Raw genomic sequence first — 461,373 nt, 5'->3', positions numbered from 1 at the left:
ACCACGCGCATCAGCGAAGTCTTTGCCGGCGTGGGCTATGAGGTGCGCGAGGATACGCAGCCGGCCGGCGCGGATGTCTTTCGCCTGCTAGAACAGCCCAGCGTAGAGGAACTCGACCAGGTTGAAGGCGTCATTGCCATCTGCTCCCTGCTGGGCGGAAATGCCCCCATGTCGGTGCTATGGCCGGGCGTGGCGGAAAACGGGGAGAATAACGAGCTGGTCTCCCCTATTGACTTGGCTCCTACCCTCGCCGCCATTGCCGGGCTGGATGTGCGGCCCAATGCCCGCCTGTCCTTCGATGGGTTGAACCTGGTTCCGATACTGCGCCACGGCGCTTCGGGGCACGCCGCATTGTTCTTTGACAACGGCGTGCGCATGATTGATGCCTCGCTTATCGACGACACCGCTACCCCACCCCATGAGCGCGCCCGCCTGCAGGATGAGTGGGAGACGTGGAATAAATTCATCACGCTCGGCCCGCTGCAGTAGATAGGTAGTCTGGGACGCATGAGCGTACCTAACATCACCCTGAATGACGGCAATACCATCCCGCAGCTGGGCTTTGGCGTATTCCAGATGGATCCGGATAAGACCGAAGAGCTGGTAGCTGAGGCCCTGCGCGTGGGCTATCGCCATATCGATACCGCCGCAATCTATGGCAATGAAGAAGGCGTAGGTAAGGCTATTGCCAACTCCGGCATCCCGCGCGAGGAACTTTTTGTCACCACCAAGCTGTGGAATGACCGCCAGACCGATGCCGCCGCAGCACTTGATGAGTCCCTGGACAAGCTCGGCCTAGAGTATGTGGATCTCTACCTCATCCATTGGCCGACCCCGGCGAAGGGAACCTACGTCGAGGCCTGGCAGCAGCTCATCGAGCTGCAGAAGCAGGGCAAGGCAAAGTCCATCGGCGTCTCCAACTTCGAACTCGAGCACCTGGACCAGCTGGAGCTCAAGACCGACGTCAAGCCGGCGGTCAATCAGGTCGAGCTTCACCCCTACCTACAGCGCTGGCGCGAGCTGGACGCTTTCCGCGCCCACACCGTCGCTATTGAGGCATGGGGGCCTTTGGGGCAGGGTAAGAGCGATATTTTGGATGCCCCCGAGGTCACCGACGCCGCTGCGGCGCACGATGTCAGCCCAGCGCAGGTCGTCATCCGCTGGCACCTGCAGAATGGCGTCATCCTCTTCCCTAAGTCCGCCACGCCCTCGCGCATCGCGGAGAATTTCGACGTCTTCGGCTTTGAGCTCACCGAGGACGAGATGGCTGCCATCACCGCCCTGGATGAGGGCGAAGAGGGACGCGGCGGTCCGCACCCGAATGACATGAATGACGCTTAAGCCTTAGCGCCTCGGCCGAGCCGACCGGTGCGCACACAGAAACGCCGCGGAACCACCATTGGTCCGCGGCGTTTTGCGTGGCTTAGGCCTCTGGCAACTCCGGGGCGATGCCGGTGCGCTCGTATTCCGCCAAGATGTCGATGCGGCGCTGGTGGCGCTCCGCACGGGACCATTCTTGGTCTAGGAAGGCGTCGACGATTTCCAGTGCCTGCTCCTCGGTGTGCATGCGGCCACCGATGCCGATGAGCTGGGCATTGTTGTGCTCACGGGCAAGGCGGGCGGTCTCTGCGGACCAGGCCAGTGCGCAGCGAGCACCCTTGACCTTATTGGCGGCAATCTGCTCGCCGTTGCCGGAGCCGCCGAGCACGATGCCCAGGGAGCCTGGGTCGTTGACGGTGCGTTGTGCCGCTTCGATGCAGAAGGCTGGATAGTCATCCTCGGCATCGTAGGTATGGGCGCCGCAGTCAATGACTTCGTGGCCCTGCTTGGTGAGGTGTTCAGCGATCAGGTTCTTGGTTTCGAAACCTGCGTGGTCTGCTCCTAGATATACGCGCATGGCCCACATTCTACCGGCCCGGCGCGTCTGGAGGAGGCTTAGCGCCCACCCTGTTTCGTATTACATTTTCCTGATAGGCTCGCGGGCGACCACAATCGCTATAAAGGAGGAAAGCCATGCCTATAACCAAACCAGTCCTCGCGCTCTACGGCGGGAGCCTTCTCGCCTGCATCATTATGCTTGGCGTTCAAGTTTCCGGCAGCGGGGGCTTCCTCCTCCCGCTTATCGCAAGCATTCTTGCCACTTTGGCTCACCTGGGCCTGGGAGTGTGGTGGATTGCGCAAAAGGTGCGCGGGAAACCGAGGTCCAACGGGGGCGCAATTGCGGCCGGCATTATCGCGCTTCTTGCCGGTGCCTCGTGGGCATCCTGGGCGCTAGTCGCGTGGGACGACTTTCGGGCCGGCATGGAACTTCCCTCTATCAATATCGCAGGTCTGCCGGCGTTCATCTTGACCCCGCTAACCATCGCACTGTGCGTCGGCGCTGCGATTCAGCTGCGCCGACGCGAAAAGAGCGCCCAGTAGCTCCAAGAAACAGATTTTTTGGGTGGAAACTCTTTCTTTGCCTTTAGGCTGCCGGCAACGATCAGCTCCGGCACCACTTACCGTCGCTTCAATTCTAGAAATCAGACGATTCATATCCAGAACAGGACAGGAAATGGCTAAGAACCGAGTAGCCTCTTAGTAAGAGTCTGAAACTCTCCCCCAAAGGACTAGAGCATGAAAAAACTACTACCTATTCTCGTCACAACCACGCTTTTGATATCAGCATGTAGCGATTCAGGTGAAAGCTCCGAGACCACTTCGAGCACGACCAGCAGCAGTCCGTCGAGCACCACCACGTCCTCTACGACTAGCTCGACAAGTAGCGCCACTACCTCCTCAATTAGCGAGGTTACGCCTCCATCAGAGGTCGAAGAACCTGGCGAAGAGGATGAGCACGACGATGACGATCTCCACGTACACGATAACCCGAACGCTGCATTAGGCGACTCAGATGAGGAAGAACAAGCTGAGCAAGCTCCTGCAGAGAAGACCGTTTCCTCTTGTGGAGACCCCTCAATTCATGAACGCGGCACAACGTTTTTCTCGGACGGCACCTCCGGTTGGACTCAACAATGCTCAGATGAAATGGCGCCACAGGTTGCACAGCAATTCGTAGCACCGCCGGCCGAGCAACAAAACGACCCAGCACCAGCCGGTGGTGGATCTGGTCGAACCTGCGCCGAAATTGGGCACAAAGTCTATCCTGGCGACCCTGACTACTCGCCGGCACGGGACGCTAACGGCGACGGTGTGGGCTGCGAATCCTATCCGGGATAATGCATTCTCTGATTTATGCGGAGAATTAAAGACTAAATAGGGGCAGGCAAGGAAGGCACGCCCTGTCTTCCGGCTTCCCTTAGTTTCTCCGCAGCTTCTCCGCTTACCGCTGCTGAGTTCTCCTTGCAAAACCATTTTGGTCCCGCAAATCCAGCAGCAAGAGTGCGCAATTTAGCCCCATGCCCCTACGTCAGAAGGGTTTGACTCACCAGCGCCTTCTACTGGAGCGTGAGGTGAGTAATGATCCTCGTTTTGGCTTAGTTCTCCTCCACCTGGGGCATCTCGGTGCGGGAGCGCTTGAGCTCGAAGAAGTAGGGGTACTGGGCAAGGCGCAGGGAGGCGTCGAAAAGCTCGCCTGCTTCTTCGCCGGTAGGAATGCGGGTAATGACTGGGCCAAAGAAGGCGGTCTCGCCCAGCTTGATAACCGGGGTGCCTACCTCATCGCCCACAGCGGAAATGCCGTTGTGGTGGTACTCGCGCAGCTTCTCATCATAGTCCTCGGTATTGGCTACCTCGGCGAACTCGGCGGGGAGGTCCACCTCCGCTAGGGCCTGGGCGATGATGTCATCATAAGCGCCAAAACCGGTGCGCATACCGTTGCCCTTGGCGTGAATCAGGGTGCCCATTGCGGTGTAGAGCTCGTCTACCTTTTCTGGGCGCTCGGCCTTGACTTTGGCAAAGACGCGGGCTGGGCCCCAGTTAGCCTTCATCATGTCCATATAGGTGGAGTCAAGATCGCGGCCGTCATTGAGCACGGACAGGGACATAGGCTCGAACTCGACCTCAATGTCGCGCACCTTTTCTACTTCCTTAATCCAGCGCGAGGTGGCCCACGCGAAGGGGCAAGATACGTCGAACCAGAACTTTACTGCGTCAGCCATAAATACTCCTTTGATTGAAAAAGTTTGCCCCACCAGCCTAGGTGCACGACTACTGTGGATGCAGAACTATTTTCGGCTTAGAAGGAGAATATAGGCCATGACCTCTATAAACCTGACTCGCGAGGAAGCGGTTCAGCGCTCCCGAATGATCGAGGTGGACCACTACGATGTCACTTTAGACCTCAAGTATTCGGACACCCACTTCTTGTCCACCACGAAGGTGAGCTTTACCTCGCGGGAGATCGGCTCCGCGTTTATCGATCTGCGCGCCGAGGAAATCCAGGAGGTACGCCTCAACGGCAATCCCCTGCCCACTGAGTCCTATAACCCCACCTACGGCATTCCACTGTCTGGCCTTCAGGTAGCCGATTACACGCTGGAAGTCACCGCCAAAATCCCGTACTCCCGCACCGGTGAGGGCCTGCACCGCTTTGTCGACCCCGCCGATGACAAGGTCTACCTTTATACCCAGTTTGAAACTGCCGATGCCAAGCGCGTCTTCGCCTGCTTTGACCAGCCGGATATGAAGGCCACCTACGCGCTGCATTTTAAGGCGCCCGAAGAGTGGACCATCATTAGCAATGGCCCGGTGACCTGGGAGGGCGATGTGGCCAGCACGACTATTGACTACCCGTTGTCCACCTACCTGGTAGCCCTGTGCGCCGGCCCGTACCACGAGGTGACCGATACCTGGCGCGGCGAGCTGACTGCGCACCCAGAGGGTAAGCCAGCCCAAAAGCTCGAGGTGCCGCTCGGCATCTACTGCCGCGCTTCGCTCGCCCACGCACTGGATGCTGAGCGCCTGTTCACGGAGACCAAGCAGGGCTTTGATTTCTACCACCGCAACTTCGGTTTTCCCTACCCCTTTGGCAAGTATGACCAGATTTTCGTGCCGGAGTTCAACGCCGGCGCGATGGAAAATGCCGGCTGCGTCACCATCCGCGATGAGTACGTCTTTACTTCCCAAGCCACGCACTATAAATATGAGCGCCGCGCCGATACCGTCCTGCACGAATTGGCGCATATGTGGTTCGGTGACTTGGTCACGATGCAGTGGTGGGACGATTTGTGGCTCAATGAGTCCTTTGCCACCTGGTCCGCTGCCATCTCCCAGGCGGAGGAAACCGAATACGATACCGCATGGGTGACCTTTGCCAATGTGGAAAAATCCTGGGCGTATCAGCAGGATCAGCTGCCGACCACCCACCCGATTTCCACCGATGCCAGCGATATCGAAACGGTGGAGCAAAACTTCGATGGCATCACCTATGCCAAGGGCGCTTCGGTGCTCAAGCAGCTGCAGGCTTATGTCGGCCGCGACAACTTCCTGGCCGGCGTGCGCCGCCACTTCGCCGCCCATGCGTGGGGCAATGCCACCTTTGATGATCTGTTGCGCCACCTGGAAGAGGCCTCCGGCCGCGACCTTTCCTTCTGGGCGCAGCAGTGGCTCAAGACCTCCGGCATCAATACGCTCAGCGTGGCGCTCAATGCGGATGAGTCCGGCATGATTACCCATGCTTATCTCACCCAGGGCGGCGATACCCTGCGCACCCACCGCGTGGCGGTAGGCCTGTATAACCTGCAGGATGGCAAGGTGGTGCGCACCGATCGCATCGAGATGGATATTGATGGCGCTTCCACCGAGATTCCAGAGCTCATCGGCCGCCAGCTGGCAGACATTGACTTCCTGCTGCCCAACGACGATGACCTGACCTATTGCCTCATCGAGCTGGACGCGGGTTCCCTGCAATTCCTGCTGGATAATATTGATAAGTTCGCCGATCCCATGGCCCGCACCCTGTGCTGGTCTACCGCCTGGGAGATGACCCGCGCCGGTACTATGCGCGCCCGCGATTTCATCCAGCTGGTTGCCCGCGGCATGCAGGCGGAGACGGAGCTCGCCGTGCTCGAGCGCATTGTCCTGCAGGCGTCTAGCGCGCTGAAGAACTATGCCGATCCACAGTGGGCCGCTCAGAGCACCCTGCTTGCCGGCGCCCTCCTCGACGGCGCCCACAGCCCCGATGCCCAACGCTCCATCATCTGCACCCAGGCGCTGGCGAAGATTCGTCTGCACGATAGCGCGCGCGAGTACCTGCGCGGCGTACTGGAATCTTCTGAGGATGCGGGGCTGCGCTGGTCCGCACTGGCGGCACTCGCCGCCGATGGCGCGGTAGAGGACGTCGCTGCTGCCACGGATGCGCAACTCGAGCGCGATAATTCCGCCACCGGCTACTACTCTTCCCTGCGTGCCCGCGCAGCCGTGGCAACCGCCGAGAACAAGCGCGCGGTATGGGAAGAAATTGTGGCGGGAAATCTCACCAACCGCGAGCTCACTTCCAAGCTGGAAGGCCTGCTCTACCCGCATAGCGATGAATTCCTGCCCACCGCGGAGTTCTTCGATATCGCGGAAAAGGTGTGGTCTTCCCAGTCTTCAGAGGTCGCGCTTACCACCGTGACGGGCCTCTTCCCTTCCTGGGATATCACGCAGAAAGGCCTGGAGCGCGCCGATGCCTTCTTGAAGAAGGAGCTGCCGGGTGGTCTGCGCCGTACGGTCACCGAGCAGCGTGACCGCGTGGCCCGCGCGCTGCGCAACCGCCAGGTAGACGCTAGCTAAGCCGGCTTTCCCGCGCCGTTGCCCTGACCCGGTAAGGGTTGCGGCGCGGGATCCTCACCCAAGATCACCTCGACGTTGGCGATATCAGAGCGCAGCGACTCTTCAATATAGGCAAAGACCGCGCCCGATTTAGTCTTTAGCAGCCGCACGAACCGCAGCAGCGGGTGCGATCGGCTCACGTGCAAAAGTTTCTGTTCTTCGGTGCGAGCGGTAGCGGCACGCATGCTCTCGCGCTTAAAGACGGGCTTGAGGTTGTAGCCAGCCAGGATTTCCATAATGGGCTCGCGCAGATCGTGCTGATTGAGATCGGGAGCCATATCTACCGGGATGGTATAGCGCGAAAGGATGACGGGCTTGCCATCGACGGTATAGAGGCGCTTGATATCCCACGCAAAGGTGGAATCGCTAACGCCCAGTACCGCTGCTACATGCTTGGGCACGTGGGCCTTGTTAACGGAGACCACGCGCACGGCGGTGTCGTGCCCGCGCTCGCGCAGCTGGGTGACAATATTGTCCTCATTGGTAAGGCTCAGTGTAGGGGGAACCGTGCGCACATAGGTGCCACCACTGCGCCCGCGGCGGCGGTCAATGAGGCCTTCTACTTCCAAAATGTCTAAAGCATGGCGCACGGTCATGCGCGCAACATGGAATTCCCGGACCAATTCGCGTTCGGTAGGAAATTTCTGACCGGGTTCTAATTCATTGCGTTCGATCTTGTCGCGTAGCGCATCCGAGATACGGAGATAGGCTGGCCGTTTTCGGCTTTGGGAAGTCACAGCCCCCGAGTGTAATGGACACCCCTGGAGACCAACCCCATTAATGTGTGATGTCCATTACCACCACTTGCGTTCCTACTTGCGCAGATGTAGCTCGATTCGCGGCCTGACCTGGATTTCCGTCAGCTGGGTGGTGGGGCCTGCCTCTACCACGGTACGAATGGCACGAGCCACCTCAGCCGGGGCAATAACCTGGGAGGGATCATAATCCTGCAGACCCTTCAGCATCGGGGTATCGGTAGGCCCCGGAGCCACCGTGGATACGCGGATACCCGGCTCAGAGATGCGCAGTCCATCGGCGAGTGCATACAACGCGTGCTTGGTCGCCGCGTAGATGACGTTATCGCCGTAGCTGTGGCGTCCAGCGCCAGAGTTGATAAAGACCACGGTGCCTTCCGCTTTGCGCAGCTGCGGCAGCAAGGCGCGGGTGAGCTCAGCAGGGGCGTGCACGTTGAGGTCCATGTGCGCGCGCCAATTTTCCGGCGTGGCTTCCTCCACCGAGTACTTGGTAGCCCGTGCGGCCGCGTGGACGAGCACGTCCACACGGTCTAGCTCCGGCAGCTTCATACCTTCATCGAGGCCGGCGACGAGGTCGATGGCCACCGGCGTAATGGAGTCCGATTCGGGCAGTTCCGCCGCGCTACGGCCCAGTGCATACACGTGGTAATCACCGGCCAGGTCAGCGATGATTTCGCGGCCCATGCCGCCGGTAGCGCCGGTGACGACGGCGACCTTCTGCGGGGCTTCGCTCTCCGAGAGTGCTGGTGCGGTGGCGTTCTTTGTATCAGTCATGCCGCCCCATCATAGGGATCCTTTGCTCTAAGCGTCGCACCGAACCAGTCACCGGCGGTAGCCGATTAACGGAAGCGCTTAGGCACGTCCGGCTGGCCCAGGGTGAGCATCAAACGATTAGCCCAGTTGAAGAAGGAGGAAGCATAAATCAGGTCCAGGATGGACTGATCATCGAATCCGGCCGCACGCAGGTCTGCGCATAGGGCCGCATCGAAGGCAAACGGGGTTTCCGTCAGCGCCACTGCGGCGCGACGGATAAGGTCCCATTCCTTTGAGCCAAGGTCGGTGTCGATGCCCTCGTCCAAGAGGCGGTCTACGATTTCACGGTCGCCGCCTTCCTGGACGCACCGCGCCTGGTGCACGGAGGCACAGTACTCGCAGCCGTTGTAGCGCGAAGCCACAGTAGCGGCGAGCTCGCGGTCCGCACGGGAGAGGCCGCCCTCGGTGTTATAGAAGATGTCCAGGTCAGTCAGCGTGCGCGCCTTCAAGGCCGCAGGGTCGCGGGCAAGCAAGCGGAAGTACTCGGAATCGATGCGCTCTGGCTTAATGAGGGCATCGGTATGCACCGCGGTGAAATCCTCCTTCGCCAGCGCCTCTACCCAGGGCTTCCAGCCCAGGGAGTGGTTGGCAAAGCGATCAGGCAGCACGGTATCGGGCTGCAACGTAGTCGCAGTAACCTCCCAACCCGGATCGGCCACGCCGGCGGCGCGCTCGGCTGCGGGGTGGGATGCGGGATCCTCGCCAGAAAGTACACGCAGGCCGTGGACCACGCGCAGCTGGAAGGCCAAAAATGCCACCAGCTGGGACAGGCTGACGATATCCGTGGCGGACCATCCTGCGGCATCGAGGTGCCCGATGGCCTGCGGGGAGGCATCCTTGGGGTGGAAGGCCAGAAGGTGCGCCCAATCAAAGGCCGCAGCTAGGCGCGTGCCCAGCGCGGCTTCCGCTGAGGTATCGCCGAAGATAAGGAAATCACCCTGGTGATACGGGCCGGTGGACACGCCGCGCTGGCTCGCGGCGCGCACGGCGGCAACAAGGTCCTCGTCGGCCTCATCTTCCAGCAAGTCGAAGTAGAAATCCGCAGCCTCGCTCGCTTGGTAGATTGCAGCGGTAAAAGCCGCAACGGCATAGCGCTCCGTATAGGAGAACTCGCCTGGTTCTGCAGGCTCGAGCAAAGCGCTAAAGCTCAGTTGCGCATTGTCCTGCGCATCATGGCGCGCACGGCGCAGCTGTTGCACCTCGGCGCTGGCGTGGGAGAGCTCATTAATAATGTCAGTCATATTTTCAGTCCAACCTTTCTGGGGCGCGGTTATAGCCCCAAGTTTAGGTCTCCGGCACGATAGCGGGAGCCGGGGATGGCGTCAATTAGTTGGCGCGTGTACTCGGTTTCCGGATGCGCAAAGACCTGCGCGGTAGGTCCGGATTCCACTTGCGTGCCGTGGGAGAGCACGGAAACGGTATCGGAAATTTGATTAACTACCGCCAGATCGTGGGAGATGAAGATATAGGTAAGCTCCAGCTCGCGCTGCAGCTCGTCGAGCAGCCGCAGGATCTGCGCTTGCACGGTGACGTCGAGCGCGGACACGGCCTCATCGAGCACCACGAGATCGGGTTCGATGATCATGGCGCGGGCGATGGCCACGCGCTGGCGTTGACCACCGGAGAGCTCGCGGGGGCGCCGGGAAGCCATGGAAGAATCCAAGGCCACCAAATCAAGAAAGTCGCGTGCTTTGGCACGCGCATCACGTTTGGAAGCGCCGGTGAAATTGCGCACCGGTTCGGCGATGGTATCGCCGATGCTCAAGCGCGGATCCAGCGAGCCAAACGGATTTTGGTAAACCATCTGGATAGAACGGCGCAGCTCACGACGGCGCTTGCCACGGGCAGAGCTAATGTCTTCCCCGCCCAAGCGAATGCTGCCGGAGGTGGGCGTGCTCAACAAGGAAATGGCGCGGCCGGTGGTGGTCTTACCGGAGCCAGACTCCCCCACCAATGCATGGGTGGTTCCGCGGGCCACGGAAAAGTTGATGTCTTCCACCGCGGTGAAATCCCCGAAGCGTTGGCTCAGCCCCTCCACCTCGAGCAAGGTTTCGCGTTGTGCGGGCGCGGCGGCCCGCACAGGAGATGCGGCCTGGGAGGAAGTGGGGGCGGTGAGCGAGGGGGCGTCGGCAAGCAGGCGCTTGGAGTAGGCGTGCTGGGGGTCGGTGAGGACGCGGGCAGCAACGCCCGACTCGCGGACGGTACCCTTTTCCATCACCACGATGTTATTGGCACGGTCGCCCGCCACGGCCAGATCATGGGTAATGAAAAGGATGCCCATGGTGAGCTCTTCGCGCATCTCATCCAGGAGGTCCAGGATGATCTTCTGCACGGTGACATCGAGCGCGGAGGTGGGCTCATCGGCGATGATGAGCTCCGGCTCCAATGCCACGGCCGCGGCAATGAGCACGCGCTGCTTCATGCCGCCGGATAGCTCATGCGGGTACTGGTGATAGCGGCGCTGCGGATCATCAATGCCCACGCGCTCCAAAAGCTCCAGTGCACGCTTCTTCCGGGAGGCCTTATTGCCCTGCCCGTGGATGGCCATGCCTTCCTCCACCGAGGCACCGATGGTCTTGAGCGGGTTAAGCGAGTTATTGGGATCCTGCGGAATCAAACCAATGCGGCGACCGCGCAGCTCCCGCCATTGCTTTTGAGAATATTGGGTCACGTCCCGGCCGTCGAAAGTAATGGTGCCGGAAACGATCGAAGCATTGTCTGGCAGCAGGCCAATGGCGGCCATGGCGGAGGTGGACTTGCCGGAACCGGACTCGCCAACGATGGCGGTCATCTCGCCAGGGTTTACCTCGAGCTCAATGCCGCTTACCGCTTCTAGCTCACCGTGAGCGGTGCGGTAGGTAATGGATAGATCACTAATGCTAAGCAGGGACATTAGGCCGCCTTTCGCAGTGTCTGGCTGAGGTGGTTGGCCGCGAGGACCACGGCGACGATCACAATGCCCGGGGCGATGGTCAACCAGCCGGCCGTGGCGATGTAATCGCGCGATTCAGAGATGAGAAGACCCCATTCCGGAGTTGGGGGCGGTGCGCCATAGCCCAGGAAGCCTAGGGTGGCTAGCTGCAAAATGGCCAGGCCAAATTGCAGGGCTGCTACGGCGAAGACCGCGGTGAGTGAATTGGGAAGAATATGGCGCACGAGCACCTGGAAGGAAGAACCGCCGGAGCCATAGGCGGCCTCGACGAAATCGGAGCCGGCAACGCTAAGCACCTGGGAGCGTGCAAGGCGCGCAAAGGTGGCCACGGAGGTGATACCTACGGCGATGGCGGCATTGAAGATGCCGTGGCCCAGCACGATGATGACGGACAGGGAGAGCAGCAGGCCGGGGATGGACAGCAGCACGTCCACGATGCGCATGATGACGGCATCGACCCAGCCGCGGCGCACGCCGGCGATGATACCCAAGATGGTGCCGACGATGAGGCCGAAAAGGACGGCCAGCAGCGCGCCGAGTAGGGATTGGCGCGCGCCGTAGACCACGCGGGTGTAGAGATCGCGGCCGACGGCATCGGTGCCGAACCAGTGTTGGAAGCTAGGTTGCAGCAGCGCCGTGGTGTCCCCGCCCTGATTAGGGTCCTGGGAGGTAAATAGTTGGGGGAACAGCGCGCAGAGCACCGCCAGCCCCAGCATAATCAGCGAGATGATGGTGCCCGGGGTGAGCTTCAGCTGTGTGGATTTAAGCTTCATGCTTGGACCTTCTTCTCGTTCGTTGCGGTGGTATCGGCGGTGGCGGAGCTAGATGCAGTCTCGTGCTCGCGCTCGCGCAGGCGCACGTCAAGCACTGGGTAGAGCAGGTCCACAATCAGGTTGATAAGGACAAAGACGGCGGCGGCCAGCACCACAATGGCCAGCAGCACCGAGGTATCGCGGTTAGCCACCGCATCTACGGTCAGCGCACCGATGCCGTGGCGGGCGAAGACCGCCTCCGTCACCACGGAGCCGCCGACGAGCTCACCAAAGGTAAGGCCGGCCATGGTCAGCGCCGGCAGCAGCGCATTGCGCAGGACGTTGCGCCACAACAACCAGGCACCGCTAGCACCCTTGGCACGCACAACCTGCACGAAGGACATATCCATGACCTCATCGATGGAGCGCAGCAGCACCTGCGCCAGCGGTGCGGCCACGAAGATGGCCAGGGTAATTACCGGCAGGATGAGGCTTTGGGCATCGCTTGCGCCGATGACCGGCACCCAGCCCAAGCCAAAGGAGAAAATCTGGATCAAAATGATGCCGATCCAGAAGGTGGGCAGGGAAACCATCACGGAAGGCAGGCTGCGGAAAAAGCTGCGCAGCCAAGAAAATGGGCCAAAGGTGGAGACAATAGCCACCAGGAAGGCCAGGACCACGCCTACAAGGAAGGCGAAGACCGCCAGCGCCAGCGTGGAGGGAAGGGCATCTGCCAGCATCTCCGATACGGCGGTACCGGTGGCGACGGAAAAGCCAAAATCACCGGTGAGGAATCCGCCGAGCGCGCTGAAGTAGCGGCTTAAGATCGGCTCATCGGCACCATAAACCTCGCGGATGGCGGCCAGCTGCTCGGCGTTGAGCCCCAAGTTGGGGTTGTCATAGCGGGTCGCGACGGCGTCACCAGGCAGTGCCGCCAAGAGGATGAAAGAAAGGGTAAAAGTTGCCCAGATAACGAGCACGGCTTGGCCGATGCGCAGGGCAATAGTTTTCAGGCTCATGGTTTAGTCCTCCCCTTCTGCGGGGTTGATGTCTACCGCATAGAACGATGGGCGGCCGATGGCCTCGGTGCTAAAGCCCTCGATATAGGGCTGGAAGCCATAGACCTGCGGCTCTTCAAACATGGGCAGGATATAGGCCTGTTCGGACAGATAGTCCTGCATGCGGCCGGTCATGGCTAGGCGATCCTTTTCACTGCTGAGGTCGAAGTAATCCTCCACCAGTTTCTGCAGTTTCTCATCACCAAAGCTATCGGTCTTCTCGTCGTAGTTGAGGAAAGAATTGCGCCCGGTGCCATCCAGCCACGTGGCCAAGGTGTCCACATTGGCACGGCCGGTCATGGTGTGGCGTACCTGCACGGTGTCTTGGTCCTTCATGGCCTTTTGCTGCGCAGAGCGGTCACCCGGGTTGAGGTTGGCCTCGATACCGACGTTCTTGAGCATCTCTTGAGCCTTGGTGAACATCTCTTTAGAGCGCGGCTGTGGGACGGCTTCATTGAAGGTCACGGACAGGCGCTTGCCGTCCTTTTCGCGAATGCCATCTTCACCTGGGCGCCAGCCGGCCTCATCGAGCAGGCGCTTGGATTCTTCCGGATCGAAGGCATAGTTCGCGGACTGATCCTTATAGCCAATAGCCGTCTTGGCCAGGATCGATGTTCCCTTGGGGTAGGAATCAGAAAAGAGGGTGTCCAGGATGTTATCGCGGTCAATGGCATGGATGATGGCCTGGCGCACGCGCTTGTCTTCCAAGAGTGGATGGCGGAAGTGGAAGTGGAAGCTATTGTTCACGCCACGAGTGGGGGCGGCAAAAATCTGCAGGTTTTGATCCTTCAGGTGCTTCTCATCGGGGGCTTCGATCTGGCGCGCGACATCGGACTGGCCGGCTACAAGCGAGCCCACACGCACGGAGTCTTCGGCCGCAAGCACGATATTGATGCCCTCGATATCGGCCGGGCCTTGGTGATCCTTTCGGGCCGGGGGCGCCCAGTCATAGTCCTCGCGCTTCTTGAGCACCAGCTTGGTGCCCAGCTCTTCTTCCTCAATGACGAAGGGACCAGAACCGGAAATCGCGGTGGCATTGCCCGGCGCGAAGCCGGTGTCATCCAAATCCAGGGTGGCATTAGAAAGCAGGCCCTGGTTCATTACGGAGGTGGACTGCGGGAAGCCCGGGGAAGGCTCGCTGAAGTAGAACTTCACCGTGTAGTCGTCGATGACCTCGGATTTTTCATAATTGGGCAGCTGCTCCGATGGAGTGAGCATGCGATCTTCGTCGCCCAGGGCATAAAGGTCATAGTTCTTCTTCACGTTCGCGGCATCCAGGCGGGAACCATCGGAGTAGGTCACGCCCTTGCGAATCTTGAAGGTGAACTCAGTATTGTCCTTGTTTGCCTTGGGCATCTCCTCCGCAATCCACGGGTGCAGCTCGAGGGTATCCGGGTCCTGCCAGAGCAGGCGGTCCGTGATGTTATTGAGCACACCACCGTTGGGGTAATAGCCGCCGGAGGGCGGATAGAGGTTGTTGAACATATTGGGCTCGACATAGGTGACCATGCCATCTTCCGCGGCGTGGGAAGTAGAGGCGCACGAGGTAAGCGAGAGAGCTAGCGCGCCGCTGGCCAGGACCGCGGCCACGGGCCGCAGGAGCCGAGAAAGTTGCTTCATAAAAGCTCGAGTTCCTTTAAGTCTTAAGTAGTACTCGCCCATTAGACCACACTCATACCCCCAATTACAAGACTGGACAGTCTACCGCATTACCTGCCAAAACGGCGCCATGACAAGAATACCGTAGACCGACTAGTCTATCTTATTCTAACTGCCAGGTCCGATGATCCTGAAAGGGCCTGAATGTGGCACGATAGGAGGTATGTCTACTCCAGCAATCGCGATCGTCGGCATGGGCCCACGCGGCATTTCCATCTTGGAACGCCTCTCCGCCCGCATGGACGATTCCAGCGACCCCATTACCGTCCACCTCATCGATGATGCCCAACACGGCGCCGGCCGCATCTGGGAAACGGATCAAACCAAGACTCTGTGCATGAATACTCGCGCCGGCGCGGTCACCCTCTTTACCGAGCCCGGCTCCACCGTTGATGCCCCGGTGCTCGAGGGACCCATCCAGTACGAATGGATTCAGCTCCTGCGCGGCGATGGTGAGAATATCTCCGCCGCCAAGCGCGAGCTTTTCGAGCAGCACCCACCGGCCGCACATATTGCCCAGGACTACCGCGAAGAGCTCGCGGCAACCCGCCCCGAGTCCAACCCTTCGCGCGCACTGTATGGCGAGTACCTGCGCTGGGTCTATGACGTGGTCATTGCGCGCCTGCCCAAGAGCATTTCCACCGTGAATCACTTCAGCCGGTTGGAAACCATCGCCGAGGACGGTCACCAAGACGTCCTCCACCTGGCTGATGGCTCCGAGGTGCACGCCGATGCCACGGTACTGGCCTATGGCTGGATGATTCCGGAATACACCGAACAAGAAAAGCAGTTGGCCGCTTCCGGTTTGAACTGGATCGCCCCTAATAACCCGGTAGAGCAGGACTACGCCGCCATTCCGGGCGGCGAGGACGTGCTGGTGCGCGGTCTGGGCATGGGCTTTTATGACATCCTGGCGCTGACCACCATCGAGCGCGGCGGCACATTCGTAGAGGATCCTTCCGCGCGTTCCGGCCTGCGCTATGAGCCTTGCGGCCAGGAGCCCCACTTCATCATTTCCTCCGGCCGCGGCTACCCCTACCACCCCAAGTCCGAATACGGTGAGCTGCCGCCTACCATGCCGCGCCGCCGCCTGAAGAATGTCATTGCGGAGCTCAGTGGCACCCAGGACATCGACTTTGACGCCCAGGTTTGGCCCGCCATCGCGCGCGATAGCTACGAGGCCTATATCACCACCTTGGAACGCGTGCGCCCGGATTCCCTCCTGCGCCCGCGCGCGGAAATCCTCGAGGTCATCGATGCCACCGCCCCCGATGAGCTGGGCGCAGCCATTGCGCCCATGGTCACCGAACCATGGGACATGAACGATCTCATGTACCAGATTGCCGGGTTTACCGGGGACATCGCTGAGCTCACCGAGCACATTGCCCAATCCATGGAAGGCGATATTCGGGAGGCCGCCGCCGGCCACGACTCCCCCATCAAAGCCGCGCTGTGGTCGCTTTCGCAATCGCGCAAGCCGGCCTCCATCCTCGGCGCAGAGGGCCGCTACACCCGCGAGTCTCGCACCGGCCGCTACGGCCAGGTCATGTCCTTTGGCCAGATGATCGGCTCCGGCCCGCCGCTCTTCCGCGTGCGCCAGTTGCTCGCGCTTGTCGATGCCGGCCTGGCCCACTTCCTAGGCGATCACCCCACCGTGTCCATCGAGGCTGATCACTTCACCTTGACCTCCGGCCCGCGCTCGGCTTCGGCGCCCACGCTTGTCGACGCCTTTATGCACCGCCCCGACATCCGCACCGCCGGCGATGCCATGACGCGCTGCTTGGTGGATTCCGGCCGCGTGCGCCCCTTCCCCGATCACGGCCAGCCCACCGGTTCGCCGGAAACGGATGGGGCCACCCGCCGCACCGTCCACCCAGACGGCGAGTTGGATGCACGCCTGCATATCGTGGGCATCCCCACCTATTCCCAGTGGCCGGACACCACCATTTCCCCCATGCCGGGCACGGACCCGCTCATGCTGCAGGAAACCGACAAGGCCGCCGGTTCCCTCCTCGCCGTGGTGCGCTCCTAGCCACCGCACCTGCGCTATGGGCCCAGTGCCGCGGCCTATAGAGCGTCGAGGGCCTGCTCCAAGTCCGCGAGCAGGTCATCGATGTCTTCGATACCGATGGAGATACGCACCAGATCCTCCGGCGGCACCAGCTCGGACCCTTCCGCGGATACGTGCGTCATATTCTTTGGGTGCTCGATGAGCGATTCCACCCCGCCCAGCGATTCTGCCAGGCAGATAAGCCGCGTATTGAGGCAGATCTGCTTGGCATGCTCCGCGCTGTGGAAGCGCACGGACATCATGCCGCCGAAGCCACGCATCTGTTGTGCCGCCAATTCATGCCCCGGGTGCCCCTTGAGCCCCGGGTAGAGCACCTGCTTGACCTCGGGTCGCGCCTGCAAGAATTCCGCTACTCGCTGCGCATTCGCGCAGTGGCGGTCCATGCGCACGGACAGCGTCTTAATACCGCGGGCGGTTAAGTAGGCGTCGAAAGGCGAGCTCACCGCGCCCACATTGCCCTGGAAGTAGAGCAGGCGCTCGTCCACGTGGGCGTCATTAGTAACTACCGCGCCACCGAGCACATCGGAATGGCCGCCTAAGTACTTGGTGGTCGAGTGCAGCACGTGGTCGGCGCCGAGTTCCAGCGGGTTCTGCAGGTAGGGCGTAGCAAAAGTATTGTCCACCAGTACCTGCGCGTTGCCCTTAATCTTGGCCACCGCGGCAATATCGGTGATATTTAGCGCCGGATTAGTGGGCGTTTCTAGCCAGATGAGCTTGGTATTTTCTTGAACCGCGGCCGCAACCGCTGCGGTATCGCTGGTGTTCACGATGGACATCTCCACGCCCCACTCGGTGAAATCATTGAGCAGGCGGTAGGAACCACCGTAGGCGTCATTGCCTAAAATGACGTGGTCCCCTGGGCGCACCAGGATGCGGATCAAGGTATCGGCGGCGGCCATGCCGGAAGAAAACACGCGTGCATACTCCGCGCCTTCCAGTGCCGCTAGAGTGCGCTCCAGCGAGCGCACGGTCGGATTGGCCACTCGGCCGTATTCGAATCCGCCGCGCAGCTGCGCCAAACCGTCTTGCGCAAACGTGGTCGAGGCATAGATGGGCACGTTGATAGAGCCCATGTGCGGATCCGGGTGATAGCCGCCGTGGATGGAACGGGACGTAAAGCCTTGAGCGAGGTTCTGCGTGCTGCCTTCTGTCATAGCCACACAGTCTAGACCAAGCTGTTCATTTCCTACGGGCAGATGAGTATTTATTTTCACAAACCTTAGCCTGGGGCCCGTCGAACTTTCAGGAGCAACCCCTACAATGGGCGTGGTTCCCATTGTCCACGACTAAGAAAGAATGATGAATACGCAATTCTTAGCCTCCGCCGCTTCCACCACGGACTCGGCCGTCGAGTCCGTGTCCAATTTTTGGAATGACGAGAAGGTGCAAAGCTGGCTTATCGAGCGCCCCATTCGCATCGCCATCATCCTTATTCTGACCATTATCGCCCACTGGCTCCTCCGCCGAGTCATCAACAAAGTGGCCGAAAATAGCATTAAATCCTCCGGACTAGATAAGCAGCGCCTGCGCGGGAAATTCAAGGACCGCGCCAATCGCCCCGAGCTCAGCCAACAAGAAGAGGCCATGCGCCAAACCCGCGAGACCCGGCGCGCCTCCCGCATCAAGACACTTGCCGGCGTAGCCCGTTCTGCCGCCGCCATCTTCGTCTGGGTGTGGGCGATTATCGCCATCCTGGATGAGTTAGAGGTCAACGTAGCACCGCTTATCGCCTCCGCCGGTGTCATTGGCGTTGCCCTCGGCTTTGGCGCACAGGCGCTGGTGAAGGACTTCCTTTCCGGCATCTTCATGCTCATTGAGGACCAGTACGGCATTGGTGACGTGGTTGATTTGGGCAATGGCGTCTTTGGCGATGTCGAGTCCATCTCCCTGCGCATCACCACGGTCCGCGATATCGATGGCGCCCTGTGGTACGTGCGGAATGGTGAAATTCTCCAGGTGGCCAACCACTCTGATGAGTACTCCGTTGCCCGCATCCAGATTCCGGTAGGTCTTTCTAATGACCCAGAGGTTGCTGGCGAAGTCATTGAGAAGGCAGTGAAAGAAGCCGCACAGGACGATAAGGTGCGCAAGCTCATCCTCAGCACGCCACGTGTGGACGGCATGTCTGGCTTTGAGCCGGATTATGTATCCTTCCGCGTCTCGACCAAGACCTTGCCAGGCAAGCAGTGGGACGTTCAGCGTTTCCTGCAGTCCCGCGTGCTCAATGTCATGCACACTAAAGGTATTACTACCCCCTACCCTCACGGCATCGGCATTCCCGATCCCCGCAAGGAAGAAGAAGAGTAAATGGATTCTGTTTATGAGGCCATTGGCGGCATGAAAACCTTTGAGCGCCTCGTCCACGGCTTTTATTCCCAAGTCAAAGAGGACGATATCATCGGCCCAATGTACCCCGATAATGACTGGGAAGGCGCCGAGCAGCGCCTTACCTGGTTCTTGGCACAGTATTGGGGTGGCCCGCAGCTCTTCTCTGAAAACCGCGGCCACCCGCGCCTGCGCATGCGCCACGCCCCTTACCCCATCGATATAACCGCGCATGACCGGTGGTTAGAGCTTATGGGTAACTCCCTCGCCAAGATCGACGAGGAAACCATCCCACCGGCCTACCGCGAGATGATCTGGGATCATATGCAGCGCGTAGCAGCCATGATGATCAACAAAGCGCCCTAGCCGCCCGTTGTCGCCCGCGCACAACATGAGCCCGGCCCCCTTTGACGGAGAGCCGGGCTCATGGTTTATCTAGCGCGCGGGATGCAACGCGGTGCTTAGTCGTCCCAGTCAAAAGCCTTACGCACAGGCTCGGACACCAGACGACCGCCTCGGGTCATCACACCGCCTTCTAGGCCTGGGAAGCGCTTGATGGCGGCATCCAAGTTGTCCTTGGCTACCGCGCGGATATACGGCAACGTCGCAGACGATAGCGCGCGGGTCGAGGTATTAGCCACCGCGCCTGGCATATTAGCCACGCAGTAGAACAAGGTGTCGTGCACCTTAAAGGTGGGATCATCGTGGGAGGTCTTCTTCGAGTTTTCGAAGCAACCGCCCTGGTCGATGGCCACGTCCACGAGAACAGCGCCCTTCTTCATCTTCTTCACGGTCTCCTCGCGCACCAGTTTCGGCGCAGCGGAACCTGGAATGAGCACGGCACCGATGACAAGGTCAGCTTCCTGTAGCTCCTTTTCGATGGTGGCCGGATCCGAGATCAGAGTGCGCACGCCACCGGCGTACTGGTCATCGAAGCGCTGCAAGACGTGTGGATCAAGGTCCAGCACGGTGACTTCGGCGCGCAGGCCGTGGGCCATCGCAACGGCGGAGGCGCCAACTTGGCCGCCGCCGATCACGACGACACGTGCCGGCTGGGTGCCCGGAACGCCAGAGACCAGCAAACCGCGACCGCCCTGGGTGGACAGCAGGTGGTGGGTGCCTTCGATAACGGCAAGGCGACCAGCCACCTGGGACATTGGAGTCAGCAGAGGCAAAGTACCGTGGCGATCGGTGACCGTTTCATAGGCAATCGAGGTGGTATCGGCCTCCACCAGTGCCTCCGCCAGCGGGCGGTCCGCAGCGAGGTGAAGGTAGGTAAAGACGGTAAGGTCCGAGCGCAGGTACTTGTACTCGGACTCGAGTGGCTCCTTGACTTTGAGCAGCAGTTCCGCTTGCGACCACGTCTCTTCCGCTGAGTCCACAATTGTGGTACCGGCATCCTTGTAGGCAGAATCGGGGAAGGATGCGCCTTCACCGGCACCGGTTTCAACGTACACTTCATGGCCATCAGCAACGAGGGTTTGCGCTCCCATAGGAGTGAGAGCCACGCGGTTCTCGTTATTCATGATTTCTTTTGGTACCGCAATACGCATTACACCGTCTCCTTGTAGGTGCAGGAAATTACTTTTACAGTTCCAGAGTAACGCAGCACACGTTTAGCTGGATGTCTAATCTAAAACTCACATAGCCGAAAAAGCACGAACCTATATGACTACCGTTATTGTCCTGCTAGACGAGGGTTTTGCGAGATAAGCACCACTCCTCACCCTCCCAAAGGTGGACCGCTTTTGGGGGTCCATGTTCTCCGAGGAGGAGGCCCTCGCCGAGTCTTGCGGTAGATGGATGGGCTTAAAACAGCGAGAGTCGGGTGGACCGATAAATGCTGCCGAAGGGGGCGTCGAGACGCACCCAGCGGCCCAGCTGAGCCACGCGCAAGTGGCGCGGCACGTCCATCGGGGCGGAAAATCCAGGGATAAGGCCCAGATTGGTACACGCAAAGATCATGCGCATAGGGATTTCCACCGTGGCGCCATCGTCTTCTACAGTAACGACGGTTTGATTCAAGAGGCTGGACGGCGGGCCCATGGGCCCAGAAAATTGTCGCGTCAGTTGTTGGCCTTTATCGGAGAGCTCGCGCACCACAGTGACCGGCAATGTATCGACCACGCTATAACCAGTGGCCGGCGGCAGGGCTCCTGGCCATGACGGATCACGGGCGGGGCCCAAATCGAGAGTCCCGGTTGACTCATGTTCCTTGAGTTGCTCGGCCAGCGTGCCGGCAGAAACCACCGCCCCATCGCGGGAAGCAACGCCTTGGACGCGGCGGGAGGCAACCACCTCGAAGGGGGTGGTGACAAAGACATCGACGACGTCGCCAGTCAGCTGGCGCAGCCGTACCGAGGCACCCGCGTCCAAGCCGACTGCGCGCGTGACAAGGGCCCGAAGGCCAGGTCCACCGCTTCCAATTTCTAGAGTCTCGGTGACCATACCTTCGGGCCCTGCCTTTCTTTTCTTTGCTCTGCGCCGCAGTTAGTTGGCTGCGGTATTTTGCAGAATATCCTTTTCCTGTTCCGTCAGCGGGCGCGGGGTCTGCTGCTGGCGGTCGACGACTACCTGCACGCACTCCACAGTTGCCGCGACTTCCCCTTGGTCATCCTTGACCTGCTGGGTAGTGGTAAACGAGGTGGTGCCAATCTGCGAAATGGTAGTTTCTACCTCCACCGTAGTGGTGTCCTTAAACTCCATCGGGCGCAGGAAATCCACATCGAGGTGGCGCACGAACGCAATGAAATCGAGGCCTTTGGAATAGATATGCTCCTTGGCAAAGGCCAAGCGCGCTTCCTGGGCGAGCTCGATATAGTTTGCGTTCATCATGTGGCCGTACATATCAAAGTCCGACCAGCGGGTCTGAATACGATACGTGTGCACACTTGGGGTTGCCATCATTCTCCTCAATAAAGGCTTCAGCTACTTAGCGGGTCAGCTTGCGGTGGGTCACGCGAGAAGGACGAGCTGCCTCTTCACCGAGGCGGTCGACCTTGTTCTTCTCGTAATCGCCGAAGTTACCCTCAAACCAGAACCACTGGCCTTCTTCCACGTTGCCCTCCCAGGCCAAGATGTGGGTACAGGTGCGGTCCAGGAACCAGCGGTCGTGGGAAATGACCACGGCGCAGCCCGGGAACTTCTCCAGCGCGTTTTCCAGCGAGCCGAGGGTTTCCACGTCCAAGTCGTTGGTCGGCTCGTCAAGGAGGATCAGGTTGCCGCCCTCCTTCAGGGTCAGCGCCAAGTTCAGGCGGTTGCGCTCACCACCAGAAAGCACCTTGGATGGCTTCTGCTGATCCGGGCCCTTGAAGCCGAACGCGGACAGGTAAGCACGCGAAGGCATCTCGTTTTGGCCAACGTGAATGTAATCTAGGCCGCCGGAGACAACCTCCCAGACGGTTGCTTCAGGGTCGATGTTCTCACGGTTCTGGTCCACGTAGGACAGCTTGACGGTATCGCCCACCTCGACGGAACCGGCATCCGGCTGCTCCAGGCCAACGATGGTCTTAAACAGGGTGGTCTTACCCACACCGTTCGGGCCGATAACGCCCACGATGCCGTTGCGCGGCAGGGTAAAGGAGAGGTCCTTAATCAGGACGCGGTCATCGAAGCCCTTCTGCAGGTCCTTGACTTCCACGACCTTATTGCCCAAGCGCGGCGGGGTAGGAATCTGGATCTCTTCGAAGTCGAGCTTCTTGTACTTCTCGGCCTCGGCAGCCATCTCCTCGTAGCGCTCCAGACGAGCCTTGTTCTTGGCCTGGCGGGCTTTTGCACCGGAGCGAACCCACTCCAGCTCGTCCTTCAGGCGCTTGCGCAGCTTCGCATCCTTCTTGCCGGCAACCTCCAAGCGCTCCTGCTTCTTATCCAGGTAGGTGGAGTAGTTGCCCTCGTACGGGTAGAGCTTGCCGCGGTCAACCTCACAGATCCAGCCCGCGACGTGGTCAAGGAAGTAGCGGTCGTGGGTCACGGCCAAGACAGCACCCGGGTAATCGGCCAAGTGCTTCTCCAGCCACTGCACGGACTCGGCGTCCAGGTGGTTCGTAGGCTCGTCGAGCAGCAGCAGGTCCGGCTCAGTGAGCAGGAGTTTAGCCAGCGCTACACGACGGCGCTCGCCACCAGAAAGGTTGGTCACTGGGGCGTCGGAAGGCGGGCAGCGCAAAGCTTCCATGGCCTGCTCGATCTTGGAATCAACCTCCCAAGCATCGGCGGCGTCCAGCTCTTCTTGCAGCTTGCCCATCTCTTCCATGAGCTCGTCGCTGTAGTTGGTGGCCATTTCCTCGGCGATCTGCTCGAAGCGCTGCTTCTTTTCAAAGATATCGCCCAAGCCCTCTTCGACGTTGCCGCGTACGGTCTTCTCGTCATTGAGCGGCGGCTCCTGCTGCAGGATGCCCACGGTGGCACCCGGATCCAAGAAGGCCTCGCCGTTGGAAGGCTGATCCAGGCCGGCCATAATCTTCAGAATGGAGGACTTACCGGCACCGTTAGGGCCGACCACACCAATCTTGGCACCTGGGTAGAACGCCATTGTTACATCGTCAAGGATGACTTTATCGCCAATTGCCTTGCGCACGTTTTTCATCGTGTAGATGAATTCGCCCACTTTTACCCCTTTGCAAAAATTTGGGAGACGTATTTATCTACACAAACACTACATCAGAACCACCGCCCAAGTGCCTCGGGTCAGGTACACCCGAGGCGATCAAGCCGGTGGGGAAACGCTTAAGCGTTCACTGGGGCGGATTCTGCCTCGGCAGCCTCCTCTTCCACCTCGGCGTCGTCGAAGGAATCTTCTTCCCCACCACGTGCGGCTGCGGCGCGCTCGGCTAGATAGCGGTCCGCCGCGGTATCGGCCGCGGTATCTCCCTGCGCTGCCTGCTGCGGCGGCAGGCTGTGGTCCACGTCCGGTTCGATGGCGTTGTCCCCCAGTTCTGGGACCGCAATATTTTCCTGGTTGTACTGCGGAGCGAGACGCTTGGTACCGATAACGTGGCGGTTCAGGTCCAGGCCCACATACTGTGCCTTAATGAACGTGCGGAAGTGATCGGTGCCCTGGTCATCGCGCCATTGTTCGGTAACTAAGGAGCCCACGATGACCAAAGGCATGCCCTTGGCTAGGGATTTGCGCACATTGATGGCGAATTGATTCCACATTTCGACGTCGATGTAGAGGTGGTCCACATCGCGCCACTGCGGGGCCTTGGGGTTGTTTCCTTCCGGGTCATTAGCGCCGGCATCGACCTGACGGTCCGGAATTCGGCGGGAGGAGGCGACGCGCAGCTTAGCCTTATAGGCCCCAGTTGAGGTCTTGGTCAGGATGGGATCGCGAGTAAGGCGACCGGTCAAAGTAATTGGGTATTGGGACATGGTGCTAGAAAATCCTTTGCTGGATAGTTGGATAGGCGAGTTCGGTTTTCCTCGCTCGCTTCCATATCCTGATGCCGGCGCGCAACCTGCACCATGCCGGCAACCCCTACCCTGTGAATAACTTGTTGTACCCGTCAACAAAACTCGGGTTTGGGGGTGATTTTTAACCGGTTATCCACAGGCTAGCGCCCGCGGAAGCTCGATTCATCGCCGTGACCCATATCCTGGAGCATCGCGTTATAGCGTTCCAATTCGGCATCATCGTCCGCATCCGCCTGCATATCGTGGCGGCGAGCCGTAGCGCGATCATCACTGAGCCAATCCAGGAAGAGTTTGCCAAAGACGATAACCAGCGGGAACTGGCCAAAGCCCCACGCGATGCCGCCACCTACGCGTTGGTCTTGGAGCAGATCCTGATCCCAAGGCAGCTCCAAATACTGGTAGAAGTCTGCACCCAACACACTTTGCAGCTGCATCAGGTACACGCCGGCAAAGAGGTGAAATGGCATGGAAAGGAACAGCACGGCCAATCGGAACGGGGTGGAGTGGCGCTTGGGAAGTGGATCCGGCCCGATGATTTCCCAGAAATAGAAGCAGCCGGAGATGATGAACGTGAAGTTCATAATGAGGTGGCCCGCGTGCTCGGAGATGGCGAATTGATATAGGCCCGGGAACAAATACAGCACGTAGAGGAAGAATAAGTACTGCAGGAGGTTGACGAACGGATTCGTAATAAAAGCGACGATCTTGGACTGGGTGGCCGCCAGTGCATAGTCGTGCAGGCTGGGCTTCCCCTTCGGTCCTGCCTCAAAGGCCTCCATAAGCAGGGTCAGTGGCGCACCCAGAACGAGCAGGAGCGGGACCGCCATCGACAAAATCATGTGCACCAACATGTGCATGGAGTACATCGCCGGCATGTAGAGACCCATGCCGGTAGACATCACAAGGGTCAGGCCCAGCGCACCGCACATAAACCATGCGGTACGCCCCTTGCTCCAAGTCAGGCCGCGCTTGTGTACACGGTAGACGCAGTAGCCATAGGCCGCAGCCAAAAGCAGGCCAATGGTGCCAAACATGATGTCAAAGCGGAACATGGTCCACACGTTGAGCACCGTGGGCTTTTCAAACAGCTCATAGCCCATCAGAATCTGCATCGAGTTGAGGTTGGGATCCCGCGGTGCGGGCGGCACAGTGCGGCCCAGCGTGATGGCTACGCCAATGGTGGCGGCCATGACCGCTACTTCCACGATGGCAATGCGAATAAAAAGGGGCGGGTTCTTGCCCAGCTGCGGGATGGTGAGCTCGCGGTGAGCGAGGCCGAAAATGCCCAGCAAAATCGTCAGCACGAACTTGGTAATCAGAATGATTCCGTACGCAGAATCCACCAGATCGGAGATATTCATGCGGATGAGCGTGTTAATCAAGCCCGAGACAGCAAGCACCACAATGGCCATAAAGGCGATGCCGGAATAGCGCTTCACCGCAAAGACGAGATTGGGGCCGAGGCGCCGACCATGGGCGATAAGCGCCATAAGCCCGCCTACCCAAAGCATGACAAAGACCAAGTGCCACAGGAGCGAATTGGTGCCGTAATCATGGTCACCGCCCGCCGCGGAGTGGCCTTCCATGCCAATGGGCACGACCTGCATTATGGACAAGAAAAGCAGGACCGGCTGCATGGACCAGCCACGGCCCACGAGCCCGAGAATGCCCACTACCAGGGCAATGAGCACGGAGATTGCCCACACGATGGTGGTGGAAATTTCCGTCAGCGCCATTTTCATGATGGAAGGCTCGAATACCTGGGAAAAGGGCGCGCCGGTGAGGTCGGACATAATGAGCGGGATTTCCACGAGCCCCACGGCCGCCATACCGAAGGAAGCCCAGGTGCCGGTGCGGGCGGCGATGTGGCCGTCGACGGACAAGGGGGCATCGATAAGCGTGGCATTGTCACCGCGCGAAGCGATGAGGAAGGACGAGGCCAAGAATGAGCCCACGGACAAAGCCATGAGAATCCACGCCACACCTCGAAAGAGCGGCAGGCCAAAGGTGGTGATGCGGCCGGGGTCCGGAATGCCTAACGCCGCCAGGGAATCGGCCAGGAGGAACAGGGAAATAAAACCGGCGATCAGGCCAGCAATAAGCATCGCTGCGATATAAATTCCCCAGGAAGAGCGGGGCTTCTTACCCGCCGCGTTCAAACTGTTAACCTGCTCATTTGCCATAGTGCGCATTGTATAGCGCCACCTAGTTTCTCACCTAACACACATTTTGTCTTTACATGTGTCATTATGGAGCTTATGGACACCCGTCAACTTCTTTATTTTCGCGCCGTTGTAGACAATGGCTCCTTCACGCACGCTGCCGAATCCCTCGATATGACCCAGCCATCTCTGAGCCTTTCTATCCGGAAGCTAGAAAAAGAGCTGAACGCCCAGCTGCTTTCGCGCGGTCGCTCCGGTGTCTCCACCACTGACGCTGGCGATTATGTCTACGAAACGGCCGTCAAGGTTGATGCGCTGCTCAGCGAAACCCAGCGCCATATCAGCGAAATCACCGGCGACAAGGCCAGCACCGTATCCCTCGCCTCCGGCGCCATCTTGAACTGGGAATTTACCCCTGCCGCCCTGGCTGAGCTCAAGCGGATTTACCCCACCGCCAATATCTCGCTGGACGACGCCGAGCCGGCTTCCGCTATCAAACACCTACTGGATGGCCAGGTGGACCTAGCGCTCTTGCCGACGTCCGATCCGAAGGCCTTCATCCGCCGCTACTCCCCCGAGCTCACCGTCCACCAGGTGGCCACGTTCGATTACTCCGTCGCCCTTCCCCAGCGCCTCGCCGAGTTGGAATCCCCCGTCTCCCTCGCCGAGCTGAAGAAGGAAACTTGGCTTGTCCCACCGCGCAGCCGCGAACTTCCTGAACTGGCCGAGTTCTACCATGACCTGTGGAATAGCCGGCCGGGCCTCAAGCCGGAAAAGACCCAGGAGGTCGCCAGCCTCAATAGCGCAATTCCTATGGTCTCCAGTGGTCTCGGCGTCAGCATCGTGCCCAATTGCGCACCCGCTGTGCAGCCGCACGGCATTATCACCCGCCCCATTGCTGATGATCTGCCGCGCTACTACGCCATCGTGGCCTACCGCACGGATCGCGAGCTGACCGCAGCCGCCCAAGACTTGGTGGACATCCTGCGCACGCCGCAGCGCACCCTGGCTTAGGTTTCCCCGCCCTCGTGGGCTACTATGAGTGCGTTGTAAGCCCCCATAGCTCAGCGGATTAGAGCAGTGGGTTTCTACCCCATGTGTCGCGGGTTCGAATCCTGCTGGGGGCACCGCTGTCATGAGTCGCGACATGTTTGACAGATGAGTCGCGACATCGTTAACAAACCGGCATTCCAGTTGCTTTTTGTTCTGGGGTGCCGGTTTCTTCGATCAGGCGAGCAGTGCCAGGGCGCATCGTTCCAAGCAGCAGTACCAAGACGCCGTAAGAACACCTACGTCTGACGGGCGGAGCCCTTTCCCTCTTGGGCTCTAGAAGGTGCCTTAGGCCCTGAATGGCCGCACTCTATTTCGACGCCACCGGATTGGCGTACAGCTTTGACGATGGCCATATTGCGGTTAGGACTGTTCATAGTGTCAAACATGTCCCGACTCACCAGTCAAGCATCACCCGACACGGTAAGGTAGCCTTAAGCGTCAAATATGTCGCGGCTGATCTGTCAAGCATCACGACGATTCCCTCAGGCACAGACTGTCAAATATGTCATGAACTCAGACACTGCTGGGGGCACCGCGCGAAAGCCTTGAGGCGCCGAGTTTCTCGCCGCTTCAAGGCTTTTTGTTTACGCTAGGACTCACCATGCCCCACCCCGGAAAGGCTTAACCATGTCACTTCCCACCCCTTCCCGCACGTCTTATGCCCTCGTTACGGGCGCCAGCCAAGGCATTGGCAAGGCCATGGCACAGGATTTCGCCGCATTGGGCTATAACGTCATCCTTGTGGCCCGCCGCCGCGAGGTCCTGGAGTCCATCGCCGCCGAGCTCGAGCAGCGCCATAATATCGAGGCCATTGCCCTGCCGGCGGACCTAGCAGTAGCTGACGACGTCGCCCGCGTGGCCGAGACCATCGCCACCCGCGAGGTATCGATTTTGGTCAACTCCGCCGGCATCGCCAGCTTCGGCCCCTTCATGGACCAGGACTGGTCATACGAGACGACTCAGTTCGAGCTCAACGGAACTGCCGTCCACCACCTCACGCGAGCCGCCTTGGAACAGATGCTGCCTCGCCGCAGCGGCGCCATTTGCAATGTCGGCTCTGCCGCGGGCAATATCCCCATCCCCAATAACGCCACCTACGTTTTCACCAAGGCGGGCGTTAATGCGTTTACGGAGGCCCTGCACTATGAGCTGAAGGGCTCTGGCGTCTCGTGCACCCTGCTCGCCCCCGGCCCCGTGCGCGAGGCCACCATCGCAGAGGAAGACCAGTCGATCGTGGATAAGGTGGTACCTGACTTCTTGTGGACCACCTACGAGTCGTGCTCCCAAGAAACCATCGAGGCCATGCGCCGCAATCAGCGCCGCGTGGTGCCCGGCCCGCTGTCTAAGGCGATGAATACCCTCAGCCAGGTGCTGCCCACCCCGGTGATTGCACCGCTGGTAGGCAGCTTCTACGCCAAGATGGGCTAGGCCCCGGCGCCTTCTAAGTCCTTGTCTTTGTCTTTGAGCACGCTGCCCTCGCCGCGTGCTCGTTTGCGCTCTACCCAGAAATCCGCATTCTTAATGCCCAAAGCTTCTGGGTCGAACTGCGGATCCTTGCCGGCCTTCTTCTGCTTTTCGTAGTCCTTGAGTGCCTTAAGCGCAGGGACCTGCAGGAAGAGGATGGCGATGATATTGAGCCATGCCGTCGTGCCGACACCGATATCGCCCAGCGCCCACGCCGCACCCGGAGTGGTGGTGGCGCCAACCACGACGGAAACAATAATCAGCGCGCGCAGCACCCAAATCAGGCCACGGCGGGCCGTGCGGGAGCGGACCCAACGGTTGAAGTAGGTCAGGTTGACTTCGGACATGTAGTAGTACGCCAGGACCGTGGTAAAGGCGAAGAAGGCAATGGAGACGGCGATGAAGGTTGGGCCCCAACCGGCAAAGACGCTATCGAGGCCGGACTGCACGTAGCCAGGGCCAACCTCGACGCCATCAGGAAGCGAGCCGTTGTAGACCACCTCACCGTCCTCGGAGCTGCCGCGGAAAACGGTGTACATGTCCGTAGAAATAATCATGAACGCGGTGGCCGAGCAGACAAAGAGCGTATCGACGTACACCGCGAAGGACTGCACAAAGCCCTGCTTAGCGGGGTGGGAGACCTCGGCGGCTGCAGCGGACTGCGGGCCGGTACCCTGGCCGGCCTCATTGGAGTAGATGCCGCGCTTAACACCCCACATGATGGCCGCGCCCAGCATGCCGGAGAATCCGGCTTCCATATTGAATGCGGACCTGAAGATGAGCCCGAAGACCTCCGGAATCTGCGAGAAGTTCATACACATGACCACCACGGAAATCACGATATAAATGACCGCCATGAATGGCACGACAATGGTGGCGAAGGTCGCAATGCGCTTCACGCCGCCAATAATGATGATGGCCAGAATGCCCGCCAAGACGACGGCTGCCCAAGTGGAGTTAATCCCCCACGCGGTATCGGCCGCGGCGGCCACCGCATTGGCCTGGATGGCAGGCAAGAAGTAGCTGGTAGCCAAGATCATAGCGACGGCAAACACGATGCCATAGACCACCATGAAAGGCGCCGCCTTAGTGTGCTTGTAGGCCTTTTCGATGTAATAGGCGGGCCCGCCGCGGTACTCACCGGTGTCCTGGTCCTTCTCCTTGTAAATCTGCGCCAACGTACTTTCGATGAACGAGGTGGACGAGCCCAACAGCGCCACTGCCCACATCCAGAACACGGCGCCAGGCCCACCGAAGGCGATGGCTGTGGCCACGCCGGCGATATTGCCCACGCCCACGCGGCCGGAGAGCGAAACCATCAAGGATTGGAAGGAAGACACGCCATCGGCGGACCTTTCTCCGTTAACGATCTGCTTGAGCATGTCCGGTATGCAGCGCACCTGCAGGCCGCGTGTCACCACGGTGAAATAAATACCCGCGCCGAGGCATAAAAACACCAAGACGGGGGACCAAATTACGGTATTGAGGGCATCGAGGAAGTTTGCCATCTGGTCTCTCCTAAGTCTGTCGCACCTCCCGAATGAAGAGCGATTAACCAGAGTATGCCCTAACTCACATCTGCGAGTGAGGCAAATCACCGATTAATTTTATGCAGTACGGTGCCACACTTTCTAAAAGGTTGCGCTGCCCAGTAGTAATCGCCCCTCCAGGGCAGCCCGGCTCGTACCCCATACAGGGGTAAAAGCACGCGGGCGTAGAATGGGCCGCATGCCACATTCCGAGATAGCCGCAAAACACGACCGCCTCGTCTGGATCGATTTGGAGATGACGGGCCTCGACCCCGAGCGCCACGTCATTGTTGAGGTCGCCGCCGTCATCACCGATGGCAACCTCAACATCCTGGGCGAAGGCATCGACCTCGTCGTCCACGCCACCGAGGATGAGCTGGCACAGATGGATTCCTTTGTTACACAGATGCACGCTAAGTCCGGGCTGGATAAGGAAATCCGCGAGTCCACCACCTCCATCGGAGAAGCCGAGGATGCCGTACTCGCGCTCATCAATGAGCATTGCGATCCCGAGCACCCCGCTCCCCTGGCCGGCAATTCCATCGCCACGGATCGCACCTTCATCCGCACTTATATGCCGCGGCTCGATAGCGCCCTGCACTACCGCATGATCGACGTCTCCACCATCAAGGAGCTTGCCCGCCGGTGGCACCCGCGTGCTTACTTCAACCAGCCCGATAAGGGCATGGCCCACCGCGCACTGCAGGACATCATCGAATCCATCCGCGAGTTGGACTTCTACCGCCGCAGCGTCTTCCGCACCGACGAGGGCCCCACCTCCCCCGAGGCGGAGGAGATCAAGGCCGAAACCACCGCAGATTACCAGGCGTTTTTGTAATTTAGGCGGCGTGAGTTAACCTATATCTCGTTGCTTTCACGCAGCGATGGTGGCTGTAGTTCAGCTGGTAGAGCACCAGGTTGTGATCCTGGGTGTCGCGGGTTCGAGTCCCGTCAGCCACCCCAAGTGCCCGAGCCTTGCGCTCGGGCTTTTTCAGTTTTCCGCCTGCAGGCTCGCCAGCAGCTCCTCCGAGCGCGCCCGACCGGCCACATCTGGCATATCTCCGGTCACCACAAACTCACTCACGCCCAGCCGCTTGCCGACGCCCCTTAGTTCCTCCCCCACCTCCTCTACCGTTCCCCACACGTCATGGGCCAGGGCCTCCTCAATGCGCCGGCGCTGCTGCCCCGTCAGCGCATCCATATCCAGCTCTCCTGCAGGCCGCAGGGCCGCGAACTCGCCGTTGGATTGCGCGAGTACCTTGGCATAGGCCTCCGGTAACAACAGATCACGGGCGGCCGCGGACGTATCGGCAACGGCGATATTGAGCGAGGAGATGATAGGTGGGGCGTCGGCAAGCGCATGCTCCCGATACACCCGCGCGGCCGCCTCCTGCGTGGCCACCGGACCACCCAAGATGACGCCGAGCCCCATCTTGGCCGCAACCATGGCCGATCGAAAGCCCGCCAACACGTAAATAGGCGTGCCCGCATACTCCGGCCGCACCGTCACCGCTTCCTCGCCGCGCAGGTAGCGCAGCAGCGTCGCCAGCTCCGTTTCAAAGCGCTGCTTCACCTCGGCCGGGTCGCCCTGGCGCAGTGCGCGCCGCACCGGGCCGGTAAAGCCGACAGAGGAACCAATCCCAATATCGATGCGCCCGGGATACAACGTCTCAAGGAGGTTTATCTGCTCGGCCACCAGAAACGGCGGGTGATTTAACAGCATGATGCCGGCCGTGCCCACCCGAATGCGCTGCGTGCGCGCCGCCACGTGGGCTGCCAACATCCCCGGCTGCCCCGCCGGAATGCCCGGCACGCCATGATGCTCGGCCACCAGAAATCGCTGGAAACCAAGCCGCTCCACATGCCGGGCGTGCTCAGCCACCTGGTCCAACGGCCCTGCCGCCCCGCGGTCTAAAACAGAAAAGCGCATGGCCACCACTGTAGCCATGCGCTCATCGCCTGCGCCGCTCTTGGGCGCTACTGATTGGCATCCGCGTTGCCCTTGGACCACTCGTCCCAGGACATATTCCAGTCACCCAGGCCGTCCATCGCATTAAGCGTTTCACCGTAGGTATTGAACACGCGCACCACGTCGCCGCGCTTCATCGTCTCCTGGAACCACTGGGCGGCCTCCGGCGTCACGTTGATGCAGCCGTGCGAGGTATTGGTATTGCCCTGCGCCCACACGGACCACGGAGCGGAGTGGACATAGATGCCGGAATAGGACATCTGGGTAGCCCAGTCCACCATCGTGCGGTAGCCGCCCGCGGAGTGGGAAAGGCCGAAGGTCTCGGAGTCCATCAGCAGCTGCGGATGCTCATCGCCAATGATGTAGCGCCCGTTTGGCGTATCGTACTGATAATCGCGGCCGAGCGAGACCGGGATGGCGCGCAAGAACTTCTTATTCTTAAAGACCTTCATGGTCTTGGTGGCGTTATCGATAATCGCCACGGTGCGGTCACCGATGGTGAAATTGGTCTTGGCGTTCTCGCCGCCGTAAATTCCGCCGCCTAGGTCCTTGCCATACTGGTCCACCTTCACCTCAACCTTGGTGCCCGGCTCCCAGTATTCCTTTGGACGCCAGCGCACCTCTTGGTTGTTGACCCAGTAGAAAGCGCCCTTAACCTCAGGGTTGGTGGTCACAGTAATGGTCTTCTCGGCCGCCTTGCGGTCCGTAATCGGCACGCCGAAGTTCACGCCAATGACCTGGCCTACGCCGACCTCAGAGTCCGGGATCGGGGTAAGCGAGACCTCGGCAACGCCCGCTGCTTGCGGAGTGGAAAAACTGAGTTTCTTCTTGTTGCCATCCACATCGGAGGCCACGATGGAATAGGTGTGGTTATAGCCCAAGTCCTCCGCAGTAGACCACGTCTTGGCGTCCTTGGAGAGCTTTTCTTTGACTTCCACGCCCATTTCATTGGTCATGGTGACGCTCTTGAGCTTGCCGGTGGTCTTCACGGTGACGGGCTGGGACGGATCCACGTTCTTCGCCCCGTCTTTCACGGAAACCTTCAGGCCATCCTTTTTCTTTTCGGACTCTTTGCCCTCTTTGCCGCTGCCCTTCTCCCCGTCCGCGCTTGCGGCGGTGGATTCTTGGTCAGCGGCCTGATTCTCGGCAGAGGAATCGGAGGAGCAGGAGGCGGCGGCTAGGGAAATGCACGCAACGCCCGCGGCCGCGATGAGGCGGCGCGCAATAGGGAGGGAATGTTTCACTGAGTTGCCCTTAGACACGTATTTGCTGCTTTCAAAGACCAATTTAGATTAGCGTCTCGATCCAGCAATTACCAGAAGCCACTTCAGGCATTAACCAATTCGTTATACACTCCTAAAAATATGCGATGACCAGGCGATTTTACACTTTTCAAGAATGGCTGCTAGAGTATCTACTCGTTGCACAGAGAGCCACACGGCAGGAAGTCAACAATGCGCCATTAGCTCAATTGGCAGAGCAACTGACTCTTAATCAGTGGGTTCGGGGTTCGATTCCCTGATGGCGCACCACTTAAAAATTTAAACAAAAAATTAGGCCGGGCAATCGCCCGGCCTTTTTGTTATCTTACCCGCAGCGGGGCAATGAGCGGAGCGCCGCCATGCTGGACGACGTCCGCCTCTACCCCATACACGCCTTCCACGAGCTCCCCCGTGAGAACGTCCGACGGCGCGCCCTGAGCGCGAATATGGCCCTTCTTAAGCACCACCAGCTGGTCGCACATGCGCGCAGCCAGGTTGATGTCGTGGATGGCCACTAGGCCTAGGCTGCCGTCGCGCTTCGCCTTCGCACGCACCTCATCCAATACAAAGATCTGGTGGTGCAGGTCGAGGGCGGACGTAGGTTCGTCGAGAAGCATCAGGCCCGGGTTGCCCACCAACATCTGCGCCACCGCCACCAGCTGGCGCTGGCCGCCGGAAAGCTCATTGAGGTAGCGCGAGGCAATCGCGTCTAGGCCCAGCGAGTGCAGCACCTCACCGGTGCGCGTAATCGGGTCCTCGCAGGCCTCACGGCGCGCAGAAATCAGCACGGCCTCAAACGCCCGCAGCGCGGCCGTGCTCGTGAGATCCTGCGGCACGTAGCCGATGAGCTGCCGGCGACGCTTGCCGCGCGGGGCCGTGCCATCGACGCGGAAATCCACCTCGCCATCGCAGCCGCGGTGCACGCCGGCCAGGGACTTGATAAGCGTGGTCTTGCCGGAGGCATTCGGACCCAACAGGCCCACCAACTGCCCGCCGTGGAGTTTTTCCACATCCACGGACTCCAGCACGCGGTGCTTGCCATAGGCCGCACTCAGCCCGGAAATAGTCAGTTCTACGTCCACAATGCCCTCCTTCGGGTCATAACGATGGCAATGAAGAATGGCACGCCCAGAAGCGAGGTAACAATGCCAATGGGAATAGCCAGGCCCGGCTTAATCATCAGGCTCACCGCATGCGCGGCACACATCACGGCCGCGCCCGCCGCCATGGAGGCCGGCAGGAAGTAACGCTGATCCTCACCCACCAACATGCGGGCGATGTGCGGGCCCACCAAGCCAATGAAGCCGATGATGCCCGCGAAGGCCACGGTAGTCGCCGCAACGAGCGAGACCACGATGAGCACCACAACGCGCAGGCGGGAGGTATTGATGCCCATGGCGGTAGCGCGGGCGTCACCAAGCCGCAAGGCAGTAAGGCGCCAGCCCAGCGCCCACAAAATGGGCAGGGCGATAATCAGCACGGCCGCCAGCACGCCGTTGGCCGCCCAATTGGCGCGGGTAAGAGAACCCATGGACCAAAAGACGATCTGCTGCAGCGCCTCGGCCGAGGACTGGTATTGGATAAGCGCCAGCATGGCTTGGAAGAAGAACACCAAGCCAATGCCCAGCAGCACCATGGTCTCCGCCTTCGCGCCGCGGATAACGGCCGCGATAACAATAATGGCCGTAGCCACCGCGGCCGCAAGCCACGCCACCAGCGCCAAGTTAAACTGCGGCTGCGCAATCAGCTGCCACTTGAGCACGATGGAGCTGGCGCCGCCAAACGCGGCGGCCGCAGAAATGCCGAGGGTAAACGGCTCGGCTAGCGGGTTATTGAGGATGGTCTGCATCTCCGCGCCGGCCAAGGACAAGGCCATACCGATAAGCACGGCCATCACGGCCATAGGCAGGCGCAGCTGCCACAGCACCGTGCGCGTCTGGTCCTCCAGACCCGCGGGATTCACGATGCCCTTCATGACCTCGCCCGGGCTGATATCAATCGCGCCCACAAAGTTGCTGATGATAAAAGCCACGGCCGCAATCAGCGTCAGGCCCGCCACAATACCGATGCGTTGCCACGTTAACTTCTTATGCTGCCGCGCTAGCGCGGCTACCTCTGCGCCCTCCATTAGTTGGTGCTAAAGAAGGTTCCCTCGCCAGAGACCGGCGAGTACTTTTCTTGCGCGTCCATCCACTGCTTGGCGACGTCCATATCGGCATACGCCTCCGGATCAATCCACTCGGCGACCTGCAGCAGCGCCAGGTAATTAAACGGCGAATCATAGAACTGGTGCCACATGCTGTGGAAGTGGTGCTCCTTGACCGCACGCAGCTTATCGAAGCCGGCCTGCTTGCCCGGCAGCTTAGCCACACTGCCCTTGGCTTCCTTTTCATCGATGCCATAACCGACGGCCGCATAGCCGACTGGGTGACCCTCATCGTCCTTCATATCGGACCAATCGCCACCGGTAGCAATGATCATGTCCGGGTCGGCTTCTAGGACCTTTTCCGGGGTGATTGTGCCGGACTCGCCCGGGATGATTTCATCGGCAATATTCTCGCCGCCGGCCGCGTTGACCAGCTGGGAGATATTGGAATCGTTCCACGAACCGCAGCAATCGGAAACGCCGGCCGCACGCCAGACGAAGGTCCGCGGCTTATCCTTAACCTTCTCCGCGCGTTCCTCCACCAAGTCCACGGTCTTTTGCCAATCCGCGTTGAATTCCTCCGCGCGGTCCTCTTGGCCGAAGATTTCGCCGAAGATGTCCATGGTCTTAGGCGTATTCTCCAGCGGGTCGCGGCGGAAGTCGGTCACCGCGTACTTCAGGCCGGCCTGCTCCATCTTGTCGGTCAGGCCCGCTTCGCGGGAGGCATCGTATTGATCCAGCGACAGCACGATGAGATCCGGATCCAAGCTCACAAGCTTCTCCACGGTGACATCGCCTTTGGTGAAGCCGCCAATCTCCGGAACCTCGTTAACGGAGGGCAGCTCCTTTTCCAGCGCGTTGTAGTAATCCGGCACGTTTTGCTTCAAGTCCGTGCCAATGCCGACGACCTTATCCAGCGGATTATCGGTATTGAGCACGCCGGTGGCAAAAATCGATCGACCCTCCCCCAAAATCACGCGATCGGGAGCCTTATCCAGTTCCACATCACGGCCGGTGATATCGGTGAAGGAGAACTCAGCATCGCCGCTGGAGCCGCCAGCTACTTCCTCAGCCGCGCCGCAGCCGACGAGCGCGGTTGCCGACGCCGCCACAACCGCCATCACCTTGAAGGGGGTATGAGCCATTTTTAGTCCTTGGTTGTTGGATGCCCTCGCGGCAGCCGCGAGGAGCCTTACATAGGACATCCTAACCTGACTAAGTAAGGTAACCCAAACCTAAACGGGTTCACCGTTGATCGTGTAGTCTTCCGGCTCTCCCTTGGGCACCTCGGTGCCGTCCGACATGGTGCGATCTTCCAGCTCCCCATCCGGATCCACGATGGCAATATCGAAGCCAGACTCGCGAATTCGGCGCAGCCCCTCCTTCAGCATGCGTCGGCCCATGCGGTTCGTGCCCGTAATATGCGATAGCTCGAGCACCACCGTGCCCTCGCCAAAATCCGACTCCATCAACTCGTACAAGATAGTCTCGGCCGCGTTGAAGTTGATCAGGCCCTGCAGGTAGATCACGGTCAGCTCCGCGTCCTGCTCCACCTTGCGCACCGGGTTCACGCCATAGCGCTCGTCCGTAGACATCAGGTGCAGGCCCATGTCCTTCGACAACAGCTTGAACGCATCCACCCCGCGCACCGAGTTGCCTTCCTTGTTCAGTCGCGGCGAGAATGTCGCCACGCCCAGCTGGCCCGGCAGCGTGCCCAGCAGGCCGCCCGAAACACCCGACTTCGCCGGGATACCCACCTCGGCCATCCATCGGCCGGCGCCGTCGTACATGCCAGCCGAGCTCATTACCGATAGCGTCAACCGGCACACGTCCGCATCGAGAATCTTGTCCCCCGTCACCGGCTGCACGCCACCATTCGCCAACGTTGCCGACATCACGGCCAAATCCCGCACCGTCACCACAATCGAGCACTGCTCAATATAGGTCGACACCGCATCGTGCGCCTCGTCCTGGATGATGTCGTAGTTGCGCAACATGTGCGCCAGCGAGAGGTTGCGTTCGCTGACTTCCAGCTCGGAGGAACGCATGGCGTCGTCGATAAGCAAATCGCGCCCCGCCAGCCGCGAAAAATAGGTGCGCAGGCGCTCCACGCGCGCGGCAGGCTCCGAATCCACGCCATTAATCAGCTGCGTGACCGCAATCGCGCCCGCATTAATCATCGGGTTGACCGGCCGATGGTCATCTCGGTTGAGCGAAAGCTCGTTGAAGGCCTCGCCCGAAGGCTCCATACCCACAATCTCGCGCACCGCGGAAAGACCAAGCTCCTGGAGAGCCAGCGCATAAACAAAAGGCTTGGACAAGGACTGAAGGGTAAATTCCACCTCATCATCGCCCGCAGAATAAACGTGGCCGGTGGTGGTGCACATCGCGGCGCCGAGATATTCAGGCTCCGCCTTAGCCAGCTCCGGAATATAGTCCGCCACGGCGCCGTCGCGATTATCGCGCACCTTGGTGAGGATTTCCTGCAAATAAAAAGGGATTGGTGTCTTCATCCCAACCCAGCCTACGAAAAAGTCCCCGCGGTGTGCGGGGACTTCACAATTAGTGGCGCTCGGACAGCAGGCGCTGCAGCTCCTTCAGGTCGCTCTTGCGGCGGCGAGAGCGGAAGACCGAGAAAGCAATCAGGCCAACCACAGCGGCGCCGACGCCACCCAGGGCCATCTGCACGTTGCGGTCCTGCAGCTTATCGGTGGCCGCGGTCTTAGCCTCGTTGGCAAAGTTCTGCGGCTTGCTGCGCTGTGCCAGCTCGTCCAAGGTGCCGGCCAGCTGGCGGCGGGTGCGCTCGATATCGCGCTGAATGTCTTCAATATTGCGTGCCACGAAGTTCTCCTCTTAACTTAGGTTCGCTCTTAACGGGGTCATTCTACCCCGCCGCCCCAAAAGCGTGCAGCCCGGGCGGTAAGTAAGGTGGAAACCATGACTGAAAACCGTTTGAATGTTGGAGATACCGCCCCTGCTTTTGCGCTTGCCGACGACGCCGGAAACACCGTTTCCCTCGCCGATTACGCAGGCCAGCGCGTACTTGTCTACTTCTACCCCCGCGCCAATACCCCGGGCTGCACCAAGGAAGCCTGCGATTTCCGCGATTCCCTGGAACAGCTCAATGATCTCAATATTGCCGTCGTAGGCATCTCGCCAGATAAGCCGGAGGCGCTGGCGAAGTTCCGCGCGGACCACGAGCTGAACTTCCCGCTGCTGTCGGATCCGGATAAGTCTGTCATGACCGCCTATGGCGCGTTTGGGGAAAAGAAGAACTACGGCAAGGTCGTCCAGGGCGTTATCCGCTCCACCTTCCTGGTCGAGCCGGATGGCACCATCGGCCAGACGCACTACAACGTCAAGGCCACCGGCCACGTCGCCCGCGTGATGAAGGGGCTTAGCTAGCGCGTGGGAGAGATTCTGCTACCGCGGCGTCGGCCAGCGCAGGCGCGCAGTCGCGAGCGCTTCGAGCGCATTCTGCAGGCCGCCCGCGCCGTGCTTGTCGACGTCGGCTTTGAATCCTTCACCGTCGACGAAGTCGCCCACCGCGCCGGGGTGCCCATCGGCACGCTGTATCAGTTCTTTGCCAATAAATACGTGCTCGTCTGCGAGCTCGACCGCCAAGACACGGCCGCCAGCCGGGCCGAAATCGAGCGCTTCTCCCGCCGTGCCCCGGACGTGCAGTGGCCCGATGTGCTGGATGAAACCATCGATCACCTGGCGCGCATGTGGCGCGACGATCCCTCCCGGCGCGCCGTGTGGCATGCCGTGCAATCCACCCCCGCCACCCGCGCGACGGCCGCAGATACCGAGCGTCAGCTGCTTTGCCCCTTGTCAGAAATCCTCTCCCCGCTCGCGCCGTCCATGAGCGATGACCAACGCATTGACCTGGCCGGCTTCCTTATCCACAGCGTGGTCTCGCAGCTCAATTACGCAACTGCGGGCGACCCAGGCGACTTTGACGCCGTGGTCGTAGAGATTAAGCGCATGCTCGTTTCGTATCTATTTGCCATTGCGGCCCACTGGGGCAGTTGACGCTTAAACAAGTTATCCACAGCTGCGGACGTCTTCGCCTCGGCTCACCCGCCGGCTCTGCTTAAAGTTGCAGCCATGAGCGCACTTAAGGCCTATGCCACCCACATAGCCTCGGCGATGGACATCCTCGCCGAGGCCCACGGCATGTCTGAGCGCGCCCTTCTCGAGCTGGGCTTACCTGACGTCGAGGCCCGCGACCTCCGCGCGCTGGCCGCGGTCTACTTCGGACCGACCGGCTTTAGCCGCAAGCAACGCCACGCAGCCGCGGCCGCCCGCCACCACGACCTCATAACGCTCAAGCTGATTGAAAAGTACGTCTCCCGGGTGCGTACTAAGCGTGAGGCGTGGAACCTGCGCGTGGAGCTGTGCCGCCTGCGTGGGCCGGCTTCTGAAATTGCCCGCCGCGCCAAGCAGCGCCTGCGCGAACTTCGCCCGCGCCGCATGCCACCCCGCGAAGGCGTCCAACTCCTTCGCCGCCCTAACGGACCGTGGACCATGCGGATTACCGCACCCTCGGCCTTCCTTGCTGAATTCGACGCCGCGCTCGACCCCGACCGCCCCCTCGATTCCCTCCGCGACCTCCTTCGCGGCACCGGCGCGCCTTCCGCGCGCACCACCACCAACGTCATCATCCCGCTCAACGCTCTAGACCAAATCCTGGACGGCGACGGCGAGGAAGTCACGCTGCGCCTTAGCAATGGCGCCACCATTTCCGGCGCCGAGCTCGTCGAGCGCACCTTCACCGAGCACGGCCTCGCGACGCTTATCCACCCCGTCAAGGGCCCAGTCAACCTGTATCGCACATCGCGTTACGCCACCGAGAAACAGCGGCAGATGGCCGCGGCCGAAAATCCCACCTGCCCATGGCCGCCGTGCAACCATCCGGCGGACAAGGCCCAGATCCATCACCTCAAGGCGTGGAAACACGGCGGGTTGACCAATATGGAGAACCTGACGGTATGCTGCCCCTACCACAACGGGGTCAACCAAGATGATCCAAATGCCCCGCCGCTGCGCGGGCGCCTTGCCCGGGTCAATGGCAAGGTCCGCTGGGTTCGTTAGCGCTGCCTCTGCGAGGTAGCGCTACTCGGCGTGTCATCGGCCATAAGGACGTCATGGACAAGGTCGCGCGCGGCGCTTAACGCATCACGGCCAGAGTCAGGATGGCCGTCGGTGGCGAAGACCTGACACTCGTGATCGGGGATCACCTCCGCGCGGCGGGTTATGCCACGCTGCGCGGTATAGGCATCAAAGAGGTTATCGATGCTCAGGGCTACTCCTCGTTTTTTAGTTGCTCGCGCAGCTGCTGGAAGTACTCGCGGGCAGCCTGGGGCTGCGCAGTGGAGTGCGGGCCCTGCTGCGGCTGCGGCTCTGCCTGCTGGTGCTCGGAGCGTTGCTGCTCAGCGCGCTGGGAAGCGGCGATGGCTTCGCGCTTGGCGCGTTCGGCCTGTCGCTTAGATTCGCGCTCGATTTCTTCAGCGCGGGAAGGCTTCTTAGGCTGCAGGCGACGGCGCTGCGACGGCTCCTCGGCAGAGTCGAGGGCGCGATTGGCCATGAGCACATCGCGCATGCCACTGAAAAGATCGCCCATCCCCTGCGGGTTGGAGGGCATGTAAAGAACGGACGCCTGGCCGTTGTGGGAGACGTCGACCATTGCATCGAGGTACTGGGAGACCAGCATGAGGGCTTCGGGGGATTCTTCCACGCCGGCGTCGCGAAGCATTTCGTACTGCTGGGCAATGCCCTCGACGATTTCCTTACGCTGGTCGGCGACGCCGCGGCCCTGCAGTTTCTTCGCCTCGGCTGCACCCTCGGCTTCCTTCACCACGCGGATCTTTTCAGCCTCCGCCTGGGCGACGGCCGCCTCGCGCTCGCGCTGCGCCGCGTTAATGGAGTTCATGGACTCGCGCACCCGGGAATCGGGGCGAATATCGGTGACCAAGGTGTTGACAAAATTCCAGCCATACTCGGCCATGTTGTCGCGCAGGGAGGCCGCAACATTGCGGGCGATGGTGTCCTTGGAGGAGAAGGAATCATCTAGGTTCATATTCGCTACGGAGGAACGAACATTGTCCTGGACGTAGGCCACAATCTGCTGCTCGTGATTGGAGAGCATGTAGTACGCCTCGCGCTCGCGGCCCTGGACCACCTCGTACTGCACGGCAACAGGGATTTGGACGAAGACATTGTCCTTTGTCTTTGTCTCCACCATCACATCCAGCTGGCGCACCTGCAGCGAAATCTTATCGCGTACACGGTCCACCCACGGCATCTTAAAGTGCAGGCCAGCATGCGCCACCTTTTGGAATTTGCCCAAACGCTCCAAAATGGCAGCTTCGCGAGTGCGAACGATGAAATAGCCATCGAAAAGCGTTCCCAAGATAATCAGCAGGATAAAAACTATTACTATGGTGGCAATCATTGAATCTCCCTAAATGTCGTGATGATCACTAATATTTTCGCATAGGAAATAGCGAAATGCTAGTGATCGTCAATAAGCGAAAAGAGCTTCCCCAAGATGGTCGCACCATCCTCGCGGATGCCGTTGTGCTGGAATTCATTGTTAATCCACGGCCGCAGGTCTCCCAGGTGCGCGGCCGTAGCCAAGGACTCCTCGAGCGGGACGAAAATATCATCGACGTAGATGGCCGCGGCCGTGGTGGGCACCTCGCCCAACGCATAGGGCGGGGAGAATTCGTGGCGGGCAAGACCATGGGCGGCGTCGGCAAACGCTTGCAAGGCTGGGTCCTCGTCGAACTGCCAGGGGAAAATGTGCTCGCCGGTCAGCCAGGTGCCGCCCTCAGCAAACTCCGGAAATTCCTCGCGCACGCGGTGCGCCGCCCAGTTCGTAGCGGCCTGGCCACCGGCGCCGCCATAAATCGACTCATGGATTGCGGCGTACAACGGAGCGTCTGCAAAGCTCACGCGCTGGCCGACGTCCGCCAGGAAATCACCCCGCAACCGCTTCTCCCCCGCCTCGGTGCGGAAGGGCTCCTCCAGCAGATAGGCCAGCGAATCAAAGCCGGTGCCACGGCCGAGCTCAATGCCGATGGTACGAAAGCGCAGCGCGGACAGGCGCTCACCGGTAGGAAGCCGCTCATCTGAATTGTCCAGGTGGGAAATGATCTCCTCGATCCGGCCTTGTGCCCACGGGAATTCGCGGTAGAAACGCTGCTGGCGGGCCTTGAGTTTGCTGAAGGTAGCGCGGTAGAGCTCGTCCGCGCCCTTCAGCGTGGGGATGCCGCCGGTGAAGAAAGCATGCTCGACGCGCTCGGGTGCCTGGGATAGGTAGGCGGTGATGCAAAAACCGCCGAAAGACTGCCCGAACAGCGACCATTTCTCGAGTCCGAGGTGCTCGCGCAGGCGCTCGGCATCGCGGACGATATTGTCTTGGCGCAGCAACGCCAAGTGCTCTGCAGTGCGCTCTGCGGCCGGGCTAAGCGCATCAATGCGGTGCGAGCGGCCGGTGCCGCGCTGATCCATGAGGATAACGCGGTAGCGCTCCAGTGCCTTGCCAATCAGCCCCGTAGGCGCCAATGGCCGAGGCGCCGGGAAACCAGGACCGCCCTGCAGGTAGAGCAATGCGGGCAGGCCCTCGCCGCCGGGCGGGATTATTTCGCGGGCGTAAAGCCCAAAAGTCCCGTGGGGATTGGAATAATCCCACGGGACTTCTAGGTGGTGCTCTTTAATTGTTTGGCCGAAGCGGCGATAGGAGGTCATGTCCTCCCAGGCTAGTAGACTTCCAAGCCCTTCGAGCGGAAGACGTCACGGATTTTCTCCACATCCTCCGGCTTTGGTGGCTTCGTGTCAGCTAGCTGGTAGTTCATGCCCAAGCTATCCCACTTGTCCTTGCCCATATTGTGGAAAGGCAGGACCTCAACGCGCTCAACGTTGGATTTCCAACGCGCCACGATATTGGCCACATTTTCCACGTTCTCTGGCGAGTCCGTGAGGTCTGGCACCACCACGAAGCGGATCCACACCGACTTGCCCATCTTGTTTAGCCTGTCGCCGAAGTCCAGCGTGGGCTGGAGTTCGCGCTGAGTGACCTTGCGATAGGTTTCCTCGTCGCCCGACTTGACGTCGAGAAGCACGAGGTCGATATTGTCCAGGTCCTCGTCACGCAAACGCGCACCGAGGTAACCGGCAGTATCGATGGTGGTGTGAATGCCCGCATCGTGAACTTCCTTGAGCACGCGGCGCGTGAAAGAAAGTTGGAAGAGGGGTTCACCACCGGAGATGGTGAGACCGCCACCGGAAGCGTTGAAGATTGGCTTATAACGCTTAATGCGCTTGACCACATCCTCGACCCGCTCCAGCGTGCCGGTCTTCATCTCCCAGGTGTCTGGGTTATGGCAGTACTGGCAGCGCAGTGGGCAGCCGGACATGAACATCGTCATGCGGGTACCCGGGCCATCGACGGCGGTCACGAGCTCCCAAGAGTGCACGAGGGCAATATCGCCGGTACGGCGCGCCTCCATGAGTTCGGGGCGGGTAATGTCATCGAATTGAGCGTCATTTCCCAGGCCCGCGGCCGCGCCGCGGACTCGCTCTCCTTCTTCAGGAGAGAGGGTAACGACACCAGTAACGCCATCTGCCATGATTAGGAACCCTGGTGGAAGGTGCGGGAGATAACGTCGAGCTGCTGCTCCTTGGTCAGCTTGACAAAGTTGACAGCGTAGCCAGAGACGCGAACGGTGAGGTTCGGGTACTTCTCTGGGTGCTCAACGGCGTCCTCGAGGGTGGACTTGTCCAGCACGTTGATGTTTGCGTGGTACAGACCAGAGTTCATCTGGTGTGCATCGCGGTTTGCCTTCATTGCTGACATGCGGTCTTCGAAAGTTGGGGTTGCCATGATTTTCTCCTTTTCGAGTTGGTTGAGGGTTGGTGGTTTTTACTTCTCCATGATGAAGCCGGCATCCAGAACGCCCACCAAGTTATTGATGCGCTCTTCTGGGGTGCGGCCCAATCCGGAAGGAGTAATGGTGTTGGTCAGCGAGATGCCGTCCAAGGCGTCCTTGTAATCCAGCTTGCCGACGGACAGCATGGAAGCAACCATGCCGTGGCTGTCAGCACCGTTTTCAGGGTTAGCGCCTGGGGAGAACGGCGTGCCGGCCTTGTGGCCCGACGGGAAGGCGCCTGTTGCCTTGCCGTAGACCACGTTCGAGGTAATGGTCAGCACGGACTGGGTTGGGATGGCATTGCGGTACATCGGGATGGCCTTAATCTTTTCCATCACGGTGTGGACAATGGTAGCGGCGATATCATCGGCGCGGTCGTCATCGTTGCCGTAGAACGGGAACTCACCTTCGGTGATGTAGTCCGTAATCAGGCCGGTCTCGTCGCGTACCGGGGTGACCTTAGCGTACTTGATAGCAGCCAGGGAGTCGGCGACGATGGACAGGCCGGCGATGCCGCAGCCCATGGAGCGGACGATATTGGAATCGTGCAGCGCCATCTCGACTGCCTCGTAGGCGTACTTGTCGTGGGAGTAGTGGATGATGTTTAGGGCCTCAACGTAGGTGCCAACAACCCAGTCCAGCATCTCCTCGTACTTCTGCCAGACCTCGTCGAAGTCCAGCGGGCCGTCGCCCTTGATGGGCTCGTAGCCTTCGACAACCTGCTTGCCGGATACCTCATCGCGGCCACCGTTGATGGCGTAGAGCAGAGCCTTTGCGGCGTTCACACGAGCGCCGAAGAACTGCATCTGCTTGCCAACTTCCATCGGGGAGACACAGCAAGCAATTGCGGCGTCATCGCCCCACTGCTCACGAATCTGGCGGTCAGACTCGTACTGGATGGAGGAGGTCTCAATGGAGATGTGGGCGCAGAATTCCTTGTAGCCCTCTGGCAGCTTCGGATCCCAGAAGATGGTGATGTTCGGCTCAGGTGATGGGCCAAGGTTCACCAGGGTCTGCAGCAGACGGAAGGAGGTCTTGGTGACCATGTGGCGGCCGTCGTTGCCAAAGCCAGCGTCGGACCAGGTTGCCCAGTATGGGTCGCCAGAGAAGATCTGGTCGTAGTCGATGGTGCGCAGGAAGCGAACGATACGCAGCTTGAGAACCAGGGAGTCAATGATCTCCTGGGCGTCTTCCTCGGTGATGATGCCAGCGGCGAGGTCGCGCTCGAAGTAGCAATCGAAGAAGGCGGACAGGCGGCCGATGGACATTGCGGCGCCATCCTGGGACTTAATGGAAGCCAGGTAGCCGAAGTAGGTCCACTGCACTGCCTCGTGAGCGGTCTTGGCCGGCTGGGAGATGTCGAAGCCGTAGGACTCGGCCATCTTCTTGAGCTTCTTCAGGGCCTTGATCTGCTCGGAGTGCTCCTCGCGGAAGCGTGCCCAGTGCTCAGAGAAGCCAGCATCTGCGACGGAATCGCGGGAAGCCTGCTTTTCCTCGATCAGGTAATCCACACCATAAAGTGCAACACGGCGGTAGTCGCCGATGATGCGGCCACGGCCGTAAGCATCCGGCAGGCCGGTGATGATGTGTGATGAACGAGCAGCGCGGATGCGCGGGGTGTAGATATCGAAGACCGCATCGTTGTGGGTCTTGCGGTAACGGGTGAAGATCTTCTCCACCTCAGGGTCTACTTCCTTGCCCGCTTCGCCGATAGCCTGCTTGACCATGCGCCAGCCACCGAACGGCATCATGGCGCGCTTCAGCGGGGTATCAGTCTGCAGACCGACGATAACGTCGTCGTCCTCTGAGATGTAGCCGGCCGGGAAGGCGTCGATGTCGGTCGGGGTGTGGGTGTCAACGTCGTAGACGCGCTGCTTGCGCTCGACGGACAGGTACTTCTTTTCCAGGGTGTCCCAGACGCGCTTGGTCTTCTCGGTCGGGCCTGCCAGGAAGCTGGAGTCGCCGTCGTACGGCGTGTAGTTGCGCTGGATGAAGTCGCGGACGTTGATGCCCTCGGTCCATGGACCGGACTCAAATCCCTTCCAAGCTTCAAACTGTTGAGGCTGCGTTGCGGTAGTCATAATTCCCTTCTTTCGGGCGAATTTCTAGCAGGGGATAAATGCCGCTTTCTTCGAGCCACAGCACCAAGCCCCTCTGGCCTCAATTGTTGACCAATTGCCTGGTAATAACAAGTCTCGCAAACGTTTGAAAGCCAAGTAATAAACCGGTCGTGTTGTTTAGCTGGTTAGTGGTTTCATGCAGAACGCACGTACGTCTTTTATCGGGGGTGAACTAGCCCCGAACGTGTTCCTCATCACCGCTAGATTTTGGTCGCTACCTGCACGAACCTCTACTGTTAATCCCGTTCAGCTTCGCTTCCGCACAAAGGAGGACTTCGTGGCTTCCCAGCCCAAGCATCCAGTAGATATCGTCCCACCCGCCCCCAAACTAGCCGCCTTGGGTTTACAACATGTGCTGGCGTTTTATGCCGGCGCAGTCATCGTCCCGCTGCTCATTGCCGGCTCGCTCAATCTGGATGCGGAAACCACCATCCACCTCATTAATGCGGATCTGTTGACCTGTGGCATTGCGACGATCATTCAGTCCCTGGGCGTCGGCAAGCGCATTGGCGTGCGCCTGCCCATCGTGCAGGGCGTGACTACAACGGCCGTCTCCCCGATTATTGCCATTGGCCTGGGCGCGACCGACGGCGCGGGTGGGGTGGCCTCGCTGCCTACCATCTATGGCGCCATTATTGTCGCCGGCCTTTTTACCTTCTTTGCGGCGCCGGTCTTTGGCAAGGTGCTGCGCTTCTTCCCGCCGGTGGTCACCGGTTCGGTCCTGCTGGTTATGGGTACGTCACTGTTGGGGGTATCGGCCAATGACTTTGTCAATTACGCCGAGGGCGTGCCGGCCACCCGCGACTTGCTCTATGGCTTTGGCACGCTCGCGGTCATCATCTTGGTGCAGCGTTTTTCCTCGGGATTCCTGGGCACCCTGGCCGTGCTCATCGGCCTAGTCTTAGGCACTGGCGTGGCGCTCGTGCTTGGCGACGCCTCCTTTGACGAGGTCTCCTCCGCCCCCGCCCTCGGCATTACTACCCCGTTCTACTTCGGTATGCCGAAGTTTGACCTAGTAGCTATTTTCTCGCTCATCATCGTCATGATCATCACCATGGTGGAGACCACCGGTGACGTCTTTGCCACCGGCGAGATTGTAAAAAAGCGCATCCGCCGCGATGACGTCGTGCGTGCCATTCGCGCCGATGGTCTGTCCACCCTGGTGGGCGGCGTGATGAACTCCTTCCCCTATACCTGCTTTGCCCAAAACGTTGGCCTGGTGCGCCTGACCAGCGTGAAGTCGCGCTGGGTGGCCGTTGCCGCCGCCGGGTTCATGATGGTGCTGGGCATTCTGCCCAAGGCCGGCGCGGTCGTGGCCTCCATCCCCTCCCCGGTTCTCGGCGGCGCGTCTCTGGCACTTTTCGCCAACGTGGCGTGGGTGGGTCTGCAGACCATCGCCAAATCCGATCTTTCTGATGGCCGCAACTCCGTCATCGTCACCTCCGCGCTGGGCTTGGCCATGCTGGTGACCTTCAAGCCGGATATCGCCACCGCCTTCCCGGAGTGGGCACAAACCTTCGTCTCTTCTGGCATGTCCATCGGCGCCATTACCGCCATCGTGCTCAACCTTTTGTTCTTCCATACAGGGGGCAAGCAGGGAACGCAGGTGTCTCGGGCCGTCGGCAAGAGCGTGAGCTTGCAGCAGCTCAATGGCGCCTCCCGCGAGGAATTCGTCTCGGCGCTGCGCCCGCTGTTTAATAACGAGACCTGGCCGCTGGAGCTGGCGTGGGAGTCGCGGCCCTTCGGCGATGTTAATGAGCTGCGCGCGGCCATTCAGGTGGCCGTGCTGACCGCGGATGATTCCCGCCGCGCCGCCCTCATCCACGATTACCCGGCCATGGATGAGCTGCTGCTTGCCGACGCCGACGAGGCCGCCACCATCTCCGCCGACCGCGGCTCCCTGGGCCTGACCGACCTGGATGATGTGCAGACCGAGCGTATCACCGAGCTTTCCGCCGCCTACCGCGAGCGCTTTGATATGCCGTTTGTGGCCTATTTGGATACCAATGACACCGTCGACCGCGTCATTGATGTCGGCGTGCGCCGCCTAGCCAACTCCCCGGAGCAGGAGTACCGCACCGCACTGGGCGAAATCGTAGAAATTGCCAACGACCGCTTCGATATCCTGCTGGCCGATGCCAACCCGGTCCGCTCCTCGTGGGACCGCAAGTTCACCGAGGTGGACTAGTTAGCGAAAAGAAAAGTCCACCTCGGCTTCTGGGTCCACTCCGGAAATAATGCCGGTGTAGAACTGCTTGGCCTGGGATTGGAGGACATCGCGATTATCCGCGATGTCCTCTTTCTTTTTATCCTCATTGAGGATTTTGGTGATGGTTTCCGCCTTATCGATATCCGGGGTAATCCAGCTCAACGCGCCGTTGTCCTCCACCGCGGTTTCGAAATTCTCATCCGAGTGCCCGATGAAAATGAACTCTGGGATCTGCACGCGGAAGTGGTGCGGGGATTCTTCTTCCACCTGAACCTGCGAACCTTCGATGCCGAGCTTCGCGCGGTAGGAGTACTTGATGTACTGGGTGCGCTCGCTGCCCGGGACCTGCCAATTCCACAGCTTGCTGTTGGCGGATTCCTCCGATAGGCCCTCGATACCCAGCGAGACGAGCACCACCTGCTCTTCACGCTCCACGGCCTTGATGACCTTGGTATTACTCGATTCGGTCTCCACCTCCACCGGTTCCCGCACCTGCCAAATGAACACCGCGGCGGCAGCCACGGCGGCAATGAGAATGACGGCGACTAGGGTGGAAAGCAGCTTTTTCATGATGACCATCTTAGGGCGACTATGCGGGCGGTGATATGCGAAAGCGCCGCCAGCTTCGAGAGCCAGCGGCGCCGATAGTGCGCCCGGTGAGACTTGAACTCACACGTCATAAGACACTAGAACCTAAATCTAGCGCGTCTGCCAATTCCGCCACGGGCGCGGGGGACTTGCCATAGTGTACACGGCACGCCGTCAATCCAGAAACCAGGGGTGTTCTGTTTTCCGGCCGCTGGTGGGTAGGGTGGAACGCGTGAGCACTCAAGAGGAAAAGAAGAACAAGCGCATGCAGGTGCGGTGGTGGCACATCCTCCTCATCGCGTTTTTCGTCGTGCTCTTCCTATTCCTGGCCTATTGGCAATGGACGCGCTTCCGCTCCGGCTCGGGCACCTTCCAAAACTTGGGCTATGCCTTCCAGTGGCCACTGTTCGCCGTGTTCGTGGTCTATGCCTATCGCACCACGCTGCGCTATGAAAACGAGCGCCTCGCGGCCGAGGAAGAAGCCCGCGACATGGATAGCACCGTCACTGAGGCCCCGGCTGAGTCTCCCGCACAGCCGCAGGCAGATACCAAAATCGATGAGGATTTCCTGCCCCAGCGGCCGCAGATAGATGTGGAAACGTTCAACGCCATGAATACCCCGCGCCGCCGGCGCGGCGAGAATGAAGAAAGCTGATTATGACCAATAAAGTTCACCCCGCCCGCCAGGCCCGCATCCGCGGACCTTTGAAGTTTTTCTCCATCGCGGCCACCGTGACCGGTGTCTTCCTGATTATCCTGGTCATCCGCATGGTCTGCCAGTACCTCATCGGCATGGAGATCCCAGAGTGGGCCACCTATATCGCGATCGTGCACGGCATCGCGTACATGACCTACCTGCTGTCCATCCTCATCCTCGGCCCGCGCGCGCTGTGGCCGGTGGGCAAGCTCTTTACCACCGCCCTTGCCGGCGTGGTGCCCTTCCTGTCCTTCTGGATGGAGCACAAGCGCCGCAAGGAGATTAAGGAGGAGTTCCAGCTTTAGGAACTACGAACCAGCTCCGCGATGGCGGGGACTAGTTGACTTAGAGCGCGGCCGCGATGCGAGACCGCGTTCTTTTCTTCTGAGACCATCTCCGCGGCCGACCGGGACTCGCCTTCTGGCTGAAAGAGCGGGTCATAGCCAAAGCCGTTGTCCCCGCGCGGCTCGCGCAGGAAGCGGCCTTCCCAGCGGCCCTCGGCCACGTGCTCGGTGCCATCGGGAGTCACGAGCGCGCAGACGGAGACAAAGGCGGCGGCGCGGCGCTCATCGGGGACATCGGCCATCTGTGCCAAGACCAGGTCATTATTGGCCTGGTCATTGCCGTGCTGGCCGGACCAGCGGGCGGAAAGCACGCCGGGCATGCCGTTGAGCTCTTCGATGGCCAGGCCGGAATCATCCGCGATGGTGGCAAAGCCGGTCGCGGCCGCGCCGGCGCGGGCCTTGATGAGCGCGTTATCGGCAAAGGTGCGGCCGTCTTCCACCGGCTCTGGGTAGGGCTCCACGGCGGATAGCGGGCGCAGCTCGACGCCCTCGATGCCGGCGTCGGCCAGGATGCGCTCCAGCTCCGCGAGCTTCTTCGGGTTATTGGACGCGACGAGAATTACCACCCCAGCGCCGCCTTCTGTGCGGCAATGAGCTCGCGGCAGCCCTTCTGGGCTACGTCTAGCATCTCGTTGAGCTCCTCGCGGCCAAAGAGGCCATGCTCGCCGGTGCCCTGGATTTCCACGAAGTCACCGGATTCCTGCATCACCACGTTGAGGTCGACCTCGGCGCGGGAGTCTTCCTCATAGGGCAGGTCGAGGCAGATTTCGCCATCAATGATGCCGACCGAGACCGCGGCGATGGGATCGAGCAGCGGCTCGCCGGGGACGACGCCCTCGGCCTTGAGGTGTGCGATGGCGTCGGCAAGCGCAACATAGGCGCCGGTGATAGAGGCGGTGCGGGTGCCGCCATCGGCCTGAAGGACGTCGCAGTCAAGCTGGATGGTGTTCTCACCCAGCTCCTCCAAGTCCACCGCGGCGCGCAGGGAGCGGCCGACGAGGCGGGAAATCTCATGGGTGCGGCCCTTGACCTTGCCCTTCATGGATTCGCGCGGCATGCGGTCATGGGTGGCAGAAGGCAGCATGGCGTACTCGGCGGTAAGCCAGCCTTCGCCCGAATCACGCTTGAAGCGCGGCACGCCATATTCCACAGATGCAGTGCACATGACGCGGGTATTGCCAAACTCCACCAGCACCGAGCCGGCCGGGTTGGTGGTGAAATTGCGGGTAATGCGGACGCTGCGCATCTGGTCGAGCGCGCGCCCATCGGCACGAGTAAATTCAGTCATGCCGCCCAGCGTATCTTAGAACTCCATCCCCGCGGCGCCGAGGACAATCTCGCCGTCGAATTCGGAGCGGGCGGCCTCCAAAGTAGCTTGCGCATCGCCCCACGGCTGAATGTGGATGAGCACGAGCTTGCTCACACCCGCCTCGCGCGCCGCCCTACCGGCTTCCGCGCCCGACATATGCATGTCCGGCGCCTTGCCCTCAGAGGTCTCGCCCCAGGCCGCCTCGCAGAGGAAGATGTCGGCACCACGGGCGGCTTCGACAAGCGCGGGCGTATACGAAGAGTCACCGGAATAGGTAATAATCTGGCCCGTCTTCGTATGCTCCACACGCAAGGCATAGGCCTCTACCGGGTGGTTTACCGCGAAGGGGGTGATATAGACATCATCTACCAGCTGGCGCTCGCCCGGCTCCCAGGCACTAAAGGCGAAGGTATCGGACATGTCATCGATGCCATCGACCTCATCGGAGGACAGGCGGCCCAGGTGCGTGGGCGTAGCCTTCGGCCCGAAGCACATATTGCGCGAAGCCGCCGGCGCCGTGGGATGGAAGCGGCGCCACACCATCAGGGAAGGAAAATCCAGGCAGTGATCGGCATGCAAATGGCTAAAGGCCACGTGCGCATCACAAGGATCCTGCTGCTGTTCCAGCTGCGCCAAGGTGCCAGGGCCCATATCGAGGACGATGGACGGCGCATTATCGAAGGACAGCAAGTAGCCTGAGGCGGGATTCTGGGCGGTGGGGACGCTACCGGAGCAGCCTAGGATGGTCAGCTTCATGGGCTCAATAGTTCCATGAAATCACCCCGCATGCGTACTCAACGTGCAAACGGGGGAGAAATTGCACTTCCTTATGCAATCTGGGGGCCGAGAAAGCGCGTGGCAAGGCGGGCAAAGGCCTCTGGGTCGCCGGTAGATTCAAAAGTGTGGACCGGCTGATTATCTGCGGGGGCCAACATATCCGTTTCCGTGAGAATCCGCATCACATCCTTGGTGGTCTCCTCTGAGGAGGTCACCAGCGAAACATTATCGCCCATCGCCAGCTGGATAATGCCGGTCAACAGCGGATAATGCGTGCAGCCCAACACCAGCGTGTCTACCCCTTGCGCTTGCAGCGGGGCCAGGTAGCCCTCTGCGACGCCGAGAATCTGGCGGCCGGCGGTAATGCCGCGCTCGACAAAGGGAACAAAGTCCGGGCAGGCGGTGGCAAAGGCCTGCACCTTGGGGTTGAGCGCAAAGAGATCCTGATAGGCGCCAGATTTGATGGTGCCTTCGGTGCCGATGACACCGATTTTTCCGTTGCGCGTGGTGGACATGGCACGGCGCACCGCGGGCCGGATGACCTCCACGATGGGGATATCGTAGCGCTCGCGCGCATCGTGCAAGAAGGCGGCGGTGGCGGTATTGCACGCGATGACCAGCATCTTGCAGCCGCGTTCCACCAGCCGATCGGCCACGTCTTGAGAAAAGGCGCGGACTTCAGAGATGGGCCGCGGGCCATAAGGGCTGTGGGCGGTATCGCCGGTATAGATGACGGATTCGTGCGGCAGCTGTTCCATCACCGCGCGGGCCACGGTGAGCCCGCCCACGCCGGAATCAAAGATGCCGATGGGAGAGGTCGCAGTTGGCATTAGCGCTTCACTGCCTTAACCGGGTCGTCCGAGGTAATGGTCATACCGGCGAGGATTCCGCCGATGGCACCGAAGAGGTGGCCCTGCCAGCTCACGCCCTCGTAGACGGGCAACACGCCCCATACCAAGCCGGAGTAGGCGAAGCCGAGCACGATGCCCAAGATGGTCTGGATGAGCGAGCGGTTAAAAATTCCGCGCACAATCAGATATGCCAGCCAGCCATAGACCAAGCTGGAAGCACCGATATGGGAGGTACCGGGGCCGCCGATAAACCAGGTTCCAAGACCCGCGACCAGCGTGGTGATCAGCGTGACCTCCCACCAGGCCTTGCGGCCGGACAGACCGATGAGGAAGCAGAAGATGGCGCCGGGCACCGAGTTAGACATCAAGTGCTCAAAGTTGGCGTGGAGCAGCGGGGCGGTGACAATGCCCCAGATGCCATTGAAATCCAGCGGGCGAATGCCGTAGTTAGAAAGCTGGCCACCAAACAGGAAAGCGTTGATGATGTGGACCGCCCACTCCACCACGAGAAAGCCAATGGCTATAGAAAAGCCGGTGGTGATGCGGCCACTGCGGGTGTAGTTCTTGGAATCGCCGCGATTGACCTGGCCCGTGGGCGCCGGCTGGTAGTTAGATGTTCCACCTAAAGTCATAATGCGCCTTATCTTAGTCCAGCAGATCGCGGTACGCGCTCAAGCCTAGGCCGGGGTCGGCGGCGGTGACCGCGTTGACGATGGCTTCTTCCACGGCGTCGGCGGCCGCGGCGCACAGCTGGGTTATCACCTGCGTGCTCAGTTCGGCCGGGCGCTCGGCAGTGGACAAGGCGAAAATCGTGTCCCCATCCAGCGGCGAATGCGCAGGGCGTACAGCGCGGGCGATGCCGTCGTGGGCAGTCATGGCCAGGCGCTGGGCTTGGGCGGTGGTAACGGGGGCGTCGGTAAGCACGGCGCCAATGGTGGTATTGAGCTTGGACTCCGCTGGGTGCGGCAAGGCGCGGTAGGCGGCAGCATTGACCGGGGTGCGCCCCGGCGCGCCGTACAGCCGGCCGGACTGCGGCTCGATGACCTCGCCCACGGGGTTGGCAACCATCGCGGCGCTGACCTCGTAGTCACCCACCCGGCGCGTGGCCAGCCCGAAGCCGCCGCGCAGTTTGCCAGCAGTAGCACCCACGCCGGCTCCCACCGACCCCATGGATTCGTCGCTGCCCGTGAATGCGGCTCGCAGCGCGGCTGCGCCTTCCTCCGGACCGGGACGGGAAGGCCCGACCAGCAGATCAAAAATCACGGCGCCGGGAACGATAGGCACGCGCGGCCCAGGCTTGTCCTCCCCGAAGACGGGAAAGCCGATCCCTTGCTCTGCCAGCTCATTCATCACGCCGTCGGCAGCGGCCAAGCCAAAGGCGGAGCCGCCTGCTAACACCACGGCGTGGACGCGCTCGACCGTATTGTGCGGCTGTAAAAGGTCCGTTTCGCGGGTGCCTGGGCCGCCGCCGCGCACATCGACGCTGCCGAGCGCTCCGCCCGGCCCGCAGTAGAGCACTGTGACTCCGGTATCGGTGCCGCTATAGTGCCCGATGCTCATGCCGTCCGGCATTAGTCCATCAACACCTGCAGCAGCGAATCCTGGCAAAAAGCCAGCCACTCCACGAGGCTATCGCGGTCAGACATCAGGTTGTCATCGGCCACATCGCCCGCCGCGACAAAGAGGCGGAGGTCGTTGAGGCCAGCGACGAAGGCCTGGGCCTCTTGTTCGTTGATGGTGACCTCTACCCCACCGGTAGGTCCGAGGGCAGAGCCAATCACCTGCAGGTTTTCCAGCTTGGCGCGCGCAATGTCGTTTTCATGCAGGGAACGCAGCAACGACGCATCGCCTTCATATTCCTCATCGGCGGGCATTTCAAAGTCCGGGAAGAGGCGCGCCAGCGAGGGATCGTCCGGGGCCTCGGTGTGGCCGGTGGGCATGTCCAGCATTTCCGCCAGCTCGTCCTTGGGCGCGGACTGGGCGCGCTTAATGATCGCCTCAGAGACGGTGGCGGTGAGATCGCCCAGGACCTCGCGCTCCATCGGCTCAAATACGGCCGTGATCTTCGGCGCGCGCATGAGGGACTTCTTTTTCTTCCACGGTTGCATCTATTTAACCTGCCTGCTGCATCGTTGCCCACAGACCGGCGATCTGGAGCTTTTTCACGTCCGCTTCAATCTTGTCGCGCTCGCCGCTGGACACGGCGGCTTTACCCTCGGTGTGGACCTGCATCATGAGTTCATTGGCCCGCTTCTTGTCATAGCCCAACACTGTTTGGAATACATAGGACACGTAGCTCATCAAGTTGACGGGGTCATCCCACACGATGCACATCCACGGCAGGTTCTCGCTCGTGGCTACGTCTACGTCGAGTTCTTCATCCAATTCGGGCGTAGCCATCGGAGAGCTCATCCGGACTACAGGAAATTGCGCCTTCATGCCCTCTAGCCTAACCATATTTGAGAATCTATTGTGGGCCCGCGCAATCTGGCTTCGCACATTCCGGCGCCAAAGAATCTAAACCCCTGAAAACCACCTAGTCAGTGGGTATTATCACTCCCGTGAATGACAAAGCTATCCCTAATGATCGCTCTACTGCACTGCTCACGGATAAATATGAGCTAACGATGCTCCAGGCCGCGCTGCGCGATGGCTCGGCAAACCGCCAGGTCACCTGCGAGGTATTCAGCCGCCGCCTGCCCAATGAGCGCCGCTATGGCGTAGTTGCCGGCACCGAACGCGTCCTGCGCGCAGTGGAGGATTTCCGCTTCTCGGCCAATCAGTTAGCGGAGATGGACTTCCTGGATGAGCAGACTAAGGAGTACCTGCGCCACTACCGCTTTTCCGGGCAGATTGACGGTTACCGCGAGGGCGAGCTTTATTTCCCCAACTCCCCCATCCTGACGGTGCGCGGCACCTTTGGGGAATGCTTGGTTCTTGAGACCGTCATCTTGTCCATCATGAACGCCGATTCCGCGGTGGCTTCGGCCGCCTCCCGCATGGTCACGGCGGCCGACGGCCGCCCCATTATCGAGATGGGCTCGCGCCGCACCCACGAGTATGCGGCGGTAACCTCCGCCCGCGCGGCCTACCTGGCCGGCTTCAATGCCACCTCCAACTTGGAGGCGGGCTACCGCTACGGCATTCCGGTCTCCGGCACTGCCGCCCACTCCTGGACCTTGGCGCATACCAACCCGGATGGTACCCCGAATGAAGAGGCCGCCTTCCGCTCCCAGATCGACACCCTTGGCGTAGACACCACGCTTTTGGTCGATACCTATGACATCACCAAGGGCGTCGAGACCGCAGTGAAGGTAGGTGGACCGAAGCTCGGCGGCGTTCGCATCGATTCCGGTGACCTGGGTGCGGTTACCCGCCGCGTGCGCAAGCAGCTGGATGATTTGGGCAATCACAACACCAATATCGTGGTATCTTCCGACCTTGACGAGTTCGCCATCGCCGGCCTGCGCGGCGATCCGGTAGACGTCTACGGCGTCGGCACGTCCGTAGTAACCGGCTCCGGTGCGCCCACCGCGGGCATGGTCTACAAGGTCGTAGAGGTAGACGGCATCCCAGTGGCGAAGCGCTCTTCCTCCAAGCAATCCGTCGGCGGTGCCAAGCGGGCGCTGCGCACCTACCGCTCCTCCGGCGTCGCCGTAGAGGAAATCGTCTATCCCTTTGAGGCACCAGCGCCGGATACCGGCCAGCTCGATACCCGCGAGATGACCATTCCCCTCATGCGCGATGGCCACATCGTCGACGGGCTGCCTGATCTGCATGCCTCGCGCGAGTATTTGGATCAGGCCCGCAAGACCCTGCCATGGGAAGGCCTGGCGCTCTCCCGCGATGAAGCGGCCGTGCCCACGCGGATGGTGGGCTTTAAAAAGTAGGTCGCTAGACTGTGTGGGGTGAGTGAGCACGCAGATGAGCCCCTAAACCTCGACACGGAAACGCTGCTGGGAAAGGCCGTTGATGCGCTGGGCGGCAGCCGGCGCGAAGGCCAGGTGCGCATGGCCACGGCCGTCTCGGCCGCGCTCGAAAAGGAGCGCCACCTAGCTGTGCAGGCCGGTACCGGTACCGGTAAATCCCTGGCCTACTTGGTCCCGGCTATCCGGCATGCGATGAACTCGGGGTCCACCGTCATCGTCTCCACCGCGACCCTAGCCTTGCAGCGCCAGCTGGTGGAGCGCGATCTGCCGCGGCTTACTAAGGCCCTCGCCCCTGTGATGGAGCGTACGCCCACCTTCGCCATCATGAAGGGCCGCAATAACTACCTGTGCATGAATAAGATTGCGGCTACCCCGGATGACCCGGAAGCTCTTATCGACGAATCCGAGATCTCCCACCGCGGCAAAGCCGTGCGCCGCATCCACGAGTGGGCGCAGGAAACCGACACCGGTGACCGCGATGACCTAGAGCCTGGCGTACCGGACTTGGTATGGCGGGCGGTATCGGTCACCTCCAACGAGTGCTTGGGCGCGTCGCGCTGCCCGCACGGGCCGGATTGCTTTGCGGAAGAGGCTCGCAGGGCGGCTGCCGACGTCGACATCGTGGTCACCAACCACGCCATGCTCGCCATCGACGCGGTTTCTGAGGCAAATATCTTGCCGGAGCACAACGTCGCCATTATCGATGAGGCTCATGAGCTCGACGGCCGCATCACCTCTGTATCCACCGCGGAGATTACTACCCGCGCCATCAAGATGGCCGCCAACCGCGCGAAGTCGCTGGGCAATGCCGGTAGCCTCTCGGACTTGGCCGAGGAATTTGATGACCTGATGAAAATCCAAGAGCCCGGCCGTTGGACCGACTTGGATGAAACTTCCCAGGGCCACCTGCGCGCGCTTGCCGACGAATTCCTGCGCGTTAAGTCCCTCATTTCTCGCGCACCAGAAGGCGAAGCGACCGACGACCCAGAGAAAAACGCCGAGCGCCAAAACTTGAGCAACCACCTCTCCGACCTCGCGCAGGCCGTGGCGCGCATGCTGGAGGTTTTCGCCACCGATGACCCGGCCAAGCAAGACGACGTCGTCTGGCTCGAGCGCGATCCGCGCAGCGACGCCGAGACCCTCGCCGTGGCGCCCCTCTCCATCGCCCACATGCTACGCGAGAACCTCTTTGGGGAGCAGACGGTGGTGCTGACCTCGGCCACCCTCGCCCTCGGCGGCCGCTTCGATGCCATGGCCGCGCAGTGGGGCATGCCGAGCGGCACCTACGACACCTTGGATGCGGGCACGCCCTTCGACCCAGCCAAATCCGGCATCCTGTATACCGCCAAGCACCTGCCCGCGCCGGGCCGCGATGGCCTGCCCAAAGAAACCATCGATGAGATCTACGAGCTCATTATGGCCGCCGGCGGGCGCACGCTTGGTCTGTTCTCCTCCCGCCGCGCCGCGGATGAGGCGGCCACCGCCCTCAAGCCGCGCATCCCCTTTGACCTCTTCGTACAAGGCGAGGATTCCATCGGCGCACTGGTAGAGAAATTCTCCCAAAAGGAAAACTCCTGCCTCTTCGGCACGCTTACCCTGTGGCAAGGCGTGGACGTGCCGGGGCCGGCCTGTTCGCTGGTCATCATCGACCGCATTCCGTTTCCTCGGCCGGATGATCCCCTGATGCAGGCGCGCGCCCAGGCGGCCGATGCTGCGGGCCGCTCCGGGTTTATGGAGGTCTCCGCCAACCACGCCGCCTTGCTCATGGCACAGGGCGCAGGCCGCCTGCTGCGCCACGTAACCGACCGCGGCGTGGTGGCCGTGCTCGATAACCGCTTAGAATATAAGCGCTACGGCAGCTTCCTCAAGGCCTCCATGCCAAGCTTTTGGCAGACCACCGACGCGGATACGGTGCGCGGCGCGCTTAAGCGATTGGTCGCCGCAGGGCGCACACGGTAGCCGAGTCCGGAGCAATCTCCGTAAACCCGGCGTCCACGATCACCACGGCGCCGTCCTGCGCGCAGGCCGTGCGAAAATCTTCGCCGGGCACCTCGCGCACCGAAAGCTCAAAACCCGTGTCGGCCCAGGCACAAGCCTCCTCCACCGACATCGCCGCGGCGAGCATCATCGAACCGTGGCCCACCTGCGCTGCGGCCTTGCCGGCAGACATATCGAGACTGCGGTCGACGTAGATGACGGGGGCGTCGCCAAGCGGGGCTCCCGGCTCATCATAGGCAAGGTCAGTGTGACCGATCTGCAGCTTGCCGATGAGCGGATCCACCTCCCCCACGGCCGAAGGCGCGAAGGCCCGGGCACGGTCCGCCACAGTCACGCCCGGCAGGCTCTGCACATCGCGCCAGGCCTTATTGCGCGCCCGGCGGGCGATTTTGCGGATGCGGTGGCCATACCACTGGCCCAGGGCGTGGGCGAAGGCCCCGTCCTCCCCCGCGCGCTCGTCCAAGCACACGGCCACAACGGCGCTGGCGGCCGCCTCCAGCACCTCCGTGCGCGCCGGCGGCTCCTGCTTTGGCAGGTTAAGCACAATCTGCATCGCTTGGATGGTGGCGGGCTCGTCGGGGTTTTCTGGGTCATCGCGCCACGAACGCGAATCACATGCCTCCACCAAACGCTGGTGGGCTACTTCAAACTTATCCACGAACAACCTCCTCGGCCGGAATTCCCAAAATCTGTAGTACCTCATCCAACCGCCGGTGATTTACCGAGGTATCCGCCACCTCTTGCAGCGCCGGCTTAGCGTTAAAGGCGATGCCCAGCCCCGCGGCGGTAATCATATCGATGTCATTGGCACCATCGCCCACGGCGACCGTCTGGCGCATGCCTACCCCGGAATCTGCGGCGAACTCCCGCAGGAATCCCTCCTTGGCCTTGCGATCAACCACCTTGCCGGTTACGCGGCCGGTGAGCTTGCCATCGGCGATTTCCAAGGTATTGGCGCGGACGTAGTCTAAGTGCATTTCTGCGGCTAGGCCCTCCAGGACTTGGATGAACCCGCCCGAGACCACAGCGGTGCGATAACCGATGTGGTTGAGCGTGGCAATAGTCTCGCGGGCACCGGGGGTCAGCTGAATCTCGCGGGCTACCTCATCCATGATGGAAGCATCCAGGCCGGCCAAAACGGCCACGCGCTCACGCAGGGACTCCTCAAAGTCCAATTCGCCGCGCATAGCCCGGGCCGTGATTGCGGCAACCTCTTCCTCCTTGCCGGCGTGCGCGGCCAGCATCTCGATGACCTCGCCTTGAATGAGGGTGCTATCGCAGTCGAAGCAGACGAGGCGCTTGGAACGCCGGCCCAGACCCGCCGGTTCGATGGCAATGTCGATGCCAATCTGCTGTGCCAACTCTGCTAGCGCCTGGCGAACCAGTGCCGCGGAACCATCGAGGGACAAGAAAAGCTCTAGGCCGGTCAGTGGAGAGGTGGAAAGCCCGCGGATGCGATCGATATTGGCATCGAAGTTGGCCAATACGCGGGCGACCTCCTCTACGTGGTGGGCGGTTACTTCCGTTCCCATGAGGACCACCGCATGCGTAGAGCGAGCTCGCGCGCTAGATTCCTCCTCCCGCACGTCCACGGATACCTGCTGCCCGTAGATGCTCAAGGTATTGCGCAACCCCTGTGCAATCTGCTCGGCGCGCGCACTGGGAATGCGGGTATGGGCAGCGAGGGTGATACGGCCGGAAAAGATGGCCTGTTCGACGTCGACAAGCGCGGCGCTATAAGACGCCAACACGCGGAAGAAGGCAGCCGAGACCCCAGGTTTGTCCGGCCCAGTGGTGGTAATGACGGCATAGGTATCAGCTTGGGTACTCACGCCGCCCATTATCGCACGTGGGGCAAATAAGATACGCCAAAGCCGCCTCCCACGGCCCTTGGCGGGCTGGGAGGCGGCTTAAGTCAGGAGTGCTTTAGCGAGTTATATCGCTTTAGTGGCTACCCACGTGTGCTTCTTCGCGCATGCGCTGAACCATGTGCGGGTAGTGCAGCTCGAAGGCCGGACGCTCGGAGCGGATACGCGGCAGCGACACGAAGTTGTGGCGCGGCGGCGGGCAGGAGGTTGCCCACTCGAGGGAGTTGCCGTAGCCCCATGGGTCGTCCACGGTGACGATCTCGCCGTAGCGCCAGGACTTGAATACGTTCCACACCAGCGGGATAACGGAAGCGCCGAGGACGAAGGAGAAGATGGTGGAAATCTGGTTGAAGACCGTGAAGCCATCGGACTCCAGGTAGTCAGCGTAACGACGCGGCATACCCATGTTGCCGACCCAGTGCTGAACCAGGAAGGTGCCGTGGAAGCCGATGAAGGTCAGCCAGAAGTGAATCTTGCCCAGACGTTCGTCCAGCATGCGGCCGGTCATCTTCGGGAACCAGAAGTACAGGCCGGCGAAGGCGGAGAACACAACCGTACCGAACAGGGTGTAGTGGAAGTGTGCAATCAAGAAGTAGGACTCAGCCAGGTGGAAGTCCAGTGCCGGGGATGCCAGCATAACGCCGGTCATGCCGCCGAAGAGGAAGGTTGCCATGAAGCCCATGGCGAAGATCATCGGGGTATCCCAAGTGATGTGGCCCTTCCACATGGTGCCGACCCAGTTGAAGAACTTAACGCCGGTTGGAACCGCAATCAGGAACGTCATGAAGGAGAAGAATGGCAGCAGGATAGCGCCGGTGACGAACATGTGGTGTGCCCACACAGCCATGGACAGGGAGCCGATGGCCAGCAGTGCGAAGACCAGGCCGATGTAGCCGAAGACCGGCTTGCGGGAGAAGACCGGAACGACCTCAGACACAACGCCGAAGAACGGCAGCGCGAGGACGTAAACCTCAGGGTGGCCAAAGAACCAGAACAGGTGCTGCCACAGGATGCCGCCACCATTAGCGGAATCGTAGATGTGGCCGCCCAGCTTGCGGTCATACAGAACGCCCAGTGCCGCAGCGGTCAGCAGCGGGAAGATCATCAGCACGATGGCGGACGCGGTAAACACAGCCCAGCTGAAGACCGGTAGACGGAACATCGTCATGCCCGGTGCGCGCAGGGTCAGGATGGTCGTAATCATGTTGACAGCGGAGGCAATGGTACCGACACCGGTAGCGCCCACGCCGACGATCCACATATCAGCGCCGATGCCCGGGGTGTGGACACCATCAGCCAGCGGCATGTACATGGTCCAGCCGAAGTCAGCCGCACCACCTGGGGTAACGAAGCCCAGCAGCATCACGGTGCCGCCCAGCAGGGTAACCCAGAAGCCGAAGGCGTTCAGACGCGGGAAGGCCACGTCCGGCGCACCAATCTGCAGCGGCAGGATGTAGTTACCAAAGCCCCACACGACTGGGGTCGCAAACAGCAGCAGCATCACGGTGCCGTGCATGGTGAACAGCTGATTGAACTGCTCATTGGACAAGAACTGGAGACCCGGGGTGAACAGCTCCGCGCGGATCAACAGTGCCATAAAGCCACCGAGGAAGAAGAAGCTGAAGGACATGATCAAGTACATGATGCCCAGCTGCTTGTGGTCGGTGGTGGTTAGAAATACCCAAGCCTTTGAACCGGTCTTCGCGTTACCGGTTGGCTCTGGACGTGTGGGGGCGACGTAATCGTCGACCCGTGGCGCCACAGCGGTCATAAAATCCTCCTGAATAACAAAGTGTCTGTGGACAGACTCCACCTACACCTAGGTTTACTCGCCTTATATTAGGCCATTTTCCCCTGTTCTTTCCAGCTTCCCCCAATACTTCGCCACAAGGCCAAGCCTCACCACTGACCACATCTGCCACATTGCCCCTGCACGTGGCGCGGCCACTATTTCCACCGACGGTTTTCGCCAAAGATCCAGCGTGCTATATGTCACAGCCGCGCCGAATTGTGCGGGCCCAAAACGCAAAAACACACCCCCGCTCGTTATCAACCTTTCGGTTGAGTTCGAGCAAAAGGTGTGCCGCTAGACCACGCTGATCAACGGGAATGCTTAGAAGTCCCAGTCATCATCCGTGGTGTCCTCAGCCTTGCCGATGACATAGGACGAACCCGAACCAGAGAAGAAGTCATGGTTCTCGTCGGCGTTCGGCGACAACGAGGACAAGATAGCCGGGGAAACGCGGGTCTCATCGGCTGGGAAGAGCCCCTCAAAGCCCAAGTTATTCAGTGCCTTATTGGCGTTGTACCGCAGGAAGCGCTTAACGTCCTCGGTCCAGCCCAGGTCATCGTAGAGATCCTCGGTGTAGTCGATCTCATTGTCGTAGAGGTCATAGAGCAAGTCGAAGGTGTATTCCTTCAGCTCCGCCTGGCGCTCTTCATCCAGCTGCTTATACGCCTGCTGGAACTTATAACCAATGTAGTAGCCATGCACAGCCTCATCGCGGATAATCAGGCGGATGATATCGGCGGTGTTGGTGAGCTTCGCGCGGGAGGAGAAGTACATCGGCAGGTAGAAGCCGGAGTAGAACAGGAAGGACTCCAGCAGCGTGGAGGCCACCTTCTTCTTCAGCGGATCATCGCCCTTGTAGTAGGACAAGATGATCTTGGCCTTCTTCTGCAGGTTCTCGTTTTCTTCGGACCAGCGGAAGGCATCGTTGATCATCGGCGTGGACGCCAGGGTCATAAAGATATTGGAATAGGACTTGGCGTGCACGGACTCCATGAAGGCGATATTGGTGTAGACCGCTTCCTCATGCAGAGTCTGGGAATCCGGAAGGAGGGAAATCGCACCCACCGTGCCCTGGATGGTATCCAGCAGCGTCAGGCCGGTAAAGACCCGCATGGTGGTTTCCTTTTCCTTCTCCGTCAGCGTCTTCCAGCTGGGCAGGTCATTGGAGACGGGGACCTTTTCTGGCAGCCAGAAATTACCGGTGAGGCGATCCCAAACCTCGAGGTCCTTTTCATCCGGGATGCTATTCCAGTTAATGGCCTTAACTGGCTTTTCATGACTAGAAACGTAGTCATCGTACTCGTGCGACACGCGGCGTCACTCCAATACATAATGCGGACACTTTTAGCTCCCCAGCATACCCAATTCGCCCGGCCTCTTAGCCATTGTGGTGGATGCCTCATGCCTATACTGATCCCAGCTATACCGAGTGCCTGCACAGAGAGGATTCACCCACCATGAGCTCCACCCCTCCCCTACTCGGCTCCGTGGTGGATCAACTCGGCGCGGAAATAGTAAGCGGAGACCTCGCAGAGGGTGAGCGGTTCCGGCTGGGGGACGTCGAAAAGCGCTTTGGCATCTCCCGCACCGTAGCCCGCGAGGCCATGCGCGCCCTGGAGCACCTCGGAATGGTCAGCTCTGGGCGCCGCGTGGGCATCACGGTGCTGCCGATGGAAAAGTGGGCGGTCTATGACCCGGCGGTCATTGGCTGGCGCTTAGACAACGATAAAACGCGCGGGCAGCAAGTGGCCCGACTCAACGAGCTGCGGCTTGGCATCGAACCGGTGGCCGCGCGTCTGGCTGCAGGCAATGCCACCGCCCAGCAGCGAGCTGAATTGCTGGGCCTCGCCGCGCGCTTGGCCGAGCTGGAATCCACCCCGTCTCCGCGCGTAGGCGAAGAATTAGAAACCGATCTGCGCTTCCACACCCTCATCCTGCGGGCCTCCGGCAATGAGATGCTGGCCGCACTCGCCCCTTCCCTGGTGGCGATGCTCAAGGGCAAGTCGGTTTTTGGCTCCCGCAAGCGCGACCCCATCGGCGGCACCACACAGCTGCACATGGAACTGGCCCGCGCCATTGATGCCGGGCTTGCCGACGCCGCCGAAGAAACCTCCCGCACCATCCTCGACCGCACCCGGGCAGAAAACGGCTAAGCGCCTCGATGCACGTCCTTCCCCACGACGTGCAGCGAGGCGCCCTAGCAACGGTTTAGAGCATGCAGGATACGCAGCCCTCGACCTCGGTGCCTTCCAGCGCCATCTGGCGCAGGCGGATGTAGTACAAGGTCTTAATGCCCTTGCGCCACGCATAAATCTGCGCGCGGTTGACATCGCGGGTGGTCGCGGTGTCCTTGAAGAAGAGCGTGAGCGATAGGCCCTGGTCCACATACTTGGTGGCTACGGCATAAGTATCGACGATCTTCTCGTAGCCAATCTCATAGGAGTCCTTGAAATACTCCAGGTTGTCATTATCCATGTGCGGCGCCGGGTAGTAGACGCGGCCGATCTTGCCCTCCTTGCGGATCTCAATCTTGGAGGCAATCGGGTGGATGGACGAGGTGGAGTTATTGATATAGGAAATCGAGCCCGTCGGCGGCACCGCCTGCAGGTTGCGGTTGTACAGGCCATGCTTGGCCACGTCCTGCTTCAAGTCCTCCCAGTCCTGGGCGGACGGGGTGTGGATCGAAGAGGCGTCGAAAAGCTCCTGCACCTTCTTGGTCTTCGGCTTGAACTCTTCCGGATCGTAGCGGTCAAAGAATTCGCCGGAGGCATACTCGGACTGCGGGAACTCCGTGAAGTACTCGCCGCGCTCGCGGGCAATCTTATTGGAGGCGCGCAGCGCCGCATACAGCACGGCCGCAAAGTAGGCATTGGTGAAGTCCAACCCCTCTTCCGAGCCATACTCGATGTGCTCGCGACCCAAGTAACCGTGCAGGTTCATCTGGCCCAAGCCGATGGCGTGGGACTCGTCATTACCACGGCGCACGGACGGCACGGAATCAATGGAGGTCTTATCCGCCACTGCGGTCAGGCCGCGGATGGCGGTTTCCACCGTATTGGCGAAGTCCGGCGAATCCATGGTCATCGCGATATTCAGGGAACCCAAGTTGCAGGAAATATCGCTGCCCAGCTCCTCATAAGTCAGGTCCGCGTTGAATTCGGAGGCGGAGTTGACCTGCAGGATTTCCGAGCACAGGTTGGACATGTTGATCCACGAGGTCTTCACCGGATTCGCGCGGTTTACGGTGTCCTCGAACATGATGTACGGGTAACCGGACTCGAACTGCAGCTCGGCCACGGTCTGGAAGAAGTGGCGGGCGTTAATCTTCTTCTTGCGGATGCGTGGGTCTTCCACCATCTCCTCATAGTGCTCGGTGACGGAGATGTCACCGAAGGCCTTGCCATAGACGCGCTCGACGTCATACGGCGAGAAGAGGTACATATCATCATTGCGCTTAGCCAACTCAAAGGTGATATCCGGCACGACAATGCCCAGCGAGAGGGTCTTAATGCGGATCTTCTCATCCGCATTCTCGCGCTTGGTATCCAGGAAGTTCATGATGTCCGGGTGGTGCGCGTTGAGGTAGACCGCACCGGCACCCTGGCGGGCACCGAGCTGATTGGCGTAGGAGAAGGAATCCTCCAGCAACTTCATCACGGGGATGACGCCGGAAGACTGGTTCTCAATGTGCTTAATCGGGGCACCGGACTCGCGGATATTAGACAGCAGCAGGGCCACGCCGCCGCCGCGCTTGGAAAGCTGCAATGCGGAATTGATGGAGCGGCCGATGGACTCCATATTGTCCTCGATGCGCAGCAGGAAGCAGGAGACGAGCTCGCCGCGCTGGGCCTTGCCGGCGTTGAGGAAGGTCGGGGTTGCCGGCTGGAAGCGGCCGGTCATGATCTCGTCTACGAGGTGCTCGGCCAGGCCTGCGTCGCCGTCCGCCAAGAACAGGGCAGTCATGGACACGCGGTCCTCAAAGCGCTCGAGGTAGCGGCGGCCATCGAAGGTCTTCAGCGTGTAGCTGGTGTAGTACTTATACGCACCCAGGAAGGACTTGAAGCGGAACTTATAGGAATAAGCGCGCTTGAATAGCTCCTTAATAAAGGAGAACTCATACTGCTCGATGACCTGCGGGTCGTAGTACTTGTTATTAATCAGGTAATCGATCTTTTCTTCCAGATCATGGAAGTAGACCGTGTTTTGATTAACGTGCTGCAGGAAGAATTGGTTAGCGGCCTCGCGGTCTTTATCAAACTGAATCTTGCCGTTTGCATCGTAGAGATTCAGCATCGCGTTCAGAGCGTGGTAGTCCAACTGCTCTTCTGGCTTTACTGGCTCGGCGACGGTCTTCCCCAATTGCGTACTCACAGCTGACAAGGCCTTTCTTAAAAATCAGGATCTTTAATTAAGTCGTAGTGGGCGCTAGGCCGCGGCCTCGAGCCCAAGCTCGGCGGCGTTAGCCAATAAGCCTTCACGACAAATTTTTATATCGTCTTCGTTTCCCAGCAACTCGAAACGATATACATAGGGCACTTTACATTTGGCGCTGATGACGTCACCAGCCTTGCCAAAGTCGGCACCAAAATTGCTATTGCCGCCCGCGATTACCGCGCGAATGAAACTACGGTTGTGCTCATCGTTCAGGAACTTAATTACCTGTGTGGGCACGGGCCGGGAGTTCTGGTGGCTAATGGACGCACCCCCGCCATAGGTGGGGCACACCAAAACATAGGGTTCGTTGACCTTAAGCGGCTCGTCCGTGCGGCGCAACGGGATGCGCGCGCTAGGAAAGCCCAGTTTCTGCACGAACCGGTGCGTATTTTCCGTCGCGGAGGAAAAATACACGACCAACATCGCTACTGGCCTCCCCTATTCTCTTAAGCAGAGGCCGCTACGGAAGCCAAGCCCTTGATACGGTCAGGGCGGAAACCAGACCAGTGCTCGCCATTAGCCTCAACCACTGGGGCCTGAACGTAGCCCAGTGCCATAACGTAATCGCGGGCCTCTTCATCGGCCGAGATATCGACGAGGTCATACTCAAGGCCGGCACGGTCGAGGGCCTTCTTGGTGGCATTGCACTGGACGCATGCTGGCTTGGTGTAAACGGTGATAGACATATAGATCCTTAAAGCTCCTGCATTGAAAAATTCGTCAGAGCGGGGCGCGTTTTCCCGCCTATGCGGGCGCTTCCTGCGCCGCTCTGAGCAACATCAACGACACTATACTTTGGGGGAAATGCCCGCAACTAACACAATATGTAGTAGTTACAGCCGTGGTATTCCCAGGATGGCACACCCCCAGGCCCCACATGTTGTCCACACCTACGAACAGCCATGAAACTACACCAATGGTATTCCTGCAGGTTTACCTGGAGTTCACCATTTTGTGTGCCAAAGTTCACATTTTAGGGCTGGTACGTCACCTTAAGAGCCGACTACCGAAGGCTCGCCAGAGGCACAGGTCGCCGGGTCCGGACCCTCCCCAGGGGCGCGCTTTAGCCCAAAAATGACCTGACTCAACACCGTCGGGTCGGTCGGCAGCTTGTCGTGCCGAGGAGCCACGCCACAGACTTCGCTTAAGTCAAGGTTGACCACATCGGCGCCGTCGCCAAGCGCCAGCTGCGAAGAGCTATTCGGAGTCACCGTCGTATCCCCCGGCGAGTAAATGGAGGTATAAAGCACGCCTGGCGCGGTATCTGGCAGCGCATTGAGCCGTTTAATAAACTCCGACCCCACCACTTGCTGAATGCCGGCCGTACTTGCCATAAAAGCGGCGAGGTGCGGCGCAAAGGCAATGATCTTAGAGAGCGCCTCCCCCTGCCCGTTGAGCGTGGTGCCGTGGAAGTTGCCACCCAGCGCCACCGCATGGGACACATGGTCCGCCCCATCGTGCATCTGGGTATAGGTCTTGATGTGCATACCGCCCTGGGAATGGCCCACCAAGTTCACCTTGTCCGAGCCAGTAACCTCGCGGACATAGTCCACCTGATCCGCAATTTCCGCGGCCGAATCATCCAGGTCCGCGATGGCTTTGACGCTTGGAATCATATTCTGCAAGGTGACATCATCGGCGCCGTAGTCAAAGGCCCACACGCATGCCCCCTGATCTTGCAGGAGGTGAACCAAGTTTCCCCACACGGAAGCATTATTCGAGGTTCCATGCAGCAACACAACGGGCTCAGTGATGTCCCCTGAAGGCACGCAGGACGGGTCATTGATACCAAGGGACTCCGGCGCAGAGGATTCCCACTGTGGCTCTGCAGCATGCGCCACTGGGGCGGACAATCCGAGGGCGGCGGCAGTGAGCGCGGCAACGATTCGCTGGGACATAATTCTTCTTTCTCACGGCATGGATAGACAAATTAATTATATTCATACATTTGTCTTTATGTTCACTTGGTTTTAAAAGAATTTATCCTTTGTGCCGGAGCTCACGCATAAAAAAATCCGCCCCACTCCGGAAGCCGGAGGGAGCGGATGGAATCGCGTCTCAATTAGCCCTGACGAGCCTTGAAACGGGGATCCTTCTTGTTGATCACGAAGACCTTACCGTGGCGGCGAATAACCTGGGCGCCCGGCTTCTTCTTCAGCGACCGAAGGGACTTACGGACCTTCATCGGGCGCTCCTTTCGTTATGCGCAATCTACATGCGGTTGAATAAGTAAAGCACGGACTGGGAATCCCCAGCCATGACACGAGGAAAAATGTTACCTCACACGGCCGTCAATACCAAAACACTAAGGCTTTACGGGTGCGGACTCGCGCTCGTAGCGCGACTTCATTTCCTCGCCTACCTCATCCAGGCTACGTCCCATAGTCTCTGGAACCAAAACCTTGGTGTAGCCGATGGCGATGAGGCCGAAGACTCCGAAGACGATAAACGCCACCGGGCCGGTCAGCCACTCCACTAGCGGCAGGAAGTACTGCGCCACGGCCCAGTTGGTGGCCCATAGCGAGAGCCCCGCAATGCCCATGCCTAGGCCGCGCACCTGCAGTGGCACCAGCTCGGAGATGAGTAGCCAGGTAGTGGGCGACACTGCCGCCTGCTGAAAGGCGATAAACAGCGCCATGAATACCAACGAGACCATCGCCATGGCGGTGGAGTCCTGCGCGTGGGAATAGGCAAAGGAGAGGATAAACAGCGAGACCACATTGCCAGTCAGGCCGATCAGCAACAATCGCTTTCGCCCAATGCGGTCCACGACCTTGAGCCCCACCCAGCAGGCCAGCACGGATACCGTGCCGATAACGATGGAGGTATAAACCGAGTTGGCCGTGGAAATCCCCACCTGGTTCATCATGGTCGGCGCGAAGTACACGATGGCGTTGACTCCGGTAATCTGCTGCGTCAGCCCCATCAACATGGCAAGCAACACCGTAATTTGCATCCAGCGATTGGCCTTCAGCGCCTTCCATTCGGATCCGCTGGACTTGCGCGCGGTCTCCTGCGAGGTCAGCTCGGAAATATCCATCCCGGCGCGCCCGGCAATCTCTTGGGCGCGGGGCATGCGCCCGTTGGTTGCCAGCCATACCGGCGTCTCTGGCAGGAAAGCCATTCCGAGCGCCAGCGCCAGGCCCGGCACCGCGGCCAAGCCCAACATCCACTCCCAGCTACCGGTAGAAGCCAGCGCGGAGTTGACCAGGTAGGCCATCAACTGGCCCACCACAATCGCGAGGGTATTGAGCGAGACCATGCGCCCGCGCACCTTGGCGGGCACGATCTCCGCGATATACATAGGAGACACGATGGACACTGCACCCACGGCAAAGCCCAAAAAGGTGCGCGCGGTAGCCAGCATTCCCACCGAGCCGGAAAGCGCACACCAGATGGAACCCAACACGAAAATGATGCCGCCTGCAATCAGCGTGAAGCGACGCCCATACCTATCGGCGATGCGCCCGGCCGTCAGCGCCCCTACTGCAGCACCCACGAGCAGCATCGAGGTCACCCAACCCTCTTGGTGGGCACTCATGTCGAATGCGGGGCTAATAAAAAGCAAGGCACCGGACATCACGCCGGTGTCGTATCCAAATAGCAGCCCACCCAGGGCCGCTATGCCAGCTACTACCTTGACATAAACTTCCTTATTCACAGCACAATATTGTGTCAGGCGGCTACCATGAACGTCATGTCGAATGATGCCGAAAAACTGCAGCAAACCATCATAAAAGCCCTGGGTGTGCGCCCCTTTATCGATCCAGAAGCGGAAGTGCAGCGCCGCGTGGATTTCCTGGTTGATTACCTGCGCACCACCGGCGCTAAAGGCTACGTGCTGGGTATTTCCGGCGGCCAGGATTCCACCTTGGCGGGAAAGCTTGCGCAGCTGGCGGTGGAGCGCGTCGACGGCGCGGAGTTTTGGGCCGTGCGCCTGCCCCACGGCGTGCAGGCCGATGAGGACGATGCCCAGATTGCCCTGGATTTCATCCAGCCCGATCACCGCCCCACCGTCGATATCAAGCCGGCCACCTTGGCCCTCGACGAGCAGGTGGCGGATGCGCTGCAGCTTGCCGACGTCACCGATTTCAACCGCGGCAATACCAAAGCCCGCCTGCGCATGACCGCCCAATACGCCATCGCAGGCGAGGTCGGCGCGCTAGTGATTGGCACCGACCATGCGGCGGAAAACGTCACCGCCTTCTTTACCAAGTGGGGCGATGGCGCGGCAGATCTCCTCCCCCTGACCGGCCTCAATAAGCGCCAAGGCGCCACCCTCCTAGAGCACCTCGGCGCCCCGCGCTCCACTTGGGAGAAGGTCCCCACCGCGGACTTGGAAGACGATAAGCCCCAGCTTCCCGACGAAGAAGCCCTCGGCGTCACCTACGCCCACATCGATGACTACCTGGAGGGCAAGGCGGTTCCCGACGCCGCCCGCGAACGCATTGAAACCTTATGGCACCGCGGTGCCCATAAGCGCATCATGCCGCAGGGGCCGAACCTTTAGCCCAGCGCCTCCAAGGTTGCGGCCGCCGCGCGCTCCAGCGGCCGGTTATAGCTAGCGCCGTGCGTAAGCGCATGCACCGCCAGCGGGTGCAGCTGGTGCATGGGAATCCACTTCTCGATGTCCTTCGGCGCACCATAACCCCGGAAAATCTCCTCTAGGTATGGAGCCCCGAAAAGCGCCAACATCCCCAAATCCGTATGCGGGTGCCCACCATGGGCTGCAGGGTCAATCATGATGCCGCCGTCGGAACCAAAAAGCAGGTTGCCCGCCCATAGATCGCCGTGGATGCGCGCCGGCGCCACATCCCAACTGCGCGCGGCGATGGCGTCGCAGGCACGCCTTACCAAGTCCAATTGCGCCACACTTATCCCCGCCAGTTCCGCGAAGGGCAATACGCGCTGGTTAACGTAGAACTCGCCCCAATTATCCGTCGGGATGCAGTCTTGCTCGATGCTGCCAATGAAGTTCTTGCCTTCCCACCCGGCAGGGGGTGCACCAAAGGCTTCGGCGCCAGCGCGGTGCATGCGCGCCAGCTCCGCACCAAATGTCCGCGCCGCCTCCGGCGTGGGCATGACCTCGTCCACGCGCTCGGTAACGATTTCTAGCCCGTCGGCGCTCACGACGTTGACCACCGCCTCGGTGGCTTCCCCGAGCCACCGCAATCCGGCCGCCTCGGCACCTGCTTGATCCGTGTCGCGTACTCGCTTTGAAAAAGTCTGCATGTCACCCAGCCTAATCAGGCAAGGCAATTTTTAAAGCGCCGCGCGCTCGCGCGTGGGCAGCGCCATCATAAAGAGCAACGCAATCCCACCGAGCACGGGAATGAACCCAATCAGGCATAACAGGCCCGTCCGCCCAGAATCATGCAAGCGCCGGCACATCAAGGAAACGACTGGAATCACAAGTACCGCCTCTGCAATAGTCTCAATATCCACGCCAAAGTGCCGGTCGATAATGCCGATTGACACAAAAATCAGCACGAGGAAACCAAAGACCCACCAAAACTCACTCATGGACGCCCGGCCACGAAAGTTGAAGTACTTTACAAAGAACCTGCCTACCGCCTGTACAGGCGACGCCCCATAGAGCGCTTCGCATGTAAAGAACCCTGTGGAATCACGATTCATTCTGCGCGCGAGCCCCTTTGATGTTGACTGCATATACTCGGCTGCGCACCATGCTACCCACTTCCTATAAAGGAGGAGCAATGTACTCGGATGTCATCATCATCGGCGGTGGCTTTGCCGGCACCGCAGCCGCCATCACCTTGGCCCGCGCTAACCGAAATATTCAGTTAATCGATTCCGGGGCTCCCCGCAATCGCTTCAGCGACCATGCCCACGGCATCCTTGGCCTCGACGGCGCGGCTCCCGCCGAATTGCTTCAGCGCGGTCATGCGGAGGTGGGGAAATTCGGCGGAACCATTACCCAGGGCTCGGTGGAGAAACTCACCCGGGATTCTGAGTGCAAGCCTTGGCAGGTAAAGCTTGACAGCGGCGAGGTTCTCGCGTCCCGCCACGTTCTCGTCGCTACGGGACTCACGAACAAGCTCCCTGCAGTCCCCGGCCTCAGCGATTTGTGGGGCACCAGAGTCTTTCACTGCCCGTACTGCCATGGCTACGAAGTCACTGGGAAGAAGGTTGCACTCATCGGCGGCGCGAATCCGCCTTTTACCATCCGGATCAGCAAGCTGCTGTCCACGTGGACGGACACGCTGACCTTTTACCCCAATGGCCTTGAGCTCACCGATCTTGACCGTACCCAGCTCGCCGGATTAGGCGTAAAAGTAGTCGATGCAAAGGTGACACAGGTCCAAGCAGATGAAGCGACTCCAACCGGCGTAAAGGTGCACAGTTCTGCTGGAGAAGACACCTACGAAGCGTGCTTTACTGGGCCCGATTTTCTGCCCAATGACGCACTGTTACGAGATGCTGGCTGCGAATCAGCCAACGGGTGGGTCAGCGTAGAGCGTGGCCAGACCTCGATACCGCGCCTGTGGGCGGCCGGCAATGTGGTCAGCTCGCCGGACCAGGTCTCGCAAGCGATGGGCAGCGGTGCGGCCGTCGGCATCGCCATCGATCAGCGCCTGCTCGATGAGGATCTAGCGGAGCTCTAGCCCACCGCAACAAGGAAAAGGAGAGGAACTAATGTTCCCCTCCTTTATATTGTGGAGCTAACGGGATTCGAACCCGTGACCCCCACACTGCCAGTGTGGTGCGCTACCAGCTGCGCCATAGCCCCTCAAACGAGGTGCAACCCTGTGGGCTGCAACTCGCTTAAATATACATGGAGGGTATTTAACTCTCCAAATCGCCTGCTACTTAGTGACGATCTCTACCCAGTCACCCAGGTTCTTGCCGGCCTTTTGATCCTTTTCTGATGGAACATCCTTGCCATCCTTGACAATACGCGGCGAGGAGACAGAGCCGGTTTCCTTATCCAGCTTGTCGTAGTTGGTCTTTGCCACCTTATTGCCCTGCTTGATGTCCACGTTCTTCATGGACTTGACGACATCATCTTCGGCACCAAGTTCCTTGGCTTGGTCAGCGATATCTCCGGTCTCCCACTTATTTGCGACACTTTGTTGATTTTGCATGAGGAAGTCACGCAAATTCCAGTAGGTCTTGACGTCGCCGGACTTTGCCAACTCCGACATAGCGGCTGCCGCCTTAGTGGAGTAGCCCTCCTGGTTTTCAATGTCCCTGCCATCCAGGAAGTTTAAGGTACGAACATGTACAACAAGCTTTCCGTCCTCGATAGCCTGCTTCATTTTGCCATCAGTGGCCTGCGCCAATTCAGCGCAATGTGGACAGGAGTAATCTTCGTACAGATCTACCTCAGGGGTATCGTCCGTAGCATTCTCGCCCTTCAGCGTGATTGCACCATCGGTGTACTCCATGGTCATATTGACGTCTTCGATGCCGTCATCGGACTGTTTACCGTTCCACACGATGTAGCCAATGACAACGGCAATAATGACGAGGAGCACGCCGACTCCCCAAATAAATCCGTTGCCACCCTTGGCGTTCGGGTCAGATACTTTGCTCATTTGAACCTTGCCTTTGCAATTCTTCGGACTCGATCAGCCTACCTTGCCCAACTACTAGGGGTGAAGGGCAAACTTGGTGAAGGGGCGCTTGATGGTCCATAGGGTCAGGAATAGATATGCGGCGTCGCGCAGCAGCGTCTTCGCATAATCCATTCCTCGGTCAGGATTTTGGGCGTCAAAGCCAAAGCAGCCGCAGTCAATATCCAGTCCACGGGCCCAAGCTTGTGCGATGCCCACCATAAAGAGCAGCAACACGACGGTGGCCACGATGGAGGACTTTCGCAAAAACAGCCCGAGCAGCAAGAGCACGCCACCAATAACCTCCAGTGGGCCAATGACCGTTGCGAGGTAAAGAGCCCAATCAGGCGTAAAAATGTCATAGCCCTTAATGGCCTGGGTCATGTCTAGGGTTTTGCCAAGCTTATGCACGCCGGCGTCAATCCACACCCAAGCCATAAAAAAGCGGGCGATGAAGCTGATGACGTCGAGCACCAGCTTCCCATTAGTCTTGCTACTCACGAGGATGAGTGTAGCGTTAAACCCCTAATACATGGTAAACAACTGCCTGTGCTTCTGCTTGCACCTGCTTGAGATGTTCCTCACCCAAGAAAGATTCGGCATAGATTTTGTACTTATCTTCAGTGCCGGAGGGACGGGCGGCGAACCAGGCATTTTCCGTCGCTACTTTCAGGCCGCCAATCGCGGCACCGTTGCCGGGTGCCTCCGTCAGCTTGGCCATAATGTCCTCGCCCGCCAGCTCTGTAGCGGTGACCTTGTCCGGAGACAACTTCTTGAGGATGGCCTTCTGCTCACGGTTCGCGGGGGCGTCGGTGCGGGCATAGGCTGGGGCGCCAAATTTCTCCGCGAGTTCTGCGTAGCGCTGGGACGGAGTCTTGCCGGTGACGGCGGTGATCTCCGCGGCGAGCAAGTCCATAATGATGCCGTCCTTGTCGGTGGACCACACGGAGCCATCGAAGCGCAGGAAAGACGCCCCGGCAGACTCCTCGCCACCGAAACCAATGGTGCCTTCGAGCAACCCCGGTACAAACCACTTAAAGCCGACGGGAACCTCCACCAATTCGCGGTCTAGGCTTTCCACCACGCGATCGATCATGGAGGAGGACACCAAAGTCTTGCCCACACCGGCACTCCCCCATTGCGGGCGGTGACTAAAGAGGTACTCGATAGCCACGGCAAGGTAGTGATTGGGGTTCATGAGTCCGGCATCGGGAGCGACAATGCCATGGCGGTCCGCGTCGGCGTCGTTGCCGGTGGCAAGGTCGAACTTAGAGCGGGCGTCGATAAGCGAGGCCATAGCATCCGGCGAGGAACAATCCATGCGGATCTTTCCGTCCGTATCCAAGGTCATAAAGCGGAAAGTGGAATCCACCTCCGGATTCACCACGGTCAAGTTGAGCTCGTAATGGTCCGCGATGGCCTGCCAATAATCCACGGAGGCGCCACCCATGGGATCGGCACCGATGCGCAGGCCGGAATCTTTAATGGCCTGCATATCCACCACATTCTTCAGGTCAGCCACGTAGTTGTGCACGTAGTCGTGCTTCACGCAGCGCTCGTCCAGCACGCCCGCGACAGACGTCCGCTTCACGCCTTCCAGCCCGGCGCGCAGGTACTCGTTCGCGCGGCCCGCAATCCAATCGGTGGCCTGAGCATCGGCCGGTCCACCGGTAGGCGGGTTGTACTTGAAACCGCCATCGCGGGGAGGATTATGGGACGGGGTAATCACGATGCCATCGGTGCCTGGGTGGGTCAGGATGGCATGGGAGACCGCTGGGGTCGGCGTGTAGCGGCCGCGATCATCGACGCGAACCTCCACCCCATTGGCCAGCAGCACCTCAAGGGCGGAAACCATGGCAGGCTCGGACAGCGCGTGGGTATCGCGGCCGATGAAAATCGCCCCAGCAACGCCTTGTTCCGCGCGGTAATCCACAATGGCTTGGGTAATCGCTAGGATATGAGCCTCATTAAAGGCGCAATCGAGCGCTGAGCCGCGGTGGCCTGAGGTACCGAAGGACACCTGCTGATCCGGGTTCTCCGCATCTGGGGTGCGGGTGTAGTAGGCGGTGACCAATTCTGCGATATCAATAAGATCCGTGGGCTGTGCCAGCGTGCCGGCGCGCTCGTGGGCCATGGCGTGCTCCTTGAAGGGTTGGGATGGGATGCCATTCCAGCTTGCCTGCTCTCCCGTGGTTGCGCAGGACGAATATTCCCCCGGCTGGGGGTATGGGTAAATTTACTCTATTTCTATAGTTCGCTAGATTTACAGAATGGACTCGCTTAATTCCATCCTCTCCGCCATCAGCACCGTGGTGTGGGGACCATTCATCCTCATTCCCCTCCTGCTGGGCACCGGCTTGTGGCTAACCATTCGTTTGGGCGGACTGCAATTCCGCGCGCTGGGCCGCGCGACGCGTCACGTCTTTGCCACAGATTCTGACGATGAGTCCACCGAGGGTGATATTTCCAATTATCAGGCGCTGACCACCGCCCTTGCCGCTACCGTAGGCGTGGGAAATATCGTAGGCGTGGCCACCGCGCTGTCCATCGGCGGCCCTGGCGCACTGGTATGGATCTGGATTACCGGCCTCGTGGGCATGGCGTCCAAGTACACCGAGACCTACCTGGGCGTGCGTTTTCGCACCACGGATTCCAAGGGCGAGATGTCCGGCGGGCCGCAGCAATACCTGAAGCGTGGCATCCCCGGGCCACTCGGATCGGTACTCGCAGTATTCTTCGCCATCTTTGCAATTTGCGCCTCTTTTGGCATCGGCAACCTCGCCCAAGCCAATGCTGTGGCTACCAATATGGAATCGACCTTCGGCATCGCCCCAGCAGCCACCGGTGCGATCCTCTTCGTTTTGGTGGGCTCCGTACTCCTTGGCGGAATCCAGGCCATCGGGCGCATTACCGCCGCCTTCGTACCGTTGATGATCATCGTCTACGTCCTGGGCGGGCTCTATGTAATCTTCTCGCATGCCGCGGAGATTCCCGCCGCCTTTGCGATGATTTTCAGCGATGCCTTCACCGGCACCGCCGCCGGCGGTGGATTCGTAGGCTCCACCATCATGATGGCTATTCAATACGGTGTTGCCCGCGGCATCTTCTCCAATGAGTCCGGCATGGGCTCCGCCGCCATTGCCGCCGCGGCTGCCAAGACCCCGCACCCAGCGCGCCAGGGGTTGGTATCGATGACGCAGACCTTCATTGACACCATCATCGTGGTAACCATCACTGGCTTGGTCATTGTTGTGGGCGGTACCTGGGATATGGGCCGCGACGAGGCTGGAATCATGACAGCCGAGGCCTTTTCTCGCGTACTCCCAGGTGACTGGGGCGGCACCATCGTTTCGCTCTCCATTATTTTCTTCGCCTTTTCCACCATCATGGCCTGGGCATATTACGGCGAGCGTTCCCTGGAGTCCCTCTGCGGCCGCAAGGCCTCTATCCCCTACCGCATGTTTTTCGCCTGCCTCCTCTTCGTCGGCTCCGTCTCGGAGCTCGAGCTCGCTTGGACCTTCTCGGACCTGGCCAATGGCCTCATCGCCATCCCGAACCTCATTGGCCTGCTCCTGCTCTCCGGCCTCGTGGCCCGCGAGACCAAGGCCTACCTAGCCTTTGACCCCAAGCTCAATAAGCCAGTCGATGAGGTGCGCGCGTTCGTAGAGTCCCAGGGGATGGACTGGAAGTAACATAGGCCGCATGCCTCAGTTCCTCGTCGTGGGTGCTGGCGCTGCGCTCGGCGCGGTAGCCAGGTACCTCCTCTCCGCCGCGCTCGGCGGCGGCATGCTCCCGCTGCTCCTTATCAATATCCTCGGCAGTGTCCTCATGGGCTACTTCCGCCCCGGCCCCTTTTGGGGCACCGGCGTGCTCGGCGGTTTCACCAGCTTCGCTACCTTCGCTTTCCTAACCTCCGAGGCCCATTGGGCCGTCGCCCTGGCCTATGTCCTAGCCACCATCGTTGGCTGCGTGGGCGGCTACTTGGCAGGTGACAAGCTGCGATGAATCTTCTCTGCGTCCTTATCGGCGGCTTCATCGGCGGCAGCCTGCGCTATGGCTTTACCCGGCTTGTCCCCGCCCGCTACTGCACTTTCGTGGCGAATATTTTGGGCTCTCTAGCCCTTGGCCTGGCCTATGGTTTCGCCCAGCTTGCCGACGCCCCCCTTCTCCACCCCTTCCTCGCCCTCGGCCTCGCCGGCGGCCTATCCACTTGGTCCACATTGGCGAAGGAACTGGGTGAGATGATCAAACGCAAACAGTGGTGGCGACTGTGCAAATACCTCTTCTGGACCATCGGACTCGGCATCGTTCTAGCCTGGCGCGGCACCATCTGGGCGGCCCGCATTTATCACGGCATATAAGCAAAATGGTCTCATTCTCCGCGCGAAGAATGAGACCATTAGCTGTATACCTAGTCTGCGATTGCCTCCAATGGCGGCGTCTTTGCCGCACGGTTCGACGGCCAGACGGCCGCGATAATGCCGACGATAGCCGAGCCTACGAGCATAATGAGCACCATCGCCCACGGAATCTGCGCGGAGTCCAATCCCTCATCACCGAGGATCTCGATGAAGGACCAGCCCAAGCCGAGGCCGATAAGGATGCCCATCACCGCGCCGAAGAGCGCAATCTGCACCGATTCAAGAGTGATCATCGTACGGATCTGGCGGCGCTGCGTACCCACGGCACGCAACATACCAATCTCCTGGCGTCGCTCAATAACACCCAGGGTCAAAGTATTGACAATACCCAGCACGGCAATAATCACCGCTAGGGCAAGTAGGCCATACAGAATGGAGAGCATCTGGTCGATAAAGCCAGCCGCCTGGCCCGCATACTCCTCGCCAGAATTAACCTGAACCACGACCAAATCCTTGACCGAGTCCTCTAGGTTATGGCGCAGCTCTTCCTTGTCATAGCCTTCCTGGCCCAAGACGCCCACCATTTGGACGGTAAAGGACTTCTTTGGTGCGACCTTTTCCGCCACATCCTGCGAAAGCACCATATTCTGGACCACATCGGTGGGCTTAAAGGTACCGACCAGCTTGGCCTCGGCCTTCTTGTCCTTTTCCGCAGAAGTAACCTTGTAGGTCTCTCCTACCTTCCAGCCGTGTTCCTTGGCAAAATCTTCGGTAGCAATGAAGCCCTTCTCCAAGTTGGCATCGCCCTCGACCATGTCGAGCGCAATCATCGACGACGGATCTCCATCCGCAGTCGTCGTTTGCTGGAATTCTGGACCATAATCCATCGATGCCTGACCATCGACGGTCACCGGAGCCATACCGACGGTAATCACCTTATCGACGCCCTCGGCCTCCGCCGCGCGCTTACCCGTATCCTTCGGCGTCGGGAATTCACCGGAGCTAGGACCGGAAAGCAGGTAATCAGAAGTGATGTTCTGCTCCACGGTATCGGCCACAGAAGACTTCATCGTTGCACCAAGCATGCCGATGGCCGTCACCAGAGCCACGCCCAAAGTTAGCGCGAAGGCAGTGGCGGCGGTGCGGCGCGGATTGCGTCGCGAGTTAGTCGCCGCCAGTGAACCAATAGCGCCAAACGGTGCACCGATTGCCTTGCCCACCGTCGGCACCAGAGGCAGCGACAAAGCAGGGCCGGCCAGGAAGAATCCGACGATGACGCCGAACGCGCCAACGCCGACGAGGATGGCGCGGACGCTGGTTTCGCCGTCGGAAAGCACGCCTGCCAACGCCGCAACAATACCCACCAGCAAGATAGTGGCACCGAAAATCGTGCGTACCTTCAGGGAAGTTCCGGAAGCAGATTCGGTAGTGCGCATTGCCTCCACCGGCTGTACGCGGCCCGCGCGCCGTGCCGGCGCCCACGCGGATACAACCGTCACGATGGTGCCCAAAATAATTGGAACTACGATGGCCGAAACGCTCAGGCCCAAGCCGCCATCGAGTGACATTCCCTGCGCGCTCATGACTGCCTTAATGATTGCGACCAAACCCATACCCGCAATCACGCCAACAATGGAGCCCAGAACGCCAACAATGGCGGACTCCACCACCACCGAGTTTGTAATCTGGCGACGGGAAGCACCCAGCGCACGCAAGAGAGCGAACTCCTTCGTTCGCTGCGCGACAATCATCGAGAAAGTATTCGCAATGATGAAGGTGCCTACCAGCAGCGCAATCAGGCCGAAGGCGATGAGGAAGTAATTGATGAACTTCAAGGCAGAAGACATCATCTCCGAGGTCTCCTCAGCCAGGCGCTCACCCGACTCCGCCTTGACTTCATACTTCTCGTTCAGGTGGTCCACCAAGGCATTCGCATCCACTCCATCGGCTGCAGAAACCTTGAGCTGGCTCGGCTCGCCGTAGCGCTCCAGGTAATCCTTTTCAGCCATGCTCAGCACGATGCTCTCGCCCTGGTCTACCGCGGGCTCCGAGATGCCAGAGACGGTGACTTCATCCTGCTCATCGGGGTGAACCACAGTCAGCTTCTGGCCCACGGAAATGTCGTACTTGTCGGCCGCGGAAGAGTTGATGAGGACCTCGTCCTTACCGCTAGGCTCCTCGCCCTCCTTCAACTTATCGGCGCCACCAACGACCTGGTCTTCCGGGTAGAACGGAACAACACTGGCCGTGCCGCCCTGGGTTTGAAAGGCCTCCGAGTTCTCATCGGCCGCGACAACGGTCTCCGAATCCGCGATATTGATGTTCTTGACATCCTTATCGTCGGCCAACTTCTGGCGCAGCTTGTCATCCAGTTTCGCGCCATTGTCGTCTTTTTGGCTCACCACTGCATCCACACCGCGGAACTGATTATCCACGGCGGAGTCAAACGTAGACTTCAGCGAATTGGTAAACATAAACGAGCCGGCAATAAACGCGGTGCCCAAAACCACCGCGAGAATCGTCAGCCCAAGGCGCAGTTTATGCGCCACGATATTGCGCAGAGACACTCTACGCATTGCGTTTCCGCGTGCCATTTAGCCCTCAATCTCCGCCATTACCTGGTGAATGGCCTCCATCGTCGGATTGTGCAACTCATTCACAAGCTTGCCGTCAGCAAGGAAAACCACCCGGTCCGCATACGAGGCGGCCTTGGCATCGTGTGTCACGATGACCACTGTTTGGTCGTCCTTATCCACCGCGGTTCGCAAAATGTCGAGCACCTCGGCCGAGGAATTCGAATCCAGGTTGCCCGTTGGCTCATCGCCGAAGATGATTTCCGGCCGAGAAACCAATGCACGAGCACAGGCCACGCGCTGCTGCTGTCCGCCAGACAATTCAGCTGGGCGGTGTTCCAGGCGCTCTGCTAGGCCGAGGCGGCTAGTGACCTCCTCAAACCACTGCTTATCGACGCCCTTACCCGCAATATCCGTAGGCAGCGTAATGTTTTCCGCCGCAGTCAGCGTGGGCACAAGGTTAAAGGACTGGAAAATAAAGCCCAGCCGGTCACGACGCAAGGCCGTAATGTTTTTGTCATTGAGCGCCGACATATCGGTATCACCGATAAATGCTGATCCGGAGGTCGCTGAATCGAGACCAGCCATGGTGTGCATCAGCGTCGACTTACCGGAACCCGATGGGCCCATGATCGCCGTGAATTCGTTCTTGCCGAATTCAATGGATACATGATCAAGAGCGACGACAGCTGTGTCATCGCTTCCGTATTGCTTAAACAAGTCAACGGCGCGAGCCGCAGCATTAGTCATGAGACAAATTCTCCTTGTAAATGGGAAATTACCTATTTAAGTCTAGCGACCGTGGCCCCCGGCCGACATCATCCCTGAGGAGGAAAACGGCATACGAGAGCCCGGCACCACCGTTCTCGTGGGTCACACACTGCGGGCTCCGGCCTACTCCCTAGCCCTCCTTTCGCTGTGTTCGTTGTTGTTGGTGTGTGAGGTATTGGGCCCAGGTGTGGTTCCAGTGGGTGTGGTGTGTGGCTAATGGTCCCGTGGGGTGGTCTAGTTGGTAGGTGCCATCGCGGTGGAGCCAGGCGATGGTTCCGGTAATGGGGTCGAGGATGTAATGGACTCTGCGGTCGGTTTTGATGTTGTGGTGGTGTTGGCAGAGGTTTACTAAATTATCTGGGCTGGTAGGCCCGCCAAAGTGGTATTCGATGCGGTGGTCGAGTTGGCAGCGGGTGGCGGGGACGGTGCAGCCGGGCCAGCGGCAGGTGGCGTCTCTGCCTTGGGTGTAGGCGCGGATGTCGGTGCTGGGGGTATAGGAGTCCGCCTCGTCGGCGTTGAGTCGGCGGATGAAGGTGTTGTCTGTGGGGGCGTGGTTGAGGTTTATCCATCCGGCACCGGGGTGAAAGACGAGGTTGGCTTTTTCGTTGGTGGTAAACGTGTTGATGGCAACGCTGGTGTGGGTGTCTTCGAGTATGAGGTCGATGAGTGCTTGTGCGGCGGTGGTGGTGGCCTGGTTGGTGTAGGCGTCGATGTGGCGGACGATGATGGTGGCGGTGGTGGGGTTGACCGCAATTCGTGGACACGTAGTGGGGCTACCTAGTGTTTAGGCAGCTATTTCTTTTCTACTGGTGGTTAGACCAATGTGGTTTTCGAAGGAGCGTGTCAAGTTGTTTGTGTGTGGGGCTGGGTTTATAGGTATTTGTCGAAGCGGTCGGGGTAGGCCACGGCCATTTGGTTGATGGCTTGTTTCCAGCCGGATACTCGGGCTCCTTCCATGAGTCTGCCGGCTGTTCTTGAGACTCGTTTACCTTGCTTTGCTCTCTTGGCGGCTCGCTTGTCTTCAATATTGCAGATCATCAACCACAGCGTCTTTAGGGCTGATTCATCGTTGGTGAACTGCACCCTGTTGCGAGTAGCTTTACGCAGCTCATTGTTAAAAGATTCAATGGAGTTCGTCGTATAGATCACCTTCCTAGCTGCTGGTGGGAACTGCAGAAACGGGACAAACCGCGCCCACGCGTCCTGCCAGACCTTGACTGAGCGGGGATACTTCTCACCCAGCTCGGAAGCCTCGAATTCGGCTAAAGCAGCCCTAGCTGTGGACTCGTCTGTGGCGGTGTAGACCTTCTTCAACGCGGCTGATACAGCCCGGCGATCCCCGTAGGCTACCCACCGGTTCGCGGCACGTATCAGGTGCACGATACAGGTTTGCACCATAGAGTTCGGCCAGGTTGCCTCGACTGCTTCTGGTAGGCCTTTCAGCCCGTCACAGCAGACGATAAAGACGTCTTTGACACCACGGTTAGAAAGATTGGCGCATACCTGCGCCCAAAATGAAGCGCCTTCTTCTTTGGCAATCCACAATCCTAAAATGTGTTTGATGCCGTCAAGGTCCACACCGATTGCCATGTACGCACTCTTGTTGACTACCCGGCCGCCATCGCGGACTTTAATGCGCAGCGCGTCCAGGAAAATGACCGGGTAGAACTCATCTAGCTGGCGGTTTTGCCAGACCATAACCTCATCCAAGACGGCGTCAGTAACCGCTGAAATCGTCTCATGGGAGATATCAACCCGCATCGCCGTTGCCATGTGGTGCTGGATATCCCTGATTGTCATCCCACCGGCGTACAAGCTGACAATCATGTCATCGACATCAGTTAAACGTCTCGAGCCTTTAGGGACCATAGTTGGGATAAACGTCCCAGTCCTGTCTCTGGGGATATCCACGGTGACCGGCCCGTAGTTAGAATCCACGGTCTTTGTGTACGACCCGTTGCGGTGATTGTCTGTCCCAGCTGCAGCTTTGCCGCTCCTATCACCAGACTCGTAGCCGAGGTGGGCATCCATCTCGGCATTCAAACCCCTAGTAATCGAGGCTTGCAGCATGCCGCGAACCAGGTCATTGGCATCCGTTGTGGACGTGCCTAGGTCGTCAATCAGTTTCGCGATTTCAGGGTTAGCAAGCAGCTTCTTTTCAATCGCATCAATCTTGGCCTTATCGGCCGGATCTCGTCGTGCCACAGTAGTCATTCTGGTCCATCTCCTCATGCAGGTTGGGAACCCACACACAAACCATCAGACACTCTCTTTCGAAGTCGACGGGACTGACCATTCCTAGTGCAGAGTGCCGGCGCCGACGGTTGTAAACGACTTCCATCCAGTAGGCAACGGCCTTGCGCGCAGCATCGCGGGTAGGCCAACGCTTACGGTCGTAGAACTCGGTTTTAAGCGTCGACCAGAACGACTCAGCCATCGCGTTATCAAAGCACACACCAGTACGCCCCACAGACTGAGCAATGCCCAGGTTATGGCAGACTTCCCAGAGCTTCTCGCTGGTAAATTGCGTTCCGCGGTCAGCGTGGAACACCAGCCCATCAGGAACGTCACCGCGCAGTGTATATGCCATCCGCAGGGCCCGTTCGACCAGGCATGTATCTTGAACGCTATCCATCGCCCAGCCCAGCACCCTGCGGGAATGGCCGTCGCGGACCGCACACAAGTACAACCATCCCTCGCTGGTGCGTAGGTAGGTAATATCCGACATCCACACTCGGTTGAGATCACCAGTATCAAACACGCGCTTGACCAGGTCAGGAAGACTCGACTGACGCTTAGCTTGAATCGTTGTCACCGGGACAAAGGCACGCGGTGAAATCCCTTCAATTCCCATCAGGCGCATCCGCTTAGCCACAGTCTTGCGATTCAGGGTGATCCGGTAACGCTCGGTAAGTTCTGCGGTGATCCGGGGAGCACCATAAACCTCATCGGAGTCTTTCCAGATCTGATGAATCTTGCGGTCAACGTCATCGTAAAATGTTGCACGATTATCTTTTCCGGATAGTCGTTTCTGCTGCGTATCAGCCCATTTGTAGTATCCAGACCGAGACACTTTTAATAGCCGTGCCATGCGTTTGATGCTGTAGTTTGCCTTCTCCTGCTGCATCAATTCGAACTTTTCTGCTCGCGTTGCTTCGCGGCGAAGAAGGCTGTCGCTTTTGACAAAAACTCATTATCCATCTTGGCTTCCGCCAACTCACGGCGCAGACGAGCATTCTCAGCACGAAGATCCGCCTCACTCATCCCATCCGAGGCCCCTCGGCGTTCACGCTCGAGTTTGACCCACCGGCCTAAAAGCCCGGCGGAGACGCCAATCTCCTTAGCCACATGAGCGATCGGGCGCTCTGACTCGATTACCAAGTTCGCGGCTTCACGCCGGTACTCCGGCGTGTACTTCTTGCGCTGTTGACTCACAATGAACATCCTCTCCTACGGACACAAGATCCGCACAAATAGGGTGTCCACTAAACGAGGGTAACCTCAGTGGCGCTATCGCAGGTTAGCGTTAGTGTGGTGGTGTTATCGGGGTTGTAGTTGATGCGCAGTCGTGGTTCGGGTTGTTGTTCTTTGTCTTCGGGGCGCAGGTGGGTGTCGATGAAGGTGCGGATGAAGCGGCGAAGGTCGGCGTCGGTGGGGACGGTTTGGTTGGGTGTGGTGGGGGTGAGGAAGTCTGCGAGTGCGGCGTCGATGGCTTCGAGGTGGTCTGGGTTGTTGTCTAGGCGGGTGAGTTCGCGGTCGATGATGCGCAGTTTGGTCAGGTCGAGTATCCAATGCTGGCCTTGGACTTCGGTGACTAGGGGTAGTTGGCGCATGCGGAAGTGGGCGCGCAGGAAGCCTAGGAGTTTGTTGTAGGAGATGCCGAGGTCTTTGGCGAGGCTGGTGAGGCTGAGGTCAACATCCTCGTCTAGTTGGGGGAGGATGGCGCGGTAGAGGAACCAGGAGGTTTTGCGTGTGTAGGTGCCGGCTTTGCCGATGTGGTTGCCGGGAGCGTTGGTGGTGTAGAACGCTTCCGGCATATCACCATCGTCTAGGGGATCGGTGTCGGGGTGGTCACCTATGAGGAGGGTGTTTGGGTAGTCGAGGCTGGTATCTGGTTCGGGCGGGGCAAGTGTGGCAGTCATGAACAGGACACTCCAGGAAAGAAGACAGTGTTCGTATGTGTTTTCTAACGAGTGCCTTCATAGTATCCCGACTGGTGGACATGTGACCCCTGTGGGGGTGTTTGTGTTCGAAAAGGGTGCCCTAAAACCGCAGGGATCCCCAGAGTCGCGCCACGACCAGCAACGGGGGTAAAAGAAAAGGTTTAGAGTGAACAGAGAGTGTCTGATGGTTTGTGTGTGGGTTCCCAACCTGCATGAGGAGATGGACCAGAATGACTACTGTGGCACGACGAGATCCGGCCGATAAGGCCAAGATTGATGCGATTGAAAAGAAGCTGCTTGCTAACCCTGAAATCGCGAAACTGATTGACGACCTAGGCACGTCCACAACGGATGCCAATGACCTGGTTCGCGGCATGCTGCAAGCCTCGATTACTAGGGGTTTGAATGCCGAGATGGATGCCCACCTCGGCTACGAGTCTGGTGATAGGAGCGGCAAAGCTGCAGCTGGGACAGACAATCACCGCAACGGGTCGTATCCAAAGACCGTGGATTCTAACTACGGGCCAGTTACCGTTGATGTCCCGAGGGATCGGGCTGGCACATTCTTGCCGACTATGGTCCCTAAAGGTTCTAGGCGCTTGACTGATGTCGATGACATGATCGTCAGCTTGTATGCCGGTGGGATGACAATTAGGGATATCCAGCATCATATGGCAACTGCGATGCGTGTTGACGTTTCCCATGAGACGATTTCTGCGGTTACTGACGCCGTCTTGGATGAAGTCATGGTCTGGCAAAACCGCCAGCTAGACGAGTTCTACCCGGTCATTTTCCTGGACGCGCTGCGCATTAAAGTCCGCGACGGTGGCCGAGTAGTCAACAAGTCCGCGTACATGGCAATCGGCGTGGATCTCGACGGTATCAAGCACATTTTAGGATTGTGGATCGCCAAAGAAGAAGGCGCTTCATTTTGGGCGCAAGTATGCGCCAATCTTTCTAACCGTGGTGTCAAGGACGTCTTTATCGTCTGCTGTGACGGGCTGAAAGGCCTACCAGAAGCAGTTGAGGCAACCTGGCCGAACTCTATGGTGCAAACCTGTATCGTGCACCTGATTCGCGCAGCGAACCGGTGGGTAGCCTATGGGGATCGCCGGGGTGTATCGGCCGCGTTGAAAAAGATTTACACCGCCACGGACGAGTCCACAGCTAAGGCGGCCTTAGACGAATTTGAAGCCTCTGAATTGGGAGAAAAGTATCCACGCTCAGTCAAGGTCTGGCGAGGTGCATGGCAGCGTTTCGTACCGTTTTTGCAGTTCCCACCAGCAGCCAGAAAGGTTATCTATACGACGAACTCCATTGAATCATTCAACAATGAACTGCGTAAAGCTACCCGTAACAGGGTGCAGTTCACCAACGATGAATCAGCCCTGAAGACGCTGTGGCTGATGATCTGCAACATTGAAGACAAACGCGCTGCCAAGAGGGCGAAGCAGGGCAAACGAGTCTCAGCGACAGCCGGCAGACTCATGGAAGGAGCCCGAGTTTCCGGCTGGAAACAAGCCATTAACCAAATGGCCGTGGCCTACCCCGACCGCTTCGACAAATACCTATAAACCTAGCCCCACACACAAACAACTTGACACGCTCAGTGAACAGCCCCAACCAATGCCCCCGGTTAAGTAGATGGGAAAATCTAGGACACTTCCCTCAACCGCGTGAGCCGAATAATCGGTTCGGTAGTCATAGACAAACTACAAGCGGAACGCCACTGGTTGCGTCCCCTAACGTGGTGTATCTGTAGCCCGCGGTAAGTCTTGTGCCGGTGTGCATGAAGGCGACCATCGCGGGTACCTTTCGAATCAACTCTTACCTATCCTCGAAAGGAAGTACCCTGCGATGGCCGCTGACCCTCATCATATCGATCCGACCGCGTATCTCGAAGAGCTACTGACTCAAGCGTCCCCAGATTTGATGCGCCAAATGCTCACTGACTTCATCAACCAGATTCTTTCCGCCCAAGCAGACACCGTCTGCGGGGCTGATTACGCCACCGTGTCAGCCGAGCGCACCAACACACGTAATGGCTACCGTCATCGCCAACTTGATACCCGAGTCGGCAGCATTGATGTGGCAATCCCGAAGCTACGCACCGGCGCATTTTTCCCTGACTGGCTGCTAGAGCGCCGCAGCCGCACCGAGCGTGCCCTGACCACAGTCATCGCCACCTGCTACCTGAAAGGAGTCTCCACTCGCAGGATGAACGACCTGGTGGCCACCCTTGGGATCAACAACTTGTCGAAGTCTCAGGTCAGCCAGATGGCCAAAGAACTCGATGACATGGTCGATGACTTCCGCACCCGCCGGCTTGACCAAGGCCCCTACCACTTTGTCTCCTGCGACGCGCTGACAATGAAGGTGCGGGAAGGCGGACGTGTCGTAAAGACCAGCGTGTTGCTGGCCACAGGTGTCAACGCTGACGGCTACCGAGAGCTTTTGGGCATGCAGGTTGCCACCGCGGAATCTACCGCGTCGTGGACCGGGTTCTTTCGGGACCTCATCGCCCGTGGCCTGACCGGGGTATTCCTCGTTACTAGTGATGCCCATCTTGGTATTCAAGCAGCCGTGGGTGACTGCCTGCCGCAGGCTAGTTGGCAGCGGTGTCGAACACACTTCGCGAAGAACCTCTCGGCCCAGGTTCCCAAAACCCAATGGCCGACTCTGTCAGCGATGTTTCACACAATCTTTCAGCAACCCGATGCCGCTAGTGTGTGGGCCCAAGCTCGTGAGGTTATTGAATTCTGCCAGCAGAAATTCCCTCACGTTGCCACCTACCTCGAGGAGTGTCTCGACGAGCTGTTGGCGTTTACCGCTGCGCCGAGAGCGGTGTGGACCAAAATCTGGTCGAATAACCCCACTGAACGGCTCAATAGGGAGATCCGCCGGCGTACCGATGTCGTAGGAATCTTCCCAAACCGAGACGCTGTTGTGCGCCTTGTTGGGGCGGTTTTGGCCGAACAGCACGATGACTGGATCCAACAGAAGCGTTATATGTCACTGACCAGCCTGGCACAGACCAAAGAGATCATCGCCGCTGGGGTCATCGACGAGGACCGCGACAACAACCAGGAGATCGCCGCGTGAATACCCTCACCCCTTATCCCCGAGATGGCCCCTAAACCACCGCCATGAAACTAACCCCAGATTCGAAAACAGATACACCACTACCCAGGACTTGACCACGCCACTGAGCCCCTTCGAGCAATCTACTTCGCGGCCACGCGCAGAATATTGAATTCTACGCGCAGCTTAGGAACTACTCTATCTATCAAGGGGGATACACCGACAATCATTCGCCGCTTTTGGCTTAATCATGGACGCCTTTGTGCGGGCAGGTTTTCGGGTGCCGTGCTTCTTGCCTCAAGAATGTAAAGAGGGACAGTTGATGCCGAGCTTTGCGGCTGGTGCGTCCGGCGAGGAGTCTTCATTGTTCTCGTAGAAACCACGGCATCGCGTTTGAAAGATTCGGGACACCTGGACATGGCAGCAGACCATCCTTCTTCCCAACCCAGCTGGACTCGCTACCAGGCATCGACCAAACAGGGCACAAGCCCCACTACATAACGCATAGCCCAATCCAGGAACCACCCAACGCCAGAAGGGTTCTTAAACGAACACACTACGAGAGCAGCAAAAGTAGCCACCTATTTGAGGTCGAACATTCCCAGAGAGCCATTTGCATTAGAGTCGCCAACTCTAGAGCTTCTGCCGTTGTTTCTTAAGTATTGAAAATTCTCCGGACATGAGATCTATTATCCCCGAGAATATTGCGATGATACCTATCCAAGACCCTGTTATATAGATGAAAAGTGTGCCGAGGAGTATGAAGAAGCAGCTAACTGCCTTTAGCTGTTTCGTTCTTCTGTCATTGGATTCGTCAGGCTGATAGATCCGGGCAACCATGAGATCAACGGCGGCAACGGCTAGAAAAATATACGAGATTTTTGTGTAACCGAGTAAAGAAAAGACTCCTGAAATCACCAGCACGGCAATCCCAGCAAAGCCAACCAAACGGCTCATAAAAACACTCCAAAGACGGTTTGAGAGCAAACGTAAATCTAAGTCTACTGGAAAGGTGAAGCACCCAGGTGCACTGTTAGCCGCGCGACGGCTCACATAGGCGCGAAGCGCACGTTCATGCAGCCTCCCTACGACTTCTACACCAACGCCTGCGAGTACTGCACGGAATCAGTAAAGTTCACACTGGAGAGGTTTACAAGGGTGTTGGTTGCTTCGTCAAGCGTCTGCACTACTTCTGGCATTCCTTGAGATCCGCGAGAAACTCCTTAAGCGTTTCCGTGAGCTCCCATATTTGGTTACGCTCCTCCTCAAACATGCGGTCAACCAGGAAATCCACGCCGGCCAAATCATCCGGATGCAGGCTGTCCAAGTAAGCCAGCAGCTTATCGACGCCTTCGAGGCCAAGAATTCCTTGCTCGACCCGGTCCGCCACATAAGAAATTTGCTTTTGGTCCATGGTGAGGAGAATAGCAAAACATAAAAAGAAGGAGACGGTGGTTTGCCGTCTCCTTCTTATTGTTTCTGTATTTTGTTGTGTTTTTGTTGTTTGGTGTCGGCGGTGACTTACTCTCCCACAACCTCCCGGTTGCAGTACCATCAGCGTGTGCAGGCTTAGCTTCCGGGTTCGGAATGGGACCGGGCGTTTCCCTGCAGCTATTGACCACCGACAAACATACGAAGCATTAGTACAAACCCTTTTTGGGTGCCCTTTTGCTTGGGTGTTGTGTCAGATACTGCATAGTGGACGCGGTCACGACAGTGACTGTTTCTTCTTCTTACTCTTTTTGTTGTGTTACACCAATGTGTGTTGGTGTTTGTTGTGGTCAATTAGTACCAGTAGCCTTCACACCTTACAGTGCTTCCAGGTCTGGCCTATCTACCCTATCGTCTTTAGGGGACCTTAACGAAACCTCATCTTAAAACAGGCTTCCCGCTTAGATGCTTTCAGCGGTTATCCCTTCCGTACGTAGCCAACCAGCGATACCCCTGGCGGGATAACTGGCACACTAGAGGTACGTCCGTCCCGGTCCTCTCGTACTAGGGACAGCTTTCTTCAAGTTTCAACGCGCGCGGCGGATAGAGACCGAACTGTCTCACGACGTTCTGAACCCAGCTCGCGTGCCGCTTTAATGGGCGAACAGCCCAACCCTTGGGACCTACTCCAGCCCCAGGATGCGACGAGCCGACATCGAGGTGCCAAACCATCCCGTCGATATGGACTCTTGGGGAAGATCAGCCTGTTATCCCCGGGGTACCTTTTATCCGTTGAGCGACACCACATCCACAAGTAGGTGCCGGATCACTAGTCCCGACTTTCGTCCCTGCTCGACATGTCTGTCTCACAGTCAAGCTCCCTTGTGCACTTACACTCACCACCTGATTGCCAACCAGGCTGAGGGAACCTTTGGGCGCCTCCGTTACATTTTGGGAGGCAACCGCCCCAGTTAAACTACCCACCAGGCACTGTCCCCAACCCAGATCATGGGCCAAGGTTAGATGCTCAATCCGATCAGAGTGGTATTTCAACAACGACTCCACCACCACTAGCGTGATAGCTTCATAGTCTCCCACCTATCCTACACAAACCGAACCAAACACCAATACCAAGCTATAGTGAAGGTCCCGGGGTCTTTTCGTCCTGCCGCGCGTAACGAGCATCTTTACTCGTAGTGCAATTTCACCGGGCCTGTGGTTGAGACAGCAGAGAAGTCGTTACGCCATTCGTGCAGGTCGGAACTTACCCGACAAGGAATTTCGCTACCTTAGGATGGTTATAGTTACCACCGCCGTTTACTGGGGCTTAAATTCTCAGCTTCGCAGTCAAAGACTACTAACCGGTCCTCTTAACCTTCCAGCACCGGGCAGGCGTCAGTCCATATACATCAACTTAACGTCTTCGCATGGACCTGTGTTTTTGATAAACAGTCGCTTCCCTCTATTCTCTGCGACCCCACAACGCTTAACACCGCAAGGATGCTCACACCGTGGGGCCCCCCTTCTCCCGAAGTTACGGGGGCATTTTGCCGAATTCCTTAACCACAGTTCACCCGAACGCCTTAGTATTTTCAACCTGACTACCTGTGTCGGTTTAGGGTACGGGCCATACACACACATCGCTAGAGGCTTTTCTCGACAGTACAGGATCACCACCATCAACCCCATTGGGTCTACGCATCACGTCTCAACCAAATGTGTGGCGGATTTGCCTACCACACGATCTGCACGCTTACACCACCAATCCAATAAGTGGCGTGGCTACCTCACTGCGTCACCCCATCACTTGAACCACACATCAGGCCCCACGACATCAACACCACCAATCTTCAAAGAAGACTAGCAGTGCATCCGCGGTGGTTAGTATCAGTGCTTTATCATGGGCGCGCATGTACGGGTACCAGAATATCAACTGGTTATCCATCGACTACGCCTGTCGGCCTCGCCTTAGGTCCCGACTCACCCTGGGAAGACGAACTTGACCCAGGAACCCTTAGTCATCCGGCGGATAGGATTCTCACCTATCAATTCGTTACTCATGCCTGCATTCTCACTCGCACACAGTCCACGCCTCCTTACGGTAACGCTTCAACCCATGCACGACGCTCCCCTACCCAAACAAAAAATGTTTGCCGCGGCTTCGGCGGTGTACTTGAGCCCCACTGAATTGTCGGCGCAGAACCACTCGACCAGTGAGCTATTACGCACTCTTTCAAGGATGGCTGCTTCTAAGCCAACCTCCTGGCTGTCTTCGCGATCCCACATCCTTTTCCACTTAGTACACCCTTAGGGGCCTTAACCGGCGATCTGGGCTGTTTCCCTCTCGACTATGAAGCTTATCCCCCACAGTCTCACTGCCGTACAACACAATTAGTGGCATTCGGAGTTTGGCTGACATTGCTAAGATTGTAGTCCCGCTCAACCAACCAGTCGCTCTACCTCCACCAAGCTATAATACGACGCTGCACCTAAATGCATTTCGGGGAGAACCAGCTATCACGGAGTTTGATTGGCCTTTCACCCCTACCCACAGCTCATCCCCGCAGTTTTCAACCTACGTGGGTTCGCGCCTCCACAACCTCTTACAGCTGCTTCACACTGGCCATGGGTAGATCACCCCGCTTCGGGTCCAGGACATGCCACTATACACCCCATTAGGATTCGGTTTCCCTACGGCTACCCCACACGGGTTAACCTCGCGACATGCCGCTGACTCGCAGGCTCATTCTTCAAAAGGCACGCCATCACACACAAACGGTGCTCTGACGGATTGTAAGCACATGGTTTCAGGAACTATTTCACTCCCCTCCCGGGGTACTTTTCACCATTCCCTCACGGTACTCATACACTATCGGTCACACTGAGTATTTAGGCTTACCGGGTGGTCCCGGCAGATTCACAGCAGATTCCACGAGCCCGCTGCTACTCGGGCAACCCAACAACCCACATGCCATTGTCTTCAACTACAGGACTCTCACCTTCTCCGGCAGGTAATTCCAAACCACTTCACCTAACAACAACACACGAGCACGATGATGGTAGTCACCGCACGTTGGGGCCCACAACACCGCACACACAACCCCTACCAGGTATCACATGCACACGGTTTAGCCTCATCCACGTTCGTTCGCCACTACTAGCAGAATCATTATTATTTTCTCCTCCTACGGGTACTGAGATGTTTCACTTCCCCGCGTAAACCCCCACAACAGCTATGAATTCACTGAAGGGTAACCCCACATAACCAGGGCCAGGTTTCCCCATTCGGACATCCTCGGATCAACGCTTAATTGACAACTCCCCGAGGCTTAACGCAGCCTTTCACGTCCTTCATCGGCTCAGCATGCCAAGGCATCCACCATGCGCCCTTAATAACGAACACACAAACCACCCACACCAAAAAGCGCAGATGGCCACACAAGTGAACTTGACAAAAAATTGATTAAAGAAAAAAGAAATCACACAAACACACACAAACAAACCACAAAAGCAATCTATCCGTGCGTGTTTAATGCTCGCGTCCACTATACAGTTCTCACACAACACCCCAACCACAACCTGCCAACACACACAGTGTCAGCAAGCTTTATGGTCAGGCACAAAAAAGGGGGATAATGCCCCAGACACCCAACAATGCACCAACATACAAACAACATTATTTTTCGTTTAACTGTGCATGGACAACAGTGTGTCACAAAGCGCCATTCAAACACTTGGTCTTGCCTCATCAGGTGTGTGTTTCACCCGGACAATTTTTCAATAATAAAAGTTGGCAGCATGACACTCGCATACTCAACCAACCAAGGGTGCAACTGCACCCGAATAATAAAAGCTCCTTAGAAAGGAGGTGATCCACCCGCACCTTCCGGTACGGGTACCTTGTTACGACTTCGTCCCAATCGCCGATCCCACCTTCGACGGCTCCCTAACAAGTTTGGGCCACCGGCTTCGGGTGTTACCAACTTTCATGACGTGACGGGCGGTGTGTACAAGGCCCGGGAACGTATTCACCGCAGCATTGCTGATCTGCGATTACTAGCGACTCCGACTTCATGGGGTCGAGTTGCAGACCCCAATCCGAACTAAGGCCGGCTTTCAGCGATTCGCTCCACCTCACAGTGTCGCTGCGCGTTGTACCGACCATTGTAGCATGTGTGAAGCCCTGGACATAAGGGGCATGATGATTTGACGTCATCCCCACCTTCCTCCGAGTTGACCCCGGCAGTCTCTCATGAGTCCCCAACCAAATGCTGGCAACATAAGACAAGGGTTGCGCTCGTTGCGGGACTTAACCCAACATCTCACGACACGAGCTGACGACAACCATGCACCACCTGTACACCAGCCACAAAGGGAAAGACTATCTCTAGCCCAATCCGGTGTATGTCAAGCCCAGGTAAGGTTCTTCGCGTTGCATCGAATTAATCCACATGCTCCGCCGCTTGTGCGGGCCCCCGTCAATTCCTTTGAGTTTTAGCCTTGCGGCCGTACTCCCCAGGCGGGGCGCTTAATGCGTTAGCTACGGCACGAAAGTCGTGAAAAGACCCTCACACCTAGCGCCCACCGTTTACGGCATGGACTACCAGGGTATCTAATCCTGTTCGCTACCCATGCTTTCGCTCCTCAGCGTCAGTAACTGCCCAGTAACCTGCCTTCGCCATCGGTGTTCCTCCTGATATCTGCGCATTTCACCGCTACACCAGGAATTCCAGTTACCCCTACAGTACTCAAGTTATGCCCGTATCGCCTGCACGCCCGGAGTTAAGCCCCGGAATTTCACAGACGACGCGACAAACCACCTACGAGCCCTTTACGCCCAGTAATTCCGGACAACGCTCGCACCCTACGTATTACCGCGGCTGCTGGCACGTAGTTAGCCGGTGCTTCTTATCTAGGTACCGTCACAAAAAGCTTCGTCCCTAGCGAAAGGAGTTTACAACCCGAAGGCCGTCATCCCCCACGCGGCGTCGCTGCATCAGGCTTGCGCCCATTGTGCAATATTCCCCACTGCTGCCTCCCGTAGGAGTCTGGGCCGTATCTCAGTCCCAATGTGGCCGTCCACCCTCTCAGGCCGGCTACCCGTCGCCGCCTTGGTAGGCCATTACCCCACCAACAAGCTGATAGGCCGCGAGCTCATCCTACACCGAAAAAACTTTCCAACCATCACACTAAAAATGGCTCCTATCCGGTATTAGACCCAGTTTCCCAGGCTTATCCCGAAGTGCAGGGCAGATCACCCACGTGTTACTCACCCGTTCGCCACTCGAGTACCCTGCAAGCAGGGCCTTTCCGTTCGACTTGCATGTGTTAAGCACGCCGCCAGCGTTCGTCCTGAGCCAGGATCAAACTCTCCACAAAAAAATTTCAGAACAACATCCGAAACAGGCCGTGAAAAGCCCGAAACCCAACAAACAAACAAACCACCACAAACCACACAAAAAGTGCAGCCCATGCTGGCGTCCAAAAAATTACTACAAAGAAAAAATAAAGTTCCCTCAACCCGACGGGGTCAAAAATAAGGAAACCAAAAAAGTTGAACACAATCACATGCCAACCAATCCATCTCAATGCAGCCGAAACACCAAACAGCATTCAAATAAGTACGTGTTCCACATACCCAACCGGCACACACCAACCAACAAACCACTAAGCCTGCTGGCAGACAAACCAATCAACACACAACCATGCACACAAAAAATAAAAAGTACATTGGCACACTATTGAGTTCTCAAACATCATCCGCACACCACAAAAAATTAACCTACCGTTAACCTCTCGTTGGCGGCTCGTACAAACTTACTCAACTCAATGAACCCTGTCAAATCCTTGAACCAAGTCCGCACGAAATTCGCTCAAAAGTAACCTCCCGGCTACCTCGCGGCGACTTCGATTAATGTAGTCCAACCCCTCCAACAATGACAAATCCCCAGCACACGACGAAAAACGGTGTGCTGGGGGCGTCGTTAAAAGAGTTCTTCTTCTTGAGTTCTTTCAATTGTGGCGCCGAGGCGCTGCAGGTTTTCTACAAAGTTGGGGTATCCGCGGTCGATGTGGAAGACATCGTGGACCGTAGTGGTTTCATCCGCGCACAGTGCAGAAAGTACAAGACCCGCACCCGCACGAATATCGGAACTCCACACGTGAGTAGAAGAGAGCCGTTCTTTACCGCGGACTACTACATGGTGACCGTCAACCTGGGCGTCGGCACCCAAGCGCAGCATTTCATCCACAAAGCGGAAGCGGGATTCAAAGACATTCTCCGTAATGACGGTCGTTCCGTCCGCAATGGCAGAGATACCAATAGCCATCGGCTGCAGGTCGGTGGGGAATCCCGGAAATGGCAGGGTCTGGTAGTCCACGGCCTGCGGGCGCTGATCCATGCGCACGCGGAAGCCATTCTCATAAGTCTCTAGTTCCGCGCCGGCAGACTTCAGCTTTTCTAGCGGCAAGTGCAGGTGGCGCGGGGAAATTCCACCCACGGTGATATCGCCTTGGGTCATAGCCGCGGCATACGCCCAGGTGCCTGCCACAATTCGGTCACCAATAACCTCATGCTGGGTGGGCTGCAGCTTATCGACGCCGCGGATGGTCACCACCGAGCTTCCCTCGCCCTCGATATCGGCGCCCATGGACTTAAGCATGGTGCACAGATCGACGATTTCAGGCTCGCGAGCTGCGTTATGGAGAACGGTTTCCCCTTCAGCGAGGACCGCAGCGGTAAGGATATTTTCGGTTGCGCCTACGGACGGGAAGTCCAAGCGGATATTCGCACCCCGCAGGTGTGTAGCCTCTGCCACGACGGCACCATGCTCAATACGGGTGGTGGCACCGAGCTTTTCTAGGCCGGTTTGGTGCATATCGAGCGGGCGCGAACCAATCGCGTCACCACCGGGCAACGCTACCTTCGCGTGGCCACAGCGGGAGGTCAAAGGCCCGAGCACGCAGACGGATGCGCGGAATTGGCGGACCGCGTCAAAATCCGCGTTGGATTGCGGCTGTGCAGGGGTAGTAATCCGGACCTCAGAGCCCTCGATGACTACCTCGCAGCCGAGCCCCTCGAGAACCTTCTTCATGAGGGGGACGTCCAGAATTTCTGGGCAGTTGGTCAGCGTCGTAGTGCCCTCCGCCAGCAAGGATGCGGCCATGAGCTTCAAGACGCTATTTTTCGCGCCATCTACTTTAACGGTGCCCTCAAGGCGGGCACCGCCGGAAACAATAAACTGATCTTTCACAACTGCCTACGCTACCGGTTCTTAAGGCAACGCGCCGATACGGCGTGCGGCATTGACCGCTTCGTAGCGGGTGTGCGCACCGAGTTTGCGCATTACCGAGCGCAGATAAGACTTCACGGTTTCTGCGCCGATACCCATTTCCTCGGCCGCTTCTACGTTGGTGTGGCCTAGGGCCACACAAGAGAGAACGTCGAGCTCGCGGGCAGAGAGCTTGGTGGATTGCTTCACGCGCACCGGCGAGACCATCTGGTCACACAGCGTCTCTAGCTCTTTGCGCAGTTCTTCGTCCTCTACGCGGTTGGCCAGCATGCGCAGCTTGGAGTGAGTGGAGCGCACTTGTTCCCACTCGGCACCGTTCATGACGTGGCCGCGGGCCGCTCCGCCCTTGGACCCATCGGCGCGTCGCATTGCGGAATTAACAGCCAGGTCTTGCTCGAGGGTGCGCGCGGTCATCGTCACTTCTTCGATGACCTTGTCGCCCAAACGAACTGGGGAGTGCACGCCTACGTAGAGGACGCCGCGAATTTCGCGCTGCACCGTAACGGGCACGGCCACGATGGAGTGCAGGCCCTCATCTTGGATTACGCGGTCGTTCTCGTGCGAAATGGTGGTGGCACGAGTGTAATCGGATACACCTACCGCGCGGCGAGTGCTGACCACTCGCCCACCTACACCGACGCCAGAGTCAATGATCAGATTCTGCAGCGCTGGGGTGCGTAGCCCCACCCACTGCGTGATCTGCAGGCGATTATCGGGCAGCAGCGTGGCGTACATCGTCACTGGAATACCTGTAGCGGTCTTCAGGGACGACAGGGCCGCGCGTACGGATTCTTCATCATCTTTGAGGCGATGCGACTCCATGAGACTCTTTCCTCGTCGGGGGTAACCAAGCAGGTGTACCCGTCCTCCCCCGGGAATTTGGGGACCAGCGGGCAACTGAGTGGAAGTATAGACAGCATGTGGGGGTAATTCGAAATCGCCCTCGGCTTATCTGGCGCTGCAATCCCACATGAAATGCCCGAATGCCCGGTCTAGAATTTATATACTAACTGGTCTACTTGTGTAGTGTACGCTTGCGTTGTACGCGATTTGAACCCAAATCTGATTCCCAAAGGAGTCCACAGAATGGCTGTCTACAACAACATTATGGAAACCATCGGCGGCACCCCGCTGGTCCGCCTGAACCGTATCACCGAGGGCAAGGGCGCTACCGTGCTTGCCAAGGTTGAATCCTTTAACCCGGCTAACTCCGTGAAGGACCGCATCGGCAAGGCCATCGTTGCAGCGGCCGAGAAGTCCGGTCAGCTCAAGCCGGGCGGCACCATCGTGGAGGCCACCTCCGGCAACACCGGCATCGCCCTGGCCCTGGCTGGCGCCACCTTGGGCTACAAGGTCATCCTGACCATGCCAGAGACCATGTCCAATGAGCGCAAGGTGCTGCTGCGTGCCTACGGCGCAGAAATCGTGCTAACCCCGGGCGCTGCGGGCATGCAGGGCGCCGTCGACAAGGCGAATGAAATTGTCACCGAGAACGATAACGCCATCCTTGCCGCACAGTTCGCTAACGAGGCGAACCCGAAGATTCACGAGGAAGCCACCGGCCCAGAGATTTGGGAAGACGCCGAGGGCAAGGTTGACGCCTTCGTTGCTGGCGTAGGCACCGGCGGCACCGTTACGGGTGTGGGCCGCTTCCTGAAGTCCAAGAACCCAGACCTGCACTTGGCTGCGGTTGAGCCGTCCGACTCCCCTGTCCTATCTGAAGGCCACGCTGGCCCGCACAAGATTCAGGGCATCGGCGCTAACTTCGTTCCTGAGGTACTTGACCGCGAGCTTCTTGACGAAGTCTTTACCGCCACCACCGAGGAGTCCATCAAGGCATCCCGCGACCTGGCTACCCAGGAAGGCCTGCTGGTTGGCATCTCCGCCGGCGCTAACGTTTCCGCAGCTCTGAAGCTGGCGGAGCGCCCAGAGTTCGAGGGCAAGACCATCGTGGTTGTCCTGCCGGACTTCGGTGAGCGCTACGTCTCCACCATCCTCTTCGAGGACATCCGCGAAGCTTAAATTACGTCGCTTGAATAAAAGCACCCGCCAACCTTGGCGGGTGCCTTTTTTATGCCAGTACTATGTGGGCATGAACATTATGAGCTACATCCGTGAAGACTTAGCAAATGCAAGAGATCACGATCCGGCCGCGCGTGGCGACGTCGAAAATGCAGTAGTGTACTCCGGCCTCCACGCGGTGTGGTCTCACCGCATTTCGCACTGGATGTGGAAGCGCGGGCTGCGCGGGCCTGCGCGCATCTTGGCGCAGATTAACCGCTTCTTTACCGGCGTGGAGATCCACCCTGGCGCCACTATCGGCCGCCGGTTCTTTATTGACCATGGCATGGGCATCGTCATTGGTGAAACCGCAGAGATTGGCGATGGCGTCATGCTCTACCATGGCGTCACCCTCGGCGGCCAGGTGCTCACCCAGACCAAGCGCCACCCCACTATCGAAGACAATGTCACCATCGGTGCGGGCGCCAAGGTGCTCGGCCCCATTACGATCGGTGAAGGATCGGCCATCGGCGCCAATGCCGTGGTGACGAAGGATGTTCCCGCCGAAAATATCGCGGTGGGCATTCCGGCCAAGAACCGTCCGCGCAACCCGAATGAGCGCATCAAACTGGTCGACCCCGACTACTACATCTAAATTCTCTCCCAGCGGCTCACAGGCAACTGTGGGCCGCTTTTATATGCCTTCTGAGCGCAGCAGGTCGCGGTATTCGGGATTCTTTTCTATAAAGTGCGCCACTGCCGAGCAGGAAGCAATGACTTGCTTGCCGACGCCCCGGGCGTCGTCAAGCGCTGCCTTAATCAGCGGCGCGGACAATCCTTGGCCACGGAAAGCATCCTTGATGACCGTGTGGTTGAACTCGCGGGTCGTGCCGGCGTCTACGTAGTGGCACGCGCCCGCCTCGACGCCGTCCACGGTAAGGACGTAACGGGACTTATCGGTCTGGTGTGCAATAGCGTGTTCCATGTGCCCATACTAAGCAAAAATGGCCCCTCTTACGAGGAGCCATTATTGTGGCCAGAGCCAGGATCGAACTGGCGACCCCACACTTTTCAGGCGTGTGCTCTACCGACTGAGCTATCTGGCCAGAAACCCGAAGGTTTCCGCGACCCTGACGGGACTTGAACCCGCGACCTCCGCCGTGACAGGGCGGCGCGCTAACCAACTGCGCCACAGGGCCATTTTTAATTATGTGTGTGCTCTTGGGCACGGATAGATACTTTACAGAAGACTCCCAAGACTCACCAAATCAGCACGTCAGAACGCTATTTAGGCGGTGAAAGCGGATCGTTTCCGCTCAAGTTCATCTCGAATCGTTTGTAGTCTTCCAGCGAGGAAAAGTGCCGCGAATAGAGGTCACAATCTCGATCCACATGACCGTAGAGGGTGGGTGCGACATCGACAATGTGGCGCAGCTTCAGGCCCTCATATTCCTGCTCGCGAGTCCATTCAACGGCCTTGCGGTGCGCCTCCTCATCCGAATTTGCATAGATGAGAAAGAAGTCCTCACGGAAGAAGTTAGAGTGCTCCGAGCCTTCGGAGGCGAGTTCAAAGACAGCGATTCCGACATATGGCTCCATGGCGCCAGCCTAGCAAAACCAAAAGCAGCAACCGCCGAAGCGATTGCTGCTCATTCTGCGACCTTGACGGGACTTGAACCCGCGACCTCCGCCGTGACAGGGCGGCGCGCTAACCAACTGCGCCACAAGGCCAATCGAATATTTAATTCGGCCCAACACTTTCGTGTTGGTACCCCCAACGGGATTCGAACCCGTGCCGCTGCCGTGAAAGGGCAGTGTCCTAGGCCGCTAGACGATGGGGGCCCGTCGCGCTAAGGCGACTTCTAGAAATATACTGGAGACCTCACCTAGTTACAAAATCGCTCCCCCAGAAAGATTAGGAACCATGTCTGACCAGCATCAAACGTGCTCCTGCCACGAGCCGCACGTGCACGGATATAACGCGGATTCTAAGAGCAAGGATCGCTACCTCGCCAGACTCAAGCGCATTGAGGGGCAGGCGCGCGGCATCCACCGGATGGTCGAGGAAGACCAATACTGCATCGACATCATTACCCAGATTTCGGCGGTGAAGTCGGCGTTGGAAAATGTCTCGCTAGCGCTCCTGGAAGACCATATTGAGCACTGTGTGGCCGGTGCCGCCGCCGAGGACGGTGAAGTAGCCACCGAGAAGCTAGAAGAGGCCATGCGCGCCATTAAGAAGATGGTGAAAAACTAAAAGGAGCCACCCGAAAGGTGGCTCCAGTTGTGGGCCCTGTGGGGATCGAACCCACGACCTGCGGATTAAAAGTCCGTAGCTCTACCAACTGAGCTAAAGGCCCAACGTCGCTACATTTTAGCTTGCGGTATTTGCAAAGTCCTAATTAGGGGGCGTCGGCAAGCGAAAGGCGCCCAGCTCGCCGCTGAGCGCCTGCCGGGGAGTGGCTACATTAGCCGCGCATATCGCCCTTCTCCATGAAGCGGACCTGGAAGTCAAAGGCGGTCTTCAGGTCGTGCGGGGTGTGCTGGAACTTGTTTTCCTTGGCACGGTTGAAGTACTCCTCGAGCAACGGACGGTAATCCGGGTGCGCCACGGAGATGACCTTCTCCACGCGTTCCTTCGGCGCCAGGCCACGCAGGTCAGCCACGCCGTACTCGGTAATGATGACCATGGTGTCGTGCTCGGTGTGGTCCGTGTGGGACACGAACGGAACCAGCGCGGAAATTGCGCCGTCCTTGGCCACGGACGGGGAAACGAAGGTGGAGATATAAGCATTGCGGGTGAAGTCACCCGAGCCACCGGTGCCGTTCATGATGCGGGAGCCGGATACGTTGGTGGAGTTGATATTGCCGTAGATATCGGCCTCAATCATGCCATTGGAGGAAATCAGGCCGACGCGGCGAATGACCTCCGGGTGGTTGGAGACCTGCTGTGGGCGGAGGATGATGTGCTTGCGGTAGCGCTCTGCCTCCTCATTCATCTTCTCCGCGTAGTCCGGGGACAGCGCGAAGGAGGTGGCGGAAGCCATGGTCATCTTGCCCGCATCGATGAGATCGAGCATGCCGTCCTGAATGACCTCGGTATAGGCCTGAATATTCTCAAACTTGGAATCCAGCAGGCCGGCCATCACGGCGTTGGGGACGTTGCCCACGCCGGACTGCATGATGAACTTGTCATACTCAAGACGACCAGCGGCGACCTCCCCCTCGAGGAACTCGATGAAGTTGGCGGCGATCTTCTCGGAAACTTCGTCCGGTTCCTTGAATGGTGCGTTGCGGTCCGGGGCATCGGTCTTTACCACTGCAACAACCTTGTCCTCCGGCACCTCCATGTAGGTGGTACCGATGCGGTCACCCGGCTTAGTGATAGGGATTGGCTGGCGGTTAGGCAGCTTTTCAATGCGATAGATATCGTGCATGCCCTCGAGGTTGATGGACTGCCACTCATTGATCTCGATGATGATCTTATCCGCAGCCTCGATGAACTCGAGGTTATTGCCCACTGCGGAGGACGGCACCACGTGGCCTTCTTCGGTAATGCGCACGGCCTCAATAATGGCTACCTGGAAGTCACCGTAGAAGCCCTCTTCTACCTGCTGGCCCGAGTGAGACAGGTGGATATCCTGGTAGAGAGCGGTGCCATCATTAAACTGCTTACGCAGGGTGGGATCTGAGTTATAAGGAGAGCGAAAGCGAATCGCCTCAGCTTCCGCCAGAACACCATCGCAGTCCGGGGCAGTGGAAGCGCCGGAGAAGACGTCGATCTTAAATTCCTCGCCCTTTTCATGGAGAGCCTTGGCCTTTTCTGCAATGGCGGTGGGCAGACCCTTGGGGTAGCCAGCACCGGTGAAGCCAGAAATGCCTACACGGTCACCGTGGTTGACGTGCTGAGCAGCCTCTTCAGCGGAAACTACGAGCTTCTCGAATGGGGCATACGCGATTCTCTCTGACAAGGGTAATCCTCCTTCATTAAGGGGCCAGCCAAAATAACGGCCGTTCTAATTAGTTACACAGCCCACATTAGCGAATCTTTGCAAGATTTCCACCACTTTTGTGTGACCTCTACCCCATAAAGCAAAAATAGGGAACGGCGCCACTGTGGACCCGGTTGCTATTTTCCCCCGTTAACTAGCACAATTGGGGCGTGAATTTGCGCATTGGACACTACGATCTCTCCTCCCCCGTCATCCTCGCCCCGATGGCGGGGGTAACCAACGTTGCCTTCCGCACGTTGTGCCGCGAGCAGGAGCTGCAGCGCACCGGCACGGTGTCGGGCCTTTACGTCTGTGAGATGGTCACCGCCCGTGCACTGGTAGAGCGCAATGAAAAGACGCTGCACATGACCACCTTTGCGCCACAGGAAGATCCTCGTTCCCTCCAGATCTATACGGTGGATCCGGAATATACCTACAAAGCCGCAAAGATGATCGTCGACGAAAACCTGGCGGACCACATCGATATGAACTTTGGTTGCCCGGTTCCCAAGGTGACCCGCCGCGGTGGCGGTTCCGCGCTGCCTTATAAACGACGCCTCTTTGGCAATATCGTCTCCGCCGCAGTCAAGGCCACAGAGGGCACCAATATCCCGGTCACGGTAAAGATGCGCGTGGGCATCGACGACGAGCACCATACGCATCTCGACGCCGGGCGCATCGCCGTCGAGTCCGGTGCCGCCGCCGTTACCTTGCACGGCCGCACCGCCGCTCAGCGCTACTCTGGCGAAGCCCGATGGGACGAAATCGCGCGCCTCAAGGAACATCTGGCGGATACTGGCGTGCCAGTGCTGGGCAATGGCGATATCTTCCGTGCCGAGGATGCCCGCCGTATGATGGAACAGACCGGCTGCGACGGCGTGCAGGTAGGCCGCGGCTGCCTCGGCCGCCCGTGGCTTTTTGCCGAGCTCGGCGCCGCACTGCGCGGCGAGTCCATTCCGGCAGAGCCCACCCTGGGCGAGGTCACCCAGGTGATCCTCCGCCACGCGGAGCTACTGGCGGAGCACGATGGCGAGGACAATGCTTCCCGCGATATCCGCAAGCACATCGGTTGGTACCTGCGTGGATTCCCAGTTGGCGGCCAGGTCCGCGCGGGCTTAGCCAAGGTCAATTCCCTCGATGCCTTGCGTGAGCTACTTGCACCTTGGGCAGAGTCCGATGCCTTGGCTGCCGACGCCGACGGGGCCCGCGGCCGCCAGGGCTCGCCATCCAAGGTGGCTTTGCCGGATGGTTGGCTCGACGATCCCGAGGATGATTGCGTTCCGGTTGCCGCTGACATTATGAACTCCGGCGGATAACCTAACAAAGGTATAAGAGCAGCTAGGGGCACACAGGAAGCTTGCATTTATGCTCTGCTTAAGTTGCGCAAGCCCCGAAATTTTTCGCTATTATCTTTGGCATGCGTGCCGCTTACAGGGAACACCTAGACAATTTCTCCCACGACCTCATCGTGATGTGCGATACCGTTCGCGACATCATGGATAAGGCCTCCGTGGCGCTGCTGCAGGGCGCCTTGGACTCCGCGGAAGATGCTCTCACCATGACTGAGGAGCTAGATGAGTTCCGCGCTAGGTGCTCTGAGCGTGCCGTAAAACTCTTGGCCCTGGAAAACCCCATGGCACAGGACCTCCGTCAGGTGGTCTCCTCGATTTATATCGTGGAGGATCTCTACCGCATGGGCCGTTTAGCCCAGCACATAGCGGACTCCGCGCGCCGCCGCCACCCTGACGCCGTGGTACCGGCGAGTTACATCGGCTACTTCGAGGAGATGTACCGCCTCACTGAAGAAATGGGGTCAGTGCTGCACGATATCCTCGTCACCCCTGATGCGGATTTATCCATCAATCTCCGTGCCGACGATGACGCGGTGGATGATATCAACTCCCACATCTTGCGCATCCTGACCCAGCGCGAATGGGAGGGCACCGTGCGCGAGGCAGTAGAGACCTCGCAAATTACGCGCTACTACGAGCGCTATGCAGACCACTGCGTCTCCGTGGCCGGCCACATCATCTATCTGGCCACGGGTCTTTTGCCCAATGACTATGCCAAGAAGCTAGAAGAGGACAAAAAGGACGCCGACTTCGAAGCACGGATGGCTGACCTCGAGCGTCAATTCCGCCGTTAGACGGATTTAAGCACCAAAGAAGGGGGCCGGTTCTTTCGAACCGGCCCCCTTCTCTCGGACAATCTCTCTTACTCTTTAGCCAAAGCGGCCAGAGATGTAATCCTCGGTCTCCTTCTGAGAAGGATTCTCAAAGATCTTGGTGGTGTCATCGAACTCCACCAGGTGGCCCGGCTTACCGGTTGCTTCCAGGGAGAAGAAGCCGGTCTTATCGGATACGCGGGCAGCCTGCTGCATGTTGTGGGTCACGATCACGATGGTGAAGTTTTCCTTCAGCTCGTGGATGAGGTCCTCCACGGCGAGGGTGGAAATCGGGTCCAGTGCGGAACAAGGCTCGTCCATGAGCAATACCTCTGGCTCCACGGCGATAGCGCGGGCGATGCACAGACGCTGCTGCTGACCACCGGAGAGGCCGCCGCCTGGCTTATCCAGGCGGTCCTTAACCTCATCCCACAGGTTGGCGCCGCGCAGGGACTTCTCCGCGACCTCCTTGAGCTTCTTCTTGTTCTTTTCACCGGACAGCTTCAGGCCTGCCACCACGTTGTCCTCGATGGACATCGTGGGGAACGGGTTAGCCTTCTGGAAGACCATGCCGATGGTGTTGCGCACGGATACCGGGTCAACCTTCGGACCGTAGATATTGGTGCCATCGAGCAGGATTTCGCCCTTAACGTAGGCGCCGGGGATGACCTCGTGCATGCGGTTAATGGTGCGCAGCACGGTGGACTTACCACAGCCGGAAGGGCCGATGAATGCGGTCACGGCCTGGGCCGGGATCTGCATATTCACGTTCTGCACGGCGTGGAAGTCGCCGTAAAAAATGTTCACGTCATTGAGCGCGAGCTTAGACATTTGGGAGTTTCTCCTCTAGCAAGTGTATGGCGGAATCGAGTGGTACGGCGTTTACTTCTTAACCGAGAACTTCGCGGAAACGATGCGGGCCGCAATATTGAGGACGGCGATGAGGATAACCAGCGTCAACGCTGCGCCCCAGAGCTTGTCCAGTACGGCGGGCTGTGCGCCGGCCTTGTACATATCCAGCATCATCAGCGGGAGCGAGGACTGCGAGCCCTTGAAAGCATCCCAGTTGATGACGGAGGAGGAACCAACCAAGACCAGCACCGGCGAGGACTCACCCATCACGCGGGCAATCGCCAGCATGATGCCGGTGACGATGCCGGACAGTGCGGTAGGTAGAACGATGCGGGCGATGGTCTTCCACTTCGGAACGCCGAGAGCGAAGGACGCCTCACGCAGGTCCATTGGGACCACGCGCAGCATCTCTTCGGTATTGCGCACCACAATCGGAATCATCAGCAGCACCAGGGATAGCGCCACGGCGAAGCCGGAGCGGCCGAAGCCGAACAGGGTAATCCACATGGCGAAGATGAACAGGGCCGCAACGATGGAAGGCACGCCGGACAGGATGTCTACCATGAAGGTGGTGATGCGGCCGAGCCAGCCGCCCTTGGAGTACTCCACCAAGTAGATGGCGGTAAAGATACCGATCGGGATAGAGATAATGGAGGCCAGAATGGTCTGGACGAAGGTACCCACAATGGCGTGAGCGGCACCGCCGCCGGCAGAGCTATTCATGATGCCGCGCTGGGAGGCGGTCCACCACTCAGGGTTGAGGATGACGCCACTGCCGCGGGCGATGAGTTCCCACAGAACCCACACCAGCGGAACCATGGCCAGAATCATTGCGCCCCAGACCACCGCGGTGGCGATGTTATTGGTCATCTTGCGGGAGCCGGAGATGTCCAGGAAGGTCGCGCCGCCTTGGGAGGCAGGCTTGGCATTAGTAGTCGTAGTCATTGATCCTCCCCTCCTTACTTATTCTTCACGATGGCGCGGGCAATGGCGTTGACCACGAAGGTCAGCAAGAACAGCATGAGGCCGGCGGCGATGTAGGCACCAGCGCGCATCTCGTTACCGAACTCAGCAGATGCCAGGGCGATGGCCGTGGCGAAGGTCGTGCCGCCGTCGAAAAGCGAGAAGCGGAAGTCAATCAGCGGGGAGACAACCATGTACAGCGCCATGGTCTCACCCAGTGCACGGCCCAGGCCGAGCATGGAGCCGGCGATGTAGCCGGACATACCGAACGGCAGAACGGTCATGCGGATAACTTCCCAGCGGGTAGCGCCCAGAGCCAGGGCGGATTCCACCTGGCCCGGAGGGGTCTGCACGAAGACCTCGCGCGCGGTAGCAGCGATGATCGGCAGAATCATCACGGCAAGCACGATGCCACCGGTAAACAGGTTGCGGCCGGTTGCAAACGACGGCGAGTTATCGAAGACGTGGAACAGGAAGAATCCACCCGCCCAGGATTCCATCCAGGAGTAGAAACCGGACAGTGCCGGGCCAAGAACCTGCCAACCCCACAGGCCGTAGACGATGGACGGAACTGCAGCGAGCATGTCCACGAGGAAGCCGAGCGGCTTAACCAAGCGGGCAGGCGCGTAGTTGGACAGGAAGATGGCGATGGCTAGGGCCACCGGCATAGCCAGCAGAAGGGCGAAGACGGAGATGAGAACGGTGGTACCGAACATGGTCGGGATCCCGAACTTCATCGCAGAGGTATCGGTGGTCTCCCAGCGGCCGCCGTAGGTGAAGAAGCCCATGATGCCGCCGTCGTTAACGCCTAGGGCGGGAACCGCACGCCACAGCAGGAAGGCGGCAATGGCGGCAATCATAACGGTGATGAGGGTTGCCGAAGCAGTGGACAGGAATTCAAAGACACGGTCGCCTGGGCGCTTAACGCCGCTATTGGAGCTGGTGGTAGCTACCTCGTCGTGTCCGCTGTTGGAGACTCGCTCGGCAGAGGTGGCGTTTGCATCCGTCTGCTCTGGAGCCGTGGTGAGATTATTGTCTGCCATGAGACTGTTAATCCTTTTCAGCGTTAAAAATGGAAAATATCGTTACATACCTGCGCCCCCAAAGCGCGAATCGTGTGCGGCAGTGGGGGCGGGAGGTATTAAGCTTTTACAGCTTTAGCGCTTACTGCAGAGCGTCAACAGCAGCCTTCAGCTTGTCCAGGTGAGCACCCTCAACTGGGATGAAGCCCTGCTCAGCCAGCTGGTCATCCTGGTGATCCAGGACGGTGGTGAAGAAGGACTTGACCAGCTTGGAGGTCTCCTCATCGTAGCCCTTGGAGCAGACGATGTTGTAGGTGGTCAGGATGAGCGGGTATGCACCCTCGTTGTCGGAGGAGAACAGTGCCTCGGAGTCAACAACCATGTTGTGCTCGGAGTCGGTCTCCTTGAACTCCAGGTTCTCCAGAGCCTTGTTGACGGACTCGGTGGACAGCTCAACCGGGCCGTGGCCGAAGTCGATCTTGGCCTTCTTGACGCCCTCGCCTTCCTTCTGGTCTGCGAAGCCGGCCTCGACGTAGGTGATAGCACCATCGATGCTTGCAACCTGGTCAGCAACGCCGGAGGAGCCGTTAGCACCCTCACCAACAGCGTCTGGGAACTGCTTGCCCTCGGAGTCCCAGTCACCGGTAGCGGCCTTCAGGAACTTCTGGAAGTTTGCGGAGGTACCGGACTCGTCAGAACGGAAGATGACGGTGATGTCCTTGTCCGGCAGGTCAGTGCCCTCGTTGTCAGCAGCGATGGCCTTGTCGTTCCACTTCTTGATTTCGCCCTTGAAGATCTTGCCCAGGGTTTCGGTGGAGAGGTTGATCTCGGTGTCACCCAGGTTGTAGGCGATTGCAACCGGACCGATGGTGGTTGGCAGGTGCCATGCCTCGTTGCCATCGCAACGCTTAGCGGCAGCCTCGACCTCACCCTCGTCTTCCTTCAGAGCGGAGTCAGAACCAGCGAAGTCAGCCTGGCCATTGGTGAAGGCCTCAACGCCGGCGCCGGAACCGGAAGCGTTGTAGGACAGGGAAGCGTCTGGGTGATCCTCGGAGAACGCGGTCTGGAAGTAGGACATTGCGTTCTGCTGGGAGGATGCGCCGTCGCCGACGAGCTCGCCGGAGACGTCCTCGCCGCCAGCGGAATCGGAGGAGGAGCCAGACTCCTCAGAGCAAGCTACGAGAGCGGTAGAGGTTGCGGCTACGATGCCGAAGATTGCGGCAGTGCGCTTGAAGTTGCGAATCACGGGAAAACCCTTTCCGGTGCAGATCAGAGATTGATTGTCCGAGGAAACCGCATCTCCTAGAGAGATACTTCCTGCATCCCGCTCTGCCTTCTGGGGCGAGATGCAGGCGCACAGGTGCGGTTAACTCACAGGGTGTAAAGCTATCCGCAAGATCTGACCAAAAGGGTGCCAAGAGGTAAACACTGGGTGAACAAACGTCGTGCACCCCATGACGTTAGTCACACACGCCCCAAACGACGTGTTCTTCATCAACCTCAAAGCCTAGGCGCTCGTACGCCTTCAGCGCCGGATCATTATCCGCTTCTACATAAAGAATTACCCGCTGAGCTCCCTTTTCCACCATGCGGCGCAGGCCAATTTGCAGCAGCGGACCGCCCAACTTCTTGCCGCGGTAATCTTCCGCCAAGCCCACCACGTAGACCTCACCGAAGCCCGGAGTTTCCTCCGCATGCCACTTGGTCCAGTGGAAGCCGGCCAGGACCGGCCCATCTGCCGTATCCCACAGGAAGAGCAGGTCTGCGGGGTCGAACCAGTCTGCCTCCATGCCGCGATGTAGGCGATCGAGATCCCAGCCACCTTGCTCGGGATGCCAGGAAAAGGCCTCGTTATTGACCTTGAGCCACTGCTCTTCCACAAAGTCCTTGCCCCACTTATCCACCGCCTCGGTGTAATTCAGGGCGGTCAGTGGCAAGCCTTCGGGGCGGGCGGCTGCTGCAAGCTCTTCTCCCCCGATACCCATGACCACCAGCTTGCGGGTGACCTGCAGGTCGCGGGAGTGCGCCAACGCCTGCGCTGCCGGCAGGTTTCCGTGGGCCCAGGCGTGGAGGTTGGGGGTTTTAGCGGCGGCGTCGTAAAGCGCGGCACCAAAGCCCTGCCCGCGGAAGTCGGGGGCGATAAATAGCTCGGCGGTAGAGCCCTCCAGACCGGCTACGCCGCACGGCTCCTCCCCTACCCAAGCCACCAGGTGGCGGTGCTCCAAACGGGAATCGCTAAGACCGTTGAGGAATTGCTCCGACAGTGGCGCCATCCCATCCTGGCGTTCGGCCTGCTCAGCCAGCGCTTCTACGCGGCGAGCTAGCTCCGGGGCGTCCGGCAGTTTTTCTTCCGTAATCTTAAAGGCATTGCTAGTCATAGGCCCCAGAATACGTAGGGTAAGAATGAAAGGGTGAGTGTTCTAAAGATTGACCGGCGCATCGTGCACGTCCTCCTCGTGGTGTGCGTGCTCATTGCAGCCTGGGTGGCGGATGCCTGCGTGGCTATGCACACGGAACACAAGGTCGCTCAAGCCGTGAAAGCCAATTCGCGGCTGGATAATACGCCGGATGTCTTCATCGGCGGCACCCCCTACGTGTGGGCTGCGGCCTCAAAGGAAATCCCCTATCTCGAGGTCAAGGCTTTGGACGTGGAGGTGCCCAAGCTGGGCATGGTCAACGCTTCGACCGTGCTGCGCGATATCACCGTCACCCCAGAGCAGGTCATGAACGGCGATATTGAGGGCGCACCCGTCTCCACCTACTCGCGCGGCATTTCCTTGGATGGCGTCGCTTTGGGGCGCCTCCTAGGGATTACCGATCTCTCGATTGCCAACCCGGACGATATTTCCCCCTCCGGTGGCACCTCTGCAGAAGCAGAGCTAACGGGCACCCTGCCTGGCGACGCCCACAAGTCCACCGCCAAGGTCACCCTCCGCCTGGTTGGTCCGGAGTTTCGCATGCAGGTCTATGACACGGACGATGAGCGCCTACAAAAGGCCTTTTCCCTCAACTTCGACACCCGCCAGCTGCCGCTTCCGGCCCAAGCGACCGCGGTAAAGATGCAGGGAGGAACCATTTCCTTCGAGGTACAGCGCCGCAATATCAAGGTGCAGCTGGCCCAGCTCTCCCCGCTGGAGATTGAAGGCTCGGAGCAAAAGGCCGTAGAAGAGGCGGAAAAGAAGGCCGCCGATACCAAGCACCGGGTCGGCCCCGCGCCGCAGACTAGCGCAGGCGAATAAAGTCCCGGAGAACTTCCTTCATCGTGCGCTGATGGGCCTCCCGCCTATCCTGCGGGGCGAATACCTCAATGGCATCCTTCACGGAGGCCAAGGTAACCGCGTCAAAGCGCCCCTCCGATTCTCCATCGGCTTGGAAGCGCTGTGGTTCGCGGCAGACGAGCTCTACCCGCATGGCGTCGTCGAAGGCCACCGTCTTTTCCTTGGTGAGCTTATTGAGCCATCCGCGCTTATCAGCACCGAAGAGGTGCAACAGGCCGACAACGCCGCCGAGCCCGCTAAACTCCTCCAACCCAAACAGGGCAAGGCCCTCATCGAAGGAATTGCGCGGGTTAGTCACTACCGGCAGCGGGCCCAGGAAAGTCCACGGGTTGGTATTCGAGGTAAACAGCAGTGGCACATCGTCCTTGCGCAGCTGTTCGCCGCTGCTGGACTCGGCCTTGACTGCAATATGCGGCGGGTTCTTCCGCGCACGGCTCCAAGCCCGAATGGCAACGTTGAGGTAGCGCAGCGGAGTGGCCGAAAATCCCTGTTCGCGGGCACGATCCACGCGTGCCAAGACATCCGCGTCCAAACCGAAGCCGGCGTTGACGGCAAACCACCGCTCGTTCCACGTTCCTAGGTAAATGGTGCGGCGCAGATCCCGGTCGAGCATGCGAGCCAGCACATGGGTAGCCTCCATTGGGGTGTTGGGGAACCCTAGAGCGCGCACAAAGACATTGGCGGAGCCGGTAGGAATTACGGCCAGCGCCGGGATGGACTGCGGATCGGGACACTGCTCATCCGCCGGGCCGAGGAGCCCGTTGACTACCTCGTTGACGGTTCCATCTCCGCCCACAGCAATGATGACGTCGTAGTCATCCCTGGTCATTCCCTTGACCATCTCTTCTGCATGGCCAGGGTAATGCGTAAATTGCACCTTGAGATGCAGGCCCTCTACCGATTGTAGGCAGGGAACGATTTGGCGGAAGAGGGCGTTGGTTTGTGAGGTCGAGTTTGGATTCGAGATCATCAATGCGTGCACGAGGTCCAAGTCTAGTAGTTAAGAAGGCGGGTGCACGACTAGGCTGGACGCCCATGAGCGAAAATAATAATGAAACCACCCCTGAAAACATCGAGACCACCGCGGCTTCCCACCCGGAAAATGATCCTGGAAAGCTCAATGGCAACGATGCCGTGAACCAGGCTGCCGAGCAGTGGAAGGACGCCGCTAGCCGCAATATCCCCGCTCTCGAGCTGGGCGATACCCCGGTACCGGACGATACCGCGAACCTGCGCCAGGGCCCATCGCTGCACGACGGCCTGCTGGGACTACTCCCCCTTGTGGGCGTCTGGCAAGGCGAGGGCCAGGCCCACGATACGAAGGGCCAGGAGTACACCTTTGGCCAGCAGCTGGTCATCGCCCACGACGGCGAGAATTACCTGACCTTTAGCTCCCGCACTTGGAAGATCGATACCGAGGGCAAGCCAGAAGGCCCGTCTGTGCGCGAGACCGGCTTCTGGCGTATCTCGGAAAAGGATGAAATCGAGGTCACCTACACCTCTTCTACCGGCATCGTGGAAATCTTCTACGGCGAACCCTTCAATGACCGCGCATGGCAGCTGGAATCCGCCTCCACCATGGTTACGGAAACCGGCCCGAAGAACTTGGGCCCAGGCAAGCGCATGTACGGCCTCATGCCCAATAACAATCTGGGCTGGGTAGACGAGCGCATGGTTGATGGCGAGATGCGCCCCTACATGTCCGCGGAGCTCACCCGCATCGCCGGCTAAGCCCCAAGCGCTGCATCAATAAGGTCTCGGATGACGTCCACGTTATCCGGGGCCTTCAATTTTTTGTCATTGAGCCTAGTTACGCGCGCAGCAACGCGCACCGAGGACACCAACCACACCGAGTCCGCCTTTTCCAGATACTCCACGGTCAGCGGCTTGGCCTTGCAGCGATAGCCTTTCTCTTTGGCGTGCGCGAAGAGCGCCGCTTGCGTGGTGCCGGGCAGGATGCCGCGGCCGGCCGCAGTGCGCAGTTTCTCGCCCTTGACGGCCACCACGGTAGAGGTGGCGCCCTCAAGAATTTCTCCGGTGTCCGGATCGGTGAGGATGAGGTCCTCAAAGCCCTTCTCCCGCGCCATGCGCAGCATCGCCATGGTGGCCGCATAATTGAGCGTCTTGGCGGGCAATTCCTCCGCCACGTGCCACAGGCGGGTGCTTGTCATGACGGCGACGCCGTGGGCGCGCTGCTCTAGCACCTTCTCCTCAATCGGCTGCACAACAACCCACGCGCTCGGCCGCCCCGTAGAAGCGCGCCCGCGGGTATAGGTCCACGTGCATTTAGCATCGCCTTGCTCGTCCCCGCAGAAGTCCGCGATGGCGAGCCGGGTGGCTTCTTCCCACTTGTCCATGGGCGGCTCCGGCAGGTTCATCGTGCGAGCTGAATCGCAGAAGCGCTGCGCGTGGCGCTGCAGGTTAGCGGCTTTGCCTCCGCGCACGAGCAGGGATTCAAAGATGCCATCGCCGCGGGTGACCGCGGCATCGTCGGCGTAGATAAGAGGCAGCGCGGGCATGTGCCTGCGTACCGACCCTCCAAAGGGCTCCACAACGTAGATGACCGGCTCTTTTCGCGGCGAAAACTTCATACCTTTGATTATGCCCTACCATCGGTAGTTGTGAGTTATTCTTCGCCTCTTCTGCAGCGCGCCGGTGCCGCGGAGCACCAGGACGCGACCGTACTCGATGCCCAGGGCGTGGCCTGGCACTATGGCAATCCGCTGGGCGAGCAACGGGCCGCCGATGGCGGCACCATCGTCATTGACCGCTCCCAGCGCCGCGTCATTCGCGTGAGCGGCAAGGACGCCGCCGAGTTTCTGAATAATCTGCTTTCACAGAAGCTTGACGACGCCCCCGTGGGTTTCACCGCCGGCGCCCTCGACCTGGACATCCAAGGCCACATCCTCCACCACATGGATATCGTGCGGACCGACGATGCCTTTCTTATTGACGTCCCCGGAGCGCAATTCGACTCCCTCTTTAAGTTCCTCACCATGATGGTCTTTTGGTCCGAGGTCACCGTAGAGGAAGCCAATATCGCCATCCTTACCCTCCTGGGTGAGGCCGATGTTTCGCTTCCGCCCATGGTGGAGTTTTCCCGCCAGGTCCCGTGGCCAGGAATTAAGCGCGTTGACCTTGGCATTCCCCGCGAATCCTTGGTCGAGGCAACGAAATACCTGGAGGAATCCGGTGCACGGCTAGCGGGGCTCATGGCGTTTACCGCCGAGCGCGTGCGTGCCCGCGAGCCGGAGCTGGCAGCGGATCTGGATAATAAGTCCATCCCCCACGAGGTACCGCAGTGGATCAGCCGCAGCACCGCTAATCCGGCCCACGTCCACCTCAATAAGGGCTGCTACCGCGGCCAGGAAACGGTGGCGCGCGTAGAAAATCTGGGCCGCTCCCCTCGCCTATTGGTGCAGCTGCACCTCGACGGCTCCGCACCACAACGGCCAAATGTGGGCGATGACATTACTTTCAATGGACGTAAGGTAGGCCGCATCGGCACGATTGTGGATGACTGCGATTTCGGCCCCATCGCCCTAGGCCTAGTGAAGCGCTCTGCGCTGGACTCCGGCGCCCTAGAAGTGGGCGATACCGCGGCGTCTATCGATCCTTCCTCCATCCCCGAGGATGAGGGCCCCAAGGCTGGGCGTGAGGCAGTAAACCGGCTGCGAGGGCGTTAGATCTCCCACTAGCTAGGGGGCGGTGCGGAATTTTTTCGTCACACAGGCTATTGTGTCTTACAGGAAGATACTCAATAGACAAGTCGATGGGGCGCCCAAGAATCCCTGGCGCGCCCTACTAACCCAAGGGGGTCATGCACATGGGACGCGGACGCGCAAAGGCAAAGCAGACCAAAGTTGCACGCCAGCTCAAGTACAACTCACCCGAGATGGATATCGAGTCCCTACAACGGGAACTCGCCGCACAGCAAGAGGGTGACTCCCGCGATTATGAAGAGGATGACCCATACGCCGACTACGTCGACGAATGGGATGATGCCGACCGCGACGAACGCTAATCTTCCGCTCGCCGCCGGATAGCTCAAGGGCCCTAGGAAATCTCCTAGGGCCCTTCCTCATACCCTCCCCTGGCAGGGCAGGGCCCTGCTAGAAGTTTGGGTGCTCGCCGTGCATGACCACGCGCGGTTCCTCGCCGGAAGCGGAGCGGACGGTGCCCAGCTCCCACGCATCGATGTGGCGTGCGGTAAGCATTGCTAGGGCACGGTCGCGGTCTTCGGGATTGACTACGGCAATCATGCCGACACCCATGTTGAAGGTCTTCTCCATTTCCGCCAGATCCACCTTGCCCACCGAGGAGATGAGCTTGAAGATCTGGCCTGGGGTCCAGGTGGCGCGGTTGATATCGGCTGCGAGACCCTCTGGAATGACGCGTTCGAGGTTGCCTGCCAGTCCACCACCGGTGACGTGGCAGAAGGTGGATACGGAGCATTCGCTGGCCAAAGCCAGGCAGTCCTTGGCGTAAATGCGGGTGGGCTCCAGCAGCTCCTCGCCGAGGGGACGACCGAGCTCTTCCACGTGGCCGTCGAGAGGCATGCCAGCCTGCTCCAACAGGACGTGGCGGGCCAGGGAGTAACCATTGGAGTGTAGGCCGGAAGAGCCCATGGCGATGAGCACGTCGCCCTCACGGACCTTGTCTGGGCCGAGCACGCCATCGGCCTCAACGACGCCGACCGCGGTAGCGGAGACATCGTATTCGCTTTCTTCCATCATGCCGGGGTGCTCGGCGGTCTCACCACCCAGCAGCGCGGCACCGGCCTGCACACAGCCCTCGGCGATGCCCTTGACTACCTCGGCCACCTTTTCCGGCACGACCTTGCCCACGGCGATGTAGTCCTGCAGGAAGAGTGGCTCCGCGCCGCAGACAACGAGATCGTCCACACACATCGCAACGAGGTCAATGCCGATGGTGTCGTGCTTATCCATGGCCTGGGCCACGGCCAGCTTGGTGCCAACGCCGTCGGAGCCGGCGGCCAGGATGGGCTCCTTGTAATCGCCGAGCTTGAACAGGCCAGCAAAGCCGCCAAGACCGCCCAGAACCTCGGGGCGAGTTGCGCGCTTCGCGTGCGGGGCGAAAAATTCTACGGCGCGGTCACCCTCTTCGATGCTGACGCCGGCTGCTGCGTAAGTATTGTCACTCATGGTTTCAGGTGTCCTTTGTTATTCGGTGCCGAGCAGGGTGCGCACGGCGTCTGCATTGGAGTTTCCGGCGGGCAGGCCAAGTGGGTACTCACCCGAGAAGCAGGCGGTACACAGCTCGGAACGCGGCTGTTCGGTGGCAGCCACCATCTCCTCAATGGAGACAAAGCCCAAGGAATCGGCGCCGATGGTGTCACAGATAGTGGCGCAGACGGTTTCCGGATCATCGGAGGGGCTGGCGTTAGCGATCAGCTCACCCGGGGAGGCGAAGTCGATGCCGTAGAAACACGGCCACTTCACTGGCGGGGAGGCGATGCGCACGTGCACCTCGGCCGCGCCAGCCTCGCGCAGCATGCGGATGAGCGCGCGCTGGGTATTGCCGCGGACGATGGAATCATCCACCACGACGAGCTTCTTGCCATTAATGACCTCGCGCAACGGGTTGAGCTTCAAGCGGATGCCCAGCTGGCGCAGGGTCTGGGTGGGTTGGATGAAGGTGCGGCCCACATAGGCGTTTTTAACCAATCCGTGAGCGAAGGTGATGCCGGACTCGCGGGCATAGCCCACGGCAGCGGGGTTGCCGGATTCGGGAACCGGGATGACGAGGTCCGCGCCCTCGGCCGGGTATTCGCGGGCCAGGCGGCGGCCGATGTCTACGCGGGAGGCGTTGACGGAGCGGCCCTTGATATCGCTATCTGGGCGGGCTAAGTAGACGTACTCGAAGACACAGCCGTGGCGCTTGGCCGGCGTGAAGTTCACAGAACGGATGCCAGCCTCATCGATGGCGACGAGCTCACCAGGTTCAATCTCGCGAATGAATTGTGCGCCGGAGATATCCAGCGCACAGGTTTCCGAGGCGACCACCCAGCCCTTGGCCAGGCGGCCGAGGACCAGCGGGCGAACGCCGTGCGGGTCGCGGGCGGCGTACATGGTGTGACCATCGGTAAAGGTCAGGCAAAACGCTCCCTTAACACGCGGGAGCAAGTCACGGGCGGAGTCGAAGACGGAGGTGTCTTCATCCACGCCGTCGGCAAGCAGCATAGACAAGCACATGGAGTCAGAAACTGACTCCTCATGGGGCTTAATCAAGCCGCGCTGCACGGCCTCTTCACGCAGCTCCAAATAGTTGACGAGGTTGCCGTTGTGCCCAAGGGCGATGTCTACCCCGGTGGAGGAGGTAGAAAACATCGGCTGGACATTGGACCATTCCTTGCCGCCAGCGGTGGAATAGCGCGTGTGGCCCACCGCTACGTTTCCTTGGAGGGCAGACAGGGTGGACTCATCAAAGATATTGGCCACGAGGCCCATGTCCTTGAAGACGACGATGCGGTCATCATCGCCCACCGCAATGCCGGCAGCCTCCTGGCCACGGTGCTGCAGGGCGAAGAGACCAAAGTAGGTCAGCTTGGAGACTTCCTCCCCAGGAGCCCAAACGCCATAGACGCCGCACTCTTCGCGGGGCTCCTGCTCATTATGATCGTCAAGATTGGTGATACTAGGAGTATGTACTTCTACCACGGCGTTTATATTAGCCTGTCGCGCCGCCGGAAACTAACGGAATAAGCGGCAACCACTGCGCAATTTCGCCCGCGCGGGAGCCGGAAGCATCGACGCGACCAGTGCTTACGGCCTCTTCCCAGTCCGCCAATCCGGTGGCAAGGCGCAGCCAGGTTTCCGGGTCGGTCTCCACCACATTGGGTGGGGTGCCGCGGGTATGGCGGGGTCCTTCAATGCATTGCACCGCAACAAATGGGGGTACGCGCAGCTCCACGGAATGGCCCGGCGCGTCAGCCTCGAGGGTGCGGGCGGTGCGGCGGACGGCGTCGGCAAGCAGGGCCCTACCAGGCTTATCGTGCTCCGCCGGGGCGGCAATCCAGTCTTTGATGGCCATGACGGCCGCGCGGGTGGCTGCAGGATCGACGGGCTTTTTCATAGCTACATCATAGCTACTGTTATCTTGTTGTTTATGTCACCTACGCCTTCCGTTGCGGAAAATCAGAAATCGCCGGCGCTGACGCTGCGCTTTATGGCATCGCCAACCGACGTCACCATGGCCGGCGCCACCGGCATTAGCGGTGGCCGCGTCCTGGAATGGATTGACAAGGCGGCCTATGCCTGCGCCGTACAGTGGTCCGGCCAGTACTGCGTGACCGCTTACGTAGGCCATATTCACTTCACCCGGCCGATCCCTTCCGGGCACATCGTGGAGGTGCGCTCCCGCATCGCTATGACCGGCCGTTCCTCCATGCACATCGTCAACGAAGTGCTCTCTGCCGACCCGCGCGAAGGCATTTTTACCCGCGCCTGCGATTGCCTGGTCATCTTCGTAGCCAAGGACCCCGCCACCGGCAAGTCCACCCCGGTGCCGCCCTTCGCCCCGGAGACCGATGAGCAGTGCCGCGTGGAAGAGGCCGCCAAGTCCCGCATCGAGCTGCGCAAGGCCATCGAGGAAGAGATGGAAAAGCAAACCTACAACGGGCCTTCCGACGCCCCGCGCATGGTCAACCGCTTCCTGGCCAAGCCCACCGACGTCAACTGGGGCGGCAAGGTCCACGGCGGCACCGCCATGCAGTGGATCGATGAGGCCGGCGCAGCTTGCACCATGGAGTGGTCCGCGGAGCGCACCGTTGCGGTGTACGCCGGCGGCATCCGCTTCTACCGCCCGATTTCCATCGGTGACCTCATCGAGGTCGACGCCCGCATGATGCGCACCGATACCCGCTCCATGCAGATGTCCATCCACGTCCGCTCCGGCAACCCCCGCGGCGGCCGCGAGCACCTGCAAACCGCCATCCATGCCACCGTGGCCTATATCGCCCTCGATCACGATGGCCAGCCGCAGGTGGCCCGCCCCTTCCACCCGCACACCGAGGAAGACAAGCGCCTGGCCGAGCACGCCACCCTCCTGCGCGAGCTGCGCGCCAAGTACTCGCCGAAGCCACTAGTTGTGGCGCCGTCGAATCAGCACATCGATTAAGCAGCCCCCTGAACCACGACCATCCACACCGCGACAAGGTGCACCACCGCCGCCGCGATGGTCGCGGTGTGGAAGTGCTCGTGGTAGCCGTAGTAACGCGCATTGCGGCCTGGCCACTTAAAGCCATAGACCAGCGCGCCTAGCGAGTACACCACGCCGCCGGCGAAGAGCAGCCAGACGACGGCCGCACCAGCCTGCGTCCACAGCGTGGGCAAGAGCGGTAGCACCAGCCAGCCCAGCGCTAGGTAGACCACCACATCCAACCAGCGCGGGTGGTTGATCCACACCAAGTTGAGCACCACACCCAAGATTGCCCCGCCCCAAGCGACGGCCAGCATCCACGCCGCTTGCACCGGCGAAAGCACAATGAGACACAGTGGCGTGTACGTCGCCGCAATAAACACCGAGATGGTCGCGTGGTCCGCCCGCCGCCACCATTGCACGGCACGCGCACTGGCCCACGGGTAGCGGTGATAGAGCGCCGAGACGCCAAAGAGTCCCACCAGCCCCACTCCGTACACGGTCACGCCAAGCCCCTGCCACCACTGCAGCGTCATCCACGCATAGGTAATGAGCACGGTGGAGGCAATCACCGACAGCAACGCTGCAATCGCATGTCCCCAACCGCGGCTCGCTGGTCTTGGCCCGCGGTCGGCCATCCAGTAAGTGCGCTGGACAAGGCCCGGCCCCGGCGCACTATTCGCATGGATCTGTGCCACGGCGGTACTCCCCTTCTACTGCCCCACAACGGATAACTTACGATACCGTAAGTGTACGGGCGCAGGCAGAGGCCTTCAAGGGACACCTACTAGAAAAGCATCTCGTTCTCTTTCAGGTAAGGAACCTAGCCATAAGAAAAGCCCAGCCGAAGCTGGGCTTTTCGCGTATCCGCGTCATTGTGCGACGGGAGTGCGGAGCGGTTTACTCCACTACGGAGTTAGCGCCCACCGCGTGGTCGAAGAGGTCCGGCAGGGTGGCGGACCAGGCGGCGACCAGCTGGGAGATGGCGACGGACTCGCCACCGAGGGTGAGGGCGCCGGTTTCGGTGGTCTCGCCAACGATGGCGGCTGGGATGCCCAGCTCGCCGGCGCGGGCGAGGACCTGATCGGCGCGGTCGGCGGTGGTGGCCACGAGCACGCGGGAGGCGGACTCGGAGAAGGCGGCGACGAACTCGTCCTCGTGGACCGCGGTGAGGTCCAGGTTGAGGCCGAGGCCGGCGCCGTCGGCAGTCGCACCGGCGCGCTTTGCCATCTCAAAGGCGGTGACGGCAAGGCCACCCTCGGAGATATCGTGTGCGGCGGTGAGCAGCTCATTGCCGTGGAAGAACTCCGCCAGGCGCTTCTCGTTGGCCATATCTACCTGCGGCGGCAGACCATTGAGGGAGGAAGCATCGGAGGTATCGGCGCTGACCTGCTGCCAGATGGAACCGCCGAACTCATCCTTGGTCTCACCCAGGGCGATAAGCACTTCCTTCTCCCCCACGGTGCCCAGCTCGTTGCCGATGGCCTTGTGCACGTCATCGATAACGCCCAGCACGCCCACCACTGGGGTAGGCAGGATCGGCTCTTCGCCGGTCTGGTTGTAGAAGGAAACGTTGCCGCCGGAGACGGGGATGGAAAGCTCCACGGCGGCGTCGGCAAGCCCATGCACAGACTCGCGGAACTGCCACATAACGTCGGGGTTTTCCGGGGAGCCGTAGTTCAGGCAGTTGGTAATCGCGACAGGCTTGGCGCCGGTGACGGCGACGTTGCGGTAAGCCTCCGCCAGCGCGAGGCGGGCGCCCATGTTCGGATCCAGCTTGGTATAACGACCGGAAGCATCGGCAGAAACGGCCACGCCGCGGCCGGTCTCCTCATCAATGCGCAGCACGCCGGCGTCCGCATGGTGGGACTGGACGGTATTGCCGCGCACGTAGCGGTCATACTGGTTCATGATGAAATCGCGCGAGCACAGCGCCGGGGAGGACACGAGCTTCTGCAGGGACTCAACCAGGCCGCGCTTGTCGGTGCCCTGGTACTTCTGCAGCTCGTCCTGCCACTCCGGGCGGGCATACGGGCGGTCATATTCCGGAGCCTCGTCCGCAATGGTGCCGGCCGGGGCATCCACAACGACCTCGCCTTGGTGGCGGATGACCAGGTGGTTGCCCTCGGTGACCTCGCCGATCTCGGCGCAGGTGACGTCCCAGTGCTCGCAAATCTCGCGGAACTTTTCCACGTTCTCCGGAGCTACAACGGCGCACATGCGCTCCTGGGACTCGGAGGCGAGGATCTCGGCCGCGGTCATATTCTGCGCGCGCAGCGGCACGTTATCGAGGTTGACCTCCATGCCGCCATCGCCGGAGGCGGCCAGCTCGGAGGTGGCGCAGGCCAGGCCCGCGCCGCCCAAGTCCTGAATGCCTACGACCACGCCGGCGTGGTAGAGGTCCAGGCAGCACTCGATGAGAACCTTCTCCGCGAAGGGGTCACCCACCTGCACGGCCGGCAGCTTGCGCTCGGCGCCGTCCTCGAAGGTATCGGAGGCCAGCACGGACACACCGCCGATGCCATCCAGGCCGGTGCGGGAGCCGAAGAGCATGACCTTGTTGCCCTTGCCGGACGCAAAGGCCAGCTTCAAGTCATCGACCTTGAGGGTGCCCACACACAGGGCGTTGACCAGCGGGTTACCGGCATAGGTCTCATCAAAGACGGTCTCGCCGCCAATATTGGGCAGGCCCAGGGAGTTGCCGTAGCCACCAATACCGGAAACAACGCCGGGCAGGACGCGCTTGGTATCGGGGGCGTCGGCAGGCCCAAAGCGCAGCTGGTCCATCACAGCAATCGGGCGAGCGCCCATGGCCATAATGTCGCGGACGATGCCGCCCACACCAGTGGCCGCACCCTGGTAAGGCTCCACGTAGGAGGGGTGGTTGTGGGACTCCACGCGGAAGGTCACCGCGTTGCCGTCTCCGATATCCACCACGCCGGCGTTCTCACCAATGCCGGCGAGGATCTTCTCCCCCATTTCCTCGGTCATGGTCTCACCAAAGTAACGCAGGTGCGTCTTGGACGACTTATAGGAGCAGTGCTCGGACCACATGACGGAGTACATGGTCAGCTCCGCATCGGTGGGGCGGCGGCCCAGGATGTCATGGATGCGCTGGTACTCGTCGTCCTTCAGGCCGAGTTCCGCGTAGGGCTGCTGCTCGTCCGGGGTGGACTGCGCCTGTTCTACGGTGTCATTATGAACGGTCATGAAAATGGCCTCCTTAAACCGCCGGCGCCTGGGCGACGGCCTTGATGGCGGATACGAAAAGTCCCAGTCCGTCGGTGGATGGGCCGGTTAGCGTGTCAATGGCGTGCTCGGGGTGCGGCATGAGGCCCACGATGCGGCCGGACTCATCGCTCACACCGGCAATGCCGTTGACGGAACCGTTGTAATTATCGGTATAGCGGAAGACCACACGGCCCTCGCCCTCGATGCGGGCGATATCATCATCGCCGGCCTGGAAGCGGCCCTCGCCGTGCTTGGCCGGCACCAGGATCTTCTGGCCCTGCTCAAACTCGCTGGTCCATGCGGTGGTGGAATTGGCCACCTCGAGGTAGGTATCGGTGCAGTGGAAGTGCAGTCCCTTATTGCGGGTCAGCGCGCCCGGCAGCAGGCCCGCCTCGGTAAGGATCTGGAAGCCATTGCAGATGCCGAGCACCGGCATGCCCTGCTTCGCACGATCGATAACGGACTGCATCACCGGCGCGAGCGCAGAAATCGCGCCCGAGCGCAGGTAGTCACCATAAGAAAAACCGCCCGGCACTACTACCGCATCCACGCCGTGCAGATCGGTATCTGCGTGCCAGAGGCTCTTCACCTCTGCGCCGGCGGTGCGGGCAGCGCGAGCGGCATCCACATCATCCAGGGTTCCGGGGAAAGTGATTACTCCGATTGTGGCGGTCACTTACTTGACCTCCAGCCCAACAACCTCGTAGTCCTCGATGACGGTATTGGCCAGCAGCGTGGCGGCCACCTTATCTAGGTCCTCTGCGGTGACGGAGTCATCGACCTCGAGCTCGAAGCGCTTTCCCTGGCGCACATCGCTGACACCGGATACCCCGATGCGACCCAGCGCGCGGACGACGGCTTGGCCCTGCGGATCCAGAATCTCCGCCTTGGGCATGACATTGACAACTACACGAGCCATGAAATATTTGCCTTACTGTATGGGGCTTTGGTCTGCGCGGCTTAGTTTAGTTGGCACCCCCGCCTTTTACCTAGACTCACCCCCGCAGTGTGGGTTTCACCCCGGTTGGGCAAACTCTACGTGAACCCCAAACGACGCTCTGGCAAACTTCGGCGCGCTTTCCAACCTGGCCCGGCGCGGCGCTCTACTAATAGACAACGCACACTGTCGCTCTCTTTTTAAGGTTGAATCTATGTCTTCTCGCCGCCTGGGCGCGCTGGCACTTGCCACCGCCTTGTCTTCTGCCGCCCTTGCCGTTCCTACCGCCACGGCCGCCACCGATGGCTCCGCCGCAGTCATCTCCGAGGTCTACGGGGGCGGCGGCAATAAGGGCGCTGCCTTCACCCATGACTTCATCGAGCTCTATAACCCCACCGATGCCCCGATTGACCTGACCGGCTACACCGTGGAGTACTTCTCCGCCTCCGGCAATACCGGCGGCAAGGTGGAGCTTTCCGGCACCATCGCCCCGCACGGCTACTTCCTAGTGCAGGGCGCGGCCGGCAATGGCGCGGGCGAGGCCCTGCCTACCCCAGACGCCGAGGGCAGCCTCAACATATCCGGCTCGAAGGGCTCCGTGCAGCTTGCCGACGCCACCGGTACCCCCATCGACGCCATCGGCTACGGCGCCGCCTCCATCAAAGAAGGCACCGCCGCTGCGGGTCTGTCCAATGCCAAGTCCGCCTCCCGCGACGCCGCGGGCACCGATACCGATGACAACGCCGCCGACTTCACCACCGGCGCCCCTACCCCGACCAACTCCGGTAACGAGGCCCCCGCCCCGCAGCCTGAGAATCCGGCCGAGCCCACACAGCCGGCCCCCGAGGGCGTCACCACCATCGCCGATATCCAGGGCACCGGCGCCGAATCCCCGCTCAAGGACCAGACCGTGGCCGCCGAGGGCGTCGTCACCGGCGTGTGGTCCGAAGGCGGCCTTAATGGCTTTACCATCCAGACTGGTGGCACCGGCGCCGAGTCCACCGACGCCTCCCAGGCCATCTTTGTCTACATGGGTGATAAGCCGGCCGACCAGTACCCAGCCCTGGAAGATTCCGTCGAGGTCACCGGCAAAGTCTCCGAGTTCTATGGCTCCACCCAGCTCACCGCCTCCGCGGTCACGCAACTCGATACCCCGCTGGAGAAGGTCACCCCACTCAAGGTGGACCAGCTTCCCGATGGCACCGAGGCCCGCGAGCCCTTCGAGCACATGCTCATCCAGCCTGGCGAGCACACCGTGACCAATAACTATTCGCTCAACCAGTACGGCGAGGTCGGCCTCGCCCCGGGCAAGGAAGCCCTGCGCCAGCCTTCCGATATCTTCTCCCCCTCCACCGATCCCAACTCCGATATCCAGAAGCTCACCAAGGACAACGCCGAAAAGCTGGTCACCTTGGATGACGGCCGCACCCGCGACTATCTCAAGACCGACCAGAATACTCCGCTGCCCTATATCGCCCAGGATGATGCCCAGACCATCAAGTCCCTGCGCACCACCGATACCGTGTCCTTCCAGCACCCCGTCATCGTGGGCTTCTCTCATGAGCAGTGGCGCTTCCAGCCCACCACCCCGGTCACCGGCAACGCCGCGGGCGCAGACCTGCCCATCTCTTGGGAGGACTCCCGCGCGGCCGAACTCCACGCCATCGATGACGTCAAGGGCGAGTACACCATCGGCGCCTTCAACGTGCTGAACTACTTCACCTCCCTGGGTGAGGAATTCGGCGGCAGCGCCTACACCGACCGCGAGGGCAATAAGGTCACCGTCAATCGCGGCAAGACCCGCGGCGCCTATACTCAATCCGCACTCGAAGACCAGGAACGCAAGATTGTCGCGGCCATCAACGGCCTCGATGCCGATGTCATCGGCCTTTCCGAGATCGAAGATGGCTACGCCGTCACCGGCGACTTTGCCCAGCGCGATAAGGCACTCAAGCATCTAACGGAAAAGCTCAACGAGGCCGCAGGCTCCGATAAGTGGGCCTTCGTTCCTTCCCCTTCCAAAGACGCCGTACCGGACTCCCCGGATGTCATCCGCACCGCGTTTATCTACCACAAGGATGTGGTGGAGCCTGTCGGCGAGTCCCGCATCTTCCAAGATGATCGCTTCACCGGCACCGCCCGCGAGCCACTCGCCCAGGAATTCCAACCGCTAAAGGAGGGCGAGGAGTCCTTCGTTGCCGTAGCCAACCACTTCAAGTCCAAGGGCTCGGTAGCCAAGGGCGACGCCGACTCCGGCGACGGCCAGGGCAATAACCCGAACGTTCGCAACGCACAGGCCCAGGCCGTGCTCGATGCGCTGAAGAAGCAAGAAGACTGGAAGGACAAGCCGCTTTTCGCCCTGGGTGATTTCAACACCTACACCCACGAAGCCGCGCTCGATGTCTTCCGCAACGATGGCTTCACCGTCCCCGCCGAAAAGTACGAGGCTGACCCCTCCTACCAGTTCTCCGGCCTGCTTGGCACCCTCGACCACGTGCTGGCCAATAAGGTTGCCACCGGCACGCTTGACGACGCCCAAGTGTGGAACATCAACGCCGACGAACCCGTCGCCTTTGAATACTCCCGCCGCAACTACAACATCGTGGACTTCTACGATGACTCCCCATTCCGCGCCTCCGACCACGACCCGGTCAAGGTCGGCTTCACCCTCGGCGAGGACGACTCCGCCGGCCAGCCAGACGATCCTGCAGACGAGCCTTCCGATGAGCCAGGTAAGCCAGAGGACAAGCCCTCCGATAACCCTTCTGAAAAGCCGGATAAGCCTGCCTCCGGCTCTAGCTCCAGCACCAGCTCCGTCAGTGCAGGCATCGCCGCCGCCATCGCCGCCATCGCCGGCCTCGTCGCCATCCCTGGTTTCCTCGCCGTGACCGGCAACCTCCACAAAGCCATCCCGGCCCCCATCTGGGTCATGCTGCCAAAGGAAGTGAAGAACTTCATCACTAGCCTGCAGCGCTAATCACCTTTGCCGGCCTATAGAAGTCCCTGCTCTTCCTATGTAGAGCAGGGACTTTCCATTCAGTTAGGCCTCAAAAGATGTATCCTGAATCTGCCCTATCCCCTACCCCGAGCGCTTCTCTGCGCTCCATGTGTCAAAGCAAATGATCCAGGAAGTAGCTTCTGATTTTCGGCGGAAGGCGGACGAGCTCCGCTACGTTCCCCAAGACTTTCTCCGCGTCCTCAAGAACAATTGGCTCGCGTTATTTGGCACCTTAGTTTTGGCCGTTGCACTGAACAGGATCCTTCTATGGGGCTCCGTAGCCCTGACATTTATCCATCCGATTCTCAGTACTCTGACCCTCCCTTTTGCCGCTCTCGCCATCATGTCTGGGGCAATTGTTGCCATATGGATCATCGAAAAGGATCTAGTCCACCTAAAATTCGCGGTACCCGAAGAAAATCGATTTAGATACCTCCTCCATTCCACCGGTGCGTTAATACTTCCATTTATCGCTATATACCTATCCACTGGTTGGTATGAGGATGACTTTATCGATCGCCGAATGCCGATCATCGAGCTGCGGGCAGGAAGCGCTGAATACTTCGACTCCCTCCAAGTCGACCCCAGCTATGACGAACGCTCAACTATTGTGGTGTTCTGCGCGGCCGTCATAGTGCGGATGCTTTTGAGGTGGTCGGGGCTGGGACGTAAGAATCTCGTGTGCGCATGGTTATTGGCCTACTGTGAAGTGTTGTGGGCATTTACCCTTACTACCTGGCTGAAAAACTTTGCTGCCGGTGAATACTCTTGGCCACAACAATTTCATTTCTGGGATTGGTGGGAATCCGGAAAAGACTTCTTCTCTGGCGTGGAACCACTGAAGGAAGGCATCGCTTTTCTATTTTCGACAGTCTTAGTGCTGCCCGTTTCGTGGATAATATTTGTCCAATTAGTCCTGCGTAAAAGCATTATTCTGGACGAGAACTCACCCTTTCCCCAAACACGGGACGAGTGGGCAATGGCCCCACAATTGGTATCCCGGCAAACGTTTACGTTCCTTCAGGCCACTCGTGAAACAGTACTTTTGTTGTTCTCAATAGGACCATTTGCAGTAGCGCTCCTCTGCTTCTACTTCAATCTATTTTGGGTTCCGGAAAACCTGTGGCGCTGGCTGTTAGATCTTATTTTCGGGCCAATTACTGCGCCTGGGCCGCGGTTTTACATCAAATATTCGCTGCTTCCGTTCGGAAAAGTCTTAGCACTTGCAGTCATCACCGTCCTCAGTTGCGTGACCGCAGACCGGTGCCAAGGGAGCATCATTAATCGGCTGCGCAAACCACAATGGACTTAGTTAACGGCAAACTCTGACTTGTCTCCGTCAACGTCTCCTGGCTTATTTACTTCAACGATGATCCGGTCGATTTCTAAATCTTCCGGCAGCGGAATGTACTCGGTAACGCTTCTGCGCGTATCTTGCTCTGAGGGAGAAGCCGGTCCGTCCTGCTCACGGTGATGTTTTGCCGAAAATTGTTGGTCGCGCAAAATTCCGCATGCGTCTTCTCTGTGTGTTGAGAAGAAGCTGCCACGAGGGACAAATGTCTTCGGAAGTTCAATTTCGCCTCCGTATTCCACAGCAGGAGCAGTAGTTCTTAACCGCCATTCTTGCTGATTCCGGTCATTAATATAGGAAACTTTGCACGAGAACTCTGACTGTACGGAAGCATCATTCCACGTAATTTCAGCGGCGAATACCCTGTATTTATTGCCATAGGTGTCCACCGCGTAAGACGTTTCCATAATTTCAGCCGACTTAACACCAATCTCGGGCTGACCACCTAACCCGCTTCCAAATTGAGGCCCTAAAGCCCACATTTCTCCAACCCGACCGTTCCAGTCCGCCTCACTGCTACCCCCGTTGCCGAAGAAGAAATAGAGCGGTAAGCCCGAAGACAAAAGTAGGGTTAGGCTTCCGAAAAACAACAATGCGAACCGCCTAATCAAGCAATACTCCCTCGTCAAACTCAGGAAGATGGATGGTCCTTCCCTGTGCTTCCTCTGCCAAGCTTGTCGCCTTTTCAGAATCAACCTGCAATGGAATTCGGATTTGTGGTTCAGCAAAGTTGAACTTCCCGTCCCAGCGGGTCAATGAGATCACAAGCTCCGCTCCTTCCAGCTGGTCCACAGGTATTTCAAAAATGGGGCGGCAAGAAACCACAACATAGCGGGTGTTGGGATTACAGTTTCCCGTGTGCGCTACAGAAAGAAATACATTGTCTTGCCTACTTAGCAAGGAATAGCTTGCTCTCCCCGTGTTTTCCAGAGTCAACTTCTGTGCAACCTCAATCTGCACGAAGATTCCCTCAGAGTGGGCATCTTCCAGATTCGAAAATGGTTGCATTCCCTTAACCTGGAATTCTCCAAATCCGTTTACCGCGACCTTTTCATTGAGCTCGCCTTTAATCTTTACTCGATGTTCGCTCACCCGCTCGACCCGAGAAAAATCCTGAAAATACGCACTACCCACCACTAGGCCAATGATGACAAGGCCCCACAGAATCTTGCGCAAAATAGGCGTATTCAGTTGCTTCATTAGAAATGCACCTTCGCCAGTGGTTTCCCTTGAAGCGTACTGTTTACGAAACCTCGATAGTTAGGGGTTGGCACAATATCGAATAGATAGAAACCATCATTTCCGGACTTCTCAATTTCATACTGGGCACTCATACTTGGCCCCAAAATGCTGCCGCCCCGACGACTCCCTGCCCGAAACACACTGAACTTTTCCCCGCTCTGCTTAGAAAATCGCCCCTCCGGGTTTGTGCCCAGCACCTCACGAGGATAAAACGCCCTATCCAGATGATTCGTAATTTTCACCTTTATAACAGTCAGTTCCTTGGGCTCTATGATTTGCTGGCGCGTACCCACTCCCTCAAAGGAAAAAGTTAGTCCTTCTCCCTCGATAACGGGGTCATCACTCAAGTCGTAGGTAGGGATATCTCCTCCCTCGCGAGGCTTGAATCCGCCGGCAATCGCAGTTAATGCGAGCAGAATGATGCAGAGGCTCACAAGCAGCACACGGGGTCGAGATAGTAAGGGAGAGAGATACACCCTTCAAAGTGTAAATGCATTTTGTCTGCATTTCTCAACTTCGCAATGCATGAGACAGCCTGCCACTAGCAGATACTGCTTCGCACTGGTGCAGCTGAGATCAGCAATTTCACGATTTTCGTCCATATAAACCACCGCTTTCGTCGACGGAAATGGACTTTTATATGGACGAAACTCGCGAAGCTGGGCTTAGGCAGCAAAAATCCCTCGTCAGATGCTCCGCGGAGCCTCTGGCGAGGGAATGTCCGGACTATTTCGGAAGGTATGCGCCGTAATCGGCAGGGGTCGCGCCGGCGTTGATGGCCCGGTCGACGGCTTTGACGAAGTCATTGATTACTTTGCGGTCATCCAGGTTGCGGCCGGAAACCGAAAGGCGGACCGTATTGCCACGCTGGGCGGAGCGCTCAGCAGCGCGAATAATGTTCTTGCGCCACCACTTGGCGGAACCAAAGCCTTCACCGAAAGAAAGGTTGCGGGCCTGGTGGAACTTACCAGAATTAATCTGGAGGATGCCGCGTGTGGAGGCCGCTACCTCAAACTTGAACTGCGGCAAGACTTGCAAGGTGCCGGGCGACATGCGCCAGCGAGGGGGAGCAAAGATGGTGGGCTCGAAGCCGATCTTGGCCATCTGGCGGGTAGCTCCGGCGAGGCGCAGCTTCGCCTCGTGCGAATCGAGGTTAGCGAACTCCGCGCGGCGACCCTGCACTGAACGATCAAAACCGTTCAGGATAAGAACGCGGCCGGCATCGGCTTGGTCTTGGAGCCACTTCTTAGTGTCTTTGTCTTTGGCGAGGTGCCAGTTGCCGTCGATATGCGGGGCAATCAGCAGGGAAACAGGAATCTCCTCTCGATCAAGGATCGAGAGGAGCCGGCTAGCCTGCTTCCGTGTGTCATCAAAGATGCTGGAGATAGATACCAGAAGGTGGCCATTCATAAGGAAAATTATCGCACAGGAATTCAGGATTCGCGCGTTGGCCCCCTATCCGGGTTTTACTTCTCCAAGCCAGTGGCCTTGTTGATGGTCCACGCGTACTCGAAGGCATTCTGGCGCCACTTTTCATAGCGCCCGGACACGCCGCCATGGCCTGCGGCCATTTCGGTCTTGAGCAAGAACTCGCCGCCGGTGGCCGTCGTTCGCAGCTGGGCGATCCACTTGGCCGGCTCAACGTAGAGTACGCGAGTGTCATTGAGCGAGGTGATAGCCAGAATGTCCGGGTAGTCCTTAGCCTCGATATTTTCATACGGCGAGTAGGACTTCATGTAGTCATAGACCTCTGGATCGTGGTACGGGTCGCCCCACTCTTCCCATTCAGGGACCGTGAGTGGCAGCTCCGGCATGAGGATGGAGGTCAGCGGATCCACGAACGGCACGACGGCCTGGATGGCGGTGAAGCGATCCGGGGCCATATTGGCAATCGCGCCCATGAGCATGCCGCCGGCAGAGCCGCCCTCGGCCACCATCTGATCCGCGGTGGTCACGCCGCGGGCGATGAGGTCATCGGCGACATCGATGAAATCGGTGAAGGTGTTCTTCTTCTTGAGCATCTTGCCGTCGTCGTACCAGGTGCGGCCCATCTCGCCGCCACCGCGGACATGGGCCACGGCGAAGATCATGCCGCGATCCATGAGGGACAGGCGGGTAACGGAGAAAGCCGGATCCACGCTGACCTCATAGGAACCGTAGCCGTAGAGCAGGGTCGGATTCGGCTGGGTGCGGTCGAGATCCGCGCGGTGGACAATGGAGACGGGGATTTCGGTGCCGTCGGCAGCCGTGGTCCACAGGCGGTAGGCCACGTAGTCATCCGGGTTATAACCGCCGGGAACCTCCTGCTCCTTGAGCAGGGTAAATTCGCCGGTATCCACGCGGTAATCAAAGAGCTGGGAGGGCTGGGTGAAAGACACGTAGCTCACGCGCAGCACCGGTGCGTCCCACTCGGGGTTACCGGATACAGACACGGTGAAGAGTTCTTCGTCGAAGTTGAGCTCTTCGAATTCGCTAAAGCCGTCGTTCACACGCATGATGGCGGCGCGGCCGATGCCGCCGCGGCGGTAGCCCACCACAATCTGATCGCGGTAGGTGTCCACGCCCTCGATGCGGGTGGTTTCCTCGTGCGGCAGAAGCGTCGGCAGCTCGCGTAGGGCGGGCAGCTCATCCTTGGCCTTGGTATAGCCGACCTCGAAATTGGGGCCGGTGGCGTTGTGGGTGACGATCCAGTAATCCTCGCCCTTAACGACGGCGTGGTCGACGTCGTAGTCCACGCCGGATTCGCGCTCCCACAGCAGGCGGAATTCACCCTCGGGGTTGTCTTCTTCGAGGACCCACACCTCAGAGGTCACCTTGGAGCTCACGCCAAGGAAGAGGTATTTATCGGAGCGAGCGCTGCCGATGCCGACGTTGAAGTGTTCGTCTTCTTCCTTGAACACCTGCACGTCTTCGGACTGCGCGGTGCCGACCTTGTGGCGCCAGATGGCGTCAGGGCGCCATGCCTCGTCGACGGTCGTGTAAAAGATATAGCCGTCGCCGGCCCAGGTGGCGCCGTAGAAGATGCCCTTGAGGTGGTCGTCGAGAAGCGCGCCGCTTTCCAAGTCCTTGATGTAGAGCTCGAAGCGCTCGTCGCCGGCGAAGTCCACGGAATAGGCCAGGTAGCGGCCGGAATCAGAGATGGAGGCGGCGCCGAGGGCGAAAAAGTCCTTGCCCTCCGCCAGCGCGTTGGCGTCGAGGATAATCTCCTCACCTGCCGGGGTGCCTTCCTCTGGGATAACCGGGGCAGTCCATGGGTCAGCCCCCTCCTCTACTGGGAGGCGGCAGGAGTAGCCGTAGCTCTTGCCCTCCTCGGTGCGGCCGTAATACCAGTAATCGCCGCGGCGAGAAGGCACGGACATATCGGTTTGCTTGATGCGGGACTTAATCTCCTGGAAGATATTTTCCGTCATCTCATCCAAGTGCGCGGTCTTCGCCTTGGTGTAATCATTTTCTGCGTTGAGGTAATCCAGGGTTTCCTGGGATTCCTTATCGCGCAGCCACTCGTAGTTATCCACGAACTCGCGTCCGTGGAAGGAACGGGTCACGGGGTGGACGGCGGCCACGGGGGCGGAAAGATTCTCGTTGCTCATGCCGCCCCACTGTACGCGTGGCGCCCCGTAGAGCGAGAGCTAGGCCTCGGGCGAGAGGAAGTCCGCAAAGCGCTCGCCGGAAAGCCGCTCATAGGCCTCGATGTAGCGCAGGCGGGTAGCGGAAACGACGTCGTCGGGAAGCTGGGGCGGAGTGCCGTCAGCGGCTTGATCCCATCCGGAGGCGTCGGAAGTCAGCCAATTGCGCACGTATTGCTTGTCGAAGGACGGCTGGACCTCGCCCTCCACGTAGGAATCGGCCGGCCAGTAGCGGGAGGAATCTGGGGTAAGGACCTCATCGGCCAGCACGAGGGTGCCGTCTTGGTCTAGGCCGAACTCGAACTTGGTATCGGCGAGGATAATGCCCTTCTCCTCCGCGAGCGCGGCGGCCTCGGAGTAAATGCGGAGGGTGGCCGCGCGCAGCTCCTCGGCGCGCTCGGCGCCCAGCTTGTCCACCACGTAGTCGAAGGAGACGTTCTCATCGTGCTCGCCTTGTTCCGCCTTGGTAGCCGGGGTGAAGATGGGCTCGGGCAGGCGGGAAGCCTCAACCAGGCCCTCCGGCAGCTCGATACCGCACACGGTGCCGTTGGCCTTGTACTCCTTCAGACCGGAACCGGTGAGGAAGCCGCGGGCCACGCACTCGAAGGGCAGCATATCCAGCTTCTTGACCACCATCGCGCGGCCAAGGCACTCGGCGGGGATGCGCTCATCATCGAGCGGGCCGGCCAGGTGGTTGGGGAAATCGATGGAGTCGAAGAAGAACTTCGAGGTTGCGGTCAACACGCGGCCCTTGTCCGGGATGGCCGGTTCGAGGGCGTGGTCGTAGGCCGAGATGCGGTCCGAAACCACCATCAACAGGGTGTTCTCGTCTACATCGTAGATATCGCGGACCTTGCCGGAGGCAAGATGGTTATAAGAAGAAAGCTCAGGTCGCATGACCTTTATTCTAGCGCCCAGGGGTAGCGAGCACGTTTCGATCAAATAAGCCCCGAAATCCGCGTGGGATTCGGGGACTATTTGATCGAAATGCGAAAAGTGGGGCGCACCGCGACAGGCAGGGCGCACCGCGACAGGAAGGCGCCCGGTGCGGTTCGAATTAAAGGATCTCGCCCGGGGTATAGGCCGCGGCCTTGGGGTGCTCGCCTACCAATGCGTTGATGCGGTTGAGCACCTGGCTGACCTGGGACTCGGCGGCGCCGATGAAGGCATGCTTATCGGCTAGGGCGGCCTCGAGGTCGGACTCGTCCATGGGCAGGCGGTCATCGGCAGCAAGGCGCTGGACCAGGTCCTGCTCGCCGCCGTTTTCGCGCATATTGAGCGCGACGGCCACGGCGTTTTCCTTGATGACCTCGTGGGCGGTCTCGCGGCCCACGCCGGCGCGCACGGCCGCCATGAGGATGCGGGTGGTGGCCAGGAAGGGCAGGTAGCGCTCCAGCTCGCGGTCGATCATGGCCGGGAAGGCACCGAACTCGTCGAGGACGGTGAGGAAGGTTTCGAATTGGCCGTCGAGGGCAAAGAAGGCGTCGGGAAGCGCGACGCGGCGGACGACGGAGCAGAAAACATCGCCCTCGTTCCACTGCTGGCCAGCGAGGTCTGCGGCCATGGTGAGGTAGCCGCGGAGGATGACCTGCAGGCCGCCGACGCGCTCGCAGGAACGGGCGTTCATCTTGTGCGGCATGGCGGAGGAGCCGACCTGGCCTTCCTTGAAGCCCTCGGTGACCGTCTCGTTGCCGGCCATCAAGCGGATGGTGGTAGCCAGCGAGGACGGGGCGGCGCCGAGCTCCACCAGGGCGGAGATGGCGTCGAAGTCGAGGGAGCGCGGGTAGACCTGGCCCACAGAGTTGAAGATGCGGTGGAAGCCCAGGTAATCCGCGATGGCCGTCTCCAGGGAGGCGAGCTTGTCCTCGGAGCCACCCATGAGATCGAGCATGTCTTGGGAGGTGCCCATCGGGCCCTTGATGCCGCGCAGCGGGTAGCGTGCCAAAAGATCTTCGACGCGCTCAATGGCCAGCAGCATCTCGTCGCCGGCCGTTGCGAAGCGCTTGCCCAGGGTGGTGGCCTGCGCGGCCACGTTGTGGGAGCGGCCGGCCATGACCAGGGACTGGTACTCGGCGGCGTGGCGGCCGATGCGGGAGACCACGGCGATGGCCTTATCGCGGATGATCTCCAGCGAGGTATGGATCTGCAGCTGCTCCACGTTCTCGGTGAGATCGCGGCTGGTCATGCCCTTGTGAATGTGCTCGTAGCCGGCCAGCGCATTGAATTCTTCGATGCGGGCCTTCACATCGTGGCGGGTGACGCGCTCGCGCTCCGCGATGGACTCAAGGTTCACGTCCTCTACCACGGCCTCGTAGGCATCGATGGCCTTGGCGGGGATGTCTACGCCCAGATCCTTCTGGGCGCGCATGACCGCAATCCAGAGCTTGCGCTCCAAGATGATTTTATGCTCCGGGCTCCAGATATTGGACAGCTCCGCGGAGGCATAGCGGGAGGACAGGACGTTGGAAATCTTCTTCTTTTCAGCCACGCGGCTATTATTCCATGCCTGCCCCGCCGCGGGGTGAAAGGTTAGAGAGAAATCTCACCGTCTTCTGCTCGCTTGCCGATGTCCCGGCGCACAAAGCCACCCGCAAACTCGATGCCGTCGACGGTGGCGTAGGCGTCTGCGCGGGCGTCGGCAAGCGTGGCGCCCTTACCCAGCACGCTGAGCACACGGCCGCCCGCGGTGCGGTAGGCGCCGTCGGTATGCACGGTGCCGGCGTGGAGGACGCGCTGCGGATCGTCCAGGGCGGCGCCGGTGATGGCATCGCCCTTGCGTGGGGAGGCCGGGTAGCCCTCGGCCGCCATGACGATGATGACGGCGAAGCCATCCTCCCACTCCAGTGGCGGGAGCTCGGAGAGGGTGCCGGTGGCCGTGGCGTGGAGGGCCTCAGCCAGCGGGGACTTGAGCAGGGAGAGCACTGCCTGGGTCTCCGGGTCGCCGAAGCGGCAGTTGAACTCGACGACGGCCGGGCCTTCTTCGCCCCAGGCCAGGCCGGCGTAGAGCAGACCGGAATAAGGGGTGCCGCGGCGCGCCATCTCCTTGGCCACAGGGGTGCAGACCTCGTCCACGATGCGCTGCACGCCGTCCTGCGGCAGCCACGGCAGCGGGGTGTAGGCGCCCATGCCACCGGTATTGGGGCCCTCGTCGTTGTCATAGGCGCGCTTGTGATCCTGAGCCGGCAGCAGCGGGACGACGGTCTCGCCATCGACTAAGCAGAAGAGAGAGACTTCGGGGCCATCGAGGAAGGATTCCAGCAGCACCGGGTTGCCGGCCGCGAGGACGGCATCGACGTGGGCGCGGGCGGCGGCGCGGTCTGGGGTGACCACGACACCCTTGCCGCCGGCCAGGCCATCGTCTTTGACCACGAACTGCGGGCCGAAGCGGTCGAGGGCGGCTTCAATGTCGTCCTCGGTGGCGCCCGGGCGCAGCTGCTCCGCGCGGGCGGTCTTGACGCCGGCGGATTCCATGACGTCCTTGGCAAAGGCCTTGGATCCCTCGATCTGGGCTGCCTCCTTGCTAGGTCCGAAGACAGCGATGCCGGCCGCGCGCAGGGCATCGGCCACGCCGGCGACGAGGGGAACCTCAGGACCGATGACAACGAGGTCCGCGGCGATGCTCTGGGCGAGCTCTACCATGCGATCAGCGTCATCTACCTGGGAGTAATCCGGGTGGACGGTAGCGAGGGCGGACATGGCCGCGCTGCCTGGCGCGGCGTGGATCTCGGTGCTCTTAGGGTCGGCGGACAGGCCCTTGACTAGGGCGTGTTCACGGCCGCCCGAACCAATTACGAGAATGCGCATGCCCACCATCATAACCAGCGGGTAGCCTGGCACACATGGCTTCTGTATTTACAAAGATCATTAATGGTGAACTACCCGCTCGCTTTGTCTACCGCGATGAGACCTGCGTGGCTTTCCTCTCCATCGAGCCGCTGCGCTACGGCCACACCTTGGTCGTGCCCATCGAGGAAGTAGATAAGTGGACCGACCTGGATCCCCAGACCTGGGCTCACCTCAACGAGGTCGCCCTGGAAATCGGCGGCGCTATCAAGACCGCGTTTGATACCCCGCGCACCGGCTACATCATCGCCGGATTCGATGTCCCGCACACCCATATCCACCTCTTCCCCACCGAGAAGATGGAAGAGTATGACTTTGCCAAGGCCTTCGACGCTGAGAACACCGACGATGCCGCGATGGATGAGGCGGCCGCCCGCATCCGTCAGCACCTCGGCTGCAACGAGGAAGGCATTCGGGAGGACTAGGTCTCAGAGGGGGCGTCGGCAAGCGCGGGCAGGCGCACCGTAAAGGTGGTGCCGCGGCCGAGCTCGGAGTCGACGCTAATGCTGCCATCGTGCTGCTCCACCAGAGAGTGGACGATGGCCAGGCCCAGGCCGGAGCCACCCGTATCGCGGGTGCGCGAGGTATCCGCGCGGTAGAAGCGCTCGAAGATGTGCGCCGCATCTTCCTGGGACATGCCCTTGCCGTCATCGCTGACATCGACCAGCACATCATTGTCCTCGCGGCGCAGGCGCAGCGTCACCGTGGCCTCATCGCCGCCGTGGCGGATGCCGTTGGTCACCAGGTTGAGCAGCACCTGGTGCAGGCGGCTGGCATCGCCATTAACCACCGGGATGGACTTGGCGTCATTGGCCACCTTAATCTCGCGGCCGGGGAAGGCCGCACGCGCGGAAGAGCCCACGGACAGGGCCAGCTCCAGCAGGTCTACGGGGTGCAGGTCTAGGCGCGTGCCCTCGGCGCGGGTAAGGGCCAACAGGTCCTCTACCAGCAGGGACATGCGCTTGGACTCATCATCGATCTTGGAAAAGACCAGATCCACGTCCTTGGTGGCGCCGGAGCGATAGAGCTCGGTATAGCCACGCAGGCTGGTCAGCGGCGTGCGCAGCTCATGCGAGGCATCGCCGACGAAGCGACGCATCTGTTCCTCTTTCTCTTGCGCGCGCACGACGGAGCGCTGCAGCTGCCCCAGCATGATATTGAGTGCGGCGGCCAGCTGGCCCACCTCGGTGTGCAGCGGCCATTTGGGAACACGCTTGTCTAGGTCGCCTGCCGCGATTTCCGACGCCGTCTTTTCCACCACCCGCAGCGGCCGCAACGCCCTGCGGATAAACCAGAACCCCACGGCCGCAATGGCGGCCAGGGCGATGGCGGCAATGGTCACTTGGACCATGGCTAGGCCGTGCAGGATTTCCTTCTCGTGGGTCATGTCCTTAGCGATGACCGTGATGACACCATTGGAGTCCGCGAAGGCGAGCGCGCGCCACTTGGTGTTGTTCTCGATGGAGCCCACGGTGGTGGGATAGCCGCCGAGCGGGATATTCTCCGCATTCGGGGTGGTCGAGGACGGTCCCGAATAGCGGATGGTGCCATCGGGCAGGTAGTTCAGCACCACGTATTCGGTAGGCGGGCGCTTGGTGTGATCGCCGATGAAAAAGTCATTGCTGATATCGCGCGCCCATGTGGTCGAGGCGGAGCGCAGCTCGTCATCGACGTTATTTAAGAGCACGTTGCGCATGATGGAATTCACCGCAAAGGACGAGCCCGTAATGCCGAGCCCGGAGACCACGACGAGGAGGATGACCAGCCACGTCCGCAGCGGCATGGCCTGCGGAATCTGGGAAAACATCCGCCGCTTGGAGGAATTTCCCTCCCCTTCGCCTTGCCCCAGGCCCTCATGCCACATGGACTGCGGGCGCGCCGCCGCCGGCGCAGGTGCCTGGTCCTGGGTCTCCTGTGAATCTTCCATCACTTAAGCACTTTAGGAGCGCGGGGTGCGCAGTACATAACCCACGCCGCGCACGGTGTGGATCAGCTGCGTCTCGCCGGTATCGATCTTGCGGCGCAGGTAAGAGATATAGGACTCGACCACGTTGCCATCGCCGCCGAAATCGTAGTGCCACACATTGTCCAAAATCTTGGACTTGGATAGCACCACTTCCTTGTTTTGCATGAGGTACCGCAGGAGGTTGAACTCGGTGGGCGAAAGCTCGATGAGCTCGCCGGCCTTGGTGACCTCATGGGTGTCATCATTGAGCGTCAGATCTGCATAGCTCATGGTGGCATCGTTGGTGGATTCTTCCGCCGCGCCGCCGCGGCGCATGATGACGCGCAGGCGGGTGATCACTTCTTCCAAGCTGAAGGGCTTCGTCACGTAATCATCCGCACCGATGGTCAAGCCGTGGATGCGCTGGTCCACACCGTCCTTAGCGGTGAGGTAGAGCACCGGGCCGTCCAGGCCTTCTTGGCGCAGCTTGCCCAGCAGCTCGAAGCCATCCATGCCCGGCATCATGACGTCCAGGATGTAGGCATCTGGGTTTACCTCGCGGGCAATGCGCAGCGCCTCGTTGCCGGAATTGGCGCTAAATACCTCGAAGTTCTGGAACTTCAGCGATACGGTAAGCAGCTCCACAATATTGGGTTCGTCATCGACGACAAGAACCTTGGCGAGTTTAGTGTCTTCCATGTTCTCCTCAGACTCCCTTAAAGGTTGTGATTTTCTAACACGTCATCATGGCACGCTTGCTTCCCAGCCTACTGAAGAGTTTCTGTCTGATTCCTGTGAACGTGGATTAGTGCCCTGGTCGAAGCAAAAGAAAACCACGCCCCTCCCCAGGTGAGGAAGGGCGTGGCAGCTAGCGCAGTGCGCTATTTAGAAGTCCTGCGGACGCGGGATATTGCGCAGGTTGGACTTTGCCATGGTGATCATCTGGCCAACGCCACCGTCCAGAACGGTGCGGGTGGCAGCCTTGGAGAAGCCCATGAGCTGCTCGATGGTCAGCGTCGGTGGCAGGGAGAGGGCGTTGGGGTCAGTAACGACGTCGATAAGAGCCGGGCCGTTATAAGCCAGCGCCTTCTTGATCTGCTCCGGTGCGTCCTTCGGATCCTCGATGCGGAAGTGCTTGATGCCGGAAGCCTCTGCAATCTTGGCAAAGTTGACGGACTCGTGGTCGGTCTCGTGCTCCGGCAGACCCTGCACCAGCATCTCCAGCTTGACCATGCCCAGGGAAGAGTTGTTGAATACGAACATCTTGATAGGCAGGTTGTGTAGCTTCACGGTGAGCAGCTCACCCATCAGCATGGACAGTCCGCCGTCACCGGAGAAAGTGATGACCTGGCGGCCTGGGTTAGCGGCCTGTGCACCCAGTGCCTGTGGCAGGGCGTTGGCCATGGTGCCGTGGCGGAAGGAGCCGATCTGCTCGCGCTTGCCGTTGGCAGTGATGTAGCGAGCGCCCCACACGTTGCACATGCCGGTATCGACGGTGAAGATAGCATCCTCATCGGCGTTCTTGTCAATGAGGTCAGCAACGTACTCCGGGTGGATCGGGGTGTGCTTGTCCACGTTGGAGGTATAAGCCTCAACGACGTGCTCCAGCTTGCCGTAGTGCTTCTTGAGCATCTTATCCAGGAAGGAGCGGTCCTTCTTCTCATCCACGTGCGGCAAGATGTTCTCGATGGTGGCGGCTACATCACCGGTGACCGGGTAAGAAATCTTGGTGCGGCGGCCGATGTGGGAGCCGTTGATGTCCACCTGTGCCACGTTGGCATCCGGCAGGAAGTCGTTGTACGGGAAGTCTGTACCCAGCAGGATGAGCAGGTCAGCCTCGTGGGTGGCCTCGTGTGCCGCACCGTAGCCCAGCAGGCCGTTCATGCCTACGTCAAACGGGTTCTCGTACTGGATGTACATCTTGCCACCCAGAGCGTGGCCGATGGGCGCCTTGATCTTCTCCGCCAGCTTGAGCACCTGCTCGCGGGCGTCCTTGACGCCGGCGCCAACGAAGAGGGTGACGGACTCAGCCTCGTTGATGGCCTGGGTCAGGGCAGCGGCCTCGGCCGGATCCGGGAAGACGACCGGGCGGCCAGCAGAGATCTTAGACTCGACGAAGGAGTCATCCTCAGCGTCCTGCATGGAAACGTCACCCGGGATAACCAGGACGGAAACGCCATTGCCGGCCATGCTGGACTGGATGGCGTGGTGCAGGACAACGCCGCCCTGCTCAGCGGAGTTGACCATCTCGCAGTAGCCAGAGCACTCCTGGAAGATTGCCTCTGGGTGGGTCTCCTGGAAGAACTTGGAGCCGATCTGGCGGGATGGGATGTGGGAAGCCAGTGCCAGCACCTTAGCGCCGTTGCGGTGGGCGTCGTACAGGCCCTGGATCAGGTGGGTATTGCCCGGGCCGCAGGATGCGGCACATACAGCCAGCTTGCCGGTGGTCAGGGAATCTGCCGCAGCAGCGAAGGCTGCTGCTTCCTCGTTGCGGACGTGAATCCACTCGATGGAGGAGCGACGAACGGCATCCACGATCGGGTTCAGGGAGTCACCGACGAGGCCATAAATGCGCTCGACACCCTGCTTTTCCAGGGTGTCAACTAGCTGTCCTGCATAGTTACGTGCCATTAAAAATCATCCTTAACTCTTAATTGGTGTTAATACCACTGTGCTACTTAGACCGCAGGAAAGTCCACTATTCTCTTATACACTCACACACTACGCCCAGCTGTGAGGAAGGTAATACTAACCTATCTTCAGCTGCAAACTGTAACGACCGTTCGGTACTGTTTACTGCGCTATGAGTATCCACCCGCCCCGCGCACAAGACCACGCCACTGCGGCCTCCACGGCCGCCCAGCGGTGGTCTTTCTGCGCCGTCATCTCTCTGGGGTTACTCATGGTTGGGCTGGATAATTCCATCCTCTACACCGCATTGCCGCAGCTATCGCAGCAATTGCACACCACCGATACCCAGCAACTCTGGATTATCAACGCCTACGCGTTGGTGCTCTCCGGCCTCCTTCTTGGCGCCGGCACGCTGGGCGATCGCACCGGCCACCGGCGGATGTTCCTCATCGGCTTGGCCGTCTTCGGCGGCGCTTCCCTGCTCGCCGCTTATTCCCCCAGCGCCTGGACGCTGGTTTTAGGCCGCGCCTTCTTGGGCTGCGGCGCCGCCATCATGATGCCGTCGAGCCTAGCGCTCATTCGCCTGACCTTTCCCGATGAGGTGGAGCGCAACACGGCCATTGGCATCTGGGGTTCTGTCGCCGTCATCGGTGCGGCGGCTGGCCCCACCGTGGGCGGCTTCTTTTTGGAGCACTTCTGGTGGGGCTCGGTCTTTTTGCTCAATGTCCCGGTTGTGGTCGTGGCCATTGCGCTGACCTTGCTCCTTGCCCCACCAAACGCTCCGAACCCCCATAAACACTGGGACTTCCCCTCGTCCCTGTATTCCCTAATCACTCTCACCAGCCTGGTGCTGGCCATTAAATCCCTGGCAGACAATTGGCCGGTGAGTGCCGCCGCAGGCATCGTCTTCATCTGCGGCGCGCTCGCCTTCGGCCGCCGCCAGGCTCGCTTGTCAGATCCCCTGCTGACCTTCGACATCTTTGGTTCCCGCATCTTCAGCGGCGGGGCCATAACGGCCGGGGGCGCCATGTTCGGCCTCGCCGGCCTGGAGCTGCTGAGTACCCAAAAGCTGCAGCTTGTCGACGCCCTCTCACCCCTCCACGCCGGCCTCATCATCTCTGCCATGGCGCTCTCTGCCATCCCTACCTCCATCCTGGGTGGTGCCACCTTGCACCGCGTGGGGTTCCTCCCACTCATTAGCGGCGGATTCTTGCTCATGGCCGCAGGCATGGCCCTGGTGGTGGTGAGCCGGGGTGAAACGCTTCCCCTACTCGTCTCCGCCCTAGTGCTCACCGGCCTCGGCGCGGGCCTGGCCATGTCCGTGTCCTCGACTGCCATCATCAATGCCGCTCCCCTTCATCGCACCGGCATGGCCTCTGGCGTAGAGGCGGTCTCCTATGAATTCGGCACCCTGATCTCCATTGCACTGACCGGCACCCTCGTCCCTCTCCTCATGGCCCGCGAATTGCCGCCCCACCTTGCGGAACTGGGTACCGACGCGCTGTATCACCCCGCTTCCCACGCGGCCGCCGCGAGCGCCTACAATGCCGGATATCTTTCCACCATCGGCGGCCTAGCTTGCTTCGCCTTGCTCCTAGCCGCGATAACCGCCTGGTGTTTCCGCGATAACCCCAAATCAGGAGATCCCTATGCCGCGACTCAACAAAAAGACCGCAGCCCTTGAAGCTGCGCTCGACATCATCGCCGCCGAGGACGTCTCTGGCTTGACCTACGACTCCCTGGCGCAGGCGACGGGCATGTCCAAGTCCGGACTCATTTATCACTTCCCTACCCGCCATGATCTGCTCGTAGACTGCCATGGATTTTGCGCCGCACGCTGGGAAGCAGAACTCGAGAAGCTGGCCGGCGGCCACCCGGCAAGCGAGCTCAGCTGGGCCGAGCGCTCCCGTGCGCTCGTATTGTCAATGGGCAAAAATGATCCGCTCATCAAGCTTTTGATGTGCGTTCATTCCCAGACCCACCCGGATTTTTCCGCCCAGTGGGCCGAGGTGGATGCGCGCTGGATGGTCGATCCTTCCGCCGCCGAGACGGACGAGGATAATCTGCTGATCATGCTTCTTAGTACCGGCCTGTGGGTGCACGATCACCTCAACCAGCGCAAGCTATCCCCTGCCAATCGCCAGCGCATGGTCGACCGGCTTTTTCGGCTTATCGACGCCCCCTCGAAAACCACCGAAAGCTAGGCCCACACCGGGGCCCAGCCTCCTTTTGAGCTGGAGACGAGACTTGAACTCGCAACCTACGCATTACAAGTGCGTTGCGCTACCAATTGCGCCACTCCAGCACCGCGGGAGAAATCCCGCTCGTTGCATAGTACCCGAGCACCAGCGCCGAAGGGAAAGCCGGTCCCCCATCTATGCATTGTCAGGGTGCAGGGACTAAAGTTCAGGCAGAATCTATCCCACATTCCCAGCGCTTTTTCGAAGGTTATTTCCGTGTCATTTTTGTCCGCTATGCGGGAGCGCCTGCGCGCTTCCTCGGGCCAGGTAGCCATCATCGACGCGGCTAAAGCCGCACCGCCGCCATCCCCACTCGCCCCAGTCAATCTCCATGACGCCGCCCAGGTCACCGGCGTTATGGAGATCGCCGCTCGCATTGGTGAAATCCTCATCGGCGCCGGCACCGCCAACTCGGATGCCCGCGCCCAGGTGCACCTGGCAGCGTCGTCATATGGCTTGCACTACTGCCATGTGGACATCTTGATGAATACCATCACCATCCACACCACCATTGGCACCGGCGAGCAGCGCAAGAACCTGCACGTCTTCCGCGTGGTGCCGAGCATAGGCGTGGATTTTTCCAAGCTCGCAGCCGTCGATAAGCTCATTCGCTCCATCCACTCCGGCCAGATGCCACCGGCCATGGCGGAGCAGCGCCTGGACGAGATCGACCGCATGCCAGCGCCCTATAAGCCGTCGACGGTGATGCTCGGCTGGGGCGCGATGGGCGGCTTGATTTCCATGATGCTTGGCGGCGACCTGCTCGTCGGCGTGGTGGCGTTTGTGGTCTCCGCGTTCATCATGGGCTTGAACGCCTGGTTGGCTAATTACCGCCTGCCGCCCTTTTATCAGAATGCGGTCGGCGGCTTCTTTGCCGTCTTCCCGGCCGCCATTTTGTACAATGTCGCGGCCTCCTTCGGCATTAATTTCTCGCCCGCGCAGATCATTGCCTCCGGCATCATCGTGCTGGTGGCGGGGCTGACGTTGGTGCAATCGCTTGTCGACGGCATCACGCGCGCCCCCGTGACCTCCTCCGCCCGCTTCTTTGAGGCGCTGCTATCTACCGGCGCCATCATCGCCGGCGTCGGTGTGGGCATCCAGCTGGCCGATTCCCTGGGCTTTAACCTGCCGCCGCTGGCCACGCTGGCCCCGCCGGTCTACCACGAAATTCCGCTTTTGGTTCTGCTCGGCGGCACCGGTTCTGCTGCCTTCGCGCTGGCCTGTGGCGCGGCCTGGATTGAGATCACCATGTCTGGCCTTACGGCCGCGGCCGGCATGATTTTCTATTACTTCGTGGTGGTGCCCTTCGGCGTCGGGCCAGTGATTGCCTCTGGTCTTTCCGCGGTGGTCGTCGGCCTGGCCGGCGGTTTGATGTCGCGCCGCTGGGGAATCCCGCCGCTTATCACCATGATCGTGGGCTATACGCCGATGCTGCCCGGCCTCATGCTCTACCGTGGCATGTACGCCTCGCTCAATAAGCAGATGATTACCGGCTTTACCAATATTGCGATGGCGCTGGCCATTTCCGGTGCACTGGCCGCCGGCGTGGTTTTGGGTGAACGCGTGGCTCGCCGCCTGCGCCGCCCGCAGTATTTCCGCCCCTACTCCGCCTTCAAGCGCATCGGCCGCTTCTCCTTCCACAAGGCCACGCACTTGGCCCGCAAGGCCCCGCGCATCCCGCGCGTACCGATGTCCCCGTTTGCCCCACGCGTCAATCGCCCGGAGCTACCACCCAAGCTCGGCCCGAAGCCGCCGCAGCAGCACCCGCGCCACGAGGCCCAAAGCCATGCGCCGCACACCCACTCGGCCGCGGACCTGTGGCCGGAGGGTTCCCAGTGGCCGGCGCAACCGCAGCAGCGTGAGAAGACCACCTATACCGTGCCCGGCACCGAAACTTTTCGTGCCCAGAAACCGGAGCAGCCGGGCACTGAATCCGGACCCGAGCGGCCCTAAACGCCGCCGGTAGCGTACAATATTTGCTCTGATAGCTTTTCTTGCAAGCGCTTAAGTAGTTTCCACAACGTTCAGGAGGACACGTCGTGCCACCCAAGGTCCAAGACACCCACCCACAGGCTGACCAGAATCACGCCCTTGAGGAGGAGACCTCCCGCGCAGCCCGCCGCATCGTGGCCACCTATGCGCAGGACTTCCTCGACGGCGTGACCCTGATGTCCATGCTGGGCGTGGAGCCAAAGGGCCTAGTGCACAAGAAGGTGCTGGCGGAGCAGGCCGACGCCGCTCCGAAGAAGTCGACCAAGAAATCCAGCAAGAAGTCCACGAAGAAGTCGACTAAGAAGTCCACCAAGAAATCGACGAAGAAGTCGACCAAGAAGGCTACAAAGAAGGCCACCAAAAAGGCGACGAAGAAGGCCTCCAAGAAGGCAACGAAGAAGTCCACTAAGAAGTCTTAAGTTATTCTTGCACCATGAGTGAGCGTGGCAATGACTTCGTGGTGGTGGCCAACCGCCTGCCGGTAGATCTGGAGACCCGGCCCGATGGCAGCCATACCTGGACGCCCTCGCCGGGCGGTCTGGTCACCGCATTGTCTCCAGTCCTCGAATCACACCAGGGATGCTGGGTGGGCTGGCCCGGTGTGGCCGATGCCGCACCAGAGCCCTTCCGCACAGATGCCGGTGTGCTGCTGCACCCGGTCAAGCTCACCGAGTCCGATTTCGAGGGCTTTTATGAGGGTTTTTCTAATGCCACCCTGTGGCCGCTCTACCACGATCTCATCGTCACCCCTACCTATGACCGCGATTGGTGGCACGCCTATCGCGAGGTCAACCTGCGTTTTGCAGATGAGGTAGCCGAGGTCGCCGCCGAGGGCGCCACCGTGTGGGTACAGGACTACCAGCTGCAGCTTTTGCCCGGCATCCTGCGCCAGAAGCGCCCGGATCTCACCATCGGTTTCTTCCTGCATATCCCCTTCCCTTCTGCCGATCTTTTCCGCCAGCTGCCCTGGCGCGAGGAGCTCGTGCGCGGGCTGCTTGGCGCGGATCTCATCGGCTTCCACTTGGAGGCCAATGCCCGCAACTTCTTGGAGCTTGCCCGTCGCCAGGGCCTCGACGTGGAAGGCGAGGCCAGCACCCGCGAGGTCACCGCGCATATTCGCCTGCCGCAGGGGCGCACCATCGGCGTGGGCGCCTTCCCCATTTCCATCGCCGCGAAAGACTTTGCCGCGTTCACTGGAGAGGAGAAGGGGGACGTCGCCAAGCTGCGCGAAGAGTTAGGCTCGCCCCAGCGCATTATTTTGGGCGTGGATCGCCTCGATTACACCAAGGGCATCCTGCAGCGGCTGACCGCCTTCGAGGAACTGCTGGACACCGGCGCGCTCGACCCGGAGGAGGTGACGCTGGTGCAGCTCGCAACGCCGTCGCGCGAGCGCCTCGACCATTACAAGGCCACCCGCTCCAAGGTGGAAGAAGCAGTCGGCCGCATTAACGGCCGCTTTGCCCGCGTGGGTCACCCGGTGGTGCACTACCAGCACCGCGGCGTGGCCAAGAGCCTCCTGCGCTGCTACTACCGCATGGCCGATGTCATGCTGGTCACCCCCTTCAAGGACGGCATGAACCTGGTGGCCAAGGAATACGTGGCCTGCCACGACGATGGCTCGGGCGCGCTGGTGCTCTCCGAGTTCGCCGGCGCGGCCGATGAGCTCAGCCAGGCCTACCTGTGCAATCCCTTCGATATCGAGTCCGTCAAGGCCGCCTTGCTCAATGCACTCAAGGCGCTTGACGACGCCCCCTCCACCATGACCCAGCGCATGCTCACCATGCACCAGCAGGTCACCGAGCACGACGTGCAGCTATGGTCCCAGTCCTTCCTGGGCTGCCTGCGCCAAGCAGAAGAACAGGGGGCGGGCGCATGATGTCTCGCTTTACCCGCCTGGCCGCAGCACCCATTGCCGCGACCTGCGCCGCCGCACTACTGGCCGGCTGTGGCTCCGGCGACGAGGAGCCCCAAGCCCCTGGCGATGAGCAGATCCTGGATAAGCAGTGGCAGGTAGTCTCCATCAACACCACCCCGGATGCCGCCTCCACCATCCCGGAATCCATCCCGCAGGCACCCACGTTGAGTTTTGGCCAATCCACGATGGTGGGCACCACCGGGTGCGCCCAAATGGTGGGCAAGGTGACCTATTTCGCCGATGATGAGCGCCAAAACATCCGCGAGGGCAACCGTCTCCACTTTGATGAGGTGGAGTTTGATGAGACCGCCGAGGATTGCCACGGCGCGTCCGTGTGGGCCGATAACCTGCTGCGCAACCTGATTTCCGCGGACCACGATTTCCACTACACCGTCAATTCCAATAATCAGCTGGTCTTGGAATTGGTCACCGATGAGGTGGACTCGCCGTCTATCAAGTTGGTTTCCCTGGGCGGTTAGTTGCGTAGGCTGGAAGCCATGACGCTTTCCACCACCATCAAGGCCCTTGCCGCCGCCGAGCACCTCGCGGTGGTCTCGGATTTCGACGGCACGCTCTCCCCCTTCGCCACGGCCATCTATGAAGTCGAAATGAACCAGGAATCACTGCGCGCCCTGGATAAACTGGCCCACCTGCCGGACACCACCGCGGCCGTGCTCTCCGGCCGCCACCTCGAAGGTCTCCAGCGCGTGTGCCCGCTGCGCGAGCCCGTTCTCTTCGGCGGCTCCCACGGCGCCGAGTCCTCGTGGGAGGACACGGAACTAACCCCCGCGATGCGCGAGCACCTCGCCACCAAGGAAGCTGAGATCCGCGCGATCATGGAGCGCTTCCCCGGCGCGGACATCGAGGTCAAGCCCTTCCAGCGCGTGCTGCACCTGCGCGCGCTCGAGGATTCCGATCCAGAAGCTGCCGCCCAGGCTTATGAGGCCGGCCTCGCGCTCGATCCGGGCGGCTTCCCCCGCACGGCCGGCAAGTCCGTGGTGGAGTTCTCCGCCACCCAGGCCACCAAGGGCACATGGATTGAGAACTTGCGCGAGCGCACCGGAGCCACCGCCGTGGTCTTCTTGGGCGATGACGTCACCGATGAGGACGGTTTCCGCGCCCTGCACCAGCCGCCAGACGTTGGCGTCAAGGTCGGCGAGGGCGAGACCGCGGCCGTAGTGCAGCTTGCCGACGTCGACGCCGTCGCCCACTTCCTCACCGAACTCGCCGCCGCCCGCGCGGCCCATGTCGGCCGTCCCAACAACGGCGGCGCAGCCTAGCACAGCGCTGTGGAGTACAGCGCTCCTAGCGCGGCGGCGCCACCGTCCGCCCCGCCGCGAAGCTGGTCTGCAGCACGCGCCGTAGCACCACAGCTTCGCTCGCGTCCGAATCCTCTGCGCCCGCGATGAGCTTGGCGAGCATGTGGCCGGCGGCCGCGCCCTTGGCCTTATTGGGTTGGACGATCGTCGTCAAGCCAAGGCGCTGCGCCGCATCAATGCCGTCGAAGCCGGTAACGGACAGCTCACCGGGAATGTCAATGCCCCGCTCGCGCGCATAGGTCATCACGCCCAGCGCCATGGAGTCGGTGGTGCACAGGACGGCGGTGAGGTCGGGGTGGGCGTCGAGAAGCAACTGCGCGGCCGCACGCGTAGTCTGCGCATCGTTGATGTGCTGGGTGACCACGGGCACGGTCTCCGGCGCGATGCCCGCCTGCGAAAAGACGTCCATGGCACCCATGACCCGGGCGCGCTGCACGTGCATATCGGCGTCCTGTAGCTCACCCCACGAAATGGGGCCATCGTGGCGCTCGCGCTTGAGGCGAATCGCCAGCACACCAATCTTGCGGTGGCCGGCCTCCACCAGCGCGCGGGCGGCCGGGGCAATCGCGGCGCGGTCATCGATGCCCACGAACGGCAGGCCCGAATCCGTCGGCTGATCGCAGACCACCACCGGCAGCCCGCGGCCGCGCGCCGCCTCGAGGTAGGCATCCCCGGCCGCCACGGAATAGACCACAAAGCCATCCACCGCGGCCGAGCCCACCAGGCTGGCCGCCTCCGCCTCGCCCTCCGGACCGGCCGGGATGAGGGTGAGCGTAGTCTGCGCGCCGGCCGAGGCTTCTGCCATGCCAGCCAGGAAATCCACCGAGGCCATGTCCTCGAAGGCATAGGACAGGTGCTCGGTCAGCAGCACGCCCACCGAGCCCGCGCGGCGAGTGCGCAGGCTGCGGGCCGTAGGGTCCGGCCCGGGATATCCCCGCGCCTTCGCCGCCGCCAGGATGCGCTCGCGCGTTGCGGCCGAAAGCTGATCCGGCCGGCTATAGGCATTAGAGACCGTCGTGCGCGAAACACCCAGCTCGGCGGCCAGCGAGGCCAGCGTTTTGCGGGTGGGGCTGCGTTTCACCATGACCGCAAGCATACCCCGCGGCCGTATTTTCAATACATATTCAATTGACAATGGTTCCCATCAAACGCACACTGGAAACTATGCATACCTCACTTCGCGCATCCGCAGCCCTCCTCGCGGCCGGTGGCCTCCTGCTGACTGCCACCGCCTGCTCCTCCGACACCGAGGACTCGGCCGCCGAGCCGGGCGCCCAGAAGAAGATCTCCATCGTCGCGTCCACCTCCATCTGGGCCGACGTCGCCCAGGCCGTGGCCGATACCGCCTCCGGCGTGGACATCGAGGTCAAGCCCATCGTCGAGGGCAACGGCGTTGACCCGCACCACTTCGAGCCTTCCGCGGCCGATATCGCCAAGGCCGAGGACGCGGACCTGCTCGTGGTTAACGGCGGCGGCTATGATTCTTGGATTTACCAGGCCGTCTCCGACCAGGACAATATCGTCTCCGCCCTGCCGCTGACCGATCACGGCAAGCTAGCCGATGATCCTAATGTCATGACCATCGACGCTGCTAAGGCCACCGCCAAGAAGGACCCGGAAAAGGTCACCAATATCGAGGGCAACGAGCACATTTGGTACGACCCGGCCGCGCTCGACGAGGTCGCAGGAAATATCGCTGACCAGATCAACGAGCTCAATACCGATGCCAACGCCAGCACCGAGCGCGTGGACTCCCACGTCGACCGCCTGCGTGACAAGCTCAAGGAGCTGCCGGGCGATCTCTCCTACGCGCAGACCGAGCCGATTGCGGACTACATCATGAAGTACACCTCCGGTAAGGACGTCACCCCTGAGGGCTACCGTAAGGCCACCATCTCCGAGGGCGAGCCCACCGCGGCCGACCTCGCCGCCTTCACCAAGGCGATTAAAGAGGACAAGGTAGACCTGCTTATCTTTAACCCACAGACCGAAACCGATACCGCCGGCCGCATCAAGTCCGCCGCGGAGGATGCGGACGTCTCTATCGTCGAAATCGGCGAGACCCCGCCGGATGGCAAAGAATTCTGGACCTACTATGACGAGGTCACCGATTCCCTGGGGCAGCTCTAGTGCTCATCCATTTTCATGACGCAGCGGTTGCCCCGCTGTGGTCCAGCCTTAACCTCGCCGTTGACCGCGGCGAGTTTATCGCCGTCTTGGGCCCCAATGGCGTGGGCAAATCCACCCTGCTCGGCACCATCTTGGGCACCCGCAAGCTCACGGCCGGCAGCGTCGACGTTAACTGCCGCGTCGGCTTCATCCCGCAGCAGCGCATGTTCCCGGCCGACCTGCCTCTGCGCGCCCGCGACTTAGTCTCGCTCTCGCTCGCCCACGGCGCTTTCCGACGCCGCCGCCCGCCCCGCCACCGCGTCGACGAGCTCCTCGCCGAGGTCGGTGCCACCGGCCTGCGCGACCGCCGCGTCGGCCAGCTTTCCGGCGGCCAGCAGCAGCTCATCCGCCAAGCCCAAGCGCTGGCCAACGAGCCCGAGCTCATCCTTGCCGATGAGCCGCTGCTCTCGCTCGACCCGGCGCGCCAGCAGGCCACCGTGGACAAGCTGGATGCGCTGCGCCGCGAGCGCGGCACCTCCATCATGTTCGTCACCCACGGCATCAACCCGGTGCTCGGGGTGACCGATAAGGTGCTCTACCTCGCCCCCGGCGGCCATACCTTCGGCACGGTGGATGAGGTAATGCGCTCCGATGTCCTTTCCGAGCTCTACGGTTCCAAGGTCAACGTCTTAAACGTCGATGGGAGGCTCATCGTTGTCTAGCTTTATGGAAGACACCCAATACCTGCTCAGCGTGGATTTTGTACAGTCTTCGCTCATCGCCTCCGCGCTGCTGGGCATCCTGTCCGGCGTGATGACCTCGCTCATCGTGCTGCGCCAGATGTCCTTTTCCGTCCACGCCACCTCCGAGCTTGCGCTCATGGGTGCCTCGGCTGCGCTGCTCTTCGGCCTCAACCTCGGCTTTGGCGCCGTGGCCGGCGCCATCGTGGCCGCCATCATCCTCGCCGTACTGGGCTTTAAGGGCCAGCAAGACAGCGCCATCGGCGTGGTCATGAGCTTTGGCTTGGGCCTCTCGGTGCTGTTTTTGCACCTCTACCCCGGCAACGCGAATACCGCGATGACGCTGCTGACCGGCCAGATCGTCGGCGTCTCTTCCGCCTCGGTATGGCTCTTGGCCGCAACCACCGTAGTAATCCTCGCCGCCGTCGCCATCCTATGGCGGCCCATGCTCTTCGCCTCGGCCGACCCGGTCATGGCCCAGGCCGCCGGCGTGCCCACCCGCTTCATTTCCGTCGCCTTCGCCGTACTCGTAGGCTTGGCGGCCGCGCAGTCGGTACAAATCGTCGGCTCGCTGCTCGTCATGGCGCTGCTCATTACCCCGGGTGCGGCGGCCGTGCAGATCACCTCCTCGCCCCTGCGCGCGGTCATGTGGGCCACCATTTTCGCCGAGGTCTCGGCCGTGGGCGGCTTTGTACTGTCGCTCGCGCCCGGCCTTCCAGTCTCGGTTTTTGTTACCACCATTTCTTTTGTCATTTACCTGGTGTGCCGCCTCATTGGCTGGCAGCGCAATAAAAAGGCGGTGCGCGACGAGGTCGCCGCTCACCGCTTCCACGCCGACTGCCACAGCACCGCCGAAGAGCACCACGCCGACTAGACTGGGCGGCTATGCACGTACACCGCCGCACCGCGGATGTGGATGGCCGCACCCGCCGCTTCCTCGTCATCGCGCCGGATAACCCCGGCCCGCGCCCGGACCTCTTGCTCTTCTTCCACGGCTCGCTGCAGTCCGGCAACGTGATGCGCCGCTTTACTAACGGCACCTTCGACGAGCTTGTCGACGCCACCAATACCGTCCTCGTCTACCCCGACGGCGTCGACCGCCATTTCAACGATTGCCGCAGCATCCTGCCCGTCACCGCCCGCGCGGAGAACGTGGACGACGTCGCCTTCGCCGCCTTCCTCGTCGAGGAGATGCGGCGCGAATTCGGCACCGCCCGTACCTTTGCCTGCGGCTACTCCAACGGCGGGCAGATGGTGCTCCGCTTGCTTTTCGACGCCCCCTTTAGCCTCACCCGCGCTTGCATCTTCGCCTCCACCCTGGGCGAGGGCGATAACCACGCGCCCAGCAACCCGGCCGGCTACCGGCCCACGCCGCTGCTGTTTTTCCACGGCACCGCCGACCCGTACGCGCCATACGAGGGCGGGGTCGCCGGGCTGGACGCCGAGCGCACCCGCGGCCGCGTGCTTTCCGCGCCGGCCACCGCCGAGCACTTCGCACTGGCCAATGCCTGCCAGCCACCCCGCGACTACCACCCCACCGCGGATGTCACCGCCACCGCATACGACGGCGATTTCCCCGTCGAGCTGTGGACCATGGAGGGCCTCGGCCACGTGATTCCCTCTAGCATGAAAACCGACCCACGCATAGGCCCAAATACAGATTCCTTCCGCGCTGTGGATAAGGTCCGCGAATTCTTCGGCCTCGACGACGCCCAGGCCTAGTTATCCACACCCGCACCCAACGCACCGCGCGCCAGCTTGCACCTTCACTTAACGTGTGGAGCCGTGAACGCGCTACAGAAATTCTTGACAGGCCTGGCCGCCGGCATGGACATTATCGCCGACTGCCACGGCCTTACTAAGCGCGCGCTTATCGACGCCGGCTGCCCCGACACCACCGCCGCCCGCCTCCTTGCCCTCGCCGATACCTACTTCGGCCCCACCGCGTTTAGCCGCCTCCAGCGCGAATCCATCGCAGCGGCACGCACCAACGAGCACAGCCTCACCGCGCTGCTAGCCATCGAGCGCCACGCCTCCAAGCTGAAGAGTAAGCGCCAGGCCTGGGCGCTGCGACGGGAGCTATGTGGGATGAAGGGGGATGCGTCGGACGTCGACAAGCAGGGGCGCCAGCGCGTGCGTGAGATTAAAGGCCCACCGCAACGCAAGCCCGGTGTCAAGCTCTACCGCCGCACCGATGGGCCGTGGACCATGACGATTACCGGCAAGTCTGCGGACATCGCGGATATGCACGCCGCGCTCGATAAGGACGCCCCGCTCGATTCGGTGCGCAAGATTTTTCAAGGCACCGCCGCCGCTTCCCCCGCGACCGTGACCACCAATGTGGTGCTGCGCTTGGACGAACTCGACCGCGTCGTCGACACCGCAGGCGATGACATCACCCTGCAACTGACCAATGGTGCCCGAATGACTGGCGCGGATCTAGTGCGCCGCGCCTTTACCGCGCGCGGCTATGTGACCTTAATCCACCCCGTGAAAGGCCCGGTGAACTTGTACCGCACCGAGCGGCTCGCCTCGCCGAAGCAGCGCACCATGGCCGCCGCGGAAAACCCCACCTGCCCGTGGCCGCAGTGCAATTACCCCGCCGATGAATGCCAAGTCCACCACCTCACAGCGTGGCGCCACGGCGGTGAGACCAACCCCGAAAATCTCACCATCGCCTGTCCGTATCACAACGGCGTCAACGACGATGACCCCAACGCCCCGCCGCTGCGCGGCCGCCTGGCCAGGGTGAATGGAACCATTAAGTGGCTGCCACCCTGGGCGGAAAGCGGCTAGAAACCTCGCTGGGGGTTACTGGGCCGCGCGGCGTTGGCGTGCGAATTCGGAAAGCACGGAACCGGCCGCGACGGAAGCATTGAGGGACTCGACCCAGTCCGTCATCGGGATGGACATGATGACGTCGCAGTTCTCGCGCACGAGGCGGGAGATACCCTTGCCTTCGGAACCGATGACGATGACTACGGGATCCGTCGCGCCGTTATAGGTATCCAGTGTGTGCTCGCCGCCGGCGTCCAGGCCGACAACCTGGTAGCCGCTCTTTTGGAATTGCTGCACGGTGCGGGTGATATTCGTCGCGCGGGCGACCGGCAGGCGCGCCGCCGTGCCGGCCGAGGTACGCCACGCCACCGCGGTCACGGACGCGGAGCGGCGCTCGGGGATAATGACGCCGTCGCCGCCAAAGGCCGCCACGGAGCGGATGACCGCGCCGAGGTTGCGCGGATCGGTGATGTTATCCAGGATGACGAACATGCCTGGGCGTGCGTTCTCGGCCGCACGGGCGATGAGCTCGTCGACGTCGGCGTACTTATACGGCGGGATCTGCAGCCCGATGCCCTGGTGCATGCCGTTACCGGTCATGCGGTCCATCTCGTGGCGCTGCACCTCGATGATGGGGATATTGCGGGTATTGCACATGGCCACGGCCTCGGACAAGCGCTTGTCATTGCGGGTACCGGCCACGATGTAGAGCGTGGTGGCCGGCACCTTGGCGTGCAGGCACTCGATGACCGGGTTGCGGCCCACAACCATCTCGGCGGTCTCCTTCTGGTGGCGGCCGGAGTTGCGGCGGTCGCGCTCCAGCTTGGCCTTGTGCTTGGCGTGGTAGATGCGGTCCTCTGCCTTGGGCGTCGGGCCTTTGCCGGCCAAGCCCTTGCGGCGCTGGCCGCCGGAGCCCTTGGTTGCGCCCTTCTTATTGGTCTTGCGGATTCCCGCGCCACCGCGGCCGTGGGTACGTGCCATAATTTATGTCCTTTCGGAGTGCTTAACGCTGCGCCAGCGACCAGGTCGGGCCGTCTGGGGTATCGGTGATGGTGATGCCGGCGGCCGCGAGGCGGTCTCGGACGGCGTCGGCAGTAGCGAACTCCTTGTCCGCGCGCGCCTGGGTGCGCCGCTCCAGCTCAGCTTGTACCAGCGCATCCAGCGCGGCATCCGCCCCGCTAGCTTGCGCTCCATCTTCCCACTCCAGCGGGTCAAAGCCAAGTACGTGCGCCATCCCGCGGACCTGGCCAGCCAGCGTGCGCGCCTCGGCCTCATCGCCGGCCGCGAGCGCCTTATTGCCAGCGCGGACGGTGGTGTGGATTTCCGCCAAGGCCTTGGGCACCGCGATGTCATCATTCATCGCGTCTTCAAAGCTCTGAGTCCACTCGCCAAGCTCCAGATCGTCAAAGTGGCCGAGGAAGTCTTCGATGCGGCGGTAGCCAGCGGCGGCCTCGGTAAGCGCGGTCTCGGAGTACTCCAGCACGGAGCGGTAGTGTGCCGAGCCCAGGTAGTAGCGCAGCTCCACCGGGCGCACCAGCTCCAGCATATTCGGGATGGACAGCACGTTGCCCAGGGACTTCGACATCTTCTCGCCCGACATCGTCACCCAGTGGTTGTGCATCCAGTAGTTGGCGAACTTATCGCCGGCCGCATGCGACTGCGCGATCTCGTTCTCGTGGTGCGGGAACTGCAGGTCCAGGCCGCCGCAGTGGATATCGAAATTAGAGCCCAGGTAATAGGTGGACATGGCCGAGCACTCCAGGTGCCAGCCAGGGCGGCCGTCGCCCCACGGGGTGGGCCAGCTGGGCTCGCCCGGCTTCGCGGCCTTCCACAAGGCAAAGTCCTGGGCGCCGCGCTTGGCGGAATCCTCGCCTTCGCCCTGCTCCATTTCCTCTACCTTGTTGCCAGACAGCGAACCGTAATCGGAGCCTTCGGCCTTGGTCCAGGCGGCGACGTCGAAGTAGACGGAGCCGTCGGCGGGGTAGGCAAAGCCGGCGTCGATAAGCCGCTGCATATAGTCGACCATCTGGGTGACAAAGCCGGTCGCGCGCGGCTCGACAGAAGGCGGGATGACTCCCAGGGTGTTATAGGCCTTGGTGAACTCGCGCTCGTAGGTGGACACCCATTCCCACCAGGGGCGATTATTCTCGGCCGCCTTGGTGAGGATCTTGTCATCGATATCGGTGACGTTGCGCACCAGGGCTACGTCATAGCCTTGGGCGAGCAGCCAGCGGCGCAGGATGTCGAAGGCGACGCCTGAGCGCAAGTGCCCGATGTGTGGCTGGGCCTGCGGGGTGGCGCCGCACAGATAGATGGAAGCATGGCCGGGGCGAATCGGCTCGAAATCGCGTTGGCTGCGGGTGGCTGTGTCATAAATGCGCAAAGTACTCACGCCACCCAGTCTAATTGACGCGTGCGCGGGGTTAGTGTGGTGGGCTAGGCGCGCCAGACGACGGCCGTGGCAACCGCCGCGCGGCCCTCCTTACGGCCGGTAAAGCCCATATGGTCCGTCGTCGTGGCGGAGACGGACACGGGGGCACCAAGGATTTCGCTCAGTACCGCTTCGGCCTCTTCGCGGCGAGGGCCCATCTTGGGGGTCTGGCCGATGAGCTGGGCTGCGGCATTGCCGATGATAAAGCCTTCGGATTCGAGCAGTTCGCGGCATTCGCGCAGCAGTTTCGCCCCGGAAACGCCGTCGTATTCGGGCCGGCCGACGCCCACGAAGGAGCCAAGGTCGCCGAGGTGGGCAGCGGATAAGAGGGCGTCGACAAGCGCGTGCGCTACGACGTCGCCATCGGAGTGGCCTTCGCAGCCAGCATCGCCCTCGAAGAGCAGGCCGGCGATCCAGCAGTCCTTGCCGGCCTCGATCTGGTGGGCGTCGGTGGCGATGCCAACGCGCGGGATAATCGGGTTAGTCATGGGTCTCCTCGGTCAGGGCGTGGGCCAGGGTGAGATCGATGGGCGTGGTGATTTTGAACGCCAGGGTATCGCCCGGCACGGTTGCCACGCGCTCGCCGTGCCATTCCATGAGGCTGGCGTCATCCGTGGCGGTGAATTCGGGCTGCTCGGCCCAATAATCGAGGTTGGCTTGGCGCAGCGCAGACAGGCGGAAGGCCTGCGGGGTTTGCACGGCGCGCAGGCGGGAGCGGTCGGGAGTGCTCACCACGGCGTCGGCCGCGACTTCCTTGATGGTATCGGCCACGGGAACCACTGGCACGGCCGCGGGGGCGCCTTCGAGCACACGCTTGGCGACGCCCCGCACCATCGCCGGCGGAGTCAGCGCCCGGGCCGCATCGTGGATGAGTACCACGGCGTCGTCGTCGGGGATTGCCAGGAGGCCGGCCCACACGGAATCGGCGCGCTCGCTGCCACCGTGCACGAGGCGGATGGGTGCGGCGTTGGTGGTGTTTTTGGCGTCTGCGGTGTCGATACGGCCGATGATGCGGGCCGCCTCGGGCTCCATGTCTGGGCTGACCAGCACGATGACCTCATCGACCACGCCGGAGGCCAGCAGCGCGCGCACGGAGCGCTCCAGGAGGGTGCGCCCGCGCAGCTCGACATAAGCCTTGGGCACCTCGGCACCGAGGCGGGTGCCCTGGCCGGCGGCCGCGATGAGCGCGATGACGCGCGGTTTAGTCTTCGTCGTCGAAGGAGAGGTCATCGAGATCGATGTCGTTGTCGATATCGGTGGTGATGGACTTATCATCTACCAATCCGGCCGCGTGGTGGCGCTCGATGGTGGCATCGATCTCCTCCATCATGGTGTCGGCCTTCTTCTCGTCGACCGGCTTGGCCAGCGCGAGCTCGCCCACCAGGATGGTACGGGCCTTGCCCAGCATGCGCTTCTCGCCGGCCGAAAGGCCGCGGTCCTGGTCGCGACGCCACAGGTCGCGAACAACCTCGGCAACCTTATTGATATCGCCGGAAGCGAGGCGCTCCTGGTTAGCCTTATAACGGCGGGACCAGTTGCCGGCCTCTTCGACGTCCTCGTCACGCAGCACGGAAAAGACCTTTTCCAGGCCTTCCTTGCCCACGACGTCGCGCACGCCGACGTTATCGGCGTTCTTGATGGGCACGCGGACGACTAGGTCGGACTGGTTGATGTGCAGCACCAAGTATTCCAGCGTCTCGCCGCCCATCTCGCGGGTCTCGATATCCTCGATGACGGCCGCACCGTGGTGCGGGTAGACGACGACCTCGCCGACCTTATACTCCATTGCCACTCCTTGTGTTCCCGTTTAATCCCGGTTGACTAAGGCCGCCATTTTATCACGAGCGGCCGCCCCGCCTGCGGATACCCCCGTATACCCCCATGGTCTACCCGCCCGGTTTGGGACTAACTGTGTACTTTATTGCCAAAGGGACTAGGCTAAAGCGTTGACAAGCCCTGTGATCGCAATTGATGGAGGATGCTCAACGTGCAGTCCCTGAAGTCCGCCGCCCGCCGCGGTGCCATTATTTCCGTAACCGCCGTCTCCGCTCTGGCGCTGGCTTCTTGCTCGGCGGGTCACGTCACCCAGACCGCTGACAAGGTGGCTGCGGTCGATGGCGCTTCTGCAAGCACGGAAGACAACAAGGTTGCGGTTCGCGATGTCACCATCTTGATAGAACCGGACGGCACCGCTGCCTTGAAGTTCACCGCCGTAAACCAGGGCTACGATACCGATGTCATCTCCCTGGAGTCCGTAGAGGTCGACGGCCAGCGCGTCGAGATGGACAAGGCTCAGCCGCTGCACCGCGACCAGTCCATCATCGCGGATTCCCAGAAGAACCTGGACGCGACCACCCAGCAGGATTCTGAGACCGTCCAGTACATCGCCACCTCCCTGAAGAACGATGACTTTGGCTACGCCGGCGACCGCCCGGTTACCTTCGAGTTCTCCAATGGTTCCATCGACGTGGACGCCACCATTGCCGCCACCCAGATGCAGTCCGGCGAATTCGACCGCGACGTCGAGTCCTCCGAGGGCTACTCCTCCGAGGCTCCAAAGAACTAAGCCACGCCGCCCAAAATCACCGCCTCCAGCCCGTTTCGGGCCGGAGGCGTTTGCGTGTTTTAGGCTAGAGGCCATGGCCAAGAAATCTCGCCCCATCCATACCTGTTCCGAATGCGGCTACGTCTCGCCGAAGTGGCTCGGCCGCTGCCCCGACTGCGGGTCTTGGGGCACGTTGGAGGAAAGGGCCCCGGTGGTGGCGGGGCCTGGGACAGCCGGGGCGTCGGCAAGCAAGGGCGTAGCGCCGTCGAGCCCGGCGCAGCCGATTACCAAGGTTGGGGCGCAGGCGACAAAAACGGTGCGCACCGGCATCGGCGAGCTCGACCGCGTGCTAGGAACCGGCATCGTGCCCGGCTCAGTGGTGCTCATGGCCGGCGAGCCGGGCGTGGGCAAGTCCACGCTGCTGCTGGAAGTAGCCTCGCGGTGGGCCCAGCTCGGCCGTACCGTGTTCTATGCGACGGCCGAGGAATCCGCCGGCCAGGTCCGCTCCCGCGCCGAACGCACCGGCGCCCTCCAAGAATCGCTGTACTTGGCGGCCGAGTCCAACTTGGATGCGGTTTTTGGGCACGTCGATAAGCTGCAGCCCAGCCTCATCATCGTCGACTCCGTACAGACCATGCACGCCGTGGGCGTGGAGGGCGTATCGGGCGGCGTGGCGCAATCGCGCGCGGTAACGGCCGCGCTGACCTCCCTGGCGAAATCCACCGGCATTCCGGTGCTGCTGGTGGGCCACGTGACCAAGGATGGCAACGTCGCCGGCCCGCGCGTGCTGGAGCATCTTGTCGACGTCGTCTTGAACTTCGAGGGCGACCGCCAATCCAGCCTGCGTATGCTGCGCGGCATCAAGAATCGCTTTGGCGCCACCGACGAGGTGGGGTGCTTCGAGCAGACGGCCGGCGGCATTCGGGAAGTCGCGGACCCTTCCGGGCTGTTTCTATCGCACCGCGGCACGACGCCGGATGGTTCGGCCGTAACGGTCGCAATGGACGGCGTGCGGCCGATACTCGCGGAGGTGCAGGCGCTGACGGTGGACCCGGTGGCGAAGAACCCGCGGCGCGTGGTGACCGGGCTAGATTCCAACCGCGTGCCGATGGTGCTCGCAGTTCTGCAGGCGCGCGCCGGCCAGCGCACCAACGACAAGGATGCTTATGTCGCCACGGTGGGTGGCATGCGGATTACGGAAACCGCGACGGATTTGGCGGTGGCGCTGGCCACGTGGTCCTCGCTGCACGAGCAGCCGCTGCCGGCCAAGACGGTAGTCATCGGCGAGGTGGGCCTGGCCGGCGAGTTGCGCCCAGTACCGAACGTGGAACGGCGCTTGATGGAGGCCGCGCGGCTGGGCTACAAGCACGCGCTCGTCCCGCGCGGGGATATCGAGCCGGTCGAAGGCATGCAGGTGCGCCAAGTGGCGACGCTGGGGCAAGCCATCGCCGCGGTGTCAGGGTAGCGCCTAGCGCAGGGTGAAGTCCTGCGGCGGGGAGGAGTTATCGCCGATGACGGTGTGGGCAAAGTAGGCACCGGGCTCGGCCGCGGGGCGGTCGGTGCACTCGCCCGGTTTGGAGGCCTGGCGGGACCATTCGGCCTCGAATTTCACGTCCTTGCCGGCCGGGAAGGTTTGCGAGCCGGTCTGCACGGAGGCATAGCAATCCGTATCGGACCACACGCGCTCGTTATCGGCCATCTTGTAGACCTCGAAGCGCAGCAGATTCTTATCTAGGTCGATTTTGCAGTCCGCGGCCGTGGGGTTGGTGACGGTCATGAAGAACTTCGGCAGCTCGCCTTCCGGCACGGAGTAGTTCAACATGGAGGTGCGGACATCGAGATCCGCGAGTTCGCAGGTCTTCTTGGCTGCCTCGGAGCTTGCAGGCGCAGCGCTCGACGGCTCGCTTTCGGCCGCCTTGCTTTCCGATGCCCCCTCGGCCGACGTCTTCGTCTCCGAGACGGTCCCGGAGGATTCGGGGGCGGCAGAGGAGGAGGTTTCCTCATCTGCGGACGTAGGGGCAGGTGCGGCGGTATCGGCCGGCTCCTCGCTGCTGCCCCCGAAGGCGGCCACGGCCGCCCAGATCAGCACCACGGCCAACACGAGCACGATGATGAGCGCAGCCACGCGGCGGCGCTTGTAGATCTCTTCTGGTAGGGGCTTTTTCTGCGTCACACTGTCAATTTTAAGCGGTGGGCGCGGGCCGGTGCGCTAAGCCCGCGCCGCGTGTCAGGCCGCTACTTCACGCCAAGGGTCTGCAGGGTCTCCACGCTGGAGTCCTCCAGCAGGTAGCGCGCGCCGACGACGCCCAAGGCGCCCTCGTCGAGCAGGCGGCGGATGTTGGGCACGTTGGCGACTAGTTGGGCGACGGTCTGGCGGGTGTGTTCCCTCTCGACGCCGTCAGTCGTGGCCTTAGGGCCTGCCACCAGCGCGGAGGCAGCGACTTTTTCAATAATGGGGCGCTGCAGGCCGGTGGGCAGCTCGCCGCCGGCCACGAAGCCGGTAGCCGCGCCCACCGCGCCACAAGATTGATGGCCGAGGACCACCAGCAGGTTGGGTTTGAGGGCGGCGAGGGCGTAGTCGAGGGAGGCTACGACGGCGTCGTCAAGAATGTGGCCGGCGGTGCGGATGACAAAGGCATCACCGAAGCCAATATTGAATACGTGCTCGATAGGGGCGCGGGAATCGGAACAGGAAATGACTACCACGCGGGGATCCTGGCCGTGGGTAAGACCCTCGCGGTTATAGATCTCGCGCACGTCGACGGTCTCGCCGTCGAGAACGCGCTGGTTTCCGGCCTGGAGGGCCTCCCATACGGCTTGTGGTTCGTGGGCAACATTACGTAAAGGCATAGGCCACATTCTAATGCCTTAGACTATCCCTCACGATGGATACGCAAGTTCTTCTTTCCTGGTTCGATGCCAATGAGCGCGACCTGCCGTGGCGCCGGCCTGGCACCAGCGCCTGGGGCGTGCTGCTCAGTGAGGTCATGAGCCAGCAAACCCCCGTCGCCCGCGTGGCCCCCGTGTGGGAGGAATGGATGCGGCGTTGGCCCACCCCTGCGGACTTCGCACAGGCTACCCGAGCGGAGGTGCTGCGCGCTTGGGGCAAACTGGGCTACCCGCGCCGTGCCCTGCGCCTGTGGGAGTGTGCGGGGGTAATTGGCAGCGGCGAAGTTCCCGCGGACGTCGATGAATTGCTACGCCTACCAGGCATTGGGGACTACACCGCGCGCGCTGTGGCGTGCTTTCACTATGGGGTAAATGTGCCGGTGGTCGATACCAATGTGCGGCGGGTTTATGCCCGGGCGGAAGAGGGCCGGTTCCTGGCGCCGCAGCCCGCGAAGCGAGAGTTGGCGGCCGTAGCCGAGCTTTTGCCGGCCGAGAATGGGCCGCGCTTTTCGGCCGCGCTCATGGAGTTGGGCGCGCTAGTGTGCACGGCGAAGAACCCCTCCTGCGAGCAGTGCCCGCTGCGCGCAAGCTGTGCGTGGCAGTTAGCTGGCCGGCCGGAGCCCAGCGCGCAGGAGCAGGCGCAGGCGAAAAAGCGCGTGCAGAAATTCGTGGGCACGGACCGGCAGGTGCGCGGCAAGATTTTGGATGTGCTGCGCGCGGCGGATGGGCCGGTGCCCCAGTCCGAGATTGATGTGGTCTGGCCCGATGCGGCACAGCGCTCCCGGGCGTTGGCTTCGCTGCTTGCCGACGGCCTCGCCGAACAAAACGACGCCGGCCTCTTCCACCTACCCATCTAGGGAGTTAATAACGGCCGGCTATATTCGCAGTTCGCGATCTTGCGGGTGTGATCTGTTTAACGCCACCGACCGCGGAAATTGAAGCCGCCGGGCAGATTTACCCACATTCCGCCGCGGGAATTAAACGTTACAGGTCCTACCTTGGTAGACATCGAGGCTCCGGAGCCAGAAACGTTAATCCAGCTATTCTTGCCGGTCTTTTTTCTTGAACGATACTGAAGTCCCATGAGCATATATTTTAACAATTCCGCTTCCGCCGTTCCTACTGACCGGTAGGTTTTGGATATGGAAAAGATTTGCATAAGGCTTTTAGCCGTTTGTTCACTGATTCTCGGTACCCTCTTAGTTCCACCAACAGCGCAGGCGGCGGTGACCTCGACCCGACCTTCGCCGCACGTGCTCGATGGCGTCGGCCGCGGGCAGGTATTCACGTATGACACCACTACGGATGATGGTCGGCCGATTCAGGCCTCGGCAACGTTGTACGAGCCCAAGGCGCCGTGGCGCGGGAAAGGCGAACGGCCCACAATCATCTTTGCGCCCGGCACTCGCGGCGCCGGGGACCAGTGTGCACCATCGCGGGCGGGCATGGGCTTAGGTTCGGTAGGGCTGAGCAAGGTCGGCTCCCCCACCATCAACGCGAACTACGAGTACGGCTTCTACATGGGTGCGCTCCACCATGGCGCCCGAGTGATAGTCGCGGATCTCATCGGCCTGGGCATGCCAGGCCACCACACCTATGTCAATCACATTGAGGAAGCGCACGCCATGCTCGATGCCGCCCGCTCCGGCTTGGAGCTGGCCCACGCTCCGAAGGACGCCCCTATCGGCTTTGCGGGCTACTCGCAGGGCGGCGGCGCCTCGCTTGCCGCAGCGGAATTCGCCGATTCTTATGCACCCGAGCTGAACGTGGCCGGTACCTACTCCGGTGCCCCTCCGGCCGACCTACCAAAGGTGATGAAGGCCATCGACGGCTCCTCCATCGTCCATGTGCTGGGATACGCCATCAATGGCTTTGCCGAGCGCGACCCCCAGTTCCGCGACGCCGTACTAGAAGAATTCAATCCTCGCGGCATCGACTTCTTGCGCTCGGCGGCCACCAGTTGTACGGGTGACTCCATCCTCATGTGGGGTTTTAGCAGTACCCGCCAGCTCACTCGCACCGGGGAATCGCTATCCGAGCTGGTAGAGCGCAAGCCCATCTTCAAAGAAACTTTGCTGCGGCAGAACCAAGGCAAGCACCCGCTGAAGGGCCCGGCGATGATCGCTAGCTCGCCACATGATGACCTCATTCCACACGAGCAGGTCCGCGCAGCCGCCGGGGCATATTGCCAGATGGGTGGAACCGTGGACTTCATAGCCGCGCCCGGCACCGCGACAATTCCAGGTGCAGGCGCCGACCACGCTTTACCGCTCTACATCAACATCCCGGTGGGCTTGAAGTACCTCTTTGACCGCTTCGACGGGAAACCGGCGCCGTCCAATTGTGCTGGCTAGAGATCCTGAGCATAAGAAAACTGCACGCAACGAAAAACCACCCAGCCTCGCAGAAAGCGAGATGCTGGGTGGTCTTAACTCGTGTTCTTGTTTACATCGGCTGACCGGCGCCTGCTGGCGGCGGGTTGTGGCCGTCGTCATCGGAGTCGGAGCCGGACTCTAGGTCGGTTCCGGCGGCGGTGGAGCCGCCATCGCCCGGAACGTCCGGGGTGATGGTGTCGGGCTCGCCGGCATCGGTGGAGTCGGCGTCGTTTTCGCGCACCTCGGCACCGTCAAGCTGCGGCTCCTCGGTGTCCTCCGGCAGAGGCTTCGGGCGCGGGCTGAAGGTGAACTTCGCGCCCGTGTTGTCCTTGGACTCGCCGTCCCAGCCCTCGACGTCGACGGTGATGATCTCACCGGCGCCGATTTCGCCGAAGAGGATCTTCTCAGAGAGCTGATCCTCAATCTCGCGCTGAATGGTGCGGCGCAGCGGACGAGCGCCCAAGACCGGGTCAAAGCCTCGCTTAGCCAGGAGGTCCTTGGCCTTCTGCGTGAGCTCGATGCCCATATCGCGCTCATCCAGCTGCTTGGCCACGCGGCCGATGAGTAGCTCGACCATCTCCACAATCTGCTCTTGGGTGAGCTGGTGGAAGACGACGATGTCATCGATACGGTTCAAGAACTCTGGGCGGAAGTGCTTCTTCAGCTCGTCGTTGACCTTCTGCTTCATCCGGTCATACTGGGCATCCGCATCGTTTTCGGAGGAACCAGTAAAGCCCAAGCCCACCGGCTTCGAGATGTCCTGGGTGCCCAGGTTCGAGGTGAAGATGAGAACGGTGTTCTTGAAGTCGACGACGCGACCTTGGCCGTCAGTAAGGCGGCCATCTTCCAGCACCTGCAGGAGGGTGTTGTAAATCTCCTTGTGGGCCTTCTCGATCTCATCGAAAAGCACGACAGAGAACGGCTTGCGGCGAACCTTCTCGGTCAGCTGGCCACCCTCTTCGTAGCCAACGTATCCCGGAGGGGCACCGAAGAGGCGGGAAGCGGTGAAGCGATCGTGGAACTCACCCATGTCGATCTGGATGAGGTCATCATCCGAACCGAAGAGGAAGTTAGCCAGGGACTTCGATAGCTCGGTCTTACCCACACCAGACGGGCCGGCGAAGATGAAGGAGCCGGACGGGCGGCGCGGATCCTTGAGGCCTGCACGGGTGCGGCGGATAGCGCGGGAAACGGACTTGACCGCCTCGTCCTGGCCAATGATGCGCTTGTGCAGCTCCTCTTCCATGTTGAGCAGACGGTTGGATTCCTTCTCCGTCAGCTTCAGCACCGGGATGCCGGTCCAGTGCGCCAGAACCTCGGCGATCTGGTCCTCGCCTACCTCGGCGATTTCCTCAAGGTCGCCAGAGCGCCACTGCTTTTCCTTCTCTGCGCGCTCCTCGCCCAGCTTGCGCTCCTTATCGCGCAGGCCGGCCGCCTTCTCAAAGTCCTGGGCATCGATGGCCGCTTCCTTTTCCTTGCGTACCTCAGCGATGCGGTCATCGACCTCGCGCAGGCCCTTCGGCGCGGTCATGCGCTTGATGCGCATGCGAGCACCAGCCTCATCGAGGAGGTCAACGGCCTTATCCGGCAAGAAACGGTCATTGATGTAGCGATCCGAGAGGGAAGCTGCAGCATGCAGCGCCTCATCGGTGTAGGACACGCGGTGGTGCGCCTCGTACTTATCGCGCAGGCCCTTCAGGATCAAGAAGGTGTCATCCAGGGAAGGCTCCTCCACCTTGACTGGCTGGAAGCGGCGCTCCAGGGCGGCATCCTTCTCGATGTGCTTGCGGTATTCCTCAAGGGTCGTAGCACCGATGGTCTGCAGCTCGCCACGAGCCAGCTTCGGCTTGAGCAGCGAGGCTGCATCGATGGCGCCTTCAGCAGCACCAGCACCAACCAGGGTGTGGATCTCATCGATGAACAAGATGATGTCGCCGCGCTGGTTAATCTCCTTGAGGACCTTCTTCAGGCGTTCCTCAAAGTCACCGCGGTAACGGGAGCCGGCAACCAGGGAACCCAGGTCCAGCGAGTAAAGCTGCTTGTCCTTAAGGGTCTCTGGAACCTTACCGTTGACGATGTCGAGCGCCAAGCCCTCAACGACTGCGGTCTTACCAACGCCCGGCTCACCGATGAGAACCGGGTTATTCTTCGTACGGCGAGACAGCACCTGCATGATGCGCTCTACCTCGGACTCACGGCCGACGACCGGATCGAGCTTGCCGTCCTTAGCTGCCTGGGTGAGGTTGCGGCCGAACTGGTCGAGCACCAGGGAATTGGAACGCTCGCCGGAACCGCCGGAGCCGCCACGGCCGCCTGCGCCGGCACCTGCACCAGCACCTGCGCCAACCGGACCGGAGCCCTGGCCGTTGGAGGAACCACCCTCCTGCTGGCCGCCCTCATAACCGGACAGCAGCTGGATAACCTGCTGGCGCACGCGCGGCAGGTCGGCGCCGAGCTTGGTCAGCACCTGGGCGGCGACGCCGTCGCCCTCGCGAATGAGACCCAACAGCAAGAACTCAGTACCGATGTACTTGTGTCCCATCTGCAGACCTTCGCGCAGGGAAAGCTCCAGCACCTTCTTGGCGCGTGGGGTAAAGGGGATGTGGCCGGTGTGCGGCTGGCTGCCCTGGCCGATGATTTCCTCGACCTCGCGGCGAACATCCTCCAGGGAGATACCCATGGATTCCAGCGCCTTGGCGGCTACGCCTTCGCCCTCATGGATAAGGCCGAGCAGGATGTGCTCGGTGCCGATGTAATTGTGGTTAAGCATGCGTGCTTCTTCCTGCGCCAACACAATGACGCGGCGAGCACGATCGGTAAACCTCTCGAACATGATTCCCCTATACTTTCGCTTCTAATGTGATACCCACTCTAACGCGGCAGTCCACCGATAATTTCCGGTTTTGTTCCCAGATGCCCGCGAAAGGGCCAGAATCCGCCATATTCGCAGCTCACACGGGTGTACGCCGGTAGCGAACAGGGGCATGGGCATGTAATCTAGAATCGTTTTATTGTTCCCTCCCCTCCCCACTATTTAAGGACGTCGCGACCGTGCCCCAGCTTCCTGAGTTCTTTGCCACCCAACACAACCTGCACGAATTGGCCGTGTTGGATGAGGCGCCATCGTCTACCCTCTTTGCGGTCGAAGATGGAAACACGCACCAGCAGCTGAGCGTGGAAATCTTCGCGCCGGAAATTACCGGCGTGGTGGACAAGTCCACGGCACTGCATGGGTTGCACCACCCAGCCATCGCGCCGCTGGTAGGCACGGGCACTACCGCGGATGGGCAGGAATTCATCGTGCGCGAAGGGGTTTCCGGAACCCAGCTTTCTGAGCTTCCCAATGATCTCAGCCGCGAGGAGGCCGCCGACGTCTTCGGTCCGCTGGCGGGTGCGGTGGACTTCCTAGTTTCCCGCGGGCGGGCAGATTTTGCGGTGCATGGGCTGAGGGAGGCCCGAGTGGGCGTCCATAAGCAACGCCAGGTTTCGGTGCTGGCTGCGGCCGGTCCGTCCGGCGAAGAGCACGGCGATGCAGTGGCGGCGTTTGAGGAGCTCGTTGCCCGCAAATGCCCAGAATTTAAGCCCACTGGCACGGCCGAGAGCGCCAAGGATGTAGTGTCTCACCTACATCCGCAGCGCGATTTCGATACCGCGCAGATTCCGCGCGTGCAGGAGCCGGAGCCACGCCCTCAGCAGCAGTTTGCCCCGCCGCAACAGCCGCAGCCGATGGCCCAGCCCATGGCGCAGCCGCAGCAACCGATGGCACCCGCGCCGAAGAAGAAGGGCAAGGGCGGGCTCATTGCGCTCATCACGGTGCTGGCGGTGGCCGCGATTGCTGCTGCGGCCGCGCTGTGGTTCTTCCTGTCCTACCCCAGCTGGAATGACAAAGAGCAGAACTTGGCGGATGCGTACCCGGACTTGGTGGGCTCCCGCAGCGGCCAGGACGGCTTCGATGGGGCTAAGTGCTCCTCGCGCGAGCCGGAGCCTGGCCAGGAGGCCAAGATTTCCTGCGTGGGCGATGGGTTCAACTACATCGTGACCTACTACCCCAGCGTGGAGGAGCGCGATGCCATGCTTCCCGACGCCGAACCGGTCGAGCTTTCCAATGACCAGTGCACCATCCAAAGCTTTGAGACCACCGCGGATGTTCCGACCTACGTGATGGCCGTGGAAGGCACCCAGTCCGCATTCCTGGTCTGGGGCGATAAGGCAGAAGAGGAGCGGCTGAACCTGCCGCTGTGCGCCTCTTAATTTGTCCTTGTTCCTATTCCGCGGAGGGTACGCGCTTGAGGAACGGGGCCAGTACGACGACCACCAGCGAAAGCACGCCGGCAAAAAGGAAGGCCCAGTGCGCGCCGTGAGCCGTCGCGGCTGCCTCGTTCATGCCTTGGGCCGCACCGGACTTGGTGCCACGGGTCAGGAAGGTCATCAGGAAGGCAGTGCCGGCCGCACCCGCCAGCTGCTGCAGGGTATTGAGGATGGCGGAGCCGTGCGAGTAAAGCTCGTCTGGCAGGGAGGCTAGGGACGTCGTCATCAGCGGCGTCATCATAAGCGCGATGCCGAGGGCAAAAAGGATGTGCATGCCAATGACCATCCATACCGCACTGTCCTCGTTGAGCAGGGTCATCAGCCACGTGCCCGCGGCGAGGAGCAGGGCGCCGGGGATCATGAGCGGGCGGGGCCCGTGGACGTCATAGAGACGGCCGACCATCGGCGAGATGCCGCCTTGGAGCAAACCGCCAGGCATGACGACGAGCCCGGTGACCAGCGAGCTTACCGCCAGGGAGGTCTGCAGGTAGATGGGCAGGATATTGACCACGCCGAGCAATAGCCCAAACATGAGCAGCATGCCCAGTACCGCCACGGTGAAGTTGGGAACCGTAAACGGGCGCATGTCCAAAAGGGCGCGATTGTCCTTGGCCAGGCGCAGCTGACGGCGGGTGAAAAGCGCCAAAGCCACGAGGCCAACGATGAGGACGACGATGTCTACGAGGCCATCGCCCTCCAGCATGTTTTCCAGGGACGATACGGCGTAGACCAATCCGCCAAAGGCGAAGACGGACAGGACGACGGAGGGGAAATCCAGCGGGGTATCGCGCTTATCTCCCACGTTGACCAGGCGGAAATAGCCGGCGGCGCAGATGAGGCCAAGCAGCGGCACCATGGTCCAGAAGATGACGTGCCAGCTAGACATGCCCAACACGAAGCCGCCCACCGTGGGTCCGAGTGCTGGGGCCACGGAAATGACCACGGAGATAATGCCCATGACGCTGCCGCGGCGCTGCGGTGGGACGAGGGTCATCGCCACCGTCATCAGGGTGGGGATCATCAAGGCGGTGCCGGCCGCTTGGAATACGCGCCCCACCAGCAGCACGCCGAAAGCCGGGGCGAGCGCCGCCAACACCGTACCGGCAAGAAAAACGCCCGACGCGGCCAAGAAGATCTGCCGGGTGGTGAACTTATCCATGAGAAAGCCGGTGGTCGGGATAACCACGCCCATGGTGAGGAGGAAACCGGTAAGCAGCCACTGGGCGGAGGTCGCGGGGATGCCAAAGTCCGCCATGATGGTGGGCAGCGCCACCGACAAGGCGGTCTCGTTCAGGATCATCACCATCGCGCCAAGGACGAGGATGGTGAGGTTGATTTTTACCTCTGCGGAAATGTGGGGATCTGGTTTCTGAGACACCCAGACAGGATACTGAGGCCGCGGGTGCGGGGAAAGTCGAGGAGTATAATTTTAGTGTCTTCATCCGCGCGGTGAGACCGCGCCACCCGAGCCTAAAGCGAGGTACACCCCCAGTGCGTTTTCTCAACGATTCCCACCCGCAGTACGAATTGACCTACTCCGACGTATTTATGGTCCCGAGCCACTCCGAGGTGGGCTCGCGCCAGTCGGTAGACCTCACCACTGAGGACGGTACTGGAAATACCATCCCGCTCATCGTGGCCAATATGACCGCCGTGGCCGGGCGCCGCATGGCCGAGACCACCGCCCGGCGCGGCGGCCTGACCATCCTGCCACAGGACCTCTCCTTAGAAGCGGCCGCAGAAACCATCGCCTCTGTGAAGGCGGCGGACTTGGTCTATGACACCCCAATTACCGTCAAGCCGCACCACACCGTGGGCTATACCAGCAACCTTTTGCACAAGCGCGCTCATGGTGCCGCCATCGTGGTCGACGGGGACATGCCCATCGGCATCATCACCCCGAAGGACCTACGGGGGCAGGATAACTTCACCGCCGTTGGCCAGCTGATGACTACTGACTTGGTCACGCTGCCGGTGGGCATTGACCCACAGGAGGCCTTTACCAAGCTGCGCAAGACCTCCCGCAAGCTAGCCCCGGTGGTCAACCCGGATGGCACCCTGGCTGGAATCCTCACGAGGAAGGGTGCGGTAAGGGCAAAGATGTATAGGCCGGGCGTCGACAAGCACGGCCGCTTACACATTGGTGCTGCGGTGGGCATCAACGGCGATGTGGAAGGCCGCGCCCGCGCCCTGGCGGAGGCCGGTGCTGACGTCCTCGTTATTGATACCGCACACGGCCACCAGGAAAGCATGCTCACCGCGCTGCGCAAGGTTAAGGCGCTGGATCTGGGACTTCCCATTGCCGCCGGCAATATTGTCACGGCCGAGGGTGTGCGCGAGCTGGCAGCGGCCGGCGCGGACATTATCAAGGTCGGTGTGGGCCCGGGCGCGATGTGCACCACCCGCATGCAGACTGGCGTGGGCCGCCCGCAGTTCTCGGCCGTCTTAGAGTGTGCTGCGACCGCCCGGGAGGTAGGCGCCCATGTATGGGCCGACGGCGGCGTGCGCGACCCGCGCGATGTCGCCCTCGCACTGGCCGCGGGTGCCTCCAATGTCATGATTGGCTCCTGGTTCGCCGGCACCTTTGAGTCCCCAGGTGACCTGCACAAGGATGCCGACGGTGCCTTCTATAAGGAGTCCTTCGGTATGGCCTCGCGCCGGGCGGTGCGCGGCCGCAACTCCGATACCGAGGCCTTTGAGCGCGCCCGCCGCGAGATGTTCGAAGAGGGCATTTCTACCTCCCGCATCTACCTCGACCCCGAGCACGGCGGCGTGGAGCACCTGGTGGACCGGATTATCTCTGGCGTGCGTTCCTCGTGCACCTACGCCGGCGCCGATTCCCTGGCCGCCTTCCGCGAGCGCGCCACCGTGGGCGTGCAGTCCGCCGCCGGCTTTGCCGAGGGGCAGCCACGCGCCACGAACCGCTAACAGGCTGCATGCTACGTTGACAGATATGTTGACTCGCTATGACCAAGCGGCCTCCCGCGCGGCCGCGCAGGTTATGGGGCAGTACTCCACCAGTTTTTCTCTGGCCACGCGGCTTTTGCGCGGGCGGGTGCGCGCCGATATCCGCCATCTATACGCGGTGGTGCGCATTGCAGACGAGCTTGTCGACGGCGCCGCTGCCCAAGCCCACACCGACCCCGCCGCCGCGCTGGATGCCTACGAGCAGACCATCTTGACCGCACCGCAACGGCGACTGCACACCGACCCGATAGTGCACGCTTATGCCATCACTGCTCGCCGCTGCGGCTTCCACCGCGAGTACCTTGCTGCCTTCTTTAACTCCATGCGTGCGGATCTCACCCAGCGCGAGTACTCCCCATCGGAACTGCAGGACTATATCTACGGCTCAGCAGAAGTCATTGGGTTACTGTGCCTGCAAATTTTCTTGGCAGAAGAGGACGTCTCCCCCGCCGACCGCGCCGCGATGGAGCGCGGTGCCCGCGCTCTAGGGTCAGCCTTTCAAAAGATTAATTTCCTGCGTGACCTGGGTGAGGATAGCTCCACTTTGGGCCGAACCTATTTTCAGCAGGCCCCATCGGGACGGATTGATGAGACCACCAAGTCCGCGCTCATCGCAGAGATCCGCCAGGAGCTCGCCACCGCTGCGCTCACCATCGACGTGCTCCCGGCTTCCGCGCGGGTGGGTGTGAGCGCGGCGGCGGATATCTTTGCCGAGCTCACCAATCGCCTCGCCGCCACCCCGGCTACGGCGCTTGCCACTACGCGGGTATCCGTTCCGAACCACACCAAGGCTTGGCTCGCGGCCCGTGCGGTGCGCCGTCGCGGCCACAGCAGCCGGACCTCAGCCACGGCCGAAAACTAAGGAGAACGTCATGCACGCCGTCGTCATTGGAGCCGGCATCGCCGGCCTCGCCACCGCCGCTTTGCTCGGCCGCGAGGGCTACGAGGTCACCGTCGTGGACTCGCTGGATGAGGTAGGAGGGCGCGCCGGCAGCTTTGCGGAGGCCGGCTTCCGCTGGGATACCGGACCGTCCTGGTACCTCATGCCCGAGGCTTTCGATCACTTCTTTGCGCTGTGTGGCACCTCTACCGAGGCGGAGCTGGACTTGGTGGACCTCTCCCCCGCCTACCGCGTCTTTCATGGCGATGCGCCGGTGGATGTGCACTCCGGCCCCGAGGAAGTCGCCGCACTCTTCGAGTCGCTGGAGCCCGGCGCGGGCGAAAAAGTCCGGGAATACTTAGCGCAGGCCAGCGATACCTATGAGATGGCGCTCAAGCACTTCCTTTACACCACCTTCTCCGCGCCGCCGAACCTGGTGCACCGCGATATCCGCACCCGGTTGTCCCGCCTGGTGGCTCTGCTTTCGGCGAACCTGAAGCAGCATGTGGGCCGAAGCTTTTCTGATGCCCGCCTGCGCCAAATCTTGAGCTACCCGGCGGTCTTTTTGTCCTCCGAGCCGGCGGCCGCCCCGGCACTGTATTCCTTGATGAGCCATACCGACCTGGTGGAAGGCGTGCGCTACCCACAGGGTGGCTTTGCCGCCGTGGTCCAGGCCATCTACCGGCAGGCTCAGAAGTTTGGCGCCACCTTCCGCTTGGGCGAGGAGGTGACCTCCATCAAGGTCGCCAACCGTAAGGTCACCGGCGTGCGCACGAATAAGGGCGCCATCCACGCCGATATCGTGGTCTCGGCGGCGGACGTGCACCACACCGAGACCCAGCTTTTGCCGCCCCAACTGCGCACCTACCCGGAGCGCTACTGGGGCCGGCGCAATCCCGGTCTGGGCACCGTGCTCATTTTGGCCGGGGTGAAGGGCGAGCTTCCAGAACTAGCGCACCATACGTTGCTTTTTAGCCAGGATTGGGATCCGGATTTCCGCGCCGTCTATTCCGGCCCGGAGCCCTCCCGGCCGTTGGGGGCCTCGGAGTCCATCTACGTGTCCAAGACCTCAGCCACCGACCCGAACGTAGCGCCCGCGGGCCACGAAAACCTCTTCATTCTGGTGCCGGTGCCGGCCGCGGAGGCGCCCGGGTTCGGCAATGCCTACCACGCAGAGGAATCCGAGCGCGTTGCCGCGATTGCCGACGCCGCCCTTAACCACATCGCCGCCACGGCTGGGGTGCCGGATTTGGTAGACAGGGTCGTCGTCAAGCGCACGCTCGGCCCGGCCGATTTTGCCGAGCGCTACCATGCCTGGTCGGCCGGTTCTATTGGGCCCGCGCACACGCTGCGGCAATCGGCGTTTTTGCGCGGGCGCAACGCCTCGCGCAAGGTCGGCGGGCTCTACTACGCGGGTGCCACCACCGTGCCAGGCGTGGGCGTGCCGATGTGCCTGATTTCGGCCGAGAACATAATCAAGCGCCTACGTGGCGATACCTCCGCCGGGCCGCTTTCGCACTAGCCCAGGCACGGCAAAAGCCGCCAGCCACGCGGGCTGACGGCTAGCGATTGGCCGCTGGGCGGCTACTTCTGCTCTGGCTTAACCAGAGGGAAGAGCACGGTTTCGCGGATGCCCAGGCCGGTCAGGGCCATCAACAGACGGTCCATGCCCATGCCAGTGCCGGCCGTAGGCGGCATGCCCTGTTCCATAGCGGCAAGGAAGTCCTCGTCCAGCACCATGGCCTCGTCATCGCCACCGGCGGCCAGGCGAGCCTGATCCTCAAAGCGCTCACGCTGGATAACCGGGTCCACCAGCTCGGAGTAGCCGGTTGCCAGCTCGAAGCCGCGAACGTAGAGATCCCACTTCTCGGTCACGCCCGGCTTGGAACGGTGCTGACGGGTCAGCGGGGAGGTCTCAACCGGGAAGTTCTTGACAAAGATGGGGCCTTCCAGCTGGTCCTCGCACAGGACCTCCCAGATTTCCTCCACCAGCTTGCCGTGGCCCCAGCCGCCGTCCTTGGGGACGTCAAGGCCAATGACGTCTGCAATGCCCTTGAGCGTCTCGACGTCGGTATCGATGGTGACCTCCGGCTGGCCCGGGAACTTGCGCTGCAGGGCCTCATTGAGGGAGGGGTACATCTCGATTTCGGGCCACTCTTCGCCGCCGAAATCGAACTCGGTGCCATCCGCCAGGGTGACGGTGGTGGAACCAAAGACGTCGCGCGCTACGGCCTGGATGGACTCGCGCGTCATGCGGGCGCAATCGTCGTAGTCGCCCCATGCAGCATAGGTCTCGAGCATGGCGAACTCCGGCGAGTGGGAGCGATCCACGCCCTCATTGCGGAAGTTACGGTTGATTTCGAAGACGCGGTCAATGCCGCCGACGACGGCACGCTTCAAGTACAGCTCCGGCGCAATGCGCAGGTAGAGGTCAATATCCAGCGCATTGGAGTGGGTGATAAACGGGCGAGCGGCCGCGCCACCGTGCAGGGTCTGCAGCATCGGGGTCTCGATTTCAACGAAGTCCTGGCTTTCCAGGTAGTTACGCAGCGCGCGCATGACCTTCACGCGGATCATGGCGTTCTTGCGGGCCTCTTCGCGGATAATGAGGTCGTTATAGCGCTGGCGCACACGGGTATCTTCTGCCATATCGGCGAAAGACACCGGCAGCGGGCGCAGAGACTTAGCGGCCATGGTCCACTCGGAAACCATGATGGACAGCTCGCCGCGGCGGGAGGAAATCACGCGGCCGCGCACGGAGATGAAATCGCCCAGGTCAACATCGGACTTCCACGCGTCGAGGCGCTCCTTGCCTACCTCGGCCAAAGAAAGCATGGCCTGCACCTGGGTGCCGTCACCATCTTGCAGGGTGGCAAAGCACAGCTTGCCGGTATTGCGCATAAAGATAAGGCGGCCGGCAATGGCGTGGGTTACCTCGGTTTCCTCGCCTGGGGCCAGGTAGGTCACGCCTTCTTCCGTGCCCGGCTCTTCGCCCTCGGCCACTACGCGGAAATCGTGGCGCAAATCCTTCAAAGAGATGGTGCGCTCAACGGTGACCGGGTAGGCCTGTACGCCGGATTCCAGCAGGCGATCGCGCTTCTCGCGGCGGATACGCAGCTGCTCAGGGACATCGTTTACTTCATTATTCTTCTGCTCGCTCACGTTAGCCTAGGGTAGTCGATCCCCACCGCAGCACGCGATTTAGCCCACGCCACCCTCACCCCGGAAAAGATTTACGCATAATTCACTTCACCGTCACCTTAGCGCCAACGCACAGTTACTGAGATCCCCTTATATAAATGGCTGTCCCCGTGTCTAAACAATATTTTCAACCCATTTGGAGCAGTAATAATGGCGCTTAAAGGCCGCAACCTTCTCTCTAGTCTCTTTTCCTCCTCTCGTTCCAGCCTGACCTGCACCTACAAGTGCGGTAATGCCTGCTTTGGCGAGTGCGAGAACAAGTCCAATAACCCGTACTTTGCTGACCAGTTCTCCCGTCGTACCGCGCTGCGTGCGGGCAGCCTTTCCGTCGTAACCGTTGGCGGCGGCGCTGCCTTGGCGGCCTGCTCCAACCCGGATGATGCGTCCACCGAGGCTTCCTCCTCCGAGGGCAAGGGCGGCAAGACCTCTGAGGCGAACGTTGAGCTCACCTCCGCAGAGGGCATGAAGTTCGACCCAGTACAGCCAAACGAGAAGGACGAAGTGGTCATCCCGGATGGCTACGAGCAGTCCGTTCTCATTGCTTGGGGCGACCCGCTATTTGAGGACGCGCCGGAATTCGATGATAAGAACCAGACTGCCGAGGCAGCCGAGAAGCAGTTCGGCTTCAACAATGACTTCGCAGGCCTTATCGAGCACCCCGACGATGACAACCGCCTTATCTACGTCTGCTCCCACGAGTACACCACCGAGCCGCAGATGTTCCCCAACTACGATGCGGATAACCCCACCGAGGAGCAGGCCAAGATCGGCTGGGCTGGCCACGGCCACTCCATCGTGGAGGTATCCAAGGTAGGCAAGACCGGCGAGCTCAAGCGCGAGTTCGGCCCGCTCAACCGCCGCATCACCGCCACCACCGAGTTCACCCTGGTGGGCCCAGCTGCCGGCTCCGATTACGTCAAGACCTCCGCCGATAAGACCGGCAAGAAGGTCAAGGGCACCCTGAATAACTGCTCCGGCGGCATCACCCCATGGAATACCATGCTTTCTGGCGAAGAGAACTTTGACCAGTACTTCGCCCACGCCAAGCTGGATGACAAGAAGGCGCAGGAGTCCCTGGAGCGCTTCGGCATGGAAGACGGCGAATCTCAGCGCAAGTGGGAGCGCTTTGATAAGCGCTTTGACGTCTCCAAGGAGCCGAACGAGCCGAACCGCTTTGGCTGGCTCGTAGAAATCAACCCGCTGGACCCGAAGTCCACCCCGGTCAAGCACACCGCGCTGGGTCGCTTCAAGCACGAGGCCGGCAATATCCACATCGCCTCCGACGGCACCGTGGTGTGCTACTCCGGCGATGACTCCCGCTTCGAGTACATCTACAAGTTCATCTCCACCAAGCAGTACAAAGAGGGCGACATCGAGCACAACCTCACCATCCTGGACCACGGCACCCTGTACGTGGCCAAGGTAGAGGGCAACTCCCCAGAGGACGAGATTGACGGCTCCGGCGTGCTGCCAGAGGATGGTGCCTTTGACGGCAAGGGCGAATGGATCAAGCTGCTGACCTCCGATACGGAGAACAACAAGTTCGAGTCCCACGTTGATGGCATGTCCGCCGAGGAGGTTGCCGTCTACACCCGTGAGGCCGCCGATAAGGTGGGCGCCACCAAGATGGACCGCCCTGAGGATATGCAGGTTCACCCAGACTCCGAGAAGGTCTACGTGGCCCTGACCAACAATAAGTACCGCGGCGCTACCGGCGAGAATGCCAAGAAGAACAAGGAAGAGCCGATGGAGTGGGCTCCTATCAAGGAGAACAAGAACGGCCTGGTCATGGAGATTGAAGATGACCACGCTGGCGAGAAGTTCACCTGGAACCTCTTCCTGGTCTGCGGTGACCCGAAGGAAGCAAATACCTACTTTGGTGGCTTTGACAAGGAGAAGGTCTCCCCAATTTCCTGCCCGGATAACCTGGCCTTCGATAGCCACGGCAACCTGTGGATCTCCACCGACGGCAACGCCCTTGAGTCCAACGATGGCCTCTACGCCGTGACCACTGAGGGCGATACCCGCGGTGAGCTCAAGTGCTTCCTGACGGTTCCGGCAGGCGCCGAGACCTGTGGCCCCATCGTCACCGATGAGCGCGTGATGGTCAACGTTCAGCACCCAGGCGAGACCGATGACGCCACCTTTGAAAAGCAGACCTCCCACTGGCCAGAGGGCGGCAAGTCCACCCCTCGCCCGGCAGTGGTTGTGGTGTGGAAGAAGGACGGCAACATCGGCGTCGATAAGAAGTAAGCACCACCTGGTTTAAGCACCCACCGCGCGGCCCTCGTTCCTCCACTGGAACTGGGGCCGCGCAGTTGTTTTCCCTGCCGACTGCATGGAGCACTGCGCCGCCTGCGCCTTCCAAATATAAATCCACCCACCGGTCTCCCCCATGGGCTAATACCTATGTGAGTTATGGCATACTATCCGCACATGTGAGACACGCCACCTGCCCGCATATGAGGAGACACACACCATGAACTCTCTTGTCCTCGCCATCATCGGCATCGCGATGATGGGCGCCGGCTACCTGCTCTACTCCAAGTTCCTAGGAAAGAGCATTTTCCGGCTATCCCCGAACTACTCCACCCCGGCCCACACCATGGAAGACGGCGTGGACTATGTGCCCACCAATAAATACGTCCTGTGGGGCCACCACTTCACTTCCGTGGCGGGCGCCGCGCCCATCATCGGTCCGGCCGTAGCCGTCATCTGGGGCTGGGTCCCGGCGTTTCTCTGGGTCACCCTCGGCACCGTCTTCTTTGCCGGCATGCACGATTTGGGTGCGCTGTGGGCGTCGCAGCGCCACAAGGGCCAGTCCATCGGCACGTTGTCTGGGCGCTACATTGGCAAGCGCGGGCGCAACCTCTTCCTCATCGTCATCTTCCTGCTGCTATTGATGGTGAATGCGGCCTTCGCCGTGGTCATTTCGAACCTGCTAGTCTCCACGCCTACGGCCGTAATCCCTACCTGGGGCGCCATCGTCGTCGCGCTGCTTATCGGCCAGGCCATCTACCGCCTGAATTGGAACCTGCCGCTGGTCTCCATCGTGGGCGTTGTCGCACTCTACGCGTTGATGATCATCGGTGACCGCGTGCCTGTGGTCCTACCAGATACGGTCTTGGGCATCCCCGCCAACGGCGTGTGGATCATCTTGTTATTCATCTACGCCTTTATCGCTTCGCTGCTGCCAGTGTGGGTATTGCTGCAGCCGCGCGACTACATCAACGGCCTCCAGCTCTTTGTGGGCCTGGCCATCTTGTACGGGTCTTTCCTCATTACCCGCCCTTCGCTGGCCGCACCGGCGCTGCGCGATAACGTGCCGGACGGCACCCCGGGCATCTTCCCGCTACTTTTTGTCACCATCGCCTGCGGCGCTATCTCCGGCTTCCACGGCGTGGTGGCCTCCGGCACCTCCTCCAAGCAGGTGGATAAGGAAACTGACGTGCGCTTTGTAGGGTACTTCGGCGCCGTGGGCGAGGGTCTGCTCGCACTAGGCACCATCATCGCCACCACCGCGGGCTTTAAGTCTCTGCAGCAGTGGGAAGAGATCTACTCCGAGTGGAATGCCGGCGGCGTGGAGGCCTTCGTGCAAGGCGGCGGCGCGCTCATGAATGAAGGCATGGGGATTCCCACCTCCCTCTCCGGCACCATCTTGGCCACCATGGCCGTACTCTTTGCCGCTACCACCATGGACTCGGGCGTGCGCCTGCAGCGCCTAGTGGTGCAAGAAATCGGCGAGATCATGGGCGTGCGCATCAAAGCCTTGGCCGCCACCGTCATCGCGGTGGGCTTGGCCTTCGGCCTGACCTTCTCTGCCGGCACGGATGGCTCCGGCGGTATGACCATCTGGCCACTATTCGGCACCACCAACCAGCTCATGGCGGGCCTTTCCTTGGCCATCGTGGTGGTCATTCTTACCCACCTGCGCCGCCGAACGTGGCCGGTGGTCATCCCGCTCATCTTCGTTACCGCCATGTCACTGTGGGCCGCACTCCTCCAGCTGAAGTCCCTCTTTACCAGCCAGAACTGGCTGCTATTCTGCATGGACGTCATCATCGTGGTCGCCGCCATTTGGGTCATTGTGGAGGCCGTCGGCGCCATCTCCCGCGCCCGCAAGGAGACCCCGCTGGAGTGGACCGATGGTGACCTTGACGCCCCACTGCCCGAGCATGCTCGACAAGCTTAAGGCACTTGCGGCCGGGCTCAATGAGTACTACCAGGCCCCGTATCGCGCCAGCTTTGCCAAAGCCCAGCAGCAAGAAGACGATCTCTTCTTGATGCTGGTTGCCTCGGAAGCGCTCGGCATCCCCAACCCAGCCAGCTACTACACCCTGGAGCTTTTGCCGTTGGTTTATGAGGATTTCCACGCCTGGCATACCCGCATGGGAATGGATAGATCCCCGCTGGAGAATATTCAATGTTGCTAGAGACCGCCCCCATCATGTTCTTTGGCGGCAAGGGCGGGGTGGGAAAAACCACCCTGGCCACCGCTACCGCGCTGCGCCTGTCCCGTAAGAACCGCGTCTGCCTGGTGTCCACGGACCCGGCGCATAACCTGGGACATATTTTTGGTGCCTCGCTTGGCGACGCCCCCTCAAACCTCACCCCTACCCTGTCCGCCATCGAAATCGACCCTGCGCGCGCGACCGAGCAACACCTAGCGCAGGTAGGGAACTCGATGCGCCGCTTTATGCCCGAGCACCTGCACGGTGAGGTTAAGAAGCACCTCGACTTGGCCCGGCAGTCGCCCGGCACACAGGAGGCGGCGCTATTGGAGCGCATCGCGGCGCTGGTCGTGGAGGAGTCGGACTTCGACTACCTCATCTTCGATACCGCCCCCTCTGGGCACACTTCGCGGCTGATGGCCCTGCCGGAAATCATGGCCGCCTATACCGACGGATTGCTCTCCCGGCGCGAGAAATCCGATAAATTCGGCTCACTGGTGCGCGGAATGTCGCAAGGAAGCGGCGCGGATAATGACCCGGTGGACCGGCGCAATCAGGAAATTCGCGCCACGCTTTTCCAGCGCCGCGAGCGCTTTGCACAGCTGCGCACCGCGCTTACCTCCCCGCGCACCGTGTTCCACATCGTGCTCACCGCCGAGAGCCTGCCCGTGCTGGAATCAGCCGAGTTCCATGCGGACCTCACGAGCAACGGTGTGCGGGTGGGATCCATGCTGGTTAACCGGCGCACCCCGGAGAACCAAGGCGAGTTCCTTGCCGCCCGGCGCGCCGCCGAGGATGAGGCACTCGCACTCCTGCGCGCCCAGCTGCCCGATACCCCGGTGCGCGAGGTTCCGTGGTTGCCGGAGGAAGTGGGGACTCCGGGGGCCGTCGGCAAGCTGGCGGCCTACCTCTAGCTCCACCCGCCCGCGCCGCTGTGGGCTCGGGTCTGCTAAAACCGAAACTATGACTTTGCTCACCAACGAATACCTATCCCACTTGCGCAAGGAGGCCGCGGCCGATTCCCGGCTGCGCATCGCGCGCAACGCCATCACCAACGTCGGGGCGGCGAAAGCGGCCCTAGACCGCGACCGCATCACGTCCCTCTACCCCACCACCGAAGTCAAGCTGGATAGCCTGGGCGTATCGGACCAAAAGCGCTCAGGCCGCTGCTGGATGTTTGCGGCGCTGAACGTCTTCCGTCACCGCGCGGCCAAGGAGCTCAATGTAGATAACTTCGAGTTTTCCTTCACCTACCTGCAGTACTTTGACAAGCTGGAACGCGCCAACCTGGTGCTCAACCAGCTGCTGGACAAGAAGGACGCCGGCTGGGACGAGCGCACCGTCGCCGCGGTGCTAGACCACGCGGGGGCCGATGGCGGCTGGTGGTGCTTCTTTAGCAACCTCGTGGCCAAGTACGGCGCCGTCCCTGCCGAGGTCATGCCGGAGGTGCGCTCGTCTGGAAATACCGCGGAGATGAACCGCGACCTCGCTACGGTGGTGCGTCGTGCCGCCGCCCAGGACGGACCGCGCGAAGAAATCCTCGCCCAAGCGCGCAAGGATATCCACCGCATCCTGGACATCCACCTGGGCACCCCGCCGGAGGAATTTACCTGGGCGTATCGCACCAAGGACAAGCAATTCGTGCGCCTGCACTCCACCCCGCGCGAGTTTGCGGATAAGTACCTGCCGAATCTGGACGAGTACGTGGTACTTGCCGATGACCCCCGCTCCACCAACCCCAGGCATCGCGTCTTTAGCAGCGCCGAGGAGACCAATGTGCTGGGCGGCGCACCGCAGGAGTACCTCAACGTCAGCGCGGCCGAGCTGAAGGAAACTGCCAAGCGCAGCCTGGCGGCCGGCGAGCCGGTGTGGTTTAGCTGCGATGTCAACCGCCAGTTCTCCTTCCTCAACGGCGTATGGGACGAGGGATTGGTAGATACCGATGGCCTTTACGGCATCGATTCCTCCATGAGCAAGGAGGAGCGTTTTACCTCTGGCGAGACCGCTCCCACCCACGCGATGGTGCTCACCGGCGTCGATGGTGACCGCGCCTGGCGCGTGGAAAATTCCTGGGGTTCTAAGCCGCCGCGCAAGGACGATGGCGAGGATGTGCCCGGCAAGGGCTTTGCCACCATGGCCGATGCCTGGTTTGACCAGAACGTCTTCCACATCGCCGTCCGCAAGGAGCACCTGAGCGACACGCTTGCCCAGGCCCTTGCCACCGAACCGATTGAGCTTCCCCTCTGGGACCGGATGAACTAAGGAGAATCGAGAAATGACAGAGATTAAACCGAACGAGGTTCATGCCGCCACCGCCGAGCTCACCAGCGATGCCACGCTGCGCCTGGTACGCAACGGGGTGGCCCAGGAGGGCGTCGACAAGCTCAGCCTCGACCATGAACAACTGCGCAGCCTTACCCCGGTAACCAGCTATAAGCTAGATTCCTGGGGCGTAGCCGACCAGAAGGCATCGGGCCGCTGCTGGATTTTTGCCGGCCTCAATTCCCTGCGCGGCGGGCTAATGGACAAAGCCAAGCTCAAGGATTTTGAGCTCTCCCAGACCTATATTTACTTCTTTGACAAGCTGGAGAAGGCCAATTGGTTCCTCACCGCCATGGCCGAGCTCAAAGACCGCGAGATTACGGACCGCACGGTGACCAAGCTCATGGATGATCCCATCGATGACGGCGGCCAATGGTCCATGTTCGTCGCCCTGGTGGAAAAGTACGGCGTGGTGCCGCAATACGCCATGCCGGAGACCGCGTCTTCCGAGGCCACGGCGATGCTTAACCGCAACCTGCAGACCGTGCTGCGCCGCGCCGCCCACCGCATCCGCAGCGGCGAAGAGGGCGCGCATGAGCAGGCGCTTGCCGACGTCTACCGTATCCTCACCGCCAACCTTGGCCTGCCGCCCGAGGAGTTTGTGTGGCAGTACCGCGATAAGGACGATGAGTTCCACCGCGCGGGCACCTATACCCCACAGGAGTTTGCCCAGGAATTCCTGCCGGCGGACCTAGGCGAGTACGTGTGCGTGGTCAACGACCCGCGCAATGCCTACGGCGAGCTCTACACCGTGGAGTACCTGGGCAACGTGGCCGGAAAGCGCGTGACCTATTTGAACGCGCCAGTGGAGGTGCTGCGCGATGCCGCGCGTGCCTCCATCGAAGACGGCCAGCCCGTCTGGTTCGGCTGCGATACCGACCAGCAATCCGATGATGAGCACGGCGTGTGGGCCAAGCACCTGCACGATTATGAGGCCTTTTACGGAGTGGAGATGGATCTGGACAAGGCGCAGCGTTTGCGCCTGCACGAGTCCCTCATGACCCACGCGATGGTCTTTACCGGCGCCGATATCGCAGACGATGGCACCATCAATCGCTGGCGCGTGGAGAATTCCTGGGGCCCGAAGAAGGCCGATAAGGGCTTTTGGACCATGGGCGATGACTGGTTCGACGAGTTCGTCTTCGAAATCGCCGTGCACCCCTCCCGCCTGCCGGAGCAATATCAAGCGGCGTTGAAGTCCGAGTCCGTGACCACCCTGCCGGCCTGGGACCCGATGGGAGCGTTGGCGCGCTAGGTCTGCGGTGCGCCCAAGCGGCGCACATAGAGCATGCACACCAAGTCGCGGTCCTCGTTGACCGCGATGGTGCGCTCGCCCACCTGAGTGAAGCCGCGGCTGTCATAGAACTGATAAGTGCAGCCGTCATCGGTAAACAAGTAGACAGTCTTTCCCTCATGACGGGCTTCGAAGGCCTCGAGCAGCGCCGTGCCCACGCCGCTCACGCCGGAATTGGGGTCCGCGACGAGGAAGCCGATTTCGCCATCAATGGGGTGCTTACCCAAGTACTTGAGCAGCATGTCCTGATTGGCGGCATCGTAATCATCGCGGTGTCCGCCCGGGCGCAGGTTATTAAAGATTTCCACCGCGTGAACAAATGCCTTGCGCCACCACGGATACGGCAGCGCGGGCTTGCCTTTCATGGAGGCCAACAGCACGCCGAGGAAGCGGTCGCCATCGTAGGCGGCCAAGATATCGGTGGCCTTGGCGCGCTCTAAATCCCAAAAGTAGCGGCCATAGGCGCGCTCGAAGCGGCGGCTCTTCACAAACCAGTGCAGGTGCATGCCCTCGATGGCAAAAGAAATGGCTTTGGGCTCATCGCGCGGGTCGAGGTCACGGATCTGGATATCGGTCATTAGTCCTCCGGTGGCTGCTGGGAAGCGGTACCCTGCGCGCGCTGTTGCTCGCGCTCGAGCTCGGCCTTGGCCTCGTGCTCTTCAATATTATTAAAGCCGATGCCCAGCGGCAGGCCCACATTATCGATGAGCCGCACGCCGCCGATGGTAGCGGCAACGAGTAAGCGGGCGTCACCCTCCGCAGGCGGGTTACCCAAGTTGCGGCCGCGCACCTCGAGGTAGTCCGGTTCAACGCCTGCTGCGCGCAGGACTTCCGCGGCGACTTCACGGACCTTGTCGGCACCGGCTTCGGCGGCATGCGCGCCGGCGGTCAGCGCGGCGGATAGGGCCGCTGCCTGGTCACGGGATCCGGCCGGGACGTTGGTATTGCGCAGGCTTATCACCACGCCATCGGGCATGCGCACTGCTGGCACGCCCTGCACGCGCACGCCTAAGTGGAAGTCTTGGACCGCGTGGTGGATGGCGAGGAGGAGCTCATAGTCCTTTTCGCCGAGGAGGACGTCGGTAGGCGAAAGCGTCAGGATGAGCGCTAGATAGAGCGAGAGATCCTCGCTGAGGTCCGGCTCGAGGGCGGTCGCGGCGTCGGCCGGAGCCACGGCGATGCGGCGGCCGTGCGGCCACAAGGCCTCTGGCGAGTAATCCCAGACTATGTCAACGCCCTCGGCGCGCAGGAGCTCAAGGTCTTCCTCGTGCGGGGACTGTAGGGCCACGACGGTAACCGCGCCGCGGATGTGCTTGGCCGCGCGCACCAACGCGATATGGCCGGCGTGCACGCCGTTGGTCAGCGGCACGAAGGCCACCGGGCGGCCAGTCTTATGAAAGGCGCTGCCAACCATGCGGATGCGCTCAATCTCGCTGATAACGGTGGCGTTTCCCAGCTCTAGGCTCATCGGCTCTCCTCTTGTAGGGCCCACATTTCCAGCTCCTCGCGGCCGTCTACCTCGCCTAGGCGGCGGGCAACCTCCACGTAGCTGCGGCGCAGGCCGGGGTCGGTGGCGCCGCGATAAGCGGCGATGATCTCTTCGGTGTCCATGTCCTCACCCACCATGGGCTTTTCCTCTGCAGAGGGGAGGAAACGAGCATCGACCGACGCAGAGATGTGCAAGCGGCGCAGCATCTCGGCGTAGTAGGCGCGGGCGGCAAAGGCAGGACGTTCGGCATCGGAAAGCGCGACGGCTTCGCCGCGGAACTCGGTGATATTGAGCTCCACCACAGTCTCGCCCAGCTCGTCCAGGGTGGTCACGGCCCAGCGCATGAGTGCAAATGGGGCGAGTGCCGCAACGACACAGCCGCGCGTTTCTAGCGGATCTAGCACTTGGACACCGCGCGAGAGGCAGGTGTGGAACACGATAAGCCCGTGGTGGACGTGGGGTTCAAAAAGTTCCACGGTGGCTTCTAAGCGGGCATCGCCCACGGCGATGATGAGGGCCTCAAAAGAGGCAAGTTCAGCCGGGTCCGAGAGCATCTGCACCTCATGGCCGGCGCGTTCCATGGCATTGGCCAAGGTAAAGCCAGCCAGGCTCCGACCAAAAAGGGCTACCCGCATGCGTGGCGGGCGCATTTATTTATCCTTCTTCTTCGCCTGGGCCAGCAGCTCGGCCACGGAGACCGCGCCTTCGCGCTTATCGTCGCTGCGGCGGCGGCCACGGGAATCGGGCTCTTCGGCGGCCGCGCGGTGATGGGAGCGGGCTGCCTTCTGGCGCACCGGCTCGGACCTTTCTGGGGCCACGTGCTGACCGGAGCCCGGGTACTCCGCGCGGTCATCGCGCTGCGGCGCCGCCTGCTGCGGAATGTCCTGGGTCTCATGATTTGCCTTGGTGGCAGCCTCTGGCTTGCGGTGGCTGCCGTGGTGCTCGCTGGCCGCGGACGTGCGGGAAGTCTTCAGGGAATCATCGCCGCCGGTATCCCAGCGCACGGCCTGGAAGCCACCAGTATTGAAGGTGGAGGCACCAGAAGTCTTGCCGGAGGTGCGCTGCGCACGGGTCTTTTCGCTGATGATGTCATTAAGCGGGTTGGACTCGGCGTGTGCTGCGGATGGCTGGTTGCCCAAGCGGCCAGCAATGGCATCGGCAGACGGGGCGCCGGAAGAGGACTGGGTGAAGTCCACATTGCCTTCCTCAGAGCCAGGGCGAGTAGCAGCCGCGGTCTGGGCCTCGAGCTGCATGATGCGGCGCGCCTCGGCGTGCAGGGCGGCCGGTTCATAGGTGAAGTCCTGGCCGGAAAGATCCTCGATCTGCTTGCGGATGGAAGCCAGCTCGGTGCGGATCTCATCGAGCAGCTCCTGATCCGGCAGGGGCTGGCCGTCGGCTGCTTGAACCTGCTTAAGCTCGGCGCGGTGAGCGCGCTCCTGCAGCTCCAGCTTGGTCACGGATTCCTCGGCCTGGCGGCGGTAGCGCATCACCAGGAAGAAGCCGAGCACGGCGGCCCACAAAGCGGCGATGAGCGCAATCTTAAGAGCTGCGGCAGAGCCGGAAATCAGCATGACGATGCTGGCTACAACGGCCAGCACCACGAGGACGATGAGCCCGATCTGGCCCAGATCCGGCTTGGTCGTCTTGGCGGGAGTTTTGCTAGAAGAAGAGCGCGGCTCAGTCATGCTCACTAATGTACCGCTTGTACCCCATCTGGTGGGGGCGGGGTCTCGCAGTGTCGCTCTAGCCGCAGGCCAGCGGCGGCCATCGCGAGGCCACCGAGCGCAGAGGCAATGACGCCCACGAGGTCATCGGAGGCCGCAGTGAGCGTACCGGCGTTAGGAATGACGTAGACGGCAATGCCGGCATATATGCCACCCACGATGGAACCCGTCCATGCCGAGGCCTTTCCTACCAGCATGAACTGCGTGATGGTCATGGGGTTGAGCTGCGAATTATCCAGGCCAATGCCATGCTCGTCCTCGGTGGCTTGATCCACCTTCCAGGTCAGCGCCACACAGATGACGGCCATGAGCCACAGCGTGGCCGAGACCGTTACCGGGATTTGCAGCATGGAGCCATAAAAGCGCGTGGTGAGGATGGCCGCCGCGGCGGCGAAAAAGACCCCGGTGCCGATGAGGGCACCCAGCGAGGTCCGTGTCATAGCTCCTCCATCATGCCCAGCCGGCGAATATCGGCGCGCTCTTGCGGGTCGAGTGCTGCTACCCGCTTGGCGACGCCCTCCCCACTCAACCTAGCACCAGCATCGGCCGCCAACCACGGAATCAGCACGAAGGCGCGCTCGCGGGCATAAGGATGCGGGACGATAAGCTCTGGGTCGTCGGAGGTATAACCTTCAATATCGACGATATCCACGTCCAGTGTGCGCGGTCCCCAGTGGCGCACGCGGACGCGCTCGGCGGCCTCTTCGAGCTTCTGCCCGCGGCGCAGCAGTTCTTTCGGAGTCTCCTCGACGTCCACGATGAGCACCGCGTTGAGGAATTCGTCTTGGTCCGTCACGCCCCACGGCGGGGTGGCATAGACGGGCGAGGCGGCGACGATCTCGCCGGCGAACTCGTCGAATACCGTGCGCAAAAGCTCCACGCGGTCATCCATATTGGAGCCGATAGACAGCACCGCACGCATTAGAGGGTCCTCGCGTGCTTGCGGGAGCGGCGGGCGACCACGGCGACGTCGGCAAAAGTGCGCGGAATCGGCGCCTGCGGCTTGTGCAGGGTGACCTCCACGGCATGCAGGCCCTCGAAGGTGGCCATGATGGTATCGGCCACCTCGCTGGCGACGGTCTCGATGAGGTCGCGGGCGGGGCCTTCGATGATTTTCGCGGCGACGTCGGCAAGCTCGGCGTAATTGATGGTCTTGGTCAGATCATCGGTGGCGGCGGCCTCGGCGAACTCGGACCAGCAGGTGATATCCACGATGAAAGGCTGGCCGGTGCGCTTTTCTTTTTCGAAGACGCCGTGGTAGCCAAAGCATTCTAGGCCGGTGAGCTCGATGCGGTCTGCCATGTTTTACTCCTCAGGGTTGCGCGGTAGGGCGGTGGATTTCATGGTGCCATTGCCATCGGCGCCGTTGCTATAGCTGCCGCTGGCATTGGCCCCACCCTTGTAGCCATCGCCGGCGTTCCAAGCCGCGGCCACATCGACGGCGTCGCGGGAGACGGCGACCTCGTGCACGCGCACGCCCCACGCGCCCATCTGGGCGGAGATGGCGGTCACGGCCGCAGTCGCGGGATCGGCCAGCAGCGGGCTGGACTCCACGCCACGGTCCTCCCGGATGGCGGCGAGGAAGCGCTTACGCGAGGCTCCTACCAGCATGGGGAATTCGGCGTCGAGGAACTCCGGCAGGGCCTTGAGCAGCGCCCAGTTATCCTGCGGGGTTTTGGCGAAGCCTAAGCCCGGATCGAGCACGATATTATCGCGGCGCACGCCGGCCGCCAGCGCGTTATTCGCCAGGCGCTCGAGGGTCTCATGCACATCGCGCACCACATCGCCGCCGTGGTCGGCGCTACCGGCCGCGGAACCAAAGGCGCCTTCCTGCAGCGTGCGCCAGTGCATCAGGCACACGGGTACGCCGGCCTCTGCCATCGCGCGATACATCTCCGGATCAGCCAGGCCACCGGAGACGTCATTAATCATGTCCACGCCGGCCGCTGCGGCCGCACGGGCCACCGAGGCGCGCATCGTATCCACGGAGGTGCGGATGCCCAGCTCACTCAGCGCCTTAATGACGGGAACCACGCGACGCTTTTCGACGTCCGCTTCTACCCGCACCGCACCCGGCCGGGTGGACTCACCGCCGACGTCAATCATGTCCGCGCCCTGCGCCACGAGTTCGCGGGCGTGGTTGATGGCAGCATCGACGTCCAACCACTTACCGCCATCGGAGAAGGAATCCTCCGTGACGTTGACGATGCCCATCACCAGCGTGCGGTTGGCGATGCTCAGATCCGATACCGAGGTTGCCTGCTGCATGGCGTGCTCCTTCTCGCTTTCGTGGTAACCGGGGGACTTAGCTGCGAATCAGGCTGAGCACCTCGGCGCGGGAGGCGGCATTATTTTTGAAGCCGCCGCGCACCGCGGAGGTGGTCGTCGTCGCACCCGGCTTGCGAATGCCGCGCATGGCCATGCACAGGTGCTCGCACTCAATGACCACGATGACGGACTGCGCACCGAGGACCTCCACCAAGGCGTCCGCTACCTGCTGGGTGAGGCGCTCCTGGACCTGGGGGCGCTTAGCGTACATATCCGCCAGGCGGGCGAGCTTGCTCAAACCGGTGACGTGGCCGTCTTTGCCCGGGATGTAGCCAATATGCGCCACGCCGTAAAACGGCACCAAGTGGTGCTCGCAGGTGGAATAAATGGGGATATCGCGCACCAAAACCAATTCTTGGTGGTCCTCAGCGAAGGTCTTATGCAAGACCTCGGTCGGGTCCTCGTGCAGGCCGGCGAAAACTTCGCGGTAGGCGCGGGCCACGCGGGCCGGGGTTTCGCGCAAGCCCTCGCGGTCAGGGTCCTCCCCCACCGCAAGGAGCAGCTCACGCACCGCTGCCTCCGCTCGGTCTTGGTCAAAGGCGGCGCGAGCGGGAATGTGATTATCAGACATTAGTTATCTTCTTGCTTGTCGTCCTCGCGCGCATAGGGGTTCTTGCGGCGATCCTTTTCGCCCCAACCAGGGGTAAACCACTGGCTGGTCTCGGCATCAGCATCCGCGCCAGCATCCGGCTTGTGGTGCTTGCCACCGCTGTTGGCGGGGCGGGCGGCCGGGCGTGCAACAGGTTCGGAAGGCTGAGCCGACTGATTGTCGCGGGCCGGCTTGGCGTCCTTCGCTTCCTTATTCTCGTCTCCCTTGGCGGGGCCGCGGCCCAACTCGCGGGCGGTGTCCGGGTCGACGTAATCGCCGGCGTGCTGGCCAAAGTTGAAGCCCACCTCACCCTTCGGCTCTTCGCCGGCAAGGCGGCGCTCACGGGCGGCCCGGGAGGCATCGAGAAGCGTCATACGCTTAGGCAGCTCCTCGCCGCGCTCCTTCGCCAGCTCAACCGGGGTCTTCACCGGGGCGTAGCCAATCTGACGCGGGAAGCGATCGTCTTCACCTGGGAAGACGTCGAAGGCCTCGCGCGGCTCGATGCCGTCGAAGATGCGCTCCAGGTCAGGGCGGCGCAGGGTTTCCTTCTCCAGCAGGGCCTCGGCCAGCTTATCCAGGTAGTGACGGTTATTGCGCAGGATGTCATAGGCCTGCTCGTGCGCGCGCTCCAGCAGGTAGCGCATCTGCTCATCAATCTTGGAGGCAACCTCATCGGAGTAATCGATGGAGCCGCCGCCACCCATCTGGCTGAAGGGATCGCCCTGCTCCTTGCCGTACTTTACGGTGCCCAGGTCTGGGGAGAAGCCGTACTCGGTGAGCATGGAACGAGCGATCTTGGTGGCGTTTTCAATATCGGAAGACGCACCGGTGGTCGGCGCACCGAAGACCAGCTCCTCGGCCGCGCGGCCACCCATGGCAAAAACCAAACGGGAGAAAAGCTCGTCGCGGGTGTACATGCCTTTGTCGTCTTCCTGGGAGGTCATGGCGTGGCCGCCGGTGCGGCCGCGGGCCAGGATGGTGACCTTGTACACGCGCTCAATATCCTTGAGCGCCCACGCAGAAAGCGTGTGTCCGCCCTCGTGGTAAGCGGTGACCTTCTTCTCGTGCTCGGAGATGATCTTGCCCTGGCGGCGCGGGCCGCCCACGACGCGGTCGGTGGCCTCTTCCAAGGCGTCATAGGTGATGACGTTGCCGCCGATGCGGGCGGTAAGCAGGGCGGCCTCGTTCAGCACATTGGCCAGGTCCGCGCCGGACATGCCGGCGGTGCGCTTAGCCAGCTGCGCTACGTCAACCTCTTCTGCCAGCGGCTTATTCTTCGCATGCACGCGCAGGATCTCCTCGCGTCCGGCCAAGTCCGGGTTGGTGACCGGAATCTGGCGGTCGAAACGGCCCGGACGCAGCAGCGCCGGATCGAGGATGTCCGGGCGGTTGGTGGCGGCGATGAGGATCACGCCTTCGCGGTCACCAAAGCCGTCCATTTCTACTAGCAGCTGGTTAAGGGTCTGCTCGCGCTCATCGTGGCCGCCGCCGGTACCGGAACCGCGCTGGCGGCCCACGGCGTCAATCTCGTCCACGAAGATAATGCAGGGGCTATTTTCCTTCGCTTGCTTGAACAGGTCGCGCACGCGGGAGGCACCCACGCCGACGAACATTTCCACAAAGTCAGAACCGGAGATGGAATAGAACGGCACGCCAGCCTCGCCAGCCACGGCGCGGGCAAGCAAGGTCTTACCGGTACCCGGAGGGCCATAAAGCAGTACGCCGCGCGGGATCTTGGCGCCTAGGTCGTGGTAGCGGGTGGGGTCTTCCAGGAAGTCCTTGATCTCCTGCAGCTCATCCACGGCCTCGTCCGCACCGGCCACGTCCTCAAAGGTATTGGTGGGCATGTCCTTGGTCAGTTCCTTAGCCTTGGAACCGCCGATGCCAAACATGCCGCCGGCGCCCTGCTGCATGCGGGACATGAGCCAGAAGAGGAAGCCAAAGAGGATGATCATCGGCAGCAGCATGCTGAGCATGGAGCCGAGGAAGGATTCCTGGGTGACGTTAGTCTGGTATTTCTCGGCACCAGAATCCTTGACGGCGTTAAAGACCTGCTCAGAGGCGCGGGCCGGGTACTTGGCCACGATCTCTTTCACGCCGTCGCGCTCGTCTACCGTGATTTCGTCCTTGAGCTTGATGCGCAGGCGCTGCTCGCGGTCATCAATTTCCACCTCATCGACGTTTTTGTCCTTGAGCTGGGTCAGCGCAACGGAGGTATCCGCTTGCACATAGCCGCGGGCATCGTTGCTGAAGAAGGTAAAGGCGTACAGCGCGATAAGGATTAGAGCCGCAATCCCGCCGTAGCGAAGAATCTTGTTGTTTTTCATTACTGCGCGATTTTAGTTGGTGGTATAGACATCAGGGTGAAGGGTGCCCACGTAGGGCAGATCGCGGTAGCGTTCCGCAAAGTCCAGCCCGTAGCCGATGACGAATTCATTCGGGATATCAAAGCCCACATCCAGCAGGTCAATATCGGCCTTGACTACCTCCGGCTTGCGCAGCAGGGTGACCACATTCAGCGAGGCAGGGTTGCGGCCTTCCAGGTTGCGGATAAGCCACGACAGGGTGAGGCCCGAATCGATGATGTCTTCCACGATGAGCACGTTGCGCCCGGCAATATCGCGGTCCAAATCCTTCAAAATGCGCACCACGCCGGAAGAAGAAGTGGAGGCACCGTAGGAGGATACGGCCATAAACTCCAGCTCGGAGGGGATAGATAGCTTGCGCGCAAAGTCCGTGAGGAAGAATGCTGCGCCCTTGAGCACACAGACCAACAGCAGGTCTTGCTCAGAGTCGGCATACTTTTCCGAGACCATATCCGCGAGTTCTTGGACGCGGCTTTGCAGTTCCTCTTCTCCAATGAGGATTGCTTCTACATCGTCACCGTAGCGGTTTGCGGGAACGGCGAAGTCTTTCTTGTCGTGCACGTGTGCGCTCCTTTAATGACCAGACAATAGTGCCAGTTTGCCACCTATACGGGCTACTTCCAACCTCTGCCCCACCTGCCGCGCCGATCGCACGGCCACCGGGCCTTGCCCGTGCCAGTGGGTGCACAGCTTGCCGACGTCCCCCACTCCCCTCCTTGTCACCTCTACCCCCTCGCTGACCAGCCACGCAGCGATCGCCCGCCGGCGCCGCGGTTCCGCCATAGCCGCCAGCTCGGCGCAGTCGGTGGTGGGTGGGGTGCGCAGGGCGGCGTCGTCAAGCGCGGCATCGCCTGCGGCTTGCGCCAGCGCTGGCACCGCGTCCCCGCCGATGATGCGGCTCAACTGCGGAATGACCTCGCGGCGCAGCGCCACGCGGCGGAAATTCGTGTCCTCGTTCTGCGGATCCCGCCACGCGGAAAGGCCCAACTCTGTGCAGGCGCCCTCGGTATCGGCCCGGCGCACGCTCAACAGAGGCCGCACCACGCGGGCGCCTTCCACCTCGCTGCGCTCGCTCATGCCAGTCACCCGCCCACGCAGCGCGCCGAGCAGCAGCGTTTCCGCCTGGTCATCGGCCGTATGCGCCACGGCCACCTCGAAACCTTCGCCCGCGCACGCGGCGGCCAGTGCTCGATACCGCGCCGCCCGCGCGGCCGCCTCCATCGACTCCGCCCCCGCCGCAGCGCCCGCCTCAACGCTGAGCACCCGCGCCCGCGCGCCCAGCGTTCGCGCCTGTTCGGCCGCGCGCTCGGCCTGCGCCCGCGATCCGTCCTGCAACCCGTGGTCTACGCACAGCGCGAGCACCTCGTGCCCCTCCGCCACCAGCGCCGCCATGAGAGCCAGCGAATCCGCGCCCCCGGAAAGCCCCACCGCCACTGCGTGGTCAAGGCCTGCGGCGCGCACGCCGCGCCGACACGCTAGAAAGTGCGGTGAAATCCGCGGCCAAAAGGGCTTATTAGAACTCATGCAGTGCAGAAGCCAATGCGTCTTGCGCCTTGCGGGCGGCCAAAATATCGCCGTCATTTACAAGGAAGGCAAAGGCATATACGCGCCCGGAATTACCCTGCGCGGTGCCGGCCAGGGCCGAGACCCCAGTCAGCGTGCCGGTCTTGGCGCGCACGTAGCCCTTGGCCGCGGAATCGCCGTAGCGCTCGTACAGCGTGCCATCGCCGCCGGCTACCGGAAGGTAGGACACCAGCGGGCGCAGGCGCGGATCCTTGACCGCGCCATTAATGAGCTGCGTCAACAGCCCGGCGGTGAGCCGATTGTCCACCGAGAGCCCCGAATTATCCCTAATATCCACGCCCTCAACGTCGAATCCTTGCTCCCGCAGCACCTCGAGCGTCGCCTGCGTATCGCCCTCAAAGCTGGCTTCCTTGCCACGGGCCATCGCCAGCTCACGCGCAATGGCCTCGGCCATGACATTATCGGAATGGCGCACCATTTCTCGGGCGCGGTCCGCGAGCGGCGGCGAATCCACACTCGCCACCTCCTGCGCGTTCTCCGCCACAGAGCCCATGCCTACCTTGCCCGCGCCGAGGCGATCGCCTAGCTGCTTAGCCACATCCAAAGCCGGCTCATGGCTCCTCGGCACATCCCCCGTCGTCGCGCCCAGGCGACCACCGTAGAGCATGGCCGGTTCCATTGGCGCGACGAAGCCGCCGTCCACGTTTTCCGGATCCCAGCCCGGGGCCTGCGCCTCGCCGGACCATACGGAGGTATCGATGTAGACGCCATCGACCTGCTCGACGTTTTTCGAAATCTGCTCGGCCAAATCATCGAGCTGTTCGTGCGTCATCCACACATCGCCCGCGGCCTTAATGACCACGTTCTTTTCGTTCGACCCACGGTAGACCTTGGTGGTGATTTTCTCATTCTCATCCAGCGCCAACGTCGCCGCCGCAGTGGTGAGGACCTTCGTGGACGAGGCCGGGGTGAGCCGCTTATCCGCGTCGCGCTGCCACACCACGTCACCGGTTTCAGTATCGATCACCTCGCCGCCAAAAGTGGCAAGGTCTTTATGCTTAGCGAGCTCATCCAGCTTCGCGCTCAGCGCATCCAGGTCTGCCTCGCCCGGCTGTGCTGCGCTCAACGGCTCCTCAGGAGCCTCGACCGCCTGTGCCTCCCCGTGCGAGAGATCGCCGTATTCGCGCTGGAGGGTAACGCCCAGCGCAGCCGTACCTCCGACCGCTGCCGCTACCACGAGCGCGGTCGCTGACCACCAAACATGCTTTGCTTTCATTGCCTTTAACCCTAGCGCGAATCCGCAACGCGCTAGACTATGGGCAGTAATTGATACCCAATCCCCCATGGAGGACATCGCTGTGAGCGTTGAAGTAACCATTGAAATCCCGAAGGGCTCCCGCAACAAGTACGAGGTTGACCACGAGTCCGGCAAGGTCTACCTCGACCGTTACCTGTTCACCCCGATGGCTTACCCGGCTGACTACGGCTTCATCGACCACACCCTGGGCGAAGACGGCGACCCGCTCGACGCCCTGGTCATCCTGCCGGAGCCGGTCTTCCCGGGCGTAGTCGTTGAGGCCCGCATCGTCGGTGTCTTCAAGATGACCGACGAGGCCGGCGGCGACGACAAGCTGCTCGCCGTCATCGATGACCCGCGCTGGGAGCGCTACCAGGACATCAACGATGTCGAGCAGCACATCAAGGACGAAATCGAGCACTTCTTCGTCCACTACAAGGACCTGGAGCCGAACAAGGAAGTCACCGGCTCCGGCTGGGGCGACAAGGCCGAGGCAGAGAAGATCCTCGAAGAGGCTAAGGCTCGCTTCAAGTAAGACTTCCTTCTCCGGGCTCCCCTTAGGGCGTTTCGATCAAATAGCACCGCGAAAGCGGCGGTCTCCAAGGCCGTATTTGATCGAAACGCCCCTTTTTTGTCCCATTTCGCCCCTTTTTCGTCCTTCTTCGCATCCGCAAGCCGCTCCCCGCGACACCATCCCGCCCCCCGCAGTACAATTCGATCACATAGCAGGCCGAAACCACCGGCCTCGGGGGACCTAATTGATCGAAATGAACGCCTAGGGGTGGGCGCATGAGAATCTTCACCACGCGCAAGGCCGCGCACCGCGCTATCAACAACAAAGCCGTGAAAATCTGCCACGGCCTCTATACCGAAGGAAAGCCCTCGCCGCGCGAACTCGCGGAAATCGTCTCCCATCGCTGGCCCGATTCGGCGCTCGACGGCTACTCGTGCGCCCACCACTACCTCGGCCACGCTTTAAGTTTCCCACTCCACCTCCTGCGCGCGGGAATGATGGCCTCCAGCCCGTACTTCCGCAGCCGCCGCGCCCGGCCGAAAGCGCTTGGCCAGCTCAATGGAATTAACGTGTGCAATCCGCTGCAGGCCACAGAAATCATGGCGGAAGAAGACGCCGTTGCCTTCCTCGAGGCCTGCTTTGCCGGCCAGTACGGCGCCTCCCAGATGGAGGGCCACATGCTTGATTTCCAGCGCTTCCCGCAGCGCACCCGGCGCGTCCTGGAAACCACCATCCTCGGCGCTGATAGCGTCCCCGAGCGCAATCTCACCCGCGCGCTTCGGCCCCATGTCACCGTGCACAACAACAGGTACATTGGCCCTTACCGCTGGGATTTACTCTTAGAGGAGCACAAGCTGGCCATCGAGGTCGACGGCTACGCCTACCACCAGGGCGAGAACCGGCAGCGGTTCGAAATTGACCGCCAAAAGCTTAACGACGCCGTCCACAGAGGCTACAAACCTCTCCACTTCACCGCCGCCACAATCGAGCACCACCTCGACGTGGCCGTTGGCCAAGTCCTCGCGATAGTCCACGGAAAAGGCGACCTTGTGCAGCCACCGTGGCAGTGGCACCACTACTGGCGGTTCCAGCGCTAGCACGGGGCACGCGGAGCAGCATAAGGACCTATGCGTGACTAGGGTATGAGGCATGAGAAACGTTCAACCAACTGAAGTACCAGAAGGCGCTCAGCTCATTGATGTCCGCGAGAATGATGAGTGGGCGGTAGAGCGCGCAAAGGGCGCGACCCATATCCCGATGAGTGAGATTACGGGTCGCATCCAGGAAATCGACCCGGACAAGGATATTTACGTCATCTGCCACGCGGGCGGCCGCAGCATGCAGGTCTGCCAGTATCTGGAGCATGCGCTGGGCTGGGACACCATCAACGTCGATGGCGGCACGGATAACTGGAAGGCTGCCGGGCTCCCCATCGAGACGGATTAATTGGCCTTAACCAATCTTTTGGGATTATTATGATGGTATGGCTTCCACGAATAATTCTGTAATCCCAACTGCCCTGCTCGAATCCCCGTCGTTCCAGCTGGAGCGCCTCCGCCGCCGCACCCGCGATGGCGTCGAGGCCGCCCTGCAGACCAAGCAGACGACGCTGCGCGAGTACTGGGTCCTTACCTGCCTAGTAGACGCGGATGCCGCGTCGCAGTCCTACCTCTCCGAGACCCTGGCCATTGATGCCTCTGACATGGTGCGTCTTATCGACGCCCTCGAAGACCGCGGCTGGGCCAAGCGCGAGCGCGATCCGAAGGATCGCCGCCGCCAGATCGTCGCGTCCACCAAGAAGGGCGCGAAGGTCCACAAGGACCTGGCGGAGCTTGTTGCCACTGCCGAGGACGAGGCCTTGGATGAGTCCACCAATAAGCAGCTCAAGCACCTGCGAAAGTTGGCCAAGTCCATCATTGCCGCGGACGAGGACGAGGCATAAATGGCGGGCCCCGAATCGCTCGTCCTGCAGCAGTACCTTCTAGGTAGTGCGGCGCCGCGGCCCCGCACGCTGTGGGACATCATCACCACCACCGCGGAGATGCACCCAGATGCCGCCGCGCTGGACGACGGCGAAATCATCACCTACTCCGAGCTCATCCACGAAGTCGAGCTGTGGGCCACCGAGCTGCACGCCAATGGCGTGCGCCGGGGCGATCGCATCGGCATTCGGATGACCTCCGGCAAGCGCGAGCTCTACCTCGCCATTTTGGCGACCCTGGCGGCGGGCGCGGCCTACGTGCCTGTCGACGCCGATGACCCAGACGAGCGCGCCGAGATGGTCTTCGGCGAGGCTGATATCGATGGCGTCTTTACCGATGAAGGCTTCCGCTTCCTGCGCGACTCCGCGCGCTCGGACGCCCCCGACAGGTCCGCCGAGGAGCCGGCCGAGAACCCCAATGCTCCGCACCCAGAAGACACTGCGTGGATCATCTTCACCTCCGGTTCCACCGGCAAGCCGAAGGGCGTGGCCGTAAGCCACCGTTCCGCGGCCGCCTTCGTGGACGCCGAGGCCAGCCTCTTTTTGGTCAATCACCCGCACGGGCCGCTCGGCCCAGAGGATCGTGTGCTCGCCGGGCTGTCCGTCGCCTTCGATGCCTCCTGCGAGGAAATGTGGCTGGCCTGGGGCCACGGTGGCTGCTTGGTCCCGGCGCCGCGATCTCTGGTGCGCTCCGGCATGGACTTGGGCCCGTGGCTCATCCGCCGCGATATCACCGTCGTGTCCACCGTGCCTACCTTGGCGGGCCTGTGGCCGGCCGAGGCGCTGGATAATATCCGCCTGCTCATCGTCGGCGGCGAGGCCTGCTCGCAGGAGTTGGTGGACCGCCTGGCCACCGAGGACCGCGAGATGTGGAATACCTACGGCCCCACCGAGGCCACCGTCGTCGCCTGTGCGCAGCAAATGCTGCCGGGCCGGCCGGTGTCCATTGGCTTGCCGTTGAATGGGTGGGACCTGGTGGTCGTCGATAAGCAAGGCATGCCTGTGGAATTAGGCGGCGTCGGCGAGCTAGTGATCGGCGGCGTGGGACTGGCGTCCTACCTGGATCCGGCCAAGGACGCGGAGAAGTACGCCCCGCTGGAGTCGATGGGCTGGCAGCGTGCGTATCGCACCGGTGACCACGTGCGCCTGGAAGAAGATGGGCTGTACTTCGTCGGCCGCGTGGATGACCAGGTGAAAATTGGCGGGCGCCGCATCGAGCTCGGTGAGGTCGAAGCCAATGTCGCGGCCCTGGATAACGTCTATAACTCGGCCGTGGCCGTGCAAAAGACCCCCGGCGGCGAATCCGTCCTGGTGGGCTACGTTTCCCTCGAGGATGAGGCCAAGGGCTTCGATCACGAGGCCGCGCACGCCCGCTTGGCCGAAACCATGCCGGCCGCACTCGTCCCGCGCATCTGCGTCATGGAAGAACTGCCGGTGCGTACCTCCGGCAAGGTAGATAAGAAGGCCCTTCCGTGGCCGCTGCCGGGAGTGGGCGTGGAATCGACCACGCTGACCGAGACCGAGAAGTGGCTCGCGGAGCTGTGGGTCGAAACGCTCGGCGTGTCCGTGGAAGACGAGAACGCCGACTTTTTCTCGCTCGGCGGCACCTCGTTGGCGGCCGCGACCCTCGTGGGCCATATCAGGGAGCGCTACCCCACCGTGGCCGTGCGCGACCTCTACGACCACCCGCGCTTGGGCTCGCTGGCCGAGCTCATTGCAGGAGCCGAACCGCGCCCCGCGGCTGCCGATGCCCCCATGCGCGAGGTCGCCAAGGTCGGCTTCGGCACCCGCCTCGCCCAGACCCTGATTCAGATTCCCGTCATGACACTGGCCGCCTCCAGCTGGCTGGCCTGGCTCATGCTGGGTTCCACCGTGGCGGCATCGCTGGGCTTTGAGTGGGCCGCGGCCTATCCGTGGTGGCTGGTCATCGCTATGCTCATCGTCTTTGTCACCCCCGTCGGCCGCATCCCCATTGGCGGCTACGGTGCGCGTCTTATTACGGCCGGAATTAAGCCGGGCGATTACCCGCGCGGCGGTTCGACGCACCTGCGCATCTGGGCGGCCGAGCGCTGGGCTAATGCCTCCGGCGCGAGCTCCCTGGCCGGTGCCACGCGCGTGAATAACTACGCCCGCGCGCTCGGCGTCAAGGTCAAGCGCGGCGTGGACCTGCACTCCCTGCCGCCGGTGACCGGTCTGCTCACCTTGGGCAAACACGCCGCCATCGAGCCTGAGGTGGACCTCTCCGGCTACTGGCTGGACGGCGATATCCTGCATGTGGGTGCCATCGACGTCAAGGAAGGCGCTCGCGTGGGCGCGCGCTCCACGCTGCTGCCTGGCACCGTGGTGGGCAAGTATGCCCACGTGGAGGCCGGTTCCACCGTTACCGGCCGCAAGAAGATCAAGGACAGCCAGCGTTGGTCCGGCTCGCCTGCCCAAAAGGTGGGTCGCTCCAAGCACCGCTTCCCATCCCATACGCCCAAGCGCCGGCCGTGGTGGGTGGCCATTTATGACGCCACCTCCGTCCTGCTGGCCATCCAACCGGTTGTAGCGCTGGCGGTAGGCGCGGCCATCGTCTTGGCCCTCGTGCATTCCACGGGCGGCGATAGCTTTGTCGGTGCGATCTTCTTCGCGCCCGTTGGCGCGCTGGCGGCCTTTGCCACCTATATGCTGCAGACCTGGCTGGGCGTGCGCATTCTCTCGCTGGGCATTAGCCCGGGCGTAGCACCCGTGCGCTCGGCCAAGGGCTGGCGCCTGTGGGCCATCGAGCGCCTCATGGACGAGGCTCGCACCAAGCTCTTCCCGCTCTATGCCTCCCAGCTGACCCCAGCGTGGCTGCGCTCGCTCGGCGCGGAGATTGGCGCCAACGTGGAAATCTCCACCGCGGTCATGATCCCCAAGCTTACCGAGGTCAAAGAGGGCGCCTTCCTGGCCGATGACACCATGATCGGCGGCTACGAGCTCGGCGGCGGCTGGATGCGCACCGGCGAGACCAAGGTGGGCAAGCGCTCCTTCGTGGGCAACTCCGGCATCACCGCACCCGGCCGCAAGCTATCCAAGAACTCGCTGGTTGCCGTGCTTTCTTCTACCCCGAAGAAGACAAAGGCCGGCGCCAACTGGTGGGGTGCACCGCCAGAGCGCATGCGCCGCGTGACCGTAGAGGTGGACTCCCCCGCCAACTCGGGCGAGGCGCTGACCTATAACCCGGGCTTTGCCGTCAAGGCCGCCCGCGGTGTGGTGGAAACCATGCGCCTTTTGGCACCGATGTATTCTGCCATGCTGCTCGCGGCAACCCTCAGCGTCTACGACTCGCTTCTCGACGCCCTCGGCTTCCCCCTCACCTGGCTCCTCTCCGGCCTCGTGCTCATGGGCATGGGTGCGGTGGCCATGGCCGTTACCGTCGCTGTGAAGTGGATCTGCGTGGGCAAGCACCGCGCGGCCGACCACCCGCTGTGGTCCGCTTTTGTCTGGCTCAATGAGCTGCAGGATACCTTCGTGGAGGTCGTCGCCGCGCCGTGGTTCTTCCAGCACACCTACGGCTCCGGCGAGATCAACCTGGGGCTGCGCGCCCTCGGCGTGGAAATCGGCCGCGGTGCGTGGATCGATTCCTACTGGTTCCCGGAAACGGACCTCATCCGCGTCGGTGAGGCCGCCACCGTGGGCCCTGGCACGGTGGTGCAAACCCACCTTTTCCAGGACCGGGTGATGAGCCTAGATACCGTCACCGTAGAGGCCGGATCTACACTGGCCTCCCATTCAGTGGCACTGCCGGCCTCGCTCATTGGCAAGGCTTCTACCGTGGGTCCCGGCTCACTGGTCATGCGCGGCGACCGCGTGCCCACCAACGCCGTGTGGCAGGGCAACCCCATCGAGCCCTGGAAACGCTAGGCCGCCGGCAGGAAACTGCGCCCTACCGCGCGAAGTCCTGATACTTAATCATCTCGCCGGACTTAAAGTCCCAGGCCTCCACCCGGACGCGGTCAGCAAAGACCTTGACCCGCAGTCCAGTGGAGGCCTCTTCTTTTTCCTTGACGATTGTCTCGTCATTATCGCCATCCGGCAGGTACTCATTGAGGATGGCACCGGTGTTGACCACCGGGAAACCGGTGCGGCCGGCCTCGCCGGTGCCGTCGTAGCGGCGGGTTCCCCACCAGTTATTTTGGTGCAGCGAGGAATGGCTGTGGCTGCTAAACCACACGATGTTGTTGTACTTATTGACCACATTGGAAAGCGCCTCGAGGTCCTCAAAGTCATTCTGGTACCACGCCGAATGGGACATCGATACGGTCTGCGGCAGCAGCGGATGGCTGAAGACTAGCGCCGGTGTGCCCTTAGCATCCCAATACGCTAGGCGCTCATCTAGCCAATCGAGCTGCTCCTTGCTAAGGCGCTGGAACGGCTCCTTGCCGTGGCGCAGAATATCGGAATAAAACTCGGTATTTACCGAAATCAGCGGCACCCCATCCACCACTTCTTCCTTCCACGGCTTGTCCTGGCCGGAGTACTTCAGGAAGCGATCCAGGTAGGTCTTAGAGCCTTCCTTGCCATACATTTCGTGGTTGCCGATGGTCCACAATTCCTTGCCCGAATCGTGCGGCACCTCACTGTGCGCGGCCAAGAAATCATCCCACTGCTGCTGCGAGCCATCGTCCACGAGGTCGCCGTTGAGCACCAGCGCCCCGGCCTTATCCTCCATACCGTTCAACTGGCGGACCGCGTCTTTGTAGTCTTGGGGGTCGCCCTGGACGTCGGAAAGCACGTCCACGGTAGCCTGCGGCGAGCCTTGAAGCTCACCGAGCGGCTTGACGACGCCCACGTTATCCACCGCCCACCACCAGTCATCATTGCCGTTGTTGTAGCTGAAGCTGACCTGCATTGTCTTCGCGCCGGCCGGCACGTCCACGCCGATGGACTCGTGCTTGGAGAAGACATCCTTATCAAAGGCGGCGATTTCCTGAGCTTCCCCACCATCGAAGGAGACCGTCACCGTGGCATTTTGCCCGGCCTTACCCTGGCGGTAATGGTGGTCGAATTCCACATTCACTCGCTCCTGCCCCGCCACCGGGATGGCCGGGCTCTGTAGACCCGCGGTCATGGAATCGCCCTCAGCCAAACGCTGCTGCTTGTTGTCGATGATGGCGAAAGTGTCATGCGCCTGGGTGAAATAATGGCGCATATCGGTACCAGATGCCCAGGTCCAGTGGCGCATATCGCCAAAGGTCCAGCCCTTCCAGCGGGACTCGCCCGAGTCCACGCCCTGCACATCCGTGCTCCACCCCTCCGGCGCGCGGTGGGTAAACCATGCCGGGGTATCCACCCCGTCGAAGCTTTCCTGCCACAGCACCCGCGACTCAGCGCCTTCCCCCGGCTGCGCCTCGTCCCCAGCGGAGGAACCCTCGGACGAGCCCTGGGAAGACCCCCAGGAAGAGCCCAACGATGACCCCAAAGAAGAACCAAAGGAGGAACCTGGAAGCGAGGACTGGGCCGCCGCAACGGGCGCGCCTACCATTCCGGTGAGCGCCAGGACAGATGAGAAAGCACAGAGTTTATTTTTCATAATTCAATATCTATCTGATCTGGGCAACGAGGCGGTTACATATACGTAAACTCTTGGCAAGCACTGCATGCCTGCCAAGAGTTCTCGCTTTGTGTCCCGCGTGGATTTAGGCGTGGCGGTCCAGCCAGTCCACGACGGTGTCGAGGGCCTGATCGGCAGCCGGCTCATTGAAGACCTCGTGCTTCTGACCTTCCCAGGTCACATACTCCACGTCTTCGGAAGAGATGGAGTTGTACCAATCCTGGGAGAAATACGGCGGCACGATGCCATCCTTGGTGCCGTGCATGATGAGCGTCGGTGCGGTGAAGAGATCCGCATTGACGGCATCATAATTCGCGATTGCCGCCAGCTGCAGGGCGGTACCGGCGCTGGTCTTCTGTGCGATGAGCGGGCTCGAAGCATACTCGTCCTTGACCGCCTGGCTGGTGGAGACCCCATCCGTGAATGGGTTAGAAAGCTTGATGTTCTTGCTCCACTCCGGCGATTGTGCGCCGATTTCGGTGCGGTGCGGAATCAGGTTCTGCGCATAGTGCGCATTAAAGCTGGTGAGTTGGGCCAGCGGCAGGCGCTCAAAGATGGTGGGATCCAGCTTCTTCTGGGTCTCCGAAATATCATCCGGGGTGATATTCTTTCCGGCCACATTCCTGCCCGAAAGGTTCAGCGGCGCCCCGCCACCGTTGGTGATGATGCCATCAACCTTGCCCGGCTCGCGGATGCCATAGGCCTCCACGGTCAGCGAGCCCATCGAGTGGCCCAGCAGGAAGGTCTTTACTCCCTGATTTTCTTCCGTGGCCATGTCCACCACATGGTCGAAATCATCCAGGATGTACTGGAAGTTATCGATGTGCCCCAGTGGCACGCTGCCGCCCGCGGACTTTCCGTGCCCGCGGTGGTCTACACGGTAGACGTTGTAGCCCGCATCCAGCAGGCGCTTGGCGACGTAATCATATCGCCCCGAGTGTTCAGAGACACCGTGCGCAAGAACCACCGCACCGCGTGGGTTGGCCACCTTCTGCTTGCGGTAGTAGATCTTCACGCCCTGGCCGTGAGCGCTGTCGAAGTAGCCTTCCTCATCGGATACCTGCATTTCCGAGACAGTTGGGCGCCCCAATACATCTGGTTTCTGGTCTGCCGCGGGCGCAGGCGCCGGGGCTTCCTGAGCGATTGCCCCTGCTGTGAGCGTGCCAGATACCGCGACTGGTGCCGCCAGTACTGCTGCCGCCGTCAGGCAAGCGGTTACGTGCTTCTTCATCATCACTGTCTCCTCGTGGTGCTGTAGGTCATATCTTTGCGTTAGATGAGATTGAGATAACAGTAATGCTAAATATCCTGAGACGGATACCACAAATAGTTTTCGACAATGTTACCTACGGTTCCGTAACATAACCGCACGGAAATAGCCCATTAAAATCCCCTAATTTCCGCGAAACTATTCCTCCCTATTTACCCCCTTTTGGTACCCCTAAAACAAAAAGCGGGAAACCCGGGCTTACCGAGTTCCCCGCCTAAAGGGCGGCTAATTTAGCTCAACCTAGTCACCAATCTGGTCGCGACCACGCTTGACGATGTTCTCATCGACCTCGCCCACTAGCTCGTGGTCCTTGTTCGTGTACTCGAACTTGGACAGCACATAGCGCATGGCGTTAATACGGGCGCGCTTTTTGTCGTTGGACTTAATGGTGATCCACGGCGACTCTTCCGTATCCGTGTAGCGGAACTGCTCTTCCTTTGCGCGGGTGTAGTCATCCCACTTATCCAGCGAAGCCAAGTCCATCGGGGACAGCTTCCACTGGCGCACCGGGTCGATCTGGCGGATAGCGAAGCGGGTGCGCTGCTCCTTACGGGTAACAGAGAACCACAGCTTGGTCAGAGAGATTCCCGAGCCAAGAATCATGTTCTCCAGCATCGGAACCTCACGGAGGAACTCCGCGTGCTGGCTTTCGGTACAAAAGCCCATAACGCGCTCCACACCGGAGCGGTTGTACCAAGAGCGGTCAAAGAAGACGATCTCGCCACCGGCCGGGAAGTGTTCAATATAGCGCTGGAAGTACCAGGAGGTGGACTCACGCGGCGACGGCTTCTCCAGAGCGACAGTGCGAGCGCCACGCGGGTTCAGGTGCTCGTTAAAGCGCTTAATGGTGCCACCCTTGCCGGCCGCGTCGCGACCCTCAAAGATAATGATGTGGCGCTGGCCAGTCTCCTTGGTCCAGTTCTGCCACTTCAGCAGCTCAATCTGCAGAGCACGCTTCACAGACTCGTACTCATCGCGAGTCATACGCTCATCGTAGGGGTAATTTTCCCGCCAAGTCTGAACCGGGGAACCATCCGGCATGATCAGCGAAGGATCATCCTCATCGGTTCCATCGACGACGTAGCCGTCAGTTTTTGCCAGGTCAATCTCGGGAAGGTCGTCGTCTTTAATATCAGCCATGCATTTAGTGTAACCCGAATGTAGGCATCAAGCGCGCTAAATTTTCGCAGTTACCCCTGCCCCCCAATTGAGCAATAAAACAAAAAGAAGGCCTACCGATTCGGTAGGCCTTCCTTCTTCAGCGAGCGTTAAAGCTCAGAACTGAAGGATATTCTTATGCGAACATGCCGAGCAGCTTGGAAGCGCCCTTAGCAATCTGAACGAGCGGATCGATCAGGGTTGCGTAGATGTTCAGGTCGTTTGCGAACGCGGAAGAACCGGTTGCGAATTCAATGAAGCCGTCCATTTTATCTCCTTAGGACTAGTATTTGAAGATTGAAGAACAGAACCTAAAAGGCCCCGATGAGAAGTGAATGAATTACTTGTTCTCAGCAATCAGGGAAGAGGTGGCTGGGAAGAAGTCAGATGCCTCAGGCTCGGAGGACAGGAAGCCGAAGATATTGATGGTGTTCTGGAAGAAGGAACCAACGTTGCCCAGGATCTTGCCCCAGCCTTCCCAGGTGTCAACGAAGTTGTCGAGGTGGGTGATAACGTTAGAGAGATCCATATTTGAACTCCTAAAATAGAAATAGATCCGAAGCTTTTGCCGCGGAGGGGTTTGCAGTTTGCAGACACCCTCAGTGGGCGTCACATGATTTATTTTGGCACAAGTTTGGACGAAATCAAGTCAAATTCGCATGAACGTTCCGACACACTGGCAACTTGATAAGGATGGGGTTATAAGTTATGACAGTCATTAAAAACTTTTTACCCCAACTCAAAGTCCACTGAACTGGGCTTTTTCACCACGCTCCAAATAGGTAGGCGAATTAAACCTTAACACTGTAACGCTTTTCCGTGTAACGAACGATAGACAGGCCTTAAACTCCATCTCTGGGAGCGAAAAACTTTTATAAATTTCTGCCCTTCAATTACCCCTATACGGGGTCACTGGGACGCATGGTTCAGGTGTTAAAAGCTGTGGCGGTAATTGTTAAGCCCTCAACCGCGATAAAGTTCCGGGGTGTTCATTATCCCGCAGGCCAAATCGAAATCAGCTATGACGAGCATCTTCTGAGGGCTTTCCCGTAGAGACGAGGCGCCGCTGTATCGCACCAATTAAGCAGAATGATGCAGACACGCCGAAGCGCCCCGCTTCATGCGCTCAAAAGCACAGAAACGGGGCGCTCGGAAGGGACTAGAGGGCTCTAAAAATTGCCCTAATACCTCCCTTTCGGGACTTAGAATCCCATGCCGCCCATGGCGTCAGCGTCCGGCATACCGTTGTTGGCGCCGGCCGGCTCAGGCTTGTCGGCAACGACAGCCTCGGTGGTCAGGAACAGAGCTGCAATGGATGCAGCGTTCTGCAGAGCGGAGCGGGTGACCTTAACCGGGTCATTGATGCCAGCCTCCATGAGGTTGACGTACTCACCGGTAGCAGCGTTAAGACCCTCGCCTGCTGGCAGGGAGGCAACCTTGTCAGCAACAACGCCTGGCTCGAGGCCAGCGTTGTGTGCAATCTGCTTCAGCGGTGCAGACAGTGCCTCGCGGACGATCTTGACGCCGGTAGCCTCGTCGCCCTTGAGGTCATCCAGGGAATCCAGGACAGAAGCAGCCTGCAGCAGCGCTACGCCGCCGCCGGCAACGATGCCTTCTTCCACGGCAGCCTTTGCGTTGCGGACTGCGTCCTCGATGCGGTGCTTGCGCTCCTTGAGCTCAACCTCGGTAGCGGCGCCGACCTTGAGGACGGCAACGCCGCCGGAGAGCTTAGCCAGGCGCTCCTGCAGCTTCTCGCGGTCGTAGTCGGAATCGGAGCTTTCGATCTCGGCACGAATCTGCTTGATGCGGCCGTCGATCTGCTCTTGGGAGCCAGCACCCTGAACGATGGTGGTCTCGTCCTTGGTGACGACAACCTTGCGGGCCTGGCCCAGGTACTCGAGCTCGGCGGTCTCGAGGGAGAGGCCGACCTCTTCGGAGATGACCTGGCCGCCGGTGAGGATAGCCATGTCCTGCAGGGTGGCCTTGCGGCGGTCGCCGAAGCCCGGTGCCTTAACCGCAACGGACTTGAAGGTGCCGCGGATCTTGTTCACAACGAGGGTGGACAGGGCCTCGCCCTCAACGTCCTCAGCGATGATGAGCAGCGGCTTGCCGGACTGCATAACCTTCTCCAGCAGCGGAACCAGGTCCTTGATGTTGGAGATCTTGGAGGAAACCAGCAGGATGTATGGATCCTCGAGGACGGCCTCCTGGCGCTCCATATCGGTAGCGAAGTAGCCGGAGATGTAGCCCTTATCAAAGCGCATGCCCTCAGTTACCTCAAGGTCAACACCGAAGGTATTGGACTCTTCCACGGTGATAACGGAGTCCTTGTTTACGGAGCCGTTGCCCACGGTGTACATAGCCTCGGCGATCTTCTCGCCGATGGCCGGGTCAGCAGCGGAAATGCCAGCGGTGGTAGCGATCTGCTCCTGGGTTTCTACTTCCTTGGCGGAAGACAGCAGGGAGTCCACGACCTTCTTGGTTGCGGTCTCGATGCCGCGCTTGATGCCCATTGGGTTGGAACCTGCGGCTACGTTGCGCAGACCCTCGCGTACCAGAGCCTGTGCCAGCACGGTTGCGGTGGTGGTGCCGTCGCCAGCGACGTCATCGGTCTTCTTGGCAACTTCCTTGACCAGCTCAGCGCCGATCTTCTCGTAAGCATCCTCGAGCTCGATTTCGCGAGCGATGGAAACACCGTCGTTGGTAATGGTCGGGGCACCCCAGGACTTTTCCAGGACGACGTTGCGGCCCTTGGGGCCGAGGGTGACCTTGACGGCGTCGGCAAGCGTGTTGAGGCCGCGCTCGAGGCCGCGGCGGGCCTCTTCATCAAAAGCGATAATCTTTGCCATTGTGTTTGTGCTCCTTGGTTTATTGAGGACGACACTCACGTCTTTCTCGCTGCGGACGCCCGCGACGGCATGGCTGGTGAGTGTGAACCAACCTCAACCACAACGATGTAGATTTATCTGGCACTCATACTGTGCGAGTGCTAACGACCATTCTGGCACTCTCCTACCGCGACTGCAAGAAAAAATGGCGCCCCCGCGAAGGGACGCCATTATATAAGGAATGGATCAGAAACTAGGAGCTCTTCACCGTGCGCTTAGTCCAGCGGTAGATGAACGTCAGCGCGACAATAAAGAGGATCACGCCCACCACGGTGGCGGAGGCACCACCCTCGAAGATCTCTAGCGGGCTCTCGCCGCCAGCGGCGGCAATGATACCGGCGTTGACCACGCCAAAGAGGGACTCGCCCACGATCAGGCCGGTGGCCAGGAGGGTACCCATACGCTTGGCAAACTCTGGGTGGGATTGCTTCGCGGCCCACTTGTCATAGAAGGTGCCCAAGATGGCGCCAATTGGAATGACGATAGTCAGGGCGGCTGGTAGGTACATACCCATGCCGGCGGCCAGCGGGGACAGCGAGTACTTATCGGTGAACTTGCGCAGGAGCTCGTCAATAATAATGAGGACAGCGCCAATGGCCATACCGATAAAGATGAGGTTCCAGTCCAACGAGCTATCGAAGATGCCGGAGGCAACGGAGGACATCAGGGCGGCCTGCGGGGCGGCCAAGGCGTCTTCACCGGCGCTTTCCATGCCTTGGAAGCCGAAGCCATTGAGCATGACCTGCAGAATCGGCGGGATGACCAGGGAGCCGAAGACCACGCCGATGATGAGCGCTACTTGCTGCTTCCACGGAGTAGCGCCGACGAGCTGACCGGTCTTGAGGTCCTGCAGGTTGTCATTGGAAATGGTGGCAATGCCAAAAACAATGGCCGCGGTGAAGAGCGTATAGGCCACCAAAGACAAAGGATCCGCAGTGGTGCCGCGGGTGACAGCCGCGATGAGCAGCGAGGCGGCGAGCACGGCGATGATGCCGATGGAGGAAATTGGCGAGTTAGACGCGCCAATCAGGCCGGCCATGTAGCCGCACACGGAGGCGATAATCAGGCCCACCAGCAGGGTAAAGAGGACAGAGACGGTGATGAGCACGGCCATGTGGTCGTGAATATCGGTACCACGCACGAAGTCCCACAACAGCAGCGCGATAGGCACCATGAACGCCACGATGGTGGTGGCGACATAGGGGAAGGGAATATCGCGCTCGGTGACGTCCACAGCGGAGCCGGACTTGCGGGCGCGCGAGGAGGCCAGGGACTGGCGGATGCCCACAGCAATGGGAGCGGCGATCTTCAACAGGGTCCAAATGGCAGCAATGGCCATGGTGCCCACACCGATGAAGCGGATGTCATCGGAGAAGGTGGTATCGACGACGTCGGCAAGCGCGGTGGCGCCCGTAATATCGCCGGTGGTGAAAATGGGCAGCAAAATGAAGTAGGAAATCACCACGCCAACCAGCATGGCAATGCCTACCGGCAGGCCCACCATGTGGCCCACGCCGATAAGCGCGGTGGACAGGCTGGTACCCAGGGTGGTCGCGCCGGCGCCGAGCTTGAAATAGGCGGTGACCTCGGAGGCGGCGGCTTTCATTGCGGTCAGCAGCGCCATGACGGCCGAGGTAATGCCGCCGGCGACGATGACGCGCAGGCCCTTGGCGTTTTCTTCTTGGCTGGTGCCGGACGCATTCTCATCACCCACCTTGAGGACCTCGGCCGCGGCCACGCCCTCCGGGTAGGGCAAATCGGAGCCGGTGACCAAAGCACGGCGCAGCGGGATGGAATACATCACGCCCAGCACGCCGCCGATGATGCACACGCCCGCCGTCTGCACGAAGCCAAAGCCCTGCCAGTACCCCACCATCACCAGGCCCGGGAGGACAAAGATGATGGCGGACAAGGTGCCTGCGGCAGAGGCGATGGTCTGCACGATGTTGTTTTCTTTAATGTTGTGGCCCTTGAACCGGCGCAGCACCGCCATGGAAATCACGGCGGCCGGGATGGAGGTAGCAAAGGTCAGGCCCACCTTCAGGCCTAAGTACACGTTGGCGGCGGTGAAGATGAGGGTAATCAGGCCACCGATAATGATGCCGCGCAGCGTCAGCTCGGGCAGGGAGGCCTTGGAACCTGCGGCGGATGATGCGTTCGCCATGCCAGGTCCTTTCTATTCTCGGCTATGAAAATTTCTTATTTCACCCACGCAGCGGGCTACAACGGATTGCAGCCCGCTACGTCCGTTTCTATCTGTTTGGTACCGGTTGCTTTCCCGCTTTGAGTCCGAACGGACAGAATCCGCACAGGGTGGAATGAAAAAATTTTAGTTCACCACCCCAGCGTTTTCCTATTCCGGTTGCTCTATAGCTTGGGGCGGGCGGGTACCGTAGAGAACATGACTGCACTTAATGAAAGCATTCGCAACGATCGCGAGACCATTTTCCGCCAGCTCAGCGAGCTCGTGGCCTTTAACTCCGTCCACGACGAGGCAGGTTTGGAAGACCAGACTAAGGGCGCAAGCCAGTGGGTTAAGTCCGCACTGGAAGAGGCTGGAGTGAGCGTGGAAACCATCACCACGGCCGATGGCTCCACCGCCATCTTGGGTGAGCGCAAGGGCGATGAGGGCGCCAAGACGGTACTGCTGTACTCCCACTATGACGTGGTGCCGGCCGGTAACCGCGAGGCTTGGGAATCCGATCCGTTCACCCTGACCGAGCGCGCGGCCGCCGATGGCTCCACCCGCTGGTACGGCCGCGGCGCCGCCGATTGCAAGGGCAATGTGGCCATGCACTTAGCCGCCCTGCGCGCGGTGGACAATAACGGCGGCACCAAGGTGAACCTGAAGTACCTCATCGAGGGCTCTGAGGAGCGCGGCGGCGAGGGCTTGTCCCAGCTCATCAAGGATCGCCCGGAGCTTTTTGCTGCCGACGCCATCCTCATCGCCGATGCCGGCAACGCCGCTGTGGGCCAGCCGACCTTGACCACGTCCCTTCGTGGCGGCGCGCAGATTGGCGTGCAGGTCGATACCTTGGCCTCCGCCGTGCACTCCGGCCAGTTTGGCGGCGCGGCACCGGATGCCGCCAAGGCGCTAATGCGCGCCATCGACTCCCTGTCCGATGAGTACGGCCGCACCGTTATTGACGGCGTAGATACCACCGCCGAGTGGTCCGGCCAGGAGTACCCGGCCGAAGCCTTCCGTGCCGATGCGCAGCTGCTGGAGGGCACCAAGATCATGGGTGAAGACGACCCGGCCGGCGCCACTCCGGTGGCCAACATGGTCTGGTCCCGCCCGGCCATTACCGTGACCGGCTTTACCTCCACCCCGGTGTCAGAGGCCGTCAACGCCGTACCTGCCACCGCTTCCGCGCAGCTCAACCTGCGCGTTCCGGCCGGCGCCGATGCCGCTGCGATTGCCGACGCCGTCTGTGACCATCTCCGCGCCCACACCCCATGGGGCGCCCACGTTAAGGCCGAGGTGCTCGAGGCCAATGCCGGTTTTTCCACCGATCCGGAAAAGCCCGCCGCTGCCCTACTGGGCGAGTGCCTCACCGAGGCCTACGGCACGGATACTGCCGCACAAGGCATGGGCGGCTCCATTCCGCTGACCACCGAGCTGCAGGAAGCTCACCCGAACGCGGAAATCGCCCTCTACGGCGTGGAGGAGCCAAAATGCACCATCCACTCGGCCAATGAGTCCGTCGACCCCACCGAGATCGAAAACATCGCCGCCGCGGAAGCGCTCTTCTTGCAGCGCTACGCCTAAGGTTAAAACCCTAGGTCCAGCTTGGGCTCTGCCTGCCGCCACGATTGATGCGGCTTACCCCGCACTCTGGGTGCGGGGTTTCTTTATGCCGCGAAATGGCCCCATATAATACAGCGCATAAAAATAATCCTTTCGAAGCCGTAGAAAAACCGGTAAAGTGGCAGAAAGTTGGCCCCGCGCTCGGCCATGTTGCTTGCATCGTGCCGCCGCAGCGTACTCAACAGCGCGCGGCACGTGAATGTTCTCGCCTCTCAGCAGTTGTGGTGTTTGTGGTGTTCGCGGCAGCGGGGCAGGAGAACTTGACACAACCATAAGGAGCGCAGAAACCAACGTGCTATTACTTCTGGGTGCTCTCATCGCCGCGACCGTGGCCGCACCGTTACTCATCATGCGGATGGGGCGCCCGGCATTTGGAATTTTGGCACTGGTCCCCGGCGCAGGCTTCGTGTGGACTCTCGTGCATTTCCTGCGCGGCACCTTCACAGATGGCGGCGCGGTCGAACACACCGTGGAATGGATGCCGTCCGCCAACCTGAGTTTTAGTCTCCGCTTGGACGGACTAGGCGCGCTATTTAGCCTCATCATCTTGGGCATGGGCGCGTTGGTATTGGTCTACTGCTGGGGCTATTTCGACGGCACGCGGCGCCGCCTGGCCATGTTCGCGGCGCAAATGGTGGGCTTTGCCACCGCCATGTTTGGTCTAGTGGCCGCGGACAATTTCCTGCTCATGTACGTGTTCTGGGAGATTACCTCCCTGCTGTCTTATCTCTTGGTTAGCTACTATGCGGAACGAGCCTCCTCCCGCCGCGCGGCACAGCAGGCGCTGATGGTCACCGCTCTGGGCGGGCTAACCATGCTCATGGGCATTATCTTGCTCGGGCGGCAAACTGGGGCGTGGACCTTTAGTGATATCTCCGCCTATGAGAACTTTGCGCAAACACCCTATGTCACGGTGGCCATCGTGCTCATCTTGGCGGGCGCGCTGACAAAGTCCGCAATCGTACCGGCGCACTTTTGGCTCCCCGGAGCGATGGCGGCCCCGACTCCAGTCTCCGCTTATCTCCACTCCGCCGCGATGGTTAAGGCCGGCATCTACCTAATCGGGCGCCTGGCGCCCTCAATGTATGAGGTGGCCACCTGGCACGTGGTGGTTATCTCCCTAGGCGTATTTACCATGCTGCTCGGCGGCTGGATGGCGCTCAAGCAGCGCGACCTGAAGCTGATTTTGGCTTATGGCACCGTCTCCCAGCTAGGGTTTATCACCTCCATCATGGCCGTAGGCTCGCGGGAAGCCATGCAGGCTGGTCTCGCGCTGACCTTTGCACACTCGCTATTTAAGGCGGCGCTTTTTATGGTCGTCGGAGCTATCGATCACTGCTCGGGCACGAGGGATATCACCAAGCTATCCGGCTTGGGGCGCAAAGAACCCTTCCTTTTCGGTATTGCGATCATTTCCGGGTTCTCCATGGCCGGCGTCCCACCACTGTTTGGCTTCGTGGCTAAAGAGGCCGTGCTGGAAGCCACCATGCACGAGGAACTTTTGGCCGGCATGCCGCGCAATATGATGCTTGTGGCCTATGTCCTCGGTTCTATCCTCACGATGGCCTATACGCTGCGCTTTTTGTGGGGTGCCTTTGCCACCAAGAAGGAGGTCAATGGAACGGAGCCCGCAGAGGCCGTCGCCAAGATGCATCCGGTCAACCTAGGGCTATGGCTCTCCCCTGTCTTACTTACCGTCCTGACAGTGGTACTTGGCGTATTCCCCAAGCCGCTTTCGGCGGCCTTTGACCAACACCTCAATTCCACCTTCGGCCCGAAGGAACATAGCGAGCTAGCCCTGTGGCATGGCTTGACGGTAGCGCTGGGCCTCTCCGCACTCATTATTGTGGCCGGTATTATTATGCACTGGCAACGCCAGGTCCTGGTCAAGTGGCAATTCTCCTACCCCGCGCTGGGCAATGCGGATGACGCCTATGATTCAGTCATCGCTCTTTTGCGGCAGCTCTCGCTGCGCACGACGGCAACCACGCAGCGCGGCTCCCTGCAGCTGAACTTGACGGTTATCTTTGCCACATTGATGCTGCTGCCACTGGCTATGATCATCAAGGGCGATCTCACCGATATCCGCATGATTGTGGCGGAAAATCCTTGGCAGATCGTCGCTGCCTTCATCATCATGGTGGCCGCCGTAGCCGCCACGGTAACCGATAATCGTTTATCAGCCGTGATCATCGTCGGGGTGACTGGCTATACCCTCGCCTTCATCTTCGCTCTGCACGGTGCGCCGGACTTGGCGCTTACCCAGCTGCTGACGGAGACCATAGTCATGGTTCTTTTCATGCTGGTGCTGCGCCGCATGCCGGCCTCCACCGAGTGGAAGCAGGATCCCAAGATGGGGCGCCTGCGCGCGTGGCTTTCCGTGGGCACGGGCCTTACCGTCACCGTGGTGGCGATGTTTGCTATTAACGCACGTCAGTCTAAGCCCATCTCCGAGTTCATGCCGGATCTGGCCAAAGAGATTGGACACGGCGCCAATGCTGTCAACGTCTTGCTAGTGGACTTGCGCGCCTGGGATACCTTTGGCGAAATCACGGTGATCATTATCGCCGCACTGGGCGTGGTCTCTCTGATTTATCGCACCCAATCCTTCGGCCGCGAAAGTCGCCGTCCCACCCTGCGGGTTACCGGCCGGCGGTGGCTGGCCGCCGGGGTGGAATCAGAGCAGGCGCTCAACCGCTCGCTGATGATCGATGTCTCCACGCGCGTGCTCTTTCCGTCCATGGTCGCACTGTCCTTCTACTTCTTCTTCGCCGGCCACAATGCCCCTGGCGGCGGCTTTGCCGGCGGCCTCGTCGCAGCGCTAGCGCTCATCTTGCGCTACCTGGCTGGTGGGCGCGCGGAGCTGGAAGAAACCCTGCCTATTGATGCCGGCCGCACCATGGGCACCGGTCTCTTGCTGTCCGCACTGGCCACGGTGACCCCGATGTTCTTTGGACACCCGCCGCTTACCAGCGGATACACCTCGCCGGAGATTCCGCTCATCGGCAAGGTTTCACTGCCTTCAGCGTTGGTCTTTGACGCAGGTGTCTACCTCATCGTCGTGGGGCTCACGCTCTATATCTTGAATTCGTTGGGTGCCAAGCTGGACGAGGAAGAGGATATGCGTAAGCAACGTGCCCGTGATCGCGCCCGCTCGCTGGCCCGGCAGCAACGCCAACGCACCGCCAAGCAAAAGGCACAACGGGCCCAGCGCAAGGAAAAGAAACAAGCCGCTACAGCAAGCACAACCGCCACCACAGGGAAGGAGAAATAAATGGAAGCCAACCTCTTCCTCCTCTTGGCCGCCGGTGTGCTCGTAGCCGCGGGCGTCTACCTACTCCTGGACCGCGCCATGACCAAAATGCTGCTTGGACTGTTGCTTTTGGGCAATGGCGCTAACCTCTTCTTGCTGCAGTCCGGCGGTTCGGCCGGTTCCCCGCCTATCGATGGCCGCGACTCGGAACCTTTCGGCGCCGAGATTGCGGACCCGCTGGCGCAGGCAATGATTCTGACCGCCATCGTCATTTCCATGGCGTTGACCGCTTTCATCCTCACCTTGGCATACCGGCAGTACCGCTACCGTACAGACGATGTCATTGAAGATGACGCGGAAGATACCGCAATTGCCGCCAAGGCCGCACGCCCCGGCAATGCGGCCGCCAGCCCGGACCACGATGCGTCCAATGATCCGACTACGGGCCGCGCCACCAAGCAAGGCGATAATTTCGGTCCCGTATCTTTCGAGGAACCAGTAAAGGGAGCCCACGATGAGTGAGACCGTACAGCCGCTTGTCGATGTCCTCTTTCCCTACATCGGCTACCTCATTCCGCTGCCGATTATCATCCCCGCAGTGGCCGCAGCCCTCGCATTGATTTTTGGCCGCATTCCTAATGCGCAGCGCCAGATCGTATTTTTCTCACTGCTTATTACCGCCGTGGTCAATGCCTTACTCATCCTCATCGCGGATTTTGAAGGCATCCAAACCCTGCAGATAGGAGGTTGGGACGCCCCGGTGGGCATCACGCTCGTGGCGGATCGCCTATCTGCGGTCATGCTCTTTACTTCCTCCGTAGTGCTGTTTTCTGTCATTTGGTACGCCATTTCCCAGGGCGTGCGCGATGGCACCAAGGACGAGCCGGTGGCCGTATTCCTGCCCACCTACATGCTGCTGACCATGGGCGTTAATATCTCCTTTTTGGCCGGCGATCTCTTCAACCTCTACGTGGGATTCGAGGTCTTCCTCGTGGCGTCCTATGTGCTGTTGACCCTAGGCGCCTCGGCCGGTCGAGTTCGCGCCGGCGTGGGCTACGTGATGGTGTCCATGGCTTCGTCGATGATCTTCTTGCTCGCGTTGGGGTATGTGTATTCCTCCGTGGGCACGATGAACATGGCCCAGATCGGCCAGCGCATGCAGGATATTCCAGAAGGAACTCGTACCGCCATCTTTGCCACGCTGCTCATCGCCTTTGGCATTAAAGCCGCCGTGGTGCCGCTGGATGCCTGGCTGCCGGACTCCTATCCCACGGCCCCTTCGCTAGTCACGGCCGTATTCGCCGGCCTGCTGACCAAGGTCGGTGTCTACGCCATCATCCGCGCCCGCACCTCGGTCTTCACCGCCGGTGGGCTCGATACCGTGCTCATGTGGGTCGCCCTCGCCACGATGCTGGTGGGCATCCTAGGCGCGATTGCGCAGTCCGATATTAAGCGCCTTTTATCCTTTACCCTGGTTAGCCACATTGGCTACATGATTTTCGGAGTCTCCCTCGGCACCGCCCAGGGCCTGTCCGGCGCCATTTTCTACGCCGTGCACCACATTCTGGTCCAAACAGCGCTATTCCTTGTGGTCGGACTGGTTGAGCGCCAAGCCGGCACCTCGTCGCTGCGCCGCTTGGGCTCGCTAATGTATTCTGCTCCGCTCATCGGAATCTTGTATTTCATCCCGGCCATTAACCTGGGTGGTATCCCACCGTTCTCCGGTTTCTTGGGCAAGGTCATCCTGCTGCAAGCCGGTGCGAATGAAGGCTCCTGGATGGCGTGGGTACTCATCGTCGGTGCCGTAGTCACCTCGCTGCTGACCCTCTACGTCATGATGCTGGTGTGGGCCAAGGGCTTTCAACGCGACCGCGCCGATGCCCCAGAAGGCAACGTAGCACTCGCCCGCCCGGCCCCGCTTTCCGATATCACCGATGAGGTGGAATTTTCCTCCCGCCAGGATGTAGGCAGGGTGCCCTTTGGCATGATTGCTTCTACTACCCTGCTGGTGGCAGCGTCTACGTCCATTACTTTCTTGGCCGGACCGATTTCCGGTATCACCTCACGCGCGGCCGAATCCGCGCAGGATACGTCCATCTACCAGTACGCGGTGTTGGGCGACCGCGCGGATGATCCCACCCGCCACCTCAACCAGAAGGAGCGCTATACCGGCGGCGCGGACTCCTATGAAAATCGCCGCAACCCCTCCCCTGAGGCGGAGCCCCCGGCCTCACCGGACTTAGATGCCCGCACCGACCCAGAAGCCGGTGGCCGCGATTCGCATTCCACGGATGTAAAGTCCCCGGACGCCGCCAAGAGGAAGGATATTAGCGATGACTAACATGCGCTTTTCCGGTCTGCGCCACCGCTTCCGCCCGTGGTTCATCGTCTGGCTGGTAGTCATGTGGTGCATGCTCATGGGCGAGGTCACCGTGGGCAACCTGGTGGCAGGGCTTATCATCGGCGTCGTCATTGTCTTTGCCCTGCCGCTGCCAGCCATGCCTATCACCGGCATCGACGTCTCTTGGGGCAAGCTCATTGTGTTCATGCTCCGCTGGTTCTGGGAGTTGTTCTACGCCTCGCTCAAGGTGGGCTGGCTGGCCGTGCGCCCGCAGCCGGTGCCCAAGACCGCCATCTTGGAGCTGCCCATGCGCTTGGATAATGAGTTCGTACTCTCCCTGGCCGTAACGCTGTATAACCTGCAGCCAGGCGGCACGGTGACCGATATCGACATTGCCAACCGCATGATTACCGTCCATATCTTAGACGCCCGCGATGAGGCCCAGATTCAGCGCGAAATCGGTGCCGTGGCCCACCTTGAGGCCTCATTCATCGACATCTTTGAAAGGAGCCACCCCTAATGGATCCGCAGATCTATAACGCGATTTTGCTGGTGGCCGCCGCGCTGCTGGTGGTCTCCTTCCTCATCACCGTCTGGCGTATTGTCACCGGCCCCAATTCGCTGGACCGCTTGGTGGGCATGGATGGCTTTACCGCGATGTTCCAGTGCGCGCTGGCTACCTATATGTGCTGGTCACTTAATACGACCGTGGTCTCAGCCATGCTGGTCATTGCGCTGCTGGGATTCATCTCCACCGTGTCCGTCACTAGGTTTAGGAAGAGGGATAGCCAATGAGCTGGTCCTTTATTGCAGATGTACTCTCGCTCATCCTCATTATTGGCGGCAGCGTCCTCACCTTGGCCGCAGCCATCGGCATCGCTCGGTTCAAGGACACGATGTCTCGTGTACACGCGGTAAGCAAGCCACAAACCACAGGGCTTATCCTCACCATCCTCGGCGCCATCATCCGCATCACTGGCGCGGAATCCTTCAGCGTAGCCGAGCGCGGGGATTTAGGAATACTCGTTTTGCTGGTACTGTTTGCCATGTTCACTAGCCCGGTAACCGCGCAGCGCACCTCACGTATTGCACGCCGTGAGGGTCTGTACGGCACCGAGGAATCCATGTCCCGCAACGACCGACCCGCCGCGAAGTCGCTGCGCCGCAAGTAGGAGACGCTTTTCACCGTGAAAAAGCTTTATGGGCTTCCCACTGTGGTGACTTTGCTCGCCGCCCTTATCGGCGTCATCGTCTACCGCTTCAGCATCTTCGACGGCAATAGCGCCTTTGTGTGGCGCGTCCCCCTGGATCTGAAGATTTATTGGCTCGCCGGCGGAGAGGTGGCCCAAGGCGCGGATCTCTACGATAACGCCTACATCGGCGACCTGCCTTTTACCTATCCGCCCTTTTCCGGCACTCTTTTCACGTGGCTTTCCAGGCTTGCCGACGCCCCCTTGATCCTTCTCTGGCAGGGCGGCACCGCCCTCGCCTTGTTCACGGTTATTATGCTGGTCCTGCGCGAGCGCGGCCTCAAGCTCTCCCCGGCAATTTGGCTGCTGGGCGTTTTGCTGCTGTGCTGCACCCCGGCGAATGAACCGGTGCACGGCACCTTATTCTTTGGCCAGATCAACATCTTTTTGATGCTGCTGGTGGCCTTGGACATCCTCCCGCGCAAGCGCGCTCTTCCCGGCATCGGCATTGGTTTGGCCGCGGGTATGAAGCTCACCCCGGCCTATATGGGTCTGGTCTTGCTCTTCCAGAAGCGCTGGTGGCAAGCGATCATCGCCATCCTTACCTTCGCGGTGACCGTTGCCATTGGTTTCGTGACCATTCCGGATGCCGCCGATTTCTGGACCGACGCTATCTTTAAGTCCTCCCGCGTGGGCGAGCACACCAACCCAGGTGCGCAGTCCATTCGCTCGGTGATGGTCCGCGCATGGGGCATCGATGGCGGCTGGATCTGGCTCGCCGCCGTGGTCGTGGTCTTCATCTTGACCTGCCTGGCGCTGCGCACCGCGATGAAGCACCGCAATAATTCCGCCGCACTCGCGCTTGCCGGCATCAGCTCCTGCTTGGTCTCCCCCTTCTCTTGGTATCACCACTGGGTGTGGACGGTGCCGCTGGCCGTCGTCGTGCTGGTTGCCGTCAACCAAGGTCTGGGCAAGCGCCTGCCCGGCATCCTCGGCGCGCAGGTCGCTGGCTTCGTGTCGGTGCTCGCTATGTGTGCGGTAACCATGCCGTTTATCTCCGCACCCGTGTGGCTATCTGCGGCTAGCCGCTCGCTCAACCACTGGGATCTGCAGCCGTGGGGAACGTTGGCCTTCACCGGCGCCGGCGTCCTCTTTATCGCCTTCTACGCGGTGTGGGGTTTTATTCCTGGCAACCAGCCGGAAGAGGAAGCGCCCGCCCCGGGCCGCCACCACTTACCTGCGCAGCCCACTGGCGCAAAGCCCGCTGGTGCGCAACCTGCTTCCGCGGAGGCCGGAGCACTCCCGGCGCGCTCGTTTAATACGGCAGCTACGAGCCGGAGGGGCCAGGGTCATCCACGGGCAGCGCAACCCGTCAGCGATGAAACGGCAGAAATGCCCGCGGTAGGGCCGGAAACGCGCGCGTTCCCGGCGGCTCAGGACATCACCGATATCCCCGATATCCCGGCCTACGGTCGCCATTCACGCTCCGAGGACTAGCCCCGGGCCCGCCTGCCCGCCGCTTTAGAGCGGGCGGAAGGTGTGCAACTCGCGGCAGGTCTCTTCGACCACCTCGCGCCAGCTGCCCGTCTCTTTAAAGAGACGGCGCTGCCGCTCATAGCCGGCTCCGCCATCGATAATTTCGTGGATGAGCTTTAACTCGTTGACGCATCCCAGCTCGCGCGCAATGGGGCTAAACTCATCCACCATCTCCGCTAACTCGTCCTTAACCCAGGCCTCATCGGTCTCGCGGGAGGTAATCACCAGCGCGTCCATGCCATAGCGGGCACCGCGCCACTTATTTTCTGCCACGTGCCAGGGCTGCAGGGTGGGAAGGGGCTCCGCGGCGTCGATAAGCCGGTCGTAGTACACCACCAAGCAGTGAGTGAGCGCCACGATGGCGGAGAGCTCGCGCAGGTTGGACGTCGCATCAGAGACGCGCACCTCCACCGTGCCCCACTTGGACGCCGGCCGAATATCAAAGTGCATGGAACCGGTGTGATTAATAACGCCGGAAATGGCCTGGTCGCGCATATAGGACTGCCACTCGGCCCAATCGCGGAATTGATACGGCATGCCTGCGGTGGGCAGCTGTTGGTACAGCATGGTGCGGTTGGAGGCATAGCCGGTATCGAGGCCCTCCCACCCGGGCGAGCACGCAGAAATGGCCAGCAGGTGGGGGTACTTGGTCATCAGCGCATTGATGATGCGCCATACGCGGTCCTCGTGGCTAACGCCCACGTGCACGTGCGTGCCCCAAAGCAGCATCTGCTTGCCCCAGTACTGGGTGCGCGCGATGATTTCTTGATAGCTGGGCTTATCCGAAAGCGGGTTCTCCCGGAAGTCCGTAAACGGGTGGCCACCAGAGGCCCAGACGTCTACGCCCAGTTTATCGGCTGCTTCTTCCACTGCCTTCAGGGAAGTGTTCAGGTCAGCGATGGCTTCCGGCACGGTATGGCAGACGCCGGTGACCAGCTCCACCGTGTTCTGGAGAAATTCCTTTTCCAGATGAATCTCGGGGTGGGTTGCAGTGGCGAGGTCAATGAGTTCTGCGCCGCGCGGGACAAGGTCGCGCGTGCCACGGTCCACGAGCGCCACCTCCCATTCCACGCCGAGCGTTGGTTCGGGAGAGCGGGCGAATTGTTCTGCCGGGATCTTCACCCATTCAGCTTAACGGGTGACAGGTATTAAGAAGTGAATTTTATTTAACCTGTTCGCACCGGCGGGCCTGCGGGCGCGGAAAAGGTCAGATCACAAAAGTCCAAGGCCTTCGGTCGAAGAACTTTGGTGTTTCTCTTCGGCCGGATGGCCTTGGACTTTAAATTAGGTGCGCGGCTTGCTTAGGCCTGCGGAACCGCCAGGGCGACGACGACGGCGCCGTCATCGGTTGCTTCCTTAGGCAAATCGCGGTTCATCGGGGCGATATCGGCCTGGTAGCGGGCGGCGACCTCCTTAGCCAGTGCTTCAGCGGAGGTATCACCTTCTGGGAAGAAGACGGTGGTCTTCGGGACGGTAAGGACGTCGCCAGGCAGGTTACCTACGTAGCCAACCTTGAAGCCGCCCCCCTTGAGGGAATCGGCTTCCTTCTTGGCCTTGTCTACCTCGCCGGAGTTATTGAGAACGCTGACCTTAATATCGTTGCGGTCGCGCGCGGCGGAGTGGGCGTTCTCCTCGCCTGCGGCGGCTTCTCCCCCGGCCGCGGCTCCCTCATCGGCAGCGCCGGAGGCAGCTCGGTCGCCTGCGCCGTCGCCTTCGCCCTCACCTGGTGCCGGTGCGGGGGCAGGGGCGCTCGCACCCTCGGAAGCGCCTGGCGCGCCAGGGGCACGGGAGCCTGCGGCGTCGGGGCCGGCAGATCCTTCGGGCGCGGCACCGATGGTGGAACCGGTGGAGTTTTCCTGCTTGCTCTCGGAGGCAACGGTGGAGTCATCGTCGCCTGAGGTCATGGAGTACAAAGCCCAGAGTCCGAGCATAACGGCCACGGCGATGAGGACCATCGCCAGGCCGCGCAGCGGGAGGCCGCCCTTTTTAGCGTGCGCGCCACCACCAGCGGGGCGCTTAGCTGCACGGGAAGCGGACGCACCGGCAGCAGAGCCGGCGCGGATTTCGTCGGATACCTTGTCGGTCGAATTTTCCGGATTCACATTAGTCACATACGCAACACTAGTACCCAGAATTAACTATCTGGGGTATTTCCCCGCGCGGCGCGCCGCGTGTCTTCTCGCTCCTCGCGCAGGCGCCGCAGCCGTGCGACCAGAAGCGGGTGGGATTGGGCGGCCGCGGGGGCGTCGAGAAGCAGGTTAAGGCGCTGGTGGTAGCGCACCGGGGAGATGTCCAGCTGCGCACGGATGGCCTCTTCCTTGCGGCCGATGCTGCGCGGCGCGGTTTCCTCGAAGTCCAAAATGGCGGCGTCTAGGTCAGACAAGGGGTTCATGCCTAAACTGTAAGGCATGACTATTCGCCCCATCGTTATCCACGGCGAGACCGTGCTTCACGAACCCACCCAACCGGTGGAAGAATCCGAGATTTCCACCCCGGAAATGCAGCAGCTCATCGCGGACATGTATGAAACCATGGACGCCGCCAATGGCGTGGGCCTGGCCGCTAACCAGGTAGGAATTGGCAAGCGCCTCTTTGTCTACCACTGCCCCGATACGGATGGCCCCAATGGCACCGAGCTGCCGTCCGAAGAGGCGGGCATGCGCAAGGGCTGCGTCATTAACCCCGTGCTGGAGACCTCCGAGATTCCAGAAACCATGCCGGCCGACGACGGCTCCGATGACGAGGGTTGCCTCTCCGTGCCGGGCGAGGGCTTTCCCACCGGCCGCGCCGACTGGGCGCGCGTGACCGGCAAGGACGAAAACGGCAATGACATTTCCGTCGAGGGTTATGGCTTTTTCGCCCGCTGCCTGCAGCACGAGACCGGCCACCTCGATGGTTTCCTCTACACCGATACCCTCATTGGCCGCTATAAGCGCCAGGCCAAGAAGGCCATTAAGCGCCACGGCTGGACCGAGCCAGGTTATTCCTGGGTACCGGGTGAGGACGCCGATCCCTTCGGCCACGACGACTAATGTCACGCATTTTCCGCTCCGATGCCGTCCAAGTGGGCGAGCGCGTGGTGGCCCGGCGCGACTTCGGCGATGTGCATAGCGATGTCATTGGGCACGTACTGAGCCTCAATCCGCTGGTCATTCGCCCACAAGAGGTCGGCGGCTACCCCTCCGACCTGGAGGCGGTGGAGATCCCGCCGGAGCAGCTGAAGATCATTAAACGCCTCTCCCCGCGCATGGTCCGCAATTCCGATATCCGCGCAGTGGAGGTTGCCGCGGCCTCGGCCTTCCCCGGCACAGACCACGCCTGGACCAGCGATGGTTCCTGGCTACTGCGCGCGAGCGACGGGGTTTCCGGCCACTCCAACTCGGCCGTGCCCCTTGGCCCTTCCGCGGGCTTTACTCCAGTGCCGTTGGAAGAGATTAAGGCCTTCTACGCCCGCCACAACCTTCCGGTGCGCCTGCTAGTCCCGGAGCGCATTGGCAAGCCGGCCGAGCGCCTGCTCGCCGACCCCGCCTGGGAGACCGAGCCAGAGATCCTCGCTATGGTCCTGCGGGATCTGCCCACGCTTGCCGACGCCCCCTCTCCCTCCCCCACCTTCCACCTCACCGCCCAGCCCGATGACGAGTGGCTGGCGATGTATCAATCCCGCACCGATACCCTTTCTGCCGAGGCGTTGCAGAGCCTTGGCTCTCACGTCGAGGGAACGCTCGGCTTTGGCCGCCTGGCCATCGATGGCGAGACCGTCGCCATTGCCCGCGGCGCCCTGAGCGAATCCGGCGATGGCACCACGTGGCTGGGTCTTTCTGACATCGAGGTAGCCAAGGACTTCCGGCGCCGCGGATACGGCACGCTCGCGCTCCAGCACCTGCTGCACTGGGGCCACGACAACGGCGCTGAGCACGCGTACCTCACCGTCCCGGCCTCGAATATCGCCGGCGTGCGGCTGGCGGAGAAGCTCGGTTTCATCGAGCAACACCGGCGCATCTACGCCCGCCTGCGCGACTAGCTCTCCGCGCTGCGGACTTCCGGTCTGGGCGGTGAGCCTTATGGGACTGCCCGCTGACCTTGCTACAGCGGGCAGGTAACCTATGTGGCATGCGCATCGCCACGTGGAATATTAACTCCGTTCGTACCCGCACACAGCGGGCGCTGGACCTTATCTCCAAGCACGACATCGATGTTTTGTGCCTGCAAGAAACTAAGGTAAAAGACGATAAGTTTCCACGCGAGGCCTTCGAGGACGCGGGCCTACATGTCACCTGCCACGGGCTCAACCAGTGGAACGGCGTGGCCATTGTGTCCAAGGAAGAGCCCGAGGACGTCTTTATCGGCTTTCCGGGCCAGCCAGGCTTTGCCAAAGATCCAGAAAAGCCGCAAGACCGTGAGGCCCGAGCACTAGGGGCGCGCATCCGTGGCGTAGAAATCTGGTCTCTCTACGTGCCCAACGGCCGCGAGATTACGGACCGCCACTACGACTACAAGCTGGACTTTCTCTATCACTTGGCGCGCTATGCAGAAGATCATGCGCAATCCAAGCTGCTTATGACCGGTGATTTCAATATTGCCCCGCGCGATGAAGACGTGTGGGATATTGAGGCATTCCGCGGCAAGACTCATGTCACCGAGCCAGAGCGCGCCGCGTTCCAGATGCTGGAAGAAGCCGGCCTCGAGGAAGTTACCCGCCGGTTCACGGAGGACCAGCGCTATACCTACTTCGATTACAAAGGCATGCGCTTCCAAAAGAACGAGGGCATGCGCATCGACTTCCAGTTGGCTTCAGCCCCGCTTGCCAAGCATGTGACCGGCGCGCAGGTAGACATGGTGGAGCGCGCCGGCGATAAAACCTCTGATCATTGCCCGCTTATCGCAGATTACGATCTGCCCGATTTCGATTCCGTTCGTTAAATGTCTTGGTCTCTTGATCTCAGCTTCTGGCAGCTCGTATTCCTGATCCTTGATTACGGCATCAAGATTATTGCCGTTGGTTTTGTGCCGGAAGGCCGTCGGCCTTCCAGTTCCACCGCGTGGCTATTGGCTATTCTGGTGCTGCCATTTATCGGCCTGCCGCTGTTTTTGCTCATGGGATCGCCGTATATCAACCGGCGTCGCCACCGCATCCAGCAAGAAGCCAATGAGAAGATTGAAAACGTCACAGCCCGCACCCCGGATCATCCGCAGGGCCTCCTTTCGGCGGAAGTAGAGTCGGTTATTCGGCTCAACCGCGAGCTGACCGGGTTCCCAGCATTGGTGGGCCATAACCTTGGCCTGCACGCGGATTATGACGAGTCCATTCGCGCCATTACCGCCGCTATTGACCGCGCCGAGAAGTACGTATCCATCGAGATCTACATCCAGTCCTGGGATGAGACCACAGACGTCTTCTTTGAGTCGCTGCGCAGGGCTACCGCCCGAGGTGTAAAGGTGCGCTTGCTCTTGGATCAGATCGGCAGCTTCAAGTACAAGGGCTACTTCACGCTGGGCAAGCGGCTAACGGAGATAGGCGTCGACTGGCATCTCATGCTGCCCATCCAGCTCCACAAGGGCCGCTTCCGCCGCCCTGACCTGCGCAATCACCGCAAGCTGGTGATTATCGATGGCAAGGTGGGCTTTATTGGCTCGCTGAATATGATTAAGCGCCAGTACAAGACCAAGGACCGCTACTGGATTGACTACATGGTGGAGCTTTCCGGCCCGATTGTGACCTCCATGTCCGCAATCTTCGCCGTGGATTGGTACCTCGAGGCAGAAGAGAACCTGCCACTGGATGAGCTGCCCTATGACGACGCCCAGACTGCCGACGCCAACCACCTCCAGATAATCCCCTCCGGGCCGGGTTACACCACTGAGCCAAACCTGCGCATGTTCAACTCCCTGGTACACCACGCCAAGGACCGGCTGGTGCTGTGCTCGCCCTACTTCGTCCCGGATGAATCCCTGCTGGAGGCCGTGACCACCGCCTGCTACCGCGGCGTGGACGTGGAGCTTTATGTATCGGCAAAGGCGGACCAGTTTATGGTCAACCACGCCCAATCCTCTTACTACCAGGCGCTGCTGGAGGCGGGCGTGCGCATCTACCAATTCCCCTACCCCTTTGTGCTGCACTCCAAGTTCATCATCACCGACCCGGATGATCCGGGCCGCGATCCGTTGTGCATGTTTGGCTCTTCTAATATGGACCCGCGCTCGTTCGGCCTAAATTACGAATCCACCATGCTGGTGGCCAAGGGAGACCTCATTGACCAGTTCAACCAGCTCGTGGCCAATTACCGCGCCGTATGCCACGAGCTGACCCTTGAGGAGTGGAATGAGCGCGGCTTCATCCGCCGCTACGTGGATAACGTCATGCGCCTAACTTCTGCGCTGCAGTAAAGCGGGTACTGGCTGCAGCGGCTTCAACGAAGACTGCGCATATTTTCCCATCCGAAGGCACTTATCCTCAGGATTTTATCTGTGGGTTTAACTATTTTCCCAGGTGGCTTATAACTATGTCCCTGTAGATCTATATCCCCAGCCGATCAACCAACACAACCGTCATATTGTGGGTTACGGGTTTATACTCCCGCTTCGCCTTGCGGCTCGTTGGGCTGCCTGCCAAATCAAAGAATTGGTTGCCACCAACCAGCCCTTGTTGCGGGTGCGTCGTGAAAGAATCAACAACTAAGACTTACCTACCCACCTTAGAAAGCCATGACCACACCACAATCCCTGATTACTCGCCTGGCGTCTCCAGACGCCACTGGGCGCACTGAAGCTGATATTCAGTCTGACATCAAGACCCTGCTGATTACCGCCGACTTCGACCTGGATACCCCACGGTTGGAAGAGCAGATCGGAGATGGTTCTCGCCGACGAATCGACATCGCCACCGGCGCTACTGTCATCGAAGTGAAAAAACGGCTCACTAATGAGACCGCCGACGCGGACTACATCAACCAACTCGCTGGCTACGTCACTACCCGCATGAGTCAAGATGGTTCCCGTTACAACGGAATCCTCACCGACGGGAAAACCTGGTGGCTGTTCGAGCAGTCCCCCGCCGATGGCTCCTTCGCTCGGCGCAGCACCTTCGAGCTTGCCCCGGGAGCCACCGGGGTCGGGCTTATTGAATGGCTCCAAGCCGTGCTGGCTACTCGGAGCAACATCACCCCCACCCACGCCAACATTGAAAGCCTGCTCGGAGCCTCCTCCCCCGCCTACGACCAGGACGTGGCCTACCTGTTGGACTTGTATGCCCAAGTTCGTACCAACCCTACTGTGGGATTAAAACGCGACCTGTGGGCACGTTTGCTGCGCAGTGCGCTGGGTACCGGCTTCGATACGGACAACGACAAACTGTTCATCGATCACACCCTGCTGGTGGTTGAAGCCTCTGTGATTGGTCACGCCGTGATGGAGCTTCCCCTCGACGATCTGCTCCAACACCCCGAGCGCCTGCTTAGTGGTGACGAGTTTCGGCAGGCCGGGATCTACAACGTTATTGAGTCCGGTTTCTTCGACTGGATTCTTTTTGCCGAGGGAGGCGAGCAGTACCTCTCTCGCATCGTGAAACGTATTCAAATGTTCGACTGGTCAGACATTGACCACGATGTGCTGAAAATCCTCTACGAGTCGGTCATCAACGCCGATGTGCGTAAAGGCATGGGCGAGTACTACACCCCCGACTGGTTAGCCGAAGGGGTCACCGCCAAGGTGCTGGATAAACCGTTGGAGCAATCTGCTCTCGATCCAGCCTGCGGATCAGGAACGTTTGTCTTCCAAGCTATCCGACGCATCATCACTGCCGCCGAAGCCGCCGGGTGGGACTCTCCCACAATCGTCGAGCACGTCCAAAACCACGTTTTTGGCCTCGACATCCACCCCGTGTCCGTGCTTTTGGCCCGTGTGACCTACTTGCTTGCGCTCGGCGAACATCTCCAGGACCGTGGGGACGTGTGGGTACCGGTACACCTAGGCGACTCGATGCAGTGGTACCAACCCGGCGACCACGAGGAAAACGTCATCACCATCAACACCGAAGGCGTTGACTTGGCCGATGTTCAAAACGCCACCTTGTTCTCCATCGCCCGCACCCTCGCCTTCCCCCTGAACTCAATGGGCGACACGGACACCTTCGACCAGTTGGTCACCGCCATGACCGACCGAGCGAAAGAACACACGGACCCCACAACACCGCGACCCGAAGTTAAATCGGTCCTCAAGAAGTTCGGAATCACTCCGGGCACCAAGGACTACACCCTCCTGGCGGAAACCTTCGCCACCCTCTGCGACCTCAATGCTGAAGGACGCGATAGTATCTGGGGCTTCTACATCCGCAACCAAGTTCGCCCCCTGTGGCTATCCATGCCCAGCAGGCGAGTCGATGTACTCATCGGCAACCCACCGTGGGTGGCCTACCGGTACATGACCCCCGATCTTCAAGAGAAGTACCGAGCCTTCGCGAACCGCTACAACCTATGGCATGGCGGTAAAGTCGCCACTCAACAAGACCTGGTGGGACTTTTCATCACCCGAAGTGTGGCTAAGTACCTCAACGATGGTGGAACCTTCGGCTTTGTCACCCCGCTGGCTGTCTTGTCGCGGAAAGCCTACGAAGGCTTCCGGGCCGGTCGATGGGGAACGTACCTGCGCGGTGAGTTCACCGAAACCTGGGACCTAGACACGATGCGCCCACGCGGGTTCTTCCCCGTCCCCTCGGCAGTGGTGTTCGGCACGAGGCATACTTTCCATGACCCCACCAAGATTAGCGAGGAACCCGCCTGCGGGTTCCCACCCACCAAGAAGGTGCTGTCAGGACTGCGAGTCCGCAACGACTGGCCGGCCACCTACGAAGCGTTGACCATCACCGAGGCAAAAAACGTCGAATTGGGCACCGATGCTGGTGACCGCTCCCCCTACAACGAGGTCGTGGTCAACGGGGCCACGATATTCCCAAGGATGCTGTTTTTCGTCGAGGAACAGACCCAAACAACCTCCCGGCTGGGCAGGACGCAGGGAACCACCACAGTGGAGTCCTACCGCACCAAGCTGGAAAAAGAACCGTGGAAGTCCCAGCCGTCCTGGTCAGCCACCCTGCCCAGCAGGTACGTCTTCGACGTTCACCTCGGCTCCACGCTTGTCCCCTTCGGCCTATTGGAGCCGTGGCGGGCAGTGCTGCCCATTGATCGACAGCAGTTGATGGACGAGCAGCAGATCAACAACGCGGACAACGGTGTGCGGGACTGGTGGCGTGACGTGTCCCAGCGCTGGGAGGACAACAAAACCAAGCAATCCAGGCTGTCTTTGATGGATAACCTGGATTACCAGCGCAAGCTGTCGAAGCAGCTCAACACTGTAAAGCACCGGGTGGTCTACACGGCATCGGGAAACACTATTGCAGCAGCACGACTCGCCAATCCTCGTGCTCTCACAGAGCACGCGCTGTACTGGCTTCCGGCTAGTGGTGCGGATGAGGCAAAGTACCTCACCGCTATCCTTAACGCGCCGGTAACAACCGAGCTGGTAGCGGCATACCAGTCCCGAGGCCTGTTCGGGGGTCGGCACATTGATAAGAACGTATGGCGGTTGCCGATCCCGAAGTTCGACCCGGCCGATCCGCTGCATACGCAGCTAGTTGATCTCGCAGCCAAAGCTGAGGAAGTTGCAGCCGGGGTGGAGGCGGGAAACTATGGTTTTCAGAAACACCGCCAGCTCGTGCGTAACGCGCTCGCCGAGGCCGGGATCACCGAGCCAATGAATACGGCCGTGAAAACTCTTCTAGGCGAGGACGACTAGAAAAAGGGGTGTGGTCGCCTGCGGAGCTGCCGTGTCCACACCCTACGTCGCGTCTCTTATTTCTTGAGTAATCTACAGAACCGTAGGTAGAACTACACACGACCGGGCATATGCTTTAGCATATGCCTGAACATATGTCCTGCCATATAGCGGCCTGAAGGGCGTTCATAATCCGGATTCTGACTGCACATAGTTTCTGCTTCAAAGGGTGTTCGGTTTCTTGTTGGGATGTGCTTTCTTTTACCGGATGGAATTGGGGGTGAGTAGTAAAGAAAAGCGCAATGCCGGGGTACTATAAAATTCTTCCATCCGAGCGTGTCAAGTTGTTTGTGTGTGGGGCTGGGTTTATAGGTATTTGTCGAAGCGGTCGGGGTAGGCCACGGCCATTTGGTTGATGGCTTGTTTCCAGCCGGATACTCGGGCTCCTTCCATGAGTCTGCCGGCTGTTCTTGAGACTCGTTTACCTTGCTTTGCTCTCTTGGCGGCTCGCTTGTCTTCAATATTGCAGATCATCAACCACAGCGTCTTTAGGGCTGATTCATCGTTGGTGAACTGCACCCTGTTGCGAGTAGCTTTACGCAGCTCATTGTTAAAAGATTCAATGGAGTTCGTCGTATAGATCACCTTCCTAGCTGCTGGTGGGAACTGCAGAAACGGGACAAACCGCGCCCACGCGTCCTGCCAGACCTTGACTGAGCGGGGATACTTCTCACCCAGCTCGGAAGCCTCGAATTCGGCTAAAGCAGCCCTAGCTGTGGACTCGTCTGTGGCGGTGTAGACCTTCTTCAACGCGGCTGATACAGCCCGGCGATCCCCGTAGGCTACCCACCGGTTCGCGGCACGTATCAGGTGCACGATACAGGTTTGCACCATAGAGTTCGGCCAGGTTGCCTCGACTGCTTCTGGTAGGCCTTTCAGCCCGTCACAGCAGACGATAAAGACGTCTTTGACACCACGGTTAGAAAGATTGGCGCATACCTGCGCCCAAAATGAAGCGCCTTCTTCTTTGGCAATCCACAATCCTAAAATGTGTTTGATGCCGTCAAGGTCCACACCGATTGCCATGTACGCACTCTTGTTGACTACCCGGCCGCCATCGCGGACTTTAATGCGCAGCGCGTCCAGGAAAATGACCGGGTAGAACTCATCTAGCTGGCGGTTTTGCCAGACCATAACCTCATCCAAGACGGCGTCAGTAACCGCTGAAATCGTCTCATGGGAGATATCAACCCGCATCGCCGTTGCCATGTGGTGCTGGATATCCCTGATTGTCATCCCACCGGCGTACAAGCTGACAATCATGTCATCGACATCAGTTAAACGTCTCGAGCCTTTAGGGACCATAGTTGGGATAAACGTCCCAGTCCTGTCTCTGGGGATATCCACGGTGACCGGCCCGTAGTTAGAATCCACGGTCTTTGGATACGACCCGTTGCGGTGATTGTCTGTCCCAGCTGCAGCTTTGCCGCTCCTATCACCAGACTCGTAGCCGAGGTGGGCATCCATCTCGGCATTCAAACCCCTAGTAATCGAGGCTTGCAGCATGCCGCGAACCAGGTCATTGGCATCCGTTGTGGACGTGCCTAGGTCGTCAATCAGTTTCGCGATTTCAGGGTTAGCAAGAAGCTTCTTTTCAATCGCATCAATCTTGGCCTTATCGGCCGGATCTCGTCTCGCCACAGTAGTCATTCTGGCTTATCTCCTTATGCGGGATCGGTTCCCACACACAAACCATCAGACACTCTCTTCCATCCCCTGTTCTCTCAAGGAGATTTCTCATGAAAAAGCGAGCACTCGTCGCTGCTCTATGCTGCCTCTCTACCGCCTCGACAACCGTTGTTGCTGCCCCAATTGCTACCGCCCAGGCCGAGACCGCGAAGAAGACAATGGCTGACCAGTATCAGCCTATTTTCCCTGAACCGCATACTCCATTTGGAACTAATGACGATAAAACTGTAGAACGAATTTATTTTTCTGGGGTTCCCGAGGGGACAACGCTAGAAAGGATTAACTCAGAACCCTTGTCCGACATGATGGAGGGGGGAAACAAGTTACTTATCGACGTCCTTCCAGCATCTTTCTGGCTCCAGATTTTTCCGGACGCTAGAAGCTATGACAAAAATTTTGAGAAAACCATTAATCTTGCGGTGAACTATCCTGATGGATCAACTGAAGTCGTTACGCATACTTTCACTATCTATCCAGCGGAAAGGCACCAATACCTTCCTGAAATCAAAAATGACCTCATTGAGGTAGGTCAGAACACCCGCCTGGAGGTTTCAGAAATTCCGTCCTCTGCCACCGTGGCCCTCTTGCGGTCACCCGAAGACTGGAATGTAAAACAGGAGGGAAATGCGTTTACTGTCACTCCTCCGGTCGAGGGAAACGGGGAGTTCGTCTACAAGGTAACTTTCTCGGACGGAACTTCTAAGATCGTCACCAGCGATGTGTGGGCAGAAAAAGCCCCCAAGAACATCGATAACCCTGTGCGCCCTGGAAACGACGATTTTAATCCGTCGTCCCCTGTAAATGATGATAGGCCTTCTGCCCCTGTGGCTAGTGGTGGTTCTTCTACTGCTGGGATTATCGCCGGTGTTATCGGCGCAGTACTCGCTATTGCATTGTCCATTGGTGGCGCAGCCTTCGCGGGCCTTATCCCCGGTCTCAAGCTCCCCTTCTAAGAAGGGAAAATAAGAGCGCTCCCGATTGTGGGGCGCTCTTTTTCTTTGCTCGATGAACGTTATTCAGATGGGAACGTGCAGGTAGTTTTACACCTTCGGTACCATATGTTTAAGCATATGCATAAACATATGTCCCGCCATATGGCAAGACATATGACGAGACTAACGGGTGCGCTGATTTTCTAAAAAGGGAACTTACTTCCTCGGTTTAAGACGTAAACATTAAGGGCGGTGTGTAACTTTCTTCTCTGCGCGCTTGTTCAAAATGAACCACACGACCTGAATAACAAAGGGGATAAGGTAGGCAAATATTAAGATAGCGACATTTAACAACCTCAGCTCAATAGTTTGCTGAGCTCCTGCCGCATCCTCTGATCGCACCAACAGTAAGGCGGAAAGTGCTATAAAGCTCAGCACTTCAATGAGGGTAACAGTCCACCATAGAGCCCATGACAGTTTCACAAGTTTCTACCTCTCCCTAATGAGTGTGGGGGTAAGTTGAAGTTATTTCCCAAGCGTCAATCTAAGAAACAAATGTTTCCTATAAAACTTTTGCAGTGGAAATTGCTGCAAAATAATATACCACAAGGTTCATTCTGGATATGTGGCTAGCCTCTCGCGGTCGGCAGGTGGAACGAGGTCGATATCCTTAACAGAAGATTGCATACAACCATAAGGAATTCTTCATGGAAACAGAAAAGGGAACACCGGACAAGCTTCTTAGTCATACGAGTGGGCGATACGAAATTGCCAATGGGATGCTAGCGGTGGTGGCAGCTATTCTTGTTTTAGTTATAGCTTCCGCTGGCATGCTGCATTGGGGTTGGCAAGGTTGGGTGCTAATAGCGGTGTGCTTTGTAGATGCGCTCATCTTCATATCGCGCACATTCTGGATGCAGTGGGCGCGTGAGCAGGGAATGAAACTTACCGACGATAGAGGCGACTATGTCCTTGAGAGAACTACCGGTTTCGGATGGGCAGTTTTCCTAATCTTGGGAATTGTTGCGACTGCCCTAGGTAGTCCCATCTACGAGAATCCGGATAACCCAGTTGTTGGTTGGTTGATGGTCTTAATTCTCTGGACTCCTATTCCTAGTGTGGTTGGTTCCAGCATGGGAAAGCTGAAGGCGTACAAGGACGGTGGGGAAAGTGTCGCCTGGCCCTTTAAAGGAGGGAAGGCGTGGTTTGAACGCTTGGCCAACAAAATAGACGAGATAGGTTCCACCACTAATCCTTTTAGGAAGAATGATGCTCAACCTAAGAGATTTAGAAAAAAGATCCTGGGGTGGGGACAAAAGGTTCGAAGATGTGCCGACCGTAATGCTGTGCGCTGGGGGAATGTCTCGCTTGTCTTAATTCAAGGAGGTTCGTTTGCAGCGTTTCAGATCGTTTCAGTTAATGACGATGCAAAAGCAGCTACGTTGTTCTCCCTCCCGTTGGTGGGTATCGGGCTTCTCGGCCTTCTTTTAACTGTCGAGTTGTCTGGAGCAATAATTGTTTTCTATGGGATGTCTATTTTCCTTCTTGCTGGAGTGTTAATTGGAATCCCGGTCGAACGACTGCCGTTCCTTATTGCTGCGCAATTCATTTCTTTGACAGTTGCAGCGTGGGTATCGGCGCATATAAAGACGTCTCGTGGAAATGTGGACGAGAAAAAGTAAAAGTGGCGGACATTGTTCATGAAGCCCAGTACATGCACCTGTGCGCCCTATTTATCAAAGCCCAAGGCGACGGTGGAGACTACGAGTAAGAACTAGACGCCGCCAACAGTGCAGCCAAACACCTGCAAGTAATACTGGCAAGACTGCCCGCCACTTCCCCACTGACTCGCGATGCCGGCATACTAGCTAAGTTCGTACGCGCGGCGCAACGAAACCTGTCTCAAAAGCGTCCCGCAGATAATCCAGACGAACTTCTAGGCTTAGCCACCAGCCTCAAAGGAAAGCTGTTGCGGAGACGAGAAACCGCCCCGACAGGCAGCCACTGAGCTGCCATCCGGGGCGGTAAAGAGCTTAAGCGGTGAGATGCTTAGGCGTCGCGCTTTTGTAGCAAGATGACACCAAGGACCCACAGGATAACGGCCCAGGCAACAAATACCAGGCAGAATCCCCAGTTTTCCTTCCACGGAGCATCAACCGGTTCCATTTCCAGCAGCCAGGACTGGAAAGACTTAAACGGCATATAGTTCACCAGCTTGCTGCCGACCTTGGGGATGGTGGCTACGAGATTGTCCACGCCAAGGAAGAGGATGAGGCCGATAGCCACGGCACCAGCCGTCGAGCGCAGCAGCAGTCCTAGGCCTTGTGCGAAGAGGACAAGGAGCGCGGCGGCTAGCGGGTACTTCCACAGCTGCTTTTGGCCCATCTCATCGTCCCAAGGGTGGAATTGCGCGGCTACCTCATCGTGGGCAAAAAGCTCGGTAAGCAGGTAGGCGCCCGCTACGGCGATAAAGGTCAGCGCGGCTGCGATAACCGCATACATGAGCAGCTTGACCAAAGCCACCGACCAGCGGCGCGGGGTAGCCATAAACGTGATGGTTTGCGTGCCATAGCGGTACTCGGTGGTCACGATCATGATGGCCTGAATCATGAGCACGGGCAGGCCGAGGAACAATAGGAAGGACACCGCACCATCCGAGGTGATAACTCCCATGCCCATCGCTGCCTCTTCAGGGGTTTCTGCCGGCTTAGTCAAACGAGCATTGAGGATGGCCCAACCCCAGGCAAAGAAGAGGAAGATGAAGGTGGTCCACCAGAAGGAGCGGGTGGTGTGCAGCTTGGTCCATTCGGACTTCAAGGTATTCAGCATGGCGAATTAAACCTCCTGCTGGGTGGGTCGAGCGAACGGAGTGGCGGCGCCAGCGGTTCCGGGGTTGGGGGCGCCAGTGGAGCCGTGGTACTGGACAGCGTCGCCAGTAAGCTCCATAAAAGCGTCCTCCAAGGAGGCGCGCTTGAGGCTGAGCTCATTAAGCGGCACCCCGGTGGAGTAAGCCAGCTGGCCCACAAAATCGGTGGTCTGGTTGGAAATCACCAGGCGGGGGCGGCCTTCCTCGTCGGTGGACTCGGTAAAGGCGATGCCCTCGGCACGCAGCGCGGAGCTAAAGGCATCGAGATGGTCGGAGCGCACCAGCACGGAGGACTGCGAGTGGTCCTTCACAAAGTCATAGGTGGGCTGGTCCGCCACCAAGCGGCCCTTACCAATGACCACGAGGTGATCGGCGGTCTGGGACATCTCCGAGAGCAGGTGGGAGGAGATCAAAATGGTGCGGCCTTCATCGGCTAGGGCACGCACGAGCTGGCGGACCCAGCGGATGCCCTCCGGATCGAGACCATTGACCGGCTCGTCGAGGATGAGGATGCCCGGGTCACCGAGCAGCGCACCGGCGAGGCCCAGGCGCTGGCCCATGCCGAGGGAGAAGCCGCCGACCTTCTTACCGGCGACGTCGGAAAGCCCTACCAGCCCCAAGACCTCGTCAACGCGGGAAGTAGAAATGCCGTTGGACTGCGCAATCCATTTCAGGTGGTTGGCGGCGCTGCGGTTGCGGTGCACCGCTTTGGCATCGAGCAAGGCGCCTACCTCACGCAGGGGCTCCCTCAGCTCGTGGTAGTGCTTGCCGTTGATGCGCGTCCTGCCGGCCGTCGGCGTGTCCAAGCCCAGGATCATGCGCATGGTGGTGGATTTGCCCGCGCCATTGGGACCCAGGAACCCGGTGACCATGCCGGGTTTTACCTGAAAGGTGAGATCATCAACGGCGCGGACAGACTTATATTGTTTAGTCAGTCCTTCTACTTCGATCATGGCACTAGCGTGCCATAAATCCGGCAACTTTACCTGTTTAATGCCTCCACGCTCTCCCGCAGGGCGGGAAAGGCGTGGCGGAAGGCGGCCAGAAGGGGGAGGCTTTCTACCTCCTCAAAAGGCACCCAGCGCAGCTCATAGGACTCTTCATTAGCTGTAGTAGGAAGCGGGGCGCCAGTGCGCGTGCGTGCTAGGACGGTAGTGTAGGTCCACTCCCCCGGCAGATCCCCCGCCGCGGGATAGGGCCCGGCCGTTACTCGCGCGTCGAGCACCTCTACGTCCTGGGGTGCAATCGCGCATTCTTCATGGGTTTCACGCAGCGCGGCCTGGGTAGGCGTCTCCGCAAAATCGCGGGCGCCACCCGGAATTCCCCAGGTATCGCCGTGATTGGTCCACGCGGCGCGGTGCTGGAGGAGCACCTTGCGCCCGGCGACGAGGAACAGGCCGGCGGCACCAAATTTTCCCCAGACGCGAATGCCGCCGGGGCCTGCCGCCCAGCCGTCTCCACTGTGAGGGTTATGCATGCTGCCTATCCTAGCCACACACGCGGGTATATGGTGGCGCCCAGCACACTGCGGGCGCTATTCTAAGTGAATGACCGAGCAGGCAGTCCGGGCAGAAAGCGTGCACGACGAGCACGCTCACCCGAGCGATCACTGGCTCGATGAGGTCACCGCGCCCACCGGCCCGGCCTTCAGCGGGCTCAGTAGCCGCGCCATGGAATGGTTCGCGGGCCCGGCGCGCCTGCTGCGCCGCTTTTACTACTTCGCCTCCACCACCCCGGGCAAGCTTTTTACGGTCACGCTCATTCTCACCGTGGCCCTAGGCGCCGCCGGCTTATCGATGTCCCAATCTTCCGCCGCCCGCCATTCCGACCTAGACGAGCTGCTGAGCACCACCGAGCCGATGTCGAACGCGGCGCACCACCTTTATAGTTCGCTTTCGGTGGCCGATACCGTGGCCACCACCGGCTTCGTGCAGGCCGGTGTGGAATCAGAGCAAAACCGCGATAGCTATAACGAAGCCATTGATGCCGCTTCGGTGGCAGCCACCGAATCCGTGCTGGGTACCACGCAGGAAGACGGCCGTGTGCGCGAGCTGGTGACGTTTATCCAACGCGAGCTCCCCGTCTATACCGCAATGGTGGAAAAGGCCCGTGCCAACCACCGGGCGGGCAATGCGGTGGCCAATTCTTATATGTCCAATGCCTCGGCCCTGATGCGCGAGCATATCCTGCCGGCTGCCTCCGAGTTGTTCCAGCTGACCACCGCCAAGGTAAATCAGCAACAGCAAGAGCTCACCTCGCCGCAGTGGGTGCCACTCTCCGGCCTCTTGGCGGCGCTCTTCTTCCTCGCCGTGGCCCAATGGTGGCTGTGGCGCCAGACCCGCCGGCGTTTTAACCGCGGCTTCTTAACGGCCAGCGTGCTGCTTTTCTTGGCCATCTCCTGGGTGGCACTATCCAACCTCGCCACCTGGTCCACCGGCCACCAGGGCTTTGAGACGGCCTCGCGCCCGTGGGATTCGCTCACGGCCTCGCGGATTGAGGCGCAGCAGGCGCGCACCTCTGAGACCCTGGCACTGGTGCTGCGCTCCTCCGAGGAGGATTCGATGGTGCGCTTTTCCAGCTCCATCAACTCCATCGAAGGGGCCCTCGAGGATTATGAAGAAGCGCTCAATGATGAGGACGTGGAGGTCACCGACCCAGAACTCATCCACAGCGCCCGGGCGGCCGCCGAGCAGTGGCGCGGTACCCACGACAAGCTCATGGGTGCGCTCAAAGACGGCGACTATGACGAGGCCATCTACCAGGCCACGGCGACCGAGCCCAAGAACGGAGAGATGACCGCGGCGCGTTCTTATGATGAGCTCGACGCGGATCTCTCGGATCTCATTGGCCAGGCGCGCATCGCCATGCGCAGCTACTTGGAGCGCGGACTGACCGCCATGACTGCGGTGTCCTCGGCCGTGTTCCTGCTGACCTTATGCGCCATTATTGCCGTGTGGCTGGGCATCCGTCCTCGACTGCAGGAGTACCTCTAATGCGCCGCACACGCCTTACCCTCGCCACGCTTGCCTGCGCCTGCGCCGCGCTGCCGCTCGCCTCGTGCGATGTTCGCTCCACCCCGCCGCTGGAGGCGCCCGCCGAGCACGCCCTCGATTCAAAACCGGGCCCACCGCTGCCGGAAGGCGCGGAAATTGAAAAGGCCGGATCTACCGCAGCTCACCGTGCCTCTGATGAGGAAATCAGGGGCAGCTACCGCCCAGATGATAGGAAGGCGAAGGAGCGGGTGCCGGACATCGTCAAGCGCGGCCGTCTCATCGTGGGCGTGGACCGTTCCAATAACTTGCTGAGCTACCGCGATGCCGCCACTGGTGACGTGCGCGGCTTCGAGGTGGATATTGCCCGCGAGATTGCCCGCGATATTTTCGGTGACCCGAATAAGGTGGACTTCCGCTTCGTGGAATCCTCCGACCGCGTCGATGCCCTCCATTCCGGCGCGGTGGACATGATTGTGCGCACCATGACCATTAGCCCGGAACGCGAGCGCGACGTGGCCTTTTCCATTCCCTATATGAGCACCCAAACCCGCATGCTGGTGCTTACCAATTCCGGCATTAAGTCCGTGAAGGACGCCGCCGGTAAGACCCTATGCGGTGTGGGCGCGTCCACCGCGCTGGAAACCATCCGCGAACACGCCCCCAAGTCCGATATCTTGGTTACCCGTTCCTGGGGCGATTGCCTGATGGCCTTACAGCTCAACCAGGCCGATGGCATCGTCGTCGATGATGCCTTGCTCTCCGGCATGGCCGCCCAAGACTCCTATACCTCCATCGTGGGCGAGCCGCTAGAGACCGAGAATTACGGCGTGGCCGTCCGCCGCCCCAGCAAGCAGCATGACACCCGCCCGCTGCTGCGCCAAATAAATTCCACGCTCGAACGCATCCGCCGCGACGGCACTTGGTCAAGAATCTTTGAGGAGTGGCTCGGCACCTACCTGGAAGAGCCCACCCTGCCGGCCGGAAAGTACATCGAGGAGGACGCTAAGCCATGAGCCATAACCCGAATTTCAGCGATGACGAGCTCGAGTACATCGAGCCGGAGAACCTCGATACCCAGCGCGCCTTCCGCCAGCCCACAAATGCCGCCAATTCCGCGCAGGAGCCGGATGCGCTGGACGATGCCCCCTCGGGCGACAGCCCCTCGGACGAGGGCCCCGCCACCGCTGCCGTTGCTTTCGACCCCTTTGCGGACGAGGACGAAGAGGGCACTGCAGCCGTGGCCTTCGATCCCTTCGCCGATGAGGATGAGCCCGGCGATGACGCCGGCACTTCCGCGGTTGCCTTCGATCCCTTCGCGGACGAAGACGAGGACGCCGATGGTTCCATCGACCCAGACCATATCTCCAGCCTTCTGGCGGATCTGGATAATATCCGCGCCCAACGCGAACAGCAGCGCGCCCAAAAATCCCAAGAGGACTCCTCGCAGCGCTCGCGCCGCCGCGCGCTCGATACCTTCCGCGAGCGCCGCGGCACCCACCGCTCCGAGCGCCGCGTGGCCGATGGCATGGTGCGCCTGCCGTTTATCACCCCGGCCGAGCCGACCGATGCTCTCATTGACCCCACCGAAGAATCCTCCGGCAAGAAGATTCCGCCACCACAGCTACAGCCCGGTGACATGGTGGCCGGACAGTACGAAATCTTGGGCGTTATCGCCCACGGCGGCATGGGCTGGATTTACCTGGCCAATGACCACTTTGTCTCCGGAAGAGTGGTGGTCCTCAAAGGTATGCAGGCCCAAAAATCGGCCGATGAAACCGCCGCTGCGGTGGCAGAACGTGAATTCCTCGCCGATATTACCCACCCTGGCATCGTCAAGATTTTCAACTTCATCGATGACGCCCGGGTGCCCGGCGGCTTTATTGTCATGGAGTATGTCGGCGGGCCGTCGCTAAGAAGCAGGCGCAAAAAGCAGCCGGATAAGCTCCTGCCGGTTGATATCGCCATCGCCTATATCCTAGAAATCCTGCCGGCCCTGGAGTACCTGCATTCGCGCGGGGTGGTCTATAACGACTTAAAGCCGGATAACATCATCGTCACCGAGGACCAGGTCAAACTCATAGACCTGGGCGCGGTTTCCGGCATTGGCGCGTTTGGCTATATCTACGGCACCAAGGGCTACCAGGCCCCGGAAGTAGCCACCGAGGGTCCTTCCATCGCCAGCGATATCTACACCATCGGCCGCACCTTGGCTTCGCTCTGCCTCAAGCTGCCCACCGAGGACGGCGTCTACCTGCCCGGCATCCCCACCCCGACCGAGGAGCCGGAGCTGCGTCGCTTCCTGTCGCTCTACCGCCTGTTGCAGCGCGCCACCGACCCGGATCCGGAGCGCCGCTTTACCTCCATCAAGGAGCTGCGCACCCAGCTCTACGGAGTGCTGCGCGAGGTCATTGCCATCCGCGACGGCCTGCAATACCCCTCCCAGCACTCGCTGTTCTCGCCGCAACGTACCACCTTTGGCACCAAGCACCTGGTGTTTCGCACGGATCAGCTTATCGACGGCATCGATCGCACCGTCCAAATCACCGCCCCCGAGGTCGTCTCCGCCCTGCCTACCCCGCTGCTAGACCGCGATGACGTGGGTGCCGGCCTGCTGCAGGGCGCTTCCTATGCGGAGCCACAGGAGGCCCTGGAGACCCTCCGCCAGGCCATGCAGACCCCCGAGTACGAGCACTCGGCCGAAATCCCGCTGGGCGTGGTGCGCTCCATGATCGACCTAGGCTATACCGGCCAAGCCCGCCAGTGGCTGAGTTCCATCGAGGACCGCCTCGGCCGCGACTGGCGTTTCCAGTGGTACGCCGGCATCACCGAGCTGCTTCACGACGACTACCGCGACGCCCAGAAATACTTCTCCACCGTCCTCGATCTTCTGCCGGGCGAGGCGGCGCCCAAGCTCGCCATCGCCGCCATCAATGAACTCATTCTGCAGCAGCTGGACTACAGCGATACCGCGCTTATTGACCCCACCGTGGCCCGCGCCTGCTCCAATATGCATTCCACGCTGGCCGATCTCCCCAACTCCGCCTTTGAGGGCCAGCCGGAAATCTGGAACCACGTCACCCAGGATCCGGCCGCGCTGCGCTTTAACTCCATGCGCCTCTACGGCATTGTGTGGTCCACCAACCCCACCACCGTTTCCTCTTCCTTTGGCCTTGCCCGCCAGCTGCGCTCCGAGGGCCAGGTGGAGGTAGCCGTTGTGGTTCTCGACAAAGTACCCAATGCCTCGCGCCACTATCGCATGGCCCGCTTGACGACGATCCTCCAGCTCATCGTCCACGACCTCTCCGAATCCCGCATCCGCCGCGCCGCCCGACGCCTCGAAGAGGTCCCCACCAACGAGCCGCGCTTCCTCCAGATCAAGATCGCCGTCATCTCCGCCGGCCTGAATTTCCTGCGCAATGCCGATCTCTCGCGCGCCGCCTCCCCCAACGACCTCTTCGAATACGCCTTTACCCAGCGCGGCCTGCGCACCGGCCTCTCCGAGACACTCCGCGCCCTCGCACGCCAAGCACCGTTTAGCCGCCACCGCTACGCACTCGTTGACCTAGCCAACCAGGTCCGCCCCGTCACTACCTTCTAATCGCTACACAGGATCGTACAGCCGCCCCACAAGCGGCACATCCTCTAGGCCATCCTGCGCTGCAAAAATCAGACTGCACGTTTAAACATTTAAGAACGAAGCATTTCAACTGACCTCGGTGTTCCCGTTAACGCTAATGCCGTTAGGATCTCGTCCACACTTCGCGGTGGCTTTTGAAACGTGGCAGCCGCGTCCTCAATCGATTGCTGCACAGTCGCGGGCGAAGAAGCGATCAACTCGCACAAGAACTCATCGGCGCTCTGCCGTCTAATGCCAAAACCATCAAGAATGGAACAAGGAAAGTCTTTTGCATTTTCAGTAATGATACTTTGAGCACCACAACTAATTGCTGCCGCTAGGACATGCCTGTCATTCGGATCTGGTAGCCATAGATCATCGATTAATTCCTCGTATCCAGTCACAAGACAGTCCTCGACCGCTAAACACATCAATCTACGGGTGCGGGATAACTTCTTAGGGTTTAAATCAGGGCGATTGCGCTGCAAGTTGAAAAAGACTTCATTTAGGATTCTCTCCGTCCATCGGGCACGGAATACACCGCTACCAGCCACCCTTATCAGGACATCACGGAGCATGCTCGGGTAGAGCACATTGGCGTCATAAACTACCGTCAACCGCCCCACTAATATAGCTCCAGGTCCTCCGATAAGGCTGTCAATTCAGCTACGGCACGGCGCTGACGGGCATCTCTTTCATTCTTGTATTTCTGCAGATCCGCAAGACTCACACGCCGATGGGAACCTACTTTGTAGCCGGGAAGGCTCCCTTCATCAATAAGCTTTACAACGTGTGGCCGCGAAACATTGAGAAAGTCTGCTGCCTGTTGCGTGGTGAACTCGGATTCCTCGGGCACTACGCGGACCGATTTCCCTGCCGCTTCGATGGCGAGAACTTTCTGCAGGGTTTCGGCGATCTCTCGCGGAATTGCGATTATTTGCTCGGTTCCATGCACGAATATATCCACTGGTGCCGGTGAATCTTTTGTCTCCAACACAGAATTGAGCCTTGATAAAGCCTCTTCCGCTGGGCTGGTATCCCGAGTTGCCCCGCCATTTTGTAAGTCCTTCATACCCTCACCTTACAGAATAAACGAAATAACCGAAACGCTTGCTGTAATAGGTTCAGAGATAAAAAAGAGGCATGCGGTCCCTTGTGGATCGCACGCCTCTCGTTCACATTCCAGCTTCTAACTGGCCGTGAAAGTCTTTACTTGTAGAGCCCAGCCTCACGCGCCATTGCGGCGATTTCGGCGGACTTCTGAGCGATAGCCAGCTCCTCGTTGGTCGGAACGACAAAGACCTTGACCGGGGAATCCTCAGTGGAGATCATGCGTGGCTGGTCGGAACGGACCAGGTTGCGCTCCTTATCAAAGTGAATGCCATACATATCCAGGTTGTACAGGGAGTCCTGACGGACCTCGGTATCGTTCTCGCCCACACCGGCGGTAAAGGTGATGGCGTCCACGCGGCCCAGGGCAATCATGTAGGAACCGATGAAGCGGCGCAGCTGGTGGATGTAGATGTTATAAGCCAGCCAAGCGTCTTGGTCCTCGTTGTCGATGCGCTCGCGCAGCGTACGGAAGTCGTTAACGCCAGAGATACCCTTGACACCGGACTGCTTGTTGAGCAGGTTATCAATCTCATCCACGCTCATGCCCGCCTGGCGAACGAGGTGGAAGATGATGCCCGGGTCAATGTCACCGGAACGGGTACCCATAGCCAGACCAGCCAGCGGGGTCAGGCCCATCGAGGTATCGATGGCGCGGCCATTGCGGATGGCTGCAGCGGAAGCGCCGTTGCCCAGGTGAAGAGTGATCTGGTGGGTGTGCATCGGGTCGCGGCCCAAGAGAGCCGGCACCTGCTGGGAGACGAACTCGTGAGAGGTGCCGTGGAAGCCGTAGCGACGGATATCGTACTTGGATGCCACCTCATTATTGATGGCATACAGCGCAGCTGCCGGCGGCAGGGTGTTAAAGAACGCGGTATCGAAGACGGCAACGTGCGGAATATCCGGCAGCATCTTGCGGGCCACGCGGATGCCGTCCAGGTTGGCCGGGTTGTGCAGCGGAGCCAGCGGGATGAGGTCTTCAATCATGGACTCAATCTGGTCCACGATGAGCTGTGGCTCGGAGAAGAGGCGGCCGCCGTGAACAACACGGTGACCAACGGCGATAACATCCACGTCGGTTGGGCCAACGTTGTGCTCGCTCATGATGGCAAAAGCGCGCTCAAGGCCGAAGGAGTGAGTAGGGATTTCCAGCTCTTCCTTGTACTTCTCGCCACCGGTCTTGACGGTGACGGCGCCGAGGGGCTCGCCAACCTGCTCGACCAGGCCAGAGACCAGCGGCGTATCCGTGGCGCTGGACTCGGGATCGACCAGCTGGAATTTAACGGAGGAAGAACCTGAGTTAAGGACCAGAACGTATGACATTTATTTCTCTCCAGCCTGAATAGCGGTGATTGCAACGGTGTTGATGATGTCCGGAACGGTCGCGCCACGCGACAGGTCGTTTACCGGCTTGTTCAGGCCCTGCAGGATCGGGCCCACGGCGAGCGCGCCGCCGGTGCGCTGTGCCGTCTTGTAGCCGATATTGCCGGCCTCCAAGTCTGGGAAGACGAAGACGTTGGCCTGACCGGCAACGTCAGAATTCGGCATCTTCTTAGCCGCAACGCCTGGGTCGCAGGCGGCGTCGAACTGCAGCGGACCATCCACCTTGACGGAAGAATCCAGCTTCTTGGCGGCTTCGACGGCGGCCACTGCACGGTCAACGTCCGGTCCGGAACCGGAAGTGCCGGAGGAGTAGGACAGCATGGCCACGCGTGGGTCGATGCCGAACTGGGAGGCGGTCTGTGCGGAAACGATGGCGATCTCGCCCAGCTGCTCGGCAGTAGGGTTCGGGTTGACGGCGCAGTCACCGAAGGCCCACAGGCGGCCACGCATGACCATCAGGAAGATGGAGGAGACCACGGAAGCGTTCGGCTTGGTCTTAATGATCTGAAAGGAAGGCTTGATGGTGTGGGCGGTGGTGTGAGCAGCACCGGAGACCATGCCATCGGCCAAGCCCTTGTGCACCATCATGGTGGCGAAGTAGGAGATGTCCTTCATCGTCTCGCGAGCCTGCTCGAGGGTGACGCCCTTCTTCTTGCGCAGCTCGGCAAAGTCGGCGGCGAATTCCTCTGCCAACGGGGACTCGAGGTGGTTGATGATCTCGGCACCAGCCAGGTCGAGCTTGAGCTCTTCGGCACGGGCCTTGATATCAGCCTCGTCGCCCAGGATGGTCAGCTTGGCAACCTTATCGCGCAGCACCACGTGGGCGGCCTCGAGGATGCGGTCATCGTCACCCTCTGGCAGAACGATGTGCGAACCGGCGGCGCGGGCCTGGTCAATGAGCTGCTTCTGGAAGAGGTCTGCGGACATGACCGGGGAGACGTCGCCAAGCGCAGCAAGTGCGCCCGGAACCGCTTCCAGATCGGTGAAGATGCCAGCGACGGTAGCCCCCAGGGATTCCGCATTGTGCTGGGCAAGCTCGCCGGTGCGCTGCGGGGCGCCGGAAATGATGGCCAGCGGCAGGCCAAGGGCGGCAGCTACCTCAGCATCGAAGGCGATATCGCCGGTGCCCTGCGCCACGATGTTCTCAGCGGCGGGAGCCTCAGCAAGTACGGCGGCGACGGTGGCATCGAAGTCTTCGAGGCGGATGAGCTCCGCGCCTAGGTCTTTAGCCAAGGCGGGCACGTCGAGGCCATCGAAGCCACGGCCGATAGCGCTAATAACTGCGGAATGGGATGCAGACATGCAATTTACCTTTCAGTCACGGTCACTTGAACACAATTAACGCGTGTCATAACTTCATGTCAGCCATCACAGTTATTAACACGCGGTGACTATTCCACTGTACGCGATTTACCCCCTCCTATGCCCCATCGTGACCTCCCTAAACTGGGGTTAGTAACGCTGTGGTTTTTATCGCATAGTGACCGCGTAGAATATGCAGCACAACGAAAGAAAGGACTCCCTAAGCACATGACTACCCCAGTGCGCGTCGCCGTGGTCGGCTCCGGCCCGGCAGGCATTTACGCCTCTGACCTTCTAGTGAAATCCGACCTCGATGTGCAGATCGATCTTTTTGAAAAGATGCCGACGCCGTTCGGTTTGATCCGCTACGGCGTGGCACCGGATCACCCGCGTATTAAGGGCATCGTGCAGTCCCTGCACAACGTTATGGAAAAGGAAGAGATCCGCTTCCTAGGCAATATCGAGGTGGGCAAGGACATCACCGTCGAGGAGATGCGCGAGTATTATGACGCCATCATCTTCGCCACCGGCGCCACCGCCGATAAGCGCATGGGCATCCCGGGCGAGGATCTCAAGGGCAACCATGGCGCCGGCGAATTCGTGGGCTTTTATGACGGCAACCCCAACTTCGAACGCGATTGGGATCTCTCCGCAGAGTCCGTCGCCGTGGTTGGTGTGGGCAATGTCTCCCTCGACGTCTCCCGCATCCTGGCTAAGACCGCGGACGAGCTGCTCGTGACGGAGATCCCCGATAACGTTTATGAGGCGCTGAAGAAGAACCGCGCCAAGGAGGTCCACGTCTTCGGCCGCCGCGGCCCGGCGCAGGCTAAGTACACGCCGAAGGAGCTCAAGGAGCTGGACGAGTCCCCGACCATCGAGGTCATCGTCAACCCCGAGGACATCGAGTATGACGCCGCCTCCGAAGAGGCCCGCCGCACCGCCAAGTCCACCGACCTGGTATGCCAGACCCTCGAGTCTTACGCCATGCGCGAGCCGGGCGATGCCCCGCACAAGCTCTACATCCATTTCTTCGAGTCCCCGGTAGAGGTATTGGGCGAGGACGGCCACGTCACCGCCATCAAGACCGAGCGCACCGAGCTCAATGGCGATGGCTCCGTAACCGGTACCGGCAAGTTCACCGAGTGGCCGGTGCAGGCCGTCTACCGCGCGGTGGGCTACCACCCGCAGTCCGTCGACGGCGTACCTTTCGACGAGACCCAGGCCACCATGCCTAACGACGGCGGCCACGTGCTGGCCAATGTCGACGGCGAGAAGCTCCCTGGCCTCTACACCACCGGCTGGATTAAGCGCGGCCCAGTAGGCCTGATTGGCAATACCAAGTCCGATGCCAAGGACACCACCACCATGCTCATCGCCGATTACAAGGCAGGCGACTTAGAGCCGGCCACCAAGCGCGATCCGCAGGATATCCTGGACTTCCTGGCTTCCCGCGATATCGCCGTGACCACCTGGGAGGGCTGGCACCGCCTGGATGCCGCCGAGCGCGCCGCTGGCGAGCCGCACGGCCGCGAGCGCATCAAGATCGTCGAGTGGGACGAGATGGTCAAGCACGCCGGCCCGCAGGCCTAATCCGTGCCGCATATCATTTCCGCCGCGCCCCTGGGGCAGCTGGCGGCCTTGGACGTCCACCAGCTCTACAAGCTGCGGGTGGACGTCTTTGTGCACGAGCAGCGCTGCACATACGCCGAGATTGACGCCACCGACGCCGATCCCCAGACCGTGCACCTGCTGGCCTGGGACGCAGACACCCACGAGCTGCTTGGCACGGCCCGCGTCTTTCCGGCCGCGCCCACTGACGCCGCGCTTGCCGACGCCGCCGGCGCCCAAATCGGCCGCTTCGCACTCGCGCCCGCCGCGCGCGGCACGGGCCTCGGCCGGGAACTCTTCCAGGCGGCCGTCGACCTAGGCGAGCGCATGCACCCAGGCCAGCCGCTCTACCTGGAGGCGCAGGCCGGCCTCGTGGATTATTACGCCGGCTTTGGTTTTACTCCGGTAGGCGAGCTATTCGACGACGAGGGAGTCCCCCACCAGCCGATGCTGCGCCCCGCTTCCTAGTCGGCGTCGTCCACGCCGGAGGCGAGCTTCGGGTCGAGCTCCACGCCGCCCTCGTACTCCACGACCTCGATATCGGGGACATTGTCCGCCTCCGGCTCGATGCCGCGCGCACCGCCCTGGGCCAAAAGGCCCGGCGTGGAGGTCACCTCGATCTTGTGCGCCGCTAGTGCTGCGCGGTCGCGCGCCTCTTCCGCGCTTTCCGCGGTGGCAGACACCAAGCCCATGCGACGGCCCTTGTAGGCCCCGGGCTTGCCAAAGAGTTTTACATCCGTTTCCGCGTAGTTGAGGGCCGCGGCGATGCCGGTATAGGCAACCTCATTTAGCTCCTCATCCGCATGGATGACCACGCTGGCACCCGGGGTGACCAGGGTGGCGTCGATGGGGTAGCCCAAAATCGCGCGCGCATGCAGGTCAAAGGCGGAAAAACGCTGGGTATAGCAGGTCAGCATCGCCGTATCCGAGGGCCGCGGGGAGACGGAGGAAAAGTACACGTCATCGCCAGCGACGAAGAGCTCCACGCAGTACACGCCGCGCCCGCCCAACTCATTAGAGATGCGCGCGGCCACCGAGCGTGCGTTTTCCAGCGCGATCTCGCTCATGCCCGTAGGCTGCCACTCCTCCACGAGGTCGCCGCGCTCATGGCGGTGACCGATAGGCTCGCTAAACCACGTGGCCAGCTTGCCCGTGGCCGGATCGATGGACCGGATGGCCAGCAGGGTAACCTCGAGGTCAAAGTCCACGAAGCGCTCGGCCACCACGCGCTGCGAGTCCGAGGACACCCGCCGCACGGTCTCCCAGGCCACCCGCACATCGTCCTCCTCGCGGGCAATCATGTGGCCCTTGCCGGAAGTGGACACATCCGGCTTAATAATGCACGGAAAGCCCAGCTCCCCCACCGCTTCCTCCAGCTCCTCCAGAGAGCTGGCAAAGCGGTATGCCGAAACCGGCAAGCCGATATTCTCCGCCACCTCGCGCACGCACTGGCGGTCCTGCGTCATGGCGCAGGCACGAGCGGAAGGCACCACGATGGCGTCACTTTGCGCTTCCATCTCCTCCAGTGCTTCTACCGCTACGGTTTCTACCTCCGGAACCACAAAATGCGGCTGAATCTCTTGGGCCAGCTGCAGGATGCGGCCGGTGTCCTTGATATCGGCGACGTAGCTAAACTGCGCCACCTGGTGCGCCGGTGCGCCCGCATACGAGTCCACCGCGTGGACCTCAAGGCCCAGATTCTGGAAGGACATGGCCAGCTGCTTGCCCAGCTCGCCCGAGCCCAGCAGCAATACCTTGGTGGCATTGCTAGTCAGCGGCGTGCCAATATGACCGGCGATCTCTCCTGGATTATCCATGAAAATGCTCCTTCTAAGCCGCAGGCAGCGGCGTTTACTGCCCTAAATTATTTCATATTTAGGTCCCAACCCCACCACCTACATGCCAGGTGAGCCGGATAAGCAAAGGCGCCCTGTGGGCAATTCCACAGGGCGCCTTAAAAGGTTCAGCCTAGGCTGCAGGTGCCTCAGCCGGTGCCTCGGCTGGGGCTTCGGCCGGAGCCTCCCCTGCCGGCTGCTCGGCGGGCTGCTCTGGCTCGCCTACCGGCTCCGCCACGGTAATGATGTTGTCCTCATAACCCAGCGCGCCGCCAACAAACTGGCCGCCGCAGGTAATGAGAACCAGGCGGTTCTCGCCTTCCTTATCATTAACCACGTCCGGGAATCCGGAGCCCTTAGGCAGGCGGTACGGCGCCTCAGTTACGCGGAAGGTGCGCTCCTGGCCGTCGATGACCACGGTAAATTCCTGGTCCTTCTTCAGCTTGGTGAACTTCTCCGCATAACCGGTTCCCTGGCCCTGGTAGTTAATGTGGCCGGTAATCACACTCGAGCCCACGTTGCCCGGCTCACCCGGCACAGCGGAGGCGGAGTACCAGCCCACGCGGGTGACGTCGTGTGGCGGAAGCAGCACGCCCTGGTCCGTGACCTGTACGGGGTCTACGGCCGCATATTCGCCATCGATACCCACGGACATGCCCTCAAAGCCCTTGAACTCACCAGGCGCGGCCTCATACTCGTGCTCCTGCTGGCCCGAATCATCCACGAAGGCATCGGATTTCGGCCCGGATTCCTCCGGTGCGCTCTCGCTGGCTACCGTCTCCGGCGCCGAGCCGGCCTCATCCTCATCATCGCGCGCCAGGTACAGCACTACCTGCAGCAAGACCAACGCCACCGCAATGATGGCCGCGATAATAGCGATCAGCTTGCCACGGCCCATGCCCTGCTTGCCGACGCCCCCTTCTTCCCTACTCGCCGGATGCTGCGACATTCCATTGTCTTCTGGCTGCTGTGGTTGCGCGTGCTTTCCCATAGCTAGCTTCCTCTACTTCCTCGATTTGTCTACCTTGTGCAGGTTATATGCAAATCCCCTCCAGCGTGTGCAGTCACACCCTGGAGGGGATTTTTGGTGTTTAAGTCTCAACCCCGGTGGGGCGACCCGCGGGCCGCCGCACCGATGCTTATGGACTACTTGATGTAATCCTGCATACCCGGCTCAAGCTCGGTTGCGCCGGACGGTACGGACTTAATCTCAACGCGGTCAGCGTTGGATGGCAGTGCGTTACCAGTCTCTTCAGGTTCCTGACCTTGGACCTCGACGCCACGGCCGTGTCCATTGTCAGAGTTGCCGCCCTGAGGAGCATCCTGACCCTTGTCCTCGTGACCATTGTCAGAGTTGCCGCCCTTAGGAGCATCCTGACCCTGGACCTCGTGACCATTGCCACCATCGTGGTTACCGGTGTTGTCACCGTGGCCACCGTTGTGGTTGCCATGATCCTTGTGGTCGAAGTGATCCTTGATGATCTTGCCCAAGCCGATGCCCGGAATCAGGATGAGCCACCACTTATTGTCCTTGGAGGAACCGTGGGAGGATCCGCCGTCGCCCGGCTCCTGACCCTCAACCTCGTGGGAGGTTACGGTCTGGTCCTCATCATTGATGTCCTTGTGCTCAGCGATGTGGTTCGGATTCTCCGGAGTGGTATCCGGGGTGTCCTCACCCTTCTCGTTGACCTCAGTGGAGGTGAGCTCCTCGAAGGCAACCGCAGCCTCAACCGGCTCGGTCACATCATCATTGACGGTGATGGTGACAGCCTCAGTGCCATTAGCGCTCTCCGGGGTGAACTTGTGACCCTTAGTCTCACCAAGAACGGTCTTACCGTCCTCCTTGGAAATCAGCTGCGCATCCAGAATGTATTCCTTACCCGGAACCAGACCCTCGTAAGAAACCTGGTCCACAACCTTGGCACCAGCAACAACCTCACGCAGGCCACCCTCGAAGTCAGCGTTAGTGGAAACCTTCGGAGTCTTCTCAGAACCCTCAGAGGTCACAGTCTGATCTTCGTCATCGATGTCCTTGTGCTCACCAACCGGATTCGGGTTGTCCTCATCGGTCGGGTTGTCCTCACCGTGCTTATCCACCTGAGTGGAAGTCAGCGTCTCGAAGGCAACCGCAGCCTCAACCGGCTCGGTCACATCATCATTGACGGTGATGGTGACAGCCTCAGTGCCATTAGCGCTCTCCGGGGTGAACTTGTGACCCTTAGTCTCACCAAGAACGGTCTTACCGTCCTCCTTGGAAATCAGCTGCGCATCCAGAATGTATTCCTTACCCGGAACCAGACCCTCGTAAGAAACCTGGTCCACAACCTTGGCACCAGCAACAACCTCACGCAGGCCACCCTCGAAGTCAGCGTTAGTGGAAACCTTCGGAGTCTTCTCAGAACCCTCAGAGGTCACAGTCTGATCTTCGTCATCGATGTCCTTGTGCTCACCAACCGGATTCGGGTTGTCCTCATCGGTCGGGTTGTCCTCACCGTGCTTATCCACCTGAGTGGAAGTCAGCGTCTCGAAGGCAACCGCAGCCTCAACCGGCTCGGTCACATCATCATTGACGGTGATGGTGACAGCCTCAGTGCCATTAGCGCTCTCCGGGGTGAACTTGTGACCCTTAGTCTCACCAAGAACGGTCTTACCGTCCTCCTTGGAAATCAGCTGCGCATCCAGAATGTATTCCTTACCCGGAACCAGACCCTCGTAAGAAACCTGGTCCACAACCTTGGCACCAGCAACAACCTCACGCAGGCCACCCTCGAAGTCAGCGTTAGTGGAAACCTTCGGAGTCTTCTCAGAACCCTCAGAGGTCACAGTCTGATCTTCGTCATCGATGTCCTTGTGCTCACCAACCGGATTCGGGTTGTCCTCATCGGTCGGGTTGTCCTCACCGTGCTTATCCACCTGAGTGGAAGTCAGCGTCTCGAAGGCAACCGCAGCCTCAACCGGCTCGGTCACATCATCATTGACGGTGATGGTGACAGCCTCAGTGCCATTAGCGCTCTCCGGGGTGAACTTGTGACCCTTAGTCTCACCAAGAACGGTCTTACCGTCCTCCTTGGAAATCAGCTGCGCATCCAGAATGTATTCCTTACCCGGAACCAGACCCTCGTAAGAAACCTGGTCCACAACCTTGGCACCAGCAACAACCTCACGCAGGCCACCCTCGAAGTCAGCGTTAGTGGAAACCTTCGGAGTCTTCTCAGAACCCTCAGAGGTCACAGTCTGATCTTCGTCATCGATGTCCTTGTGCTCACCAACCGGATTCGGGTTGTCCTCATCGGTCGGGTTGTCCTCACCGTGCTTATCCACCTGAGTGGAAGTCAGCGTCTCGAAGGCAACCGCAGCCTCAACCGGCTCGGTCACATCATCATTGACGGTGATGGTGACAGCCTCAGTGCCATTAGCGCTCTCCGGGGTGAACTTGTGACCCTTAGTCTCACCAAGAACGGTCTTACCGTCCTCCTTGGAAATCAGCTGCGCATCCAGAATGTATTCCTTACCCGGAACCAGACCCTCGTAAGAAACCTGGTCCACAACCTTGGCACCAGCAACAACCTCACGCAGGCCACCCTCGAAGTCAGCGTTAGTGGAAACCTTCGGAGTCTTCTCAGAACCCTCAGAGGTCACAGTCTGATCTTCGTCATCGATGTCCTTGTGCTCACCAACCGGATTCGGGTTGTCCTCATCGGTCGGGTTGTCCTCACCGTGCTTATCCACCTGAGTGGAAGTCAGCGTCTCGAAGGCAACCGCAGCCTCAACCGGCTCGGTCACATCATCATTGACGGTGATGGTGACAGCCTCAGTGCCATTAGCGCTCTCCGGGGTGAACTTGTGACCCTTAGTCTCACCAAGAACGGTCTTACCGTCCTCCTTGGAAATCAGCTGCGCATCCAGAATGTATTCCTTACCCGGAACCAGACCCTCGTAAGAAACCTGGTCCACAACCTTGGCACCAGCAACAACCTCACGCAGGCCACCCTCGAAGTCAGCGTTAGTGGAAACCTTCGGAGTCTTCTCAGAACCCTCAGAGGTCACAGTCTGATCTTCGTCATCGATGTCCTTGTGCTCACCAACCGGATTCGGGTTGTCCTCATCGGTCGGGTTGTCCTCACCGTGCTTATCCACCTGAGTGGAAGTCAGCGTCTCGAAGGCAACCGCAGCCTCAACCGGCTCGGTCACATCATCATTGACGGTGATGGTGACAGCCTCAGTGCCATTAGCGCTCTCCGGGGTGAACTTGTGACCCTTAGTCTCACCAAGAACGGTCTTACCGTCCTCCTTGGAAATCAGCTGCGCATCCAGAATGTATTCCTTACCCGGAACCAGACCCTCGTAAGAAACCTGGTCCACAACCTTGGCACCAGCAACAACCTCACGCAGGCCACCCTCGAAGTCAGCGTTAGTGGAAACCTTCGGAGTCTTCTCAGAACCCTCAGAGGTCACAGTCTGATCTTCGTCATCGATGTCCTTGTGCTCACCAACCGGATTCGGGTTGTCCTCATCGGTCGGGTTGTCCTCACCGTGCTTATCCACCTGAGTGGAAGTCAGCGTCTCGAAGGCAACCGCAGCCTCAACCGGCTCGGTCACATCATCATTGACGGTGATGGTGACAGCCTCAGTGCCATTAGCGCTCTCCGGGGTGAACTTGTGACCCTTAGTCTCACCAAGAACGGTCTTACCGTCCTCCTTGGAAATCAGCTGCGCATCCAGAATGTATTCCTTACCCGGAACCAGACCCTCGTAAGAAACCTGGTCCACAACCTTGGCACCAGCAACAACCTCACGCAGGCCACCCTCGAAGTCAGCGTTAGTGGAAACCTTCGGAGTCTTCTCAGAACCCTCAGAGGTCACAGTCTGATCTTCGTCATCGATGTCCTTGTGCTCACCAACCGGATTCGGGTTGTCCTCATCGGTCGGGTTGTCCTCACCGTGCTTATCCACCTGAGTGGAAGTCAGCGTCTCGAAGGCAACCGCAGCCTCAACCGGCTCGGTCACATCATCATTGACGGTGATGGTGACAGCCTCAGTGCCATTAGCGCTCTCCGGGGTGAACTTGTGACCCTTAGTCTCACCAAGAACGGTCTTACCGTCCTCCTTGGAAATCAGCTGCGCATCCAGAATGTATTCCTTACCCGGAACCAGACCCTCGTAAGAAACCTGGTCCACAACCTTGGCACCAGCAACAACCTCACGCAGGCCACCCTCGAAGTCAGCGTTAGTGGAAACCTTCGGAGTCTTCTCAGAACCCTCAGAGGTCACAGTCTGATCTTCGTCATCGATGTCCTTGTGCTCACCAACCGGATTCGGGTTGTCCTCATCGGTCGGGTTGTCCTCACCGTGCTTATCCACCTGAGTGGAAGTCAGCGTCTCGAAGGCAACCGCAGCCTCAACCGGCTCGGTCACATCATCATTGACGGTGATGGTGACAGCCTCAGTGCCATTAGCGCTCTCCGGGGTGAACTTGTGACCCTTAGTCTCACCAAGAACGGTCTTACCGTCCTCCTTGGAAATCAGCTGCGCATCCAGAATGTATTCCTTACCCGGAACCAGACCCTCGTAAGAAACCTGGTCCACAACCTTGGCACCAGCAACAACCTCACGCAGGCCACCCTCGAAGTCAGCGTTAGTGGAAACCTTCGGAGTCTTCTCAGAACCCTCAGAGGTCACAGTCTGATCTTCGTCATCGATGTCCTTGTGCTCACCAACCGGATTCGGGTTGTCCTCATCGGTCGGGTTGTCCTCACCGTGCTTATCCACCTGAGTGGAAGTCAGCGTCTCGAAGGCAACCGCAGCCTCAACCGGCTCGGTCACATCATCATTGACGGTGATGGTGACAGCCTCAGTGCCATTAGCGCTCTCCGGGGTGAACTTGTGACCCTTAGTCTCACCAAGAACGGTCTTACCGTCCTCCTTGGAAATCAGCTGCGCATCCAGAATGTATTCCTTACCCGGAACCAGACCCTCGTAAGAAACCTGGTCCACAACCTTGGCACCAGCAACAACCTCACGCAGGCCACCCTCGAAGTCAGCGTTAGTGGAAACCTTCGGAGTGTCGTTCTCGTCGTCACCAGGGGTACCCGGCTCGTTAGGCTCGGTCGATTCAGAAGGCTCGGTCGGCTTATCCGGGGTCGTCGACTCGCCGTCCGAAGGCTTGTCAGACTCAGAGGTCTCGGAAGCCTCAGAAGACGTGGTCTCTACAGACTCAGACTCAGAAGGCTCGCCGGACTCAGACTCAGACGGCTCTTCAGACTCGGAAGGCTGCTCGCTCTCAGAATTACCCGGCTCCTCAGACTCGCTGGTCTCGCTAGTCGTCGAGGTAGAGGAATCCTCAGAGGAAGAAGGCGTAGAGGTTTCGACCTCGCCACCGCCACCAGGCGTATCCGGAACGTCAGTTTCCCCGGTAGGCGTAGAGGTGGTGGTCTCCGGAGTGGTGGTCTCGGAAGGCTTGTCAGACTTTACGGTCTGGGCCTTGTCCTCGATGTTGGTGTGGTCGGCGATGTCATTCTTCTCACCAGTGGTGGAATCCTCGCCGTCCTTGTTAACAGCAGTAGAGGTCAGGTACTCGAAAGCAACTGCCTCATCAACAGCCTCGGTAACACCCTCATCAACGGTGATCTTAACCTCTACCTCGCCCTCAGAAGCAGAAGGCACGAAGGTCTTCTCACCGTGGCCGATTACCGGGTACTCACCGTTGTCATCCTTGACCTTGGAACGCAGCTCTGCATTCAGAGTGTATTCCTTGCCAGCAACCAGGTCGTTGTACTTAACCTTATCGGTGATGACGGTGCCAGCCTTAATCTCATCGCCCTCAGCCTTCTCAGCCTTGGTGCCGATGGATGGCTCCATCTCGGAGGTTACGGTCTGCTTCTCATCGTCGATGTCGCGGTGATCGGTAATCTTCTTCTCTTCATCAGAGTTCGGAGTTTCCTTACCGTTCTCGTCGACCTGCTTGGAGTAGAGGTCCTCGAATGCGACGGCCGCCTTGATGACGCCCTCCACATCGTCGTTGACCTTGATGTCAACGACCTGCTCACCGGCAGACTTCTCCGGGGTGAAGGTTACATCGCCCTTGCCGACGACCTCGTGCTCACCCTTATCATTCTCAGCCTTGTTACGCAGCTCAGCCTTCAGGGTGTATTCCTTACCAGGAACCAAGTCGGTGTAGGTAACGGTGTCCTTGACGGTGACGCCAGCCTTTACCTGCTTAGCGTTGTCAAGGTCAGCGTTGGTCTCAATGGACGGGGTCCACTTGGTGTTAACGGTCTGCTTCTCATCGTTGATGTTTTCGTGAGTAGCAATCACGTTTTCATCGGTGGAGCCAGTGGTCTCGTTGCCGTCCTTATCTACCTCGGTAGATACCAGCTTCTCGAAGGCAACCGCAGCGTCGACAGCCGGATCTGCCTTGTCGTTGACGGTAATCTCAACGTCCTTTTCACCGGCGGACTCTTCCGGAACCAGTTCCTCGGAGCCTTCACCCAGTACGGTTTCGCCATCTTCCTTGGAGATCAGCTTTGCCTTCAGGGTGTACTTCTTTCCCGGAACAAGGTCTTTATACGTCACAGTGTCAATAACCGTGGCGCCCTTTTCCACACGGTTTCCGTCCTTGATGGAAGCTTCCGTTTCAATCTTGGGCTCAAGATCCTTTTCCTGCTCGCTAGTAGTAGGAGTCGGTTCTGGATTAGGTACTACATCAGTCGTCTTATCCGGAGTCGTCTCGGAGGTGGTGTCCTTCGGAGTGGTCCCCTCAGAACCAGACGGCTCAGGATTCTCGGTCGTTCCGCTAGGAGAGGTCTCACCACCCGGGTTCTCAGGAGTAGTCACGTTAGATGGCTTCTCCTCAGAAGTTGTGGGCTCTTCAGAGCCACCACCATTGTCAGGCAAACCAGGCTGATCAACTGGGACTACTCGCTGACCACGACCTTTATGAATATTCCATACACCGTCCGGGCCGACAATAGTAATAAAGGCGTCAGCCGGCTGACTCTCAATAGTCACCGACGGGTCAACTTCAAACCATGTATCTAGGTCATCATTTTTACCAGAGTCGCTTATAATCCGGAGGCCCGTGACAGAAGTGAACTCGTCCTCACTGCCCGTAAAAGCCGCAAAGCGGTCGGGGTCAACAACGCCGTCCCCCCGAATGACCTTAATAGCCTCTGAGCGACCAGCAGCATCCGAGACCAAAGCAGCCAAGTAAACACTGTAGTTCGCGGTAAGTTTCTTATCCCCTGCCTTAGTAGCATCACGAAGCTTCATCGCCACACCAATCGCAGCGTCTTGATACTTCGGATCGTCAAAGCGGAGAGCACCGGCCGTCGACTTGTGGTAGCTCCGATTTACATCAGCTGGGTCCCGGGTTGTGAAATCAATACACCACGCCCAACCAACATCATTGCCGGTTTGCTTAGATTTAGGTTGTCCCTCCGGTACACCAGCCCATACGAGTGGACCCCACGTTGTATCACGCCCGTCTTTCACATGATGGGGACTAAGTGTCTCATTCGGCACGAAGTCGGTAGGCTCAGCAGCCTCCGCCTTGCCACCCGGAACGGCGACCATGGCCGCAATTACCGCAATTGCAGCAAGCACTGCGGTAAAGACCATCCACCCCTCTCGGGATATGTTTTTCAATCTACTCATTCTTTCCTCTTCGAGCGGTACAAATACTTACATTCGTTTTCCTGTACAGCGAATGTTTTCGCTGAGCAGAACCTGAAATTGAGACTTGAACGCACTCCAGTTAATCAGGGTTCTGAACCCAAATCTGAATTAACTCTTATTGTGCTCTCAGCATAATATCACGGAAAAATTTAAAGCTCCAGCCAGAAAGTTTTAGAAAACTGCACGTTATGCAGGATTTCTAATTTCATACCCACAGGTAAATGTGCTTATTTCCACGGTCAACCTAGTTTTAAATACATATGTTCGATGTACCCTAGGCCTTCCCTAAGGTCGGGGCGCCACGCCAATGGCTTAATCAATACTACGATTAGTTTTGACAAAAGCCGTGTGAACACTTCTATGCGCTACGTTTTGTCTAATTTCGTGCAAATTCAAGGGTTTGATTTGCGTGCAATTTCTTCGGGTTACTCCGGGACCATCCATAGAAAGTTGGTGTTACAGGTGTGACTGGAGAGCACTCAATAGGGGTGCACACACGTTCGGCGCATAGGAGGCGTAGTAATCCTTAACCTATTGCCATTCACCTTCAAGAAGGCATATGTGAGCGAAAACTCTGCCTAGGGTCATCACAGTCACGCTTAGGGGTCTCGCACAAGGTCGAGGGAGAATTGGGCAAAGAAAAATCCGCACGTGCGTCGGCAAACGGATGCTTTACCGAGGCCGCAGTGCGGATCCTGGAATGAACTAAGCCTTAAAGAACGACAGTGACCTGGTAGCCCTTTTCCTGCAGGAGCTGGGAAACTGCCTCAAAGGTATCGCCATCCTTGTCCGGGTTGTAGGTCTCCGGGTTCAGGGCAATATTGGCGGTGTCGCCCTCGTAGCGGACGCTGATGAACTCGTAGCCGGCCTTGGCATGGGCGGCGTCGATAAGAGCCTGCACGTCATCGTTGGCGCCCTGCTCAGCAACAGCAACCTGCTCTGACTCAGGTGCCGGCGCAGCCTCCTGTGCCGGGGTGCCCAGGCCGAAGAATCCCATAATGGTGGCAAGCAGGCCGCTCAAAAGCTTAACAATCATTACAGTAACTCCCTGTGTTGAAATACGCGGGAATAGGGTCCCCGAAAGCTGAAAAACTCTCTGCATTTAAAACAAGCTTAACTTTATATTAGTTTTTGATTGCGTTCAACGGGAAAGAACCTATGCTGGCATGCGACGCTTCTGCAAGCAGCTAAAAGGGCACTGAAATGCCGCAGCGCCCGTACTCCGTCTCAGGGGCGGTACACGGGCGCTTTCGCTCAATTAGGGCTAAATCCCTTAGAGGGGACCAAGAGCTAGGTAGGGATAGGAACCTTTGTTGTCTGCTAGGGCGGCTAGAAAAACATCGTGCAGAGAGCCAGTTCAGCTGTGCTAGAGAGTGGGGCTCTCACACCACGCTAATAAGGACTACATCCTTACTGGTCTTCCATGACATCGTGACGCACGATGGTCTGGTCGCGGCCCGGACCAACGCCGATATAGGAGATACGGCAGCCAGACAGCTCTTCCAAGCGCAGGACGTAATCCTGTGCCTTCTGCGGCAGCTCCTCAAAGGTGGAGCACTCCGTGATGTCCTCATCCCAGGCCGGCATGGTCTCGAAGATGGGTTCGGCGTGGTGGAATTCGGACTGGGTAAGCGGCAGCTCGTCGTAGCGCTTGCCGTCGACGTCGTAAGCCACGCAGATCGGAATCTCGCCGATGCCGGTGAGAACGTCCAGCTTGGTCAAGAAGTAATCGGTAAAGCCATTGACGCGGGTGGCATAGCGCGCAACAACGGAGTCATACCAACCACAACGGCGCTTGCGGCCGGTGTTCACACCAATCTCACCACCGGTGGTCTGCAGGTACTCGCCCCACTTATCAAAGAGCTCCGTGGGGAACGGGCCGGCACCCACGCGGGTGGTGTAAGCCTTGATAATGCCCAGCGAGGTCTTGATGCGCGTTGGACCAATGCCGGAGCCCACGGAAGCACCACCGGCGGTCGGGTTAGACGAGGTCACGAACGGGTAGGTGCCGTGGTCCACGTCGAGCATGGTGGCTTGGCCACCCTCCATGAGCACGTGCTTGCCAGCTTCGAGGGCCTGGTTGAGCTCCAGCTCGGCGTCGATAACCATCGGGCGCAGGCGATCGCGGTAGCTCAGGAAGTACTCCACAATCTGGTCCGCCTCGATGGCCTTGCGGTTGTACATCTTCACCAGCATCTGGTTCTTAATATCCAGGGCGGATTCCACCTTCTGGCGCAGGATGGACTCATCAAAGATGTCCTGCACGCGGATGCCAATGCGCGCAACCTTATCGGCATAGGTCGGACCAATGCCGCGGCCGGTGGTGCCGATAGCGCGCTTGCCCAGGAAGCGCTCCTGCACGCGGTCCAGGGTCTGGTGGTACGGCGCCACTAGGTGCGCATTGGCGGAAATCTTCAGGCGCGAGGCATTCGCACCGCGGGCCTCAAGGCCGTCAATCTCATCAAAGAGCGCCTCAAGGTTGATCACTACGCCATTGCCCAGCACCGGGGTGGCGTTCTCGGACAAAATGCCGGCCGGCAGGAGCTTCAGCTCGTATTTTTCGCCGCCTACCACGACGGTATGGCCGGCGTTATTACCGCCGTTCGGCTTGACCACGTAGTCAACCTTGCCGCCGAGGATGTCGGTCGCTTTGCCCTTGCCTTCGTCGCCCCACTGGGCGCCGACAATGACGATCGCTGCCATTGTTTAGTCACTTCCTCATAATTGGAGCCAAAATACTCTCCAACTTTACACTTTCCCGGCGCAAAAAGCCCGCGTAGCATTGTCCGCATGCGTTTTTTGTTCCTCCGTTGCGGCGCCCCGGGCGTGGCCATGCCTGCCGACGCCCATGATCTCTCCCCCATCCCTACCCGCAAAGAGCTCGCGCTTATCGACGCCTTCCTCAACCCTCTCCTCCCCACAGACCCCACTCCCTCGCTCGATGACATTGCCGCGCAACCCGACGTCCGTCACCTCGGCGCCCCCGAACCTGCCCCACAGGCCCCGCACTTAGCTGAGCCCGCCCGCATCGTCGTCGTCGGCTCCGACGCCGCCCTCTCGGCCGTGCTGACCCGCCTCATGCGCTCCGACCGCCTCTGGGCCGAGGTCGCCTTCATCCCCGTCTCCTCAGCCGCAGCCTCCACCCCCTCAACCACCGCGCCGGCCGCCTCCACTCCGTCCACCCCGTCCGCGGCCGCCCAGAACTGGGGGATTCCCACCTCCCCGGCCGAGGCCCTCGACTTCGCCCGCACGGCCCCGGTCCGCCCTGCGCCGCTTATCCGCAACGATTCCGGCCTCGCCGTCGCCGGCTCCGCCACCATCTCCGACGCCTCCAATGGCTCTTTCACCGGCGAAGTCATCATCGACGACCACACCCTAGCCGCCACTTCCCCCAAAACCTTCGGCGCGCGCCTCGTCCCGATGACCGACGCCCCCGGCATCCTCGCCGCCCGCGCCACCTCCCCCGTCGAGTCGCAGGGCCGCCTGCGCTCGCTGCTGCGCAAGCCAGGCCAGCTCGACCCCGAATCCGTCAGCACCGGCCGCGCCGTCCAGGCCGGCGGCCCGCAGCTGCGAGTCATCGTCGATTCCGTCCCCCACAAGCGCCCGGTAACCCGCGTGACGTTCTACCGCCACCTGCGCGATCTCCAGATCGTCCGCCCTTAACCCCGCGCGAGGTCCTTGCCTCCGCGCGAGGACGCTAGTCCTCGCGCCCCCACACCTCCGGCGGGTAGGCCGGGTGCTGCGAGGTCGGCACGAGGTGCGCCACGGCCGACTCGCGCGAGAGCCCGCACACCATCAGCATGTCCACCACGATCGAGCGCGTCTGGCCCAGAATCATATAGGCCGACAGCGTGCCTTCCCTATCAATGATGTCCAGCCCGGCGCGCCCGCCCACGATGCGCAGACGCTGCACAAGGTCCGGAATTTCAATCGCCTCATCGTGCCCATGCTTCTTGCCCTGGCCGTAGAGCTCACTAATCGCGAGCATGATTTCAGAAAGCTCATCGAGCAACTCCACCTGCTTGTCCGAAACCTTGTCGCGGTCCTCCGTCAGGCCCAGCGCCTGGCGGGAGAGCACGCGCACGCCGCGGACCGCGTTATCCACCGGCAACAGGATGCGCTCCAGCGAGCGAATGCTGCGCCGCGAGGCCCACAACAGCGGCGAAACCTCCGAGGCCTCCCTGCCCGATTGCGCCGCGCTTAGCAGGGTATTGACGCTATTTTGGGTACCGCGCACCGCCTCGCGCGCGTCGCGGATGACGCCGGGGTCTTGGTGGCGGATGCCATAAGTGACGTCGGCAAGAATGCTCGAGGCAACCTTAAGCACCTTCGACACCTCGCGCCGCGCTTCCACCAACGGGGAATTGGGAATCAACGCAATGGTTATCAGGCCAATGCCCGAGCCAATCATCGCGTCAATCGCGCGGTGCAGGCCGCCCGGGCCCTCCGTGGGTGGGAAAATCGTGGCGATCAAAATCGCGCCAAAGACAATCTGGTTGGTCACCAGCGGCGACTTGGTCAGAAACGAGCCCACCACCAGGCCCGCGCCCACAATGAAGAAAATCTGGAACGGCCCTTGGCCCACTATCTGGAAGAGCAGGTCGCCCACGGCCACGCCAATGATGCCGCCAATCGACATCTCCAGCGCCTTTTTCATCCTGTCCCCACCGGACATCCCCAGAATGATGACCGCAGAAATCGGCGCAAAGAACGGCTGCGGGTGCCCCACCACATCGCCGGCCACCCAGTACGCGAGCGCCGCGCCAATGGTCGCCTGGATGATGTAGACAAACCGCGAGCGGATGCGGTTGACCCGCGAGAGCACCGAGCGGTCAATCACCCGCAGCTTCTGCCGCGTTGAGACTCTTTCCTTCGCTTCCGACATGACCTCCAGCATAGAAGACCGCCCTTACCATCGCCGCCGGCCCCGCGCATCTCGGCCGTCGGCCGGCTTGTGGATAGCTCTTGCCGACGCCCCCTTTTCCCCCACCTATCCACAATTTCCACCTCCCCGGCCGCGCACCGCTTGTTCGGCCCTCGAGCCCCCTTTAGCTTCGGCCATGTGAACACCGAATTTCTCTCGCTATGCCGCCGCGGCGTCGATCTCATCGCCGAATTTCAGGGCTGCTCCGAAGACTCGCTCCTCGAGGCCGGAGCCAGCCCCCTTCTGGCTGCCCAGCTCGCCCGCCTGCAGCACGTCTACTTCGGCCGCACGTCCAATACCCGCAAGCAGCGCCTCGCTCGCGACGCCGCCCGAACCCGCGCTCACGACCTCGCCACACTCGATAGCATCGAGTCCTATACCCGCCGCGTGCGCGATACCAACCGCGCCTGGGACTTGCGCCTAGAACTGTGTCGCACCGAGGCCCGCCTCATCCCTTCTGTGGCCAAGAAGCTCCTCAAGCAGCTCAATCCGCCCCGTCGCCCCGAGCCCGGCGTGCGTTATACCCGCCGCCCCGACGGACCGCACACCATCTCCATTACGGCCGATCCCACCGATATCGCCGATATCAAGGGCGTGCTCGCTTCCGTCAACAAAGATGATCCCCTCGCCGCCGCCAAGAAGGTCCTCCTCGAGGGCAACCCCGGCGCGCTGCCGGCCGTGCATACCAACGTCATCCTCACCCTGGACCAGCTCGACCGCATCGTCGCCGCGCCTGCCGACGCCGCCGATATCACCCTCCAGCTCACCAACGGTGCCCGCATGACCGGCGCGCAGCTCGTCGCCCGCACCTTAGCCCAGCGCGGCTACGTCAGCCTGGTCCACCCGGAGCACGGCCCGGTGAACCTGTACCGCACCGAGCGCATGGCCACCTGGAAACAGCGCATGCTCGCCGCGGCCGAGCACCCCGTGTGCGCGTGGCCGGGCTGCAATACGCCTGCCGACGACGCCCAAGTCCACCACCTCACCGCCTGGTCCGCCGGCGGGCCCACCAACCAAGAAAATCTGGTCACCTTGTGCGCGCACCACAACGCCGTCAACCAAGACGACCCCTCCCGCCCCACCGAGCGCGGCCGCATGGTGCGCATCGATGGCCGCGTCGCCTGGGTACCGCCGTGGAGCAACACCCCACGCTTCGTCCCCAGCCCCGCTAGGCCGCCAAACCCCGCCCCTAACCACAACCCCAGCCCCACACAAAACCCCTAACTGCACCGGCCGATCATCGATCCCTCGCCCGGAACCACCCCGGCCGAAAGTACGAAAAGCCGCCTCCCACGCGGGGGAAGCGGCTCATTCGGCATGCCTATATACGAGGCTGCCTCAACTCAAAGCAGTGTGGAGCAGCTAAGGGCAATTACTTGGAGATGGACTTGCCCACGGAGTGCAGGTCCTGGCAGGACTCGATGACGCGCTCGGACATGCCCTGCTCTGCCTTCTTCAGGTAGGAGCGAGGATCGTAGGCCTTCTTGTTGCCAACCTCGCCGTCGATCTTGAAGACGCCGTCGTAGTTCTCCATCATGTGGCGAGCAACCGGGTTGGTGAAGGCGTACTGGGTATCGGTATCCACGTTCATCTTGATGACACCGTAGCGAAGTGCCTCTTCAATTTTTTCCTTCTCGGAGCCGGAGCCACCGTGGAAGACGAAGTCGAAAGCGTACTCGTCCTCGCCCAGGCCGAGCTTCTTCTGCGCCACCTTCTGGCCCTCGAGCAGGACCTCTGGGCGCAGCTTCACGTTGCCTGGCTTGTAGACGCCGTGAACGTTGCCGAAAGTAGCGGCAAGCATGTAGCGGCCCTTCTCGCCGGTACCCAGGGCATCGATGGTCTTTTCAAAGTCCTCTGGGGAGGTGTAGAGGTTAGCGCCTGCCTTGGCCTGGACGCCGTCCTCTTCGCCGCCGACGACGCCGATCTCGGCCTCTAGAATGACGTGCGCGTTCTTAGCCTTCTCCAGCAACTCCTGGGCGATGACCAGATTCTCGTCGATGGGGATAGCGGAGCCGTCCCACATGTGGGACTGGAACAGTGGGTTCTCGCCGCGGTCGACGCGCTCCTGGGAGATGGCCAGCAGCGGGCGGACGTACTCATCGAGTACCTCCTTCTGGCAGTGGTCGGTGTGCAGCGCGATATTCACGCCGTAGTGCTTGGCGGCCTCATGAGCGAATGCGGCCAGTGCCTGAGCACCCTTGACCTTGTCCTTCAGTGCCAGGCCGGAGCCGAAGGCGGCACCGCCGGTGGAGAACTGGATGATGCCGTCGGACTCGGCCTCAGCAAAGCCCTTCAGAGCTGCGTTAATTGTCTCAGATGAGGTGCAGTTGATAGCTGGGAACGCGAAGCCATTCTTCTTCGCGGTATCCAGCATCTCGTTATAGACCTCAGGGGTTGCAATTGGCATGAGTTTCCATCCTTAAAAAGTGGGTTTGTGGTCAAACACGTTCCAACAGCCAAGTATGCCCGTTTCACGGAATTTCTGCCGCAAAAACCATGTGACATTTTCAACCCAGTCATTTCCGGGACCAATCCACTCCGACAAGCGTGGGTTATTTAGCCAAATATCGCACCACGCGGGCGCAGGCCTCCATCAGCATCCAGCCGGAAAGCTGCACGGACAAATCGCGCTCATCTACGCGAATGATGCCGACCTTCTCACTCATGGTGCGCCGGCCGAAGCCGTAGTTATGCGGCAGGCGCGCATCGGACAGCCAGTCAGATCCGAAAATCGGCAGGCCGTCGACCTCGAGGCGGTGTTCCCACACCGACTCGGCCGAGGCCACCACCATGCGCGCAGCCAGCTTCTTCGTCGCACGGTTGGCGGGGGAATCGCCGGGCAGGCGCACGGCGACGTCGGCAAGATAGCGCATCAAAATGCCCTTAAACAGGCCACCGTCACCATCGCCGGTCTCCCAGTCCACCACGCCGGAAGGCGTAGCCATGCCCGAAGCCACGGTTTGCACCAAGCCCCGGATGCGGATGATGTAATCCATCATCTCGGAAGCCATCTCAGCCTCGTACACGCTGTCGATCTGTTCCAAATCGCCCACGCCAGCCTTTTCCCGCAGCGCCAGCACGATTTCCAGGCACGCGCCGAGCACTACGCCCTGGCAGTAGGGGTGAATGTTTTTTACCACCTCAGGGCCGTCCATGCGCATGCGGACGCCGTCCATAATGTAGCCGTCGTCGTCAAGCAGGTGGTCATAGATCCAGTCAACGATGCGGCGCGCTTCCTCAATGCGCCCCATCCGCGCGAGCATGATGGCGCCCGGGCCGTTGGAGGGCACGTTCATGAAGTTCTCGCCCAGGCGCCACGGCAGCACGCCAAGCGTTTCATCGAGGCCTTCGTGGATATTGCGCTGCAGGGCCGCGAGACGCTTGGGCGTCTTTGCCTTCTTCAGGCCCTCCACGCGGCCGAAAGCCAGCGCGAGCCAGGCCTTGTCGTCGTAGTACTTATTCTTGGTCAGCTGCGCGAGGTTGCGGATGCGAATGCCGCGCAAGGTGTCATAGATGCGGTGGCGGCGCACCTTGGTGTTATTGCGCAGCGCCGCATCAACGAGGCAGTCCAGGTAGTGGGCCTGCCACCAGTAGTGCCAGTGGACAAAGAGCTTTTCCTTCGTCGTGGGCGGCCAGCTAACCACGGCAAGATTGGTGCGCGGCAGGCCCCATACGGAGTGCGCGTGGCGCTCGTTGATGGCGGCCTCTGCGAGTTCGGCGCGGTGGGCCCACTTTTCTTCCACGGTTCCTCAATCACTTCAGTCGCACGGGTAGATATAGCTAGTGTAACGATCTTCCTACCAGGAATTTGCCAGATCGGCGTGCTGGCGGATCCAGGCGTGCATGGCAATGCCGGCCGCAACGCCCGCGTTAATGGAGCGGGTGGAGCCAAATTGGGCGATGGAGCAGGTCATCACCGCAGCATCCTGGGCCGCTTGCGTCACGCCGGGGCCTTCCTGGCCGAAGAGCAGCAGGCTGCGCTCCGGTAGCTCGGCCGTTTCCAGGGGCACGCAACCGGGGGTGTTGTCGATGGCAACGACGGTAAGGCCCTCCTCGGCTGCCCACGCAATAAGCTTCTCGACGCTCTCGTGGTGCATCAAGTGCTGGTACCTATCCGTGACCATTGCCCCGCGGCGATTCCACCGGCGGCGGCCGACGATGTGCACGGTATCGACGGCGAAGGCGTTGGCGGTGCGCACGACGGTGCCGATATTGGCGTCGTTTTCGAAGTTCTCGATGGCGATGTGCAGGCTATGCCGGCGCTTATCGATGTCCTCTTTGATCGCTTCCCTGCTCCAGTAACGGTAGGCGTCGACGACGTTGCGACGGTCGCCTTCGGCAAGCAGCTCCGGATCGTACTTCTCGGCCTCCGGCCCTTGCGGCAGCGGACCTTCCCAGGGGCCTACGCCATGGCGGCCCTCGTTCCACTCGGTCGGTCCCTTGACCTCGTCCGGCTTAACCTCGTCCGGCTTAGCCTGGCCGGCCGCGCTATCTGCGTTAGGCGAGGTCAAGGTCGCCCAGGCCCAGCAGGGAGCGGTACTCGAGGCCTTCTGCGGCGATGACGTCGCCGGCACCGGTCTCGCGGTCCACGACGGTCGCCACGCCCACGACCTCGGCGCCGGCCTCGCGCAGCGCGGCCACGGCGGTCAGCGGGGAGTTGCCGGTGGTCGTGGTGTCCTCTACGACGAGGACCTTCTTGCCTTCTACGTCGGCGCCCTCGATGCGGCGCTGCATGCCGTGCTTCTTGGCTTCCTTGCGCACGACGAAGGAGTCGATATCGCGGCCGTCGGCATGCATGATGGAGGTAGCAACCGGGTCGGCGCCGAGGGTCAGGCCACCGACGGCCGCGAAATCCCAATCCGCGGTCAGCTCGCGCAGCAGGGCACCGATAAGGCGGGAGGCTTCGTGATGCAAGGTAGCGCGGCGGAGATCCACGTAGTAGTCAGCTTCCTTGCCCGAGGACAGGGTCACCTTGCCGTGGACGACGGCCAGTTCCTTAACCAGTTCAGCGAGGCGGGCCTTCTTCTCGGCGTCCAGGTTCTGGGCGTGCGCATTCTGGGCGTTGGTGGTGTGAGAATCCACAGTCATCTGCTCCTTGTCGTGGTTCGTGGGCGGCGGCCGGCCGCCAGTATCGGACTCTAGGCTACTCTCCCCGGCGCGGGTCCGATTCCTCGGCCGCGGACTCGCTCGCCGGGTTGGGGTCGACTGGGTTGGGGTCGGCCGCGCGGGAGCCGTCGGTGGTGGAGTCGGCGGAGGGGCTATCGAAGATGGAGGCGGCGCGGAACTGCTGGCGCGGCAGGCGGGCGGTATGGGAATCGGGGGTGGGGCGCTCGCGGCCGTCGGCAATCGCGTCGACCTCGTCGCCGCCCAGAGCGGTGTGCTCGACTGGGCCGCGGGTTTCAGAGTAGGCCCGAGACGGCATCTGCAACGGCTCCTCCGGCCGTTGAATGACGGGTCGTTCGAATTCGGGCGCGCCGGCGGCCGGCGTGCCGCCGACGGCCTCGACGATGGGCTGGGCGGGAATCTCGCGGGCTGGGTCCAATTCCTCGAGGCGCACCACGTGGGTGGCCGAGGAACGCGGTGGGAGGACGCGGGCGGCGTCGGCAAGCAGGGCAAGAGGCGGCAGCATCGCGTCCCATTCCGCGGAGCGCGCCTGCTTTGTGGTCTGCGCCAGGACCCACTCGGTTTCCATCCACAGTGCAGTAACGGCCTCGGGCATTTGCTGCAGAGCAACATGCACGCGCTCGTCGACCATGCGCTCGGTCACGGCGCTATCCGAGGAATACACATCGAAACCCTCGATGGTCATCGCCAACAGCAGGTCCTCGGAGGCCTTCGCATCGTCGCGGTCGAAGCGACGGAAATCCACGACCATGTCGGAGGCCGCTCCGGTACGCATGGCCATGACGTTGACGCCATCGATATCCATCAACAGCATCTCGTGGCCGTACACATTGCCTGCAACAATGTCTTTGGGCGCCGCGCCCGTGGAGGCCACTCCCCTGGTCCACTCGTCTACGAGATAAGGATCGGACTTCATAAATTCAAAGCCTTTGGCTTCTGCCCAATTGCGGCGCTCGCGGCGCATGGTTCCTGGCAGAACCGGCCGATGGCGGGTGTGCGGCTTCGAATGCGGGCGTGGCTCGCTTTCTGGATCGCTTGCTGATTGGCGGTCCGACTCGTGGGCTAGATTGTGGATCAGGGCTTGCTCTGGTGTGGATTCTGCGCTGGACGCGGACTCGGAATCCTTGTCAGGCTCCGGTTCGCGGACCGGTTCCGGTTTAGAATCCGGCTCGGGGGTGGGCTCGGATGAGGGAGCTGAGTTGGGGGCAGTATCGGAATCCAGGTTGGGCGCGTCGCCGGCGGGACTCGCGGTGTCGTGTGGCGCATCGACGGGAAGGGCTTCTGCTTGCACGTCGGTGGAACTGCGCTCGGCGAGAGCAGAGTCGGTCTCGGCGGACTCGGCGTCAGCGGAGCTGGAATCGGCGGGCGCGGCCGAAGCTGGGTCCGTGGAGGCCGGCTCGGTGGAAGCCGGCTCGGTGGAAGCGGTGTCTGCGTCCGCGGAGGGTGTAGGGGTGGAGGTGCGCTGTTTGCCGTCGTAAAGCAGCAAGGCACCGCCGGCAATGCCGAGAAGAACCGCGAGAGCAAGGATTAGAAAAGCCATCACCCCACGATAGTAGTAGGAACGAGCAAGCCCTCAGCGCTCGGCGCGCGGACGCGGGAGGCTGAGGGCGAAGGCGAGGGGCGGGCTGGGGCGATTAGCCGTTGACGGTGAGGCAGTCGCCGCGCTCTACGGGGTTGTGGGGGTTGGCGGACCACTGGGACCAGCCGCCGACATAGTGGCGCAGGCCGGTGAACCCGGAGTCTTCCATGGCGGCAAGGGCGAGGGCGGAGTGGTTGCCGGAACCGGAGTAGATGATGGCGCCTTGGACGTTGTCGGGGGTGAGGCCGGCGTCGAAAAGCACTTCGCGGATTTCGCCCGCGGACTTCCAGGTGCGCAGGCCATCATTGTGGAACAGGCGCTCCGGCACGTTGACGGCGCCGGGGATGTGGCCGGCCTTGAGGTCGAGGTTCTCGCGGCGGCCAGCGAAGCGGTTGCGGGTGCGGGTATCGATGAGCAGACCATCGTGATTGCGCACGTCATCGATGGTGGCCACGGGCATCTGACCCGGGTTGACCTCGGCGGTGGCACCGACGGCGAAGTTTCCAGGGCCGGTGAGCGTGGTATAGCCCAGGTGGCGCCAATTGGCCAAGCCGCCGTCGAGGATGCGGACGTTGTCCAAGCCGGCCCAGCGCAAGGTCCACCAGGCGCGGCCGGCGAAAAGGCCACGGCCCTCGTCATAGACCACGACGGGACGGTCCTCGCGGATTCCCCACTGGCGGAAGTGCTCCTGCAACTTATCTGGGTCCGGCAGCGGGTTGCGGCCTACCTGGGAGCCGGGCAGGCCGGCGAAGGAATTGGCGGTATCGCTAAATAGTGCCGTCGGAATGTGCAGGGAGGTGAATTCGTTATAGCTCTGGCGCAGCTGCGGCTGCCAGTGGGTGGCCAAGAGGGTGAAACGCTCGCCGTGATAAATGGATTCGCGGAGTTCTTGCGGGGAGACCAAAATGCTCATGCCCCGAGTCTAAGGGCATGAGCAGGATTTGGCGCGGCGGGCGCTGCGCGGCCGACTAGCGAGCGGCGATGTCTAGTTCAGCGCCGCCATCGGCGACGTCCACGTGGACGGTGTCGCCATCGACAATATCGCCGGCCAGCAGCTTCTTGGCGAGCTTGTCACCAATGGCCTGCTGGATGGTGCGGCGCAACGGTCGGGCGCCGTAGGCCGGGTCGTAGCCGCGCTCAGCCAGCCAGGACTTGGCGGAATCCGAGACCTGCAGGGTCAGGCGGCGGGCATCGAGGCGCTCGGACAGGCCGCGCAGTTGGATGTCGACGATGCCGCGCAGGAGATCCTCCGAAAGGGGCTCGAACATAACCACATCATCGAGGCGATTGATGAATTCGGGCTTGAAGGCCTTCTTCACCGCGTCCATGGTCTCCTCGCGGGTGCCGCCGGCGCCCAGGTTGGAGGTCAGGATGATGACGGTATTGCGGAAGTCGACGGTGCGTCCTTGGCCGTCGGTAAGCCGGCCTTCATCCAGGACCTGCAGGAGGACGTCGAAGACGTCGGGGTGGGCCTTTTCTACCTCGTCGAAAAGCACGAGCGTGTAGGGGCGGCGGCGCACGGCCTCGGTGAGCTGGCCGCCGGACTCGTGGCCGACGTATCCCGGAGGGGCACCGACGAGGCGGGAAACGGAGTGCTTCTCGCCGTACTCGGACATATCGATGCGCACCATGGCGGATTCCTCGTCGAAGAGAAAGTCTGCCAATGCCTTCGCCAGCTCGGTCTTGCCCACACCGGTGGGACCGAGGAAGAGGAAGGAACCGGTCGGGCGGTTGGGGTCGGCCACGCCCGCACGGGAGCGGCGCACGGCGTCCGAAACCGCGGTGACGGCTTCCTTCTGGCCGACCACGCGGTTGCCCAGCACGGATTCCATGTTGAGCAGCTTCTCGGTCTCGCCCTGCAACATCTTGCCGGCTGGGATGCCGGTCCAGGCGGAAACGACCTCCGCGATGGTGTCTGGGCTCACCTCCTCATCGAGCATCGTATTGCGCTGCTCGGCGGCTTTGACCTCCGCGGCCGCGAGTTCCTTTTCCAGCGGTGGAATCTTGCCGTAGTTGATCTCGGAGGCGAGTGCGAGGTCGCCGTCGCGCTCGGCGATTTCGGCTTGGCGGCGCAGGTCATCGAGTTCTTCCTTGATGTTTTGGACATCGTCGATGGCCTTCTTCTCGTTGGCCCAGCGGGCTTTGAGCTCGCCGAGCTTCTCGCGCTGGTCCGCGAGCTCGCCTTGCAGGGTGGCTAGACGGTCCTGGGAGGCAGCGTCAGATTCCTTCTTCAGCGCCAGCTCTTCGATCTCCATGCGGCGAACGATGCGCTCGAGCTCGTCGATTTCCTGTGGGGAGGAATCGATCTCCATGCGCAGGCGGGAGCCTGCCTCATCGACGAGGTCGATGGCCTTATCCGGCAGGAAGCGGTTGGTGATGTAGCGGTTGGATAGCTCTGCGGCCGACACCAGCGCGGAGTCCATGATGCGCACGCCGTGGTGGACCTCGTAGCGCTCCTTCAAGCCACGCAGGATGCCGATGGTGTCTTCCACGGAAGGCTCGGCGGCGTAGACCTGCTGGAAGCGGCGCTCGAGGGCGGCGTCCTTTTCGATGTACTTGCGATATTCGTCCAAGGTGGTGGCGCCAACCAAACGCAGCTCGCCGCGGGCCAGCATGGGCTTGATCATGTTGCCGGCGTCCATGGAGCCGTCGCCAGTAGCGCCGGCGCCGACGATGGTGTGCAGCTCATCGATGAAGGTGATGATCTCGCCCTCGGAGGACTTAATCTCATCAAGCACGGCCTTCAAGCGCTCCTCGAATTCGCCGCGGTACTTCGCGCCGGCGACCATGGAACCTAGATCAAGGCTGATGAGGGTCTTGCCCTTGAGGGACTCGGGGACGTCGCCAGCCACGATGCGGCGGGCTAGGCCCTCCACGATGGCGGTTTTGCCCACGCCGGGCTCGCCAATGAGCACCGGGTTATTCTTCGTGCGACGGCTGAGCACCTGGACTACGCGGCGAATTTCCTGATCACGGCCGATGACCGGGTCGATCTTTCCCTCGCGGGCACGCGCGGTGAGGTCCGTGGCGTACTTTTCTAACGCCTGGAACTGGTCCTCTGGGTTCTCGGAGGTCACCTTGGCAGCGCCGCGAACGGAGGGGAAGGCGCCCTTGATGGCGTCATAAGTAGCACCGCGGCCGGTAAGCAGCTCGGCGGCGTCGGTCTTGGAGCCAGCAATAGCGGCGAGAAGGACCTCGGTGGAGACGAATTCATCGCCCAGCTCCCCTGCCAACTCCTGCGATTTGGTCAGGACGTTGAGGCCGTCGCGGTTAAATTGCGGGTTGGCCATATTGGCACCCTCGGCCTTGGGATAGGAATCAACGAGCTCGCGAGCTTCCTTGAGCACGGTATCCGGGTCTACGCCGGTGGCCTTAAGTACTGGGGCGGCAATTCCGCCTTCTTGGCTAAGAATAGCCGCCAGCAGGTGGGCCGGGCGGATATCCGGGTTGCCATTAGAGGAGGCGGTTTGCAGGGCGTCCTGCAGGGCCTCTTGTGTTTTAGTGGTGGGGTTAAATGAGTTCATGTGTGCGTTGCTCCTTCTAAGTTTTATTCACCCACTGTAGGGCTTCACTTAGCACAACGCATCCAGAGTTGAGCCTATTCCACTCAACCTAAATATTTTTGAGCGTGGGCCGCTCAACTTTACACAGGGCTATTAAACCTGCTTGTACTCCTCGTTTTCATGGCCCAGAATCTGCAAGCTATGCGCGATGGCAAAGAAGGATACGGTCACTACCTGGACAAAAAGCGCCCACTTGAGATCTTCATTGAAGCTCTTAAAATCGCCAATGCTGCACAGGTGTGCAATGCCGTTAGCGCCGGCCCACACGGCCAAGGTGCTGATATACACCAGCTGGTCAGTAGGGGTAATACCCATCTCGATGACGAACTTGCGGAACAGGTCCATCATGATGGCGAAGTTCTTGGTCATGCCCTCGTGCGAGCTGCCATCACCATTGTGCGGAACGATGGAACCGCTGGCCAGCGCGATAATGGAGCTGAAACGCTCTGGGTACATCATCGCGTAATTAAAATAGGCAGCCGCAACAATCTGCAGTTGGTCTACAGTGGGAGCGTCTTCCGGAAGCGCAGCGAGACAATCCTCGAAGACCCTGGCCATTTCCGTGGTGGTGAGATCCTCTGCGGCCTCACGCAGCGCGAAGTCATTGTCCACAATGGTAGCCAGGAAATCCTTGGAGGTACCGAGCCTGTCGGCCACGCGATCGAAGAAGTGGCGGTCCACACTGCGGCGGCCGGCAACACGCAAGGAGGCCTCGATGATAACCTTCTTGGCTTCCTCAGGATCCATCTGCTCAAGATTATCCGGGACCACGAAAGGCTGTTCGCGCTCGCTACCCATGACCCCTTCTACGATGGCACGGGCATCATTCATGATCGGGCGACGGTGCGGGATCTGCTTATTCTTAAACCAATATTGCAGGGCATCGACCACGAGGCGGTCTACCTGCTTGAGGTTGGCGGCACGAATAACGGCATGTTGCAGGCGCAAGATACCTACCACGCTCAGGTGACCCATACCGTGGATGACGGACCAGCACGCCAAGGTGATGCGGCCGATTTCCAAAGGCGAGATGTCTCCATCGTGGGCCACGACGGCACCTTGCTCTTCGGCAAAGCGCTTGACGACGTCCAGCGCCATGTCCGGACCCGGAGTCCCCGACTTTTCCCCCTTGGCAAATTGGCAGACGTGCTCCTCATCGAGGGCGTCATACTGTTCAAAGAGGTAATGGTAGATGGCGGGCTCGTCTTGCGCATAGGCAAAGTAGGCCTCTGCCAGCTGCATGAGGACATCGCCGCCTGAGTTGCCCTCCGGCAGATGGCGCGCCGCTTCCACCATGTATTCAGACATGCGACGATCCAAGAAGGCGGGGATTTCCGCGAGCATGTCGGCACCGGTGGCGAATTCCTCAGCCACCGCCTGTGGCGAGAGACCAGCCTGGTCCGCCACAGATTCCACGGTAACGGCCTGCTCGCCTTCGCAGCCCGCTACATAAACAGCGGCTTCCAGGATGATCACCCGCCTGGAAGCCCCATCTAACTGGTACATCTAGTTCCTCATAAAGACAGAGATTAATACCCGCTGATTCTAACAAATTTTAAGGTACAGGGATAGTCCCAATCGATTATCCTTTTTAAGGAATCCGGCACCCACCGATGTTAACAGTGGTAGCGTGGCTGATGAGCCATGATTACGGCGGCAAGCGCCTCGATTCACCCGTACCGGCGAATTATTTTCTTAACTTTAGTGCGACTAATCTCATAGTCTTTTAAGGTTGACGGAGGGGCGTCGGCAAGCGCGGCTATGCTTGCTTCTGTCCTACATGGCCGATGCCCTCTTGGAAGATAGTGCCGCGCGGCGGCATAAGGCGCATGGACTTGAAGGCAATGTAGACGCCGATGGAAATCGCCAGGGAAATGGCGCCGAAGGCGCCGGTAAATCCGTACATGACGGCCATAGGCGCGATGATGGTCCATGAAATTTCAAAGGGACCGAAACCGATGTAGGCCATGCCGTATTCGGACAACGTGCCGGACTTGAGCTTGGGATCCACAATCTTGAGAATGGCGATGCCGGTCGCCACGGTGGCGGTGGCCCAGCCCCAGCCAAAGATGCCGCGCTCAATCCAGCGCTCACCAAAGAACTCGGCCGGGAACCACAGCAAGAAGAACACGCAGAAGATGGTGCCCAGGATAAAGAGCAGGAGAAGTGCCTGCCAGTAGGAGGCAATAGCGGCCGGGACAATGGCGGCCACACCGAAGGCAATGAGGTAGTCCGTGGCCGCACCAGAGATGGAGGAAATGGAGTCCTTATCCAGGTAGTCCTCAGCACCGACGAAGTTCATGAGCGCACGGAAGAGAAGGCCGACCACCATGGACATTGCAAAGAGCGGCACGGAGACATTTTCCCAGATGCTGCTCAGGCCCTGGTTGATGCCGTAGGCGGTCATCACGGTCAGGATGATGAAGCCGAAGTGCAATGCGAGCGGCTCGATGGAAGAAGGGTTGGTGGTAGCGCGGCCGAGCGACGGGCGATCATCGATGTTTTTAATGTAGCCGCGGCGCAGCTCTTCTGGCAGTTCCTTGGGCACGTGGGAGACCTTGCCCTTGCGGATGCCCCAGTTGCCGGCGATCACGCCGCCGATGATGGCGGCCAGCGTGCCGACGGTCGCGGAGGTAAAGCCGAGCGAAGAGGCGGCATCGGCACCCACGCCTTCCAGCGCGCCACCCACGGCCGCGGCGGTACCGAATCCGCCGGTGAAGCCGACTGGAAGCATCATGCCGAACCAGTTCGGGGTATCGAAAAGCGGCGCAAAGAGGAAAAGACCCAGTACGATAAACAGGCCCCACTGGCCGGTGAACATCATGGTGGAATAGCCCCACATATTGCGCGCGCCCTTGCCCATGTTTCCGCCGACTTCCATGGAGTAGGCCATGGAGGCAAAGACCACCGCGATGAGGATGGAGGTGTAGTCGCCCAAGTTATCGGAGAAGTTGATCCAGCCCAGCACGTTTGGACCTACCAGCAGGCCGATAAGGCCGGCGGTAATCGGGGCAGGCAGCAGCAGGTCCTGGAAGATGAACTTCACCTGGTGGCGCAGGACGTTGCCGATGACCATGAGCAAAGAAATCCAGCCCACATCCAGCATGAGCGTATAAGCGGAAAAATCTTCCATGAGGACCCTTTCTAGCTGTGCAATTATGGCGACTTGCCCCCGTTAGAGGGCAGACGGATAGGGAATACAATACCTTTCGCTAAGTGATCCACAACATAGGCTCCCGTTTTCACCCCCACTACAGCTTTCAGTAGGTAGCTCGACCCCCAGTTGGGCGCTGACTATTAGGATGATGTGACATGTGGGAACTGGGCGAGCATTTTCGAAATTACGCAGACGAGTACCGCGATGCGGTGCACGAGCATTTCTTTAACGCGGTGCCTGAATCCCGGCAGATTTTTGCCCTGTCCATGCGCGATACCCATACCTCGATGGTGCCTGCGCTGGCGTGGGTAATTGAGCATACGGAGCCTGGGGAGCCCCTGCTTGCCGACGTCTCCGCAAAGCTCACCCAGCTCGCCCGCGATCACCGCCGGCATGGGTTTCCGGCCGAAATCTATTCCCGCTTCGATGATGCCCTCGTGGCCGGCCTGCGGGTTTTGGCGCTGACGCAGTATCAATACAACTTTGCCTGTGACGTCATCCACCAGGTGTGCGCCACGATGGCCGACGCCGCCCGGGAGTCCGATGCCGCCGGCGAAGCACCGGCGCACTCGGCGCAAGTGGTGGCGGTGGATCACCCCACCCGCGAGACGTCCATCATTCGCGTGGAGGCTGGCCTGGCTGTGCCCTATCAACCGGGGCAGCACTTTCCGGTAACCACGCAGTACTTGCCCGGGCAATGGCGGATGCTCACCCCTGCGCAGCCTAGCGACGGAACCGGCCAAGTGGTCTTTCACGTCTCCACCGCGGACGAGGCTTCCCGGTCCCTCGCGCACGCGCAGCCCGGAGACTGGTGGACCTTGGGCCAGCCCGCCGGCGGCATTAGCCTCCAGAACGCGGACGCAGGTGAACTGGTCATCATTGCCTACGGCACCGGCTGGGCCACGGCTCGCTGCGCGGCGCTCGCCGCGCTGGGCGATAAAGACCGCAGCCGAGTACCGCGCCTCTTTGCCGTGGCGGGCAGCCCCGGCGCCCACTATGACACCTACTTCCAGCAAAACCTGGCAGCCCTTGGCGCACCGGTGCGCCGCATCGTGCGGGAAGAACAAGACCCGTGGTTGCTCAATGCCCGCGAATTGGCACCCGGCGCCGACTACGTAGTCTCCGGGGAACCGACCGATGTAGTAGTCAACGAGGTGGAGTTATCCACAGGCACTCCCCCGCGCTTCCTTCTCGTCGGACCGGCCGACGAGGTTGTGGAAGGTGAAGAAGGGTTGGTTCAAAGGGGCGTCGGCAAGCAGCAGATCGACGTCCTTAGCTGGGGCCGCGACGGGCGCTGGCAGCCGGAAGACTACGCGGCGCTGACCTAGTCCGCAGTGGCCACAACCGGCAAAGCGCGGCGGGTTTTCGCTACCTCATTCGGATCGATGTCGGCATAGAGGATGTCATCCTCGTAGCCGGCCTCGGCCATGCGCACGCCATTCGGATCGACGATGGTGGAATGGCCAATGCCCGTTGGGCCGGAAGGATTGCCCGCCTCAGCGTCACCGCCTGGGCGCGATTGGCCGGCCGCGAGGATATAGCTGGTGGAGTCCAAGGCACGCGCGGCCGTGAGCAGGCGCCACTGCTCCAGCTTTCCGGGGCCGTCCGCCCAACTCGTGGGCACCACAATGAGCTGCGCGCCCTGGCTCGCCAGCTCCTTAAACTGCTCCGGGAAACGGATGTCATAGCAGGTGGCTACGCCCACAATAAGGTCATCCACGTCGAAGGCCACCAGCGATTCGCCGGCCAAGACCGTATCCGATTCGCGGTAGTCAAAGGCATCATAGGTATGGATCTTGTCGTAGCCGCCCAGCACGCCAGGGCCTGCAATGAGCGCCGTATTGGTCACGCGATTAATGGTCTTGCCGTCGCGCTCCACGGTATCGGCCGGGCAGAACATGCCGACCACGACAGTGACCTCAAGCTCCTCTGCGAGCGCTTGGATCGCCGTGGCGAACGGGCCTTCGAGCGTCTGCGCCTGCTCATCAAGGCGCCCGGAGTGGAAATTCTGCGCCGTGGCCTCCGGCAGCACGATTAACCGCGCCCCGTTTCCGGCCGCCTCACGGATCTTGGCGAGGGCCAATTCCTGGTTTTCGGTAATATTACCGGTGGACGTTAACTGCACTGCTGCTACCTTCATGCCTCCCAAAATAATGAAGCAGGGCGAAGTTATCCACAGGCTGCGTCTGTACCCCTAGCGCGGCGTTGTGTGGTCCTTCAGGCTTAGGGGCATGAGTTATGTAGAAATTCCCACGCACCTGCCCGATTACGTCCGCTCCCTCATGGCGCGCCCTCCGCTGCCACCGCCGACGGCCACGCTCGATACCGCCTGCCGCACCGCGGCCGCACTAGAGCGAGCCCGTGCCACCTGGTCCAGCGCCGTGGCCGCAACGGAGGACGCCACGGCCGAGCAATTGCGCTCCATTGAGGCCTTCCTCAACACTGCCGCCGGGGTGGATTCCCACCTGGGCCAGGCATTGGGAGATGCGCGATGACCCTATCCGTGGCTTTAAGACATGGCGCCAGTATGTTGCATAGCGAACGCGCTGAACTGCGCTTTCGTTTTATCGATGCACACCAGGATTGGCGTGGCCTATCACTGGGTGGCCCCGCCGGTGACGCCGCCCGCACCAGTTTGGCGGGCTACACCGACTGGCTGGCCCAACCGCTGCACCAGATGGAGCAGGTTGCCACCACCCTTGAGCTCCACGCCAGCCTGCAGGCCCGCCGCGAGGAACTCGAGGACCGCATCATCGCATTTCTAGGACAAGTGGATGAGCGCAATGGCGCCGCGGCCAGCGCCGCTGGACTCTTGTTGAATCAAGTGCGGGCGCTGGGCGATTCCCTCGACTGGCTATGCTCCCAAGAAATCGATGCCCTATGTACGCCTAGCGGGGTGGCCCCACCCGTTCGCTTGGAAGACTTCTCCGATCTTCCAGTGGATACCGTCCACGAGATTAATCTTGCCCACGCCAGCGAGCACGTATCTCAGCTAGCCGCGCAGAACCCAGATATGCGAGTGCTAGAAACTAGCGACGGCCGGCTCGTAGCCATGGTGGACCCCGGCGGCTTCCGGACCACACCGGCATCACTTACCACGTTCGTGGAAGGGGTTCACTCCTCCGATCCAGAAACCTGGCAGCGTGCGGTAGACCGCGGCCGCAATCTTGCTAAGGCCAGCGGCGGTCCCGCGGTCGTGTGGTTGGGCTACCAGGCGCCCTCCTCCCTGCCCCGTGCAGTTCACGCCACTCCCGCGCGAACTGCCAGTCAAGAACTCGCCCGGTTTCAGCGCTCGCTCGGTGCACGCTATCCACAGGCCAAGCGCACCGTAGTGGGATATTCCTATGGTTCAGTAGTCACCGGGCATGCCGCAAAGCAGGAAAGAATTGCTAATGACGTAGTGCTCGTCGGCAGTCCCGGCACCGACGCTGGCCACGCCTCAGAACTGCATGGCCGCATCTGGGCAGCCACAAACGCCAACGACCCCATCGCTATTACGACGGGGCCTCACGCTGGCATCCATGGCCCCGATCCCACCATTGATGCCTTTGGCGCTACTCCCCTTCCCGGTGCGGATGGTCTCCCTGGCGATCATGGCTCCTATTGGGAGGACCCCCAGTTCTTGCGGGGCCTAGGCCAAGTGGCACGCGCGAACTAGTCCGAGGGGTAGGGCCTTTTAGAACAGACCAGCCGGCTGGTCCGAATAGGAGACCAACATATTCTTAGTCTCCTGCTAGTGGCCCAGCATCATCAAGTGGTTCTCACGGCCAAGGCCGAAGAAAACCCCGCAGCCAGCGGGGAAGCTGGCTGCGGGGTTGGGTGTACTCGTCTGCAGAACGAGAGTTAGTCTTGGCCGTATCCACGGCCGCGGGAGCGCTTGCGCTCACGCGCGGTGCGCGGGCTCCACATCACCACGGAGGTGGACCGTGGGACATGAACAAGCTCACCGCTGCGCTGGGAGCGACGGCCGGCGGCCTGCTCGCGCAGGGCCCGAACTTCCTCGGCAAGGGCATCGCGCTCGGCCTCGAGTCGATCGCGTTCCTCGGTCAACTCGATGATGGACTTGATGCCGGCAAGGTTGACGCCATCGTCTTGGGACAGCGCCTGAATCTTGCGCAGCAGCTCGATGTCCCGGTCGGAGTAGCGGCGGCCACCGCCACGAGTGCGGGCAGGGGAAACCAAGCCCATGCGGTCATAGGTGCGCAGGGTTTGGGCATGCATTCCGGAGAGTTCCGCAGCTACGGAGATGACGTAGACCGCGGTGCCGGAATCTTCTGCCTTTCCAGTGCTCATTTTTTAACACACCTCCTGCCTTAAGCATTCTCGGCGCCGGCCCAGCCCGCACGCGGGTTGAAACCGGAGTCCTTTTCCGCCTGAGCATAGGTGCGCAGTGCGCTAGAGGCGGCGGCATCGAGCTTGGTAGGCACGGTAACCTGCACGCTAACCAGTAGATCACCGGAGTTGCCACCGCGCTTGGCGATGCCCCTTCCGCGCACCCGCAGCGTGCGTCCATCCGGCGTGCCAGCGGGGATCTTCACGCGCACCGGGTTATCCAAAGTTGGAACCGCGATGGTATCGCCCAAGGCCAGCTCGGTGAAGGAAACCGGAACGGTGACGTGGAGGTCATCTCCCTCGCGAGTAAAGACCTTATCCGGCTTTACAGTCACCGCTACGAAGAGGTCACCGGCCGGAGTGCCGTTGGGACCTGCTTCGCCTTGTCCGGCGAGGCGTACCTTTTGGCCATCAATAACACCGGCCGGGATGCGAACGGTGATATTGCGGGTGCGGTGAACCGTGCCGGTGCCGTGGCAATCCTTGCACGGATCCGTGATGCGTCGGCCGGTGCCATCGCAGTCCTTACACGGGGCAGAGAAACCGAAGGCGCCGCGGTTTTCCGAGGTAAAACCGGTACCGTTGCAAGTGCCACAGGTAGAGGTCTTGCCGGAAGCGGAGCCCGAGCCGTGGCACGTGGTGCACGGCGCATTGCCGCTGAGCGCTAGGGGAATGGTGGTTCCCTTAGCGGCCTCGCGGAAGTCGAGGGTTATTTCCGTTTCGACGTCGGCCCCCCGCGACGGTTTAGCTGAGTGGCCAGCACTACCGCCGCGGTTGAAAACGCTACCGAAGATATCCCCAACACCGCCGCCTTGAGCCGATCCTCCAGCGGATCCTCCGAAGAGGTCCGAGAGGTCGAATTCTTGCGCACCTTGTCCACCCATGCGCGTGGATCGAAACCCGCCGGGAAATCCGGCGCCTCCCATCCGTCCAAAGCCGCCTCCATTGCGGAGCATGGCCTTGAACTGGTCGTATTCTTTGCGCTCGGTGGCGTCGGAAAGCACGTCGTAGGCTTCCGCAACCTTTTTGAACCTTTCCGCTGCCGCCGGGTCGTCCGGGTGGGTATCGGGGTGATTCTCGCGCGCTAGTTTGCGGTAAGCACGCTTAATCTCGTTCTGGTCTGCGGACGAGGAGACCCCCAGATCCGCATAATAATCTTTGTCTGCCCATTCGGGTTTAGCGCTCACTGGGCATCTCCTCCTTTCAAAGAGAATCGATATAGGTTAAGTAAAAGGGCGCCGCGGGAAGGTCACTAGTCAATTCCCAGGGCGCCCTTTATGTTATTTACTCGGATTCTTCCGAGCTGCCGGACTCATCGCTGGGGTCCGCGATGATGACCATGGCATTGCGTACGAGCCTGTCGCCCACGCGGTAGCCCTTGCGCAGCACGGTGCCAAGCACCTGCTCATCGCCGGAGGACAAGTCCTGCACGGCTTCGTGGACCTCAGGGTCGAAGGCATCGCCTTCCTCACCGAAGGCAGCAAGGTCGTGCTTTTCCAGCGTGCTGTGGAGCTTATCCGCAAACGCCTTGAGCGGGCCTTCCAAGTCGCCGTGTTCACGAGCCAGTTCCAGGTCATCAAGGACAGGCAGCATATCTGCGATGACCTTGGCCTTGGCGGTCTCGATTACGACCTGGCGGTCGCGCTCGGTGCGGCGGCGGTAGTTGGTGTATTCCGCATTCAGACGCTGCAGGTCTTCTGTGCGTTCTGCCAACTGTGCTTCCACATCGCTGGCGCCGGTGCCTGCGGGCTCTTCGCCCGCTGCTTCGGCTTCTACCTCATCAGCGTTGACATCTGCCAGCGCTTCTTCGAGGTCAGCATCGAGGGTGGGATCCAGCTCGGCTTCTTCGGAGGCGTCAGCCTGCGCTTCCTGCGCAGCCTGGGCCTCCTCGGCCTGCTCGGCAGCAGCCTCAGCGCGGTCAGCCGAGGTAGCCTCCGGATCCGTGTTTTCCGGGTCGCCTGGGTTGTGCGGCATTCCGCTGTCCTGAGTCATTACTTATTGCCATCCTTGTTCTCGTCCTCGTCAACGACCTCAGCGTCGACGACGTTCGGGTCACCCTGCGCAGCACCAGCATCGGCAGCGCCCTCAGCGCCGGCCTCAGCAGCCTGCGCCTCGTAGATCTGCTTGCCCATCTCCTGGGATTCGGTGGACAACTTCTCCACTGCGGACTTGATGGCCTCGAGGTCATCGCCCTTCAGAGCCTCATCAACGGCGTCAGCAGCCTCGGTGACCTTGGTCTTAACGTCCTCGGATACCTTGTCAGCGTTGTCATCCAAGAACTTGCGGGTCTGGTAGGAGGTGGACTCTGCGTTATTGCGCAGCTCCTGCTCCTCGCGGCGCTTCTTGTCCTCTTCAGCGTGCTGCTCAGCATCCTTGACCATGCGGTCGATCTCTTCCTGGGACAGGCCGGAACCATCCTGAATCTTGATGGTGTTTTCCTTGCCGGTGCCCTTGTCCTTTGCGGTCACGTGGACGATGCCATTGGCATCGATATCGAAGGTGACCTCAATCTGCGGAACACCGCGCGGTGCCGGAGCAATTCCGCCGAGCTCGAAGGAGCCGAGCAGCTTGTTGGCGGTAGCCATCTCGCGCTCGCCCTGGAAGACCTGAATCTGTACGGAAGGCTGGTTGTCTTCCGCGGTGGTGAAGGTCTCGGACTTCTTGGTCGGGATGGTGGTGTTGCGCTCGATGAGCTTGGTCATCACGCCACCCTTGGTCTCAATGCCGAGGGACAGCGGGGTGACGTCGAGAAGCAGCACGTCCTTAACCTCACCGCGCAGCACGCCTGCCTGCAGGGCAGCGCCGACTGCAACAACCTCGTCCGGGTTAACGCCCTTGTTGGCATCCTTGCCGGTCAGTTCCTTAACCAGGTCAGATACGGCTGGCATACGGGTGGAACCGCCAACGAGAACAACGTGGTCGATATCGCCGACGGAAAGGTCAGCGTCCTTAATGACCTGGTTGAACGGAGCCTTGGTGCGGTCCAGCAGATCCTGGGTGATCTTCTGGAACTCGGTGCGGGTCAGGGTCTCATCCAAGAACAGCGGGTTCTTGTCGGAGTCAACGGTGATGTACGGCAGGTTGATGTTGGCCTGCTGGGAGGAGGACAGCTCAATCTTGGCCTTCTCTGCAGCCTCGCGCAGACGCTGCACGGCGCGCTTATCCTTGGTCAGGTCAACGCCCTGGGAGGTCTTGAAGCGGTCTACCAGCCAGTCGACGATGCGCTGATCCCAGTCATCGCCACCCAGCTCGTTATCGCCGGCGGTGGCCATAACCTCAACGACGCCATCGCCGATTTCCAGCAAGGAGACGTCGAAGGTGCCGCCACCCAGGTCGAATACCAGGATGGTCTGCTCCTGCTCGCCCTTTTCCAGGCCATAAGCCAAAGCAGCTGCGGTTGGCTCGTTAACGATACGGAGCACGTTCAGGCCTGCAATCTGGCCAGCTTCCTTGGTGGCCTGACGCTGTGCGTCCTCGAAGTATGCAGGAACGGTAATAACGGCGTCAGTAACATCCTCGCCGAGGTAAGCTTCTGCGTCGCGCTTCAGCTTCATCAGCGTGCGAGCGGAAATCTCCTGGGAGGTGTAATCCTTATCATCAATGTTGATCTTCCAGTCGGTGCCGATGTGGCGCTTGACGGAGCGAATGGTGCGGTCAACATTGGTTACCGCCTGGTTCTTAGCGGACTGACCGACTAGGATTTCGCCGTTCTTTGCAAAAGCAACGACGGAAGGCGTGGTGCGAGAGCCCTCGGAGTTAGCGATAACGGTGGACTCGCCACCTTCCAGTACGGAAACGACGGAGTTCGTCGTACCAAGGTCAATACCTACTGCGCGTCCCATGATTTCTTCTCCTTTTATCTTGGGGTAATTAATAAAGTTGACTGTCAGTGACTCAACTTCTCGTTGCGTCCGAGCGCTACTGTAACAGAACTTCTACGTCCGGTCACACAACCTTGAGCCTGTGTCACTCAATCTCTACAACGAGTAACCTACAAAAGTTATTCCCCGCGACTCAACTTTTCTTGTAAACCTCGCCTTTATGCAGCTCAGAGCCGCTCTTGCCGACGCCCACCCCCTACCCTCCGCACAATCACCCCCTTCACCCAACACTGCCCCATACCCAAACGGGGATCCTTAAATAACCCTAAGAGGATCCAAAAGTCACCTCAGAAAGGATCCAAAAGAGGATTGGCAGTCCGCCCCCGCTACCGCATACTAGGAATCACAGCAGTTAAGAGCTGCTACCCCAGAGAGAGATTGTAGTTTTACTCCGCCGATCCGAAAGGAATGTATATGTTCGATACCCTCGCAGACCTCAGCTCCGCCATCGACTGGGAAGCACTCGTTAAGGGCATCAAGGGCCTCATCGACGCTTCCTCCGAGTCCAACACCGACTCCGAGGGCCTGTCCTCCGTATTCGAGGGCCTGTCCTCCAAGGATGACGCAGAGGCTGCTGCAGAAGCTAAGTAATTAGCTTTCTGTACTCCTTCATGAAGACCAGCTAAACCCCCTCACCTTCTTCCTCCGCTCGGAACCCACCACAAGGAACCGCGCACGAAGGTGCGGGGGTTTCGCTGTTTTCAATCGCTGTTTCACGTTCGCTGTACTTACACTAGGGAGATAAAACCCATTGAGCCTTAGCATCCAGGAAGCGTGGACCGCACCGTGTCGAAACCTTCACAGCCGCCCCTTCACCAACGCATCCGCGCGGCCATGACCCTGCAGCGAACAGCCGCTTTAACTGCGGTGATCTGCGTGGCGCTGACATTACTTGGCGCATTCTTCACGCCCACTGAGTATCAGTTGATTGCCGCGGTCGTCGGTCTTGCTCTGAGTACAATCACCGTTTTCGCCTTTCGACTGCCGCTCGCTATGGCGGCACTTTTCGTATTGGTATGGCTCGGGGCAACCATAACGGCAGAAGCGCCTTACCTAACCTGCGTCTTCCTTACCCCTGTCTTCCTGGCAGTGGTGGCTTTTCACGAAAGACATGCTCAAACTCTCGGTGTTGGTTTGATCCTGTGGATCGTAGGCCAATTCGATCCAGAGGCCGGTAGTTTAGTTTTTAACCCCGCCTCGGCCTTTACTTGGGCCATGTTTATCGGAGTCGGCGCAGTGATTGGCGCTACTCTCGCACACTCCGCTCGACGCTACAAAAATGCAATGGTGGAATGGAACGACGACGTGAAGCGCCGCCAATCCGACCTCGCAGAAACCTTGCACAATTCGGTTGTTTCTAACCTCACGGTAAATACCATGCAGCTAGAGGCCCTGAGCCTCGAATATTCCAAACAGCCAGAGCTAGCGAAGAAACTCGATGAGCTCAGCGATTCCATGCGTTCTTCCATGTCGGAAGTACGGGCACTAACCAAGGTCCTGCGAAATAATATCGATGGGATTAACGACGGCATGAGTTTTGGTACAACCACAAAGCCAACGAGCTTTGCCCAGCTCATTTCGGAAGAAGAAGAACGCCTTTCCCGCCTCAATCGATCACCCGTTGTTGAGGTCACAGGGGAAGAGTTTGCACCGGAATTCCCGCAAGCCATTCTCGATTCCATTGCAGCCATCACCACAGAAGCCTGCCTAAACGCGGTGAAGTATTCTCCACCGGGGGCAGAGATTGTAATTTCCGTTCAACCCCATATGGGCTGGACGGTCATTACCATCACTAACCCCGTAGCTAAACCAACAAGCAAGAACATTGAAATGTCCTCGGGTATAGGCATGTCCTCCATGAACCGGATTGCAGCCACGATTGACGCACGATTAGACACAGAGTTGGAATCAGGGAAATGGGAATTGATCTTATCTCTGCCGCCCAGTGCCCATAAGCGGCGTTAGTTCCACCACGATGTATAGCAAAGGCTTAATTCATACACTAAGCTTTCGTTTGTTTCTGCCTATTCAAACTTTCACAAAAGGAGCGCCTTAATGCAGGCCGCACTCGCAAGTCTTCTCACTCCACTCATACTGTCCTCCTCCCTCTTGGGTGGCCTTACCCCGGGCGATCTCCCAGCCACCACCGAATACAAGTCTGCAGTCGAGCTCGCTTTCGGTTGCCCCTCCCCATGGTGCGTGAAGTAAAAACATCCCTCTTGGTCGTCGATGACGACCCACTTGTCCTTGAAGCCTTGGGGCGCTACTTCGCCTCGGCTGAGGACATGAAGGTGCGCGCCACCGCAGAAAATGGCAAGGTCGCCCTCGAGCTTTTGCAAGAGCAGGACTTTGACGTCATTGTCGCGGACATCCATATGCCCGAGATGGATGGCACTACCCTCTTGCGTGAGGTCAACAAGCTGGAAGACCCGCCGGTCTTTGTTGCAATGACCGCGATGGACAATGACGAGACCCTCAAAGAGGTCATGTCCAATAAAGCTGCGGCCTATATTTTGAAAAGCTCCAAGCCGGTCTACATTTTGGATACCGTGCGCGAGGCCGTGCGCGGCGGCACGGTTGTCACCCCGCAGTCGCTTACCCGCTTGTTTGAGCAGCTTCCTAATTGGAACGCTGAGGGAGCAGGCGCCAATGCGGCAGCCGCAACCGCGAAGATCAAGGACAATCACCACATCTCCCCTGCGCTAGAGCAGGTCCTGGACTTGGTCTGCCAAGGAAAGTCCAACGAAGAGATTGCCAAGAGCACGCATTATGCACCGGGCACGGTGAAGAAGTATGTGTCCACCCTGCTCAGTGAATTCCACGCCAAGTCCCGCCTCGAGCTAGCAGTGAAGGCGCTCAAGGCCGGCTACGGCTCTTAGACCCCGATTGTTGGACAATCCGGGGGTAGACTACCCCCGGATGAGTCAATACCCCCTCTAAACCCCACATGCTGGGGTTTATTTTTTGTTTTTCTACCCCCGCTTACCGTTTTCGAAAGGAGACTAGCATCACGTTTACCGCTTTCCTATAATTGCGGCAACACAAAAGTTCATAGTATTCCCCAGGCAACAATTGGAACCTGAACCTGCAGGGTTGCCGCACGTCAGAGCGCTATAGCGCTCGTGTTTTCCTCTAGCCACACACAGTCACGTCATAGAAAGCAGGTGAGTGTTGAACACCAACCTGGCGCGCGTTCGTCGCAGCAGCGATAGGCCTCCCGTCCGCACTCGGCCCGCATAATGGCCCGCTGAACATCGCACTTCACATCGAATCCCTGCGACCCTCACATTGCGTCGCGCGCACCCGCGTGTTCGCTCCTCACCCGACTGCCCCCTGCAGCACCCCATAGCTCACCGCTTACGTCCCAGCCGCCCGTATCGCCCGGCAGCCCACTGTCCGGCACGAATACTTCTTGCGGCTTCGGGGATGTGACCCGTTTGAAGAAGAGGTAGAACCATATGACTTCTCCTGCCAATACCCGCATGCCCATCTCTGATGATGTGGAAGCAGTCTTGCCCGCAGCTATCAGCCGCGCACACGACTGGTTGAAGTCCACTGCGGACGAAGAAGATAAGGCCACCGAACAGCTCGCGGACCTGCTGCGCGATGAGGACGGCGTGAAGTTCACCATGGACTTCGTCGACCGCGTCATGCGTCCAGAAGATGACAAGGTTGCCGCGCACGCGCTGAAGGATATTTCTTCCCACTATGACCCGTCGTTCCTGGGCAGCATCAATGGTGCGCTCGTTGGCGCCGGCGGTTTCTTCGGCCCCATCCTGCCGAACCTGGTCATGCCGATAGCCCGCCTGTACATGCGCAAGATGGTTGGCCACCTCGTTCTGGACGCCGAGTCTGATGCCCTCAACAAGATCCTGGACAAGGCCGCCGAATCCGGTGAGCAGCTTAACCTCAACCTGCTGGGTGAGGCCGTACTTGGTGAGGAAGAGGCGAAGTCCCGCGCGGAGCGTACCCTCAAGCTCATCCAAAACCCCCGCGTGACCTACGTATCGGTTAAGGCTTCTTCCATGGTGGCCCAACTCAACCCTTGGGATATCGATGGCTCGGTAGAGCGCCTTAAGGAGCGCCTGCGTCCGCTGTACCAGGCTGCAGCAGACCGTACCGAAAAGGTCTTTATCAACATGGACATGGAGGAGTACCACGATCTCCACCTGACCATCCGCCTGTTCAAGGAGCTGCTCAGTGAGCCGGAATTCCTCACCCTGGATGCCGGCATCGTGCTGCAGGCTTACCTGCCAGATACCTTCGATGCGCTCAAGGATGTCGCCGATTTTGCCAAGGAGCGCGTGGCTAAGGGCGGCGGCAAGGTCAAGGTGCGCATTGTAAAGGGCGCGAACCTGTCCATGGAAAGCGTGCAGGGCGAGGTTCACGATTGGCCGCTGGCTACCTACACCAACAAGCTCGACGTGGACGCAAACTACTACCGCCTATTGGATTTCATCCTGCGCGACGAGTACGCCGATAGCGTCCGCATCGGTGTAGCAACCCACAACCTCTACACCGCGGCAATGGCCTATGAACTCGGCAAGAAGCGCGGCGTGCTGCACATGATGGATTCGGAGATGCTGCAGGGCATGTCCCCAGCGCAGCAGGCAGCGGTGCGCAAGGTCTTTGACGGCCGCCAAATCCTCTACACCCCGGTTGTCCACGCAGAAGACTTCGACGTCGCCGTGTCCTACCTGGTACGCCGCTTGGAGGAGAACTCCGCGCCGCAGAACTTCCTCTACGCCCTCTTCGCCCCGGGCGAGGAGCCGTTGGCGGACCAGGAAGAGACGTTCCGTCGGGCCGTCGCCAAGCGCTGGGAGACCTTCGCTGGTGCCCGTCGCACCCAGAACCGCCTTGAGGAGGACGGCCGCCAGGCACCGCGCACCGGCCGCTTTACCAACGAGGCCGATACTGACCCAGCTCTCGCCCCGAACCGCCAGTGGGCGCAGGAAGCGCTCAAGAGCAACCCGGGCGAGCACGGTATCGCAGAGGTCACCGACCCAGCCGCGGTAGAAAGCCACATCGCCCGCGCCAAGGAGCTCGGCACCGAGTGGGGCAAGCGCCCTGCCGCCGAGCGCGCCGCCGCACTGGAGGCCGTGGCAGATCAGATTGCGTCCCAGCGCGGCAAGTTCATCTCCGTGGCTGCGTATGAGGCTAATAAGACTGTTACCCAGACCGACCCTGAGGTTTCTGAGGCGATTGACTTCTGCACCTACTACGGCCAGTCCGCGCGCCTGCTGGAAGAGTCCTACTCCGAGTTCACCCCGCACACCGTCACCGTGGTAACCCCACCGTGGAACTTCCCCATTGCCATCCCCACCGGCGGCATTGCGGCATCTTTGGCGGCGGGCTCGGCGGTCATCGTCAAGCCTGCACCGCAGGTGGTTCACTGCGGCAAGCTCGTGGTGGAGTCCTTCCGCACCGCCCTCGAGGCACAGGGCTTGGATCCGGATCTGGTGCAGCTGGTGCTGACTGATGAAGCCGAGGCCGGAAAGGCCCTGCTCTCCCACGATGACGTGAACAATGTCATCCTCACCGGCGCCTCCGATACCGGCGCGCTCTTCCGTTCTTGGAAGCCGAAGATGAACATTATGGCGGAGACTTCCGGCAAGAATGCGCTCATCATTACCCCAGCCGCAGACCCGGATCTGGCCATCGATGATCTCTACAACTCTGCCTTTGGCCACTCCGGTCAGAAGTGCTCGGCGGCCTCCCTGGTTATCTTCGTCGGCGCGGCTGGCAAGTCCGAGCGCCTGCGCACCCAGCTGCTTGATGCCGTCAAGACCCTTAAGCCAGGCCCGGGCTTCGATATCACCACCACCATGAATGGCCTTGCGGAAGAGCCGAGCGAGAAGCTACTGCGCGGTTTGACCCAGCTCGAGCCGGGTGAGAAGTGGCTGCTCAAGCCGAAAAAGCTCAACCAGGAAGGGACCCTGTGGTCCCCGGGCATTCGCGATAATGTGCAGCCGGGTTCCTGGTACCACAAGAATGAGTGCTTCGGCCCCATCCTCGGCATCATGTACGCCGATACCTTGGAGGAGGCTATTGCCTGGCAAAACGCCACCGGCTATGGCTTGACTGGCGGCATTCACTCGCTTGACGACGCCGAGATTGAGTACTGGATCGACAACGTTGAGGTGGGCAATGCCTACGTCAACCGCGGCATCACCGGCGCGATTGTCCAGCGCCAGTCCTTCGGCGGGTGGAAGAAGTCCGTCATGGGACCGGGCGCCAAGGCTGGCGGCCCGAACTACGTGGCGCAAATGGGTGAGTGGGCCGATGGCGAGCTCAAGCCGCGCAACGTGGATATCGCCCCAGCCAGCCTCGCCGCGCTGCACCGCCTGCGCGATAACCTCTCTGGCAGGCTCACCGAGGACGACATCACCTGGCTGTGGCGCGCCGCTGAACTGGACCAGGTGGCGTGGCAGGAAGAGTTTGGCCGCAACCACGACCGCACCGGTTTGGTTTCTGAGGCCAATATCTTCCGCTACCGTCCACTGCTGACCAAGCTGCGCGTGCGCGTGGGCGAAGGCTACGAACTGCGCGAGGTTGCTCGTCAGGTGCTGGCCGCCGCCATCACCGGTACTGCAACGGAGATTTCCGCTACCCCGGAGGTTGCCACCCAGCTGCAGGACCTCGGCTTCGACGTCAAGGCCATCACCGACGAGGCTTTTGCTACCGACGTGGCCAATGACGCCTCCTCCCGCGTGCGCGCTCTGGGCACCGTGCCGGATTCCACCTACGAGGCCGCGGTGCGCTCCAACTCCGTGGTGCTGGACCAGCCTGTGCTTGCCGACGGCCGCCGTGAGCTCATGCCTTACCTGCTTGAGCAGGCAGTTTCGGTTACCATGCACCGCTTCGGCATTATCCGCAACGTAGGTAACCTGCGTGACGAGTAATCCCCGGCCGCGTCAGCAGACGCGTTAAAGGTACTGAAGGGAGGTAGCGCCCCGCCCGTGGGCCGCTACCTCCTTTTTCGTATATGCGCTGCGAGTTTTGTGTGGCATAGTGGTAGACAATGTCTACGTCACATAATTCGTCTTCCCGCGACGAGGCCAAGCGCCCGTCTGCGCAGGAAAAAGGTAACGCAACACAAATCCAAAAGCCGGGCGAGGAAGATTCGCATACCCTCGTCGCTTATGATGACGCGCACCTTGGTGCAGAGGCTGCCAGCGAGCACCCTGCCGAGCGCGACGATAAATCCGCCGTCCTGGCCAAGGACTTCCGCACCATGGCCAAGGTCTCGGTGGTCTTTATCCTTATCGTCGCCGGCCTAGCGCTGGCCGGCTACCTGCTCAAGTTCATTTGGGTAGGCCTGCTGCCGGTCTTGCTCGCCATCCTCGTTTCCACGGTGCTCTACCCCATCAGCGCGTGGCTGCGCAGTAAGGGATTTCCGCGCTCGCTCGCGGCGGTGAGCACGCTGCTCGGCCTCATCATTGTCTTCTGCGGCGTCTTTGCCGCCATGGCGCCAGTAGTCACTAGTCAGAGCCAAACGCTCATTAATCAGGCTGAAGACGGCATCAACCAGCTGACGGAGATGGTGGAAAAGTCCCCCATCGATATCCAAAGTGACCAGCTACAGTCCGTGCTCCAGGACGTGGTCAAGTTTGCCAAGGGCCAAGCCTCCACTATCGCCACCGGCGTTATCTCTGGTTTCTCGATGGCCAGCTCCATCGTCGTGGCCGCGCTGATCATGCTCTTTGTCACCTTCTTCATCATTAAAGACGGCGACAAATTCCTGCCGTGGCTGCGCAAGTACACCGGCAACTCCACCGGCTGGCACGTTACCGAGCTCGGCGCGCGCATCTGGAAGACCTTGTCGGGCTTCATTCAAGCGCAGGCCGCCGTGGCCATGGTGGACGCTATCCTCATTGGCCTTGGCCTGTGGGTTCTGCAAGTTCCGCTTGCGCTCGTCATCGCTGTGGTGACGTTCTTCGCCAGCTTCATCCCGATCATCGGTGCGGTCACCGCTGGCGCCCTCGCCGTCATCATCGCGCTGGTCTCCAATGGCCTGACCAACGCGCTGCTGGCGCTCGCACTTATCATCATCGTCCAGCAGGTGGAAGGCAATGTCCTCCAGCCGATGCTGCAGTCCAAGGCCATGGGCCTGCACGCGGCCGTTGTCCTGCTCTCCGTCACCGTCGGCTCTACCCTGGCCGGCATCGTCGGCGCCTTCCTCGCCGTCCCCGTGGCCGCAACCATCGCTGTTGTTGTGCGCTACCACGCCGAGATGGCCGCGCTGCGCTCCGGCGAAGTCGAGCCCTCCGATATAGACATCATCACCGGCTCCAAGGACGACCCTGAAGACTTCAGCGACGTCGCCTACGAACACCCCAAGACCCCACGCGACAAGGTAGAGCAGCTCTACCAGTCCATGAGCCCGCTGAGCTAAGACTCAGCCACCACTAGCAGCGCGCCGGCCCTCCGCCGGCGCGCTTTTAGTTTTTAGCGCAGAAAGCCTAGGTCCGTAGCTGCCGAGGCGAGCTGGCGCGCACCGCGGTCAAGGACGTTGGCCCAGGTGCCCTTGGACTCCTCATTGGCGGAATCGGACACCTGCTTAAGCAGGGTGCAGGGCACGTCGAAGCGCTGGCATACGGCGGCGATGGAATAGCCTTCCATGTCGCACAGCTGCGATTTCTTGGCTAGCTCGGTGCGCAGGGCGGTATCGGAGACAAACATGTCGCCCGTGGCCAGTCCGCGCACCGGCAGGCGGCCGGAGGTCTCGAGCTCGATGGCCTCTGGCAGCAGATAGCGATTGATATCGGTAAGCACTTCGAGCTTGAAGTCATACTTGGTGACCTTATTGACTTCGAAGACGCCAGCCATGCCGTCGACAAGCGCGCCGGCAGTACCGATATTGACGACGCGGTCGGGGAGGGCGCCGTTAGCGCGGGCGTCGGCAAGAGCTTCCGTCAGCGCAATGGCCGCCGGAACCGTACCGATTCCGGTGATGAGCAGGGGTTCGCCTTCCGGAATGTGGGCGGCTTCCGCGTCCACAGCGGCGACGAAAAGGGTGCGTCCGTTGAGATTCTCCATGCCTGCGAGAATACCTGCCCGCCCTAGTCAAAGTTCAATGTGCGGTTCTTCTGGCGCAGGCGAATCGTAATATTTTTCTGGCCGGCGCCGAGGGCAATGATTTTCCCGCTGAGCACCCGGGCGACGGCCAGGTCCTCTTCCGTCGGTGCTTCGGCCGCGACCCGCGCCGTAGGCAGCCATGCATCGTGCGGGTCTGGCGCGCCGAGGTGAATGAGCCGTTCGCGCTCCACGTCGATCCAATAGCCCTCCGTGGCCATGAAGCGATCGTGGCTCCCCTCGAAGGAATCGCGGCGCCACCCGCCCTCGGCCACGCGGAAGACAAAGGGGCAGTAGCCAAAGCGCGAAGGCACGATATAGCGCGTCTGGGGGCTGACGCGCCAATGGCCGCGCGCGGAACTCCAGACTTGACGGTAGGTATCGGCCAAGCTCATGCCCAGACGCAGGCGCTGCTGCCTGTCTTCGTCCAACCCGGCACCATCTACCTGGGTGTTTAGCTCCCCTAGCCGCGTGGCATCGGCCACGTACATGCCCAGCCACGCTTCCTCCGGAGTGGTGTACGGGCCGGTGATATCACGGTGGAAGGAATCCGGCACGGCTCTTTCCGCATCCTGGGGCAGGCGCTGGCGGGCGGCAAAGGCCCACAGGCGCGGATGCCCCATGCGATACAACATCACCGTCGCCCGCGGCAGGCGGTCGTGCACCTGCTGCCGCGTCAGATAATCACCCGCGCTGATGCGCCGCAGCAGCTGCTTAGCGACGTCCCCCTCTACCTGCTGCTCCACACCCGGCGCGACCTCCATCTCCGGCAGCTGGCTCAGCAGCATCAAATCGATGATGTCTCCCAAATCAAAAACCTTGCTCAATTCCGTCTGCGCCTCTGAGCCAAAAGCCTCGATTGCGTGATATCCCAGCGCACCGCCCAAGCGGCGGATGAGATCCGGAGACACGCTCACCCGGTTTCGTGTCGCGTGCAATTCCGCGGCGTTGAGATTGCGGTCCAGGCCCACGAGGGCTCCTTCCTCCCCCTCATCGGGGATTTAATTCTTGGTCATGCTTGGGATTAAGCCGGACATTGGTCTTTGCGTTGTAGGAGGCCGACCTTTCCTGTGCGCCTTCTGAATGTTTCTTGGCAACGTGATGAGGGCGTTTTCCAGACGGCAAAGCCACTATGGTGCCCTCCGTAGCTTATACAGATCCGTGCAGCAATGTTTCCCTTAAGCCTTACGCGTTACATTTTTCTCCTTTTACATACATTGAAACTACCCCTTCAGGGCATCATTCAGAAGAATTCATGCAATCCGTGTGTCTATAGTATGACGCGGATTGATTCTCAGCTTTCCGCTCTCTTTCGCATTCGTTTCCCACTCTGCGTGCATTGGAGTCCAAACCTTGACTAATAACAACGCTTGGGGTCAACCGGAGCCCTCCTCCCCAGACTCCGGCTCCTCGGGCAGCGCCCAAACCTGGGGTGCGCCCTCCCCCGCATCCCCTACGCAGGAACCAGATCCCAAATCCACTGGCAAGGGCAAACGCCTAGCCATAATTGTGGTAGCCGTCTTGGCGGCACTCGCTCTTGTAGGCGCTGGTGCATGGGCGCTGCTAAATAATCACGATTCCACAGACGACCCAGGCTCCACTCTTTCAGCCCCAGCTTCTACGCCTTCAGGTTCAGCGGCCTCCAAAGAGGCTTCTTCAACCGAGTCCGAAGAAGTTACAGAAGAGAAGTCCGAAGGCAAGGACAAGAACGCTGCCGCAGCGGATGCTCCTACCAAATACGAAAAGTGCAATGACTTCGCAGATGAAAAGCTCAGCTCGTTGACTAGACCAGTTAAGCAGTATTGCGATGACTCATGGCTTTTTGCCGGTGAAGACGGGACTTCAAACTTAACGTTGTTCTATTGGACTGACAATGCGTGGCACAAATACAAAACGGATGGAACAGCTTGGCCCTCTGATATCGGATGCTATGACCAAGACAAGCTTGAAGAAGCAGGAGCACCGCTTCCCCTCCTTGACAAGGTCGCACTTTGCACCGATGAAGGCGACACTTCAACAGAAGCCGAAGACACCGAAGAAGACCCCGCAGCAGACGAGTTTGCGTGGGCCGGCGACTGGAACGGCAAATGCGATGGTCGCTATATCCTCATCGTTGAATCCGCACTGATCGATGGGCCAGAACCATATACTGAGACCTCTCGCGTCCAGGATAAATACCCCGGTTCCAAGATCCTTCGCGGCGGGGCCTGCAGCTCTCTACGTGAAACGGTAGACGGCAAATCCGTCTACGCCATTTACTATGACGCCGGTTATAGCGTGGACAAGGTCTGTTCCCTTAAGGCCCAGTATGGCGGCAATGCTCGTTCCCTAAACGATAAAGGAGACTTCTCCGATCCCTGTTAATCCCCCTATACCCCTCCCCTATCACTCTCCTTCCGGCATTTTCACGGCCTATTTACACCAGAAAGGACCCTGCCGTGGCTCACTACAATCTCTACAACTCCCTCTCCCTGGATCCTTCCGCTGAGTCTTCCCAGCTAGTCGCCGATGTCGAGGCCAAGCTAGCTCAGTTAAGTCCGGAAAACGCAGCAGCTCGAGACGAGCTCACCACTGCTCGTGAGATTTTCTCGGCTGAAAGTCGCCGCTCGCAATATGACAAAGAGCTGGCAGACCCGACCGGTCCAGAGGTAGATATCGCACGCATTCGCCAAATTGCAGCTTCCCCTGCTGGAACAGCTACAGGCATATCTACTCCCACGCATGAGGCCCCATCCCCTGAAGCCAATAGCGCATACACCCCTGCCCCCGGATATACCGCTGCACGTACGTCACAACACGGTTGGCCTACTCAAACCACTTCCCAGACCCCGGCTCCATCCAATAGCACCGGCTTCAGCAGCTCTAAAAAGCAGTTCACTGTTGACTTCAGCAATATGTCATTCCCGGTTGAACCTGCCCGCCAACGCTGCCAGTCCATAATGTGGTGCGTGGTGTGGGGAATCCTACTGTTGATGTGGCTCATCGCCGGTATCCGCGGGCTCTCCTTAGCCGGCACAGCCAACGATGCCACCGCAATGAGCCTGATTATGGGCTCTTCCGATCTCGAAGCAAAGACCGCAAACTTCACCGCCTCAATGATCAAGACTGTTATCGCTACCCCGCTTCTGCTTGTCCTGGCAGAGTTCATTTGGTCTATCCGCAAAACCCTCGGTCTAAAGGGCGCCAATAATGCATAGACTTCGCTTCACGGCAGGCATTGTGTTAGCGGGCTTAGTCGTGACCGCCTGCACTGAGAATTCCACGGACACCACAGGCCAAGAGCCTACGATTGAGACAGCGACTATGTCCGCTACAGAAGAAAACAGCGATGCCAAGCCGGAAGAATCGCCCACTGACTCTGCTGCGACGGAAGAAGAAACTACTCGGCCGGTGCCTCCGAACGTCGTGATGGATGACGAGCAGCCGAGTCCAGAAGCCGACACCACTTCGTCGTGTGGCGCAGCTGATGCCCAAACAGCATTCACCGAGGGAGTATCCCAAGTCGCTCCGTGGGGCACCATCGGATGGGAGCTCTTTGATTCCTCCGGCTATGACCCCTGCGCATCCCTATCGTGGGAAACCCTGATGATTGAGGGAGGAACTAGTTCTTCTCCTTTCCACATCATGCTGTTTAATCACGGCGAATACTTAGGCACCGCAACGGCAAAGCCCTATGGATTCGCCCCCACTATTGAGCGTGTGAGTGATTCCGAGATCGCGGTAACCTACCACTGGCCGCGCGAAGGTGAAGGCAATGCCAACCGCTCAGGCACAACCGACGCAGGCTTCCGGTGGGATGAAGGACAGCAAAAGGTCATCATGTCCGGCGACGTACCGCCAACGGGATAAGAAGTCTAGGATCGTCATTTCGGCTTGTCTTGGCCAGCGCTGTTGCTATTGTCGGGTTTGACTCGGCTTCCTGCTAATAGTCCCGCGAAAGGAAACTCGACCATGCTCAACAGCCTCGACCATTTCTTGCTTCAACTGCGTTCCGCAGCAGCAGTGGCTAGCGCCGGTGTTCTCTGCTTTTCCTTAACAGCCTGTGGAAGTGATTCTGCGGATCCAGAAGATTCGCCTTCTTTCTCTGCTGCAAAGGAAAGCGCTTCCGAAGCGGATCAAGCTACCTCTTCCGCCGACGGAAATACTGAAGAAAAGCCCGCGCGAAAGACCACTACCGTAGTCGAAACTCCTCCAGAGAAGAAGCAGGACGAGAGTGCACCTAGCCGGGGTCAAGGCAATGGTGGCTCTTCTGAATGCAGCTCTGACAATGACGAGAGTGCCTATGAAAAGGCAATCGCTCAGGTCGAACCATATCCAGGACTTGATAGGCCGTGGAGGCCTTTTGACTCCAATTTTGACCCGTGCGCAGATCTTTCGTGGATAACCGTCACGCTTGAAGGAGCGACCGCTTCCTCGCCATATCACATCCTGCTTTTCCACAATGGCGAATACCTAGGAACGGCCACTGCAAAGGCATACGGGTTTTCGCCAAAGGTCAGCCGAGTGGATGATTCCGAGATTGCAGTTACCTACCGCTGGCCAAAGGAGGGTGAGGGCAACGCTGAAGCATCGGGGACAACACAAGCCGGCTTCCGCTGGGATGAAGGTGCGCAAAAGGTAGTCATGTCCGGCGACGTTCCGCCTATGCAATAGTTCGATGTAAAACAAGCACGTTTCGCTAAAACTTCACCAGTTAGGCGGCGAAACGTGCTTGTTTTGTTTGCGGAGGCGGCCGCGGTGCGGCGGAGCGGTGCTTCGAGGGGAGCACGGAAGCCAAGAAATGGCCGCGTTCTAGGCTTTCGCGGGGAGCTAGGGGCGGTTATCGTGGCTGTAACGTAGCCGAAGGAGAGATAAGAATGAGCGAGAAGACGTTTCAGCAGAAGTTCGGGGCTTTCGCGCTGGTGGCGGCGGTTGTCCTGCCGATCGTGAACTTGACCGTAGTAGGGCCTACGGTGTTCGGTATCTCCACGCCGCTGCTGCTCGGCATCACGGGCATCCTAATGATGCGCGGTGAAAAGAACAGCAGCAGCGCAAAGAGTGACTAGCGCAGGCGGTGGCCTACGAAGCCGGCGGCGAGGGTGTTGCCGGAGGATTGATCGATGAGCAGGAAGTTGCCCACCGCGCCACGGGCGGCATAGTCCTCGACGGGGAGCTCGGCCTGGGTCTGGATGGTGATGTGGGCGATGTCGTTCATGGCGACGGACTCGGGGTCCTCGACGTCGGAAACGCCATCAAGATCCAGGGTGCGGGTGACGGCGGCGACGCGGGCTTTGACCAGGGAAGAGCCGTAGCGCAGCTTGAGCATCTGGCCAGGCTTAATCTCCTTTTCGGTCAGGCCCACAACGGTGGCGTCGAATTCGCGGGTGGACGCGGGACGCTGGGGGCCGGCGAGGAGATCGCCGCGGGCGAGATCGACGTCGTCGGCAAGCAGGAGCGTGACGGAGTCACCGGTGGCGGCTGTGTCGGCTGGGCCGTCAGCGGTGTCAATCTGGGTGATGGTGCTGGTGCGGCCTTCAGGGAGGTAGACCTCGTCGCCCACGGAGATGGAGCCCGCCTTCACGCGGCCGGCGTAGCCGCGGTAATCGGAGGCGTGCTCGCGGATGACGTACTGGATGGGGAAACGGAAGTCCAGCTCATCGGCGCGGCCGGTGGCCACGGGGACGGTCTCGAGAACCTCGAGGACGGTCGGGCCGGTGTACCACGGCATAGTGGTGGAGCGCTCGACCACGTTATCGCCCTTGAGCGCGGAAATCGGCACCACGGTGGTATCGGTGATACCCAGGCGGGTAGCGATCTGGTTGAACTCGGACTCGATATCGCGGAAGACCTGCTCGTCGTAGTCCACCAGGTCGATCTTGTTCACCGCGAGGACCACGTGGCGCACGCCGAGGAGGGCGGCCACGTTGAGGTGGCGGCGGGTTTGTTCGACAACGCCATGGCGGGCGTCGATAAGCAGCACCACCACCTGAGAGGTGGACATGCCGGTGACCGTATTGCGGGTGTACTGCACGTGGCCGGGGGTATCGGCGAGGATGAAGGTGCGCTTATCCGTAGCGAAGTAGCGGTAGGCCACGTCGATGGTAATGCCCTGCTCGCGCTCGGCACGCAGGCCGTCGACAAGCAAGGAAAGGTCCATGCCGTCGAAGCCGCGGTCGGTGGAGGTGCGCTCCATGGACTCGACCTGGTCCGCGAGCACGGACTTGGTGTCATAGAGCAGGCGGCCGACGAAGGTGGACTTGCCGTCATCAACGGAGCCGGCGGTGCACAGGCGCAGGGTATCGCGCTGCTTGAGGGCGCCGACATTCGGCGTGAGGGTCGTGGTCATCAGAAGTAGCCTTCCTTCTTGCGGTCCTCCATGGCGGACTCGGAAAGTTTGTCATCGGCGCGGGTGGCGCCGCGCTCGGAAAGGGTGGAAATGGAGATCTCCGCGAGTACCTCATCCGGGGTCGACGCGGTAGATTCCACAGCGCCGGTGCAGGACATATCGCCCACGGTGCGGTAGCGCACGGTGCGGGTTTCCAGTTCCTCGCCTTCGGCCGGGCCGCCCCATTCGCCAGGTGCTAGCCACATGCCATTGCGCTTGAATACCTCGCGCTTATGCGAGTAGTAGATGGAGGGCAGCTCCAGTTCGCGGGCGCCGATGTATTCCCAAATATCGGATTCGGTCCAGTTGGAGATGGGGAAGACGCGGACGTTTTCGCCGGCCATCTTGCCGCCGTTGTACAGGTCCCACAGCTCGGGGCGCTGGCGGCGGGGATCCCAGCCGCCGAAGGAATCGCGGATGGAGAAGATGCGTTCCTTGGCGCGGGCGCGCTCCTCGTCGCGGCGGGCGCCACCGCACACGGCGTCATATTCGCGCTCGGCGATGGTCTCTACCAGCGGCACGGATTGCAGCGGGTTGCGGGTGCCATCGGGGCGCTCTTGCAGGTCGCCGCGGTCGATCCAGTCCTGGACGCGGGCGACGTGGAGGCGAGCGCCGGATTCTTCCACGAGGCGGTCGCGGAAATCGATGACCTCAGGGAAGTTGTGGCCGGTATCGACATGGAGCAGCTCAAACGGCACCGTGGCCGGGGCGAAGGCGCGGCGGGCTAGCTCGAAGACAACGACGGAGTCCTTGCCGCCGGAAAATAGGATGCCTACCTTGTCGAACTGCCCGGCCACCTCGCGCAGGATGTGGATGGACTCGTTTTCTAGGTCTTTTAAGTGTGGAGAAAGTGTGCTCATTATTCGTGTAACCCGCATTCTGTCTTGCCGTCTGCAAATACGCGCCCGGACCGGGCATCGTCGCCTTCACCAACCGGGAAGGTCAGCGGTGCGCAGCCGATGGAGCGGTATCCCTGCAGGGTGAGTGGGTGGATGATGAGGTCGTTGTCCTCGATATAGCGGTCCGTATCGTCTAGATCCCAGGTGATGATGGGCGAGATCTTCAACCGGCCGGTGCGGTCGAGGCTCAGCGCCGGGGCGGTGGCGCGGTGCTCGGAATCGGCGCGGCGCAGGCCGGTGACCCAGCCGGCATAAGGGTCCATGGCCATGTTCAGCGGCTCAACCTTGCGCATGCGGTTATAGGCCGCGGTATCGCGGGAGTAGAGGCGCGGGCCGTATACCTCGTCTTGTTCTTCTGGGCTAAGCAACGGCAGTACGCGAACAAGTGGCAGGTCCGGGTAGCGCTTTTCTACCTCGTCGGCCACCTGGAGGGTTTCCTGGAAGTGCCAGCCGGTATCGATGAAAAGCAGGTCTGCATCGAGCCCGGCGCGGTGGGCGAGCTCGGCCAGGACCGTATTTTCCATGGACATGGTCACGGCCAGGCGGCCGGGTGCGTGCTCGGCGGCCCATTCGGTAATGGTTTCCGCTGAGGCGTCGTAAAGCTTATCCGCCCACTGGTCCACCAAGTGCTGGTTGCGCGCGGCTACCTCGGCGTCCAGCGGCGCGGTATCGCGCGTGCCTTCCGGGGAGATGCTGGGGTCGCGGTAGTTCTTGCCACCGTCCAGCAGGTTCGTCGTTGGGTTCATGCCGTCACACATTAGGCAAAACCCCGAGGCGGCGCAGCGGATTCTAGGCGAAAAGCCGCTGAGCTTGGCGGGAGGTGCGAATAAAAAGTTTCCAATCCGTACCAAGCGGACTAGATTTACAGACAAGACAGTCTATTGCGGGCGTGCGCGCCCTGCACGAGGAGGCACTTTCATGCAGCGTATAGCCATCATCGGGGAGGGCCCGGCAGCCTTATCCACCGCCGAGAAGCTTATCAGCGCTGGCATGTGTGTGGACCTCATTACCCAGTGCACCGCACCATTCGGTCTACTCCGCCGCTTTGCGGGCTTGGCGGGCGTGCTGGGCGACGCCGTCACGGGCTCCCACTGCGGCCCCGGCACCACTCCCCGCTTGCGCCTTATCGGCAACGTGCGGGTAGGACCAAACGGCGATATCACACATAATGAAATCCACCGCCTGGCCGCCTCTGGCAATCGCGAGCTACTCGTCTTGGAACTCAAGGCCCGCGGCGTGGCCGTCACCACGTGGGAAGGCCTATGCGCCCCACTGCAGGATTTTGAAGACTGGCGCAGCGTCATCACCCGCGCGCAGCTGGCTCACGTGGGGATTTAGCAGCAATTACCGACTAGCGCCCCACCCACCACCGGTATAAACTTGCACGGCTACCCAGCCACGGCAAGGAAAGGGGCGCGAGTCCATGGATCTGGTTCGCATTCTCATTACACGGTCGGCGCCGTATACGCCGTATTTCATCGCGGTACTTGTCCTGCAGGCCTTGTCAACAGCTGCCACGCTGTACCTTCCATCGCTTAATGCCAAGATCATCGATGAAGGTGTGTCTCAGGGCGATGTGGACTTCATCTGGCGCACCGGCGGCATCATGCTGGCCGTAGCCTTTGCCCAAGTCATCACCGCCATCGGCGCGGTATGGTGCGGCAGCCGCACCGCTATGGGCGTCGGCCGAGATCTACGCAGCGAGGTCTTCCGCCACGTGAATTCCCTGTCCACTGAGGACATGAGCCGTTTTGGCACGCCTACGCTCATTACCCGCGGCACCAATGACGTCCAGCAGGTGCAAATGGTCTACATGATGATGCTGAACTTCATGGTGACCGCACCCATCATGTCCATCGGCGGCATCATCATGGCCGTGCGCGAAGACGCCGGTATGTCCTGGCTGGTGTGGGTATCCGTGGCGGTTTTGCTCGGCACCATCTCCGTTATCATTTCCCGCCTCATGCCGCTCTTCCGTTCCATGCAGGACAAGCTGGATTCCATCAATGGCACCCTGCGCGAGCAGATCACCGGTATCCGCGTGGTGCGCGCCTTCGTGCGCGAGGCCTATGAGTCCGAGCGCTTCACCAAAGAAAATAAGAACATTACCCATCTGTCCTTGAACATCGGCCGGCTTTTCGTGGTGATGTTCCCGCTCATTACGGTGATCCTCAACGTGGCCACGGGCGCGGTCCTGTGGTTCGGCGGCCACCGCGTGGATGAGGGCTTGGTCAACGTCGGCTCGCTGACCGCATTCCTGCAGTACCTGCTCCAGATTTTGGCGGCGGTCATGATGGGTACCTTCATGGCAATGATGCTGCCGCGCGCCATCATCTGTGCCCGCCGCATTACCGAGGTGCTCCAGCACGAGCCCTCCATTACCCCACCCAGCTCCACCACCTCTCCGGAGGCCTGCGCGGGCACGGTGGAATTTCGCAACGTGGGCTTTTCTTATGCCGGTGCGGATGCGCCCGTGCTAGAAAACATTTCCTTTACCGCCCAGCCCGGCACCACTACCGCCATCATCGGTTCGACGGGCTCGGGCAAGACCACCCTGGTTTCCCTCATCCCACGCCTGTACGTGCCGACGGAGGGCCAGGTGCTTATCGACGCCACCCCTACCACCTCCCTGGCCCGCCAGGACATTGTCCAGCGCGTCTCCCTTGTCCCGCAGAAGGCTTACCTATTTAGCGGCACTGTGGCCTCCAACCTGCGCTTGGGCCGCCCCGAAGCCACCGATGACGAGCTCTGGGAGGCGCTGCGCGTGGCTCAGGCGGACTTCGTAGAAGACTTGGACATGCCCATCGCACAGGGCGGCACGAATGTCTCCGGTGGCCAGCGCCAGCGCCTGTCCATCGCGCGCATGCTTGTTGCCCGCCCGCTGATCTATCTCTTTGATGATTCCTTCTCTGCGCTGGACGTGGCCACCGATGCCAAGGTGCGCGCCGCAATGCGCGCCTCCTTTGCCGAGCGCGGTCAGCCGGTGACCAGCATTATCGTCGCCCAGCGCGTGGCGTCTATCCGCGATGCGGACCAGATTCTGGTGCTGGATGCCGGCCGCATCGTCGACCGCGGCACCCACGAGGAGCTCCTTGGCCGCTGCGCGGTCTACCAAGAAATCGTTGATTCCCAAGAAACCGCCGGTGTTGCAGGAGGCGAAAACTAATGGCTGAAAACACCACCTCTACCACCGAGTCCACGGACGCCGGTCTTGATCCCATGGACGGCTCCGCACCCCGTCAGGCCAAGAATTTCTGGCCCTCCACCAAACGCCTTTTCTCCCTGCTTGCTCCCTTCAAGCGCCACCTGTGGGCTGTCGCGGCGATGAATATCGTCTGCATCTTCTTGGCCGTGGTAGCCCCGAAGATCATGGGCAAGGCCATGGACGTCATCTTTGCCGGCGTCATTTCGCGCAACCTGCCCTCTAATATTTCCGCCGAGCAAGCCATTGCGGGCATGCGCGCTGAGGGCCAGGACCGCTTTGCGGATATGGCTTCCGCGATGGACTTCGTCCCCGGTGAAGGCATTGATTTTAACCACCTGGGCACGCTCATCATCACCGTGATCGCGATGTATATCGTCTCCTCTGGCTTCCAGTGGTGGCAGGGAGCCATCCTCAACAAGTTAAGCATGGATATCGTGTTTGACCTACGCGAGCGCGTGGAGGCGAAGATTAATGCGCTGCCTCTCAACTACTTTGATTCCCAGCAGCGCGGCGATATCCTTTCGCGTACCACCAATGACATCGACAACGTGCAGCAAGCCCTGCAGCAGGCACTATCGCAGCTGTTTTATGACGCGCTGCTGGTCATTGGCATCACCATCATGATGTTCAGCGTCTCCTGGCAACTCGCTCTCATCGCCCTCCTGTCCCTGCCGCTTACTGGCCTGGTCATTGGTGTCATCGGCACCCGCTCGCAGCGCCAGTTCAAAACGCAATGGCGCTCCACCGGTCAGCTCAACGGCCAGGTAGAAGAATCCTTCTCCGGCCACGACCTAGCCATCGTCTTCGGCCGTACCGAGGCCATGACGGAGGAATTCGACAAGCGCAACGAGGAGCTCTACCGCTCCGCAGCTAAGGCTCAGTTCCTGTCCGGCATCATGATGCCCATCATGCAGTTCCTGTCCTACCTGTCTTATGTGGCCATTGCGGTCCTGGGTGGTCTGCGCGTGGCCAATGGCCACATGACTCTGGGCGCTGCCACTGCATTTATCCAGTACTCCCGCGAGTTCAACCAGCCGTTAGGCCAGCTCGGCGGCATGATGCAGCAGGTGCAATCCGGCGTGGCCTCGGCCGAGCGCGTCTTTGAGCTTCTCGACGCCGAAGAGCAAGCCCCCGACACCACCAACGAGGACCTTCCCGGCCGCGCCCTAGGACTCGTGGAGTTCCAGGACGTTGACTTCTCCTACGCAGAGGATAAGGAGCTCATCACCGGCCTCAACCTGCGCGTGGAGCCCGGCCAGACCGCGGCCATTGTCGGCCCCACCGGTGCCGGCAAGACCACCCTGGTCAACCTGCTCATGCGCTTCTATGAGCTCGATGGCGGGCAGATTCTCATTGATGGGCACGATATCGCCCGCATGCCTCGCCATACCCTGCGTTCCCAGGTGGGCATGGTGCTCCAGGACGCCGTGCTCTTTAAGGGCTCCATCATGGAAAACATCCGCTACGGCCGCTTGGACGCGACGGATGAAGAAGTCATTGCGGCGGCAAAGGCGACCTATGTGGACCGCTTCGTTCACGCGCTGCCCGATGGCTATGACACCATCATCGACCAAGACGGCGGTGCCATCTCGGCCGGCGAGCGCCAGCTCATCACCATCGCCCGTGCGTTCTTGGCCCAGCCCGCGCTGCTCATCCTCGATGAGGCCACCTCTTCGGTCGATACCCGTACCGAGGTCCTCGTCCAAGAGGCGATGAACGCGCTACGCGCAGACCGCACCTCCTTCGTCATTGCCCACCGCTTGTCCACCATTCGCGATGCTGACCTCATCCTCGTCATGGAAAACGGCACCATCGTGGAACAAGGTTCGCACGACGATCTCCTTGCGGCCCAAGGCGCATACTGGCGCCTGCATCAATCCCAGTTCGCTCAAGGATAGGTCTTCGCCGGCAGTGAGCTAGTCCAGCCCTACCGTCACGGTCGGCGCGTTGAAGTGAGCACCCTTGAGGTTCACCAGCTCAAGGGTGACATCGCGCAGCTCGAGATGCTCCATGATTACATCAGGCACTTCCGCATCGGGGACGGGGTGCGGCTCTGGAACACCAAGTTTATCCAACACGGCATTGATATCGTCGCGGCTTAAATCGATATCCGCCCGGGGAGCAGAAACCTGCCCCACCGCCGGGGTGGCTGTGAGCTCGGTAGCCATAATGGTCACCGGTCCGCCGCGTACCTCGGTGGTATCCCCTCCCGTAGTCAACATGCCATCGCCGTAGCGGCCAGGCAGCGTGATCCCAAGGTTTTCGATGTCGAGGTTGTCGCCTTTTAGCTCCAATACCCGCACATCGCCAGTGGCGGTGGGAAAGGTACCCAACGACACAGTGACATTCTTTCTCAACGTCACCGTATCCGCGAAGACGGTACTGAAGTACGGAGCCGCTGGAGCGTCTTGCGCATTAACCCGCTCTGAGCCGCTGGCACCAGCAACCACCAGCGCACAAGCCAGCACAATTAGGCAGCCGCGCGCCGCTCGAGGCAACGCCCTCATCATTGATCCGCTGCTTCCTTCGTACCGCGCTTCTTCTCCCCTGGCTGCCACGCAAAGGTAAAGGCCCCGCCAATAATGCCGAGCAGGGAGCCGATGACGAAGCCGCCCAAATTGGACGTCGGCAAGGCAATAATGGCCACGATGATGCCTAGCACACCGACATAATTCGAGGTTGCCGGCTGGAACCACGCACCAAGACCGAACATGGCTAGCAAGACGCCAATAAGCAGCGTAGAGACGCCAGAGATGGTGGAAATCATGACCAAAAGGTCAGAGATGCGGATGGTGATATAGGCCGGCGCGGCGATAATAATTCCGGAAAGGATGAGCAACAACCCCGGAAAAAAGGGCCGGCCAGAACGCCAGCGGCGAAAGCGCTGCCACACGCCAGGCTTAGATTCTTCGCCCGATGCCTCTGCTAATGGAAGGGACCGGGTTTCTTCCGCTGTAGGCTCAGCAGCCATTTTCGGAGCCCTTCCGCACCGTTACTCCCACATTCTTGGCGGAAAGGCGTTGCGCGCCCACGGAGGTGGCCTTCACATCATCCGCTTTGAGGGAGACCTGCTTCGAGTACAGGCCCCACGCGCCGGGATCGGCGGTATCGCTGAGCTGATTCGCATCGATGCCCACGTTGACATCCTGCATCACCAAGGAACCATCCACGTCGGTCGCGCCGACCAGCAGGCTATCGGATTCCACGCTGCCCTCACCCTCAGCTTTCAAAGCTAGGGTAGCCTCCCCACCAACGCCGGGCACCTTCGGAACCGTCACGGAAAGGCACAGGTCAGAAACCTTGGCATGGTCCAGTTTGATACGCGCGACGGGAAGGTGTTCATCGCCCTTTTGATCATCATCGACAAACAGCGAAAAGCCCTCGCCATCTAGATGCCCCATCGTGATTTTGAAGAAGCTACCCGAAAGCGCCAGGTTGGCAGTCAAGCCGCCTTGCGCCACGGCGAATCCGGTAACGCCAAAGGCGGCAAGGCCTGCGGTCAAGGCCACCGCGGCCTTGGTGATATTCGTTTTGCCCATGGCGGTTTGCCCTTTCTACGGCGGTTTAGGCTCTCTTCTTGCCAGGTTAGGCCACGCTGCAGGCACCGGCACTGGCTTTACACTGCCGCCGTGTACAGCACGTTCAAAAGAATGTGACGGCCGAGTTTCTCATCTTGACAGTGTACAGTCCATCCCGCCGCGGCACCGCACTGAATGCAGACTCTGGGATTTTTGCCCCGAGGCTTTAAGGTAGATAACAACGTGGAGCATCAGTAATAAAGGAGCACGCATGACCACCGTGTTCGGTTGGATCGCTATAGCTGCATCGATTCCGGTGTGGCTGTACTTTTTCACCCGCGTATGGGCCCTCTTCAAGTTCATCCGCTCCGGCGGACCTAACCAGCTCAAGCGCACCGATAATATAGGCAAGCGTTTATGGCGCGTTATTGCAGAGGTCTTTGGCCATTCCCACTTCAAGGGTAAGCCTCTGGTCAATGCCGCCCACTGGCTGGTGATGGTGGGATTCCTTTTCGGCATCCTGGTGTGGTTTGAGGCCTATATTCAAACCTTCGCGCCGGACAAGGGCTGGCCCTGGCTCAGCCACTGGCCGGTCTACCACTTCGTTGAGGAAGTCTTGGGCATCGCGACGGTCCTCGGTATTGGTTTCCTCATCGCCGTGCGCCTCAAACTTGGCGATACCGAGCGCGGCAGCCGCTTCTTCAACTCCCAGACCACCTCGGCACGCTGGGTAGAGTTCATTGTCTTTTCTGAGGGACTCGGCATGATCTTGGTGAAATCCACCAAGATCGCCACCTACGGCGGCGGTTCCGCTTGGGCGGATTTCTTGAGCATCCACTTGGCCAAGCTCTTCCCCGAATCCCCGGCATTGGTGAGCTTCTTCGCCTTGTTCAAGCTGCTGTCCGGCATGCTGTTTATCGTCTTCATTTCCCGCAATTTCCAGTGGGGCGTGATGTGGCACCGCTTCACCAGCTTTTTCAATATCTTCTTCCAGCGCAACGCCACCGGTGAAAAGGCCCTACAATCCCTGCCCACCCTGGACTTGGAGGAAGACATCACCCCAGGTAGCTGGAAGATGCTGCTGGATTCCACCTCGTGTACCGAGTGCGGCCGCTGCCAAGAACTATGCCCGGCGTGGAATACCGAAAAGCCTCTGAGCCCCAAAAAGGTCATGATGGATCTGCGTCAGGGCGCACTGGATAATTACAACCCGCACGAAGGCCTGGATGTGCTGTCCATGGCCGGCGTCATCGACGATGACGTGCTGTGGTCTTGTACTAACTGCGGTGCCTGCGTGGATCAGTGCCCAACCGATATTGAACACATCGACCACATTGCGGACCTGCGCCGCTTCAAGGTGCTCGCAGAATCGGACTTCCCTTCCGAGCTCACCGGCTTGTTTAAGAATATGGAAAACAAGGGCAATCCATGGGGCCGGAATAATTCTGAGCGCCGCGCCTGGATCGATGAGGCCCGCGCCGATGGCATCGACGTCCCCATCATCGGTGAGGACGAGGCCGATTTCTCCGATATGGAATACCTGCTCTGGGTGGGCTGTGCTGGCGCTTATGATGACGATGGCCGCCGCACCACTCGTGCCGTAGTAGACCTGCTGCATACCGCAGGCGTAAAGTTTGGCGTGCTCTCCACGGGTGAGACCTGTACGGGTGATCCTGCCCGCCGCGCCGGCAACGAGTTCCTTTTCCAGATGATGGCGCAGCAAAACGTTGAAACCCTCAACAACGCCTTTGACGGCGTCCCGGAGGGCCAGCGCAAGATCATCACCACCTGCCCACACTGCTTTAACACCATCCGCAATGAGTACCCGGACTTTGACGGGCACTTCGACGTCTTCCACCACACCCAGCTGCTCAACCGCCTGGTCCGCGAGGGCTTGCTCAAGCCGGTGCCACGCACGCCGGAAAACCGCAAGCCCATTACCTACCACGATCCTTGCTTCCTCGGCCGCCACAATAAGGTCTTCGATCCTCCGCGCGAGCTGCTCGAGGCCACCGGCGTGGAGCTGCGTGAGATGGACAAGAACCGCGACGAGGCCTTCTGCTGTGGCGCCGGCGGCGCCCGCATGTTCATGGAGGAAAAGCTTGGCACCCGCATCAATGACTTCCGCACCGAGCAGGCCCTCGAGACCGGCGCGGAAGAAATCGCCACCGGCTGCCCCTTCTGCAATGTCATGATGACCGGCGGCGTGAAGTCCTTGGCGCAGGATTCCACCCCCACCACCAAGGTCAATGACGTGGCGGTTATGCTGCGCAATTCCATCTCCCTCGACGAGGCTGGCACCCTGCCGGAGCCCCACCCCAAGGCGTTCCTTGCTACCCCGGTACGCAACCAGAAGTCCGCGGGCACCAATGACGCCCCGCTTGCCGACGCCCCCACTTCTACCACCCCAAACACCACCCACACCCCTGCCGCATCGGCACCAGCACCAGCCCCCTCCGCTCCTGCAGCGCCGGCCGCGCCCGCAGCACCGAGCGCACCTACCCCGCCAAGTGCCCCAGCAGCACCTGCGCCCAAGGCACCAGCAGCTCCAACACCGCCTAGCGCACCTGCAACGCCTCCGGCACCGGCCGCACCAGCTGCGCCACAAGCTCCCCAAGCACCGGCAGCACCAGCTGCTCCAGCGGCACCGAGCGCACCTACCCCACCTAGTGCTCCAGCAGCACCTGCGCCCAAGGCACCAGCAGCTCCAACACCGCCTAGCGCACCTGCAACGCCTCCGGCACCGGCCGCACCAGCTGCGCCACAAGCTCCCCAAGCACCAGCGGCACCAGCTGCTCCAGCGGCACCGAGCGCACCTACCCCACCTAGTGCTCCAGCAGCACCTGCACCCAAGGCACCAGCCGCGCCGACCCCGCCTAGCGCACCTGGAGCGCCAGCGGCGCCAGCAGCTCCGGCAGCGCCGACGCCGCCCGCAGCACCAAAACCGCCAGAGGCCCCTGCTGCGCCTACGCCGCCAAAGGCTGAGCCGCCAGCCGCACCGACCCCGCCAGCACCGCCGGCGGCTCCGGCACCACCGGCGTCGGAAAGCGTGCCCAAGCCACCTGAATCTGAGTAGGCACGCAGAGGCATTGGTGCGTACGCTGTAGTCCATGCATTTTAATGCGGGACTCGCCACCGATGCCCTGCTGCTGGCGGCAGGCGCAACTGAAAATACAAATTCCCTCGTCTCTTTCGCCTGGATTATGGCCGCGGCTCTACTCGCGCCGCTGGTCTCTTATATGTTGGGCTACCGCCTGCCGTCGGTGGCCCTCTTGCTGATTTTCGGCATGATTATTAGTCCTTCCGTACTCGACCTCGCGGCCGAGGACGAAGGCATCGCAATGCTCAAGGAGCTCGGCGTGGGCGCGCTGTTCCTTCTTGCAGGCTTTGAGATTCAAATCTCTACCCTCAAAACCAAAGAAGCCGGAACGGCACTATCTACTTGGATCATCTGTGCCCTCGCCTGTGGAGTGGGCGCCTACTTCTTGGTGGATAACGTGCCAGGTGCCATCGTCGTCGCCTTGGCCCTGACTTCAACGGCGCTGGGCACGCTCACGCCGATGCTGAAACAGGACCGCATTCTAGGCACCAAGGTGGGCAACTCCGTGATGATTCATGGTGCCATTGGTGAGGTCGCCCCCATTACCGCAATGGCGCTGTTGCTAGGTACTCGTTCCACGCTGACGACGATGATCATTTTGTTGTTCTTCATCATCATCGCCGTTGCCGTCGCCGTCATGCCAGCGGCCATCGCCTCGACCATCCCCTGGGTGAAGACCGCCTTTATCTCCGGTGCGGGCTCCACCAACCAGACGATCTTGCGTCTTATCATCCTGATTCTGGCCATCCTCATGGCGGTTACGGCAGTCTTTGAACTCGATATCGTGCTCGGCGCCTTTGCCGCTGGCATTATTTTGAACCGCATCATCCCGGATGAATTCCACCGCCGCCTTGAACACCGCCTCGATGTGGTGTTTTATTCGATGCTTATCCCGGTCTTCTTTGTGGTCTCCGGCATGAGCATTAGCTGGGATACCATTGCCAATAATCCGTGGAAGGTGCTGGGCATTCCAGCCCTCATTCTGGTGACGCGTGGTCTACCGGTCTTCCTGCGCGAAAATGTAGCGCATACCGGATCCGATATTGAAACCATCCGCGAGCGCCTCCAAGTGGGCTTGTATTCCGCCACCGGTCTGCCGATCATCGTGGCGGTGACCACCTTGGCGGTGAACTCCAAGATTATGGAACCCGAAAATGCCTCCATTTTTGTCTCCGGCGGCGCACTTACTGTCGCCCTCTTCCCATTCCTCGCCAGCCTGGTGGGCGGCAAGAAGCAGCCCGAAAAGAAGGACGAGGAATCTTCCGCCGCTGAGACCAAGGACCTATAGGCAGCGTTCGCTAAGAGCACGCCCCTAGCAGGGAGGAAATTTCCTAGACTGGGAAGCGTGAGTAATAGCTTTGGTTCTTCCCCTATCAATCGGACGATGCGCCTGTCCGATTCCGAGCGCAACGATGCAATCAATGACCTCGCCCGCGCCGTGGGTGAAGGCCGGTTAACCATGGAAGAGTTCGAAGACCGCTCGGACGACGTCATGCGCGCCCACACCCACCAAGACCTCGTGCCCGTCTTCCAAGACATTCCGGCGCGTGGTTCCCACGAGGTCAAGGTCTATTCCCGCGGTGAGGTCACGCGCGCCCATAATGCGGGCAAGAAGCCAAAGTTTGCGACCGCACTTTCCGGCTCGGTGGTGCTTGCCGTTGCCAGCCCAACGCTTATCGTGATGAGCGCGACCTTGAGCAGCCCATGGCTTTTGCTGGGAGGCGCGGTAGCAGCCGCGCTCATCCCTATCCTGTGGATTCTGCTCTACGTTGCCAAGGTGGGCCCATCCTCGTGGCACGCCCCATCCGTGCGCCAAATTGAAAAAGAGCAATTGCGCGAGATTCGCGCACTCACGGCGCATGAGCGCGCACAGCAAAAAATGATCGAAGAAAAGATGTGGGCCGATCGCCGCATGCAAGCCGGCGAAATAACCGGACAGGCTATGGATCTGGCCAAGCGCAAATTCAGCGAGTGGAATAAAAAATAGTCATCGCCGCTGTTAAAGCGTTTTGTGTAGCTGTGAATCGTGGCACAATATTCCCATGACTTCTCCGAAACACCGCATCTTTGACCAGTCCGACAAACTCAAGGGCGTCGCGTATGACATTCGCGGCGAGGTCTCTGCGGAAGCGGAACGCATGGAGCTCGATGGGCACACCATCTTGAAACTCAACACCGGTAACCCAGCCGTCTTCGGCTTCGAGGCTCCCGATGTCATCATGCGCGATATGATCGCTGCCCTGCCTACTTCCCAGGGCTATTCCACCTCCAAAGGAATCATTTCTGCTCGTCGGTCCATTGTTACCCGCTACGAGCTTGAAGATTTTCCGCCCTTTGATATCAACGATGTCTTCTTGGGCAATGGCGTCTCCGAGCTCATCAGCATGACCACCCAGGCGCTGCTCAATAATGGCGATGAGGTTCTCATCCCGGCGCCGGACTATCCACTGTGGACGGCAGCTACGTCCCTGGCGGGTGGCACCCCAGTGCACTACCTGTGCGATGAGGAGGACGACTGGAACCCATCGATCGAGGACATCGAGTCCAAGATCACGGATAAGACCAAGGCCATTGTGGTCATCAACCCGAATAACCCAACGGGTGCTGTCTACTCGCGCGAAGTTTTGCAGAAGATTGTCAACATCGCCCGCGAACATAACCTGCTCATCTTGGCCGATGAGATCTATGACCGCATTCTTTACGACGGCGCGCAGCACATCTCCATCGCTTCGCTCGCCCCAGACCTGCTCACCATCACATTTAATGGCTTGTCCAAGGCTTACCGCGTATGTGGTTACCGCGCTGGTTGGATGGTGCTCACCGGCCCTAAGCACCACGCCCGTGGCTTCATCGAGGGACTGGAGTTGCTCGCCGGAACGCGCCTATGCCCGAATGTGCCAGCGCAGCACGCTATCCAGGTGGCGCTAGGTGGCCGGCAGTCCATCTACGAGCTCACCGGTACCGGCGGGCGCCTTTTGCGCCAGCGCAATATTGCCTACGAAAAGCTCAACGAGATTCCGGGCGTTTCTGCGGTAAAGCCCATGGGCTCGCTGTACCTCTTCCCGCGCTTGGATCCGAACGTGTATGAGATCCATGATGATGCCAAGCTCATGCTGGATATTTTGAAGGCAGAAAAGATCCTCATGGTGCAAGGCACCGGCTTTAACTGGCCGAACCCGGATCACTTCCGCGTGGTGACGCTGCCGTGGGCATCCCAAATCGAAAACGCCATTGAGCGCCTAGGTAACTTCCTAGTGAGCTACAAGCAGTAGTTTCCCGCCAGTTGCTAATGATAGTGATAATCCATAACAATATGGTGCATGGGAAGACATTCTGCGGAACCTAAATCTCAGCCGACCCCTAGTTCATGGCGTCGGCTCTCTACTTCGATAACTCAGCATCCATGGCGATTGACTTTGCTCGGTGTGCTCGTCACAGCGCTTATTGCCACCATCGCGGGCATGGCATTGCTGTGGCCTCAGAGTCCAGCCTCCGAGCACACCTCCACTGATTTTCAGCAAACCTATGCCCTCAACCACCCACAGGTCGAGGGCACGGTCGACACGACAGATCACTCGGCTTGCCAATCGGAACTTACTGGACAGGCCTTTGATAAACCGCCGCTCATTCCGGGGACTGAGGAAGTGCAGTGCGACCGCGCCTTGGTCAACATCACCTCCGGCGAGGACGAAGGACGCATGACTCAATTGGTCACCTACGGAAATGCCGGCGATCCGCAGCTCAAACCGGGCGACAACATTGTTCTTTCCAAGGCTAATGACCCTTCCGGTGCTGTGTCCTATGCTTTCGCTGATTATCAGCGCACCGGAAGCCTAGCTCTGTGGGCAGTTATCGTGGCCGTCGTCATTATCGCTTTTGCGGCCTGGCATGGCGTGCGCGCCCTTATCGGCTTGGCGCTCAGCCTAGGCGTGATCTTTGCGTTCCTCGTCCCCGCTCTTATCGACGCCCATAACCCCCTCTGGTCCGCCCTGGTCGCCTGCTCCGCTATCATTCTGCTCGCCGTTCCTCTCGTCCACGGCCTGAATTGGAAATCGGCATCGGCGGTGGGCGGCTCCCTTATCGCTCTCATTCTTGCAGCAGCGTTAGCGTGGGCCGCTATCGATAGTTCGCAGCTACAAGGCTATAGTTCCGAGGACAACCTGAAGCTACTTCTTTATATGCCCAACGTGTCCATCGTGGGCGTGCTCTTATGCGGTTTTGTGGTCGGTGCCTTGGGCAGCCTTGCCGACGTCGCCGTGGCCCAAGCATCCACCATTACCGAACTCCACGGAGCGGACCCTGATGCTCGCCCTTCACAGCTTTTCCTCTCCGCAATGAAGGTGGGCCGCGACCACATCGCCTCCATGGTCTATACGTTGATTCTCACCTATACCGGCGCAGCCTTGCCGCTGCTCATGCTGATTACCGCAGCAGAACGCCCTGCCGGCCAGATTTTGAGCAGCGATCTCGTCGCCACTGAGCTGCTGCGTTCCGGAGTGGGTGCGATGGCATTGACCCTCGCAGTTCCCATCACTACGGCCATCGCAGCTTTCACAGTGCCACAGCGCGCACAGGCTTAGGCCCCTATACAAAAGGCTGAGCAGGGCGATTATTTCGCTGCTCAGCCTTTGTATCTCAGAAGTAGAGGACCTAGAGGGTGCGCCCCAAGGCCTCAACCTTCCAGCCTGCCTGCTGCCAATCTGCGACAGGCAGCACATTGCGACCATCGATAATGTGCTTATTGTCCACCAGCTGGCCTGCCTGCTGCGGATCCAATTCCTTGAACTGCTTCCACTCGGTAGCCAAAATCACCAGTTCAGCCTCGCGCAGGGCATCGTCAGTGTCCGCGGCATAATCCAAGGTGGGGAATACCTTCTTCGCGTTGTCCATGCCTTCTGGGTCATAGACGGTTACTGCCGCGCCAGCCAGCGACAGGGAACCCGCTACGGCAAGGGCGGGCGAATCGCGCACGTCATCGGAATTCGGCTTAAACGCGCAACCCAATACGGTCACGCGGTGACCAAGCAGGGAACCATTGAAGGCTTCCTTGGCCAGGTCCACCACGCGGTCACGGCGGCGCATATTGATAGCGTCCACCTCACGCAGGAAGGTTAGCGCTTGGTCGGCGCCCAGCTCGCCAGCGCGGGCCATGAAAGCGCGGATGTCCTTGGGCAGGCAACCGCCACCAAAGCCGAGACCGGCGCCAAGGAACTTGCGGCCGATGCGCTCGTCGAGCCCAATGGCGTCGGCAAGAGCGGTAACGTCCGCGCCTGCAATCTCGCAGATCTCAGAAACGGCGTTGATAAAGGAAATCTTGGTGGCCAAGAACGCATTAGCGGAGACCTTGACCAGCTCGGCGGTCTGCCAATCCGTCACGATGAATGGGGTGTCCTGCGAGAGCGGCTGAGCATAAACCTCGCGAGCTACCTCCTCGGCACGGCTTTCGCCCTCGCGCACACCGAGAACGATGCGGTCTGGGGTGATGGTGTCCTTAACGGCGTAGCCCTCACGCAGGAACTCCGGGTTCCACGCGATTTCCACGGTGGTGCCTTCTGGGGCAAGCTCATTAGCCAGCTCCTGGAGCTCTGCCGCCGTTCCCACCGGAACGGTGGACTTACCAAAGATGATGTGATCGCCCTTGAGCTTGGGCACCAGGTCCGTAATGACGGCTTTCACATAGGTCATATCCGCCGCATAGGAACCGCGGCGCTGCGGGGTACCTACGCCCAAAAAATGCAGGTTGCCGAACGCGGCTGCTTCTTCATAGTCCGTGCTGAAGTCAAGGCGGCCGGCCTCGATATTGCGCTCGAGAACCTCCGGCAGGCCCGGTTCAAAGAACGGAACCTTGCCCGATTTAAGAGCGGAAATTTTATTGTCATCTACGTCCACGCCTAGTACTTCATGGCCGAGCTCGGCCATGCAGGCAGCATGGGTTGCACCCAAGTATCCGGTGCCGATTACAGTCATACGCATAAAACCCCATATTAGAGGCTCTATGTGAATGCCGGTTTAAGCCTATCGAAAATTCAGGTAAGACTTCGATGGCGTCGGGCCGCGCTGGCCCTGGTACTTCGACCCCAGCGAGCCGGTGCCATATGGGCTTTCCGCTGGTGAAGTCATCTTGAAGATAGCCAGCTGCCCCACCTTCATGCCCGGCCACAGGGCGATGGGCAGGTTGGCGGTATTAGAAAGCTCGAGCGTGATGTGGCCGGAAAAACCAGGGTCAATAAAGCCCGCGGTGGAGTGGGTCAACAGGCCTAGGCGGCCGAGGGAAGACTTGCCCTCCAAGCGACCGGCCAAGTCTGCCGGCAAGGTGAATTTTTCCAGCGTGGCGCCCAGCACGAACTCGCCTGGGTGCAGGATGAAGGACTGATCTTCTTCTACCTCCACCAAGGTGGTGAGATCCGGCATTTCCTCTTTGGGGTCAATATGCGTGTACCGCGAGTTATTGAAGACTCGGAAGTACTTATCTAGGCGCACGTCTACGGACGAGGGCTGGATAAGTTCGCTGTCGAAGGGCTCGATGCCCAATTCTTCGGCGTCAATGGCGGCACGGATATCACGATCTGAAAGAAGCACGGCCCCAATTCTACTCATGCCGAAGGCCGCGGTGTATAGTAGGCCGGAGCGCACAAACGCGCAGTGCCGACGTAGTTTAATGGTAGAACTGCAGCTTCCCAAGCTGCTAGCGCGGGTTCGATTCCCGTCGTCGGCTCCAATGTCATGAGTCGCGACATGTTTGACAGATGAGTCGCGACATCGTTAACAAACCGGCATTCCAGTTGCTTTTTGTTCTGGGGTGCCGGTTTCTTCGATCAGGCGAGCAGTGCCAGGGCGCATCGTTCCAAGCAGCAGTACCAAGACGCCGTAAGAACACCTACGTCTGACGGGCGGAGCCCTTTCCCTCTTGGGCTCTAGAAGGTGCCTTAGGCCCTGAATGGCCGCACTCTATTTCGACGCCACCGGATTGGCGTACAGCTTTGACGATGGCCATATTGCGGTTAGGACTGTTCATAGTGTCAAACATGTCCCGACTCACCAGTCAAGCATCACCCGACACGGTAAGGTAGCCCTAAGCGTCAAATATGTCGCGGCTCACCTGTCAAGCATCACGACGATTCCCTCAGGCACAGACTGTCAAATATGTCATGAACTCAGACACCGTCGTCGGCTCCAATTTCGGGGGAAAATTTCTTGCTAGTCGGTGGCGCTTAGCCACTGGGCCAGTTCTTTTTGTGCCCGTTCTACCCCGCCTGGATAGTGGGCTTCCAACTCTGCGGCAGCTGGTTCGAAGAATTTCTCTGTGAGCGCGGCTAGATCGCGCTCAGGAACGGTGCCACGGATGTCATCTAGCGGGGCACGAAACGTCATTCCACAATCGGTGCGGCGCTGATATCCGCGCCAGTCTTCGCTGTAGATGCGAAGCTCTGCCCCACGCAGGTTGGACTCAATGACCACGTTGCCGAATATGAGTGTGGTAAGGGTTCGCTCTTGCATGGCGCCGAGTCTACTAGCCGCAGCGGACGATGGGCTGCGGGTCGTAGACCGTGGTGGTGGTCTCGCGTGAGAGCTCCTTGCCGCCTAGGTCCTTGATGATGCGGGTATCGGACGTCGTAAAGCCCGGCGCGCCAGAAGAAGGCGAGCAGTCGCTGCCGGGCACGGACATAGGTTGTGGGTCGGTCTTAGCCCAGCGGCCGTTGTTCACAGACTCGACGTCGACGGTCTTGGTGCCCTTCAGGCGCACGGTGATCTTGCCGCCACCAAAGTCGGTCTCAATGCGGACCGGGGTATTGAAGGTGTTGGTGAACTGCAGGTCGATGGCGCCCTCGTACACGGTGGCCTCGCGGCCGGCTGGGTAGCGGGAAATGTAGTACGAGTGCGGGGTGTGGGCGGTATCTTCCATGCCCGCAAAGTAGGCAGCGTTGTACAAGGTGGTGGCGAACTGGGAGATGCCGCCGCCCACGGCGGAGCCGGAGTGGCCATCGATAATGATGCCGGACTCAACGTAGCCCTGTGCCGTGCCGCGAGGGCCCGTGTGGCCGTTGAGGGAGAAGGTCTCGCCTGGGTTGACCACGGCGCCGTTGACCTGTTGGGCTACCAGCTCGATATTCTTGCCGGAGGCAGCGGAGTAGCCCTCAGTGGTGAACTCGCCCACGGTGTCGTTGAAGGTCGCCTTCTTGGCATCGTCGGTGGTGAACTCTGCCGGATCCGGCTTGTAGGTAGCATCCCACTCGCGGTCATCGCCGGTCACGCGCTTGTCAAAGTCCTTCATGGTCGGCTCCCAGTCGATGATCTCGCCGTCTTCGGACGGGGTGATCTGCTTGTCGTTACCGTTGAAGGAAATCTTGGCATTTACGCCAGGGACATCGGCGCCCTCGGAGCGCTCGGCCAGCAGCTCTTGCGCGCGGTTGGTATCCACGGCGAGCTTGAGCTTGCCGTCCTTCTTTTCAATGCTGGTGAACTGGGAGATTTCCGGCTTATTCAGGGTAGCGCTGACATTATTCTTGGCCTTCAAGGTAATGGGATTATCCAGCGCCTTGGCGGCATCGCCAGTGCGCATGGCCTCGATAGCTTCATCATTGATGGCCGGCTCTACCTCTTCTGGGTCCACGTTTACGCCCTCGGAATCGAGCCAATTATCCGTAACCGCATTGTGCAGGGTGCCGGCATCTACGGTTTGGCCGAGCTTGGGGTCGGTGACCTTGAGCTCACCATTGTTGAGCTCCAGCATGCCATCGACTGGATCGGTGGAGAGATCCTTCTTCACGCGGTCCAGAGCCGGTTGCAGCTGGGCCTCATCCACATTGGTTTCTACCGGAATATCCCGGGTGGAGCGGAAGAAGCTATACAGGCGGGTAAAAGGATTGAGGGAAGGCTCCTCAATATTGTCCACGGCGCGCTGGTTATCCAGGGCGAGGCCCGACTCGGAGGGAACGAAATCGGTGTGCAGGTCGCCGGAGGTAACGCTCACGGGCTCGGTTTCTACGCCCGCAAGCTCGTCTTCGAGCTTCTCTACTGCGGCGGTGCGATCCATGGCGGAGATATCCACGCCGTTGACGGAAACGGCGCGCGGAATCTTGTCCTGGTTTGCTGCGACATCCCAGGCATAAGCAATGCCCGCGATCAGGACAAGGCCAACCAATACGCCGAGCGCGATGAGCCAGCCTTTAGCACCGTTTTTTCCTTCTGCCTTTTTCACGCCTTAAAGGTTAACGGTTTTAGTGGCATTTTTCCTAGTCCTGTGCGGGCTCGGGTGCAGCGCTGGCCGGGGGAGCGCTGACATGGCGGGCGGCATCTGCAAGGCGTTCGAGTGGCAGGCGGCCCTGGTCGACGGCGCCAACAACGGCGTCGATCACCGCATTAATGTCGCCTTCGGTGGACCACAGGGGCATGTCGGCACCGGCATTGAGGGAGGCCACGACGGCGTCGGCAAGCGGGAGCGAATCCGCAATCGCCTTCATGCCGCCGATGTCATCGGTATAGATGGGCCCGTCGTACTGCAGGGTCTCGCGGGCTAGGCCATAGGCTTCCGGCAGAATGGAAGCGGGAGTCTGACCATCGCCCAGGCCGGGCACGGCGAGGTGGCCCATCATCAGTGCGGCATTGGGTGCTTGGGGAAGGGCAGCCTTAAAGGGAATGAACTCGTGGCCTTCTAGTTCTTCTAGCGGCGGGGTAACGGCCTCGGCCAGGTGGGTATCGCCAGAAGCACGGCCGTGGCCCGGGAAATGCTTGAACACGGCCTTGACCCCAGCGGAATCCAGCCCGCGTGCAAAGGCCGCACCATACTCGCCTGCTTGGACCGGATCGGTGGAAAATGATCGATCGCCCACAACTTCCAGGCCATTGCCATCGACGTCGAGCACCGGTGCAAAGTCCACGTTGATGCCGTGTGTCTTGAGGCTCATACCAATCTCGTGTGCGAGCTGCTCCACCTCTTGTGGGGAACGCTCGGCCGCCATCTGTTGCGGCGCGGGGTACTCGCCCAGGATCTCCGAGAAACGTTGCACGCGCCCGCCCTCAAAATCGATGGAGACCTCAAAGTCGCGGCCCACCTCTTGGCGCAGGGCATTAATATCGCGGCCCTCTTCCTGCAGCAAGTTTGGATCCGCCCAGCTAGGGATAAAGATTCCGCCCACACCTGCCTCCAGCTTGGCCTTAGCATCGTCGTAGTTGGTGACCGGCGGCATCAGCACGGAAGCAGCCATGGCGCGGATGTCCTGCTGCGGGGCGGCCTCCTGCGAGATCTCTTCGAGCGTTTCGTGCGTCGCGGCAGGTGAGCTCGACCCAGCCGGGGTGGTGGAGCCCTGGCTCTCGTTGTCCTCCTGGGGGGAGGTAGAGCAGGCGCCCAAGGCCGTCACGAGGGCGAGGCTGGCAAGGATGCGCGGAGTTTTCATGCCTTCTAGTGTGCAATATTCCTCGCGTTCTGTCGCAAGCGGTGGGTAGACTAGTGACATGAGTAACGGCGAGACAATGCTAATTGCCTACGATGGCACCGAACGAGCCGGCCGCGCCCTCGAGTACGCGGCCCAGCTGCTGCGGCCCACCACGGTAGAAATCCTCACCGCCTGGGAGCCGGTAGCCCGGCAGACCGCCCGCGCCGTCAGCCGCACCGGAATGCACCAGTCCACCGTCTCCCCGGACGGCGTCGAAGAGGATCCGGCCTATGAAGAGGCGCTAAAGATTTGCCGCCAGGGCATCGAGCTGGCCGAAAGCCTGGGCCTAGCCGGCCGCGCCCACCTGGTGGAATCCGCCACCACCATCTCCTCCGCCATCATTGATGCAGCACACGAGCTGGACGTGGACGTCATCGTGACCGGCACCCGCGCCCTGACCGGCTTCCGCGCGTGGTGGACCAACTCCACCGCCGATCAGATTGTGCGCAACGCCGGCCTTCCCGTCTTCATCGTGCCGCAGGAAAACGAGGATGACGCGGACGATGATGAGGCAGAATACTTCTAAATAGCTGCTAGTATCTTTAGCCATGGCTCTGGAAACCGATTCTTTGAACAAGCGCACCCTTGGCCCTGCCATCGGTAGCGCTGTTGTGGGCATCGCGCTCGGCGTCATCACCATCATCGGCATCGCACAATTCTCCGGCACCGATACCGTGCCGGAAGGCAATGCGGTTTCTGCTTCCGATGCGGTTTTGGGCGGCCCTGAGTACGGATCCCGCAACTAGGTGTGCGTACCCTCCGCGGGCGGCTTGCCCGCCCCTACCCGCTGGGGATCCTTGCCCTAGCGCTCATCCTCCTCGTGCAGCCGTGGGGGCTGACGGCGGCCGATACCAAGCATGATCTGGCGGCCGATCCGCTGCACTTTCTCCGCGGGGCGCTCAGCGCCTATACGGATACCTTTACCCTGGGGCAGCTACAGAATCAGGCCTATGGCTATCTCTTTCCCCAGGGACCATTCTTCGTTTTAACCCAGCCCCTGCCCGATTGGGTGGCCCAGCGCCTCTGGTGGCTACTGGTCTTAAGCGTCGGCTTCATCGGCTTCCATAAGCTCGGCCGCAAGGTGGGCCTGCGTGGCTGGTGGGTCTGGGTGGCGGCGATGCTCTACGCGCTCTCGCCGCGCACTCTTTCTACCCTGACCGCCATTTCTTCTGAGACCTGGCCGGTCATGCTCGCTCCCTGGGTTATCCTGCCCTTCCTCAATGCCAAGCTCACCTGGCGCGATGCCGCCGCGGCCACCATCCCGGTGGCGCTGATGGGTGCGGTCAATGCCACCGCGACCATCGCGGCGTGTATCCCGGCCGCTGTAATCCTGCTCTACCGCCGCGCCTTCAGACCCGGCGCGGCCTGGCTCTTAGGGTGCCTGGCGGTGTCGGCGTGGTGGATCGGCCCGCTCGTCGTGCTTGGCCGCTATGCCCCGCCGTTTACGGAATTCATCGAATCCGCCCGCGTAACCACTCGCTGGCTCAACTTGCCCGAGATCCTGCGCGGAACCACGAGCTGGACGCCGTTTGTCGATACCGAACGCGTAGCCGGCTATGAGCTAGCCACCGAGTCCTTCTTTGTGCTGGTCACCATGGGCATCGCGGCCGTGGGCATCTACGGGCTCACCAAGCTGCCGCGCGTGTGGTCCGTCATGCTGGTGGTGGGCATCGCGGTGCTGGGCTGCCAGGTGGCGTGGTACCTCGATGCGCTCGATGGACCGCTGGCCGCGCTGCGCAACCTGCATAAATTCGATCCGCTGGTGCGCATCCCGCTGCTTCTGGGCGTGGCGCGCGCCTGCGCCAATCTTCCACTTCCGAGGAGCTTGCGCCCCACCAAGAAACAGACGGTGGGTGCGCTGACGCTGCTGTTGTGCATCGCGGTGGTCTCCCCGGCATGGTCGCAGCGCTTGCTGCCGCTGGGTGCCTATAAAGAGGTGCCCTCCTACTGGCACGAGGCCACGGACTTTATCAATACCCATGCCGCCGATACCCGCACCCTTATCTACCCGGAGGCGTCCTTTGCCCGGCAGACCTGGGGATGGACGCGCGACGAGCCGGCCCAGCCGCTGCTCGATGTCCCCTGGGCCGTGCGCGATGCCATTCCGCTCGTGCCCCCAGAGGCCATCCGCGGGCTCGACGGCGTCATGGCCGCGCTCAAGGAGGACCCGGCCACGGGCGTGCGCTCCCTGCAGCGCCTGGGCATCGGCGCGGTCATGGTGCGCCACGATCTCTTCACCGGCGAGGACGAGGCCCTGGCTAGCAAGTTTGGCGGCGAGGTCCATCGCTTCGGCGAGGTCGATGTCATTCTTCTCAACCACGCCGGCATGTCCTTAGGGCCGACGGACCCGGTCCGCGTGGCCGGCGGTGGGGAAGCATTAGCGCTTCTCGACGCCCACTCCACCCCCACCACCCGTAAGCTCGTCGATCGCGACGCCGATATCGTCACCGATACCCCGGCGCTCACGGACCGCAACTACGGCACCCTCGATGGTCCCATCTCCGCGCCCCTGGCCGCGGACGACCCCAGCCACGTGAATAACCGCCTGCGCGACTATCCCTCCGCTGGGCCGCTTACCCAGGTGGAAACCCACGGCGGTTCGGTAGCAGTCTCCTCCTCGGCCGCCGATGCCACGGCCTTTGGTGGCGCCCAGCCGAAGAAGTCCGCCACGGCCGCGGTGGATGGAGAAAACTCCACCGCCTGGTGGCCCGCGCCGGGCGATGATGCTGGGTGGATTGAGCTGCGCGGATCTTTCACCCAGCCGCGCCTCAAGCTCATGGCCACCAGCGCCACCACGGTAACCGTGCGCTCTGGCAGCGCGGCCGTAGACGTGGACTTGCAGCCCTTCCGCGCGCAGGAAGTCCGCGTTCCCGGCGGCGATACCGAGGCCATCCGCGTGGAGCTCTCCCACCGCACCGGCATCGCGGAGTTAGGAGTGGAAGGCCAGCCGGTCGAGCGCGTGGTGACCGTCCCGGATACCTCCCCTGACGTGCACCAATTCTTTTTCCAGCGCATGCTGCAGGATACCGGCGTGCTCATCCGCGATTTCACGGCGCCGCGCCCCATGCGCGTGACGGTGGATTCCACCAAGCCCGTGCTTATCGACGCCCACCGCTACTCCCCCGGCGAATCCCTCACCCTCAGTCCTGGCACGCACCGCGTGCGCACCACGGGGCCGTGGGTGAGCCTGCGCGAGGAGGACTGGCAACCAGCAGGCTCTTCCAAGCCCACCGGGTACTCGATTGCAGCCGCTGATGAGGATCGTCTCTTGGTCACCGGTCGCGCCTTCAATAAGGGACTGCGCGGCTACCTAGGCGAGGAAGAGCTCATCCCGCGCGAGATCGATGCCGCCACCCAAGCTTTTGTCATTCCGGCCAGCAGCTCCGGTGACTTCCGCATGACCTTTAGCGCCCAACCGGTTTACCGCGCCACCCTCCTCTTCGGCGGCGCCTTGGGCTTGCTCACCCTCGGCCTGTGCATCCTGGCGGCCACGCGGCGCCCGTCCCAGCCCACGTGGCGCGCGCCGCGCGGCGGTGCCGCCTCGGCCATCGTGGCGCTGGCCGCGCTGGCCCTGACCGGCTGGCCGGCCGCGGTGGCGGCCGTTGCCGCTTGGTTGGTGCTGCGCTGGACCACCATCCCGCGCGCCTACCTCGCGCCCGGTGTCGTAGCGGCGGCCGGGGCGATCCTCGCACGCGCGCCGTGGACATCGGGATCCTATGCGGGCGATTCGCTCCTGCTTAGCTGCTTGTGTGCCGCGGGCGTGGCCTGTCTTTTCGCCTCCGACCGAGGAGAAAATCCCGGCCGGGACGCTCAATGAGCGTATAGCTCGCGGCCGAGACCACCACGGTGGCCACCACCGTTACGGCCAGAATCACCCAAAAGTCCAGGGGCTTCCCGCTAAACAGCGGCACCCCGGTAAGCGGAAACGCCAGTCCCAGAATGGCCACATGCCACAAGAAGATGGAATAGGACCACGCGCCCAGTGCCTGCATGAGCGGGCTGGTCAGCCAGGACTTATCCCGTGGGGCGAGCGCCACCGGTACCACCACGACTGCGGCGAAGGCCGCTCCCGCAATGATCCGGCGGGAAAATTCACCTGGCTCTGGATGCACCAGTCCCTGCGGCCCGAACCACTCGCGGCTGGAAATCCACAGCACCACCGCTGCCACGAGCCACCATGCCCAGCGCGGCCGCAGCGCGCGTTGCACGCGCCGGCTAACACCAGCTTCTTCGCATTCCGCGGCCAGCATTCCCACGGCAAACCACGAAGCATATGCCGGCGGCCAAATCTGCGAATTGACCTGGTCCTTGGCGTAATCGGCCACAAAGGGAACGAAACCCCAAGCCCAACTGATCACAGCGCCCAGCGCGATGGCCGCTACCCGCCAGCGCCGCGGCAGCACATCGAGGAGCCACACCAACAAAGGCAGGGCAAGGTAGAAGAAGAACTCCACGCATAGCGACCACAGGTGGGTAAGCCCCGGCGCTAGCCCGTCCACCACATAGATCTGGGTAGAGGTGAGGTTGCTCAGCAGTTGGGTGAGGGTGAGCGAGTGGGCGTCGGGAAGCAGGAGCATCACCGCCACCACGCAGGCATAATAGGCCGGCACTAGGCGGGCCACGCGCGAGCGCGCATAGCCGGATAAGGTGTGCAAGCCGCGGCGACGCCACAAGAGGAAGGCACTGAGCGCAAAGAAGACGGCGACGAAATAATCAAAGCGCCCGGCAAACCCCCACCCGGTTCCGGTCTGAAAAGACACGTGGGTGACAATGATTCCAAGGGAAGCGACCGCGCGTAAACCGTCTAGCTCCGGCAGATGCTGGGGTACGCTTTTCACAGATGCCTGCGGCTGCACGCTTGCTCCTAACCCCGGATCGACCTGAAACTGATTGGACATACTACTGCAATGAAACGCTACCTTTGGCCACGCTCGCCACTGGCGTGGGTTTTCATTGCCGCCGTCATTTTCTTGGTGCTGGGTACCGTGGTGCCGCCGCTGTATAACAATCAGACCCGGCCGCTGGCCTTCGACCAAAACATCAACACCGTCACCGCGCCGTCGGCAGGCGTGTGGATGGAAGCGCCTGAATTCATCGCCGGGGCCAAAGCCTCCGGCGATAGCAAGGACCCGCAATGTCAGGAAAAGCAGGCGCCCATGTGGTGCTACCTGCACCACGACCTGCTTACTATCGAGCGCAATACCACCACCTCTGAGGTGGCAGAAGATGATGCGCTCGCTAACTCCGATTCGCTCTCTCGCCTGCTCGCCGGCGATACTCCCCTTGCCCAAATCACGGAGCATTCCGTGTTGAACCGCGAGTCCACCTACCCGGTTGCTTCGCCGAAGGATAAATGGAAGTTTGTCCTACCGGCGCTGGATACCGGCATGGCCCGCACCGACTTCGAGCGCGATGGAATCAACTACTTCTTTCCCTCCGGTACCGAGCAGCGCTCCTATCCGTTTTTCGATCTAGCGACGCAATCCTCCACGGCGGTGGACTTCACCACGACGGAAAAGCTCGACGGAATCCCCACCTATTCTTTCCACCACGATATCCAGCCCATTTCCTTGGCTGATATGCGCAAAAGCATTACCACCGAGGTCGATACCGGCACCGGCGATAAGCAGCTAGCGGCCGAGGATTTCCGCATCTCCGGGCCGGCAAAGCGGTTCTACGACGCCGAGTCGCGCGAACTCCTCGGCTTAGATGCCACTGACCGAGTCACGGTGGAGCCCTTCTATACCATCGGCCGCGATATCTCCGTCGAGCCCACCACCGGCACCATGGTGGACCTGCGCGAGAACATCAAGATCTTCTTTGCCGCGGACGAAAAGCAAGCCGGCACCATGGTGGCGAATGACGATACAGAAGACCGCTCCATCTTCGCCGCCGATCTGCGCTGGTCCGATGAGACCCGCGCGGAGCGCCTTGATGAGGTACGTCCGGTCATTCGCACCATTCGCGCCTTGATGGTGGTCGGCTGGGCCGGCAAGGCCATCGGCGTTGGTCTATTGCTCTGTGCCGCCTATATGTACATGCGCCGCCACCGTGAAGGCTAGGCGTCTTTTACTCCTTAGCTGGGGCGCTCTCCTTGTGGCCGCGGTGTGCTGGCCCTTTGCCTTACCCGGCGAGTTCTTGTGGCGCGATATGGCGTTGCTTGACCATCCGGCGCTTTCCCCTTCTGCCTTTGGTGGCGGCAGTCTGCCCGCCCGCAATGCACCGCAAGATGGTTTCCTTGCTCTCGTGGGCGGCGCGTGGGCGGCGCGGGTGCTCATTTTCGCCGCCGCCGCGTCCTCCGCGCTCACCGCGGCGCGCTGGGCACGCTCTACAGTCTCCGCGGTGAGCGCGATGGCGGTGGCGGTGGCCAATCCCTTCGTCATCGAGCGTCTCCTGCAGGGCCAGTGGTCGCTTGCGGTGGCTGCGTGGCTACTGCCGGTCATCGCGTGGGCAGGAAAAAGGCACAGCTGGGTGGCGTGGCTGGCTATGTGGGGAGCTTCGCTTACCCCTACGGGTGGTCTCTTTGCCGTGGTGACCGCGGCGGTGACCTGCCGCAAGCGGGTAGCGCTCGGCGGCGTGATTCTGTGCTTGCCGTGGGCCATTCCGGGCATGTTCAACCCCGCTGCGCCTGGCGATACCGCAGCGGCGGTGGCCGCGTTTGGCCCGCGGGCAGAAGACTACGTCGGCACCGCAGGCGCGCTACTGCGGCTCGGCGGTATCTGGAATGCGGAGGCGGCCATCGGGTTCGCCGTGTGCGGCGTCATCGTGGCGGTCGTCGCCCTGCTCGGGGCGTGGCGGGTCCCCATGCGGTTAAGCGTTCTCGCAGCGATTGGTCTCGGCGGGGCGATATTCTTCTGGCTGGTTCCCGGCGCGCTGGTGTGGTCTATTGATCACATACCGGGGGCGGCGCTGCTGCGTGATAGCGGGAAACTGACCATGTTGGCGTTGCCGCTCTATGTGGCCTCGCTGGGGGCGCTGCCGAATCTGCCGGCGGCACTAGCCACCGTGGCGGCGACCGTGCAGCTGCTGCCCGTTCCAGGACGCCTCGCGGTGCTCGCGCCGCGGGATACGGGGATAGATGAGCAGTTGGTGCGCGCGATTGACGGCCGGGTGGCCTTCTTCCCAGAACGCGCCAACCTCGTGGAGGTTCCCGGCGGCGTGGCCGTCGACCCCTACTCCAAGGCAGTGGCCATGGTGGAATCGGGGGAATTGAGCGTAGACGGCACGGTGGTGGACCAAGCCTCGCCGCAATACCGGGCGGCGCTGCGCGCGTGGGAGGAGCACGATATGGACCGGCTGGCCGAGCTCGGCGTCGGTGTGGTCGTGGTGGACGGTGCCATTGCCGCGGAGACTAATGCGCCGCGGCCGCAGGTTCCGTGGGCGCTTACCGCTTTGTGGATGGCGTGTCCGCTACTAGCCCTTGCAGCAATTCCGCGAACTGCTCGCCGGTCTTCTTCCACGAGAAGCTAGCGGCAAAATCCCGCGCGTTGGAGCCGAGGGTGCGGCGAAGGGGGGCGTCGGCAAGCAGCTGCTTGGTGGCCGCCACGAAATCCTCTTCGCGCTCTACCAGAATGCCGGTCCTGCCGTTGATAACGCTGTCACGCAGGCCAAATGTATAGCCAACGGCGGGCACCCCATGTTGGGCCGCCTCCATTACTGCCAAACCCCACCCCTCTTTGCGCGAAGGCATGAGCAAGGCATCGGCGCGGGCGAGCAGGGCGTGCTTATAGTCCTCGGTCACCTGGCCGCGAAAGCGCACGCGATCGCTTACCCCATGCTCCTCGGCATAGGCACGCAGGTTAGCTTCCCACCAGCCGGAGCCGATGACGTCCAAGACCGCGCCCGGGGTCTGCGCCACCGTATCCATGGCATGCTCGATCTGCTTATGTGGCACTAGGCGCGAAAGCGTGACTAGATGCACCTCGGCCTCTCGTTCCAAGGAAGGAACGTGATCCGGAACCGGGTCCAGGCCATTGGCGATGATGTGCGCGCCCTTAATGCCCAGCGCCTCCAAATCCTCGCGGGAGGCCTCAGACACGGTGACATAGGGAGCGCCGCGATACACGCGCGGGGCCACCCGGGACTCAAGGAACCAGCCAAGCCGCCCGAGGAGAGGGCCCGCTACCGGCCATTGTTCGCGGTGGCAATGGTGAGTAAGCAGCACCGTCGGCACCCCGGACACCAGGCGAGCGAAGAAGGGGATGCCGTTTTGGGTATCGATTACCGCATCCACCCCGCGCAGGTCTCCCACCCCCAGGCGGCCGACCAGCATCGCCGCCCAGGCACGCGGATATACGCCGAATTTGGCGCCACCGCGGCTATAGCGCACGCCGTCGCGCACCTCGCGGTGGGCGGCGTTCATATGCTTGGAGGTGCGAAAGACCACCTCGTGGCCTTCAGACGCCAGGTACTCTCCCACGCGCTCCAAGTAGCGCTCCGAACCACCGCCTTGTGGGTGGGTGGTATCGCGCCAGCATAGTAAAAGAATCTTCATCGTGAGGTATTAGCCTAGTGGGTTATGAGACATACCCGTGAGATGGCCACGCTCCGCCGCTCCATTCAGCTGCTGCGTTCCTTCCGCTTTGAGCAGACGCGCCCGGAGATTTTCTACGGCGGGCTCGCGGAGGATACGGCCGCGCTGGTGGATAACCTCGGCCGCGACTTGGGCGTGCAGCTTTTCGGAGCACGGGTGCTCGATGTCGGCGGCGGACCGGGCTATTTTGCGGACGCCTTTTCCCGGCGCGGCGCCCGCTATGTGGGATTGGAGCCAGATGCCGGCGAGATGTCTGCGGCCGGCATCCATTTAAGCAATTCCGTGCGTGGCGATGGCACCAACCTGCCCTTTGCCGATGATTCCTTTGACGTGGTCTATTCCTCCAACGTGGCCGAGCACATCCCCAATCCCTGGGATATGGGCGAGGAGATGCTGCGCGTAACCCGCCCCGGCGGACTTACCATCCTGAGCTACACGGTGTGGCTCGGCCCCTTTGGCGGCCACGAGACCGGCCTGTGGGAGCACTACATTGGGGGTGGCTTTGCCCGCGATCGCTATACCCGCCACCACGGCCATCCGCCCAAAAATGTCTTTGGCACTTCGCTTTTCGACGTCCCCTGCTCCGCCGGCCTTGCCTGGGCCCAGCGCACCGGCGCGCTCCAACTCGCCTTCCCCCGCTATCACCCCAGCTGGGCTTGGTGGCTCACCCGTGTGCCAGGGGTGCGGGAATTCGCGGTTTCTAACTTGACGCTAGTGCTGCAAAAATAGCACCCAACAACAGTGCTGTCGCTGGGTGCTATTGAGCTTAGAGCTTAAGAGGCGTTCTCTACACGCTCCTTCAGGGCGTGGAACTGGTCCCACACCTCGGACGGCACGCGGGAGCCCAAGAAGTTGAGGTAGCTGGCGTTATCCTGCATATCGCCTTCCCATTCCTTCGGGTTGACGGCGAGAGCGGCGCGAACATCCTCGATATCGAAGTCGATGCCCTCGAGGTCGATATCCTCGGCGCGGGCGGTGTGGCCCACGACGGTTTCCTCGGCCTCAACGTTGCCCTCAATGCGGTCAATGATCCACTTGAGCACGCGGGAGTTCTCGCCGAAGCCCGGCCACAGGAAGCGGCCGTCATCGCCACGGCGGAACCAGTTAACCAGGAAGATAGACGGCATGCGGTCGCCGCCCTTTTCACCCATATCGATCCAGTGCTGCAGGTAGTCACCGGCGTTGTAACCAATGAACGGCAGCATAGCCATCGGGTCGTGGCGCAGGGTGCCGACGCTACCTTCTGCGGCAGCGGTCTGGCCGGAAGCCAGCAGAGCGCCGATCATGGTGCCATGGTTCCAGTCAAAGGCCTGGGTTACCAGCGGGACGGTGGTCTTGCGGCGGCCGCCGAAGAGGATGGCGTCGATCTTCACGCCCTGCCAGTCGTCATACTCTGGTGCGGCGCTCGGGCACTGGGAAATCGGCACGCAGTAGCGGGAGTTCGGGTGCGCAGCCTTAGTGGAGGAGGACGGAGTCCAATCCTGGCCGGTCCAGTCAATGAGGTGCTCTGGTGCCTCCTTGGACATTTCCTCCCACCAGACATCGCCGTCGTCGGTCAGCGCAACGTTGGTGAAGATGGTGTTGCCCGGCTCCATGGTCCGCATGGCAATCGGGTTGGAATCGTAGTTGGTACCAGGAGCCACACCGAAGAATCCATTTTCCGGATTTACGGCGTAGAGGCCATCCTCACGCAGATGCAGCCAGGCAATATCGTCGCCGACAACTTCAGCCTTCCACCCCGGGATGGTTGGGGTAATCATGGCCAGGTTGGTCTTGCCACATGCCGAAGGGAAGGCAGCTGCAACGTGGTACTTCTTGCCTTCTGGGTTGGTGAGCTTCAAGATGAGCATGTGCTCGGCCATCCAGCCTTCTTCCTTGGCCATAACCGAAGCGATGCGCAGCGCATAGCACTTCTTAGCCAGGATGGCGTTGCCGCCGTAGCCAGAACCGTAGGACCAGATTTCCTTAGTTTCAGGGAACTGGGTGATGTACTTAGTGTCATTGCATGGCCACGCCACATCTTCTTGGCCTGGCTCTAGCGGGGCGCCCACGGAGTGCAGGGCGTGGACAAAGTTGCCGTCAGCGCCGATTTTCTCCAAGGCTTCCGCACCCATACGGGTCATGATGCGCATGGAGAGCACCACATAGGCGGAGTCAGTCAGCTGCACGCCCAGCTTTGGTTCCGGATCGCTAATAGGGCCCATGCAGAAGGGAACCACGTACATGGTGCGGCCCTTCATGGAACCACGGAATGCCTCCGTCATTTCTTCCTTCATCGCAGCTGGCGGGGCCCAGTTATTGGTCGGGCCGGCGCCATCTTCATTCTCTGTACAGATGAAGGTGCGGGATTCCACGCGGGCGACGTCCGAAGGATTGGAGCGAGCCAGGTAGGAATTAGGGCGCTTTTCCTCATTCAGCTTGATAAGCGTGCCCTTTTCCACCAGCTCTGCGGCCAAACGGTCAGCCTCGTCCTGGGAGCCGTCTACAAAGACCACCTGGTCCGGCTGGAAAAGCTCAACGTTCTCGCTGATCCAGCCGATAAGCTTTTCGTTTTTAGTCGGCAGCTCTCCGACGAGCCCTGGGATAGTGGCGGTCATTAGTAATTCTCCTGAGGGTGGGTGTGAAAATTGGGGAAATAAAGCCCCAACTGTGCCTTCCACCTCAAGATTAACGTGCTTGTCCGAATAATTTGCGTAGATTTTGTCACACCGGTTATATCCACCGCGTTTACCAGAACTTCACCAAGCGCAACCACAGATACTGTGTTAAAAATCGCCTTTTTCCATCCCCCTGTCTGGGGGTCTATTCCCCTCCTCAGCGGCAACCAAAACAATCATCTTCCACCCCCAACCGGGCCCACTGGTTATACCCGGATTGCCCTCGCCACACGTGGCCCACGGCGCGGCGTATTGCTTGGCAAGGCTAAGCAGGGAAAAATAGGCCGCAATGAATAACACAGATAACTCTCAAAACACCCGCGCTGGAGAAATGCCTCCAGGGCGCCCGCCACAGACCGACTTCAATGCGGTATTCGACAACGAGCTTGACTACCCACGCCTAGGCAACGTCACCTTCCGCCGCGGCACACTGACCGAAAATCAGCATGAGCTTTTTGAAAAGCGCTGGCCAGAACTAGGCCGCACGCTAGAAGACGAGGTCATTGACCTCGACGCCTGGTTTGGCCGCAGCGGCGCCAAGACCATCGTGGAAATCGGATCCGGTACCGGTACCTCCACCGCCGCCATGGCGCCGAAGGAGGCCGATACCAATATCATCGCCGTCGAGCTCTACAAGCCGGGCCTGGCCAAGCTACTGGGCCAGATCGAGCGCGAGGGCATCGACAATATCCGCATGATTCGCGGCGATGGCATCGAGGTCATGGTGCGCATGTTTGCGCCGGAATCCCTTGATGGCATCCGCGTCTTCTTCCCGGATCCCTGGCCAAAGGCCCGCCACCACAAGCGCCGCATCATCCAGTCGGGCACACTCAACCTTTTTGCTTCCCGCCTGAAGAAGGGCGGCGTGCTGCACGTTGCTACCGACCACGCCGGTTACGCCGAGTGGATCGATGAGCTTGTGGACGTAGAGCCGAGCCTGGATTACAAGGGCTGGCCGTGGCCAGAGTGCCCGCAGTTGGTGGACCGTCAGGTCATCACCAAGTTTGAGGGCAAGGGCCTAGATAAAGAACACGTCATCACGGAGTATCTCTGGGAGAAGAAATAAATGAGCACCTACCTACTTGTCTGGGATGCGCCCAATATGGACATGGGCTTAGGCTCCCTGCTCGGCGGCCGCCCCACCGCCGCACACCGCCCGCGCTTCGACGCCATCGGCCGCTGGCTGGTACACCTTGCCCAGGACGTTGATGCGGAACCGCGCGCCGATGTCTTTACTAATGTCACCCCGGGCGGCGCCGATGTCATCCGCCCATGGGTAGAAGCCATCCGCAACGTGGGCTTCGGCGTTTTTGCCAAGCCCAAGATCCACGAAGACGATGACGTGGATCCGGATATGCTCGACCACATCGACAGCCTCCGTGAGGATCTAGCCGGCGTGATTGTTGCCTCCGCCGATGGCCAGAATTTCCAGGAACCTTTGGAAGAGCTCATCGCGGAAGGCCTTCCGGTAACGGTCCTCGGTTTCCACGAGCATGCAGCATGGGCCGTAGGCCACGCAGACATCAATTTTGTGGACCTGGAAGATATCGAGGGTGTATTCCGCGAGCCGCTACCGCGCGTGAACCTGGATAATCTGCCAGAGGGTGGTGCATGGCTGCAGCCATTCCGTCCCCTGGCTGCGCTGCTTAATAACCGCTAGGAGGCTGCCCCAATGTTTGAAAAATGGGGACGTTTTTCCTATGCGCACCGCCGGCTCATCCCCGCCATCATCGTCGCCGCCATCCTTGCGCTCTTTATCGGCTTTGGCTTGCAGCTCGAAGACCGCATGAGCCAGGAGGGCTGGGAGGATCCCAATGCGGCGTCGACAAACGCGGCCCAGATCGAACAGGAAGCATTCGGCCGCGATAACTCCGGCGATGTCATCTTGCTCTTCCACTCCCCCGATGAGAATTTCGATGCCGCCAAGCAGCACTTGGCGCAGTTGAAATCGGCGTATCCGGACCAGATTGACTCGGTGACCAGCTACTTCGACACAAAGAACCCGAACCTGGTCAATGCCGATCATTCACTAGCCTTCGCAGCCATCGGGCTCAAAGGCGATGACGAGCAAACGCTGAAGGATTTCCGCACCATCGAAGGCGCGCTTACGGATACCACCGCACCGGTGGAGATTGCGGGTGCCACCGCGGTTGCTGACGCTCTTGATGAGGGAATGTCGCACGATATTTCCCGCGCCGAAAAGGCCGCCCTGCCGCTGGTAGGCATCCTCCTGCTGGTGGTCTTTGGCTCTGTGGTTGCGGCCTGCATGCCGCTGGTGGTCGGTGGCCTCTCCATCTTGGGCTCTTTGGGCATCCTGTCCATCCTGGCCGGGTTCTCGCAGGTCAATGTCTTTGCCCAGGCCGTCGTCACGCTGCTGGGCCTCGGCCTAGCCATCGATTATGGCCTCTTTATGGTTTCGCGCTTCCGCGAGGAGCTGGACAAGGGCCGCTCCACCGAGGAGGCCGTGGCCACCACCACCGCAACCGCCGGCCAAACCGTGGTTTTCTCCGCGGCCATGGTCGCCGTTGCGCTCTCCGGCCTCTTCCTCTTCCCCCAGGCCTTCCTGAAGTCCGTGGCCTATGGTTCCATTTCTGCGGTCGGCTTGGCCGCGCTCCTTTCCGTCACCGTGCTGCCGTCCATTTTTGGCATGCTCGGCCCCAAGATCGATACCTGGTCCGTGCGCCGTACCTCGCGAACGGCTCGCACTATTCAGGACACCTGGTGGTATAAGCTTCCGCGCTGGGCCATGCGCCATGCCCGCGGGCTGACCATCGCCGTGTGCGGCCTGCTCATCGCGCTTACCCTGCCCATCATGAGCATCACCTTCGGTGGCATCAACGAGTCCTACCTGCCGCCCGACCAGGACACCCGCGTGGCACAGGATAAATTCAACGAAGAGTTCCCTGCCTTCCGCACGGAGCCGGTCAAGCTCGTGGTGGAAAATGCCTCGAACCAGCAGCTTGTCGACGTCGTCATGCAGGTCCGCGGCCTCGACGGCCTCACCGAGCCCATGGCGCCGACGACCGCCACCAAGGACGGCACTACCGTCCTTTCCGCCGGCATTGAAGACCGCGATGACTACGCGAAGATCGTGCACGAGCTGGAAAAGGTCAAGGCCCCTGAAGGCGTAAACCTCTACGTGGGCGGTACTCCCGCCATGGAGGTGGAGTCCCTCGATGCGCTCTTCCACACGCTGCCGTGGATGGCGCTCTACGTGGTGCTGGCTACATTCCTGCTCATGGCCCTAGTCTTCGGCTCCTTCGTACTGCCGCTCAAGGCCATTGTGATGACGTTGCTGACCTTGGGCGCGACGCTGGGCATCTTGACGTTGATGTTCGTCGCTGGCTTGGGCTCGGACATCCTCAACTTCACGCCCGGCCCGCTCATGAGCCCGATCTTGGTGCTCATCATCGCCATTGTCTACGGCCTGTCCACCGATTACGAGGTCTTTTTGATCTCCCGCATGGTGGAGGCCCGCCGACGCGGCGCTTCTACCGACGAGTCCATTGCGGCCGGCACCGCGCATACCGGCGGCATTATTACCGCGGCGGCGCTCATCATGATCGTGGTCTCCGGCGCGTTCGGCTTCTCCGATATCGTGATGATGAAATACATTGCCTACGGCATGATTTTTGCCCTGCTTATCGACGCCACCATTGTCCGCATGCTCCTCGTCCCGGCCGTCATGCACTTGCTGCGCGAAGATAACTGGTGGGCCCCTAGCTGGCTGCGCCACGCCACCACCACTTTGACCGGCGGTGCGACCCACCGCGGCAAGACTGTTCCCTTCACTGAGCTCAAACAACGCCTCGAAGGGGGTAAGTAAGTGAAGAATTGGCTGCGCCTTATCGCCTCGTTCATCGTCCTGCTGGTCTTGGTTTATGTCTTCCGCGATGAGCTGGACTTCCTGCGCGAAGGCTTCTCGCGGCTTTCTCATTCCAACCCGGCCGCGATAGCACTCGTGGTCATCGCCTCCATTGTGGCGGTGCTCGCCATGGGCGAGGTCATGCGCCTGCTCATTCGCGCCGGCGGCGTCAAGGTGCCGGCCTCAGAAACCGCAGCACTGACGTTGGCCGCTAATGCCTGGTCCACCACTCTTCCGGCCGGCCCAGCCTTTTCCGCCATCCTCACCTTCTACGTGCAACGCACGTGGGGCGCGTCCGTCATGCTGTGTGGCTGGTTCTTCGTGCTGTCTTCTGCCATTTCCACGATGTGGCTCGTGCTCATCGGCTTGGGCGGCGTGCTCTTCCTCAACGCGGATATGGCGCTCTGGTCCCTCATTGGCACCCTAGTGCTCATGCTGGCGCTTTCTGGCGGCCTGTTCTGGCTGACCAATCATCCGGATACCATCATGCGCTGGCTCAACCGCCAACAGCTCATTAAGGGCTCCAAGCGCGAAGCCCTCTTGGACCAGGTCAAGAATCTGGAGGAAGTTCACCTTACCCGCCGCCAATTCGGTTGGGTGTCCTTCTACTCTTTGGCCAACCGCCTGATCGACATGGTCTCGCTATGGGGCTGCGTGTGGGCCGTTACCGGCCACCTGCCCGCCCTGCACGCTGGCGAGGACACCACGACGATGGCCGGCGTGGCGCTGGCCTATCTCACCGCTAAGCTTGCCGGCTCTGCTCAGGTCACGCCGGCCGGCCTCGGAACGGTGGAAGCCGCCATCATCGCCACTCTGGTGGCCACGGGCATGACCGCGGTGGACGCTACCGGCGCGGCCATCATCTACCGCCTCATCTCCTTTGCCTTGATCACCATCATTGGCTGGGTAATCTACTTCTGGCACTATGCCCGCAAGGGCATTACCTACGCCGCCTTGAACCGAAAGGAAAACGCATGAGAATCGCCCCCATTATCGATATCATCGCCCTGATGCTCTTCGCCGTGGCTGCCCGCCTCGCCCACGGCGGTTTGAGCTTTTCCACCTGGGTAGATGCCTTTTGGCCCTGGGCCGTAGGCGCGCTTATCGGCTGGGTCATCATCCTCGCTACCAAGGTCCAGGGCAAGTGGAAGGAGGGCGGCATCGTCTGGCTGAGCACCGTCGTGGGCGGCATGGCCCTGTGGATGCTCGTCAACGGCCGCCTGCCACACTGGAGCTTCCTCATCGTAGCGACTGTGATGTCAGCGCTATTTTTCTTTGGCTGGCGGCTTTTCGCCCGCAAATAAAAAAGAAGGAGGGTTCAACCCTCCTTCTTTTTGCTCCACTTACTTGGAACTTACCTGAATGCCTGCCTGATTCAGAATATCGACCACGAAACCAATGATCTCGCTGACGATGTCCACAGCGCTAGACAGAATCATAGATAACTCCTTCACTAGGATTAGCTCTTTATATGCTATCCAAGCACAAGGCATTACATCGGGGCAATAGTGTGCTTCTTCGGCAGATCGCTTTCCTGCTTGGTGGCCAGTTGGCGCAGTGCCTGACGGAGCGCCAACCGGGACTGATTCGGCTGAATCATCGCGTCTAGATAGCCGCGCTCGGCCGCGACATAAGGAGCGGTCATGGTCTCATCGTAGAAGTCCATGAACATCTTCTTGGTCATTTCGCGCTGTTCCGGGGTCTCGGCGGCCTCGAGCTGCTTACCGGCGATCATTACCACGGCAGCGGCCGCGCCCATCACGGCGATCTGCGCGGTCGGCCACGCCAGGTTAATATCGCCGGTCAGGTTCTTCGAGCCCATTACCGCATAGGCACCGCCGTAGGCTTTGCGCACGATGAGCGAGACCTTCGGCACGGTGGCTTCCACCACGGCGAAGGCAAACTTGGCGCCGCGGTGGATAAGGCCCACCTTCTCCTGTTCCACGCCCGGCAGGTAGCCCGGGGTATCCACTACGAAGACCAGCGGAATATTGTAAGCATCGCAAATGCGGATAAAACGCGCGCCCTTATCGGCGGCGTCGGCATCAATGCAGCCCGCAAGGTGCATGGGGTTATTGGCCACAAAGCCGACGGTCTTGCCATCGATGCGGCCGAAGGCGGTAATCATATTAGGCGCGAAGTTCTCTTGAATCTCAATGAGATCCTCGTCATCGCCCAGCTGGGTCAACAAGTCCATCATGTCGTAGCCGGCATTAGTGTCATCCGGCATGAAGGCGTTGAGGTCTTCGTCTTCGGCCACCTCGGCGTCGGCAGGCGCAGCGAACTCCGGCGACTCATCAAAGCAGGTCAGCGGCAGGTGGTCGAGGAGATCGCGGACCATATCAAAGGCGTCATCCTCGGAAGGGACGACTGCCGAGACATTGCCGTTGAGCTCCTGCTGGCGAGCACCGCCCAGCTCGGCGGAGGTAATATCCTCACCGGTAACCTCACGGATGACGTTCGGGCCGGTGACATACATTTCCGCTTCCTCGTCCACGGCAATGACAAAGTCCGTGGTCACGGGAGCATAGACGGCGCCACCGGCGGACTTGCCCATCATGATGGAAATCTGCGGGCTACGGCCGGACAGCGGGAGCTGGCGGCGGGCGATCTCGGAGTACATGGCCAGCGAGGTCACCGCATCCTGGATGCGGGCGCCGCCGGAATCCTGAATACCGATGACTGGGCAGCCAATCTTGATGGCCATGTCCATGACCTCGGTGACTTTCTTGCCAAAGGTCACGCCGACTGAGCCGCCGTAGACGGTCTTATCGTGGGCGTAGATACACACTGGGCGGCCAGAGATGCGGCCATAGCCGGTGACCACGCCATCGGAATAAATGGCGTCAGGGTCACCCGGGGTCTTGCCCAAGGAGCCGGTTTCGACGAAGGAACCCTCATCTAGCAATTCATTGATGCGTTGACGAGGCGTGGTGCGCCCAGCCTCGTCGCGGCGCTTGCGGGAGCGCTCACTGCCTGGGTCCTGCGCCTTGTCCAGACGCTCGCGCAGGTCAGCGAGTTTCTCAGCGGTTGTCTGCTTGGCCGCCACGTATCTTCTCCTCGATCCATTCGTCCATATGCTTGCCCACGATGCCGATGGCCGGCTCGTCTGGCACTGCAAGGTGATCGCCTTGCAGCTGCACAATTTCTAGATCCTTAACGATAACTCCCCAACCGCCGTCGGGGTCAATCTCAGCGTAGCGCGGCTCCAGCTCAATCGCACCGTCGTGCATGCGCTCGGAACGGAAAAGCAGCACCGGCACGGTGACATCGGCCCAGCGATGGAAGTCGATCTTGGCCAGAATCTGGTTATCCACGAAGGAAGCGCGCTGGTGTTCCAGTACGCCGGCGGCCAGGCCGTGCTCAGAGGCGTCGGTAGTAGCGAGGAACTCCGCCAGCATGGTCATGAGCGCATCTTCGCCCATGGTCTCAAGCATCTCGTACGGCGGCTCGAAGTCCAGGCCATAGGTCTTCTTGGCAAAGGCCGCGTAGCGCTCCCACCGGGCGCGGGTTTCTTCCGGGGTATCCGGCGCTGGGTTCGACGGCTGGGTGGTATCCAGCAACGCGATGAACGCCACATCCGCCGAATCCTGACCGCGCTGGGTGCGCTGATGCAGCTGATAGGCCACCTCGTAGGCCAGCGCGCCGCCAAAGGACCATCCGCCGAGAACTACCTTGCGGCCGCGAGCGTAGTGCAGGATGTCCTCGATATAGGCCTCGGCACGCTCCTCCAGCGAGCCTTCGATGCGCTCTACGCCGTAAACCGCCACATCTTCGGGCAGGCGACGGGTCAGTGGCTGGTAGACCACAGTGGTGCCGCCGGCTGGGTGGAACATGAATACGGCAGGACCATCAGCCTCGCGCAGGACGCGGATATTGCCTTCTACCTCGGTCTCCAGTCCTTCGCGGACGAGGTCGGCCAATGTCTCTAGCGCCTCGGCCTCGTGGACCTGCTGGGCGGTGACCTCGATGCCGACACGTTCGGTGAGGCGCTCGGCAATCTGGGCGGCGACCTCATCGCTCACCTCAGGAAGCGCCGAGGTAACGCCCGCCGCGGCCTTGCCGGTGAAGGTGGCCCAGGTACCAAAGACCATGCGCTCCGAGGCATCGCGCGGGGCAACGCCGACGCCCTGGCCGGGCTCGTCTTCTTCTGGTGCAGGAGTATCCGCAGAAGCAATGTCGCTGGTATCCACGCTGCCGCCGGCTACGGCCTCTTCCACCATGGCAATGACGTCGGCCAAAGAGGCGTCGCGAAGCGCCTGCACCTGCAGCGGCGGAATCTGGAAGTCATTTTCCACGCGGTTCTTAATGCGCATGCCCATCAGGGAATCCAGGCCCAAGTCAATGAGCGGCAGCTCGCGCGGCAGGTCAGAGACGTCGTAGCCCATGGATTCCGACACGATGAGTGCGAGGCGATCCTCCACGGTTTCCTCCGCGGGATCCCAGCGCACGGCATCAACCTCTGCGGTTGCCGCAGGCTCGCTTTCAGGCACATCGGCCACGCCCGGGATGGGCGCCGCGCCCAAGTCCAAGGCGGAGGCAAAGCCTTCCGCCAAGAGCTCCGTCTGCGCGCCACGGACGGCGTAGACGGCTACGGACATACCACCGATGGACTGGCTTACCACCGTGGTGACCTCACCGCGCGGTGGCAGGTCGGCGTGCTCCTCGGTGGCGATGATGCGCGCCCCAGGCTGAACGGCCTCGGCCGCGGCCTCCACGATGGCCAGCGCGGATGGCGCCTGATCCGCATTGGTGGAGAAGGCCACCTTGCCCTCTGGCAGGTTGACGCGTGCGCCCGGCAGGCCGGAAACGCCGGCCGACGGACGGGCGTTGGTCCAGAAGCGCTGGCGGTTGAACTGGGTATAGGGTGCCTCCACGCGCGCACCAGAGCCAAAGACCGCGCCAAAATCTACCGGCATGCCGGCGACATAGAGCTTGCTGAGCAGGTCCAACAACGACTCGGTGGGATCTACCTTGCGCTTCAACGCATACAGCAGCTGCGCATCGGCCTTGCCCACGGCGAAGGCGGTGGACATGAGGCCCATCAGCGCCACCGGGTTCGGCGAGATTTCTACCAGCTGGGTGTGGCCGGCGTTGAAGGCTGCCTCGGTGGCATCCTGCAGATAGACCGAGTGGCGGGTCATGCGCAGCCAATAGTCCTCATCGTGGACGGTGGTACCAGGGCGATAAACCTCGCCCTTATCCACGGAGGAAAACAGCGGGGTGTGCAGCGGCTTGGCCTCCATGCCGGCGATGGCTGCATGCAGCTCGCCCAGGATGGGGTCCACGGCCGAGGTATGCCCTGCGGCCTTCACATTGAGTGCACGGGCGAACTTGCCCTCGCCGTCGAGCTTTTCCACCAGGTCCAGCACCTCTTGGCGCGGGCCGCCCACGGTGGTCATTCCGGGGCCGGTGTACACGGCGGGTTCGATATTGCCGTCGAGCGCGGCAATATCCTCGGCCGAGAGCTCTACGACGGCCATGGCTCCTTGCTCGGCATCGCTTAGCGACGCCTCCCCCTCACCCATCAACCGCGCACGGTGGCAGGCAATGACCATGGCGTCCTCTGCGGAGATGCCGCCTGCGGCATAAGCCGCGGCAATCTCGCCCATGGACATGCCGATCACGCCGGCCGGGCGCACGCCAAAGGAAGCGAGCAAGTCCGTCACTGCAATCTGAATGGCGGTAATGGCCACCTGGGCGGTCTCGGTGTCATAGGTTTGGGCATCGTCGTTGACGATATTCAGGATGGACCAGCCAGACTCAAAGTCCACGATGGCATCCAGCTCTTCCAAGCGAGCCTTGAACTGCGGCGAGAGCGCAATCATGTCCTTCGCCATCTTGCGGTGCTGAGAGCCGAAACCGGAGTAAACAAATACTGGCCCCGGAACGTGCGGGGAATCCGCAGCGGCAATGCCGACGGAGACCTTGCCTTCAGCTACCTGGCGCAGGCGCTTGACCGCTTCCTCGGTGGAGCTAGCCGTCACGACGGCGCGGGAACGGGAGTGGTTGCGGCGGGCGACAGTTCGGGCGACGTCGACAAGCGCGGGCTCTTCCGCCTCAATGAAGTCTGCCAACAGGGCCGCAGCGCGTGCCCGGCGCGAAGGCAAAAGGCCAGAGACCGGCAACGCCACCGTTTCGGTGGAAAGCTGCGGCGCGCGTTCGGCCGGGGTACCGCGGTAATCGGTGAGTACGACGTGCGCATTGGTGCCGCCGAAACCAAAGCCAGACACACCCGCAACCTTGCGCCCGGAGTACTCGGGCCACTCGCGCGGATCCTCGACTACCTCGAGGTGCTCGGCCTCGAAATCGATATAACGATTCGGCGCCGAGTAATTGATATTGGCCGGAATTACGTCATTGCGCATGGCCTGGATGACCTTGATAAGGCCGACCACGCCCGCGGCGGATTCAGAGTGGCCGATATTGGTCTTGGCAGAACCGAGCAAAATAGGAGTTTCGACCCCGCGGCCCGCACCGAGCACGCGGCCCAAGGCGGAGGCCTCGATTGGATCGCCCAGAATGGTGCCGGTGCCGTGGGCCTCGATATAGTCCACGTCCTGCGGATTTACGCCCGCATCAGCATAGGCGCGGCGCAGCACATCCTCCTGTGCCTCCGGGTTCGGGGCGGTCAGGCCATTGGAGTGACCATCGGAGTTGACGGCTGAGCCCTTGAGGACGGCCAGGATATCGTCGCCGTCGGCTTCCGCGTCCTCCAAGCGCTTGAGCACGAGGACGCCGGCGGCGTCGGCACGCACGATGCCATCGGCGTCGTCCGAAAAGGCGTGAATGGCGCTCGTTGGAGAGGTAACGCCCAACTCCGAGAACGCCGTGGACGCGTGCGGGGCGGCCAAGATATTCACGCCGCCGGCCAGCGCCACGTCCGCGCTCCCCGTGCGCAAATCCTTCATCGCCTGGTTCACCGCCACGAGGGAGGAGGAGCAAGCCGTATCCACGTTGATGGAAGGGCCGCGGAAATCCAGGGCGTAGGAAATGCGATTAGCCACCACGGCGGAAGAAATGCCGGTCAGCGCATACGGGTGCATCTCGGCGGAATCGGCACCGATGAGCATGCCGTAGTCATTATTGGTCGATCCCATATACACGCCGGTCTGCGTGCCACGCAGCTCATTGGCGGGAACACCAGCGTTTTCTAGCGCTTCCCACACCAGCTCCAACAGGATGCGCTGCTGGGGATCCATGTTGGCGGCCTCTAGCGGGGACAGGCCAAAAAATTCCGCATCAAAGGACGCGATGTCTTCGATATAGCCGCCGTCGGTATTTTGCTGGGCGATCTTCTCGCTCATGACCGGATCAGCGGAGTACTCGGACCACCGGCCTACTGGCAACGGGCCGGTGCCTGCGCGGGATTCCGCCAACATAGACCAGAACTCTTGGGCATTCTTAGCACCCGGGAAGCGGCCGGAAAGACCAATGACCGCAACGTCAGATCCCTGCGCGATCCGCGGCGCGTGCTCTTCCGGCTGGGGCGCCGCCGGTGCGTTCAGCAGGCGGTCCGCCAGCAGCTCGATGGTGGGATACTCATATGCCACGGTGGCATCGAGGCGGGTGCCCAGAAGGTTTTCCAGCTCGCCGGATAGCACTACAGCATCCCGCGAGGAGAGGCCATAATTTTCCAAAGGCTTGGAATCTAGGATCTCTTCGGCGGAAACACCGGTGGCCTGGGCGACCCAGTCACGCAGCCATGCTCGCAGTTGCTCGATGGTCATAAAAAGGTCTTTCGTTACGGAAAATTACTAAATGGCGTAGGGGTATATCGCTATATTTTGTCACTTTGTTAGCGATATATCAGAATCCCACATAATTCTTCTTGGCTACGCGGCGCGCAATCTTGCCGGAGGACGTGCGGTTGATTTCGCCAGGTGCCTTCCACACGATGTCATCCGGAGTAATGCCATGGTGGGCAGTGACCGCGCTGCGAATGGCCTCGGTTGCCTCGGCATCGCCGGACGGCTGCGCATCATCGGCGCGCTCCACCAGCAGGACGAGGGACTCAGAATCATTGCCTTCCACGGAAAAGGCTGCAACGGAATCCGGGCGAACCTGTGCGGAAGCTGCTTGCACCGTGCCCTCAATATCCTGCGGATAATGGTTGCGCCCAGCAATGACGATGAGATCCTTCAGGCGGCCCGTAATGTACAGCTCACCATCCACGATGGTTGCCAAGTCTCCGGTGGCCATCCAGTAATCGTCTTCCGGCAGGCCATCCTGCAGGCGCTCACCCAGCGTATTGCGGAAGGTCGCAGCAGTTTCCTCTGGGCGGTTGAGGTAGCCGGTGGCCATATTGGGACCGTGGACCCAGATTTCTCCGATAACGCCGTCCTTCACCTCGGTGCGAGTTTCCGGATCCACAATGGCGAGGTGCTGGTGCGGCACGCACTGTCCATTGGAGGCGTAGGCAACGGTATCTTCGGATTTATCCTCAATGACGGCGCGACCTGCGGCCAGCTCCGCGCGGTTAAAGTGCGCGATGACCGGGCGCTTGTCAGTTTGCGGGGTAGACACAATAAGTGCTGCCTCTGCCAGACCGTAGGCCGGGCGCAGTACGGAACGGTCCACGCTGAAGGCATCGAGGAAGGAGTCCACGGCCGATTCCGTCACCGGCTCGGAACCAATAATGATGCCGTCCACGTGGGAGAAATCCGCGTCCTTGGCGTGGCGCGCGGCAAGTTCCAAGGCAAAGTTCGGGATAGCGGTATAGGTGGCCTGTTTGCCGGCTGTCACGCGCCGGACCCAGCGATCCGGGTGCTGGATGAAATCGCGCGGGGTCATCACCTCGAAGTCGAGGCCCAAGATGGTGACAAATACGGCCAAGATGATGCCCATATCGTGGTGCATCGGCAGCCAAGAAACGATGCGGGCCGGCATCTGCAGCTGCAGGGCCTGGAAAATCTGCGCCACGTTGGTGATAATCGCGCGATTGGTGAGCTCCACGCCGGCCGGGGTACGGGTGGAACCGGAGGTGTACTGCAGGAACGCAGTATCCTCTGCGGTTCCCTCCACGGGAGTCCAGGAGGAAGCCAAAGAATCCGGCAGGACATCAAGGGAAATGATGCGCGGGCGCTCACGTTGAGCGGAAAAGTACGTGCGCACGGCCGCCGCCGATACGCGGTTAGTCACCACGATGGACGGGTCACAGTCACCAAATACGGCCTTGAGGTGGTCCGAGTGCCCCGGTTCGTTGGGGTCATACAGCGGAATCGGCACCATGCCCGCATAAAGAGCACCCAAGAAGCCGAAGACGTATTCCGGCGAATTACCAGCCAAGATGGCCACGCGGGTACCGGGCTCTGCCATCTGCTGCAGGCGCGCCGCCACCACCTTGATGCGGTTATTGACCTGTGCGCGGGTAAGCTCCCGGCAGGTTTCTTCCTCACCGTAGATCCACTGGCGCATGACCACGCGGTCTGGGTCGGTTTCCGCTTGGAAGAGCTTCTCTGCCAACTGGGCCAAGGTGAACTCGGGTGCTAAGAACTGCCCCATCTGCGCTTTTAGATCCATCGATTCTCCTTAGGTAAATGGTTTCGTTAATAAAACTATCGGAGTTGGGGGAATGGTTGTTACGCGGCGTCGATAAGCTGGCGGGCCCAGCCCACTACCCACTGGTTGGCAGTCGTGCCATCGATAACGCCACTATTGGAGGCGTACTGCGCATGCACGCCATTCGCGGCAATCAAACCCTGCGCGCGCTCTAGTGCATTGGTCACGTTAGGCGGGGCATCACACACCGAATCATTGGGCGCGCAAATTTGGAAGGTGCGATCCGCGAGGCTACCGAACCCATTCTGGCGCGCACCACGCATGGAAGCACCCGGCACGATGGGCTGCACCAATCCGGATACGGGCTGAAGGGCAATTTCTGCACCGACGCCACCCACCTTGCGGCCTGGGTTTTGCCCGACGCCATTTTGGCGGCGGCCGTCTGCGATAAGGGCCACGCCTGCGATGTTTTCCGCCGGAACCACGCCCTGGCCGCCACCAATCTCATCGGCAACGTCGCCAGCAATCACCGCGCCCTGAGAAAAGCCGCTCAGAATGAACTTGGTAGCCGGGCAGCTTTGATGAACGCTACGCAGCTCGTCATTCATCTTGGCGGTTCCCTCAGTGCGGGAATCGTCGTAGCTCATCTCATGTTGCGCATTAATATTTTTGAATTGCGCGGTATAGGGAAGGGTCCAGACCTTCACATCGTCCCCGTAGGCCTCCTGCAACGGCTTCGTAATAGACAGCATGAACGAGCGCGGGTTGGCAGAAGGATTGATGGGGTCGTCGTCAGCCGCGGACTCCCAAGTACCCGGGGCAGAAATGAACTCCACACGGGGGCACCAGTCAGGCTGCTGCGGTTGCGGCGGCGCGGCCTGCTCCGAGGTATGCGGAGCCGGGGAATCAGTGCCTTGGTTGAAGTAACGCGACGCGCCCACGCCAATGACAGCTAATACGACGAGGGCCGCGACAACGGTAATAGTTTTTCGCATGGATTAGTTGTACCAGGTAAACCTAGCAAATCCCTGAACGTGCAGAATCCTTGATGAGCTGGGAAAGCTCCTCAAAACTCTGCGTGGTGCGCTGCTGCTCGATGAGCTGGCCGGCAACTGCAGAAATGGTGACCTCATTCTCGTCACAGGCCGCTTTACCGGCTCCAAGGAGCTGATCCTCTACGCCATCGACGTTAACGCCGGCGTCCTTGAGCTTGTCCAAGTACTTGGCCTCTGGTTCCGGCACCTCAGCGGAGGGGATTTCAGAGATCTCGCGCGCACCGCGGTCCTCTTGCGACTTAGAGGTGGCACTCTCCGAAGAAGAGGAAGGGGCCTCGGACTCCCGCTCGAGGGGCGCGACCTCGGTCTCTTGCGGCGGTTCGCTATCCACCGTGGCGGAATCGCAGCCCGCAAGACCCAAGCACAGCGCCGCGCCCACAACTACTAGCTTGCGCATAGCTACTTCTTCTCGGTCCGAACCTGGCCGAGGACCTCGCTGATCTTGCCGTGCTGGAATTCCTGGCTCAGGCCGCCAGCGGCAATCTCGGAGTAGTCAGAAGTAGGCCAGCCGAACTCGCCCTGCTCCCAGCCAGCCTGGCCCCAGCGGTCCATGATCTTGCTCTTCAGAATGTAGTGCGCACCAGTCTTCGGGGACCAGTAGATGCTGCCCTTTTCAAAGGTCTGGAAGAAGCCGCCGTTGACGGCGTTCTCACCGGACGTCGGGAAGCCGAGCGCAGATTCAGCGCCGCCCATGTCCTTGTACTTGGCGCCGATAGCACCGTGGACTACCTGGTTGGAGCCATCCGGGTTACGGGTCAGGACGCCATCCTGGAATTCCTGCATGTAGCCCTCGCCGACCTTCTTAACCGAGCCGGTCGGGTACTTCAGGTCGCCCTTTTCGTAGCCGTTCTTGCCCCAGGCCTGGAACATATCGCCGGTAATCTCCCAAGCACCGGTCTCCGGGGACCAGTAGATGGAGCCGTGCTCGAAGTGCACGAAGCGACCCTTGCCGTCCGGGGTCTTAGACTCGCCGGTCTTAGGGAAGCCCAGCCAGGAGGTAGGTCCACCGATCTCGGCGTAGCGAGCACCAATACGGCCGAAGAGGGCGTGCGCACCGGTATCCGGGGACCAGTAAGCGGTACCAGACTCGAAGTCCTGGGCCTTGCCCTTCTTGGCGACGTCGTACTCGTTATTCAAGCAAGAGCCAATGACGCCGCTCTTGGTTTCCTTGGCGATGGCGCCGATGGCCTCACAGTCCGCACCGCGATCAGCTTTGTCCATCTCGAGGGCATCTGCGATGTAGGGCCATGCCTGCTGCATCTCAAACTGCCAGTATTCCCAGCTGTGCACGCCGGATGGGCGGAACTTAATCACTGGGTTAATCTTGGCGCGCTTTGCGTAGTCCACATAGGTCTGGGTGGACATGCGGGAAATGACCTCCAAGCCCATACCGGCAAGGTTGGCCTGACCCTTGGCTACGGAGTTGGCGTTACCAAAGTCATCCTTGCCCGAACCTGCAGAGACATAGACCTTCATGTCCTTCAGGTTTTCAATGCCCAGCTTCGGATCGTGGTCGATCCAGTTTTGAGAACCTGGCTCGCCCCACATCTTGCGGGAATCATAGCCGCCGGCATCGCGCTGCGCAGCCATGATGGCTTCCGGCATGCCGCGCGTAGTGGTGTCCAGGTAACCGGAGAAGGAACCCACGAAGTTGAACAGGTGCGGGTTGCGCTCAGCCAAGTTCATCGCGGCCGTGCCGCCCATGGACAGGCCGGTGACCGCACGCTTGTGGTTCGAGCGGTACTCATTATCCAAGATGGGGATCAATTCCTTGGTGAGGAAGGTCTCCCACATGTAGCGCTTACCGCGGTCTGCCTGCTCCCAGTCCGAGTAGAAGGAAGATTCGCCGCCTACCGGCATAACTAGGTTGACGTTACGGTCAGCGTACTGGTTCAGAATATTGGTCTCGATGGTCCAGCCGGACTCATCGTCACGTGCACGCAGGCCGTCGAGCGCCCATACCTCTGGGAACTTCTTTTCCGGGTGGGAGTACCAGTCACGAGCCAGCTGGATCTGCACCTTCTGCTCTTTGTCCGGCATAGCCGCGGACTTGATGTAGACCATCAGGTGGCGGTTGGTCAGGTACTCCACGCGGTTGATCTTCACGCCCTCCGGCAGGCCCTTAACATCCGGGTATTCGGTGTTCAGCGGGGTGCGGGCGGGCGGATCCTTCGGTGCGAAGTGATCGGACAGGCTGGAATCGCCGCCGATTGCGGAAGAGAGATCGCCTACGGAAGATTGTGCGGTGGCGTTTGGCAGCAGAGCCAAACCCACGGCAATAGCGGTAGGTACTGCGGCCACTGCAAGGCCCTTGCGAGCTTTACTCGGGGAAGTGCTTTTGCGCATAGGTAAACGTCCTTGAAGATTTGCCGCGGTACCTTTCCGAGGGTTCCCCTCCCCCCGGACCGATGCCTGCGGCGTGAGCTGTCTATCGTGTGCTCAAGTTTAAGTTGAACTTGAGACTTACGCTAGACTGACACGCCGCTACATGGCCGGGGAGTTGCCCGGATTATCCTGTCCGCTCACGCGGTACAGGTGCTCGTTGACAAACTCGCCGACGCCCCAGCGTGCCAGCTCGCGGCCGTAGCCGGAGCGGTTCACACCACCGAAAGGCAGGCCTGCTGCGGTTACCGACGCCTCGTTGACAAACGTCATGCCATCGTTGAGCTGGTTTGCCACCTCGAACGCGGCATCCAGGTCGGTGCCCCAGACGGAGCTGGACAGACCATACTCCGAGTTATTGGCAATCTCGATGGCCTCTTCAACATCCTTGGCCTTGTAAACAATAGCCACAGGGCCGAAGATCTCGTTGCAGCCTACGTCGGTGGATGGGTCGACGTCGGTAAGCAGCGCAGGCTCCATGTAGGCGCCCTCGCGGTCAATCTTCTTGCCGCCTACGCGAATCTTGGCGTCACCATTGGCCGCGGCCTTTTCCAGGCGCTCCACAATCTCATCGCGAGCACCGATCGAGGACAGCGGACCAATGTCGGCATTCTCGTCGTCATAAGTGCCGACCTTCATGTCCCCAATCTTCTTTTCCAGGTACTCCACGGTGCGGTCGTAGAAGTCCTCCAGAACGATGAGGCGCTTTGGTGCGTTGCAGGCCTGGCCGGTGTTGTACATGCGGATCAGGTTGTACTGATCCAGGACCCACTCCAGGTTCTCATCATCAATAACCAGGAACGGGTCGTTGCCGCCTAGCTCCAGCACGGACTTCTTGTAGTTTTCACCGGCGGTCTTGGCCACGGCAGCACCTGCGCCCTCCGAGCCGGTCAGCGAAACACCCTTGATACGCTTATCCGCTACAAAGGCATCCATCTGGGAACCGGAAGCGTAGATGTTGATGTACGCGTCCTTCGGCAGACCAGCCTCTTCCAGGATGTCCTGGCATGCCTGGGAAGACAGCGGGCAGATGGAAGCGTGCTTGAGCACAATGGTGTTACCCAGCAGCAGGTTAGGCGCCGCGAAGCGGGCTACCTGGTAGTACGGGAAGTTCCACGGCATGATGCCCAGCAGTGGACCGATCGGCTCCTTGCGCACTACGGTCTTGTCGGCATTCTGTGCCGGCAGGTACTCGTCGGCAAGCAGCTCGTGCGCGTGCTCGGAGTAGTAGCGGTAAATATCGGCAACAATCTGTACCTCGGCCTTGGCCCAACGGGTCAGCTTGCCCATCTCGCGGCCGATGTGATCTGCTAACTCATCAATGCGCTCTTCATAAAGGTCAGCTGCGCGGGACAAAACCGCAGCACGCTCCTCGATGCGAGTGCTACGCCATGCCTCGTAGGCCGCGGTGGAGCGGTCTAGGATGTCATCGCGCTGCGAATCATCGATACGTTCAAACTGGTCTTCACTCTTGCCTGTGTTTGGATTCTCAATAGCGAACATGCGCCCCTGTATAGTCCCAACTCACATACCTTGCAATGAACCCCTCCTGAGCTTGAGGAATCGCTCCCACGTCAGTTTCCAATGAATACTCCGGGGCGCCAATGGACCTGCCGCTCGATCCACCTCATAAGTGCCATCCTCAAACATCCAGACAATATCTCCGGTAAACGGGTCCATGATGTATCGCACCCGACCATCCGTCTTCACGTTATGGTGATGCTGACACAAGCTCACCAGATTTCCCACACTGGTAGGTCCTTTGTCGCCGTACTCCACGCGATGATCCAATTGACAATAGTGTGCTGGCATCGAGCACCCTGGCCACCGGCAGGTCGCGTCCCGTCCCTGCACCCAGGCGCGGATTTCTTCTGAGGGAACATACTTTTCGACGTCCTCGGCGGTAAGAGTTCGCACCGCAGAGTCATGGGCCAGGTCCTCCCCCAGATCGCACCATCCTGCGCTAGGAATGAAGACGCGGGAAGGATCCTCCCCGGTGCGATAGGTGTTAATCACCACCTTGGTACTAGTGCGGTTGAAGATCAGACTTTCCAGCGCCTCCGCCGTTGAAACCCCCTCTTGTGCTGCCGCTTTATCAATATGTCTAGAAATTGCCGCCGCAGTGGCCTTATCTGTCTTCAACACAATCGTGGCCTGTCCACCCGAATAGGACACCGACACTGCGCGCTCGATCTGCGCCGATAAATCTGGCTTCAGCAGCCCATCAATGAATCCACGCAGGAAATTTCGGATTTCCGATTCCGTCGGCACGTGTTGTCCCGGGTCTTTGGGCGTGAGGAAATCTGCCAAGGCCGCATCAACTAGTTGGATCTGCGCTTCGTCCTCGCCGAGGGGACGCAATTCCACGTCAATAACTTGGAGTCGCGGAAGGTCCAAAATCCAGTGTTCCGTTTGCACTGCGGTAGTAAGCGGCAGTTCGCGCATCCGAAAGTGGGCTTGGATTGCACTTGATACCCGCCATCGCGAAAGACCGAGTCTCTTGGACAAAACGGCCAGTGTGCAATCAACGTCGTCTTCTAACTGTGGCAGCACTGCCTGGAACAGTTGCCATGATTGAATTCTTTGCACCATGGCCATGACACACACGGTGTCTTCCATGTCATTGGTAGAAAAATACGCCTGTTTTGGTGGTGCGGTAGCAGTAGTCACGAAAGCTCCCCCTCTGAATAATTTCGCACACCCAATCGAACTGACACGCCTAGATTAGCGCAATGCCGAGACGCCCGCAATAGTTAGACGTATATTTGTTCGATACCCTTCGCAAAAGAAAATCCCCTTTCCTTAAGAAAGGGGATTCGGCCGCAAGAATTACCAAGCGTTCATGACGTTAAGCACCTGTGGCTTAGAGCGGTTGAGCTGGTAGCCGAACTGCTCCCAGTTGTGCAGACCCTGTGCCGGGTAGTCCACGGTCGGGTTCAGGCCCTGCAGGCGAGCGGCACCCTCCCACACGCGGGTGGTGATATTCGAGCCGAACTCGAGCGCGGCACCGGCGGCCTGGTGCTCCGGAAGGTAGTGGCTATCGCCGGCGCCTGGGACACCAGAAGCTGCGGAGATGTACAGGTTGGTATTGCGCAACTTCGGAATAAGCAGCAGCGGATCGTTCTGGAAACGCTTCGGGTTAAACAGGGAACCGTACATAGCGTTGATGTTGAATCCGCCCGCATCCAGCATGGCAAAGCGCATCATGGTCTGAGCGCCTGGGACCGTGGTGGTCAGGAAGCCGGAGTAGGACAGCGCCTGACGGAACTGGTTCGGGTGCTTTGCAGCCAGGGTCAGGGCGGCACCGGCGCCCATGGACAGGCCAGCAATGGAGTTGTTGTTGCGGGCAACACCGAAGTTGCGCTCCAAGTAGCCAGGAAGCTCGCTGGTCAGGAAGGTCTCCCACTTGTAGTTGACCGGATTTTCCAGGTCATAGGTAGCAGGACCCTGCCAGTCAGCGTAGAAGGAAGCAGCACCACCGACGGGCATAGCGAGGGTGATGTTGTGCGGCTCGTAGGTCTTGGCAGCATTAACGTCATTTACCCATGCGTTAGTGCGATCGGTGGCACGCAGGCCATCTAGCAGGTAGAGGGCAGCATTGCCGCCGCGCTTTGCCGGCTGAACCTGCACCGGGATGGTGCGGCCCATAGCCTGGGACCATACGTCGCAACGCTGGACCCACCAGCCAACCTTGTCCCACTCACACGTACCAGTGGCGTCACGGCGCAGCCAGTCGCGGTTGGCTGCCTCTGCCGGCTGGGAACCTGCCACGACGGCCAGGCCCAAAGCTACGGCAACTGCCATGATGACTGAAAGGACGCGACCCTTGATGGATGCAGTCATCTTTCTCCTTCAAACTACTCGGTGATTGTCACTAAGTTCTATCGTCCGGAACCTGTATACCGTTAACGTCACGGATCGATAACAATGTCACAGAATAGTGTAACTTAGGTTCCCCCTAAAGTCTGCATCTAAAGGAATTAGCGCAGGTAGTCAGAGGGATCAGAAGAAAAAGTGAGGGTCCGACCATCGGTCAGAGAGAATTTAATATTTTTCCAGAAACGGTCCCAAGTTAGGGGTTCCCTGTATGTGGCGAAGAGTTTCTGAAAATCGGCGTCGGCAAGCGCGGCGCGAGCCTTGGCCGCCTCGTACTTATCAATCCACGCCGGGATCTCGTCGATATCGGCGGCGGAATCTGCCACCTGCCACGACATATCCAAGCTCTTGTCGTGCCCAATGCGCCCGCCCTCGATGCGCGGCTGGCGCGCCGCCAAAGGGTTGCTGAGGCCGATATTGTCCAGCACGCGAATATCCAGCGGCGCATTCATGGAAGACAGGCCCAAATTGAGCAGGTAAACGGTCGGCGGATCGGTGCGCGAAGGGTCCGCAGGCGTGGCCGTCCACGAGAACCTATCTTCGCCCTTGATATAGCGGAAGGTCATGGCGTCGCCCGCCTCTAGCTCGTCGATGCCCTCCTGGTAGTCCTCCATAAACTTGGCGCCGAGGAACTCTTCGGCCCGCATAGGAGGATCCTGGCGCTGGGTGGCATAGGTCCAAAAATCGCGCTCGTCCACGATGGAAATTTCATCCGCATAGATGCTGCGATCCACCGGATGCCCGCGCAGAACGATAACCAGCGCCCACACCGCACAGAGGACGGAAACGATCCACATGCGTACGCTAACGACAAAGATCGGAAGCAGAATCGCAAAAAGTGGCAGCAGCAGCATGCGGCCGTGCATAAAGTCTCCACCCACGCGCAAGACATAAAGCGTATGGATGAGCGCCGCACCTACAAAAAGATACGTGGCAATGGCGGTGGATCGGAGAGCCGTGGGGCGCAGGTCCGCCTTCCACAGACCCGCAATGGCTAGCACGATGAGCGGTAGGAAGAGCCAGTACGGTCCGGCAAAGTCCGCCAGGTAGGTAAAGCCCTTGCCCCATTCGGAACCGGCCGCGGACTTGGCCACGGCCGTGTGCGGGGTCAGTAGGCCGTAGTAACCCATGCGGAAAATCTCATAGGCCAACGGCAGCGGCACTGCGACGGCAAGAATCTTCCACCAGCGGTGGGATACGAGCAGCACGATTCCCACCAGGCCGCCGTACAGAGCGAGCTCTGGGCGCACCAGCCAGGACAGCCCAGCCCAGAAGGCGAGCCAATAGGCGTCGCTATTGCTCCCGGAGTGGCGACGCGGGCGCGACCACCGCAACAACAGCCACCACAGCACCGCAAGGTAGAAGATGCACAGACCCCATTCCAAGCCGGAAGTGAAAAAGTCGCGGGCCGGTGGCAGGGCCACATACACAAGTGCGCCGGCCGGAAGGACGGCGCCAGAGCGCATGCTTGCCGACGCCCCCGTGCCGACAACCATTGCTGCTACCGCCAAGAAGAGGCCCAAGTAAATGGCGATGCCTTCCAGGTTTGCGTGGGAGACCCAGCGCACGAGGAAGATGAGGTACTGCCACAGCGTGGAAGTATTGGCCTCCACGCGCTCGCCCATATTGAACACGGGCCCGTTTCCAGCTTCGAGATTGCGCACGGTACGCAGGACGATGAGGCCGTCATCGGAAATCCAGCGGCGAGCGAAGCCGCCCCAGAAAGATAAAACACCGATCACAAGAACGACCGCTGGGGCACTCCAGCGGGCGATACTCTTGTGGTCGGTGTTAAGCACGGGGAGAAAGTTTATCAGCCCCGCAGAAAATTTCTATATCGATTCCGCTGTGTCTAGAACAACGGCATGATATAAACCGCCATTGCGATGCAGGCGAGCCAGGCCAAGGCGAGAACCTGCAAAGTGCGGTCCTCGAGTGCAATCTCATCCGGTGCGCCGCCCTGGCCGCGGTCCACATCGGCCGCGTAGCGCAGGATGGCGATAGTAAACGGCACCATGGAAATCTGGTACCACACGCCACCGGTCTGGGCGTCGTTAGCGAGCTCGAAGCCCCACAAGGTGTAGCAGATGACCACTGCGGTGGCGGCTAGGGTCCACACGAAGCGCAGGTAGGTGGGCGTATAGCCCTCCAGGGATTTGCGGATTTTCGCGCCAGTCTGTTCTACCAACAGGATCTCCGAGTAGCGCTTGCCGGAGGCCATAAACAGCGAGCCGAAGGCCGCCACCAGCAGGAACCACTGGGAAAGCTCGATGCCTGCGGCTACGCCACCGGCCATGGTGCGCAGCATGAAGCCGGAGGACACCAGCGCAATATCGATCACCGGCATATGCTTCCAGCCAAAGCAATAGCCCAACTGCAGTGCGATATAAATTGCCATCACGATAGCCAGCTGCGGCCCGGCCGTAGCGAGGAAAGACAAGCCGATGGACAGGCAGATGAGCACCACGGCCATGACATAGGCGAGCTTGATCGGTAGCACACCCGAGGCAATCGGGCGGAAGCGCTTGGTCGGATGCTCTTGGTCCTCTCGCCAATCCTTCGCATCGTTAATCAGGTAAATGGAGGAAGCACCGAGGCAGAAGACGACGAAGGCCAAGAGGACGTCGAGAAGCACGCGGCCATGGAACAGCGCTTCGGCGCCGGCCGCGGCGGGGGCGGCCAGCACCAGGACGTTTTTGACCCACTGCTTGGGGCGCAGGGCCTTAATCATGCCATCGGCAAGATTCTTCGGCGGCTTGCGCTTGCGGCCGGTGTCTACGCCAGAGGTGTGCGGCTCCGAATGGAAAAAGTGCTGGTTTCCATCATCACTCATGCTTCATTCCTTTCATCACGACCTCCGCGGTAGCAGCGCCGATGGCCGCGCCCACGGCCGTATCTGTTGGGTAGTGCACTCCGAGCACCATACGCGATGCCATCATTACCGGCACGCCGAGAAGGGGCGCCTTGCGGCCGGTAAGGCGGCTTACCGCCACCAGGAATGCGGTGGTCGAAGTCGCGTGCGAGCTGGGAAAGGAGAGCTTGGAGGGCGTTTTTACACCCACGCGCACGTAGGGATAATCCGGGCGCTTGCGGCGCACGATGCGCTTGAGCACCACGCTGGCGGCGTGCGCGAGGAAGGCGGCGGCTCCAACACGGATCCAGCCTTCGCGGCGGCGCTTGTCGATGCCCGCCCCTACCGCAGCGCTGCCCATCCAGCCCAAGGCATGCTCGCCCCAGTGGCTAAGCCCGCGGGCGGTGGGAAGCACACCGGGCACGTCGAAGGCCGCATTTTGGATGGATTCGAGGACGCGCGATTCTGCTACGGAAAGCTTATTGGGCATCGAAGACCTTCTTCCAGGACTCGCGCGAAGTCAGCTCCGGCTGTGCCGCGCGGTATTCGGCGCGCAGGTCGTCGAAGTTCTCCTCGATTTCCTTCAGCAGCTCGCGGGTCTGGGTCACGAGGTCCTTGGCTAGGTCGCGATCACGCTTGCGGAAGGCGACGCCGGTGCCACCCGCGGTGGAGACGGTGGCCGAATCTACGCGGGACAAGGTGAACCAGCGGGCCTCGTCCGGGGTGAGGTTTAGCTGCGGCGCCTCATGGTGCGCAGCGTCTTCCTTACTGACGAGGTGCTTGAGGCCCTTGATGGCCCACGGGATCTTCTTAATCTTGGCCAGGCGGCCGCCGATATTACGGGTGGGCACGCCCGGCGCGCCGGTGGGAGCTGGGAGCTCATCGGCGGATTCCAGGATGACGGCATCGGAGTAGTTCTTGCGGATCTGCGCGATGCGCGGCAGCGAAGACTCCAGGATGTCGAAGAGATGGTCCGGTCCGGCCAGGAAGTCTCGCATGGCCTCAATTTGGATGGCCATGGTGGAGTATTCCATGCACATGGTGTGCTTGAGGGTGGACTTAAAGATGGACTTGGTAATGCCCTTGGCCGGCCCCTCGTGGTACATCGCGGCAACGATGAGGCGGTTGCGCAGGTGGAAGTAGGCCTGCCAGTCAATGGCATCGTCCTTATCCGCCCAAGCCATGTGCCAGATAGCGGCACCCGGCCAGGTCACCGTGGGGAATCCGTTGCGCGCTGCGCGCAGGGAGTACTCGGTATCGTCCCACTTGATAAACAGCGGCAGCGGCTGGCCGTTGGTTTCTGCCACGATGCGTGGGAAGAGGCACATCCACCAGCCGTTGTATTCCACGTCAACGCGGCGGTGCAGCGCGCGGGAATCGTACTTCTTGGGATCCAGGTGAGTCTCGCGGGTGCCGATGGCGCGCAGCGGGTACTTGGCAAAGTCGTGGTCGTAGACGGCGTGCGGCGCCGCGCCCCACATGAAATCGGCACGGTTAACCTGTTCGCCGGTGGTGCGCAGCTGGGAGCGCTCCTGCAGATTGAGCATCTGGCCGCCGACGATAATGGGCTTAGCCGCGTAGCGGGCCGCCTGAACCGCGCGCAGCACGGAGTCCGGCTCGATGGCGATGTCATCGTCCATGTACAGGATGAAGGGCGATTCGGTATTCTCCAGCGCCTCGTACATGATGCGGGAGTAGCCGCCGGAGCCGCCCAGGTTGCCTTGGCGGAATTCGCGGAAGCGCTCGCCAAAGTGGGCCACCGCCTCGTCGTACCCCGGCTCATCGGCCGGGTGCTGGTTGCCTTGATCCGGCATGAGGACGAAGTCGATGATCTCGTCTACCACCGGGTCCTCGGCCAGTGCCTTGAGCGCTGCCACGGCATCGGTCGGGCGGTTAAAAGTGGGGATGCCGACCGCCACGCGCTTGTCCTGCGCTGGTTGCTCGGTGCCGTCCGGCAGCAGCTGTGGGCCGGGGGCGTGGGGGGAGCACCAGGCGGCGTCAGCAAGCGTGGTTTCCTGCTCGGCGGTGATATCGAACCACAGCCAACCGCCATCCTCGAAGTTTTTAAGCGGCAGCTCAAACTCGTGGTGGCCGGTGCCTACCAGGTGGTTGGCCACGGAAATGCGCTGGCCATCCTGCTTGGAGCGGTAGAGGGAAATATTTGCTTGACCCTCAATGTCCAGGCTGAGGATTACGGAACGCAGCTGGGACCAGCGGCGCCAGTAGGAAGCTGGGAAGGCATTGAAGTAGGTTTCAAAAGATGCTTCCTCACCGGCCGGGATGGTGACGGAGGTGCGGTTAAACCAGCTGAGGCGTTCGCGGTTTTGCTCGGCTTCGATGAGGTAGAGCATCCGCACATCAAAGGGCTCGCCGCGCTTAGGCAGCAGGATGCGCTGCAGGGGCTCATGGGCCTGGGTGTTGTTGGCAGTCACGATAGCTTCGATTCTCCAAACGGTATAAACAGTAGTCAGCGATTTAGCGTAGTTGCTTTTGCATAAGTACTACGGTTTACACGCGGAGCCCGTATTATGGAACATCATGAGATGGGTTCCTTGCGCGGCAGCAGTAGGTCTTCTCGCTGTAGCCAGCGCGCCCGCCGCTATCGCAGAGGAAAAGCCCGCGGTGGAGTTTCTAGACCACGCCCAAATCCTCAGCAATTCGGACGAAGGGGCCATCAAATCGCAAGCCCAGTCCATGCATTTGCCGGATTCCGTGCACGAGGTCCTCTACGCTACGTATCCGAAGTCGGGCGAGGAATTTTCCCGGACTCTATTCCATGACTTGGAACGCGAGCATCCACATTTCATCAACGGAAGTGGGCTACAGAAAAATGTGCTCGTCATCGCGGTAGGTTTTGAGCCCAATAGTATGGCCGTGCACTGCGGCACAGAGGTGTGCCAGGACATCAAGATTTATGACGAGGGCCGCGTGGACGGCATCTTGGACCAGATGCGGCCTGCGCTGGCGGACGATGACTATACCGTCGGCATGATCCTGGCTACGCGCGCCGACGCGGATACTACCGTGCGCCGGCAATCTATGCAGGATGTGCCCACGTGGTCCGTATTCATCGCAGCGACTATGGTGCTCGTAGTTCTGGGCGCGGTTGGCCTCATTACCTACTTGTTCATCCGCCGCGCCCGAGTGCGCAAGCGCTTCGATTATATTAAGGGCGCTCGCGACGGGGCTGAGGAACTCATCAAGCGCACGGAGGCACGGATTGACGCCCTGCATTCCCCCTTGGCGGGCGACTACCTGAAGGTGCAGTGGCGCTCTCTGGTCAATCAGTACACCGATGCGCGACCGGCGCTCAAGGCGCTGGAGAACATCCAAGACTATTCCCTGCACGCCGCCTCCATCAAGGAGGCATACAAAGCGCTCAAGCAGATTAATACGGCCGCAGCACAGATAGATTCCCTAGAAAATTTCTGCGCCGGCGATACTGCGGTGCGCGCGGGCGAGGTGCAATGGCTGCTTGGCGACGCCCAAGCGGCCCTCTCTCGCCAGCCCGACAACGCCAGCTTGCGCCAGATAACGCAGCGCATTAATGACCTGTCCCAGGATCTGTCGCGAGAAGACTTCGACTCCGCCTTCGCTCGCGTCCTCGAGGACTACCACCCCATGGTGGGCGCGCTGCCAGAAAGGCTATATCCGCAGCGCGACCGCAAAACTCCCCCACTCCTGGGCACGCCGGAATGGCGCCCCGGTATGGGCACGCACTACATGCCCTATAGGTTTGCGGGCTTCTGGGTGGCTAATAATAACGTCTCCTCCCAGCTGCCCGACCCGTACCGCTTCTAGGCGTTGACCGGTTCGGCTACCGGGTCAATGCCCAGCTTGTTGAGCATGTAGAGTACGCGGGCTTCGAGGTCATCAGCCAATTCGCGCGCCTCCTCCACGGTATCCGCGGCAGGAATATCCCAAATTTTGATGTCCTTGCCTGCCTCATCGCGTTCTACCTCGCGGCCCAAGAACACGATGTAATCCGGCATCGCTACCGTGCGCACCTCATCGAGGTACTTATTCGGGGCTTCCCCCATGCCGCGCTCGTTCATGACGTAGGCAAGGTGGCCTTCCGCTTCGTTTTCTGGGTGAGCAACGGCGGTATCTACAAAGAGGGCTTCGCCGGCGTGCTTGCGGGTGAGTTCCGCTGCGGCTTGGGCCAGCGCATTATTGGCACCGGCGGCAAAACGTACGTGCAGGCGGTGAGCACCGAAGTAGTCGCGCACCTCACGCTCCACCAAAAGCGGCACGAATTCATCGAGCTCCGCCTTCTTGGTGTGCTTGGCAATAACCTCATCGAGCTTGGCATCGATTTCCGCGGCCGTGTACTCGTGGCCGTAGTTCTCGTGCAGATCCTGGCGCAGGGTTTCAAACTGGTTCATTGTTATCCCCTTTCTCGGATTATTGTCCCGTTTGCTAATTGTTAACCTGTCGTTAACTTTAATAGTTAACGTTGGGTAAAGTCAAACGGTTGGGGATAACCCAATAGTTTTCTGCACCGAAAAGCGGAAAGGCCCGCCGGGAGTTCCGGCAGGCCTTCTTGGACTGTTCCTTCTTTTTATCGGGAATGCGCGATGCCCGGCTACGCAATTTCAAATGCTCTTGCAGCCGCTCCGGCGACATTTTCCACATGCGGCGGTCAGCCATGCCGTCACCTCCTTTCCTCAGAGGTGATTAAGCATAGCGCTTAGTGGCCACGCTCCTGTTCGATAGCCTTGCCCTCGTTCCAAAATGGTGCGAGCTTATTATCAAACATGGACAGCGCGGAACCGATAGCCATGTGCATATCCAGGTACTGGTAGGTGCCCAAGCGGCCACCGAAGAGAACCTTATTATCCTTCGACTCCTGAGCGGCGAGCTTACGGTAAGCCTCCAGCTTGGTGCGGTCCTCTGGGGTATTGATGGGGTAGTACGGCTCATCGCCCTTGTCGGCGAAGCGCGAATACTCCTTCATGATGACCGTCTTATCCTTCGGGTACTTATCCTTGCGCTCCGGGTGGAAGTGGCGGAACTCATGGATGCGGGTGTAATCCACGTCCGCATCGTTGTAGTTCATCACCGGGGTGCCCTGGAAGTCGCCGGTATCCAGCACCTCCAAGTCAAAGTCTAGGGTGCGCCACCCCAGCTCGCCCTCGGCAAAATCAAAGTAGCGATCCAGTGGGCCGGTGTAGACCACGGGCGCATCTGGGGACTCGGCGCGCAGCTCTTCGCGCACCTCGAACCAATCGGTATCCAGGCGGACCTCAATATTGTCGTGGTCAGCCATGTTTTCTAGCCATGCCGCGTAGCCGTCGACCGGCAGGCCCTCATAGGTGTCGTTGAAGTAGCGGTTATTGAAGGTATAGCGCACCGGCAGGCGGGTGATATTCGCGGCTGGCAGCTCCTTCGGATCTGTCTGCCACTGCTTTGCGGTGTAATCGCGGATGAAGGCCTCATACAGTGGGCGACCGATGAGCGAGATGGCCTTTTCCTCCAGGTTTTGTGCCTCTTCCGGGGAGAATTCGCCGGCCTGGTCCTTAATGAGCTGGCGGGCCTCATCCGGTGAGTAGTAGCGGCCAAAGAACTGGTTGATAAGACCCAGGCCCATTGGGAATTGGTAGGCGGTGCCATCGTGCATGGCAAACACGCGGTGCTGGTAGTCGGTGAAATCGGTGAACTTATTGCAGTAGTCCCACACGCGCTTATTAGAGGTATGGAAGAGGTGCGCACCGTACTTGTGCACCTCGATTCCGGTGGTGGGTTCGGCCTCGGAATAGGCATTGCCGCCGAGGTGATTGCGGCGCTCCACAATGAGCACCTTCTTATCCAGCTGGCTAGCGGCGCGCTCGGCAACCGTTAGACCAAAAAATCCAGAGCCAACAACGATGAGGTCATAAGAAGTCATGGCCTCCACTTTATTGCACTACGGCAGCTGACACGGCGCATCGGCGTGTCGCAACAGATTTCACAGAAGTCACAAACGTACCATCACTATCAACTCTTAACTTTTGGCAACCGTTTTTACAGCTGCACAACCCTAGGGAGATAACAGTGCAACAACGACGTCGACTAGTACCCACCAGGTCAAAATGGTCCACCCCCGTCATCGCGGCGGTCACCTCCATCGCGCTCGCCGTGACGGCCGCATTCGGCGGACAGCAAGTTCTCAAGACCCAAGACTCCGGCAACGGCGGCCCCATTGAGGTCAAAAATTCCTCCTCTAGCTTCAGTGACGGCGAATCCATCGTCGTCGATGACCCAGCCGTAGCCGCTCAGGGCGACGGCGAAAGCCGCCGCGCGGTCAAGCAGTTCCACCGCGACGAAACCTTCAATATGTTCGCCGTCACCTGGGAAGGCAAGCGAGATATCAACTCCTTCGTCCGCTCCAAGCAGCAGGACGGTTCCTGGAGCGAGTGGCTGCCCATGGATGCAATGAATTACACCGAGGGCAAGAACGGCACCGAACTCATCTTCGTGGGCGATACCAACGATGTGCAGGTTTCCATGGCCAACGTTGACCTCGTGACTGGTTCTAACCTGGATAAGAAGGAAGACTCCCTCCTAGACAAGGCCGCCAAGGGCGCTGATGCCAACCGCCCCGCGCCGCTTGCGTACAACGTCGGCGATATCTCCCCCGTGGCCGATGAGCGCACCCAGGTTGCGGATCTCGACGCCGTGTTTATCGACGGCAACGCCCAAGAAGGCGAAGCCATCGAGCCCACCGCAGAAACCGCGGGCATGCCCAAGGTAGTCACCCGCGCTGGCTGGGGAGCAGACGAATCTAAGCGCTGCCAGCAGCCAACCTACGATGATGGCTTGAAAGCCCTGACCCTGCACCACACCGCGGGTACCAATAACTACACCCGCGCACAGGCAGCGGCACAGGTACGCGGTGCCTACGACTACCATGCGCAGACCCTGGGCTGGTGCGATATCGGATACAACGTGCTGGTGGATAAATTCGGCACCATCTACGAAGGCCGCTACGGCGGTCTGGACAAGGCCGTACAGGGCGCCCACGTGGGTGGCTTCAACTCCAATAACTGGGGCATTTCCATGATTGGCAACTACGAGACAGCAGAGCCGTCTCGTGAGATGCTCAACTCCGTGGCCGAGATTGCTGGCTGGAAGGCCGCTATTTCTGGCATCGATCCAATGGGCAAGGCCAGCTTGTACTCCGGCGGATTCAACGGCTCCAAGTTCCCTGCAGGAACCACGGCCACCGTGCCGTCCTTCGCGGGACACAATGATTTCCACTACACGGCTTGCCCGGGCCAGTACACCACGCGCCACTGGGACGAGATTCGAAAGAATACCAAGCGCAAGGCGGATGCCATCAAGTCCGGCAAGAACAGCACGGACCTGAACTGGCAAGAGTCTCCACAGCCCAATACTCCCAAGACCCCGCAACAGGTAGGTGAGGAAATCACGTCCTCGCTGGGCGACGTCGAGGTACCGGTCTCCACCATCTCCGCCCTCGCTGGAATCGCTGCCGCAGTCTTCGGCGTGCTCATCGCCAGCGACCGCGTACAAAAGCCAGACACCGATCAGCAGGTGGCGGGCAACCTGACCACCGGCGATATCCCGGAGATTGTCAATAAGGTTGTCCAGGTCTCCAGCAACGAAGGCCTGAAGGAATCTTGGACCTCCGTCCTCAACGCTTTCGGTCCAGTCCTAGGCCTGGCAGTCGGCGGCCCGGACACCACCGATGGCGGCAAGATCCTTTACCAGCTCTTCCAAAATGGCGTGGTGCTCTCCTCCAAGGAGTCCGGCACCAAGGCCCTGACGGGTGAGATTGCCAAGAAGTGGTCCGAGGGCGATAATGCCTCCAAGCTCGGCCTGCCTACCTCCAACGAGGAAAAGAATGGCAAGGAAATCCGCGTGAAGTTCCAGGGTGGCGAGATTGTCTACAACACCGAAACGGAAAAGGTAGACATCTTCACCGACTAGAACCAGCGCTCTAGCACCTTAGCGACGCCCGCCTGGTGGTTAGCCACGGTGACCGCATCCGCGGCCGCCTTAACCTCCGGGTGGGCGTTTTCCATGGCCACACCACAGCCGGCCCACGTCAGCATCTCTATATCGTTGGGCATATCCCCAAAGGCAATAGTCTCCTGCTGGGCGACGCCGGTGTGCTCCGCCAGCCATTCCACCCCGCGGCGCTTAGTCACATTGGGCGCGGCAACCTCCAAGATTCCTTCCTGCATGGAATAGGTCAGGTGCGCAAGCTCCGGATCGATGTGCGGCGCAATGAGCTCATAGAGCTCTGGGGCGGAGTAGTCCGTGTTGCGGATGAGGAACTTTACCGCCGGCTGCCCCACTAGCTCGCCCATGCTGACCACGCCGAAGCCCTCAAACAGGGCGTTTTCGGAATAGTGGCGCTCGACTACGAAGAGGTCCTCGACGGCGTCGGCAAGCGAGCCCCCTGCCCGCTCCGCGCCAAAGCCTACGGTGCCCAGTACCGTCTGGGCCACGTCCACCACTTCCGCCAACGCGGCGGGCGAAAGCTCATGGGCAGACATCACCCGATCCTCCGCGGAGTCATACAACACAGCACCGTTCGAGGTTACGCATACCGGCCGCACGGGCAGCTGCTCCAGCACCGGGGCAATCCAGCGGAACGGACGACCGGTAGAAAGCGCAAAATAGGCACCCTGTTGGACTGCCCGCGCCACGGCGTCACGATTGCGACGCGGGACGCGATGGTTGCGGTCCAGCAGGGTGCCGTCAATATCGCTCGCGATGAGGCGAGGCGCGCGGGCTGGGAAATTCTCCATACCCGCGAGTTTACGTCAGGACTTAGAAGTTCAGGTCCTCGTCCTCGTTATCCTCCCACTCCAGGGAGCGCTTAATAGCGCGCTTCCAATCGCGGTAGAGTGCCTCTACCTCTTCCTTGTCGCGCTTCGGCTTGAATACCTTCATGTCTCCGGCCTGGCTGCCCAAGACGCTGAGGTCATCCCAGAAGCCATGGTCCAGGCCTGCCGCGAAGGCAGCACCGGTGGCGGTGGTCTCGATATTCTTCGGGCGGTGTACTTCCACGCCGAGGATATCGGACTGGAACTGCATCAGCAGTTCATTCATGGTCATGCCACCATCCACGCGCAGCTCGGTAATCTCCACGCCGGAGTCCGCCACCATGGCGTCGGCAACATCGCGCGTCTGGTACGCGGTGGATTCGAGCACGGCGCGAGCCAAATGCTTGCGGTTAGCAAAGCGAGTCAGACCCACGATGACGCCGCGGGCATCCGGGCGCCAGTACGGAGCGAAGAGTCCGGAGAAGGCCGGCACGATATAAACGCCGCCGTTGTCCTTAACTTCACGCGCGAGGTTTTCGATGGACGCAGCATTGGGGATGATCTGCAGGTTATCGCGCAGCCACTGCACCAGGGAACCGCCCATGGATACAGAGCCCTCGAGGGCGTACACGGGGCGCTCGCCCTCGCGCTGGAAGCAGACGGTGGTCAGCAGGCCGTTCTCGGAGAACTTCGGGGTGGTACCCGTATTCAGCAGGAGGAACAGGCCGGTTCCGTAGGTATTTTTTGCGGAACCTGCACGGAAGCAACCCTGGCCGAACATCGCGGACTGCTGGTCACCCAGGATGGCGCGGATAGGAACGCCGGAAAGCGAGCCGCGCTCACGCACGGTACGGAAATCACCCAGGGACGGGCGAATCTCCGGCAGCATGGACATCGGGATGCCCATTTCCTTACACAATTCCTCATCCCACTCCAGCTTTTCGATGTCCATAAGCAAGGTGCGGGAGGCGTTGGTGACGTCGGTGGCGTGCAGCGCTTCGCGGCCGGCATCGCCCTCGGCGCCGCCGGTGAGGTTCCACAGCAGCCAGCTATCGATGGTGCCGAAGAGCAGGTCGCCTGCCTCAGCACGCTCGCGGGCACCTTCGACGTTATCGAGGATCCACTTCACCTTCGGTCCCGCCGGGTAGGAGTTGATGATTAGACCAGTGCGGCGGCGCCACTTTTCTGGTCCTTCCTCACCCGAGAGTTCCTTACAAATGGCGGTGGTACGGGTATCTTGCCAGACAATGGCGTTGTAGACCGGCTTGCCGGTGTGCTTATCCCACACCACGGTGGTCTCACGCTGGTTGGTGATACCTACCGAGTCAATGTCTTCCACGGTGATGTCGCCATTGGCAAGAGCCTCACCGACGGCGCGACGGGTATTGCTCCAGATTTCTTCCGGATCGTGTTCTACCCAGCCTTTTTCCGGGAAGATCTGCTCGTGCTCGAGCTGGCCAACGGCAGCCTGCTCGCCGTTGTGGTCAAAGATGATGCAGCGCGTCGACGTGGTTCCCTGGTCGATAGCGGCGACGTATTTCTTGTTAGTCATGTGTCTAGTCTCCTATACGAAGATGGAATTAGAGCGCAACGGACAACAGGCCAACGGCTACGGCCGCGACCAATGGGGCCACGATGGGGACCCAAGCATAACCCCAGTTCGCGCTGCCTTTGTCCTGGATGGGCAAGATGAATGCATAAGCAATTCGCGGGCCCAGGTCACGGACCGGATTGATGGCATAACCCGTAGGGGTACCCAGGGACAGGCCGACCGACACCACAACGAAAGCAACGGCAAAGTAGCTCATTGGGCCAAGCTCGCCGCCGGTGGGGCCGAAGGCGATGAACATCAACAGTACGCAGGTGGCGATGAACTCCGTCACCGCATTCCAGCCGTTCTTAGGATGTGCCGGCTTGGTAAAGAAGATACCGTTGGTGTCCTTATTGGCGCCGGTGACGTTTCCGGCGTCGTCGTAATTATTGGCGTCGAAAAGCTGCTTGAACGCAGCCCATGCCAGGATGGCACCCAAGATAGCGCCGAGGATCTGGCCCAGGAAGTAGTACGGGACCAGGGACCACTCGAGCGAGCCATTGACGGCCAACATTACGGTGACGGCGGGGTTGAGGTGCCCGCCCGTGGGATCGGCCACGCTCGCGCCGACGAAAACCGCCATGCCCCAACCCAGGGCGATAACGATCCAATCGGAACCGCGCGCGCCAGAGGTGCGCAGGTTTACCAGCGCACATACGCCGTTACCTAGAAGGAGCAGCAACGCAGTGCCGATAAACTCCCACAGGAATGCATCAAATCCGGTCATAACTTATACCTCGTTTTGGGTGGGTCGGGCGGATCCTGCGCGCACCAAAATGTCATTGGCCTCACGGTCAGTTACCGCAGCTTCTGCTTCAAGTTCGGCCTGCGTGTGGGCCTTGAATTGGGATACCTCGCGCTCCTTGTCGGCGTCGCTCCAGCCCAGCAGCGGTGCTACAAAATCAGCAACGGCCGGGGCGGCGTTCACACCGCGGTCACCGAACTCGATGGCGATGCGCAGGCGGCGGGACAAGATGTCTTCCAAGTGCAATGCACCCTCGTGGGTGACGGCGTAGCGGACCTCGGCCCACAAGTAGGACTCGGCACCAGGAACTGGCTCGAGCAGGGAGGCATCCTCAACTGCCGGTGCCAAAACCTCACCCAGCAGGGAGCCATAACGGCCGAGCAGGTGCTCAATGAACTTCTCGCTCAGGTTATAGCGACGAGCCAAGGATGGGACCTGGTTGGCCAAGGCATGATAGCCGGCGGCGCCCAGGATCGGGGTTTGCTCGGTGATGGACTCTGGGACCTTGGTACCCAGTTCCTTCACCGCCAGGTCCACGGCATCCTTACCGATGACGCGGTACGTGGTGTACTTACCGCCGGCGACAGAGACCATACCTGGGGCCACGCGCGCAACCGCGTGGTTGCGGGAAAGGTTGGTGGTGGAATCGGACTTGCCGGACAGCAGCGGGCGCAGTCCGGAGTAGACGCCCACGATGTCATCGCGGGTGATCTTGCGGCGAACGCGCTGGTTAACCTGGTCCAAGATGTAGTCGATATCGGACTTGGTTGGTGCCGGATCTGGCAAAGAGAGGCCCTTTTCCCAATCGGTATCGGTGGTACCGATAATCCAGTACTCGCCCCACGGGATAACGAAGAGGACGGACTTTTCGGTGACGAAGCACAGGGCTGCGTCTGCATCGAGCGCATTCTTCGGCACGACGATGTGCACGCCCTTGGAGGCGTGAACGGTGAACTTGCCCTCCACGCCGGCCATCTCTTGAATCTTGTCATTCCACACACCGGTGGCGTTGATAAAGACCTTGCCGCGCACGGTGGTCTCGCGGCCGGTGGCGGTATCGCGCACCTTGGCGCCTACGATGCGGCCGCCGCGGTCCTTGTCAAAGCCAATGACCTCGGTATTGGTACGCACGTCGGCACCGTACTCGGCGGCGGTACGCAGCACGGTCATGGTGTGGCGGGCGTCATCAACCAAGGTGTCGTAGTAGCGCACGCCGCCCACAATGGCATCGTCCTTCAGACCCGGGGTCACCTTCAGCACGCCCTTGCGGGTGAGGTGCTTTTGCATTGGCACGCTCTTCGAGCCACCCATGAGGTCATAAAGAGTAAAGCCACCGAACATCATCACGCGCTCCCATACGTGGTGGGTCAGCGGGAAGATAAACTTCAGCGGCTTCACCAGGTGGGGTGCCAGGGTGGACATGTTCAGCTCGCGCTCCTTGAGGGACTCCGCCACCAGGCGGAAGTCAAACATGGCCAGGTAGCGCAGGCCACCGTGGAACATCTTGGAGGAGCGAGAAGAGGTACCTGCGGCGAAGTCGCGCGCCTCAATGACGGCGGTCTTGAGGCCGCGGGTAGCGGCGTCCGCTGCCGCACCAGCGCCTACGGAACCGCCACCGATGATGACTACGTCGTAGTCCTCATCCGCGTACCCATTCCATAGATTTTCAAAGTATTCGGGGTTAAAGGATTGGTTGCTTTGCTGGGTCATTACTGACCGCATCTCCTTCCTTGGTGCTTGCATGTGCCTGCGCCATAAATCCATGAATGAGATGGCAAAAGCACAGCCAAAAGCAGTGAATTGTGGTTTCGGTGGAAAGTATCACACCGCGGCTGCAGAGACTTTATCTCCTGAAATCTATGTTAGGAGTCACGGACGCGAGTTACACATGTGGTTACTCACACGTAAGTTTCAGGCCCGTAAGCAGTCAGTTTTCTTAAAATACTTAGACATTCAAAAAGAAAAACCACCCCCTCGCGGGGGTGCAAAGCGGACGAAAATCCTTCGCTATTTCTGCGCTAACCGCGCCATTGCTTCAAGCACTTCGGACATTCCGGCTTTCTCGGCAGAATAAGTGACCGCCTGAGCGCCTTTGACCACCTCAATAGGGGCAGTTTCCAACGCCACCACCGGCATCCGGTCTAGGAAATCCTCATCTCCTGGCTCGTTAGCAAAAACCAGGGCCTCCTCCGGCTTAGCTTTCAGATCCTCGAGGATGCGCTCCACGCCTTGTACCGCAGTCGCGGCAGTGACGGACAGTGCATCGGTATCGAGTCGCGGCTGCACAGCGTCCTCATCAACGACAACGCTCCACACGGCTTGCGGAACTTCCACTTCACCGGCGGGTGATATCACGATCAGGACTTCGGCCGCCGGGTAGATATCTGCCAAAGCCTTGTGCAATCGCGGAGTTAGCGCGCCATCTTCCCAATTCAGCGCGCTGCTCTGCGCCACTACCACGCGGGGGATGGAAGAAAATTGCGCCTTCATGCGGTGCGGCAAGCGCGAAACGATAAGCCGGGATTGGGTGGCTGCCGCCAACAGGCCCTGCTCCGCTACGGAACCAGCCCATATCTCCTTACTGCTGGCCGTGATGGACGCTTGGGTTTGCGCCACATCCGACTTCAGCTGCGCCATGATATCCGCGACCTTATCGCGACCTTCATCCAAGCCGCGGGTTGCCTCTTCTACCACGGCGTTGAGGTTGTTCTTGATCCACTCCAGGGTCTCCGGGGCGGTCCGCGCCTCATTCTTTGGCTCCTCCCCGTCCGCTCCCTTGGCGGCGGCCATGTGGTTGCGCACCAAGTCAACCGTAGTAACCGAGACGCGTTCTTTGAGGCCCACTAGATCGTCGCGCAACCGGCGTACGCGGTGGCGCTCGGTTTCTACTTCAGCATCTCGAGCTTCTGCTTCTTCAAGGGTAGGAGCCCCTCCTCCTTTACGGGCGGGCACCCAGTATTCACCGGCAGGCATGGGTCCAAATTCGGCTTCGTACTGTTCCCATAGCCCTTCCAATGCCTCTTGCATGCGGCGTCGAATCTCCGCGGTATCAGCCTCCGCATCGCCGGTGGGATAGTACGGTTCGAGGGCGGTAATAAAGACAGGGGTCTTGGTCCGTCCCAGGTTCTTTTTGTGTCCCTTGGTCCACAGGCGCTGCGAACCAAAAATGACCTGTGGGACTACCGGCACCCCCGCCTCATAGGCAATGCGGGAGGCGCCACTTTTCATGCTGCGGATTTCAAAGCTGCGGGAAATTGTGCCTTCAGAAAACACGCCCACGAGTTCGCCGTCCTTGGCCAGCTGTACCGCTTGGCGGAAGGAGGCGCTGCCATCTATACGGTCAACTGGCACGTGATGCATGGCCTTCAACAACGGACCCGCCACCGGTGCTTTGAAGATTCCAGCCTTAGCCAAGAAGCGCACCAGACGCTTCTTGCGATAGGCCAAAAAGGCGCCGAAGAGGAAATCCATGTAGCCGGTGTGGTTGCAGACCAACACCGCGCCGCCCTTATCGGGGATATTTTCTTCCCCCGAAAGGCGCATTTTTAATCCCTGTGCCAGAGTCACCCCCCTGCCAATGTGGGTGATCTGGCGGTACAGGAAATTCGTCGCAGCGTTCATAACTCTCCAGGACGACGGCGGACTTACTGCGGGGTCAGGACATCCTTGCCCACGAACGGGCGCAGGGCCTCAGGGACAACGACGGAGCCGTCGGCCTGCTGGTGGTTTTCCAAAATGGCAACGAGCCAGCGGGTAGTCGCCAGCGTGCCGTTCAGGGTAGCTGCGGTCTGGGTCTTGCCGTTCTCGTCGCGGTAGCGGGTGGACAGGCGGCGAGCCTGGAAGGTGGTGCAGTTCGAGGTGGAGGTCAGCTCACGGTAGGTGCCTTGGGTAGGAACCCAAGCCTCATTGTCGAACTTGCGGGCCGCCGAAGAACCGAGGTCGCCACCGGCAATGTCGATGGTGCGGTAAGGCAGTTCCATGGCTGCAAGCATGTCCTTTTCCATGGACAGAAGGCGCTGGTGCATTTCTTCCGCGTCCTCCGGCTTGCAGTAGACAAACATCTCCAGCTTGTCGAATTGGTGGACGCGCAGGATGCCGCGAGTGTCCTTACCGTGGGAGCCAGCCTCACGGCGGAAGCAGGAGGACCAGCCGGCATACTGCAGCGGGCCATTGGAGAGGTCGATGATCTCATCCTTGTGGTAACCGGCAAGGGCCACCTCAGAGGTACCGACCAGGTACATATCGTCGGCCGGCAGGTAGTAAATCTCATCGGAGTGCTGGCCCAAGAAACCGGTGCCGGACATAATGTCTGGGCGAACCAGAACTGGCGGGATCATCAGCTTGAAGCCAGCTTCGCGCGCCTTCTGCGCCGCGAGCATCAGCATTCCCAGCTGCAGGAAGGCGCCATCGCCAGTGAGGTAGTAGAAACGAGCGCCGCCTACCTTGGCGCCACGCTTGACGTCGATAAGGCCGAGGGACTCACCCAACTCAAGGTGATCCTTTGGCTCGAAGTCGAACTCAGGAATCTGGCCTACTTCTTCGACCACTACGAAGTCATCTTCACCGCCGGCCGGGGCACCTTCGACCACGTTATCGAGCTTGTACTGTAGCTCTTCCACCTTGGCCTCGGCGGCAGACTGTGCCTCTTCCGCCTCCTTGACCTTGGCCTTCAGCTCATTAGAGCCCTCCAGCAGTGCCGGACGCTCCTCTGGGGAGGCTTGGCCGATCTTCTTGCCAAAAGCCTTCTGCTCGGAGCGCAGTTCGTCGGCCTTTTGGATAGCAGCGCGGCGCTGCTCATCAGCTTCCAAAAGCTGGTCTACGAGGGAGGGATCCTCACCTCGGTTCACCTGGGAAGCACGGACAACGTCGGGGTTTTCGCGGAGTAGCTTGAGATCAATCACGAATGTAAGTTTAGCGTATTGGCAACACCTTGCGGTGGTAATAACCAGCGAATTATGATGGCTTTATGTCCGCCGTTCAGCTCCCCGCCCGCACAATTACGGACGGTCCCGTTCCAAAACACACCCAATTGCACGATATCCTCGAAGAATTGTGCCGCACGACCCTCAAACCCGGCGATATCCTGCCCGGCGAGAGGCTTCTTGAAGAAACCTATGGCGTGTCACGAATCACGGTCCGCCGCGCCATCGGGGATCTTGTCGCGGCCGGAAAATTGCGCCGCGTCCGCGGTAAGGGCACCTTCGTAGCGCCCAATCCCCTTGTCTCCCGGCTCCACCTGGCCTCATTCTCGGACGAGATGGGCGCACAAGACGTCACCGCCTCCTCCAAAATCCTTACCAGCGGACGCAGCAGCGCCCCGGAGGATGCCGCCCTCTTTTTTGATACTCCTGCCCAAACCGAACATATTCACCTGCGCCGCCTGCGCTTGGGCGATGGCGAGCCCTACTCCATTGATGACGGCTGGTATAACTCCACGTATGCGCCCAGCCTGCTAGAAAATGACACCTACAATTCGGTCTACGCCATCCTCGACTCCGTCTTTAACGTCCCCATTACCGATGCGGATCAAACGGTCTCGGCGATTTCCGCCGATGCGGACACTGCCCCGCTTCTCGACGTCCCCGTGGGCACCCCACTGCTGCACATCGTGCGCTACTCCCGCTCGGGCGATAGGCCGGTGGAGTGGTGTTCCTCCGTCTACCGCACCGACCGCTACCGCCTGACTACCCGGGTGGCTAGGGAGAACAGTATCTAGCCAGCACCCTGCTTAAAAGGTAAGATTAAAGGCCTTATGAAGAAATCACCTGCGTGGCGTTCCGCTGTGGCCGTCCAGATTGTCTTGATTGCGGCAATCGCGGCGGCCGTTTTCATGGGCATCTATGGCGTTATCAGCTCCCACAAATCGGGCGGCGAAGACACTACCGCTGCCCAGCAGCACAATAGCGGGGATACTTCAGAAACCGCCGCTCCTAAACCGGAGCCCTTCACCGCTGCGGCCGCCGGCGCTTGCTTGACGTGGGACATCGCCCAGGATGGCTCCGCCACCGGGTTCAAGGAAGTACCGTGCTCCGATCAGCACCGCTTCGAGGTTTCCAAGACCGAAGACCTCAGCGTCTACCCCACCAGCGAATTCGGCCCTGATGCCACCCGCCCAGCGCTTACCCGCCAACACCAATTGCGCGATGAGCTGTGCGAATCCGCCACTGTGGGCTACCTGCACGGTAAATGGGATCCGAATGGCAAGTACGATGTGGCGTCCATTCTGCCGCCGCAGTCCGCCTGGGATCGCGGCGACCGCACCTTGCTGTGCGGCCTGCAAACCACCGATGATCACGGCGTACCGCAGCTTACTACCGGCAACGTCGAGGCCTCCGAGCAGGCTAACCTCGCCAAGCCGGGCGAATGCTTGGCCATCGATGACAAGCAGGTTCCGCACGTCGTCGACTGCGCCAAGCCCCACCAAATGGAGACCGTTTCCGTCATCGATGTGGGCAAGCAGTTCCCTGACGGTTACCCGGACGGCAAGGATATGGACAAGTTCCTATCCGATACGTGTACCGCCGCCACCGAGGACTACCTTGGCGGCGAGGAGCAGCTCTACCAGTCCACGCTGCAACCATTCTGGGGCTCTATCACCGAGGCCTCGTGGAACGGCGGCACCAAGTCCGTCAATTGCTCCCTTGTGCACGCCCGCGAAGGCGGCGGTTTCTCTGCCATCACTGGTTCCGCTACCGGTGGCCGCCAGGCGCTGACTATCGACGGCCAACCGCCGGAGGAACGCCCTGAGCGCAATCCACTGCGTGAGAGCAAGGACAATAATCCGGCACCCGAGTCCGCCGCCCCCGCACCGGCCCCAGCGCCCTAATGGTGGAGGTATCGGAAGAGCGCTTCGATGAGATGGTCAACGAGGCGCTCGATCAAGTCCCCGAGGAATTCGTGCGCCGCATGCGCAACCTCGTCATCTTGGTCGAAGATGAAAATCCCGATAACCCTATGTTGCTAGGGCTCTACGAGGGCGTCGCACTGCCTCACCGCACTTTCGATCACGCCGGATTCCTGCCCGATGCGATCTTCATTTACCGCAACACGCTGCAGCGCTGGTCCGGCAGCGAGGAAGAATTGGCAGAGCAGGTTAAGGTCACCGTATTCCACGAACTCGGCCATTACTTTGGCCTCGAAGAAGAGGAGCTGCACCGCTTGGGCTGGGGCTAGAGCTCCGTATCCGCCCACTGGGTTAACGTCCACTCACCAAAGTCCTTGCCGTGCGGTTCCATCACCATAAAGCGGCAATTGGCCAGGTAGCCGGTATAGGCAAAGTCGGCATCAACACCCGTGGCGTGTTTGGTGACCACGCGGATAGCGGCACCGTGGCTGACGAGAATGACATCGTGGTCGTCGGCAAGCTGCTTCGCAATGCCCTCCAGCACCGGCTGGTAGCGCGCCAACACATCATCCAAGGTCTCGCCGCCTTCCATCCCAGCGCCGCGCTCGCCATCGCACCAGCCACGCATGGCCACCATGTGCGACCGATGGGCATCTTCGCTACCGTCCATCTCCCAGTCACCGGCGAAAATTTCGTGCACGCCGGAGATTACGTCAACGCGCTGAGAGAATTCCGGCATACCGCGCTCCTGCTCAAAGGCGCGTGCCGCCAGCATCGCGGTCTGCTGAGCGCGCAGGGCAATGGAGCATTTAAATTCCACCTCGCGCTCGCCCACCAACTGCGCTAGCTCCCGGCCTACCTCCGTGGCTTGGTCGCGGCCGCGCTCGGTAAGCTCTGCCCCGGGCGGGCGAGTATCGAGGAAGCGGGAAATATTGGAATAGGTCTGGCCGTGACGCAGCAGGATAATTCTTCCGGGCATGCTTCTAGATTATTGGCCCCTGCGCGCCCGCGCTACCCAGTCATCCGCCGCTGCCAGATCGCGCGGTGGCTTGCCCGCAGGGGTTGCCGCCGGCCAGGAGCCGAGGAAAAGCAGGTCCTCTGCCCGCAACCACAAGGCCCGCAGCGCCTCCGCCACCGGCTGATCGTCAATGTGCCCGATAAGGTCCACGTAGAAGCGGTACGTGCCAAAGGCCTCTCGCGTGGGGCGCGACTCAATCCGGGACAGGTCCACCCCGCGGTGCGCAAAGTCCTGCAACGCCCCCACCAGGCTGCCCGGTTCATTTGGCAGGGTGAAGATGACGCTGGTGCGGTCCTGGCCAGTCCTTGCAGTTGGTTTTCCCGGACGCCCCACCAGGACAAAGCGCGTTGCGGCGCCCTCAACATCTGCCACGCCCTGGGCGATGGTTTCCAGCCCAAAGATCTCGGCGGCCCGCGCCGGCGCTGCGGCCGCATCCGCTTCCCCATGGGCTACAGCCTCGGCCGCAGCGGCATTGGAACTGGCCGGCACGAACTCTACCTTCGGCAGATTGTCTTTTACCCAGCCGCGAATTTGCTGGAACGCCACCGGGTGGGTGCTCAGCCGCGCAATGTCGCCCGCGCCTTGCCGGGTCATGATGTTAAAAGCCACGGGGATATCCACCTCGCGGTAAATCTGCACCGGTTCGGCTTCAACGAGTGCATCAAAGGTGGTGGTGACCGCGCCGTCGACGGAATTTTCAATGGCTACGCAGGCGTACTCGGCTTGCCCGGCGCGCACGGCGGCCACGGCCTCCGAAGGCGAGCCAACCGGCATGGTCTCTACCTGCGGCAGGTGCGCGGCAAACTTATGCACGGCCGCTTCCGTAAAGGTGCCGGCCGGCCCCAGGAAGGCGATGGTGGTAGTCATGCACGTCACCTTAGCCCACTAGACTGGTGCCCCATGGACTTTTCCGTAGAACAACTCCGCGCGGATCTGCACGGCCTTACCCCCGAGGAGCACGGTTTCACCTACCTGAATGTAGACCGCGAGCCCTCCGGCCGAGGCCGGCTGAGCGGCTGGGTCCTCTCCGCTAAGGATCTCTGCGATGTCCGCGGCATGCCTACTACCTTGGGAAATGTCGATCGCACCTACTACCCCGAGCGCAGCGATGCCTTTATTGAGGCCTTGGAGAAGCAGGGTGCGCACATCATCGGTAAGTCCTCCACCCCGGAGTTGGGTCTGCGCGTAGATACGGAACCAGTAGGCCTGCCCCATCCCGATAATCCCCTCTTTCCCGGCTGCACTCCGGGTGGTTCCTCGGGCGGTGCGGCGGTACAGGTCGCGCGGGGGTTGCTGCGCGCGGCGCACGCCAGCGATGGCGGCGGTTCCATCCGGGTGCCGGCCGCGGCCTGCGGCGTGGTGGGCTTTAAACCGGCAGGAAAAGAACTGGGTGTGCAGGGCTTTATCACCCGGACCGTGGCCGATAATGCCTTTCTGCATGGCCACCGCATGATCACCCCGCGCGCCCGCATCGGCCTGCTGGTAGAGCCCCTGTTTTGTGATGCCAGCGTCGATGCCCACCATCTGCGCGCCACCCGCGAGGCCGCCCAACGCCTACAGGCAGCCGGCTTCACCGTGGTGCCCATTTCCCCGTATCCGCAGGCCCGGGCCACCTTTGCGCATTTCCGCACGACCTTTACCTCCCGCTTGGCGGGGCTCAACCCGGCGGCAGGCTACGCCGAGTGGATTGCTCAGCAGGGCCGGCGCGTAAGCGCCGCTGAGCTGGCCGCGGCGCGGGCGCATGTCCGGCAGCTGCCCGACTTGCTGGCCCAGGAATGGGGCGTCGATGCCATCCTCACCCCGATGCTCACCACGGACCCGCCGCGTATTGGTTCGTTCCTGTCCTTGCCCCATGCGGAGAATTTCGCAGCCCAGACCCGGTGGTCTCCGTGGGGTTCCCTCTTCAACATGGCCCGCCTGCCAGCCATTTCCGTGCCATGGGCCGTTCCCAATCACCCGCCGGTGGGCGTACACCTGGGAGGCATTACGCTTTCCGACGCCGCCCTCCTCGGCCTCGCCCACATCCTGCACCCATGACCAAATCCTTACGCACCGAGCTGCTCATCGTCCTCACCCTCACTTTTGGTATTTCCGGGGTGCGGGCGGTATTAAACCTCGTCAATTCCTTGGCCTCCCCGCAGCGCCTCAACGAGCAATCGGTCACGCTCAATTCCAGCCAATCCTCTCTTGCCTGGGTGGATATGGGACTGCAGCTGTGCTCGGCCGCCGTGCTCTTTTCCTATGGAGCCTTAGCGCTTTTCCTGCTGGCCAAGGACCGCTTTGTGCCCCGTGCCCACCGCGCCCGCGACTGGCTAGAAGGAGCAGGGCTTGCCGCCCTCATTGGCATCCCGGGGCTCGCCCTGTATGTCGCGGCGGTGCACTTGGGGTGGAGCAAGGAGGTCATCCCCGGCGACTTCGCCAATGCTTGGGTGGAAATCCCCGTTTCCCTCCTCAAGGCCGGCGCCAACGCCTTCGCGGAGGAAACCGTGGTGGTGATGTGGCTGATGACGCGTTTGCGCCAGGCCCGCTGGTCGCTGCCAGCCACGCTGGCCGCAAGCTCCATCCTGCGCGGTTCTTATCACCTCTACCAGGGAGTTTCCGCTGGCTTTGGCAATATCATCATGGGTTTAATCTACGGCTACTACTACCACCGCACGGGGCGGGTATGGCCGCTGGTCATAGCGCATTTTCTTATCGACGCCGTCGCTTTCGTGGGTTATTCCTTCCTGTGAAAATGCCTGTAGGGGACGTCGCGAAGCAGGCGTTGCTCCCTGCTCCTTGTAAGGTATAGCGCATGACTGAATCAGGACGAGATCCGCATAGGGAGGCCCGCCGCGCCGGCGACGATGCCTCCACTGAATTCGTCCTTGGGGCCGATGGACGTCCCCTCAAGGATCGATACGGCCGCCCCATTCGACGCCGTTCCTCCGCCCGCCCGGCGCCGCGGCGCGTGGAACCCGAGCAACAATCCTTCCGCGCTCCGCAACCACAGCGGCAGCAACAGCCCCCGCGTCGCACTCCGCCGCCAACACCGAGCCGCTACCCCAGCCAGTACCGCGCACAGCAGCGCCCGCCTCGTCGCACCGAACCGCGCCCGGCGCCCCGGCAGCGCCCGCATAGCCGGCGCAAAAAGGTCAATCCGGCCAAGCGTGCCCTCGGCTGCGTTGGCTTGGCGCTCGTTGTCCTGCTGGTATTCAACCTCGTCTTCATGTTCTGGACCGATGCCCGCCTCACCCGCGTGGAGGCGCTGCCAGAAGAACAAGTGTCTAATACCGCCGGCACCAATTGGTTGCTCGTCGGTTCCGATTCCCGCCAAGGACTCAGCGAGGAACAGCAGGCGGAGCTAGGCACCGGTGGAGATGTGGGCGAGGGCCGCACCGATACCATCATGCTGCTGCACATCCCTCGCACCGGCAAGGCCAAGCTCGTTTCCATCCCACGCGATAGCTACGTGGAAGTCCCCGGTTTTGGCATGGACAAGATCAATGCCGCCTTTACCTACGGTGGACCGCAGCTCCTTGCCCAAACCGTTGAGGGCACGACCGGTTTGCACATCGACCACTATGCCGAGATCGGCATGGGTGGCCTAGCCAATGTGGTCGACTCCGTCGGCGGCGTAGACGTGTGCGTAAAGGAACCCATCAATGACCCGCTGGCCGGCATTGATCTCCAAGATGGCTGCCAGAAGCTCAAGGGCCGCGACGCCCTCGGTTACGTGCGCACTCGTGCTACCGCCATGGGTGACCTTGACCGCGTGCAGCGACAGCGCGAATTCTTCTCCGCCCTACTGGATAAGGTTGCTTCCCCAGCCACCCTGATTAACCCATTCCGCGCCTTCTCCTTGGTCAACCACACCGCCTCCTCGTTCATCGTGGACGAGGGCGACCACGTCTGGCACCTCGCCCGCGTGGCACTGGCCATGGGCTCCGGTGTAGACACTGAAACCGTCCCCATCGGCGGTTTCCAAGATACCGAGGTTGGCAACGTCGTCCTCTGGGACGATGAAGCAGCCGCCGGGTTGTGGGATTCTCTCAAATAGCGATTAAAAAATGGCCCTTCCTCTACCGGGGAAGGGCCATTTCCTGTCTTTAGCGCAGGGTCACCTGGCGGGACTTGATGTTTTCTAGCTGCTTGCGCTCATCGGCGTTCAGCTGGGCATCATTAGAGATTTCTTCCTCCAAGGCCTTGTCCACGCGGGTGAGGTGCTCCTCATAGGAAGCGTGGTCAACCTCTGGATCCAAGTCGAAGACTGGAGCGATGAGACCGTGGGTGCGGAAAACACCGGCGAACTTGGTGCCCTCGCCCAAGTTCAGCTCACCGCGGGCGGCGACGCGCGCCAGTGCGTTCAGGAATGCGGCTTCATCATCACTCGGGCGGACCCAACGGATGTGGGCCTTGCCGCCGCCGGCATTTGCCCAGAAGGCCGCACCGGTGATGTTCTCGCCCACCTGGTGGGACTCGATGACGGAATCATTAGCGGCGCGTAGCGACTGCGCAATCTGCGGGGTGACCTGTGCTCCCTCCGGAATCCACCATTCGAAGTCCTGGTGAACCTGCACGTCGAGGGTAGCGGAGGCATCGATAAGCTCCTCCAGCTTCGGCTCCGAGCCGTCAGCCGCGGTGGATTCCAGGGTGGCACCCGGCTCGTTATTCTTCACCCAGTTAAGGGCAAAGGCGAGGTCGCGGCCCGGGTTGTGGGTGTGGGACTGCACCTGCAGGCCCACGAAGGCATCGCCGCCAAATTCGGTGTCACGAATGAGCGCAGCAGAAGCACCCGGCAGGACGGTGGCTACATACACGTTCTTGTCGCAGCCTTTGACGTCAAGCTTGGCAAAAGCGGAGGGGACGAACTCCTGCATGGCGACCAGGGAGGCCTCCGCAGCAAGTCCGCCGTAGGGGCGGGGATCCTTTTCCAGGGCGGCGCGCTCTTTGGCGCGGGCAGCGAGCTTTGCCTGGCGGCGGGACATGCCCTCAGGCAGCTGTTCCTTGTTCTTTTTCTTCTTGGCCATGCCTCCAAGATACCTGCTTACTAGAGCTCAATGGCATGTAGGGCCACTTCGGGTTGGTTGGTGGCGAGCATATCTACCCCGTTAGCCCACGCCCACTTCATATCCTCCGGCTTGTCTACGGTCCACAGGTAGGTAGGCAATCCCTGCGCGCCGATAATTGCCGGCTGCAGCTTCGCGCGCAACAACGATACGCCAAGCGCGGTGGGCCTGGACAGCATTACATCGGGACGGTTGACGTGGCGTTCCCAATCGCGGCGAAGATAGATCCGGTCCATGTGCGGCGCCAAATTCTGCATGCGGCGGATGGCGTGGTGGGAAAAGGAAATGACGTGGATCCGGGGGTCATCGAAAAGCCCCGCATAACGCAGGCGCAGCACCGTTTGCTCCTCCAGGATGTCGCCCTGCCCGGAGGGGTGCTTAGTCTCGATATAAAGGTGGTGCGGTTTGCCCTCGAGCAGTTCCAAGAGTTCGTCGAGAAGCATCATGCGCTGGCCCGAACCGATGTCAACGCCGCGCAATTCTTCCCAGTCCATCTTGGAAATGCGGCCGGGGCGCCCCGCGGTGCGGTCCAACGTGGGATCGTGCTGGACCACTACTTTTCCATCGCGCGTCAAGCGCACATCGCACTCGACGCCGTGAATTGGCAAATCTAGGGCTTTTTCAAAAGCTAGAGGGGATAGCTCCGGATATTTTCCGGAGTATCCCCTATGGGCGACAATCTTCACTAGCCGAAGAACTCTTCCTTGATGTCATTCAGGGTCTTGGCAGAAGCATCGAAACGCTCCTTTTCGTGTTCATTGAGCTGCAGCTCAATCGCGCGCACGATGCCGGAACGGTTGATGATGGCAGCGGTGCCGATGTAGAGATCCTCTACGCCGTACTCGCCCTGCAGGTAAGCAGATACTGGCAGTGCCACGTCCTGGTTCTGGATGACGGCGGCGGTGATGCGGGCCAGGCCCATGCCGATGCCAAAGGAAGTAGAGCCCTTAGCGTCAATGATGGAGTAGGCGGCATCACGGGTATCTTCGAAGATCTTCTCGATGCGCTCTGCATACTCCGGATCCGAGTCCAGCTTCTTGGACATCGGGACACCAGCGATATTCGCGGTGGAGACGGCCGGCAGCTCGGAATCGCCGTGCTCGCCCACGATGTAGGCGTGTACGGACTTCGGTGCAACATCTTCCAGCTCGCCCAGCATGTAGCGGAAACGAGCGGAGTCCAGCACGGTGCCCGAGCCGATGACGCGCTTGTGGTCCAGGCCGGAAGCCTTCCATACGGCGTAGGTCAGGATATCCACTGGGTTGGAGGCAACCAGGAAGATGCCATCAAAGTCATTCGCCATGACGTCAGAGACGATGCTGTTCATGATCTTGACGTTCTTGCCCACCAGGTCCAGGCGGGTCTCGCCCGGCTTCTGTGCGGCACCGGCGCAGATGACGACCATATCGGCGTCTGCGCAATCAGCGTAGGTGCCCTTGGTGACGCGGGTGCGGGTGGGGGCCCAAACAACACCGTGGTTGAGGTCCATGACGTTGCCTTCTAGCTTCTTTTCATCGATGTCGATGATTGCCAGGTGGTCAACGATGCTTTGGTTGATGAGAGCGAAGGCGTAGGCGACTCCTACGTCGCCGGCGCCGATGAGAACTACCTTGTTTCCTACATGATTTGCCATGACCCCATTGTGCAACTATTTGGGGATCTTTGCACGGGCTAGATCTCACTCTGAAATTCCCACCGAAATCTGGGACAATCGGGCATTATGAAACGCGCTCTCCGCCGCGCTGCACTAATCGCTCTTGGCGTAGCCGCGGATCTCACGCCCATCGTCCGTATGACCAGCCGGCAAACCTTACCGCCCAATATGTCGGCTGGAATTTTGGGTGCGGAATTGGCCACGTGGGCGGCTATTTCGCCCTCTCTCCTTCCTCGCCCGTGGTGGGTGACCGCCGCCAACGTGGCAATTGGTCAGGGCATTGGGCATCTTGGGGCGGCGTCGACAAGCTTTGTCCTCAATAGCATTGGCAAGCGCCCGCAGGACCGCCTTGGCCCTCAACATCGACAAATTGTGCACCTTGCTATTGGCGCCGGGACTGCATTTAATGCCGTGCTTTCGCTGCGCAACCAGAAAAAGCAGGCGGAGTTGGTCAATAAGCAACTCGTGCGTGGGCCCGCCACGGCGGCCATCGGCTTGGCCGCGGGCACCGCGGGCTACGGCACTCTCCTACTCATCGGGGAAGCAACGCAGCTTGCCGTCACTAAACTGTCACGCCAGCTAGGCCGCTGGGTGCCTGCACTCATTGCTTGGCCGGTGGTTACCGCCGGACTGAGCCTCACGGCATTTGCGCTTTCTGATCGCGTGGTCTTTCGACGCTGGCTGCGCTCACTATCGCACCAAGCGCAGCGAATTAATAAACAGATTTTTCCCGGCACTTCTATGCCGTGGGAGCCGGAGCGCTCCGGCAGCCCGTGGTCGCTCGAGCCGTGGTCGGCATTGGGACAGCAGGGACGCCGGTTTGTCTCCAATGGCCCCCGCGCCCGCGATATCCGCACAGCGACGGGAATCGATGCCAAGGAACCCATCCGCATCTACGCCGGATACATCCCAGGGCGCTCCTTCCAGCAATCCGCGGAGAAGATCCGCGCCGAACTCGAACGCACTGGTGCCCTGCGGCGAGAGACTATCGTCATCCAAATGCCCGCCGGCTCGGGGTGGATCAATAATTGGGGTGCTTGCTCTTATGAGTTTTTGACCGGCGGTGATTGCGTCACCGTCACCATGCAGTACTCCTACCTGCCCTCGGTTTTTGCCTACCTCGTGGATAAAAACGCCCCGAAGCAGGCGGCGCGCGAATTGATTCGGGTGATACAAGAAGAAATAGATAAGCTGCCCGAGGAAAACCGCCCACGGCTCTATTTTGCAGGTGAATCGCTTGGCGCCTACGCCATTATGGATAACTACCATAATGTGGAAGACCTACTTTCCGCGTGTAATGGCGCAGTTTTTTCCGGCCCCCCGCGCATGACACACTTTACTCAGCGCCTGCGCCGGGATATTGGTTCCCTAGAACGCCTGCCCGTTATCGATGGCGGTAAACATGTGCGCTACGCGGCGGCTCCTGACCATACGCTGCACGACGCCTTTGGCAATGACTACGCCCATACCTGGCGCCGACCCCGCATGCTCATTGCCCAGCATGCTTCCGACGCCATCGTGTGGTGGGATCTCAACCTTCTCATGCGCAGGCCCACCTGGATTCATGAACCGCAGCCGGAAGCGCTGCACGCGGATACCTTCCGGCAGCTGCATTGGGTTCCGTTTATTACCTGGTGGCAAATTGGCTTGGACCAGATCAATTCCCTCAACGTCCCTGGCGGGCACGGACACAACTATTTTGAAGAAATGCTCTGGTATTGGGATGAGGTCTTAGGATCCCAATCCCGCCAATCGCTCACGCCGAAGTTAGCCAAAAAGATTGCCCGCTTTATTCGGCGCGATGCTTAGTCGCATTTCACCCCAGTACTGTGGTGCGGGCAGTACCCATTAGGTACCTTATATAAGTACTGCTGATGCTCATCCTCAGCCAGGTAGTACTCCCCAGAATCAGTTTCGGAGAGGAGTTTGACTTCCGTGGTGGTATCTCCAAATCCGAATTCTTTGAGCTTCTCTGCATAGGAATCCACGATGCCCTGGATTTCTACGCGCTCTTCCTCCGTGCGTGGGTAGAAAGCAGAGCGGTATTGCGTTCCTACATCGTTGCCCTGGCGGAAGCCCTGCGTGGGATCGTGCGCTTCTAGGGCCTGCACCACAAGATCACGCAGGCTGATACGCTGCGGGTCATAGACCACCTCCACCGCCTCGGCATGGTTGGTTAGCCCACGACACACCTCGTAGTACGTGGGATTCGGGGTGGTACCGCCTGCATAGCCCACCGAGGTGGATTCCACGCCTTCGGTCTCCCAAAACATCTTCTCCGCACCCCAGAAACATCCCACCGCAATGAGGATGGAACGCTGGCCTTCTTTCCACGGTCCGGTAATCGGCGTTCCTAAAACAGCGTGCGGAGCAGGGTCCAGAATCGGTTCGGTTCGCCCCGGCAGGGCTTCGTCTGCGGCGACGAGTTTAGGCTCCGGTTTAAACATCCACATGAGGTATAGCTCCTTCCTTATTCCTTCTTCCCAACGTTGTACTGCGAAAAGCTATTCCGCGGCCAGTTAATATTCCCGCTAGTTCCACAATTCGAATTAATCATGGCGAAATCTTTCCACGGTGCCTATCATCGGGACACGTACCCGAAGAAAGGATTTAAAAATGGCTGTTTACGAACTTCCTGACCTCCCATACGCATTCGACGCACTGGAGCCACACATCTCCGCAGAGATCATGGAGCTCCACCACGATAAGCACCACGCAACCTACGTTGCTGGCGCTAACGCTGCACTCGAGGCACTCGAGGAAGAGCGCAACGGTGAGGCTAACCCGGATCGCATCCGCGCCCTCTCCAAGAACTTGGCATTTAACCTGGGTGGCCACACCAACCACTCCATCTTCTGGAAGAACCTGTCCCCGAACGGTGGCGGCGAGCCTACCGGCGAGCTGGCAGAGGCCATCAACCGCGACTTCGGCTCCTTTGAGAAGTTCAAGGCTCACTTCTCCGCTGCTGCTACCTCCCTGCAGGGCTCTGGCTGGGCAGTTCTGGGCTACGACCACATTGCTGGCCGCCTCATCATCGAGCAGCTGACTGACCAGCAGGGTAATACCTCCATCAACTTCACCCCGCTGCTGATGCTGGATATGTGGGAGCACGCTTTCTACCTGCAGTACAAGAACGTTAAGGCTGACTACGTTAAGGCCGTATGGAACGTCTTCAACTGGGATGACGTTGCTGAGCGTTTCGCTGCAGCCACCAAGTAACTCCTTGTAGTTACTTCGGCCGCCCCTTCGGGGCGGCTTTTTCTATGCCCGGATAAATTCCCGGAATTGCCGCACTGGGGGCGCATCATCCCCGGCGCGCCACACCAAACCGAGCTCGCGGTACGCTGGCGGCGTGAGGGGGATCAGGCTCCCCACCTGCAGATAGGGATCATCCAGCGGCAACAGTGCCACCCCGAGTCCTGCCGCTACCAGCCCCGCAACGGTAGTAAGCTCCATTGACTCGAAGACGAGGTGGGGGCTAAAGCCAGCGTCGTCCGCGAGGGCATCGAGAAGCATGCGCGTGCCATAGCCCGGCAGCATGCCGATGAACGGTTCTGCAGCGAATTCCGCTAGTTTCACCTCCCGCCGGTTCGCTGCCCAATGGCCTTCCGGTACCGCAAGGCCTAGTCGTTGCACCTTTATCTGGTGCCATCCCAGGGCCGCATCAGGCCGCGGGCCCACGAGGGCGAGGTCGGATTCGCCGTTTTCCACCCTGCTCACCAGCTCCTGCGCCGCGCCTTGATGCAGGCGAATATCCACGTGCGGGTGCTGCGCGCGATAACTCTTGAGTAGGTCCGGAACCAGCCAGGTGCCCAACGAGTGCATGAAATCTAGGCGCACGGTGCCGCGCTCTGGATCCATGAGGCGGGCAACATCGTCCCGCCCTACCTGATAGGCGCGGAGCATGTCCCGCCCAGCCGCAGCGAAGGCCCTCCCGCGCGAGTTCACGTGCAGGGTGCGCCCAGTGCGCTCGAAAAGGCGGGCGCCAAGACTAGCTTCTACGCGCTGTACGCGGCGGGTCAGCGCGGATTGGGAGATCCCCAATTCATCGGCCGCAGCGCCCACGCGACCATGATCCACCACGGCGAGGAAGCCGCGGACATCCTCCACATTCATGCATACTCCGCATCGATTAGTGTAATTTTCCACATTTTACACATGCTGCGTGTCCGGGCAGGCTAAATGATATGACTCGAACGCGGCGCGCTACGGTAGCCATGCTCCTTGTGGGCTTGGCTATATTCTCCAGCCTGTATTCCACCCAAGCTATTCTTCCCACGCTGGTAGACAATATGGGCCTTTCTTCCACCGAGGCGGCCATGACCGTATCGGCCGCCACGGGCGCGCTGGCCCTATGCGTGGTGCCCGCATCGATTCTCTCCGAGCGTTTCGGTCGCGGACGTATCCTGCTCATTTCGGCCGTTGCCGCGACCGGCGTGGGGCTCATTGTTCCCCTCGCCCAGGAGGGGTGGCAGCTCATCGTGGTACGCGGCCTGCAGGGTGCGCTGCTCTCTGGCGCCCCCGCCACCGCAATGGCATGGCTTTCTGAAGAACTCGAGGACAAAGCCCTGCCGCGGGCTATGGGCCTATACATTGCAGGCACCTCCGTCGGTGGCCTTACCGGCCGCCTCATCCCCACCGGACTGGTGGAGATTTCCACGTGGCGCTGGGCGCTCTTCGGCTCGGCGCTGGTCTCACTCACCTTTGCCATTACGGCTTGGCTGCTGCTTCCTACCCAACGCAATTTCCGGCCTAAATCCATCCATCTCAAGACCGAAAGCAGGGCACTCTTTGGTCATTGGGCCAACCGGGATTTGGCCTTGCTCTTTCTCACCGCATTCCTGTCCATGGGCACGTTTGTCTCCATGTATAACTTCTTAACCTTCCGGCTCATCGATGATTTTGGTCTGGCCCCTTCGCTAGCCGGCTTGGCCTTTTTGTTTTACCTCACCGGCACATGGTCCTCAGCGCGAGCAGGTTCCCTTGTCGCACGCATAGGCCATGGGAAAACCCTATTCGCCTCTGCCGTGCTTTTTGCCCTTGGCATCGCGCTGTGCGCCGGCAACCTACCGATGACGCTTCTGGGCATGATCGCCTTTACCGTGGGCTTCTTCGCGGTGCATTCCACCGCCTCTGGGTGGGTGGGCCAGATCGCCACCCATGACCGCGCGGAGGCTTCTTCGATGTATGTGTTCTGCTATTACTTCGGCTCTTCTGTGGTGAGCGCATGTGCCGGCCTGCTTTTCGACGCCCTATCGTGGCCCCTCTTCATTGCCTTCTTCACCGCCGTAGCCCTCGCCCTTACTGCACTGACTTGGACCAAGATTAAATCCGACTAAAATCGGTTTTATGCCTGAGAATAAGTGGTCGGCGCGGACATGGCACCGCAAAGCCTCCCGTCCCGTATCCCTATGGATGATGGTTTTCATCCTCGTGGGTGCAACGCATACCTTGGTCCCGAACTACCGGTGGGTACTCATCCACCTATTCACCCTCGGACTGGTGAGCAATAGCATCATCGTGTGGTCCCAGCACCTGACGGAGAAATTCACCCAACAGCGCCTCCCCGAATCCACTCGGCCTACCCAATTGGCCCGCATCTATGGCCTCAATGCCGGAATCATCCTCGCGTTAATCGGTCAAATCCTCATGGAGTTCTGGTCCCAGCACTGGATTGTTACCCAGGTGGGCGCCACACTCATTGCGTTCATGATGCTCTGGCATGCAGCATCGCTTTTCCAGCAATGGCGCGGTGCCAAAGATAAACGCTTCCGCCCCGTGGTGGGCGCTTATGTACTTTCCGCCCTGTGCCTGCCGGTGGGTGCCATCTTTGGCGGCCTGCTGGCCGTCTACCCCGGCCATCCCACGCTGCTACTCGCCCATATCGCGGCCAATATCGGCGGATTCATCGGCTTGGCCGCGGCCGGTTCTCTTACCATCCTTTTCCCCTCCATCTGGCGCACCCAAGGTATTAATCGCCACATACACTCCTCCTTTGCGCTGCTCGCAGTCGGTGTGGTTGCCACCATCGTGGGCGCTTTCCTCGGCTTCCCCCAGTTGGGACTTATAGCCTACTGCTGCGGTTGGGCGCTGAGCTTGCAGCAGTGGCTCGCTAATGTGCTGACGGTGGCTAAGGACCCGCGCGATCGCATCACCTTTGCCTCGGTCTCCGTGCTCATGGCCTCGCTATGGCTGGTGCTGTCTTTGGTGTATTACACGGTGCAGCATTTCTTTATGCCCGAGCCGGCGCTGCCCACCCTCTCCTTGCTGGTGGGGTTTGCCGGTCAACTGCTCATCGGCGTGATGAGCTACCTCTTGCCCAGCACCATGGGTGGCGGCCCCGCTGCCGTCCGGGCGGGCTTGCAGCAACTGGACAAACTCGGCCTCCTGCGCGCCACCTTCGTCAACGGTGGGCTGCTCATCTGGATCGGCACCGATATTTCCCTGCTTAAGGTGGTCGCCTCCCTCTTGTGCATCCTGCCCCTGGCGGTCTACCCCGTGCTCATCGCCCGGGCGGTCAAGGCCCAGAAGCAGGTCTTGATGAAGAAGGCGGAGGGCCCGGATCCGAAGCCGGGGCCAGAATGGAACCAGGTCTATGCGGGCGTAGCGATCCTCGCGGTCGTCTACGCCCTATTTACAGCGCTGTAGTACCCAGCGCGCCGGTATCCATCCACTCGCGGACCGCGCGGGTAGCCTGGACGTCGCCGGAGTTATACTCCAGCAAGCGCTGCCGCGCCACGAGGTCACCGGCTAGCGCCTCGCGGCGCGCGTTCACGGATTCTTCGCCGTCGAAGTCTTCTTCTGGCCAGGTAAAACCCGCTTCCGGGGCGACTACCTTCAGGCCTAGGCCGAAGGGGCCGGCGAAGGATCGTTTGACGTGGGCGAACATATCCACCCACTCCGGTGAGGAGATAAACTCTTCTACTTCCCGCTCATCCACCTCGCGGAAGCGCTGCGCGGACATGCGCATCCAGTGATTTTCACCGTGGGACGAGTAGCAATATGCAGCAAATGTTTTGCCCTCCGCATGGGCTTTAGCACGCACATCCATCAACCAGCGCCAAAACGCCGCAAAGTTCTCTGCCTCGGCGCGCCCACCCAACGGCTCCCACGTAACAAACGGGACGTAGTTACCGTCGTACCACGCTCCCCATAGATACGCGCCCTGGTCCAGGTAGGCTTCCATATCCACGTCTACCTCCACGTCTGCGCGCGGAACGTGCACGTCGCCGCCGCGGCGCAGCAACACCTCCCCGGCGCGCCAGGCGGCAGCAAGGCGCGAGGGCTCGCCCAGGTCGGCGTCGATAAGCGCCTGCACGGTAGTAATCCCGCGCTCGCGATAAGGCTTAGCGCGGTCGCCGGATAGGAAGAGCGAAATATCATCCGCCGCCACCAGCTCTTGCTCGCACAAAGACCAAAAGCGGCAGCTCGCGCACTCCTTGACCCGCACCGGGGCGGTAGGAAGCGGCTGATTCCAGGCGCGTTCCAGATCAAACTTGGCTGTTTCCGTAAAAAATGCCCGGGTGCGGTCCTGGCCGATGGCCCCGCCCCGGCCGGAATCGAGTCCGAGATCCCGCAAAGCACGGGCGGCAAACGCTAAGCGGTAACCATCTACCGCATGATGGCGCAGCTTATACGGCGCCTCGAGCGGCTCACTCAGGCCCAAGCGGTGGGTAGGCACCGCCGGCGTCGTCTTGGTGTCGTTCTTGCGGGCCACACGGTGATTGGACACGATAATTGGGGTGTACTTATCGCCCTCGCGCAACAGCAAATCTACGCGCACCATCCACTCCGCGGTGGCGAAGACCGCGTTGGTGATGTGCGTATACCCAGAAGCTAAGGCCTCAAGGGTGCGCATGGAGCGCTCCCACTCATCGCCTTCCAGATCGATGCGGCGGAACCGGCCAGAGCCCTTGCGGGGAAACATCTCCATGACGGCCTCCACTGCGGCCGCGTGGCGTTCTGCTCGGGCAATCGAGGCATGGGTACGCGGCATCTCGGGGTGCGCGCGCCGCTGTACTAAGCGGTAGCGGCACCCCACAAGGTCCGAAGCAACAACCACATCCTCCACACCGGGTGAGCTTAATAGAACGGCAAGGTAAAGTTGAATCCAGACTCGATCAAACGTGAGGGAAATTTAATGAGCATTCTGAAGAAAGTTAAAAAGGCCCGCCAAGAAGCACGCGCACAGGCAAAGGCCGCCAAGACCCGTGCCAAGGCAGAGGTAAAGGCCCAGTCTAAGGACCGTCGCCGCCAGCAAAAGCTCCTGGCCAAGCAGGAAAAGCACCTCATTAAGTCGGAGGAAAAGGGCCTCAAGAAGCGCCGCAAGCATGAGGAGAAGATGGCCAAGAACGAGCTGGCCAAGCTCAAGGCCGGCCGCTTTAACTCCGATAATGTCAAGCGCTACGCCGGTGCGCTGCGCACCGCCGCCCCCCTGCTGCTGCCGCTCCTCTACCGCGGCTACGTGGGCCTGAAGACCGAAGGCGAAAAGCGCAAGGCCGCTAAGGCCGGCGTGAGCTCGGATCAGATGGCTTCCTTCTCCGGCTACGGTGCGCCGCTCAAGGCCCGCACCGCCGGCATCCGCAACTCCCTCGATAACACGGACGTTCCGGCCGGCTTCAAGCGCGATGTGCGTGACCGCCTGCAAGAAGTAGACTCCGCCATCGATAATGCCGAGTTCATGACCGAGCAGCAGCGCCGCCGCGCTCACAAGACCATTAGCTCGGAAATTGACTCCATTACTGCGGAAATCCAGCAGCGCCTGGCCCAGTAAAAGAGATACACGCCGCCACCGCCTCCTATTCGGTGGTGGCGTTTAATTTTTTTCTATAAAGATCCGGGATTTTTCGGGAAAAGTATTTTCGGCCAGAAAAGTTGCTGATAATCTTCTCACCGCCCTACCCCTTTAGCACCGTTTATGCTCTCTGTGCTTGGTGCAATTTTTAAAATTGGAGGAAATATTTCCCGCCGTGAAGTGACCCAATTTTACGACGACTTGGACCACACCCTAATCCCCGAAGACCAGCTAGAAGTCGTTAGCTTCAGCGTAAACAGTCAAAATTACCTTATCGATCTCTCCACGGATAATGCGCGGCATTTCCATAATCTGCTCGCCCCCTACGTGGACGCCGCCCGCATAGCCCCCCGCGCACGATGCGCAGCGGGCAAACCCCAGCCAAATCCGCGAATGGGCCCGCACCCAAGGCCTGCCAGTGGCGCACCGCGGAAAGATCCCGCAGGACGTCATCGAGGCCTATAACGCCGCTAATTAAAGCACGCCTTGCTCGCGCGCTGCCGCCACAGCGGAGGTGCGCGAGCGCACGCCCAATTTGTCATAAATGTGCACCAGGTGGGACTTCACCGTGGCCTCAGACAGCATGAGATCCTGGCCAATCTGCCGGTTCGACGCACCCGCCGCAACTAGCTGCAAGACCTCAAGCTCACGCGGCGTGAGCGAGGTGCGTGGCGTACGCACGCGAGTCATCAGCCTATCGGCCACGATGGGAGATAGCGCCGAATCACCCTCCGCAGTCGAGCGCACTGCGGCCAGCAGCTCGTGCGGTGGTGCGTCCTTGAGCAGGTAGCCCACGGCGCCAGCTTCGATAGCCCCGAGGATATCCGCATCAGTGTCATAGTTGGTAACCACGAGGACCTTGGGCGGGGTGGCCATCGCGGAGCGAATCTGCGCGGTTGCCTCCGCGCCGCCCATAACGCGGGTTCCTTCCACGCCCGCGCCGAAGCGCAGGTCCATCAAAATGACATCGATGCCGCCCGCCTGCGCTGCCGACACCGCAGCTTCGGCCGTAGCGACCTCCCCTACGACGTCGATATCCTCTGCGCCCTCAAGCACGGAGCGCAGACCCAGGCGGACGATTTCGTGGTCATCTGCCAATAGGACCCGAATCACGACATTCCTCCTATCGATGTCATTGTCAACCAAAAGTTTAATCTACCCGGTTGCCTAAGGGCATACTAACTGACACGGCAGTGCCCTCCCCCGGTGCGGATTCAATAATGACCTCCCCACCTAGCTCCTGTGCCCGGCGCCTAATTGCGGCCAGCCCAATATGCCCCAGCCCTGCCGGGGTACTTTCCACCGCGGCTGGATCAAAGCCCTTGCCGTTATCCACCACGTCCAGGCGCACCTCATCGCCCTCATAGGTCACCGTGATCCGGGCGCGGCTTGCCTCTGCATGCTTGACGACGTTCCCCACAGCGCCCTGCGCAATCCGCAGCAGCGCCGCCTCTACCTTCATGGGCAGCTGCTGTACCTCTCCTTCGGATTCCACCTCGACGTGGATATCTCCGGTAGCGCCGAAATTTTCCGCCATACGGGTCAACGCGGCCTCAAGGGATGCCTCATTGAGCGTCGGCGGCTGCAAAGCGGCAATCATTGCCCGCGCTTCGTGTAAATTATCCGCGGCCGTCCTGCGGGCCAGCTCGATGCGCTCTCGCGCCTTGTCCGCGTCCTGCTTATCCAGATCACGGTCCGCCGAATGCAGGAGCATTTGAATGGAAGACAGTCCCTGGGCAAGGGTGTCATGAATCTCGTGCGCAATGCGCTGACGTTCGGCCACCATGCCGGCATCGCGCTCCGTGGCTGCCAGCTGCGAACGGGTTTCAATCAACTCTTTATTCATCCGCGACAGTGTCCGGAAGGCGTAGGTGATCGCTATCGTCACCAGCGCCGAGACCGCCGGCCCCATGACGCCGCCGAAGGTCAGACCCTGCGGAATCTGCACCACCACGGTGATGATCGAGGCAACGATGACGCACGCGATGCCCGCCGCCATGTCCAGCACCGTGAGGTACAAAAAGAACATGGCGAAAACCAAATAGATTGCCGCGGGGGCCACGAACAGATCCGCAACCCACAGCACCGAGAGTATGCACAGCCACAGGTAGCGCACAGGCCGGGCCCAATATTCCCCGTATACCGAGCCTGCGAAGTACACGGCCGCAAAGCCCACCAAGAGCAGCAGGTTGATGATCGCTTGCGAAAGCGGCATTCGTGCGGAGGTAAAAATGCCTACCACCAGCAGGCCAGCGGTCAGGATATGGATGCCGGTGCGCAACGCATCGGTATCCCGGTCTATTGTGGGGCTCATGCGCAAAAGCCTACTTCCCCTACTCGCCTTAGCCACTTTTGGGATCGCCGGCTGCGATTCATCCGCACCCACCCCTGCACCAACCACTACGGTGACTCCGGAGGCTTCGGAGGCACCGGAGGTTAACGTGGCCCAAACCGCGGAAGTCAATGACTGGAGCGATTGCCCCTACATCGGCCCTGGCTGGCTCGAAGAAACCAACGGCCAGCGCCTGACCAAGCAGGGCATCGACACGCGCTTTCCCACCCCGGCCTGCGTCTTTTGGTCCTACCAGGACGACCCACAAGCCACCGTCATCGTGCGCGATATGCCCACGGTCGACGACGCCCGCGCCGCAGTGGATTGGGCCGCGCCTATCGACGCCACCGAACCGGCCTCCTTCGACGGCTGGGAAGGTGGCCGGGGCGTAGTCAATGAGCACGCCGTGTACGCCGTCCAGAAGGACACGCACGCGGTGCTGGTGTGGAGCAACCAGCAACAAACCGTTAAATCAGAGCAGATCGCCCACGAAGCGATCGCCAACTTGGGCCTTTAAACCGCGACGTCGTTGTACGGCATCATCGGCGACAGCCACGGGAATACAACCTCCATAAGTAGGAAGAAGACTCCCACCGCAATAACAATGGCCAAGATAACCTTCACCGCCGTCGGCCCCGGCAAGAGATTCCACAAAGCGCGATACATTATTTCTCCTCTTTTTCTACTTCCATAGCGTGCACAATCATGCGCTCCGCGTTGGAAAATTGCGGGTGACACGTGGTCAAGGTCAAGATCTCGCGGCTCGGTTCGGCGTCCGACTCTGGCACGGGGTTGGTCACCGAGACGTCGCCAGGCGTCGTAATATGCCGACCAGCCACATGGGAATACTCCGGCGGAATTCCATTGAAACAGTCCGCCTGCTCGCCATCGATGGGCAATACGCGATAGGTAATTCGCTCTTTCTGCGTCTCCACCACGATGTCATCGCAGGTCTCTAGCTTGCCCAAGTCATTAAAGGGAGCTCCCTTGCCCACGCGGTGGCCCGCAACCGCAAAATTGCCCATCTCTCCCGGCATCTGGGAATCCAGGTAACGCCCCGGGCCGCGCAGCAGGTCATCTTCATTGGTGCCCTCAATGATGGCGAAGCGGTAGTCAGAACCGAACGTGGGAATATAAAGCTGCGCGAACGCCTCACCCAACTCCGGCTCCAACTTCTGCCGCGGATTGCGCCATTGCTCGTCGAGGTGGGCGCTCGCCTCCTCCTGCAGCTGACCGGATTCTACATTTGTCCAATAGGCTTCATAGAATGCAAAGAGTAAAAGAACCACGCCAATGGTTAGCATGAGTTCCCCAAGAACTTTAGTCATGCCTTAGACCATACTGCCCATGAAAGGTTAAGCATGTACGAAGTCTTCATGTACCCAGTTTCCGGAATCATGAAATTCTGGCACTGGCTCATCAGCAGCTTCGTCGGTGAATCTACGGCCTGGCTGATCTCCATCATCCTGCTGGTTATCACCGTGCGCGGCGTCGTTGTTCCCTTGAACTGGATATCCGTACGCTCCGCCCGCATCGGCGCACTCATCCGCCCGGAGAATAACCGCATCAAAAAGCAGATGAATAACGCCACCACCACCGAGGAAATGGCGGAGCTCATGCAAGAGGAAAAGAACCTCATGAAGAGCTATAACTACAACCCCGCAGCTGGTTGTGTTCCCCCGCTCATCATGATTCCGGCCTTCATCGGCCTCTATCAAGTGCTCCTGCGCATGTCCAATATTGAGCGCGGCTCCACCACCGTGGGCATGTTGAATGCCTCCGACGTCTCGGCCTTCCGCGAAACCACCTTTTACGGCGCTCCGCTGACGGATTTCGCCCGCGAGCACGACGACCTCATCAATCCCATCCTCATTGCCGCCATCGCCTTTACCATGGCTAGTTCCGTCATTTCCCTCGTGCGCAGTTTCCGCACCACTCAATTTGATCAGAAGGTCAACCGCCGCGTCTTCATTCTCATGGGCTTTTTGCTCCTGGTGATCCCATTCTTCCTGTGGCACCTAGCCCAAACCGGACCTATCCCAGTGGCCATCATCCTTTACTGGGGCTGCGCCTATCTCTTCATGCTGATCCAAACCGCTATCTTTGAGATCATTTTGCACCGCGACTACCCGCTTACTGAGGATGTCCACGCTATGCGCCGCGAAAGCATTCGCCGCTGGCGCAAGCGCGAAAAAGAACCCGCCCTCTCCAAGGAGGAGAAGAAGCGGGTCAGCCAGCTACGTATGGAGGCGCGAAAGTACCTTAAATCGAATAATCAGCAGGGGGAGCAGAAAGCATCTGAGTAGCTAGGTCGCGGGCCGTCTGCAGCGGCCCAATCTCCTTGGTGAGCCGAGCACCCGCACGGCCGCCATCCAGGAAAATCAACAGCTGGCTCGCCTGCGAGGACGATGGGTAACCATTGCGCTCTGTCAGCAAGGCCGTCAGGGTGGAATGCACCCATTTGCGGTGTTCAACGCAGGCAGCCACGATACCGTGTTCCGCCTCGGTTTCGGGTCGCGGATACTCTCCGGCCGCATTCAGGAAATGAGAGCCGCGGAATTCCTGCTGGGGTTCTTCTTCGATCGCCTTATCAAAAAAGGCCAGGATCTTTTGATCCGGATCCGTCATCTCCGCGGTACGCTGTTCCCAATCTTGGCGGAACTTCTCGTCCAAAGCTTCTACATAAGCGATAACGAGCGCGTCTTTGGAACCAAATAAAGAGTACAAAGAAGCTTTAGCCACATCCGCCTCGCGCAGGATGCGGTCGATTCCGATGACACGAATGCCTTCGGTAGTAAATAGCTTGGTCGCTGATTCCAGCAGCCGGCTGCGCGGGCTGGGCCGATTACGGCGCGACTTCTTCTCTGCCATGGGTTCCTCTCTAAAACGACAAAGCCGGTTCATCTATACTTTATAGACAAACCGGTTTGTACGCGAATTAAGTTCGGGCTACTTCTTGATGAGCCCCACGATCCACAACAGGATACAAGCACCACCCGTAGCGGCAATCAAGGAGAAGATCCATCCACCTTCCTCGATATTCAGGAAGTGGATAATCATGCCACCGATGATGCCACCCAGCACACCAACAATAAGGTTGGTCAGCAGGCCGTGGTCGCGCTTCATAATCTTCTCTGCCAGCCAGCCGGCAATGATACCAATAACAATCGAGCTAAAAAGCCCCAGTCCCAAATTCATGCAATCCTCCTAAATTAGCGGGTAGTACCTTAGCGTACACGAGCGCACACTACCTAAGGCGGCCCCACACAACAAGAGCGCTCCGCCCTTGTGGGCGAAGCGCTCTATGCACAGCAGCTTTTAGCTTTCCTCATCCGGACGGACAACCATCATCGGGCACGGTGCGGACTGCAACAGTGCGCGAGAGGTCGATCCCAGGAGCATACCTTTAAAGCCGCCACGACCGTGCGAGCCAACAACCAGTAGCTGCGCGCCTTCTGCAGCCTCGGTCAAAGCGCTCACTGGACGATCGCGGGTAATGAGCTTCTTTACCTCAACTTCTGGGTATTCCTCACGCGGCTCCTTCAGATTCTCAGTCAGAAGCTCGCTCTGTTCCTTTTCAATATCAGCCCACTCGGACTGGGCGGCCGACAGACCCGCCAAGGAAGCCTGCACCTGCATATCCATCCAAGTATGCACGGCAATCAAAGCAGCACCGCGGGCCTGCGCCTCTCGGAATGCGTAAGCCGTGGCCTTCTGCGAAACCTCGGAACCATCCACACCAACGACGACAGGGCCGTACTTGGTGGAGTCCGTAACATGATTATCCTCGCGAACGACGACCACCGGGCAAGAGGCGTGGGATACAACCGAAGCGGAGACAGAACCCATTACCATGCCGGACAGGCCACCCATGCCGCGGGAGCCCATGACGATCATGGTGACATCGTGCGACATTTCTAGCAGCATGTCGATCGGGGAGCCCTCGGCCACAGTGTGACCAATCTTCAGCTCTGGGGCTACCTCATGAGCGATGGCGCGAGCTTCCTCGATCTTCTCGAGGGTCTCAGCCTGCAAGTCGTCGAAAAGCTCCTTTGGCGGAACCATGCCCTCTGCGTACAGGAACTGTGGCATGGTGTAGCTAGATGCGATTCGCAGTGGAATCTCGCGCTTCATAGCCGTATTTGCGGCCCAACGAACTGCATTCTTCGATGCATCCGAACCGTCAACGGCAACGACTACAATGTCTTCCTTAGCCATGATGTGTCCTTTCGGTGGTTATACCTTAATTGTAGTACGGATTAGGCTTGAGGGTTGACGGTTGCAGCCTCGGAATTCGACGGGAACATAACGGTGTACACAAACTCCAGGACGGTGCGAATTACGGCACCAATACCTTCAGAGAAGAAGGCAACAACCGGTTCAATGAGAGAGTTAAAATCCATGGACAAAACATTAATACATCGCCGAAAAGGTTTCACGCCTTTGCCGATCAAAGACGGTCTGAATCCAACCCGCGTGCGCACTCCCGAGGCAGGCATAACGGCCTGGGATTTTCTTAGTGCAGTAATTTCGGCACAACGCCATCGACACCCCGACGACGACGCCTCGGCGCTCCAGGCGCGCTTCGACTCTGGCGAGGTTGTCCTACGCAATCAGACCAAGCTTCGGCCGGACTCAATATTAGGCAACGACGAGGACGTCTTTTTCTACCGCATTCCGGCACCCGAAACACCGGTGCCTTACGACGTCCCCATTCTCTTCGAGGATGAACATATCCTCGTCGCCGATAAGCCGCCGTTTATGGCAACCATGCCACGCGCACGCCACATCGTACAGACAGCTACAGTCCAGCTCCGACGAATGACAGGAAACGACGAGCTCGCACCGGCGCACCGCCTAGACAGACTTACCTCCGGAATTTTGCTATTCACCAAACATCGTGATGTTCGCGGCGCCTACCAAACGCTCTTTGCGGAAAAGAAAGTACAAAAGACCTATCAGGCGATCGCCGAATACCGCCGCTTTCCGACGCCCCTACAGTGGGCCTCCCACCTCACCAAAACCCCCGGCGAAATCCAAGGCCGCATAGGCAATGGCACCCCCAACGCGTTTACTACTCTGACTGCAGTAGAACTAATAGATAACGCCCCGTATGAAAAGATCCACGGAGAACTGCCACAATTAGGCAAATACACGCTCAAACCCACCACGGGCAAGACCCATCAATTGCGTCTCCACATGTGGCAGGCTGGAATACCCATCCTGGGTGATCCTGTCTATCCAGAAATCCTCCCTGAAGACGCGGAGGATATGCGGATCCCAATGCATCTCACAGCAACGCACATCGAATTCACTGACCCGCTCAGCGGGAAGTACCGGGAGTTCGAGTCCGCCCTTCCTCTCTATACGCACCGCTTAATAGATCAAACATAGCCGACACACTGTGTAGTCCATGAAACTGTCACGTGGCGAAAAAGTATAGCCAAAGCCGGTGCCCTTTACGAGTAGATAAAGGAAAATCACCGAGCCATTCCTAGTCCGTAGATCCCAGTAACAAGCACAGTTCGGTGCGGGAACACTCTCAATCGCTCGTCCTGAAGTGTTCTCCTGGGGGCCTAATGCCTATAAACTTCAGCTACGACGAAAGGGCGGCGGTGTGCAACTTGCTACGTGTTCCGTCGCGTGATGCTTGCTCCCCGCAAAACGTGAAAGAAGGGAAGAGGACGGTGGGTGTTCCGTTCTCTTCCCTTCTTTTGGGTTATTAAATTATCTATTGTTGTTTGGTGTCGGCGGTGACTTACTCTCCCACAACCTCCCGGTTGCAGTACCATCAGCGTGTGCAGGCTTAGCTTCCGGGTTCGGAATGGGACCGGGCGTTTCCCTGCAGCTATTGACCACCGACAAACATACGAAGCAAAAATACCCTCTTGGGTGCCCTTGCTTGGGTGTTGTGTCAGATACTGCATAGTGGACGCGGTCACGACAGTGACTGTTTCTTCTTCTTACTCTTTTGTTGTGTTACACCAATGTGTGTTGGTGTTTGTTGTGGTCAATTAGTACCAGTAGCCTTCACACCTTACAGTGCTTCCAGGTCTGGCCTATCTACCCTATCGTCTTTAGGGGACCTTAACGAAACCTCATCTTAAAACAGGCTTCCCGCTTAGATGCTTTCAGCGGTTATCCCTTCCGTACGTAGCCAACCAGCGATACCCCTGGCGGGATAACTGGCACACTAGAGGTACGTCCGTCCCGGTCCTCTCGTACTAGGGACAGCTTTCTTCAAGTTTCAACGCGCGCGGCGGATAGAGACCGAACTGTCTCACGACGTTCTGAACCCAGCTCGCGTGCCGCTTTAATGGGCGAACAGCCCAACCCTTGGGACCTACTCCAGCCCCAGGATGCGACGAGCCGACATCGAGGTGCCAAACCATCCCGTCGATATGGACTCTTGGGGAAGATCAGCCTGTTATCCCCGGGGTACCTTTTATCCGTTGAGCGACACCACATCCACAAGTAGGTGCCGGATCACTAGTCCCGACTTTCGTCCCTGCTCGACATGTCTGTCTCACAGTCAAGCTCCCTTGTGCACTTACACTCACCACCTGATTGCCAACCAGGCTGAGGGAACCTTTGGGCGCCTCCGTTACATTTTGGGAGGCAACCGCCCCAGTTAAACTACCCACCAGGCACTGTCCCCAACCCAGATCATGGGCCAAGGTTAGATGCTCAATCCGATCAGAGTGGTATTTCAACAACGACTCCACCACCACTAGCGTGATAGCTTCATAGTCTCCCACCTATCCTACACAAACCGAACCAAACACCAATACCAAGCTATAGTGAAGGTCCCGGGGTCTTTTCGTCCTGCCGCGCGTAACGAGCATCTTTACTCGTAGTGCAATTTCACCGGGCCTGTGGTTGAGACAGCAGAGAAGTCGTTACGCCATTCGTGCAGGTCGGAACTTACCCGACAAGGAATTTCGCTACCTTAGGATGGTTATAGTTACCACCGCCGTTTACTGGGGCTTAAATTCTCAGCTTCGCAGTCAAAGACTACTAACCGGTCCTCTTAACCTTCCAGCACCGGGCAGGCGTCAGTCCATATACATCAACTTAACGTCTTCGCATGGACCTGTGTTTTTGATAAACAGTCGCTTCCCTCTATTCTCTGCGACCCCACAACGCTTAACACCGCAAGGATGCTCACACCGTGGGGCCCCCCTTCTCCCGAAGTTACGGGGGCATTTTGCCGAATTCCTTAACCACAGTTCACCCGAACGCCTTAGTATTTTCAACCTGACTACCTGTGTCGGTTTAGGGTACGGGCCATACACACACATCGCTAGAGGCTTTTCTCGACAGTACAGGATCACCACCATCAACCCCATTGGGTCTACGCATCACGTCTCAACCAAATGTGTGGCGGATTTGCCTACCACACGATCTGCACGCTTACACCACCAATCCAATAAGTGGCGTGGCTACCTCACTGCGTCACCCCATCACTTGAACCACACATCAGGCCCCACGACATCAACACCACCAATCTTCAAAGAAGACTAGCAGTGCATCCGCGGTGGTTAGTATCAGTGCTTTATCATGGGCGCGCATGTACGGGTACCAGAATATCAACTGGTTATCCATCGACTACGCCTGTCGGCCTCGCCTTAGGTCCCGACTCACCCTGGGAAGACGAACTTGACCCAGGAACCCTTAGTCATCCGGCGGATAGGATTCTCACCTATCAATTCGTTACTCATGCCTGCATTCTCACTCGCACACAGTCCACGCCTCCTTACGGTAACGCTTCAACCCATGCACGACGCTCCCCTACCCAAACAAAAAATGTTTGCCGCGGCTTCGGCGGTGTACTTGAGCCCCACTGAATTGTCGGCGCAGAACCACTCGACCAGTGAGCTATTACGCACTCTTTCAAGGATGGCTGCTTCTAAGCCAACCTCCTGGCTGTCTTCGCGATCCCACATCCTTTTCCACTTAGTACACCCTTAGGGGCCTTAACCGGCGATCTGGGCTGTTTCCCTCTCGACTATGAAGCTTATCCCCCACAGTCTCACTGCCGTACAACACAATTAGTGGCATTCGGAGTTTGGCTGACATTGCTAAGATTGTAGTCCCGCTCAACCAACCAGTCGCTCTACCTCCACCAAGCTATAATACGACGCTGCACCTAAATGCATTTCGGGGAGAACCAGCTATCACGGAGTTTGATTGGCCTTTCACCCCTACCCACAGCTCATCCCCGCAGTTTTCAACCTACGTGGGTTCGCGCCTCCACAACCTCTTACAGCTGCTTCACACTGGCCATGGGTAGATCACCCCGCTTCGGGTCCAGGACATGCCACTTTACACCCCATTAGGATTCGGTTTCCCTACGGCTACCCCACACGGGTTAACCTCGCGACATGCCGCTGACTCGCAGGCTCATTCTTCAAAAGGCACGCCATCACACACAAACGGTGCTCTGACGGATTGTAAGCACATGGTTTCAGGAACTATTTCACTCCCCTCCCGGGGTACTTTTCACCATTCCCTCACGGTACTCATACACTATCGGTCACACTGAGTATTTAGGCTTACCGGGTGGTCCCGGCAGATTCACAGCAGATTCCACGAGCCCGCTGCTACTCGGGCAACCCAACAACCCACATGCCATTGTCTTCAACTACAGGACTCTCACCTTCTCCGGCAGGTAATTCCAAACCACTTCACCTAACAACAACACACGAGCACGATGATGGTAGTCACCGTCCATTGGGGCCCACAACACCGCACACACAACCCCTACCAGGTATCACATGCACACGGTTTAGCCTCATCCACGTTCGTTCGCCACTACTAGCAGAATCATTATTATTTTCTCCTCCTACGGGTACTGAGATGTTTCACTTCCCCGCGTAAACCCCCACAACAGCTATGAATTCACTGAAGGGTAACCCCACATAACCAGGGCCAGGTTTCCCCATTCGGACATCCTCGGATCAACGCTTAATTGACAACTCCCCGAGGCTTAACGCAGCCTTTCACGTCCTTCATCGGCTCAGCATGCCAAGGCATCCACCATGCGCCCTTAATAACGAACACACAAACCACCCACACCAAAAAGCGCAGATGGCCACACAAGTGAACTTGACAAAAATTGATTAAAGAAAAAAGAAATCACACAAACACACACAAACAAACCACAAAAGCAATCCATCCGTGCGTGTTTAATGCTCGCGTCCACTATACAGTTCTCACACAACACCCCAACCACAACCTGCCAACACGGGCAGTGTCAACAAGCCTTATGGTCAGGCACAAAAAAGGGGGATAATGCCCCAGACACCCAACAATGCACCAACATACAAACAACATTTACTTTTCACTGTGCACGGACAACGTGTGTCACAAAGCGCCATTCAAACACTTGGTCTTGCCTCATCAGGTGTGTGTTTCACCCGGACAATTTTTCAACAATAAAAGCTGGCAGCATGACACTCGCATACTCAACCAACCACAGGGTGCAACTGCACCCGAATAATAAAAGCTCCTTAGAAAGGAGGTGATCCACCCGCACCTTCCGGTACGGGTACCTTGTTACGACTTCGTCCCAATCGCCGATCCCACCTTCGACGGCTCCCTAACAAGTTTGGGCCACCGGCTTCGGGTGTTACCAACTTTCATGACGTGACGGGCGGTGTGTACAAGGCCCGGGAACGTATTCACCGCAGCATTGCTGATCTGCGATTACTAGCGACTCCGACTTCATGGGGTCGAGTTGCAGACCCCAATCCGAACTAAGGCCGGCTTTCAGCGATTCGCTCCACCTCACAGTGTCGCTGCGCGTTGTACCGACCATTGTAGCATGTGTGAAGCCCTGGACATAAGGGGCATGATGATTTGACGTCATCCCCACCTTCCTCCGAGTTGACCCCGGCAGTCTCTCATGAGTCCCCAACCAAATGCTGGCAACATAAGACAAGGGTTGCGCTCGTTGCGGGACTTAACCCAACATCTCACGACACGAGCTGACGACAACCATGCACCACCTGTACACCAGCCACAAAGGGAAAGACTATCTCTAGCCCAATCCGGTGTATGTCAAGCCCAGGTAAGGTTCTTCGCGTTGCATCGAATTAATCCACATGCTCCGCCGCTTGTGCGGGCCCCCGTCAATTCCTTTGAGTTTTAGCCTTGCGGCCGTACTCCCCAGGCGGGGCGCTTAATGCGTTAGCTACGGCACGAAAGTCGTGAAAAGACCCTCACACCTAGCGCCCACCGTTTACGGCATGGACTACCAGGGTATCTAATCCTGTTCGCTACCCATGCTTTCGCTCCTCAGCGTCAGTAACTGCCCAGTAACCTGCCTTCGCCATCGGTGTTCCTCCTGATATCTGCGCATTTCACCGCTACACCAGGAATTCCAGTTACCCCTACAGTACTCAAGTTATGCCCGTATCGCCTGCACGCCCGGAGTTAAGCCCCGGAATTTCACAGACGACGCGACAAACCACCTACGAGCCCTTTACGCCCAGTAATTCCGGACAACGCTCGCACCCTACGTATTACCGCGGCTGCTGGCACGTAGTTAGCCGGTGCTTCTTATCTAGGTACCGTCACAAAAAGCTTCGTCCCTAGCGAAAGGAGTTTACAACCCGAAGGCCGTCATCCCCCACGCGGCGTCGCTGCATCAGGCTTGCGCCCATTGTGCAATATTCCCCACTGCTGCCTCCCGTAGGAGTCTGGGCCGTATCTCAGTCCCAATGTGGCCGTCCACCCTCTCAGGCCGGCTACCCGTCGCCGCCTTGGTAGGCCATTACCCCACCAACAAGCTGATAGGCCGCGAGCTCATCCTACACCGAAAAAACTTTCCAACCATCACACTAAAAATGGCTCCTATCCGGTATTAGACCCAGTTTCCCAGGCTTATCCCGAAGTGCAGGGCAGATCACCCACGTGTTACTCACCCGTTCGCCACTCGAGTACCCTGCAAGCAGGGCCTTTCCGTTCGACTTGCATGTGTTAAGCACGCCGCCAGCGTTCGTCCTGAGCCAGGATCAAACTCTCCACAAAAAAATTTCAGAACAACATCCGAAACAGGCCGTGAAAAGCCCGAAACCCAACAAAAGAACAAACCACCACAAACCACAAAAGCCTGTGCTGGCGTCCAAAAATTACTACAAAGAAAAAATAAGTTCCCTCAACCCGACGGGGTCAAAAATAAGGAAACCAAAAAAGTTGAACACAATCACATGCCAACCAATCCATCTCAATGCAGCCGAAACACCAAACAGCATTCAAATAAGTACGTGTTCCACATACCCAACCGGCACACACCAACCAACAAACCACCTAGGTCTATTGGCAGACAAACCAATCAACACACAACCATGCACACAAAAAATAAAAAGTACATTGGCACACTATTGAGTTCTCAAACATCATCACCACACAACAACCACACACACTTTGGCGTGTAGCTCATTGTGAGCAAAAAGAATTTTGTTTTGTCAGGGCCTGTTTTCCTATCGCCGCTTCAGCCAGGAACTTTTCTGTTCCTGTGGGGCGCTGTCGGTCGCGCTGACTCGTATTAAGTTACACAGCGACTTAAACAAACACAAATCCCCAGGCCAACCCTTCTTTTGAGCGGTTTAATCTATGCCCATCCAAGCGCTCATTCCGCCACGGTGAGCGTTTGCTCGGCGAATGTACGCGGGCAGCATCAAAGCCCAGACTGTATAGAAAGCCACCGCCAAGAAGAGCTGGGCAACCGCGGAGACCGGCACCACAGTGCGCAGAAGTGCCATCCCAGCAATGAGGACCAGGTAGAGAGCGAATAAGTGCCAGTTCTTCTTTCCCAGAAATTCCAGACTGACCACTATAGGGGCGCAGGTGGCACTAAGCAGCACGATGTCCGCTACAAGTTCACCGTCGTTTGCCAGTACTGCGCTGGAGGTGGTCGCGACTAGGACAGGTATCAGGCCGAGCACGGCAGTATGCCGGGACCAAACAGCACGACTTCCACCAAGCACCGTGTATTCGCGCAGAGATACTCGCAAGCTGTGGAAAGCTGCGAAGAGCATCACAATTGAAAGTGTCCAGATGAAGATGCCAAGGAAACCAAGCAACGGGATGTCCTCCTTATACCGGCTAAGTACAAACCCGATTGCTTGCGCCAGACACGCAGCACTCCATGCCTTGACCTGCCGGCGGTAAATGGTTTGCCCGGCCAAGGTGCGAGGGAACCATCCAAATCCGTTTGAGGGTTGGGAACCGGTCGTGGTGTACCCGACCCGTTTAGGAGTAGCCCTGCGGTACATGGCCCACGCCGCTGCGACGGCATAAATGGGCAATGCCCACCACAACTGCACGGTGAGGGCACCGATAGCTGCCGCTAGTGCGCACAGGGCAACGAGACAGCGGCGATGTTCATTCCAGATTTTCGAGCCTAGCCCCACCAACTGATACTTCTTAAAGTCTGGTGTCAGGGAAAGTATTAGCGACAAGGAAAAGATCACGGGGAGCGCGTTCCACGTTCCCTGCGCCATGACGGGCATGACGAGCAAAGCGAAAAGGAAAAAGGTCCAGCTCCACCAATCGCCTAGGTACCACAGTAGTTTCATGCTTTCTCCTCCAGTGCCAGGACCGCGCGCTCCAAGGAGACCTCAGTGACGCGCAGACCGTAGGCCTGGGCCGTGCGGAAGATGGGATCGGTGGCGGTAGAGCGGGCGTCGATAAGCACGCGGTCCCCCAAGCCTGTGGTTTCCCTACTGAGTACGCGGAGGTCGAGCTCTTCGACCGCTGCATTGAGAGCCTCCGATGGGCCGGTGAGCTCAAGAATTCCCTCGATGAAGTCATCGATAGGACCGGAAATTGGGTTATCCCCCATCAGCGAAACGGTGTCGAGGAGACCTGCTACCTCATTGAGGTGATGGGTAGAGATGACAATTGTGCGGCCGTGCTCCTCGCGCAGCACCTGATAGAAAAGCTCCCGGCGCTGAGTATCGAGGCCCAGATAGGGCTCGTCGAGAAGCATGACCTCGCAGCCAGAAGCAACGGCGAAGATAAATCCCACCGTAGACTTTTGCCCGCGGGACAGGGAAGAATAAGCCTTGGCCGGCACGTCGAAGCGAACCAGCAGCTCATTAAACCGGTCATCGTTCCAGCGCGGCCAGCGTGCCTTTCCTATGACACCCAGCTTTCCGATGCCCCAGGAATCCGGCAGCGGGTTATCAATCCCCATCAAAATAACCCGGTTGAGAACCGATTGCTTATCAAAGGGCTTCTCTCCAAAGACCGTGATACCGCCTGATTGGATTTGGCCGGCAATCTTGCGCAGGAGCGTGGTTTTGCCTATGCCGTTGGGGCCGACTAAGCCGTGTGTGAGGCCATCAGCAAAAGTGAATTCTCGTGTTGTAATCATGAGTACATTCCTCGGCTTTCTGCAACGCGATCAAATAGGTCATGGAGCTGGGCGCGGTTGTAGCCCAGGCGAACAGCTTCGTCGACAAGCGGTGCCATGTATTCCGCCGCAAAGTCCGCGCGGCGGCGCTCGCGGATCGTTTTCAGGGCCCCTTCCGCCACGAACATGCCGATGCCACGGCGCTTATCCAGCACCCCGATATCCACCAGGAGGCTGATGCCCTTGCGGGCAGTGGCCGGGTTGATGTTGTGAAAATCAGCAAGCTCGTTAGTGGATGGGGCCCTATCCCCTTCGCCCAAGGTGCCATCCACGATGGCGTCCTCCACCAAGGAAGCAATCTGACGGAAGAGTGGTTGCGTGGAATTATCCATCGCCCCTCGGTTCGTTGGTTAGTTACTTGTGTAACCAACCATATCGGCAACACCCCACCCCTGCAATACTTCCAAAGAGAAAACTTTTTTGCTGCCACTGCGCTGGGATTTTGCCCAAGGTTATCGACGTTTTGTGACTAATGGGGCACACTGGAAACCACAAAGAATTTTATTTAGAACAATTAGAACGGAACTTAGGAGCCATGCTTGAACGCACACTCGTCTTTGTCGATACCTCATACTTGCTCGCTAGCTTTTATAACTCGTGGGAAACGGGTGCCCGCGCACAACTAGAAATCGATCTGCCCGAGGTGGTCAGCACCATGGGCGGGATGATTGAGAACCAACTTGGGACCCCCATCCAGCGCCAATACTGGTATGACGGCATTCCCGATACCGGCCCGCACCGCTACCAGCGCGCACTGCGCACCTGCGAAGGGGTCCAACTGCGCACCGGTCAGCTCATTGAATGGGGCGAGCGCCGCACCCAAAAGGCCGTAGATACCCGCCTCGTAGCGGACATGGTCATCGCCGCCATGAAGGGACAATTCACCGACTTCGTCCTCGTCAGCGGCGATGCGGACATGATTCCCGGCGCACAAGCGGCCGTGGATAACGGGATCCGCGTACATCTTTATGGGTTTGGCTGGGACTCCATGTCCTCCGCACTGCGCCATGCGTGCGATTCCACCACCATCTTGGATCCTCGCGAGGACTTCGCAGACGCTATGGAATTGCAGGTCCTAGAAGGCCCGCTTCCTCCAGTGGTGCGCGAAAATGCGCATAAAGATGGCGAGGAAATGCCCGAACCGGATGAATGCGGCGAGCCCTCAGAGGTGGAGGCAGCCTTCGGCGCCACAGAAAAGCCCACCCCGGCCCCGACGCCCAAGCCGGCTCCTCCCAAGGCGGATGCCGCAGAGGATTCCCCCGCCGAGGAGGACTCTCCGGCGGAGAAGCCGGCGCCCAAGCCGTCCATGATGGCACCGCGGCGCAAGCTGCGCTCTAAGTATGTACCGCTGCCGGAAGAAGTATGGAGCTCGGCCGGCTTCCAATCCCCATTCGACGTGGGCCAGCAATACGCCTCGTGGTGGTTCGATAACGCTGCTAGCACCGAGCAGCGCGATCAAGCACATCTGCTTTCTGGCGGCGGGCTTCCCCCAGAGATCGACCGCCCACTTTTGCAGTTTGCCTGCGAGACCCTGCACGAATACACCCTGACCGAAACCCAGCGCGTGAACCTGCGCGATGGATTCCACTCAGGGATTCGTGGAGTTCTGATTAATGTTCGCCGGCAGAATTAATCGCCGGATTCGAGCTCTTTCTTCTTTTTAAGATCCGCCCGGATGGCATCAAGGCGCGCAGTCGCCTTCATGTCATTGCCGGCGGCTTGGATCTCATTAATGCGATCGCCGCCGGTGGCGTGCTGCAATTCTTGGGCGCCAAGGGCATCGGCGTAGCGCTTTTCAATCTTGGCGCGGACAGAATCAAGAGTAGGCACGGAATCGTCCGGGTTGAGCTGATTCATGGAATCAATAGCCTGGGCGTTCTTTTCTTGCATAGCCGCCTGGTCCGCCTGGGCCTCCAGCTGGCTAACTTGCGCTAGTTGTTCCTTCAAGCGCGCCTCAGACTGCTGCTGCTGGCTCTTGGCCTGCGCGGCAGCCTGTTCTGCGGCGGCGTACTGCTGCTTAACGTCCTCCAGCTCCTGCTCCACCGCTACCAGCTGGGAGGCAACCACTTCCGCAGCCTGGTTATATTCGGAAGCCTTTTGCGGGTCCTCTGCAGAATCCGCCAGCTCCAATGCACGCTGGGTTTGAGACTGGTAGTCCTGCTGAGACTTCACCAGGCGGTTCATCTGCATCTCCAGCTGGGACTTATGGCCGATGATTTCTGCAGCGTGATCAGAAATCTGCTGGTGCTGCTCCTTGGCGGCCTGAACGGCCTGCTGGATCTGCACCTTCGGATCAGCGTTCTCATCAATCTTCTGATCGAAGGAACTCATCATGTACTTCCAGCCCTTGCTGAAGGGGTTAGCCATTATCTTCTCCTTTGGACATAAAAAAGACGCTTTCTAGCGAGTTTAGCGATACTCACCAGAAAGCGCCTAGGAAGCCGGCGGGGATTAACCCTGCGCGTTCTGCTCTTCTACCTGGCGGCGAACCTCCGCCATATCGAGCTCCTTGACCTGCTTCAGCAAGTCTTCCAATGCTGCAGGTGGCAGCGCGCCAGCCTCGCGGAAGACCAAGATGCCATCGCGGAAGATCATCAGCGTAGGAATAGACTGAATCTCCAGCGCGGATGCGAGGCCCTGGTTAGCCTCGGTATCGAGCTTGGCAAAGGTAGCATCCGTGTGCTCTTCGGAGGCCTTTTCAAAAACCGGCGCAAAGCGCTTGCAGGGGCCGCACCAATCGGCCCACGCGTCTACGAGCGTAATGCCCTCGCCGGTAACGGTTTCTTCAAAGTTTTCTTCGGTGACATCGATAGTAGCCATGGTTGTTCTAACTCCTTTGCGGATTGCTTTATTCCCCAACGTACATGAAATATCCTTGCTATATACCCCTAGGGGGTATAAAATGGGCCCGGAAACCAACCCTAAGAAAGGATCATCATGAGCACCAAGAACTACACCGTAGAGGGCATGACCTGCGGACATTGCGAAATGTCGGTAAAAGAAGAGGTCGGCGAAATTTCTGGCGTTAGCGAGGTCACTGCTGACCACACCACCGGCGCCGTAACGGTTACCGGCACCGATTTCACCGATGAACAGGTAGCAGCCGCCGTGGCTGAGGCCGGCTACACGCTGAAGTAGGAACCACCATGTCCCACTTGGACCTTGGCGTAACAGGAATGACGTGCACCTCCTGCTCCTCCCGCGTCGAGCGCAAGCTAAACAAGCTCGAGGGAGTAAGCGCCAGCGTCAATTTCGCTACCGAGGCGGCGGCCATCGAGTACGACTCCCAGACGGTAAGTCCACAGGAGCTCATTTCGGTGGTGGAGGGCGCAGGTTACGGCGCCTTCGATATGGCGGGGGCGAAGACGGAGGAGCCCCAGGCCGAGAAAAGCCGTGACGGGGGCCTGCTGCGCCGCACCATTATCTCGGGTGCCCTATCGCTGCCGCTCATGGTGGTCTCGATGTGGCCAGCACTGCAATTTCCCAATTGGCAGTGGGCCTGCGCCATCGTGGCCACCATCGTTTATATCTTTGGTGGCGCGCCTTTCCACACCGCTACGTGGACAAACCTCAAGCACGGTTCTTTCACCATGGACACGCTTATCACCATGGGAACCTCAGCGGCCTACTTTTGGTCGCTATGGGCACTGTTTTTCGGCAACGCGGGCGAACCGGGCATGAAAATGCACATGACACTGGACGCGAATGCGGCGCAGATGGATCACATCTATTTCGAGTCCGTGGGCATGGTCATTACCTTCCTCCTGCTCGGTCGGTGGTTCGAGGCGCGGGCCAAAGGCCAGTCCTCTGAGGCCCTGCGGGAGCTGCTCTCCTTAGGCGCTAAGGAAGCATCGGTGCTGCGCGAGGGAGGCGAACAGCGCATTCCAATTGCCCAATTGCAGGTGGGCGATGTCTTCGTAGTACGCCCAGGCGAGAAGATCGCCACCGACGGCATCGTCGTTTCCGGCAACTCAGCAGTCGACGCCTCCATGATTACCGGCGAGCCCGTGCCCGTTGAGGTCGGCCCCGGCGATGCGGTGACCGGCGCAACCATTAATGCCTCCGGCAAGCTCGAGGTCCGAGCGACCAAGGTGGGCGAGGATACGGTACTGGCCCAAATGGCCCAGCTGGTCACGGATGCACAAACGTCCAAGGCGCCGGTACAGCGCCTCGTGGACCGCATTGCGCAGGTCTTCGTCCCCGCGGTCATGGCCGTAGCAGTGCTGACACTCCTTGCCCATCTTTTCTTCGGCGGGGTGGCCCCGGCCTTTATCGCCGCGGTCTCCGTCCTCATCGTGGCCTGCCCTTGCGCTATGGGCTTGGCGACGCCCACCGCGATCCTCGTCGGCACCGGCCGCGGGGCACAGCTGGGGCTTGTCATTAAAGGCCCGGAGATCCTGGAATCTACGCGGCAAATCGATACCATCGTCATGGATAAGACCGGAACGGTCACCGCCGGAGAGATGTCCGTTACCGCCGTACACGGCGACGTGCTCGACTTGGCCGCGGCCGTGGAACACAACTCCGAGCATCCCATCGCTCGCGCTATCGCCCGAGAAAGCACGGTGGAACCAGCTACCGATTTTGCAGTAGTTTCAGGCGGCGTGGAAGGAACTGTGGAGGGGGCCCGGGTGGGCGTCGGCAAGCGCCAAAGCCCGTTGGGCGACCTAGAAGCGCCATTCCGCGCCGCACAGGACGCTGGTGCCACGCCGGTGGTCGTCACCGTCAACGGGCAGCCTGCAGGCATCATTGAGGTACGCGATACCCTCAAGCCGAGCTCGTCCGCCGCTGTGGCACAGATGAAGGAGCTAGGGCTTACCCCTTACCTGCTGACCGGCGATAATGCCGGGGCCGCCCGCGCCGTGGCTGCCGAGGTAGGAATCGATCACGTCAGCGCCGAGGTCCTGCCCGAGGACAAGGTGAACCACATCAAGGAGCTGCAGGCCGCGGGGCACACCGTGGCGATGGTGGGCGATGGAATTAACGACGCCGCCGCACTGGCCCAAGCCGACCTCGGCCTCGCCATGGGCGCAGGTACCGACGTTGCCATTGAAGCCTCCGATATCACCCTGATGAACGGCGATTTACGCTGCGCCGCTGATGCTATTCGGCTCTCGCGCCGCACGCTAGCAATCATTAAGGGCAATCTCTTCTGGGCCTTCGCCTATAACGTCGTACTCATTCCCGTGGCCGCGCTCGGCTGGCTCAATCCCCTGCTGGCGGGCCTGGCCATGGCACTGAGCTCGGTTTTCGTGGTTACTAACTCGCTGCGGCTGCGCGGCTTTTCCGTCCGTCGCTAAATAAGGCCGCCGAGGCACCCCTGTGCAGGCTAGCATTGGCGGGGGTGTACACTCCCCCGCCACGAAAGAAAGGACTAGCGCGTGCTCAGCAGGGTATCCCTCGCCGCGTGGACCGCGGTCATGGTCGCATTGACCACGCTCAAGCCCTTCTACCAGATTGGCTACTTGTGGAAGCCGGAAAATCAGCGTGCCCGAGAACTGCGCTGGGTACCATTCGATGAATTTTCCGGCGGCAGCTGGTTTGGCCCGCTCTTTGAGTACGCGGGCAATACCGCATTCTTCATCCCCTTCGGCATGCTGGTCTTTAGCCTCTGCCGCTCCGTTAAGAAGACAGCTGCGTGGGGATTTGGCCTCAGCCTCGTACTAGAAGTGTGCCAATATGCTTTCGCCCTGGGGCGCACGGATATCGATGATCTTCTCTTCAATACCCTGGGCGCGCTTATCGGTGCGGCGTTCGCCCGCCTGTGCGGCGAACGCCTTTTCCCCGTGTGGCGATGGCTGGCGATTGCCGCAGCTGCGGTTTTCTTGGTACTGGTCATCCTTGGCCCACGATTGGGAGACCCCAACGCGGTGGTGGACCTGTAATTTATCCGTGCGCCATATTGACAAACTTGGAGTAGTGCAGCTGGTGCGCCACCTGCACGGTATCGATCGGACCGCCACGGTGCTTGGCTAGGATAATATCCGCCTCGCCGGCGCGCTCATTATCGCGGTCCTGGGAATCGGGGCGGTAGAGCAGCATGACCATATCGGCGTCCTGCTCCAGCGAGCCAGACTCACGGAGATCCGCAAGCTGCGGCTTTTTATCCGTACGCGCCTCAGGTCCACGGTTCAGCTGCGAGATCGCGATGAGGGGAACCTCCAGCTCCTTGGCCAAGAGCTTCAGCTGGCGGGAGAACTCAGAGACCTCTTGCTGGCGAGACTCGACCTTTTTACCCGAAGACATCAGCTGCAGGTAGTCCAAGACGATGAGGTCCAAGCCGTGCTGCTGTTTGAGGCGGCGGGCTTTGGACCGAATTTCCATCATCGTGAGGTTCGGTGAGTCATCAATGAAGAGTGGGGCGTCTTGCACTCGGTTGAGGGTCTCATCGATTTTTGCCCAGTCTTCGGTGGAAACTCGGCCACCACGCATATCGGCCAGCTTTACCTCTGACTCCGCCGAGAGCAGGCGCATGACAATCTCAGAAGCTGACATCTCGAGCGAGAAAATCACAGAGGACTTGCCGTGCTGCAAAGAGCAGGAACGCATAAAGTCCATGGCTAGGGTCGATTTACCCACACCAGGGCGAGCAGCAACGATGACCATTTGGCCCGCGTGAAGGCCATTGGTTAGCTTATCGAGGTCGATGAAGCCAGTAGGCACACCTAGCTCCACGCCGCCTGCCTGCTGCAGGGCAGCGAGCTCATCGATGGTGGGGTCAATAAGATCCCCCAGGACACGGTAATCTTCTGCCGTCTTGCGCTGGGCGACGGCGAAGACTTCCTGCTGCGCACGGTCCAGGACGGACTCGATTTCTGCATCTTCGGTGCCGGAAAATCCGAGCTGCACTACGCGCGTGCCGGCATCAACAAGCTTGCGCAGCACTGCCTTTTCCGCGACGATTTCGGCGTAGTAGCGAGCGTTGGCCGCCGTTGGCACTGTAGCGAGCAGCGTGTGGAGATAAGGAGCACCGCCGACGCGCTCGAGGTTATTAAAGCGGTCGAGCTGGGAGGCCAAAATGACGGCGTCGACGTCCTTGCCCTCGGAATATAGATCCAGCATGGCGCGGTAAATCAACGTGTGTGCCGGATAGTAGAAATCCTCGGGCTCCAGCTCCTCAATGACTTCCATCACCGTATGGGGACTGAGCAACATGGCACCCAGAACACCCTGCTCCGCTTCGCGGTCTGCGGGGGGCTGGCGGAATTCGCCATAGCGCTTTGGCTCTTCCTGCTGATAGCGACGGCGCGGAGCCGGTTCCTCCTCCGGCGGTGGCTCCGGTGGTAGGTGTTCATCATCAAAACTGGCGTTGGTCATGGTCTCCCCCTTGTAGCTATTCGAGCGTCCGAGCATATCGGAATCTCAGTTTAGTCTAGTGCCCGGACACCACCCCCTGGGCATAACTTCCACAGTTATCCACAGGGCAATGTGAAAATTGCAGGTCGCGGGAGCCTTAGCCCATATTTGCCCTGCATAGGCCTGTGGATAACTTCAAAACCCCATGACCTGCATAAATCAAAGACCCAGCTCAGAGCATGTTTTTCCAGATGTGAAAATAGGCACATCCTTGGTGGATAAGCGGCCTGACCTGCGAGTTAATAAAGAGGCCTCCGCGTAAACAGAGAGTTAAATTGCCAAAGAGTTATCCACAGAATTCCACAGTTATCCACAGGCCGGTTAAAACGCGCTAAAGGCCCCAAGTTCCTGCCACCTCACATAGCAGGAACTTGAGGCCTAAAGCGTTGCTGTTGTCTTTGGGTCTATATGGACCGTCGTGCGCCTAGTTAGGCAGCAACGACCGAGAAGTTCACCTTGCCGATAACATCAGCGTGCAGCTTCAGCTCGACCTGGTAGTTGCCGGTCTTCTTGACCAGGCCCTTAGGAAGCACAACGATGCGCTTATCCAGCTTAGGGCCACCGGCCTTGGAGACGGCGTTGACAATGTCTTCTGCTTGAACGGAACCGAAGAGCTTACCGGATTCGGAGGTCTTAACCTCTACCTTGACATCCGTCAGCTGCTCGAGCTGGTTGCGGACCTCACGTGCGTGATCCAGGTCGCGAATCTCGCGAGCTTCCTGGGCGCGCTTGATGCCCTCAATCTGCTTCTCTGCGCCGCGGGTAGCCACGATGGCCAGGCCGCGAGGAAGCAGGTAGTTACGTCCGTAGCCGTCCTTAACCTCAACAATTTCGCCAGCGGCGCCGAGGTTCTCAACGGCAGCGGTGAGGATCAGCTTCATGATCCCTGCCTTTCAATTGAGTTAGTTGAATAGTTGCGGGTGACAGACTTAGAACGGAGGTTCAGAATCAGCGCCTCCGAAACCACCTGCAGGTGGTGCGGAGTTCCACGGATCCTCAGAAGGAGCCTGGTTCTGCTGCGGCTGCTGTTGCTGGCCGCCTCCAAAACCGCCCTGATTATTGTTATTCGAGCGCTGCTGGCCGCCGCCAAAGTTATTGCCGCCCTCACGCGGATTGCGGTTTACCTGAGCGGTGGCGTAGCGCAGAGACGGACCGACTTCGTCGACGTCAATCTCGAATACGGTGCGGTTATCGCCCTCACGGGTCTGGAAGGAACGCTGCTTCAAGCGGCCGGTAACGATGACGCGCATGCCCTTCGACATAGTCTCGGCAACGTTTTCCGCTGCCTGACGCCATACGTTGCAGGTCAGGAACATAGCTTCGCCGTCTTCCCACTGATTCGTCTGCGAGTTATAGCGACGAGGGGTGGAGGCGACGCGGAAGTTGGCTACTGCCGCACCCGCCGGGGTGAAGCGCAGCTCGGGGTCAGCAACGATGTTGCCTACCACCGTGATATTGGTATCTCCCTGTGCCATGTCTTTACTCCTTATCGGTTACGTGGATTGTGCTTGATCCCAGTATCCGTTACTTGCTGTCGGTGCGCAGAACCTTGGTACGCAGGATGGTGTCGTTCAGGTTCAGACGGCGGTCGAGTTCGGCAACCGAAGTGTGCTCGCACTCCAGGTTGACGACGGCATAAATGCCCTCTTCCTTCTTGTTGATGGGGTATGCAAGACGGCGCTTGCCCCATACATCAAGGTTCTCAACCTTGCCGCCTTCCTGGCGGACGATTTCGAGGAACTTATCCAGGGACGGGGTTACGGTGCGCTCATCCTGATTAGGATCCAGAATGATCATGACTTCGTAGTGACGCACGGACCTCATCACCTCCTATGGTCTAGTAGTTTTCGGCTGCATCACCTTTGCGGATGCAGCAGGAGGGTACGTTGCGTCAAGCAACCCCACTACAGTACCGCAAATGACCGGCGAAAAGAAATCTAACCAGTGGTCGTTGCGGCGAAAAACACAGCTGCCGTCGCCGGAATGATGGTGAGGAAAAGAATGGCCAAAAGACCCAGCACGATGGGCCCGCGACGATCCTCACGATTGTGGAAGAGCCAGAAGGCTGCCATCACGCAGAGGAATCCCAAAAAGATGGATGCCATTCCGATATAGGTAACGATCATGCGAATGCCCCTGCCAAGGGGTCGCGGCCGGCGTGCGCATCGCGCACCTTATCCGTGGTCTTGCCGCACATCTGGCGAATAACGAGGACAGCCATGGCGATAATGAGGGCGTCGCGGGAGATAATCGCAACGTCAAGCAGCTCGTGCGGAATACCTTTATTGTCTGTTCCCAGCATGTGCCACATGAGTAGGGGCCATACGAGGGCATCGACAAGCGCCCAGCTAAAGACCAAGCGCCAGCGTGGCAGGGCTAGGGCCGCGGGCACTACCAGCCACAGAGAATACTGGGGCGACCATACCTTGTTGAATAGTAAGAAGGCGGCCACGATGAGGTAAACCAGCTCGGCCATGCGCGGCGTCCGCGCGCTGCGCAGGCCCAGCACCGCAATCGCCGCACAGAGAGCCAAAAACGCCACCAGGCTGAAGGTATTGAGGAACTCAGGGCTAAAGCTAATCCCAGTATTGCGGCTGAGCACCGAGTAGATGGTGGTCCACTCCGCACCGCGCTCTTGGTTGAGGCGGAAAAATTCGCGCCATGCCTCCGGATACTTCAGGGCCACCGGCGCGTTGACCACGATCCAGGTCACGGCCGCGCCGAGCAAGGCGTAGAAAAATTGCGGCCAGCGACGATTGCGCACCGCCAAGACCAGGAATGCGCCCAAGAGAAAGAGCGGCCACAGCTTAAAGGAAGTGCCAAGGCCGATGAGGACACCCGCTACGGCAGGGCGCTTGCGCGCGGCGGCCAGGAGCGCACCTACGGCAAAGGCAATGGAGGGGATATCCCAGTTGCTGAAGGCGTGAATAATGATAAGAGGGCTGGCGGCGACGAGGATGGTGTCCCAAGTGCGATTGCCCACCAGCAGGTAGACCATGTAGAGCACGCCTACCCAGATGCACGCCATGACCAAGGCGGTCAGGCCGAAGTACCATCCGGCCTCCGGGATGCCGGCCCACTCAACCAGAGAGTACGTATTGCGGGCGATCCATCCCATCAACCCCTGGAATAGGCCTGCGAGGACTGGGTACTCCATATAGCGGGTCAGGTCACCCTCTTGCCAGGAATAGGCATAGGGGAAGCCGCCTTCATCGAGGCCGCGGCCGCCGTAAAGCGGGATGATGTCGTTATAGCAAAATGAGGTGTACTGGCGGTTGCCCGCCCAATTTAGGTTAATGACCCCGTCATCACCGCGGGTGCCGCCGGCGCAATTAGCCTTCGAGAGGAATCCGCACGCCAGGAAAACCCAGCCGACGGCGATTATGGCGCGCAGCGGGGTCCACCACTGGGTGCGGCGTACACCGGCAAAACGGCCCCTTGGCCCGCCGAGGAATTCAATTACCCCGCGGGCCAAGGGTTCTGAGGAGGCGGGAATGCGCTGGTGCGGATTCGCTGTCACTGCCGCCTACCCTAGGAGGTCTGCCAAGTCGCTATCGGGGCCGATGAGGTCATCCAACGACGGCGCCTCTGGCTGGGCCGGTGCCTGGTTGCTATTACCGCTATTGCCACCATTGCCGCTATTGCCATTGCCGCGTTGCGGTTTCGGGGCAGGCTTCGGGCTCTCCGGCTTGTTCTCCGGCTGAGCCGGCTTGGTTTCCTCTTCCGGAGCTGCTTGCTCGGCAGGGGCCTCGTAGTCCTGGGTATCGCCAGCGCCGCTATCCCAGCTCGGGTCATAGGCCGGAGCAGCCGTTCCGGCGCCCATGTTGCCGAATCCCAGCGGATAGGCAGCCGGGAAGTTTTGGAATTCGGAGTTGGCCAGGGAGTTGTCCAGCACGGCCTTCCAAATCTTGGTTGGCGCGCCGGCGCCGTACATGATGCCGCCGTACTGATCGAAGATGGCGGAGGTGTTGTCCGCGGTACCTACCCACACGGCGGTAGCCAGCTGCGGGGTGGCACCGACCATCCAGGCATCCTTGTTATTTCCGGTATCGCCCATCTGAGTGGTGCCGGTCTTTGAGGCGGAAACACGGCCACCGGCAAGAGCGCCATTAGACCATGCGGCCACCGGCTCCATGGCTTCGATGACGTTATTAGCCACGTTGGACGATACGCGGCGCTCGCCCTCGTCTTCGGGGTGCTCGTACAGCACTTCGCCGGCAGCGTTTTCTACGCGCTGCACAAAGTGCGGGTTATGCCACACGCCCTGGTTAGCCAGGGTGGACATTGCGGTGGCCATATCGAGCGGGCGGGACTGGTACTGGCCCAGAACAATGCCTTCGAATGGCTGCTTGCCGTTTTCCGTCAGCGTCTTTTCAATGCCCGGCAGGGACTTAGCCACGCCAAGGGCGTGCGCCATATCTGCGGTGTCCTGCGTGCCGTTCTTGAGGTCTTCCTGCAGGCGAAGGAAGGAGGTATTCAGGGATTGCTTGGTAGCCTCGCGCAGGTTGCACACGCCGCAGCCGCCGCCCACGTTGGTGACAACATCCGAGCCAGGCAGCTGGTACGGAGCGGACGAGTAATTGGTATCTAGGCTGATGCCCTGCTGCAAGGCGGCCGCAAGGGTCATGATCTTGAAAGTAGAACCGGTCTGCAGCGGGGAGTTGGCGTAGTCCCAACCATTGGAATCGTGGCCGCCAAAGTATCCGCGGACCGCACCGGTCTTCGGATCGATGGTCACGGAAGCCGCACGCGCATCCTCTTGCAGCGGAGCCATCTGGTCATCGACTGCCTGAATGGTGTTGTTTTGCACATTCATGTCGATGGTGGTGGTGATGCGCAGGCCGCCGGTGGACACCTCGTTTTCGGTGATGCCTACCTCTTCCAGTTCGCGGATGACCTGATCCTTGATGTGGCCATTAGCGCCTGGGGCTTCGGTGTAGGCAGAGTACTCAGCTGGGTCGCGGGTCTCTGGGAAGACCATGCCATCGCGCTGTTCCTGGGTGAGGTCACCCATGTCTACCAAGCCATCAAGGACGTAGTTCCAGCGGTCCTCGGAGCCCTCCTGGTTCACGCGCGGGTCGAGGCCGGACGGGGACTGAATGAGGCCGGCGAGCATGGCGCCTTCCTCCGGAGTGAGGTCCTTGGCGTCCTTATCAAAGTAGGCGTTGGATGCCGCCTGGATGCCGTAGGCATTGCGGCCGAAGTACACGGTGTTGAGGTAGGCATTGAGAATATCCTCCTTATCCCACTCATTGGTCATCTTCACCGAGTAGATGAGCTCGCGAATCTTGCGCACGTAGGAGTATTCGTTACCCACCAGCGTGTTTTTCACATACTGCTGGGTAATGGTGGAACCGCCGCCAGCATCTTCATTGCCGGTTACCTTACCAACCACGGCGCGGCCGAGGCCGGTGAAGGAGAAGCCGGAGTTATCCCAAAAGTCACGGTCCTCCGCGGCCAGCACGGAGTCCTGCACGTATTCCGGGATTTCATCCAGCTGCACGTGGGTGCGGTTGCCTTCCGGCGGCACCAAGCGGGCGAGCTGGGTCTGATTATCACCCGCATAGATGGTGGAGACCTGGTTATTGGCTAGGTCCTTCGGCTCCGGAACGGAGTATTGCGAGTATGCGTAGGCAAAAAGTCCTGCGGGCAGTGCTACAAAGACCAGTAGGAACGCCAAAACGACCCACGGCCAGATGCGGCGCTTCTTTGTCGCCTGCTTTTTGCTGGGGCGAGCCACCTTAGTGGACTTGCCGGTAGATTCCTTCTCGGTCACTGATTCGTGTCCTCATTCATCCCTGATCACAAACTAAATAATTGCAGCTTACTGCCTAAGGCGGTGCGCTGGAAACTAACACGCGTTAAATGCAGTAGCAGAACGCAACAAGTGGTTCCACCGGCACTGGCGGCATACCTCCACCTCGTGCACCGTAAACTCCAAGCCCTCAGCTACAAACTCCGCTATTTCTTTCTCACTGCGGGCGCTCCCGGCGCGACGGCCGAGGTTCTCGCCATAGACCCAGCGCGTGAGCCGCAAAGGCTCGCCGCACACGGGGCATTCCTTATCCATGGTGCGCCCGTGGTGCTCAGCTGCGGCGCGCAGCAAAAAGTCAGCATCGCACACGTCCTCCCGCGTGAGCTGCCCGGCGCGAAATTCGCGCAAGTGGTGGGCGCGCTCCCACTCATGGGAGAGCACGTGCTTATAGGCAACGGAATTCACCCGGATCATCCTAATTACCTCTTCTTGATCGATCCACATGGCGTTATGCCACCGTAGGGCATAATTTTCGGCTTACTCTTGCGCAGTCACTGACAGCCACAACTCATGGAGTTAAAGGAGTAGACCGTGTCCGAAAAAGTAAAGGTCGCCATCGTGGGCGTCGGCAACTGCGCCACGTCCCTCATTGAAGGCGTGGAGTTTTATCGCAACGCCGCGGCCGATGCAGATATTCCCGGTTTGATGCACGCCCAGTTTGGCCCGTACCACGTAGGCGATGTGGAATTCGTTGCCGCCTTCGACGTGGATGCGGACAAGGTGGGCAAGGATCTGGCGGAGGCTACGCGCAGCTCCCGCAATTGCACCATTTCCATTACCGACGTCCCTGAGCTGGGCGTTACCGTGCAGCGCGGTCCTACCCTGGACGGCCTCGGCCGGTACTACCAAGAATCCATCGCGGAATCGGAAGCCCCGCTTGCCGACGTCCCCGCCACACTCCGCCAGTCCGGCGCCGACGTCGTAGTCTCCTACCTACCGGTGGGCTCTGAAGAAGCGAATAAGTTCTACGCCCAGGCGGCCATCGATGCCGGCTGCGCCTTTGTCAATGCCTTGCCGGTCTTTATTGCCTCTGATCCGGTATGGGCGAAGAAATTCGAAGACGCCGGGCTGCCCATCGTGGGCGATGATATTAAGTCCCAGGTGGGCGCGACCATTACTCACCGCGTCATGGCGAAGCTTTTTGAAGATCGCGGCGTGCGTTTGGAGCGCACCATGCAGCTCAATGTAGGCGGCAATATGGATTTTAAGAATATGCTCGAGCGCGAGCGCCTCGAATCCAAAAAGATCTCCAAGACGCAGGCCGTAACCTCTAACCTGCACAACTCACCCATCGCCGGCAAGCGGGAGGACCGCAACGTCCACATCGGACCTTCCGATTACGTGGAATGGCTTGATGACCGTAAGTGGGCCTATGTCCGCTTAGAGGGTTCCGCCTTCGGCGAAGTACCGCTGAACTTGGAGTACAAGCTGGAGGTCTGGGACTCGCCAAACTCCGCCGGCATCATCATTGATGCCGTGCGCGCCGCCAAGATTGCTCTCGATCGCGGGGTGGCGGGCCCGGTACTGGCTGCCTCGTCCTACTTGATGAAATCCCCGCCGGTGCAAAAGGCCGATGACGTGGCGCGCGCCGAGCTAGAAGACTTTATTGCCGGAAACTAATTTTTTAACTTCCGAACTACCGCGCAGGGAAAACGGGCTATACAATCGTTTTCTATGACGCAGCAACATGAGGAGAAGGGCCCCGCTCAATCCCCGTCTACGTACGAGGATGCTGTCGAGGTCGCGCGTTCCATCCAGCCGTCGCTCAATAAGCTCATTCTTATTTTCCAGCGCACGGCGGAAGGCTCTTCATTGACCACCTCGCAGGTGTCCATCATGAACCAGCTGCGTATGCGCGGACCGTCCCGCGTTTCCACCATCGCGCAGGCAGAACTTATCCGCATGCCCACCGCCTCCAACGCGCTCTATCAGCTAGAGCGCCGCGGCTACGTGGAACGCCACCGCGATGAAGAGGACCGCCGCGGCGTCTTGGTAGCGCTGACGCAACTAGGCGAATCCGAACTAGCCATCGTCTCGCAGCAGCGCGCCTCCGCCCTAGCAGAGATCATGCGGTGGCTCGAGCCGAAGGATTTGGAGACCGCGAACGACGTTGCCACCGTCATCTCCAAGCTGGCTGATGTCTATCGCCCCACAATGCACGGCGAACAGCGCTAGTTTTGCCCGCGGTGATTTCATTTTTCGTGGGCTTAACGTGATAATTGAAAAAACGAAAACCGTAATCTCTCACTAGTTCACTCCGTATGGCAACTGATTCTTCCGATGGGCATCTGCCGGCCTTGAGCAAGGGCTCGGCCGATAAACCCCTTCGCATTCTTATTTCTTGGAGCCCTTCTTCCTCCGGCACCGAGGCTCTAGATTGTGCCGCGTGGCTCTCCCGCACCGCAGATATCCAAGTACGCGTCATCTCTACCGTGTTCCAGCCGTGGACTACTACTTCCTTCACCAAGCTGGGCGGAAAATATAAGAAATGGTTTAAAGCACAAAAGGAGGCCTGCGCGGCCGCTACCCATGCCGCCCTCGATGAAGCCGGCGTACCCCGCAGCTGCTGGGATGACAAGCCTTCCCTCTTGGTCGACGGGCCTTCGCGCCCCCACCTACTGACGGAGATGGCCAAGAAATTCCAGGCAGACCTCATCATCTTAGGCCCCAACCAGGCGGCGCCGAAGGGCCGTTTCTTTGCTGGTTCTACGGCCGATACCCTGCTGCATTATTCCCCTCAACCATTGGGCTTGGTCCCCCGCAAGGTGAAGCTGTCCAAACACGGCGTCACCCGCTTCAACTTTGCCATCACCGAACGCAGCTCGCGCGAAGATCATGAGATGCTCGCCGCAGCGGAGCTCGCGAACCGCTGGAACCTGCCGCTGCGCCTACTTGTCTTCTCAGCAAAGGGACTGCTCAATACGCCGTCGAAAGACAAGCACGATATGGCGCTCAAGCTGGCAGCCGAGTGGCTCGAGGATTCCCTCGCCATGCTGGACCGCGCCCGCGATAGCATCCAAGAAAAATTCCCCGATCTGGATGTCACCTCAGAAATCGGTTCCGGTGCAGGCTGGGGCGGGGCGGTGGATTCGCTCAAGTGGAAGAAGGGCGATCTGATGCTCATGGCCTCCACCCCGCAGGGCCCCATCGCCCGCGTGTTCTTGGGATCTACCGCCACGGAGCTGCTGCCGCATATTCGGGTGCCTATCTTGGTCCACCCATCCTGCGGTTAGGATTGGGGCATGAGCCTGCGACCAGAGCATCCCGAAAACGATCTGACTTCCGATGCGGACTATGCCAATCTGCGCCGCCCGGAACCGCGGAGCTTTGATGAGCTGGCCGATGAACCGGACCCCTTAGAGATTGCCGCTGCTAACCGCCGCTCTACCCGCCAGGCCGTCTGGTACATGCTCGGCGTTCTTGTGCTCTCCGCGCTTTATGGTTTCGCGGTCGCACTCGTCACTCGGCTCTCCGGCGGCCCCTTGTGTGAGAATGGCACCGCCACGTGGCTCTGCACCGACGGGCAGCGCACCTTCTTTAGCCTGACCACCCCGATCATTCCCTTCTTCGGCATGATCGGCTGCGCCATCATCATGGTGCGCAAACTGCACCGCTATTTGCGGTGGCGCAGTTGGATGGCCATTTTCTGGGTAATGGCCTGCAATTTCATGCTGTGGGCCATTACCGATATCCAGCTGTTCCTCATGGACTCGGCCGCCGCATAGCAACTTTCCGCCTCCCTATGATCCTCCTGCTTGATAATTACGATTCTTATACCTTCAACCTTGCCCACCTCATCGCGGAGGTAGCCGGACGCGAACCACTCGTCGTCGCCGCCGGTGAAGCGGAAAGGCTGGCCGAGCGCGTCCGTGCCGGCGAATTTTCGCATGTGGTGATTTCCCCTGGCCCGGGCACGCCGGAACACGAGGAGGATTTCGGTGCTGCCCGGGGCATTATCGCCGCCGCAGCCGCGGCCGAGATTCCGGTACTGGGCGTATGCCTTGGCCACCAGGGGCTAGGTCTGCTGGCCGGTGCCCAGGTGTCGCGCGCGCCGCAGCCGCGTCACGGTTTTGTCTCTACCGTCAGTCACTCGGGCGAAGGTATCTTTACCGGAATCCCGCAAGACTTCGAAGTGGTGCGCTACCACTCCCTGCATATAGAGGAGGCCCCCGGCATTACCGTGCATGCCCGCAGCGAGGATGGCGTCATCCAAGCGCTGAAGGTCGATGGCTTGCCGCACTGGGGCGTGCAATTCCACCCGGAGTCGGTGCTTACCCAGCACGGCCGGGAGATTATGCGCAATTTTCTGGGTGGGTTTCACCTGCTCCACCGCGAAGTCCCCGGCGCGGTGAATTGCTCACGGGTCTTTGCCGCCCTGCGCGCCGAGGGCAACGATGCCTTCTTCCTTGACTCCGCGGATCCCCGCGGGCGCTATTCCATCCTCGGCGATACCGCCGGCGCATTGAGTCGCTCTTTCCGCTACCGGCTTGGCGACGCCCCCGATATCCTCACCCTCCTCGACCGCGAGCTCGCCACCCGTATCATCGACGCACCGGCCCTCCCGTTTACCGGCGGGGTCATCGGGTACTTGGGCTATGAATGCGCCCAGCTCACCCTGCCCATTGAGCTACGCCACCGCTCCCCTTACCCAGATGCCTACTTTGTGCGGCCGCAGTCCTTCATCGTCTACGACCATCACACAGAAACCGCGCACCTGTGCTGCCTTGCCGGTGACGGCGCCGAGGAATTGCTAAACCGCCTGGAAGCCGCCTTGGGTGCGAAGGAACCAGGGCCAACGGGGGAGGACGGTGGGGCGTCGCTAAGCGGGGGTTCCTGGCGCAGCCCTGGCTACCTGGAGCGGATTAAGCGCGCTCAAGAATTCTTGTACGCCGGCGAGAGTTACGAGGTCTGCCTGACCGATACCTACACGGCCGCGTCCGAGGGCGAGCTCTATCCCCAACTGCGCTCGCACAATCCTGCACCCTATGCCGCACACCTCGTCTTCGACGGCGTGGAAGTATGCAGCGCCTCGCCCGAACGCTTCCTCACCGTGCGCGGCCGTGAGGTAGAGGCCAAGCCGATTAAGGGCACCATCTCGGCCGACCAGGATCCCGCGCTGCTAACCACGGACCCGAAAACACGGGCCGAAAACCTCATGATCGTCGACCTACTGCGCAATGATCTCTCCCGGGTATGCGAGCCCGGTACCGTGCGCGTGCCGAAGTTGATGCAGGTAGAAAGCTATGCCACCGTGCATCAGTTGGTCTCCACCATTACCGGACAGCTGAGCGCCAGTGCCACCGCGGTCGATGCCCTCCGCGCCACCTTTCCTCCCGGATCGATGACGGGCGCGCCGAAGCTGCGCACCTGCGAGATCATTGACCAACTCGAAACGGGACCGCGCGGCGTGTACTCCGGCGTGGTGGGCTACCTGGGGTTTGACGGACAATCCGATCTCAGCGTGGTCATCCGCACGGCCGTGCGCGCGGCCGGTGAGGTCACCATCGGCGCCGGCGGGGCCATCGTCCTAGATTCGGATCCGGCCGCCGAGTTAGAAGAGCGCAACCTCAAGGCCCAATCCGTGTTGGGGGCGTGGCAATGAGCACCTACCTCTGGCACCAGGGCAGCTTCATTCCAAGCCAACCTCACCCCGGCCCCTTTAACGTTGCGGATTCTTGGCGGATGCTTGGCGACGCCCACTCCAACGCCCTTCCCCTGCACCTCCAGCGCTTCGAGTCGGTGGCCGGACCGCTTCCCGCCGGCTTCGTCCCCGCGATGCTGCAGCTTATGGGCCCCGGCGATCTCTTCCCTCGCATCTCGCTAGCCGGCGGACACCTGCGCCTCGATACTCGCCCCGCGCCCCCTGCGCGCCGAACCACCCAGCTGACCTATGTGCAAGCCCCCGACCCGCGCATGCAGCCTTTAGTCAAGGGCCCCGATTTTCCAGCGCTGGCACGTTACCGCGACGAGTATCAGGCAGACGGCACCGATGACACCGCCATCGTGGATTCCTCTGGTGCCATGGTGGAGACCACCACCGGCGCACTCGTCGCCTGGGATGGGGAGACGCTCAGCCTCCCCACCGGTCGGGCGCTGCCCAGCATCACGCTGCACCAAGTTGTCCGGCGCGCCACGGACCTTGGAATTCGTACCGAAACGCGCCCCATCACCCCCGAGCTCGCCGCCGAGTGCCCCCTGTGGTTCCTCAACTCGCTCCACGGCATTAGCCCAGTCAGTAAGCTACACGCCCCCACCAGCGTCATCTATCCGCCGAGCAGCCCGCTTACCACCGCGTGGCAGCACTGGTGGTGGGGCTGCTTCCGCAAGGAACCGGCGCGCGACTAGCTCTCCTGCTTGGCTAACTGCGCTGCCACCTCGGCGCAATCCGGCCGGCCGCAGTGCTGGGTTTCTACGTGCTGGATGCAGTCATCACAGATGAGCACCTGCTGGCGGCAGGTATCTTCATTGATGCAATTGTGGAAGGTATTCGTGCCCTTACCGCAGTGCACGCAGTGGCCGAGCTGAATGAAGCCGGGGTCTTGCAGTCCTTGGCCAAACTCGTGGTGCATGCGCTTGTCAAAGACATACATGGAGCCTTCCCACAGGCCATCATTGCCATACTTTTCGCCGTAGCGCACGATGCCGCCATCGATCTGGTAGACCTCTTTGAAGCCACGGTTCTTCATCAACGAAGACAGGATCTCGCAGCGAATGCCACCGGTGCAGTAGGACACCACCGGCTTATCCTTCATCCAGTCATACTTGCCGGACTCGATTTCCTCGATGAAATCATGCGTGGTTTTCACATCGGGCACGACGGCATTTTTAAACTTGCCAATCTCCGCTTCCATGGCGTTGCGGCCGTCAAAGAAAACGACCTCCTCACCACGTTCTTCTACCAGCTTATTTACCTCTTCTGGCTTGAGGTGCACGCCGCCGCCGACGACGCCGTTTTCATCGACCTTCAGCTCGCCCGGCGCGCCAAAGGCCACGATTTCATCGCGCACCTTGACCGAAAGGCGCGGGAAGTCATCCGCGCCGCCCTCGGACCACTTAAACTGCATGCGCTTAAAGCCTGGGTATTCCTTGGTCTGGCGGACGTAGCGCTTGCAGGCTTCCATATCGCCGCCAACGGTGCCGTTGATGCCGTGCTCGGAAATGAGGATGCGCCCCTTGAGCCCCAGGGACTCGCACAAGGTGCGCTGCCACAGCATGATTGCGGTGGGATCTTCGATGGGGGTAAAGCAGTAATATAGGAGAACTTTGCCAATAGTCACGCCCCAATCTTAGGCCCGCAGCTGTGCAGATCCCCAATCTTGTACCTTTCCTTTATATGATTGCGGCCCCTCCAGCACAGGCTGAAAGGGCCGAATCTTTAGCACGCGGGATCTAGCGCTTCTGGTACAGCGCCTTCTTGCGAGCAAAGACCGGATCAGAGGTCACGAGCACGCCCAAGTTGCGGAAGATTCCCTCATCCACAGAACCCAGGATGGTGGTGGTGTGGACGTCGCAACCAGCAAGTTCCTTGATCTGCTCCAGCGCCTTGCGGGCGTTCTCATCCTTCGCCGCAGACACGGACAAAGCGATCAGCACCTCGTCGGTATGCAGGCGTGGATTCTTGGAGCCTAGGTGCTTGGTCTTGAGCGTTTGAATCGGCTCGATGGATTCGGGCGAAAGCAGGTGGATATCGTCATCGATGCCCGCTAGGTGCTTCAGCGCGTTAAGCAGCATAGCTGCAGAACAACCCAGCAATGGCGAGGTGCGGCCGGTGATCATGGTGCCGTCGTGCAGCTGCATAGCGGAGGCGGGCTGACCGGTTTCTTCCGCGCGCTGGCGGGCAGGCGCCACCACGGGTCGGTCTTCTACCTTGATGCCGGCCTTAGCCATGATGACGGCGGCGCGCTCGGATTGCTCGGTGCCCAAGCCCGCACGCGCCTCTTCCACCTGGGCCTTGAAGTAACGGCGGATGATTTCTTGTTGGGCGGCGGCGCGGCACACGGCGTCGTCAGTAATGCAGAAGCCGGCCATGTTCACGCCCATGTCCGTCGGAGACTGGTACGGGGTGGTGCCGGTGAGCTTTTCCAAAAGCGTGCGCAGCAGCGGGAACGCTTCCACATCGCGGTTGTAGTTCACGGTGGATTCGCCGTGGGCGGACAGGTGGAAGTGGTCAATAATATTGGAATCGTTCAGGTCCACCGTGGCTGCCTCATAGGCCAGGTTCACGGGGTGTTCCAGGGGGAGATTCCAGATAGGGAAGGTTTCAAACTTGGCGTAGCCGGCATTATTGCCGCGCTGGTGCTCGTGGTAGACCTGCGAGAGCGCGGTGGCCAACTTTCCGGAGCCAGGGCCCGGCGCGGTGACCACGACAAGGTCGCGGGAGGTTTCCGCAAACTCATTGCGCCCAAAGCCCTCTTCGGACACGATAAGGTCCGTATTGGTGGGGTAGCCAGGGATAACGCGGTGGCGCGCCACCTTGAGGCCGAGGCGCTCTGCCTTTTCGATGAAGGCTTCGGCTTGGGAGTTGCCTTCCTCCAGCTGGGTCATGACGATGTTTTCTACCAAGAATCCGCGGCTGCGAAATACGTCCACCAGGCGCAGCAGGTCATCTTCATACAGAATGCCCAGGTCCGCGCGCACCTTCTGGCGGGAGATATCTTTCGCGTTGATGCAGATGAGGATCTCTACGTCCTCTTTGATGCGCTCCAGCATCGCGATTTTATTGTCTGGGGTGAAGCCGGGCAGCACGCGGGAGGCATGCATATCGTCAAAAAGCTTGCCGCCCATCTCTAGGTAGAGTTTGCCGCCAATTTCCTCGCGGCGGGCGTGAATGTGCTTCGACTGCAGCTCGATGTATTTCTCGCGGTCAAAGCCGATTTTTTGCGTCATGATTTGAAAGCCTTCCCCTGAGTTAAATCATTCCGCATTTCGAGTTTACGCTATTGTCACCTCCCAAATAAGTGGGCTGGTTAGCGGCAGGTTTGGCCGAAAATTCTTCCCGGTTAGACTGAGTTCTATGCCTGAAGGTCACGTCATTCACCGCCTAGCTAATAAATTCAACGCCGATTTTCGCGGCATGCCGCTGCGCGTGACCAGTCCGCAGGGGCGCTTCGCGGCGGAGGCGGAGCTTCTCAATGGCGAGCGCATCGAGCTGGCAGAGACCTATGGCAAGCACCTTTTCGTGCACTTTAGCGCGCAGGATCCGCACCACATCCTCTATATTCACTTAGGCCTGATTGGCAAGCTGCGCTTCGAACCCCGCGAGGAAGTAGGCGGACAGATCCGGGTGCGCATTGATAATGGCGCCGAGGCCGCTAACCTGCGCGGACCGCAGTTTTGCCGCCTGCTCACGGAAGAAGAGTATCGCACCCAGCTGGCCAAGGTCGGCCAAGATCCGCTGCGCGCGGACGCCGATGTGGAGGCGCTCTGGGCCAAAGTGCATAAATCGCGCCGCAGCATCGGCTCCCTCATGATGGACCAGCACCTCTATGCCGGCGTGGGCAATATCTACCGCGCGGAAACCCTCTTTCGCCACGGCCTCTCCCCTTTCCTGCCTGGCCGTGAGGTTTCCCGTGAAACTTTTGACGCCACGTGGGCGGACCTGGTGGATTTGATGGAGTATGGGGTGGAGCACGGCCGCATCGATACCGTACGCCCCGAGCACTCGCCCGAGGCCATGGGCCGCGAACCCCGCAAGGATGACCACGGCGGGGAGGTCTACGTCTATCGCCGCGCCGGGTTGCCCTGCTATATCTGTGGCACTCCAGTAGCAGAAAAGGTCATGGAGGGGCGCAACCTATTTTGGTGCCCCACCTGCCAGCCGGCTCCTTAAAGGCCTATCCTGGCGGGCATGCGACATGCCTATAGCGTTGCTGCCGTCCGCGCGGCGGAGCAATCCCTTCTATCTCAACAAAACTACGACGACGAACTCATGCGCTCGGCCGCACGCGGCGTGGCAGCCACGGCCACGGCCATGCTTGCCCCTGGGCAGCGCGTAACTATCCTCGCTGGTCCCGGAGGAAACGGGGGCGATGGCCTCTACGCTGGCGCTTTCCTGGCGGAAGAAGGCTATTCAGTAGCGGCTATCCTCGCGGCGGATGCCCCGCACGAACCCGCGCTGCAGGCTTTTACCGGGGCCGGCGGCACCATAACAGAGCGTCTAGGAGAAGCCGACCTGCTTATCGACGCCGTCGCCGGCCTTGCCTCCACCCGCGGCCTTTCCGGTGCGCCGCTACGGGCCTACGGCGAAGCCAAAAAGCGTGGTGTTCCGGTTCTAGCAGTGGACATCCCTTCCGGCATTAACGCCGATACCGGGTTGGCTGCAGCCGAGGCGGTGGAAGCAGATGTGACTATTAGTTTTGGTTGGGCCCGCGCCGGGCATGTCTTTGCCCCGGAATGCGGCACAGTAGTGCTGTGCGATCTGCTCCTGCCAGGTGCCCCGCGTTCCTTTGCAGAAGAGCTTTCTGCCACCGCTAAACCAGTAGGCCATATTGCCAATGAACCCACCATCCCGTTGCCCTATCAGTGGCCATCCGAACCGGTCCTCACGGGAGAGCAGGGCGTGGTTACCGCCCCAAAGCCGGTAGGGTGCACGGGGCCGATTTTGGATCCGACGCCGGGGGCGAAAAGCACCAAGTACACCGGCGGGGTCACCGCCGTATGCGCTGGCAGCAGCGCCTTTCCCGGCGCGGGAATCCTCGCTGCCACGGGCGCGGTGCGCGCTACGCCCTCGATGGTTCGCGTCGTGGGCAACGACTCCGTAACCACAAGCCTGCCCGAAGTAGTGCCCCATGCGAGCGCACAAGAAAAGGTCCACGCCCAAGCCTGGGTAATCGGCCCAGGACGAGGCACCGACCCAGAAGCGGCCGCGGAGTTGCGCGCCGTGCTAGAACGCGGGCTGCCCACCATTATCGACGCCGATGCGCTGACCGTGCTTTCGACCTACGGGGATCTACGCGAGCTCGTGCGCGATCATCCCTGCGCCGTCCTGACCCCGCATGCCGGGGAGTTTGAGCGGCTCTATACGGCAACTCTTGGCCGCGAACTTGATCTTTCGGAAGGCCTCGGGGTGCACCTGCGAGAGCTTTCCGATGCGCTCGACTGCTTCATCCTGCACAAGGGCCGGATCACCACGGTCACGGCCCCAGGCCAGAAAATTTATGGCATGAACGCTGGGCATTCCTACGCAGCCACCGCCGGTTCTGGTGACGTACTCTCTGGCATCCTCGGCGCCACGCTCGCGCAACTGGATGCCGCCGAGGCGGATGCGGAGGCGATCCTTATGGAAATCCTGCACGCCGCGGCCATCCACCAACACGCGGCAGCCATTGCCGCCCACACCCCAGACGGCTATGGGATTTGCTCCGCCTCCCAGATTGCCGCATCTGTGCCGCAGGCAATTGCCCGGCTACTCCTCATGCAGCGCTAGCTGAGCGCAGAGACCTTCTCCTGCTCGGAGACGTGGCCATCCTTGACCTCCACCACGCGGTCAGCGAAGTTGAGCAGGGAGCGGTCATGGGTCACCAGCACGGTGGCGGTGTTCATCTCCTGGGTGACATCGCGCAAGAGGCGGATGATCTCCTGCGAAAGGTGGGAATCAAGCGCAGAGGTAGGCTCATCGGCCAAGAGCAGGTCCGGCTGCTCCATGAGCGCTCGGGCGATATTGACGCGCTGGCGCTGGCCACCGGACAACTGACCCATGCGGCGATTGCCCATTCCTGCCAGGCCGACAAACGCCAATAACTCATCGGCGCGCTGTGGGCGCAGCTTGCGGCCAGCGATATGGTCCATGATCACCAATTGGTCGCGCACATTGAGCGAGGACAGCAGGTTGGCCTGCTGGAAGATAATGGAGCGGGTACCGTCCACGTGCACGGTTCCGGAGTCTGGGGTGATGAGGCCTGCGGCTACGGACAGCAACGTGGACTTGCCGGACCCGGACTCACCCACGATGGCGGTAAGGGTAGTGGATTCGGCGATGAGGGAGGCGTCGGCAAGCGCGGTGGTCGTGGTCTCGCCGTCTTGGTAGGTCACGGTGGCGTTGCGGATATCAAGAATGGTGGACATGTTAAGCATTTCCTCCAAGGGCATCGAGTGGGTTGGCTTTAGCTACCCGGCGGGTAGCAATAAGGGCGCCGGCCATGCCGAGGGCCCAGATGCCAACCGCGGGAACGGCGATGGTGCGCAGGGAGACATCGAAGGGCACGGTGCCGGAAGCAAGCGCGCCGAGCACCCAACCAACGACGGCGCCCGCAATGGTGCCGGCAGCCAAAATGATGGCGGCTTGTGCCAGGGCATCGCGCAAGAGGTAGCGCACGGTGGCGCCGAGCGCGCGCAGAATGGATAGGTCGCGGGTGCGCTGGATGGTCCATACGGTCAAGAAAGCGACGGTGACCAGTGCGGAGATGCCGTACAAGAAGCCCTGCATGGTAAGCAGCGAGCCGCGCTCAGACTGATAGGCCGCTAGGCCGGAGAAGGACGTGGACACCTTCACAGAGCCTGGAATCTCGTACTTATACAGCGCTGCGGTGCCGATAACGCCTTCTGGAGCATGGCTAATCTGCTGCCAGGACTCGGTGGAGGCCCACACCACCTCGGAGTGGGAATACATGGTCTCTGGGACGGTGCCCTCCACCGAAAAGTCGGCGCCGCCTAGGGTGACGGTATCGGCCGCGTCGATGGACTCGGGCAGGAGCACGCCCTGCTCCGGAATGGTCTTATCGGTACCCGGGACCTGAGTGCCGGCCGGCAGGCTGAGGACGGCAACGCCGCCGTGGCCCTCCAGCTTGGTCTGGGCCGCACCGAAGGGAATGCCATCGCTGGCGATATCGCCGGCGTACATCTCAGATTCGCTAAAGGAAGGGTCCTCGGTGGAAAAGTAGATATATGGGTACTCCTTTTCCAGGGACTCCAACGCGGAAGTATTTTGCTTGGACAGGCCCTCCGTGAGGCCGGAGAGCATCACGAGCAGAAGGGTAATGAGCGCAACCGTGCCGCCGATGAGCGCGAAGCGACCGCGCGCTGTGGTGATTTCTCTGATTGCTAGGAACATAGTTCTATATTCGCTTTATGCAGGTCAGCAGTAATCGGCCAGCTCGCTGAACCTCGAGTCAACCAAGTGGTTGATTCACGGTCCACCGGTGCGCGGATATCCTGGGTGGTTGTGTTTAAGGGACAAAAATTATGGGTTTATGGCCTGCACGCCATGTTCGCGTTTCTGCTAGTCTTCGGCGTGACGCGCGCCTATGTGGATGACCGGCTCGACGCCCGAGTGATCGGCTTAGCCATCGCCCTCGCCGTGGTGTATGCCGCACAGCGTTGGCTGCCCACATGGTTATGGCTGGGTGGGCTATGCCTCCTGTGGCTGGGCCTGATGGTGCATGCGCAGGATTTCATGTGGCTGGAATTCCCGCTCATTTTTGTCTTTCTGCGTGCCCTGCCCACCGTGCCTGGGTTGGTCTCCATCGCCGTGCTGTGGGCAGCAGCGGCATTCATTCCCGCCTGGCTGCACCCCGAGGGCTGGTCCATCGCTGCGGCCGTGGGACCGCTTATCGGTACCGCCTTTGCGGCCACGGTCTTTTTCATCCAACGGCGGCTGCAGGCAGAGGCGGCGCACCACAGGGACATCGCCAAGCAGCTGCGCGAAACCCAAGCCGAGCTGGCCGCCAGCGAGCACCAAGCCGGCCGGCTAGAGGAGCGCGAGCGCCTCTCCCGCGAGATCCATGACACCGTCGCGCAAGGCCTCAGCTCCATCTTGTTGCTCTCCCGCGCGGCCCGCGGCACCGATGATCCAGCGACTAAAGAGGAGCAGCTGGCGGTTATCGAGGATGTCGCGAGCGAAAACCTGGCTGAGGCCCGCCGCTTCGTCCGCGAGCTTGCCGGCCCCGATGAGCGACTGGAAACCCAGCTCACTTCCCTGCTGTCCCAGATGCGCAGCCGCGTGAAAGCCTTAGGCGAGGACACAACCTTTGAGCTGGTGGTTTCCGGCAGCGGCAAGGTGCCCGAACGCATCAAAGAGGTCGTTGTGCGCGCCGCGCAAGAGGGCCTGAATAACGTCATCAAACACGCCCACGCCTCGCGCGCCGTGGTCACGCTCGGCCTTTTCGAGGATGCGGTGACCTTGGACGTCGTTGATAATGGATGCGGACTATCCGCCTCCCCTCGCCCTAGCGGCAGGGATCATGGTTTCGGGCTTACCGGCCTCCGCGGCCGCGTGGAAGCTGTGGGCGGCACCATGAACCTGGAATCCGGCGAAGGCACCGCCCTGGCCGTCCGTATCCCGCTGAAGGAGAAAAGCAATGGTTAATGTCATGCTGATTGATGATCACCCAGTGGTCCGGGCCGGCCTGCGTGCCATCCTTAATGCCTTCTCGGATGTCGAGGTAGTCATGGAAGGTTCCACCGGCGCGGATGTAGATAAGCTCTTTACGGACGACGCCCCGCAGGTAGACGCCGTGGTCTGCGATATCCAGATGCCCGGCATGGATGGCATCGCAGCCACCAAGCGGGTAGTAGAAGCCGGCGGCCCACCCGTGCTCATCCTGACCACCTATGACACGCAGGCCGATATCCTTGCCGCGGTGGAGGCCGGCGCGATGGGCTATCTGCTTAAAGATTCCCCCGAGCAGGCGCTGCACGAAGCCGTGCTCAATACCGCCGCGCACCGCCGTACCTTGGCACCGGAGGTAGTGGACCTCCTGGCCCAGCGCGTGGGCCGACCGCAGGAATCGCTGTCCACCCGCGAGCTAGAAATCCTCCGGGCGCTGTCCACCGGTTCCTCCAATAAAGAACTAGCCAAGCAGCTCTTCATCTCTGAAGCCACGGTCAAGACCCACCTCATTCACATTTTTCAGAAGCTGGGCGTGGAAACTCGCACCGCCGCGGTGACCGTGGCGCGGGAGAGGAAGCTCATTTAATGCTGGACTGCATAGTCATTGGCGCCGGTCAGGCGGGTCTTGCGGTGGGCTACTACCTGCGCAAGAAGGGGCTGGATTTTGTCATTCTGGACGCTGAACCCGGCCCCGGCGCGGCCTGGCGCCACACCTGGCCTTCGCTTACGCTCTTTAGCAATTCCGCCTCCTCTAACCTGCCGGGATGGCCCATGCCCCACCACGAGGGCTTTCCGCCGGCCAGCCACGTCATCGACTATTTTGCGCGCTACGAGCAGCGCTATGAACTGCCCATCCGCCGGCCGGTCACAGTGGATGAGGTAACCCATGACGGCGCGTGCTTCCACGTCTTTGCCGGTACAGAGCATCTGACCGCGCGCACGGTCGTGGCGGCCACGGGCACGTGGTCCGCTCCCTTTATCCCCTACTACCCCGGTACTTTTGACGGGAGGCAATGGCATTCCGCCTTCTATCCAGGCCCCGCGGACTTCGCCGGATCTACCGTGGCGGTCGTCGGCGCGGCCAATTCCGGTGCCCAGATCGCGGCCGAGCTCCTGCTTTCCGGCGTGGAGACCACCTGGTATACCCGCAGCTCCCCGCGGTGGATGCCCGATGATGTTGACGGCCGCGTACTCTTTCAGCGCAATCGCGCCCGCCTCAACGCCATGCTCCGCGGCGAGCCAGACCCCGGCGCGGATTCCAACCTGGGCGATATTGTGATGGTTCCGCCGGTCCTACGCGCACGGGATTCCGGACTCTTGCAGGCCACCCCCATGTTCTCTTCCCTCGATGAGGTCAACACAGACCACCTCATCTGGTGCACCGGTTTCCGGCCTGCCCTCCGGCCCATCCGCGGGCTTCTTGATGGCACCTCCCCCACCGTCGATGGCCTTTTCCTCGTGGGTTATGGCACGTGGACCGGCCCTGGCTCCGCAACCATTACCGGGGTAAGCCCGTTTGCCAGGCAAACCGCGCACGATGTAGCGAATATATGTGACTAAAGCGATAGGTTAGTCCCAGCTAATTCGACTACACTGCCTTCACACAGAGAGTGCGACACAATGTGGGAAAGCTGGTTTATACATGTCTGCCTGGGATCTCTACGATGACCTCATCGATGCCATTCCCCGTGACATAGTGGTCTCCCGCGCCGCCCAAGGCCCGCGGTGGACCCGGGTATACACCGAAAGCCCTAGCTGCGGCATGGCCATGACCATGTCAGCAACTTCTCGCCCGGCCCAGATGCGCGCCGAGTACTCCGGTGTTCCTTTACGCGCCATCGCCCAGCTGGCCAAGAGTTGGAATTTCTCGGAGGCTTCCTTCGGCATGGCCGCGCTAAATTCCTACTACGCCACGCCTTCCGTGGCCGACGAGAATGGCTTTGCGCTTGCCGACGCCCCCTGGCCCCACATCTTCGATCCCTTCCGCAACGCCGTCGCCGGGAAGAAGGTCGCGGTCATTGGCCACTTCCCTTTTGCGCCCAAGGCACTCAACCAGGCTGCAGATTTTTATATGTTGGAGCGCTCGCTCAATGATGGCGACTATCCCGATTCCGCCGCCGAATACATCCTGCCCGAGTGCGATTATGTCTTCATTACCGGCTCCGCCTTTGTCAACAAGACCGCTCCCCGCCTGCTCGAGCTCTCTCGCGAGTCCTTCAATGTCGTCCTAGGCCCATCAACTCCCTTAGCCCCGGTACTGCTGGAAGACTACGGCGTATCGCAGGTCACCGGAATGGTTCCCACCTCTCCCCTCGCTATGTTCGAGGGCTTAAGTGGCACCGATGCCGGCACCACCATGTTTGACTGGGGCCACCGAGTGGAATTATCCGCCTAAGGCCGCGCCTCCAAAAGCGCCTCGCATGCTACTGCATAGATTTCTGCTAGCTCGTCGATGGTTTTCTCCCGCACATAAGGCACGAGGATCACGTTGCGCCTAAGTTGCGACACCAACCAGCCTAAGGCCCACCGCTCGAGGCCTAGTTTCTAGAGAACTACCCCGGCCATAACGGCAAGCAGTAATGCACCCAAGCTCAATGCCGCAAGCCACCCAATGACGCGTACAGTCCGCAGCTGCGCCTTTGCGCTGCTGCGGCTTACTAGGAATGCGCCCACAGACGCACCGAGGGTGTTGAAAACGAGGTCATCGACATCGCTAAATCCCAACGAGAATACGTATTGGGTAATTTCGATACCCAGGCTGAGCGCCATTGCCAGAAGGATGGTTCCACCGCGGCCGAAGCGAACGCGCCGCGAATTCTGTCCCAGCACCACCAGGCACGCCCCAAGCGGCATAAACAGCGCGATATTGCCAAAGGTATTGGTCCACGGACCCCACCACGGATGAGGGTTATTAAAGCCGTTGAACATCTGCAGATCGAGGCTGCGGCGAGCATGCGCACTGGCATCGATCACGCCGGGGATATCAATAAATGGCTTACCCACCGTAGCTACGGCGATTGCCATCAAAACGACCACGCAGGCGATACCGGCATTGCGCCACAGGGTGGGCCGAGCGGGCACGCCCGGCGCCCCAACCTGGCGCGAGATGCGGGTGGATGTCGTGGTCATCGTCATGTTGCTCAAGCTAACAAGCGAGTCTGAAAAATCCCCGTGAGATTCGCTGTTAAATCCCTGCATCACATTTAACGTACGATGGTGAGCATGAGCACGCTACTAGTAACTCGCAACGAAGATAAGTCCGTTACGACCTCCTTCGAAGAGGGAGAGTTCCTCGGCGAGGGCGACCTTACCGTTGATGTTTCTTATTCTTCCCTGAACTACAAGGACGCCATGGCTATCGCAGGTGACCGCGGCGTCATGCGCACCAGCCCGCTGGTTCCGGGCATCGACGTGGTCGGCACGGTTTCTGAATCTAGCGTCGAGCGCCTCCCAGTTGGCACCTTGGTAGCATCCTTCGGCGATGGCCTCGGTGAATTCCGCCACGGCGGCTACACCCCGAAGCAGCGCGTCAACTCCCAAGCAACCGTCGCCCTGCCCGCGGACTTCACCGCAGAGCAGGCGGCCGCCGTTGGCACCGCAGGCTACACTGCCGCACTGTGCGTTAATTCTCTGCGCGGGCTGCCCGACGGTCCGGTCCTGGTCACCGGCGCCACCGGTGGCGTGGGCTCCATCGCCGTGAACCTCCTTTCCAATGCCGGCTACGAGGTTCACGCGATGACCGGCCGCCCGGATGACTACTCCCAGTACCTCCACGAGCTAGGCGCCCACACCATTGTGGACCGCGCCGAGTTCGCCGAGGCCGGAAAGCCACTACAAAAGGCTAGCTATGCCGGTGCCGTCGACACCTCCGGCTCCCACGTCCTGGCCAATGTTTTGGCCCGTACCGTGTGGGGCGGCACCGTCGCTTCCACCGGTATGGCCGCCGGCCCAGACCTTCCCACCACCGTCTTGCCGTTCATTCTGCGCAACGTACACCTGGCCGGCGTTAACTCTGTCGACGCCCCGCTGCACTACCGCCAGAACGCATGGCAGCTGCTCGCGCGCAAGCTGGACTTGTCCATCCTCAAGTCCCTGACCAATACGATTCCACTGTCGGACGTTGTCGAGGAATCCAAGTCCCTCCTCGAGGGAACCCACCACGGACGCACCGTCCTCAAGATTTCCTAGGCCACCCCTACATAGTCTTGTACGGCACCCGCCATCTCGGCGGGTGCCTTTTTGTATGCCCGGTTACTACGCGAAGCTCTAGCTTTCCGACGTGCCCTCTTTAACTACCCCGCGTAGCAACGTGCGGGAAATCCTGCCCAAGGTTTGTAGGTCTTCGTCACTAAGGGTACCCACCACGATCTCCTCAACTGCGGCGGTATGTCGCGCGATCGCCGCGTTGAAAGCACTACTTCCCTTTTCCGTCACAGTGACTTCAACCGCGCGGGTTCCCAACTCCGGCGCCTCGCGCCTGGAAACCAATTTTCGGGACTCCATGCGCACTAACTGCCGATGCAGCCGCGACTTCTCCCACCGAAGCTCTGCCGCCAGTTCATGCGGGCGTGTTGGAATCTGGCGGCGACGATACAGCACGGCCAAGACCGCGTAGTCTGCCTCGCTCAAACTAGAGCCACTCTGCAACTCCCCAGAAAGCCGCGCGTGGAGCGCTTCCTGCATGGCAACAAAGTCACCCCACGCCGCACTCTGCTCAACACGCATCGCATTCCTCCTTTGGCGGTCTCCTCCTATCAACAGTCTATACTGCAAAGTTGATCTAGCAACTCATTGGATTGTTGGGAGTTGATATACCAACTCCCACTACTGCACGGTGATGTGTGTATAGGAATTCCACAATTTCCCAAACCAATGCCTTTGGTCTCGAAAGCACTTATGTTTTGCTTTTGAATACCTATCTGCTGAAACCCACCATTGTTTGAGTAGATATGTTCTTGAACGGAAAATTAAATAGTGAAGCAACTACTCGCGGAAAAGATGCGGCTGCGAACGCAATCACCGCTCCAGCAGAGAAGACAGCAGCGTTTAGAATGGCAAACATGGATAAGCTATTTAGCACGTGCGGTTTCGACTTCGCGGATATGGAAGAGCTCGTTGCGGAGCTACCTACCGACCACGACATGTGGGAGGCGCCCGGATTTGATCGAGTGCTATTCCACGCCGACCCGTCCGGCATGGCGGTCACAGCTATGGAATACGAAGGGGAGTGGGCCGCGGTGCCTTCGTACCGGGGTGGGGAAGAGGCACCGGGCACGATATATCGCGCAACGCCCTATATCGGCATTGTGGAAACGGGGGATTTACGGTTCGCGGCGCTGGCGGATGCGCCTTTTGCCCTGCCAGCAGGCAACCCGGTCGGCGGAGAGAAGCTCCAGGGACAGGTGCGGCCGGCGGTTGTGGCATTGAAATACGAGGTAGGGGAGCCGGAAGAGTTTTCCTTGACTTCGCCTGCTACCGAGCGCTTCTACCGGAACTTCAAGCCCAGCATGCTTAACCCGCAGGTAGAGGTGGCGGGGACTATCGGGGGCGTCGCCAAGCACAGCAATGAGCTGGGCATGGGGGAGTTTTGGGTATGCGACCTCGACGGCCTCCCGCTCATTGTGAACGAGAAGCTGGAGGTAGGCCAGGGGATCCGGGCGCACGGCATTGCGCTATGCGCCACGGAATATTGGGACGAGTAACTACTTGACCACGAGGTTGACCATGCGGCCCGGAACGTAAATCTTCTTCACTACGTTCTTTCCGCTGGTCAAATCAGTAATCTTTGCGTCGGCGAGGGCAACCTCAAAGACCGCGTCCTGGTCCGCATCAGCGGCAACGTTGATGCGAGCCTTGACCTTGCCATTGATTTGAACCGGCACCTCGATCTCATCGTCTACCAGGTACTTTTCCTCAAAAGTGGGGAAGGGCTGGTAGGTGATGGTCTCGTCATGGCCGAAGCGCTGCCACAATTCCTCCGCAATATGCGGGGCAATGGGGGAGACCAACTGTGCTATCGGCTCTACGGCGGCGCGTGGGGCCTCGGTGCGGTAGGTCTTGGTCAGGTAGTTGACGTACTCGATGAGCTTCGCCACCACGGTATTAAGCCGCAGGTTCTCGTAATCATCGCGCACGCCCGCGATGGTGCGGTGGAGCTGCTTGAGGTCATCCTCGCTCAAGGCGGCGTCGGTAGTCGCCAGCTCGCCGGTGTCCTCGTTGACGGCTAGGCGCCACAGGCGCTGCAAGAATCGCTGGGAGCCTACGACATCCTTGGTAGCCCACGGGCGAGACGTATCCAGCGGACCCATGGACATCTCATAAACGCGCAGGGTATCGGCACCGAAGCCGCGGCAAATATCGTCCGGAGCAACGGCGTTCTTGAGGGACTTGCCCATCTTGCCGTACTCCTGATTGACCTCTTCTCCGTTGTAGTAGAACTTGCCGTCCTTTTCCTCTACTTCAGCGGCCGGAACGTACACGCCGCGGGAATCCGTGTAGGCATAGGCCTGGATATAGCCCTGGTTGTACAGGCGGCGGTAGGGCTCTTGGGAGCTAACAAAACCCAGGTCAAAGAGCACCTTATGCCAGAAGCGGGAGTAGAGCAGGTGCAGCACGGCGTGCTCGACGCCGCCGACGTAGAGGTCCACGCCTCCCGGGTCCTGCGGGCCATGCTGCTCCGGACGCGGGCCGGTCCAGTAGCGCTCGTTCTCGATATCGCAGAATGCCTCATCATTGCGGGGATCGATATAGCGCAGCTGGTACCAGGAAGAACCCGCCCACTGCGGCATAACGTTGGTATCGCGGAAATAGGTCTGTGGGCCGTCGCCCAAATCGAGTTCTACCTCGACCCAATCGCGCACCTTTGCCAGTGGTGGTTGTGGCTCGGAGTCCTTGTCCTCTGGATCAAAGGAAACGGGCTTATAATCTTCCACCTCTGGCAGCTCTACCGGCAGCATGGATTCCGGCAGGGCGTGGGCAAAGCCGTCCTTGTCATAGACGATGGGGAAGGGCTCGCCCCAGTAACGCTGGCGGGCGAAGAGCCAATCGCGCAGCTTGTACTGCACCTTTTCCCGGCCGGAGCCGTCCTTTTCCAGCCATTCGATGGCCGTGGCAATGGCCTCGGGCTTGTTCAGGCCGTTGAGATCCAGGCCCTTGTCGTTGGAGGAATTAACCAACGCGCCGTCCTCGGTCCAGGCTTCTTCCTCCACGTTTCCGCCAGAGACAACCTCCGTAATGGGTAGGCCGAAGGCCTGGGCGAACTCGTAGTCACGGGTGTCGTGCGCGGGAACTGCCATGATGGCGCCGGTGCCGTAGCCGGTCAACACATAGTCGGCGATGAAGATCGGGACCTTCTTGCCAGAGACCGGGTTGGTGGCATAAGTACCCAGGAAGACGCCAGTCTTTTCCTTGTTCTCCTGGCGCTCCAGGTCGGACTTGGCGGCAATATCGGTACGGTAGGACTCCACGGCCTCCTTCGGATCATCGTGGCCATAGGTCCAACGCTCATCCACGTCATCGTCATAAGGGATGGGGGAGAGGAGGGCGTCGACAAGCTCATGCTCCGGGGCCAGCACCACGTACTCGGCGCCGAAGAGGGTATCCGGGCGGGTGGTAAAGACCTCGATCTCGTAGCCCTCGGCAGGGAAGGAGACCTCTGCGCCGCGGGAACGGCCAATCCAATTGCGCTGCATGGACTTGACCTTGTCCGGCCAATCCAAAAGCTCCAGGTCATCCAGCAAGCGATCGGAGTAGGCAGTAATGCGCATCATCCACTGCGAGAGGTTCTTGCGGAAGACCGGGAAATTGCCGCGCTCGGACTTACCCTCAGCGGTGACCTCCTCGTTTGCCAGCACGGTACCCAGGCCCGGGCACCAATTCACCGTGGAATTAGACAGGTAGACCAAGCGGAATTCATCGATGGCCGCGGCCTTTTCCTCTTCGGTGAGGTCCTCGTAGTAGCGGCCGTCCTTAGTGGTGCGCTTATTGGCCTCTAGTTCCTTGATGAGCTCTGCAATCGGGCGCGCCTTCTGCTGCTCCTCATCGAACCAAGAGTTATAAATCTGCAGGAAGATCCACTGCGTCCACTTGAAGAATTCCGGATCGGTTGATTCCACAGAGCGGCGCGGATCGTGGCCCAGGCCCAACATGCCCAGCTGGCGGCGCATGTTTTCGATATTTGCCTCGGTGGTGGTGCGCGGGTGGGTACCGGTCTGAATGGCGTACTGCTCGGCCGGCAGGCCGAAGGCGTCGTAGCCCAAGGTGTGCAGCACGTTCTTGCCCAGCATGCGGTTATAGCGGGCATAAGTATCGGTGGCAATATATCCCAGTGGGTGTCCCACGTGCAGGCCTGCACCAGAAGGGTAGGGGAACATATCCTGCACATTGAGCTTTTCCTTAGGCAACTCGCCCGCATCGGTGGCGAGCTCGCCTACCGGGTTCGGGGCATTAAAGGTGCCATTGTCTTTCCAGTACTGCTGCCAAGTCTTCTCGATCTGGTTCGCCAGCTCCGGGGTATAGCGGTACGAAGTGGAATCGCTCTGGGTAGTCATAATCACACAGTGTAATAGCCGCATCCCGGCGCGGGGTAGTTCACTACGCTTTCCGCGTTCCGCAGGGCACGCACACCCAAAATCCCCGCCGTAATCGCCCCCGGTTTTCGCGTCATTTCCGCCGCTCGCAGCCAAAATGCAGATCTGCATGAAAATGATCTAGGCTGGGGTAAATGAGCCAGGAGAAGTTTCGCAGCCAGCTATCATCTTTTGCAGACGCAGCGGTATTCCAGGGAATCCCGCACCTGCGCCTCTCCCCAGCTACCGACACATTGGATCTGTACCTACCGGCCGTAACCGCAGGTTATGAGCCAGAAGATCCCCAGTGGACCGTGACCGCACAGCTGCTCGACGGCAGCGAGGACACCCGCAAGTTCTACTACGTGGAGGGCGAAGAGCCCGGCTTGTGGATCAGCATGCCGCGTGCCTTTAGCCACCTCAGCGTCTCCTTTGAGGAGCACACCGTGGAATTCGCCGGCGTGGCCAATGGCGGATTGCTGCTCGATTCCACCCATCGCCCAATCGATACCACCACCGCGGTGGCCAAGGGCTCTTATACCTTCATCGCCCCCGCCGGCACGGAGCTAGCCAAGGCCAAGGTCGGCGAGGCCCGTCCCCACGGCGCATGGGAGGGCTGGACCATCGCCCCGGTAGAGGTCAGCCAGTCTTTCACCGTGGAGGTTCCGCGCCAGGAACCCGCGACCATCAAGGTGTCCGGCAGCCCTGACTTTGCCTGGGACATGGCCGTGAAGACGCTACCCAATGCCCATGGCCTCGATGGCGAACTGGTCTATACCCAGTCCCCGCGGGTCATCGCCAATACGGAACTCAGCATGGAGCTGACCTATGTCCCCATCGGTGGGGAAGAGGAGGCCGTGCTGGAGGATGAACTACCGGAGGGTATTCACGAGGTGCTTCCCGCAGACGCCTTCGAGGATCCCTGGGTAGGCCGCTACCGCTTCACCCTGTATAAAGACGAGGAACTGGTGGATATCCAGTACCTCAATTTTGCGGAGTCGCTGCACATGCGTGCCAAGAACGAGGGCCCGCGCGGCACCAATTTCCGCTTTATCGATGCCCTGGGCAATCTTTCGCCGTTTAGCTATGCCCTGGCTTCTGCGCCGGGCAAGGCTATCCAGATGGAAAAGGGCCAGCGCATCTTTGGCGAGGACGAGAGCGTGCGCGAGGAGACCGTCGGCAGTGAGGCCGGCTATGAGCTGACCTTCCAGGTGGAGCCGGCGACGATTCGTACTCGCGTGAAGCGCACCGCGGCCGAGCCCGTGGATTACCTGGATAAGCAGGTCATCCTGGCGGACCAGCTCGATGCGGATGCACTTTTTACCATCCACTCACCGGAGCCACTGCCGCTGGCAAAGTTCGTGGTTATTGATAAAAACCAGAAGATTAGGGACCTTGTCACCGCCAATGGCTCTACGGAGGCCGCCACCAGCCTGTCCGTGCCTAACCGCGCGCTGAAGTCGGCGCTGACGAAGAAGACCTCGCTGGAGCTCTACCTCCTGTGGTCCACGTTGTCCTATGAGGAATACCTCGAAGGACTGCCGGAAAAGGAGCGCGCAGCGCACCAGAAGCGCAGCTTTGAGCGTCGCGTCATGGAATATGAGGCCACCGCGGCCAGCGACCTCATTTATGCCGCCATCGCCACCGTGCGCAAGGCACCGTTGGTCGCCCGCGCAACCATTGAGGACGGCATCCTCATCCCCGAGCAGGCGCATGAGGAGGAGGTAGAGCTGCTGGCTTGGGCGTGGCCGCTGGGCAATCCTGCGGGCGAGCCGCAACCGCTGGAGCCCACTGAGGAAGGCTTTGAGCTGCCCGAGGAGCTGCTGGACGCCGGCCACCTCATCGTGGACTTCCGCGAGGATGAGCCGGCCAGCGACTTGGCCGCGCCGCAGTACCCGCCGGCGAGCGCACTCATCATCTTCCACGACGGTGAAACCGAAAACACCGAGGGCCTGTGGCCTACCTACGCGGCCATGCGCCGCCTCGCACCCAAGGCCAAGGAAACCTTCGAGGGAATCATCAAAGAGATTGAGGCCGATCCGCGCGCCAGCATGGATGCCCTTATGGCCGCGGACTTTGAGCCGGGGCAGCGCATGCGCGCCTTTGTTCGCACCGGCTTGGTCTCCCGCACCTTCCGCCGCGAGGAGCCGGCCGGCGAGCCTTCCTCGCTCTTGGCCGCGCTTGCCGACGCCGCCCATGACTACGTCGAAGCCCACGGCTCCGCCTCCCTCGCGCGCGTGCCATCCACCGGCGTCGACGATGTCACCCGCCCCATGCTGCTGATGAGCGCCACGGGCGAAGCGCCTACGCCGGCAACGGACAGCGACCAGCTCTGCGATGATGCCCACCGCATCGCCGCACTGCGCGAGTGCTTTGCCAATGACCTTGCGCTCACCCGCCTGGGCACCATTTCCAACCTGCGTAGCACCGCAATGCAGCTGCGGGTAACGCTGCAGCAGTTGGGCGTCGATAAGTCCGTCCTGCATACCCTGCTCGCGCTGGACGCCTTCGGCGATGGCAATTCGGAGCTCGGCGATTCCGCCTGGATGCCGTTTATTTCCTATGTCTTTGCCATCACGGCGCGCGGTGTGGCCAATGGCAAGCTGGCGGACCCTGCTTTCGCCGCCACGCTTGACGACGCCCTCCCGCAGCTCGCCGAGGCCGTCTCCCTCGCCCCACAGCTTTTCTACCGCGATATTCTCACCGCGGAGGCGCTCACACTCAGCTAGGGTGACAGGCATGCAGGTCGTCTCCACCAATGTCGCCGTCCGCCGGCCGGACCCGAGCGGGCGGCATGAGTTCTCAGGCATCGACAAAAAGCCGCAGGATTTCATCGATCTGGCAGCACCCGGACCCCATTATGGCGATGGTTCTGGCGTGCGCGGCGATATAATTGGTGACACCAAACATCACGGCGGCAACGATAAGGCCGTCTACGCCTACTCTCGTGAGGAACTGGATTACTGGCAATCCAAGCTTTCCCGCCCTCTGGCCTCCGGCGGCTTTGGCGAAAACCTCACGACGCAGGGCATCGATCTTTCTGCTCTGCTCATCAATCAGCGCGTGCGCATCGGCACCGCCGTGCTTGAAGTATCCGTGCCCCGCCAACCGTGTGCCACCTTCGCCGGCTGGCTAGGGGAGCGCGGCTGGCTCAAGCGCTGGACCGCGCGTGGCGACTGCGGCACCTACCTGCGCATCATTTCCCCCGGCCGCATTCGTCCCGGCGACGTCATTGAGCTAGATAACCCACCCAGCCACGACATCACCATGCGCATCGCCTTTGCCGCCAAGATGGGCGACCGCGCCCTTGCCCGGCGCGTTATCGACGCTGGCTGCCTGCCCGCTCACCAACAGAACTCGCTTCGAACCTAGTTACACAGGCACTTATAGTCCGCCATGTCGAGCTCAGCAATGTCCCGTTGTTCCGCCGGTACTCGATGCGCCCAAACATGCAGTAGGCAACGGGACCGTTAATCAGCACATCCATGCTCAGCGGGTCTCGACGCATACTCTACTTCCGGAACCGCAGACTGTGTCTGGATCTTTAGCTTACCGGCGAGGCCAGCACACTCTTCTTGCCCGGAGTGCGCGCAAAACAAAAGCACGCCAGCGCTAAGCGCTGGCGTGCTTTACATGCTGAGTGCGAAGGAGGGTGTTACTTTCCCTCTTCAAAGCTCAGATGGTGCCCCTTCGCCTTAGGGAAGCGGCCGTGCACGAAGAAGTAGTAGATAGCGGCGATGACCACGAGACCCGCGAGAATGAGATACATCGTGTCAAAGCCAGTTGCCGCAACGATGGGGCCCAAGCCAAACGGGGCCAGGCCAATGCCGAGGTCCATGAGCAGGAACATGGTGGAGATACCGGCTCCCAACTGCGCGGCAGACACCGAGCGCACGGAGATGGCTTGGCAGGCGGGGCTGAGGGTGCCGAAACCCAAGCCGGTGCAGGCGCCCGCGACCACCAGCATGACGTCATTGGTGGGGAAGCCCATGATCAGCAGGGCCACGACAAAGGCAGCCAAGCCGAGGTACATTACGGCATTATCACCCTTATGGTCCTGGATACGGCCCAAGAAGAAGCGCATGATGAGCATCGTGACCGCATAGCCGATAAAGAAGAGCCCTGCGCCGGTGGCCAGGTCTTCCTTGCGGGCGTAGGCGTTGAGGTAGGTCACCACGCCGGAGTAGGCGATGCCGACTAGGAGCATGAATAGACCGATAGGAACCACGTTGGGGTGCACGGCATTGCGCAGACTAAAGGCCGGCTTTTCGGAGGAAACCTCGGCCGGATAACGCAGCACCAAGGCCAGGATCAGGGAAACAATATTTGCACCAAGGGCGACAGCAAAAAGCGTGGTGTAGCCGATGTTATTAGCCAATAACAGGCCGATAGCTGGACCAAACGCGGTTGCTAGGGTAGTGCCCAGGGCGAAGTATCCGGTGCCTTCCGCACGGCGTTCGTGTGGGATAACGGACTGCGCCACGGCCATAAGTGCGGTGGAGGTCAAGGCATAGGCCGCGCCGTGCACCATTCGCACGATAATCAAGACCGCAACATTATGCGCAAAAAAGTACGCCACAGCTACTACTGTGACGAAGGCTAGGGAAGCCAAGGCCGCCTTCTTGTGGCCCACGCGGTCCACGATCCAGCCAGAGAACACGCGCATGCACGTCGCGCCCAAAACAAAGGCACTGGAGGCGAAACCGCCCACGGTATCCGATGCCCCGAAGCTCTCTACCGCGTAGAGGGCCATGGTGGTTACGAACAGGTAAAAGACCAAGAACTGACAAAAATTAGCCACCCACGCGAGGACAAACGTAGGCGTAATCAGCTGCGGCTTAGCCGCTGCAGATTCGGGAGGCGTCATATACTCACTCCAAATAACAAAAAGAAAATTCCCTCTCCACGCGCTGGCCATAAGGCCGCGCATCGCAGACGAAGGAAATAGAAATTGAATTATACGGAGAGGCACTATACGCCCCGCAGGCTGCAAAGATTAATTGAAAAGCTTTCCAGGCTCTTATCGACGCCGCCCTCGTGCAGGTGGCTACCGGCAATCGCCGTAACTTGAGCCGGGTCGCGAAAAGGGGACCCGGCTGGTTTCTCCCGCCTTGTTAAGCGCTCAAATCTCTAGGCACCGGCATAAGGATCACGGATACCCAAGTACTGCACCGAGGTATATTCCTCAATACCCTCGGCGCCGCCTTCGCGTCCTAAACCAGAGTGCTTGACTCCGCCGAATGGGGCAGCGGCATTGGAGATGACACCGGCATTGAATCCCATCAAGCCAAACTCGAGGCCGTCGGCAACGCGCCAGAGGCGATCGGAATTTTCCGTATATACATAGGAGGCAAGTCCGTACTCCGTATCGTTCGCAATCTCTAGCGCTTCCGATTCATCCTTAAAGGTAAGGATGGGCGCGACCGGTCCAAAAATTTCTTCTTGGGCCACGCGAGTTTCACGTGAAACATTGCTCAGGATTGTGGGCGCATAGAAGTGGCCCGCGCCCTCGCCGCGAGTGCCACCGGTGACAACGGTCGCACCCTTGTCCACCGCATCCTCAACCAGGGCTGCGACATTATCGAATGCCTTAGCCTCAATCAGCGGACCACACGTCACGCCTTCGTCCATGCCATCGCCAACGACGAGCTTCTCAAACTCTGTTGCCAGCTTCTGCGTAAACTCCTCCGCCACGGACTCGTGCACCACGAAGCGGTTGGCCGCGGTGCAGGCCTCGCCAATATTGCGCATCTTCGCACCCATGGCTCCCGCTACGGCTTGGTCAATATCCGCATCCTCGAAAACAATGAACGGTGCATTACCGCCTAGCTCCATAGAGGTGCGCAAGACATTATCCGCGGCACCCTTGAGGAGGGTTTTGCCCACTGGGGTAGAACCGGTGAAGGAGAGCTTGCGCAAGCGGGCGTCGGCAAGCAAGGGCTCCGAAATAGCCGAGGCGGAGCTTCCGGAGACAACATTGAGCACACCCTGTGGCAGGCCGGCATCGAGCATGGTCTGCGCGAAGTACTGCGCGGTGAGCGGCGTCAGCTTGGCCGGCTTCAGGACCATGGTGCAGCCCGCTGCAACGGCCGGGGCAACCTTTCGGGTGGCCATGGCGAGCGGGAAGTTCCACGGCGTAATCAATAGGCACGGACCCACAGGCTTGCGGCGAGTAACCATGCGCAAGGTGCCTTCCGGGACAGGGGAGTAGCGGCCATAATCGCGCGTGGCTTCCTCACTAAACCACCGCAAATATTCCGCGCCATAGGTGACCTCACCTTGGGACTCAGCAAAAGGCTTTCCCATTTCAAGGGTCATCAGGGTGGCGAACTCATCGGCGCGCTCGTGTACCAATTCAAAGGCGCGGCGGAGAATATCGGCGCGCTCGCGCGGGGTGGTGCGCGCCCACTCATCTTGTACCGCACAGGCAGCATCGAGGGCAGCCACCGCATCATCAGAATTAGCGGAAGACAGCGTGGCGATGGTCGCGCCCGTCGCCGGATTTTCTACGTCAAAGGTCTCGCCGGAGGACGCGTCGCGCCACTGTCCGCCAATCAAAAGCTGAGTGGGGACCTTCGCTAGTAGTTCCTTCTGATCGATGCTCATATTCATCACCTTTCTCCATTGCGTGAATGCACTCCACAGTACCGCGATTCGTTAGCTGGTTTTCTTGGTTCGGCGCCAAGCACAAGCGCATAGGGGGATAGAATGAATATTTTTATCGATTACCTGACAGGCTATAGAAATGTAGGTTAGTATGACCACTATGAAGAAGATGACTACTGCTTGGTGGTGGCGCGCGTAACCCGCGGGCCCTATTTCACCTCCCATTTTTAGGCTCGCATTCTGCGGGCCTTTTGGCGTTTTAGTGCCTCTGCTCGCGGAAGCTTCCTATCCGTTTCCCGTTTCCCTCACCCAGCGAAAGGGCACTGCAATGCCATACACCGCCACTCGCGATATACCCTACGACAGCGACGCGGCCGCGATTTTTGACGGCCTCGCACAACCGCACGACTCCCTATTGCTCGAGAGCGCAGACATTGAGACCAAGAAGAATCTCAACTGCCTCGCCGTGCTCAAGGCGGCCCTGAAAGTAACGTGCCACGGCCAGACGGTAGAGGTACGCGCCCTCACGGAGGCAGGGGAGTCGCTCCTTCGTTCCCTGGAGGAGCGGTTCCACCATCGCTTAGTTTCACGTGAAACTACCACCGCGGCTTTCGAGTTCTCGCTGTCCACACACCCCGACGAGCGGGAGCGGCTTCTTGCCGAATCTACCGCCGATATTTTGCGGTTCCTGCAATTAGAAGCCAATTATTCCTCTCCTTTATTGCCGTTCCTTGGGGGTGGATTCGCTTATGACTACCTCGCTACTTTCGAGGAACTGCCCGAGGTTGAGCCCGGGGCCAACACCTACCCGGACTATGAATTCTTGGTAGCCCAAACCGTCCTCGCAGTGGACCACCTGCAAGGGACTGCGCACCTAGAAGGCTGGGACATCGACGACAAGCGTCTGCGGGAAGAGTTGGATTCTCTTGCCTCACTGCCGGCCGCCGCTCGTCCCGCGGCGCCGCAAAGGGAAAGGATCCGGGCGGTGGCCGATGTGGATGATGCAGGGTTTCGGGCGGGCGTCGACAAGCTTAAAGGCAATATTCACGCCGGTGATATCTACCAAGTAGTGCCCGCGCGCGCCTTCACCGTGGAATGCCCCAACGCCCTGGCTGCCTACCGAGCACTGCGCGAGACCAACCCCTCGCCTTATATGTTCTACCTCCGCGGTGCCGCCTATGAGCTCTTCGGCGCCTCGCCGGAATCAAACCTCAAATTCACGCCAAAAGATAGGCAGGTCCAGCTCTATCCCATTGCCGGAACCCGGCCGCGCGGGCTCAACCCGGATGGCAGCATCAACCATGAACTAGATATCCGCAACGAGCTGGACATGCGTACAGACCAGAAGGAGATTGTGGAACACACGATGCTGGTTGATCTTGCACGCAATGACCTCGTTCGCGTGGCCGTGCCCCGTAGCCGGCAGGTAGCAGAACTCCTGCACGTTGACCGCTACTCGCGAGTGATGCACTTGGTCTCCCGCGTCACGGCGACGCTCCACCCAGACTTCGATGCGCTCGATGCCTACCGTGCGTGCATGAATATGGGAACGCTTACGGGAGCACCCAAACTGCGCGCCACCGAACTGGTGCGCCGCACGGAGGGAAAGCGCCGCGGCTCCTATGGCGGGGCGGTGGGATACCTGCGCGGCGATGGAGCCATGGATAACTGCATCGTCATCCGCTCGGCCTACGTCCAGGACGGCACCGCAGTGGTACAAGCCGGCGCCGGCGTGGTCAAGGATTCCGTGCCGCAAGCCGAGGCCGATGAAACGGTGCATAAGGCCTACGCCGTCCTCCATGCCATCGCTATGGCACACGGAGCCGAATTGGAGGTACAGCGATGACCTCGCCGCATATTGTCCTTTTGGATAACCACGATTCTTTTGTCTACAACCTCGTCGATGCCCTCGCTGGGTTCGATACCACCGTGTTTCGCAATACCGTTGCGGTCCAAGACGTGATGCGCGCGCAGCCCGACATTATTGTGCTTTCCCCGGGCCCCGGTCATCCACGGGACGCCGGCTGCATGATGGAGCTTATCGACGCCGCCCTAGGCACCATCCCGATCCTCGGCGTGTGCCTCGGCTTCCAAGCGCTACTCGAGCACCACGGCGGCGCAGTCGAACCGTGCGGGCCCGTACACGGGAAATCCGTCCCGATGACTCTTACCGAGGCCGGGGTAATGCACCCCGTCTTTCAGGGCCTTGCCACTGATACCGAGCCGGACCAACCGGGTCACCTCGGTACGCAGGTTCCAGTGGCACGCTATCACTCCCTTGGCTGTACGGACCTCCCGCGGGGAATGCGTTGTCTCGCGCACACGGCAACGGACATCGGAGAGGTAGCCATGGCGGCCGAGACGGATGACGGTAGCGCCCTCGGCTTCCAGTTCCACCCCGAGTCTATCCTCACGCCCCGCGGCCCCCTCATGCTCGAGCGTTGCATTCATCAATTATATACGCACACCACTATGGATACGGAGCACTAAAAATGAATCACCACCCCCTGCGTACCTTGCAAGCCTTCCTGAATAACCCTCAGCCCACCATCGAAGAAGCCATGGAGGTATTTACCCCCTTGGCCGTCGGCGACTACGACGATATTCATATTGCGGCGCTACTTACCCATATCCGCACCCGCGGCGAGACCTTCGCAGACATTGCCGGCGCGGCCAAAGCATTTTTGAAAGTGGGCTATCCATTCCCCATCACCGGAGAAGGACTCATGGATTCGGCCGGAACCGGTGGCGATGGCGCGAATACCATCAATATCACTACCGGCGCCTCCCTCGTTGCCGCCGCAGGGGGAGTGAAGATGATCAAGCATGGCAACCGCTCGATCTCTTCCAAGTCCGGATCCGCCGATGTACTCGAAGCCCTAAATATCCCACTGGACCTAGACGCCGCCCGAGCAGTACGCCAATTTAAAGCTTCCAACTTCACGTTCCTATTCGCCCCGGCCTACAACCCAGCAGTCGCCCACGTACAACCGGTGCGGAAGGCGCTAGGTATCCCCACCATCTTCAATACGCTAGGGCCGCTCCTGTCCCCAGGACGCCCGTCACTGCAAATCATGGGCATCGCCAACCCGGCCCAAGGCCAAGTTATCGCGGAAGTCTTCCGAGAACTCGGCCGAAAGCGCGCCTTGGTAGTCCACGGTGCTGGCACCGATGAGATTGCTACCCACGGCACGACGCAGGCCTGGGAGCTCAACGACGGAGAGATTGCCTCTTACGAGCTCACCCCAGAAGACCTCGGCATCAAGCGCCACGAACTAGCGGACCTAGTCGGCGGCGACGGCGCCGCCAATGCCCAAGCCCTCCGTGCGGTTTTTGCCGGCCGTGGCGAACCCGCCCATTGTGACGCCATTGCCGCCACCGCTGGCGCCATGTTTTACCTCAAAGGGACCACGGAGACTATCGCGGCGGGAGTCACTCACGCAAAGGAACTGATTAGCAGCGGCACTGTTGAAGATTGGCTCGCGCTCCACGAGAACACCAACTATGCCGTAGGGGAGGAGAGCTAATGTCGGAGAATACTTTGCCTACGGTGCTCGAGGAGATCGTCGCCCAGCGCCGCACTCACCTGCCCGCACTCCGGGAGCGCCTGTCCCACGTGGACTTGGCTCGCGTGCCACGCTCGGAGCGTTCGCTTGCCGACGCCCTCCGTGGCACCAACCGCTTCATCATGGAGTGCAAGTCCGCCTCGCCGTCCCTCGGCATGATCCGTGAAGACTATCGGCCCGGTGATATCGCCCGGATCTACTCCCGTTACACCTCCGCCATCTCAGTGTTATGCGAGCCCGATCGGTTTGGCGGCGACTACGACCACTTGCAGACCGTCGCGCTATCCACCCATGTGCCGGTGCTGTGTAAAGACTTCATTGTCGATCCCATCCAGGTCTATGCCGCGCGTTATTACGGCGCCGATGCCATCTTGCTCATGATGTCTATCGTGGACGATGACACCTACGGTGAGCTCAAGGCACTGGCAGACGAACTCGGCCTAGACGTCTTGACCGAAGCGATCACAGAGGATGAAGTGGATCGCGCGGTGAATTTCGGCGTGGATATCATCGGCATCAACAACCGCAACCTCCACGATCTCAGCATCGATCTAGGGCGCACCGAACGCCTAGCCCGCCATGTTCCAGACGGAAAGGTGATCGTTTCCGAATCTGGAATCCGCGATAATGCCACCGTCCGCCGGTTAGGAACCCACGCACATGCTTTCCTTGTAGGCTCCCAGCTCACCTCCCAGGAGGACATCGATCGGGCGGCGCGCGACCTCGTCTATGGCGCCAATAAATTATGCGGCCTTACCACCGCCTCCTCCGCACAAGCAGCGCGCGCTGCTGGAGCCCGTTACGGGGGTCTCATCTTCGCGCCGGATTCGCCCCGCAGTGTTTCACGTGAAACCGCACAAAGCATCATCTCCGCGGAACCAGAGTTGGAGTACGTAGCCGTGACGCGGTCTACGGATTTGGAGACGCTACGGAGCATAGCCAGGATCCCCGGCCTCAAAGTTCTCCAGCTTCACGCCCCATTCCAAGGTAGTAGGGAAGCAGAGCTGGAATTCCTTCACGATGTTCGGGGCGTCGCTGACGGCCTTAACCTTTGGCGGGCCATCGACATGAATAACCCTGACTTCGCTGCCTTGACGCCGGACCTTGTCCCAGAGGTAGAGGCCCTCGTCCTCGACTCCGGCAGTGGAGGGACGGGCACCACTTTTGAATGGCGGACGATCCCCGATGAAGTGAAGGAGAAATCCCTCCTCGCCGGAGGGCTCCGGCTAGACAACTTCGAAGAGGCACTGTCAATCGGCACGGCAGGACTCGACCTCAACTCAGGCTTGGAGTATGCACCCGGCCGCAAGGACTCCTCATTGATCGCCCAAGCCTTTAGCACCATCCGGAACTACACACACCCATAGAAAGAAGAGAACGATGACAGTTTCACGTGAAACGCTCCTTCCGGCATACTTTGGCGAATTCGGCGGACAGTTTGTCCCCGAATCCCTCATCCCGGCGCTCGACCAACTTGAGAAGGCTTTTGTCGACGCACAAAATGACCCAGCCTTTCGCGAAGAGCTCAGCGTCTTGCTGCGTGACTACCTCGGCCGCCCCACACCAATTACAGAGGCGAGGAACCTCGGGGGCAAGGCGCGCATCTTCCTCAAGCGGGAAGACCTTGTACACGGTGGAGCACACAAGACGAACCAGGTCCTTGGTCAGGCACTGCTAGCTAAGCGGATGGGGAAGACACGCATTATTGCGGAGACCGGAGCGGGCCAGCACGGCACCGCTACTGCACTTGCTTGCGCATTGCTGGATCTCGAGTGCGTGGTCTATATGGGCGCGAAAGATGTGGCCCGACAGCAGCCAAACGTATTCCGTATGGAGCTGATGGGCGCGAAGGTCGTCGCCGTCGACACCGGATCCGGAACTCTTAAGGACGCGGTGAATGAAGCCCTCCGTGATTGGACCGCCACTTTCCATGAATCCCACTATCTCCTCGGTACCGCGGCCGGACCTCATCCATTCCCAACCATCGTCCGAGAGTTCCACAAGGTCATCTCTGAAGAGGCTAAGACCCAGATGCTTGAGCGCACCGGTGGGCTACCGGATGTAGTCGTGGCTTGCGTCGGCGGCGGTTCTAATGCAATCGGTATGTTCGCAGAATTTATTGAAGAAGAGGAAGTAGAACTCGTCGGCGCCGAACCTGGCGGCGAAGGCCTAGACTCCGGCAAGCACGGTGCCACCATCAACAACGGTACGGTCGGCATCCTCCACGGCGCGCGCAGCTACCTCATGCGCAACGCGGACGGCCAAGTGGAAGAATCCTATTCGATTTCCGCCGGACTCGACTACCCAGGCGTAGGACCACAGCACGCGCACTTACACGCCAGTGGCCGCGCGCAATATGTCGGCATTACTGACGCCGAAGCACTCGAAGCATTCCAGCTTCTTTCCACTAAGGAAGGCATCATTCCGGCCCTCGAATCCTCTCACGCGTTGGCCTACGCCTTGAAGCGTAAAGACGAGGACATCACCATCTTGGTCTCCCTTTCCGGTCGCGGCGATAAGGACATCGACTACGTTCGCCACACCCTTGAGAACCACCCAGAATTTAACCTCCAGGAGAAGAACTAATGAGCACCCGATACGAAGACCTATTCCGCTCACTACACAACAGGGGAGAGGGCGCTTTCGTCCCATTCCTCATGTTGGGCGATCCCACGCCGGAGCACACGCTGGCCATCGTGCGAACCGTCGTCGCGGCCGGAGCCGATGCATTGGAGCTAGGAGTTCCATTTTCTGACCCAGTGGCCGACGGCCCCACCATTCAGGCCTCCCACCTTCGCGCGCTCGACGGCGGCGCCACCGTAGACTCCGCCTTAGAACAGGTGCGAGCAATCCGCGCGGAATTTCCCGAGCTCCCCATCGGCATGCTCATCTACGGCAATGTGGCTTTCACTCGCGGTTTCGACCGTTTCTACGCCGAGTTTGCGGAAGCGGGCGCGGACAGCATTTTGCTTCCCGACGTCCCCGTGCGCGAAGGTGCTCCCTTCATCGCCGCAGCAGAAAAGGCCGGTATGGATCCAATCTTTATTGCCCCGGCCCGCGCGACCGCGCACACCCTCGAGGGCGTCGCTCAAAGCTCACGCGGCTATATCTACGCAGTATCACGAGACGGAGTCACCGGTGCCGAGAAGGAATCCGAGACTATTGGTCTCGAAGAAGTCGTCGCCAACATCCAAAGATTCGACGGACCTCCGGTACTGCTAGGATTCGGCATTTCCGAGCCGCAACACGTGCGCGATGCCGTGACGGCTGGGGCAGCGGGGACAATTACAGGCTCCGCAATCACCAAGATTATTGATCGCCACGTTTCACGTGAAACGGACGCGGAAGGCAGGCCAGTGGAAGGAACCCCAGGACGCATTTCCGATGCGAAAGCCTTGCACAAAGAACTCGCCGAGTATGTAACTCGCATGAAGGCGGCAACTAAGAAGTAGTCCTGAAGACGCGAAGAACCCTCCTCAGCTCTCGGCAGCTGAGGAGGGTTCCCTATAAAAAGCCTCTACGCGGTTGCTTCTGCAGATTCCTCTTCGGTGTGGTCCTTCTTGGAGCCCGCGAACTTGTCCACGATCATCGCAATGGCGCCGTCGCCAGTAACGTTGGCAGCCGTGCCGACCGAGTCAATGGCGATGTAGGCCGCAATCATCAGCGCCACCATGCCATCGTCAAAGCCCATCATGTCCGCCAGTAGTCCAGCTGCGACCATAACCGCGCCGCCGGGCACACCTGGTGCCGCAATCATCATGATTCCCAATAGGAAGATGAAACCAAGGCCGGTGCTCGTACTAATATCCAGGTGCGCCATGTACACAATCGCAAAGGCATAGAGCGTCAGCTTAATCATGGAACCAGAGAGGTGAATGGTCGCACACAACGGGATAACGAAGCTTGCCACCGGCTTCGAAATGCCGTTCTTCAAGGTGGACTCCATAGACACCGGGATGGTGGCGGCAGAAGAGGAGGTTCCCAGTGCGGTGAAATATGCCGGCACCATATTGCGCAGTGCTTTGAAAGGATTCTTACCGGTGATGGCACCAGCGATAATGTACTGGAGCACCAGATAGACCAGAGTCATAACAACCGCCAGGATCAGGACCTTCGCGAAGGCCGAAAGCACTGAGCCCAAATTGCCATTCATGCCCAAGCCCAAGAACATGCCGAAGATATAGAAGGGCAGAATTGGAACTACAAAGCCCCAAATAACCTTGACTACTACGCTCTCCAATTCCTTTGTAACCGCATACAAGGTATCGGACTTCACTGTAGTCATCGCTACGCCGATGCAGAATGACAACAAGAGAGCCGTCATAACCTCAAAAGGCGGAGCCATTTCCACCTCGAAGTACGGAGTGAGTGCCCCCTCATCAATATCGGAGACATTTGTAATCAGATCCTGACCACTGAGCATGGTGGGGTAGAGCCAGTGCGCAACTACGTAGGCAAGAAGACCCGCAACAATCGTTGAGCCGTAGGCAATACCTGCAGTAACGCCCAGCCATTTTCCGGCCCCTCGTCCCAGACCAGCAATCGACGGGGCGATAAGCGCGAAGATGAGGACCGGAATAAAGAAATTGAGGAAGTTACTAAAGAGTCCATTGAAGGTGGCGAATACGCGGCCAAACCATTCGGGCGCGAATTGGCTCACCACCACGCCAAGGATGATGGCGACGATGATGCGGAACAACAGAGATTCCGAGAGTTTCTTGAAATTCATGTACTTACAATCAAATCGGGTGTTTCGCCCCTTGGTAAAAGTTCCAGAGTGAAACAGCGCGGTACAGAGGCAACGGCCGCTTCAATATCTATCAATCGACCTTAAAGGCATACTACCCGACTGGAGGCATAGTCAGAACACTCACCCCAGCGACGATTTTTATCTTGGCGCTACAAGGTTAAACTAAGTACATGATCGCTGTGGGAATCATCTTTTTAATCCTCGCCGTCCTCCTCATCATCGTGGGAGCCTTGGCCTCAACCAAGCGCCTACCTGGAAATAGCTATATCGGCTTGCGCCTGCAGGAGATTCGCAAATCCCGCGAAGCATGGGACAATGCCCATCGCATTGCCGGGCCATTCTGGATGCTGAGTGGCGTCTGCTTAATCTTCGGCGGCATCGTCGCGCTCCGCGCTGAGGGCTGGATGTGGCTCATCCCGGTTCTTACTTTTGTGGCCGCTGTACTAGCCCTCTCCATCGGTTCCAACCTCGGCTCACGTGCCGCGTTCCTCCACGAACAAGCACACGCAGACGAGGAGGGTTGCGGAGACTCCTGTAATTGTGGTTCCGACGGTTGCGGTGGGGAAGAGGCTGCCGCAGCACCCGCCCCTCAGGTTGATGTCGACGCGCTCCGTCACGCCGCTCGCGAATCCGATAGGTGACCAAGCACTGCTGCTGCGTAATCTTCCCCTTCTGGAAAAGAATCACATTTCATCCAGAAGGGGAATTTTTGTAGCTATGCCTTTCGTATTGAATTATCGTCACACGCTTCAGCCTAGTCACAGTGACGTTAATTTCCGGAGCAGTTGCTTACTCGATTTTAGTAACAGCCGATATTATAACTCTGGATATCTTCTGTCCTAACCCATACTTGACCGCACCTACAGTAGGTCCGTCGTCCCATTCTGGTTCCTGCGAGGGAGGGTAGAGGTTGCGTAAAACTGCCATGGAACCCCGGCGGCTAAGGACGTAATCAGTACCCTAAAGGGCAGAATATAGTCCATGAAGAAAAGTACCGCCCTGGCGGCCATCGCCGCTTCAACTTTTGTTATCGGCGCTTACACTGAGCAAGACCACAAGGTAGCGACGTCCGTAGCAAAAGCACACGAACAGCAATCTGCACAGAGCATCGTTGATGATTTAGGAATTGAGTCCGGCACCTATGAACTTATCGCTACCTCCGATGGCTCTCCGGAGACGTGGGAGGGGCTCCTAGCTGACCAAGTTCAGAGTTTCACGTGAAACTATAATTTCAACCGGGCAAACGGGAACGGCACAATACGCAAGACCGACAAGCTAGAGTAGAGGCATGATTAAGTGCTCTCGTCGAATGTTCTTGCTTGGAACCGCCACCACATTTGCAGGCGCCTACGCCGCGGCCTGTGGCTCCTCTCCCTCCGCAGAAATAGCGGCGACCGAGATTCCGATTGGCTCCGCTAA

404 protein-coding genes, 12 tRNA genes, 6 rRNA genes and 2 pseudogenes (2 of these 424 only partly in view) are annotated in these 461,373 nt (G+C 60.3%); 178 read left to right on the top strand and 246 right to left on the bottom strand.

Annotation, left to right across the window (positions count from 1 at the left end; genetic code table 11):
* Together I6J28_RS04980 and I6J28_RS04975 are read left to right on the top strand one after the other, a co-directional pair.
* A protein-coding gene (locus I6J28_RS04980; RefSeq protein WP_204611142.1) for a hypothetical protein crosses the window boundary here: on the top strand, positions 1-489 show its 3' portion. 144 nt of this gene lie to the left of the window's left edge; 489 of the gene's 633 nt are visible here — the last part of the coding sequence; its start codon lies off the left edge, out of view; the stop codon is at positions 487-489.
* A gap of 18 nt (positions 490-507) precedes the next feature.
* Positions 508-1,341, top strand: coding sequence for an aldo/keto reductase (locus I6J28_RS04975; protein ID WP_204611140.1), 834 nt, complete (start codon positions 508-510; stop codon positions 1,339-1,341).
* Positions 1,342-1,423: 82 nt separating this feature from the next.
* Here the strand turns inward: I6J28_RS04975 and I6J28_RS04970 are convergent, their stop codons facing one another.
* Positions 1,424-1,897 (bottom strand): ribose-5-phosphate isomerase, encoded by a 474-nt coding sequence (locus I6J28_RS04970; protein ID WP_005327249.1) that lies wholly within the window; start codon positions 1,895-1,897, stop codon positions 1,424-1,426.
* Positions 1,898-2,013: 116 nt separating this feature from the next.
* Between I6J28_RS04970 and I6J28_RS04965 the strand changes: the two genes are divergently transcribed.
* Positions 2,014-2,421: an MFS transporter gene (locus I6J28_RS04965; protein ID WP_204611138.1), complete on the top strand. Its 408-nt coding sequence runs from the start codon at positions 2,014-2,016 to the stop codon at positions 2,419-2,421.
* Between the two features lie 188 nt (positions 2,422-2,609).
* Here the strand turns inward: I6J28_RS04965 and I6J28_RS04960 are convergent, their stop codons facing one another.
* Positions 2,610-2,771 carry a hypothetical protein gene (locus I6J28_RS04960; RefSeq protein WP_005327251.1) on the bottom strand — a complete coding sequence of 54 codons (162 nt, stop codon included), beginning with the start codon at positions 2,769-2,771 and terminating at the stop codon, positions 2,610-2,612.
* Between the two features lie 256 nt (positions 2,772-3,027).
* On the opposite strand from I6J28_RS04960, the gene I6J28_RS11985 reads away from it, so the two are divergent.
* Positions 3,028-3,219, top strand: a complete 192-nt coding sequence (locus I6J28_RS11985; RefSeq protein ID WP_367398069.1) for an excalibur calcium-binding domain-containing protein — start codon at positions 3,028-3,030, stop codon at positions 3,217-3,219.
* 257 nt (positions 3,220-3,476) lie between these two features.
* Here I6J28_RS11985 and I6J28_RS04955 read toward each other — a convergent pair whose 3' ends face one another.
* Positions 3,477-4,100, bottom strand: a complete 624-nt coding sequence (locus I6J28_RS04955; protein ID WP_204611136.1) for a disulfide bond formation protein DsbA — start codon at positions 4,098-4,100, stop codon at positions 3,477-3,479.
* Positions 4,101-4,197: 97 nt separating this feature from the next.
* Here I6J28_RS04955 and pepN point away from each other — a divergent pair, with 97 nt between their 5' ends.
* Positions 4,198-6,714, top strand: coding sequence for an aminopeptidase N (gene pepN / locus I6J28_RS04950; protein ID WP_204611135.1), 2,517 nt, complete (start codon positions 4,198-4,200; stop codon positions 6,712-6,714).
* Here pepN and I6J28_RS04945 read toward each other — a convergent pair.
* The 7 genes from I6J28_RS04945 to I6J28_RS04915 all read right to left on the bottom strand — a co-directional run bounded on the left by I6J28_RS04945 (position 6,711) and on the right by I6J28_RS04915 (position 14,683).
* Positions 6,711-7,490 (bottom strand): GntR family transcriptional regulator, encoded by a 780-nt coding sequence (locus I6J28_RS04945; RefSeq protein ID WP_204611134.1) that lies wholly within the window; start codon positions 7,488-7,490, stop codon positions 6,711-6,713. The two genes, pepN and I6J28_RS04945, sit on opposite strands and share 4 nt — an antisense overlap.
* 75 nt (positions 7,491-7,565) lie before the next feature.
* Positions 7,566-8,282, bottom strand: coding sequence for an SDR family oxidoreductase (locus I6J28_RS04940; protein ID WP_204611133.1), 717 nt, complete (start codon positions 8,280-8,282; stop codon positions 7,566-7,568).
* Between the two features lie 65 nt (positions 8,283-8,347).
* Positions 8,348-9,562, bottom strand: coding sequence for an alkylhydroperoxidase domain protein (locus I6J28_RS04935; RefSeq protein ID WP_204611132.1), 1,215 nt, complete (start codon positions 9,560-9,562; stop codon positions 8,348-8,350).
* Between the two features lie 29 nt (positions 9,563-9,591).
* Entirely contained in the window at positions 9,592-11,214 is a 1,623-nt protein-coding gene (locus I6J28_RS04930) for a dipeptide ABC transporter ATP-binding protein (RefSeq protein WP_204611131.1), read from the bottom strand.
* Positions 11,214-12,026, bottom strand: coding sequence for an ABC transporter permease (locus tag I6J28_RS04925; protein WP_204611130.1), 813 nt, complete (start codon positions 12,024-12,026; stop codon positions 11,214-11,216). The genes I6J28_RS04930 and I6J28_RS04925 overlap by 1 nt, the downstream gene beginning before the upstream one ends.
* Positions 12,023-13,024, bottom strand: coding sequence for an ABC transporter permease (locus I6J28_RS04920; RefSeq protein WP_204611128.1), 1,002 nt, complete (start codon positions 13,022-13,024; stop codon positions 12,023-12,025). Before I6J28_RS04920 ends, I6J28_RS04925 begins: the two co-directional genes overlap by 4 nt.
* Before the next feature lie 3 nt (positions 13,025-13,027).
* On the bottom strand, positions 13,028-14,683 hold the full coding sequence (locus I6J28_RS04915) for a TIGR04028 family ABC transporter substrate-binding protein (protein WP_040425170.1): 1,656 nt from the start codon (positions 14,681-14,683) through the stop codon (positions 13,028-13,030).
* Positions 14,684-14,885: 202 nt separating this feature from the next.
* Here I6J28_RS04915 and I6J28_RS04910 point away from each other — a divergent pair, with 202 nt between their 5' ends.
* Positions 14,886-16,754, top strand: a complete 1,869-nt coding sequence (locus I6J28_RS04910; protein ID WP_204611126.1) for an FAD/NAD(P)-binding protein — start codon at positions 14,886-14,888, stop codon at positions 16,752-16,754.
* 35 nt (positions 16,755-16,789) lie between these two features.
* On the opposite strand, the gene I6J28_RS04905 is transcribed toward I6J28_RS04910, so the two are convergent.
* Positions 16,790-17,947, bottom strand: a complete 1,158-nt coding sequence (locus I6J28_RS04905; protein WP_204611124.1) for a cystathionine gamma-synthase — start codon at positions 17,945-17,947, stop codon at positions 16,790-16,792.
* 142 nt (positions 17,948-18,089) lie between these two features.
* Here I6J28_RS04905 and I6J28_RS04900 point away from each other — a divergent pair, with 142 nt between their 5' ends.
* Together I6J28_RS04900 and I6J28_RS04895 are read left to right on the top strand one after the other, a co-directional pair.
* The gene (locus I6J28_RS04900; protein ID WP_204611122.1) at positions 18,090-19,100 is read left to right on the top strand and encodes a mechanosensitive ion channel family protein; all 1,011 of its coding nucleotides are present in this window, start codon (positions 18,090-18,092) and stop codon (positions 19,098-19,100) included.
* A complete protein-coding gene (locus I6J28_RS04895) occupies positions 19,101-19,484 on the top strand; it encodes a globin (protein WP_204611121.1) in 384 nt (127 codons plus the stop codon). It abuts the gene before it with no gap.
* 95 nt (positions 19,485-19,579) lie between these two features.
* Here I6J28_RS04895 and ald read toward each other — a convergent pair whose 3' ends face one another.
* The 6 genes from ald to I6J28_RS04865 form a co-directional block, all read right to left on the bottom strand.
* Positions 19,580-20,671: an alanine dehydrogenase gene (gene ald / locus I6J28_RS04890; RefSeq protein ID WP_204611120.1), complete on the bottom strand. Its 1,092-nt coding sequence runs from the start codon at positions 20,669-20,671 to the stop codon at positions 19,580-19,582.
* Between the two features lie 256 nt (positions 20,672-20,927).
* The gene (locus I6J28_RS04885) at positions 20,928-21,566 is read right to left on the bottom strand and encodes a hypothetical protein (RefSeq protein ID WP_204611119.1); all 639 of its coding nucleotides are present in this window, start codon (positions 21,564-21,566) and stop codon (positions 20,928-20,930) included.
* A 42-nt stretch (positions 21,567-21,608) separates the two neighbouring features.
* Positions 21,609-22,025, bottom strand: a complete 417-nt coding sequence (locus tag I6J28_RS04880) for an acyl-CoA thioesterase (protein ID WP_204611118.1) — start codon at positions 22,023-22,025, stop codon at positions 21,609-21,611.
* Between the two features lie 25 nt (positions 22,026-22,050).
* Entirely contained in the window at positions 22,051-23,721 is a 1,671-nt protein-coding gene (gene ettA / locus I6J28_RS04875; RefSeq protein ID WP_204611117.1) for an energy-dependent translational throttle protein EttA, read from the bottom strand.
* A gap of 119 nt (positions 23,722-23,840) precedes the next feature.
* The gene (locus tag I6J28_RS04870) at positions 23,841-24,485 is read right to left on the bottom strand and encodes a single-stranded DNA-binding protein (RefSeq protein ID WP_204611116.1); all 645 of its coding nucleotides are present in this window, start codon (positions 24,483-24,485) and stop codon (positions 23,841-23,843) included.
* Between the two features lie 182 nt (positions 24,486-24,667).
* Complete coding sequence (locus tag I6J28_RS04865; protein WP_204611114.1) at positions 24,668-26,719, bottom strand: cytochrome c oxidase assembly protein; 2,052 nt, start codon at positions 26,717-26,719, stop codon at positions 24,668-24,670.
* A 66-nt stretch (positions 26,720-26,785) separates the two neighbouring features.
* Between I6J28_RS04865 and I6J28_RS04860 the strand changes: the two genes are divergently transcribed.
* From I6J28_RS04860 to cmrA, 3 genes are all read left to right on the top strand, one after another.
* Positions 26,786-27,703 carry a LysR family transcriptional regulator gene (locus I6J28_RS04860; RefSeq protein WP_239280487.1) on the top strand — a complete coding sequence of 306 codons (918 nt, stop codon included), beginning with the start codon at positions 26,786-26,788 and terminating at the stop codon, positions 27,701-27,703.
* Between the two features lie 39 nt (positions 27,704-27,742).
* Positions 27,743-27,816: transfer RNA gene (locus I6J28_RS04855), tRNA-Arg, on the top strand.
* A gap of 553 nt (positions 27,817-28,369) precedes the next feature.
* Positions 28,370-29,170 (top strand): mycolate reductase, encoded by an 801-nt coding sequence (gene cmrA / locus I6J28_RS04850; protein WP_204611110.1) that lies wholly within the window; start codon positions 28,370-28,372, stop codon positions 29,168-29,170.
* On the opposite strand, the gene I6J28_RS04845 is transcribed toward cmrA, so the two are convergent.
* Complete coding sequence (locus I6J28_RS04845) at positions 29,167-30,714, bottom strand: alanine/glycine:cation symporter family protein (protein ID WP_204611108.1); 1,548 nt, start codon at positions 30,712-30,714, stop codon at positions 29,167-29,169. The two genes, cmrA and I6J28_RS04845, sit on opposite strands and share 4 nt — an antisense overlap.
* A gap of 211 nt (positions 30,715-30,925) precedes the next feature.
* Here I6J28_RS04845 and orn point away from each other — a divergent pair, with 211 nt between their 5' ends.
* The gene (orn, locus tag I6J28_RS04840) at positions 30,926-31,573 is read left to right on the top strand and encodes an oligoribonuclease (RefSeq protein WP_005327280.1); all 648 of its coding nucleotides are present in this window, start codon (positions 30,926-30,928) and stop codon (positions 31,571-31,573) included.
* Between the two features lie 49 nt (positions 31,574-31,622).
* Positions 31,623-31,698: transfer RNA gene (locus I6J28_RS04835), tRNA-His, on the top strand.
* 28 nt (positions 31,699-31,726) lie between these two features.
* Here I6J28_RS04835 and I6J28_RS04830 read toward each other — a convergent pair.
* Both I6J28_RS04830 and I6J28_RS04825 read right to left on the bottom strand, forming a co-directional pair.
* Positions 31,727-32,683 carry an MsnO8 family LLM class oxidoreductase gene (locus tag I6J28_RS04830; protein ID WP_204611107.1) on the bottom strand — a complete coding sequence of 319 codons (957 nt, stop codon included), beginning with the start codon at positions 32,681-32,683 and terminating at the stop codon, positions 31,727-31,729.
* A gap of 29 nt (positions 32,684-32,712) precedes the next feature.
* Entirely contained in the window at positions 32,713-33,948 is a 1,236-nt protein-coding gene (locus I6J28_RS04825) for a L,D-transpeptidase (protein WP_204611105.1), read from the bottom strand.
* Positions 33,949-34,160: 212 nt separating this feature from the next.
* Between I6J28_RS04825 and I6J28_RS04820 the strand changes: the two genes are divergently transcribed.
* Positions 34,161-34,236, top strand: a tRNA-Lys gene (locus I6J28_RS04820).
* 50 nt (positions 34,237-34,286) lie between these two features.
* Here I6J28_RS04820 and I6J28_RS04815 read toward each other — a convergent pair.
* From I6J28_RS04815 to I6J28_RS04795, 5 genes are all read right to left on the bottom strand, one after another.
* Positions 34,287-35,048 (bottom strand): ABC transporter ATP-binding protein, encoded by a 762-nt coding sequence (locus I6J28_RS04815; protein WP_204611104.1) that lies wholly within the window; start codon positions 35,046-35,048, stop codon positions 34,287-34,289.
* Positions 35,039-36,094 (bottom strand): FecCD family ABC transporter permease, encoded by a 1,056-nt coding sequence (locus I6J28_RS04810; protein WP_204611103.1) that lies wholly within the window; start codon positions 36,092-36,094, stop codon positions 35,039-35,041. Before I6J28_RS04810 ends, I6J28_RS04815 begins: the two co-directional genes overlap by 10 nt.
* On the bottom strand, positions 36,094-37,257 hold the full coding sequence (locus I6J28_RS04805; protein ID WP_204611102.1) for an ABC transporter substrate-binding protein: 1,164 nt from the start codon (positions 37,255-37,257) through the stop codon (positions 36,094-36,096). Before I6J28_RS04805 ends, I6J28_RS04810 begins: the two co-directional genes overlap by 1 nt.
* 90 nt (positions 37,258-37,347) lie before the next feature.
* Positions 37,348-38,625, bottom strand: a complete 1,278-nt coding sequence (locus I6J28_RS04800) for a glutaminase (RefSeq protein ID WP_204611101.1) — start codon at positions 38,623-38,625, stop codon at positions 37,348-37,350.
* Between the two features lie 49 nt (positions 38,626-38,674).
* Positions 38,675-38,953: a DUF3618 domain-containing protein gene (locus I6J28_RS04795; RefSeq protein WP_005323988.1), complete on the bottom strand. Its 279-nt coding sequence runs from the start codon at positions 38,951-38,953 to the stop codon at positions 38,675-38,677.
* Positions 38,954-39,049: 96 nt separating this feature from the next.
* On the opposite strand from I6J28_RS04795, the gene bcp reads away from it, so the two are divergent.
* The 3 genes from bcp (at position 39,050) to I6J28_RS04780 (ending at position 41,209) form a co-directional block, all read left to right on the top strand.
* Entirely contained in the window at positions 39,050-39,517 is a 468-nt protein-coding gene (bcp, locus tag I6J28_RS04790) for a thioredoxin-dependent thiol peroxidase (RefSeq protein WP_005327287.1), read from the top strand.
* Between the two features lie 3 nt (positions 39,518-39,520).
* Complete coding sequence (locus I6J28_RS04785) at positions 39,521-40,147, top strand: TetR/AcrR family transcriptional regulator (RefSeq protein ID WP_204611100.1); 627 nt, start codon at positions 39,521-39,523, stop codon at positions 40,145-40,147.
* Between the two features lie 75 nt (positions 40,148-40,222).
* Entirely contained in the window at positions 40,223-41,209 is a 987-nt protein-coding gene (locus I6J28_RS04780; RefSeq protein WP_204611098.1) for an HNH endonuclease signature motif containing protein, read from the top strand.
* Between the two features lie 211 nt (positions 41,210-41,420).
* Here the strand turns inward: I6J28_RS04780 and I6J28_RS04775 are convergent, their stop codons facing one another.
* From I6J28_RS04775 to pflB, 4 genes and pseudogenes are all read right to left on the bottom strand, one after another.
* A complete protein-coding gene (locus tag I6J28_RS04775) occupies positions 41,421-42,569 on the bottom strand; it encodes an SPFH domain-containing protein (protein WP_204611096.1) in 1,149 nt (382 codons plus the stop codon).
* A 59-nt stretch (positions 42,570-42,628) separates the two neighbouring features.
* The gene (locus I6J28_RS04770; RefSeq protein ID WP_204611094.1) at positions 42,629-43,867 is read right to left on the bottom strand and encodes an alpha/beta fold hydrolase; all 1,239 of its coding nucleotides are present in this window, start codon (positions 43,865-43,867) and stop codon (positions 42,629-42,631) included.
* 11 nt (positions 43,868-43,878) lie between these two features.
* Complete coding sequence (pflA, locus tag I6J28_RS04765; protein ID WP_204611092.1) at positions 43,879-44,748, bottom strand: pyruvate formate-lyase-activating protein; 870 nt, start codon at positions 44,746-44,748, stop codon at positions 43,879-43,881.
* A gap of 2 nt (positions 44,749-44,750) precedes the next feature.
* Positions 44,751-47,129 (bottom strand): annotated as a pseudogene (pflB, locus tag I6J28_RS04755) (formate C-acetyltransferase).
* Between the two features lie 316 nt (positions 47,130-47,445).
* Here pflB and I6J28_RS04750 point away from each other — a divergent pair.
* Positions 47,446-49,356: a solute carrier family 23 protein gene (locus tag I6J28_RS04750; protein WP_204611088.1), complete on the top strand. Its 1,911-nt coding sequence runs from the start codon at positions 47,446-47,448 to the stop codon at positions 49,354-49,356.
* Here I6J28_RS04750 and I6J28_RS04745 read toward each other — a convergent pair whose 3' ends face one another.
* Positions 49,357-49,947 (bottom strand): hypothetical protein, encoded by a 591-nt coding sequence (locus I6J28_RS04745; protein ID WP_239192218.1) that lies wholly within the window; start codon positions 49,945-49,947, stop codon positions 49,357-49,359.
* Between the two features lie 78 nt (positions 49,948-50,025).
* Positions 50,026-50,107, bottom strand: a tRNA-Leu gene (locus tag I6J28_RS04740).
* Between the two features lie 123 nt (positions 50,108-50,230).
* Here I6J28_RS04740 and I6J28_RS04735 point away from each other — a divergent pair.
* Together I6J28_RS04735 and I6J28_RS04730 are read left to right on the top strand one after the other, a co-directional pair.
* Positions 50,231-50,620 (top strand): hypothetical protein, encoded by a 390-nt coding sequence (locus tag I6J28_RS04735; RefSeq protein WP_204611410.1) that lies wholly within the window; start codon positions 50,231-50,233, stop codon positions 50,618-50,620.
* A gap of 2 nt (positions 50,621-50,622) precedes the next feature.
* Positions 50,623-50,967: a DUF3817 domain-containing protein gene (locus I6J28_RS04730; RefSeq protein ID WP_204611086.1), complete on the top strand. Its 345-nt coding sequence runs from the start codon at positions 50,623-50,625 to the stop codon at positions 50,965-50,967.
* On the opposite strand, the gene rdgB is transcribed toward I6J28_RS04730, so the two are convergent.
* From rdgB to clpS, 8 genes are all read right to left on the bottom strand, one after another.
* Complete coding sequence (gene rdgB / locus I6J28_RS04725) at positions 50,964-51,572, bottom strand: RdgB/HAM1 family non-canonical purine NTP pyrophosphatase (RefSeq protein ID WP_204611085.1); 609 nt, start codon at positions 51,570-51,572, stop codon at positions 50,964-50,966. The two genes, I6J28_RS04730 and rdgB, sit on opposite strands and share 4 nt — an antisense overlap.
* A complete protein-coding gene (rph, locus tag I6J28_RS04720; protein WP_005323955.1) occupies positions 51,566-52,294 on the bottom strand; it encodes a ribonuclease PH in 729 nt (242 codons plus the stop codon). The genes rdgB and rph overlap by 7 nt, the downstream gene beginning before the upstream one ends.
* 15 nt (positions 52,295-52,309) lie before the next feature.
* Positions 52,310-53,071: an MBL fold metallo-hydrolase gene (locus I6J28_RS04715; protein ID WP_204611084.1), complete on the bottom strand. Its 762-nt coding sequence runs from the start codon at positions 53,069-53,071 to the stop codon at positions 52,310-52,312.
* A 71-nt stretch (positions 53,072-53,142) separates the two neighbouring features.
* The gene (gene murI / locus I6J28_RS04710) at positions 53,143-53,922 is read right to left on the bottom strand and encodes a glutamate racemase (RefSeq protein WP_204611083.1); all 780 of its coding nucleotides are present in this window, start codon (positions 53,920-53,922) and stop codon (positions 53,143-53,145) included.
* Positions 53,922-54,575: a rhomboid family intramembrane serine protease gene (locus I6J28_RS04705; RefSeq protein ID WP_204611082.1), complete on the bottom strand. Its 654-nt coding sequence runs from the start codon at positions 54,573-54,575 to the stop codon at positions 53,922-53,924. The genes murI and I6J28_RS04705 overlap by 1 nt, the downstream gene beginning before the upstream one ends.
* Before the next feature lie 13 nt (positions 54,576-54,588).
* Complete coding sequence (locus I6J28_RS04700; RefSeq protein ID WP_204611409.1) at positions 54,589-55,515, bottom strand: P1 family peptidase; 927 nt, start codon at positions 55,513-55,515, stop codon at positions 54,589-54,591.
* Complete coding sequence (locus tag I6J28_RS04695; RefSeq protein WP_204611081.1) at positions 55,515-56,051, bottom strand: DUF2017 domain-containing protein; 537 nt, start codon at positions 56,049-56,051, stop codon at positions 55,515-55,517. Before I6J28_RS04695 ends, I6J28_RS04700 begins: the two co-directional genes overlap by 1 nt.
* A 4-nt stretch (positions 56,052-56,055) precedes the next feature.
* Positions 56,056-56,382, bottom strand: a complete 327-nt coding sequence (gene clpS / locus I6J28_RS04690; protein ID WP_005323948.1) for an ATP-dependent Clp protease adapter ClpS — start codon at positions 56,380-56,382, stop codon at positions 56,056-56,058.
* 122 nt (positions 56,383-56,504) lie between these two features.
* Between clpS and I6J28_RS04685 the strand changes: the two genes are divergently transcribed.
* Positions 56,505-57,833: a nicotinate phosphoribosyltransferase gene (locus I6J28_RS04685; protein ID WP_204611079.1), complete on the top strand. Its 1,329-nt coding sequence runs from the start codon at positions 56,505-56,507 to the stop codon at positions 57,831-57,833.
* Positions 57,834-57,851: 18 nt separating this feature from the next.
* Complete coding sequence (locus I6J28_RS04680; RefSeq protein WP_204611077.1) at positions 57,852-59,831, top strand: ATP-dependent DNA helicase; 1,980 nt, start codon at positions 57,852-57,854, stop codon at positions 59,829-59,831.
* Here the strand turns inward: I6J28_RS04680 and I6J28_RS04675 are convergent.
* The 4 genes from I6J28_RS04675 to nrdF all read right to left on the bottom strand — a co-directional run bounded on the left by I6J28_RS04675 (position 59,797) and on the right by nrdF (position 64,841).
* On the bottom strand, positions 59,797-60,528 hold the full coding sequence (locus I6J28_RS04675; RefSeq protein WP_204611076.1) for an aminoacyl-tRNA hydrolase: 732 nt from the start codon (positions 60,526-60,528) through the stop codon (positions 59,797-59,799). The genes I6J28_RS04680 and I6J28_RS04675 overlap by 35 nt on opposite strands.
* Positions 60,521-61,711, bottom strand: coding sequence for a phosphoserine phosphatase SerB (serB, locus tag I6J28_RS04670; protein ID WP_204611075.1), 1,191 nt, complete (start codon positions 61,709-61,711; stop codon positions 60,521-60,523). The genes I6J28_RS04675 and serB overlap by 8 nt, the downstream gene beginning before the upstream one ends.
* Positions 61,712-61,814: 103 nt before the next feature.
* Positions 61,815-63,509 (bottom strand): aa3-type cytochrome oxidase subunit I, encoded by a 1,695-nt coding sequence (gene ctaD / locus I6J28_RS04665; RefSeq protein WP_179386926.1) that lies wholly within the window; start codon positions 63,507-63,509, stop codon positions 61,815-61,817.
* Between the two features lie 342 nt (positions 63,510-63,851).
* Complete coding sequence (nrdF, locus tag I6J28_RS04660; protein WP_204611074.1) at positions 63,852-64,841, bottom strand: class 1b ribonucleoside-diphosphate reductase subunit beta; 990 nt, start codon at positions 64,839-64,841, stop codon at positions 63,852-63,854.
* A gap of 146 nt (positions 64,842-64,987) precedes the next feature.
* On the opposite strand from nrdF, the gene I6J28_RS04655 reads away from it, so the two are divergent.
* Positions 64,988-65,683: a FadR/GntR family transcriptional regulator gene (locus I6J28_RS04655; RefSeq protein WP_204611073.1), complete on the top strand. Its 696-nt coding sequence runs from the start codon at positions 64,988-64,990 to the stop codon at positions 65,681-65,683.
* Between the two features lie 55 nt (positions 65,684-65,738).
* Here I6J28_RS04655 and nrdE read toward each other — a convergent pair whose 3' ends face one another.
* The 6 genes from nrdE to I6J28_RS04625 form a co-directional block, all read right to left on the bottom strand.
* Positions 65,739-67,901 carry a class 1b ribonucleoside-diphosphate reductase subunit alpha gene (nrdE, locus tag I6J28_RS04650; protein ID WP_204611072.1) on the bottom strand — a complete coding sequence of 721 codons (2,163 nt, stop codon included), beginning with the start codon at positions 67,899-67,901 and terminating at the stop codon, positions 65,739-65,741.
* Between the two features lie 54 nt (positions 67,902-67,955).
* Complete coding sequence (gene nrdI / locus I6J28_RS04645) at positions 67,956-68,387, bottom strand: class Ib ribonucleoside-diphosphate reductase assembly flavoprotein NrdI (protein WP_204611071.1); 432 nt, start codon at positions 68,385-68,387, stop codon at positions 67,956-67,958.
* A 23-nt stretch (positions 68,388-68,410) separates the two neighbouring features.
* The gene (nrdH, locus tag I6J28_RS04640; RefSeq protein ID WP_204611069.1) at positions 68,411-68,650 is read right to left on the bottom strand and encodes a glutaredoxin-like protein NrdH; all 240 of its coding nucleotides are present in this window, start codon (positions 68,648-68,650) and stop codon (positions 68,411-68,413) included.
* A 306-nt stretch (positions 68,651-68,956) separates the two neighbouring features.
* Positions 68,957-69,862 carry an alpha/beta fold hydrolase gene (locus I6J28_RS04635; protein ID WP_204611068.1) on the bottom strand — a complete coding sequence of 302 codons (906 nt, stop codon included), beginning with the start codon at positions 69,860-69,862 and terminating at the stop codon, positions 68,957-68,959.
* A 164-nt stretch (positions 69,863-70,026) separates the two neighbouring features.
* Positions 70,027-70,149: a type B 50S ribosomal protein L36 gene (gene ykgO / locus I6J28_RS04630; RefSeq protein ID WP_003847162.1), complete on the bottom strand. Its 123-nt coding sequence runs from the start codon at positions 70,147-70,149 to the stop codon at positions 70,027-70,029.
* 120 nt (positions 70,150-70,269) lie between these two features.
* Positions 70,270-71,625 (bottom strand): sugar porter family MFS transporter, encoded by a 1,356-nt coding sequence (locus I6J28_RS04625; protein WP_005327336.1) that lies wholly within the window; start codon positions 71,623-71,625, stop codon positions 70,270-70,272.
* A 27-nt stretch (positions 71,626-71,652) separates the two neighbouring features.
* On the opposite strand from I6J28_RS04625, the gene nadE reads away from it, so the two are divergent.
* Entirely contained in the window at positions 71,653-72,474 is an 822-nt protein-coding gene (nadE, locus tag I6J28_RS04620; protein WP_204611066.1) for an ammonia-dependent NAD(+) synthetase, read from the top strand.
* Here nadE and I6J28_RS04615 read toward each other — a convergent pair.
* Entirely contained in the window at positions 72,471-73,196 is a 726-nt protein-coding gene (locus I6J28_RS04615; protein WP_204611057.1) for a fructosamine kinase family protein, read from the bottom strand. The genes nadE and I6J28_RS04615 overlap by 4 nt on opposite strands.
* Before the next feature lie 30 nt (positions 73,197-73,226).
* Positions 73,227-73,601, bottom strand: a complete 375-nt coding sequence (locus tag I6J28_RS11725) for a DUF805 domain-containing protein (RefSeq protein WP_275431223.1) — start codon at positions 73,599-73,601, stop codon at positions 73,227-73,229.
* A gap of 80 nt (positions 73,602-73,681) precedes the next feature.
* Here I6J28_RS11725 and I6J28_RS04605 point away from each other — a divergent pair, with 80 nt between their 5' ends.
* Positions 73,682-74,590, top strand: a complete 909-nt coding sequence (locus tag I6J28_RS04605; protein WP_204611053.1) for an NAD(P)/FAD-dependent oxidoreductase — start codon at positions 73,682-73,684, stop codon at positions 74,588-74,590.
* A gap of 52 nt (positions 74,591-74,642) precedes the next feature.
* On the opposite strand, the gene I6J28_RS04600 is transcribed toward I6J28_RS04605, so the two are convergent.
* From I6J28_RS04600 to pgm, 4 genes are all read right to left on the bottom strand, one after another.
* Positions 74,643-74,715: transfer RNA gene (locus I6J28_RS04600), tRNA-Ala, on the bottom strand.
* A 76-nt stretch (positions 74,716-74,791) separates the two neighbouring features.
* Complete coding sequence (locus I6J28_RS04595) at positions 74,792-75,523, bottom strand: DsbA family protein (RefSeq protein ID WP_204611051.1); 732 nt, start codon at positions 75,521-75,523, stop codon at positions 74,792-74,794.
* 54 nt (positions 75,524-75,577) lie between these two features.
* On the bottom strand, positions 75,578-76,042 hold the full coding sequence (locus I6J28_RS04590; RefSeq protein ID WP_204611050.1) for a MauE/DoxX family redox-associated membrane protein: 465 nt from the start codon (positions 76,040-76,042) through the stop codon (positions 75,578-75,580).
* A gap of 16 nt (positions 76,043-76,058) precedes the next feature.
* The gene (pgm, locus tag I6J28_RS04585; protein ID WP_204611049.1) at positions 76,059-77,675 is read right to left on the bottom strand and encodes a phosphoglucomutase (alpha-D-glucose-1,6-bisphosphate-dependent); all 1,617 of its coding nucleotides are present in this window, start codon (positions 77,673-77,675) and stop codon (positions 76,059-76,061) included.
* A gap of 136 nt (positions 77,676-77,811) precedes the next feature.
* On the opposite strand from pgm, the gene I6J28_RS04580 reads away from it, so the two are divergent.
* The 3 genes from I6J28_RS04580 to I6J28_RS04570 are packed head-to-tail and all read left to right on the top strand — an operon-like array spanning position 77,812 to position 79,902.
* Positions 77,812-79,233, top strand: a complete 1,422-nt coding sequence (locus I6J28_RS04580; RefSeq protein WP_204611048.1) for an alanine/glycine:cation symporter family protein — start codon at positions 77,812-77,814, stop codon at positions 79,231-79,233.
* Between the two features lie 10 nt (positions 79,234-79,243).
* Positions 79,244-79,546 carry a fluoride efflux transporter family protein gene (locus I6J28_RS04575; RefSeq protein ID WP_204611047.1) on the top strand — a complete coding sequence of 101 codons (303 nt, stop codon included), beginning with the start codon at positions 79,244-79,246 and terminating at the stop codon, positions 79,544-79,546.
* Positions 79,543-79,902: a fluoride efflux transporter FluC gene (locus I6J28_RS04570; RefSeq protein ID WP_204611046.1), complete on the top strand. Its 360-nt coding sequence runs from the start codon at positions 79,543-79,545 to the stop codon at positions 79,900-79,902. The genes I6J28_RS04575 and I6J28_RS04570 overlap by 4 nt, the downstream gene beginning before the upstream one ends.
* A 50-nt stretch (positions 79,903-79,952) precedes the next feature.
* On the opposite strand, the gene I6J28_RS04565 is transcribed toward I6J28_RS04570, so the two are convergent.
* From I6J28_RS04565 to I6J28_RS11720, 3 genes are all read right to left on the bottom strand, one after another.
* Positions 79,953-82,496, bottom strand: a complete 2,544-nt coding sequence (locus I6J28_RS04565) for an ABC transporter permease (RefSeq protein ID WP_204611045.1) — start codon at positions 82,494-82,496, stop codon at positions 79,953-79,955.
* The gene (locus tag I6J28_RS04560) at positions 82,497-83,225 is read right to left on the bottom strand and encodes an ABC transporter ATP-binding protein (protein WP_204611044.1); all 729 of its coding nucleotides are present in this window, start codon (positions 83,223-83,225) and stop codon (positions 82,497-82,499) included.
* 151 nt (positions 83,226-83,376) lie between these two features.
* Positions 83,377-83,637, bottom strand: a complete 261-nt coding sequence (locus tag I6J28_RS11720; protein ID WP_239454669.1) for a hypothetical protein — start codon at positions 83,635-83,637, stop codon at positions 83,377-83,379.
* Here I6J28_RS11720 and I6J28_RS11715 point away from each other — a divergent pair.
* Positions 83,626-84,027 carry a hypothetical protein gene (locus I6J28_RS11715; RefSeq protein WP_239454660.1) on the top strand — a complete coding sequence of 134 codons (402 nt, stop codon included), beginning with the start codon at positions 83,626-83,628 and terminating at the stop codon, positions 84,025-84,027. The two genes, I6J28_RS11720 and I6J28_RS11715, sit on opposite strands and share 12 nt — an antisense overlap.
* Positions 84,028-84,116: 89 nt before the next feature.
* Here I6J28_RS11715 and I6J28_RS04550 read toward each other — a convergent pair whose 3' ends face one another.
* From I6J28_RS04550 to I6J28_RS04540, 3 genes are all read right to left on the bottom strand, one after another.
* Positions 84,117-85,460: an IS256 family transposase gene (locus tag I6J28_RS04550; RefSeq protein ID WP_204608743.1), complete on the bottom strand. Its 1,344-nt coding sequence runs from the start codon at positions 85,458-85,460 to the stop codon at positions 84,117-84,119.
* Positions 85,426-86,690, bottom strand: a protein-coding gene (locus I6J28_RS04545) for an IS3 family transposase (RefSeq protein ID WP_239454659.1) whose coding sequence is annotated in 2 segments (ribosomal slippage) — positions 85,426-86,429 and positions 86,429-86,690 — 1,266 coding nt in all. Because the reading frame shifts where the segments join, the coding sequence is not laid out codon by codon here. The genes I6J28_RS04550 and I6J28_RS04545 overlap by 35 nt, the downstream gene beginning before the upstream one ends.
* Before the next feature lie 41 nt (positions 86,691-86,731).
* On the bottom strand, positions 86,732-87,388 hold the full coding sequence (locus tag I6J28_RS04540; protein ID WP_239454658.1) for a hypothetical protein: 657 nt from the start codon (positions 87,386-87,388) through the stop codon (positions 86,732-86,734).
* Between the two features lie 251 nt (positions 87,389-87,639).
* Here I6J28_RS04540 and I6J28_RS04535 point away from each other — a divergent pair, with 251 nt between their 5' ends.
* Together I6J28_RS04535 and I6J28_RS04530 are read left to right on the top strand one after the other, a co-directional pair.
* Positions 87,640-88,983 (top strand): IS256 family transposase, encoded by a 1,344-nt coding sequence (locus I6J28_RS04535; protein ID WP_204611042.1) that lies wholly within the window; start codon positions 87,640-87,642, stop codon positions 88,981-88,983.
* A 283-nt stretch (positions 88,984-89,266) separates the two neighbouring features.
* On the top strand, positions 89,267-90,511 hold the full coding sequence (locus I6J28_RS04530) for an IS256 family transposase (protein ID WP_049377104.1): 1,245 nt from the start codon (positions 89,267-89,269) through the stop codon (positions 90,509-90,511).
* 612 nt (positions 90,512-91,123) lie between these two features.
* Here the strand turns inward: I6J28_RS04530 and I6J28_RS04525 are convergent.
* The 7 genes from I6J28_RS04525 to ramA form a co-directional block, all read right to left on the bottom strand.
* A complete protein-coding gene (locus I6J28_RS04525) occupies positions 91,124-91,447 on the bottom strand; it encodes a hypothetical protein (RefSeq protein WP_204611040.1) in 324 nt (107 codons plus the stop codon).
* A 229-nt stretch (positions 91,448-91,676) separates the two neighbouring features.
* Entirely contained in the window at positions 91,677-91,904 is a 228-nt protein-coding gene (locus I6J28_RS04520; protein ID WP_204611038.1) for a tRNA 2-thiouridine-synthesizing protein, read from the bottom strand.
* 94 nt (positions 91,905-91,998) lie between these two features.
* Positions 91,999-92,116 (bottom strand): 5S ribosomal RNA (gene rrf / locus I6J28_RS04515).
* Positions 92,117-92,256: 140 nt separating this feature from the next.
* Positions 92,257-95,324: ribosomal RNA gene (locus I6J28_RS04510) — 23S ribosomal RNA — on the bottom strand.
* A 458-nt stretch (positions 95,325-95,782) separates the two neighbouring features.
* Positions 95,783-97,300: ribosomal RNA gene (locus I6J28_RS04505) — 16S ribosomal RNA — on the bottom strand.
* Together the 16S, 23S and 5S rRNA genes form the textbook arrangement of a ribosomal RNA operon.
* A 605-nt stretch (positions 97,301-97,905) precedes the next feature.
* Positions 97,906-99,174, bottom strand: coding sequence for a UDP-N-acetylglucosamine 1-carboxyvinyltransferase (murA, locus tag I6J28_RS04500; protein ID WP_005325837.1), 1,269 nt, complete (start codon positions 99,172-99,174; stop codon positions 97,906-97,908).
* Positions 99,175-99,195: 21 nt separating this feature from the next.
* On the bottom strand, positions 99,196-100,035 hold the full coding sequence (gene ramA, locus I6J28_RS04495; RefSeq protein WP_005325834.1) for an acetate metabolism transcriptional regulator RamA: 840 nt from the start codon (positions 100,033-100,035) through the stop codon (positions 99,196-99,198).
* Positions 100,036-100,299: 264 nt separating this feature from the next.
* Between ramA and cysK the strand changes: the two genes are divergently transcribed.
* Positions 100,300-101,235, top strand: coding sequence for a cysteine synthase A (gene cysK / locus I6J28_RS04490; RefSeq protein ID WP_204611037.1), 936 nt, complete (start codon positions 100,300-100,302; stop codon positions 101,233-101,235).
* Between the two features lie 70 nt (positions 101,236-101,305).
* Positions 101,306-101,869, top strand: a complete 564-nt coding sequence (epsC, locus tag I6J28_RS04485; RefSeq protein ID WP_034668818.1) for a serine O-acetyltransferase EpsC — start codon at positions 101,306-101,308, stop codon at positions 101,867-101,869.
* A 39-nt stretch (positions 101,870-101,908) separates the two neighbouring features.
* Here epsC and I6J28_RS04480 read toward each other — a convergent pair whose 3' ends face one another.
* The 6 genes from I6J28_RS04480 to I6J28_RS04455 form a co-directional block, all read right to left on the bottom strand.
* Positions 101,909-102,199, bottom strand: a complete 291-nt coding sequence (locus tag I6J28_RS04480; protein WP_204611035.1) for a GNAT family N-acetyltransferase — start codon at positions 102,197-102,199, stop codon at positions 101,909-101,911.
* 48 nt (positions 102,200-102,247) lie between these two features.
* A tRNA-Phe gene (locus I6J28_RS04475) sits at positions 102,248-102,320 on the bottom strand.
* Between the two features lie 19 nt (positions 102,321-102,339).
* Positions 102,340-102,413, bottom strand: a tRNA-Asp gene (locus I6J28_RS04470).
* An 85-nt stretch (positions 102,414-102,498) separates the two neighbouring features.
* Positions 102,499-102,813 (bottom strand): DUF4288 domain-containing protein, encoded by a 315-nt coding sequence (locus I6J28_RS04465; protein ID WP_204611033.1) that lies wholly within the window; start codon positions 102,811-102,813, stop codon positions 102,499-102,501.
* A gap of 58 nt (positions 102,814-102,871) precedes the next feature.
* Positions 102,872-102,945 (bottom strand) — tRNA-Asp (locus I6J28_RS04460).
* A 35-nt stretch (positions 102,946-102,980) separates the two neighbouring features.
* Positions 102,981-103,056 (bottom strand) — tRNA-Glu (locus I6J28_RS04455).
* Between the two features lie 82 nt (positions 103,057-103,138).
* On the opposite strand from I6J28_RS04455, the gene I6J28_RS04450 reads away from it, so the two are divergent.
* Complete coding sequence (locus I6J28_RS04450) at positions 103,139-103,471, top strand: metal-sensitive transcriptional regulator (protein WP_005325826.1); 333 nt, start codon at positions 103,139-103,141, stop codon at positions 103,469-103,471.
* Between the two features lie 30 nt (positions 103,472-103,501).
* Here the strand turns inward: I6J28_RS04450 and I6J28_RS04445 are convergent.
* Both I6J28_RS04445 and I6J28_RS04440 read right to left on the bottom strand, forming a co-directional pair.
* Positions 103,502-103,574 (bottom strand) — tRNA-Lys (locus tag I6J28_RS04445).
* Positions 103,575-103,682: 108 nt separating this feature from the next.
* Positions 103,683-105,185, bottom strand: coding sequence for an acetyl-CoA hydrolase/transferase family protein (locus tag I6J28_RS04440; protein WP_005330051.1), 1,503 nt, complete (start codon positions 105,183-105,185; stop codon positions 103,683-103,685).
* 191 nt (positions 105,186-105,376) lie between these two features.
* On the opposite strand from I6J28_RS04440, the gene dusB reads away from it, so the two are divergent.
* Complete coding sequence (gene dusB / locus I6J28_RS04435; RefSeq protein ID WP_040425422.1) at positions 105,377-106,522, top strand: tRNA dihydrouridine synthase DusB; 1,146 nt, start codon at positions 105,377-105,379, stop codon at positions 106,520-106,522.
* 101 nt (positions 106,523-106,623) lie between these two features.
* Positions 106,624-107,352 (top strand): phosphate signaling complex protein PhoU, encoded by a 729-nt coding sequence (gene phoU, locus I6J28_RS04430; protein ID WP_204611031.1) that lies wholly within the window; start codon positions 106,624-106,626, stop codon positions 107,350-107,352.
* A gap of 75 nt (positions 107,353-107,427) precedes the next feature.
* Here phoU and pstB read toward each other — a convergent pair whose 3' ends face one another.
* The 5 genes from pstB to mshD form a co-directional block, all read right to left on the bottom strand.
* Positions 107,428-108,201: a phosphate ABC transporter ATP-binding protein PstB gene (gene pstB, locus I6J28_RS04425; protein ID WP_005325820.1), complete on the bottom strand. Its 774-nt coding sequence runs from the start codon at positions 108,199-108,201 to the stop codon at positions 107,428-107,430.
* A 51-nt stretch (positions 108,202-108,252) separates the two neighbouring features.
* Entirely contained in the window at positions 108,253-109,167 is a 915-nt protein-coding gene (gene pstA, locus I6J28_RS04420) for a phosphate ABC transporter permease PstA (protein WP_204611030.1), read from the bottom strand.
* 14 nt (positions 109,168-109,181) lie between these two features.
* Positions 109,182-110,228 (bottom strand): phosphate ABC transporter permease subunit PstC, encoded by a 1,047-nt coding sequence (pstC, locus tag I6J28_RS04415; protein WP_049378494.1) that lies wholly within the window; start codon positions 110,226-110,228, stop codon positions 109,182-109,184.
* 121 nt (positions 110,229-110,349) lie between these two features.
* A complete protein-coding gene (pstS, locus tag I6J28_RS04410) occupies positions 110,350-111,453 on the bottom strand; it encodes a phosphate ABC transporter substrate-binding protein PstS (protein ID WP_204611029.1) in 1,104 nt (367 codons plus the stop codon).
* Between the two features lie 214 nt (positions 111,454-111,667).
* The gene (gene mshD / locus I6J28_RS04405; protein ID WP_204611028.1) at positions 111,668-112,585 is read right to left on the bottom strand and encodes a mycothiol synthase; all 918 of its coding nucleotides are present in this window, start codon (positions 112,583-112,585) and stop codon (positions 111,668-111,670) included.
* Between the two features lie 33 nt (positions 112,586-112,618).
* Here mshD and I6J28_RS04400 point away from each other — a divergent pair, with 33 nt between their 5' ends.
* Positions 112,619-113,446, top strand: coding sequence for an LmeA family phospholipid-binding protein (locus I6J28_RS04400; protein WP_005330041.1), 828 nt, complete (start codon positions 112,619-112,621; stop codon positions 113,444-113,446).
* Here the strand turns inward: I6J28_RS04400 and I6J28_RS04395 are convergent.
* Positions 113,430-114,467 (bottom strand): diacylglycerol/lipid kinase family protein, encoded by a 1,038-nt coding sequence (locus I6J28_RS04395; RefSeq protein WP_239193333.1) that lies wholly within the window; start codon positions 114,465-114,467, stop codon positions 113,430-113,432. The two genes, I6J28_RS04400 and I6J28_RS04395, sit on opposite strands and share 17 nt — an antisense overlap.
* 53 nt (positions 114,468-114,520) lie before the next feature.
* Here I6J28_RS04395 and I6J28_RS04390 point away from each other — a divergent pair, with 53 nt between their 5' ends.
* Positions 114,521-115,216 (top strand): FABP family protein, encoded by a 696-nt coding sequence (locus I6J28_RS04390; protein ID WP_005325810.1) that lies wholly within the window; start codon positions 114,521-114,523, stop codon positions 115,214-115,216.
* Here the strand turns inward: I6J28_RS04390 and I6J28_RS04385 are convergent.
* Positions 115,213-116,076, bottom strand: coding sequence for an aminodeoxychorismate lyase (locus I6J28_RS04385; RefSeq protein WP_204611027.1), 864 nt, complete (start codon positions 116,074-116,076; stop codon positions 115,213-115,215). The two genes, I6J28_RS04390 and I6J28_RS04385, sit on opposite strands and share 4 nt — an antisense overlap.
* 30 nt (positions 116,077-116,106) lie before the next feature.
* On the opposite strand from I6J28_RS04385, the gene I6J28_RS04380 reads away from it, so the two are divergent.
* Positions 116,107-117,171, top strand: a complete 1,065-nt coding sequence (locus I6J28_RS04380; RefSeq protein WP_204611026.1) for a YgfZ/GcvT domain-containing protein — start codon at positions 116,107-116,109, stop codon at positions 117,169-117,171.
* 140 nt (positions 117,172-117,311) lie between these two features.
* Positions 117,312-117,509 carry a DUF3073 domain-containing protein gene (locus I6J28_RS04375; RefSeq protein WP_193387586.1) on the top strand — a complete coding sequence of 66 codons (198 nt, stop codon included), beginning with the start codon at positions 117,312-117,314 and terminating at the stop codon, positions 117,507-117,509.
* A gap of 88 nt (positions 117,510-117,597) precedes the next feature.
* Here I6J28_RS04375 and purM read toward each other — a convergent pair whose 3' ends face one another.
* From purM to I6J28_RS04360, 3 genes are read right to left on the bottom strand one after another with little or no spacing between them, the layout of a single operon-like run.
* A complete protein-coding gene (gene purM, locus I6J28_RS04370) occupies positions 117,598-118,650 on the bottom strand; it encodes a phosphoribosylformylglycinamidine cyclo-ligase (protein WP_204611025.1) in 1,053 nt (350 codons plus the stop codon).
* 18 nt (positions 118,651-118,668) lie between these two features.
* Complete coding sequence (gene purF, locus I6J28_RS04365; RefSeq protein WP_204611023.1) at positions 118,669-120,165, bottom strand: amidophosphoribosyltransferase; 1,497 nt, start codon at positions 120,163-120,165, stop codon at positions 118,669-118,671.
* A 10-nt stretch (positions 120,166-120,175) separates the two neighbouring features.
* The gene (locus tag I6J28_RS04360; RefSeq protein ID WP_204611021.1) at positions 120,176-120,580 is read right to left on the bottom strand and encodes a sterol carrier family protein; all 405 of its coding nucleotides are present in this window, start codon (positions 120,578-120,580) and stop codon (positions 120,176-120,178) included.
* Between the two features lie 33 nt (positions 120,581-120,613).
* Between I6J28_RS04360 and I6J28_RS04355 the strand changes: the two genes are divergently transcribed.
* Positions 120,614-121,624 (top strand): acyl-CoA thioesterase, encoded by a 1,011-nt coding sequence (locus tag I6J28_RS04355; RefSeq protein ID WP_204611019.1) that lies wholly within the window; start codon positions 120,614-120,616, stop codon positions 121,622-121,624.
* Here the strand turns inward: I6J28_RS04355 and trhA are convergent.
* From trhA to purS, 4 genes are all read right to left on the bottom strand, one after another.
* Entirely contained in the window at positions 121,621-122,283 is a 663-nt protein-coding gene (gene trhA, locus I6J28_RS04350; RefSeq protein WP_239454668.1) for a PAQR family membrane homeostasis protein TrhA, read from the bottom strand. The two genes, I6J28_RS04355 and trhA, sit on opposite strands and share 4 nt — an antisense overlap.
* 262 nt (positions 122,284-122,545) lie before the next feature.
* Positions 122,546-124,855 (bottom strand): phosphoribosylformylglycinamidine synthase subunit PurL, encoded by a 2,310-nt coding sequence (purL, locus tag I6J28_RS04345; protein WP_204611015.1) that lies wholly within the window; start codon positions 124,853-124,855, stop codon positions 122,546-122,548.
* A 13-nt stretch (positions 124,856-124,868) separates the two neighbouring features.
* Positions 124,869-125,552, bottom strand: a complete 684-nt coding sequence (gene purQ, locus I6J28_RS04340; protein WP_005325791.1) for a phosphoribosylformylglycinamidine synthase subunit PurQ — start codon at positions 125,550-125,552, stop codon at positions 124,869-124,871.
* Positions 125,553-125,795 carry a phosphoribosylformylglycinamidine synthase subunit PurS gene (gene purS, locus I6J28_RS04335; protein WP_023019878.1) on the bottom strand — a complete coding sequence of 81 codons (243 nt, stop codon included), beginning with the start codon at positions 125,793-125,795 and terminating at the stop codon, positions 125,553-125,555.
* A gap of 232 nt (positions 125,796-126,027) precedes the next feature.
* Here purS and I6J28_RS04330 point away from each other — a divergent pair, with 232 nt between their 5' ends.
* Together I6J28_RS04330 and I6J28_RS04325 are read left to right on the top strand one after the other, a co-directional pair.
* Positions 126,028-128,790, top strand: coding sequence for an ExeM/NucH family extracellular endonuclease (locus tag I6J28_RS04330; protein ID WP_204611013.1), 2,763 nt, complete (start codon positions 126,028-126,030; stop codon positions 128,788-128,790).
* Positions 128,791-128,932: 142 nt separating this feature from the next.
* Entirely contained in the window at positions 128,933-130,123 is a 1,191-nt protein-coding gene (locus tag I6J28_RS04325; RefSeq protein WP_204611011.1) for a hypothetical protein, read from the top strand.
* Here I6J28_RS04325 and I6J28_RS04320 read toward each other — a convergent pair.
* The 8 genes from I6J28_RS04320 to purD form a co-directional block, all read right to left on the bottom strand.
* Positions 130,120-130,755 carry a hypothetical protein gene (locus I6J28_RS04320; RefSeq protein ID WP_204611009.1) on the bottom strand — a complete coding sequence of 212 codons (636 nt, stop codon included), beginning with the start codon at positions 130,753-130,755 and terminating at the stop codon, positions 130,120-130,122. The two genes, I6J28_RS04325 and I6J28_RS04320, sit on opposite strands and share 4 nt — an antisense overlap.
* 10 nt (positions 130,756-130,765) lie before the next feature.
* Positions 130,766-131,362 (bottom strand): hypothetical protein, encoded by a 597-nt coding sequence (locus I6J28_RS04315; RefSeq protein ID WP_150850749.1) that lies wholly within the window; start codon positions 131,360-131,362, stop codon positions 130,766-130,768.
* Positions 131,362-131,847, bottom strand: coding sequence for a hypothetical protein (locus I6J28_RS04310; protein ID WP_204611007.1), 486 nt, complete (start codon positions 131,845-131,847; stop codon positions 131,362-131,364). Before I6J28_RS04310 ends, I6J28_RS04315 begins: the two co-directional genes overlap by 1 nt.
* A gap of 283 nt (positions 131,848-132,130) precedes the next feature.
* Positions 132,131-132,814, bottom strand: a complete 684-nt coding sequence (locus I6J28_RS04305) for a DUF2334 domain-containing protein (RefSeq protein WP_204611005.1) — start codon at positions 132,812-132,814, stop codon at positions 132,131-132,133.
* A gap of 56 nt (positions 132,815-132,870) precedes the next feature.
* Positions 132,871-134,994 carry a S9 family peptidase gene (locus I6J28_RS04300; RefSeq protein WP_204611003.1) on the bottom strand — a complete coding sequence of 708 codons (2,124 nt, stop codon included), beginning with the start codon at positions 134,992-134,994 and terminating at the stop codon, positions 132,871-132,873.
* 39 nt (positions 134,995-135,033) lie between these two features.
* On the bottom strand, positions 135,034-135,927 hold the full coding sequence (locus I6J28_RS04295; RefSeq protein ID WP_204611002.1) for a phosphoribosylaminoimidazolesuccinocarboxamide synthase: 894 nt from the start codon (positions 135,925-135,927) through the stop codon (positions 135,034-135,036).
* Between the two features lie 160 nt (positions 135,928-136,087).
* Positions 136,088-137,518, bottom strand: coding sequence for an adenylosuccinate lyase (gene purB / locus I6J28_RS04290; RefSeq protein WP_005325782.1), 1,431 nt, complete (start codon positions 137,516-137,518; stop codon positions 136,088-136,090).
* A 41-nt stretch (positions 137,519-137,559) separates the two neighbouring features.
* Positions 137,560-138,834 (bottom strand): phosphoribosylamine--glycine ligase, encoded by a 1,275-nt coding sequence (gene purD, locus I6J28_RS04285; RefSeq protein WP_204611001.1) that lies wholly within the window; start codon positions 138,832-138,834, stop codon positions 137,560-137,562.
* Positions 138,835-138,869: 35 nt separating this feature from the next.
* Here purD and I6J28_RS04280 point away from each other — a divergent pair, with 35 nt between their 5' ends.
* Positions 138,870-139,298, top strand: coding sequence for an HIT family protein (locus I6J28_RS04280; RefSeq protein ID WP_005325778.1), 429 nt, complete (start codon positions 138,870-138,872; stop codon positions 139,296-139,298).
* On the opposite strand, the gene I6J28_RS04275 is transcribed toward I6J28_RS04280, so the two are convergent.
* From I6J28_RS04275 to I6J28_RS04265, 3 genes are all read right to left on the bottom strand, one after another.
* Positions 139,295-140,800 carry a sensor histidine kinase gene (locus tag I6J28_RS04275; protein WP_204611407.1) on the bottom strand — a complete coding sequence of 502 codons (1,506 nt, stop codon included), beginning with the start codon at positions 140,798-140,800 and terminating at the stop codon, positions 139,295-139,297. The two genes, I6J28_RS04280 and I6J28_RS04275, sit on opposite strands and share 4 nt — an antisense overlap.
* A 12-nt stretch (positions 140,801-140,812) precedes the next feature.
* Entirely contained in the window at positions 140,813-141,517 is a 705-nt protein-coding gene (locus tag I6J28_RS04270; RefSeq protein ID WP_150850895.1) for a response regulator transcription factor, read from the bottom strand.
* Positions 141,518-141,703: 186 nt separating this feature from the next.
* On the bottom strand, positions 141,704-143,449 hold the full coding sequence (locus I6J28_RS04265) for a pyruvate dehydrogenase (protein WP_204611000.1): 1,746 nt from the start codon (positions 143,447-143,449) through the stop codon (positions 141,704-141,706).
* A gap of 172 nt (positions 143,450-143,621) precedes the next feature.
* Between I6J28_RS04265 and I6J28_RS04260 the strand changes: the two genes are divergently transcribed.
* A complete protein-coding gene (locus I6J28_RS04260; RefSeq protein WP_204610999.1) occupies positions 143,622-145,133 on the top strand; it encodes an MFS transporter in 1,512 nt (503 codons plus the stop codon).
* Positions 145,099-145,653, top strand: coding sequence for a TetR/AcrR family transcriptional regulator (locus I6J28_RS04255; protein WP_204610998.1), 555 nt, complete (start codon positions 145,099-145,101; stop codon positions 145,651-145,653). Before I6J28_RS04260 ends, I6J28_RS04255 begins: the two co-directional genes overlap by 35 nt.
* 28 nt (positions 145,654-145,681) lie before the next feature.
* Here the strand turns inward: I6J28_RS04255 and I6J28_RS04250 are convergent.
* A tRNA-Thr gene (locus tag I6J28_RS04250) sits at positions 145,682-145,754 on the bottom strand.
* Positions 145,755-145,905: 151 nt separating this feature from the next.
* On the opposite strand from I6J28_RS04250, the gene thrE reads away from it, so the two are divergent.
* The 5 genes from thrE (at position 145,906) to otsB (ending at position 150,876) form a co-directional block, all read left to right on the top strand.
* The gene (thrE, locus tag I6J28_RS04245; protein WP_204610997.1) at positions 145,906-147,642 is read left to right on the top strand and encodes a threonine/serine exporter ThrE; all 1,737 of its coding nucleotides are present in this window, start codon (positions 145,906-145,908) and stop codon (positions 147,640-147,642) included.
* An 86-nt stretch (positions 147,643-147,728) separates the two neighbouring features.
* On the top strand, positions 147,729-148,100 hold the full coding sequence (locus I6J28_RS04240; RefSeq protein WP_005325749.1) for a hypothetical protein: 372 nt from the start codon (positions 147,729-147,731) through the stop codon (positions 148,098-148,100).
* A 14-nt stretch (positions 148,101-148,114) separates the two neighbouring features.
* A complete protein-coding gene (locus I6J28_RS04235) occupies positions 148,115-149,557 on the top strand; it encodes an alpha,alpha-trehalose-phosphate synthase (UDP-forming) (protein ID WP_204610996.1) in 1,443 nt (480 codons plus the stop codon).
* Positions 149,554-150,075 (top strand): hypothetical protein, encoded by a 522-nt coding sequence (locus I6J28_RS04230; protein WP_204610994.1) that lies wholly within the window; start codon positions 149,554-149,556, stop codon positions 150,073-150,075. Before I6J28_RS04235 ends, I6J28_RS04230 begins: the two co-directional genes overlap by 4 nt.
* 18 nt (positions 150,076-150,093) lie before the next feature.
* A complete protein-coding gene (otsB, locus tag I6J28_RS04225; protein ID WP_204610993.1) occupies positions 150,094-150,876 on the top strand; it encodes a trehalose-phosphatase in 783 nt (260 codons plus the stop codon).
* A gap of 25 nt (positions 150,877-150,901) precedes the next feature.
* On the opposite strand, the gene I6J28_RS04220 is transcribed toward otsB, so the two are convergent.
* Positions 150,902-151,999, bottom strand: a complete 1,098-nt coding sequence (locus I6J28_RS04220) for a LacI family DNA-binding transcriptional regulator (protein WP_204610992.1) — start codon at positions 151,997-151,999, stop codon at positions 150,902-150,904.
* 50 nt (positions 152,000-152,049) lie between these two features.
* Between I6J28_RS04220 and I6J28_RS04215 the strand changes: the two genes are divergently transcribed.
* The 5 genes from I6J28_RS04215 (at position 152,050) to I6J28_RS04195 (ending at position 156,560) form a co-directional block, all read left to right on the top strand.
* On the top strand, positions 152,050-153,045 hold the full coding sequence (locus I6J28_RS04215; protein WP_204610991.1) for a metal ABC transporter solute-binding protein, Zn/Mn family: 996 nt from the start codon (positions 152,050-152,052) through the stop codon (positions 153,043-153,045).
* Positions 153,045-153,746 (top strand): metal ABC transporter ATP-binding protein, encoded by a 702-nt coding sequence (locus I6J28_RS04210; RefSeq protein ID WP_204610990.1) that lies wholly within the window; start codon positions 153,045-153,047, stop codon positions 153,744-153,746. Before I6J28_RS04215 ends, I6J28_RS04210 begins: the two co-directional genes overlap by 1 nt.
* Positions 153,724-154,638 carry a metal ABC transporter permease gene (locus tag I6J28_RS04205; protein ID WP_204610989.1) on the top strand — a complete coding sequence of 305 codons (915 nt, stop codon included), beginning with the start codon at positions 153,724-153,726 and terminating at the stop codon, positions 154,636-154,638. The genes I6J28_RS04210 and I6J28_RS04205 overlap by 23 nt, the downstream gene beginning before the upstream one ends.
* Before the next feature lie 11 nt (positions 154,639-154,649).
* A complete protein-coding gene (locus I6J28_RS04200; protein WP_204610988.1) occupies positions 154,650-155,486 on the top strand; it encodes an alpha/beta hydrolase family esterase in 837 nt (278 codons plus the stop codon).
* 63 nt (positions 155,487-155,549) lie between these two features.
* Positions 155,550-156,560, top strand: coding sequence for an HNH endonuclease signature motif containing protein (locus I6J28_RS04195; protein WP_204610987.1), 1,011 nt, complete (start codon positions 155,550-155,552; stop codon positions 156,558-156,560).
* Positions 156,561-156,575: 15 nt separating this feature from the next.
* Here I6J28_RS04195 and rlmB read toward each other — a convergent pair whose 3' ends face one another.
* Genes rlmB through I6J28_RS04170 form a run of 5 tightly spaced genes read right to left on the bottom strand, consistent with a single transcriptional unit; the run spans position 156,576 to position 160,759 of the window.
* A complete protein-coding gene (rlmB, locus tag I6J28_RS04190) occupies positions 156,576-157,523 on the bottom strand; it encodes a 23S rRNA (guanosine(2251)-2'-O)-methyltransferase RlmB (protein WP_005325725.1) in 948 nt (315 codons plus the stop codon).
* Between the two features lie 22 nt (positions 157,524-157,545).
* Entirely contained in the window at positions 157,546-158,934 is a 1,389-nt protein-coding gene (gene cysS / locus I6J28_RS04185; RefSeq protein ID WP_204610985.1) for a cysteine--tRNA ligase, read from the bottom strand.
* Positions 158,935-158,978: 44 nt separating this feature from the next.
* Positions 158,979-159,461, bottom strand: a complete 483-nt coding sequence (ispF, locus tag I6J28_RS04180) for a 2-C-methyl-D-erythritol 2,4-cyclodiphosphate synthase (RefSeq protein ID WP_204610983.1) — start codon at positions 159,459-159,461, stop codon at positions 158,979-158,981.
* Positions 159,454-160,203 (bottom strand): 2-C-methyl-D-erythritol 4-phosphate cytidylyltransferase, encoded by a 750-nt coding sequence (gene ispD, locus I6J28_RS04175; RefSeq protein WP_204610981.1) that lies wholly within the window; start codon positions 160,201-160,203, stop codon positions 159,454-159,456. Before ispD ends, ispF begins: the two co-directional genes overlap by 8 nt.
* Positions 160,175-160,759 (bottom strand): CarD family transcriptional regulator, encoded by a 585-nt coding sequence (locus I6J28_RS04170; protein WP_204610979.1) that lies wholly within the window; start codon positions 160,757-160,759, stop codon positions 160,175-160,177. Before I6J28_RS04170 ends, ispD begins: the two co-directional genes overlap by 29 nt.
* A 192-nt stretch (positions 160,760-160,951) precedes the next feature.
* Here I6J28_RS04170 and I6J28_RS04165 point away from each other — a divergent pair, with 192 nt between their 5' ends.
* Positions 160,952-161,539: a hypothetical protein gene (locus I6J28_RS04165; RefSeq protein WP_204610978.1), complete on the top strand. Its 588-nt coding sequence runs from the start codon at positions 160,952-160,954 to the stop codon at positions 161,537-161,539.
* A 73-nt stretch (positions 161,540-161,612) separates the two neighbouring features.
* Positions 161,613-162,983: a DNA repair protein RadA gene (gene radA, locus I6J28_RS04160; RefSeq protein ID WP_204610977.1), complete on the top strand. Its 1,371-nt coding sequence runs from the start codon at positions 161,613-161,615 to the stop codon at positions 162,981-162,983.
* Positions 162,984-162,986: 3 nt separating this feature from the next.
* On the opposite strand, the gene I6J28_RS04155 is transcribed toward radA, so the two are convergent.
* Both I6J28_RS04155 and I6J28_RS04150 read right to left on the bottom strand, forming a co-directional pair.
* Positions 162,987-163,691: a hypothetical protein gene (locus I6J28_RS04155; RefSeq protein ID WP_204610976.1), complete on the bottom strand. Its 705-nt coding sequence runs from the start codon at positions 163,689-163,691 to the stop codon at positions 162,987-162,989.
* A gap of 62 nt (positions 163,692-163,753) precedes the next feature.
* Positions 163,754-164,368 carry a carbonic anhydrase gene (locus tag I6J28_RS04150; protein WP_204610975.1) on the bottom strand — a complete coding sequence of 205 codons (615 nt, stop codon included), beginning with the start codon at positions 164,366-164,368 and terminating at the stop codon, positions 163,754-163,756.
* Positions 164,369-164,403: 35 nt separating this feature from the next.
* On the opposite strand from I6J28_RS04150, the gene I6J28_RS04145 reads away from it, so the two are divergent.
* Positions 164,404-165,264 (top strand): A/G-specific adenine glycosylase, encoded by an 861-nt coding sequence (locus I6J28_RS04145; protein WP_204610974.1) that lies wholly within the window; start codon positions 164,404-164,406, stop codon positions 165,262-165,264.
* 56 nt (positions 165,265-165,320) lie between these two features.
* On the opposite strand, the gene I6J28_RS04140 is transcribed toward I6J28_RS04145, so the two are convergent.
* Positions 165,321-165,491 carry a DUF4236 domain-containing protein gene (locus I6J28_RS04140; protein ID WP_080970400.1) on the bottom strand — a complete coding sequence of 57 codons (171 nt, stop codon included), beginning with the start codon at positions 165,489-165,491 and terminating at the stop codon, positions 165,321-165,323.
* 142 nt (positions 165,492-165,633) lie between these two features.
* Here I6J28_RS04140 and I6J28_RS04135 point away from each other — a divergent pair, with 142 nt between their 5' ends.
* A complete protein-coding gene (locus I6J28_RS04135; RefSeq protein ID WP_239281151.1) occupies positions 165,634-166,761 on the top strand; it encodes a lipase family protein in 1,128 nt (375 codons plus the stop codon).
* Between the two features lie 91 nt (positions 166,762-166,852).
* Here the strand turns inward: I6J28_RS04135 and I6J28_RS04130 are convergent, their stop codons facing one another.
* Entirely contained in the window at positions 166,853-169,615 is a 2,763-nt protein-coding gene (locus I6J28_RS04130; RefSeq protein WP_204610971.1) for an ATP-dependent Clp protease ATP-binding subunit, read from the bottom strand.
* A gap of 218 nt (positions 169,616-169,833) precedes the next feature.
* On the opposite strand from I6J28_RS04130, the gene I6J28_RS04125 reads away from it, so the two are divergent.
* Positions 169,834-171,033, top strand: coding sequence for a serine/threonine protein kinase (locus tag I6J28_RS04125; protein ID WP_204610969.1), 1,200 nt, complete (start codon positions 169,834-169,836; stop codon positions 171,031-171,033).
* 13 nt (positions 171,034-171,046) lie between these two features.
* Here the strand turns inward: I6J28_RS04125 and I6J28_RS04120 are convergent, their stop codons facing one another.
* Positions 171,047-172,468 carry an MDR family MFS transporter gene (locus I6J28_RS04120; protein ID WP_204610968.1) on the bottom strand — a complete coding sequence of 474 codons (1,422 nt, stop codon included), beginning with the start codon at positions 172,466-172,468 and terminating at the stop codon, positions 171,047-171,049.
* 113 nt (positions 172,469-172,581) lie between these two features.
* Here I6J28_RS04120 and I6J28_RS04115 point away from each other — a divergent pair, with 113 nt between their 5' ends.
* Genes I6J28_RS04115 through crtI form a run of 3 tightly spaced genes read left to right on the top strand, consistent with a single transcriptional unit; the run spans position 172,582 to position 176,459 of the window.
* The gene (locus I6J28_RS04115) at positions 172,582-174,018 is read left to right on the top strand and encodes a GuaB1 family IMP dehydrogenase-related protein (protein ID WP_204610966.1); all 1,437 of its coding nucleotides are present in this window, start codon (positions 172,582-172,584) and stop codon (positions 174,016-174,018) included.
* A gap of 25 nt (positions 174,019-174,043) precedes the next feature.
* Positions 174,044-174,919 carry a phytoene/squalene synthase family protein gene (locus I6J28_RS04110; RefSeq protein ID WP_204610964.1) on the top strand — a complete coding sequence of 292 codons (876 nt, stop codon included), beginning with the start codon at positions 174,044-174,046 and terminating at the stop codon, positions 174,917-174,919.
* Between the two features lie 10 nt (positions 174,920-174,929).
* Positions 174,930-176,459, top strand: coding sequence for a phytoene desaturase family protein (gene crtI, locus I6J28_RS04105; protein ID WP_204610962.1), 1,530 nt, complete (start codon positions 174,930-174,932; stop codon positions 176,457-176,459).
* 62 nt (positions 176,460-176,521) lie between these two features.
* Here the strand turns inward: crtI and lysS are convergent, their stop codons facing one another.
* The gene (gene lysS, locus I6J28_RS04100; RefSeq protein ID WP_204610960.1) at positions 176,522-178,099 is read right to left on the bottom strand and encodes a lysine--tRNA ligase; all 1,578 of its coding nucleotides are present in this window, start codon (positions 178,097-178,099) and stop codon (positions 176,522-176,524) included.
* A 189-nt stretch (positions 178,100-178,288) separates the two neighbouring features.
* On the opposite strand from lysS, the gene I6J28_RS04095 reads away from it, so the two are divergent.
* The 6 genes from I6J28_RS04095 (at position 178,289) to I6J28_RS04070 (ending at position 186,166) form a co-directional block, all read left to right on the top strand.
* Entirely contained in the window at positions 178,289-180,391 is a 2,103-nt protein-coding gene (locus I6J28_RS04095) for a PhoX family protein (protein ID WP_204610958.1), read from the top strand.
* Between the two features lie 226 nt (positions 180,392-180,617).
* On the top strand, positions 180,618-182,330 hold the full coding sequence (locus I6J28_RS04090) for a carbon starvation CstA family protein (protein WP_204610956.1): 1,713 nt from the start codon (positions 180,618-180,620) through the stop codon (positions 182,328-182,330).
* Positions 182,314-182,571, top strand: coding sequence for a cory-CC-star protein (locus I6J28_RS04085; RefSeq protein WP_005329921.1), 258 nt, complete (start codon positions 182,314-182,316; stop codon positions 182,569-182,571). Before I6J28_RS04090 ends, I6J28_RS04085 begins: the two co-directional genes overlap by 17 nt.
* Positions 182,562-183,503 carry an ArsA family ATPase gene (locus I6J28_RS04080; protein ID WP_204610954.1) on the top strand — a complete coding sequence of 314 codons (942 nt, stop codon included), beginning with the start codon at positions 182,562-182,564 and terminating at the stop codon, positions 183,501-183,503. The genes I6J28_RS04085 and I6J28_RS04080 overlap by 10 nt, the downstream gene beginning before the upstream one ends.
* A gap of 49 nt (positions 183,504-183,552) precedes the next feature.
* A complete protein-coding gene (locus tag I6J28_RS04075) occupies positions 183,553-184,851 on the top strand; it encodes an aminopeptidase C (protein ID WP_204610952.1) in 1,299 nt (432 codons plus the stop codon).
* A 13-nt stretch (positions 184,852-184,864) separates the two neighbouring features.
* Complete coding sequence (locus tag I6J28_RS04070; protein ID WP_204610950.1) at positions 184,865-186,166, top strand: aminopeptidase C; 1,302 nt, start codon at positions 184,865-184,867, stop codon at positions 186,164-186,166.
* On the opposite strand, the gene I6J28_RS04065 is transcribed toward I6J28_RS04070, so the two are convergent.
* Genes I6J28_RS04065 through dacB form a run of 13 tightly spaced genes read right to left on the bottom strand, consistent with a single transcriptional unit; the run spans position 186,163 to position 197,501 of the window.
* On the bottom strand, positions 186,163-186,783 hold the full coding sequence (locus I6J28_RS04065) for a GNAT family N-acetyltransferase (protein WP_204610948.1): 621 nt from the start codon (positions 186,781-186,783) through the stop codon (positions 186,163-186,165). The genes I6J28_RS04070 and I6J28_RS04065 overlap by 4 nt on opposite strands.
* Positions 186,783-187,673: a pantoate--beta-alanine ligase gene (locus tag I6J28_RS04060; protein WP_204610947.1), complete on the bottom strand. Its 891-nt coding sequence runs from the start codon at positions 187,671-187,673 to the stop codon at positions 186,783-186,785. Before I6J28_RS04060 ends, I6J28_RS04065 begins: the two co-directional genes overlap by 1 nt.
* A complete protein-coding gene (locus I6J28_RS04055; RefSeq protein WP_204610946.1) occupies positions 187,670-188,344 on the bottom strand; it encodes a hypothetical protein in 675 nt (224 codons plus the stop codon). Before I6J28_RS04055 ends, I6J28_RS04060 begins: the two co-directional genes overlap by 4 nt.
* On the bottom strand, positions 188,345-189,379 hold the full coding sequence (locus tag I6J28_RS04050; RefSeq protein ID WP_204610945.1) for a DUF6779 domain-containing protein: 1,035 nt from the start codon (positions 189,377-189,379) through the stop codon (positions 188,345-188,347).
* A 5-nt stretch (positions 189,380-189,384) separates the two neighbouring features.
* Positions 189,385-189,858, bottom strand: coding sequence for a DUF3180 domain-containing protein (locus tag I6J28_RS04045; RefSeq protein ID WP_005329908.1), 474 nt, complete (start codon positions 189,856-189,858; stop codon positions 189,385-189,387).
* Positions 189,855-190,340, bottom strand: coding sequence for a 2-amino-4-hydroxy-6-hydroxymethyldihydropteridine diphosphokinase (gene folK / locus I6J28_RS04040; protein ID WP_204610944.1), 486 nt, complete (start codon positions 190,338-190,340; stop codon positions 189,855-189,857). The genes I6J28_RS04045 and folK overlap by 4 nt, the downstream gene beginning before the upstream one ends.
* Positions 190,340-190,720 (bottom strand): dihydroneopterin aldolase, encoded by a 381-nt coding sequence (gene folB, locus I6J28_RS04035; protein WP_204610943.1) that lies wholly within the window; start codon positions 190,718-190,720, stop codon positions 190,340-190,342. Before folB ends, folK begins: the two co-directional genes overlap by 1 nt.
* Before the next feature lie 3 nt (positions 190,721-190,723).
* Positions 190,724-191,686, bottom strand: coding sequence for a dihydropteroate synthase (gene folP / locus I6J28_RS04030; RefSeq protein WP_204610942.1), 963 nt, complete (start codon positions 191,684-191,686; stop codon positions 190,724-190,726).
* A gap of 37 nt (positions 191,687-191,723) precedes the next feature.
* The gene (folE, locus tag I6J28_RS04025) at positions 191,724-192,317 is read right to left on the bottom strand and encodes a GTP cyclohydrolase I FolE (RefSeq protein WP_204610941.1); all 594 of its coding nucleotides are present in this window, start codon (positions 192,315-192,317) and stop codon (positions 191,724-191,726) included.
* Complete coding sequence (ftsH, locus tag I6J28_RS04020) at positions 192,317-194,662, bottom strand: ATP-dependent zinc metalloprotease FtsH (protein ID WP_204610939.1); 2,346 nt, start codon at positions 194,660-194,662, stop codon at positions 192,317-192,319. The genes folE and ftsH overlap by 1 nt, the downstream gene beginning before the upstream one ends.
* A gap of 12 nt (positions 194,663-194,674) precedes the next feature.
* Complete coding sequence (hpt, locus tag I6J28_RS04015; protein WP_204610938.1) at positions 194,675-195,262, bottom strand: hypoxanthine phosphoribosyltransferase; 588 nt, start codon at positions 195,260-195,262, stop codon at positions 194,675-194,677.
* A gap of 12 nt (positions 195,263-195,274) precedes the next feature.
* Entirely contained in the window at positions 195,275-196,225 is a 951-nt protein-coding gene (gene tilS / locus I6J28_RS04010) for a tRNA lysidine(34) synthetase TilS (RefSeq protein ID WP_204610937.1), read from the bottom strand.
* Positions 196,215-197,501, bottom strand: coding sequence for a D-alanyl-D-alanine carboxypeptidase/D-alanyl-D-alanine endopeptidase (gene dacB, locus I6J28_RS04005; RefSeq protein WP_204610936.1), 1,287 nt, complete (start codon positions 197,499-197,501; stop codon positions 196,215-196,217). Before dacB ends, tilS begins: the two co-directional genes overlap by 11 nt.
* Positions 197,502-197,583: 82 nt before the next feature.
* Here dacB and I6J28_RS04000 point away from each other — a divergent pair, with 82 nt between their 5' ends.
* The 5 genes from I6J28_RS04000 (at position 197,584) to I6J28_RS03980 (ending at position 203,902) form a co-directional block, all read left to right on the top strand.
* Positions 197,584-198,057, top strand: a complete 474-nt coding sequence (locus I6J28_RS04000; protein ID WP_200435783.1) for an inorganic diphosphatase — start codon at positions 197,584-197,586, stop codon at positions 198,055-198,057.
* A gap of 254 nt (positions 198,058-198,311) precedes the next feature.
* Complete coding sequence (locus I6J28_RS03995) at positions 198,312-199,133, top strand: endonuclease domain-containing protein (RefSeq protein WP_204610935.1); 822 nt, start codon at positions 198,312-198,314, stop codon at positions 199,131-199,133.
* A gap of 52 nt (positions 199,134-199,185) precedes the next feature.
* Entirely contained in the window at positions 199,186-199,482 is a 297-nt protein-coding gene (locus I6J28_RS03990; RefSeq protein ID WP_204610934.1) for a rhodanese-like domain-containing protein, read from the top strand.
* 37 nt (positions 199,483-199,519) lie between these two features.
* A complete protein-coding gene (locus I6J28_RS03985; protein WP_005325642.1) occupies positions 199,520-199,978 on the top strand; it encodes a MarR family winged helix-turn-helix transcriptional regulator in 459 nt (152 codons plus the stop codon).
* Positions 199,979-203,902, top strand: coding sequence for a Pls/PosA family non-ribosomal peptide synthetase (locus tag I6J28_RS03980; RefSeq protein WP_204610933.1), 3,924 nt, complete (start codon positions 199,979-199,981; stop codon positions 203,900-203,902).
* A 22-nt stretch (positions 203,903-203,924) separates the two neighbouring features.
* Here I6J28_RS03980 and I6J28_RS03975 read toward each other — a convergent pair whose 3' ends face one another.
* From I6J28_RS03975 to I6J28_RS03950, 7 genes are all read right to left on the bottom strand, one after another.
* Positions 203,925-205,571, bottom strand: a complete 1,647-nt coding sequence (locus tag I6J28_RS03975) for a metallophosphoesterase family protein (protein ID WP_204610932.1) — start codon at positions 205,569-205,571, stop codon at positions 203,925-203,927.
* Between the two features lie 106 nt (positions 205,572-205,677).
* Positions 205,678-206,826, bottom strand: a complete 1,149-nt coding sequence (locus I6J28_RS03970) for an alpha/beta hydrolase (RefSeq protein ID WP_204610930.1) — start codon at positions 206,824-206,826, stop codon at positions 205,678-205,680.
* Positions 206,827-207,102: 276 nt separating this feature from the next.
* On the bottom strand, positions 207,103-208,002 hold the full coding sequence (gene ppk2 / locus I6J28_RS03965) for a polyphosphate kinase 2 (protein ID WP_023019951.1): 900 nt from the start codon (positions 208,000-208,002) through the stop codon (positions 207,103-207,105).
* A 154-nt stretch (positions 208,003-208,156) separates the two neighbouring features.
* The gene (locus I6J28_RS11890) at positions 208,157-208,288 is read right to left on the bottom strand and encodes a hypothetical protein (RefSeq protein ID WP_275431222.1); all 132 of its coding nucleotides are present in this window, start codon (positions 208,286-208,288) and stop codon (positions 208,157-208,159) included.
* A 72-nt stretch (positions 208,289-208,360) separates the two neighbouring features.
* Positions 208,361-208,549, bottom strand: a complete 189-nt coding sequence (locus tag I6J28_RS03960) for a hypothetical protein (RefSeq protein WP_204610929.1) — start codon at positions 208,547-208,549, stop codon at positions 208,361-208,363.
* A 673-nt stretch (positions 208,550-209,222) separates the two neighbouring features.
* Positions 209,223-210,869, bottom strand: a complete 1,647-nt coding sequence (groL, locus tag I6J28_RS03955) for a chaperonin GroEL (protein ID WP_086588229.1) — start codon at positions 210,867-210,869, stop codon at positions 209,223-209,225.
* A gap of 232 nt (positions 210,870-211,101) precedes the next feature.
* On the bottom strand, positions 211,102-213,072 hold the full coding sequence (locus tag I6J28_RS03950) for an OPT family oligopeptide transporter (RefSeq protein ID WP_204610928.1): 1,971 nt from the start codon (positions 213,070-213,072) through the stop codon (positions 211,102-211,104).
* A 237-nt stretch (positions 213,073-213,309) separates the two neighbouring features.
* On the opposite strand from I6J28_RS03950, the gene I6J28_RS03945 reads away from it, so the two are divergent.
* The 8 genes from I6J28_RS03945 to I6J28_RS03910 all read left to right on the top strand — a co-directional run bounded on the left by I6J28_RS03945 (position 213,310) and on the right by I6J28_RS03910 (position 222,997).
* Entirely contained in the window at positions 213,310-214,677 is a 1,368-nt protein-coding gene (locus I6J28_RS03945) for a dipeptidase (RefSeq protein WP_204610927.1), read from the top strand.
* 331 nt (positions 214,678-215,008) lie between these two features.
* Positions 215,009-217,990 (top strand): Na+/H+ antiporter subunit A, encoded by a 2,982-nt coding sequence (locus tag I6J28_RS03940; RefSeq protein WP_204610926.1) that lies wholly within the window; start codon positions 215,009-215,011, stop codon positions 217,988-217,990.
* The gene (locus I6J28_RS03935) at positions 217,991-218,491 is read left to right on the top strand and encodes a Na(+)/H(+) antiporter subunit C (RefSeq protein WP_204610925.1); all 501 of its coding nucleotides are present in this window, start codon (positions 217,991-217,993) and stop codon (positions 218,489-218,491) included.
* Positions 218,484-220,310: a Na+/H+ antiporter subunit D gene (locus I6J28_RS03930; protein WP_204610924.1), complete on the top strand. Its 1,827-nt coding sequence runs from the start codon at positions 218,484-218,486 to the stop codon at positions 220,308-220,310. Before I6J28_RS03935 ends, I6J28_RS03930 begins: the two co-directional genes overlap by 8 nt.
* Positions 220,303-220,830 (top strand): Na+/H+ antiporter subunit E, encoded by a 528-nt coding sequence (locus I6J28_RS03925; protein ID WP_204610922.1) that lies wholly within the window; start codon positions 220,303-220,305, stop codon positions 220,828-220,830. The genes I6J28_RS03930 and I6J28_RS03925 overlap by 8 nt, the downstream gene beginning before the upstream one ends.
* Entirely contained in the window at positions 220,830-221,105 is a 276-nt protein-coding gene (locus I6J28_RS03920) for a monovalent cation/H+ antiporter complex subunit F (protein WP_005325614.1), read from the top strand. Before I6J28_RS03925 ends, I6J28_RS03920 begins: the two co-directional genes overlap by 1 nt.
* Complete coding sequence (locus tag I6J28_RS03915) at positions 221,102-221,482, top strand: monovalent cation/H(+) antiporter subunit G (RefSeq protein ID WP_179387013.1); 381 nt, start codon at positions 221,102-221,104, stop codon at positions 221,480-221,482. Before I6J28_RS03920 ends, I6J28_RS03915 begins: the two co-directional genes overlap by 4 nt.
* Positions 221,483-221,497: 15 nt before the next feature.
* The gene (locus I6J28_RS03910) at positions 221,498-222,997 is read left to right on the top strand and encodes a glycosyltransferase 87 family protein (RefSeq protein ID WP_204610921.1); all 1,500 of its coding nucleotides are present in this window, start codon (positions 221,498-221,500) and stop codon (positions 222,995-222,997) included.
* A gap of 24 nt (positions 222,998-223,021) precedes the next feature.
* On the opposite strand, the gene I6J28_RS03905 is transcribed toward I6J28_RS03910, so the two are convergent.
* From I6J28_RS03905 to I6J28_RS03895, 3 genes are all read right to left on the bottom strand, one after another.
* Positions 223,022-224,158, bottom strand: a complete 1,137-nt coding sequence (locus I6J28_RS03905; RefSeq protein WP_204610920.1) for a glutamate--cysteine ligase — start codon at positions 224,156-224,158, stop codon at positions 223,022-223,024.
* 179 nt (positions 224,159-224,337) lie between these two features.
* Positions 224,338-225,147 (bottom strand): LytR C-terminal domain-containing protein, encoded by an 810-nt coding sequence (locus tag I6J28_RS03900; protein WP_239454656.1) that lies wholly within the window; start codon positions 225,145-225,147, stop codon positions 224,338-224,340.
* Positions 225,148-225,170: 23 nt separating this feature from the next.
* Positions 225,171-225,446 (bottom strand): DUF3263 domain-containing protein, encoded by a 276-nt coding sequence (locus I6J28_RS03895; protein WP_005325609.1) that lies wholly within the window; start codon positions 225,444-225,446, stop codon positions 225,171-225,173.
* On the opposite strand from I6J28_RS03895, the gene I6J28_RS03890 reads away from it, so the two are divergent.
* From I6J28_RS03890 to I6J28_RS03870, 5 genes are all read left to right on the top strand, one after another.
* A complete protein-coding gene (locus tag I6J28_RS03890; RefSeq protein ID WP_005325608.1) occupies positions 225,445-226,068 on the top strand; it encodes a peptide deformylase in 624 nt (207 codons plus the stop codon). The two genes, I6J28_RS03895 and I6J28_RS03890, sit on opposite strands and share 2 nt — an antisense overlap.
* Entirely contained in the window at positions 226,068-227,057 is a 990-nt protein-coding gene (locus tag I6J28_RS03885) for an N-acetylglutamate synthase, CG3035 family (RefSeq protein WP_204610919.1), read from the top strand. The genes I6J28_RS03890 and I6J28_RS03885 overlap by 1 nt, the downstream gene beginning before the upstream one ends.
* Positions 227,058-227,146: 89 nt before the next feature.
* Complete coding sequence (locus tag I6J28_RS03880; RefSeq protein WP_204610918.1) at positions 227,147-227,956, top strand: exodeoxyribonuclease III; 810 nt, start codon at positions 227,147-227,149, stop codon at positions 227,954-227,956.
* Entirely contained in the window at positions 227,957-229,420 is a 1,464-nt protein-coding gene (cls, locus tag I6J28_RS03875; RefSeq protein WP_204610917.1) for a cardiolipin synthase, read from the top strand.
* Positions 229,421-229,738: 318 nt separating this feature from the next.
* Positions 229,739-232,822 (top strand): N-6 DNA methylase, encoded by a 3,084-nt coding sequence (locus I6J28_RS03870; RefSeq protein WP_204610916.1) that lies wholly within the window; start codon positions 229,739-229,741, stop codon positions 232,820-232,822.
* A gap of 345 nt (positions 232,823-233,167) precedes the next feature.
* Here I6J28_RS03870 and I6J28_RS03865 read toward each other — a convergent pair whose 3' ends face one another.
* Positions 233,168-234,511, bottom strand: coding sequence for an IS256 family transposase (locus I6J28_RS03865; protein ID WP_204610915.1), 1,344 nt, complete (start codon positions 234,509-234,511; stop codon positions 233,168-233,170).
* A gap of 89 nt (positions 234,512-234,600) precedes the next feature.
* Between I6J28_RS03865 and I6J28_RS03860 the strand changes: the two genes are divergently transcribed.
* Positions 234,601-235,503: a hypothetical protein gene (locus tag I6J28_RS03860; protein ID WP_204610914.1), complete on the top strand. Its 903-nt coding sequence runs from the start codon at positions 234,601-234,603 to the stop codon at positions 235,501-235,503.
* A 222-nt stretch (positions 235,504-235,725) separates the two neighbouring features.
* On the opposite strand, the gene I6J28_RS03855 is transcribed toward I6J28_RS03860, so the two are convergent.
* Positions 235,726-235,965: a DUF3923 family protein gene (locus tag I6J28_RS03855; RefSeq protein ID WP_204610912.1), complete on the bottom strand. Its 240-nt coding sequence runs from the start codon at positions 235,963-235,965 to the stop codon at positions 235,726-235,728.
* A 224-nt stretch (positions 235,966-236,189) separates the two neighbouring features.
* Between I6J28_RS03855 and I6J28_RS03850 the strand changes: the two genes are divergently transcribed.
* The gene (locus I6J28_RS03850; RefSeq protein WP_204610910.1) at positions 236,190-237,164 is read left to right on the top strand and encodes a hypothetical protein; all 975 of its coding nucleotides are present in this window, start codon (positions 236,190-236,192) and stop codon (positions 237,162-237,164) included.
* Between the two features lie 367 nt (positions 237,165-237,531).
* Here the strand turns inward: I6J28_RS03850 and I6J28_RS03845 are convergent, their stop codons facing one another.
* The 3 genes from I6J28_RS03845 to I6J28_RS03835 are packed head-to-tail and all read right to left on the bottom strand — an operon-like array spanning position 237,532 to position 239,825.
* Positions 237,532-238,311 (bottom strand): ABC transporter permease subunit, encoded by a 780-nt coding sequence (locus tag I6J28_RS03845; protein WP_204610908.1) that lies wholly within the window; start codon positions 238,309-238,311, stop codon positions 237,532-237,534.
* A 6-nt stretch (positions 238,312-238,317) separates the two neighbouring features.
* Entirely contained in the window at positions 238,318-239,301 is a 984-nt protein-coding gene (locus I6J28_RS03840) for an ABC transporter ATP-binding protein (protein WP_204610906.1), read from the bottom strand.
* A 29-nt stretch (positions 239,302-239,330) separates the two neighbouring features.
* Positions 239,331-239,825: an NUDIX domain-containing protein gene (locus tag I6J28_RS03835; RefSeq protein ID WP_204610904.1), complete on the bottom strand. Its 495-nt coding sequence runs from the start codon at positions 239,823-239,825 to the stop codon at positions 239,331-239,333.
* 70 nt (positions 239,826-239,895) lie between these two features.
* On the opposite strand from I6J28_RS03835, the gene I6J28_RS03830 reads away from it, so the two are divergent.
* From I6J28_RS03830 to I6J28_RS03820, 3 genes are read left to right on the top strand one after another with little or no spacing between them, the layout of a single operon-like run.
* Positions 239,896-241,341 (top strand): hypothetical protein, encoded by a 1,446-nt coding sequence (locus I6J28_RS03830; protein WP_204610902.1) that lies wholly within the window; start codon positions 239,896-239,898, stop codon positions 241,339-241,341.
* Complete coding sequence (locus tag I6J28_RS03825; RefSeq protein ID WP_204610900.1) at positions 241,341-242,354, top strand: glutamate ABC transporter substrate-binding protein; 1,014 nt, start codon at positions 241,341-241,343, stop codon at positions 242,352-242,354. Before I6J28_RS03830 ends, I6J28_RS03825 begins: the two co-directional genes overlap by 1 nt.
* Entirely contained in the window at positions 242,351-244,939 is a 2,589-nt protein-coding gene (locus I6J28_RS03820; protein ID WP_204610898.1) for a serine/threonine protein kinase, read from the top strand. Before I6J28_RS03825 ends, I6J28_RS03820 begins: the two co-directional genes overlap by 4 nt.
* A gap of 89 nt (positions 244,940-245,028) precedes the next feature.
* On the opposite strand, the gene I6J28_RS03815 is transcribed toward I6J28_RS03820, so the two are convergent.
* From I6J28_RS03815 to pta, 4 genes are all read right to left on the bottom strand, one after another.
* A complete protein-coding gene (locus tag I6J28_RS03815) occupies positions 245,029-245,583 on the bottom strand; it encodes a PIN domain-containing protein (RefSeq protein ID WP_275431221.1) in 555 nt (184 codons plus the stop codon).
* Positions 245,583-246,029: a helix-turn-helix domain-containing protein gene (locus I6J28_RS03810; protein WP_204610896.1), complete on the bottom strand. Its 447-nt coding sequence runs from the start codon at positions 246,027-246,029 to the stop codon at positions 245,583-245,585. The genes I6J28_RS03815 and I6J28_RS03810 overlap by 1 nt, the downstream gene beginning before the upstream one ends.
* A 137-nt stretch (positions 246,030-246,166) precedes the next feature.
* The gene (locus I6J28_RS03805) at positions 246,167-247,390 is read right to left on the bottom strand and encodes an acetate kinase (protein ID WP_005329836.1); all 1,224 of its coding nucleotides are present in this window, start codon (positions 247,388-247,390) and stop codon (positions 246,167-246,169) included.
* Positions 247,391-248,752: a phosphate acetyltransferase gene (gene pta / locus I6J28_RS03800; protein ID WP_204610894.1), complete on the bottom strand. Its 1,362-nt coding sequence runs from the start codon at positions 248,750-248,752 to the stop codon at positions 247,391-247,393.
* A gap of 228 nt (positions 248,753-248,980) precedes the next feature.
* On the opposite strand from pta, the gene I6J28_RS03795 reads away from it, so the two are divergent.
* Positions 248,981-250,342 (top strand): FAD-dependent oxidoreductase, encoded by a 1,362-nt coding sequence (locus I6J28_RS03795; protein ID WP_204610892.1) that lies wholly within the window; start codon positions 248,981-248,983, stop codon positions 250,340-250,342.
* Positions 250,343-250,345: 3 nt separating this feature from the next.
* The gene (locus I6J28_RS03790; protein WP_204610890.1) at positions 250,346-250,828 is read left to right on the top strand and encodes a GNAT family N-acetyltransferase; all 483 of its coding nucleotides are present in this window, start codon (positions 250,346-250,348) and stop codon (positions 250,826-250,828) included.
* Here I6J28_RS03790 and purT read toward each other — a convergent pair.
* From purT to I6J28_RS03765, 5 genes are all read right to left on the bottom strand, one after another.
* Entirely contained in the window at positions 250,825-252,177 is a 1,353-nt protein-coding gene (purT, locus tag I6J28_RS03785; protein WP_204610888.1) for a formate-dependent phosphoribosylglycinamide formyltransferase, read from the bottom strand. The two genes, I6J28_RS03790 and purT, sit on opposite strands and share 4 nt — an antisense overlap.
* A gap of 151 nt (positions 252,178-252,328) precedes the next feature.
* On the bottom strand, positions 252,329-253,186 hold the full coding sequence (locus I6J28_RS03780; RefSeq protein WP_204610886.1) for a class F sortase: 858 nt from the start codon (positions 253,184-253,186) through the stop codon (positions 252,329-252,331).
* A gap of 155 nt (positions 253,187-253,341) precedes the next feature.
* Positions 253,342-260,847, bottom strand: a complete 7,506-nt coding sequence (locus tag I6J28_RS03775) for a VaFE repeat-containing surface-anchored protein (RefSeq protein ID WP_430516389.1) — start codon at positions 260,845-260,847, stop codon at positions 253,342-253,344.
* Between the two features lie 733 nt (positions 260,848-261,580).
* On the bottom strand, positions 261,581-261,904 hold the full coding sequence (locus tag I6J28_RS03770; RefSeq protein ID WP_204610884.1) for a malonyl-CoA-ACP transacylase: 324 nt from the start codon (positions 261,902-261,904) through the stop codon (positions 261,581-261,583).
* A gap of 374 nt (positions 261,905-262,278) precedes the next feature.
* Entirely contained in the window at positions 262,279-263,571 is a 1,293-nt protein-coding gene (locus tag I6J28_RS03765) for an adenylosuccinate synthase (RefSeq protein ID WP_179387036.1), read from the bottom strand.
* 87 nt (positions 263,572-263,658) lie between these two features.
* On the opposite strand from I6J28_RS03765, the gene I6J28_RS03760 reads away from it, so the two are divergent.
* Positions 263,659-264,531 (top strand): hypothetical protein, encoded by an 873-nt coding sequence (locus I6J28_RS03760; protein ID WP_204610882.1) that lies wholly within the window; start codon positions 263,659-263,661, stop codon positions 264,529-264,531.
* Between the two features lie 34 nt (positions 264,532-264,565).
* Here the strand turns inward: I6J28_RS03760 and I6J28_RS03755 are convergent, their stop codons facing one another.
* Entirely contained in the window at positions 264,566-265,765 is a 1,200-nt protein-coding gene (locus tag I6J28_RS03755; RefSeq protein WP_204610880.1) for an FUSC family protein, read from the bottom strand.
* A gap of 165 nt (positions 265,766-265,930) precedes the next feature.
* Here I6J28_RS03755 and I6J28_RS03750 point away from each other — a divergent pair, with 165 nt between their 5' ends.
* A complete protein-coding gene (locus I6J28_RS03750; RefSeq protein WP_204610878.1) occupies positions 265,931-267,016 on the top strand; it encodes an HNH endonuclease signature motif containing protein in 1,086 nt (361 codons plus the stop codon).
* A 148-nt stretch (positions 267,017-267,164) separates the two neighbouring features.
* Here I6J28_RS03750 and fbaA read toward each other — a convergent pair whose 3' ends face one another.
* From fbaA to I6J28_RS03705, 9 genes are all read right to left on the bottom strand, one after another.
* A complete protein-coding gene (gene fbaA / locus I6J28_RS03745; RefSeq protein ID WP_204610876.1) occupies positions 267,165-268,199 on the bottom strand; it encodes a class II fructose-bisphosphate aldolase in 1,035 nt (344 codons plus the stop codon).
* A 145-nt stretch (positions 268,200-268,344) separates the two neighbouring features.
* Complete coding sequence (locus tag I6J28_RS03740) at positions 268,345-269,535, bottom strand: glycoside hydrolase family 76 protein (protein ID WP_204610874.1); 1,191 nt, start codon at positions 269,533-269,535, stop codon at positions 268,345-268,347.
* A 54-nt stretch (positions 269,536-269,589) separates the two neighbouring features.
* On the bottom strand, positions 269,590-270,303 hold the full coding sequence (locus I6J28_RS03735; RefSeq protein WP_204610872.1) for a TrmH family RNA methyltransferase: 714 nt from the start codon (positions 270,301-270,303) through the stop codon (positions 269,590-269,592).
* On the bottom strand, positions 270,290-270,880 hold the full coding sequence (pyrE, locus tag I6J28_RS03730; RefSeq protein ID WP_204610871.1) for an orotate phosphoribosyltransferase: 591 nt from the start codon (positions 270,878-270,880) through the stop codon (positions 270,290-270,292). Before pyrE ends, I6J28_RS03735 begins: the two co-directional genes overlap by 14 nt.
* Positions 270,881-270,935: 55 nt before the next feature.
* The gene (locus I6J28_RS11710) at positions 270,936-272,456 is read right to left on the bottom strand and encodes a hypothetical protein (protein ID WP_239191657.1); all 1,521 of its coding nucleotides are present in this window, start codon (positions 272,454-272,456) and stop codon (positions 270,936-270,938) included.
* Positions 272,457-272,550: 94 nt separating this feature from the next.
* Entirely contained in the window at positions 272,551-273,408 is an 858-nt protein-coding gene (locus I6J28_RS03720; RefSeq protein ID WP_204610870.1) for a sulfurtransferase, read from the bottom strand.
* Positions 273,409-273,463: 55 nt separating this feature from the next.
* Complete coding sequence (gene clpB / locus I6J28_RS03715) at positions 273,464-276,019, bottom strand: ATP-dependent chaperone ClpB (RefSeq protein WP_204610869.1); 2,556 nt, start codon at positions 276,017-276,019, stop codon at positions 273,464-273,466.
* A 132-nt stretch (positions 276,020-276,151) separates the two neighbouring features.
* Complete coding sequence (locus I6J28_RS03710; RefSeq protein WP_204610868.1) at positions 276,152-277,564, bottom strand: TetR/AcrR family transcriptional regulator; 1,413 nt, start codon at positions 277,562-277,564, stop codon at positions 276,152-276,154.
* A 253-nt stretch (positions 277,565-277,817) separates the two neighbouring features.
* Positions 277,818-279,191: a sodium/glutamate symporter gene (locus tag I6J28_RS03705; RefSeq protein WP_204610867.1), complete on the bottom strand. Its 1,374-nt coding sequence runs from the start codon at positions 279,189-279,191 to the stop codon at positions 277,818-277,820.
* Between the two features lie 179 nt (positions 279,192-279,370).
* On the opposite strand from I6J28_RS03705, the gene I6J28_RS03700 reads away from it, so the two are divergent.
* Positions 279,371-280,543, top strand: a complete 1,173-nt coding sequence (locus I6J28_RS03700) for a 2-polyprenylphenol hydroxylase (RefSeq protein WP_204610866.1) — start codon at positions 279,371-279,373, stop codon at positions 280,541-280,543.
* Here the strand turns inward: I6J28_RS03700 and I6J28_RS03695 are convergent.
* A complete protein-coding gene (locus tag I6J28_RS03695; protein WP_204610865.1) occupies positions 280,540-281,355 on the bottom strand; it encodes a carbon-nitrogen hydrolase family protein in 816 nt (271 codons plus the stop codon). The two genes, I6J28_RS03700 and I6J28_RS03695, sit on opposite strands and share 4 nt — an antisense overlap.
* A 91-nt stretch (positions 281,356-281,446) precedes the next feature.
* On the opposite strand from I6J28_RS03695, the gene I6J28_RS03690 reads away from it, so the two are divergent.
* Positions 281,447-281,710, top strand: coding sequence for a hypothetical protein (locus I6J28_RS03690; protein WP_204610864.1), 264 nt, complete (start codon positions 281,447-281,449; stop codon positions 281,708-281,710).
* Between the two features lie 32 nt (positions 281,711-281,742).
* Positions 281,743-282,873: an alpha/beta hydrolase gene (locus tag I6J28_RS03685; RefSeq protein WP_239228456.1), complete on the top strand. Its 1,131-nt coding sequence runs from the start codon at positions 281,743-281,745 to the stop codon at positions 282,871-282,873.
* A 185-nt stretch (positions 282,874-283,058) separates the two neighbouring features.
* Here the strand turns inward: I6J28_RS03685 and I6J28_RS03680 are convergent, their stop codons facing one another.
* The 4 genes from I6J28_RS03680 to dnaK form a co-directional block, all read right to left on the bottom strand.
* Positions 283,059-283,508, bottom strand: a complete 450-nt coding sequence (locus I6J28_RS03680; RefSeq protein WP_204610862.1) for a heat shock protein transcriptional repressor HspR — start codon at positions 283,506-283,508, stop codon at positions 283,059-283,061.
* 20 nt (positions 283,509-283,528) lie between these two features.
* Positions 283,529-284,734, bottom strand: coding sequence for a molecular chaperone DnaJ (dnaJ, locus tag I6J28_RS03675; RefSeq protein ID WP_204610861.1), 1,206 nt, complete (start codon positions 284,732-284,734; stop codon positions 283,529-283,531).
* 97 nt (positions 284,735-284,831) lie between these two features.
* Entirely contained in the window at positions 284,832-285,539 is a 708-nt protein-coding gene (gene grpE, locus I6J28_RS03670; protein WP_204610860.1) for a nucleotide exchange factor GrpE, read from the bottom strand.
* Positions 285,539-287,389 carry a molecular chaperone DnaK gene (dnaK, locus tag I6J28_RS03665; protein WP_005325523.1) on the bottom strand — a complete coding sequence of 617 codons (1,851 nt, stop codon included), beginning with the start codon at positions 287,387-287,389 and terminating at the stop codon, positions 285,539-285,541. Before dnaK ends, grpE begins: the two co-directional genes overlap by 1 nt.
* Positions 287,390-287,842: 453 nt before the next feature.
* On the opposite strand from dnaK, the gene I6J28_RS03660 reads away from it, so the two are divergent.
* The 6 genes from I6J28_RS03660 to I6J28_RS03635 all read left to right on the top strand — a co-directional run bounded on the left by I6J28_RS03660 (position 287,843) and on the right by I6J28_RS03635 (position 295,823).
* Entirely contained in the window at positions 287,843-288,019 is a 177-nt protein-coding gene (locus tag I6J28_RS03660; RefSeq protein WP_204610859.1) for a hypothetical protein, read from the top strand.
* Between the two features lie 183 nt (positions 288,020-288,202).
* A complete protein-coding gene (locus I6J28_RS03655) occupies positions 288,203-289,393 on the top strand; it encodes a sensor histidine kinase (protein ID WP_239454653.1) in 1,191 nt (396 codons plus the stop codon).
* Between the two features lie 90 nt (positions 289,394-289,483).
* The gene (locus I6J28_RS03650; protein WP_204610857.1) at positions 289,484-289,636 is read left to right on the top strand and encodes a hypothetical protein; all 153 of its coding nucleotides are present in this window, start codon (positions 289,484-289,486) and stop codon (positions 289,634-289,636) included.
* Positions 289,621-290,307: a response regulator transcription factor gene (locus tag I6J28_RS03645; RefSeq protein ID WP_204610855.1), complete on the top strand. Its 687-nt coding sequence runs from the start codon at positions 289,621-289,623 to the stop codon at positions 290,305-290,307. The genes I6J28_RS03650 and I6J28_RS03645 overlap by 16 nt, the downstream gene beginning before the upstream one ends.
* 579 nt (positions 290,308-290,886) lie before the next feature.
* Complete coding sequence (locus tag I6J28_RS03640; protein ID WP_204610853.1) at positions 290,887-294,330, top strand: bifunctional proline dehydrogenase/L-glutamate gamma-semialdehyde dehydrogenase; 3,444 nt, start codon at positions 290,887-290,889, stop codon at positions 294,328-294,330.
* Between the two features lie 119 nt (positions 294,331-294,449).
* Entirely contained in the window at positions 294,450-295,823 is a 1,374-nt protein-coding gene (locus I6J28_RS03635; protein WP_204610851.1) for an AI-2E family transporter, read from the top strand.
* Between the two features lie 53 nt (positions 295,824-295,876).
* On the opposite strand, the gene I6J28_RS03630 is transcribed toward I6J28_RS03635, so the two are convergent.
* The gene (locus I6J28_RS03630) at positions 295,877-296,467 is read right to left on the bottom strand and encodes a nucleosidase (protein ID WP_204610849.1); all 591 of its coding nucleotides are present in this window, start codon (positions 296,465-296,467) and stop codon (positions 295,877-295,879) included.
* 23 nt (positions 296,468-296,490) lie between these two features.
* A complete protein-coding gene (locus I6J28_RS03625) occupies positions 296,491-297,474 on the bottom strand; it encodes a hypothetical protein (RefSeq protein ID WP_204610847.1) in 984 nt (327 codons plus the stop codon).
* Positions 297,475-297,856: 382 nt separating this feature from the next.
* Here I6J28_RS03625 and I6J28_RS03620 point away from each other — a divergent pair, with 382 nt between their 5' ends.
* The 5 genes from I6J28_RS03620 (at position 297,857) to I6J28_RS03600 (ending at position 301,548) form a co-directional block, all read left to right on the top strand.
* The gene (locus I6J28_RS03620) at positions 297,857-298,867 is read left to right on the top strand and encodes a hypothetical protein (protein WP_204610845.1); all 1,011 of its coding nucleotides are present in this window, start codon (positions 297,857-297,859) and stop codon (positions 298,865-298,867) included.
* 74 nt (positions 298,868-298,941) lie between these two features.
* Entirely contained in the window at positions 298,942-299,700 is a 759-nt protein-coding gene (locus I6J28_RS03615) for a hypothetical protein (protein ID WP_204610843.1), read from the top strand.
* 106 nt (positions 299,701-299,806) lie between these two features.
* A complete protein-coding gene (locus tag I6J28_RS03610) occupies positions 299,807-300,352 on the top strand; it encodes an LppP/LprE family lipoprotein (protein WP_204610841.1) in 546 nt (181 codons plus the stop codon).
* A gap of 102 nt (positions 300,353-300,454) precedes the next feature.
* Positions 300,455-301,156, top strand: a complete 702-nt coding sequence (locus tag I6J28_RS03605) for an LppP/LprE family lipoprotein (RefSeq protein ID WP_204610839.1) — start codon at positions 300,455-300,457, stop codon at positions 301,154-301,156.
* A 203-nt stretch (positions 301,157-301,359) separates the two neighbouring features.
* Positions 301,360-301,548, top strand: a complete 189-nt coding sequence (locus I6J28_RS03600) for a hypothetical protein (RefSeq protein ID WP_204610837.1) — start codon at positions 301,360-301,362, stop codon at positions 301,546-301,548.
* Here I6J28_RS03600 and I6J28_RS03595 read toward each other — a convergent pair.
* From I6J28_RS03595 to I6J28_RS03585, 3 genes are read right to left on the bottom strand one after another with little or no spacing between them, the layout of a single operon-like run.
* A complete protein-coding gene (locus I6J28_RS03595; RefSeq protein ID WP_204610835.1) occupies positions 301,545-302,828 on the bottom strand; it encodes a sulfate adenylyltransferase subunit 1 in 1,284 nt (427 codons plus the stop codon). The genes I6J28_RS03600 and I6J28_RS03595 overlap by 4 nt on opposite strands.
* The gene (gene cysD / locus I6J28_RS03590; RefSeq protein ID WP_204610829.1) at positions 302,828-303,727 is read right to left on the bottom strand and encodes a sulfate adenylyltransferase subunit CysD; all 900 of its coding nucleotides are present in this window, start codon (positions 303,725-303,727) and stop codon (positions 302,828-302,830) included. The genes I6J28_RS03595 and cysD overlap by 1 nt, the downstream gene beginning before the upstream one ends.
* Positions 303,727-304,512 (bottom strand): phosphoadenylyl-sulfate reductase, encoded by a 786-nt coding sequence (locus tag I6J28_RS03585; protein ID WP_204610828.1) that lies wholly within the window; start codon positions 304,510-304,512, stop codon positions 303,727-303,729. The genes cysD and I6J28_RS03585 overlap by 1 nt, the downstream gene beginning before the upstream one ends.
* Positions 304,513-304,684: 172 nt before the next feature.
* Here I6J28_RS03585 and I6J28_RS03580 point away from each other — a divergent pair, with 172 nt between their 5' ends.
* The 3 genes from I6J28_RS03580 to I6J28_RS03570 all read left to right on the top strand — a co-directional run bounded on the left by I6J28_RS03580 (position 304,685) and on the right by I6J28_RS03570 (position 308,869).
* Complete coding sequence (locus tag I6J28_RS03580) at positions 304,685-305,104, top strand: methylenetetrahydrofolate--tRNA-(uracil-5-)-methyltransferase (protein WP_204610827.1); 420 nt, start codon at positions 304,685-304,687, stop codon at positions 305,102-305,104.
* A gap of 85 nt (positions 305,105-305,189) precedes the next feature.
* A complete protein-coding gene (locus I6J28_RS03575; protein WP_204610826.1) occupies positions 305,190-306,932 on the top strand; it encodes an ABC transporter ATP-binding protein in 1,743 nt (580 codons plus the stop codon).
* Positions 306,932-308,869, top strand: a complete 1,938-nt coding sequence (locus I6J28_RS03570; RefSeq protein WP_275431220.1) for an ABC transporter ATP-binding protein — start codon at positions 306,932-306,934, stop codon at positions 308,867-308,869. The genes I6J28_RS03575 and I6J28_RS03570 overlap by 1 nt, the downstream gene beginning before the upstream one ends.
* An 18-nt stretch (positions 308,870-308,887) precedes the next feature.
* Here I6J28_RS03570 and I6J28_RS03565 read toward each other — a convergent pair whose 3' ends face one another.
* Genes I6J28_RS03565 through I6J28_RS03555 form a run of 3 tightly spaced genes read right to left on the bottom strand, consistent with a single transcriptional unit; the run spans position 308,888 to position 310,510 of the window.
* Positions 308,888-309,481: a hypothetical protein gene (locus I6J28_RS03565; protein ID WP_204610825.1), complete on the bottom strand. Its 594-nt coding sequence runs from the start codon at positions 309,479-309,481 to the stop codon at positions 308,888-308,890.
* Positions 309,478-309,942 (bottom strand): DUF6114 domain-containing protein, encoded by a 465-nt coding sequence (locus I6J28_RS03560; protein WP_204610823.1) that lies wholly within the window; start codon positions 309,940-309,942, stop codon positions 309,478-309,480. Before I6J28_RS03560 ends, I6J28_RS03565 begins: the two co-directional genes overlap by 4 nt.
* Positions 309,932-310,510, bottom strand: coding sequence for a DUF6230 family protein (locus I6J28_RS03555; RefSeq protein WP_204610822.1), 579 nt, complete (start codon positions 310,508-310,510; stop codon positions 309,932-309,934). The genes I6J28_RS03560 and I6J28_RS03555 overlap by 11 nt, the downstream gene beginning before the upstream one ends.
* Before the next feature lie 250 nt (positions 310,511-310,760).
* Here I6J28_RS03555 and I6J28_RS03550 point away from each other — a divergent pair, with 250 nt between their 5' ends.
* Genes I6J28_RS03550 through I6J28_RS03530 form a run of 5 tightly spaced genes read left to right on the top strand, consistent with a single transcriptional unit; the run spans position 310,761 to position 318,169 of the window.
* The gene (locus I6J28_RS03550) at positions 310,761-313,565 is read left to right on the top strand and encodes a (Fe-S)-binding protein (RefSeq protein ID WP_204610821.1); all 2,805 of its coding nucleotides are present in this window, start codon (positions 310,761-310,763) and stop codon (positions 313,563-313,565) included.
* Between the two features lie 34 nt (positions 313,566-313,599).
* Positions 313,600-314,877 carry a cation:proton antiporter gene (locus tag I6J28_RS03545; RefSeq protein ID WP_204610820.1) on the top strand — a complete coding sequence of 426 codons (1,278 nt, stop codon included), beginning with the start codon at positions 313,600-313,602 and terminating at the stop codon, positions 314,875-314,877.
* Between the two features lie 57 nt (positions 314,878-314,934).
* Positions 314,935-315,576: a DUF1707 SHOCT-like domain-containing protein gene (locus I6J28_RS03540; protein ID WP_239228441.1), complete on the top strand. Its 642-nt coding sequence runs from the start codon at positions 314,935-314,937 to the stop codon at positions 315,574-315,576.
* A 55-nt stretch (positions 315,577-315,631) separates the two neighbouring features.
* Positions 315,632-316,861, top strand: a complete 1,230-nt coding sequence (locus I6J28_RS03535) for a pyridoxal phosphate-dependent aminotransferase (RefSeq protein ID WP_179387070.1) — start codon at positions 315,632-315,634, stop codon at positions 316,859-316,861.
* Positions 316,862-316,909: 48 nt separating this feature from the next.
* Positions 316,910-318,169: a YibE/F family protein gene (locus I6J28_RS03530; RefSeq protein WP_430516388.1), complete on the top strand. Its 1,260-nt coding sequence runs from the start codon at positions 316,910-316,912 to the stop codon at positions 318,167-318,169.
* A 70-nt stretch (positions 318,170-318,239) separates the two neighbouring features.
* Here the strand turns inward: I6J28_RS03530 and I6J28_RS03525 are convergent, their stop codons facing one another.
* Both I6J28_RS03525 and dcd read right to left on the bottom strand, forming a co-directional pair.
* Entirely contained in the window at positions 318,240-319,562 is a 1,323-nt protein-coding gene (locus tag I6J28_RS03525) for a UDP-glucose dehydrogenase family protein (RefSeq protein WP_204610818.1), read from the bottom strand.
* Positions 319,563-319,604: 42 nt separating this feature from the next.
* Positions 319,605-320,168 (bottom strand): dCTP deaminase, encoded by a 564-nt coding sequence (gene dcd, locus I6J28_RS03520; RefSeq protein ID WP_005329405.1) that lies wholly within the window; start codon positions 320,166-320,168, stop codon positions 319,605-319,607.
* Positions 320,169-320,233: 65 nt separating this feature from the next.
* On the opposite strand from dcd, the gene I6J28_RS03515 reads away from it, so the two are divergent.
* A tRNA-Gly gene (locus I6J28_RS03515) sits at positions 320,234-320,307 on the top strand.
* A gap of 479 nt (positions 320,308-320,786) precedes the next feature.
* Here I6J28_RS03515 and I6J28_RS03510 read toward each other — a convergent pair.
* From I6J28_RS03510 to I6J28_RS03500, 3 genes are read right to left on the bottom strand one after another with little or no spacing between them, the layout of a single operon-like run.
* Entirely contained in the window at positions 320,787-321,086 is a 300-nt protein-coding gene (locus I6J28_RS03510) for a hypothetical protein (protein ID WP_204610817.1), read from the bottom strand.
* Positions 321,087-321,099: 13 nt separating this feature from the next.
* Entirely contained in the window at positions 321,100-322,788 is a 1,689-nt protein-coding gene (locus I6J28_RS03505) for a VanW family protein (protein WP_204610816.1), read from the bottom strand.
* Positions 322,789-322,822: 34 nt separating this feature from the next.
* Positions 322,823-323,983: a glycoside hydrolase family 3 protein gene (locus I6J28_RS03500; RefSeq protein ID WP_204610814.1), complete on the bottom strand. Its 1,161-nt coding sequence runs from the start codon at positions 323,981-323,983 to the stop codon at positions 322,823-322,825.
* A gap of 58 nt (positions 323,984-324,041) precedes the next feature.
* Here I6J28_RS03500 and I6J28_RS03495 point away from each other — a divergent pair, with 58 nt between their 5' ends.
* Genes I6J28_RS03495 through I6J28_RS03485 form a run of 3 tightly spaced genes read left to right on the top strand, consistent with a single transcriptional unit; the run spans position 324,042 to position 327,839 of the window.
* Positions 324,042-324,548 (top strand): universal stress protein, encoded by a 507-nt coding sequence (locus I6J28_RS03495; RefSeq protein ID WP_049359996.1) that lies wholly within the window; start codon positions 324,042-324,044, stop codon positions 324,546-324,548.
* Positions 324,549-324,570: 22 nt separating this feature from the next.
* Entirely contained in the window at positions 324,571-324,768 is a 198-nt protein-coding gene (locus I6J28_RS03490; RefSeq protein WP_005325448.1) for a DUF2613 domain-containing protein, read from the top strand.
* A 2-nt stretch (positions 324,769-324,770) separates the two neighbouring features.
* Positions 324,771-327,839 (top strand): alpha-(1->3)-arabinofuranosyltransferase domain-containing protein, encoded by a 3,069-nt coding sequence (locus I6J28_RS03485; protein ID WP_239454652.1) that lies wholly within the window; start codon positions 324,771-324,773, stop codon positions 327,837-327,839.
* On the opposite strand, the gene I6J28_RS03480 is transcribed toward I6J28_RS03485, so the two are convergent.
* Positions 327,760-328,920 (bottom strand): acyltransferase family protein, encoded by a 1,161-nt coding sequence (locus I6J28_RS03480; RefSeq protein ID WP_204610812.1) that lies wholly within the window; start codon positions 328,918-328,920, stop codon positions 327,760-327,762. The genes I6J28_RS03485 and I6J28_RS03480 overlap by 80 nt on opposite strands.
* Before the next feature lie 9 nt (positions 328,921-328,929).
* Between I6J28_RS03480 and I6J28_RS03475 the strand changes: the two genes are divergently transcribed.
* Both I6J28_RS03475 and I6J28_RS03470 read left to right on the top strand, forming a co-directional pair.
* The gene (locus I6J28_RS03475; protein WP_204610810.1) at positions 328,930-330,084 is read left to right on the top strand and encodes a DUF3068 domain-containing protein; all 1,155 of its coding nucleotides are present in this window, start codon (positions 328,930-328,932) and stop codon (positions 330,082-330,084) included.
* A gap of 88 nt (positions 330,085-330,172) precedes the next feature.
* Positions 330,173-331,492 (top strand): hypothetical protein, encoded by a 1,320-nt coding sequence (locus I6J28_RS03470; RefSeq protein ID WP_239454651.1) that lies wholly within the window; start codon positions 330,173-330,175, stop codon positions 331,490-331,492.
* On the opposite strand, the gene I6J28_RS03465 is transcribed toward I6J28_RS03470, so the two are convergent.
* Positions 331,407-332,516, bottom strand: coding sequence for a glycosyltransferase family 4 protein (locus tag I6J28_RS03465; RefSeq protein ID WP_204610806.1), 1,110 nt, complete (start codon positions 332,514-332,516; stop codon positions 331,407-331,409). The two genes, I6J28_RS03470 and I6J28_RS03465, sit on opposite strands and share 86 nt — an antisense overlap.
* A gap of 24 nt (positions 332,517-332,540) precedes the next feature.
* On the opposite strand from I6J28_RS03465, the gene I6J28_RS03460 reads away from it, so the two are divergent.
* A complete protein-coding gene (locus tag I6J28_RS03460; RefSeq protein ID WP_204610804.1) occupies positions 332,541-333,284 on the top strand; it encodes a class I SAM-dependent methyltransferase in 744 nt (247 codons plus the stop codon).
* 44 nt (positions 333,285-333,328) lie between these two features.
* On the opposite strand, the gene I6J28_RS03455 is transcribed toward I6J28_RS03460, so the two are convergent.
* Positions 333,329-335,152, bottom strand: coding sequence for a phosphoenolpyruvate carboxykinase (GTP) (locus I6J28_RS03455; protein WP_204610802.1), 1,824 nt, complete (start codon positions 335,150-335,152; stop codon positions 333,329-333,331).
* Between the two features lie 349 nt (positions 335,153-335,501).
* On the opposite strand from I6J28_RS03455, the gene trmB reads away from it, so the two are divergent.
* The 5 genes from trmB to I6J28_RS03430 are packed head-to-tail and all read left to right on the top strand — an operon-like array spanning position 335,502 to position 340,381.
* A complete protein-coding gene (gene trmB, locus I6J28_RS03450) occupies positions 335,502-336,278 on the top strand; it encodes a tRNA (guanosine(46)-N7)-methyltransferase TrmB (protein WP_005325428.1) in 777 nt (258 codons plus the stop codon).
* Positions 336,279-336,872 carry an NYN domain-containing protein gene (locus I6J28_RS03445; protein ID WP_204610799.1) on the top strand — a complete coding sequence of 198 codons (594 nt, stop codon included), beginning with the start codon at positions 336,279-336,281 and terminating at the stop codon, positions 336,870-336,872. It abuts the gene before it with no gap.
* A gap of 12 nt (positions 336,873-336,884) precedes the next feature.
* Positions 336,885-339,038, top strand: a complete 2,154-nt coding sequence (locus tag I6J28_RS03440; RefSeq protein WP_204610797.1) for an MMPL family transporter — start codon at positions 336,885-336,887, stop codon at positions 339,036-339,038.
* Positions 339,039-340,055, top strand: a complete 1,017-nt coding sequence (locus I6J28_RS03435) for a lysylphosphatidylglycerol synthase transmembrane domain-containing protein (RefSeq protein ID WP_204610795.1) — start codon at positions 339,039-339,041, stop codon at positions 340,053-340,055.
* Positions 340,052-340,381, top strand: a complete 330-nt coding sequence (locus I6J28_RS03430; RefSeq protein ID WP_204610794.1) for a DUF3054 domain-containing protein — start codon at positions 340,052-340,054, stop codon at positions 340,379-340,381. The genes I6J28_RS03435 and I6J28_RS03430 overlap by 4 nt, the downstream gene beginning before the upstream one ends.
* A 188-nt stretch (positions 340,382-340,569) precedes the next feature.
* On the opposite strand, the gene I6J28_RS03425 is transcribed toward I6J28_RS03430, so the two are convergent.
* From I6J28_RS03425 to I6J28_RS03365, 13 genes are all read right to left on the bottom strand, one after another.
* Entirely contained in the window at positions 340,570-342,126 is a 1,557-nt protein-coding gene (locus tag I6J28_RS03425) for an acyl-CoA carboxylase subunit beta (RefSeq protein ID WP_204610793.1), read from the bottom strand.
* Positions 342,101-346,807 carry a type I polyketide synthase gene (locus tag I6J28_RS03420; RefSeq protein WP_204610792.1) on the bottom strand — a complete coding sequence of 1,569 codons (4,707 nt, stop codon included), beginning with the start codon at positions 346,805-346,807 and terminating at the stop codon, positions 342,101-342,103. Before I6J28_RS03420 ends, I6J28_RS03425 begins: the two co-directional genes overlap by 26 nt.
* 79 nt (positions 346,808-346,886) lie before the next feature.
* On the bottom strand, positions 346,887-348,599 hold the full coding sequence (locus I6J28_RS03415) for an AMP-binding protein (protein ID WP_204610791.1): 1,713 nt from the start codon (positions 348,597-348,599) through the stop codon (positions 346,887-346,889).
* Positions 348,600-348,658: 59 nt separating this feature from the next.
* Positions 348,659-349,573, bottom strand: a complete 915-nt coding sequence (locus I6J28_RS03410; protein WP_204610790.1) for a cutinase family protein — start codon at positions 349,571-349,573, stop codon at positions 348,659-348,661.
* Positions 349,574-349,595: 22 nt separating this feature from the next.
* Positions 349,596-350,030: a hypothetical protein gene (locus tag I6J28_RS03405; protein WP_204610789.1), complete on the bottom strand. Its 435-nt coding sequence runs from the start codon at positions 350,028-350,030 to the stop codon at positions 349,596-349,598.
* A 2-nt stretch (positions 350,031-350,032) separates the two neighbouring features.
* Positions 350,033-351,979 carry an alpha/beta hydrolase-fold protein gene (locus tag I6J28_RS03400; RefSeq protein ID WP_204610787.1) on the bottom strand — a complete coding sequence of 649 codons (1,947 nt, stop codon included), beginning with the start codon at positions 351,977-351,979 and terminating at the stop codon, positions 350,033-350,035.
* 138 nt (positions 351,980-352,117) lie between these two features.
* A complete protein-coding gene (locus tag I6J28_RS03395) occupies positions 352,118-353,518 on the bottom strand; it encodes an NAD-dependent succinate-semialdehyde dehydrogenase (protein ID WP_204610785.1) in 1,401 nt (466 codons plus the stop codon).
* Positions 353,519-353,539: 21 nt separating this feature from the next.
* On the bottom strand, positions 353,540-354,685 hold the full coding sequence (locus I6J28_RS03390; protein WP_239454650.1) for an HNH endonuclease signature motif containing protein: 1,146 nt from the start codon (positions 354,683-354,685) through the stop codon (positions 353,540-353,542).
* A gap of 159 nt (positions 354,686-354,844) precedes the next feature.
* Positions 354,845-355,858, bottom strand: coding sequence for an alpha/beta hydrolase (locus tag I6J28_RS03385; protein ID WP_049377543.1), 1,014 nt, complete (start codon positions 355,856-355,858; stop codon positions 354,845-354,847).
* Between the two features lie 137 nt (positions 355,859-355,995).
* Complete coding sequence (locus I6J28_RS03380) at positions 355,996-357,690, bottom strand: hypothetical protein (protein ID WP_204610783.1); 1,695 nt, start codon at positions 357,688-357,690, stop codon at positions 355,996-355,998.
* A gap of 53 nt (positions 357,691-357,743) precedes the next feature.
* Positions 357,744-358,724 (bottom strand): decaprenyl-phosphate phosphoribosyltransferase, encoded by a 981-nt coding sequence (locus I6J28_RS03375; RefSeq protein WP_204610781.1) that lies wholly within the window; start codon positions 358,722-358,724, stop codon positions 357,744-357,746.
* Positions 358,717-359,232 (bottom strand): phosphatase PAP2 family protein, encoded by a 516-nt coding sequence (locus I6J28_RS03370; RefSeq protein ID WP_204610779.1) that lies wholly within the window; start codon positions 359,230-359,232, stop codon positions 358,717-358,719. Before I6J28_RS03370 ends, I6J28_RS03375 begins: the two co-directional genes overlap by 8 nt.
* Complete coding sequence (locus I6J28_RS03365; protein ID WP_005327055.1) at positions 359,222-361,174, bottom strand: glycosyltransferase; 1,953 nt, start codon at positions 361,172-361,174, stop codon at positions 359,222-359,224. The genes I6J28_RS03370 and I6J28_RS03365 overlap by 11 nt, the downstream gene beginning before the upstream one ends.
* 106 nt (positions 361,175-361,280) lie before the next feature.
* On the opposite strand from I6J28_RS03365, the gene I6J28_RS03360 reads away from it, so the two are divergent.
* Positions 361,281-362,543: a DUF5129 domain-containing protein gene (locus I6J28_RS03360; RefSeq protein ID WP_204610777.1), complete on the top strand. Its 1,263-nt coding sequence runs from the start codon at positions 361,281-361,283 to the stop codon at positions 362,541-362,543.
* Here I6J28_RS03360 and I6J28_RS03355 read toward each other — a convergent pair.
* The 3 genes from I6J28_RS03355 to glf are packed head-to-tail and all read right to left on the bottom strand — an operon-like array spanning position 362,540 to position 364,629.
* Entirely contained in the window at positions 362,540-363,127 is a 588-nt protein-coding gene (locus tag I6J28_RS03355; RefSeq protein ID WP_204610775.1) for a three-helix bundle dimerization domain-containing protein, read from the bottom strand. The genes I6J28_RS03360 and I6J28_RS03355 overlap by 4 nt on opposite strands.
* 58 nt (positions 363,128-363,185) lie before the next feature.
* A complete protein-coding gene (locus tag I6J28_RS03350; RefSeq protein ID WP_049377535.1) occupies positions 363,186-363,392 on the bottom strand; it encodes a hypothetical protein in 207 nt (68 codons plus the stop codon).
* 40 nt (positions 363,393-363,432) lie between these two features.
* Entirely contained in the window at positions 363,433-364,629 is a 1,197-nt protein-coding gene (gene glf / locus I6J28_RS03345; protein ID WP_040425343.1) for a UDP-galactopyranose mutase, read from the bottom strand.
* 146 nt (positions 364,630-364,775) lie between these two features.
* Between glf and I6J28_RS03340 the strand changes: the two genes are divergently transcribed.
* On the top strand, positions 364,776-366,674 hold the full coding sequence (locus I6J28_RS03340; RefSeq protein WP_204610774.1) for an N-acetylmuramoyl-L-alanine amidase: 1,899 nt from the start codon (positions 364,776-364,778) through the stop codon (positions 366,672-366,674).
* Here the strand turns inward: I6J28_RS03340 and I6J28_RS03335 are convergent.
* From I6J28_RS03335 to serS, 6 genes are all read right to left on the bottom strand, one after another.
* On the bottom strand, positions 366,671-367,501 hold the full coding sequence (locus tag I6J28_RS03335) for a Cof-type HAD-IIB family hydrolase (RefSeq protein WP_005327047.1): 831 nt from the start codon (positions 367,499-367,501) through the stop codon (positions 366,671-366,673). The genes I6J28_RS03340 and I6J28_RS03335 overlap by 4 nt on opposite strands.
* A 22-nt stretch (positions 367,502-367,523) precedes the next feature.
* Positions 367,524-369,071, bottom strand: a complete 1,548-nt coding sequence (gene glpK / locus I6J28_RS03330) for a glycerol kinase GlpK (RefSeq protein WP_204610773.1) — start codon at positions 369,069-369,071, stop codon at positions 367,524-367,526.
* Between the two features lie 28 nt (positions 369,072-369,099).
* Entirely contained in the window at positions 369,100-369,837 is a 738-nt protein-coding gene (locus tag I6J28_RS03325) for an MIP/aquaporin family protein (protein WP_204610772.1), read from the bottom strand.
* A gap of 3 nt (positions 369,838-369,840) precedes the next feature.
* Positions 369,841-371,565 carry a glycerol-3-phosphate dehydrogenase/oxidase gene (locus I6J28_RS03320; protein ID WP_204610771.1) on the bottom strand — a complete coding sequence of 575 codons (1,725 nt, stop codon included), beginning with the start codon at positions 371,563-371,565 and terminating at the stop codon, positions 369,841-369,843.
* Positions 371,566-371,862: 297 nt separating this feature from the next.
* Positions 371,863-373,398, bottom strand: coding sequence for a lysophospholipid acyltransferase family protein (locus I6J28_RS03315; RefSeq protein WP_239454649.1), 1,536 nt, complete (start codon positions 373,396-373,398; stop codon positions 371,863-371,865).
* Between the two features lie 101 nt (positions 373,399-373,499).
* A complete protein-coding gene (serS, locus tag I6J28_RS03310) occupies positions 373,500-374,756 on the bottom strand; it encodes a serine--tRNA ligase (protein WP_150850412.1) in 1,257 nt (418 codons plus the stop codon).
* A gap of 65 nt (positions 374,757-374,821) precedes the next feature.
* Between serS and I6J28_RS03305 the strand changes: the two genes are divergently transcribed.
* The 3 genes from I6J28_RS03305 to I6J28_RS03295 are packed head-to-tail and all read left to right on the top strand — an operon-like array spanning position 374,822 to position 377,028.
* Complete coding sequence (locus tag I6J28_RS03305) at positions 374,822-375,571, top strand: GntR family transcriptional regulator (protein ID WP_005325388.1); 750 nt, start codon at positions 374,822-374,824, stop codon at positions 375,569-375,571.
* 36 nt (positions 375,572-375,607) lie between these two features.
* On the top strand, positions 375,608-376,681 hold the full coding sequence (locus tag I6J28_RS03300; RefSeq protein ID WP_204610769.1) for a septum formation family protein: 1,074 nt from the start codon (positions 375,608-375,610) through the stop codon (positions 376,679-376,681).
* Entirely contained in the window at positions 376,681-377,028 is a 348-nt protein-coding gene (locus I6J28_RS03295; protein ID WP_204610768.1) for a metallopeptidase family protein, read from the top strand. The genes I6J28_RS03300 and I6J28_RS03295 overlap by 1 nt, the downstream gene beginning before the upstream one ends.
* Here the strand turns inward: I6J28_RS03295 and I6J28_RS03290 are convergent.
* Together I6J28_RS03290 and pheA are read right to left on the bottom strand one after the other, a co-directional pair.
* The gene (locus tag I6J28_RS03290) at positions 377,025-377,678 is read right to left on the bottom strand and encodes a histidine phosphatase family protein (protein ID WP_204610766.1); all 654 of its coding nucleotides are present in this window, start codon (positions 377,676-377,678) and stop codon (positions 377,025-377,027) included. The genes I6J28_RS03295 and I6J28_RS03290 overlap by 4 nt on opposite strands.
* A gap of 9 nt (positions 377,679-377,687) precedes the next feature.
* Positions 377,688-378,584: a prephenate dehydratase gene (gene pheA / locus I6J28_RS03285; RefSeq protein WP_204610765.1), complete on the bottom strand. Its 897-nt coding sequence runs from the start codon at positions 378,582-378,584 to the stop codon at positions 377,688-377,690.
* Between the two features lie 33 nt (positions 378,585-378,617).
* Between pheA and I6J28_RS03280 the strand changes: the two genes are divergently transcribed.
* The 3 genes from I6J28_RS03280 to I6J28_RS03270 all read left to right on the top strand — a co-directional run bounded on the left by I6J28_RS03280 (position 378,618) and on the right by I6J28_RS03270 (position 381,756).
* On the top strand, positions 378,618-379,754 hold the full coding sequence (locus I6J28_RS03280; RefSeq protein ID WP_204610764.1) for an amidase: 1,137 nt from the start codon (positions 378,618-378,620) through the stop codon (positions 379,752-379,754).
* The gene (locus I6J28_RS03275) at positions 379,751-380,449 is read left to right on the top strand and encodes a CPBP family intramembrane glutamic endopeptidase (RefSeq protein WP_204610763.1); all 699 of its coding nucleotides are present in this window, start codon (positions 379,751-379,753) and stop codon (positions 380,447-380,449) included. Before I6J28_RS03280 ends, I6J28_RS03275 begins: the two co-directional genes overlap by 4 nt.
* Before the next feature lie 62 nt (positions 380,450-380,511).
* Positions 380,512-381,756 carry an LCP family protein gene (locus tag I6J28_RS03270; protein ID WP_204610762.1) on the top strand — a complete coding sequence of 415 codons (1,245 nt, stop codon included), beginning with the start codon at positions 380,512-380,514 and terminating at the stop codon, positions 381,754-381,756.
* Positions 381,757-381,805: 49 nt separating this feature from the next.
* Here I6J28_RS03270 and I6J28_RS03265 read toward each other — a convergent pair whose 3' ends face one another.
* The 3 genes from I6J28_RS03265 to I6J28_RS03255 are packed head-to-tail and all read right to left on the bottom strand — an operon-like array spanning position 381,806 to position 384,398.
* Positions 381,806-382,726: a DUF5926 family protein gene (locus I6J28_RS03265; RefSeq protein ID WP_204610761.1), complete on the bottom strand. Its 921-nt coding sequence runs from the start codon at positions 382,724-382,726 to the stop codon at positions 381,806-381,808.
* A 20-nt stretch (positions 382,727-382,746) separates the two neighbouring features.
* Positions 382,747-383,451, bottom strand: a complete 705-nt coding sequence (locus I6J28_RS03260) for a glycerophosphodiester phosphodiesterase family protein (RefSeq protein ID WP_005327032.1) — start codon at positions 383,449-383,451, stop codon at positions 382,747-382,749.
* Positions 383,451-384,398 carry an L-lactate dehydrogenase gene (locus tag I6J28_RS03255; RefSeq protein WP_204610760.1) on the bottom strand — a complete coding sequence of 316 codons (948 nt, stop codon included), beginning with the start codon at positions 384,396-384,398 and terminating at the stop codon, positions 383,451-383,453. Before I6J28_RS03255 ends, I6J28_RS03260 begins: the two co-directional genes overlap by 1 nt.
* An 87-nt stretch (positions 384,399-384,485) precedes the next feature.
* Here I6J28_RS03255 and I6J28_RS03250 point away from each other — a divergent pair, with 87 nt between their 5' ends.
* Positions 384,486-386,228: an alpha/beta-hydrolase family protein gene (locus I6J28_RS03250; protein WP_204610759.1), complete on the top strand. Its 1,743-nt coding sequence runs from the start codon at positions 384,486-384,488 to the stop codon at positions 386,226-386,228.
* Here I6J28_RS03250 and msrA read toward each other — a convergent pair.
* Positions 386,225-386,872 (bottom strand): peptide-methionine (S)-S-oxide reductase MsrA, encoded by a 648-nt coding sequence (msrA, locus tag I6J28_RS03245; protein WP_204610757.1) that lies wholly within the window; start codon positions 386,870-386,872, stop codon positions 386,225-386,227. The two genes, I6J28_RS03250 and msrA, sit on opposite strands and share 4 nt — an antisense overlap.
* A 163-nt stretch (positions 386,873-387,035) precedes the next feature.
* Here msrA and I6J28_RS03240 point away from each other — a divergent pair, with 163 nt between their 5' ends.
* Positions 387,036-387,638 (top strand): superoxide dismutase, encoded by a 603-nt coding sequence (locus I6J28_RS03240; RefSeq protein ID WP_005325362.1) that lies wholly within the window; start codon positions 387,036-387,038, stop codon positions 387,636-387,638.
* Between the two features lie 42 nt (positions 387,639-387,680).
* Here the strand turns inward: I6J28_RS03240 and I6J28_RS03235 are convergent, their stop codons facing one another.
* The gene (locus tag I6J28_RS03235; protein ID WP_204610755.1) at positions 387,681-388,535 is read right to left on the bottom strand and encodes a LysR family transcriptional regulator; all 855 of its coding nucleotides are present in this window, start codon (positions 388,533-388,535) and stop codon (positions 387,681-387,683) included.
* Between the two features lie 71 nt (positions 388,536-388,606).
* Here I6J28_RS03235 and I6J28_RS03230 point away from each other — a divergent pair, with 71 nt between their 5' ends.
* On the top strand, positions 388,607-389,758 hold the full coding sequence (locus I6J28_RS03230; RefSeq protein WP_204610754.1) for an MFS transporter: 1,152 nt from the start codon (positions 388,607-388,609) through the stop codon (positions 389,756-389,758).
* Positions 389,759-389,768: 10 nt separating this feature from the next.
* Positions 389,769-391,067 carry a copper oxidase gene (locus tag I6J28_RS03225; RefSeq protein ID WP_239454648.1) on the top strand — a complete coding sequence of 433 codons (1,299 nt, stop codon included), beginning with the start codon at positions 389,769-389,771 and terminating at the stop codon, positions 391,065-391,067.
* Here the strand turns inward: I6J28_RS03225 and I6J28_RS03220 are convergent.
* Entirely contained in the window at positions 391,054-392,490 is a 1,437-nt protein-coding gene (locus I6J28_RS03220) for a TM0106 family RecB-like putative nuclease (protein ID WP_204610752.1), read from the bottom strand. The genes I6J28_RS03225 and I6J28_RS03220 overlap by 14 nt on opposite strands.
* Before the next feature lie 69 nt (positions 392,491-392,559).
* Between I6J28_RS03220 and I6J28_RS03215 the strand changes: the two genes are divergently transcribed.
* The 3 genes and pseudogenes from I6J28_RS03215 to I6J28_RS11975 all read left to right on the top strand — a co-directional run bounded on the left by I6J28_RS03215 (position 392,560) and on the right by I6J28_RS11975 (position 393,691).
* The gene (locus I6J28_RS03215) at positions 392,560-393,192 is read left to right on the top strand and encodes a DUF6474 family protein (protein WP_005325356.1); all 633 of its coding nucleotides are present in this window, start codon (positions 392,560-392,562) and stop codon (positions 393,190-393,192) included.
* A 144-nt stretch (positions 393,193-393,336) separates the two neighbouring features.
* Positions 393,337-393,495 (top strand): annotated as a pseudogene (locus I6J28_RS11980) (hypothetical protein); the annotation flags it as partial.
* 103 nt (positions 393,496-393,598) lie between these two features.
* Positions 393,599-393,691 carry an Lsr2 family DNA-binding protein gene (locus tag I6J28_RS11975; protein ID WP_430516391.1) on the top strand — a complete coding sequence of 31 codons (93 nt, stop codon included), beginning with the start codon at positions 393,599-393,601 and terminating at the stop codon, positions 393,689-393,691.
* Here the strand turns inward: I6J28_RS11975 and I6J28_RS03205 are convergent.
* Together I6J28_RS03205 and I6J28_RS03200 are read right to left on the bottom strand one after the other, a co-directional pair.
* Entirely contained in the window at positions 393,688-394,326 is a 639-nt protein-coding gene (locus I6J28_RS03205) for a LuxR C-terminal-related transcriptional regulator (RefSeq protein ID WP_005327021.1), read from the bottom strand. The genes I6J28_RS11975 and I6J28_RS03205 overlap by 4 nt on opposite strands.
* Positions 394,327-394,363: 37 nt before the next feature.
* The gene (locus I6J28_RS03200) at positions 394,364-395,527 is read right to left on the bottom strand and encodes a sensor histidine kinase (RefSeq protein ID WP_179387152.1); all 1,164 of its coding nucleotides are present in this window, start codon (positions 395,525-395,527) and stop codon (positions 394,364-394,366) included.
* Here I6J28_RS03200 and I6J28_RS03195 point away from each other — a divergent pair.
* Entirely contained in the window at positions 395,526-396,062 is a 537-nt protein-coding gene (locus I6J28_RS03195; RefSeq protein WP_204610750.1) for a DUF2020 domain-containing protein, read from the top strand. The genes I6J28_RS03200 and I6J28_RS03195 overlap by 2 nt on opposite strands.
* Here I6J28_RS03195 and I6J28_RS03190 read toward each other — a convergent pair.
* Together I6J28_RS03190 and I6J28_RS03185 are read right to left on the bottom strand one after the other, a co-directional pair.
* On the bottom strand, positions 396,059-396,211 hold the full coding sequence (locus I6J28_RS03190; RefSeq protein WP_204610748.1) for a hypothetical protein: 153 nt from the start codon (positions 396,209-396,211) through the stop codon (positions 396,059-396,061). The genes I6J28_RS03195 and I6J28_RS03190 overlap by 4 nt on opposite strands.
* Positions 396,211-396,873, bottom strand: coding sequence for a class E sortase (locus I6J28_RS03185; RefSeq protein ID WP_005327018.1), 663 nt, complete (start codon positions 396,871-396,873; stop codon positions 396,211-396,213). Before I6J28_RS03185 ends, I6J28_RS03190 begins: the two co-directional genes overlap by 1 nt.
* 33 nt (positions 396,874-396,906) lie before the next feature.
* Between I6J28_RS03185 and yidC the strand changes: the two genes are divergently transcribed.
* Positions 396,907-397,851, top strand: a complete 945-nt coding sequence (yidC, locus tag I6J28_RS03180; protein ID WP_204610746.1) for a membrane protein insertase YidC — start codon at positions 396,907-396,909, stop codon at positions 397,849-397,851.
* Here the strand turns inward: yidC and I6J28_RS03175 are convergent.
* The 4 genes from I6J28_RS03175 to I6J28_RS03160 form a co-directional block, all read right to left on the bottom strand.
* Entirely contained in the window at positions 397,808-398,416 is a 609-nt protein-coding gene (locus I6J28_RS03175; protein WP_204610744.1) for a TetR/AcrR family transcriptional regulator, read from the bottom strand. The two genes, yidC and I6J28_RS03175, sit on opposite strands and share 44 nt — an antisense overlap.
* Positions 398,417-398,494: 78 nt before the next feature.
* A complete protein-coding gene (locus I6J28_RS03170; protein ID WP_005325340.1) occupies positions 398,495-398,743 on the bottom strand; it encodes a GlsB/YeaQ/YmgE family stress response membrane protein in 249 nt (82 codons plus the stop codon).
* A gap of 120 nt (positions 398,744-398,863) precedes the next feature.
* Positions 398,864-399,763, bottom strand: a complete 900-nt coding sequence (locus I6J28_RS03165; protein WP_005325338.1) for a universal stress protein — start codon at positions 399,761-399,763, stop codon at positions 398,864-398,866.
* A 41-nt stretch (positions 399,764-399,804) separates the two neighbouring features.
* Complete coding sequence (locus I6J28_RS03160) at positions 399,805-399,948, bottom strand: hypothetical protein (protein WP_005325337.1); 144 nt, start codon at positions 399,946-399,948, stop codon at positions 399,805-399,807.
* On the opposite strand from I6J28_RS03160, the gene I6J28_RS03155 reads away from it, so the two are divergent.
* Complete coding sequence (locus I6J28_RS03155) at positions 399,929-400,939, top strand: pseudouridine synthase (protein WP_430516387.1); 1,011 nt, start codon at positions 399,929-399,931, stop codon at positions 400,937-400,939. The two genes, I6J28_RS03160 and I6J28_RS03155, sit on opposite strands and share 20 nt — an antisense overlap.
* A 351-nt stretch (positions 400,940-401,290) precedes the next feature.
* Here I6J28_RS03155 and rrf (I6J28_RS03150) read toward each other — a convergent pair.
* The 6 genes from rrf (I6J28_RS03150) to I6J28_RS03125 form a co-directional block, all read right to left on the bottom strand.
* Positions 401,291-401,408, bottom strand: a 5S ribosomal RNA gene (gene rrf, locus I6J28_RS03150).
* Positions 401,409-401,540: 132 nt separating this feature from the next.
* Positions 401,541-404,608 (bottom strand): 23S ribosomal RNA (locus tag I6J28_RS03145).
* Between the two features lie 453 nt (positions 404,609-405,061).
* Positions 405,062-406,579 (bottom strand): 16S ribosomal RNA (locus I6J28_RS03140).
* 578 nt (positions 406,580-407,157) lie between these two features.
* A complete protein-coding gene (locus I6J28_RS03135; protein ID WP_204610740.1) occupies positions 407,158-408,129 on the bottom strand; it encodes a beta-carotene 15,15'-monooxygenase in 972 nt (323 codons plus the stop codon).
* Positions 408,126-408,929 carry an AAA family ATPase gene (locus tag I6J28_RS03130; protein WP_204610738.1) on the bottom strand — a complete coding sequence of 268 codons (804 nt, stop codon included), beginning with the start codon at positions 408,927-408,929 and terminating at the stop codon, positions 408,126-408,128. The genes I6J28_RS03135 and I6J28_RS03130 overlap by 4 nt, the downstream gene beginning before the upstream one ends.
* Positions 408,926-409,300 (bottom strand): GntR family transcriptional regulator, encoded by a 375-nt coding sequence (locus I6J28_RS03125; RefSeq protein WP_005327000.1) that lies wholly within the window; start codon positions 409,298-409,300, stop codon positions 408,926-408,928. The genes I6J28_RS03130 and I6J28_RS03125 overlap by 4 nt, the downstream gene beginning before the upstream one ends.
* A gap of 203 nt (positions 409,301-409,503) precedes the next feature.
* Between I6J28_RS03125 and I6J28_RS03120 the strand changes: the two genes are divergently transcribed.
* Positions 409,504-410,601 (top strand): NYN domain-containing protein, encoded by a 1,098-nt coding sequence (locus I6J28_RS03120; protein ID WP_204610736.1) that lies wholly within the window; start codon positions 409,504-409,506, stop codon positions 410,599-410,601.
* On the opposite strand, the gene I6J28_RS03115 is transcribed toward I6J28_RS03120, so the two are convergent.
* The gene (locus I6J28_RS03115; RefSeq protein ID WP_005325958.1) at positions 410,598-411,335 is read right to left on the bottom strand and encodes a PspA/IM30 family protein; all 738 of its coding nucleotides are present in this window, start codon (positions 411,333-411,335) and stop codon (positions 410,598-410,600) included. The two genes, I6J28_RS03120 and I6J28_RS03115, sit on opposite strands and share 4 nt — an antisense overlap.
* A gap of 84 nt (positions 411,336-411,419) precedes the next feature.
* Positions 411,420-411,788 carry a thioredoxin gene (trxA, locus tag I6J28_RS03110; protein ID WP_005325956.1) on the bottom strand — a complete coding sequence of 123 codons (369 nt, stop codon included), beginning with the start codon at positions 411,786-411,788 and terminating at the stop codon, positions 411,420-411,422.
* A gap of 117 nt (positions 411,789-411,905) precedes the next feature.
* Between trxA and I6J28_RS03105 the strand changes: the two genes are divergently transcribed.
* From I6J28_RS03105 to I6J28_RS03095, 3 genes are all read left to right on the top strand, one after another.
* Positions 411,906-412,106, top strand: coding sequence for a heavy-metal-associated domain-containing protein (locus I6J28_RS03105; protein ID WP_005325954.1), 201 nt, complete (start codon positions 411,906-411,908; stop codon positions 412,104-412,106).
* Positions 412,107-412,114: 8 nt separating this feature from the next.
* Positions 412,115-414,268, top strand: coding sequence for a heavy metal translocating P-type ATPase (locus tag I6J28_RS03100; RefSeq protein ID WP_204610734.1), 2,154 nt, complete (start codon positions 412,115-412,117; stop codon positions 414,266-414,268).
* A gap of 120 nt (positions 414,269-414,388) precedes the next feature.
* On the top strand, positions 414,389-414,853 hold the full coding sequence (locus I6J28_RS03095) for a VanZ family protein (protein ID WP_204611396.1): 465 nt from the start codon (positions 414,389-414,391) through the stop codon (positions 414,851-414,853).
* Position 414,854: 1 nt separating this feature from the next.
* Here I6J28_RS03095 and dnaB read toward each other — a convergent pair whose 3' ends face one another.
* The 8 genes from dnaB to I6J28_RS03055 all read right to left on the bottom strand — a co-directional run bounded on the left by dnaB (position 414,855) and on the right by I6J28_RS03055 (position 422,553).
* Positions 414,855-416,285 (bottom strand): replicative DNA helicase, encoded by a 1,431-nt coding sequence (gene dnaB, locus I6J28_RS03090; protein ID WP_005325950.1) that lies wholly within the window; start codon positions 416,283-416,285, stop codon positions 414,855-414,857.
* A gap of 467 nt (positions 416,286-416,752) precedes the next feature.
* Positions 416,753-417,205, bottom strand: a complete 453-nt coding sequence (gene rplI / locus I6J28_RS03085) for a 50S ribosomal protein L9 (protein ID WP_005325949.1) — start codon at positions 417,203-417,205, stop codon at positions 416,753-416,755.
* A gap of 48 nt (positions 417,206-417,253) precedes the next feature.
* Positions 417,254-417,799: a single-stranded DNA-binding protein gene (locus I6J28_RS03080; RefSeq protein WP_005325943.1), complete on the bottom strand. Its 546-nt coding sequence runs from the start codon at positions 417,797-417,799 to the stop codon at positions 417,254-417,256.
* A 49-nt stretch (positions 417,800-417,848) separates the two neighbouring features.
* Positions 417,849-418,139 carry a 30S ribosomal protein S6 gene (rpsF, locus tag I6J28_RS03075; RefSeq protein ID WP_005326996.1) on the bottom strand — a complete coding sequence of 97 codons (291 nt, stop codon included), beginning with the start codon at positions 418,137-418,139 and terminating at the stop codon, positions 417,849-417,851.
* A gap of 122 nt (positions 418,140-418,261) precedes the next feature.
* On the bottom strand, positions 418,262-418,450 hold the full coding sequence (locus I6J28_RS03070) for a hypothetical protein (protein ID WP_198492222.1): 189 nt from the start codon (positions 418,448-418,450) through the stop codon (positions 418,262-418,264).
* Entirely contained in the window at positions 418,447-419,844 is a 1,398-nt protein-coding gene (locus I6J28_RS03065) for a glycosyltransferase family 87 protein (RefSeq protein ID WP_204610732.1), read from the bottom strand. Before I6J28_RS03065 ends, I6J28_RS03070 begins: the two co-directional genes overlap by 4 nt.
* A gap of 6 nt (positions 419,845-419,850) precedes the next feature.
* The gene (locus I6J28_RS03060) at positions 419,851-422,100 is read right to left on the bottom strand and encodes a transglycosylase domain-containing protein (RefSeq protein WP_204610730.1); all 2,250 of its coding nucleotides are present in this window, start codon (positions 422,098-422,100) and stop codon (positions 419,851-419,853) included.
* A gap of 75 nt (positions 422,101-422,175) precedes the next feature.
* Positions 422,176-422,553, bottom strand: a complete 378-nt coding sequence (locus I6J28_RS03055) for a DUF5318 family protein (protein ID WP_034667960.1) — start codon at positions 422,551-422,553, stop codon at positions 422,176-422,178.
* A 117-nt stretch (positions 422,554-422,670) separates the two neighbouring features.
* Here I6J28_RS03055 and I6J28_RS03050 point away from each other — a divergent pair, with 117 nt between their 5' ends.
* The 6 genes from I6J28_RS03050 (at position 422,671) to I6J28_RS03025 (ending at position 428,484) form a co-directional block, all read left to right on the top strand.
* Positions 422,671-423,759, top strand: coding sequence for an inositol-3-phosphate synthase (locus I6J28_RS03050; protein WP_204610728.1), 1,089 nt, complete (start codon positions 422,671-422,673; stop codon positions 423,757-423,759).
* Positions 423,760-423,813: 54 nt separating this feature from the next.
* Positions 423,814-424,314 (top strand): MarR family winged helix-turn-helix transcriptional regulator, encoded by a 501-nt coding sequence (locus tag I6J28_RS03045; RefSeq protein WP_204610726.1) that lies wholly within the window; start codon positions 423,814-423,816, stop codon positions 424,312-424,314.
* Positions 424,315-424,400: 86 nt separating this feature from the next.
* Positions 424,401-425,372, top strand: coding sequence for a universal stress protein (locus I6J28_RS03040; protein ID WP_204610724.1), 972 nt, complete (start codon positions 424,401-424,403; stop codon positions 425,370-425,372).
* A gap of 9 nt (positions 425,373-425,381) precedes the next feature.
* Complete coding sequence (locus I6J28_RS03035) at positions 425,382-425,864, top strand: hypothetical protein (protein WP_204610722.1); 483 nt, start codon at positions 425,382-425,384, stop codon at positions 425,862-425,864.
* A gap of 17 nt (positions 425,865-425,881) precedes the next feature.
* Positions 425,882-427,741 (top strand): chorismate-binding protein, encoded by a 1,860-nt coding sequence (locus tag I6J28_RS03030; protein ID WP_204610720.1) that lies wholly within the window; start codon positions 425,882-425,884, stop codon positions 427,739-427,741.
* Positions 427,738-428,484: an aminotransferase class IV gene (locus I6J28_RS03025; RefSeq protein ID WP_204610718.1), complete on the top strand. Its 747-nt coding sequence runs from the start codon at positions 427,738-427,740 to the stop codon at positions 428,482-428,484. The genes I6J28_RS03030 and I6J28_RS03025 overlap by 4 nt, the downstream gene beginning before the upstream one ends.
* Here I6J28_RS03025 and I6J28_RS03020 read toward each other — a convergent pair.
* Together I6J28_RS03020 and I6J28_RS03015 are read right to left on the bottom strand one after the other, a co-directional pair.
* Positions 428,481-429,416: a rhodanese-related sulfurtransferase gene (locus I6J28_RS03020; protein ID WP_005326978.1), complete on the bottom strand. Its 936-nt coding sequence runs from the start codon at positions 429,414-429,416 to the stop codon at positions 428,481-428,483. The genes I6J28_RS03025 and I6J28_RS03020 overlap by 4 nt on opposite strands.
* Positions 429,417-429,528: 112 nt before the next feature.
* Positions 429,529-431,025, bottom strand: coding sequence for a DUF1846 domain-containing protein (locus I6J28_RS03015; protein WP_204610716.1), 1,497 nt, complete (start codon positions 431,023-431,025; stop codon positions 429,529-429,531).
* Between the two features lie 127 nt (positions 431,026-431,152).
* Between I6J28_RS03015 and I6J28_RS03010 the strand changes: the two genes are divergently transcribed.
* Both I6J28_RS03010 and I6J28_RS03005 read left to right on the top strand, forming a co-directional pair.
* Positions 431,153-431,968 carry an Fpg/Nei family DNA glycosylase gene (locus I6J28_RS03010; RefSeq protein WP_204610715.1) on the top strand — a complete coding sequence of 272 codons (816 nt, stop codon included), beginning with the start codon at positions 431,153-431,155 and terminating at the stop codon, positions 431,966-431,968.
* An 18-nt stretch (positions 431,969-431,986) separates the two neighbouring features.
* Positions 431,987-433,564: a bifunctional ADP-dependent NAD(P)H-hydrate dehydratase/NAD(P)H-hydrate epimerase gene (locus tag I6J28_RS03005; RefSeq protein ID WP_204610713.1), complete on the top strand. Its 1,578-nt coding sequence runs from the start codon at positions 431,987-431,989 to the stop codon at positions 433,562-433,564.
* Here the strand turns inward: I6J28_RS03005 and I6J28_RS03000 are convergent.
* Both I6J28_RS03000 and I6J28_RS02995 read right to left on the bottom strand, forming a co-directional pair.
* Entirely contained in the window at positions 433,561-434,202 is a 642-nt protein-coding gene (locus I6J28_RS03000) for an ABC transporter ATP-binding protein (RefSeq protein WP_204610711.1), read from the bottom strand. The genes I6J28_RS03005 and I6J28_RS03000 overlap by 4 nt on opposite strands.
* 1 nt (position 434,203) lies before the next feature.
* The gene (locus tag I6J28_RS02995; protein WP_204610708.1) at positions 434,204-435,187 is read right to left on the bottom strand and encodes an ABC transporter permease; all 984 of its coding nucleotides are present in this window, start codon (positions 435,185-435,187) and stop codon (positions 434,204-434,206) included.
* Positions 435,188-435,340: 153 nt separating this feature from the next.
* Here I6J28_RS02995 and I6J28_RS02990 point away from each other — a divergent pair, with 153 nt between their 5' ends.
* The 4 genes from I6J28_RS02990 to I6J28_RS02975 all read left to right on the top strand — a co-directional run bounded on the left by I6J28_RS02990 (position 435,341) and on the right by I6J28_RS02975 (position 438,860).
* Positions 435,341-436,441: a sensor histidine kinase gene (locus I6J28_RS02990; protein WP_239454647.1), complete on the top strand. Its 1,101-nt coding sequence runs from the start codon at positions 435,341-435,343 to the stop codon at positions 436,439-436,441.
* Positions 436,434-437,051: a response regulator gene (locus I6J28_RS02985; RefSeq protein WP_005325921.1), complete on the top strand. Its 618-nt coding sequence runs from the start codon at positions 436,434-436,436 to the stop codon at positions 437,049-437,051. The genes I6J28_RS02990 and I6J28_RS02985 overlap by 8 nt, the downstream gene beginning before the upstream one ends.
* Positions 437,051-438,025 carry an NAD(P)-binding domain-containing protein gene (locus tag I6J28_RS02980; protein WP_204610706.1) on the top strand — a complete coding sequence of 325 codons (975 nt, stop codon included), beginning with the start codon at positions 437,051-437,053 and terminating at the stop codon, positions 438,023-438,025. The genes I6J28_RS02985 and I6J28_RS02980 overlap by 1 nt, the downstream gene beginning before the upstream one ends.
* Positions 438,026-438,107: 82 nt before the next feature.
* Positions 438,108-438,860: a DUF364 domain-containing protein gene (locus I6J28_RS02975; protein WP_204610704.1), complete on the top strand. Its 753-nt coding sequence runs from the start codon at positions 438,108-438,110 to the stop codon at positions 438,858-438,860.
* Positions 438,861-439,009: 149 nt separating this feature from the next.
* On the opposite strand, the gene I6J28_RS02970 is transcribed toward I6J28_RS02975, so the two are convergent.
* Positions 439,010-439,600, bottom strand: a complete 591-nt coding sequence (locus I6J28_RS02970; RefSeq protein ID WP_239230143.1) for a VanZ family protein — start codon at positions 439,598-439,600, stop codon at positions 439,010-439,012.
* Between the two features lie 78 nt (positions 439,601-439,678).
* On the opposite strand from I6J28_RS02970, the gene I6J28_RS02965 reads away from it, so the two are divergent.
* Positions 439,679-440,653, top strand: a complete 975-nt coding sequence (locus I6J28_RS02965) for an MDR family oxidoreductase (protein WP_179387129.1) — start codon at positions 439,679-439,681, stop codon at positions 440,651-440,653.
* 78 nt (positions 440,654-440,731) lie between these two features.
* Here the strand turns inward: I6J28_RS02965 and I6J28_RS02960 are convergent, their stop codons facing one another.
* A complete protein-coding gene (locus I6J28_RS02960; RefSeq protein WP_204610700.1) occupies positions 440,732-441,190 on the bottom strand; it encodes a MarR family winged helix-turn-helix transcriptional regulator in 459 nt (152 codons plus the stop codon).
* 335 nt (positions 441,191-441,525) lie between these two features.
* Here I6J28_RS02960 and I6J28_RS02955 point away from each other — a divergent pair, with 335 nt between their 5' ends.
* Positions 441,526-442,167 carry a hypothetical protein gene (locus I6J28_RS02955; RefSeq protein WP_239193660.1) on the top strand — a complete coding sequence of 214 codons (642 nt, stop codon included), beginning with the start codon at positions 441,526-441,528 and terminating at the stop codon, positions 442,165-442,167.
* Here I6J28_RS02955 and leuS read toward each other — a convergent pair whose 3' ends face one another.
* Positions 442,168-445,014 (bottom strand): leucine--tRNA ligase, encoded by a 2,847-nt coding sequence (gene leuS / locus I6J28_RS02950; RefSeq protein ID WP_204610696.1) that lies wholly within the window; start codon positions 445,012-445,014, stop codon positions 442,168-442,170.
* Between the two features lie 173 nt (positions 445,015-445,187).
* Between leuS and I6J28_RS02945 the strand changes: the two genes are divergently transcribed.
* Complete coding sequence (locus I6J28_RS02945) at positions 445,188-447,761, top strand: hypothetical protein (RefSeq protein ID WP_204610694.1); 2,574 nt, start codon at positions 445,188-445,190, stop codon at positions 447,759-447,761.
* 10 nt (positions 447,762-447,771) lie between these two features.
* Positions 447,772-448,404, top strand: coding sequence for an MOSC domain-containing protein (locus tag I6J28_RS02940; protein WP_204610692.1), 633 nt, complete (start codon positions 447,772-447,774; stop codon positions 448,402-448,404).
* Between the two features lie 283 nt (positions 448,405-448,687).
* Here I6J28_RS02940 and I6J28_RS02935 read toward each other — a convergent pair whose 3' ends face one another.
* Complete coding sequence (locus I6J28_RS02935; RefSeq protein WP_204610690.1) at positions 448,688-449,899, bottom strand: MFS transporter; 1,212 nt, start codon at positions 449,897-449,899, stop codon at positions 448,688-448,690.
* 263 nt (positions 449,900-450,162) lie between these two features.
* The gene (locus tag I6J28_RS02930) at positions 450,163-451,644 is read right to left on the bottom strand and encodes an NAD-dependent succinate-semialdehyde dehydrogenase (RefSeq protein ID WP_430516386.1); all 1,482 of its coding nucleotides are present in this window, start codon (positions 451,642-451,644) and stop codon (positions 450,163-450,165) included.
* 322 nt (positions 451,645-451,966) lie between these two features.
* Between I6J28_RS02930 and I6J28_RS02925 the strand changes: the two genes are divergently transcribed.
* From I6J28_RS02925 to trpA, 6 genes are read left to right on the top strand one after another with little or no spacing between them, the layout of a single operon-like run.
* Positions 451,967-453,484 (top strand): anthranilate synthase component 1, encoded by a 1,518-nt coding sequence (locus I6J28_RS02925; RefSeq protein ID WP_204610686.1) that lies wholly within the window; start codon positions 451,967-451,969, stop codon positions 453,482-453,484.
* The gene (locus I6J28_RS02920; RefSeq protein ID WP_204610685.1) at positions 453,481-454,128 is read left to right on the top strand and encodes an anthranilate synthase component II; all 648 of its coding nucleotides are present in this window, start codon (positions 453,481-453,483) and stop codon (positions 454,126-454,128) included. Before I6J28_RS02925 ends, I6J28_RS02920 begins: the two co-directional genes overlap by 4 nt.
* A gap of 2 nt (positions 454,129-454,130) precedes the next feature.
* Positions 454,131-455,165, top strand: a complete 1,035-nt coding sequence (trpD, locus tag I6J28_RS02915; RefSeq protein WP_204610684.1) for an anthranilate phosphoribosyltransferase — start codon at positions 454,131-454,133, stop codon at positions 455,163-455,165.
* The gene (gene trpCF / locus I6J28_RS02910) at positions 455,165-456,571 is read left to right on the top strand and encodes a bifunctional indole-3-glycerol-phosphate synthase TrpC/phosphoribosylanthranilate isomerase TrpF (protein WP_204610683.1); all 1,407 of its coding nucleotides are present in this window, start codon (positions 455,165-455,167) and stop codon (positions 456,569-456,571) included. Before trpD ends, trpCF begins: the two co-directional genes overlap by 1 nt.
* Positions 456,572-456,584: 13 nt before the next feature.
* The gene (gene trpB, locus I6J28_RS02905; RefSeq protein WP_204610682.1) at positions 456,585-457,790 is read left to right on the top strand and encodes a tryptophan synthase subunit beta; all 1,206 of its coding nucleotides are present in this window, start codon (positions 456,585-456,587) and stop codon (positions 457,788-457,790) included.
* Entirely contained in the window at positions 457,790-458,656 is an 867-nt protein-coding gene (gene trpA / locus I6J28_RS02900) for a tryptophan synthase subunit alpha (protein WP_204610681.1), read from the top strand. The genes trpB and trpA overlap by 1 nt, the downstream gene beginning before the upstream one ends.
* Before the next feature lie 65 nt (positions 458,657-458,721).
* On the opposite strand, the gene I6J28_RS02895 is transcribed toward trpA, so the two are convergent.
* Positions 458,722-459,933, bottom strand: coding sequence for a dicarboxylate/amino acid:cation symporter (locus I6J28_RS02895; RefSeq protein ID WP_204610680.1), 1,212 nt, complete (start codon positions 459,931-459,933; stop codon positions 458,722-458,724).
* A 191-nt stretch (positions 459,934-460,124) separates the two neighbouring features.
* Between I6J28_RS02895 and I6J28_RS02890 the strand changes: the two genes are divergently transcribed.
* The 3 genes from I6J28_RS02890 to I6J28_RS02880 form a co-directional block, all read left to right on the top strand.
* Positions 460,125-460,595, top strand: coding sequence for an SdpI family protein (locus I6J28_RS02890; protein ID WP_204610679.1), 471 nt, complete (start codon positions 460,125-460,127; stop codon positions 460,593-460,595).
* Positions 460,596-460,935: 340 nt separating this feature from the next.
* Positions 460,936-461,175, top strand: coding sequence for a hypothetical protein (locus I6J28_RS02885; RefSeq protein WP_204610678.1), 240 nt, complete (start codon positions 460,936-460,938; stop codon positions 461,173-461,175).
* A gap of 67 nt (positions 461,176-461,242) precedes the next feature.
* Positions 461,243-461,373, top strand: partial view of a Rieske (2Fe-2S) protein gene (locus I6J28_RS02880; RefSeq protein ID WP_204610676.1) — the beginning only. Its footprint extends 235 nt past the window's final position; only the first 131 of its 366 coding nucleotides appear in the window; its start codon is at positions 461,243-461,245; the stop codon falls past the right edge of the window.

This window comes from Corynebacterium tuberculostearicum (assembly GCF_016894265.1).
Lineage (GTDB): Bacteria > Actinomycetota > Actinomycetes > Mycobacteriales > Mycobacteriaceae > Corynebacterium > Corynebacterium tuberculostearicum_D.
Note: the sequence above shows the minus strand (reverse complement) of the source record. Positions and strands in the feature narration are given on the sequence as shown.

Bases quoted from the DNA above. Each gene is read 5' to 3' on its own strand.
- I6J28_RS04975 (WP_204611140.1), top strand. From the start codon at position 508: ATGAGCGTACCTAACATCACCCTGAATGACGGCAATACCATCCCGCAG.
- I6J28_RS04970 (WP_005327249.1), bottom strand. From the start codon at position 1,897: ATGCGCGTATATCTAGGAGCAGACCACGCAGGTTTCGAAACCAAGAAC.
- I6J28_RS04965 (WP_204611138.1), top strand. From the start codon at position 2,014: ATGCCTATAACCAAACCAGTCCTCGCGCTCTACGGCGGGAGCCTTCTC.
- I6J28_RS11985 (WP_367398069.1), top strand. From the start codon at position 3,028: ATGGCGCCACAGGTTGCACAGCAATTCGTAGCACCGCCGGCCGAGCAA.
- I6J28_RS04955 (WP_204611136.1), bottom strand. From the start codon at position 4,100: ATGGCTGACGCAGTAAAGTTCTGGTTCGACGTATCTTGCCCCTTCGCG.
- pepN (WP_204611135.1), top strand. From the start codon at position 4,198: ATGACCTCTATAAACCTGACTCGCGAGGAAGCGGTTCAGCGCTCCCGA.
- I6J28_RS04940 (WP_204611133.1), bottom strand. From the start codon at position 8,282: ATGACTGATACAAAGAACGCCACCGCACCAGCACTCTCGGAGAGCGAA.
- I6J28_RS04935 (WP_204611132.1), bottom strand. From the start codon at position 9,562: ATGACTGACATTATTAATGAGCTCTCCCACGCCAGCGCCGAGGTGCAA.
- I6J28_RS04930 (WP_204611131.1), bottom strand. From the start codon at position 11,214: ATGTCCCTGCTTAGCATTAGTGATCTATCCATTACCTACCGCACCGCT.
- I6J28_RS04925 (WP_204611130.1), bottom strand. From the start codon at position 12,026: ATGAAGCTTAAATCCACACAGCTGAAGCTCACCCCGGGCACCATCATC.
- I6J28_RS04920 (WP_204611128.1), bottom strand. From the start codon at position 13,024: ATGAGCCTGAAAACTATTGCCCTGCGCATCGGCCAAGCCGTGCTCGTT.
- I6J28_RS04915 (WP_040425170.1), bottom strand. From the start codon at position 14,683: ATGAAGCAACTTTCTCGGCTCCTGCGGCCCGTGGCCGCGGTCCTGGCC.
- I6J28_RS04910 (WP_204611126.1), top strand. From the start codon at position 14,886: ATGTCTACTCCAGCAATCGCGATCGTCGGCATGGGCCCACGCGGCATT.
- I6J28_RS04905 (WP_204611124.1), bottom strand. From the start codon at position 17,947: ATGACAGAAGGCAGCACGCAGAACCTCGCTCAAGGCTTTACGTCCCGT.
- I6J28_RS04900 (WP_204611122.1), top strand. From the start codon at position 18,090: ATGATGAATACGCAATTCTTAGCCTCCGCCGCTTCCACCACGGACTCG.
- I6J28_RS04895 (WP_204611121.1), top strand. From the start codon at position 19,101: ATGGATTCTGTTTATGAGGCCATTGGCGGCATGAAAACCTTTGAGCGC.
- ald (WP_204611120.1), bottom strand. From the start codon at position 20,671: ATGCGTATTGCGGTACCAAAAGAAATCATGAATAACGAGAACCGCGTG.
- I6J28_RS04885 (WP_204611119.1), bottom strand. From the start codon at position 21,566: ATGGTCACCGAGACTCTAGAAATTGGAAGCGGTGGACCTGGCCTTCGG.
- I6J28_RS04880 (WP_204611118.1), bottom strand. From the start codon at position 22,025: ATGATGGCAACCCCAAGTGTGCACACGTATCGTATTCAGACCCGCTGG.
- I6J28_RS04870 (WP_204611116.1), bottom strand. From the start codon at position 24,485: ATGTCCCAATACCCAATTACTTTGACCGGTCGCCTTACTCGCGATCCC.
- I6J28_RS04865 (WP_204611114.1), bottom strand. From the start codon at position 26,719: ATGCGCACTATGGCAAATGAGCAGGTTAACAGTTTGAACGCGGCGGGT.
- I6J28_RS04860 (WP_239280487.1), top strand. From the start codon at position 26,786: ATGGACACCCGTCAACTTCTTTATTTTCGCGCCGTTGTAGACAATGGC.
- cmrA (WP_204611110.1), top strand. From the start codon at position 28,370: ATGTCACTTCCCACCCCTTCCCGCACGTCTTATGCCCTCGTTACGGGC.
- I6J28_RS04845 (WP_204611108.1), bottom strand. From the start codon at position 30,714: ATGGCAAACTTCCTCGATGCCCTCAATACCGTAATTTGGTCCCCCGTC.
- orn (WP_005327280.1), top strand. From the start codon at position 30,926: ATGGGCCGCATGCCACATTCCGAGATAGCCGCAAAACACGACCGCCTC.
- I6J28_RS04830 (WP_204611107.1), bottom strand. From the start codon at position 32,683: ATGGCTACAGTGGTGGCCATGCGCTTTTCTGTTTTAGACCGCGGGGCG.
- I6J28_RS04810 (WP_204611103.1), bottom strand. From the start codon at position 36,094: ATGGAGGGCGCAGAGGTAGCCGCGCTAGCGCGGCAGCATAAGAAGTTA.
- I6J28_RS04805 (WP_204611102.1), bottom strand. From the start codon at position 37,257: ATGGCTCATACCCCCTTCAAGGTGATGGCGGTTGTGGCGGCGTCGGCA.
- I6J28_RS04800 (WP_204611101.1), bottom strand. From the start codon at position 38,625: ATGAAGACACCAATCCCTTTTTATTTGCAGGAAATCCTCACCAAGGTG.
- bcp (WP_005327287.1), top strand. From the start codon at position 39,050: ATGACTGAAAACCGTTTGAATGTTGGAGATACCGCCCCTGCTTTTGCG.
- I6J28_RS04780 (WP_204611098.1), top strand. From the start codon at position 40,223: ATGAGCGCACTTAAGGCCTATGCCACCCACATAGCCTCGGCGATGGAC.
- I6J28_RS04775 (WP_204611096.1), bottom strand. From the start codon at position 42,569: ATGATTGCCACCATAGTAATAGTTTTTATCCTGCTGATTATCTTGGGA.
- I6J28_RS04770 (WP_204611094.1), bottom strand. From the start codon at position 43,867: ATGACCTCCTATCGCCGCTTCGGCCAAACAATTAAAGAGCACCACCTA.
- pflA (WP_204611092.1), bottom strand. From the start codon at position 44,748: ATGGCAGATGGCGTTACTGGTGTCGTTACCCTCTCTCCTGAAGAAGGA.
- I6J28_RS04745 (WP_239192218.1), bottom strand. From the start codon at position 49,947: ATGAAAAAGCTGCTTTCCACCCTAGTCGCCGTCATTCTCATTGCCGCC.
- I6J28_RS04735 (WP_204611410.1), top strand. From the start codon at position 50,231: ATGCAGGTGCGGTGGTGGCACATCCTCCTCATCGCGTTTTTCGTCGTG.
- I6J28_RS04730 (WP_204611086.1), top strand. From the start codon at position 50,623: ATGACCAATAAAGTTCACCCCGCCCGCCAGGCCCGCATCCGCGGACCT.
- rph (WP_005323955.1), bottom strand. From the start codon at position 52,294: ATGACTGAATTTACTCGTGCCGATGGGCGCGCGCTCGACCAGATGCGC.
- I6J28_RS04715 (WP_204611084.1), bottom strand. From the start codon at position 53,071: ATGAAGCTGACCATCCTAGGCTGCTCCGGTAGCGTCCCCACCGCCCAG.
- murI (WP_204611083.1), bottom strand. From the start codon at position 53,922: ATGCCAACTGCGACCTCTCCCATCGGCATCTTTGATTCCGGCGTGGGC.
- I6J28_RS04705 (WP_204611082.1), bottom strand. From the start codon at position 54,575: ATGACTTTAGGTGGAACATCTAACTACCAGCCGGCGCCCACGGGCCAG.
- I6J28_RS04700 (WP_204611409.1), bottom strand. From the start codon at position 55,515: ATGCCGGACGGCATGAGCATCGGGCACTATAGCGGCACCGATACCGGA.
- I6J28_RS04695 (WP_204611081.1), bottom strand. From the start codon at position 56,051: ATGCAACCGTGGAAGAAAAAGAAGTCCCTCATGCGCGCGCCGAAGATC.
- clpS (WP_005323948.1), bottom strand. From the start codon at position 56,382: ATGAAGGCGCAATTTCCTGTAGTCCGGATGAGCTCTCCGATGGCTACG.
- serB (WP_204611075.1), bottom strand. From the start codon at position 61,711: ATGGGCGGCGTGAGTACCCAAGCTGATACCTATGCCGTCATTACCACC.
- ctaD (WP_179386926.1), bottom strand. From the start codon at position 63,509: ATGACCGCTGTGGCGCCACGGGTCGACGATTACGTCGCCCCCACACGT.
- I6J28_RS04655 (WP_204611073.1), top strand. From the start codon at position 64,988: ATGAGCTCCACCCCTCCCCTACTCGGCTCCGTGGTGGATCAACTCGGC.
- nrdI (WP_204611071.1), bottom strand. From the start codon at position 68,387: ATGTTGGTCGTGTATTTTTCCTCCGCGACGGAAAATACGCACCGGTTC.
- nrdH (WP_204611069.1), bottom strand. From the start codon at position 68,650: ATGTCTATCACCGTTTACACCAAGCCAGCATGCGTCCAGTGCAATGCC.
- I6J28_RS04635 (WP_204611068.1), bottom strand. From the start codon at position 69,862: ATGTCCCAGCGAATCGTTGCCGCGCTCACTGCCGCCGCCCTCGGATTG.
- ykgO (WP_003847162.1), bottom strand. From the start codon at position 70,149: ATGAAGGTCCGTAAGTCCCTTCGGTCGCTGAAGAAGAAGCCGGGCGCC.
- nadE (WP_204611066.1), top strand. From the start codon at position 71,653: ATGAACGTCATGTCGAATGATGCCGAAAAACTGCAGCAAACCATCATA.
- I6J28_RS04615 (WP_204611057.1), bottom strand. From the start codon at position 73,196: ATGCAGACTTTTTCAAAGCGAGTACGCGACACGGATCAAGCAGGTGCC.
- I6J28_RS11725 (WP_275431223.1), bottom strand. From the start codon at position 73,601: ATGAATCGTGATTCCACAGGGTTCTTTACATGCGAAGCGCTCTATGGG.
- I6J28_RS04605 (WP_204611053.1), top strand. From the start codon at position 73,682: ATGTACTCGGATGTCATCATCATCGGCGGTGGCTTTGCCGGCACCGCA.
- I6J28_RS04595 (WP_204611051.1), bottom strand. From the start codon at position 75,523: ATGAGCAAAGTATCTGACCCGAACGCCAAGGGTGGCAACGGATTTATT.
- pgm (WP_204611049.1), bottom strand. From the start codon at position 77,675: ATGGCCCACGAGCGCGCCGGCACGCTGGCACAGCCCACGGATCTTATT.
- I6J28_RS04580 (WP_204611048.1), top strand. From the start codon at position 77,812: ATGGACTCGCTTAATTCCATCCTCTCCGCCATCAGCACCGTGGTGTGG.
- I6J28_RS04575 (WP_204611047.1), top strand. From the start codon at position 79,244: ATGCCTCAGTTCCTCGTCGTGGGTGCTGGCGCTGCGCTCGGCGCGGTA.
- I6J28_RS04570 (WP_204611046.1), top strand. From the start codon at position 79,543: ATGAATCTTCTCTGCGTCCTTATCGGCGGCTTCATCGGCGGCAGCCTG.
- I6J28_RS04565 (WP_204611045.1), bottom strand. From the start codon at position 82,496: ATGGCACGCGGAAACGCAATGCGTAGAGTGTCTCTGCGCAATATCGTG.
- I6J28_RS04560 (WP_204611044.1), bottom strand. From the start codon at position 83,225: ATGACTAATGCTGCGGCTCGCGCCGTTGACTTGTTTAAGCAATACGGA.
- I6J28_RS04550 (WP_204608743.1), bottom strand. From the start codon at position 85,460: ATGACTACTGTGGCACGACGAGATCCGGCCGATAAGGCCAAGATTGAT.
- I6J28_RS04540 (WP_239454658.1), bottom strand. From the start codon at position 87,388: ATGACTGCCACACTTGCCCCGCCCGAACCAGATACCAGCCTCGACTAC.
- I6J28_RS04535 (WP_204611042.1), top strand. From the start codon at position 87,640: ATGACTACTGTGGCACGACGAGATCCGGCCGATAAGGCCAAGATTGAT.
- I6J28_RS04530 (WP_049377104.1), top strand. From the start codon at position 89,267: ATGGCCGCTGACCCTCATCATATCGATCCGACCGCGTATCTCGAAGAG.
- I6J28_RS04525 (WP_204611040.1), bottom strand. From the start codon at position 91,447: ATGAGCCGTTTGGTTGGCTTTGCTGGGATTGCCGTGCTGGTGATTTCA.
- I6J28_RS04520 (WP_204611038.1), bottom strand. From the start codon at position 91,904: ATGGACCAAAAGCAAATTTCTTATGTGGCGGACCGGGTCGAGCAAGGA.
- ramA (WP_005325834.1), bottom strand. From the start codon at position 100,035: ATGGAGTCGCATCGCCTCAAAGATGATGAAGAATCCGTACGCGCGGCC.
- cysK (WP_204611037.1), top strand. From the start codon at position 100,300: ATGGCTGTCTACAACAACATTATGGAAACCATCGGCGGCACCCCGCTG.
- epsC (WP_034668818.1), top strand. From the start codon at position 101,306: ATGAACATTATGAGCTACATCCGTGAAGACTTAGCAAATGCAAGAGAT.
- I6J28_RS04480 (WP_204611035.1), bottom strand. From the start codon at position 102,199: ATGGAACACGCTATTGCACACCAGACCGATAAGTCCCGTTACGTCCTT.
- I6J28_RS04465 (WP_204611033.1), bottom strand. From the start codon at position 102,813: ATGGAGCCATATGTCGGAATCGCTGTCTTTGAACTCGCCTCCGAAGGC.
- I6J28_RS04450 (WP_005325826.1), top strand. From the start codon at position 103,139: ATGTCTGACCAGCATCAAACGTGCTCCTGCCACGAGCCGCACGTGCAC.
- phoU (WP_204611031.1), top strand. From the start codon at position 106,624: ATGCGTGCCGCTTACAGGGAACACCTAGACAATTTCTCCCACGACCTC.
- pstB (WP_005325820.1), bottom strand. From the start codon at position 108,201: ATGTCTAAGCTCGCGCTCAATGACGTGAACATTTTTTACGGCGACTTC.
- pstA (WP_204611030.1), bottom strand. From the start codon at position 109,167: ATGACTACGACTACTAATGCCAAGCCTGCCTCCCAAGGCGGCGCGACC.
- pstC (WP_049378494.1), bottom strand. From the start codon at position 110,228: ATGGCAGACAATAATCTCACCACGGCTCCAGAGCAGACGGATGCAAAC.
- mshD (WP_204611028.1), bottom strand. From the start codon at position 112,585: ATGACTAGCAATGCCTTTAAGATTACGGAAGAAAAACTGCCGGACGCC.
- I6J28_RS04390 (WP_005325810.1), top strand. From the start codon at position 114,521: ATGAGCGAAAATAATAATGAAACCACCCCTGAAAACATCGAGACCACC.
- I6J28_RS04385 (WP_204611027.1), bottom strand. From the start codon at position 116,076: ATGAAGTTTTCGCCGCGAAAAGAGCCGGTCATCTACGTTGTGGAGCCC.
- I6J28_RS04375 (WP_193387586.1), top strand. From the start codon at position 117,312: ATGGGACGCGGACGCGCAAAGGCAAAGCAGACCAAAGTTGCACGCCAG.
- purM (WP_204611025.1), bottom strand. From the start codon at position 118,650: ATGAGTGACAATACTTACGCAGCAGCCGGCGTCAGCATCGAAGAGGGT.
- I6J28_RS04360 (WP_204611021.1), bottom strand. From the start codon at position 120,580: ATGAAAAAGCCCGTCGATCCTGCAGCCACCCGCGCGGCCGTCATGGCC.
- I6J28_RS04355 (WP_204611019.1), top strand. From the start codon at position 120,614: ATGTCACCTACGCCTTCCGTTGCGGAAAATCAGAAATCGCCGGCGCTG.
- trhA (WP_239454668.1), bottom strand. From the start codon at position 122,283: ATGGCCGACCGCGGGCCAAGACCAGCGAGCCGCGGTTGGGGACATGCG.
- purL (WP_204611015.1), bottom strand. From the start codon at position 124,855: ATGACCGTTCATAATGACACCGTAGAACAGGCGCAGTCCACCCCGGAC.
- purS (WP_023019878.1), bottom strand. From the start codon at position 125,795: ATGGCTCGTGTAGTTGTCAATGTCATGCCCAAGGCGGAGATTCTGGAT.
- I6J28_RS04330 (WP_204611013.1), top strand. From the start codon at position 126,028: ATGTCTTCTCGCCGCCTGGGCGCGCTGGCACTTGCCACCGCCTTGTCT.
- I6J28_RS04325 (WP_204611011.1), top strand. From the start codon at position 128,933: ATGATCCAGGAAGTAGCTTCTGATTTTCGGCGGAAGGCGGACGAGCTC.
- I6J28_RS04315 (WP_150850749.1), bottom strand. From the start codon at position 131,362: ATGAAGCAACTGAATACGCCTATTTTGCGCAAGATTCTGTGGGGCCTT.
- I6J28_RS04305 (WP_204611005.1), bottom strand. From the start codon at position 132,814: ATGAATGGCCACCTTCTGGTATCTATCTCCAGCATCTTTGATGACACA.
- I6J28_RS04300 (WP_204611003.1), bottom strand. From the start codon at position 134,994: ATGAGCAACGAGAATCTTTCCGCCCCCGTGGCCGCCGTCCACCCCGTG.
- I6J28_RS04295 (WP_204611002.1), bottom strand. From the start codon at position 135,927: ATGCGACCTGAGCTTTCTTCTTATAACCATCTTGCCTCCGGCAAGGTC.
- purD (WP_204611001.1), bottom strand. From the start codon at position 138,834: ATGCGCATTCTCGTAATTGGTTCGGGCGGCCGTGAACACGCCCTAGTC.
- I6J28_RS04280 (WP_005325778.1), top strand. From the start codon at position 138,870: ATGGCTTCTGTATTTACAAAGATCATTAATGGTGAACTACCCGCTCGC.
- I6J28_RS04275 (WP_204611407.1), bottom strand. From the start codon at position 140,800: ATGGAAGATTCACAGGAGACCCAGGACCAGGCACCTGCGCCGGCGGCG.
- I6J28_RS04270 (WP_150850895.1), bottom strand. From the start codon at position 141,517: ATGGAAGACACTAAACTCGCCAAGGTTCTTGTCGTCGATGACGAACCC.
- I6J28_RS04265 (WP_204611000.1), bottom strand. From the start codon at position 143,449: ATGGCACGTAACTATGCAGGACAGCTAGTTGACACCCTGGAAAAGCAG.
- I6J28_RS04260 (WP_204610999.1), top strand. From the start codon at position 143,622: ATGAGTATCCACCCGCCCCGCGCACAAGACCACGCCACTGCGGCCTCC.
- I6J28_RS04255 (WP_204610998.1), top strand. From the start codon at position 145,099: ATGCCGCGACTCAACAAAAAGACCGCAGCCCTTGAAGCTGCGCTCGAC.
- I6J28_RS04235 (WP_204610996.1), top strand. From the start codon at position 148,115: ATGAGTGAGCGTGGCAATGACTTCGTGGTGGTGGCCAACCGCCTGCCG.
- I6J28_RS04230 (WP_204610994.1), top strand. From the start codon at position 149,554: ATGATGTCTCGCTTTACCCGCCTGGCCGCAGCACCCATTGCCGCGACC.
- otsB (WP_204610993.1), top strand. From the start codon at position 150,094: ATGACGCTTTCCACCACCATCAAGGCCCTTGCCGCCGCCGAGCACCTC.
- I6J28_RS04220 (WP_204610992.1), bottom strand. From the start codon at position 151,999: ATGGTGAAACGCAGCCCCACCCGCAAAACGCTGGCCTCGCTGGCCGCC.
- I6J28_RS04215 (WP_204610991.1), top strand. From the start codon at position 152,050: ATGGTTCCCATCAAACGCACACTGGAAACTATGCATACCTCACTTCGC.
- I6J28_RS04205 (WP_204610989.1), top strand. From the start codon at position 153,724: ATGGGAGGCTCATCGTTGTCTAGCTTTATGGAAGACACCCAATACCTG.
- I6J28_RS04200 (WP_204610988.1), top strand. From the start codon at position 154,650: ATGCACGTACACCGCCGCACCGCGGATGTGGATGGCCGCACCCGCCGC.
- rlmB (WP_005325725.1), bottom strand. From the start codon at position 157,523: ATGGCACGTACCCACGGCCGCGGTGGCGCGGGAATCCGCAAGACCAAT.
- ispF (WP_204610983.1), bottom strand. From the start codon at position 159,461: ATGACTAACCCGATTATCCCGCGCGTTGGCATCGCCACCGACGCCCAC.
- ispD (WP_204610981.1), bottom strand. From the start codon at position 160,203: ATGACCTCTCCTTCGACGACGAAGACTAAACCGCGCGTCATCGCGCTC.
- I6J28_RS04170 (WP_204610979.1), bottom strand. From the start codon at position 160,759: ATGGAGTATAAGGTCGGCGAGGTCGTCGTCTACCCGCACCACGGTGCG.
- I6J28_RS04165 (WP_204610978.1), top strand. From the start codon at position 160,952: ATGCTCAACGTGCAGTCCCTGAAGTCCGCCGCCCGCCGCGGTGCCATT.
- radA (WP_204610977.1), top strand. From the start codon at position 161,613: ATGGCCAAGAAATCTCGCCCCATCCATACCTGTTCCGAATGCGGCTAC.
- I6J28_RS04150 (WP_204610975.1), bottom strand. From the start codon at position 164,368: ATGCCTTTACGTAATGTTGCCCACGAACCACAAGCCGTATGGGAGGCC.
- I6J28_RS04145 (WP_204610974.1), top strand. From the start codon at position 164,404: ATGGATACGCAAGTTCTTCTTTCCTGGTTCGATGCCAATGAGCGCGAC.
- I6J28_RS04140 (WP_080970400.1), bottom strand. From the start codon at position 165,491: ATGGGACTTCAGTATCGTTCAAGAAAAAAGACCGGCAAGAATAGCTGG.
- I6J28_RS04130 (WP_204610971.1), bottom strand. From the start codon at position 169,615: ATGTTCGAGAGGTTTACCGATCGTGCTCGCCGCGTCATTGTGTTGGCG.
- I6J28_RS04110 (WP_204610964.1), top strand. From the start codon at position 174,044: ATGTTGACTCGCTATGACCAAGCGGCCTCCCGCGCGGCCGCGCAGGTT.
- crtI (WP_204610962.1), top strand. From the start codon at position 174,930: ATGCACGCCGTCGTCATTGGAGCCGGCATCGCCGGCCTCGCCACCGCC.
- I6J28_RS04095 (WP_204610958.1), top strand. From the start codon at position 178,289: ATGGCGCTTAAAGGCCGCAACCTTCTCTCTAGTCTCTTTTCCTCCTCT.
- I6J28_RS04090 (WP_204610956.1), top strand. From the start codon at position 180,618: ATGAACTCTCTTGTCCTCGCCATCATCGGCATCGCGATGATGGGCGCC.
- I6J28_RS04085 (WP_005329921.1), top strand. From the start codon at position 182,314: ATGCTCGACAAGCTTAAGGCACTTGCGGCCGGGCTCAATGAGTACTAC.
- I6J28_RS04080 (WP_204610954.1), top strand. From the start codon at position 182,562: ATGTTGCTAGAGACCGCCCCCATCATGTTCTTTGGCGGCAAGGGCGGG.
- I6J28_RS04075 (WP_204610952.1), top strand. From the start codon at position 183,553: ATGACTTTGCTCACCAACGAATACCTATCCCACTTGCGCAAGGAGGCC.
- I6J28_RS04070 (WP_204610950.1), top strand. From the start codon at position 184,865: ATGACAGAGATTAAACCGAACGAGGTTCATGCCGCCACCGCCGAGCTC.
- I6J28_RS04065 (WP_204610948.1), bottom strand. From the start codon at position 186,783: ATGACCGATATCCAGATCCGTGACCTCGACCCGCGCGATGAGCCCAAA.
- I6J28_RS04060 (WP_204610947.1), bottom strand. From the start codon at position 187,673: ATGAGCCTAGAGCTGGGAAACGCCACCGTTATCAGCGAGATTGAGCGC.
- I6J28_RS04055 (WP_204610946.1), bottom strand. From the start codon at position 188,344: ATGCGCCCGCCACGCATGCGGGTAGCCCTTTTTGGTCGGAGCCTGGCT.
- I6J28_RS04050 (WP_204610945.1), bottom strand. From the start codon at position 189,379: ATGACTGAGCCGCGCTCTTCTTCTAGCAAAACTCCCGCCAAGACGACC.
- I6J28_RS04045 (WP_005329908.1), bottom strand. From the start codon at position 189,858: ATGACACGGACCTCGCTGGGTGCCCTCATCGGCACCGGGGTCTTTTTC.
- folK (WP_204610944.1), bottom strand. From the start codon at position 190,340: ATGCGTGCGGTGCTGTCTATCGGCTCCAATATGGATGACCGCGTGGAG.
- folB (WP_204610943.1), bottom strand. From the start codon at position 190,720: ATGGCAGACCGCATCGAGCTCACCGGCCTAGAATGCTTTGGCTACCAC.
- folP (WP_204610942.1), bottom strand. From the start codon at position 191,686: ATGCAGCAGGCAACCTCGGTATCGGATCTGAGCATCGCCAACCGCACG.
- folE (WP_204610941.1), bottom strand. From the start codon at position 192,317: ATGTCTGATAATCACATTCCCGCTCGCGCCGCCTTTGACCAAGACCGA.
- ftsH (WP_204610939.1), bottom strand. From the start codon at position 194,662: ATGAAAAACAACAAGATTCTTCGCTACGGCGGGATTGCGGCTCTAATC.
- tilS (WP_204610937.1), bottom strand. From the start codon at position 196,225: ATGAGTTCTAATAAGCCCTTTTGGCCGCGGATTTCACCGCACTTTCTA.
- dacB (WP_204610936.1), bottom strand. From the start codon at position 197,501: ATGAAAGCAAAGCATGTTTGGTGGTCAGCGACCGCGCTCGTGGTAGCG.
- I6J28_RS03995 (WP_204610935.1), top strand. From the start codon at position 198,312: ATGAGAATCTTCACCACGCGCAAGGCCGCGCACCGCGCTATCAACAAC.
- I6J28_RS03990 (WP_204610934.1), top strand. From the start codon at position 199,186: ATGAGAAACGTTCAACCAACTGAAGTACCAGAAGGCGCTCAGCTCATT.
- I6J28_RS03985 (WP_005325642.1), top strand. From the start codon at position 199,520: ATGGCTTCCACGAATAATTCTGTAATCCCAACTGCCCTGCTCGAATCC.
- I6J28_RS03980 (WP_204610933.1), top strand. From the start codon at position 199,979: ATGGCGGGCCCCGAATCGCTCGTCCTGCAGCAGTACCTTCTAGGTAGT.
- I6J28_RS03975 (WP_204610932.1), bottom strand. From the start codon at position 205,571: ATGAAAAATAAACTCTGTGCTTTCTCATCTGTCCTGGCGCTCACCGGA.
- I6J28_RS03970 (WP_204610930.1), bottom strand. From the start codon at position 206,826: ATGATGAAGAAGCACGTAACCGCTTGCCTGACGGCGGCAGCAGTACTG.
- ppk2 (WP_023019951.1), bottom strand. From the start codon at position 208,002: ATGGCTGATATTAAAGACGACGACCTTCCCGAGATTGACCTGGCAAAA.
- I6J28_RS11890 (WP_275431222.1), bottom strand. From the start codon at position 208,288: ATGGACGGCTTCATTGAATTCGCAACCGGTTCTTCCGCGTTCGCAAAC.
- I6J28_RS03960 (WP_204610929.1), bottom strand. From the start codon at position 208,549: ATGGATCTCTCTAACGTTATCACCCACCTCGACAACTTCGTTGACACC.
- groL (WP_086588229.1), bottom strand. From the start codon at position 210,869: ATGGCAAAGATTATCGCTTTTGATGAAGAGGCCCGCCGCGGCCTCGAG.
- I6J28_RS03950 (WP_204610928.1), bottom strand. From the start codon at position 213,072: ATGGCGAACGCATCATCCGCCGCAGGTTCCAAGGCCTCCCTGCCCGAG.
- I6J28_RS03945 (WP_204610927.1), top strand. From the start codon at position 213,310: ATGACTGCACTTAATGAAAGCATTCGCAACGATCGCGAGACCATTTTC.
- I6J28_RS03935 (WP_204610925.1), top strand. From the start codon at position 217,991: ATGGAAGCCAACCTCTTCCTCCTCTTGGCCGCCGGTGTGCTCGTAGCC.
- I6J28_RS03930 (WP_204610924.1), top strand. From the start codon at position 218,484: ATGAGTGAGACCGTACAGCCGCTTGTCGATGTCCTCTTTCCCTACATC.
- I6J28_RS03925 (WP_204610922.1), top strand. From the start codon at position 220,303: ATGACTAACATGCGCTTTTCCGGTCTGCGCCACCGCTTCCGCCCGTGG.
- I6J28_RS03920 (WP_005325614.1), top strand. From the start codon at position 220,830: ATGGATCCGCAGATCTATAACGCGATTTTGCTGGTGGCCGCCGCGCTG.
- I6J28_RS03915 (WP_179387013.1), top strand. From the start codon at position 221,102: ATGAGCTGGTCCTTTATTGCAGATGTACTCTCGCTCATCCTCATTATT.
- I6J28_RS03890 (WP_005325608.1), top strand. From the start codon at position 225,445: ATGACTATTCGCCCCATCGTTATCCACGGCGAGACCGTGCTTCACGAA.
- I6J28_RS03895 (WP_005325609.1), bottom strand. From the start codon at position 225,446: ATGCCTTACAGTTTAGGCATGAACCCCTTGTCTGACCTAGACGCCGCC.
- I6J28_RS03885 (WP_204610919.1), top strand. From the start codon at position 226,068: ATGTCACGCATTTTCCGCTCCGATGCCGTCCAAGTGGGCGAGCGCGTG.
- I6J28_RS03880 (WP_204610918.1), top strand. From the start codon at position 227,147: ATGCGCATCGCCACGTGGAATATTAACTCCGTTCGTACCCGCACACAG.
- cls (WP_204610917.1), top strand. From the start codon at position 227,957: ATGTCTTGGTCTCTTGATCTCAGCTTCTGGCAGCTCGTATTCCTGATC.
- I6J28_RS03870 (WP_204610916.1), top strand. From the start codon at position 229,739: ATGACCACACCACAATCCCTGATTACTCGCCTGGCGTCTCCAGACGCC.
- I6J28_RS03865 (WP_204610915.1), bottom strand. From the start codon at position 234,511: ATGACTACTGTGGCGAGACGAGATCCGGCCGATAAGGCCAAGATTGAT.
- I6J28_RS03860 (WP_204610914.1), top strand. From the start codon at position 234,601: ATGAAAAAGCGAGCACTCGTCGCTGCTCTATGCTGCCTCTCTACCGCC.
- I6J28_RS03850 (WP_204610910.1), top strand. From the start codon at position 236,190: ATGGAAACAGAAAAGGGAACACCGGACAAGCTTCTTAGTCATACGAGT.
- I6J28_RS03845 (WP_204610908.1), bottom strand. From the start codon at position 238,311: ATGCTGAATACCTTGAAGTCCGAATGGACCAAGCTGCACACCACCCGC.
- I6J28_RS03840 (WP_204610906.1), bottom strand. From the start codon at position 239,301: ATGATCGAAGTAGAAGGACTGACTAAACAATATAAGTCTGTCCGCGCC.
- I6J28_RS03835 (WP_204610904.1), bottom strand. From the start codon at position 239,825: ATGCATAACCCTCACAGTGGAGACGGCTGGGCGGCAGGCCCCGGCGGC.
- I6J28_RS03830 (WP_204610902.1), top strand. From the start codon at position 239,896: ATGACCGAGCAGGCAGTCCGGGCAGAAAGCGTGCACGACGAGCACGCT.
- I6J28_RS03825 (WP_204610900.1), top strand. From the start codon at position 241,341: ATGCGCCGCACACGCCTTACCCTCGCCACGCTTGCCTGCGCCTGCGCC.
- I6J28_RS03820 (WP_204610898.1), top strand. From the start codon at position 242,351: ATGAGCCATAACCCGAATTTCAGCGATGACGAGCTCGAGTACATCGAG.
- I6J28_RS03810 (WP_204610896.1), bottom strand. From the start codon at position 246,029: ATGAAGGACTTACAAAATGGCGGGGCAACTCGGGATACCAGCCCAGCG.
- I6J28_RS03805 (WP_005329836.1), bottom strand. From the start codon at position 247,390: ATGTCATACGTTCTGGTCCTTAACTCAGGTTCTTCCTCCGTTAAATTC.
- pta (WP_204610894.1), bottom strand. From the start codon at position 248,752: ATGTCTGCATCCCATTCCGCAGTTATTAGCGCTATCGGCCGTGGCTTC.
- I6J28_RS03795 (WP_204610892.1), top strand. From the start codon at position 248,981: ATGACTACCCCAGTGCGCGTCGCCGTGGTCGGCTCCGGCCCGGCAGGC.
- purT (WP_204610888.1), bottom strand. From the start codon at position 252,177: ATGGATAATCCAGGAGAGATCGCCGGTCATATTGGCACGCCGCTGACT.
- I6J28_RS03780 (WP_204610886.1), bottom strand. From the start codon at position 253,186: ATGGGAAAGCACGCGCAACCACAGCAGCCAGAAGACAATGGAATGTCG.
- I6J28_RS03775 (WP_430516389.1), bottom strand. From the start codon at position 260,847: ATGAGTAGATTGAAAAACATATCCCGAGAGGGGTGGATGGTCTTTACC.
- I6J28_RS03770 (WP_204610884.1), bottom strand. From the start codon at position 261,904: ATGATTGTTAAGCTTTTGAGCGGCCTGCTTGCCACCATTATGGGATTC.
- I6J28_RS03765 (WP_179387036.1), bottom strand. From the start codon at position 263,571: ATGGCAGCGATCGTCATTGTCGGCGCCCAGTGGGGCGACGAAGGCAAG.
- I6J28_RS03760 (WP_204610882.1), top strand. From the start codon at position 263,659: ATGCGTTTTTTGTTCCTCCGTTGCGGCGCCCCGGGCGTGGCCATGCCT.
- I6J28_RS03755 (WP_204610880.1), bottom strand. From the start codon at position 265,765: ATGCTGGAGGTCATGTCGGAAGCGAAGGAAAGAGTCTCAACGCGGCAG.
- fbaA (WP_204610876.1), bottom strand. From the start codon at position 268,199: ATGCCAATTGCAACCCCTGAGGTCTATAACGAGATGCTGGATACCGCG.
- pyrE (WP_204610871.1), bottom strand. From the start codon at position 270,880: ATGACTGTGGATTCTCACACCACCAACGCCCAGAATGCGCACGCCCAG.
- I6J28_RS11710 (WP_239191657.1), bottom strand. From the start codon at position 272,456: ATGGCTTTTCTAATCCTTGCTCTCGCGGTTCTTCTCGGCATTGCCGGC.
- I6J28_RS03720 (WP_204610870.1), bottom strand. From the start codon at position 273,408: ATGAGCATTTTGGTCTCCCCGCAAGAACTCCGCGAATCCATTTATCAC.
- clpB (WP_204610869.1), bottom strand. From the start codon at position 276,019: ATGAACTCATTTAACCCCACCACTAAAACACAAGAGGCCCTGCAGGAC.
- I6J28_RS03710 (WP_204610868.1), bottom strand. From the start codon at position 277,564: ATGTACCAGTTAGATGGGGCTTCCAGGCGGGTGATCATCCTGGAAGCC.
- I6J28_RS03705 (WP_204610867.1), bottom strand. From the start codon at position 279,191: ATGGAAGATTTTTCCGCTTATACGCTCATGCTGGATGTGGGCTGGATT.
- I6J28_RS03700 (WP_204610866.1), top strand. From the start codon at position 279,371: ATGTGGGAACTGGGCGAGCATTTTCGAAATTACGCAGACGAGTACCGC.
- I6J28_RS03695 (WP_204610865.1), bottom strand. From the start codon at position 281,355: ATGAAGGTAGCAGCAGTGCAGTTAACGTCCACCGGTAATATTACCGAA.
- I6J28_RS03690 (WP_204610864.1), top strand. From the start codon at position 281,447: ATGAGTTATGTAGAAATTCCCACGCACCTGCCCGATTACGTCCGCTCC.
- I6J28_RS03685 (WP_239228456.1), top strand. From the start codon at position 281,743: ATGTTGCATAGCGAACGCGCTGAACTGCGCTTTCGTTTTATCGATGCA.
- I6J28_RS03680 (WP_204610862.1), bottom strand. From the start codon at position 283,508: ATGAGCACTGGAAAGGCAGAAGATTCCGGCACCGCGGTCTACGTCATC.
- grpE (WP_204610860.1), bottom strand. From the start codon at position 285,539: ATGACTCAGGACAGCGGAATGCCGCACAACCCAGGCGACCCGGAAAAC.
- dnaK (WP_005325523.1), bottom strand. From the start codon at position 287,389: ATGGGACGCGCAGTAGGTATTGACCTTGGTACGACGAACTCCGTCGTT.
- I6J28_RS03660 (WP_204610859.1), top strand. From the start codon at position 287,843: ATGTTCGATACCCTCGCAGACCTCAGCTCCGCCATCGACTGGGAAGCA.
- I6J28_RS03650 (WP_204610857.1), top strand. From the start codon at position 289,484: ATGCAGGCCGCACTCGCAAGTCTTCTCACTCCACTCATACTGTCCTCC.
- I6J28_RS03645 (WP_204610855.1), top strand. From the start codon at position 289,621: ATGGTGCGTGAAGTAAAAACATCCCTCTTGGTCGTCGATGACGACCCA.
- I6J28_RS03640 (WP_204610853.1), top strand. From the start codon at position 290,887: ATGACTTCTCCTGCCAATACCCGCATGCCCATCTCTGATGATGTGGAA.
- I6J28_RS03635 (WP_204610851.1), top strand. From the start codon at position 294,450: ATGTCTACGTCACATAATTCGTCTTCCCGCGACGAGGCCAAGCGCCCG.
- I6J28_RS03630 (WP_204610849.1), bottom strand. From the start codon at position 296,467: ATGGAGAATCTCAACGGACGCACCCTTTTCGTCGCCGCTGTGGACGCG.
- I6J28_RS03610 (WP_204610841.1), top strand. From the start codon at position 299,807: ATGTCCGCTACAGAAGAAAACAGCGATGCCAAGCCGGAAGAATCGCCC.
- I6J28_RS03605 (WP_204610839.1), top strand. From the start codon at position 300,455: ATGCTCAACAGCCTCGACCATTTCTTGCTTCAACTGCGTTCCGCAGCA.
- I6J28_RS03600 (WP_204610837.1), top strand. From the start codon at position 301,360: ATGAGCGAGAAGACGTTTCAGCAGAAGTTCGGGGCTTTCGCGCTGGTG.
- I6J28_RS03595 (WP_204610835.1), bottom strand. From the start codon at position 302,828: ATGACCACGACCCTCACGCCGAATGTCGGCGCCCTCAAGCAGCGCGAT.
- cysD (WP_204610829.1), bottom strand. From the start codon at position 303,727: ATGAGCACACTTTCTCCACACTTAAAAGACCTAGAAAACGAGTCCATC.
- I6J28_RS03585 (WP_204610828.1), bottom strand. From the start codon at position 304,512: ATGAACCCAACGACGAACCTGCTGGACGGTGGCAAGAACTACCGCGAC.
- I6J28_RS03580 (WP_204610827.1), top strand. From the start codon at position 304,685: ATGCAGCGTATAGCCATCATCGGGGAGGGCCCGGCAGCCTTATCCACC.
- I6J28_RS03575 (WP_204610826.1), top strand. From the start codon at position 305,190: ATGGATCTGGTTCGCATTCTCATTACACGGTCGGCGCCGTATACGCCG.
- I6J28_RS03570 (WP_275431220.1), top strand. From the start codon at position 306,932: ATGGCTGAAAACACCACCTCTACCACCGAGTCCACGGACGCCGGTCTT.
- I6J28_RS03565 (WP_204610825.1), bottom strand. From the start codon at position 309,481: ATGATGAGGGCGTTGCCTCGAGCGGCGCGCGGCTGCCTAATTGTGCTG.
- I6J28_RS03560 (WP_204610823.1), bottom strand. From the start codon at position 309,942: ATGGCTGCTGAGCCTACAGCGGAAGAAACCCGGTCCCTTCCATTAGCA.
- I6J28_RS03555 (WP_204610822.1), bottom strand. From the start codon at position 310,510: ATGGGCAAAACGAATATCACCAAGGCCGCGGTGGCCTTGACCGCAGGC.
- I6J28_RS03550 (WP_204610821.1), top strand. From the start codon at position 310,761: ATGACCACCGTGTTCGGTTGGATCGCTATAGCTGCATCGATTCCGGTG.
- I6J28_RS03545 (WP_204610820.1), top strand. From the start codon at position 313,600: ATGCATTTTAATGCGGGACTCGCCACCGATGCCCTGCTGCTGGCGGCA.
- I6J28_RS03535 (WP_179387070.1), top strand. From the start codon at position 315,632: ATGACTTCTCCGAAACACCGCATCTTTGACCAGTCCGACAAACTCAAG.
- I6J28_RS03530 (WP_430516388.1), top strand. From the start codon at position 316,910: ATGGGAAGACATTCTGCGGAACCTAAATCTCAGCCGACCCCTAGTTCA.
- I6J28_RS03525 (WP_204610818.1), bottom strand. From the start codon at position 319,562: ATGCGTATGACTGTAATCGGCACCGGATACTTGGGTGCAACCCATGCT.
- I6J28_RS03510 (WP_204610817.1), bottom strand. From the start codon at position 321,086: ATGCAAGAGCGAACCCTTACCACACTCATATTCGGCAACGTGGTCATT.
- I6J28_RS03500 (WP_204610814.1), bottom strand. From the start codon at position 323,983: ATGAAAACTCCGCGCATCCTTGCCAGCCTCGCCCTCGTGACGGCCTTG.
- I6J28_RS03495 (WP_049359996.1), top strand. From the start codon at position 324,042: ATGAGTAACGGCGAGACAATGCTAATTGCCTACGATGGCACCGAACGA.
- I6J28_RS03490 (WP_005325448.1), top strand. From the start codon at position 324,571: ATGGCTCTGGAAACCGATTCTTTGAACAAGCGCACCCTTGGCCCTGCC.
- I6J28_RS03480 (WP_204610812.1), bottom strand. From the start codon at position 328,920: ATGTCCAATCAGTTTCAGGTCGATCCGGGGTTAGGAGCAAGCGTGCAG.
- I6J28_RS03475 (WP_204610810.1), top strand. From the start codon at position 328,930: ATGAAACGCTACCTTTGGCCACGCTCGCCACTGGCGTGGGTTTTCATT.
- I6J28_RS03470 (WP_239454651.1), top strand. From the start codon at position 330,173: ATGGCGTTGCTTGACCATCCGGCGCTTTCCCCTTCTGCCTTTGGTGGC.
- I6J28_RS03465 (WP_204610806.1), bottom strand. From the start codon at position 332,516: ATGAAGATTCTTTTACTATGCTGGCGCGATACCACCCACCCACAAGGC.
- I6J28_RS03460 (WP_204610804.1), top strand. From the start codon at position 332,541: ATGAGACATACCCGTGAGATGGCCACGCTCCGCCGCTCCATTCAGCTG.
- I6J28_RS03455 (WP_204610802.1), bottom strand. From the start codon at position 335,152: ATGACCGCCACTATCCCAGGGCTCGTCGGAGAGCTGCCGACTAAAAAC.
- trmB (WP_005325428.1), top strand. From the start codon at position 335,502: ATGAATAACACAGATAACTCTCAAAACACCCGCGCTGGAGAAATGCCT.
- I6J28_RS03445 (WP_204610799.1), top strand. From the start codon at position 336,279: ATGAGCACCTACCTACTTGTCTGGGATGCGCCCAATATGGACATGGGC.
- I6J28_RS03440 (WP_204610797.1), top strand. From the start codon at position 336,885: ATGTTTGAAAAATGGGGACGTTTTTCCTATGCGCACCGCCGGCTCATC.
- I6J28_RS03430 (WP_204610794.1), top strand. From the start codon at position 340,052: ATGAGAATCGCCCCCATTATCGATATCATCGCCCTGATGCTCTTCGCC.
- I6J28_RS03420 (WP_204610792.1), bottom strand. From the start codon at position 346,807: ATGACCATCGAGCAACTGCGAGCATGGCTGCGTGACTGGGTCGCCCAG.
- I6J28_RS03415 (WP_204610791.1), bottom strand. From the start codon at position 348,599: ATGGATCTAAAAGCGCAGATGGGGCAGTTCTTAGCACCCGAGTTCACC.
- I6J28_RS03410 (WP_204610790.1), bottom strand. From the start codon at position 349,573: ATGCGAAAAACTATTACCGTTGTCGCGGCCCTCGTCGTATTAGCTGTC.
- I6J28_RS03405 (WP_204610789.1), bottom strand. From the start codon at position 350,030: ATGCGCAAGCTAGTAGTTGTGGGCGCGGCGCTGTGCTTGGGTCTTGCG.
- I6J28_RS03400 (WP_204610787.1), bottom strand. From the start codon at position 351,979: ATGCGCAAAAGCACTTCCCCGAGTAAAGCTCGCAAGGGCCTTGCAGTG.
- I6J28_RS03395 (WP_204610785.1), bottom strand. From the start codon at position 353,518: ATGTTCGCTATTGAGAATCCAAACACAGGCAAGAGTGAAGACCAGTTT.
- I6J28_RS03385 (WP_049377543.1), bottom strand. From the start codon at position 355,858: ATGACTGCATCCATCAAGGGTCGCGTCCTTTCAGTCATCATGGCAGTT.
- I6J28_RS03375 (WP_204610781.1), bottom strand. From the start codon at position 358,724: ATGAGTGATGATGGAAACCAGCACTTTTTCCATTCGGAGCCGCACACC.
- I6J28_RS03370 (WP_204610779.1), bottom strand. From the start codon at position 359,232: ATGCCCAATAAGCTTTCCGTAGCAGAATCGCGCGTCCTCGAATCCATC.
- I6J28_RS03360 (WP_204610777.1), top strand. From the start codon at position 361,281: ATGAGATGGGTTCCTTGCGCGGCAGCAGTAGGTCTTCTCGCTGTAGCC.
- I6J28_RS03355 (WP_204610775.1), bottom strand. From the start codon at position 363,127: ATGAACCAGTTTGAAACCCTGCGCCAGGATCTGCACGAGAACTACGGC.
- I6J28_RS03350 (WP_049377535.1), bottom strand. From the start codon at position 363,392: ATGGCTGACCGCCGCATGTGGAAAATGTCGCCGGAGCGGCTGCAAGAG.
- glf (WP_040425343.1), bottom strand. From the start codon at position 364,629: ATGACTTCTTATGACCTCATCGTTGTTGGCTCTGGATTTTTTGGTCTA.
- I6J28_RS03335 (WP_005327047.1), bottom strand. From the start codon at position 367,501: ATGGAGAATTTCCCAGCCCGCGCGCCTCGCCTCATCGCGAGCGATATT.
- glpK (WP_204610773.1), bottom strand. From the start codon at position 369,071: ATGACTAACAAGAAATACGTCGCCGCTATCGACCAGGGAACCACGTCG.
- I6J28_RS03325 (WP_204610772.1), bottom strand. From the start codon at position 369,837: ATGACCGGATTTGATGCATTCCTGTGGGAGTTTATCGGCACTGCGTTG.
- I6J28_RS03320 (WP_204610771.1), bottom strand. From the start codon at position 371,565: ATGACCCAGCAAAGCAACCAATCCTTTAACCCCGAATACTTTGAAAAT.
- I6J28_RS03315 (WP_239454649.1), bottom strand. From the start codon at position 373,398: ATGCGCCTTTCGGGGGAAGAAAATATCCCCGATAAGGGCGGCGCGGTG.
- I6J28_RS03305 (WP_005325388.1), top strand. From the start codon at position 374,822: ATGTCCGCCGTTCAGCTCCCCGCCCGCACAATTACGGACGGTCCCGTT.
- I6J28_RS03300 (WP_204610769.1), top strand. From the start codon at position 375,608: ATGAAGAAATCACCTGCGTGGCGTTCCGCTGTGGCCGTCCAGATTGTC.
- I6J28_RS03295 (WP_204610768.1), top strand. From the start codon at position 376,681: ATGGTGGAGGTATCGGAAGAGCGCTTCGATGAGATGGTCAACGAGGCG.
- I6J28_RS03290 (WP_204610766.1), bottom strand. From the start codon at position 377,678: ATGCCCGGAAGAATTATCCTGCTGCGTCACGGCCAGACCTATTCCAAT.
- pheA (WP_204610765.1), bottom strand. From the start codon at position 378,584: ATGACTACCACCATCGCCTTCCTGGGGCCGGCCGGCACCTTTACGGAA.
- I6J28_RS03280 (WP_204610764.1), top strand. From the start codon at position 378,618: ATGGACTTTTCCGTAGAACAACTCCGCGCGGATCTGCACGGCCTTACC.
- I6J28_RS03275 (WP_204610763.1), top strand. From the start codon at position 379,751: ATGACCAAATCCTTACGCACCGAGCTGCTCATCGTCCTCACCCTCACT.
- I6J28_RS03270 (WP_204610762.1), top strand. From the start codon at position 380,512: ATGACTGAATCAGGACGAGATCCGCATAGGGAGGCCCGCCGCGCCGGC.
- I6J28_RS03265 (WP_204610761.1), bottom strand. From the start codon at position 382,726: ATGGCCAAGAAGAAAAAGAACAAGGAACAGCTGCCTGAGGGCATGTCC.
- I6J28_RS03255 (WP_204610760.1), bottom strand. From the start codon at position 384,398: ATGGCAAATCATGTAGGAAACAAGGTAGTTCTCATCGGCGCCGGCGAC.
- I6J28_RS03250 (WP_204610759.1), top strand. From the start codon at position 384,486: ATGAAACGCGCTCTCCGCCGCGCTGCACTAATCGCTCTTGGCGTAGCC.
- msrA (WP_204610757.1), bottom strand. From the start codon at position 386,872: ATGTGGATGTTTAAACCGGAGCCTAAACTCGTCGCCGCAGACGAAGCC.
- I6J28_RS03240 (WP_005325362.1), top strand. From the start codon at position 387,036: ATGGCTGTTTACGAACTTCCTGACCTCCCATACGCATTCGACGCACTG.
- I6J28_RS03235 (WP_204610755.1), bottom strand. From the start codon at position 388,535: ATGAATGTGGAGGATGTCCGCGGCTTCCTCGCCGTGGTGGATCATGGT.
- I6J28_RS03230 (WP_204610754.1), top strand. From the start codon at position 388,607: ATGACTCGAACGCGGCGCGCTACGGTAGCCATGCTCCTTGTGGGCTTG.
- I6J28_RS03225 (WP_239454648.1), top strand. From the start codon at position 389,769: ATGCCTGAGAATAAGTGGTCGGCGCGGACATGGCACCGCAAAGCCTCC.
- I6J28_RS03215 (WP_005325356.1), top strand. From the start codon at position 392,560: ATGAGCATTCTGAAGAAAGTTAAAAAGGCCCGCCAAGAAGCACGCGCA.
- I6J28_RS03195 (WP_204610750.1), top strand. From the start codon at position 395,526: ATGCGCAAAAGCCTACTTCCCCTACTCGCCTTAGCCACTTTTGGGATC.
- I6J28_RS03200 (WP_179387152.1), bottom strand. From the start codon at position 395,527: ATGAGCCCCACAATAGACCGGGATACCGATGCGTTGCGCACCGGCATC.
- I6J28_RS03190 (WP_204610748.1), bottom strand. From the start codon at position 396,211: ATGTATCGCGCTTTGTGGAATCTCTTGCCGGGGCCGACGGCGGTGAAG.
- I6J28_RS03185 (WP_005327018.1), bottom strand. From the start codon at position 396,873: ATGACTAAAGTTCTTGGGGAACTCATGCTAACCATTGGCGTGGTTCTT.
- yidC (WP_204610746.1), top strand. From the start codon at position 396,907: ATGTACGAAGTCTTCATGTACCCAGTTTCCGGAATCATGAAATTCTGG.
- I6J28_RS03175 (WP_204610744.1), bottom strand. From the start codon at position 398,416: ATGGCAGAGAAGAAGTCGCGCCGTAATCGGCCCAGCCCGCGCAGCCGG.
- I6J28_RS03170 (WP_005325340.1), bottom strand. From the start codon at position 398,743: ATGAATTTGGGACTGGGGCTTTTTAGCTCGATTGTTATTGGTATCATT.
- I6J28_RS03165 (WP_005325338.1), bottom strand. From the start codon at position 399,763: ATGGCTAAGGAAGACATTGTAGTCGTTGCCGTTGACGGTTCGGATGCA.
- I6J28_RS03155 (WP_430516387.1), top strand. From the start codon at position 399,929: ATGAGAGAGTTAAAATCCATGGACAAAACATTAATACATCGCCGAAAA.
- I6J28_RS03160 (WP_005325337.1), bottom strand. From the start codon at position 399,948: ATGGATTTTAACTCTCTCATTGAACCGGTTGTTGCCTTCTTCTCTGAA.
- I6J28_RS03135 (WP_204610740.1), bottom strand. From the start codon at position 408,129: ATGAAACTACTGTGGTACCTAGGCGATTGGTGGAGCTGGACCTTTTTC.
- I6J28_RS03130 (WP_204610738.1), bottom strand. From the start codon at position 408,929: ATGATTACAACACGAGAATTCACTTTTGCTGATGGCCTCACACACGGC.
- I6J28_RS03125 (WP_005327000.1), bottom strand. From the start codon at position 409,300: ATGGATAATTCCACGCAACCACTCTTCCGTCAGATTGCTTCCTTGGTG.
- I6J28_RS03120 (WP_204610736.1), top strand. From the start codon at position 409,504: ATGCTTGAACGCACACTCGTCTTTGTCGATACCTCATACTTGCTCGCT.
- I6J28_RS03115 (WP_005325958.1), bottom strand. From the start codon at position 411,335: ATGGCTAACCCCTTCAGCAAGGGCTGGAAGTACATGATGAGTTCCTTC.
- trxA (WP_005325956.1), bottom strand. From the start codon at position 411,788: ATGGCTACTATCGATGTCACCGAAGAAAACTTTGAAGAAACCGTTACC.
- I6J28_RS03105 (WP_005325954.1), top strand. From the start codon at position 411,906: ATGAGCACCAAGAACTACACCGTAGAGGGCATGACCTGCGGACATTGC.
- I6J28_RS03100 (WP_204610734.1), top strand. From the start codon at position 412,115: ATGTCCCACTTGGACCTTGGCGTAACAGGAATGACGTGCACCTCCTGC.
- I6J28_RS03095 (WP_204611396.1), top strand. From the start codon at position 414,389: ATGGTCGCATTGACCACGCTCAAGCCCTTCTACCAGATTGGCTACTTG.
- dnaB (WP_005325950.1), bottom strand. From the start codon at position 416,285: ATGACCAACGCCAGTTTTGATGATGAACACCTACCACCGGAGCCACCG.
- rplI (WP_005325949.1), bottom strand. From the start codon at position 417,205: ATGAAGCTGATCCTCACCGCTGCCGTTGAGAACCTCGGCGCCGCTGGC.
- I6J28_RS03080 (WP_005325943.1), bottom strand. From the start codon at position 417,799: ATGGCACAGGGAGATACCAATATCACGGTGGTAGGCAACATCGTTGCT.
- I6J28_RS03070 (WP_198492222.1), bottom strand. From the start codon at position 418,450: ATGATCGTTACCTATATCGGAATGGCATCCATCTTTTTGGGATTCCTC.
- I6J28_RS03055 (WP_034667960.1), bottom strand. From the start codon at position 422,553: ATGATCCGGGTGAATTCCGTTGCCTATAAGCACGTGCTCTCCCATGAG.
- I6J28_RS03045 (WP_204610726.1), top strand. From the start codon at position 423,814: ATGACGCAGCAACATGAGGAGAAGGGCCCCGCTCAATCCCCGTCTACG.
- I6J28_RS03040 (WP_204610724.1), top strand. From the start codon at position 424,401: ATGGCAACTGATTCTTCCGATGGGCATCTGCCGGCCTTGAGCAAGGGC.
- I6J28_RS03035 (WP_204610722.1), top strand. From the start codon at position 425,382: ATGAGCCTGCGACCAGAGCATCCCGAAAACGATCTGACTTCCGATGCG.
- I6J28_RS03030 (WP_204610720.1), top strand. From the start codon at position 425,882: ATGATCCTCCTGCTTGATAATTACGATTCTTATACCTTCAACCTTGCC.
- I6J28_RS03025 (WP_204610718.1), top strand. From the start codon at position 427,738: ATGAGCACCTACCTCTGGCACCAGGGCAGCTTCATTCCAAGCCAACCT.
- I6J28_RS03015 (WP_204610716.1), bottom strand. From the start codon at position 431,025: ATGACGCAAAAAATCGGCTTTGACCGCGAGAAATACATCGAGCTGCAG.
- I6J28_RS03010 (WP_204610715.1), top strand. From the start codon at position 431,153: ATGCCTGAAGGTCACGTCATTCACCGCCTAGCTAATAAATTCAACGCC.
- I6J28_RS03005 (WP_204610713.1), top strand. From the start codon at position 431,987: ATGCGACATGCCTATAGCGTTGCTGCCGTCCGCGCGGCGGAGCAATCC.
- I6J28_RS03000 (WP_204610711.1), bottom strand. From the start codon at position 434,202: ATGTCCACCATTCTTGATATCCGCAACGCCACCGTGACCTACCAAGAC.
- I6J28_RS02995 (WP_204610708.1), bottom strand. From the start codon at position 435,187: ATGTTCCTAGCAATCAGAGAAATCACCACAGCGCGCGGTCGCTTCGCG.
- I6J28_RS02990 (WP_239454647.1), top strand. From the start codon at position 435,341: ATGTTCGCGTTTCTGCTAGTCTTCGGCGTGACGCGCGCCTATGTGGAT.
- I6J28_RS02985 (WP_005325921.1), top strand. From the start codon at position 436,434: ATGGTTAATGTCATGCTGATTGATGATCACCCAGTGGTCCGGGCCGGC.
- I6J28_RS02980 (WP_204610706.1), top strand. From the start codon at position 437,051: ATGCTGGACTGCATAGTCATTGGCGCCGGTCAGGCGGGTCTTGCGGTG.
- I6J28_RS02975 (WP_204610704.1), top strand. From the start codon at position 438,108: ATGTCTGCCTGGGATCTCTACGATGACCTCATCGATGCCATTCCCCGT.
- I6J28_RS02970 (WP_239230143.1), bottom strand. From the start codon at position 439,600: ATGACGATGACCACGACATCCACCCGCATCTCGCGCCAGGTTGGGGCG.
- I6J28_RS02965 (WP_179387129.1), top strand. From the start codon at position 439,679: ATGGTGAGCATGAGCACGCTACTAGTAACTCGCAACGAAGATAAGTCC.
- I6J28_RS02960 (WP_204610700.1), bottom strand. From the start codon at position 441,190: ATGCGTGTTGAGCAGAGTGCGGCGTGGGGTGACTTTGTTGCCATGCAG.
- I6J28_RS02955 (WP_239193660.1), top strand. From the start codon at position 441,526: ATGGATAAGCTATTTAGCACGTGCGGTTTCGACTTCGCGGATATGGAA.
- leuS (WP_204610696.1), bottom strand. From the start codon at position 445,014: ATGACTACCCAGAGCGATTCCACTTCGTACCGCTATACCCCGGAGCTG.
- I6J28_RS02945 (WP_204610694.1), top strand. From the start codon at position 445,188: ATGAGCCAGGAGAAGTTTCGCAGCCAGCTATCATCTTTTGCAGACGCA.
- I6J28_RS02940 (WP_204610692.1), top strand. From the start codon at position 447,772: ATGCAGGTCGTCTCCACCAATGTCGCCGTCCGCCGGCCGGACCCGAGC.
- I6J28_RS02935 (WP_204610690.1), bottom strand. From the start codon at position 449,899: ATGACGCCTCCCGAATCTGCAGCGGCTAAGCCGCAGCTGATTACGCCT.
- I6J28_RS02930 (WP_430516386.1), bottom strand. From the start codon at position 451,644: ATGAATATGAGCATCGATCAGAAGGAACTACTAGCGAAGGTCCCCACT.
- I6J28_RS02925 (WP_204610686.1), top strand. From the start codon at position 451,967: ATGCCATACACCGCCACTCGCGATATACCCTACGACAGCGACGCGGCC.
- I6J28_RS02920 (WP_204610685.1), top strand. From the start codon at position 453,481: ATGACCTCGCCGCATATTGTCCTTTTGGATAACCACGATTCTTTTGTC.
- trpD (WP_204610684.1), top strand. From the start codon at position 454,131: ATGAATCACCACCCCCTGCGTACCTTGCAAGCCTTCCTGAATAACCCT.
- trpCF (WP_204610683.1), top strand. From the start codon at position 455,165: ATGTCGGAGAATACTTTGCCTACGGTGCTCGAGGAGATCGTCGCCCAG.
- trpB (WP_204610682.1), top strand. From the start codon at position 456,585: ATGACAGTTTCACGTGAAACGCTCCTTCCGGCATACTTTGGCGAATTC.
- trpA (WP_204610681.1), top strand. From the start codon at position 457,790: ATGAGCACCCGATACGAAGACCTATTCCGCTCACTACACAACAGGGGA.
- I6J28_RS02895 (WP_204610680.1), bottom strand. From the start codon at position 459,933: ATGAATTTCAAGAAACTCTCGGAATCTCTGTTGTTCCGCATCATCGTC.
- I6J28_RS02890 (WP_204610679.1), top strand. From the start codon at position 460,125: ATGATCGCTGTGGGAATCATCTTTTTAATCCTCGCCGTCCTCCTCATC.
- I6J28_RS02885 (WP_204610678.1), top strand. From the start codon at position 460,936: ATGAAGAAAAGTACCGCCCTGGCGGCCATCGCCGCTTCAACTTTTGTT.